Annotated in this window: 384 protein-coding genes, 9 tRNA genes, 3 rRNA genes, 5 pseudogenes, 3 riboswitches and 3 other annotated features (1 of these 407 running past the window's edge); of the genes and pseudogenes, 310 read left to right on the top strand and 91 right to left on the bottom strand. The window is 50.2% G+C overall.

The genetic code is table 11. The annotated features are described in order from the left end of the window. The 7 genes from MHI45_RS12920 to MHI45_RS12890 form a co-directional block, all read left to right on the top strand. Nucleotides 1-527 carry the 3' portion of a carbohydrate ABC transporter permease gene (locus MHI45_RS12920; protein ID WP_076114232.1) on the top strand. It extends 349 nt beyond the left edge of the window, so the window shows 527 of its 876 coding nt (coding positions 350-876); its start codon lies beyond the left edge, outside the window; its stop codon occupies nucleotides 525-527. Between the two features lie 42 nt (nucleotides 528-569). Beyond that, entirely contained in the window at nucleotides 570-1,673 is a 1,104-nt protein-coding gene (locus tag MHI45_RS12915) for a glycoside hydrolase family 88/105 protein (RefSeq protein ID WP_076114231.1), read from the top strand. A gap of 59 nt (nucleotides 1,674-1,732) precedes the next feature. Next, nucleotides 1,733-3,076, top strand: a complete 1,344-nt coding sequence (locus tag MHI45_RS12910) for a glycoside hydrolase family 28 protein (RefSeq protein WP_076114230.1) — start codon at nucleotides 1,733-1,735, stop codon at nucleotides 3,074-3,076. 254 nt (nucleotides 3,077-3,330) lie between these two features. Beyond that, entirely contained in the window at nucleotides 3,331-4,341 is a 1,011-nt protein-coding gene (locus MHI45_RS12905; RefSeq protein WP_083675939.1) for a ketoacyl-ACP synthase III, read from the top strand. A gap of 170 nt (nucleotides 4,342-4,511) precedes the next feature. Continuing rightward, nucleotides 4,512-5,513 (top strand): ROK family protein, encoded by a 1,002-nt coding sequence (locus MHI45_RS12900; protein ID WP_076114229.1) that lies wholly within the window; start codon nucleotides 4,512-4,514, stop codon nucleotides 5,511-5,513. A gap of 43 nt (nucleotides 5,514-5,556) precedes the next feature. Continuing rightward, complete coding sequence (locus tag MHI45_RS12895) at nucleotides 5,557-6,789, top strand: MFS transporter (RefSeq protein ID WP_076114228.1); 1,233 nt, start codon at nucleotides 5,557-5,559, stop codon at nucleotides 6,787-6,789. A gap of 89 nt (nucleotides 6,790-6,878) precedes the next feature. Then, nucleotides 6,879-7,040 carry a hypothetical protein gene (locus MHI45_RS12890; RefSeq protein WP_179091879.1) on the top strand — a complete coding sequence of 54 codons (162 nt, stop codon included), beginning with the start codon at nucleotides 6,879-6,881 and terminating at the stop codon, nucleotides 7,038-7,040. Here the strand turns inward: MHI45_RS12890 and MHI45_RS12885 are convergent. Continuing rightward, nucleotides 7,022-8,059, bottom strand: coding sequence for a LacI family DNA-binding transcriptional regulator (locus MHI45_RS12885; RefSeq protein ID WP_076114234.1), 1,038 nt, complete (start codon nucleotides 8,057-8,059; stop codon nucleotides 7,022-7,024). The genes MHI45_RS12890 and MHI45_RS12885 overlap by 19 nt on opposite strands. 290 nt (nucleotides 8,060-8,349) lie before the next feature. Next, nucleotides 8,350-8,907: a GbsR/MarR family transcriptional regulator gene (locus MHI45_RS12880; RefSeq protein WP_076114227.1), complete on the bottom strand. Its 558-nt coding sequence runs from the start codon at nucleotides 8,905-8,907 to the stop codon at nucleotides 8,350-8,352. A 254-nt stretch (nucleotides 8,908-9,161) separates the two neighbouring features. Here MHI45_RS12880 and MHI45_RS12875 point away from each other — a divergent pair, with 254 nt between their 5' ends. From MHI45_RS12875 to MHI45_RS12840, 8 genes are all read left to right on the top strand, one after another. Further along, nucleotides 9,162-10,361, top strand: coding sequence for a quaternary amine ABC transporter ATP-binding protein (locus MHI45_RS12875; protein WP_076114226.1), 1,200 nt, complete (start codon nucleotides 9,162-9,164; stop codon nucleotides 10,359-10,361). Next, nucleotides 10,358-11,188: an ABC transporter permease gene (locus MHI45_RS12870; RefSeq protein WP_076114225.1), complete on the top strand. Its 831-nt coding sequence runs from the start codon at nucleotides 10,358-10,360 to the stop codon at nucleotides 11,186-11,188. The genes MHI45_RS12875 and MHI45_RS12870 overlap by 4 nt, the downstream gene beginning before the upstream one ends. Before the next feature lie 21 nt (nucleotides 11,189-11,209). Further along, nucleotides 11,210-12,070 carry a glycine betaine ABC transporter substrate-binding protein gene (locus tag MHI45_RS12865; protein WP_076114224.1) on the top strand — a complete coding sequence of 287 codons (861 nt, stop codon included), beginning with the start codon at nucleotides 11,210-11,212 and terminating at the stop codon, nucleotides 12,068-12,070. A 238-nt stretch (nucleotides 12,071-12,308) separates the two neighbouring features. Continuing rightward, nucleotides 12,309-12,920 (top strand): TVP38/TMEM64 family protein, encoded by a 612-nt coding sequence (locus tag MHI45_RS12860; RefSeq protein WP_038600692.1) that lies wholly within the window; start codon nucleotides 12,309-12,311, stop codon nucleotides 12,918-12,920. 141 nt (nucleotides 12,921-13,061) lie between these two features. Then, on the top strand, nucleotides 13,062-14,177 hold the full coding sequence (gene yunB, locus MHI45_RS12855; RefSeq protein WP_306080850.1) for a sporulation protein YunB: 1,116 nt from the start codon (nucleotides 13,062-13,064) through the stop codon (nucleotides 14,175-14,177). A gap of 122 nt (nucleotides 14,178-14,299) precedes the next feature. After that, complete coding sequence (locus MHI45_RS12850; RefSeq protein WP_076114223.1) at nucleotides 14,300-15,787, top strand: hypothetical protein; 1,488 nt, start codon at nucleotides 14,300-14,302, stop codon at nucleotides 15,785-15,787. Then, on the top strand, nucleotides 15,784-17,061 hold the full coding sequence (locus MHI45_RS12845) for a hypothetical protein (RefSeq protein WP_076114222.1): 1,278 nt from the start codon (nucleotides 15,784-15,786) through the stop codon (nucleotides 17,059-17,061). Before MHI45_RS12850 ends, MHI45_RS12845 begins: the two co-directional genes overlap by 4 nt. Further along, nucleotides 17,054-17,794 carry a glycosyltransferase gene (locus MHI45_RS12840; RefSeq protein ID WP_076114221.1) on the top strand — a complete coding sequence of 247 codons (741 nt, stop codon included), beginning with the start codon at nucleotides 17,054-17,056 and terminating at the stop codon, nucleotides 17,792-17,794. Before MHI45_RS12845 ends, MHI45_RS12840 begins: the two co-directional genes overlap by 8 nt. A 158-nt stretch (nucleotides 17,795-17,952) precedes the next feature. Here MHI45_RS12840 and MHI45_RS12835 read toward each other — a convergent pair whose 3' ends face one another. The 4 genes from MHI45_RS12835 to MHI45_RS12820 form a co-directional block, all read right to left on the bottom strand. Further along, entirely contained in the window at nucleotides 17,953-19,917 is a 1,965-nt protein-coding gene (locus MHI45_RS12835) for a glycosyltransferase family 2 protein (protein WP_076114220.1), read from the bottom strand. A 17-nt stretch (nucleotides 19,918-19,934) separates the two neighbouring features. Then, entirely contained in the window at nucleotides 19,935-21,680 is a 1,746-nt protein-coding gene (locus tag MHI45_RS12830; protein WP_076114219.1) for a tetratricopeptide repeat-containing glycosyltransferase family 2 protein, read from the bottom strand. Continuing rightward, a complete protein-coding gene (locus MHI45_RS12825) occupies nucleotides 21,677-23,704 on the bottom strand; it encodes a glycosyltransferase family 2 protein (protein WP_076114218.1) in 2,028 nt (675 codons plus the stop codon). Before MHI45_RS12825 ends, MHI45_RS12830 begins: the two co-directional genes overlap by 4 nt. A 223-nt stretch (nucleotides 23,705-23,927) precedes the next feature. Next, nucleotides 23,928-25,511 carry a DUF6385 domain-containing protein gene (locus MHI45_RS12820; protein ID WP_341159860.1) on the bottom strand — a complete coding sequence of 528 codons (1,584 nt, stop codon included), beginning with the start codon at nucleotides 25,509-25,511 and terminating at the stop codon, nucleotides 23,928-23,930. A gap of 376 nt (nucleotides 25,512-25,887) precedes the next feature. Between MHI45_RS12820 and MHI45_RS12815 the strand changes: the two genes are divergently transcribed. Continuing rightward, the gene (locus MHI45_RS12815; RefSeq protein ID WP_038596216.1) at nucleotides 25,888-26,556 is read left to right on the top strand and encodes an alpha/beta hydrolase; all 669 of its coding nucleotides are present in this window, start codon (nucleotides 25,888-25,890) and stop codon (nucleotides 26,554-26,556) included. Between the two features lie 208 nt (nucleotides 26,557-26,764). Next, nucleotides 26,765-28,465 carry an alpha amylase N-terminal ig-like domain-containing protein gene (locus MHI45_RS12810; protein WP_076112535.1) on the top strand — a complete coding sequence of 567 codons (1,701 nt, stop codon included), beginning with the start codon at nucleotides 26,765-26,767 and terminating at the stop codon, nucleotides 28,463-28,465. Between the two features lie 39 nt (nucleotides 28,466-28,504). Here the strand turns inward: MHI45_RS12810 and MHI45_RS12805 are convergent, their stop codons facing one another. Further along, complete coding sequence (locus tag MHI45_RS12805; RefSeq protein ID WP_076112534.1) at nucleotides 28,505-29,593, bottom strand: M23 family metallopeptidase; 1,089 nt, start codon at nucleotides 29,591-29,593, stop codon at nucleotides 28,505-28,507. A 303-nt stretch (nucleotides 29,594-29,896) separates the two neighbouring features. Here MHI45_RS12805 and lipA point away from each other — a divergent pair, with 303 nt between their 5' ends. Then, the gene (gene lipA / locus MHI45_RS12800) at nucleotides 29,897-30,799 is read left to right on the top strand and encodes a lipoyl synthase (RefSeq protein ID WP_076112533.1); all 903 of its coding nucleotides are present in this window, start codon (nucleotides 29,897-29,899) and stop codon (nucleotides 30,797-30,799) included. Nucleotides 30,800-31,001: 202 nt separating this feature from the next. After that, entirely contained in the window at nucleotides 31,002-31,787 is a 786-nt protein-coding gene (locus MHI45_RS12795; RefSeq protein WP_256718185.1) for a YutD family protein, read from the top strand. A gap of 114 nt (nucleotides 31,788-31,901) precedes the next feature. Here MHI45_RS12795 and MHI45_RS12790 read toward each other — a convergent pair whose 3' ends face one another. The 4 genes from MHI45_RS12790 to ylbJ all read right to left on the bottom strand — a co-directional run bounded on the left by MHI45_RS12790 (nucleotide 31,902) and on the right by ylbJ (nucleotide 36,934). Beyond that, nucleotides 31,902-33,338 (bottom strand): S41 family peptidase, encoded by a 1,437-nt coding sequence (locus tag MHI45_RS12790; protein WP_083675779.1) that lies wholly within the window; start codon nucleotides 33,336-33,338, stop codon nucleotides 31,902-31,904. 59 nt (nucleotides 33,339-33,397) lie between these two features. Continuing rightward, on the bottom strand, nucleotides 33,398-34,579 hold the full coding sequence (locus MHI45_RS12785) for a copper amine oxidase N-terminal domain-containing protein (RefSeq protein ID WP_076112532.1): 1,182 nt from the start codon (nucleotides 34,577-34,579) through the stop codon (nucleotides 33,398-33,400). A 187-nt stretch (nucleotides 34,580-34,766) separates the two neighbouring features. After that, nucleotides 34,767-35,570, bottom strand: coding sequence for an NAD kinase (locus tag MHI45_RS12780; RefSeq protein WP_340896682.1), 804 nt, complete (start codon nucleotides 35,568-35,570; stop codon nucleotides 34,767-34,769). A 125-nt stretch (nucleotides 35,571-35,695) separates the two neighbouring features. Then, nucleotides 35,696-36,934 carry a sporulation integral membrane protein YlbJ gene (gene ylbJ / locus MHI45_RS12775; RefSeq protein ID WP_340896683.1) on the bottom strand — a complete coding sequence of 413 codons (1,239 nt, stop codon included), beginning with the start codon at nucleotides 36,932-36,934 and terminating at the stop codon, nucleotides 35,696-35,698. 423 nt (nucleotides 36,935-37,357) lie between these two features. Between ylbJ and MHI45_RS12770 the strand changes: the two genes are divergently transcribed. Both MHI45_RS12770 and MHI45_RS12765 read left to right on the top strand, forming a co-directional pair. Further along, nucleotides 37,358-37,741 carry a globin domain-containing protein gene (locus tag MHI45_RS12770; RefSeq protein ID WP_340896684.1) on the top strand — a complete coding sequence of 128 codons (384 nt, stop codon included), beginning with the start codon at nucleotides 37,358-37,360 and terminating at the stop codon, nucleotides 37,739-37,741. Nucleotides 37,742-37,772: 31 nt separating this feature from the next. Then, nucleotides 37,773-38,474 (top strand): DUF2225 domain-containing protein, encoded by a 702-nt coding sequence (locus MHI45_RS12765; protein WP_340896685.1) that lies wholly within the window; start codon nucleotides 37,773-37,775, stop codon nucleotides 38,472-38,474. Between the two features lie 102 nt (nucleotides 38,475-38,576). Here MHI45_RS12765 and MHI45_RS12760 read toward each other — a convergent pair whose 3' ends face one another. Both MHI45_RS12760 and MHI45_RS12755 read right to left on the bottom strand, forming a co-directional pair. Next, the gene (locus MHI45_RS12760) at nucleotides 38,577-38,807 is read right to left on the bottom strand and encodes a hypothetical protein (protein ID WP_038596195.1); all 231 of its coding nucleotides are present in this window, start codon (nucleotides 38,805-38,807) and stop codon (nucleotides 38,577-38,579) included. After that, complete coding sequence (locus tag MHI45_RS12755) at nucleotides 38,804-38,995, bottom strand: YycC family protein (protein WP_340896686.1); 192 nt, start codon at nucleotides 38,993-38,995, stop codon at nucleotides 38,804-38,806. Before MHI45_RS12755 ends, MHI45_RS12760 begins: the two co-directional genes overlap by 4 nt. A 209-nt stretch (nucleotides 38,996-39,204) precedes the next feature. Here MHI45_RS12755 and MHI45_RS12750 point away from each other — a divergent pair, with 209 nt between their 5' ends. Both MHI45_RS12750 and MHI45_RS12745 read left to right on the top strand, forming a co-directional pair. Next, a complete protein-coding gene (locus tag MHI45_RS12750; RefSeq protein ID WP_340896687.1) occupies nucleotides 39,205-40,995 on the top strand; it encodes a M3 family oligoendopeptidase in 1,791 nt (596 codons plus the stop codon). Nucleotides 40,996-41,411: 416 nt separating this feature from the next. After that, nucleotides 41,412-41,819, top strand: a complete 408-nt coding sequence (locus tag MHI45_RS12745) for an O-methyltransferase (protein WP_340896688.1) — start codon at nucleotides 41,412-41,414, stop codon at nucleotides 41,817-41,819. A 123-nt stretch (nucleotides 41,820-41,942) separates the two neighbouring features. Here MHI45_RS12745 and MHI45_RS12740 read toward each other — a convergent pair whose 3' ends face one another. Both MHI45_RS12740 and MHI45_RS12735 read right to left on the bottom strand, forming a co-directional pair. Then, the gene (locus MHI45_RS12740) at nucleotides 41,943-42,176 is read right to left on the bottom strand and encodes an alpha/beta-type small acid-soluble spore protein (RefSeq protein ID WP_038596187.1); all 234 of its coding nucleotides are present in this window, start codon (nucleotides 42,174-42,176) and stop codon (nucleotides 41,943-41,945) included. Nucleotides 42,177-42,283: 107 nt separating this feature from the next. Further along, entirely contained in the window at nucleotides 42,284-43,252 is a 969-nt protein-coding gene (locus tag MHI45_RS12735; RefSeq protein WP_340896691.1) for an aldose 1-epimerase, read from the bottom strand. A 433-nt stretch (nucleotides 43,253-43,685) separates the two neighbouring features. Between MHI45_RS12735 and trpS the strand changes: the two genes are divergently transcribed. Continuing rightward, nucleotides 43,686-44,675 (top strand): tryptophan--tRNA ligase, encoded by a 990-nt coding sequence (trpS, locus tag MHI45_RS12730; RefSeq protein ID WP_340896693.1) that lies wholly within the window; start codon nucleotides 43,686-43,688, stop codon nucleotides 44,673-44,675. Here trpS and MHI45_RS12725 read toward each other — a convergent pair. Beyond that, the gene (locus MHI45_RS12725; protein WP_038596181.1) at nucleotides 44,672-44,860 is read right to left on the bottom strand and encodes a hypothetical protein; all 189 of its coding nucleotides are present in this window, start codon (nucleotides 44,858-44,860) and stop codon (nucleotides 44,672-44,674) included. The genes trpS and MHI45_RS12725 overlap by 4 nt on opposite strands. Before the next feature lie 243 nt (nucleotides 44,861-45,103). Further along, complete coding sequence (locus MHI45_RS12720; RefSeq protein WP_340896695.1) at nucleotides 45,104-46,108, bottom strand: metal-dependent hydrolase; 1,005 nt, start codon at nucleotides 46,106-46,108, stop codon at nucleotides 45,104-45,106. Between the two features lie 258 nt (nucleotides 46,109-46,366). On the opposite strand from MHI45_RS12720, the gene cyoE reads away from it, so the two are divergent. Both cyoE and MHI45_RS12710 read left to right on the top strand, forming a co-directional pair. Beyond that, nucleotides 46,367-47,299 carry a heme o synthase gene (cyoE, locus tag MHI45_RS12715; RefSeq protein WP_038596177.1) on the top strand — a complete coding sequence of 311 codons (933 nt, stop codon included), beginning with the start codon at nucleotides 46,367-46,369 and terminating at the stop codon, nucleotides 47,297-47,299. An 18-nt stretch (nucleotides 47,300-47,317) separates the two neighbouring features. Further along, nucleotides 47,318-47,935, top strand: a complete 618-nt coding sequence (locus tag MHI45_RS12710) for an SCO family protein (protein WP_340896696.1) — start codon at nucleotides 47,318-47,320, stop codon at nucleotides 47,933-47,935. A 78-nt stretch (nucleotides 47,936-48,013) separates the two neighbouring features. On the opposite strand, the gene MHI45_RS12705 is transcribed toward MHI45_RS12710, so the two are convergent. After that, nucleotides 48,014-48,376, bottom strand: a complete 363-nt coding sequence (locus MHI45_RS12705; RefSeq protein ID WP_038596172.1) for a DNA primase — start codon at nucleotides 48,374-48,376, stop codon at nucleotides 48,014-48,016. Between the two features lie 256 nt (nucleotides 48,377-48,632). Further along, complete coding sequence (locus MHI45_RS12700) at nucleotides 48,633-49,805, bottom strand: MFS transporter (protein ID WP_341119095.1); 1,173 nt, start codon at nucleotides 49,803-49,805, stop codon at nucleotides 48,633-48,635. 242 nt (nucleotides 49,806-50,047) lie between these two features. Here MHI45_RS12700 and MHI45_RS12695 point away from each other — a divergent pair, with 242 nt between their 5' ends. From MHI45_RS12695 to MHI45_RS12635, 13 genes are all read left to right on the top strand, one after another. After that, a complete protein-coding gene (locus MHI45_RS12695) occupies nucleotides 50,048-50,494 on the top strand; it encodes a hypothetical protein (RefSeq protein ID WP_340899730.1) in 447 nt (148 codons plus the stop codon). 36 nt (nucleotides 50,495-50,530) lie between these two features. Further along, entirely contained in the window at nucleotides 50,531-51,676 is a 1,146-nt protein-coding gene (locus MHI45_RS12690) for a transglutaminase domain-containing protein (protein WP_076112523.1), read from the top strand. Nucleotides 51,677-51,898: 222 nt separating this feature from the next. Beyond that, a complete protein-coding gene (locus MHI45_RS12685; protein WP_076112522.1) occupies nucleotides 51,899-54,010 on the top strand; it encodes a peptidoglycan D,D-transpeptidase FtsI family protein in 2,112 nt (703 codons plus the stop codon). A 73-nt stretch (nucleotides 54,011-54,083) separates the two neighbouring features. Further along, nucleotides 54,084-54,821 carry a Cof-type HAD-IIB family hydrolase gene (locus tag MHI45_RS12680; protein ID WP_038596162.1) on the top strand — a complete coding sequence of 246 codons (738 nt, stop codon included), beginning with the start codon at nucleotides 54,084-54,086 and terminating at the stop codon, nucleotides 54,819-54,821. 34 nt (nucleotides 54,822-54,855) lie between these two features. Continuing rightward, nucleotides 54,856-55,338, top strand: a complete 483-nt coding sequence (locus MHI45_RS12675) for a DUF456 domain-containing protein (protein WP_038596160.1) — start codon at nucleotides 54,856-54,858, stop codon at nucleotides 55,336-55,338. 21 nt (nucleotides 55,339-55,359) lie between these two features. Continuing rightward, complete coding sequence (locus MHI45_RS12670) at nucleotides 55,360-56,985, top strand: putative polysaccharide biosynthesis protein (protein WP_038596157.1); 1,626 nt, start codon at nucleotides 55,360-55,362, stop codon at nucleotides 56,983-56,985. 107 nt (nucleotides 56,986-57,092) lie between these two features. After that, entirely contained in the window at nucleotides 57,093-57,437 is a 345-nt protein-coding gene (locus tag MHI45_RS12665) for a thioredoxin family protein (RefSeq protein WP_038596154.1), read from the top strand. 108 nt (nucleotides 57,438-57,545) lie between these two features. Beyond that, a complete protein-coding gene (locus tag MHI45_RS12660) occupies nucleotides 57,546-58,478 on the top strand; it encodes a COX15/CtaA family protein (protein WP_144024390.1) in 933 nt (310 codons plus the stop codon). 98 nt (nucleotides 58,479-58,576) lie between these two features. Next, nucleotides 58,577-60,361, top strand: a complete 1,785-nt coding sequence (locus MHI45_RS12655) for a UbiD family decarboxylase (RefSeq protein ID WP_076112521.1) — start codon at nucleotides 58,577-58,579, stop codon at nucleotides 60,359-60,361. A 135-nt stretch (nucleotides 60,362-60,496) separates the two neighbouring features. Continuing rightward, on the top strand, nucleotides 60,497-61,237 hold the full coding sequence (locus MHI45_RS12650; RefSeq protein ID WP_076112520.1) for a Cthe_2314 family HEPN domain-containing protein: 741 nt from the start codon (nucleotides 60,497-60,499) through the stop codon (nucleotides 61,235-61,237). An 88-nt stretch (nucleotides 61,238-61,325) separates the two neighbouring features. After that, nucleotides 61,326-61,468: riboswitch (SAM riboswitch) on the top strand. A 102-nt stretch (nucleotides 61,469-61,570) separates the two neighbouring features. Next, nucleotides 61,571-62,587 carry a methionine ABC transporter ATP-binding protein gene (locus tag MHI45_RS12645; RefSeq protein ID WP_076112519.1) on the top strand — a complete coding sequence of 339 codons (1,017 nt, stop codon included), beginning with the start codon at nucleotides 61,571-61,573 and terminating at the stop codon, nucleotides 62,585-62,587. 38 nt (nucleotides 62,588-62,625) lie between these two features. Continuing rightward, nucleotides 62,626-63,255, top strand: coding sequence for a methionine ABC transporter permease (locus tag MHI45_RS12640; protein ID WP_052092688.1), 630 nt, complete (start codon nucleotides 62,626-62,628; stop codon nucleotides 63,253-63,255). Between the two features lie 52 nt (nucleotides 63,256-63,307). After that, the gene (locus MHI45_RS12635; RefSeq protein ID WP_076112518.1) at nucleotides 63,308-64,186 is read left to right on the top strand and encodes a MetQ/NlpA family ABC transporter substrate-binding protein; all 879 of its coding nucleotides are present in this window, start codon (nucleotides 63,308-63,310) and stop codon (nucleotides 64,184-64,186) included. 228 nt (nucleotides 64,187-64,414) lie between these two features. On the opposite strand, the gene MHI45_RS12630 is transcribed toward MHI45_RS12635, so the two are convergent. Then, nucleotides 64,415-64,663 (bottom strand): NifU family protein, encoded by a 249-nt coding sequence (locus MHI45_RS12630; RefSeq protein WP_038596139.1) that lies wholly within the window; start codon nucleotides 64,661-64,663, stop codon nucleotides 64,415-64,417. Nucleotides 64,664-64,745: 82 nt separating this feature from the next. Between MHI45_RS12630 and MHI45_RS12625 the strand changes: the two genes are divergently transcribed. After that, nucleotides 64,746-65,000 (top strand): YuzB family protein, encoded by a 255-nt coding sequence (locus MHI45_RS12625; protein WP_038596137.1) that lies wholly within the window; start codon nucleotides 64,746-64,748, stop codon nucleotides 64,998-65,000. Between the two features lie 34 nt (nucleotides 65,001-65,034). Here the strand turns inward: MHI45_RS12625 and MHI45_RS12620 are convergent, their stop codons facing one another. Together MHI45_RS12620 and mqnE are read right to left on the bottom strand one after the other, a co-directional pair. Then, the gene (locus MHI45_RS12620) at nucleotides 65,035-66,096 is read right to left on the bottom strand and encodes an NAD(P)/FAD-dependent oxidoreductase (RefSeq protein ID WP_076112517.1); all 1,062 of its coding nucleotides are present in this window, start codon (nucleotides 66,094-66,096) and stop codon (nucleotides 65,035-65,037) included. 83 nt (nucleotides 66,097-66,179) lie between these two features. Next, nucleotides 66,180-67,286 carry an aminofutalosine synthase MqnE gene (gene mqnE, locus MHI45_RS12615; protein ID WP_038596132.1) on the bottom strand — a complete coding sequence of 369 codons (1,107 nt, stop codon included), beginning with the start codon at nucleotides 67,284-67,286 and terminating at the stop codon, nucleotides 66,180-66,182. Between the two features lie 351 nt (nucleotides 67,287-67,637). On the opposite strand from mqnE, the gene MHI45_RS12610 reads away from it, so the two are divergent. From MHI45_RS12610 to MHI45_RS12595, 4 genes are all read left to right on the top strand, one after another. After that, nucleotides 67,638-67,997 (top strand): HesB/IscA family protein, encoded by a 360-nt coding sequence (locus MHI45_RS12610; protein ID WP_038596130.1) that lies wholly within the window; start codon nucleotides 67,638-67,640, stop codon nucleotides 67,995-67,997. Between the two features lie 17 nt (nucleotides 67,998-68,014). Then, nucleotides 68,015-68,242 (top strand): hypothetical protein, encoded by a 228-nt coding sequence (locus MHI45_RS12605; protein WP_076112516.1) that lies wholly within the window; start codon nucleotides 68,015-68,017, stop codon nucleotides 68,240-68,242. Nucleotides 68,243-68,386: 144 nt separating this feature from the next. Then, nucleotides 68,387-68,695, top strand: a complete 309-nt coding sequence (locus MHI45_RS12600; protein WP_052092294.1) for a GNAT family N-acetyltransferase — start codon at nucleotides 68,387-68,389, stop codon at nucleotides 68,693-68,695. Nucleotides 68,696-68,710: 15 nt separating this feature from the next. Then, entirely contained in the window at nucleotides 68,711-68,914 is a 204-nt protein-coding gene (locus MHI45_RS12595; RefSeq protein WP_076112515.1) for a DUF4177 domain-containing protein, read from the top strand. Nucleotides 68,915-69,313: 399 nt separating this feature from the next. Here MHI45_RS12595 and MHI45_RS12590 read toward each other — a convergent pair whose 3' ends face one another. Next, entirely contained in the window at nucleotides 69,314-69,523 is a 210-nt protein-coding gene (locus tag MHI45_RS12590) for a hypothetical protein (protein ID WP_341119094.1), read from the bottom strand. 312 nt (nucleotides 69,524-69,835) lie between these two features. On the opposite strand from MHI45_RS12590, the gene MHI45_RS12585 reads away from it, so the two are divergent. Then, nucleotides 69,836-70,498, top strand: a complete 663-nt coding sequence (locus tag MHI45_RS12585) for a YheC/YheD family protein (RefSeq protein WP_341119093.1) — start codon at nucleotides 69,836-69,838, stop codon at nucleotides 70,496-70,498. A 325-nt stretch (nucleotides 70,499-70,823) separates the two neighbouring features. Further along, a complete protein-coding gene (locus tag MHI45_RS12580) occupies nucleotides 70,824-70,967 on the top strand; it encodes a sporulation histidine kinase inhibitor Sda (protein WP_076112513.1) in 144 nt (47 codons plus the stop codon). Nucleotides 70,968-71,098: 131 nt separating this feature from the next. Here the strand turns inward: MHI45_RS12580 and MHI45_RS12575 are convergent, their stop codons facing one another. After that, a complete protein-coding gene (locus MHI45_RS12575) occupies nucleotides 71,099-72,073 on the bottom strand; it encodes an NAD(P)/FAD-dependent oxidoreductase (protein WP_156131039.1) in 975 nt (324 codons plus the stop codon). A 328-nt stretch (nucleotides 72,074-72,401) separates the two neighbouring features. Here MHI45_RS12575 and MHI45_RS12570 point away from each other — a divergent pair, with 328 nt between their 5' ends. From MHI45_RS12570 to MHI45_RS12560, 3 genes are all read left to right on the top strand, one after another. After that, nucleotides 72,402-73,595 (top strand): NAD(P)/FAD-dependent oxidoreductase, encoded by a 1,194-nt coding sequence (locus MHI45_RS12570; protein ID WP_038596116.1) that lies wholly within the window; start codon nucleotides 72,402-72,404, stop codon nucleotides 73,593-73,595. Between the two features lies 1 nt (nucleotide 73,596). Beyond that, nucleotides 73,597-73,845, top strand: a complete 249-nt coding sequence (locus tag MHI45_RS12565) for a hypothetical protein (RefSeq protein ID WP_038596114.1) — start codon at nucleotides 73,597-73,599, stop codon at nucleotides 73,843-73,845. A 202-nt stretch (nucleotides 73,846-74,047) separates the two neighbouring features. Further along, nucleotides 74,048-80,461: a phosphodiester glycosidase family protein gene (locus tag MHI45_RS12560; protein WP_341119092.1), complete on the top strand. Its 6,414-nt coding sequence runs from the start codon at nucleotides 74,048-74,050 to the stop codon at nucleotides 80,459-80,461. A gap of 122 nt (nucleotides 80,462-80,583) precedes the next feature. On the opposite strand, the gene hemQ is transcribed toward MHI45_RS12560, so the two are convergent. Then, nucleotides 80,584-81,342 carry a hydrogen peroxide-dependent heme synthase gene (gene hemQ / locus MHI45_RS12555; protein ID WP_340896717.1) on the bottom strand — a complete coding sequence of 253 codons (759 nt, stop codon included), beginning with the start codon at nucleotides 81,340-81,342 and terminating at the stop codon, nucleotides 80,584-80,586. Nucleotides 81,343-81,599: 257 nt separating this feature from the next. On the opposite strand from hemQ, the gene MHI45_RS12550 reads away from it, so the two are divergent. The 3 genes from MHI45_RS12550 (at nucleotide 81,600) to dnaI (ending at nucleotide 84,622) form a co-directional block, all read left to right on the top strand. After that, on the top strand, nucleotides 81,600-81,896 hold the full coding sequence (locus MHI45_RS12550; protein WP_038596106.1) for a YuiB family protein: 297 nt from the start codon (nucleotides 81,600-81,602) through the stop codon (nucleotides 81,894-81,896). Nucleotides 81,897-82,099: 203 nt separating this feature from the next. Beyond that, nucleotides 82,100-83,641 (top strand): DnaD domain protein, encoded by a 1,542-nt coding sequence (locus MHI45_RS12545; RefSeq protein ID WP_038596104.1) that lies wholly within the window; start codon nucleotides 82,100-82,102, stop codon nucleotides 83,639-83,641. 24 nt (nucleotides 83,642-83,665) lie between these two features. Then, the gene (gene dnaI / locus MHI45_RS12540; RefSeq protein ID WP_038600668.1) at nucleotides 83,666-84,622 is read left to right on the top strand and encodes a primosomal protein DnaI; all 957 of its coding nucleotides are present in this window, start codon (nucleotides 83,666-83,668) and stop codon (nucleotides 84,620-84,622) included. A 266-nt stretch (nucleotides 84,623-84,888) separates the two neighbouring features. On the opposite strand, the gene MHI45_RS12535 is transcribed toward dnaI, so the two are convergent. After that, on the bottom strand, nucleotides 84,889-85,047 hold the full coding sequence (locus tag MHI45_RS12535; RefSeq protein WP_144024388.1) for a YqzM family protein: 159 nt from the start codon (nucleotides 85,045-85,047) through the stop codon (nucleotides 84,889-84,891). Between the two features lie 351 nt (nucleotides 85,048-85,398). Here MHI45_RS12535 and trxA point away from each other — a divergent pair, with 351 nt between their 5' ends. From trxA to MHI45_RS12520, 3 genes are all read left to right on the top strand, one after another. Then, nucleotides 85,399-85,716 (top strand): thioredoxin, encoded by a 318-nt coding sequence (gene trxA / locus MHI45_RS12530; protein ID WP_038596102.1) that lies wholly within the window; start codon nucleotides 85,399-85,401, stop codon nucleotides 85,714-85,716. A 130-nt stretch (nucleotides 85,717-85,846) separates the two neighbouring features. Then, entirely contained in the window at nucleotides 85,847-87,856 is a 2,010-nt protein-coding gene (gene uvrC, locus MHI45_RS12525) for an excinuclease ABC subunit UvrC (RefSeq protein WP_340896720.1), read from the top strand. 198 nt (nucleotides 87,857-88,054) lie between these two features. Then, on the top strand, nucleotides 88,055-89,653 hold the full coding sequence (locus MHI45_RS12520) for a sensor domain-containing diguanylate cyclase (protein ID WP_340896722.1): 1,599 nt from the start codon (nucleotides 88,055-88,057) through the stop codon (nucleotides 89,651-89,653). Between the two features lie 231 nt (nucleotides 89,654-89,884). Here the strand turns inward: MHI45_RS12520 and MHI45_RS12515 are convergent, their stop codons facing one another. From MHI45_RS12515 to MHI45_RS12500, 4 genes are all read right to left on the bottom strand, one after another. Further along, on the bottom strand, nucleotides 89,885-91,597 hold the full coding sequence (locus tag MHI45_RS12515; RefSeq protein ID WP_340896723.1) for a CPBP family intramembrane glutamic endopeptidase: 1,713 nt from the start codon (nucleotides 91,595-91,597) through the stop codon (nucleotides 89,885-89,887). Nucleotides 91,598-91,731: 134 nt separating this feature from the next. Continuing rightward, nucleotides 91,732-93,288, bottom strand: coding sequence for a hypothetical protein (locus MHI45_RS12510; protein WP_038596093.1), 1,557 nt, complete (start codon nucleotides 93,286-93,288; stop codon nucleotides 91,732-91,734). Next, a complete protein-coding gene (locus MHI45_RS12505) occupies nucleotides 93,285-94,019 on the bottom strand; it encodes an ATP-binding cassette domain-containing protein (protein WP_052092292.1) in 735 nt (244 codons plus the stop codon). The genes MHI45_RS12510 and MHI45_RS12505 overlap by 4 nt, the downstream gene beginning before the upstream one ends. Then, entirely contained in the window at nucleotides 94,003-94,401 is a 399-nt protein-coding gene (locus tag MHI45_RS12500) for a GntR family transcriptional regulator (protein ID WP_038596091.1), read from the bottom strand. The genes MHI45_RS12505 and MHI45_RS12500 overlap by 17 nt, the downstream gene beginning before the upstream one ends. A 215-nt stretch (nucleotides 94,402-94,616) precedes the next feature. On the opposite strand from MHI45_RS12500, the gene MHI45_RS12495 reads away from it, so the two are divergent. Together MHI45_RS12495 and MHI45_RS12490 are read left to right on the top strand one after the other, a co-directional pair. Beyond that, nucleotides 94,617-95,975, top strand: coding sequence for a TrkH family potassium uptake protein (locus MHI45_RS12495; protein ID WP_256718184.1), 1,359 nt, complete (start codon nucleotides 94,617-94,619; stop codon nucleotides 95,973-95,975). Between the two features lie 15 nt (nucleotides 95,976-95,990). Continuing rightward, nucleotides 95,991-96,659 carry a potassium channel family protein gene (locus tag MHI45_RS12490; RefSeq protein ID WP_038596089.1) on the top strand — a complete coding sequence of 223 codons (669 nt, stop codon included), beginning with the start codon at nucleotides 95,991-95,993 and terminating at the stop codon, nucleotides 96,657-96,659. A gap of 72 nt (nucleotides 96,660-96,731) precedes the next feature. Here the strand turns inward: MHI45_RS12490 and MHI45_RS12485 are convergent, their stop codons facing one another. From MHI45_RS12485 to MHI45_RS12470, 4 genes are read right to left on the bottom strand one after another with little or no spacing between them, the layout of a single operon-like run. Then, nucleotides 96,732-97,046, bottom strand: a complete 315-nt coding sequence (locus tag MHI45_RS12485; protein ID WP_052092290.1) for a hypothetical protein — start codon at nucleotides 97,044-97,046, stop codon at nucleotides 96,732-96,734. A 23-nt stretch (nucleotides 97,047-97,069) separates the two neighbouring features. Then, nucleotides 97,070-97,762: a hypothetical protein gene (locus MHI45_RS12480; protein WP_076112507.1), complete on the bottom strand. Its 693-nt coding sequence runs from the start codon at nucleotides 97,760-97,762 to the stop codon at nucleotides 97,070-97,072. Next, nucleotides 97,759-98,700 (bottom strand): ATP-binding cassette domain-containing protein, encoded by a 942-nt coding sequence (locus MHI45_RS12475; RefSeq protein ID WP_083675777.1) that lies wholly within the window; start codon nucleotides 98,698-98,700, stop codon nucleotides 97,759-97,761. The genes MHI45_RS12480 and MHI45_RS12475 overlap by 4 nt, the downstream gene beginning before the upstream one ends. Further along, on the bottom strand, nucleotides 98,697-99,056 hold the full coding sequence (locus MHI45_RS12470) for a GntR family transcriptional regulator (protein WP_179091801.1): 360 nt from the start codon (nucleotides 99,054-99,056) through the stop codon (nucleotides 98,697-98,699). Before MHI45_RS12470 ends, MHI45_RS12475 begins: the two co-directional genes overlap by 4 nt. Nucleotides 99,057-99,385: 329 nt before the next feature. Here MHI45_RS12470 and MHI45_RS12465 point away from each other — a divergent pair, with 329 nt between their 5' ends. The 4 genes from MHI45_RS12465 to MHI45_RS12450 all read left to right on the top strand — a co-directional run bounded on the left by MHI45_RS12465 (nucleotide 99,386) and on the right by MHI45_RS12450 (nucleotide 105,469). Then, a complete protein-coding gene (locus tag MHI45_RS12465) occupies nucleotides 99,386-101,653 on the top strand; it encodes an AraC family transcriptional regulator (RefSeq protein ID WP_076112506.1) in 2,268 nt (755 codons plus the stop codon). Between the two features lie 241 nt (nucleotides 101,654-101,894). Then, entirely contained in the window at nucleotides 101,895-102,851 is a 957-nt protein-coding gene (locus tag MHI45_RS12460) for an ABC transporter permease (RefSeq protein ID WP_076112505.1), read from the top strand. A 14-nt stretch (nucleotides 102,852-102,865) separates the two neighbouring features. Further along, nucleotides 102,866-103,765, top strand: a complete 900-nt coding sequence (locus MHI45_RS12455; RefSeq protein WP_076112504.1) for a carbohydrate ABC transporter permease — start codon at nucleotides 102,866-102,868, stop codon at nucleotides 103,763-103,765. Between the two features lie 57 nt (nucleotides 103,766-103,822). Beyond that, nucleotides 103,823-105,469: an ABC transporter substrate-binding protein gene (locus MHI45_RS12450; protein WP_076112503.1), complete on the top strand. Its 1,647-nt coding sequence runs from the start codon at nucleotides 103,823-103,825 to the stop codon at nucleotides 105,467-105,469. Between the two features lie 135 nt (nucleotides 105,470-105,604). Here the strand turns inward: MHI45_RS12450 and MHI45_RS12445 are convergent, their stop codons facing one another. Then, a complete protein-coding gene (locus MHI45_RS12445) occupies nucleotides 105,605-106,504 on the bottom strand; it encodes a LysR family transcriptional regulator (protein ID WP_038596078.1) in 900 nt (299 codons plus the stop codon). Nucleotides 106,505-106,943: 439 nt separating this feature from the next. Between MHI45_RS12445 and MHI45_RS12440 the strand changes: the two genes are divergently transcribed. From MHI45_RS12440 to MHI45_RS12405, 8 genes are all read left to right on the top strand, one after another. Beyond that, nucleotides 106,944-107,609 (top strand): succinate dehydrogenase cytochrome b558 subunit, encoded by a 666-nt coding sequence (locus MHI45_RS12440; protein WP_038596077.1) that lies wholly within the window; start codon nucleotides 106,944-106,946, stop codon nucleotides 107,607-107,609. Nucleotides 107,610-107,849: 240 nt separating this feature from the next. After that, nucleotides 107,850-109,592 (top strand): succinate dehydrogenase flavoprotein subunit, encoded by a 1,743-nt coding sequence (sdhA, locus tag MHI45_RS12435; RefSeq protein ID WP_038596075.1) that lies wholly within the window; start codon nucleotides 107,850-107,852, stop codon nucleotides 109,590-109,592. Between the two features lie 134 nt (nucleotides 109,593-109,726). Then, on the top strand, nucleotides 109,727-110,491 hold the full coding sequence (gene sdhB, locus MHI45_RS12430; RefSeq protein WP_038596073.1) for a succinate dehydrogenase iron-sulfur subunit: 765 nt from the start codon (nucleotides 109,727-109,729) through the stop codon (nucleotides 110,489-110,491). Nucleotides 110,492-110,818: 327 nt separating this feature from the next. Beyond that, complete coding sequence (locus MHI45_RS12425; protein ID WP_038596071.1) at nucleotides 110,819-111,613, top strand: DUF3891 family protein; 795 nt, start codon at nucleotides 110,819-110,821, stop codon at nucleotides 111,611-111,613. A 99-nt stretch (nucleotides 111,614-111,712) separates the two neighbouring features. Further along, nucleotides 111,713-112,408, top strand: a complete 696-nt coding sequence (locus MHI45_RS12420; protein WP_076112502.1) for a potassium channel family protein — start codon at nucleotides 111,713-111,715, stop codon at nucleotides 112,406-112,408. A 60-nt stretch (nucleotides 112,409-112,468) separates the two neighbouring features. After that, nucleotides 112,469-113,404, top strand: a complete 936-nt coding sequence (locus MHI45_RS12415) for a metallophosphoesterase (protein ID WP_076112501.1) — start codon at nucleotides 112,469-112,471, stop codon at nucleotides 113,402-113,404. 53 nt (nucleotides 113,405-113,457) lie between these two features. Continuing rightward, the gene (locus tag MHI45_RS12410; RefSeq protein WP_076112500.1) at nucleotides 113,458-114,000 is read left to right on the top strand and encodes a GNAT family N-acetyltransferase; all 543 of its coding nucleotides are present in this window, start codon (nucleotides 113,458-113,460) and stop codon (nucleotides 113,998-114,000) included. Nucleotides 114,001-114,231: 231 nt separating this feature from the next. Then, complete coding sequence (locus tag MHI45_RS12405) at nucleotides 114,232-114,978, top strand: NADPH-dependent oxidoreductase (protein ID WP_256718186.1); 747 nt, start codon at nucleotides 114,232-114,234, stop codon at nucleotides 114,976-114,978. Between the two features lie 92 nt (nucleotides 114,979-115,070). Here the strand turns inward: MHI45_RS12405 and MHI45_RS12400 are convergent, their stop codons facing one another. Further along, the gene (locus MHI45_RS12400) at nucleotides 115,071-115,883 is read right to left on the bottom strand and encodes a histidinol-phosphatase (RefSeq protein ID WP_038596064.1); all 813 of its coding nucleotides are present in this window, start codon (nucleotides 115,881-115,883) and stop codon (nucleotides 115,071-115,073) included. 97 nt (nucleotides 115,884-115,980) lie between these two features. Continuing rightward, nucleotides 115,981-116,883, bottom strand: a complete 903-nt coding sequence (locus MHI45_RS12395; RefSeq protein WP_038596062.1) for a LysR family transcriptional regulator — start codon at nucleotides 116,881-116,883, stop codon at nucleotides 115,981-115,983. Nucleotides 116,884-117,282: 399 nt separating this feature from the next. Here MHI45_RS12395 and MHI45_RS12390 point away from each other — a divergent pair, with 399 nt between their 5' ends. From MHI45_RS12390 to MHI45_RS12370, 5 genes are all read left to right on the top strand, one after another. Further along, nucleotides 117,283-117,738, top strand: a complete 456-nt coding sequence (locus MHI45_RS12390) for a chemotaxis protein CheX (protein ID WP_038596060.1) — start codon at nucleotides 117,283-117,285, stop codon at nucleotides 117,736-117,738. 27 nt (nucleotides 117,739-117,765) lie between these two features. Further along, nucleotides 117,766-118,542: an SDR family NAD(P)-dependent oxidoreductase gene (locus tag MHI45_RS12385; protein WP_052092286.1), complete on the top strand. Its 777-nt coding sequence runs from the start codon at nucleotides 117,766-117,768 to the stop codon at nucleotides 118,540-118,542. A 172-nt stretch (nucleotides 118,543-118,714) separates the two neighbouring features. Next, nucleotides 118,715-120,202: a DEAD/DEAH box helicase gene (locus MHI45_RS12380; protein ID WP_076112498.1), complete on the top strand. Its 1,488-nt coding sequence runs from the start codon at nucleotides 118,715-118,717 to the stop codon at nucleotides 120,200-120,202. Next, entirely contained in the window at nucleotides 120,199-120,945 is a 747-nt protein-coding gene (locus MHI45_RS12375; RefSeq protein ID WP_038596054.1) for an ABC transporter ATP-binding protein, read from the top strand. The genes MHI45_RS12380 and MHI45_RS12375 overlap by 4 nt, the downstream gene beginning before the upstream one ends. 1 nt (nucleotide 120,946) lies before the next feature. Further along, on the top strand, nucleotides 120,947-122,164 hold the full coding sequence (locus tag MHI45_RS12370) for an ABC transporter permease (protein WP_038596052.1): 1,218 nt from the start codon (nucleotides 120,947-120,949) through the stop codon (nucleotides 122,162-122,164). 279 nt (nucleotides 122,165-122,443) lie between these two features. Here the strand turns inward: MHI45_RS12370 and MHI45_RS12365 are convergent, their stop codons facing one another. From MHI45_RS12365 to MHI45_RS12355, 3 genes are all read right to left on the bottom strand, one after another. Further along, nucleotides 122,444-122,554, bottom strand: a complete 111-nt coding sequence (locus MHI45_RS12365) for a YjcZ family sporulation protein (protein ID WP_218642534.1) — start codon at nucleotides 122,552-122,554, stop codon at nucleotides 122,444-122,446. A gap of 154 nt (nucleotides 122,555-122,708) precedes the next feature. Continuing rightward, entirely contained in the window at nucleotides 122,709-124,010 is a 1,302-nt protein-coding gene (locus MHI45_RS12360) for an aminotransferase class I/II-fold pyridoxal phosphate-dependent enzyme (RefSeq protein WP_038600645.1), read from the bottom strand. 169 nt (nucleotides 124,011-124,179) lie between these two features. After that, nucleotides 124,180-124,794 carry a pyridoxamine 5'-phosphate oxidase family protein gene (locus MHI45_RS12355; RefSeq protein WP_076112497.1) on the bottom strand — a complete coding sequence of 205 codons (615 nt, stop codon included), beginning with the start codon at nucleotides 124,792-124,794 and terminating at the stop codon, nucleotides 124,180-124,182. A 138-nt stretch (nucleotides 124,795-124,932) separates the two neighbouring features. On the opposite strand from MHI45_RS12355, the gene MHI45_RS12350 reads away from it, so the two are divergent. The 3 genes from MHI45_RS12350 to gpmA all read left to right on the top strand — a co-directional run bounded on the left by MHI45_RS12350 (nucleotide 124,933) and on the right by gpmA (nucleotide 128,692). Next, a complete protein-coding gene (locus MHI45_RS12350) occupies nucleotides 124,933-126,492 on the top strand; it encodes an aminotransferase-like domain-containing protein (RefSeq protein WP_038596049.1) in 1,560 nt (519 codons plus the stop codon). Between the two features lie 123 nt (nucleotides 126,493-126,615). Continuing rightward, entirely contained in the window at nucleotides 126,616-127,401 is a 786-nt protein-coding gene (locus tag MHI45_RS12345) for a helix-turn-helix domain-containing protein (RefSeq protein ID WP_038596047.1), read from the top strand. Nucleotides 127,402-127,942: 541 nt separating this feature from the next. Next, the gene (gene gpmA / locus MHI45_RS12340; RefSeq protein ID WP_038596044.1) at nucleotides 127,943-128,692 is read left to right on the top strand and encodes a 2,3-diphosphoglycerate-dependent phosphoglycerate mutase; all 750 of its coding nucleotides are present in this window, start codon (nucleotides 127,943-127,945) and stop codon (nucleotides 128,690-128,692) included. A gap of 106 nt (nucleotides 128,693-128,798) precedes the next feature. On the opposite strand, the gene MHI45_RS12335 is transcribed toward gpmA, so the two are convergent. The 3 genes from MHI45_RS12335 to MHI45_RS12325 form a co-directional block, all read right to left on the bottom strand. After that, nucleotides 128,799-130,853, bottom strand: a complete 2,055-nt coding sequence (locus MHI45_RS12335) for a methyl-accepting chemotaxis protein (protein ID WP_038596041.1) — start codon at nucleotides 130,851-130,853, stop codon at nucleotides 128,799-128,801. Between the two features lie 191 nt (nucleotides 130,854-131,044). Beyond that, nucleotides 131,045-131,836 carry an archaetidylserine decarboxylase gene (gene asd / locus MHI45_RS12330; protein ID WP_341119091.1) on the bottom strand — a complete coding sequence of 264 codons (792 nt, stop codon included), beginning with the start codon at nucleotides 131,834-131,836 and terminating at the stop codon, nucleotides 131,045-131,047. A gap of 89 nt (nucleotides 131,837-131,925) precedes the next feature. Further along, nucleotides 131,926-133,020, bottom strand: coding sequence for a YheC/YheD family endospore coat-associated protein (locus tag MHI45_RS12325; RefSeq protein WP_038596036.1), 1,095 nt, complete (start codon nucleotides 133,018-133,020; stop codon nucleotides 131,926-131,928). A 240-nt stretch (nucleotides 133,021-133,260) separates the two neighbouring features. On the opposite strand from MHI45_RS12325, the gene MHI45_RS12320 reads away from it, so the two are divergent. The 5 genes from MHI45_RS12320 (at nucleotide 133,261) to MHI45_RS12300 (ending at nucleotide 143,475) form a co-directional block, all read left to right on the top strand. After that, the gene (locus tag MHI45_RS12320; protein ID WP_341119090.1) at nucleotides 133,261-139,782 is read left to right on the top strand and encodes a WIAG-tail domain; all 6,522 of its coding nucleotides are present in this window, start codon (nucleotides 133,261-133,263) and stop codon (nucleotides 139,780-139,782) included. Between the two features lie 309 nt (nucleotides 139,783-140,091). Beyond that, nucleotides 140,092-140,940 (top strand): glycosyltransferase family 2 protein, encoded by an 849-nt coding sequence (locus MHI45_RS12315; RefSeq protein ID WP_341119089.1) that lies wholly within the window; start codon nucleotides 140,092-140,094, stop codon nucleotides 140,938-140,940. Then, nucleotides 140,940-141,962: a glycosyltransferase family 2 protein gene (locus tag MHI45_RS12310; protein WP_341119088.1), complete on the top strand. Its 1,023-nt coding sequence runs from the start codon at nucleotides 140,940-140,942 to the stop codon at nucleotides 141,960-141,962. The genes MHI45_RS12315 and MHI45_RS12310 overlap by 1 nt, the downstream gene beginning before the upstream one ends. Then, nucleotides 141,959-142,696, top strand: coding sequence for a glycosyltransferase family 2 protein (locus tag MHI45_RS12305; protein ID WP_076110808.1), 738 nt, complete (start codon nucleotides 141,959-141,961; stop codon nucleotides 142,694-142,696). Before MHI45_RS12310 ends, MHI45_RS12305 begins: the two co-directional genes overlap by 4 nt. A 47-nt stretch (nucleotides 142,697-142,743) precedes the next feature. Further along, on the top strand, nucleotides 142,744-143,475 hold the full coding sequence (locus tag MHI45_RS12300; protein WP_038596028.1) for a sugar phosphate nucleotidyltransferase: 732 nt from the start codon (nucleotides 142,744-142,746) through the stop codon (nucleotides 143,473-143,475). A 47-nt stretch (nucleotides 143,476-143,522) separates the two neighbouring features. Here MHI45_RS12300 and MHI45_RS12295 read toward each other — a convergent pair whose 3' ends face one another. Continuing rightward, the gene (locus MHI45_RS12295) at nucleotides 143,523-144,053 is read right to left on the bottom strand and encodes a GNAT family N-acetyltransferase (protein WP_341119087.1); all 531 of its coding nucleotides are present in this window, start codon (nucleotides 144,051-144,053) and stop codon (nucleotides 143,523-143,525) included. Between the two features lie 218 nt (nucleotides 144,054-144,271). On the opposite strand from MHI45_RS12295, the gene MHI45_RS12290 reads away from it, so the two are divergent. The 11 genes from MHI45_RS12290 (at nucleotide 144,272) to MHI45_RS12240 (ending at nucleotide 153,877) form a co-directional block, all read left to right on the top strand. After that, nucleotides 144,272-144,559 carry a hypothetical protein gene (locus MHI45_RS12290; RefSeq protein WP_038596026.1) on the top strand — a complete coding sequence of 96 codons (288 nt, stop codon included), beginning with the start codon at nucleotides 144,272-144,274 and terminating at the stop codon, nucleotides 144,557-144,559. 25 nt (nucleotides 144,560-144,584) lie between these two features. Beyond that, nucleotides 144,585-144,932 (top strand): restriction endonuclease subunit S, encoded by a 348-nt coding sequence (locus tag MHI45_RS12285; RefSeq protein WP_076110805.1) that lies wholly within the window; start codon nucleotides 144,585-144,587, stop codon nucleotides 144,930-144,932. Beyond that, nucleotides 144,929-145,231, top strand: a complete 303-nt coding sequence (locus MHI45_RS12280) for a hypothetical protein (RefSeq protein WP_076110804.1) — start codon at nucleotides 144,929-144,931, stop codon at nucleotides 145,229-145,231. Before MHI45_RS12285 ends, MHI45_RS12280 begins: the two co-directional genes overlap by 4 nt. A gap of 4 nt (nucleotides 145,232-145,235) precedes the next feature. Further along, complete coding sequence (locus tag MHI45_RS12275) at nucleotides 145,236-145,676, top strand: hypothetical protein (protein WP_340896748.1); 441 nt, start codon at nucleotides 145,236-145,238, stop codon at nucleotides 145,674-145,676. Between the two features lie 208 nt (nucleotides 145,677-145,884). Further along, nucleotides 145,885-146,424, top strand: coding sequence for a GNAT family N-acetyltransferase (locus tag MHI45_RS12270; protein ID WP_340896749.1), 540 nt, complete (start codon nucleotides 145,885-145,887; stop codon nucleotides 146,422-146,424). A gap of 168 nt (nucleotides 146,425-146,592) precedes the next feature. Next, a riboswitch (purine riboswitch) is annotated at nucleotides 146,593-146,691 on the top strand. A gap of 64 nt (nucleotides 146,692-146,755) precedes the next feature. Next, complete coding sequence (locus MHI45_RS12265) at nucleotides 146,756-148,093, top strand: 5'-deoxyadenosine deaminase (protein WP_038596015.1); 1,338 nt, start codon at nucleotides 146,756-146,758, stop codon at nucleotides 148,091-148,093. 211 nt (nucleotides 148,094-148,304) lie between these two features. After that, entirely contained in the window at nucleotides 148,305-148,886 is a 582-nt protein-coding gene (locus tag MHI45_RS12260; protein WP_306080825.1) for an RNA polymerase sigma factor, read from the top strand. After that, nucleotides 148,886-150,064: a hypothetical protein gene (locus tag MHI45_RS12255; protein ID WP_076110800.1), complete on the top strand. Its 1,179-nt coding sequence runs from the start codon at nucleotides 148,886-148,888 to the stop codon at nucleotides 150,062-150,064. The genes MHI45_RS12260 and MHI45_RS12255 overlap by 1 nt, the downstream gene beginning before the upstream one ends. A 162-nt stretch (nucleotides 150,065-150,226) precedes the next feature. Next, nucleotides 150,227-152,125: an LTA synthase family protein gene (locus tag MHI45_RS12250; RefSeq protein WP_076110799.1), complete on the top strand. Its 1,899-nt coding sequence runs from the start codon at nucleotides 150,227-150,229 to the stop codon at nucleotides 152,123-152,125. A gap of 9 nt (nucleotides 152,126-152,134) precedes the next feature. After that, nucleotides 152,135-153,568, top strand: a complete 1,434-nt coding sequence (gene wsfD, locus MHI45_RS12245) for a glycan biosynthesis hexose transferase WsfD (RefSeq protein ID WP_076110798.1) — start codon at nucleotides 152,135-152,137, stop codon at nucleotides 153,566-153,568. Between the two features lie 135 nt (nucleotides 153,569-153,703). Further along, nucleotides 153,704-153,877, top strand: a complete 174-nt coding sequence (locus MHI45_RS12240) for an aspartyl-phosphate phosphatase Spo0E family protein (protein ID WP_076110797.1) — start codon at nucleotides 153,704-153,706, stop codon at nucleotides 153,875-153,877. A 367-nt stretch (nucleotides 153,878-154,244) separates the two neighbouring features. On the opposite strand, the gene MHI45_RS12235 is transcribed toward MHI45_RS12240, so the two are convergent. Then, complete coding sequence (locus MHI45_RS12235; RefSeq protein WP_083675630.1) at nucleotides 154,245-155,009, bottom strand: AAA family ATPase; 765 nt, start codon at nucleotides 155,007-155,009, stop codon at nucleotides 154,245-154,247. Nucleotides 155,010-155,221: 212 nt separating this feature from the next. Between MHI45_RS12235 and MHI45_RS12230 the strand changes: the two genes are divergently transcribed. The 11 genes from MHI45_RS12230 to MHI45_RS12180 all read left to right on the top strand — a co-directional run bounded on the left by MHI45_RS12230 (nucleotide 155,222) and on the right by MHI45_RS12180 (nucleotide 166,361). After that, nucleotides 155,222-156,322 (top strand): CgeB family protein, encoded by a 1,101-nt coding sequence (locus MHI45_RS12230; protein WP_439823164.1) that lies wholly within the window; start codon nucleotides 155,222-155,224, stop codon nucleotides 156,320-156,322. Between the two features lie 31 nt (nucleotides 156,323-156,353). Next, nucleotides 156,354-157,487: a glycosyltransferase family protein gene (locus MHI45_RS12225; RefSeq protein WP_083675629.1), complete on the top strand. Its 1,134-nt coding sequence runs from the start codon at nucleotides 156,354-156,356 to the stop codon at nucleotides 157,485-157,487. A gap of 253 nt (nucleotides 157,488-157,740) precedes the next feature. Then, a complete protein-coding gene (locus MHI45_RS12220; RefSeq protein WP_076110795.1) occupies nucleotides 157,741-159,306 on the top strand; it encodes a glycosyltransferase family 4 protein in 1,566 nt (521 codons plus the stop codon). Between the two features lie 74 nt (nucleotides 159,307-159,380). Beyond that, a complete protein-coding gene (gene wecB / locus MHI45_RS12215) occupies nucleotides 159,381-160,475 on the top strand; it encodes a non-hydrolyzing UDP-N-acetylglucosamine 2-epimerase (protein ID WP_038596003.1) in 1,095 nt (364 codons plus the stop codon). Next, the gene (locus tag MHI45_RS12210; protein WP_076110794.1) at nucleotides 160,465-161,451 is read left to right on the top strand and encodes a polysaccharide biosynthesis protein; all 987 of its coding nucleotides are present in this window, start codon (nucleotides 160,465-160,467) and stop codon (nucleotides 161,449-161,451) included. The genes wecB and MHI45_RS12210 overlap by 11 nt, the downstream gene beginning before the upstream one ends. Continuing rightward, a complete protein-coding gene (locus MHI45_RS12205) occupies nucleotides 161,448-162,287 on the top strand; it encodes a dTDP-4-dehydrorhamnose reductase family protein (protein ID WP_076110793.1) in 840 nt (279 codons plus the stop codon). Before MHI45_RS12210 ends, MHI45_RS12205 begins: the two co-directional genes overlap by 4 nt. Further along, entirely contained in the window at nucleotides 162,284-163,249 is a 966-nt protein-coding gene (locus MHI45_RS12200) for an NAD-dependent epimerase/dehydratase family protein (RefSeq protein ID WP_076110792.1), read from the top strand. The genes MHI45_RS12205 and MHI45_RS12200 overlap by 4 nt, the downstream gene beginning before the upstream one ends. Then, nucleotides 163,249-163,965 carry a glycosyltransferase family 2 protein gene (locus tag MHI45_RS12195; RefSeq protein ID WP_076110791.1) on the top strand — a complete coding sequence of 239 codons (717 nt, stop codon included), beginning with the start codon at nucleotides 163,249-163,251 and terminating at the stop codon, nucleotides 163,963-163,965. Before MHI45_RS12200 ends, MHI45_RS12195 begins: the two co-directional genes overlap by 1 nt. Before the next feature lie 33 nt (nucleotides 163,966-163,998). Continuing rightward, the gene (locus MHI45_RS12190) at nucleotides 163,999-164,574 is read left to right on the top strand and encodes a class I SAM-dependent methyltransferase (protein WP_076110790.1); all 576 of its coding nucleotides are present in this window, start codon (nucleotides 163,999-164,001) and stop codon (nucleotides 164,572-164,574) included. A 27-nt stretch (nucleotides 164,575-164,601) separates the two neighbouring features. After that, the gene (locus MHI45_RS12185) at nucleotides 164,602-165,327 is read left to right on the top strand and encodes a glycosyltransferase (protein WP_076110789.1); all 726 of its coding nucleotides are present in this window, start codon (nucleotides 164,602-164,604) and stop codon (nucleotides 165,325-165,327) included. Next, nucleotides 165,324-166,361 carry a glycosyltransferase family 4 protein gene (locus tag MHI45_RS12180; RefSeq protein WP_076110788.1) on the top strand — a complete coding sequence of 346 codons (1,038 nt, stop codon included), beginning with the start codon at nucleotides 165,324-165,326 and terminating at the stop codon, nucleotides 166,359-166,361. Before MHI45_RS12185 ends, MHI45_RS12180 begins: the two co-directional genes overlap by 4 nt. Before the next feature lie 77 nt (nucleotides 166,362-166,438). On the opposite strand, the gene MHI45_RS12175 is transcribed toward MHI45_RS12180, so the two are convergent. After that, entirely contained in the window at nucleotides 166,439-167,509 is a 1,071-nt protein-coding gene (locus tag MHI45_RS12175) for a glycosyltransferase family 4 protein (RefSeq protein WP_076110787.1), read from the bottom strand. Nucleotides 167,510-167,718: 209 nt separating this feature from the next. Here MHI45_RS12175 and MHI45_RS12170 point away from each other — a divergent pair, with 209 nt between their 5' ends. Beyond that, nucleotides 167,719-168,651, top strand: coding sequence for a YhcN/YlaJ family sporulation lipoprotein (locus tag MHI45_RS12170; RefSeq protein ID WP_076110786.1), 933 nt, complete (start codon nucleotides 167,719-167,721; stop codon nucleotides 168,649-168,651). 141 nt (nucleotides 168,652-168,792) lie between these two features. Here the strand turns inward: MHI45_RS12170 and nagA are convergent, their stop codons facing one another. The 7 genes from nagA to MHI45_RS12135 all read right to left on the bottom strand — a co-directional run bounded on the left by nagA (nucleotide 168,793) and on the right by MHI45_RS12135 (nucleotide 178,371). Further along, a complete protein-coding gene (gene nagA, locus MHI45_RS12165; RefSeq protein WP_076110785.1) occupies nucleotides 168,793-169,995 on the bottom strand; it encodes an N-acetylglucosamine-6-phosphate deacetylase in 1,203 nt (400 codons plus the stop codon). Further along, a complete protein-coding gene (gene nagB / locus MHI45_RS12160) occupies nucleotides 169,983-170,711 on the bottom strand; it encodes a glucosamine-6-phosphate deaminase (protein WP_076110784.1) in 729 nt (242 codons plus the stop codon). The genes nagA and nagB overlap by 13 nt, the downstream gene beginning before the upstream one ends. A 5-nt stretch (nucleotides 170,712-170,716) precedes the next feature. Next, nucleotides 170,717-171,589 carry a MurR/RpiR family transcriptional regulator gene (locus MHI45_RS12155; protein WP_038600622.1) on the bottom strand — a complete coding sequence of 291 codons (873 nt, stop codon included), beginning with the start codon at nucleotides 171,587-171,589 and terminating at the stop codon, nucleotides 170,717-170,719. A gap of 882 nt (nucleotides 171,590-172,471) precedes the next feature. Beyond that, nucleotides 172,472-174,085 (bottom strand): FTR1 family iron permease, encoded by a 1,614-nt coding sequence (locus MHI45_RS12150; protein WP_256718110.1) that lies wholly within the window; start codon nucleotides 174,083-174,085, stop codon nucleotides 172,472-172,474. Between the two features lie 835 nt (nucleotides 174,086-174,920). After that, nucleotides 174,921-176,219, bottom strand: a complete 1,299-nt coding sequence (efeB, locus tag MHI45_RS12145; protein WP_076110783.1) for an iron uptake transporter deferrochelatase/peroxidase subunit — start codon at nucleotides 176,217-176,219, stop codon at nucleotides 174,921-174,923. A gap of 4 nt (nucleotides 176,220-176,223) precedes the next feature. After that, nucleotides 176,224-177,126, bottom strand: a complete 903-nt coding sequence (gene efeO / locus MHI45_RS12140; protein ID WP_076110782.1) for an iron uptake system protein EfeO — start codon at nucleotides 177,124-177,126, stop codon at nucleotides 176,224-176,226. 267 nt (nucleotides 177,127-177,393) lie between these two features. Further along, a complete protein-coding gene (locus tag MHI45_RS12135; RefSeq protein WP_076110781.1) occupies nucleotides 177,394-178,371 on the bottom strand; it encodes a LacI family DNA-binding transcriptional regulator in 978 nt (325 codons plus the stop codon). A 359-nt stretch (nucleotides 178,372-178,730) separates the two neighbouring features. Here MHI45_RS12135 and MHI45_RS12130 point away from each other — a divergent pair, with 359 nt between their 5' ends. Further along, a complete protein-coding gene (locus MHI45_RS12130) occupies nucleotides 178,731-178,955 on the top strand; it encodes a helix-turn-helix domain-containing protein (protein ID WP_019908812.1) in 225 nt (74 codons plus the stop codon). 150 nt (nucleotides 178,956-179,105) lie between these two features. Here the strand turns inward: MHI45_RS12130 and MHI45_RS12125 are convergent, their stop codons facing one another. Beyond that, nucleotides 179,106-179,495 carry an aspartyl protease family protein gene (locus MHI45_RS12125; protein WP_076110780.1) on the bottom strand — a complete coding sequence of 130 codons (390 nt, stop codon included), beginning with the start codon at nucleotides 179,493-179,495 and terminating at the stop codon, nucleotides 179,106-179,108. Then, nucleotides 179,492-179,752, bottom strand: a complete 261-nt coding sequence (locus MHI45_RS12120) for a hypothetical protein (protein WP_038595972.1) — start codon at nucleotides 179,750-179,752, stop codon at nucleotides 179,492-179,494. Before MHI45_RS12120 ends, MHI45_RS12125 begins: the two co-directional genes overlap by 4 nt. Nucleotides 179,753-180,116: 364 nt before the next feature. On the opposite strand from MHI45_RS12120, the pseudogene MHI45_RS12115 reads away from it, so the two are divergent. The 3 genes and pseudogenes from MHI45_RS12115 to MHI45_RS12105 all read left to right on the top strand — a co-directional run. Then, nucleotides 180,117-180,215: pseudogene (locus MHI45_RS12115) on the top strand (LuxR C-terminal-related transcriptional regulator); the annotation flags it as partial. Between the two features lie 168 nt (nucleotides 180,216-180,383). Continuing rightward, nucleotides 180,384-181,145, top strand: a complete 762-nt coding sequence (locus MHI45_RS12110; RefSeq protein WP_076110779.1) for a SagB/ThcOx family dehydrogenase — start codon at nucleotides 180,384-180,386, stop codon at nucleotides 181,143-181,145. 165 nt (nucleotides 181,146-181,310) lie between these two features. Next, nucleotides 181,311-181,655: a hypothetical protein gene (locus MHI45_RS12105; protein ID WP_076110778.1), complete on the top strand. Its 345-nt coding sequence runs from the start codon at nucleotides 181,311-181,313 to the stop codon at nucleotides 181,653-181,655. A 109-nt stretch (nucleotides 181,656-181,764) separates the two neighbouring features. Here the strand turns inward: MHI45_RS12105 and MHI45_RS12100 are convergent, their stop codons facing one another. Next, nucleotides 181,765-181,950: a hypothetical protein gene (locus MHI45_RS12100; RefSeq protein WP_076110777.1), complete on the bottom strand. Its 186-nt coding sequence runs from the start codon at nucleotides 181,948-181,950 to the stop codon at nucleotides 181,765-181,767. 286 nt (nucleotides 181,951-182,236) lie between these two features. Here MHI45_RS12100 and MHI45_RS12095 point away from each other — a divergent pair, with 286 nt between their 5' ends. From MHI45_RS12095 to MHI45_RS12065, 7 genes are all read left to right on the top strand, one after another. Then, entirely contained in the window at nucleotides 182,237-183,658 is a 1,422-nt protein-coding gene (locus tag MHI45_RS12095) for a spore germination protein (RefSeq protein ID WP_341119086.1), read from the top strand. 12 nt (nucleotides 183,659-183,670) lie between these two features. Continuing rightward, nucleotides 183,671-184,753: a GerAB/ArcD/ProY family transporter gene (locus MHI45_RS12090; protein WP_341119085.1), complete on the top strand. Its 1,083-nt coding sequence runs from the start codon at nucleotides 183,671-183,673 to the stop codon at nucleotides 184,751-184,753. Continuing rightward, the gene (locus tag MHI45_RS12085) at nucleotides 184,746-185,846 is read left to right on the top strand and encodes a Ger(x)C family spore germination protein (protein ID WP_076110775.1); all 1,101 of its coding nucleotides are present in this window, start codon (nucleotides 184,746-184,748) and stop codon (nucleotides 185,844-185,846) included. Before MHI45_RS12090 ends, MHI45_RS12085 begins: the two co-directional genes overlap by 8 nt. Nucleotides 185,847-186,017: 171 nt before the next feature. Continuing rightward, nucleotides 186,018-187,031 carry an ABC transporter substrate-binding protein gene (locus MHI45_RS12080; RefSeq protein WP_076110774.1) on the top strand — a complete coding sequence of 338 codons (1,014 nt, stop codon included), beginning with the start codon at nucleotides 186,018-186,020 and terminating at the stop codon, nucleotides 187,029-187,031. Continuing rightward, nucleotides 187,012-187,788 carry an ABC transporter ATP-binding protein gene (locus MHI45_RS12075; protein ID WP_076110773.1) on the top strand — a complete coding sequence of 259 codons (777 nt, stop codon included), beginning with the start codon at nucleotides 187,012-187,014 and terminating at the stop codon, nucleotides 187,786-187,788. The genes MHI45_RS12080 and MHI45_RS12075 overlap by 20 nt, the downstream gene beginning before the upstream one ends. Next, nucleotides 187,782-188,534: an ABC transporter permease gene (locus tag MHI45_RS12070; protein WP_076110772.1), complete on the top strand. Its 753-nt coding sequence runs from the start codon at nucleotides 187,782-187,784 to the stop codon at nucleotides 188,532-188,534. The genes MHI45_RS12075 and MHI45_RS12070 overlap by 7 nt, the downstream gene beginning before the upstream one ends. A 172-nt stretch (nucleotides 188,535-188,706) precedes the next feature. Continuing rightward, entirely contained in the window at nucleotides 188,707-191,079 is a 2,373-nt protein-coding gene (locus MHI45_RS12065) for a YcdB/YcdC domain-containing protein (RefSeq protein ID WP_076110771.1), read from the top strand. A 275-nt stretch (nucleotides 191,080-191,354) separates the two neighbouring features. On the opposite strand, the gene MHI45_RS12060 is transcribed toward MHI45_RS12065, so the two are convergent. After that, a complete protein-coding gene (locus MHI45_RS12060; RefSeq protein WP_076110770.1) occupies nucleotides 191,355-192,182 on the bottom strand; it encodes a TerC family protein in 828 nt (275 codons plus the stop codon). Between the two features lie 728 nt (nucleotides 192,183-192,910). On the opposite strand from MHI45_RS12060, the gene nifB reads away from it, so the two are divergent. From nifB to MHI45_RS11985, 15 genes are all read left to right on the top strand, one after another. Next, nucleotides 192,911-194,275, top strand: a complete 1,365-nt coding sequence (nifB, locus tag MHI45_RS12055) for a nitrogenase cofactor biosynthesis protein NifB (protein ID WP_341119084.1) — start codon at nucleotides 192,911-192,913, stop codon at nucleotides 194,273-194,275. A gap of 6 nt (nucleotides 194,276-194,281) precedes the next feature. Continuing rightward, nucleotides 194,282-195,148, top strand: coding sequence for a nitrogenase iron protein (nifH, locus tag MHI45_RS12050; RefSeq protein ID WP_038595941.1), 867 nt, complete (start codon nucleotides 194,282-194,284; stop codon nucleotides 195,146-195,148). A gap of 136 nt (nucleotides 195,149-195,284) precedes the next feature. Then, nucleotides 195,285-196,742: a nitrogenase molybdenum-iron protein alpha chain gene (nifD, locus tag MHI45_RS12045; RefSeq protein WP_038595939.1), complete on the top strand. Its 1,458-nt coding sequence runs from the start codon at nucleotides 195,285-195,287 to the stop codon at nucleotides 196,740-196,742. Next, on the top strand, nucleotides 196,739-198,298 hold the full coding sequence (gene nifK, locus MHI45_RS12040; RefSeq protein WP_341119083.1) for a nitrogenase molybdenum-iron protein subunit beta: 1,560 nt from the start codon (nucleotides 196,739-196,741) through the stop codon (nucleotides 198,296-198,298). Before nifD ends, nifK begins: the two co-directional genes overlap by 4 nt. A gap of 203 nt (nucleotides 198,299-198,501) precedes the next feature. Then, nucleotides 198,502-199,866, top strand: coding sequence for a nitrogenase iron-molybdenum cofactor biosynthesis protein NifE (gene nifE, locus MHI45_RS12035; protein WP_052092279.1), 1,365 nt, complete (start codon nucleotides 198,502-198,504; stop codon nucleotides 199,864-199,866). Further along, complete coding sequence (gene nifN / locus MHI45_RS12030; RefSeq protein ID WP_076110766.1) at nucleotides 199,856-201,184, top strand: nitrogenase iron-molybdenum cofactor biosynthesis protein NifN; 1,329 nt, start codon at nucleotides 199,856-199,858, stop codon at nucleotides 201,182-201,184. The genes nifE and nifN overlap by 11 nt, the downstream gene beginning before the upstream one ends. Next, the gene (gene nifX / locus MHI45_RS12025; RefSeq protein ID WP_038595931.1) at nucleotides 201,159-201,563 is read left to right on the top strand and encodes a nitrogen fixation protein NifX; all 405 of its coding nucleotides are present in this window, start codon (nucleotides 201,159-201,161) and stop codon (nucleotides 201,561-201,563) included. Before nifN ends, nifX begins: the two co-directional genes overlap by 26 nt. After that, complete coding sequence (locus MHI45_RS12020) at nucleotides 201,547-202,113, top strand: DUF269 domain-containing protein (RefSeq protein ID WP_076110765.1); 567 nt, start codon at nucleotides 201,547-201,549, stop codon at nucleotides 202,111-202,113. The genes nifX and MHI45_RS12020 overlap by 17 nt, the downstream gene beginning before the upstream one ends. A gap of 36 nt (nucleotides 202,114-202,149) precedes the next feature. Then, on the top strand, nucleotides 202,150-202,902 hold the full coding sequence (locus tag MHI45_RS12015) for a HesA/MoeB/ThiF family protein (RefSeq protein ID WP_076110764.1): 753 nt from the start codon (nucleotides 202,150-202,152) through the stop codon (nucleotides 202,900-202,902). Further along, complete coding sequence (locus MHI45_RS12010; RefSeq protein ID WP_076110763.1) at nucleotides 202,899-204,041, top strand: homocitrate synthase/isopropylmalate synthase family protein; 1,143 nt, start codon at nucleotides 202,899-202,901, stop codon at nucleotides 204,039-204,041. Before MHI45_RS12015 ends, MHI45_RS12010 begins: the two co-directional genes overlap by 4 nt. Before the next feature lie 309 nt (nucleotides 204,042-204,350). Next, nucleotides 204,351-205,124 (top strand): Cof-type HAD-IIB family hydrolase, encoded by a 774-nt coding sequence (locus MHI45_RS12005; protein WP_076110762.1) that lies wholly within the window; start codon nucleotides 204,351-204,353, stop codon nucleotides 205,122-205,124. 303 nt (nucleotides 205,125-205,427) lie between these two features. After that, complete coding sequence (locus MHI45_RS12000) at nucleotides 205,428-206,783, top strand: BclA C-terminal domain-containing protein (protein WP_256718108.1); 1,356 nt, start codon at nucleotides 205,428-205,430, stop codon at nucleotides 206,781-206,783. A 224-nt stretch (nucleotides 206,784-207,007) separates the two neighbouring features. Then, nucleotides 207,008-208,699: a glycoside hydrolase family 13 protein gene (locus tag MHI45_RS11995; RefSeq protein ID WP_076110814.1), complete on the top strand. Its 1,692-nt coding sequence runs from the start codon at nucleotides 207,008-207,010 to the stop codon at nucleotides 208,697-208,699. A gap of 139 nt (nucleotides 208,700-208,838) precedes the next feature. After that, nucleotides 208,839-209,573, top strand: a complete 735-nt coding sequence (locus MHI45_RS11990) for a class I SAM-dependent methyltransferase (protein ID WP_076110761.1) — start codon at nucleotides 208,839-208,841, stop codon at nucleotides 209,571-209,573. 42 nt (nucleotides 209,574-209,615) lie between these two features. Next, nucleotides 209,616-210,620: an MBL fold metallo-hydrolase gene (locus tag MHI45_RS11985; protein WP_076110760.1), complete on the top strand. Its 1,005-nt coding sequence runs from the start codon at nucleotides 209,616-209,618 to the stop codon at nucleotides 210,618-210,620. A gap of 213 nt (nucleotides 210,621-210,833) precedes the next feature. On the opposite strand, the gene MHI45_RS11980 is transcribed toward MHI45_RS11985, so the two are convergent. After that, a complete protein-coding gene (locus MHI45_RS11980; RefSeq protein ID WP_076110813.1) occupies nucleotides 210,834-211,433 on the bottom strand; it encodes a phosphatidylglycerophosphatase A family protein in 600 nt (199 codons plus the stop codon). 271 nt (nucleotides 211,434-211,704) lie between these two features. Here MHI45_RS11980 and MHI45_RS11975 point away from each other — a divergent pair, with 271 nt between their 5' ends. From MHI45_RS11975 to MHI45_RS11900, 16 genes are all read left to right on the top strand, one after another. Further along, nucleotides 211,705-212,829 carry a GerMN domain-containing protein gene (locus MHI45_RS11975; RefSeq protein WP_076110759.1) on the top strand — a complete coding sequence of 375 codons (1,125 nt, stop codon included), beginning with the start codon at nucleotides 211,705-211,707 and terminating at the stop codon, nucleotides 212,827-212,829. A gap of 186 nt (nucleotides 212,830-213,015) precedes the next feature. Then, nucleotides 213,016-213,774 carry a ribonuclease PH gene (gene rph / locus MHI45_RS11970; protein ID WP_038595913.1) on the top strand — a complete coding sequence of 253 codons (759 nt, stop codon included), beginning with the start codon at nucleotides 213,016-213,018 and terminating at the stop codon, nucleotides 213,772-213,774. 1 nt (nucleotide 213,775) lies between these two features. Continuing rightward, complete coding sequence (locus MHI45_RS11965) at nucleotides 213,776-214,408, top strand: XTP/dITP diphosphatase (RefSeq protein ID WP_076110758.1); 633 nt, start codon at nucleotides 213,776-213,778, stop codon at nucleotides 214,406-214,408. Nucleotides 214,409-214,742: 334 nt separating this feature from the next. Next, nucleotides 214,743-216,071, top strand: coding sequence for an ABC transporter substrate-binding protein (locus MHI45_RS11960; protein WP_256718107.1), 1,329 nt, complete (start codon nucleotides 214,743-214,745; stop codon nucleotides 216,069-216,071). A 73-nt stretch (nucleotides 216,072-216,144) separates the two neighbouring features. Continuing rightward, nucleotides 216,145-217,026, top strand: coding sequence for a carbohydrate ABC transporter permease (locus MHI45_RS11955; protein WP_076110756.1), 882 nt, complete (start codon nucleotides 216,145-216,147; stop codon nucleotides 217,024-217,026). Next, the gene (locus MHI45_RS11950; protein ID WP_256718106.1) at nucleotides 217,023-217,871 is read left to right on the top strand and encodes a carbohydrate ABC transporter permease; all 849 of its coding nucleotides are present in this window, start codon (nucleotides 217,023-217,025) and stop codon (nucleotides 217,869-217,871) included. The genes MHI45_RS11955 and MHI45_RS11950 overlap by 4 nt, the downstream gene beginning before the upstream one ends. Before the next feature lie 64 nt (nucleotides 217,872-217,935). After that, the gene (locus MHI45_RS11945) at nucleotides 217,936-219,483 is read left to right on the top strand and encodes a DUF4127 family protein (protein WP_076110754.1); all 1,548 of its coding nucleotides are present in this window, start codon (nucleotides 217,936-217,938) and stop codon (nucleotides 219,481-219,483) included. 24 nt (nucleotides 219,484-219,507) lie between these two features. Then, on the top strand, nucleotides 219,508-220,218 hold the full coding sequence (locus MHI45_RS11940; RefSeq protein WP_379146024.1) for an N-acetylmannosamine-6-phosphate 2-epimerase: 711 nt from the start codon (nucleotides 219,508-219,510) through the stop codon (nucleotides 220,216-220,218). Further along, nucleotides 220,196-221,023 (top strand): MurR/RpiR family transcriptional regulator, encoded by an 828-nt coding sequence (locus tag MHI45_RS11935; RefSeq protein ID WP_038595897.1) that lies wholly within the window; start codon nucleotides 220,196-220,198, stop codon nucleotides 221,021-221,023. The genes MHI45_RS11940 and MHI45_RS11935 overlap by 23 nt, the downstream gene beginning before the upstream one ends. 72 nt (nucleotides 221,024-221,095) lie before the next feature. Continuing rightward, nucleotides 221,096-222,025: an ROK family protein gene (locus MHI45_RS11930; RefSeq protein WP_052092276.1), complete on the top strand. Its 930-nt coding sequence runs from the start codon at nucleotides 221,096-221,098 to the stop codon at nucleotides 222,023-222,025. Next, the gene (locus tag MHI45_RS11925; RefSeq protein ID WP_076110753.1) at nucleotides 222,022-223,608 is read left to right on the top strand and encodes an FAD-dependent oxidoreductase; all 1,587 of its coding nucleotides are present in this window, start codon (nucleotides 222,022-222,024) and stop codon (nucleotides 223,606-223,608) included. The genes MHI45_RS11930 and MHI45_RS11925 overlap by 4 nt, the downstream gene beginning before the upstream one ends. Nucleotides 223,609-224,133: 525 nt before the next feature. Continuing rightward, nucleotides 224,134-226,056 (top strand): glycosyl hydrolase family 18 protein, encoded by a 1,923-nt coding sequence (locus MHI45_RS11920; RefSeq protein ID WP_076110751.1) that lies wholly within the window; start codon nucleotides 224,134-224,136, stop codon nucleotides 226,054-226,056. A gap of 326 nt (nucleotides 226,057-226,382) precedes the next feature. Beyond that, the gene (locus tag MHI45_RS11915; protein ID WP_076110750.1) at nucleotides 226,383-226,817 is read left to right on the top strand and encodes an NfeD family protein; all 435 of its coding nucleotides are present in this window, start codon (nucleotides 226,383-226,385) and stop codon (nucleotides 226,815-226,817) included. Next, complete coding sequence (locus MHI45_RS11910) at nucleotides 226,817-227,752, top strand: SPFH domain-containing protein (RefSeq protein ID WP_038595892.1); 936 nt, start codon at nucleotides 226,817-226,819, stop codon at nucleotides 227,750-227,752. The genes MHI45_RS11915 and MHI45_RS11910 overlap by 1 nt, the downstream gene beginning before the upstream one ends. Before the next feature lie 109 nt (nucleotides 227,753-227,861). Then, nucleotides 227,862-228,317, top strand: a complete 456-nt coding sequence (locus MHI45_RS11905; RefSeq protein WP_076110749.1) for a cupin domain-containing protein — start codon at nucleotides 227,862-227,864, stop codon at nucleotides 228,315-228,317. Nucleotides 228,318-228,508: 191 nt separating this feature from the next. Further along, the gene (locus tag MHI45_RS11900) at nucleotides 228,509-229,345 is read left to right on the top strand and encodes an aldo/keto reductase (protein ID WP_076110748.1); all 837 of its coding nucleotides are present in this window, start codon (nucleotides 228,509-228,511) and stop codon (nucleotides 229,343-229,345) included. Nucleotides 229,346-229,446: 101 nt separating this feature from the next. On the opposite strand, the gene asnB is transcribed toward MHI45_RS11900, so the two are convergent. Beyond that, a complete protein-coding gene (gene asnB, locus MHI45_RS11895; protein ID WP_076110747.1) occupies nucleotides 229,447-231,291 on the bottom strand; it encodes an asparagine synthase (glutamine-hydrolyzing) in 1,845 nt (614 codons plus the stop codon). A 242-nt stretch (nucleotides 231,292-231,533) separates the two neighbouring features. Here asnB and MHI45_RS11890 point away from each other — a divergent pair, with 242 nt between their 5' ends. Next, nucleotides 231,534-231,884 (top strand): hypothetical protein, encoded by a 351-nt coding sequence (locus MHI45_RS11890; protein WP_076110746.1) that lies wholly within the window; start codon nucleotides 231,534-231,536, stop codon nucleotides 231,882-231,884. Between the two features lie 280 nt (nucleotides 231,885-232,164). Further along, nucleotides 232,165-232,238, top strand: a tRNA-Arg gene (locus MHI45_RS11885). 389 nt (nucleotides 232,239-232,627) lie between these two features. On the opposite strand, the gene MHI45_RS11880 is transcribed toward MHI45_RS11885, so the two are convergent. The 3 genes from MHI45_RS11880 to MHI45_RS11870 all read right to left on the bottom strand — a co-directional run bounded on the left by MHI45_RS11880 (nucleotide 232,628) and on the right by MHI45_RS11870 (nucleotide 236,374). Then, the gene (locus tag MHI45_RS11880; protein ID WP_083675626.1) at nucleotides 232,628-234,640 is read right to left on the bottom strand and encodes an arginine--tRNA ligase; all 2,013 of its coding nucleotides are present in this window, start codon (nucleotides 234,638-234,640) and stop codon (nucleotides 232,628-232,630) included. An 88-nt stretch (nucleotides 234,641-234,728) separates the two neighbouring features. After that, nucleotides 234,729-234,950: a binding site (T-box leader), on the bottom strand. 53 nt (nucleotides 234,951-235,003) lie between these two features. Next, the gene (locus MHI45_RS11875; RefSeq protein ID WP_076110745.1) at nucleotides 235,004-235,840 is read right to left on the bottom strand and encodes a YitT family protein; all 837 of its coding nucleotides are present in this window, start codon (nucleotides 235,838-235,840) and stop codon (nucleotides 235,004-235,006) included. Between the two features lie 318 nt (nucleotides 235,841-236,158). Then, the gene (locus tag MHI45_RS11870) at nucleotides 236,159-236,374 is read right to left on the bottom strand and encodes a hypothetical protein (protein ID WP_256718105.1); all 216 of its coding nucleotides are present in this window, start codon (nucleotides 236,372-236,374) and stop codon (nucleotides 236,159-236,161) included. Nucleotides 236,375-236,694: 320 nt separating this feature from the next. On the opposite strand from MHI45_RS11870, the gene MHI45_RS11865 reads away from it, so the two are divergent. After that, nucleotides 236,695-237,051, top strand: coding sequence for a hypothetical protein (locus MHI45_RS11865; protein WP_076110743.1), 357 nt, complete (start codon nucleotides 236,695-236,697; stop codon nucleotides 237,049-237,051). A 136-nt stretch (nucleotides 237,052-237,187) separates the two neighbouring features. Here the strand turns inward: MHI45_RS11865 and MHI45_RS11860 are convergent, their stop codons facing one another. The 4 genes from MHI45_RS11860 to MHI45_RS11845 all read right to left on the bottom strand — a co-directional run bounded on the left by MHI45_RS11860 (nucleotide 237,188) and on the right by MHI45_RS11845 (nucleotide 243,310). Beyond that, nucleotides 237,188-240,463 carry a DEAD/DEAH box helicase gene (locus MHI45_RS11860; RefSeq protein WP_445667518.1) on the bottom strand — a complete coding sequence of 1,092 codons (3,276 nt, stop codon included), beginning with the start codon at nucleotides 240,461-240,463 and terminating at the stop codon, nucleotides 237,188-237,190. A gap of 316 nt (nucleotides 240,464-240,779) precedes the next feature. Further along, complete coding sequence (locus MHI45_RS11855; protein WP_076110741.1) at nucleotides 240,780-241,481, bottom strand: TetR/AcrR family transcriptional regulator; 702 nt, start codon at nucleotides 241,479-241,481, stop codon at nucleotides 240,780-240,782. Between the two features lie 57 nt (nucleotides 241,482-241,538). Next, a complete protein-coding gene (locus tag MHI45_RS11850; RefSeq protein WP_076110740.1) occupies nucleotides 241,539-242,582 on the bottom strand; it encodes an ABC transporter permease in 1,044 nt (347 codons plus the stop codon). After that, nucleotides 242,579-243,310: an ABC transporter ATP-binding protein gene (locus MHI45_RS11845; RefSeq protein WP_076110739.1), complete on the bottom strand. Its 732-nt coding sequence runs from the start codon at nucleotides 243,308-243,310 to the stop codon at nucleotides 242,579-242,581. Before MHI45_RS11845 ends, MHI45_RS11850 begins: the two co-directional genes overlap by 4 nt. A 203-nt stretch (nucleotides 243,311-243,513) precedes the next feature. Between MHI45_RS11845 and MHI45_RS11840 the strand changes: the two genes are divergently transcribed. From MHI45_RS11840 to MHI45_RS11815, 6 genes are all read left to right on the top strand, one after another. Continuing rightward, the gene (locus tag MHI45_RS11840) at nucleotides 243,514-243,957 is read left to right on the top strand and encodes a hypothetical protein (RefSeq protein ID WP_076110738.1); all 444 of its coding nucleotides are present in this window, start codon (nucleotides 243,514-243,516) and stop codon (nucleotides 243,955-243,957) included. 271 nt (nucleotides 243,958-244,228) lie between these two features. Next, on the top strand, nucleotides 244,229-245,575 hold the full coding sequence (locus MHI45_RS11835) for a stalk domain-containing protein (RefSeq protein ID WP_076110737.1): 1,347 nt from the start codon (nucleotides 244,229-244,231) through the stop codon (nucleotides 245,573-245,575). 66 nt (nucleotides 245,576-245,641) lie between these two features. After that, nucleotides 245,642-246,505 (top strand): phosphate ABC transporter substrate-binding protein, encoded by an 864-nt coding sequence (locus tag MHI45_RS11830; RefSeq protein ID WP_076110736.1) that lies wholly within the window; start codon nucleotides 245,642-245,644, stop codon nucleotides 246,503-246,505. 82 nt (nucleotides 246,506-246,587) lie between these two features. Continuing rightward, nucleotides 246,588-247,532, top strand: coding sequence for a phosphate ABC transporter permease subunit PstC (gene pstC, locus MHI45_RS11825; protein WP_038595859.1), 945 nt, complete (start codon nucleotides 246,588-246,590; stop codon nucleotides 247,530-247,532). Further along, nucleotides 247,532-248,413, top strand: coding sequence for a phosphate ABC transporter permease PstA (gene pstA, locus MHI45_RS11820; RefSeq protein ID WP_038595858.1), 882 nt, complete (start codon nucleotides 247,532-247,534; stop codon nucleotides 248,411-248,413). Before pstC ends, pstA begins: the two co-directional genes overlap by 1 nt. Nucleotides 248,414-248,602: 189 nt before the next feature. Beyond that, nucleotides 248,603-250,477, top strand: coding sequence for a FapA family protein (locus MHI45_RS11815; RefSeq protein ID WP_076110735.1), 1,875 nt, complete (start codon nucleotides 248,603-248,605; stop codon nucleotides 250,475-250,477). A 73-nt stretch (nucleotides 250,478-250,550) separates the two neighbouring features. On the opposite strand, the gene murQ is transcribed toward MHI45_RS11815, so the two are convergent. Together murQ and MHI45_RS11805 are read right to left on the bottom strand one after the other, a co-directional pair. Beyond that, complete coding sequence (murQ, locus tag MHI45_RS11810) at nucleotides 250,551-251,447, bottom strand: N-acetylmuramic acid 6-phosphate etherase (protein ID WP_076110734.1); 897 nt, start codon at nucleotides 251,445-251,447, stop codon at nucleotides 250,551-250,553. Between the two features lie 22 nt (nucleotides 251,448-251,469). After that, nucleotides 251,470-252,420, bottom strand: a complete 951-nt coding sequence (locus MHI45_RS11805) for a BadF/BadG/BcrA/BcrD ATPase family protein (protein WP_076110733.1) — start codon at nucleotides 252,418-252,420, stop codon at nucleotides 251,470-251,472. 231 nt (nucleotides 252,421-252,651) lie between these two features. Here MHI45_RS11805 and MHI45_RS11800 point away from each other — a divergent pair, with 231 nt between their 5' ends. The 9 genes from MHI45_RS11800 to MHI45_RS11760 all read left to right on the top strand — a co-directional run bounded on the left by MHI45_RS11800 (nucleotide 252,652) and on the right by MHI45_RS11760 (nucleotide 263,107). Further along, nucleotides 252,652-253,494 carry a MurR/RpiR family transcriptional regulator gene (locus MHI45_RS11800; protein ID WP_038595850.1) on the top strand — a complete coding sequence of 281 codons (843 nt, stop codon included), beginning with the start codon at nucleotides 252,652-252,654 and terminating at the stop codon, nucleotides 253,492-253,494. Between the two features lie 26 nt (nucleotides 253,495-253,520). Next, nucleotides 253,521-254,873, top strand: coding sequence for an ABC transporter substrate-binding protein (locus MHI45_RS11795; RefSeq protein ID WP_076110732.1), 1,353 nt, complete (start codon nucleotides 253,521-253,523; stop codon nucleotides 254,871-254,873). A 70-nt stretch (nucleotides 254,874-254,943) separates the two neighbouring features. Then, nucleotides 254,944-255,855: a carbohydrate ABC transporter permease gene (locus MHI45_RS11790; protein ID WP_038595844.1), complete on the top strand. Its 912-nt coding sequence runs from the start codon at nucleotides 254,944-254,946 to the stop codon at nucleotides 255,853-255,855. A 21-nt stretch (nucleotides 255,856-255,876) separates the two neighbouring features. Further along, a complete protein-coding gene (locus tag MHI45_RS11785) occupies nucleotides 255,877-256,710 on the top strand; it encodes a carbohydrate ABC transporter permease (protein WP_038595842.1) in 834 nt (277 codons plus the stop codon). Nucleotides 256,711-256,764: 54 nt separating this feature from the next. Beyond that, nucleotides 256,765-257,871, top strand: coding sequence for an ABC transporter ATP-binding protein (locus MHI45_RS11780; protein ID WP_038595838.1), 1,107 nt, complete (start codon nucleotides 256,765-256,767; stop codon nucleotides 257,869-257,871). Between the two features lie 46 nt (nucleotides 257,872-257,917). After that, nucleotides 257,918-258,619: a hypothetical protein gene (locus MHI45_RS11775; protein ID WP_063848057.1), complete on the top strand. Its 702-nt coding sequence runs from the start codon at nucleotides 257,918-257,920 to the stop codon at nucleotides 258,617-258,619. Between the two features lie 126 nt (nucleotides 258,620-258,745). Then, on the top strand, nucleotides 258,746-259,918 hold the full coding sequence (locus MHI45_RS11770; RefSeq protein ID WP_076110730.1) for an exo-beta-N-acetylmuramidase NamZ family protein: 1,173 nt from the start codon (nucleotides 258,746-258,748) through the stop codon (nucleotides 259,916-259,918). A 34-nt stretch (nucleotides 259,919-259,952) separates the two neighbouring features. Further along, nucleotides 259,953-261,923, top strand: a complete 1,971-nt coding sequence (gene nagZ / locus MHI45_RS11765; protein ID WP_076110729.1) for a beta-N-acetylhexosaminidase — start codon at nucleotides 259,953-259,955, stop codon at nucleotides 261,921-261,923. After that, nucleotides 261,920-263,107 (top strand): anhydro-N-acetylmuramic acid kinase, encoded by a 1,188-nt coding sequence (locus tag MHI45_RS11760; RefSeq protein WP_076110728.1) that lies wholly within the window; start codon nucleotides 261,920-261,922, stop codon nucleotides 263,105-263,107. Before nagZ ends, MHI45_RS11760 begins: the two co-directional genes overlap by 4 nt. A 1,002-nt stretch (nucleotides 263,108-264,109) precedes the next feature. On the opposite strand, the gene MHI45_RS11755 is transcribed toward MHI45_RS11760, so the two are convergent. Beyond that, nucleotides 264,110-264,235: a hypothetical protein gene (locus MHI45_RS11755; RefSeq protein WP_256718104.1), complete on the bottom strand. Its 126-nt coding sequence runs from the start codon at nucleotides 264,233-264,235 to the stop codon at nucleotides 264,110-264,112. Between the two features lie 106 nt (nucleotides 264,236-264,341). After that, nucleotides 264,342-264,415: transfer RNA gene (locus MHI45_RS11750), tRNA-Arg, on the bottom strand. Between the two features lie 173 nt (nucleotides 264,416-264,588). Between MHI45_RS11750 and MHI45_RS11745 the strand changes: the two genes are divergently transcribed. From MHI45_RS11745 to MHI45_RS11710, 8 genes are all read left to right on the top strand, one after another. Next, complete coding sequence (locus MHI45_RS11745; RefSeq protein WP_445667502.1) at nucleotides 264,589-265,482, top strand: hypothetical protein; 894 nt, start codon at nucleotides 264,589-264,591, stop codon at nucleotides 265,480-265,482. Nucleotides 265,483-265,578: 96 nt separating this feature from the next. After that, nucleotides 265,579-266,907, top strand: a complete 1,329-nt coding sequence (gene tig, locus MHI45_RS11740) for a trigger factor (protein WP_341119081.1) — start codon at nucleotides 265,579-265,581, stop codon at nucleotides 266,905-266,907. A gap of 289 nt (nucleotides 266,908-267,196) precedes the next feature. Next, a complete protein-coding gene (clpP, locus tag MHI45_RS11735; RefSeq protein ID WP_038595829.1) occupies nucleotides 267,197-267,787 on the top strand; it encodes an ATP-dependent Clp endopeptidase proteolytic subunit ClpP in 591 nt (196 codons plus the stop codon). Nucleotides 267,788-267,799: 12 nt separating this feature from the next. Next, complete coding sequence (clpX, locus tag MHI45_RS11730; RefSeq protein ID WP_038595826.1) at nucleotides 267,800-269,056, top strand: ATP-dependent protease ATP-binding subunit ClpX; 1,257 nt, start codon at nucleotides 267,800-267,802, stop codon at nucleotides 269,054-269,056. 101 nt (nucleotides 269,057-269,157) lie between these two features. After that, entirely contained in the window at nucleotides 269,158-270,297 is a 1,140-nt protein-coding gene (gene ispG, locus MHI45_RS11725) for a flavodoxin-dependent (E)-4-hydroxy-3-methylbut-2-enyl-diphosphate synthase (protein WP_076110811.1), read from the top strand. Between the two features lie 441 nt (nucleotides 270,298-270,738). Then, nucleotides 270,739-271,410 carry a type IV toxin-antitoxin system AbiEi family antitoxin domain-containing protein gene (locus tag MHI45_RS11720; protein ID WP_076110727.1) on the top strand — a complete coding sequence of 224 codons (672 nt, stop codon included), beginning with the start codon at nucleotides 270,739-270,741 and terminating at the stop codon, nucleotides 271,408-271,410. A 1,076-nt stretch (nucleotides 271,411-272,486) separates the two neighbouring features. Next, nucleotides 272,487-274,199 carry an ATP-dependent protease LonB gene (gene lonB, locus MHI45_RS11715; RefSeq protein WP_076110726.1) on the top strand — a complete coding sequence of 571 codons (1,713 nt, stop codon included), beginning with the start codon at nucleotides 272,487-272,489 and terminating at the stop codon, nucleotides 274,197-274,199. Nucleotides 274,200-274,257: 58 nt separating this feature from the next. Beyond that, nucleotides 274,258-274,692, top strand: a complete 435-nt coding sequence (locus MHI45_RS11710) for a VanZ family protein (protein WP_076110725.1) — start codon at nucleotides 274,258-274,260, stop codon at nucleotides 274,690-274,692. Nucleotides 274,693-275,304: 612 nt separating this feature from the next. Here the strand turns inward: MHI45_RS11710 and MHI45_RS11705 are convergent. Further along, a pseudogene (locus tag MHI45_RS11705) lies at nucleotides 275,305-276,542 on the bottom strand (ISL3 family transposase). Nucleotides 276,543-277,139: 597 nt separating this feature from the next. Between MHI45_RS11705 and MHI45_RS11700 the strand changes: the two are divergent. Then, entirely contained in the window at nucleotides 277,140-277,358 is a 219-nt protein-coding gene (locus MHI45_RS11700) for a hypothetical protein (protein ID WP_076110723.1), read from the top strand. Between the two features lie 982 nt (nucleotides 277,359-278,340). Here MHI45_RS11700 and MHI45_RS35165 read toward each other — a convergent pair. Together MHI45_RS35165 and MHI45_RS11695 are read right to left on the bottom strand one after the other, a co-directional pair. Further along, complete coding sequence (locus tag MHI45_RS35165) at nucleotides 278,341-278,733, bottom strand: transposase (protein WP_076110722.1); 393 nt, start codon at nucleotides 278,731-278,733, stop codon at nucleotides 278,341-278,343. Next, nucleotides 278,675-279,178: a transposase gene (locus MHI45_RS11695; RefSeq protein WP_144024312.1), complete on the bottom strand. Its 504-nt coding sequence runs from the start codon at nucleotides 279,176-279,178 to the stop codon at nucleotides 278,675-278,677. Before MHI45_RS11695 ends, MHI45_RS35165 begins: the two co-directional genes overlap by 59 nt. 1,179 nt (nucleotides 279,179-280,357) lie before the next feature. Here MHI45_RS11695 and MHI45_RS11690 point away from each other — a divergent pair. The 30 genes and pseudogenes from MHI45_RS11690 to MHI45_RS11550 all read left to right on the top strand — a co-directional run bounded on the left by MHI45_RS11690 (nucleotide 280,358) and on the right by MHI45_RS11550 (nucleotide 313,345). Further along, nucleotides 280,358-281,590, top strand: a complete 1,233-nt coding sequence (locus tag MHI45_RS11690; protein ID WP_076110721.1) for an O-antigen ligase family protein — start codon at nucleotides 280,358-280,360, stop codon at nucleotides 281,588-281,590. 720 nt (nucleotides 281,591-282,310) lie between these two features. After that, nucleotides 282,311-282,714, top strand: a pseudogene (locus MHI45_RS35160) (reverse transcriptase domain-containing protein); the annotation flags it as partial. Between the two features lie 427 nt (nucleotides 282,715-283,141). Next, a complete protein-coding gene (lon, locus tag MHI45_RS11685; RefSeq protein ID WP_076110719.1) occupies nucleotides 283,142-285,505 on the top strand; it encodes an endopeptidase La in 2,364 nt (787 codons plus the stop codon). A gap of 12 nt (nucleotides 285,506-285,517) precedes the next feature. After that, nucleotides 285,518-286,189 (top strand): ribosome biogenesis GTP-binding protein YihA/YsxC, encoded by a 672-nt coding sequence (gene yihA / locus MHI45_RS11680; protein ID WP_076110718.1) that lies wholly within the window; start codon nucleotides 285,518-285,520, stop codon nucleotides 286,187-286,189. Nucleotides 286,190-286,373: 184 nt separating this feature from the next. Beyond that, nucleotides 286,374-286,607: a hypothetical protein gene (locus MHI45_RS11675; RefSeq protein ID WP_341119080.1), complete on the top strand. Its 234-nt coding sequence runs from the start codon at nucleotides 286,374-286,376 to the stop codon at nucleotides 286,605-286,607. Between the two features lie 86 nt (nucleotides 286,608-286,693). Continuing rightward, nucleotides 286,694-286,963 (top strand): hypothetical protein, encoded by a 270-nt coding sequence (locus MHI45_RS11670; RefSeq protein ID WP_341119079.1) that lies wholly within the window; start codon nucleotides 286,694-286,696, stop codon nucleotides 286,961-286,963. 103 nt (nucleotides 286,964-287,066) lie between these two features. Next, complete coding sequence (locus tag MHI45_RS11665; protein WP_076110716.1) at nucleotides 287,067-287,849, top strand: tyrosine-protein phosphatase; 783 nt, start codon at nucleotides 287,067-287,069, stop codon at nucleotides 287,847-287,849. 140 nt (nucleotides 287,850-287,989) lie between these two features. Then, nucleotides 287,990-290,002 carry an S-layer homology domain-containing protein gene (locus MHI45_RS11660; RefSeq protein ID WP_076110715.1) on the top strand — a complete coding sequence of 671 codons (2,013 nt, stop codon included), beginning with the start codon at nucleotides 287,990-287,992 and terminating at the stop codon, nucleotides 290,000-290,002. Nucleotides 290,003-290,101: 99 nt separating this feature from the next. Then, nucleotides 290,102-290,878, top strand: coding sequence for a YveK family protein (locus MHI45_RS11655; RefSeq protein WP_076110714.1), 777 nt, complete (start codon nucleotides 290,102-290,104; stop codon nucleotides 290,876-290,878). Further along, nucleotides 290,859-291,548 (top strand): CpsD/CapB family tyrosine-protein kinase, encoded by a 690-nt coding sequence (locus MHI45_RS11650; RefSeq protein WP_076110713.1) that lies wholly within the window; start codon nucleotides 290,859-290,861, stop codon nucleotides 291,546-291,548. The genes MHI45_RS11655 and MHI45_RS11650 overlap by 20 nt, the downstream gene beginning before the upstream one ends. 40 nt (nucleotides 291,549-291,588) lie before the next feature. Then, entirely contained in the window at nucleotides 291,589-293,421 is a 1,833-nt protein-coding gene (locus MHI45_RS11645; RefSeq protein ID WP_076110712.1) for a polysaccharide biosynthesis protein, read from the top strand. Between the two features lie 24 nt (nucleotides 293,422-293,445). Beyond that, on the top strand, nucleotides 293,446-294,210 hold the full coding sequence (locus MHI45_RS11640; RefSeq protein WP_076110711.1) for a hypothetical protein: 765 nt from the start codon (nucleotides 293,446-293,448) through the stop codon (nucleotides 294,208-294,210). Next, complete coding sequence (locus MHI45_RS11635) at nucleotides 294,207-295,226, top strand: stalk domain-containing protein (RefSeq protein ID WP_076110710.1); 1,020 nt, start codon at nucleotides 294,207-294,209, stop codon at nucleotides 295,224-295,226. The genes MHI45_RS11640 and MHI45_RS11635 overlap by 4 nt, the downstream gene beginning before the upstream one ends. 57 nt (nucleotides 295,227-295,283) lie before the next feature. Next, nucleotides 295,284-295,886 (top strand): sugar transferase, encoded by a 603-nt coding sequence (locus MHI45_RS11630; RefSeq protein WP_306080826.1) that lies wholly within the window; start codon nucleotides 295,284-295,286, stop codon nucleotides 295,884-295,886. Between the two features lie 30 nt (nucleotides 295,887-295,916). Further along, on the top strand, nucleotides 295,917-297,218 hold the full coding sequence (locus MHI45_RS11625; protein WP_076110708.1) for a 3-hydroxyacyl-CoA dehydrogenase family protein: 1,302 nt from the start codon (nucleotides 295,917-295,919) through the stop codon (nucleotides 297,216-297,218). 20 nt (nucleotides 297,219-297,238) lie between these two features. Next, nucleotides 297,239-298,504 carry an acetyl-CoA acetyltransferase gene (locus MHI45_RS11620; RefSeq protein ID WP_076110707.1) on the top strand — a complete coding sequence of 422 codons (1,266 nt, stop codon included), beginning with the start codon at nucleotides 297,239-297,241 and terminating at the stop codon, nucleotides 298,502-298,504. A gap of 11 nt (nucleotides 298,505-298,515) precedes the next feature. Further along, the gene (locus MHI45_RS11615; RefSeq protein ID WP_076110706.1) at nucleotides 298,516-299,163 is read left to right on the top strand and encodes an acetyltransferase; all 648 of its coding nucleotides are present in this window, start codon (nucleotides 298,516-298,518) and stop codon (nucleotides 299,161-299,163) included. A 14-nt stretch (nucleotides 299,164-299,177) separates the two neighbouring features. Further along, entirely contained in the window at nucleotides 299,178-300,317 is a 1,140-nt protein-coding gene (locus MHI45_RS11610; protein WP_076110705.1) for a DegT/DnrJ/EryC1/StrS family aminotransferase, read from the top strand. Nucleotides 300,318-300,325: 8 nt separating this feature from the next. Beyond that, nucleotides 300,326-301,444, top strand: coding sequence for a glycosyltransferase family 4 protein (locus MHI45_RS11605; protein ID WP_076110704.1), 1,119 nt, complete (start codon nucleotides 300,326-300,328; stop codon nucleotides 301,442-301,444). A gap of 22 nt (nucleotides 301,445-301,466) precedes the next feature. After that, nucleotides 301,467-302,501 carry a UDP-glucose 4-epimerase GalE gene (gene galE / locus MHI45_RS11600; protein ID WP_076110703.1) on the top strand — a complete coding sequence of 345 codons (1,035 nt, stop codon included), beginning with the start codon at nucleotides 301,467-301,469 and terminating at the stop codon, nucleotides 302,499-302,501. Continuing rightward, the gene (locus MHI45_RS11595; protein WP_076110702.1) at nucleotides 302,498-303,655 is read left to right on the top strand and encodes a glycosyltransferase family 4 protein; all 1,158 of its coding nucleotides are present in this window, start codon (nucleotides 302,498-302,500) and stop codon (nucleotides 303,653-303,655) included. The genes galE and MHI45_RS11595 overlap by 4 nt, the downstream gene beginning before the upstream one ends. A 28-nt stretch (nucleotides 303,656-303,683) precedes the next feature. Beyond that, nucleotides 303,684-304,808, top strand: coding sequence for a glycosyltransferase family 1 protein (locus tag MHI45_RS11590; RefSeq protein WP_076110701.1), 1,125 nt, complete (start codon nucleotides 303,684-303,686; stop codon nucleotides 304,806-304,808). A 506-nt stretch (nucleotides 304,809-305,314) separates the two neighbouring features. Beyond that, nucleotides 305,315-306,130 carry a glycosyltransferase family 2 protein gene (locus MHI45_RS11585; protein WP_076114661.1) on the top strand — a complete coding sequence of 272 codons (816 nt, stop codon included), beginning with the start codon at nucleotides 305,315-305,317 and terminating at the stop codon, nucleotides 306,128-306,130. Then, the gene (locus tag MHI45_RS11580; RefSeq protein ID WP_341119078.1) at nucleotides 306,127-307,437 is read left to right on the top strand and encodes an oligosaccharide flippase family protein; all 1,311 of its coding nucleotides are present in this window, start codon (nucleotides 306,127-306,129) and stop codon (nucleotides 307,435-307,437) included. Before MHI45_RS11585 ends, MHI45_RS11580 begins: the two co-directional genes overlap by 4 nt. Continuing rightward, the gene (locus MHI45_RS11575; RefSeq protein WP_083675934.1) at nucleotides 307,427-308,065 is read left to right on the top strand and encodes a CatB-related O-acetyltransferase; all 639 of its coding nucleotides are present in this window, start codon (nucleotides 307,427-307,429) and stop codon (nucleotides 308,063-308,065) included. The genes MHI45_RS11580 and MHI45_RS11575 overlap by 11 nt, the downstream gene beginning before the upstream one ends. A 548-nt stretch (nucleotides 308,066-308,613) precedes the next feature. Next, complete coding sequence (locus MHI45_RS11570; protein ID WP_076114201.1) at nucleotides 308,614-309,714, top strand: hypothetical protein; 1,101 nt, start codon at nucleotides 308,614-308,616, stop codon at nucleotides 309,712-309,714. Beyond that, nucleotides 309,701-310,738 carry an acyltransferase family protein gene (locus tag MHI45_RS11565; protein WP_076114202.1) on the top strand — a complete coding sequence of 346 codons (1,038 nt, stop codon included), beginning with the start codon at nucleotides 309,701-309,703 and terminating at the stop codon, nucleotides 310,736-310,738. The genes MHI45_RS11570 and MHI45_RS11565 overlap by 14 nt, the downstream gene beginning before the upstream one ends. 172 nt (nucleotides 310,739-310,910) lie before the next feature. Beyond that, entirely contained in the window at nucleotides 310,911-311,606 is a 696-nt protein-coding gene (vanR, locus tag MHI45_RS11560) for a VanR-ABDEGLN family response regulator transcription factor (RefSeq protein ID WP_038595760.1), read from the top strand. Between the two features lie 13 nt (nucleotides 311,607-311,619). Continuing rightward, nucleotides 311,620-312,741, top strand: coding sequence for a sensor histidine kinase (locus tag MHI45_RS11555; RefSeq protein WP_341119155.1), 1,122 nt, complete (start codon nucleotides 311,620-311,622; stop codon nucleotides 312,739-312,741). Further along, complete coding sequence (locus tag MHI45_RS11550; protein WP_341119077.1) at nucleotides 312,734-313,345, top strand: VanZ family protein; 612 nt, start codon at nucleotides 312,734-312,736, stop codon at nucleotides 313,343-313,345. Before MHI45_RS11555 ends, MHI45_RS11550 begins: the two co-directional genes overlap by 8 nt. A 221-nt stretch (nucleotides 313,346-313,566) precedes the next feature. On the opposite strand, the gene hpt is transcribed toward MHI45_RS11550, so the two are convergent. The 6 genes from hpt to MHI45_RS11520 all read right to left on the bottom strand — a co-directional run bounded on the left by hpt (nucleotide 313,567) and on the right by MHI45_RS11520 (nucleotide 323,249). After that, complete coding sequence (gene hpt / locus MHI45_RS11545) at nucleotides 313,567-314,094, bottom strand: hypoxanthine phosphoribosyltransferase (protein ID WP_038595755.1); 528 nt, start codon at nucleotides 314,092-314,094, stop codon at nucleotides 313,567-313,569. Nucleotides 314,095-314,164: 70 nt separating this feature from the next. After that, entirely contained in the window at nucleotides 314,165-315,676 is a 1,512-nt protein-coding gene (locus MHI45_RS11540) for an IMP dehydrogenase (RefSeq protein ID WP_341119076.1), read from the bottom strand. 60 nt (nucleotides 315,677-315,736) lie between these two features. Continuing rightward, the gene (locus MHI45_RS11535) at nucleotides 315,737-316,297 is read right to left on the bottom strand and encodes a phosphoribosyltransferase (protein WP_341119075.1); all 561 of its coding nucleotides are present in this window, start codon (nucleotides 316,295-316,297) and stop codon (nucleotides 315,737-315,739) included. A gap of 136 nt (nucleotides 316,298-316,433) precedes the next feature. Continuing rightward, a riboswitch (purine riboswitch) is annotated at nucleotides 316,434-316,536 on the bottom strand. Between the two features lie 184 nt (nucleotides 316,537-316,720). Beyond that, nucleotides 316,721-317,683: a metallophosphoesterase family protein gene (locus MHI45_RS11530; RefSeq protein WP_341119074.1), complete on the bottom strand. Its 963-nt coding sequence runs from the start codon at nucleotides 317,681-317,683 to the stop codon at nucleotides 316,721-316,723. A 25-nt stretch (nucleotides 317,684-317,708) separates the two neighbouring features. Then, nucleotides 317,709-319,868, bottom strand: a complete 2,160-nt coding sequence (gene bglX, locus MHI45_RS11525) for a beta-glucosidase BglX (protein WP_341119073.1) — start codon at nucleotides 319,866-319,868, stop codon at nucleotides 317,709-317,711. A 33-nt stretch (nucleotides 319,869-319,901) separates the two neighbouring features. Then, nucleotides 319,902-323,249, bottom strand: a complete 3,348-nt coding sequence (locus tag MHI45_RS11520; protein ID WP_341119072.1) for a GH36-type glycosyl hydrolase domain-containing protein — start codon at nucleotides 323,247-323,249, stop codon at nucleotides 319,902-319,904. Between the two features lie 398 nt (nucleotides 323,250-323,647). Here MHI45_RS11520 and MHI45_RS11515 point away from each other — a divergent pair, with 398 nt between their 5' ends. The 57 genes from MHI45_RS11515 to MHI45_RS11235 all read left to right on the top strand — a co-directional run bounded on the left by MHI45_RS11515 (nucleotide 323,648) and on the right by MHI45_RS11235 (nucleotide 382,620). Further along, nucleotides 323,648-324,592, top strand: coding sequence for an ABC transporter permease (locus MHI45_RS11515; protein ID WP_306080849.1), 945 nt, complete (start codon nucleotides 323,648-323,650; stop codon nucleotides 324,590-324,592). 28 nt (nucleotides 324,593-324,620) lie between these two features. Further along, on the top strand, nucleotides 324,621-325,517 hold the full coding sequence (locus MHI45_RS11510; RefSeq protein ID WP_038595743.1) for a carbohydrate ABC transporter permease: 897 nt from the start codon (nucleotides 324,621-324,623) through the stop codon (nucleotides 325,515-325,517). Between the two features lie 77 nt (nucleotides 325,518-325,594). Continuing rightward, on the top strand, nucleotides 325,595-327,175 hold the full coding sequence (locus MHI45_RS11505; RefSeq protein WP_076114210.1) for an ABC transporter substrate-binding protein: 1,581 nt from the start codon (nucleotides 325,595-325,597) through the stop codon (nucleotides 327,173-327,175). Nucleotides 327,176-327,244: 69 nt separating this feature from the next. Further along, a complete protein-coding gene (locus tag MHI45_RS11500) occupies nucleotides 327,245-328,267 on the top strand; it encodes a LacI family DNA-binding transcriptional regulator (protein ID WP_341119071.1) in 1,023 nt (340 codons plus the stop codon). A 358-nt stretch (nucleotides 328,268-328,625) separates the two neighbouring features. Further along, nucleotides 328,626-330,017, top strand: a complete 1,392-nt coding sequence (gene hemA, locus MHI45_RS11495) for a glutamyl-tRNA reductase (RefSeq protein WP_341119070.1) — start codon at nucleotides 328,626-328,628, stop codon at nucleotides 330,015-330,017. A 5-nt stretch (nucleotides 330,018-330,022) separates the two neighbouring features. After that, nucleotides 330,023-330,850, top strand: coding sequence for a cytochrome c biogenesis protein CcsA (ccsA, locus tag MHI45_RS11490; RefSeq protein ID WP_341119069.1), 828 nt, complete (start codon nucleotides 330,023-330,025; stop codon nucleotides 330,848-330,850). A gap of 5 nt (nucleotides 330,851-330,855) precedes the next feature. Next, nucleotides 330,856-331,503: a precorrin-2 dehydrogenase/sirohydrochlorin ferrochelatase family protein gene (locus MHI45_RS11485; RefSeq protein ID WP_341119068.1), complete on the top strand. Its 648-nt coding sequence runs from the start codon at nucleotides 330,856-330,858 to the stop codon at nucleotides 331,501-331,503. Nucleotides 331,504-331,819: 316 nt separating this feature from the next. Beyond that, nucleotides 331,820-332,806, top strand: a complete 987-nt coding sequence (gene hemC, locus MHI45_RS11480; protein WP_341119067.1) for a hydroxymethylbilane synthase — start codon at nucleotides 331,820-331,822, stop codon at nucleotides 332,804-332,806. Nucleotides 332,807-332,811: 5 nt separating this feature from the next. After that, entirely contained in the window at nucleotides 332,812-334,359 is a 1,548-nt protein-coding gene (cobA, locus tag MHI45_RS11475; protein ID WP_341119066.1) for a uroporphyrinogen-III C-methyltransferase, read from the top strand. A gap of 543 nt (nucleotides 334,360-334,902) precedes the next feature. Continuing rightward, the gene (hemB, locus tag MHI45_RS11470) at nucleotides 334,903-335,901 is read left to right on the top strand and encodes a porphobilinogen synthase (protein WP_076114071.1); all 999 of its coding nucleotides are present in this window, start codon (nucleotides 334,903-334,905) and stop codon (nucleotides 335,899-335,901) included. Between the two features lie 32 nt (nucleotides 335,902-335,933). Then, complete coding sequence (gene hemL, locus MHI45_RS11465) at nucleotides 335,934-337,235, top strand: glutamate-1-semialdehyde 2,1-aminomutase (RefSeq protein WP_038595727.1); 1,302 nt, start codon at nucleotides 335,934-335,936, stop codon at nucleotides 337,233-337,235. Beyond that, nucleotides 337,235-338,179 carry an RluA family pseudouridine synthase gene (locus MHI45_RS11460; RefSeq protein WP_076114070.1) on the top strand — a complete coding sequence of 315 codons (945 nt, stop codon included), beginning with the start codon at nucleotides 337,235-337,237 and terminating at the stop codon, nucleotides 338,177-338,179. The genes hemL and MHI45_RS11460 overlap by 1 nt, the downstream gene beginning before the upstream one ends. A gap of 345 nt (nucleotides 338,180-338,524) precedes the next feature. Continuing rightward, a complete protein-coding gene (locus MHI45_RS11455; protein WP_076114069.1) occupies nucleotides 338,525-338,971 on the top strand; it encodes a hypothetical protein in 447 nt (148 codons plus the stop codon). Between the two features lie 165 nt (nucleotides 338,972-339,136). Next, nucleotides 339,137-339,988 carry a KPN_02809 family neutral zinc metallopeptidase gene (gene ypfJ / locus MHI45_RS11450; protein WP_076114068.1) on the top strand — a complete coding sequence of 284 codons (852 nt, stop codon included), beginning with the start codon at nucleotides 339,137-339,139 and terminating at the stop codon, nucleotides 339,986-339,988. 336 nt (nucleotides 339,989-340,324) lie between these two features. Beyond that, nucleotides 340,325-341,746, top strand: a complete 1,422-nt coding sequence (locus MHI45_RS11445; RefSeq protein WP_052092266.1) for a glycosyltransferase family 4 protein — start codon at nucleotides 340,325-340,327, stop codon at nucleotides 341,744-341,746. 138 nt (nucleotides 341,747-341,884) lie between these two features. After that, nucleotides 341,885-343,303, top strand: a complete 1,419-nt coding sequence (locus MHI45_RS11440; RefSeq protein WP_076114067.1) for a LysM peptidoglycan-binding domain-containing protein — start codon at nucleotides 341,885-341,887, stop codon at nucleotides 343,301-343,303. A gap of 219 nt (nucleotides 343,304-343,522) precedes the next feature. After that, nucleotides 343,523-343,807, top strand: a binding site (T-box leader). A 173-nt stretch (nucleotides 343,808-343,980) separates the two neighbouring features. Continuing rightward, nucleotides 343,981-346,617, top strand: coding sequence for a valine--tRNA ligase (locus MHI45_RS11435; protein WP_038600550.1), 2,637 nt, complete (start codon nucleotides 343,981-343,983; stop codon nucleotides 346,615-346,617). Nucleotides 346,618-346,622: 5 nt separating this feature from the next. After that, nucleotides 346,623-347,999 carry a bifunctional folylpolyglutamate synthase/dihydrofolate synthase gene (locus MHI45_RS11430; RefSeq protein WP_038595716.1) on the top strand — a complete coding sequence of 459 codons (1,377 nt, stop codon included), beginning with the start codon at nucleotides 346,623-346,625 and terminating at the stop codon, nucleotides 347,997-347,999. Nucleotides 348,000-348,006: 7 nt separating this feature from the next. Then, a complete protein-coding gene (gene murC / locus MHI45_RS11425) occupies nucleotides 348,007-349,386 on the top strand; it encodes a UDP-N-acetylmuramate--L-alanine ligase (RefSeq protein WP_038595713.1) in 1,380 nt (459 codons plus the stop codon). Between the two features lie 198 nt (nucleotides 349,387-349,584). Then, a complete protein-coding gene (locus MHI45_RS11420; RefSeq protein ID WP_038595711.1) occupies nucleotides 349,585-350,742 on the top strand; it encodes a GGDEF domain-containing protein in 1,158 nt (385 codons plus the stop codon). 59 nt (nucleotides 350,743-350,801) lie between these two features. Continuing rightward, nucleotides 350,802-351,998: a GGDEF domain-containing protein gene (locus MHI45_RS11415; protein WP_038595708.1), complete on the top strand. Its 1,197-nt coding sequence runs from the start codon at nucleotides 350,802-350,804 to the stop codon at nucleotides 351,996-351,998. A 168-nt stretch (nucleotides 351,999-352,166) separates the two neighbouring features. Further along, entirely contained in the window at nucleotides 352,167-353,348 is a 1,182-nt protein-coding gene (locus MHI45_RS11410; RefSeq protein WP_076114066.1) for a glycosyltransferase family 4 protein, read from the top strand. A gap of 174 nt (nucleotides 353,349-353,522) precedes the next feature. Next, nucleotides 353,523-354,704 (top strand): glycosyltransferase, encoded by a 1,182-nt coding sequence (locus tag MHI45_RS11405; RefSeq protein WP_038595703.1) that lies wholly within the window; start codon nucleotides 353,523-353,525, stop codon nucleotides 354,702-354,704. Nucleotides 354,705-354,783: 79 nt separating this feature from the next. Next, complete coding sequence (locus MHI45_RS11400; RefSeq protein ID WP_341119065.1) at nucleotides 354,784-356,055, top strand: SPOR domain-containing protein; 1,272 nt, start codon at nucleotides 354,784-354,786, stop codon at nucleotides 356,053-356,055. A gap of 237 nt (nucleotides 356,056-356,292) precedes the next feature. Further along, the gene (locus MHI45_RS11395; RefSeq protein WP_038595700.1) at nucleotides 356,293-356,538 is read left to right on the top strand and encodes a DUF4321 domain-containing protein; all 246 of its coding nucleotides are present in this window, start codon (nucleotides 356,293-356,295) and stop codon (nucleotides 356,536-356,538) included. A 33-nt stretch (nucleotides 356,539-356,571) separates the two neighbouring features. Next, complete coding sequence (locus tag MHI45_RS11390; RefSeq protein WP_038595697.1) at nucleotides 356,572-357,180, top strand: Maf family protein; 609 nt, start codon at nucleotides 356,572-356,574, stop codon at nucleotides 357,178-357,180. Nucleotides 357,181-357,200: 20 nt separating this feature from the next. After that, nucleotides 357,201-357,890, top strand: coding sequence for a RadC family protein (radC, locus tag MHI45_RS11385; RefSeq protein ID WP_038595695.1), 690 nt, complete (start codon nucleotides 357,201-357,203; stop codon nucleotides 357,888-357,890). A gap of 40 nt (nucleotides 357,891-357,930) precedes the next feature. Continuing rightward, nucleotides 357,931-358,965 (top strand): rod shape-determining protein, encoded by a 1,035-nt coding sequence (locus MHI45_RS11380; protein WP_038595693.1) that lies wholly within the window; start codon nucleotides 357,931-357,933, stop codon nucleotides 358,963-358,965. A gap of 60 nt (nucleotides 358,966-359,025) precedes the next feature. Further along, entirely contained in the window at nucleotides 359,026-359,904 is an 879-nt protein-coding gene (gene mreC / locus MHI45_RS11375) for a rod shape-determining protein MreC (protein WP_379146019.1), read from the top strand. After that, nucleotides 359,904-360,434 (top strand): rod shape-determining protein MreD, encoded by a 531-nt coding sequence (gene mreD / locus MHI45_RS11370; RefSeq protein WP_076114063.1) that lies wholly within the window; start codon nucleotides 359,904-359,906, stop codon nucleotides 360,432-360,434. The genes mreC and mreD overlap by 1 nt, the downstream gene beginning before the upstream one ends. A gap of 79 nt (nucleotides 360,435-360,513) precedes the next feature. Next, complete coding sequence (minC, locus tag MHI45_RS11365; RefSeq protein WP_038595686.1) at nucleotides 360,514-361,173, top strand: septum site-determining protein MinC; 660 nt, start codon at nucleotides 360,514-360,516, stop codon at nucleotides 361,171-361,173. Nucleotides 361,174-361,178: 5 nt separating this feature from the next. Further along, a complete protein-coding gene (gene minD, locus MHI45_RS11360) occupies nucleotides 361,179-361,973 on the top strand; it encodes a septum site-determining protein MinD (RefSeq protein WP_038595685.1) in 795 nt (264 codons plus the stop codon). Between the two features lie 249 nt (nucleotides 361,974-362,222). Further along, complete coding sequence (locus MHI45_RS11355; RefSeq protein ID WP_038595682.1) at nucleotides 362,223-363,080, top strand: M23 family metallopeptidase; 858 nt, start codon at nucleotides 362,223-362,225, stop codon at nucleotides 363,078-363,080. Next, entirely contained in the window at nucleotides 363,073-363,915 is an 843-nt protein-coding gene (locus tag MHI45_RS11350) for a M50 family metallopeptidase (protein WP_038595680.1), read from the top strand. The genes MHI45_RS11355 and MHI45_RS11350 overlap by 8 nt, the downstream gene beginning before the upstream one ends. A 60-nt stretch (nucleotides 363,916-363,975) precedes the next feature. Further along, nucleotides 363,976-365,217 (top strand): Rne/Rng family ribonuclease, encoded by a 1,242-nt coding sequence (locus MHI45_RS11345; RefSeq protein WP_038595677.1) that lies wholly within the window; start codon nucleotides 363,976-363,978, stop codon nucleotides 365,215-365,217. Between the two features lie 110 nt (nucleotides 365,218-365,327). Continuing rightward, nucleotides 365,328-365,414 (top strand) — a sequence feature (ribosomal protein L21 leader region). Nucleotides 365,415-365,428: 14 nt separating this feature from the next. Continuing rightward, nucleotides 365,429-365,740: a 50S ribosomal protein L21 gene (gene rplU, locus MHI45_RS11340; RefSeq protein ID WP_036698983.1), complete on the top strand. Its 312-nt coding sequence runs from the start codon at nucleotides 365,429-365,431 to the stop codon at nucleotides 365,738-365,740. Between the two features lie 12 nt (nucleotides 365,741-365,752). After that, complete coding sequence (locus tag MHI45_RS11335; RefSeq protein WP_038595672.1) at nucleotides 365,753-366,088, top strand: ribosomal-processing cysteine protease Prp; 336 nt, start codon at nucleotides 365,753-365,755, stop codon at nucleotides 366,086-366,088. Between the two features lie 18 nt (nucleotides 366,089-366,106). Then, nucleotides 366,107-366,418, top strand: a complete 312-nt coding sequence (gene rpmA, locus MHI45_RS11330; RefSeq protein WP_019908993.1) for a 50S ribosomal protein L27 — start codon at nucleotides 366,107-366,109, stop codon at nucleotides 366,416-366,418. Nucleotides 366,419-366,810: 392 nt separating this feature from the next. Continuing rightward, the gene (locus MHI45_RS11325) at nucleotides 366,811-367,551 is read left to right on the top strand and encodes a Spo0B domain-containing protein (RefSeq protein ID WP_341119063.1); all 741 of its coding nucleotides are present in this window, start codon (nucleotides 366,811-366,813) and stop codon (nucleotides 367,549-367,551) included. Nucleotides 367,552-367,566: 15 nt separating this feature from the next. Further along, nucleotides 367,567-368,877, top strand: a complete 1,311-nt coding sequence (obgE, locus tag MHI45_RS11320) for a GTPase ObgE (RefSeq protein ID WP_341119062.1) — start codon at nucleotides 367,567-367,569, stop codon at nucleotides 368,875-368,877. Nucleotides 368,878-369,180: 303 nt separating this feature from the next. After that, a complete protein-coding gene (locus MHI45_RS11315; protein ID WP_038595667.1) occupies nucleotides 369,181-369,618 on the top strand; it encodes an ACT domain-containing protein in 438 nt (145 codons plus the stop codon). Between the two features lie 75 nt (nucleotides 369,619-369,693). Continuing rightward, entirely contained in the window at nucleotides 369,694-370,980 is a 1,287-nt protein-coding gene (locus tag MHI45_RS11310) for a homoserine dehydrogenase (RefSeq protein WP_038595664.1), read from the top strand. A gap of 62 nt (nucleotides 370,981-371,042) precedes the next feature. Next, nucleotides 371,043-372,023, top strand: a complete 981-nt coding sequence (gene thrB / locus MHI45_RS11305) for a homoserine kinase (protein WP_038595661.1) — start codon at nucleotides 371,043-371,045, stop codon at nucleotides 372,021-372,023. Further along, a complete protein-coding gene (pheA, locus tag MHI45_RS11300) occupies nucleotides 372,020-372,907 on the top strand; it encodes a prephenate dehydratase (RefSeq protein ID WP_038595659.1) in 888 nt (295 codons plus the stop codon). Before thrB ends, pheA begins: the two co-directional genes overlap by 4 nt. Before the next feature lie 4 nt (nucleotides 372,908-372,911). Then, complete coding sequence (gene ilvE, locus MHI45_RS11295; protein ID WP_038595656.1) at nucleotides 372,912-373,793, top strand: branched-chain-amino-acid transaminase; 882 nt, start codon at nucleotides 372,912-372,914, stop codon at nucleotides 373,791-373,793. A 311-nt stretch (nucleotides 373,794-374,104) separates the two neighbouring features. Continuing rightward, on the top strand, nucleotides 374,105-375,658 hold the full coding sequence (locus tag MHI45_RS11290; RefSeq protein ID WP_076114053.1) for a LysM peptidoglycan-binding domain-containing protein: 1,554 nt from the start codon (nucleotides 374,105-374,107) through the stop codon (nucleotides 375,656-375,658). A 464-nt stretch (nucleotides 375,659-376,122) separates the two neighbouring features. After that, nucleotides 376,123-377,678, top strand: a 16S ribosomal RNA gene (locus MHI45_RS11285). Between the two features lie 228 nt (nucleotides 377,679-377,906). Then, nucleotides 377,907-380,833, top strand: a 23S ribosomal RNA gene (locus tag MHI45_RS11280). Nucleotides 380,834-380,977: 144 nt separating this feature from the next. Then, nucleotides 380,978-381,094, top strand: a 5S ribosomal RNA gene (rrf, locus tag MHI45_RS11275). The 16S, 23S and 5S rRNA genes sit together here, the layout of an rRNA operon. Nucleotides 381,095-381,189: 95 nt before the next feature. Next, nucleotides 381,190-381,717, top strand: coding sequence for an AAA family ATPase (locus tag MHI45_RS11270; protein WP_083675984.1), 528 nt, complete (start codon nucleotides 381,190-381,192; stop codon nucleotides 381,715-381,717). 141 nt (nucleotides 381,718-381,858) lie between these two features. Next, nucleotides 381,859-381,930: transfer RNA gene (locus MHI45_RS11265), tRNA-Glu, on the top strand. A gap of 81 nt (nucleotides 381,931-382,011) precedes the next feature. Beyond that, a tRNA-Val gene (locus tag MHI45_RS11260) sits at nucleotides 382,012-382,087 on the top strand. Nucleotides 382,088-382,154: 67 nt separating this feature from the next. Beyond that, nucleotides 382,155-382,228, top strand: a tRNA-Met gene (locus MHI45_RS11255). A 6-nt stretch (nucleotides 382,229-382,234) separates the two neighbouring features. Further along, nucleotides 382,235-382,312 (top strand) — tRNA-Asp (locus MHI45_RS11250). 46 nt (nucleotides 382,313-382,358) lie between these two features. Continuing rightward, nucleotides 382,359-382,433 (top strand) — tRNA-Gly (locus MHI45_RS11245). A 6-nt stretch (nucleotides 382,434-382,439) separates the two neighbouring features. Further along, a tRNA-Arg gene (locus tag MHI45_RS11240) sits at nucleotides 382,440-382,516 on the top strand. Between the two features lie 25 nt (nucleotides 382,517-382,541). Next, nucleotides 382,542-382,620 (top strand) — tRNA-Leu (locus MHI45_RS11235). Nucleotides 382,621-382,885: 265 nt separating this feature from the next. On the opposite strand, the gene MHI45_RS11230 is transcribed toward MHI45_RS11235, so the two are convergent. Continuing rightward, the gene (locus MHI45_RS11230) at nucleotides 382,886-384,493 is read right to left on the bottom strand and encodes a response regulator (protein WP_076109181.1); all 1,608 of its coding nucleotides are present in this window, start codon (nucleotides 384,491-384,493) and stop codon (nucleotides 382,886-382,888) included. Further along, entirely contained in the window at nucleotides 384,486-386,315 is a 1,830-nt protein-coding gene (locus MHI45_RS11225) for a sensor histidine kinase (protein WP_076109180.1), read from the bottom strand. The genes MHI45_RS11230 and MHI45_RS11225 overlap by 8 nt, the downstream gene beginning before the upstream one ends. A 319-nt stretch (nucleotides 386,316-386,634) precedes the next feature. On the opposite strand from MHI45_RS11225, the gene MHI45_RS11220 reads away from it, so the two are divergent. From MHI45_RS11220 to MHI45_RS11195, 6 genes are read left to right on the top strand one after another with little or no spacing between them, the layout of a single operon-like run. Next, complete coding sequence (locus MHI45_RS11220; protein ID WP_341119061.1) at nucleotides 386,635-387,996, top strand: ABC transporter substrate-binding protein; 1,362 nt, start codon at nucleotides 386,635-386,637, stop codon at nucleotides 387,994-387,996. A gap of 54 nt (nucleotides 387,997-388,050) precedes the next feature. After that, a complete protein-coding gene (locus MHI45_RS11215; RefSeq protein ID WP_038595646.1) occupies nucleotides 388,051-388,926 on the top strand; it encodes a carbohydrate ABC transporter permease in 876 nt (291 codons plus the stop codon). A 20-nt stretch (nucleotides 388,927-388,946) separates the two neighbouring features. Beyond that, nucleotides 388,947-389,771, top strand: coding sequence for a carbohydrate ABC transporter permease (locus MHI45_RS11210; protein WP_341119154.1), 825 nt, complete (start codon nucleotides 388,947-388,949; stop codon nucleotides 389,769-389,771). 52 nt (nucleotides 389,772-389,823) lie between these two features. Further along, the gene (locus tag MHI45_RS11205) at nucleotides 389,824-392,085 is read left to right on the top strand and encodes a glycoside hydrolase family 65 protein (RefSeq protein ID WP_341119060.1); all 2,262 of its coding nucleotides are present in this window, start codon (nucleotides 389,824-389,826) and stop codon (nucleotides 392,083-392,085) included. After that, nucleotides 392,066-392,278, top strand: a complete 213-nt coding sequence (locus tag MHI45_RS11200; protein WP_341119059.1) for a hypothetical protein — start codon at nucleotides 392,066-392,068, stop codon at nucleotides 392,276-392,278. Before MHI45_RS11205 ends, MHI45_RS11200 begins: the two co-directional genes overlap by 20 nt. Next, complete coding sequence (locus tag MHI45_RS11195) at nucleotides 392,271-393,395, top strand: DUF4432 family protein (RefSeq protein ID WP_218642509.1); 1,125 nt, start codon at nucleotides 392,271-392,273, stop codon at nucleotides 393,393-393,395. Before MHI45_RS11200 ends, MHI45_RS11195 begins: the two co-directional genes overlap by 8 nt. Before the next feature lie 152 nt (nucleotides 393,396-393,547). On the opposite strand, the gene MHI45_RS11190 is transcribed toward MHI45_RS11195, so the two are convergent. Beyond that, nucleotides 393,548-397,234, bottom strand: coding sequence for a CBM35 domain-containing protein (locus tag MHI45_RS11190; RefSeq protein ID WP_341119058.1), 3,687 nt, complete (start codon nucleotides 397,232-397,234; stop codon nucleotides 393,548-393,550). Nucleotides 397,235-397,547: 313 nt separating this feature from the next. After that, nucleotides 397,548-397,730: pseudogene (locus MHI45_RS35155) on the bottom strand (YxeA family protein); the annotation flags it as partial. Nucleotides 397,731-398,113: 383 nt separating this feature from the next. Here MHI45_RS35155 and MHI45_RS11185 point away from each other — a divergent pair. The 5 genes and pseudogenes from MHI45_RS11185 to MHI45_RS11165 form a co-directional block, all read left to right on the top strand. Next, nucleotides 398,114-398,656: pseudogene (locus tag MHI45_RS11185) on the top strand (response regulator transcription factor); the annotation flags it as partial. A 47-nt stretch (nucleotides 398,657-398,703) separates the two neighbouring features. Further along, nucleotides 398,704-399,408, top strand: coding sequence for a response regulator transcription factor (locus MHI45_RS11180; RefSeq protein ID WP_076109177.1), 705 nt, complete (start codon nucleotides 398,704-398,706; stop codon nucleotides 399,406-399,408). Next, nucleotides 399,405-400,400 (top strand): sensor histidine kinase, encoded by a 996-nt coding sequence (locus MHI45_RS11175; protein ID WP_076109176.1) that lies wholly within the window; start codon nucleotides 399,405-399,407, stop codon nucleotides 400,398-400,400. The genes MHI45_RS11180 and MHI45_RS11175 overlap by 4 nt, the downstream gene beginning before the upstream one ends. Nucleotides 400,401-400,508: 108 nt before the next feature. Then, nucleotides 400,509-401,276, top strand: coding sequence for an ABC transporter ATP-binding protein (locus tag MHI45_RS11170; RefSeq protein ID WP_038595620.1), 768 nt, complete (start codon nucleotides 400,509-400,511; stop codon nucleotides 401,274-401,276). After that, entirely contained in the window at nucleotides 401,248-403,131 is a 1,884-nt protein-coding gene (locus MHI45_RS11165; RefSeq protein WP_076109175.1) for an ABC transporter permease, read from the top strand. Before MHI45_RS11170 ends, MHI45_RS11165 begins: the two co-directional genes overlap by 29 nt. A 141-nt stretch (nucleotides 403,132-403,272) precedes the next feature. Here the strand turns inward: MHI45_RS11165 and MHI45_RS11160 are convergent, their stop codons facing one another. Together MHI45_RS11160 and fabV are read right to left on the bottom strand one after the other, a co-directional pair. After that, nucleotides 403,273-403,713, bottom strand: a complete 441-nt coding sequence (locus MHI45_RS11160; protein WP_076109174.1) for a hypothetical protein — start codon at nucleotides 403,711-403,713, stop codon at nucleotides 403,273-403,275. A gap of 262 nt (nucleotides 403,714-403,975) precedes the next feature. Continuing rightward, nucleotides 403,976-405,166: an enoyl-ACP reductase FabV gene (gene fabV, locus MHI45_RS11155; RefSeq protein ID WP_076109173.1), complete on the bottom strand. Its 1,191-nt coding sequence runs from the start codon at nucleotides 405,164-405,166 to the stop codon at nucleotides 403,976-403,978. A gap of 204 nt (nucleotides 405,167-405,370) precedes the next feature. Here fabV and MHI45_RS11150 point away from each other — a divergent pair, with 204 nt between their 5' ends. From MHI45_RS11150 to yajC, 8 genes are all read left to right on the top strand, one after another. Beyond that, nucleotides 405,371-406,141, top strand: coding sequence for a BofC C-terminal domain-containing protein (locus MHI45_RS11150; protein ID WP_076109172.1), 771 nt, complete (start codon nucleotides 405,371-405,373; stop codon nucleotides 406,139-406,141). A 200-nt stretch (nucleotides 406,142-406,341) separates the two neighbouring features. Then, nucleotides 406,342-406,845, top strand: coding sequence for a crossover junction endodeoxyribonuclease RuvC (ruvC, locus tag MHI45_RS11145; protein WP_038595613.1), 504 nt, complete (start codon nucleotides 406,342-406,344; stop codon nucleotides 406,843-406,845). Beyond that, a complete protein-coding gene (gene ruvA, locus MHI45_RS11140; RefSeq protein ID WP_076109171.1) occupies nucleotides 406,842-407,459 on the top strand; it encodes a Holliday junction branch migration protein RuvA in 618 nt (205 codons plus the stop codon). Before ruvC ends, ruvA begins: the two co-directional genes overlap by 4 nt. A 54-nt stretch (nucleotides 407,460-407,513) precedes the next feature. Next, complete coding sequence (ruvB, locus tag MHI45_RS11135) at nucleotides 407,514-408,521, top strand: Holliday junction branch migration DNA helicase RuvB (protein WP_076109170.1); 1,008 nt, start codon at nucleotides 407,514-407,516, stop codon at nucleotides 408,519-408,521. A 44-nt stretch (nucleotides 408,522-408,565) separates the two neighbouring features. Continuing rightward, nucleotides 408,566-410,668 (top strand): SpoIID/LytB domain-containing protein, encoded by a 2,103-nt coding sequence (locus tag MHI45_RS11130; protein WP_076109169.1) that lies wholly within the window; start codon nucleotides 408,566-408,568, stop codon nucleotides 410,666-410,668. Nucleotides 410,669-410,677: 9 nt separating this feature from the next. Continuing rightward, on the top strand, nucleotides 410,678-411,706 hold the full coding sequence (gene queA / locus MHI45_RS11125) for a tRNA preQ1(34) S-adenosylmethionine ribosyltransferase-isomerase QueA (RefSeq protein WP_076109168.1): 1,029 nt from the start codon (nucleotides 410,678-410,680) through the stop codon (nucleotides 411,704-411,706). Nucleotides 411,707-411,727: 21 nt separating this feature from the next. After that, nucleotides 411,728-412,864 (top strand): tRNA guanosine(34) transglycosylase Tgt, encoded by a 1,137-nt coding sequence (gene tgt / locus MHI45_RS11120; protein ID WP_076109167.1) that lies wholly within the window; start codon nucleotides 411,728-411,730, stop codon nucleotides 412,862-412,864. 60 nt (nucleotides 412,865-412,924) lie between these two features. Further along, entirely contained in the window at nucleotides 412,925-413,242 is a 318-nt protein-coding gene (gene yajC, locus MHI45_RS11115) for a preprotein translocase subunit YajC (RefSeq protein WP_076109166.1), read from the top strand. Between the two features lie 111 nt (nucleotides 413,243-413,353). Here yajC and MHI45_RS11110 read toward each other — a convergent pair whose 3' ends face one another. Continuing rightward, entirely contained in the window at nucleotides 413,354-414,193 is an 840-nt protein-coding gene (locus MHI45_RS11110; protein WP_256718018.1) for a phosphatase PAP2 family protein, read from the bottom strand. 96 nt (nucleotides 414,194-414,289) lie between these two features. Then, entirely contained in the window at nucleotides 414,290-414,682 is a 393-nt protein-coding gene (locus MHI45_RS11105; RefSeq protein WP_076109165.1) for a TIGR04086 family membrane protein, read from the bottom strand. A 228-nt stretch (nucleotides 414,683-414,910) separates the two neighbouring features. Between MHI45_RS11105 and MHI45_RS11100 the strand changes: the two genes are divergently transcribed. Continuing rightward, complete coding sequence (locus tag MHI45_RS11100) at nucleotides 414,911-415,675, top strand: DUF421 domain-containing protein (RefSeq protein ID WP_076109164.1); 765 nt, start codon at nucleotides 414,911-414,913, stop codon at nucleotides 415,673-415,675. A 7-nt stretch (nucleotides 415,676-415,682) separates the two neighbouring features. Here MHI45_RS11100 and spoVB read toward each other — a convergent pair whose 3' ends face one another. Next, on the bottom strand, nucleotides 415,683-417,287 hold the full coding sequence (spoVB, locus tag MHI45_RS11095) for a stage V sporulation protein B (RefSeq protein ID WP_076109163.1): 1,605 nt from the start codon (nucleotides 417,285-417,287) through the stop codon (nucleotides 415,683-415,685). Between the two features lie 224 nt (nucleotides 417,288-417,511). Between spoVB and MHI45_RS11090 the strand changes: the two genes are divergently transcribed. The 6 genes from MHI45_RS11090 (at nucleotide 417,512) to MHI45_RS11065 (ending at nucleotide 424,248) form a co-directional block, all read left to right on the top strand. Then, nucleotides 417,512-417,763 (top strand): post-transcriptional regulator, encoded by a 252-nt coding sequence (locus tag MHI45_RS11090; protein WP_038595596.1) that lies wholly within the window; start codon nucleotides 417,512-417,514, stop codon nucleotides 417,761-417,763. Between the two features lie 215 nt (nucleotides 417,764-417,978). Beyond that, complete coding sequence (secD, locus tag MHI45_RS11085) at nucleotides 417,979-419,232, top strand: protein translocase subunit SecD (protein ID WP_076109162.1); 1,254 nt, start codon at nucleotides 417,979-417,981, stop codon at nucleotides 419,230-419,232. After that, nucleotides 419,222-420,124 (top strand): protein translocase subunit SecF, encoded by a 903-nt coding sequence (secF, locus tag MHI45_RS11080; protein WP_052092263.1) that lies wholly within the window; start codon nucleotides 419,222-419,224, stop codon nucleotides 420,122-420,124. Before secD ends, secF begins: the two co-directional genes overlap by 11 nt. Before the next feature lie 117 nt (nucleotides 420,125-420,241). Further along, nucleotides 420,242-421,204, top strand: a complete 963-nt coding sequence (locus tag MHI45_RS11075) for a cation diffusion facilitator family transporter (RefSeq protein ID WP_076109161.1) — start codon at nucleotides 420,242-420,244, stop codon at nucleotides 421,202-421,204. Between the two features lie 29 nt (nucleotides 421,205-421,233). Next, on the top strand, nucleotides 421,234-423,636 hold the full coding sequence (gene recJ / locus MHI45_RS11070) for a single-stranded-DNA-specific exonuclease RecJ (protein WP_340896891.1): 2,403 nt from the start codon (nucleotides 421,234-421,236) through the stop codon (nucleotides 423,634-423,636). Between the two features lie 93 nt (nucleotides 423,637-423,729). Beyond that, on the top strand, nucleotides 423,730-424,248 hold the full coding sequence (locus tag MHI45_RS11065; RefSeq protein ID WP_038600521.1) for an adenine phosphoribosyltransferase: 519 nt from the start codon (nucleotides 423,730-423,732) through the stop codon (nucleotides 424,246-424,248). A 376-nt stretch (nucleotides 424,249-424,624) separates the two neighbouring features. Here the strand turns inward: MHI45_RS11065 and uraA are convergent, their stop codons facing one another. After that, nucleotides 424,625-425,935 carry a uracil permease gene (gene uraA, locus MHI45_RS11060; RefSeq protein ID WP_340896892.1) on the bottom strand — a complete coding sequence of 437 codons (1,311 nt, stop codon included), beginning with the start codon at nucleotides 425,933-425,935 and terminating at the stop codon, nucleotides 424,625-424,627. Between the two features lie 340 nt (nucleotides 425,936-426,275). Here uraA and MHI45_RS11055 point away from each other — a divergent pair, with 340 nt between their 5' ends. The 10 genes from MHI45_RS11055 (at nucleotide 426,276) to MHI45_RS11010 (ending at nucleotide 438,999) form a co-directional block, all read left to right on the top strand. Continuing rightward, entirely contained in the window at nucleotides 426,276-428,456 is a 2,181-nt protein-coding gene (locus MHI45_RS11055; RefSeq protein WP_038595588.1) for a RelA/SpoT family protein, read from the top strand. A 21-nt stretch (nucleotides 428,457-428,477) separates the two neighbouring features. Beyond that, entirely contained in the window at nucleotides 428,478-428,921 is a 444-nt protein-coding gene (gene dtd, locus MHI45_RS11050) for a D-aminoacyl-tRNA deacylase (RefSeq protein WP_076109158.1), read from the top strand. 181 nt (nucleotides 428,922-429,102) lie between these two features. Next, nucleotides 429,103-429,258 (top strand): hypothetical protein, encoded by a 156-nt coding sequence (locus MHI45_RS11045; protein WP_156130950.1) that lies wholly within the window; start codon nucleotides 429,103-429,105, stop codon nucleotides 429,256-429,258. Between the two features lie 158 nt (nucleotides 429,259-429,416). Beyond that, nucleotides 429,417-429,923 (top strand): type 1 glutamine amidotransferase domain-containing protein, encoded by a 507-nt coding sequence (locus MHI45_RS11040; RefSeq protein ID WP_076109157.1) that lies wholly within the window; start codon nucleotides 429,417-429,419, stop codon nucleotides 429,921-429,923. A gap of 50 nt (nucleotides 429,924-429,973) precedes the next feature. Then, complete coding sequence (locus MHI45_RS11035) at nucleotides 429,974-430,423, top strand: hypothetical protein (protein ID WP_038595583.1); 450 nt, start codon at nucleotides 429,974-429,976, stop codon at nucleotides 430,421-430,423. A gap of 807 nt (nucleotides 430,424-431,230) precedes the next feature. Then, nucleotides 431,231-432,484, top strand: coding sequence for a histidine--tRNA ligase (gene hisS, locus MHI45_RS11030; protein WP_340896893.1), 1,254 nt, complete (start codon nucleotides 431,231-431,233; stop codon nucleotides 432,482-432,484). A 100-nt stretch (nucleotides 432,485-432,584) separates the two neighbouring features. Further along, the gene (aspS, locus tag MHI45_RS11025) at nucleotides 432,585-434,363 is read left to right on the top strand and encodes an aspartate--tRNA ligase (RefSeq protein WP_076109154.1); all 1,779 of its coding nucleotides are present in this window, start codon (nucleotides 432,585-432,587) and stop codon (nucleotides 434,361-434,363) included. Nucleotides 434,364-434,428: 65 nt separating this feature from the next. Next, entirely contained in the window at nucleotides 434,429-435,184 is a 756-nt protein-coding gene (locus MHI45_RS11020; RefSeq protein ID WP_076109153.1) for a tRNA threonylcarbamoyladenosine dehydratase, read from the top strand. Between the two features lie 158 nt (nucleotides 435,185-435,342). Further along, complete coding sequence (locus tag MHI45_RS11015; protein ID WP_038595576.1) at nucleotides 435,343-436,644, top strand: NCS2 family permease; 1,302 nt, start codon at nucleotides 435,343-435,345, stop codon at nucleotides 436,642-436,644. 159 nt (nucleotides 436,645-436,803) lie between these two features. Then, nucleotides 436,804-438,999 carry a HelD family protein gene (locus tag MHI45_RS11010; protein ID WP_340896895.1) on the top strand — a complete coding sequence of 732 codons (2,196 nt, stop codon included), beginning with the start codon at nucleotides 436,804-436,806 and terminating at the stop codon, nucleotides 438,997-438,999. 73 nt (nucleotides 439,000-439,072) lie between these two features. On the opposite strand, the gene MHI45_RS11005 is transcribed toward MHI45_RS11010, so the two are convergent. After that, a complete protein-coding gene (locus MHI45_RS11005) occupies nucleotides 439,073-441,091 on the bottom strand; it encodes a methyl-accepting chemotaxis protein (RefSeq protein ID WP_340896896.1) in 2,019 nt (672 codons plus the stop codon). A 502-nt stretch (nucleotides 441,092-441,593) separates the two neighbouring features. Here MHI45_RS11005 and MHI45_RS11000 point away from each other — a divergent pair. The 9 genes from MHI45_RS11000 to MHI45_RS10960 all read left to right on the top strand — a co-directional run bounded on the left by MHI45_RS11000 (nucleotide 441,594) and on the right by MHI45_RS10960 (nucleotide 455,512). Then, nucleotides 441,594-441,875 carry a CD3324 family protein gene (locus MHI45_RS11000; protein ID WP_038595570.1) on the top strand — a complete coding sequence of 94 codons (282 nt, stop codon included), beginning with the start codon at nucleotides 441,594-441,596 and terminating at the stop codon, nucleotides 441,873-441,875. A 147-nt stretch (nucleotides 441,876-442,022) separates the two neighbouring features. Continuing rightward, nucleotides 442,023-443,327, top strand: a complete 1,305-nt coding sequence (locus tag MHI45_RS10995; protein ID WP_038595567.1) for a replication-associated recombination protein A — start codon at nucleotides 442,023-442,025, stop codon at nucleotides 443,325-443,327. A gap of 388 nt (nucleotides 443,328-443,715) precedes the next feature. Beyond that, on the top strand, nucleotides 443,716-446,448 hold the full coding sequence (locus MHI45_RS10990; RefSeq protein WP_445322175.1) for a glycoside hydrolase family 9 protein: 2,733 nt from the start codon (nucleotides 443,716-443,718) through the stop codon (nucleotides 446,446-446,448). A gap of 31 nt (nucleotides 446,449-446,479) precedes the next feature. Further along, nucleotides 446,480-449,464, top strand: a complete 2,985-nt coding sequence (locus MHI45_RS10985) for a glycoside hydrolase family 48 protein (RefSeq protein ID WP_340899748.1) — start codon at nucleotides 446,480-446,482, stop codon at nucleotides 449,462-449,464. A 346-nt stretch (nucleotides 449,465-449,810) separates the two neighbouring features. Further along, entirely contained in the window at nucleotides 449,811-450,827 is a 1,017-nt protein-coding gene (locus MHI45_RS10980; protein WP_340896897.1) for an ABC transporter ATP-binding protein, read from the top strand. Beyond that, nucleotides 450,814-451,749 (top strand): ABC transporter ATP-binding protein, encoded by a 936-nt coding sequence (locus MHI45_RS10975; RefSeq protein ID WP_340896898.1) that lies wholly within the window; start codon nucleotides 450,814-450,816, stop codon nucleotides 451,747-451,749. The genes MHI45_RS10980 and MHI45_RS10975 overlap by 14 nt, the downstream gene beginning before the upstream one ends. Before the next feature lie 5 nt (nucleotides 451,750-451,754). Beyond that, nucleotides 451,755-452,717, top strand: a complete 963-nt coding sequence (gene opp4B, locus MHI45_RS10970; RefSeq protein ID WP_340896899.1) for an oligopeptide ABC transporter permease — start codon at nucleotides 451,755-451,757, stop codon at nucleotides 452,715-452,717. Between the two features lie 27 nt (nucleotides 452,718-452,744). Next, a complete protein-coding gene (locus MHI45_RS10965) occupies nucleotides 452,745-453,650 on the top strand; it encodes an ABC transporter permease (protein WP_076109146.1) in 906 nt (301 codons plus the stop codon). A gap of 20 nt (nucleotides 453,651-453,670) precedes the next feature. Beyond that, on the top strand, nucleotides 453,671-455,512 hold the full coding sequence (locus tag MHI45_RS10960) for an oligopeptide ABC transporter substrate-binding protein (RefSeq protein WP_340896900.1): 1,842 nt from the start codon (nucleotides 453,671-453,673) through the stop codon (nucleotides 455,510-455,512). Between the two features lie 167 nt (nucleotides 455,513-455,679). On the opposite strand, the gene mnmA is transcribed toward MHI45_RS10960, so the two are convergent. After that, nucleotides 455,680-456,801 carry a tRNA 2-thiouridine(34) synthase MnmA gene (gene mnmA / locus MHI45_RS10955; RefSeq protein ID WP_340896901.1) on the bottom strand — a complete coding sequence of 374 codons (1,122 nt, stop codon included), beginning with the start codon at nucleotides 456,799-456,801 and terminating at the stop codon, nucleotides 455,680-455,682. A 313-nt stretch (nucleotides 456,802-457,114) separates the two neighbouring features. Between mnmA and cymR the strand changes: the two genes are divergently transcribed. The 4 genes from cymR to MHI45_RS10935 all read left to right on the top strand — a co-directional run bounded on the left by cymR (nucleotide 457,115) and on the right by MHI45_RS10935 (nucleotide 461,012). Beyond that, on the top strand, nucleotides 457,115-457,534 hold the full coding sequence (cymR, locus tag MHI45_RS10950; RefSeq protein ID WP_038595549.1) for a cysteine metabolism transcriptional regulator CymR: 420 nt from the start codon (nucleotides 457,115-457,117) through the stop codon (nucleotides 457,532-457,534). A gap of 1,010 nt (nucleotides 457,535-458,544) precedes the next feature. Continuing rightward, nucleotides 458,545-459,063: a hypothetical protein gene (locus MHI45_RS10945; RefSeq protein ID WP_076109142.1), complete on the top strand. Its 519-nt coding sequence runs from the start codon at nucleotides 458,545-458,547 to the stop codon at nucleotides 459,061-459,063. Between the two features lie 294 nt (nucleotides 459,064-459,357). Then, nucleotides 459,358-459,519 (top strand): hypothetical protein, encoded by a 162-nt coding sequence (locus MHI45_RS10940; protein WP_179091676.1) that lies wholly within the window; start codon nucleotides 459,358-459,360, stop codon nucleotides 459,517-459,519. Between the two features lie 443 nt (nucleotides 459,520-459,962). After that, the gene (locus MHI45_RS10935; RefSeq protein WP_340896902.1) at nucleotides 459,963-461,012 is read left to right on the top strand and encodes a hypothetical protein; all 1,050 of its coding nucleotides are present in this window, start codon (nucleotides 459,963-459,965) and stop codon (nucleotides 461,010-461,012) included. The last annotated feature ends 361 nt before the right edge of the window (nucleotides 461,013-461,373 follow it).

Here is a 461,373-nt window from a genome sequence, read left to right as displayed (position 1 = left end):
TCACGATGCTGTTTCACGGCGGGATGATTCCTACGTTCCTGGTGGTGAAGGAGCTGGGGCTGATTGATTCCTATGCGGCTCTAATTCTGCCTTCGGCAATCAGTGCGTTTAACATGATTATTCTCAAAAACTTCTTTCAGAATATCCCGGAAGGTCTTGAGGAATCCGCCAAAATTGACGGCTGCAACGACTTCGGCATCCTGTTCCGGATTGTATTGCCGTTATCATTGCCCTCGATTGCGACAATTTCCCTGTTCTATGCAGTGACGTATTGGAACACCTATATGAGTGCCATTCTGTATCTGGATGACAGCGCCAAATGGCCGATCCAGGTGCTGCTGAGACAAATTGTCGTGCTGGCCAGCGGGATGGATTACAGTTCTTCGCTCGATGCTGCAGTTCCGCCGCCGGATCAGACGATTAAGATGGCCGTTATCGTGGTGGCAACCCTGCCGATTCTGATGGTTTATCCGTTCTTGCAGAAGCATTTTGCCAAAGGGGCTATGCTGGGATCAATGAAGGGTTAACCGCCAAAGGACAGGTATTCTTATGTTGGAAGGGGTAGTAAGATGATAGGCAGTCTGCCGAAAACACCCATAGAATGGGCAAAAAAAGCCTGTGACTCTTTAATGGATACTTATCAAGCGGGAGAGCTTCCTCCTGCACATCGCTGGCATTACCATCAAGGCGTGTTTCTGTGCGGGATGGAGCTGCTCTGGGAAGCTGTCCGGGAGGACCGCTATCTGGAGTACATCGGTCAATATGTGGATGATCTGGTGGATGATCAGGGCAATTTCTATTTTGCCCGCGATGAGCTGGATGCGGTTCAGGCAGGACTGCTGCTGTTCACGCTGCATGAACGGACCGGCAAGGGCAAGTACCGGACGGCTGCCGATAAGCTGAGAAATCTGCTGCTGACAGTAAATAGAACCGCTGAAGGCGGATACTGGCACAAGGATAAGTATCCTTATCAAATGTGGCTTGACGGGCTCTATATGGCTGGAGTCTTCTCGCTGAAATATGCCAATGCCTACGGGGAAGCCGGCTTGCGGCAAACCGTGCTGCATCAGGAGAAGCTAATGCGCAAATACATGAAGGATGAAGCTACCGGCCTCTTGTATCATGCCTGGGATGAGAGCCGGCGCATGCCTTGGGCCCATCCCGAAACGGGCTGCTCTCCCGAGTTCTGGAGCAGGTCCCTGGGCTGGTACGGTCTGGCGTTGTCGCAATTTCTGGACCTGCTGCCGGCAGATGAACCGGGCTGGGCGGAGCTGGCTGCTGCGCTAAGCGAATTCGTGCAGGCCTTGATCCGTTATCAGGATAAGGGCAGCGGACTGTGGTACCAGGTGGTGGATAAGGGCGATGAGCCGGATAACTGGCTGGAAACGTCGGGGTCCTGCCTGTTCGTCTACACCATCGCCAAAGCGGTGAAGTTGGGTCTGGCTACTGAAGAAGCAGCAGCGGTGGCAGCAGCCCAAAAAGGCTATGAAGGCCTGATCTCGGTGCTTCAGCAGGATGATCAGGGCCGCGTGATCCTGCCGGATATCTGCATCGGCACTTCGGCGGGCGACTATGAGAATTATGTCACCCGGCCTAAGGTCAGCAATGATCTGCATGGGGTGGGGGCGCTCGTCATGGCTTGTGTGGAGATGGAGGCTTTGTACAGAAGGTAAGAGGATGAAGCGGAAAGCTCTGCAGCGGTTTGAGCGCTGCTTGAGAGGAAGGGGGACCCATGTATAACATTGCGGATTACGGAGCGCTGCGGGATAGTCCAGTGCCGGCAACGGGAGCTATTGCGGATGCCATTGCGGCAGCGAGCAGAGACGGCGGCGGAACGGTAGTTATCCCGGCGGGGACATTCAGAACAGGGGCGGTGCTGCTGCGCAGCAACATTGAGCTGCACTTAAGCCCCGGGGCGGTTCTGTCATTCAGCACCGAGCCCGGGGACTTTCCGGCTGTGGAATCCAGATGGGAAGGCGTGAAACGGCAAGTGCATGCTTCCTGCATCTACGGAGAGGATCTAGTGAATGTATCCATTACCGGAAGCGGAACTCTGGAGGGCAATGGCGCCCCCTGGTGGAACAAGCACCGGAATCACCCGGAGGCGCTGGAGTATCCACGTCCAACGCTGATCGGATTTAACAACTGCAGCCGGGTTACGATCAAGGATGTAACGCTGCTGAACTCACCGAGCTGGACGGTGAATCCGATCTGCTGCAGCAATGTGACGATCGACAATATCTCGATTCTGAACCCGGCGGATTCACCGAATACGGACGGCATTAATCCGGAATCCTGCTCGGGTGTGCGCATCAGCAACTGCAATATTGATGTAGGTGATGACTGCATTGCAATCAAGGCGGGAACCGAGGATACGAAAGAGCGGATTCCCTGCGAAAATATAACCATCACCAACTGTACGATGATTCACGGCCATGGGGCGGTGGTGCTGGGCAGTGAAATGAGCGGTGATATCCGCAATGTGACGATCAGCAACTGCGTGTTCAAGCAGACCGACCGCGGCATTCGCATGAAGTCCAGACGGGGACGCGGAGGGACGATTGAGGATATCCGCGTCAGTAACATTGTGATGGAGGATGTGATTTGCCCCTTTACACTTAACCTGTATTATTTCTGCGGACCCCGCGGCAAAGAGAAATATGTCTGGGACAAAAATCCGTATCCCGTTACGGCGGAAACGCCAACGTTTAGACGAATCCATTTTGAGAGTATTACCGCACGGGGCGTCCATGCGGCTGCAGGTTTCCTGTATGGGCTGGCGGAGCAGTATATTTCGGAGATTACCTTTTCGAATGTCGATATTTCAATGGCCAAGAATGCCGTTCCCGGCCAGCCCGACATGATGACAGGCATTGAGGATATGAACAACCGCGGATTTTTTCTGGGGAATGTACGGGATGTCCGGTTTCAGCAGGTGACGGTTGAGAATCATGAAGGCCCGGCCTTTTATATCGAGAATGGTGAAGAGGTTGAAATCATCAACTGCCGTTCAAGAAATACCGCCCAGCCGGAAAAGCTGGTGGAGCAGGTGGAAGCAGAACCGGCAAGCACATAGTTGCACGATGCTAAGAACTTACACCGGAATGTTCACGGTTCTGTACCTAAGCTATGCTGCCGCTTACCCGTTTATCTTTTGTTCAATATGTTTACTAGGAACTGTGGCCTGTTTAGGCCATAGTTCTTTTTTTTGATCTTCGGCGAGTCCAGGGAAATATTCACTTTACGGCTTTTTCCTTTGCAATATTAGCAGGTATCGCATATAATTAGTACCAAGTACTAAGACCAGATACTATTAAAGAGGTGATTTCATTGACGGGTGCGAAAATTACAGCGATTGGATCTTATGTGCCAGTCCGGAGGCTGACCAATAGCGATTTGGAACAGATGGTAGAGACGAACGATGAGTGGATTGTCCAGCGAACCGGAATCCGCGAGCGGAGAATCAGCCGTGAAGATGAATATACCAGCGATTTATGTGTTTCCGCCGCGCAGGATCTGCTGAAGCGTTATGGCAAATCTGCCGGGGACGTGGATATGGTTATTGTGGCTACCAGCACGCCTGACTTTTCTTTTCCTTCTGTAGCATCCATAATTCAGCACCGTCTGGGGATTCCGCTTACCGCCGGAGCTGTCGATATGAGCGCCGCCTGTGCAGGTTTTGTCTATGCCTTGCATACGGCCCACGCTTATGTCGCATCAGGATTGCACCGCAAGGTTCTGGTTCTTGGGGCAGATGCGCTGTCCAAAATTACGGACTATACCGACCGCAGCACCTGTATTCTTTTTGGGGATGGGGCCGGGGCGGTTCTTGTGGAGAGCGGTGAGCAGGAGGACAACTTCCTCGGCTTCCATTTGGGCAGTGACGGCGGCGGAGCACATCATGTGTACCGCACGGGCCTGTCGCATAAGGTGAACGGGATTGAACTGATGAATTCAGGCAAGCTGGTGCAAAATGGCCGGGAGGTTTTCCGCTGGGCGGTAAGAACCGTCCCCCAAGGCATCCAGCAGGTGCTTAAAAATGCGGGGGCAGAGCTTGCGCAAGTGGACTGGCTGATTCCGCACAGCGCCAACCTGCGGATGATCGAGCCCATTTGTGAGCGCTTGGATTATCCTCTTGAGCAGGCTCTGTACAGCCTTGAATATTTCGGCAATACGTCGGCCGCAAGCATACCGCTCGCTCTGGACCTGGGTGTCCGCGAGGGCAAAGTGCTGAATGGACAGCAGATTCTATTGTACGGATTCGGCGCGGGTCTGGCCCATGCCGGTCAACTCCTAAAGCTGGCGCTGGACCCGCAGGTCGGGCTTCCGGCGCAGCTTTAACCGGAACCAGCCGTCTTCCCCGGAAGCGGCTGGTTTTTTTATGGCCTAAATGATGTATTTGTGTTCAGATCTCCACCTGCCCCTTATAGGCTTGACAAGGACAGACTACTCGCTGCATACTAATTAAATGGGGTTTATTAAGTGACTTTATTATATGTCGGAGGATGCTTATGGAGAAGGCGAACGGTTACTTAATCAAAGATATTAATCTCAACCTTGTGCGGCAGGCCATGAAACAGATTGGAACGGGATCTAAGTCACAGCTGGCCGCATTGACCAAGCTAAGCGTGGTTACTATTAATTCACTGGTCAAGGAATTGGTTCAGCTCGGTGAATTGTCGGAAGACGAAACGGTCCCATCCAATGGGGGCAGACCTGCGCTTACTTACCGGTACAATTACGGATTTAGCCTGGCGCTGGTCATTCATATGAATGAGAAGCAGGGTGCGGATGTAGTTGTTGTGACGGTAATTAATTTAGGGGATGAGATTATAGAGCGGGAAGAATACGGCATACCGCTGTTCAATCTTGAACGGTTTTATGAATTGATTGAGCAATATTTGTCGAAACACCCTACCATCAAGGTGATTGGGATCGGTATTCCCGGCCAGTCAGTCAATGGGGAAATCAAAGTAAGCAGTCATGACCAGCTGAAAGGCGTACGATTGAGCGAAGTTATACAGGAGCAATTTGGATTGCCGGTTGTGTTGGAAAACGATGTGAATGCTGCGATCAGCGGGTACTGTTCCCGAACCGAGAAGGATGATAATCAATGTGTGCTTGGTGTATATTTTCCAAGGTCCTATCCTCCCGGCATGGGGATTTATTTGAACGGGAGTGTAGTGAAGGGCAAGGACGGCATGGCCGGTGAAATTAAATTTCTTCCGGTGGAGGTGGACTGGAACAATCCGGTCAAGACTGAGATGTTTATAGAGGCAGCCTGCACGATTATTCATACGGTGAATGTTGTGCTTGCTCCGGACGAAATTGTTATTTACCAGAGCCTGATGGATGAGGAAACCTGGGGCAGCGCTTGGGAATTGTACAGAACTCAACATGCAATGCCTTCCATGCCGGGCATCATTCTGCTCGATTCATTTCATGAAGACTTTGAGGCAGGCATGCGCTGGCTAACCTTAAAACAGCTGGAGCCTGATATTTGGGGCAATTAATGCCCTGTTATCCGGGAAATCACAGAGAGGAAGAAACATAACTATGGCAACTTGGTTTCTAATCATTATCTATCTTTCATTTATCAGCTTGGGCATTCCCGATTCGTTGCTGGGGTCCGCCTGGCCGGTGCTGCATCTGGAAATCGGCGCTCCCTTTGGATCGGCGGGTCTCATTTCCATGATCATTGCCGGAGGGACCATCGTTTCAAGTCTGGTAAGCGGCAGCATCATTAAAAAGCTGGGCACAGGGACGATTACCCTGATCAGCTGCTGTATGACCGCTGGTGCGCTGCTGGGCTTTTCCTTCGCGCCTTCACTGGTTTGGTTGGCGGTTCTGGCTATTCCCCTGGGGCTTGGAGGCGGAGCGGTAGATGCTGCGCTCAACCATTATGTAGCCGATAATTACAAAGCCCACCACATGAGCTGGCTGCATTGTTTTTGGGGTGTCGGTGCAACGGCGGGGCCGATGATCATGTCCTATTATATTGCGAACCACAATTCGTGGAGAGAAGGCTATTCGGCCGTTTCAATCATCCAGTTCGGTCTGGTAATCATTTTGCTTGTTACCCTTCCGTTATGGAAGCGGGTAGCGAAACTGCATCATGCTGCAGAGGTTGGGAATTCGAACGAAACCCAGTCTGACGGGCTCGAGGGGAGTCACACCGGCATCAGTTCCCCGCCTGCCAAAGTGAAGGTTCATCCCACTCGTCTCAAAGGCGTTAAATTCTCGCTTCTCGCATTCTTGTTTTATTGCGGTGTCGAATCCACGGTCGGGTTATGGGGGGCCAGCTATTTAGTAGGGGCAAGAGAGGTGTCAGCCGAATTAGCCGCAGGCTGGATTTCTATGTACTATGGCGGAATCACAATCGGCAGATTGATTACCGGATTTGTGACCCTAAAGATCAGCAACCGGGTGCTGATTCTGGCGGGTCAGCTTATAGCTGCCTTGGGAGGATTGCTGTTACTTCTTCCACTGCCTGATGTTATGACCCTCGTTGGACTCATCCTGATCGGGCTGGGGCTTGCGCCGATATATCCCGGGCTGCTTCATGAAACACCGGCCCGTTTCGGCAAAGAGAACTCCGCGCAATTAATGGGGTACCAGATGGCAGTCGCCTATACAGGAACAACCTTGCTGCCCCCATTGTTTGGTCTGATCGCTTCGGGAATTAGCATCAGCCTGTTTCCAGCCATCGTATTGGCGTTTTTGCTATTGATGATGCTGAGTTCAGAGCAGGTGAACCGGGTCCTGAAACGAAGCCGGTCAGAAGCGTAGACCGGGTGCAAGAGATCAGCCGGTATGAATATTCTTATAGGCAAAAGCTGATCAAGCTTTTAATCTATAAGACAAAGGAGGCACGACTATTGCCAGTGATCGAAATCTTGTTTGGTATCGTATTTCTTATAGTGTTGTATTGGATCGTCCGTAAAATTGTCAATTCTCCTTCGGTGCAGAAACATGCGGCAGAGAGGGACAAAAAGTTTAAGGACGATTTCGAACGAGGGGCTTATAAAGAGGATTGGTGAGGTTTAGCATTCAACCGGCTGCCGCAGGATTCGCGGACGATTAGCGCCGGTTCAACGACAAACGAACCGCCTTCTGATTGATTGTTAATTAGATCGAACAGCATATGAGCTGCAAGTACGCCAAGCCGTTCTTTGTTCTGGCGGATCGTAGTCAGCGTAGGGCTGGTGTATTTGCAGGCCTCAATATCGTCACAGCCGATGATGGCGATATCCTCAGGGATGCGCAGTCCGTGCTCCTTCAAGGCGCGGATGGCCCCAAGTGCCAGCAAATCTGAAGCGGCAAAGATCGCTTGCGGCAGGCTGCCTTTCTCGATGAGAGTCTGCATGGCCGCATAACCGCTGGCTTCAAAGAAATCCTCTCCATGTACGAACCACGTGGGATTCATCGCCAGACCAAAATCTTCGATTGCCTTGATATACCCTGCTTCCCGCCGGTTGGAAATATCCGAATCCGCCGTACTGCCGATAAAGCCAAGCTCCCTGTAGCCCAGCAGATAGAAATGCTCCACGACCTTGGAGGAGATTTGATAGTTGTCCGACATCACATACCCGGATTTTTTACCCTTAAGCTCCAGATCTACGCCGATGCAGGGAATGCTGCTCATATCGAGGTCGCGGATTGCGGGCTCCATCTTCTGCCCGGAGATGATCACGCAGCCGTCCACATGAAAATGCTGGCAGCGCGCGAAATAATCACCGCTACTGATAAATTTCTCGTTGGAGAAAAAAATCAGATCGTACCCCAGCACACCCATCTGTTTCTTGAAGGAATTCAGCACCTCGATGAAAAAAGGATGGGTAAATTCGACATTAAATTCACCGGCAAAAATGACCCCGATCAGACTCGATTTTTTGGTGGCCAGTGTTTTCGCGGAATTCGAGGGGGAATATCCGGTTTGTTCGATAATCTCCAGCACCCGCTGTTTCGTTTTTTCCGAAACATCGCTGTAATTATTCATGATTTTCGAAACCGTTGAGACGGAAACACCTGCCATTTCGGCAATCTTTTTAATATTCATTTGCATGGTAAAGCCACCCTCCGACTGATCATGAATTCCGGGAAAAAGACTGATATACTGCGGTTTTGGTCCATCGCTTTACACTTTATCCGTTGCAAAAATCAGTTATTCCTAGTCTATTAAACTTGTTGATACAAGTCAATCCGCAGCCGTTATTTCCGAAACTGATTTCGGTCTGAATTTTCATTTATAAATCCGCAGCAAATGGTAAATAATAAACGGCCATAGCCCCTTTGCGGGGCCATGGCCGTATTTATTATGCGGTGCAGCAGGGAGCTCACGCTCCGTGCTTACTTTTCTTTGGGAATGAAGTCGAATATCTTACCGGTTTCCAGGGCTTCAATCAGCTTCAGCAGCCAGCGGTAGTACTTGATGGCTTCTTCAATTTTTGCTTCGTCTGTATTCAGGAGCTTCTCAACATCCGGATTGTCAGCATACTCGGATTTTATTTGTTTGATTTCAGCAAGCGATTTAGCCAGTGCGGACATATTTCCCTCGACTGCTTTTCTCCATTTAATTGAGAAATAGTCACTGAAATTCTGATGCCAGTCGGGAACGACCTCGAACAGATCTTTTCGGGTTCCTTTTCCCCACACCTTGTCGATCATCTTCAGGTCAAGTAAGGTGCGCACTCCTGTACTCATGGATGTTTTGCTCATTCCCATCGTACGGCTTAGCTCGTCCAGCGTTACGGGGCCTTGATTAAAGTACATGTAACCGTATAAATGCCCAATGGATAGGGTGATTCCGTACAAATCCATGTTTTTGCCAATGGAATCAATGACCCGCTCGCGGACCTTGCTGATTTTCTCTATTTGCTCGGGCGGAAGCCCTTCTAAATCGTTCATGATGTCCCTCCTGAGGATTAGGCTAATAAACTGCAAACCTCTCCAATGTATTGTAATCAAATCTGCTGCAATAAGTAAAGAATTCATGCAGAACGGAATATGGCGTAAAACAGAGTATTCTATACGTAAAGTACGTAAAGTTAAAACTGTACACTAATTTTTTAGCGAATATGCACTTTGCGTCGCTTTTCACAACTCCGTTACACTTGTTGAGGAGCACAAACGTGAAATATAAGGGGAAGAAGGAGGTCACCATGGCAATTATAGAGGTAAAAGAACTTACCAAAGTATTCGGTCATGATGCGGGACGGGCACTTCCATTACTAGCACAAGGTTGGTCTAAAGAGAAGATTGCCCGTGAAGCCAAATTGACGGTTGGTGTCAACAAGGCTGAATTCAGCATCGAAGAAGGAGAAATATTTGTCATCATGGGTTTGTCAGGCAGTGGCAAATCCACGCTAGTCCGTTTATTGAACCGTCTGATTGAGCCCACAGGGGGCCAGGTCTTCTTTAAAGGCAATGATGTGGTCAAAATGAATCCCGAAGAGCTGCGCCGGTTCCGGCGTAAAAATATCGGCATGGTCTTCCAGAAGTTTGCCTTGTTTCCGCACCGCACGGTGCTGGCTAATGCCGAATATGGTCTTGAAGTACAGGGCGTGGAGAAAAAAGAGAGAACCCGGCTTGCCATGGAGGCACTGGAGCTTGTAGGCCTTAAAGGCTGGGAGAACCACCGCCCTGATCAATTGAGCGGAGGCATGCAGCAGCGTGTGGGTCTTGCGCGCGGTCTTGCCAATGACCCGGATATCCTGCTGATGGATGAAGCCTTCAGTGCGCTTGATCCGCTGATCCGCAAGGATATGCAGCAGGAGCTGCTGGAGCTGCAGGCAAGAGTGAAGAAGACGATCGTATTCATTACGCATGACCTGGATGAGGCCCTGCGGATCGGTGACCGGATTGCTTTGATGAAGGATGGGGTGATCGTCCAGATCGGCACTCCGGAAGAGATCCTTATTCAGCCTGCGAACAAATATGTGGAGCGGTTTGTGGAGGATGTAGACTTGTCGAAAGTCCTGACAGCTGCGCATGTGATGCGCCAGCCGGAAATGATCCGGCCGGAACGCGGTCCGCGTGTTGCGCTTCAGCTGATGCGGGACAGCGGCGTATCCAGTCTCTATGTGGCGAGCAATGAAATGAAGCTGCAAGGCGTACTTACGGCAGAGAACGCGCTGGAGGCACTCAAGGAGAATAAAAGCATTCTTGAAGTGATGGTCCGTGAAATCCCCCGTGTACGTCCGGACACACTGCTGAACGACCTGTTCGAGCTGATGTCCGAGACACATCTGCCGGTTGCGGTAGTGGATGAAGAAGATAAGCTAAAGGGCATTGTGATTAAAGGGGCAGTACTTTCCGCCCTTGCAGGCAATGCGGTACCGGAAGGAGGCATCGGTTCATGAATTTACCTAAATTACCTATAGGCAAGGGGATTGAATGGCTGGAGGACTGGCTGACTACGTATTTCGGGCCGTTCTTTGATCTCATTCATGCGGTTATTGGAGGTATGGTGGACGGAATCGATGCGGCTTTAACCTTCCTTCCGGCTATCGTCCTCACGGTGATTATCGCCGCCTTGGCTTACTGGATCGGCAAATGGCGGATGGCTTTATTCGCAGTGATCGGGCTGCTGCTGATCGACAATCTGGGTCTATGGGATCCTTCTATGCAGTCCCTGGCCCTTGTGCTTACTGCATCACTGCTTGCTGTGCTGATTGGTGTTCCGGTTGGCGTGTTTTGCGCGCAGAGTAAGACTGTTCAAAATATTGTGACTCCGATACTGGACTTTATGCAGACGATGCCTGCATTTGTGTATCTGCTGCCGGCGGTATCCTTTTTCTCGCTTGGCGTAGTTCCCGGAGTCATTGCTTCTATTATATTTGCTATTCCACCTACGATCCGTCTGACGAACCTGGGGATACGCCAGGTGTCGCCGGAACTCGTAGAGGCTGCGGATGCGTTCGGTTCGACGGCGAGCCAGAAGCTGTTTAAGCTGCAGCTTCCGATTGCCATGCCTACGATTATGGCCGGTATTAATCAGACGATTATGCTGTCGCTGTCGATGGTCGTCATTTCGTCGATGATCGGCGCACAAGGGGTAGGGGCCTATGTATACCGGGCGGTATCCCAGGCTAAGACTGGCGCAGGCTTCGAAGCAGGGATTGCCATTGTAATTATAGCGATCCTGCTTGACCGTTTGACGCAGAAGCTGGTTAAACCTAAACAATAATGACGGGAGTGTTTTATTTAGATGAAGAAAAAAGGATTCGGTTTGCTGTTGACGGTGTTGCTGGTATTTGCAATTGCCGGCTGTTCATCAAGTGAAGGAAAATCCGTGAAGCTGGCATATGTGGCCTGGGATTCAGAAATTGCCAGCACGTATGTAGTCAAAGAGGTTCTGGAGTCCAAGCTGGATGCGAAGGTGGAAATGCTTCAGGTTGATGCTGGACCGATGTGGGCCGGCATTGCGGACGGAAGTGCGGATGGAATGGTAGCTGCCTGGCTGCCGAGCACCCATGCTTCCTATCTGGAGCAGTATGGAAAAGATATAGAGGATCTTGGGGCCAACCTGGAAGGAACCAAGACAGGTCTGGTTGTTCCCACTTATATGGACATCAACTCCATTGAGGATTTGAACAATCCGGAAATGGCAGCAGCGCTAAACAACCGGGTTGTCGGGATTGAACCCGGAGCAGGAATTATGATGGCCACCGAAAAGGCGCTCACAGACTATAAACTGAGTGATTATAAGCTGCTGGAAAGCTCGTCGGCCGCTATGGTTCAAGAATTGGGGAAGGCATACACCAATAATGAGCCGATTGTAGTAACGGGCTGGACGCCGCACTGGATGTTCGCCAATATGGATCTGAAGTATCTGGAAGATCCCAAAAACGTATATGGCGGAGCGGAGCAGATTCACACTATGGTACGCAAAGGATTGAAGGAAGATATGCCGGAGGTGTACAACTTCCTCGATAAATTCACATGGACACCTGAGGAAATGGCCCAGGTTATGGTGGAGATTCAAGCCGGGAAATCGCCTGAGGATGCTGCCAAGAGCTGGGTAGAAGCGAATGAGGATAAAGTGAATACTTGGATTTCTGCAGAATAATAATAACTGTGCCGGTACTGCAGAGTCATTTTGCAGCGGGTTAAGATGTGTGCTATGATTAGGTCAACATAAGGCTACAATTTTGTAACCTGTAGCCGGACATTGTTCCCGCGATAACACATTTTTTAGCAGGATCATCAACAGACACCCCGTAAGGGGTGTTTTTCTTGAAGAATTAGTGATTTATAAGGACTCAGCGGAGCTGATGCTGAAAGGAGTCACGAAAGGGGACGGCTCCATGACGGAGGTCATAAACGGCTGGATTGATTGGCTGCTGCAAAGTCTTGGGCTGAACGGGCCGTATATTCTGTTAGCAACGATACCACTCACGATTCTGCAGAGTTTGTTCGGATTTTTTCCGCTGGCGATATTGATTGTTCTGCATGTCTCCGAATTTCATGTGATCGGCGGCATGCTGGTCAGCTGGCTGGCTTGTAATTTAGGCGCCATACTCGTGTATTTTCTCTTCCGGCGGTACCTCTATGGCTGGTTCGACGAGAAATGGAGATCCAAGCTGAAGCGCTATGACAAGTGGCAGCGTTATTTGGACCGCTACGGCATCTGGACGCTGGTGCTGCTTCGCACCATTCCGATTGTTCCCAGCAACGTAATCAATTTCATGGCGGCGGTCTCGCCGATCAAAGCCTCGGCTTATATCTGGGGTACGGTGCTCGGCAATCTGTCCTTCATTTGGCTGTTCGGAACGATCGGCTCTTCACTGGTTGTCCCCAGGGAGGAATGGAACGGATTTCTTGCCTGGTATGCGGTTTTTATTATTATTTTGCTGGGCATTTTTATCCGGCGGCATTGGGCCCATCTGCAGGAGGATAAGCGGAGCCGGATGGAGTAATAGCTTTAGAAATTATGGACATGAACGTTTCTCACGGTACTTCGCACCGTGAGAGGCGTTCTTCTTTTTTGTCCTCTTCCCGAATAGCCTATAGTAAGGGGCGGCGGCTTGACCGCAGGAATGCAGGGGGGACTTAGACTCATGGGCAGAATGAAAAAATGGGGAAGCCGCAGGGCGGTTATGCCAAGCCTGCGCCTGCGGGTGCGGCTGCCGAAGTTCAGCATGGGCGGCATGCCAAGACCGGCCGGGCGAAGCCCGGCGTTTAAGGCGAAACCGGCCAAGCCGGGAATCAGAACCGCTGGACAAGGAGCGCGGTTCTCGCCAAAAAGACGGGGGAGCAGGTTCAGCTTCTCCGGCGGAGGCGAGCGGAAGAAGGCGGTTCCTGTTTCCGTCCAGAAGACGCCAAAGCCGCGCAGACGGGGCCGCTTCTGGATCATCCTGAGCCTGCTGCTGATATTGGCGGTGCTTCAAGGGCTGCGTTATGTTGAGCAGCATTTGAAGCCGCCGATTATTCATCTGGCGCAAATCCGGGTGAAGCAAATTGCCACGGAGTCGATCAATAAGGCGATTACCTCACAGGTGGCCGATGCAGGAGATGCCGAAGCGCTGATTGACTGGAAGACGGATAAGGAAGGCAAAATATCGGGCTTTATGCTCAATTATAGAGAGCATATGCGGATTACCTCGCAGGCGGCGGAGGTCATTCAGTCCACGCTGCAGGAGCTGCATAATCAGACGGAGCATATCCCGCTCGGCCAGGCGCTGGGCAGTCCGCTCATCGCTTCCTTCGGGCCGGATGTGCCGATCAAGATCGAACCGCAGGGCGCAGTTAAAGTAGAGCTGAACACCCGCCAAAAAAATGCCGGAATTAATATGATTCTGGTTGAGGTCTTCATTCATGTTGTCACTGAGGTTGCGGTCGTCATTCCGTTCGACATGGAGCCGCAGGTAGTGGATACGGAAATTCCCGTATCTTATCTGATGGTTGTCGGCGATGTTCCGATGTACTACTACGACAATCAAGGCCAGCCAGTCGGTGAGAATGGAAACAACGCACCGGGCATTGCCATTCCGGCTCCGCAGGCAAGCGGGGAGAAGAGCGGAACTGGCGAAGGCGGTTCGGATACTGATGAAAGCGGCGAGAGCAAAGATCCGCAAAGCGGCACCACGAATGATCCGCCCGCGAGCAGTAATACTTCCGGCAATGCCGGAAACGCAGGCAACGGCGGAGCGGAGACTGAGGGTGGCGGCGAATAGAATAGGTAAATTGGATTTAATTTGGGAGAATCCGGAAAAATCCGCCAATGGGGCAGGGATATCACCGCGTAGCATTCATACACTATAGGTAGCACAGTTTTAACTAATGGAGTGTGAGCCTGATGCTGTATGATTCTATGGATTCTGTCCGCTTGGAGCGTCTGGCCGGAAGATACAGCTATCTGGAGCGTGAAGGATTACTGCCGCTTCCGGTAATAGACGGAATAACAATTGTGGTTGAACTGCGCTGCGCCGCATGGGGTGCAGAATGCTTGCAGCTCCTGCTGCTGCATTCCGGCCCTGGCGTCCGTGTGATTGGCGTTCCGCTGGAAGAGGATTTTGCTTTGCTGCCCCTCTCGGAGCAGTTCTCTGGAGAACATGCCGTGTCTTTTCTCCCCTACAGGAACGGGGAATATAGGGTGAATGAGGCCTTGGCATATGCCGAGACCTCATTTGTCGTATTGCTTCAGGATTCCGTCATGGTCACTGCAGGCTGGCTCGCCGATCTGCTCTGGCCGGCCATTGATGATCCGGTTATCGGAGTAGTTGCCCCGCGTTCCTCTACGGAAGAAGCGGAAGGCAGGGAACTGCAGTGGTTTGACGATTTCTCTACGCTGTCCGCATACGTAAATCATACCCGGCTTCGGCGGCAAGGCGAATGGCGTAATGTGGAAGTGCTAAGCGGTGCCTGCCTGCTCTTCACCAGGGAACTGCTGCTCAGAGTGGGCGGTTTCGATGCATCGCTCCGCCAGCGGCGCCTGATGGTGGCCGATTGGTGCCTGCGGGCCCGGCAGCTGGGGAGAAGGCTCGCGCTCAGCGATGCTCTGTATGTTCACGCGCTTCATCCGCTTGAGGACGGAAGTTGTTCTTTGAATGGCATGGACCAAGGCGCTGAGGAGGAAGGCGGGCGGGCGTACTGCGCCAAATGGAATTTGCCCGGCGTCTCTGGGGTTGGAGGAAGTCTCCCGGTACCTGCGGAGCTTTCCGTCTATCCGCAGCAGCCCGCGATACCGCTCGGCAAATCTTCCGTGACCGTTCCACTGGTGACAGCAGTTGTTTATTTTGAAGAGAAGTGGAACACGGAAACATCGCTTAAGCGGCGTCAGTTGCTGCAAGAACAGCAGAGTTATGACAATATCCGCTGGGTATGGATCAGAGACAGTGCAAACGATGTTGCTTCCAAATTTCCGGTTCAGGAGAGGGACGCGGTGATTACGGTGCAGGGAGAAAAACCTTGGCTGCATGCGCTGGAGAATGTATCCGCACTCTACGAAAGCGCAGCAGTAGTGTATTTGTCCGCTTCTGCAGAATATGACACCCGTTATGTGGAGAGAATTGTGCAGGCTGTGCGGCAGGGTTCAACCGATATTGTGGTGAGCCAGGAAGATGGGCTGCAGGGGCCATTGACCGGGGGGCTTCCGCTGTTTCTTCCGCTTGAACGTACCGCCCACCGGGGCGGAATTGTGCCTGGCCGAATTGGGCGGCGGGAGGAGCCGACCCGCCGCAGCCTGCAGCTCGTTCCCGCAGAAACACTGACTATAGGGTATATTGCCGGGCTTCGCGGCGGAGAAGCATCGCCATCTCCCAGTGAGGGAGGGGGACGGCTATGAATTATCTTATCCTCAGTTCTGTTCCCTGGGAGGCTTATGAATACAAGAGGCTGCTCAACCTCCTGCCGGACCGCGGGGAAGTTTTGTTTGCAGGGGGGATGACACCGGGCCAGCAGGAGGAATATGACATCCATTCCTTGAGCCTGGCGGAGATTTACAAGCTGAATGCCAAGGAATACACGGTGCTTGTCTCCTCCCCGTATTGGCTGCCGGATGTAATGACACTGGAGCCAGCCTATACTGTGGCACTGCTGGAGGCTTGTCCCGAAGGCGAAGACAGCGGACTGTGGGACAAATACAGCGCGCTGCTCGCTGCCAGAGCCGATCTGGTGGCCACCGCTTCAGAACGGCTATATCTGGAGCAGAATCTGCGCAGAGACGGGGTCGTCTATCTCAGCGGGGACAGTCCCTTATCGTACGGAATCATCCGCCGGGGAGACCGGCTGTTCTTTCTCTCCAGCTATGAAGCGATATGGACAAGAGCGCTGGGAGAACTGTGGCAGCCATCCGCAGGATCGCCTGTGTCTTGGCTTGATATCCAGCGGCGGCACCGGGCGGAGTTTTATCTGTCCATGTGCGAGAAGCTGCCCGATCAGCCGGCCGTGCATTATCTGGCAGCCTCCTATTTATATTTGCTTGGGGACGAGGCGGCCTCCCGGTATTTGACGAAATCCTTCGAGCTGATGCTGCTGCATGATTATACGGACTGTCTGCATTCCCATTACCGGTTTTTCTCGGCTATTGAAGCTAAGCAGGGCCAGCTGGAGCTTGCTGCCGCGCAGTATGCCATTACAGCCTTTACGGATGAAGAAAAAGCGAGGGCAGCGGAGATGCAGAACTGGCTGGATCACGGTCAAAAAGAGCTGCTTCAGGCGGAAATTTACCGTGTGAACGAGGATTCGGCGGCGGCGATCATGATTTTGTCCAGTTCATCCTATATGGAGGCGAAACCGCTGCTGCTGCTGAACTACATTGAAACCTATCAATGGGAAAAAGCACTGCAGCTCCAGCGTGAAATGGAAGCCAGCAGCGATGCGGGGGTGGGTACTGCTGCGGGACCGCCACCTCCAGCAAGAGGCGGAGCGGCAGCAGCTGCAAGCCAGCAGCTGCCGGTGATCGAAGGTACGTTGCATCTGCTGCATGGCAGGCGGCATGCAGCCATCCGCAGCTTTCTGCGGGCGGCCGGAGCAGACTATCAAGCCCGGCCGCTGTTTGCCGAAATGGCCGATCTGGAAGAGGCAGTCGGGCGACTGAGGGGGAGAGTAGATGAGTAATCGTGAGCCTCTGCGCAAATCCTCCGGCAACCGGCTGACTGCGATGATGCAGGTACGCAATGAGAGCGGGCGTCATCTGGAACGGGTGCTGGAGGAACTGAGCGATTTTGTGGACGATATCGTCATTGTTGATGACGGAAGTACGGATGGTACGGCGCGGTTGTGCAATTCTTTCGCCAAGGTGTCAAAGCTGGTGACGCTGGAAAGCTCGCTGTTCAGCCGGGAATGGGTGCTCCGGCAAACGCTCTGGGATCTGGCGGTGTCCACCGGACCAGACTGGCTATTATCTGTCGATGCCGATGAATTCTACGAGGAAGAGGCGAAGCGGGAGATGCGTCGCCTCATTGATCAGGATGTTTACGACTGGGTAGCCTTCCGCCTGTATGATTTTTGGGGCGGAACTACCCATTACCGTGAGGATGAACACTGGAATATACACATGAAGCATACCCGCACGCTGGTCCGCTATCTGCCGCATTTTCATTATTTTACGCCCCGGATGGATCATCATGTTCCCCGGCTCCCGCTTTCCTACGCCATCCTGCCGGGATTTCTAGCCGAACTGCGTGTGAAGCATTACGGCTGGGCTGTGCCGCCGGAAGAGCTCCGGCAGAAATACGAGCGTTATCTGGAGCTTGATCCTGAGGGCAGATGGGGGAGCCTGGAGCAATACCATTCCATTCTGGATGAGAATCCCCGCTTAGTAGAGTGGAAAGAAAAGCGCGGCATGTAAACAGCGGTGTATGGGTAATGGTTGCCTGCACAGCTATAAACCGGTTTTGAGAGTATGCAATGAAAATAGTATGCTGCTCAGAGCAAATAACCCCCGTTCCGGCTGGCAAAGGAACGGGGGTTATCCAGGTTTGCTGCACTGGACTGTGAAGCCCTTGGTTAAAGCTTCTCCCGGAGGGCTGCTCTTACAAGCAGCAGCCGAGGGATGCTGCCGGAAGCAGCGCCTTGCGGATGGACGGCTGCTGCGAGCAGCAGCTTATGGTAGCTCAGGCCCACCGCAGCTGCCCGGCTCCCCGATTGCTGCAACGCCCTTTCAGCTGCGGGCTCCAGCAGGGGAGTCAGTCCGCATGAGCTGGCTACCGCTGCGTACAGCAGCCACTCCACCAAGCCGGCAGGAGTATGGCAATGCTGCTCTTGTGCGGTGTAGACCGAGCACCATTGCTTCTTTATCGCTGCGGGGGCCTGCAGCAGCCCGCACCACAGCGGTTCGGGCAGCCTTGACCACTGCAAGAGTGCGGCATCCGCATGCTTGCATAACGCCAGCAGGCTGCTCCAGGCTCCTGTCTGGAGCAGCAGCTGCGCGGCGTAAGAGAGATCGGCGAAGCTTGGTGACTGGCATCCGGCTGAATCAGCCGGAGGGTTCACCAGCAGCCGCCGGACAGCGGTTAAACCTGGCCTGTAAGCGGCCAGGCGTTCCAGCCATTGTCCTGCGGCAGCTTCATCGCCGATGCGGCAGGACCAGGCCCACAAATAGCCATGGATAAATGGCTGTTCGGAATCTTCCTCCAGCAGCTGTGCCAGCAGCTGGGCAGCTTGCGGTGAGGAGTGCTGCTGCGGGAGGAGCTGCAGCAGCACTTGAATGAGCCGCTGGACGTGAAGGGGCAGCTGCCCCGTCTCGCCCAGCACCTCCAGCCAGCCGAATGCGCGGGCATTCAACGCAGCAGGCACAAGCCTGCCAAGCAAAGCTGAAGATAAGGACGGGGCATGGAGCCGGGTTAGGGAAGACAGTATTTCTTCTTCCCCTGACAACAGGCACAGCGGCACGAGTTCATCCCATGCGGCACTATAGTCCGCTTTATAACCTATAGCTTGCGTGTAATGCTTGTGCGCTTCCTTGTACAGGAACAGCCGCTCGCAGACTTGGCCGGCAAACAGCTGGGTGCGGCTGGTACCGCTGCCGGAAGAGGAGGGGTATTTATGTGCAGTGTTTCCGCTCTGCAGCGCCTGATGCAGCAGAAGACGGGATGCCTGCAGCTCCCCTTCTTCGAGCAGCAGTCCGGCGTAACTCTCCAGGAGATCTGTGAAATCGGGAAATAAGGAGCAGCCGTTTGCAAAAACGGTTTTAGCGTCGCTGCTCCGTCTGCTGGCTTGCAGAGCATAGGCTGTTTTGAGATAGATGTCCGCAGCATAGCCGGAGCCGGCGGGGATTTCACGGAGCAGCGGAAACAGGATATTGGCGGCGGCAGTGTACTGTCCTTGCTGGTAATGTTCGGTTCCCAGTGCATAACGCAGGGGTATACTCTTCGGATCAAGCTCCAGGGCGGTGTGGATAAGACTCAGATTGCGGCTTGCTTTATCCTTGCGCTGCAATTCATCATCCAGATAGCCATAATGATCAATGGGCAGCTCCGCATAATCGACATGTCCTTCCGGCAGTGCCCAGATGCTGCCGGCGGCCTCCTCATGAATACTCCCCTCAAAAACAATACGTGCATCATTTCGGAACAGCCGGCATACATTATCCGTCACATATTCCCGCCCGGAGGTATTGCCTACATAGTGGATAAAAGGCAGAAAGTAACCCTGCACCTTCTCCGCCTCCAGCAAGGGCTGCAATACTTCTTTCCGCCAACCGGCAATGGCCTCATCCGCATCCAAGACCAAAATCCATGAACATGAAGCCGCCCGGAGGGTTAGATTCCGGGCCTTGGCAAAATCATTCTCCCACGGAATATCGATCACCTGTGCACCGAAGCTGCGGGCAATGCCGATGCTGCCGTCACTGGAGCCAGTGTCGCCGATAATAATCTCCGATACCCAGCCCTGAACTGAAGCCAGGCACCGCTCCAGGTGGCGTTCCTCATTCCTGATAATCATGCAAAGCGAAAGATCGGGAGTGGCCATATGAAAGATCCCCCTTCCTAATCTGTAACTCTGGGAAGCGGCAGCGCCATCTGCGCTCTTCGGACTGCCGGACCATAGACGGGCGCAGCGGGAGCTGAGGCCAGCACCCGGTCGGCCAGCAAAATCCAGGAACGGCCAAGCTGCAGGGCAGGTGCGGCTGCAAATGCGGTAGCAGCCTGGTTACAAATTGAGGGGTGGTTCAGCAGGGACAGTACATCCCCTTGGCTCAGCTGTTCTGCTGGAATGGTCCGTACCCTGTGTATTAGTTCTAATAAGGAGTTGCCGGGAGCTGCGGCAATATCCGGCTCTGGTGCATGCTCAGGCGTTGCCGCAGCCCGCTCCGCTCCACGCTCAGCGGCTGCCGGAGCTGGACTAGCTAGCCTATTGGTCGCCGTCGCTTTATCCGTCGCGGCTGTTCCTCCAGTCGTTGCCTCCAGCACGGCTGAGCTCTCTGCGCTGCCCAGCACGGCCGTATCAACTCCCGCTGTTACCCCGGCCGATGCGGCTTCCGCTTCGGCCAGCAGCACTACTGCTGCGGTGTAACAGCCTTCCCTCAGCAGCAGTGCCGGAAGGCTGCCTCTCAGCGCGGCCCATGCATCGGGCAAATGGGCCTTTAACCAGCCGGTTATCTCCTGCTCACGGCCGCTGTACTTGAAGATCCGCAGGAGGCGGGCAATAAGCGGGCCGGGCTCAGGATGAAGTTGAGCCGCCCGTGTACAGCAGGCGATGGCCTCGCCATCTTCGCCCGTTTCCTGGCATAGCTGCCCTAATGCAGTATAGGTCAAATAGGTCCCGAATCCGGATTCCGTGTGGTAGCCCGGAGGAGAGACGCCGATGTCCAGTGCGCGGCGCAGCGCCGCTTTGGCCTCAGCAAAAGCTCCCGCCTGCAGCAGCAGGACTCCCTTGAGATGATGGAGATCAGGGTAATCGGGGAACAAAGTTATGCCCCGTTCACACGCTTCCAGCGCACCCTTCAGTTCTCTTTTGGCGGCCCGGCAGCGGATTTCGTATTTATACAGCAGATGGACGTAACTTGTATCCGGCTCGACCTCCTCCAGCGAACGCTGGATATGGTGAAGAGCAGGGTCATATTCCCCTAAACGCATATATTCCACAGCCATGTTGAAATGGTGAAAAGCATCGCCGGGGTTCAGCCTCAGCTGCTCCTTCAACAGCTCAACGTTGCGGCTGATCTTGTCTTTCTTCGCTACAACACCATCGGCATAGCCGTAATGATGAATAACCACAGTGCTCAGATGCATTGCGGCAGCGGGAGTGGCCTCCACGATAACACCAGCAATCTGCTCGTGGATAATTCCGTTGAACCGGTACTGAGGACGGTTGCGGAACATCCGCAGGATCGGATTCACCGTGATGGTCTGCGAAGTGCGGGAGGTTCCCTTATGATTATGAATCCGCAGGAAAAACGCCTCATACTCCGTATGCTCCGCACACAGCAACAGTTCTTCTTTGCTTCCTGCATCGAGCTCTTCATCGGCGTCCAGTATGAGGATCCACGTTCCCTTTGCCATCTTCAGGCCTGCATTGCGGGCTGCCGCGAAGTCTCCGGTCCAGGGGGAAGAGACGACAGCGGCGCCGAAGGAACGGGCAATTTGCACAGTGCTGTCAGTAGATCCGGTATCGACAACGACCAGCTCATCAGCTACCCCGTGTACACTTTTTAGGCATTGGGCCAGACTGTCAGCTTCATTTTTAACGATCATGCATAATGAAATCAGCGGCTTGCGGCGCGGCTTGGTCATGGTGTTGTTCCTCCCTGGCGCTGACGGTAGCTCCACTGCGTATGCCAAGGTGTGCGGTTCAGTATGGCCATGGAATTTCTTATCGCGGCAATGTCCTCCAGGAGTGGACTATGGGGATCATCCTCTTTAATGCTTTCCACAACCTCTTCCAGCCCAAGCCTCGCCAGTTGAAGATAACAGAGCGATAAGCCGATTCGCGCAGCTTCATTCCCGGGTGCTTCTTCCAGCAGCTGTTGAAACCACCCGGCAGCCTCTGAATAATGGCCCTTGTCAAAGAGCATTTCCCCGATATAAAAGAGAACTTTTCCCTCTGCCCGTTTGTCGCGGGCCAGGTCTATAAACAGCTCCCCGGCTTCCTTTAATCTGCCTTCCTCATACAATGCTGCAGCCAGATCCGCCGTATGTGCGGGAGATAGCTCTGCCAAAGAAGCAGCCAGCCCGTAACGCTGCAGTTTCACAGACAGCTCAATAAGTGTGGTTATGAGCGGAGCAAAGCCTGGTTCAGCTGTGAGTTCAGACGGATGGGCCCTTTTGTGCGATAAAAGTTGGTCTATATCATACATCTTTTTGTGAAAGGGTTCGGATACATCAAGCAGCCGCTTTCCCATTTCCCAATGGCATATCGCCTCAAGCTTCCACAGCTGCTTTAATAATTCTTGATCCACATTTTCGCCGCTTAGAGATGCCTTGTGCTCCTTAAGGGCATTCTCAGCCTCCTGAACCTTCCCGGCAATGATCCAGGCGGAAAGGATAGACACAAGTGTATCCCGCTCCAAAGGAAAACTCTCCTGTGACAATCCGGCTATAGCCTCGTAAGCGCCAATCGCAAACAGGGTGGTGATGACTGCCGTTCTTGCGGCTGCCTGCTCCGGCGGGACAAGCTGGACAAGCAGTGCAGCAATGTCATTATCTGGTACCGCAAGGCGCTGGAAGGCAGCAGCGATTCCCAGCAGTGCCGGGGCATATAGGGAGTAATGCTGAAGCGAGCGGTGGAAATACCTTGCCGCCTCTTCGAGCTGGCCAAGCTCCTGCGAGAGTACACCCATGCGGTGCAGCGGACGGAAGGTGCACATGCCTTGTTCGCGGACGTATTTTCCGCTAGGTGTTGAACTGTCACAGAGTGCTGCTGCCTGCTGATAGGACTGGAAGGCGCGTTCCGGCAGACCTTGACTCTCCCAGGACTGGCCCTGAATAAAATGCAAATCAGGATAATCCCCGTAACGTTGCAGTTCTCTTGCCAGCAAAGCATCGATCTCGCTCATTTTTCCCAGAGCGAGATAGATTTTGCATAAATCACGGATCATGGCCGGACGATAGGAGACTTTAAGCGGAGCGCGGCTGACGGTCTGGCGCAGCAGTTGCTCCGCCTCCTCCAGATTGCCGTTCTGACAGCAGGTCACTGCCAGATTATAGCTGTAGAAGTCATCCTCCGGCTGTTGTGCAAGAGCGAGGCGCAGCAGATGTTCATTGCGGCTGATTTTATTTTTGCGGGCCATCATCTCTGGTAAATATCCAAAATGGACAACCCCGATGTCACTGTCCTGGATTGCGTAAACACCCTGTTTGCTGATAATTGCGGCGTCTACGCCTTCATGGATTTTCCCGCTGTAGCGGTATTCCTGTCGATTGCGGAACAAACGCACTAGCCTGTGGTTTAAACGCTCTTCGGGCCTGCTCCCAAACCAGTTTTCTATGTCTACTGTGAATGCTTCGGCTTTAGTCTCACGAAGTAATTCGATAATTTTCTGCAGAGGGGTCTTCAGGATCTCATCGGCATCCATCACCAGAAGCCAATCGGTCCCGGCAGCGGACAACCCGGCATTGCGCGCCTCCGAGAAATCATCGGCCCATTCCCTGAGGAGCACTTTGGCTCCGTAGGTCCGGGCGATTGCAACAGAATCATCTGTCGAGCCAGTATCCACGACGACAATCTCGTCAGCTCCAGCCAGACTTTCCAGACAGCGGGGCAGGAGTTCTGCTTCATTTTTGACGATCAGATGAACGCCAAGGGTAGGGGTATTCACGGTTTTTCCTCCTTTGGAAGGCGATTTCTTCAGTTCTGTGTTGAGGGAGGTGATGATTGTCCGGCATATGTAGATGCAGAGTCTGGTTATGACAAAATAACCCTCAAAGTGCGGATTCGGTTCATAGCATGCTCCAAGTACTTTGCAGGGCTTCAAAACCAAAGAAAGAGTACATGGACAACCATGCACTCTTTGTCTCTACAGGATATGACGGACCTTTTGCTTACGTTCCCTGAGCATCAAAAATGACATTAATGGTAGAAGCCGCACCCGGGGTCGCTGATTGATAAGAAAGACGGGTATATTTCAGGAATCTTGCCGGAACGATGACATCAACAGAACCAGCAGGTAAAGGATTGTCACCGGTCGTATCGACAAAATAATTGGTTCCATCCGCACTGATCTCAACCTGCGTATTCACAGGGTTGGCTCCAGTGTTCAAGATGAAATAGGAGTAGGTACCCAGCACGCTCGTTGTATTGGCCGGCAGCGGCGTGAAGACATCGGAGGTTGGAATTCCGAGTGTAGCCTGCTCAATAAAGCTGCGCTGCGAGATGGAGGTCACACTGCTGAGTGTACCGGCAGTAATGGTAGCCCCCAGTACACTGGTGATTGTACCGTCAAGCAGGTTGGTAATTGTACCAGCGGACGACAACGTACCGGCAGTAATGGTAGCCCCCAGTACACTGGTGATTGTACCGTCAAGCAGGTTGGTAATTGTACCAGCGGACGACAACGTACCGGCAGTAATGGTAGCCCCCAGCACACTGGTAATCGTACCGTTAAGCAGGTTAGTGACTGTACCGGCCGACGATAATGTACCGGCAGTAATGGTAGCCCCCAGTACACTGGTAATTGTACCGTCAAGCAGGTTGGTAACTGTACCAGCGGACGATAACGTACCTGCAGTAATGGTAGCCCCCAATACGCTGGTAATCGTACCGTCAAGCAGGTTGGTGACTGTACCAGCGGACGACAACGTACCGGCAGTAATGGTAGCACCGAGTACGCTGGTAATCGTACCGTTAAGCAGGTTAGTGACTGTACCGGCCGACGATAATGTACCGGCAGTAATGGTAGCCCCCAGTACACTGGTAATAGTACCGTCAAGCAAGTTGGTGACTGTACCAGCGGACGACAACGTACCGGCGGTGATGGTAGCGCCAAGTACGCTGGTAATAGTACCGTCAAGCAGGTTGGTGACTGTACCAGCGGACGACAACGTACCGGCAGTAATGGTAGCACCGAGTACGCTGGTAATCGTACCGTCAAGCAGATTAGTGACTGTACCAGCTGACGATAATGTACCGGCAGTAATGGTAGCGCCGAGTACGCTGGTAATCGTACCGTCAAGCAGATTAGTGACTGTACCAGCTGACGATAATGTACCGGCAGTAATGGTAGCGCCGAGTACGCTGGTAATCGTACCGTTGAGCAGGTTGGTGACTGTACCAGCGGACGACAACGTACCGGCAGTAATGGTAGCACCGAGTACGCTGGTAATCGTACCGTCAAGCAGATTAGTGACTGTACCAGCGGACGATAAAGTACCGGCAGTAATGGTAGCTCCAAGAACGCTGGTAATTGTACCGTTTAAGAGGTTGGTGACTGTACCAGCCGATGACAACGTACCGGCAGTGATGGTGGCCCCCAGTACGCTGGTAATCGTACCATTCAGGATAACTGTGGTCAGGTTACCGCTGGGATCCGTAGTAAGGGGAAGATCGTTAAGTGAGACGGGGTCCCGGCCGAAAATAAGCGTGCGCAAATTATCCGGATTGGACTGGAATGAACTAAAGTTAGGCAAAGTTATTCATCCTTTCTTCATAGAATAGGAACAGCAAGCTTACTCGTAAAAAGACCCAAACCGTCGTCTGGGTCTTAAACATTATTGCTTCCGTCATTGCTAGAACACAGCCTGTACGGATAAAAATAAACCATTCGAATGGTGTGATATTAATATATGGAGGATTGAAGAGGATGACTGGGTTGGCATGGCAAAATACGCAGATTCCCAAACAAGCCGGTTAAAGCCGCATAATAGGAGTATATTTTTAATGACATAATGATGAAGTGAACCTTAACGATTGGACGTTGAGGTTTATTTTTCTTAAAATGGTTAAAATAAGGCAGATACATATAAACCCAGCGGCCAAAAAATCTAAACGAAAAGAGGATTGGTTATGGATAGCTGTTTGTTTATTCATGGCTTCACCGGGGGAGAACACGAAATCTCTCCGTTGTCACGGTTTATGGAGCAGCATAATTACCATTCCAGGACCTTCACGCTTAAAGGGCACGGCGGCAGCAGAAAAGATCTGCTTCACTCGGACAGGCATGATTGGCGGCAAAGTGCCGAAGATGAATTAAAGAGTTTGCTGAACCAGACGGAGAGCGTTCATCTTATTGGTTTTTCTACCGGAGCGTTGATCGCTTCCCATCTTTCGGTACAATACCAAGCCCGGATTAAGTCGCTTACGCTGCTGTCGGCGCCTGTGTTTCCGCTGAACGTGCTTGAGATTCTCAGAACGTTGGGCAGCCCAGCCATGCTCAGGAATTATTTCAGCAAATTCGGCTCGACGCCGGCGAAGGCCACCCGGGAATTTCAGCGGCTGGTCCGCGAAAGCTTTGAGGTCTATCCGCGCATCGAGATTCCGACCTTGATCGTGCAGGGCAGAAGAGATCACCTGGTGAAGACCAAAAGCGCCGGTTACCTGCAGCAGACCATTCCTTCCGGCTGCAAACAGGTGCTGATGGTGGAGAACAGCGGTCATATGGTTTGCCATTGCGATGACAGTGAGCGGATCATGAACGAAGTACTGCAGTTTATCGAGCGCTCAGGGGCTTCCTGAATAGTATGTGAAAATAATATATCAAGCGCCGCTTGCAGAGCCTCTTTCACCGATGAGTGTGAAGCAGGCTCTTTCTTATTTATAGAGTTGATTTGCATTGACAACGTATACAGCACATGGTAATTTTTATGAAGGAAACCGGTTTCCCTAACGGGTTGAGTTTGTCCGGGAAGTTCCGGGACTGATAATAAAAAGGAGATTAAAAAATATGTCAAACCACTGGTTTTTGTACCATACGTCAGAAGATCCTTTTGCCTTTCCCGCTGGACCGGGAGCCCTGAAATTGCGGCTGTTTGTGCCTGCCGGACAGCATTTAAGCTGTACTGTGGTTCACTCCGACCGCTATGATTCCCCGGGCAGTGAACAGCCGCAGTCTATGGAGAAAATCGGTTCAGCCGGCGCCTATGAGATTCATGAGGCGGTAATCCGGACGGAAACCGGCAAATGCAGATATTTGTTCTATGTAAAAAATCCTGCGGGTGATTATACATGGTACGGGGAACGGGGAGAGTCCCAAAACCGCGAACGTGCCGGGTCTTTTCAATACGCTTATCTGCATGCCGACCAGGCGCTGGAGCTGCCTTCATGGACGAGCGGAGCCATTGTCTATCAGATATATCCCAGCAGCTATAACCGTGGAACACTGCAGGGAATTACAGAAAAAATACCCTATCTGCAGGAACTCGGCGTGAACGCCGTCTACATGACACCTATCTTTGAATCTCCTTCAGAGCATAAATATAATACATCGGACTATTACAAGATTGATCCTGATTTTGGTACAGCAGAGGATCTTAAGGAGCTTGTCGCTGAGGCACACCGCCACGGGATCAAGGTGCTGCTGGATGCTGTGTTCAACCATTCAGGCGATACTTTTTTTGCTTTCAGAGATGTGCTTGAACATGGGGAGAATTCGCGGTATAAGGATTGGTTCTTTATCCATTCCTATCCGGTTGAGCAGTCTCCGGTTCCAACCTATGAGACCTTCGCAAAGGCCGAAGCCCAAATGCCCAAGCTGAATATGAATCATCCTGAAGTTGCTGATTATATGCTCGCTGTGGCCAAGCATTGGATTCGTGAAGCGGGAATTGACGGCTGGCGTCTGGATGTGGCCAATGAGGTCCATCCGCTATTCTGGTCGCGGTTCCGCCGCGAACTGAAGGATGAATTTCCCGAACTGCTGCTGATTGGGGAAATCATGCATGCTTCCGGCCCGTGGTTAAGGGGTGACCAGTTTGATGGCGGGATGAATTATGTGCTGCGTGATGCGGTGCTGGAATTTTTTGCGGAACAATCCACGGGCCCGCAGCGGTTCATGGAGCAGCTGCTCCATATCGAAGCACTCTGCAATGATCAGGCTAACTCGGCAATGTTCCAGCTGCTTGGCAGCCATGATACCCAGCGGTTTCTGACAGCCTGCAAGGAAGGCGGCCGCGGCTGGAACCGGGCGGGTACGGCCCTCCAGCGGATGAAGCTGGCTATATTTTTTCAGATGACCTATATTGGCCTGCCAATGATTTATTACGGAGATGAAGTCGGAATGGAAGGGGCCACCGATCCGCACTGCAGAAAACCGATGCTTTGGCACAGGCAGGAGCAGAATGAGGAACTGCACAATTGGTACAAGGAGCTGATTGCCCTGCGGAAAGCACATAACGTCCTGCAAAAAGGCGCATTCCGCCCCTGGTTCACTGATGAGGCGCGTAATGTCCTCGGCTTTGTGCGGCGGGGTGATCAGGACCCAATAGGGCTGATTCTAAACAACTCTCCGAATCATTATCAGCTTGAGCTGAGCAGTTTCCGCCCTGACCCAAATGAACTGACCGACTTGTTGAGTGGAAGGACCATCCGGAATGCCAAACGGATTCTCGTGGAGATTGAACCGTTCGGCTGCCTGATGTTGAACTAGCCGGACGGTGCGGATGAAATCGTAAGGCCGGGCTCAGGTTCATGATTTGTTTTTTTTATTTTTCCTAAGTGTCCGGTACTCCTGATTCTCCCATTGCTTGAGCAAAGGATAAGGATCGAAGGCCCACTCTGTAATTCCCCGGTCGCGATAGATGCCGTAATGCAGATGGGGAGGGAATTTGCCCTGAGTTCCGGGTTTACCGTACCCCGAGCTGCCGACCCAGCCAAGAGTCTGCCCGGGTGTGACGATATCTCCGCGGGAGATGGATTTCTCATACCCGGCCAAATGGGCGTAATAATGATATCGGTTCTCGATATCGCGAATGCCTATTCTCCAGCCGCCAAAGCGGTTCCACCCCTTGGTCTCCACTACTCCAAAGCAGGTGCTGCGCACAGTCATTCCGTGCGGTGTGAACAGATCCGTTCCCTCGTGAATGCGCGCACCTCCCCAGCTTCTGCCGGTGCCCCAGGTACTGCGGTAAGCATACATCGTTCCGACAGGCAGCGGAAAAGCGCTGCCTGACAGGTCGAGCCGTCCGAAATGCTCATACAGCTTAGAGAACTGCGCCACCCGCTGGGCCGCGCGGCCATTATGATAATACTCCCAAATTGCAATGTTGAAGTCATTCGCAGAGTTTCCATAATTCAGAAGGTGGCGTGCCATGCTGTAGAGCACATCGGCATCATTTGCGGGATCGGCAAGATCGTCCCCGGACCCGTCCTGCCCGAAACCGCCGAAGAAGCTGATGGAATCAGGCGATTTATCGGCCTGATCCGGATTCAGCGGACCGGACCATACCGGTGCAGGAATGGCGATGCTGGTAAGACGGGAAGAAGCGGATACTTCCGTGCCTCCCTTTTTCTTAGCGATCGTCCGCTCATACTGGTCAATGGCAGCGAATCTGAACCAGGGAATGCCGGTAGCAGCACTCATTTGCTCATAAAGCTCCTTGCGTGCAGCCTCATCATTCACCTTGCTGCCGGCAGGAACGCCGCTGGATTTGACGGCCGGGAGGTTATGCCCCCGGGTGGCTGCAACAGCCGCTTCCCCGCTGCCCGACAGCAATAGGGCAGCCGACAAGCAGGATAAGGTGATCACTTTTCTATAATTTCTGAATGGGGCCAGCATGATAATAACCTCCTAAGTTCCGCCGTGGGATTGTACAATACACCCGGACAGGTATTGACAGATGCACTTCTTTTTCTTTTAATTTGAAGCAAAAGGGATGTTTTTATCCGTACTTGTCTAAAGCTACCAAGTATGAACAAATACCCTGCAGAAAGAGCTGATGTCTATCTGAAGTACAGGGCAATCAAGTTTGCAAGTTGAATTTCACAAAAACAGGCAATTGCTAATGGCACATGATATAATATGAGGCAGCAACTTTTTAACCATGGAACTTATATTCAGGCGAAAGCGGGGTTCACCACTTTGACTAATAGAACAGCCAAACAACCCAAGCCGGACTGGATTAAAATCAAGTTAACAACCGGTGATAATTATCAGGATATTAAAGGCATGATGCGATCCAAAACTTTACATACCGTATGTGAGGAAGCACGTTGTCCCAATATTTATGAATGCTGGGCGAACCGTACGGCTACATTTATGATCCTGGGAGACATTTGTACACGGGCCTGCCGTTTCTGCGCTGTGAATACAGGTCTGCCCACGGAGCTGGACCTGCTGGAGCCGGAGCGTGTTGCTGAAGCTGCAGAAGGCATGAAGCTTAACCATTGTGTGGTGACAAGCGTGGCCCGCGATGACTTAAAGGATGGCGGTGCGGCGATTTTTGCCGAGACTGTTGCTGCTATTCGAAGACGTCTTCCGCTATGCAGTGTGGAAGTACTGATCCCGGATTTTCTCGGAGACCGGGACAGCCTGGAAATTGTAATGAATAGCCGCCCGGACATCCTAAACCATAATATAGAGACGGTAGAGCGGATGTCGGACCGTGTGCGGGCCAGAGCCAAGTACCGCCGCTCTCTGGAGCTGCTGCGCCGGGCGAAGGAGATCAAACCAGATATTCCTACCAAATCCAGCATCATGCTAGGCGTTGGAGAGGAATGGGACGAAATACTTCAGGCGATGGATGATCTGCGGGCGGCAGATTGTGATATATTGACATTAGGGCAATACCTGCAGCCTTCCCCTAAGCATTTAAATGTGGAGAAATATTATCCGCCGGAGCAATTTGCTTTGCTGAAGGAAGAAGGACTGAACCGGGGCTTCAGTCATGTGGAAGCGGGTCCGCTCGTCCGCAGCTCTTATCGTGCGCATGAGCAGGTCAAGTCCGCTGCGAAAGCCCGTGAGGAGCGTTCAGTTTCACAGTAATAATTAAAATTTAGGGAAACAAAATTGCCTTCGTGACGGAGTCACAGGGTTTATCCTTAGTCTTTAGTCTTTAGTCTTTAAGGTTTAAGGTTTTAGAGGGAAAAGGGCCGATTGTGAGCCGTAGGCGATCAGAGGCCCTTGGGTTAATGTTGTAGGTCCACCCCATCACGCGTTGATGGAGCCGTGGAGCTGAATTTCGAAATTGGAGGAGCGCCAGCGTTCGCCTTTGTTGTCCGATTTCAACCGCATGGCGGTTAAGATGAAGAAATCGGACAACAACAGCGGCCGGAAATTCGAAATTCCGCGGAACGGCGGCTTATCAACGCCCCCGCTCCCGCTCCCATTATGCAAAAGAAAGGCAGGCGACACACGCTTGATCGTTATAGGTGGAAAAGGCTACGAGCTCATGTTGGATCATAAGGACGGCTGGAATCCGGAGGCGTTTCGCGGGAGATACAGCGAGGTGCTGGACCGTTACGATTATATTATCGGTGACTGGGGATACAGCCAATTACGTCTGAAAGGCTTTTACCGGGACAACCATCCGAAGGTGAACCGGGATACAGCTATTTCAGGTATGGTGGATTACATTAATGAATACTGCAATTTCGGCTGTGCCTATTTTGTTCTGCATAAATTGAAAGAGCAGCCGAAGGAAGGCACATTCAAGGATATCTTGATTAAAGAAATACCGGAGCCGGCGCTGGAGGAAGACCTTGAACAAGAGCCGGCTGAACCGGATGCTGTAATTAAAGAGCAGCGGGAATCGAAATCTTCTTACTCTAACCCGGCCCGGGACAAGGGTACTGGCGGAAACGGCAGGGATCATTCGTCTAAGGATAGACCTGTGCGGGAACATCAAAGCCGGAACCACCGGAATAAAGACAAAAAAGGCAATAAAGATTTTCAGGGCAGACAGCAGCAGAACCAGCAAAGCCCGCAGAACCCGCAGAATCCACAGAACCCGCCCCAGAATTCTTCAAACTAAGCAAAGGCGGCAACTGTCGTCTGTTCTGGGATTGGTATAAAACAAGAATGCCCCGCAGCCATACATACATGGCTGGCGGGGCATTCTTTTGTTTCTGCTGTGCGATATAATCCGCTATTTAACGGATAATTTCAACTGTTTGAGTGCGGCGTCGTAGCTCCAGGTTAGCGCAGGGAATTTCTTCTTGAATGCATTGAGTTCAATGTAGGTCTCATCATTCTGGGACAGGGCTTCTTTGGAGGCTAAGGCGAAGCTGGAGATGCTGCCGGCTCCGTTCGTGACGAGCACTTTCTTGTTCTTGGCATCCCAAGTAACATCGCTCTCGACAAGGGTGGCCAGCACGCGTGCCGAAGCATAAACCTTGTCTCCTTGCTTCAAGAGACCGACATTTCCGGCAAAAGGACTTCCATTGATGTTCAGAATATGGTTATCTCCGGACGCAGTAATGTTGGTCATTCCGGCAATTTGCAGGGCGGTAATCAGCTGCGCGGTTTTGCTTTGGACTTCAATATCCGGCTTCAGGCCGATCTGGTTAAAGTCCTCCTTGTTCGGGGTCAGGTACTTTAAAGTCGTGAGCTTTAGTTCTCCGCCGTTGGATACGGGCACCAGGTTTTGAATTCTGGCTTTGCCGTATGTGCGGGTACCGACGATAGTCGCGATCTTATTATCGCGCAGAGCGCCGGTCAGGGCTTCGGAGGCACTGGCGGAGTTTTCATTCGTCAGGACGACGACAGGCACGCCGATTTTACTGCCACCCTTTATAATTTCCGGAGTCAGAGCGCCACTTTGGTCGGAGGTGTACATCATAATGCCCGACTCCATAAACTTGGCGGTAATGTTCTTGGCAACATCAATATAGCCGCCTCCGTTATTGCGCAGATCCAACACGAGCGATTTCATCCCAGCTGCCCGCAGCTTATCCAGCATAGCGGAGAATTCCTTGTCGGCATTTTGCGTGAAGCCGCTTAATGCGATGTAGGCGATTTTCTGGCCGACAATTTTGCCGGTGACAGAGGTTGTTACCATGCTTTTCAGGGTTACGTTAACGGATTTGGCCGCTCCGCTTCGGTTGACTGTTAGGGTCAGCTTGCTGCCCGGCGCTGCGCTAAAGGGATCGGCCTCAAGATCAGCGATGGCCGTACCGTTGATCTTCAGAAGAACGTCACCACGTTTCAGACCCGCTTGTTCGGCGGGAGAACGGGGGGTGATTTCTTCAATGTACACTTCATTCCCATTTCTCGCCAGCGAAAAACCGATACCGACATATTCAAGCTCAAGCTGATGTTGAAATTCAGCGGCTTCGTCACTGTCGAGGTACATGCTGTAAGGATCATTGAGCGTATAGATCATTCCGTCAATTGCACCACGGATCAGGGTATCCTTGTCTACCCCTTCCACGTTGTAGGATTCAATATAGTCCATAATTTCGTTAATAATTTCCGTGTTTGAATCGGTCTGTGCGCTCTCTGCCGCTGAAGCAGCAGGTGCTAAGAGGAGGGAGAACGCAAGACAGCCGCTAAGAACGGCCGACATGATTTTACCGGATTTCATAAGTGCATACGCCCTTTTTTATTATATTTGATGATGCATTACAGCTGTCTGTCTTAAGATTATGATTGATCACCATCAAAGCTAAGGTTATAGGTTTCGTCAACCGTCCACGCACCGTCTTCTGACTTCACAAAGAGGAAGATGAGTGACTGCTTGTAGCTCTCCCCGCTATCGGCATCCTTAATGGTGGTTTCCGCATACACAGCGGCTTCTTCGTTAGAATAATAGAAGATATTCGAGTTATTCAGGGTATAGCGGTGATCATAGGTATCAAAATAATCCTGCATATCTGACTTTGTTGCCGCATCGTACTCCTCCCCGTATGAGGTCATCAGGGCGGAGATAGCATCCGTATTCTCAGCGCTCATATATTGATAATACTTGCTGAGTTTATCTTTGATGGTTGTTGCTGTAGCTTGCGGCAGCACTGCTGCTGTCATTCCCTGTTCACGGGTCAGGAGCACCGTTCTGTCTTGCACCTCCATCGAGGCGATCTTCCATTTCCCGTCCTTACGGACGAGCTCATACAAATATTCAATGTTCTCGTCAGGAATATAAACGCCGCCGGTTCGAACAGCTTTCTCAACCGTGACGGCAGTCGCTTCATTTCCCTGAATTTGCAGCACCTTGAGGCTTTCTATTGTATTCTTGACATCATACAGCTCAAAGGATGAATCCATATCGGCTACCATTCCCGTAACGTCCTCACCTGCATCCACAAGCGAATAAAAGCGACTGGCTTGTTCAGTATTATAATATTGATTGGCCAAATGAATTAAGGCCGTAATATCCTTCTCGTCGGTGACAGTGGACACAGCGGCTTTGATCTTGACGCTTCTGCTGCCAGAGTCCCAGACGGCTGTGCCGCCGGTAGCTTCAGCAATGAAACGCAAAGGAATATAAGTAGTGCCGCCGATGGAGAGGGGCGCTGTACTCATTTTTTTGACGGTTCCGTTCAGGGTAGCCCGGTTGCTGCCGATTTTGAGGCTGAGCTTAAGCGAGGAGCTGGTGCCGGTGATGGTTCCCGTCTGGGCATTATAGAGCACCTGAAGTCCAAGCTTTTCGAAGATGACACGGAAAGGAACGAGTACAGTATTATTCTTAAGGTAAGGAGTACCCGCAGTGAATGAAACATTGCTGCCGTTAATATAGACCTTAATCGGTTGTTCTGCAGCAAAAGCGGGGACTGCCAGCACAAGTGCCAACAGGCTGGTGCCTAATAAAGATATTAATTTTTTCAACGGTTATTCTCTCCTTTAAAATAAACATAACTATGTAAAATAGGTTCATTATACCAATGGAAATTCTCCCTGTCTATCAACTTGTGTTAGCTGTAATAGAGGAGTTTGTTAAACGCCCTAAGCATAAAAGAGCCGGGAATGTCGTTGCATTCCCGGCTTTCCCACCTCTGAAATTAGGACCAGCTCCCTAGACCAGAAAGGCTTCACGGACACGGTTCCAGAAAGGAAACGGGCGGTATCTGGCAAAGCTGATTTTTTTGTCGGATACCTGGCAACGGACGGAGACCAGGTCATCCACTGGAATATTGTTATGGTCAATCGTCAGCAGCAGGCGCTGGTCTTTGCGGGAAAAGATGTCGCAGTGATGATGTTTGGGCAGCAGCAACGGTGAACCCATCGTACGGAACACACGATTGTTGATCGATGCAATTTCGGCAATTTGCAGCGCTTCAATCGACGGATGCACCATAGCGCCTCCAAGACTTTTGTTGTAGGCGGTGCTGCCTGATGGCGTAGAGAGGCATAAGCCGTCGCCGCGGAACATCTCGAAGGTAACGTCATTAATGTCAATCTGGATGACCACAGTTCCGTCAACACCTTTAAGGGTGAACTCATTCAGGGCAATATGCGAGGTGGAACCTGATTTTTTATGAATTTCCAGTTCTAGCAGCGGATACTGCACGATACGCGGTTTATGAGGCATGGAATCACCCACTCCGCACATATAGTCGATCAGTGTCGGAAGCTCTTCCGCTTGCCAATCCGCATAGAAGCCCAAATGTCCGGTATGCACACCTACAAAAGCCAAATTGGGAATCTGATCGATAAAAGTATGAAAAGCGTGCAGCATAGTTCCGTCACCGCCAATAGAAATGACGATTTCAGGAGATTCGGCATCCAGCTCCAGGTTTCGCTCCGCCGCCAGCTTGTGAAATTGCTCCGCAAGTTTAATGGACAATTCGTCTCCGCGGTCCAGAACATAATATCTCAAGATGTACAGGCTCCTTTGTATGATTCAGTCATACACCGATCATAATCAATCTTGACCCGGAACACAATATTAGTGCGATGAAAAGACTGCCCTCCTTGCGTATATTGTTCAGTATCCTTTCAGGATTAATGCCGCCGCCATGTGCGCGCTGCTATGCCGGATAGCATTATAAGCAGCGACAGCAGCAAAGCCCCACCCAGCAGCAGGCCAAGCAGGCTTAGACTGGAGACGAAAGCAGAGGCGGGAGAAGCAAGTCCGGAAGCGGCAGGCAATGAATTCCAATGCTCTGACAACCCGGAGCTTATGACGGGCTTCCAGAGCAGCAGCAGCAAGCCTGCTGACAGAAAGGCGTGAACCAGTCTGGCAAGCATGAAGGGGAGATAACGCAGTCCTGTGCCATTCAGGATGCTTGCGACCTGGGCATGTACGGATAATCCGCCCCAGGAGAGAATAAAAGCAGCAGCAGCTGCTTTGAAGTGCAGCGGAATTGAAGCCGTCGCCTCACCGGCTGAACGGGCGCCGAGTGTAACCTCGAACAGGCCGCTGACCAGTGCCGCCGATAATTCAGGGGGGAACCCTGCCAGAGAGAGGATACGGTCTGTCAGTCCGAACAGTGTCGACATGATTCCGGCACGGGCCAGCAGCTCCATCAGCACGGTGAAGAATACAACCAGCCCTCCTACGACAATAATAAGCAGCAGCGAGGATTGCACAGCACCCATAAGCAGCTCGCCGAAGCTCCGCCCGTCCCTGCGCCGGGCTTCGGCCATGGAGCTCAATGCCATGCGCAGCCGCCCGGAGTTTTGTCCACTAGGGGGAGACTGAATTTTAGCGGATAAGGTATGTTCTTTCCGTCCATGGAAGGACATCAGCAGCCCTACGATCAAGCCCCCTCCGTAATGGGCAAGCGCCAGGACTAGTCCTAAAGAAGCATCATGAAAAAAACCGACCGATACGGCACCCAGCAGAAAAATAGGATCGGAGGAGGTGGTGAACGCAACGAGGCGCTCCCCTTCCACCCGGTTGACCAGGCCCTGTTCCCGCAGCTTTGCGGTTAATTTGGCACCAACTGGATATCCTGATACATATCCCATGGCCGCCACAAATCCGCCGCTGCCGGGAATATTGAACAGCGGCCGCATCAAAGGGTCCAGCAGCGCACCGAAGAGATGAACTATGCCGAGGCCGAGCATGATTTCGGAAATGACAAAGAACGGAAACAACGAGGGGAACAGCACGTCCCACCAGATGGCCAGCCCGCGCAGCGCTGCAGCCAGAGCGCTTGCCGGATGAGCCAGCATCAGCAGGATGCAGCCGGCAAAGATGAGGCCTAGCAGGGGGCCGGAAATCTTCTTCAAGATCATAGTCAACGCCTCCAAGTTCTATGGTTAGATGTATGCCAAAAGAAGGACAAACATCACAAAAAAAATGCAGAAAGCGTTTACAAGACGCGATGCATTTTTGCTTGAATTATGATATTATTAAATTAATCAATGCACACCTTTTTTAGAGTAATAATTAGGGATGGAGTGATGGTGATGAGCGTAGTTGCCGGAGTTCTCGTTTGTGCTTTTGTATATGTTATCCGGATCTCTCTCGTCCCTCCTGGTGATGAGGAATTTCGGACCTATTAAATATGATGTGACGCTAAACACCGGGTTTAGCGTCTTTTTTTTGCGTTCTACAGGATGACATAAGCCTAAAGTCATTGTTTAACGGTGCAATGCTTTTTTTGGTATAATAAAACAGACGCTTCAATTAAAATGAAAGAAAGCTGGTAACCTCCAATGAATCCAAATGACAGCTTATTCGACAATCTGGGGGGCGCAGAGGGGCTTCACCGTCTGGTTGAAGTATTCTATGCAAAAGTGCAGCTTCATCCGCAGCTGAGCCCGTTATTCCCTGCTGATATTACTCCTGTCCTGGAGAAGCAATATCAATTCCTCAGTCAGTTTTTCGGCGGACCGGCGCTCTATTCCGAGCTCCATGGCCATCCGATGATGAGAGCAAGGCATATGCATATTCCAATCACGCCGGAACATGCCGAGCAGTGGTTGGGGTGTATGAAGGAAGCACTGGAGGATACCGGTGTTCAGGAACCGCTGCGTTCATTTGTGCTCAGTCGGCTTGCAGGACCTGCACACCATTTTGTTAACATGCCCCAGGAGTAAGGAGCAGTTGATCGCGAAAGGATGAGGGCATTTGCCAGAATTAATACCTTTGTACTCGATTAAAGTTATGTGCTGCAACTGTGAACAGGAATTCTCAACCTCACGGGTACGTCCGAGCCTCAAAAGAGCAATACGCCGGGATGCGGATTTCTGCTCCTATTACAAGGAGGAAAATCCGGATTATTATGTTGTGCGTGTCTGTCCGAACTGCGGCTTTGCCTCTACGGAGAACTCTGCCGACAAGCTGGTCGACTGGCAGCGCAAAGCTTTTAATGAGCAGGTGGGGACCCGTTGGAAGACCCGGGATTTCGGGGAGAAGCGCAGCTGGGAGCTCGCACTTGAAACGTACAAGCTTGCACTGATTTGCGCTCAAAGCATCAAGGACAAAGACCGGATTATCGCTAGCCTCCTGCATCATATTGCCTGGATGTACCGCTATCAGGGGGATTCTGCGCAGGAGCAGCGCTTTTTGCGTTATTCGCTGGATGAATATGTAAAGGTGTTTGAGAATGACGGGATGGGTGGAAATGACGCCCGGCTGATGTATCTGATCGGTGAGCTGAACCGCCGTATCGGGGAGTTCCACAGTGCGGTGAAATGGTTCTCACGTCTGATCAACGATCAGAGAATCACCGATGCCGCGATGATCCGGGCTGCGCGCGAGCAGTGGGCCCTGCTGCGCGAACAAATGCGTGGAGAAGACATTGACCCGGACGCATTGGCGGGAATCTGATCCTTTTCCGCAGCTCCATGAACGGCAAAAGCGCAAAAGCGATAAACTCACTTTTGCGCTATGCAGGTGTGCCTGATTGAGGGAATGGGAGACCATAGGCGGTCAGCGGACCGCGCGGTCGAACAGCAGATAGTCCCCATCGTTGTCGATGACTGTCGGGCTAGTGCTGCAGCATGGAAAGACAAGCAGTTTCTTTTTGCCGTCGCGCACGATTTGCAGTTCCTTCGGTTTCATGGGGAGAAGCACATTCTCCGAGTTGCAGAACGGGCAGTACTGCACGTACAGATCTCCAAGAATAATGTCATAAGGCCAGGTATGGCTGAATGGGATCATTGCTCTTCCTTCTCAGCTGGCGGCGTCTCTGCAGCCTTACCATCGGTCTCAGCGCTTTGCTGCTTCGATAATTCAGCGATCTTTTGCAGCAGAATATGTTGAGGCATATGCATCAAGTGTTCCAGGGGAACGCCGAGCTGTTTGGATAAAGTTATAGCCGTTTTCGGTGAAATTTGCAGTGGCTTCATGTTGATGCCCTCCTAAAAGTTTAATGAGCATAGCTGCTTAGAGTCATTTCGTACAAAGCTGCCTCAGAAGCATATGGCGGTACCCATTAGAATAAATATGACTATTTGGCCTCGAAAGCAGAGGCTTGGGGTTATCGTAATTCACTTTACCATGGCTTCAGGCCAAATACAAAGAAAACCAATTCAGAGCAAAGGAATGGTGGGAAGACATGAAACAACCATTATCACTGACATGGGAGCTGGAGTCTATTTTTCCGGGCGGTTCATCCTCTCCGCAGTTTGAAGAATTCTTGAAGCAGCTTGAAGCGGATATTGAGACCTTGCGGCAGCAGGTTACCGCTTCCGTCTCCCCGGCCGATTCCGAATCCACCAAATCCCTGGATTCTGTGATCGAATTGCTGCAGAGCTGCTCCGGACGTCTGATCCAGGCGTCGGAATTTGCCGGCTGCCTGGGTGCCCAGAATCAGCAGGACAAGGGAGCTGTCCGGTTATCCTCCAAAGTGACCGGTTTGCGCGCCGGCTTCGAAGGCATCAGTTCGCAATTTGACAATGTGCTGCGTCAAACGTCGGATGCGGTATGGACGGAGTGGATGGCCCGGCCGGAAATTGCTCCGCTTGCTTTCGTACTAAGCGAAAGCCGTGACTTAGCCCGCGAGAAGATGAGCCCGGAGCTGGAAAGTCTGGCGCTTGAGCTCGCCGTTGACGGATATCATGGCTGGAGCGAGCATTACGAAACGATTGTCGGCTCCATTCAAATCCCGTATGAGGATGAGGAAGGAACCAAACAGTTGTCTGCCGGACAGGCCTTCAATAAGCTGGATGATGAAGATCCGAAAGTACGGGAGGCCATGTTCCGCAAATGGGAGGAAGCCTGGGGCGGAGCCGCAGATTATTGCGCGGATACCCTGAATCATCTGGCAGGATTCCGGCTGAAGTTGTACAAAGGCCGGGGCTGGGAGGATGTGCTGAAGGAGCCGCTTGGCATCAACCGCATGTCACACACAACATTGGACGTGATGTGGGACGTCATTACCAAGAGCAAACCGGCGCTTGTCTCCTACCTCCAGCGCAAAGCCAAACTGCTGGGTATGGACGCACTGGCCTGGGTGGATGTAGAAGCGCCTGTCGGCAAATCCTCCGGCAAAATTCCTTATGATCAGGCAGCAAAAGACATTGTTACGCAATTCCGCAAATTTAGTCCGAAGCTGGCGGATTTCGCTGAGCATGCCTTCGACAATAACTGGATCGAGGTCGAAGATCGTCCGGCCAAACGTCCCGGCGGATTCTGCGTCTCCTTCCCGGAGAGCAAGGAATCCCGCATATTTATGACATACAGCGGCACGCCTTCCAATGTGTCGACATTGGCGCATGAGCTTGGACACGCCTACCACTCTTTCCTGCTGGATGACCAGCCGCTGTTCAACCAGAATTACGCGATGAATGTAGCAGAGACCGCCTCTACCTTCGCAGAAGTCATTGTATCCGATGCACAGGTGAAGGCAGCTGCTGATCCGGAGGAGAAGCTGGCGCTGCTTGAGGCGAAAATTCAGAACAGCGTTGCCTTTTTTATGAACATCCACGCCCGCTTCTTGTTCGAAACCCGCTTTTACGAAAAACGCAAGGAAGGTCTTGTGAACGCGGAAGAGTTGTCGGCACTGATGGAGGAAGCTCAGAAAGAAGCCTTCTGTGGTGTGTTGTCAGAGTATCACCCGCATTTCTGGGCCTCTAAGCTGCATTTCTACATTACGGATGTGCCGTTCTACAATTTCCCTTACACCGTAGGGTATATGTTCAGCACGGGATTGTACCGGCTTGCGCTGGAGCAAGGGCCTTCATTCGCTGACAAGTATGATAATTTGCTGCGGGATACAGGGGTAATGACATTGGAGGATCTGGTCTCCAAACATCTAGGAGTAGACCTTACGGAGCCGGATTTCTGGCAGGGAGCCGTAGATCTGATTGTAGCGGATATCAACGAATTCCTTGCAATGACAAACTAATCTGACCGAGAATATGACAAAACTAAGACAAGAATTTTTTGTCGAATGGAAATCAATTCGCTCAGAACTGGTGTGAATACGCAAAAGCCCCTTTATCGGGGCTTTTTTTTGCGCTGTATAGTGTCGAAAGCGATCGGATTATAGTGGAATTTATTGGATTTTTAATAAAGATTGCGCACATATAGGGATTTTAACCCAATTATGTTGAATAATGTTGTACCTTGTAAAGTACTGCCCTATAATGAGCCTAAAGCCTTATATAAGGCCTGCTAGGAAAGAAATACGAAGGTGGTTTGTACGAAGAATAATCAAGAAGCAGTGCTCTCACAAAACGAAGCGGAAGCTTATGAAGCAAGTTTTGTACGAAGAATAGAACTTCAAGAAGCAATGCTCACAAAACTTTTAGGAGGTACAATATGCTCAGGACAGAAGAGCTATCGCTGGCAAGACAGATGGATTTGGTATTCAAGGAGCTGCAAGAGGAATTGTCTGGACTGTCTTCCGGCACGGTTTTTGTGCAAATCAGAAATAATGTCATCGGTAAGTTTGGGATCCGCCATAATCCGCTGTCTGGACGAAGTGGTGTATTTAAGGATGAGCAGGAGGGGTTGAACTCAGGCCAGTTATCCTCCTTCCGGCTTATGGCGCTGGAGAGTCTGAAATACAAACGGCGCTGGACGCATGGTGAGATCAGCTATGAGTTCGCCGTCCGCCAGGGAATGGTGGTTGTAGATGCGATCCTGGAGTCCAATTACAATATGGCCAACCTGATGATCCGCTATCCCCGTAATTCTGCTGACAATTCTGATCAAAATTACGGCTGAAATTATACATAGCTACACAAGCTAAAAGCCCGCCTGCGCTTCGACGAGAAGCGCAGACGGGCTGAGAAGCTACTCCGTTTCAGGCGTTAGCCCTACCGGATAAATCACTTAATGATAAGGCGACTACGAACGACCGGACAGTTGTTGCTCTGCCAGTTGTACCAGACGTTTGGTGATGTATCCTCCCAAAGAACCGGTTTCGCGGGAAGTGTAGTTACCATAATAACCGTCTTGTGGAATCGTTACTCCAAGCTCTTGTGCTGCTTCATATTTCAACTGCTGCAGCGCTGCATTCGCTTGAGGCACGACCAGGTTATTACTACGGCTGCTACGACCTTGTTGACCTGCTTGACCCATGTGTGTCACCTCCTTCGCCCGTTGTGAAGATAGTATGAGCGCGAGGAGATGAATTCATGCACGATTTCGAAAGAATTTAAGGATGGTAATTATATGAAATTAAGAAGTTAAGGATAGAGTATTTCGAGCATGCTGGAAAGCGCAAGCGTCTGGCCGGGCTGCAAGGTAATGAGTCCTGTAAAGGAAGGGTTCTTTGGGATATTCGGAGCATCCGGCAGCCATGTGTAGGGTTCGATGCACAGAAACTGCTCTGCAGGCCCTTTCGTATATACCACCCAATGACGGAAGTAATCTTTGTCTGCAGTATAGCGAAGCCCATATCCGTCATCACGGAGCAGCAAGGCTTCTGCGGGCTGCTTTTTTCCGATTCTTAGCACAGTATCCAAATTAGTACCTTGAAGATTCATTCCTTGGTTAAAGGCTTCCAAATCACCGAGCGGCAGCAGGCTGCCGCTGGGCAGGAGCTCGTTGTTCAGTTCATAAATGCTTTCTACGGGCAAATTCAGTTTCCAGCGGCCGGGCTCACCGTCAATCATGAACCAGGTGTGATAGCCAATCCCGAATGGAATGACTGTGTCTCCTAAGTGAGTGACCTTAAGAGTTTGCTGAACACGGGCATCCTGAAGCCGGAACGTCATTTCGAATCTCAGAGGAACAGGAAATTGCCTCATCCAGTTAGCGTCGTCACCGGTATTGAATTCCGTCGTCACCGCACAGCCTTCTTCGTCCTCTTCAATATCGCTGACACACCAGCTCTGCGTCCGGTGCAGTCCATGAATATGATTGTCCCCGTCCGTATTCTGATCAAACTGGTAGCTTGTACCCTCAAATTGAAATTGCCCCTTGCGGATTCGTCCGGGTGGAACTAAGAGCGGAATACCGAAATGGTAAGGCTTCTGCAGATAAAAAGATATGTCGCTTTCATCAGGCCGGCGAAGGATTTCCCGATTCTCCTTACGGTCCCACAAGGAGATAATGTTGTTTCCCAGTCGCGGCAAAAGCGTGAGTTCAAGTTCGCAGCTATGTAAAATATAGGTATCATAGCCGCCCCACTGCCCTTTGGTCACCTGTTTCATGAGAGATATGCTCCTTTAACTTAATCTGAAAGAATGCGAATAACCTTATCATAACAGATTTATGTTTTTGTGGTTAACGGATTTGACATCTTCTCAGTATCGCTCTATGATGAATGCATTAATGAACGATGACAATGCGATGACAGGGACAAGTAGGCGGGAACTGCACCTTCAGAAAGCCGGTGGCTGATGTGAACCGGCGGGACACTTCCGTATGAATGGACCCTTGAGCGCCGCGCTTGAACGGGCTGGAGAGCCTCAGTAGACCGGCCGGCACTTCCCCGTTACCGGAAGCAAAGGCTGTTTGCTGATGTCCTCTATGGACCCCTCAAGCAGCGAATAAGGGTGGTACCACGGTCTCACGTCCCTTGCGGATGTGGGGCCTTTTTGTGTTCTTCGAAAGTGGAAATTACATTTTATGGAGGGTAATTCGATGGCTAAAAAAGTATTGTCGGGCATCCAGCCCAGTGGTTCACTGACACTTGGGAACTATATCGGAGCGATCAAAAATTTCGTAAAACTGCAAAAAGAGTATGAGTGCTTTTTCATGGTAGTGGATCTTCATGCCATTACTGTTACTCAGGAGCCTGCCGCACTGCGGGAAAATTCAGAATCGGTAGCGGCACTTTATCTTGCTGCAGGCATTGATCCGGCAATCTCAAATGTCTATATGCAGTCCCATGTACCACAGCATGCCGAGCTGGGCTGGATCATGACTACGCTGACTGCAATGGGTGAGCTGGAGCGGATGACCCAGTTCAAGGATAAGTCTTCCGGGAAGGATTCTGTGGGCTCAGGCCTGTTCGTCTATCCATCGCTGATGGCTGCCGATATCCTCATTTACAATGCCGATCTCGTACCGGTTGGCGAGGATCAGAAGCAGCATCTGGAATTGACGAGAGATCTGGCCGGACGTTTCAATCACCGTTTTGGGGAATTCTTCACGGTTCCGGAGCCGTATATTCCTGAAGTGGGCGCACGTATTATGTCGCTGGACGACGCCAGCAAAAAAATGAGCAAAAGCAATCCAAATGCGGGCAGCTATATCGCACTGCTTGATCCGCCGGATGTGATCCGCAAAAAAATCAGCCGTGCTACGACGGACTCCGGCCGTGAAGTGGTGTATGATCCCGCAAACAAGCCTGAGATCAGCAATCTGATGAGCATTTATGCCGAGTGCTCGGGAATGAGCCTGCAGCAGATTGCCGACCGTTATGAAGGGCAAATGTATGGAGGATTCAAAAAGGATCTTGGTGAAGTGCTGGTGGCTACGCTAGAGCCGCTTCAGCAGAAATATTATGAAATCCGCAGCTCCGGCACGCTTGGTGATATTCTTGCCGAAGGCGCGGAACGCGCCCGCATCGTGGCGGCGCAGAACCTTGCCGCCGTTAAGGAACGGATGGGTTTCCTCCCGTTACGTTAAGAGGCCTGCCTTGCCTCCGCTTTGCGTCTCAGTCTGGCTTTGAGAATAAACCCCCAGCCGATGTTCAGGACACAGAGAACGCCAAGCAGGAGCGCAAGCCAGATATTAAAGCTGATGGAGATAGAAGCAGCTGTTAGCATTAGAATCGAAGAACATGCGAACCAAAGCGACAGACCTTTACCCATAATTGCCAGCCTTCCTTTCTAATAATAGTAAGTGAATGATCCCGCAGCGTTTATGTGCTGCGGATTTTTTTTGTAATATAAGGAACTATATAATATGCAGTAATAAATGATGCTTAATAAACATCTAAAATTAAATGAAAACGCTTTATGGTGATTGTGCCTTATGTTGCGGCAGGCGTCAAGAGCGGTAATTCATGGCAGAGCAAAGAAGGCGTCCGGAAACCGGGCGCCTTCTGCTATTGACTACAGCTTTACAGAGCCCGGATCAATGGCGAACCTTTCATCCAGTTTCTCGCTGCTGAGCCAGCCTACATAAGTGTTGAGCGGATGATATTGGTTATCCATTACAAGCACCGCTACGAAAGGGAATTGCTTGCGGTGTAAATAACGCACATCGCCCCAGCGTACAATATAACCGGAGGGCAATTCCTCGACCTCGGCTACAGCATATGAGGTGAAATATAGAAATGCCTGAATGTCCGGATGGGATTTGGAATGTTCTACAGCGGGGTGGGTGGAGCACACCGCATGTTTGAACCATTCCAGCCGCCCGCCGCTCAGTAATCCGACGTTATAGCTGCCGTCCGGTTTGGCTTTGACCACATTCCAGCGCGATGGCGAGATCGTGGGGATGACATAATAACGGTCGCCGGCATTATGATGCATATCTTTGTTCTTGATATTGCGCGTAATCCGGGCATGCACGAGGGTCCGCCAAATATAATAAATCACGATACTGGCATACAGGGTGATAAACAAAGGTGCCGGTGGAATCATCCCGCTGATCCAGAGAATAATTGCCGCGGCATGGCTGCCGAATATAAACGGATCAAAAATGTGGATAATATTCCAGGCAATCCATTTCTCTGTGAATGGACGCGCGGCCTGTGTCCCATACGTGTTGAACAAATCGGAGAATACATGAACGGCTACGCCGATGAAGCTCCACAGAGCAATATGGCTAAGAGAAGGTACATCGGTAAATCCGAATAGCGGTCCGATCACCAGTGTGATCAAAGCCGGCCACAGCAGCAGGAATGGCAGGGAATGGGTGATTCCCCGGTGATTGCGGATATAAAGCGCATTGTCCTTGAGACGCAACGCAGTATCGGCATCCGGTGCTTGCGAGGCCAGTACAGTGGCTACCATGACAGCCCCGGCCAGTGTTCCATGGGAGGCGACGGCGGGATCAACGAAGGAAAGGCCGGCCAGTCCCAGGCCCATAACAAAATGTGTAGCAGTATCCATTGGTCAGATCTCCTTTGTACGGAAGTTCTCTATTAATAACTACCCAATTTTGCGTCCAGTTATTTAGGGAGGAGGAAATAAATATTTTCACGTAATTGTCAAATTGATGAACATCTTGGTCAATGATTGTCAAAGTCTTTCCCGGTTTGATATGATAAAGTTAACAGCGGAGTGGTAAAAATTCTTAATTAAGAACGATAAAACGGTTCTTGACTCCGGCGGAACGTTAGAAGTCCCTTAGAAGGAGGAACACCAAACGTGGACAATCAATTGAGATATCAAGCTTCTTCCGATTCCGCAGCCATGTCTGCCAAATCACCCAAGGAAGGTGCAAGCTGGCGTGACTTTATTACAGTGACGAAACCCGGCATTATCCGCTCCAATCTTATCGCTGCTTTTGCAGGATACTGGGTGGCTTCGGGCTGGGACGTGCAATACGGCCGATTAATTCTGACCTTGCTCGGTACAATGCTAGTCATGGCTTCGGCCTGTGTATTTAATAATTATTTTGACCGCGACCTGGATATGAAGATGGAACGAACCCGTGAACGCGGCCTGCCTACGGGCCGACTCAAGCCGAATACGGTTCTGCTCTATGCCATCGGGCTTGGCATTGCCGGTCTTGCTGTGCTGTTTGCATTCTCCGGTGTGCTTAGCGGGCTGTTCGGCATACTCGGCATGTTCGTTTACGTAGTAGTTTACACCCTTTGGCTGAAAAGAACATCTACTTGGAGTACTTCTGTAGGTGCAATCTCGGGAGCCATGCCTCCGGTTATCGGATATGTTGCAGTTACAGGTAATGTGGATCTCGGTGCCTGGCTGCTGTTCGCAATGCTGTTTCTGTGGCAGCCGCCCCATTTCTGGGCTCTGGGCATCCGCCGGAAGGAAGAGTACAGAGCTGCGGGATTTCCGCTGCTTCCAGTCGTTAAGGGAACACGCCGCACCAAGTTCCAGATGATTCCCTATGTGGCATTGCTGCTGCCGATTCCGGTTCTGATGTACGTTTATGATTATGCAGGGATATTCTACCTTGTTATTTCTGCCGCGTTGTCCGTTGCCTGGCTGTACTTGACATTGACGGGCTTCAAAGCAAAGGATGACGATGCCTGGGCGAAGAAGAACTTCTTCTTCTCCATTAATTACCTGACTGTCAGTCTGATCGTGCTTGTGCTGAATACGACTCACGTTTAAGAGGGGGAGAGTACACCTGTGCATACCTTGAAACGTTACAAATGGACCTGGCTGCTGTTGGCCCTGGCTTTGGGAATGGCCCTTTACTTAGTGATTCAATCCTTGGATTTAGGGAAAAAGCAGCTGCCGGTCATCGGGGAGGTACAGGACTTCTCTCTTGAAAATGTGGATGGCAAGCAAGTAACACTTGCGGATACGCAAGGGAAAGCGCGGTTGGTGTATTTCTTCTTTACGGAATGTCCGGATGTATGCCCCATCACTACCTATATGCTGTCACAGACCCAGGATTTGCTGGTCAAGGACGGCAGCTTCGGCAAGGATGTTGAATTTGTCTCCATCTCATTTGATCCCAAGAATGATACACGCGAGGCCATCAAAACGTTCGCAGACCGGTTCCACGCCGATTATAACGGTTGGTATTTTCTGCGCGGAGATCAGGAACAGGTGCGGCAGTTGGCTGCCGATTCGTTTAAAGTGCTTATTTATGGAAATGACAAGGATAACTTTGCCCACGCTAATCTTATAGGTCTTGTAGACCCGGAGAACCGGTTGCGCGGACTATATGATGCTGGAGATACAGAAAATGTGACACCGGAATTCCTTGCCGGTGCTTTGAAGAAGCTGGCACCCAATTAAAAAGCATTGAACTTAAAAACGCCTTGCTTCATCCTCCGGTTACATGCGAAGGGTGAACAAGGCGTTTTTTTGCTGCCGCTATGGTTCCAGAAACGGGAATGGCAGCGGCTGAGGATAGATGATGTATTCCTCCAACCCCGCTTTTTCAAGCTGGGTGAGATTGTATTCATCGGGAGTGCCTTCTACCCCTGCATAGCCTTTCCGGGTATAAATATGGACCGCGTCTGGAAAAGCATCGCGCAGAATTCCGCGGATTTTCTTACCCGAGCTGTCGTTGTCCATATATAGGTAAACTTCTCCGTCTCCGATTTTACGCCGCAGCGATTCCAGCTTGAGTGTATTCAACGTACCGAAGGTGCACAGGATGTCGACCTCCGGCGCCAGCAGTCGCCGCAATCTGCTGCGGTCGTTTTTGCCTTCGACAATGATGGTAATGGACATAATCTGTCGCCCCCCCGGATAATAGATGGTAATGACGGGATTTGTGATCTTAAGCATGTTAATGAACACGGTCATATGCTTATTAAGTATATTACCTAAGCTTCGTCATTTTTAACAGCTGAGGGACAAAATGTGTTCATTCCCCGGGAAATGTCGTAAAAAGAAATAATCACCCGGCTCAAGGAGAGACCGGGTGATTGCGGGGTTGACTGGCAGATTCAATTCTGCGGGAATTGCAGCTCCTTTTTTTGCCGGCTCAAGCGGCATGGCTGTTCAAGTCCGCACGGTAGGCCGCGCTTTTCCCGGTATCTCTTGGAGGTAACAGCAGAAGTGCGGTCATGAGCAGGACAAATGCAATGAAATAAGGAGAAACGAAGTCCCTTAGCTGTCCTGCAGCCACCGGTCCGGCAAAAGCGCCGAGAGACATTGCAATGGATTGCAGCGAGAAGGTGCGGCCCAGATGGCCGCCTGCCCCGAGACTGATGAACAGCGAAGCCATCGCCGGAAACAGTACACCTTTCGCTGCTCCCAGCAGGAAGAGAACGACCCCTGCGGGAATGCTGGTGAATGCTGCAAGTGCGAAGAAACACAGCGCCATGCCGAGCAGTGCCACAGCAATTCTTGCAACCGGAGAGAGCCGGTTCAGGAAGAACAGGCTGAGCGTCAAGAGTGCCCCCAGGCTGAGAAGCGAAAGCAGAATCCCGGTGGATACGATCCCGTTGCTCCCCTGTGACAAAGGAAGCTCAAAGAACAGTACCCCCTGCGAGCAGGAGACGAAAAAGGGCAGCAAATAATATCGCTTGGTAACGGATGAATGCGGTTTTTCGGATGCAACCGGGTGTTCTTGCAGCGGCTGTGATGGTTTGGCAGCTGCCATACTGCCGGAGAACTTAGGTACACTGAAGAAAGCCATCACACCAGTGGCAATCAGCAGCCAGCCCAAGGTGCTGAAGGTGCCGGAATACCCGGCCTGGTGGACGATAAAGGCTCCGGCAGCTGGCGATACGACCGAAGCCAGCGTATGGATGATGCCATGGCCGGACATATACTTGCCCTGCGTGATGGGATCTGACGAGAGGGAAGCCAGCAGGGTCATGCAGGCCGGAGACAGAAATGCCAGGGCGAAGCCGCTGGCCGCCCGAAGCAGCAGCAGATGCCAGGGAAGCTGAGCGTGGGCCTGAAGCAGCAGGATGGCGCCTGCAACCGTCAGGCTGAAGACGATGTAGCGGCGGCTGCCGTTACGGTCAACCAGTACCCCGGCCAGAAGGTTGCTGGGAAGATGGGTCAGGGAATACATGCCCATCATCCAGCCGATGAAGGCCGGCCCCGCCCCCAGTGAGATAGCAAAGGGGGTAAGAATGGGGTACTGGGCATGCAGATCAAAAAATGCCAGGAAAAGAAATAAATACAGCCACAGTGCGGTTTTCACGGAATACACCTCCGAAAGGGCCGTTTCTGCGCTGGCGCAGGGTGGCGCTTTTTAATGGGGAATGGTTAAGCCTACTTGTACTTTACGTGAGTCGAGGGGGGCTTATACCATTTTATTGGGGGATTCCACCTGAACGGGTGGGTAATCATGAATTATAAGAGGCATTCATGTATAATAATTAGTATTAATGGGGACTTGCTCCCTGGTGTGACGAAATTTTTGATAGGGGTGTTGGGAAATTGATGGATCCGGAAGTATGGTCACAGTTTATCAGAGAAAATTGGCTAGTTATCGTTATTGCGCTAGTACTGCTGTTTGCCGTTGTTAATCTGGTCAAGACGGTTCTGAAATGGGCGATTGTTATTGTTATCATTGCGGGTCTGTTTATTTACAGCGGGGTTACAATGGATCAGATTGGAGACGCTGTGAATAAGGTGGCGGATGGAACGGTCAGCACCCTGAAGAGCGAAGCGCAGGAAGTTATGCTGAAAGAAGCGAAAGAAGCAAAATATACTTCAGGCGGTGACGGTACGTTTACGATCACAACACCCAATCTTGAAGTGAAGGGTGAAGCCGGTGAGGATAAAGTGGAAGTGACTTTCCGCGGAGTCAGTCTTGGGAAGTGGAGTGTTAACGATACTACCAAAACCTTTATTGATGAAGCCCGGAAGAATGGGGCCGGGAATTAAAATACAAGCTGATGCGAAAGAAAGGGAGGGGAGGTTATGCTGAACAGCTGGATGGACAGTATTAGTGATGCCAATATCATCACTATCCTCCTTCTGCTGATAGTGCTCTTCTCGCTGCTGCAGGGCTGGAGCCGGGGGTTTGGCCGCTCAGCGGGAGGGCTGTTTGGGCTGCTCGGAACCGGGCTGCTTGCCATAGCTGCGTTGGCCCTGGCCATTCCGGCTGCCTTTTACCTCTCGCCCCGTGTACAGACCTGGGCAGGTGGAATTGAGCTTCCGGATATCCAATTAAGCCAGTGGCAGCAGCTATACTATACGGCGGTGTCCGTTCTGGCGGGTTCGCCGCTTGTGCGTTTTTTGCTGCTGCTGCTCTTGTCCTACAGTCTCATCCGCCTGCTGCTGGGACTGCTGTTTATGCTGCTTCCGATTTCCCTTCCGCGCCTTTCGGGCAGGTCCGGAAACAGGAAGATTACGCAGGTGAGTCGTCTCAGCGGAGCTGTCATCGGTCTGGCTACCGGCCTTGTGCGCGCCCTGTTGCTTGTTTTTGCCTTGTACATCGGCGTAGGCTTGAATCCGGACAGCACGTTCAGCCGTTATGTGGAATCATCCCCGATCTACCGGCAAAGCGCATCTGCGGTCTTCGAACCCCTTACCGGTGAGAATGTGCGCAGTAAGTTGCCGGTTCTGACCAAGGCGGTTGCCGCCGAGATGACGGATATCCTCCGGCGGAAATACGAAGTGCTCGACCATGAAATTTCACCCGACATCGTGGGTGCTGCCTCTGATATAGCGGGACAAGCCGGCGACGATGAGAAGAAGGCCAGACTGCTGTATGATTGGGTCGGCTCCAGGATCTCTTATGATTATGCCAAAGCCGAGAATTATGAGCAGAACCGGATTTGGAAGGAGCAGACTCCGCAGGATACCTTTGATACCCGGATCGGTGTATGTATTGATTATGCACGTCTTTATGCAGTGATGGCCCGCTCCCAGGGGCTTCAAGTGCGCGTAGTGACCGGTCAGGGCTACGACGGCCAAGGGGGATCCGGCCCCCATGCCTGGAATGAAGTGTACATCACGGACCGGCAGGCCTGGATCCCACTCGATTCCACCTGGGCAGTCAGCGGGGATTGGTTTAATCCCAAGGATTTCGATAAAACCCATGTCAAAGAAAGTATGCTCTGAGCAAGGAAGCGGAATGCCTTGATTCTATGATACAATACAGCATGTGAAACGATGTTGAGGAATAATATGAACACTCTCGTGCGCACACTGGCCGCACGTGCAATTTTTGATGCCTGTGACCGGGAATCGTGACTGGACTAAGCGCCTGTAAGGAACTTTCGGCCTTACATGGAGTCAGCACAGGTACAAAGGTTTATTTTAGATGTAGAGGAGTGAAAAACTGTGAGTTTTTTCCGTAAGCAGGCCTCACCCCCAGAGGAAAGCAACAGTAAAAGTTCGCTTGGCCTACGGATCAATGTATTCTTTTTTAGCACATTTGTTATCTTTTGTGTAATCATTGTCCGTCTTGCCGTTTTACAGTTCGTCGAAGGGCCAACTCTGACTGAGGTGGAGACAAGCCGTGATACCAAAAATGTGCCGCTCGCCGCAATAAGAGGGAACATTCGTGCAGCGGGAGGGGAGCCCATCGCTTACTCGACTTCTGTGCAGTCGCTGTATATTACACTTACTAAAGAATACACGGCCAAGGTGACGGATAAGGTGACGGGAGAAACCGTGCTTACGCCGGAGGCGCAGGCCCAATCAGATGCCCTTGCGGCCAAGCTGGTTAAGGACTTTAGCGCCTATGGTGATCCGAATGCTGAGAAGCTGACTGAAAAAGATATTATTGATTCCCTGGATTTGTATTTCCGGAAATATTCGGGTTTTATGGCGCGGCGCATCAAGGCTGGTCTTACTTCGCAGGAAGTGGCCTACTTTATGGAGCACAAGAACGAATATCCCGGACTTGAGATTGTGGAGGAAAGCAACCGGCATTATGACAAGGAATCTGTAGCCGCACAGACTGTCGGATATATCAAACCCTTTAAGTCGTCCAACAGCTTGAATATTTATAAGAATATTCAGAATGCGATGAAACAGTTGGATGCGGACCCCGGCCTTACTTATAAAGACGATGAATTTGTCGGATTCGATGGCTTGGAACTGCAGTATCAGCGGGAGCTGCGCGGCAAGAACGGATATCAGGTGATCTCGGTGAGTCCGCAGAATATGGCTGAGAAGGTGGAGGCGGTCGTGCCCCCTGTCAAGGGTAACGATGTCTGGATGACGATCAACAAGAACATTCAGCTCAAGACCGAGCAGGCCATTACAGAGCAAATCAGATGGCTGCACTCGAATTCGGTACAAGGCAAGACACACCCGAATGCATTGACCGGCTATGCCGTAGCTATGGAAGTCGATACCGGCAATATTGTTGCGATGGCCAGCATGCCTGATTATGACACCAATGTGTGGACTGCCGAGAAAATGGACACCGAGGTATGGAAGAAAATAATGGGCAACTACCAGAACGGAACCATTACACCGTATTCCTCCGGGATGTCGGGTCATGAGTTCGGCTCCACGGTGCTGCTCGGTTCAACCATCAAGCCTCTGAGTGTGCTTGTAGGACTGAATGAAGGCTTCTTTACTACTTCGACTATCTATACAGACAGAGGGATTGCCCACTTCGGGAAAAATGACAAATCCTCCGTGCGAAATTCTTCCGGCCACGTGTATGGCCCTATGGACCCGTCCAGAGCGATTGAGAAATCCTCCAATGCGTTCATGGTGGACATGGTTGGCAAGAAATTGTGGGAGAAATATCATAGTGAAGGTATAAATATCTGGGATAAATATATGAAGGAATTCGGCCTCGGTGTATCTACAAAAAGCGGACTGCCCAATGAGTATCTCGGACAGATCAACTATACCGATACCAAGGCTGCCGGTAGTGCCCAGGCTGCGCTGGTCTATGCTTCATTCGGACAGCAAGGACGCTATACGGTCCTGCAGCTCGCCCAATACGTAACGACACTGGCGAATGAAGGAGTACGGATCAAGCCGCAGCTGGTCAGCAAAATCACCGATGCCAAGGGTAACGTGGTTAAACAGTTCAAACGCGAGGTACTTGATGAAGTTACAACCTTTGATAAATCCTACTGGAACGAAATCAAAAAGGGCATGAACAGTGATGTTACTGCGTTTAATGACTTCCCTTATGACTTTGCCCGCAAAACGGGAACCTCACAGCAGCTGGGTAAAGGGGAATTGCGCGATAACGGGGTATTTATTGCCTATGCCCCGCGCGAGAATCCCAAGCTTGCTGTAGCGGTTGTTATTCCGGAGGGCGGGTTCGGCTCCAGCAGTGCCGCTCCGGTTGCACGAAAAATATTTGACGCGTACGACTATGAGTACGGATTGGATGGAGTGCCGAAGAAAAGTCTGAAAACCGATGCCAATGCAGAGGGCTCAGACTCGGCAAGCGGAACAGACGGAACGACGAACAACTGACGCGGCCATGCTGCCGGGTCGAGTGACCAAATAATTAGCTCTTGAAATGAGCATACAAATTGGAGGGGTGGCAATGACTGCCAAATACCGCCTGTTAGCACTGGATATGGATGGAACCTTACTGAATGATGAACAAATCATTACCCCCAAAACGGTAGAATGGATTCAAAAGGCAGTTGATGCAGGCGTTCACGTCTGTCTCTCCACAGGCCGCGCTTCCAAAAGCGCCATGCCTTATGCTGAACAGCTTGGACTTAAGACTCCGATGATTATGGTGAATGGTAGTGAAGTATGGCGGGCTCCGTATGAGCTGTACCGCCGCTCGCTGATGGACCCGGTGCTGGTGCAGCAGATGTATGACATTGCCCAGGAATACGATATCTGGTTCTGGGCGTATTCGGTAGATGAAGTGTACAACCGGAACAACTGGGATGGGGAGATTCTGAGCAGGGAATGGCTCAAGTTTGGTTATTCCACAGAGGATGATGAGATCCGCCATAAGCTGCTGATGCGGCTTCAGGATATGGGCGGTCTCGAAATTACCAATTCATCGCCGCATAATCTGGAGATCAATCCGCTTGGTGTCAATAAGGCATCCGGTATACGCGAGGTTTGCCAGCTGCTGGGTCTCGAAATGTCACAGGTTGTTGCCGTTGGCGATAGTCTGAACGATCTGGCTGCCATCCAGCAGGCCGGATTTGGGGTTGCTATGGGCAACGCCCAGGAGACCGTCAAGCAGGAGGCGGATGCTGTGGTAGCGTCCAATAATGACGATGGAATTGCTGAAGTGATTCAAAAGTATATCCTGTAGTAAGTGCGACCAAAACCTTTAAGGAGATGAGCCAATGGCCATTCTGGGTTGGATTCTGATTATTGCTTTAATCGCGGTCGGACTGGCCGGGGCTGTATACCCGATTCTACCTGGTGCGCTGGCGATTTATCTGGCCTTCTTTGTATACGGGTGGTTCTTCAGCTTCGAACCTTTCGGAGTCTGGTTTTGGTTGTTCCAGACGCTGATTGTAATTATCTTGTTTGTGGCTGATTACGTTGTCGGGGCTTGGGGAGTCAAGAAATTTGGTGGCTCGCGCGCCTCAGTCATCGGCAGCACCATCGGTCTGATTCTGGGGCCGATTCTGACGCCTATCGGTCTGATTCTCGGTCCTTTCATTGGGGCCTTTGTAGGTGAACTGATGGCTGGCTCAAATCCCGGCAAAGCGGTCAAGGTCAGCTTCGGTGCATTGCTTGGCTTATTCAGCAGTACGGTAGTCAAAATCATACTGCAAATTGCCATGGTGGTCCTTTTCTTTATCTGGATCGTAATAAATTAACAGCGAAGAAGGCGAAACAGTTTGTCCAAGAAAGAATCTTTTGTCAAAGGCACGCTTATTCTGGCCGCTGCCGCGCTCGTGGCCCGGGTGCTCGGGCTTGTCCAGCGGGTGCCGCTGGAGCATTTATTCGATGATATCGGGAACGCTTCGTTCACGCAGGCGAACAACGTCTACCTGCTGCTGCTGCCGCTGGCCACAGCCGGAATCCCCAGCACACTAAGTAAAATGGTATCCGAGCGTTATGCCCTGAACCGGCCGCATGAAGCGCAGCAGGTGTACCGGGCCGCACTTATATTTGCCGCTATTGTAGGTGTGCTGATGAGTACAATTTTGTACATAGCTGCTCCTTATTATGCGGAACATACCAAGGTTCCAGAGAGCACCCTGGCCATTCGGGCGATTGCGCCGGCACTGCTGCTGTTCCCCTGCATCGCGATGATGCGCGGTTATTTCCAGGGACGCAACAATATGATGGCTGGAGGAATCTCGCAAATTGTCGAGCAGATTGCCCGGGTATCCACGGCCGTGCTGCTCGCTTTTATTTTGCTCCGCCAGGGATACAGCAATACATGGATGGCAGCCGGCGCGTCATTCGGCAGTGTGCTCGGCAGTATCGGTGCATTTGGCGTCATGTTGTATTATGCAATAAAGCTGCGCCGCAGTGAGGAGCAAGTGGCCCTCTATAAAACCAATGAAGCCAAATTGCCGCTGCTGGGTATTTACAAGGATATTTTCAAGCTTTCTATACCCATTGTGTTATCTTCAATTACGGTTCCGGTAGTGAACTTTATCGATACTTCCTTCATTGTGCCATTGCTTAGTGGGCAAATCGGCATGGCAGAAGCGACCCAGGCTTTGGCGATTTTTGGCAGCCGGGCGCAGAGTATCGCGGGAATACCTCCTGTGTTGTCCATTGCGCTAAGCACCTCGCTGATTCCGATTATCTCAGCGGCCTACGCCCGGCGTGATGAAGAGCATTTGAAACGCCAGGTGACGCTCGCGATGCGCATTTCGATATTAACGGGAACACCAATTGTACTTGCTCTCGTTGTATCAGCCTATTCTGTGAACGGACTGATCTTCAGCAGTCTTGACGGCAGCGGGATTGTTGCGATGCTGACGCTTGGTACAATTTTTCAGATTACAATGATGACGACCAACTCCATTCTGCTGGGAATGGGGAAATCACGAATTTCCATGTATTATGTGATGGCAGGTCTTCTCGTGAAGTTAGGTTCAAACTTCCTGCTGAGCCGCGCCTTCGGGATATACGGCATTATTGCAGCAACGGCGCTTTGCTTCTTCATCATTACTTATCTTAATCTGCGTATGCTCAAAACGATTGTTCCTTTTGAGATTATGGGTAAACGCTGGGGCGGATTCACCGTTGCGGTTCTCGCTTCCGGCGGAATTGGCTACGGCCTGAACGAAGCGGGAGTGATGCTGACCCATCTGATGCCTGCACGGCTTGCTTTCCTGATTACCTGTCTGGTTGTAGGAGCAGCTGTTGTTGTAATTTATCTTGTACTCCTGATTGTGCTGGGTGTGCTAAGCCGCCAGGAGGTTGCCAGTTATCCGCGTGCTTTGCAGAAGCTGCTCAAACCACTGATGAAGCTTCAGCCTGAACGTGTTCGTACTAACGAATAATGCTATGATTAATGTCTTATTTCGTCTATTTTATTTGACTTCCTGAGCACATTTTGCTTCACTTAAAGGGTAACCGACTCAATGATGAAGAAAGGATTGGATAATCCATGGATAAAATTTCTTCCCCTGCGGAATTTCAGGTAGCGATTCAATCACCGCGCTTGAGCGTAGCTGTATTCAAGGCGGATTGGTGCTCCGATTGCAAGTTTATTGATCCTTTTATGCCTGAAGTAGAGCAGAAATACGATGGACGTCTTACGCTTGTCGAAGTAGATGTCGATGCGGTAGGCGATGTCAGCCAGGAACAGAACATTCTTGGAATTCCCAGCTTTGTCGCTTACACCGACGGGCGTGAGCTTGTAAGATTCGTTAATAAGCTGCGCAAATCCCGTGAGGAAATTGAGAATTTTCTGAATACGGCGCTTGAGGTATATCTGAGTATTCACAAGTAATGAAGTTTGCACACCGCTTTCGCCTTGATAGAGCAGAAGCGGTGTTTTTTTAATCTTTCTTCCCTTATATTATCCAGTTCATTCCTATGAAAATTGCGGGTGATCCTATTGACGACAAATCAATTGAAAACGCTTAGCTACATCACTTGCCTCACAATGTTTTTCGCCTTGCTTGGAGGCGCTGTGGTCACGAAGACGGGATCGGGACTGGAGTGCGGACATGATTGGCCGCTCTGCCACGGAAAGCTGATTCCAGCCTATACCGTGGGATCAATGATCGAGTACACCCACCGCTTGTTCAGTGGGTTGGCGGGTTTGGTGTCGTTAATATCGATGTTTGCTTTTTGGCGTTATGCCCGCAGACAGAAGGAACTGCTTGTTTATGCTGGGCTGACACTTTTTTTTGTAGTGGTACAGGGTGGAATGGGAGCGCTTGCGGTCATGCAAGCACAGTCAGCTGCGGTGATGGCGCTGCATATGGGCTTCTCTTTAATAGCTTTCGCCAGCTCACTCATGCTCGCGCTGGGTACGAAGCGGCGGCATGAATCTAGAGCCTTAGAGGAGGCTTACGGGCAAGGGATAAGCCGGGGGTTCCGCAACTTAACGTGGTTTACGGCGTTATATTCATATATTGTCGTTTATATCGGAGCTTATGTTAGCCACACGGATTCACAGGGAGGCTGCTCCGGCTGGCCGCTCTGCAATGGGGAATGGATTCCCGAGCTGTCTGGTGGTGTAGGCATAGTGTTTGTACACCGGGTTGCGGCGGCACTGCTGTTTGTTCTGATCGCACTGCTTGGACATTTAGCCTATTGGAAACACAGAGCATGGCCTGAGCTGAGGGCTCTGGGCGTTGCCGCGGTTGTGCTCTGCCTGCTGCAGGTACTCAGCGGTGCGGCTGTGGTGCATACGCTGTATAACGAACAATTGTACATATTTGCTGCGCTGGCCCATATTTTGCTGATTGCTGGACTGTTCGGAGTCTTGTGCTACATGAGTGTGCGTGTATGGCAGCTGAGCAGAAAGAATAAATCAAACTAAATGCAGGGGAAATGTTCGTCTGTCCTGTATCGTTAGTTCTCAGTAAGACTGCCAATCAGACTTTGGGCACTCAGCCAGGTTTGAGGAGGAACAATATAGTGGGATACGATAATTTGCGTCAATGGATCGAGCAGTTGAGAAAGGATAAGGATCTCGCTGTGATTGATACTCCGGTGGACCCTTATCTTGAACTGGCGGAGATTCATCGGCGTGTGGTACGGGAAGAAGGGCCGGCATTGCTCTTTACCCATGTAAAAGGAACCCCTTTTCCGGTCGCGACAAATTTATTCGGGACGGTCCGCAGGGTAAACCAGGCATTTGGGACCCGGCCCGAGCAACTGATGAAGTCGCTGACGGGGGCGGTGGAAACTTTGCTGCCGCCCACCCCCTCGGCGATATGGAAAGAAAAAGGCCTGCTGTATGATCTGCTCAAGGTAGGCGTCAAAGATGTGCCCCAGGGTGAAGCGCCTGTGCTGGGCATATGCCGCAGTACCGACCCGCTGCAGGAATTGCCCAGAATCACAAGCTGGCACGAGGATGGCGGGCCGCTGATCACCCTCCCGTTAGTATATACCGAGAGTATTACCAATCCGTTGAACCGTAACCTTGGAATGTACCGTGTGCAAATTTATGATGACAATACAACAGGTGTCCATTGGCAAATCCATAAAGGCGGCGGTTTTCATCACCGTGAGGCTGAACTGCTCGGCGAGGCTCTGCCAGTCTCCGTATTTCTCGGCGGCCCGCCGGCGCTGATTGCCGCAGCCATTGCTCCCCTGCCGGAGCGGCTGCCTGAACTGCTGCTGGCTTCGCTAATGCTGGGCCGTCGGCTGCCCATGGTTAAGGATCCCATGGGCGGACACCGGATTCCCGCTGAATCCGAATTCGCCATCCGCGGTCTTGTAACGCCGCTGGAACGTCGCCCGGAGGGACCTTTCGGAGATCCCTATGGATATTATTCCCGGCAGCATGATTTCCCTGTCCTGCATGTTCAGCGGATGTGGCACCGCAAGGATGCGATTTATCCGGCAACGATTGCCGGCAAACCCCGCCAGGAGGATTATTATTTGAAGGATTTTCTTCAGCGCCTCCTGTCCCCGGCCTATCCGCTGCTGATGCCGTCAGTCAAGGCACTGTGGTCTTATACCGAAGCCGGCTCACATTCGCTGGCATCCGCCGTTGTGCGCGAAAGCTATTCGCGCGAAGCGCTGGCATCGGCTTTCCGCATTCTGGGAGAAGGCCAGCTGTCTTTGACCAAATTTCTGCTGCTGACGAATGAACCGGTGGATCTTTGCGATTTCCCCAAGCTGCTGGAGACGGTACTGGAGCGTTTCGATCCGCAAACTGATCTGGTTGTGCTGAATAATACGGCTCAAGATACCTCGGATTATACCGGACACAAGCTGAACCGCGGCAGTAAAGGCGTAATGATGGGCATCGGATCCCCGGTTCGGGTGCTTCCCCGTACCTATAATGAGGGAGTGCTTCCCGGAATTACCGGCGTTGTTCCTTATTGCGGAGGATGTTTAACGGTATCGGGTGCATCCTATATAGACGACCCTGAGCTTCCGCTGAGACTGATCGCCGAACTGCGCCAGAACGAAACGGAATGGCCGCTTGTCATCCTGGTGGATCACGCCGCTGAAACCGCTCAGACGCAAACCTCCTTTCTGTGGACTGTGTTCACCCGGTTTAATCCGGCGAGCGATATTTACGCAGAATCCGAGGTTAACCGCCATCACATTGGCTATAAGCTGCCAATTGTTATCGACGCCCGCATGAAGCCTGATTATCCGGATGAGCTGGAACCGTGCGGGGATATTGTGAAGGTGGTCGACCAAAACTGGAAGAACTATTTCCCGATGCTCACAAAACTAAGTTAATGCTTCCGAAATTAGTTTTGTACGAAGAAGAATCAGGAAGAATTGCTCACAAAACTAAGCGAATGCTTCCGAAGCGAGTTTTGTACGAAGTAGATTCAGGATGTAATGCTTACAAAACTTTAAGGAGGACAAAACATGCTGCGGATATTACTGGGAGAACCGCCGCGCGAGAACGGCGGTGTACTGGCTGAAGCCATGGATAACATGGCGAAGCTTGCAGCGATGCTGCGCAAGGAAATGAACGCGCATGAGGACCACGACCATGAATACCGCAAGCTGGAGATATGGACGCGCGGGCTGATTTCCTCCCTGGACGAGTTGGAGCAAAGCTGGTTCGCGGCAGCCTTTTACCGGAAATTGGTTGTTGCCGGTTATATGGATGATATGACGGTGATCGAGCAGGGCGATTATGCCCGTTATGTTTATTTTTATAAAAACGGCTTTATTCGTGTCTTCTCACTGCTGGACAAGCTTGGAACTGTATTGAACAGTCTGTATAATCTCAACACGACCAAGGTCAAAGCCCATTTCTCATATTTCACCGTGCTGCGGCAATTTCAATTGCTCAAAGCGCATGCACCGCTGGCGGAAGAACTGGAGAATATCAAGAACTCTTACCGGGAGCCGCTGCAGAATCTGCGCAAACGCCGCAACGCCGAAATTCATTATATGAATGCGGAAATGCAGGATGATCTCTGGCAAAGACATCAAGGTCTGCATGATAAAATTCAGCTTGAAGATTTGGACAGTCATCTGGAGGATTTGAAGCAGTGCCTCGAGATGGTGTGCAAATCTTTAAGCGCTTCGTTCCGTTACAGCAATGAGCAGTGGCGTAAAAACGCGGCAGCCTTGAAAGCAGGGGACGGCTCCAAGTAAACTTTCCCTTTGACAAAAAACCTGAAAATTACTATACTTAGGCATGCATTCGTTTCTCACAGAGAACGGCAACTAATTTCATATCATAATCTTATCGAGAGCGGCGGAGGGATAGGCCCGATGAAGCCCGGCAACCGATTTGTGTAATACGCGTCAACCCGCGTTTTAGATGAATGTCATGGTGCTAATTCCTACAATACCGCGCGGTTTGCGGTCTTTGGCAGATGAGAAGGCATTGTTAATAAACGCACAGGGCCTCTTGCGATCTGCAATCGATCGTAAGAGGTCTTTTTGATGTTATAGAAATAGAAATTAAAGAGAGGGGGACAGCAATTGATAGAGCTAAAAGGTTTAACCAAGGTCTACGGAAAAGGCAGCAAGGCCGCTACAGCGCTCTGGGATCTGAACCTGTCCATCAAAAAAGGTGAGGTTTTTGGAGTAATCGGCCATTCTGGAGCGGGAAAAAGCACCCTAATCCGTTGCATTAACCTGCTGGAGCGTCCGACAGAGGGTGAGGTATGGGTGAACGGTGTGGATCTGACGGCGCTGAATCAGAGGCAATTGCAGGTGCAGCGGCGTAAAATCGGAATGATTTTTCAGCATTTCAATTTGCTCACTTCGGCTACAGTATACGATAATATCGCTTTTCCGCTGCGGCTGATGGGCACTCCGGGAAAAGAAATTGACCATAAAGTGAAGGAACTGATAACACTGGTTGGTCTCGAACAACATCTGAACAAATATCCTGCCCAGCTGTCCGGTGGACAGAAGCAGCGGGTGGGCGTGGCCCGTGCCTTGGCTAGTGATCCCGATGTGCTGCTATGCGACGAAGCGACCTCGGCGCTGGATCCGCAGACAACGGATTCCATCCTGCGTCTGCTGCTCGATATCAACAAGCGATTTAATCTGACGATTGTGCTGATTACGCATGAAATGCATGTCATACAGAGCATCTGTGACCGGGTCGCAGTCATTCATGGCGGCGGTATTATCGAGCAGGGGGATGTCGCAGAGGTATTCCTGAAGCCCAAGCATGAAGTAACCAAGGAGTTTATCCGTAGTGAAACTCAGCAGGACGGGCCTCTTCGGGCGGCCATTGATGCAGTGAACGGTGATTTCGGCAAGGCCGTCAAGATTACCTTTTTGGGACAAAAAACGTACGAGTCTACCTTGTCCCATGTGGCCCGCGGCACCGGGGTCAACTTTGCGATTTTACAGGGGACAATCTCCACAATTAAAGATGTGCCTTATGGCCAGCTGATTGTCCGTTTTGAAGGGTCTCCTGAAGCGGTTGAAGCCACAATCGCCGAGTTAACGGCGCAGGGGCTTGATGTGGAGGTGATTTCATAGTGGGCGGCTTGAATTTTAATACGATTAATTGGGAAGAAATGCTTGATGCTACAGTGGCTACACTAAAAATGTTGGCATTTTCCGGAATATTCACAATTATTCTTGGTTTACCACTCGGAATTGTGTTATATTTATGGGGAAGATCAAATAACATTGTTATCAGGGTTATTTACTCGGTATTATCACTACTTGTAAACATCCTGCGTTCCGTTCCATTTCTCATTCTAATGGTAGCATTGATTCCTTTCAGCAAGTCGATTATGGGGACTTCGATAGGTGTGCTCGGTACGATTCCGGCGCTGGTCATCGGTGCGGCTCCGTTTTTTGCCAGACTGGTGGAGACGGCACTGCGTGAGGTTGACCGGGGCGTGATTGAAGCAGCACAAGGAATGGGAGCTTCTACAGGGCAGATCGTTATGCGTGTACTTTTGCCCGAGGCTCGTCCAGGCTTGCTTGCTGGAGTGACCATCACTCTCGTTACGCTCGTTTCCTACACCGCGATGTCGGGGATGATCGGCGGCGGCGGTCTTGGTGACCTGGCAATCCGCTACGGTTATTACCGGTATGAGAAAGAAGTTATGATTATCTCCGTAGTGCTGATGGTTATACTAGTTCAGCTGCTGCAAATGGCCGGAGACCGGCTGGTTAGATTTTTTACCCGGAAATAAGGTACGTCCATATATAGCCTTATTCATACATTTATTAAAGGGGGATTTACAGATGAAGAAAGTACTGCTCACATTTTTCAGCTTGACCTTGGTATTGGTGCTGGCTGCTTGCGGCAACAATAACAATACCAATAACGTGGCCAATTCCGCCGCAACGAATGCACCAACAACAGATGCTTCTGCAGAGCCAACGACCGAACCGGCTGCAGAACCTGTAACCCTCGTGGTCGGCGCATCTCCTGTGCCGCATGCTGAAATTCTCAAGGCTATCGCTCCGCTGCTTGAAGCACAAGGCATCAAGCTGGAGATCAAAGAATTTACAGACTATATCCTGCCGAACACACAGCTTGCCGAAAAGGCACTGGATGCGAACTTCTTCCAGCACAAGCCTTACCTTGATGACCAGAACAAAAAGAACGGCTCGGATCTGGTATCGGTAACTGCTGTTCACGTTGAACCTTTCGGCGCTTATTCCAAAAAAATCAAATCAATTGACGAACTGGCTGACGGCGCGAAAGTAGCCATTCCGAACGATGCCACCAACGGTGGACGCGCACTGATCCTGTTGGCCAAAAACGGCCTGATCACCTTGAAAGATGATACTAATATCACTTCCACCAAAGCGGATATTACCGAAAACAAAAAGAACCTTGAGATCATTGAATTGGATGCAGCAATGCTGCCACGCCAGCTTGATGAAGTGGATATTGCTCTGATCAACACCAACTTTGCACTTGAAGCCGGCCTTGTTCCAACCAAAGATGCATTGTTCATTGAAGGAGCAGATTCCCCTTACGCCAACCTGCTGGTATCCCGTCCTGATAACAAGGATTCCGATGCTATCCAGAAGCTGGCTGCAGCTCTGAACTCTGCGGAAGCTAAAGCATTTATCGAAGAGAAATACGAAGGTGCGATTATCCCTGCATTTTAAGCTGCTGCCTTAGCTGACTTAACAGAATTACAACGACGGAAAACCCCGCATGCCAGAAATAGGCATGCGGGGTTTTTAGTACTCCGGTTGTTGCGAAATGTGAAATCCTCTATAATACATATAACAAGTGGAAACGGCTTCGCCGTAGTGTGAAGCCTATAAATTCTTATAGTTCAAAAAAATCCCGGGTCTTCTTCTCAGAAGATCCGGGATCGGTATCAAACGGGATTAGAATACTTGAACAACTTCTTCTACGCCTTCTACTTCTTCAAGGAGGGCGCGTTCGATCCCGGCTTTCAACGTGATCGTGGAGCTGGGGCAACTGCCGCAGGCACCCATAAGCTTCAACTTAACAATGCCGTCTTCAACATCGATCAGTTCGACGTCACCGCCATCGCGCTGCAGGAACGGACGAAGTTTATCGAGCACTTCCAGTACTTCATCATACATGGTGGTGCTTTGTACATTCTCACTCATTTCTCAATCACTCCTTTCGTAAGTTCATTATAGTACAAAAAGTTAAAAAATAAAATGGTTAGTGCAGAATAGGGAGAGCATCATGAGACCAATTATTGAATTTTGTGCCAGTAATATTGGCCATGGCACGGAACCGCTGAAAAAAAAGCTGGAACAAAATCCGGAATACGATGTCATTGAATACGGTTGTCTGAACAACTGCGGCGAGTGCTACCTGCAGCCATTCGCCATGGTTGACGGCGAGATTATTGAAGCAGCTTCTCCGGAGGAACTGGAAGCAGCCATCGAGGCCGCAATTAAGGAACAGGAAGCATGGGACAATCTGGAACTGGACTAGCCAAAGGCTAGTCCTATCCTTGGCCTACCTTAACTTAACCCAAAGGTCGTTTGGACATCCACAATACGCCGCTTTTCAGCAGACGGGGGACACGTCCCATGACGGAGCGGCGGCCCATCAGCCCGAAACCGGCATGTTTGCCCAGGGAACCAAGCGTTCCCTTCAGCTTGATCGCATGGAGCTTCGGTGTTTCGCCGCGCCACAGCGCCTGAAGGACATGTGCTACCTGTTCCCCTTGCGCTCCGGCTGCCTGAGCACTTGGAGCGAACGGAAGGCTGGCGCAGTCGCCGAGCACGTACACTTCCGGATAATCCGCTATATTGTAATATTGGTCCAGCATGATCCGGCCACTGCGGTCTTTCGCTACTTCGAGCTGCTGGACTACCCGGACCGGCTGGATTCCGGCGGTCCATACAGTAACATCAGCAGGAATAGCCTGGGTGCCATTATAGATGGCATCCTTTTCTACATGAGATACGGAAATTTTGCCCAGTGTCTCGACATGGTGTTCGCTGAACCATTCTTCCACATACTTGGACAGCTTCGCCGGAAAAGCCGACAGCACGCGTTCCCCGCGATCCAGTATAGAAATATTCAGGTCAGGACGGCTTTCACGCAGCTCTGCGGCAATTTCCACTCCGCTTAATCCCCCGCCTACAATATTAACTGTTCCATAAGGCTTCACATCATTCAGCCGCCGATACGTTTCCCGCGTTTCCGAGAAGCTCTGGATACTGCAGGTATATTGCTCTGCTCCTTGAATGCCATGATAATTATCTGTACAGCCGAGAGCGATCGCCAGGATATCATAGGAAACCGGCTCGCCGGTCTCCATGAATATCATTCTGCTCTCCAGATCAATGGAGCCTACTTCACCATATCTGACGGTCAGACGCGGATGCACGGGAAACTGGATGCGTAAATGGTAATCGTTCACCGTCCCTGCAGCAAGCGCATAATACTCTGTCTTGATTCCCTGATAAGGCATCCGGTCGATTAGGACGATCTCCATATCATGAGGGAGATGGTTGTTGAGCAGTTCTTGGATAAGGGCAAGGCCGCCGTAGCCGCCACCCAGGACGAGTAGTGTTCTCATGCAGACCGATCTTCCTTTCGAGTAGTGCTCAAATATGGTTTTTGCAGCAGCGAAGGATAATTCCGGCTAACTCAGTCGTTTAATTATTCGTAAACCTTAATTTCATTGTAGAAGGTATCCCGTTCAACCGGAATCCGTCCGGCGCCTTTTACGAGCCAGATCAATTCTTCGCGTGTCAGACCTTCAGGAGTTAAAGCACCCGCGGCGTGACTGATCCGTTCTTTTAGGATCGTGCCATGCACGTCGGAAGCTCCGAAGCTTAGGGCAACCTGAGTCAGCTGCGCGCCAATATTAATGAAGTAAGCTTTAATATGGTCAATATTATCCAGCATCAAACGGCTGATCGCAATTGTCTTAAGATCTTCGTACGCGGAGTTGCGGCGCATAATCCCGGCGTTTTTGTTCTTGGGCTGCATGGACAACGGGATAAATACCATAAATCCGTTCGTTTCATCCTGCAGCTCGCGGATTTGCAGCATATGGCGGATGCGGTCCTCGTGCGATTCGATGGAGCCGTAGAGCATGGTGGTGTGCGTCTTCATGCCCATCTGATGGGCAACCCGGTGCACTTCCAGATACTCTTCGACGTTTGCTTTATCAACGCGCATTTTTTTACGGTATTGATCAGAGAGAATTTCAGCTCCGCCTCCGGTAAGCGATTGGAGTCCGGCTGCGCGCAGCTGCTCCAGTACTTCACGGATGCTGAGTCCGCTGATCCGGGTGAAGAAGTCAATTTCCGCCGCAGTATAAGCTTTTAAGGTAACTTCAGGAAACCGCTCATGCAGAGCTTTCAGCGAATCAACGTAATATTGGAAGGGCACCTTATCATTATGGCCGCCGACAATATGGAATTCGCGTACGCCGGGATGAATATGCTGTTCGACATATTGCACCATTTCCTGACCGGAAAGGGTATAAGCGCCTTCTTCTCCGTCATCCTTGCGGAAATTGCAGAATGCACAGTGGGATTCGCAAACATTGGTGAAATAAAGGCTCATATTTTCGATAAAATATACCTTGTTTCCATTCTTGCGCTGGTTGACTTCATTAGCCAGCTGGCCGATCGTGAGCAAATCGTTGCTCTCATATAAATAAACGCCGTCTTCCAAATTTAATCGTTCTCCGCCGCGAACCTTTTCGATAATGTTCGCCATTCTGGCGTCTGTGTGGGGTGTGATAAGAGTAGACATATGATTTCCTCCTGAAGGTTTGGCGAGGTGAATGCACCCGCAGAATCGTAACCGGAAATTACTAAAACACGCGTTGTCCAGCGTAAAAAATGGAGGCTTTGATGGCCTCCGTGACAATTTTCCGAATTTTTACGTATATTACTTCCCCTATTATAAACCTCTCTCCAAGGGTGAGCAACCGCTGAGACTTGAAGTATAGAGCGGATAAATCGTATCCAATGCAGCAGATATGACTTGAGGGCATGGGAAGAGTGAGGTATACTTAATTTAATATAGAAAATTACTTTTGGCCGGAAGGCTGTCATAGCATAAGAAGCGGATAGGCTAACAAACTTTCAGGAGGTTGAGATCATGATTACAATTAGTGAAACAGCTGCAGAACAACTCAAGACAATGCTGGCTGAGCAGGAGCTGCCCAACATGTTCCTTCGCCTTGGCGTAACACCGGGGGGCTGCAGCGGGTTCTCCTACGCCATGGGCTTTGACGATAACGAGAGCGAGCAGGATGTCTACCTGGATGTCGCTGATCTCAAGGTAGTTGTAAGTAAAGACGACATCCGTTATCTCAACGGTCTTGAGATTGACTTCGAAGAATCCGGCATGACCGGCGGATTCACCATTAATAACCCGAATGCCACCGCCACCTGCGGCTGCGGTTCCTCCTTCCGTACGAAGGACGATGCCGGCAAGCCTGCAGCTGAGCCTTGCTGAATGGGAAGGGCCATTTAGTGTCAAAGATACTGAAAGAGGCGTTAATATACGCTTTGATATTTATAACTATTCCAACAGTAATCAATCTTATCTTCACACCGGAAGATGTTGCAGGACTTTTTGATTACGGCTTTTGGGTAGGCACAGGACTTTTCCTGACAGCTTTTTTTATTGTTTTTGTACTGGTTTTCTTGGTGCTTTTGCTAAAACGTACTTTTCGCAAATCGCCAGAGAAACGTTTGTAACACCCTTCATGACGTGCAGAATGAGACTTCAAGGTTAATCGCCTTGGAGTCTTTTTGTATTTCCAATATTTAGTGTGCCTGATATACTGGAGCATAAATGAACCATACGGCACATTACTATCGATATTAAGGAAGTGATCTGAATTGATCATTGAAACACAACGGCTGATGATCAGGGAATTTTCGCCCGGGGATTGTGCAGCGGTTCACAGCTACGCATCGGACCCAAGGGTAGTAGAGCATATGATGTGGGGGCCCAACACGGAAGAGGAAACAAGAGCCTATCTTCATTTAACAATCAGCCAGCAGCATCAGGAACCGCGTAAAGTTTTTGAATTTGCAGTGGTTCTGAAAGAGACCAACCAGCTGATTGGCGGCTGCGGAATTCATACGCCTGAGCAGGGCCAGGGAGAGATAGGTTATTGCTTTAATTCCCGGTATTGGGGGCAGTGAGAAAGGAGCGGACACATGGAGCGATGGGAATACAAAACAATTAAATTTAAGACCGGCGGATTTTGGGGCGGCAGAGTTGATAATTCGGAATTTCAGGATGAGCTGAATTTTTATGGTAAGGAGGGCTGGGAGCTTGTATCCTGTTTTGACACCAGCCAGGCGCAGGGGGCTTCCAAAGATGTCATTGTTGTCTTTAAGAGAAAGCTGATTGGGTCGTAAAGTACGGGAATGAGGTTGAACCCTCTCTTGCAGCGATATTGCCCATTACCTGCCCGTCATAGCAATTGCTTCTATATAAGTTGAACTAAAGAACTACCTAGAGGCAAAAGCAGCGGAGGGGGATTTTGGAACTGGAGGAACGGTAGTGTCCGCCTTTGTCTTCGGATTTCTACCGCTAAATAGCGGTTAAAATCAAGAAATCCGAAGACAACAGCGGCCGGAAGTCCAAATATTCACCGCAGTTGCGTTCTATGCCGGCTTGGTAAGTCTAAAGTTCAACTTATATATATAAGTAGTTAATAGATCTCAGCGAATGAAGCTGTCCATCTGCACAAGCCATCCTCTCACTCCTTCATAGAGTATAGTATCTGCAATGAAGGAGTGAAACGATCGCCGCAATCAGGCCGGAAGGATAAACTTGAAGTTAATCATAAACACGATTAAAGCGGCGGCCCCCATGGAGAAGGCGATACAACTGGCGCCAAGCACTCTGCGGCGGTCTTTTATAAACTTGAAGCCGAGCGCGCAGACAAGGACGGTGGTACCCGCCAATACAACAGACATGCCAACCATAGCCACCCAATACAATACCTCGAACAATTGTGCCACTAAGGATCCCTCCTCTTACCGCAATAATACAATGAATTTTAAGATTATTCCAGTTAGTCTGCAGAGACTCTATATCAAATCAATTCTATTGAATCGTCAAAATAACCGCGCTGTTGCCGTCGAAAAAATGATTGTCGGATGATGCGGATGAATACAGCGCAGTGCGGATAAAGTCCCAGGACATACGGCCCCGGAGCCATATGCCCTTTTTTGCTGCGAACGCCTTCTTACACGGACAATCATACAGGAAGGCGGGGCCGCTCCTGAGTAATGTATAGGGTAGGCTGGGAATGCGAAAGGAGCGGGATTAAAATGGCGGGAAGACAACTGGCCAGCAAATGGCTGAAGACCGAAGCGCTGCTTAGCGATGCGCGGGTTGCCGGTTACATTCCGAGAACAAGGGAATACAGTGCTGCCGGGCTGCTTAAAATGCTGAGAAGTTATGGGAATGTTGTGATTAAACCTGTCGTAGGCGGCGGGGGTTACGGGGTAATTAAAGTGTTTCTGGACGGGCGTGGGTATGGCTTCACATATATGGACAAAACACGCGTGTTCCGGGATTTCTCTTCCATGAGGCAGGCGCTCGAGCGTGTGAAGGTAAGACGAAAATATTTGATGCAGCAGGGCATCTCACTGGCCCGGATTGCCGGGCGACCGATTGATTACCGGGTTAAGGTAGTAAAGAACGGAGCCCGTTGGGAGTTTCGCTCCATGGTGGGAAGATTAGCTCGTCCGGGGCTGTTCGTGACCAACCTGTGCAAGGGCGGAACGATGATGAGCTGCCGTGAAGGGCTGAGAAAATCGTTGCCCCGCAACAGAACGGCCACCAAAAAAGCGGAGATGCGGCGTCTAACCTTGGTATGTACAGAGCTGATGGAACGTCATTTTCCGGGAATAGGCGAGTTGGGCTTTGATTATGCTATAGATAATTCGGGGAAAATTTGGATTCTGGAAGTAAATACAAGACCACAATAAATAAACATTATTTTAAGAATTGACGATAGTAATAGTAATAAGATAGAATAGCGTTTAGTTATGCCGCTTATGAGGTAATATGAGGTAATAAATGTTAAATATTTGAACATAACAAAAATATTTTTGCTGAATATTCTGTGGTTTGTTCCTGTGCATAACTATTATCCCCATAGTCCACTGCGCAGCATGGGCCTTCGCAACCCTTACTCACATATTATGCACAGGATTTCCACAGTTGGCTGTGGATAATGAGAACGCTTGTTCGAAAAATGATAGTTTGCTATGATAGATTCAGATCCAAATAAAGGAAAGGTAGGTGAACGTTATGGTTGAATTGTCGGATGAGATGTTGTTGGACTCTTATCAGAGAGCTATAGAGCTCCAATTAGAGCATGATTTCATCGCTCTTTTACTCGCTGAAATTCGCAAACGGAACTTACACTCTCCAGTACATGCGGTTCTACATTAAAGATCATAGACTATTTCTGCAGCAGCTGCTTATCTTTAACCGCAAGCGGCACTAAATAGGGTATCTTTTCAAGTTGAAGTGGAATCAACCTGAAAGGATACCCTTTTATTGTGAAAGTATTGGCAGTTGGCTTAAAGCTTAAGATTGCTGCTATGTCCCGGTGAAAGCTTGGCTTCAGGGTCGATATATACCTTGGCATTGTTCACAGCGGTAGGCGCCTCGCCGAATCCTACAGCGATCAGCTTCAGCTTGCCCGGATAGGTGGTAATATCGCCGGCAGCGAAGATTCCCGGAATGCTTGTTTCCATACGCGAGTCAACAACGATGGAGTTGCTCTCAATGTTAATGCCCCATTCAGCGATAGGTCCAAGAGAAGAAACGAAGCCGAAATTGACGATTACGCTGTCGACTTCAATTTCCTGTGTTTCTTTGGTCTTAATATGGGACAAGGTGACCTTGGTAATAAATTCTTCACCATGCAGCTCTGTGATCTCCGAAGGGGTAATTACCTTCACCTTGGAGGCCATGAGATTCTCTACACTGTGCTCGTGGGCGCGGAATTTATCGCGGCGGTGAATCAGGGTTACCTGCTCGGCGATCGGTTCCAGCATAAGTGCCCAGTCCACTGCGGAATCCCCGCCGCCGCTGATCAGCACCTTCTTGCCTTTGAATGCATTCAAATCGTTTACAAAATAATGCAGATTGGCTTTCTCAAAACGCTGTGCATCTGCTACCTCCAGGCGACGCGGTTCAAACGCGCCTACGCCGGCGGTAATGATGACAGCCTTGCTATGGTATTCCGCTTTATCGGTAGTGACGACGAAATGGCGTTCGTCACGTTTCTCGACAGATACGACCTTTTCTTCCAAACAGATGTTAGACTGGAACAGGTCCATTTGCCGTGAAAGGTTGTCAACCAGTTCCTGTCCGGTAACTTTGGGGAATCCTGCCACATCGTAAATATATTTTTCGGGATAAAGAGCAGCGAGCTGCCCTCCCAATTGGGGCATACTTTCAATAAGGGTTACTGATGCCTGACGCATTCCGCCGTAGAAGGCAGCAAACATGCCGGCCGGACCGCCGCCTATAATTAGAAGGTCGCTCATAGGAACGCCGGATTGCTCTAATGTCACGTAATATTACACCTCCGAGTTGATATATTCAATTTGCCATACTAGTGTACTTACTCATTATAAACATTGTGGGACCACCCTGCAAAGGCTTTAAATGACCTAAAAATTGTGACGTTTTTTCGCATGATAATATTTGATTAAAACGGTACTAAGGTTTACAATGGATATGGTTATTTTAGAAATCCTTTAAGTTTAATTGGAAATTCTTCTGAATTTAAGTGTATAAATTCACAAAAGAACGCTAAATATTTTTACAAAAAATAACACATAGACAGATTTACCTGTTGGAAGGAGCCGGAACATGAGCAGTATTCCAAAAATCGTTATCCTAGGCGCGGGATATGGAGGTATTTTAACTGCCCAGCGGCTGCAAAAGGCTTTGAATTACAATGAAGCCGATGTGACGCTAGTTAACCGACATGAGTATCACTATTTCACTACCCACCTGCATATGCCTGCTGCGGGAACGGACAGCATTGAACATACACGCGTATCTATCTCCAAACTGATTGATGAATTCAAGATTGATCTCGTGAAATCTTCCGTGCAGGAAATCCGTACCCAACAGAAAAAAGTCATTCTCGAGGACGGTACGCTCTCGTATGATTACCTTGTGATCGCGCTAGGCGGCGAGCCTGAAACGTTCGGCATTCCGGGACTTGATAAATATGCTCTTACTATTCGCAGCATCAATTCGGTACGGCTGATCCGCGAGCATATCGAATATCAATTTGCCAAATACAAGAATGAGAACAATGCACAGGAGCATATCAATTTCGTTGTGGGCGGCGCGGGTTTCAGCGGCATCGAATTTGTAGCTGAGCTGGCTGACCGTATCCCTGCGCTGTGCAAAGAATATGATGTAGATCCTAGTATGGTGAATATCTACAACGTGGAAGCGGCACCGACGGCGCTGCCGGGCTTTGCCCCTGAGCTGGTTGAGCATGCGATGACGGTGCTTACGAAGAAGGGCGTAACCTTCAAGATCGGAGTAGCTATTAAGGAATGTCTGCCGAATGGCGTTATTCTCGCAACCGGCGAGGAAATCAAGGCTTCCACAATCGTCTGGACCGGCGGAATCCGCGGCAACCGGCTGATCGAAGCTGCCGGTTTTGAAGCGATGCGCGGACGTGTGAAGATAGATGAATATCTGCGCGCACCGGGACATGAGAATATCTTTATTATTGGCGACGGCTCCCTGATGATTAATCCGGAAGGACGCCCTTATCCGCCGACGGCACAAATTGCCATGCAGCAGGGCGAATGTTGCGCATTTAACCTGGTGGCGGCGATCCGCAGCCAGCAGCCGAAGAAGTTCTCCTTCAGCAACAAAGGCACCGTAGCCTCCCTTGGAAAAGGACAAGGTATTGCCGTTGTAGGCGATAAGACATACAAAGGCTGGACCGCGGCGCAGCTGAAGAAGGTTGTGGATATGCGTTACCTGTTCATTATCGGCGGCATCCCTCTGGTACTCAAAAAAGGAAGATTCCTTTAAGATGCGCCACTGCAGCGTGCAAGTTCGCGGACTGTTGACGCGTGAAGAGCTGGACCGTTATAACGGCCTGATTGAGGCCGGCTCCTATCTCGAGGATCAAAGCCGGTATGATCTGGCTTATCATGTCCAGAAGGAAATTGATGTGCTCATTCTCCCGGCAATCGAACGCCTGAAGGATAAGGGCCGGGCCCGCGACCGGGCAACGGCTGAATATCTGGAGAGCTTACGGGAAGATGACACGGACGAATAGCAACAAGCCTAATATGAAACGGAAAGCTTCCGGTGACGGGGAGCTTTTCGTTTTTTTTTCTGCGCACTAACAGATTCATGCCAGTGTTAACAATACAACCTACCCTATTTTATTCTCTCCTGATGTTCAGCACATAAGATGTACCCTATGAGATTGTCCAAATTTAGACAAAATGCGACAACCACTGGGAGGGTATAACGAAGTGCAAAAACATCTGCGAAAGTTCAATCCGGCAATCATTTTTCTGTTGCTCTTATCTATGTTTCAGCCAGGTGCAATGGCGAATGCCGCAATTGCTGAACTGCCAGCCAGCGAATACGGCACGGTTATGGATATGCGCAAGACGGAGTTGGCACCGGGTGCGATCTATACCTGGATGGATATAAAAGATGAAAGAGGACGGCAAAAAGTACATACTGTGGAGTTCAATCCGCAGAATACAGGCCTGCAGCTGCGGGCCGGAACGAAAAACGGCAAGGTATACGGAATGCAGGGTGTAACAGGTATGGCAACATATGCGGATGCACCGGGAAACCGTGTAATTGCAGGCATTAACGGTGATTTCTATGAAATATCCGGCTATGCCACCGGTGTTCCGAATGGCCTGTTTATGGATGAGGGGGTTATTCTGAACAGCGGAGGATCATATGCTTTTGGGTTAAAAGCGGATGGCACCTCTATTTATGGACAGCCGGAGCTGTCTATGAGCGTGACGGTGAACGGGAAAACAAAGCCGTTGAACAGTATCAACCGTTACCGGAATACGGATCAGCTCGTACTCTATACGAAGGATTACAACAGCTCAACGAAATCAACTGCTGATGGCGATGAAATCGTACTGGATATCGCTGAGGGCGAAGTCAAAAGCGGACAAACCCTGAAGCTGAAGGTATCGGAGGTCCGGACAAGCCAAGGTGATACTCCGCTTGCCCAAGGCAAGGTGGTGCTGTCCGCGCATGGCGCCTCCAGGTCCGTATTGCAAGGATTGGCACCCGGAGATGAGGTCACTGCCGCATTTGCACTGAAGGGAGAATGGAAGGATGTCGCACTGGCAATCGGCGGGCAGGGACCGCTAATCAAAGACGGGGTTGTACAAACGGGCGTCGGGCCGGCAGGAGTGCATCCGCGGACAGCCATTGGTACGAAAGCAGACGGCAGCGTGGTGCTTTTTGAAATTGACGGCCGTTCTCCCGGGTTCAGCGAAGGGGTGGAAACAGAGGAACTGGCAAAAATCCTGAAGGATCTTGGCGTCGTATACGCCATGAATCTGGATGGGGGAGGATCTTCGACCTTTGTGGCGAGAATGCCGGGGACGAACGGAGTCAAGATGCTGAATCAGGGGTCGGACGGCTTTGAACGGCAGACCGGCAACGGATTGCTGCTCGTCAACACCGCTCCTGAATTGACTATGGCCTCGAAGCTTGCGATCCAGCCGAATGCTGAGAGGATTTTGAAAGGTTCCAGCTTTACCTTCACTGCTGCAGGCATGGATGAAAATGGCCACCCTGCTGCGTACACGGGGGCGCTGAATTGGCAAGTTGATCCGGTTCTGGGGACTATAAATGAACAGGGTGTCTTTACTGCCGGCTCTACAGCCGGAGTAGGCAAAATTAGTGCGGGAGCCGGGAATGCGCAGGGAGAAGGCGAGATTGAAGTCGTCGAAACGCTGACGGAGCTGGAATTCCCCGATGAAATCAAGACATACACATCCGGCCAGTCCGCTCAGTTATCGGTAAAGGCGCTGCGGGGCGGACAGACTATCCAGGCTGACAACCATAGCTTTGAGTGGCGTGTGGAAGGTGAAATTGGCACGGTGGATAAGAACGGGTGGTTTCAGGCAAGCAATGAGAACGGAAAAAACGGTAGGATTTACGTGAAATATGGCAGTGTGGAAACCTCCTTTGAAGTGAATGTCGGTTTGCCGCCTGTTATGCTGGAGAATTTTGAAGCGGGGATCGGTAAATATAAGGCAGCCAGTGCGGCAGCCAACAGCGTAACGCTGGAGGAAGTGACAGATCAGGACTTTATCCGCAGCGGAGACAGGGCGCTGAAGCTGGAATATGATTTTATTGGAAAAACAGGCACCTCAGGAGCTTATGTCGCGGCAACGTCGACAGAGAACCGGATTCAGATACCGGGTTATCCGGAGAAAATCAGTATGTGGATCTATGGAGACGGGCAGAAGCACTGGCTGCGCGGCCAGATCCGCGACGGCAACAATGCGGCGGTTCCGGTAGATTACACTGATCAGGTGAACGGTGTGAATTGGACAGGCTGGAAATATGTCGAAGTGGCGGTGCCTAAAGGTAAAACAACCCCGTTGTCGATGGATATGCCTGTCCGTTATATGGAGACCAGCAATCTGAAAAAAACAAAGGGTGCCATTTATGTGGATGATATCCGCGCCCTCTATGGCCCCTTGGAAGAAGACCAAACACCGCCGGTCATTAAAAATGAGTATCCTGGCGCTAATGAGATGGTCAAGACGGCAACGCCGGCCCTTTCGGTGAACGGAGAGGATGCCGGCTACGATCCGGTTGCGCATCCGGGAACTACTTTAATCGATGCCTCGAAAGTGCGGTTATTTATTGACGACCAGCTCGTAGAGCACGGCTTCTATCCTCCGAAGGGACAAATTACGTACAAGCCCAAGCTTCCGCTTGCGGAAGGCCGGCATAAGGTGAAGCTTGCGATCCGCGACCTCAGCGGCAATCAGACGATTAAGGAATGGTATTTCACAGTGAATCTGGGATCTCCCTTCTATAAATATGTCACCCCTGAGGTTGTATACGCCGGGAATACCTACACTGTGGATATAACGGCGGAGAAGGCGGATAAGCTGAAGGAGGGTTCAGTTGCTTTTGCCTTTGACCCTGCGGCTGTCCGCGATCTGAAAGTAATAGCAGGCAGCAAGCTGACAGAAGGCCAGCTCGAACCGGTTATCGACGCGGCCAAGGGTACAGTGCTGCTGAAATTGAACCGAATCCATGAAGCAGGGCTTGAAGACAGCGACCTTCTGGGTCAGATTCAATATACGGTCCGCAATGATTATATCGGGCCTTATACATTGGAACAGCTTGGAGGACAGCTTAGCAAACCGCTGACCATTGAGAATACCTCCGGCTCTGTCACCTCGACAGAGGGCAGCGGAACGGCGATCAGCTTCATTGGTGCTTCACTTGAAAGTACAGTGATGACCCAGCTTAAGCTGGCCTGGAATCATTATGAGATCGCCAAAGGCCTGGCGGCTTCCTTCTCGGTAAGTGAAATGGAGGGGGGATCGGCCTTCCAGGGAGCCAAACTGCTGATCGACGGTGTTGAAGCAGAGGGAGTATCCAGTGCGGACGGGCTGCTGACCACGAAGTCCGCTACTGTAGCGGAAGGGACGTTCAAGCTGCAGGCGGTAAAAGGCAACGCCTATAGTCCGGTGATGACGTTTAAGGTAGCGCCTTATGACGGCACGGCAGCCCCGCGCAACATCAATGTGACCATGGGTGAGGATGCCGATACCAGCCGGCGTTTTGCCTGGCAGACTCAGCCGCAGACAGAGGGCAGTGTAGTTGAATTGGTCAAGCAAGCTGAGTTCACCGGCTTCGAGGACAGCAAGGTGCTCAGAATTGAAGGCGCGAGCACCATCTACAACAGCAATAACGACGGAACGATGCGCGTGCATAAAGCGGAAGCGGCTAATCTTGAACCGGGAACGGCTTATGTATACCGGGTGGGGGACGGAGCGGCGAATGTAAGTGCCCAGGGTACATTTGTAACGAGCGGTGGAGACCGTGAAGCCACCAAGTTCCTTTTCATTGGAGATTCGCAGGCGGATTCGCAGGCAGGCTTCGAGCTATGGAAGAATACTGCGCAGCAGGCTTTCCAGTACATGCCGGATGCGGAAATGCTTGTGCATGCAGGAGATATGGTCGACAAGGGCTTCGAGCAGGAGCAGTGGAACTGGTGGTTCGGAGCTGCACAGGAACAGCTAATGCACACTTCGCTTGTGCCGATTATCGGTAACCATGAAGTGATGGGCACGAACGGTGACGGGGATTATCTGGCCCAGTTCAATAACCCGCAGAACGGTGCGGCGGGAGTTAAGGGAACAAATTTTTCATTTGATATCAAAGACACCCATTTTGTGGTGATGAACACGGAGCATGGCGAGGCGGAGTATAAGGAGCAGGCCCAGTGGCTCGATCAGGATCTGTCAGCCACGGACAAGAAGTGGAAGATCATTTTCTTCCATCAGGGACCTTACGGCAGCATCTATGCCAATGAACGGGTGCAGCAGGTCTGGGTGCCGGTATTTGACAAGCATAAAGTAGATCTCGTAATGAACGGACATGATCACATCTATATGCGCTCCTATCCGATGAACGGAGGGCAGCGGGTTGCCGAAGGCGAGGGCACCCGGTATGTCATCGGCGGATCATCCGGTCCCAAATTCTATGCGCTGACCGAAAGGTTCTGGCAGGAGAAAATTTATGACGAGGACGAGCAAATCTTTACTGCGGTTGAAATAAAAAATGACGGGATTACCGTCACTGCCCGAACGGTTGACGGACAGGAGATTGATCAACTGGTCATTGCCAAAGTGGCTCCGGAATCCGTTACACTGGACCGTACGGAAGCATTGCTTGAGCCTGGACAAAGTATGCAGCTGCATGCGCAGGTGCTTCCTGCCAATGCCTCCAAGGTAAAAATCCATTGGTCTGTTGTTTCCGAACAGCCGGAGAACACGGTAACGGTTAATACTTACGGATTAGTGACCGCCCTTAAGCCGGGGACGGCAGTCGTAAGGGCAGCCGTTGAAGGCTACCCTGCTATATATGCGGAGAGCAAGATAGATGTGGATGCTCTGGAGTCGCTCTCTCTGCAAGGCAAGCAAGTATTACGGGCGGGAGATACCGATCAGACGGTAACTGAAGCTGTGTATGCCTCCGGAAAGCGGATAGCCGTAGTTGAAGGGCTGAGTTATTCCAGCCAGAATACTGATGTGGCCACGGTTGACGATCGAGGACAGGTTGAGGCGCATGCTGTTGGTTCAACTGTGATCTCGGTAACGTACAGAGAACTGGCCGCCCAGTATAAGCTTACGGTGTCAACGGACGGTGCGCCAGTGTTGACCGGTCTGGAGATCGAAGGCCCGGAAACCCTGGAACAGGGAAGCAAGGGCGTTGCTGTAGTTCAAGCCGTGTACAGTGACGGCAGCCTTGTGAAGCTGGCCAAGGGGGTTCTGTTCGAAACCTCCGATCCTAAAGTGGCGGAGATTAGCGAGACTGGGGAAATACACGCGCTAAGTGCAGGAACGGTAAAAGTCCGTGGGGAGTATAACGGGATGAGTGCAGAGTACGGGCTGGTGGTGACTGCTGCCGGACAAGAGCCGACGCCAGTACCAACGCCGACACCGACGCCAACACCAACACCGAGCTCACCCCCGGCACCTGGCGGGGTAATCTCTCCTACTCCTTCTCCGACAGCTGCGGCAACGCCGGAACCTGGAATCGTGGAGATTGCAGCTGCCCGGTTATCCGGAGAGCGGAATGCGCAAGGGGAGGTTGTAATTACAGCCGATCGGGCCTGGACGGAATTGATCCTGCCAGGGAATGCCGGCGAGTTGCTTGGCAAGGCTCCGCTTAGAATCCAATCGGCCGGCTTGTCCGTGGTGATTCCTGCCGGAGTGCTCGCCGAATTAAGCAGCAAGGTACCGGAAGGCGCAATCCCTGGCAGCACCATCTCATTGGCTGCTGAAACAGTTGGCAGCGACTCCGCTGAGGCCTTGATCAACCGTGCAGCGCAAATGTCGGGAGCACGGCTGGAAGCGGCAAGTGAAGTGAGAGAATGGAAGCTTAGCCTTACAACAAAGCAGGGTCAGGAATTTGTCTTATCGCAATTTGCACAACCGGTTACTATTGCTTATGAGGTTATTCCACAGGGGAATAAAGAGCTGCTCGGTATTTACTATATTGGAGAAGACGGGGCGCTTGCGTATGCCGGCGGTAGATGGACCGAAGGCAGACTGAGCGCAGCCGTGAGCCATTTCAGTAAATATGCCGTTCTGCAATACGACAAAAGCTTTAGTGATTTGCCTGCAGAGCACTGGGCATCCGGCGCAGTGAAGCAGTTGTCTGCCAAGCAGCTTGTGCAGGGAGTGTCTAGAGAACGGTTCGATCCGAACCGGGCGGTTACCCGCGCAGAGTTCACAGCAATGCTGGTACGTTCACTGGGACTCAGCGGACATACGGCTACAGGGTTTGCCGATGTGCAGCCGGACAAGTGGTATGCGGAGGCAATTTCTGCGGCGCAGCAGGCCGGAATTGTGAACGGTTTGTCGGGTTCCGCATTTGGGCCGGAAGCTGAAATTACCCGTCAGGAAATGGCAGTTATGCTCATTCGCGCTTACGGGTATGCGGCGGAGACGCAGGTGACCACAGCCTCAGCTGCAGCAGCTTTTGCCGATACAACAGACGCTCCGCAATGGGCCAGGACGGCTATTGAAGAGGCCGTGCGCCTAGGTCTCTTGCAGGGGCGTGCCGCAGGACGCTTTGAGCCGAAGCAGAACGGTACACGTGCCGAAAGTGCACAAATGATTGTGAATCTGCTCCAGTATATGAAATAGGCAGTAACGGAAAGCATACAAACAAACAGACCGCAGCGGTTAGGCTGCGGTCTGTTTGTTTGTATCTATGAACCCGGCATAAAAGCCATGATATGAAATACAGTGTGCGGCTGTCCGCGGGATTACAGCTTCAGCATCTCTTCGAAGCTCTCCGGAGTCAGCAGATTGCCGACATAGAAAGGGCCGAATTCGCCGTAGCGGGCGCTGACTTCATCGAAACGCATTTCGTAGACCAGCTTCTTGAACTGGAGCGCGTCCTCGGCGAACAGTGTAACGCCCCATTCCCAATCATCAAAACCGACGGAGCCGGTAATAATCTGTTTTACCTTGCCGGCGTAACCGCGTCCGATTAGGCCGTGGGAATACATAAGCTCACGGCGTTTCTCCATATCGAGCATGTACCAGTTGTCAGCAAGCTCGCGTTTCTTGTTCATCGGATAGAAGCAGATATGTTTGGCTTGCGGCAGAATCGGCTTCAGGCGGGCGGCCACATGCGGATTCAGCATGGGATCACTGCCATCCCCGGCGCTTCCGCCGGCAGCATAGTTGCTAAGTTCAACAATACTGACGTAAGAGTAGGACTTGGTGGTATATTGGGCAAAGGCGATTTTGTTGAAGGCGGTCTCAAGGCTATTCAAAGCTTCCAGGCTTTCGCGCAGAAACATCATCACGAAATCAGCCTTCTGGCCGACAATGGCGTATACGGTGGAGCTTCCTTCCTTGGCTTCTTCAACCGGGCCCCATTCCTGCATAAAAGCATGCAGCTCCTCGAGGGCAACGGCACGCTCTTCATCATCGGCAGCCGTCCAGGCCGTCCAGTTCAGCGAGCGGAAGTCATGTAGTGCATACCAGCCTTCCAGTGTCAAAGCGGCTTCGTTCATGTTCTCACTCCTTAAAAGTAGAAATAACTTTGCTTAAAACCAGCTTCGAAAGCATACGCTTCTATGTATGATCCGATTGATCTATTTGCATTGTATCGCATGCGGGAGGCCCAGAGCAAACCCTGACACCGGCATTTGAGTTGAATGGAGTGTGAGCTGCAATAATGTTCATTGCTTCGTTACATTTTTTCTAGTAAACTTACTATTAATTAAGGCTTAGTGTGCGGTTCTTTATAGAGAGAGGGGATGGCGGTACGATGGGATTTATTCCTGTGTTGGTTCTGGCCGTTTTATTCTTTGTCATGATGTTCGGCATTGGCTTTATCCTCAATATGTTAATGAAGACCACCTGGTTTCCCGCATATCTGTTCGTGATTGTCATTCTGCCGATCGTAATTTATTCCATCTGGGATAGAAGCGCCATGACGCTCTGGGAGCATTTGTCCACCTTTCATATTGTGGATTATCTTACGGGGATTGCCGGACTTGCGGGTGCGGTGCTCAGCGGCTGGACGATCCAGAAACTGCGGCTTGGCGGCTATAAAATGTTCTGATAAAGATTTGCATCATACAGAAACGGCTGCACTCAGGCCGTTTTTTTCTTTTTTGCCCGCTATCGCCAGCAAGTGTTCATAAGGGGCCGATAATGCGGCGAAATGCGCCTTATTTGGTTCTTTTTTTACATTTCCGGCCGGGTGTTTTGTGATAGAATAGAAATCTATATGAATTCGTGTAGAAAAGGGGGAGGTATCCGCAGATGCGTATGAGCAACTTGCATCATTTCACCGAACATCATCGGTACTGCGTTTCCCGCGAATTCGGTCTAAGCAGTGTGGATGGACGTATGCTGGGTTCGGTCTATCAGCCGATGGTCGGAGCCTTTGCAATCAGCCTTTACAGGCTGCTGTTTGAACATATTCCGGCTGAAGCAATCGGCTACTCCACAGTGGAGCAGCAGCGCAGGCTGTTTATGACGCTTGGAGTTGAACCGAATGAGAAGGGCCGCAAATATTTAGTGGATCAGGCTTCCCGGCTGGAAGCGGTGGGGCTGCTTCAGACCTGCCGGATCTATGTCGGGGAAACCGAGGATTATATGTATGAATACGAGCTGCTGCCGCCGCTGTCGCCGGCTGACTTTTTTGCAACTCAGCATTTGACGCTGCTCCTGCGGGACAAGATCGGCAAATTCGCTGTGCTGTCGCTGCGCGAGCAGTTCTGGAACCGCGAGCCGGAGGAATGGAGCCGCCGGTCGATTGGCAAAGAGAATATTTCACTGCCCTTTTATGATATCTTTCAATTGAATACCCATGTGATAGATTATGAGCTGGAGCAGGCGCTGGCCGAGGTAGCTACAGTCCGCCAGCCGGGGACGCGCGAAAGCGGCGAGCCGGCCATCGGCTACAGCGATATTATTTTGCGGTTCCCCAGGGAATCGGTCAACCGGGTTCATGTTGAGAAGCTGCGTTTTGATCATACCCAGATGGGTGTCATTAATTATGTGGCCCATAAGTATGAGCTGAGTCCCCAGGATTTAAGCCGCCTGCTGGATGAGGACGGGGTCTTTACGCCTGACGGCGAGGTCATTCTTGATACGCTGCAATACAAGGCGAGCCAGCATTTCCGCCAGGATATGAAGCGGCAGGAGAAACGGGAGATCGCTGCGGCCAAGGTAGTCTCGCTGCGCTCAGCTGCGGCTGAGGAAGGCGATGATTCCATTGCTCCGCCGGAGCAGTCGGTTGAGATGGAATATTATGTGGAGGTTCCTCCGCAATTCATGTCCAAATGCGATATTCACCAATATAATATGATGCTGCGCAACGAGCCTTATACACGGCTGCTGCAAACCTTTTTTCCGGGTGCGGTGCCGGGCCAGCTGATGGATATTTTTGAGAAAATAGATCTGAACTACAAACTCAGCGGTGAAGTCATCAATGTGCTGATTCATTATCTGATGACGATGGTTGCTTCGGGCGGCGATCAGCGGATGAACCGCAATTTCGTTGAGGCAATCGCCTCCAATATGCTGGTGAAGCAGGTGAACACGTACGAGAAGGCGGTGCGCTACATCCGTGACCAGTCGAAGGTCAAGGGCAAAGGAGCGGCATCCGGCTCCACCGGCGCGTCCGGAACACGCCAGCGTTCTTATGCGAAGAACGGGCGCTCCGCCAAGCCGGAAATTCCAATGGTGCTTGATGACGGCAGTGCCGGAACCGTATCGGAAGAGGAATTCGCGGCGATGATGAAGAAAGCGGCCGAGATTAAGGCCAGTAAGAAAAAGGGCGTTTCGAAGACGCCGTAAAGAAAGCGAGGTGCGGAAATGGCAATGGAGTCTATGGGCGAAGTGCTGCGTTCGATGAACAATTCCGCTCTGCGCCAGCGTTCGCGCGATCTTGAGCAGAATCTGCTGAACCATCCTTTGGTGAAGCAGCTGCAGGCTGAGCATCCGGAGCTGGAGGAGTCGCGGCTCAAGGTTCACTTGAGCCGGTTATATCAATATGTCGAGGAGAGCCGCCACTGTGCAAACTGTCCCGGCCTGGAGAAATGCCCGAATGATTTCCCCGGGCACTACAGCAAGCTTACAGTTGAGACCGTTAACGGCTCGTCGGATCTATATGAACGCAAGACAGCCTGCAATCTTAAGGTGGCACAGGATAATCAGGACAGCATCCGCAAACGGATCCGCAGCTTCTATGTAGACGAACGTGTGCTGAACGGCGGTTATGACGAGATGGATATTATGGGCAAGGACCCGCGCAGGGCCTCAGCCGTGAATAAAATATTTGATTATATTGAAAGAATCAAAGAAAACGGACTTACTTCGCAGGGGATTTACCTGCACGGCACTTTTGGAACAGGCAAAACGTTCCTGATGTGTTACCTGCTCCATGAGCTGGCGGTTGCGGGGTATAGCGGTGTGATTGTGTACATGCCCGATTTTATCGAGGATCTGAAGTCGATCATGCTGGACGGCCAGAAATTGAAGGAAACCGTCGATACCCTGAAGAATTGTGATTTGCTTATCTTTGATGACATCGGTGCGGAGAACCTGAATCCGTGGGCCCGCGACCATGTGCTCGGAGCAATCCTCAACTACCGGATGAACCGTAAACCTACCTTCTATACCTCGAATTATCCGCTGGACGGTCTGGAGAAGCATCTGAGCTTCACCAGCAAGGACGGCGAAGAGCTCTACAAAGGCCAGCGTCTGATGGACCGCATCGCTCCGTTTGTGGAGGTTATTCCCCTGCACGGCGAGAATCAGCGCGGAACAGGCAGATAAGGCGAAGAGCCGGCTTTATAATTAACATACAAACAGCGGCAGCCCGGGACGTTAAGTCCAAGGTGCCGCTGTTTTTTTTTTTTTTTTGAAAATAGGTTTCACACGATAACTTATCCTTCTATTTCTCGCTGAAACGGTACCCTCCTCAAAAAGGACGGCAAAGCCGTTTCCACTTGGTCCATAAACCGATTGACGCAAACAAACCTCCAGCATTTTCCTTGTGGGGAAAGGCTGGAGGTTTGCGCTGTGTGATAAAACCTGCCTGTCTATTCGGAGAGAATGAATTTGACGATTACCATTCCGAAGAAAACAAGCGTCATAAATCCCGTCATTCCAAAAAAACCGGCCAATAAATCACCTAAATCGTTGCGGGGCTCCTCATTGAAGTGCTCCCGCGGGTCCCGGACCTTAGCATTGACATCCATAGCTTGCTCCTCCTTGCGGTTGCATGCCTGCACTTAAATAGGTTACAGTTATACATGTGAGAGAAGTCATTGACAATTAATGCGCTTTCCTCAAGTATACGAACTCAGCAGTGAGATGTAAAGATGAGTTTCTCTTACAAAAAATAGATTTTATACAATGTAATTGTCTAAAACATTTCCCAAAAGCACTGTATATATGTTATACTGTTGATGTGTCGGTAAATGGTAATTTGGTTATCATATTACATGAAACATTTTTATCCCGCTAACATTTCGGAGTGAATTCGCTCGAACTAGCGTACGCTATAGAAGCGGATATTGCTTCGCAAAACTTAAAGGAGGAACAATATCATGGCTATCGTGAACGTGTCTGACCAATCCTTCGTCGGCGAAGTGGAAGGTCAAGGTACTGTTGTAGTAGATTTCTGGGCACCTTGGTGCGGCCCTTGCAAAATGCTTGCCCCTATTCTGGAGGAATTGTCCACCGAGCTGGGAGACAGCGTTAAAATTGCTAAATTGAATGTAGATGAGAATCCGGAAACGGCTTCCCGTTTTGGAGTAATGAGTATTCCTACGCTGATTTTCTTCAAAGACGGCCAACCCGTGGATAAAGTTGTAGGACTGAACTCCAAGGATTCCCTTAAGAATATCGTAGCTAAACATCAATAATTTCATTTGATGCTGCTGTACTTGGGCCGTTTTCGGCCCAATCGCCAAAGCGCCTCCGGTTTATCCGGAGGCGCTTTGTGTGCTAAACTTACCTTATAAGCTGCAGCCAAGTCTAGGTGGGGGAGAAATCATGGACTATAACGATAATATCCGCAATAAGCTGGCACTGCTGCCCGACCTGCCCGGGTGCTATCTGATGAAGAATGAAGAAGGCACCATCATTTATGTGGGCAAGGCCAAAGTGCTGAAGAACCGCGTCCGCTCTTATTTTACAGGCAGCCATAATGGTAAAACCCAGCGGCTTGTCGCCAATATTGTTGATTTTGAATACATCGTGACCTCCAGCAATATGGAAGCGCTCATTCTGGAGTGCAACCTGATTAAGAAGCATATGCCGCGTTACAATGTGCTTTTGAAGGACGACAAGACGTTCCCGTATTTGAAAATAACGAATGAAGCTCATCCGCGGCTTGAGGTTACGCGCCGGGTGATTAAAGATAAAGCGAAATATTTCGGACCCTATCCGAATGCTTACGCGGCCCATCAGACAAAAAAGCTGCTGGACCGGATGTATCCGCTGCGCAAATGCGGAGTAATGCCGAAAGAGGTCTGTCTCTATTATCATATGGGCCAGTGCCTGGCACCTTGTGAGAAGGAAGTGCCCAAATCCGCCTACGAGGAAATCACGCAGAATATCGCCGCTTTTCTCGGGGGCGGACATGAAGCGGTTAAGAAGGATTTGCAGCAAAAGATGCAGGAAGCCGCAGAGGAGCTGTACTTCGAGCGGGCTAAGGAATTGCGTGACCAGATCATCCACATCGATGCCCTGATGGAGAAGCAGAAGATCAACACTGCGGATACCAAGGACCGCGACGTCTTCGGCTATGCTGTGGATAAAGGCTGGATGTGTGTGCAGATTCTGTACATGCGGCAGGGTAAAATGATTCAGCGCCATTCGTCTGCTTTTCCGTTCTACGGAGAGGCTTACAGTGACTTCATGTCTTATGTGACGCAGTATTACAGCGACAATCCGGCGTTGCCGCAGGAGATCCTGCTGCCGGATAAGCTGGAGGAAAGCACGGATAAACCGGCTCAGGTCACGGCTTCCGGTGACAGTGGGATGACCGGTGCGGGTGCGTTCACAGCGCTTGTTGCCGAGGCGGCCTCCGCAGATGAAGCTGCGGCGGAGACTGGTCAGGTAACGGAGCAGGATATGGCAGAGGATGCAGAAGTGCGTGAAGCCGCAGCGGCCGAAGCTGCTGCAGCCGGCACCGTGGATGCGGCCGGAGGGGCGGCAGCCTTGCAGGAATGGCTGAACGTCAAAGTGCTTGTGCCGCAGCGCGGGCTCAAGAAGCAGATGGTCGGCATGGCCTGCCAGAACAGCCGTGTGGCGCTTGACGAGAAGTTCCGTCTCATTGAACGGGACGAGGAACGGACCTCTGGAGCGGCCCTCAGCCTCGGCCAGAGCCTGGGGCTGGAATCGCTCAGCCGGATAGAAGCCTTCGATAACTCGAATATTCAGGGAACCAATCCGGTGTCGGCGATGGTCGTATTCATTGACGGCAAGCCTGCCCGGAAGGAATACCGCAAATACAAGGTCCGCACGGTCCAGGGACCGGATGACTATGAAACGATGCGCGAGGTTATCCGGCGGCGTTATGAGCGGGTGCTGAAGGAAGATTTGCCGCAGCCTGATCTGATTGTGGTCGACGGCGGGAAGGGGCAGATCTCCTCGGCCATCGACATCCTGCAGAACGAGCTCGGTCTTTACATTCCCGTCTGCGGTCTGGTCAAGGATGACAAGCACAAAACCGCCCAGCTGCTGATCGGCGACTCTGCCGAGCCGGTGCCGCTGGCGCGCGACAGCCAGGAATTCTATCTGCTGCAGCGTATCCAGGATGAAGTCCACCGCTTCGCGATCACCTTCCACCGCGAGCAGCGCGGCAAGTCGATGGTCACCTCGAAGCTGGACTCCATTCCGGGCATCGGTGATAAGCGGCGGAAGCTGCTGCTGAAGCATTTCGGCTCACTCAAGAAAATTAAGGAGGCCTCGATTGAGGATTTCCGCCCCCTCTCCATTGGCGAAAAGCTGGCGGGGCAGATTCTTGAGGCCCTGAAGGACGAGGAACCGTCTGTATAGGCGTGCCGCTTCTATTGCAGCGGACTCCAGGCTGACCCCTACGGGTCGGCCTTTTTTTTGAGGGTTCAGATAAGGGTTGCCTCTCGGGGAGAGCCGAGCAGCGGCGGGCATTTACGCGCCATCTTTTTATCGAATAACGTCATGATTTGATGTATTATGTATTTAGTTGTTTTTTATAGAAATGAGGAGGGTTATCGTTTGTTTACAGTAAGAAGGGCCGAACTGTGTCCTAGTAAAAAAATCAGTCTCACATGGCTGCTTACGGGCCTGGTGACGCTGGTGGTTTTGCTAACCTCAAGCATTCTGCTGATTGGCTCTTACGAGTCCAAGAAACAATCTTTGATAGAGACGACACTCCAGCTGAATTACTCCAGCGCTGAACGAATGTCTAAGACGATGGATTCCTTATTCCTGTCCATGCGCAATAGCCTGAAATACAATGCTGGTGTACTCTCTGATTTTGATGCTATGACTCCGAAACAAGTGGATAATCATCTAGAACTGATGCGCAACAGCAGCAACTTCTTCAATTCCATTACCTTAGTCGATGCTGACAGGGTGATCCGCAACGTTGTTCCCGCATCAGTGGGAACGGCCGGCAAAACTCTTACCTCCAAAGCCGGTCTGGTGGCTCTGGCGCTACAGAAACCATATCTCTCCTCCCCTTCCCTAACCCCAAACACTAAGCGGTTAATCGTATTTATGAGTCAACCGGTTTTCAGCAGGAACGGAACATATCTCGGTATTTTGAGCGGGACGCTTTATCTGCAGGAGGACAATATCCTGTCTATGATTTATGGGAATAACAACGTGGACGAGTACGGTTCTTATTTTTATATTGTGGATTCCAAGGGGCAGCTGCTGTACCATCCAAACAAGCAGTTTATCGGGAGAGATATCAGCACCAACAAGGTTGTGCAGAAGCTCATGAAGGGAGAGCGCGGAAAAGAGCGAGTAATTAATACCATCGGCATTGAGGTGCTTGCGGGGTACTCCAGTGTTCCAGCCAATGGATGGGGGGTTGTGGTCGTATCGCCGATTAGTATCATCCATCAAGAGCTGATGGGCCATCTCCGGACAATTATCGCGTATTCGATCTTCCCGTTTCTTATCCTGCTGATGGGCGTTATTTTCATAGCATACAAGCTGGCCCGGCCGTTCGTGCATCTGGCAAATCTGGTGAGCAGGATAGGCAAGGAGAACATTGTAATTCCGGAGGTAAGGCCACAATGGAGCCGGGAGGCAGAGTTGCTGACCGATGCCGTATTGCTTGCTGTAACGGATATTCAGAAACAGACGGATCAGCTTACTCAGGAGGCCGCGACGGATGCGCTGACGGGCTTAATGAACAGGAGGTCGCTTAAATATCAGCTGGGTCATTGGATTGACTCCGGGCTGCCGTTTTCGCTCATTGTACTGGATGTAGACAGATTCAAACTCGTAAATGACACCTATGGCCATGTTACTGGTGACGAAGTACTGAAACACGTTGCCGGAATTATAGCATCCTCGCTTCGCCCAAGTGATGTCTGCTACCGCTACGGAGGTGAAGAGTTCGTCATTCTGCTGGCTGAAACAAGACCAGCGGAAGCTTATAATGTAGCCGAAAGAGTCCGGCTGGCCCTTGAACAAAGCGTGGCTCCCATTCCAACACGGCTTACGGTCTCTCAAGGTGTAGCGCACTATCCTTTACATGCGTCAGAGCAAGAAGCGCTGCTGGAGATGGCGGATCGGGCGCTGTATCTGGCCAAGAAGGGGGGGAGAAACAGGACTGTGATTGCTGAGCCTAACGATTGAAGATTATAGTGAAATTTACCGGTTTGCGAAGATAAGGGGAATCCGGGAATCATGTAGAAATGTTATATATTATTAAATGTTGTCATAATCAATAGGGGCAGTTTCTAATTCAGGTGTTTACCATATTGGTTGCATTGGTGCTCTATGACCGCTTCTTTAAAAGGAGATAAAACGAGGTGTTCCGCAGGCTGATGGCAGCCAGCTGGAACACCTCATTTTATTATTGAAAGCTTAATTTAAGTTGCCAGCAGGCTGAAGCGATTCTTCGGGCTCCCGTGGATTCGCCTGACCCGGCTTGTTCGGCGGGTTAAACCGGTACACGATGTAACCGACCACGAATGGCAGGATGAGCGTCACGATTCCGGCACCTATATTTACGCTCTCCTTCATGAAGATCAGCGTGGCTCCCATCAGAATGCTGTCGAACACGACATGGCTGAACATGACGGCGATAAAGCCGTAGCGCAGGAAAATATAGCTGAACAGCAGCCCAATCACTGTCAGCTCTATCGGACGCGAGCTAATCGGGTAAATCGGATACAGTGTATGGCCGAAAGCCCAAATGAGCGTCGTGATCAGCGAGGCAATGAAGGTGTTGCGGACGATTTTTTTGAGCATCCGGATGCCGAATAGGCGGTAGACGGCTTCCTCGGACAGGCCGGCAAGCCAGGCGACGATCGGCAGCAGCCAGGCATATCTCATATTGTAGGGAGATTGGCTGGCGTCCGTGGTGGACCAGTTATGCAGCGTGAGCGACAAGATGATGAACATAATTGTCTGCACACCAAGCAGGATAAAGGCCCAGATATAACCGGTGCGCATGCTGTCGAGCACATATTTGCCGTATCCCGGCTCCTTGGCGCGGGGCCAGGGATTCAGGCCTTCCTCCTTGCGCCATAAGCCGTTGCCTCCAACGAGCGAGAAGTAGAGCAGGGAGGACATCAGCAGGCTGTACAAGGCGTAAATGACGAACAAGATGGCAGAGGTTATCCGGGCTTCAGGGCTGTCGCTGCCGGATTCCGGCAGCATATTGTAAGTGCTGACCATCATGATTACAAAATGGGCCAAACTTAAGAAGATGCCGCGCACAAAGGAAGTATGGCCTCTTCTCAGAATGCTGTAGATCAAGGCGAGAATGCCAAGAGCCAGTGTCGGCAGGCCGTAGCCAAAGCGCGTCAGCGTTTGGGCCAGCGAGGTCTGGTCCTCTACATACGAAGTATGCCAGGAGGGAGCGGAAAATCCGGCCCGGAAGTAAGAAACCTCACCATCCTGGAAATTAAAGTTATAATGCAGCAGAGTTTCTCCGACTTTGACCGAATGGTCTGTATAGACAAGCCCGTATTCATTTGAGCCGGCTTCGATCTGCAGCTTAGCAGGATTTACTCCCCATTGCTTGAGCCACGGGCGGGCGAGCTCCTCCTTCTTATCCAGAGAAAGCGAGGAATCACTGTTTGCACGGGCAGCAGCCGGAGCGCTTCCATAACTGGATCCGTCCTCGGATTTGATGCTGGCACCGCGGGCAAAGGCCACAACCTCTCCAGTGTACATATTGAGATCAACGGTGAGCTGGGCGTCTTTTTCTCCGGATGCCTGAAGCACAGCATGATAGACGTCAAAGGGATAACGCTGATCCAGCTTGTTTTTGGAGTAGTCCTGCAGGAGCTTCTCCCGGGACATATATCCGTAGAAGTCCGAATCAGTCTGATAAACGACGGTCCAATGATCATTTGCTGTCTCCGTATGGCTAAGCTGCTGGGCTGCGAATGCGGCAGCATGTGAACGGGCTTCGTTCTTGCTGATGACGGTGGTGTCTTCTCCATTGGTACCCGAAAGGAGCTGGGGAGCTACCTGGAACATAATAAATACGATAAGACCCAGAATGCCCGCTACGATAAGTTTGATGGAAAGAGGCCGCTGCTGTAAGGGCTGGCCGACGGAATTCATGAAACGCCTCCTTGTGATGAATTGATCCTGCTCTTTTCCTTAAGCTTCGTGCTTTTCTTATTATAGTATCACTTGGCGTGCGGTTACAGGAAATTTCCTGTTGTCCCTTTACGTTTACGTGAAGATTGCCAAGCTTATGCTTGTTTTGTTTGGGCTGCAGCCTTCTTCTGCGGAGTTAAGATGAGGTGATAATATTTGGCTCCCGCAAAAATACAGCATGCCGCAAGAGGCAGGCCAATGACCGCAATCCAGCCCAGCAGGCTCCAGTCCGGCATTAAGCCGCTGTGCATTTCCTTAGGGATCATAAATCTGTTGATCAGGACGCTATGCAGGGTGCCCAGCAGCACGATCGGAAGCAGAAGTAAAGATAGTGCCGATGATTTCATCAGATAGTATTCGGCCTGCATCAGGCCAAAGGTTATTGTCAGCGTAAGTGTATAAAGAAGAAATGAAAAGAGCAGCCATGTCAGGGCGTAAGACAGATTGTTCAGATCGATCTTGCCTGTAATGAAGCCTATAATACTCCCTGCAAAAGCGGAAAGCGCCAGAACAATGATGATCCGCATAACAGTAACCCATACAGCAGCAACTCCGGACAGCAGTACAGCCAACCGGCTCTGCGGGAAGCCGAGCAGCCAGGGCAGCTGTTTGCGTTCGAGGCTGCTGCGGCTCACCATCCACAGGAAACCGAACAGAACGGGCAGCATAAACAGCAACCTTGCAACGGACTGGATAGCTAATCCGTCTGTTGATCCGTAATAACCGGCTGCAATGCTGAGCAGCGGCACTGCCAGCTTCAGGATGAGTATGTTTGGATGCTTTTCTATTCGGCGCACCCGGCTGGTATGGAGCCGGAACAGAGTGGTGAATGGCGCTTTGCGGATGGTGAATGTGTTTGTTTTGGCGTTCTTTCCCCATCTTGCATTTGCAGATGAGGGAAGAGCGGTTGATTGGAGTTCCCCCATTCCTCCCAGTCCGTTGCGGGCGATAAGCGGCATCAGGAAGTAACAGAAGGGCCATCCGATTAGAATCAGAGCAAGTGCATACATCAACACTGCACTCGGAGAGGCATATTCCACCCCTTTCAGACCAAGAGTGGATGAGCTTAGCAAGCTGGCATAAATAAGCGGCAGCAGCCACAGTAAATTATATGGAATAACCAGCAGCACAGCAGCTTTTCGTGCACGCATAAGCAGGGTGATTGCCAGCCCCCAGACTACTGCTAAAGGCAGTGTGGCTATGATGAACAACGTATAGGCGGCAAGCATGTAGATCAGCTCCCCAGCCGGAAGCGGGGCATACCGGCCGGCAAGAGCGGAAAGGGCATAAACGGCAACTGCAGATGCCATCACCAATAAGGCGATGTTCAGGCTGTGCTTCAGCAGGCTGGCCACTTTGGCATAGAGCAGTGTAAGCCGGGAATGTGGAAAGGATAAAAACCATTCTCTATGCTGTTGACCTTGGAATGCCAGGATGTGAAGCGTGGACAGGCCCAGCGTAACGGTCCATAGCAGCAGTGCTGCAAAGATAAATGGCGAACGCTGCGTTGCTCTGGTGGCGGGAAGATACATGCCGACAAGCACCATCACACAGAACAGCGATAAGCCAATCAGAATGCTTTTAGATTTCCCCTGTCTGGAAGGGCTGAAACGGCTGTACTCCAACTGAACAAGTGTCTTCAGCGTGGTCATGCGAACACTTCCCTGTATCGAGATTCTACCGATTTGCCGGACTGGCGGAGCAATTCGACGTCTTCGATGCTCTGGATTTGGCCTTCACCGATCAGGATCAACCGGTCAAACAGCAGCTCCATCTCGCGGATATCATGGGTTGCGATCAAGAAGGTACGGGCTCCGTCCGCCAGCTCACCCACGACCGCCGAAGCGATCCGTTCTCTGGAGATTAGATCCACTCCGGTGAACGGCTCGTCGAGTATAACCAGCGGTGCCTGGCGCGACAGACAGGTCAGCAGCTGCAGCCTGGCTTCCTCGCCCCGGGACATCGCGGATATCTGCGATTCCGGTGAGACCGAAAGCTCACGGAGCAGTTCCTGTGCTTTCGCCTCATCCCAGTCCGGGTAGATGCCTCCGGCAAAGCCGAGCCACTCCCGGACGGTCAGCCAGCCGGGCAGATTGCTGCGGTCCGGCAGCATGGACAGTTCGCCAAGGCGCTGAACACCTGCGGGTTTTCCGAAGATGTGAGCCGAGCCGGAATCTGCTGCCGTAAGCCCGGATATGATGCGAAGCAGAGAGGATTTGCCTGCTCCGTTAGGCCCCAGAAGGCCCGTTAAGCTGCCTTGGGGAATTTGAAAGCTGATTCCGTCCAGTATTATTTTCTTCTTTACCTTGAGTTTTAAATTATTGCATTCTACTGCCGGAGCTTTTGCTGACAACCCGGCATCCTTATTATGATTCACTGGCATTTGAATCCTCCTTATCGAAATTCAACATTTGTTCAGCAGATATGCCGAGCGTCCCGGCAACAGCCTTGAACTCCCGGATTGCCTTGCGCATAATGGTTTTGCGCGCCTCACCGATGACGTCTTCCTCGCGGGTAACAAAAGTGCCTTGGCCGCGGTAGGTGACAATCAGCCCCATCCTCTCCAGCTCCTGATAGGTTCTGGCGGCGGTAGTCGGATTAACTCCCCGTCCGGCGGCCAGCTCTCTGACCGAGGGCAGGCGCGAGCCGGGGGGAATAAGGCCGCTAACAATCCGTCCCTGTATGGCTTCGACAAATTGCTCGTAAATCGGAAGCGAGGGGTTGATTTGGAATTGCTCCGGCAAAAGCTCAATAGATGGGTCCATTGGGTCCTCCCCTCATAAGTAAACGCTGAGTTATTGGTGTTATTGGTGTATGGATACATGCCATACACTTGATGAATGAAGTGTACCACTACACACCATACAATATCAAGAGGAAAATCTCACAGCCGTAAATCGCCTTTGTGAAGTTGGACAATAACGTATATAATTTGTATGTTTATTTCATTTGCAGAAGCGAATAGGAGAGGATGAGGAGTTTGGCTTCACCGTTTCCCAAAATTTCTGAATTCAGGTTCTTGAAGCTTTCCCCGCCTCAAATATTGGTGTTAGGCTTTGCAGGTGTCATTCTGATCGGCACCCTGCTTCTGATGCTGCCCATTTCAAGTGCATCGGGTCACTCGCTAAGGTTCATTGATGCACTGTTCACCGCAACGTCGGCCACCTGCGTGACCGGACTTGTGGTAGTAGACACGGGGACCTATTTCAGCGTTTTTGGACAAATTACCATACTGGTGCTGATTCAAATTGGCGGCCTCGGATTCATGACGATGGCGACCTTATTCGCACTCTTACTGAAACGCAAAATTTCGCTGCGCGACCGGCTTATTCTTCAGGAAGCCATGAATCAGAGCTCGATGGAGGGCATTGTCCGGCTGATCCGCAAGGTGCTGCTCTATTCACTGATTATTGAGGCGAGTTGTGCGGCCCTGCTAGCGCTGCGTTGGGCGGTGGATATGCCTTTTGGCCGTGCGTTGTATTATGGCATCTTTCATGCTGTCTCGATGTTCAACAATGCCGGGTTTGATATCTTTGGCGGCTACCGCAGCCTGACCGGATACGTCAATGATCCCACTGTGAATATTATCGTCATGTTCCTTATTGTTTCCGGCGGTATCGGGTTTATTGTCATGTCGGATCTGATGGATTACCGTAAGAGCCGCAGGCTGCTGCTGCACACCAAGGTTGTCCTGTCGATGACGGCGGCGCTGATTCTGATTGGAACAGTAGTCATTTTTGTTTTTGAGTTCACCAACTCACGCACGCTGGGTCCGCTGAACCTTGGCGGCAAACTTTGGGCCTCCTTCTTTCAATCGGTAACGCCGCGTACCGCCGGTGCCAATACGGTGGATATCGCCGGGTTGCGCCAGGCTTCGCAGTTTTTCATCGTAATTCTGATGTTTATCGGGGCTTCCCCGGGCTCGACTGGCGGCGGGATTAAGACAACAACGTTCACCCTGATGATCGGGGCGGTAGTTTCGATGCTGCGCGGACGTGATGATATTGTGCTGTTCCGCTACCGGTTGGCGCAGGAGCGTGTGTTCAAGGCGCTGACAATTACGCTGCTTGCTCTACTGCTGATTGTTTCCGTATCGATGGTGTTGTCCACCACGGAAGGACGCCCCTTCCTGATGATTCTGTTCGAAACGACCTCGGCCTTCGCCACTGTGGGCCTCAGCATGGGATTGACACCGGAATTAACGGAAGTCGGCAAGATTCTGATCTGCCTGACCATGTTCGCCGGAAGGCTGGGTCTGCTGACCCTGGCGTATGCGCTTGGCCCGAAACAGGGTAAAGCATTGTATAAGTATCCGGAAGGCAAAATGATAATTGGATAAGGGGTTAAACGAATTATGAAACCACAGCAGTTTGTCGTAATCGGTCTCGGCCGTTTTGGCTCAAGCCTTGCGCTTGAACTGATGGCCATGGGCTATGAGGTGCTTGGGATTGACCATCAGGAGGACCGGGTTGAAGAGATGAGCGGCCGGCTGACTCATGCTGTAATGGCGGATGCTACAGATGAAGGAATTATGCGTTCACTGGGGGTGCGTAATTTTGACTGCGGTATTGTGGCAATTGGAGATAACATGGAGCGCAGCATACTGGCGGCGATCCTGCTCAAGGAGCTTGGTGTAAAGCAGGTGGTTGGCAAGGCGATAACAATTCTTCACGGGCGGGCGTTGTCCAAGCTGGGGGTCGACCGGGTTATTTTCCCCGAGCGGGATATGGGTGTCCGTGTGGCGCATCAGCTGGTGACGCCCAATCTTCTGGACTATATCGAAATCTCCAAGGATTATAAAATTGTCGAGCTGACCGTGCCTTCCTGCATGAACGGCAAAAGCCTCTCGGAGCTGAACACCCGGGCCAGATACGGCTGCAGCATCATTGCCCTGAACCGTGAGGACGGGATCATCGTCGCTCCTACCGCGCATGATCATGTGAATGAGGGTGATATTATGGTGGTCATTGGCTCCAATCAGAGTATTGAAGAGTTCGAGGACGAAGCTGTAAATGCGGATTAGTGCCTATATGCCCGTCTGCGTAGAATTATAAAAGGAATGCAAAAACGCCCGGATGCGCATCCGGGCGTTTTGCTATTGTGGAAGCGAGGCAATGGTAGTGAATATCTGTGAATAGGCATCTTTAATATTGGCTGGATTGACTTGGTCATTGTACAGCCCGTACCCCCAGAATTGCGCTTTATCCCCAGACTGATAATAGCCTGAAGCATACATGTCTGGTGACAAATCCGGCACTTCTTCATAGGACAGATCCTCAATCACAAAAGGTACATATGATTTCTTGGATTCGATGAAGAAAAACGGGATGCCCGCTTTTTGATATACCTTAGCATATTTGCTATCCGCAGCGTCGGATAAATAATCCTTTTGAATAAAAACGGCATCCACAGTTTCTAACAGCAGTATCTAATCTACATTCGGATGTCAGTACGGCGGTAAACCAGCCAGCCGGTCACAGCGAACAGCGCAGTGATAACCCACATAAGAACGGAGGTTCCAGGCTGGAACGTCTCCGAAGGAAGCGGTAACAGTGCTGATACATCCATGAATTGCAGAGAAGGCAGCAGGAGGGAGATCAACTCAATCAATCCAAAATATATTATGGCCGAGAGGATTCCGATGACTAATTTGAATCTGTAAAAACAGGAGCCAATCAGGAAGGTGGCCATTGAGATTTCGAGTAAGGTTAGTGTGAACATGTACCAAGAGAGCAATAAAGGCCGGTCCACTTCAACCGGGAGTCCTATGGAAGGCAGAACTGCCCGGCAAATCAGATACAGGATGCTCTCCGCCAGCGCAGCCGAAATGCAGAAACCCAGGAGGGCCAGCAGCGTGCTGACATAGAAATTGCGGCGCGTCACACTGAAGCTGCTCATTAGCGGGAAGGTGATAGCTACCGTAACAATCATGCTAACGATGGAGAAGATGGTAATGATATTCCGGTTGACGCTGAAAATGTTATCCGCTGATCCAGCATCCATGGAAGGCAGGAACTTAAGCAGCAGCACCATGGCGATGTCGACAAGAACAAGTACGCTCAGCAGAATCAAGGATCCTCTGCGGTAATCTTTCAGTTGGAATTTAATTAAACTCCGGGTACTCATAAATTTCCGCCTCCTTGATTGTTCTCTGCATCGCGCAGTGTCAGATATACGAACAGCTTTTGCAGTGGAACCGGAGACAGCTCTACGCCCTGATCCTGCAGCAATTTGCGTTCGGAAGGGTCTGACAGATCTTCCAAGGTGAGCAGGAGTTTGCCGCCCAGGCGTTCGCTGTGCAGCACTCGCGCGTCCTTCAACAACGCCTCCAGTATCGTGGCAGGCCCAGAAGCATAGGCAGCATTGGCGGCAAAATCCTCCACAGGGCCTTGGAAGGCGATGCGGCCTTTTTTGATGTAAGTCATTCGTTCAAACAGGTTCTCCGCTTCCTCGATCAGGTGTGTAGTTACTACAAAAGTACGGGGGAATTTGCCGTAATCCTCAAGCAGTGTCCGGTAAAAGATTTCACGCATCGAGGCGTCAAGGCCGATTACCGGCTCATCCAGCAGCGTCAGCGGAGCCCGGCTGGCCAGGCCCTTGATGATTCCCGCCATTGATTGACCGCCGCGCGACAGCTGCTGGTAATTCTTTTTGTTGTCCAGCTGAAACTTGCGCATCAGTTTCTCGGCCAGTTCGCCATCCCAATTCGGATAAAAAAATGAGGCATAGTTGAAGATGTCCTTTAGGGTGTAGCTATCCCAGGAACGTTCATAGGTCTTGACCAGGCAAATACTGCTGAGGGCAGCGGCATTCTCATGCACGGGAGCACCGCCGTAGGTAATTTGTCCGCTGTCAGGGAACCTTTGGCCGGCTATAAGTGACAGCAGGGTGGTTTTGCCGCTGCCATTGGCTCCGATCAGTCCATGAATCACCTGCGGTTCAAGCGTAAGAGAGACATCATGCACCCCTTGGCCTCCGCGGAATACCTTGCTGACCTGATTCAGCTCAAGCTCTGCCTCGGGCAGTGCTGCCTTCGTCTCAATCATCTTCCTGGTGATCATCATCGGTTCTCATCCCCCTTGCGGATCATTTCGGACAGTTGCTCGGCCGTAATGCCGAGCTTGCCGGCTTCACGGATCATGGCCACCACATACTGCTCATAAAACTGTTGCCTGCGCTTATCCGTCAAGTCCGCACGCGCACCTGCTGCCACGAACATCCCAATTCCCCTCTTCTTGTACAATATTCCTTGCTCCACGAGCAGATTCACGCCTTTGGCTGCTGTCGCCGGATTGATGCCATAAAACGAAGCGAACTGATTCGTGGAAGGCACCTGAGATTCTTCCGGTATGGTTCCATCTATGATGTCATTTTCTATTCGCTCTGCGATCTGTACGAATATTGGCCGGGTGTCATCCATTTGAAATCCCAATGCTTCACCACCTAACTGGTTAATTACTTATGTAACTAACCTTAAGGGGAAATAGGTCCAGTGTCAAGGGGAATCCGGCTGTAGCATCGTCAATTTTCCTGATTTGTTTGAAAATTTTTCCTATACATATATTTAAAATGTTTTTTATAATGATAAAATAACAATAGCCGGGTTATCCGTTTTAAATTTAAATGTAAGCGGTAACAGTAAATACTGCTGCTGTTGGTGCTCGTGTGAATACCGGATTTGTCATGGAGTACGTCCACGGGAAGTAGTGTTCAATCTACATTTCTATAGAAATCATAAGGGGAGCAAAAATGAAAAAAACACCGATGCTGCTGCAGCTGGCATTGATTTTATTCTGCGTCATGGCCATTCCGACAGCCATCCTGACGTGGTACAGCGGGGCACAGCTTTTACAGAACTCAGAGGAGGCCATCGGAGAATCCACACTCGCCGGGCTGAATGCCAACCGCAAGCTGAACGAGAGCGCGCTCGCTAACCTGGCGCAGGATACGGCACGTTCGGCTGCAACTAACGTTTTTGACCGCATTCGCAATTTCGAGACGTTCGAAGAACTCAACTCCAATTACAATAACGTGAGCAGCGCGCTGACCGTTATGAAGGAGTTGATGAATTTGAACCGCCGGGTAGATGGGACGGAATCCTCCTACTTCTACTTGAATGATTCGGATTATGTTATTTCTACTGACAACGGGATCACGAAGCTGGAGCGGTATGAGTCGATCAGCTGGACAACAGAAGCCCTTGAGGGGCGGAGAGGAATCAGCGGCGTATGGGTTCCCCGCAAGCTGGACTCGGGCGTCAATGTTGTATCGTACGTGTATCCGCTCAATCGTCTGTCTTCCACCACGCACGGATTAATCATCGTTAATATAAGCGAGAGCCAGATCGGTAAATATTTGCATGAAACAGAAGTCGGAGACAGCAACCACCTGCTTCTGGCATCGGACGGCACAATAATATCATACAAGGACAAGTCGAAGCTGCTCACTGACGGTTATGAGCTGCCCTTTATTCGGGATATGCTGACCCAGGAACCAAGTGAAGGTTATACATTCCGTGAGCTTGATGGCAAACGGATGGTTTACGCCTGGAGCCGCTCTTCATTGTCCGGATGGTGGAATGTAAGCTGGAGTTCTATGGATGAGCTGATGACCAAATCACGTGATATGCAGGGGAATATCATTCTGCTTACGGGTGCTATTATATTGCTGGGGACAGTTATGGCTGTCGTTCTCGCGACTTGGCTCTCCAGACCGGTGAGGCAGCTGGTGCGGACGATACGCTCCAAAAGCGATTTGGGTGTGGTGAATAAGAATGAGCTTGCCTTCCTGGATATGGCGTTCAAACGAATGCAGGAGGAAGAGGACAGTCTGTTCCAGCTGCTGCAGGAGCGGGAGCAGGATACCCGCAGTCTCACCGTTCACCGTCTTTTGCGCGGAGAGATTCCGCCCCGGATCACGGAGGTTTTTCCGGAAGCCTGTTACAGAATCGCCGTTGTCGCCATTGACCAGTATAGAGTATATGTGGGCAATACCAATGTGGAGACACGCAGCTACCACCGGTATCTGCTTAATACGAAGTATGAAAGCTTCTTTCCAGAGGGAATTCTGGCCCGTTCTGTCTATCATAACGACGGCTGTATTGTAATTGTGATGAACTTTGCTCCGGGTGAGGATGAGCGGAGCAGCGGCCTGATTCATCAGGCGCTGGAAAAGGTCAGGGATCAGTCGCTTGCGCTGCTGGAGCATTCGGTCACGATCGGATTAAGTAATTTGGCTGATGCACCCGAAATGGTTGCCCAGCGGTTGTTTGAAGCGATGGAATTGATTAAGCAGCGGATGATTAATGGTGCCGGCAGCATCATGTACTGGGAGGATGAGGGGGAGAACAGCCGTAAATATATCGACTTCGACTGCAGTGAGCGACGGATTCTCAATTTCCTGGACGCCGGCAACCTGGACGGGATTTTTAAAGAGCTTCAGAGCATCCGCTGTCAGATCAGCTCGGAAGAGAATATTTCCTATGATAATATCATGTTCATTTATCACCAGCTGATAGGTGCGACCATCAAGCATCTTCGTGAGAATCATATAGCTACCGGAAGAATGATTATGGGCAAAGGCAACATATACACTATTCTGGCTGCGATGGATACGCTTGATGAGCTTGAGGAATATTTGCATGAAATTTTCCGTGAAATCGTACAGAGTCTGGACCGCAGCACGGGTGAAACCAATCATGGAGAACGGATCATTCAATATTTGAAGGAAAATTACCGTGAAGAAATTGTATTTGAGGATATGGCTAAAGAAATCGGCATCAGCTACTCTTATATGCGCAAGATCGTGTATGAGCTAACCGGAAACAGCATGATTGATTATCTTAATCAGCTGCGTATCGAGAAGGCCAAAGAACTGCTGCTGGATACCGACCTGACAATCAAGCAGATTGCAGCAGAGGTTGGCTATCATAATGTCCAGAGCTTCAACCGGTTTTTCCGCAAGTACGAAGGCATGCCGCCGAGCAGCTACAAGTCGGCCAAGAGCAAGAGCTCCTAGGAGCCTGCTCCAGGCCGGCAGCCGGCGGCTTTTTTTTGTTAATGAAAGCGTTTTATTTTTGGGAATACCTATCATAATTGATCATCAGGATGCTGCAGATGCCGCTAAAACCGCGGCCCGATCAAATTTGATGGGGATCATCAATACTCATGATTTTCAAAACCAGACAAAGGGGATAGCATTGAACTCGAGCTGGTGAACACAACCGGCAAGGAGATAATTTGGTGGAGGAGGTGAAAGTTTGAAAGTTGCAAGCGCTTCAAAAACAAATGAAACCGCCTTATTAAGAAACAAACAGGGACTCGGGTATTTCTTACAGCGTGACTGGCAGCTCTATTTACTATTATTAATTCCATTATCTTTTGTAATCGTATTCAAATACCTGCCGATGACAGGACTTGTGCTCGCTTTTAAAGACTACAAGATTGCAAGAGGGGTTTGGGGCAGTGAATGGGTTGGTTTTGAAGTATTCCGGGATATTTTCTCCAAACCAGACTTCACCCGTGCTGTCCGCAATACGCTGATGCTCAATATTCTTGATCTCATATTCAGCTTCACGATGCCGATTGTACTGGCTCTGCTGCTGAATGAAGTCAAAAGCGTAAGGTTTAAACGCGTAAACCAAACCATGCTGTACTTGCCGCACTTCCTGTCCTGGGTCATTATCGGGGCGATCGCTTACCAGCTGCTTAGTCAAGGAAACGGTGTCGTCAATAATTTGATTGAACTTATGGGCGGTAATCGTATTCCGTTCCTCCAGGAAGATACGCATTGGCTGATCAGCTACCTGGCAATCGGTGTGTGGTCGAGCATGGGGTGGGGGACCATCATCTATTTGGCGGCCATTAGCGGTATTAACCCGGAGATGTATGAAGCCGCAACCGTTGATGGAGCAGGACGCTGGAGAAAGGTATGGAATATCACAGTTCCTTCCATCCGTGCAACCATTGTAACCTTGCTGATCATGAACCTGGGGAAGATAATGGAGGGCTCGTTCGAGCGTATATTCGTTCTGCAGAACAAGGCCACCACAGAGTACACAACGACCATACCGGTTCTGGTGTACCGTTGGGGGATCGAAAGCGGCAATTTCAGCCGGGCGACAGCGATAGGACTTTTCCAGTCCGTCATTGGTATTCTTCTTGTAATAACGGCTGACCGCGTGGCTAAGAAGCTCGGCGAGGATGGAATTTTATAGAAAGGAGAGAAACCATGAGAGCATTAACCGGCAACCCTGCCGCACCACGTAAAGGGCGTTTGGACATCTGGGAATTGCTGATCCGCCTCGTTCTGATCATTGCTTCGCTAGCGTGCTTGTTGCCGTTTCTTCATGTTGTGTCGAAATCCCTGAGCTCTGACTCCTTTGTCATTGCAAATAAGGTCTTTCTATGGCCGCAGGGCTTCACCATAGAAGCGTACAAGAAAATCTTCGCGGATGCCAGTATACTCCGTTCACTGTACATCTCAGTTATAGTGACAGTGCTGTTCACCATACTGGGGATGGTTCTGACCATCTGCGCCGCGTACCCGCTGTCCAGATCTCAGCTGAAGGGCCGTAGAGTAATCACCTTCATCTTTTTGTTCACGATGTACTTTAGTGGAGGTATCATCCCGGACTATATGAACATTAACAATCTGGGACTGATGGATACGATATGGTCACTGATTTTACCGTTGTCGTTCAGCGCCTTCAATCTGCTGATTATGAAGACCTCTCTAACGAGCGGTATTCCCGTAAGTCTGGAAGAATCTGCACGGATCGACGGTGCCGGGCATTTTCGGATCCTGCTCAGCATTGTTATCCCGTTGTCCAAACCGATTATCGCGACACTCTCTCTCTTCTACGCGGTTGGACGCTGGAATGTTTACCAGGATGCATTGTTCTATATCAAGCATGAGATCTCACTCCGGCCTCTGCAGCTCAAGCTGTATTATCTGGTCATTCAGGCCAGTGAAAGCTTCCAATTGGAAGCCACTCAGGTATCTCTTAGTAATCCGGAAGTCTTAAAAGCATCAGTCGTTGTATTTGCAACCCTGCCCATTCTTTGCGTCTATCCCTTTGTTCAGAAATACTTCGTTCAGGGCGTTATGCTCGGAGCAGTCAAAGAGTAATCTTGTGTTCCAGAATAGTAATTCTACAGTCCGAAATTTAAAATTGGGGGAATTGCGATGAACAAAAAAAGAGTTGTTTCGTTAATGATGGCATCTGTCATGACGGCCGGTATGCTGGCCGGATGCTCCGGGGGGAATAACAATAATCAGAGTGCTGAGCCTAACAGTCCTGCTGAGACGGCGGCAGCCAATAATCAGAGCGAAGGAAGCTATCCTGATTATACGAAGGGTTTTGAGAAGAAGGTTAGTCTGGATATCCCGGTTTATGAGCGGGCTTTCGAGGGCTGGAATGTAACCGACAACTATTATACCCGCTGGGTTCAAGCGGAATTCGGTGACAAATACAATATCGAAGTCAATTACGTGCCGATTACCCGCAACAGCGAAGTGACCGATTACGAGCAGCTTCTGGCGTCACATAAGGCCCCTGATATTATTTTCCACTATGATATGCCACAGGCACTTACCTATTACGGCGAGGATGTTATGCAGCCGCTCGACTATGCTGAAATCGAGAATTATGCACCGACATATTGGAAAAGTATGGGCGAAACGATCAAACAATATGGTGTTGTAGACGATAAGAATACCTTCTTCTTCGCCGCACGTCCCGAAGCTGACAATTTCACATCCATCATCCGCAAAGACTGGGTGGAGAAGGTTGGCATGAAGGTGGAAGATTTGACTTCTCTTGAGAAGTACAATGAGATGCTGTTGAAATGGAAAGAAGCCGGACTGGGAGTGACTGGCGGCAGCTTGCTTCAAAACAATTTCAACTACAACTACGCCTTCCGCGATTGGCCCGTCGATCCGAAATACCGCGCGCTTTATTCAGATCTGAGCGTTGCTGATTTGACCAGCGCCGACACTGAGCGTTTCTTGCGTAATATGAACTATCAGTACAATAACGGCCTTATCGATAAGGAATTCTATCTGCGTAACGATGATAATAAGATTAAATCCGAATTCGTTGCCGGAAAAACAGGTAACTACGGATTCTATCTCACGAACAATACAGACGTCTTTGCTGCTACCCTGGCGAACAACCCGGACGCCGAATTTGCTGTAGTGCCGCCTTTTGCAGGTGTTCCTGAGGGGCTCAAGCCTCAAGGACGCGCTTACTGGCCGTTTGGCTTCATCATGGGTATCAACTATGAAACCTCGCCTGAGGAGCGCGCTGCAGTCTGGATGTATCTGGAATGGCTCAGCCAGCCGGAAAATCTGTTCAAGTTCCAGAACGGTGTTGAAGGCGAAAACTATACGCTTGACGCAGACGGTATCGCTGTAAAAAAAGCAGATTATAAGGGCGAATCCGTCCTGGCACAGAACAATAACAAGGACTACTGGGGCCTCGTGACTGAAATCGCGCAATATCCGGAAGCTGACAAGACCCTCAAAGCGAATCTCCGCAACTGGGCACCGGCCGGCTACGAGAATCTCGCCGATGATATGGTGAAATACTACAACGAGGTTGCGGAATTCCGCACACCGGATGCCATGTTCACCGTTGTGCTTGAGAAGGTAAATGAGTATAAAGCCGATCTGAACTCACTCTTTCAGGATCTGTATGTGAAGTGTGTGCTTGCTCCGGAAGCTGAATTCGATGCGACCTATGAAGCAGCTAAAGAGACTTACCTGAAGGCAGGCTACCAGGAAATTCTCGACGAGAAGCAAGAAGCGATCGACGCAGGCAAGTTCCGTTAATTCCAGTATCTGCGGGCCTGTATTCAAACTGAATTACAAGCTGGCGCTCAATATAGCAGAATAACTGCCCGTGTAAGCGCAAATACCCGGCAGGCCGATCCATAGCAATATGGGGGCTTGCCGGGCATTTGCTCGTTATTCGTGTCCAGGCAGGAATACTTCCTCCGTAACCTGCACGAGGCAGCGTGCCGCGGTGCTCAGGCTGCCGCTTCCCTGATAGATCAGACAGGTAGTCCGCTGGGTCTGCTCCAGTTCCTTAATATGGAGAGAGACCAGCCCGCCTCCGTTCAGCAGCTCCGGACGAAGGTACGACTTCGGCAGCAGCGCTGCTGCCTTAATCGTCGGCAGCAGCCGGACGATCGCTTCGAAGGAGTCGATCTCCATGCGCACATCCGGCTCAACGGCGCAGCGCTGGAACAGCTCATCGGTCATGCGGCGGTACCAGGTGCCCTTGGAGAAGAGAATCATCGGCAGCCGCGCGAGATGGTCCATTGTCAGCTTCGCCGGCAGGGTCAGCGGATGATGACTGGAGACGACCAGCCGCAGCTGGTCCTCGAACAGCGGGATGCAGCGCAGTCCCGGCTCCTGTATGGAGGAGGCGATAATGCCGACATCACATTTACCCTCGCTGACCGAAGAGACGATTTCATGTGTTTTTCCGGTAATCAGCTTCAGCTCGGCTGCCGGGTATTTCTCCGTGTAGGCGTTCACAAGCGGCGGCAGTGTGGTCTGCAGTGTCGTCAGACTGGCGCCAAGTGTCACGAACTGCGGTTCACCCTCCCTGAATTTGGACAATGCCTCCAGAAATTTGGACCGTTGCTGACGCTGCTCCAGCGCATAAGTATAGGTGAGACGGCCAACCTCGGTCAGCTCCAGCCGTTTGCCGAACCGGTTGAACAGGGCGACGCCCAGCCGTTCCTCCAGTTTGGAGATTTTGCGGGAGAGAGCGGGCTGGGACAGATTTAGCTGGCGTGAAGCCCGGTTAAGGCTGGAATGCTCCACAACTGCAGCAAAAATATCCAAATCGTCGAACATAACAGAGGTCTCCTTTCATCCAACTTGTAGTAATGCTGATAACTTTATATCAGTGTCCCTGTAGTGAAAGTGATAAAAGGCATAGCCGCGACGGATGTCTCTTCTTGAAAAAGGTTGAAGGACCGGCGAAATCTTTGGAATCACTGTTCTAAATGAGAATTATTATCATATTAAAAATATTCTTATGCAATTATTGTATAACGTTTAATAATTAGATTGCAATTCCCTTATAAGAGAAAAAAGAGTAACATGAAAAGTGACACAAGATATTCACATATTGTGAATAATAAAGCAAAGTCCGGGAAAGCAATGGATAGTGGTGAAAATAGAGATTCAGGTGATGGTTTTAAACCTTAGTTCCCCTGTTTCAACTGTACTCCCGGCGGTGTATGCTCATTAATGAAAACGCTGTTTTTTATTCGGAAAGGGGACACTTTGCATGAGAGGATTTTATTCCAGAAAGATTCATTCCTTGCTCGGCATTATCCCGCTTGGGGGCTTTTTCCTTGAGCACATGCTGACGAATTTTGCGGCAGTGGAGGGTGGCGCTTCCGGCTTCACAGACAGTGTGCTATGGCTCAACAGCCTGCCGCTAGTCTTCTTCCTGGAATTGTTCGGCATATGGCTGCCGCTGCTGTACCACGGGGTTTATGGGCTCTACATCGCCTATCAGTCCAAGCCGAACCTGAACCGGTACAATCTGGAAAGAAACTGGCGGTATACGCTGCAGCGTGTAAGCGGAGTCATCACTTTCGTGTTCATCGTCTGGCATGTGTTCGAGACCCGGTTCCAGGTGGCGCTCGGGAATGTGGAGCATGAGGAACTTGGCAGTGTAATGCATGACATCGTTACCCAGCCGCTTCTTCTAGCCGTGTATGTAATTGGGATTCTGGCGGCCTGCTTCCACTTTTCCAATGGGCTATGGTCATTCCTGATCAGCTGGGGGATTACCGTGGGGCCGCGTTCACAAAGAGTGTCCTCTATTCTTTGTCTCGGACTTTTCGTCCTTGTCAGCTTCATGTTCCTGCTGTCGCTGGTCACTTTCCGTGACAGTGAATTCCAAGCTACAGCCTCCGCGCTGCAATCCCTGCGGACTTTTATTTAAAAAAGGAATAGTTGGCATATACTCCAGTGTGGAGCGGCTGCCATTTATGCAAATATCCACAAGGCTGAATTACAGCTGACATAATTACATGTTTGACAGCCTATGCTTCCGAGGCCGGTTTGTACGAAGCTTTTCAGGAAGTGTATGCTCACAAAACTAAAGCATATGCTTCCGAAGCCAGTTTTGTACGAGGCGGATACTCGGAAGTCTATGCTCACAAAACTTTAGGAGTGAACAATCATGGCATCAGCCGATATCATTATCGTGGGCGGCGGGCTGGCCGGCCTGATGGCTACCATCAAGGCGGCGGAATCCGGCGCACATGTGCATTTGTTCTCACTGGTTCCAGTCAAAAGATCGCACTCAGTCTGTGCGCAGGGCGGCATCAACGGCGCTGTTAATACGAAGGGCGAGGGGGACTCGCCCTGGGAGCATTTTGATGACACCGTCTACGGCGGTGACTTCCTGGCGAATCAGCCGCCGGTTAAGGCGATGTGTGAAGCCGCACCGGGCATCATCCATCTGATGGACCGGATGGGCGTAATGTTCAACCGTACCCCGGAGGGGCTGCTCGATTTCCGCCGGTTTGGCGGAACGAAACGGCACCGTACTGCTTTTGCCGGGGCGACAACCGGCCAGCAATTGCTGTATGCGCTGGATGAACAGGTTCGCCGCTGGGAAGCGGAAGGCCTGGTGACTAAGAGCGAGAACTGGGAATTCCTTTCCGTCGTCCTTGATGATGAGCGCGTCTGCCGCGGCATCAGCGCCCAGAACCTGAAGACGATGGAGATCCAGACCTTCCCTGCGGACGCGGTCATTCTGGCCAGCGGCGGCCCGGGAATTATTTTCGGCAAAACGACCAACTCCGTGATCAACACAGGGACGGCTGCCAGTGCTGTATATCAACAGGGTGTGCATTATGCCAACGGAGAATTCATCCAGATTCACCCGACCGCAATCCCCGGCGACGACAAGCTGCGGCTGATGTCTGAATCGGCACGCGGCGAAGGCGGACGTATCTGGACCTATAAGGACGGCAAGCCGTGGTACTTCCTGGAAGAGAAATACCCGTCTTACGGAAATCTGGTGCCGCGCGATATCGCAACCCGCGAAATCTTTAATGTCTGCGTGGACCAGGGGCTCGGGATCAACGGCGAGAACATGGTGTATCTGGATCTCTCCCACAAGGATCCTAAGGAGCTTGACGTCAAGCTGGGCGGCATTATTGAGATTTATGAGAAATTCATGGGCGATGATCCCCGTAAAATACCGATGAAAATCTTCCCAGCCGTGCATTATTCCATGGGCGGCATGTGGGTCGATTACAATCAGATGACCAACATTCCCGGCTTGTTCGCGGCAGGGGAATGCGAATACCAATACCACGGTGCGAACCGGCTCGGCGCGAACTCGCTGGTCTCGGCGATTTATGGCGGCATGGTCTCGGGACCGAAGGCCGTTGAATATATTAAAGGCCTGAAGAAATCGGTGCAGGACATTTCTTCCACCGTGTTCGACAGCTTCCACAAGAAGCAGACTGACAAATACGAGTCCCTGCTGGCGATGTCCGGCACGGAGAACGCCTATGTGATTCATAAGGAACTGGGCGAATGGATGACCGCAAATATGACCGTTGTGCGTGACAACGTCAAGCTGGAAGCGACCATCGGCAAAATTAAAGAGCTTAAGGAGCGTTACCGCAACATCAACATGAATGATACTTCCCGCTGGAACAACCAGGGTGTGGCCTTCACCCGCCAGCTTTGGAACATGCTGGAGCTGTCTGAGGCGATGACCCTCGGGGCGCTGCTGCGGAACGAAAGCCGCGGCGCGCACTACAAACCGGAATTCCCGACACGCAACGACGAGGAGTTCCTGAAGACGACTAAAGCGACATGGAGCGCGGATGGCCCGCAAATCTCTTATGAAGCAGTAGATGTCTCGCTGATTCCTCCGCGGGTACGGGATTATTCGAAGGACTAACCGCTTATGGGATGATTGCATAATGTACATCAGAATACTCCCAAGCAGGCTTCAAAAGGTAATCGGAAATATAGCGGTTATGCAAGAAGAAATACGTTGAAGAATGCTCACCAAACTTTTAGGAGGTAACTGATATGGCGGAAACTGCTGCAGCTCCCAAAAACGTAAAGTTTATAATTACCCGCCAGGACGAGCCGGAGAGCTCACCGTATGTCGAGGAATTTGAGCTGGCCTACCGTCCGGGGATGAACGTGATCAGCGCTTTGATGGAAATCCAGCGTAATCCGGTTAACGCCAAGGGTGACGGTACGGTTCCGGTATGCTGGGATTCCAACTGTCTGGAGGAAGTGTGCGGTGCATGCTCCATGGTGATAAACGGCAAACCGCGCCAGGCCTGTGCGGCGCTGATCGACAATCTGGAGCAGCCGGTGCGTATCGAGCCGATGAAGACGTTCCCTGTGGTACGTGATCTCGTGATCGACCGCAGCCGGATGTTTAATGCACTCAAACGCGTCAAGGCTTGGATCCCGATTGACGGAACCTATGACTTGGGTCCGGGACCGCGTATGGCGGAGAAGAAACGCCAGTGGGCCTACGAATTGTCCAAATGCATGACCTGCGGCGTCTGCCTGGAGGCTTGCCCCAATGTCAATGAGAAGACCAATTTCATCGGGCCGGCAGCCATTTCCCAGGTACGTCTGTTCAACGCCCATCCTACGGGCGAGATGAACGCCGATGACCGTCTGGATGCGTTGATGGAAGACGGCGGCATCGACGGCTGCGGCAACTCGCAGAACTGTGTGCGGGCCTGCCCGAAAGGCATCCCGCTTACAACCTCCATCGCGGAGATCAACAAGCAGACTACCAAGCATATGTTCAAGCGTTGGCTGGGTGTGTAATTTGTAAATTCACTCTTTTCCCCCTCCATTTTTGATTTACTGCTATCTATCTTTCCTGAGCCACTTTCGCGGTGCTATTTGCCGCAGGGAGTGGCTTTTTCGCATTCAGTGGCTACATATCCTGGCTGAAGCTCCCGCATTCAGGGGCACAGGCACTTAAGGTTTGCTTGTTTCTTTTGGCGGTATAGATGGGTACATTTTTAGACAGTCCCTTCTTAACGAGCAGAAGGTGTATGAATAGCCAAACTCAAACAAATATAGATGGATATGTTATAATCTCCTTAGTGGAGCCAACATCAGGCAGTGGAGAATCGGGGAGGAATTACGTTGATTTGTAGGGAACAGGACGGAGCATTTGTAATGGTTAAACAGCATGAGCACGGGCGGCTGGCCGGAGAATTTGCGCAATGGTTCAAGGAAGAGCATGTACCCGAGGGAAACCGGCGTGCAGAGGTGCTGCGTGCGGTCAGCAACCATGACAGAGGCTGGATTGATCTCGATGAAACGCCTTTCTGGAATGATGCGGCAGGAGCGCCTTACAGCTTCATAGATTTTCCCGTAGTGCCGAAGCTTACGTTCTACAAACGTGGACTTAATGAGATTGAAGCGGACACACCGTACGGTGCGCTGCTGTGCAGTCTGCATTTTGAACGGCTGATTGAGGTGTCCGGGGAGGATTGTCCCGAGCTGACCGCCTACCTTAAGGATGAGGAGGAGCGCAGGGCCCGCATCCACCGCGACCTCGAGAAAAACCAGCCCATCGGAGAAGGCGAGCTGTATTATGATGCCAGGCTGCTGCAGTTTTCTGACGATCTCTCATTGTATCTGGCTCTGAATGAGCCGGGAAGCCCCAAATCGGAAGAACATCCGTGGTGGAAGGACGGCTTCTCCGGAAGTGAGGATTTCAGCTTTACCTCAGGACGTCTGATCTCGGCGGAATGGCAGGATGCATCCACACTAATGCTCGACCCTTTCCCGTTCACAAGAGATGTCGAGGTGGCAATGGTACTGCGTAAGGTCAGCAAGAAAGAAATCGCCAGCAAGGGAATTGCTTCTGCATACAGCTCTGCACCGGAAGAAGAATGCCGGATTACCGTCACCAGCAGGCCGAAGGCGGATTAATCAAACGGCACGGAAAGCGGACGCACTCAGGAATAAATTAGCGGCTGCTTATCTCACAACTACCCATTGCCCGTACCTTAGAACAGGAGTGTAATAGCTATGGCTTGGTGGGTATGGACCCTCAATATAGCAGTGATTATACTGCTGTCGTTTTGGTTTTTCCGGATGAAGCTGAGCTGGATGGGAAAAGGGGTGCTGCTGGCCCCCATTCTAATCTATGCGCTCATTTCGGTTGAGGATTTGCTGAACTGGATTGACCTGGGCTCCATCGTACCGGGCAACCGGGGATTAAGGGGACTGATTTTACTCTTTGCTCTGGCCTCGGTGCTTTTCTACATTCTGTTCATTTTTCATGAAATCAAGGAATCGAACAGCAAGGAAGTCAGGCTGCAGCAGACACTGGTCCGTATCAGTATTGCTGCGTTTACCTGTATTATTTTTTTTACAGTCGTATATACATCCATATATAAGCTATTTGGACAGTCCTCTTTTCAGGGCATAGGAATAGGGGATGATCTGCTCAGCCAGCTGATTACCTTTCTATATTTCAGCGTGGCCACCTTTACGACTGTCGGCTATGGAGATGTGGCTCCGGTGGACAATACTTCGCGGCTCGTGGTCATCATGCAGATCAGCTTCAGCTTCATTACTGTAGCCTATGCCCTGTCCATGCTGGGCTTGTTCCGCAAGATTCTCGGCCCCGGTACGGAAGCAGAGATTGAGGCGTCCATCGAGGTGAATATTGATGATGAAGTGGACAAAGCGGTAGAAGATGTAAAAGATGAGATCAAGTGATTTTAACAGTTAGCGGAGCGGATTGTATTTCAAGCTCCTGTAAGGAAGGAGGGTCTCCCTATGAATAAAAAAGCGTCCGGGGGTTCTCCCAATGATGGTCCACCTCTTGTTGCCGGCGGCGGTTACAATACTCCGCTGCCACCCGGGAAGGGCAGCGGCCGCAAAATTACCCGCCGCCAGTTCCTGACCCGCGGAGCGGCTACTATGTTTGGGGCCGCGCTGCTCGGCGGCGGATATGTATGGCAGGGAGAACCCAACTGGCTTGATATCACCAGGCTGGACATTCCGCTGAAGAATCTCCCTTCCGCGTTTGCCGGCACCCGGCTGGTTCATTTCAGTGATGTGCATCTGGGCTTCAACAAGGATGCCCATGATTTGGCCCGGCTGGTTAAGCACATTGAGGCCGCAGAGCCGGATATCATTTGCTTTACCGGGGATATTGTAGACAGCTACGCAGAGGACCTGAAAGAATCCGTAGCGCTGCTCGCGGAACTTCATGCCCCGCTGGGGAAATATGCGATATTCGGCAACCATGATTATAAGAACACGGAATTGCTTGCGCAGCTGCTGCAGTCTGCCGGGTTCACATTGCTGAGGAATCAGTCATATCTTATTAAGCAAGGCGGTGCAGTGATGGCGGTTGCCGGCCTGGAAGACATGCTGCATGGCCGTCCCGATCCGGAAGCTGCACTTAAAGGCATTCCAGAGGGGACATGTACGGTACTGATGATGCATGAGCCGGATTATGCTGACACGGCGGAAAATTATCCCTTCGACCTTCAGTTGTCGGGGCACAGCCATGGAGGACAGATCCGTCTTCCTTTTGTTGGCGCAGCCTACACCCCATACGGGGCAGTTAAATACATAAGCGGACTGTATCATACAGAAAATAAAGCCATGCCGGTCTATGTTAACAGAGGATTCGGCGAGACTTATATGCCGTTTCGCCTGTTATGCCGGCCGGAGCTTACTGTGATTACGCTGCGCAGGGTGTAAGGAGCAATAGTACTGAAATTCCCAAATTAAGCTGCAAGGGAAGAGGAGCGCGTATGATCACTTACGAGACTGTAGGATTCATGGCCCAGCAAGGAGCCGCAGTGGAACTCCGGACGATGTTGCCTGCCGAAGGTGACAGGCTCAAGATGCTGCTCTCTCACCCGGATGTGCAGCGCCACATTTTGCATCGCAGTACAGCAGGTTCACAGCCAGCCCATCTGGATCAACTGGTGAACCGTATGCTGTATCCCTACGATCCTTGCGCGCTGCATGTGGGGATCTATCGCAAAGATGCACCGGAGCTGATCGGCACCGCCTCCCTGCAGAGCTGGAACCGTCATGAAGGCAAAGCCGTACTAGGCTACATGCTCGATCCTGTATGGTGGGGGCAGGGCCTTGCTACAGAGGCCATTGGATTGTTGCTGGGCTATGGCATGCGGGAGCTTCGCTTGACCCATGTGGAGGGGCGCTGCCGCGGCGATAACCTCAGGTCCGAACGGGTCATGCTCAAAAACGGGTTGACGCTGGAACGGATCATGCCGATGGCTGATGGCTCGGGCGATGTAATGAAAGTATTCACATTGTTACACAAATGAAATAATGCCGTTATCAAACTCTAACAGTGTCCGGTTAAACTAAGTACATGACCCCCTTTTGAAAATATAACTGCTGTTGGGACCCGATGATTCGGGTCCATTTTTTTTGTTCCGTTGCCAATCCATTGGGGACCCGGAAGCGGTCAGGGACTGGAAGCTCCCGCAGCTGTTAGTATATGATGGTTGTACAATTATATATCTGGATTTTAGGAGGATGTAATCTTGAATGAAGTGCTGAAGACATTAAACAATCACCGGTCTTTCCGGAAATACGGGCCGCAGCCTGTTGAGCCGGATAAGCTGCAGATGATTATTGAGGCCGCTCAATCGGCCCCATCCTGGGTGAACGGGCAGCAGGTCAGCATTATTGCTGTGCAGAATCAGCAGCGAAAGGCACAGCTATCGGTCTTGAGCGGGAATCAGAAGCATGTGGCCGACGCCCCGGTATTTTTGATCTTCTGCATGGATTTTTACCGGGCCAAGCTGGCCGCCGAGCTGGAAGGGCAGCCATTTGAGGCTGTGCACGATGTGGATGCGCTGCTGGTCGGTGCGGTGGATGTGGGAATCGCTTTGGAGAGTGCGGTTGCCGCTGCGGAATCCCTGGGGCTGGGCATCATTCCTATCGGTGGAGTCCGCCGCAATACTGCAGGCGTAATTGAATTGCTGGACTTGCCGGAGTATGTATTCCCGGTGGTCGGCTTATGCGTGGGGTATCCTGCCGAGGAGCTGCCAAAGAAGCCGCGTCTTCCGCTGGAGGCGGTTTTTCACGAGGAGCGTTATAACCCTGATCAGAAGGGATTTATACAGGAGTACAATCAGGCGTACCGCGGGTATCTAAAAGCGCTTGAAATGACGGAGAGGGATTGGAGCGCTACGATCGCCCATTTCTACGCTCTTAATCCGCAGTATGGAGATGCGCAGCATACGCTGAAGAAGCAGGGGTTTACCTGTGATAATCTGCAGAAACCCGGAGAATAACAAAATGCACCGCAGCGTTAACGTAATGGATGTCATGCTGTCCATCGACCGTTGAGCACTGCGGTGCATTTTTTTTGTAAAGTCACAGGGTGTCACTGCAGCGGAACTGTAATCTTCCCGCGCCGTTTGTAGTATACCCAGTGAGTGAACCCGATTTCTTTAAGGCGCGCAACCACAGCCTCCCGCTGGTCAGCAACCCGGGACGGCAGATGCGCATCAGAGCCAAAGGTGACTTCCACTCCGTAATGCAGTGCACGTGCCAGAATATCATCCGAGGGATACCAGCCGCCGCACAGCTTGGTGCATCCGGAGGTATTGATCTCGATGGCGACGCCGCATTCGCCGATTACGCGCAGGCATTCGTCGATTTCTGCAGGCGTAGAGATTTCCGAAAATTGCGGATAGTTTCCTTTCATGGCATCGATATGGCCAAGAATCTGAAACATGCCGGTGCGCGCGGATTCGGAGATCAGCCGGTAGTATTCGGCTTTTGCCGCGGCTTTCTCCCGGCGGTCAAGCCCTTTCCAGCGCCCCTTATTAAAGATGCTGACACCCTTGACACTATGTACCGAGCCAATGATGTAATCAAAGGGATAAGCGGAAAGGGTTTGGCGGTAGAGTTCGGCATGTTCCGGGAAATAATCGGATTCAATACCGAGCAGCACATCAATTTTGCCTTCGTATTCTTTCTGCAGGGAGAGCACTTCTTCTACGTAATGGACAAGCTCCGATTTGGCCATGGCGATTTTGGGAAAGGCCTGTTCGGATGGACTGCCGAAATAAGGAGTGTGATCAGATATGCCGATGACGCCCAGACCGGCGTTGATGCCGGCTTCAATATAGTCCCTGATGCTTCCGTCGGCATGGCCACAGCGGAAATGGTGGGTGTGTAGGTCGAATTTCATGGATATATCTCCTTTAGGCCAAATTTTACGAAAACAGTTCATGAGTATCGGACTTTGGGATCAGCTTCGACAGATGGATTCAAAGCTCTGCGAGGCTCTACTCCGAGCCGATAAATTGGGTTTCGGGCATGCCCTTTAGATCACTTAAGAATTGCCTCATGGCCGAATTGACATATTTGCCGGACTTGGTAATGACACCTACGGGATGCGTGACCTCAAGTTCGATAATCGGCACGATTTTGAGTGTGCCGCTGCGGACTTCTGCCGTAACTGACTGTTTGGAGATAACGGCTGCGCCTAGATCAAGCTCGACCATCCGCTTAACCTCCTCGCTGCTGGTCAGCTCCATGATGACCTGCGGCTGTATGCCGTGTTTTGCGAACACCTCATCGGCGAATTTGCGGCCGACCGTGTCAGGCGACAGGAGGATGAGCGGTGTTTTACCCAGGGCTTCAATCCCGGCCGATTTGACCTGGGCTAAAGGATGCCTTGGTGAAACAACCAGTTCAAAAGTATCATAATACAGCACAGAAGTGGTCATGGCAGGACTCCGTCCAATCAGATAACCGATGCCGACATCAACCAGGCCGTTTTCGACATGCTGATAGATTTGTGATGAAGACATCGAGGAAATCGAAGTTTTGATATGCGGAAACTGGTCTTGAAAATAGGACAGGATACGCGGCAGGATTTGAATGGCAATGGAGGTGGTCGTTCCGAGAATAATATGCCCTTGGGGATTCTCATCAAGATCCGCAAGGCGCTGCTTAAGCTCTTCGACAATACTCACGATCTGCTCTGCATGCGTAAGGAACACTTTGCCTCTGTCCGTCAAGGTAACGGGCTGGTTACGGTCAACGAGCTGAGTTTTGAACTCTTCTTCCAGACTTTTGATTTGTGCCGAAACTGCCGGCTGGGTCAGGTTAAGCAACTCACCTGCCTTGCGGAAGCTCATCGTTTTGGAGATCGTAATCAGCGTTTCGAGCTGGCTGATGTTCATGGACTTGCCCCCCTTTTTGACTACCGAATAATGCTGCCGCTTCGCCCTGTAATGGGAACAACGGACGATTTTCCCGGGACGGCATAGCTGGTTGGTGCCTGATCAATAAGACTTTTATAGGTGCCCGGGTCTCCGCAATAAATGCAGGAATTCATTTCGGTCCATAGCCGGATTGAATGTGGATATGCAGTTATATCTTACACCGGTTGTTGGCATTTGATTAAATTATAGGAGATTCCTTCCGGCAGAGCAATGTTGCCAGGCAAACTAACTTGTGATTTCCTTCGACACCCCCATTAATTTTTGATGAATAATGCCGATATATGAAGTATAATTATAAATTATTGAATAGGACTTTCGGTATATGACTAAAGACTGGTAGAGGGGGGACACATCTTAATGAAAGCAGAAGTAATTAATCCGTTTTTAGAGTCTGCACGCATTGTAATTGAGCAGGTTATACAAGTCTCGCCATCCACCGGTAATCTGGGCATTAAGGAAATTGAACTGATCGATAATCATATATGGATTCAAGTGGGGATGACGGGCCAATTAAGCGGAAATATTATCTTTGGGATTGCAGAGCAGGTTGCACTGAAAATGGTATCGGCCATGATGGGCGGTTACGTGATTACAGAGATGGACGAGATGGGGCAGAGCGCGATTTCGGAACTGGGCAACATGATCAGCGGCAATGCCAGTACGATTCTTTCCAACCAAGGTGTAACTGTGGATATTACTCCGCCGAAGCTAATGAAGAGTGAAAGCATGTCCGTACTGCCGCGCAGAGCACTGAGCATCCCGCTCTTGATGGAAGGCATCGGCGAACTCGATATTCAAGTGATGATCTCTTAGGCGGACAATTGGGAGCTGAAGATTTTCATGCAACTTAAAGACAAGATTGTTGTCATAACAGGGGCTTCAAGCGGGATCGGGGCGCTGACAGCGCAAATGCTCAGCAAGCGTGGGGCTGTCCCTATTCTTCTGGCCCGTTCGGAAGATAAACTGAAAGAAACGGCGGCCGGTATTCCGGGCGTTTTTGGACTGTACACCTGCGATGTCAGAGATGAGGCGGAAGTAGAGCGGACCTTTGGCGAAATTCTGGCGGTGTACGGCAGGATCGATATTCTGCTTAACAACGCCGGATACGGCAAATTCGCCGGTTTTACCGAGATGGAACCCCATGAATTCGATGATATGATGGATGTAAACTATATGGGCATTGTACGTTGTACGAAGGCTGTAGTTCCGCATATGCTGCAGCGGGGAAGCGGGCAGATTGTCAATGTGGCCTCCATGGCCGGCAAGATTGGTACAGCCCGTGCTGTTGCTTATACAGCAACCAAACATGCGGTTCTCGGTTTCACGAATGCGCTTCGCCAGGAACTCCGGAAGAGCGGGATTATCGTTTCGGCGGTGAACCCGGGGCCGATTGCCACCGACTTTTTCAAAACAGCTGATCCATCAGGCAAATACGAGAAAAGTGTAGCCCGGATGATGATGACTCCACAGCATGTGTCCTCCAAGATCGTCAAGCTGATGGAGAAAGGCAAAGAGGAAGTAGATCTGCCCGGTCTGGCGGGCTTCGGCATCCGGCTGTATGCTTTGTTTCCACGGCTGGCGGATAAGCTGACCTATAACGTTATGAACAGAAAATAAAGGTTTCATCAGCGGGTGTCTGTCGTCATTCTGCAGGGCGGCAGTCATTTTTGCAGGTCTAGCCTGCGCTAATGACAGCTTATCCTTGCATAAACGGCCTTCCATTTGGTGGAGAGGCCTTTTTGGCATATAATGAAGATATTAACTTAAGCGAAAAGGATGAATTACACTTATGAATAAAGCTTCTTTTGCGGCCATCGGCATCCAGGAAGACCTTGTTGCCCGATTGTCGGAATTCGGCATTACTGATCCATCTCCGGTACAGGAGCAGACGATCCCGCTTCTGCTGGAGGGGAGAGATGTGCTGGCCGCTTCCCAGACAGGTACCGGCAAAACCTTGGCGTACCTGCTGCCGCTGATTCAAGGGATTAACCCGGAGCACCGGGTAGTCCAAAAGGTGGTGCTGGCACCAACCCAGGAGCTGGCGATGCAAATCCTCCGTGAGGCCGAGCGCTATGGGGCCCACCGGGGGATCAAGGCGATGGGCCTGATCGGCGGAGCGGCGATCAAACGCCAGATTGACAAGCTGCGCGAGCATCCCCAGCTCGTAGTGGGCACCCCTGGACGCGTGCGGGAGCTGATCGGCCTCCGCAAGCTGAAAATGCATGAGGTCAGCACGATCATCATCGATGAGGCGGACCAGATGTTCCAGCTCAGCGGAGCCGGTGAAGTGGCGAAGATCGTCAGCAGCGCGCTGCGCACGCGCCAATTGGTCATGCTGTCAGCGACCATCGGACCGGAGACCCAGGCGCTGGCCGCACGGGAGATGAAGAACCCGGCTGAGGTCGGCATTGATCCTGGAGTGATGACGGCACAGAGTCTTGAGCATCACTATGTGGTGGCAGAGGAACGGAACAAGATTGATATGCTGCGCCGGGTCATCCGCCATTACAACCCGCAGCGGGCGATAGTGTTCGTGAATGCTACCGAGGACATTGCCGAGGTGGAAGCAAAGCTGAACCATCTTGGGCTTACGGCAGCGGCGATCTATGGGGATGCAGACAAGGTGACACGCAGCAACGTACTTACCCGGTTCCGTGACGGCAAGTTCCGCGTCCTGGTGGCGAGCGATGTGGCAGCCCGGGGCCTGGATATTGAGAATCTAACGCTGGTAGTGAGCTTTGATCCGGCGTTTGACTCGGAGCATTATGTGCACCGGGCAGGGCGTACGGGACGTATGGGACGCCGCGGACTGTCGGTCTCCATTGTAACGGAGCAGCAGACGTTCATTATGCGCAAATTCGCCCGAGAGCTGAATATCACGCTTGAGGAGAAGGAAATGGTCGCCGGCAAGGTTATGGCGGCTGATGAAGCCCGCAGCCCGCTGGGCGGCGGCGAACGCGGGCGCGGGGAAAGTGCCACCCCGCGCAAGGAAGGCGCCGCACCGCGCAGCGGCAAGCCGCCTGTAAGGACATCGGCTGTGCAGGCCGATGCGGCCATCAAACCGGCCTTGCCGCGGCAAGGCCAGGCGGGAACTGCCGCAGGCGGAGAAGTGCGGCGCGAAGGGCACCACGGTACGGGCCCGGCTGCAGGCGGGCGCGGCGGTGCAGCTCCTGCGGGTAAACCGCGCGGCAGCAGTGCGGAACGTGAGAAGAACCGCAAGAACAAGGGAGCCCCAAAATGGCTCAAGAACAAAACCCCGAGAGGTGACGGTCAATGAATACAGCCCCCGTACTCGAGATTACGGGCTTAAGTGGTGGGTATAGCCTGAACAAGCCGGTGCTTCATGATATCGGCCTTCAGGTGCAGCCCGGTGAAATGGTTGGACTGATCGGTTTGAACGGAGCCGGAAAAAGCACGACAATGAAACATATCCTTGGCCTGATGTCGCCCCATAAAGGTGAAATTACCGTAAAGGGCAAAACCCGCAGTGCTGACCCGGAGGGGTATCACAGCGCATTGTCATTTGTGCCGGAATCTCCTCTGCTCTACGAGGAAATGACGGTCCGCGAGCATGTCGAATTCACTGCCAGAGCTTACAGCGTGGAGCGCAGCGACTATGAATCCCGCAGCGAGCAGCTGGCCGCACTCTTTAATATGGAGGACAAGATGGATACATTGTCCTCCCATTTATCCAAAGGTATGAAGCAGAAAGTGATGATTATGTGTGCTTTCGTGGCGCGTCCGGCACTGTATGTCATTGATGAGCCCTTTCTTGGCCTGGATCCGCTGGGCATCCGCTCTTTGCTCGACTTCATGCTGGATTTGAAAAAAACGGGGGCGTCGATCCTGCTGAGCTCCCATATCCTTTCCACAATCGAGAACTACTGCGACCGCTTTATTGTGCTGCACCGCGGCAAGGTTATTGCCCAAGGCACGCTTGCAGAGATGACCGCAGCTGCAGGGCTGCAGGGCTTGAACTTGGAGCAGCTGTTCTACGAATTGGTTCAGGGAGGGAAATGATATGGATTTAAAGGAGCTGCGCCGGCAGCGGCGCAGCCGGTTCATGGGAAGCATGCTGCCTTATGTGGGGTATGTCATTAAGAGCGGTGTAGCGATGCTCTTGCTTCTGCTGCTGATTGTCTTCTCGGCCTGGTATACTTCGCTGCTTCGGGACACTCCGTCAGGTATTCCGATCCGCTGGGTTATGCTGGTCCTGCTGCTGCCTGCGGCGGTGCACAGCAGCTTCCGGACGTATCTGCAGAGTCCGGATACTATATTTCTGCTTCCGCAGGGACACCGGATGAAGGAATATTTTGCCCGTAGCTGGGTAAGCGGAAATGTGTGGAAAATTGTGCGGCTGCTGTTTGTACTGATCACCGTCTGGCCCTTGTACATACGTACGGATGAATCGCCTAGGAGTCTGTTCGCTACCGTTCTCATTCTGATTCTGGTGAAATTGCTGTCCAGCTACGGGCTATGGCGGGAAACCGCAATGATATCCCGCCCGGCCGCAGTGGCCTACAACCTGCTGCGCTGGGCAGTAGGCGGATTAATGATTGCGGCATGGCTGTGGCAGCCGTCTCTCCGGGCCCTGATCTTCATATTGATCCTGGCGGCGGCATATTTGGCTGCATGTTCTGTTCCCGGACGGCATTCCGTTCCCTGGGAGCGTCTGATTGCCATGGAGAAGAACCAGGGGTCGAGGGCCTTGATGATTCTCGGCTGGTTCGTGGATGTGCCGGGACGTGAGCAGCGGGTATACGCCCGGCGTTACCTGTCACGCTGGGGGAGCGGTATCGCATGGCGGAGTAACGCTGCTTACCGCTTCCTGCTGACCAAAAGCTTTGCCCGGGGCGATGTCTTCGCCATTGTGATGCGGATCGCTGTTCTGGCGTTGCTGCTGGTCTGGTGGAATCGCGGCAGCTATGTGGGAAGCGGCATTTACTTGTTCTTCCTGTTCATCATGGGCATTCAGCTGTCGGCTTTGCGCAAGCTGCATAGCGAGTCGTTCTGGCTGTCGGTGTATCCTCTGCCAGAGGGCAGCAAAGGTGAAAGCACGAACCAGTTCATCTTCCGCGCCCTTTTGCTGCTGGCCTTGCTGACCGGCCTGCCATTTCTGGCCACAGCGGGTGAACGTCCGCTGCCTGTTCTCGGCACCTTCCTTGCCGGAGCGCTATTGGCCTACGTGTTCAAGGAATACTTGAAGCGCAAAGAAGCCGCGGCGGATGAGGATTTCTAACTTTTGGTGAGACTGGAGTGGAATGCCGGCAGGCCTGTATTCCGCTCCAAGCACAAAGACGCCTTGATAAGAGCGGATGCTCCCGTCAAGGCGTCTTTGTGCAAAGATAAGAATTTATATGTTTCACGCTATAAATTATCCTTCTATTTCTCGCTGAAACGGATACCGTCCTTTTGAGGACGGCAAAGCCGTTTCCACTTGTGATTAGCAGAGCAGGGAATGCTACCACGCGGGAACGGGAGAGAGCCCGAGGCTCCCTCCCGGGAGAGTCATTCCCGGTTAGATAAAGAGTGAACGGCTGATGATAACCAGCAGGATAAAGAGAACCAAAATTGCACCTGTGCTTGTAAATCCAGGGTGTCCGTATCCGCCTCTTACTTCTTCGCTCATGTTCATTCCCCTTTCGAATGTGTTTGCTGTACTTGAGTACATCGTATTGTATGTGCGGATAGATTAACGTGTATAGGCCAATGTCGCAGGGAAAGTCAAAAAAAAAATCAGCTCCGGGTACCCGGAGCTGATTTCGAGATCAATGGTTTTGGGATCAGGCTTTTTCCAAATCGCGGATTCCCGCATAAACCAGGTCGAACAAATCTTCAAGCTGCTCCTCTTCAATACAGGAGAAGGCGATGCGCAGATCGGTTTCGCCCAGGGCGATTGTGCCCAGGCCATAATTGTGGATCAGATGCAGCCGCAGGTCTTCAGCTGATACAGTGTGCAGCTTCAGGCACATAAAGTAGCCTGAGTTGAAAGGATAATACGTCCATACGTCATCGCCGTATTTCCCGCTGTCGAGCAGTGCCTTCACTTTGTTGGCACGGCCTTTCATGATCTGGAACTTTTCTTCCTTCTGTTCAGCGAACTGAGGGGCCTTCAGTGCGTCCAGCACAAACGTCTGAGACGGGTGTGCACCGCTGGAAATAGTGGCGCGGATAATGCCGAGCGTTTTCTGTTCCAGTGCCGCAAGCAGCTCCTTATTCTCGGAAGCGTAGGTGATGAAGCCGACGCGGAAGCCCCAGACGAATTCCTCTTTGGTGGCCCCGTCAATCTTGACGGCCAGCACGCGCGGATGGAGATTGGCCAGACGACCGAACAACGATTCCTTGAGAGAATCCTCGAAGAAAAGTCCGAAATACGCGTCATCGCTGACGACTACGACATTGATGCCTTCCTCGGCAGCGCGCAGAATCGCGGCAACGATGGCTTCTCCTTCTTTTAGGCCGGGAGTATAGCCTGTAGGGTTATTAGGGAAGTTGAGCAGGACAATGGCTTTGCCGCGTCCCTTCTGGGCGAGCAGCGCTTCCAGCAGTCCTTCACTATTAAATTTCATATCTTCAGTGAAAAGCGGATAGTTGACGATTTCGCTGAGCCGGCGGATGCCGAAGGTCAGCTCGTAATTCTCCCAGTTCTTGTCCGGATAGATGATGGCATCGCCTTGTTCTGCGAACAGATCGGCAACTATGCTGAGCCCGTGCGTCAGGGCATTGGTAACGATAGGGTTGCCGAAGGATTTGCCTTCGAGCGATGGATTTTCACGGAGCATTTTTTCCCGCCATACAGTGCGCAGCTCTGGTTTGCCTGCAGGAGGAGCATAGCCGTACAAGTCTTTGGGACTGTAAGCGGAGAGCTTATCCTGAATGACACCAAGGTGCATAGGCATGCCATTCTCGGTAGCAATACCGATGGTTGCATTGTATTTCTTGGCGTGAGCTGTTGCTTCTGCAGATTGGCTCAGGATGCCCTCTTTAGGAAAATAGATCGCCTTGCCAAGATCGGAGAGCATATCGTACACATGTTCATTGCCTGCCTTGATGCTTTCGTTTAATTGTCCAGCCAGTGGATTCATCAGTTTCATCCTTCCGGTATTCTTCTGGGATATATACGTTAACATTGCCTAACATTATATCACCGTGATTCCCAGCCGTCACTGATGAAAGCAGCCATTTTATAAATACTTTTAGAATATTTTCAGCGGCGTTAGCCAAGCTGTAATTCGTTTCGGTGCTCTACTTAAGTCAGCTATGGTGGGGGCAGTATTTTTTCATCATTTCTATCGTTTCGGCATCGCGTTCTCCGTTTCTCTCCTCCAGACCCCTGGTGATGCCGGACCGTTCCTCTTCTTTCAGATTCTGGCCGAACTTAAATTTGGCTGTCAGCTCATCCGGAACAATTCGTACGACCGCAACACCCTTCAGCCGCGAGCGGTATTTCGGATCTTCGGCATCAATAGGATCAAAGCCGCCCTCGGGCTGCAGCTTGTTCATAAACCGGGACAATACAGCAGCCTTCTCGGCGGACGCCTCCACAAGTTCGGCCACTCCATAAGCAGTTACGCTTTTAAAATAGGCCGTGGCAGGGCAAGCGAGATGGGGATCACTGAAATAAGAGGGGATTAGCGCGTATTCGTCGGCAACGGTAAAGCAGACCCGCGCCTGCTGGCGGATGCTCTCCATTTTGCCTCCGGCATGACTGCCGTGGAAATAGAAGCAGCCCTCCATATAGACGAAATTCAGCGGAGTGACCCGCGGCTGTCCCTGTTCATCGCTTGTACCGAGAAAACCAAAGCTCATTCCTTGCAAAAATTGAGCCACTTCTTCTTCCTGCTCTATCTTAAATTCTTTTCTGCGCATAATACACGTCCTTTTCATCATAGTGGCGAAGTACTCACCTTGAGTAATTGTTTACTTAGAATAGTTGATAAATTGACAATGAAAAAGGACCGGTTTAGAGTTATTTTAATAGTCCACTTTTGAGGAAAGGGTGGGGAGATGAATTTCACACTGCCATATGACCAGTACCTGGCCATCCACCGTTATAAATATCTAGCGTTATATCATGCGTTCCGGGCAGCGATCCTGGAGGGGATACTTCCCGGGGGGACAAGGCTGCCGTCAACAAGACAGCTTGCCGGGCTGTATCTTGTGTCGCGCGGTTCAGCATCACAGGTATATGACATGCTGCTGGCTGACGGTTACATCAAGACTGAGAAGGGCCGGGGCACCTTTGTTTCAGATGACAGCTTTTTTCCTGCTGCCGGGGGAGAGCCGGTATACAGGGAGGATTCAACCGATCATCAGGTGGTTGACTTGCCAAGGGTCGGCGCTGGACTCAATCCGGCAGGTGAGGAATTTCGCACACCTGATCGGGAATTCCTTGAACCTGTAGCGATCCCGCTTTCCTCTTGGGGAGAGCGCCTGATGGAGCGCCAGGTTTCCATCTACGGGCAGACTGGTGAAGATGCCATCAGCTTTCGCAGCAGTGGCATGCGGATTGAACATTTTCCTTACGGCGAGTGGCGGAGCGCACTGAATTATGCCGGAGGCAAGGGAGGCGGGATGCTGGAGGGCTATTGTCCGCCGCAAGGGGAGGAGAGCCTGCGGCGGGCAATAGCTGCCCATTTGCGGATTACCCGGGGAATCAGAGCCGACGCGGAGCAGATCGTGCTGTTCAGCGGCTCGATGCAGGGCATTGTCCTTCTGGTGCAGCTGCTGCTGGAACCGGGCGAACCTGCCGTTGTGGAAGATCCCGGATTTCATGGCATCCGCCGGGCAGTGGAGATTGGCGGCGGCAAGCTGCTGCCGGGACGGGTTGACGAGAGCGGGCTTGTGCCCGAGGATTGGGCAGCACGGCTGCTGTTTGTGACGCCAAGCCGCCAATTCCCCACGGGAGCGGTACTGCCGCTCGACCGGCGGCGCAGCTTACTGGAATGGGCCCGGCGGCAGGAGGCAGTCATTGTCGAGGATGATTATGACAGCGAGTTCCGCTGGGGCGGCCGGCCGATTGAACCGCTGAAAGCGCTCGACCGGGAGGACCGGGTGGTGTATATCGGCTCCTTCTCCAACAGCATGTTCTCCGGGCTGCGACTCGGGTTCGCCGTGCTGCCGCCTTCGCTGGTGGGTCCTGTGACAGCGGCCAAGGCGCTTTATGAGCCGCTTCCAGGCGCGCAGCTTGAGCAGCGGGCGTTGGCCCGGTTCATGAGCACTGGCGGATACAGCCGCCATCTGCGGCGGATGACGCGCATATACGGGGAGCGTGCCCGCATTTTCCGTACGCTTCTGAATGAGCGGCTCGGAATGCTCTTTCAGCCGTTGCCCGGCGATTCCGGCCTGCATATTTATGCCCGATGGCTGCGCCCGGAACAGGAATATTCCGCCTTCCGGGAAGCGGCTTTGCAGCGAGGCACAGACTTCCGCGACGCAGCACTGTACCGGATAGGCCCGGGTAGTCCGGCGGCTTGCTTTTCTTTTTCCCATCTCGATGCTGAGGCACTGGAAGAAGGGGTGGACCGCCTGCTTCTGGCCTGGAAGGATGTGCAAAAATACACGTGACAAGGTATTATAAGAGTAAGGAAAATGTATGCTTACAAAACTTAAGCATATGCTTTCGAAGTGATTTTTTGTCGAAGCTAATTCAGTGAGGTAACGCTCACCAAAAATTTAGGAGGAAATATTATGCTGCATGCATCGCCGTCCTCTTTTGTGATCCTGCCTGCCCTGGCGAAAATTGTCTGCGAACCGGGCTGGAAGTGGCAAAAAAGAGAGAAGCCGCTGCAAAATTATGATCTGTTCTATGTCTGGAGCGGAGAAGGTACGGTTGTGCGCAGCGGAGTGCCTTTCAAGGTAGGAAAGGGAAGCTGCTTCCTGTTCCGTCCGGGCGACTTTACGTATGCGACCCATAATCCGCAAAAGCCGCTAGTGCTTACATACATTCATTTTGACGTAACCGAAGAGGTCACGGATATTCCCCAGCCTTACCGTGAATTGACCGAAACAGTGGAATTCGAGCATCTGCTCGCCCGTTATGTCCGCCTGTTCCTGGTGAAGACCTACGCTGCAGAAGAGGAGGGGCGGCTGATCTTGAAGCAGCTGATGATTCATCTGCTGCGCGAGGACCGGGTGATGCCGGTAGAGCGGCATGTCAGCAATCAGCTGGCTGAGGTCATCCACGAGGTGGCCAACTACGTCAGCCAGCATCCCGGAGCGGCGCACCGGGTAGAGGATCTGGCAGCCCGGGCGGGGCTGTCGCCACGGTATTTTTCGATCAAATTCAAAGAGATTACAGGTTCCTCGGTCCAGTCCTATGTCATCCGTGCCCGGATTGAGCGGGCCCAGCACCTGCTGCTATATGCCGGGATGAATGTCACCGAGGTGGCCGATGCACTGGGCTATCGCGATATTTTCTTTTTCAGCCGCCAGTTCAAGCAGCATACGGGGAAAAGTCCGTCTGAAATCCGCTGATTCTTCCTTTTGTTTCAGCTTTTTGCTGCAAGGGTAAATACGTTGCAACTTTGTATGCGAGGATTTACATAGCAGCTTGGAAGGGAGAACATAACTGATGTTTAGAGGACGCAGAATATGCAATAGTGAATGTAAAGGTGGAGGCGCCGGGGTTTTTCGAAACCGCTGGAGACGCTTGAAGCAGAATAACATGGCAGCTACAGACTGTTGGTTCTGACAACAAGGGCAGTATCAAATACAAGCGGAGAACCGGGGCCTTGCGGCGTCCGGTTTTTTGAATGGTTCATGGTTCATGGTTCATAGACTGGCATGTAGAAGAAAAGGGTACAGCGGATTCTTTCTGAATAGAAGATACAGGGGACTGTCTTGCGGTACTGGGGTGTATTCTTCTATCTATGCAGGGGCATAAGGATAAAGAGGTTTTTGTATGAGCGTACAATTGTTCAGCCCAACCCTGAGAAAACATCGGTGAGCAGCTGAATTCATATACTGAGCAGTAGAAAAAATGACCAAACCAATGGCTGAAGGAAGGAGAAAGAACATGTATGAAATCGTATTGATACGGCATGGGGAAAGCGAGTACAACCGTCAGAACTTATTCACAGGCTGGAGCGATCCCGATCTGACGGAAAAGGGAATAGAAGAGGCCAAAGCGGCCGGGAAGCTGTTGAAAGAAGCAGGCTACACGTTCGATCTGGCCTTCGCTTCTGTGCTGAAACGTTCGATCAAGACACTTAATTATGTGCTGGAAGAAATGGATCTGCTGTGGATTCCCGTACAGAAATCCTGGAAGCTGAATGAGCGCCATTATGGTGCGCTGCAGGGGCTGAGCAAGAGTGAGACTGCGGTGAAATATGGTGAAGAGCAGCTTCATATCTGGCGGCGCAGCCTGTCGGTCCGTCCGCCGCTGCTGGAGCCGGATGACCCGCGTTATGCCAGAAACGATATCCGCTACAAGGAGGTGCGCTCCGGGGATATCCCGCGCGGCGAGAGCCTGGAGGATACCGTTCACCGCGTCGGCGATTTCTGGGGCAAGCGGATTGTGCCGCTGATCCGCAAGAAAGAGCGGGTGCTGATCTCGGCACATGGCAACACCCTGCGGGCGCTGATCAAATTTATGGAGGACATTGACGAGACAGCGCTGCTCGACCTTAATGTTCCGACCGGTGTTCCGCTGGTCTATAAGCTGGATGACGATGTGAAGCCGATCAGCCGCTTCTATCTCGGCGTGCCCGAAGAGGTGCAGGCCAAAGCCCGTGAGGTGGCTAACCAGAGCAAGGTAACGGAGTAGCGATATTCGGGCGTTGTCTAAACGAAATCATTCATGAAACCCAAAAGCAGCAGGTCTCTGTAACAGAGACCTGCTGCTTTTGCTGCTTTCCGGTGAAGATGTACTGCTATTCCAATTTGAATTTGGAGGCAGCCTCCGCCAGGCTTTTGGTTAACCCGTCAATTGTTTCGACCATATCGGCTAAACGGTGAACCATGGAAGATTGCTCATGCATTGTTGCTGTGACCTCTTCAACCGAAGCCGAAACCTGCTCACCCGATGCAGACAGATTCTGCGTGGATTCCAGCATTTCGTCCTTGTCGTGCTGCATAAGGGCAATGTCATCAGCCATGCTCTTAATCTGTTCGGTGATGTCCGTAATATTCTGGTGAATGGCATGGAAGGCCTGCCGGGTTCTGCCTACATATTCGTCCTGCTGCGTGGAAATATCCTTAATCTGCTGCACGCTCTGATGATTTTCCTGTACGAAAGCCAGATTCTGCCCGATGATCCCGTTGATTTCACTGGACTGGATGGAGCTCTGTTCAGCCAGCTTGCGGATTTCAGTGGCAACTACGGCAAATCCCCGTCCATATTCCCCGGCCCTTGCCGCTTCGATAGAGGCGTTCAGTGCAAGCAGATTTGTCTGCTTGGCGATATTGCTGATCGCTCCCGTGATCTGGCCGATACTGCTCGAGCTTTCCTGCAGCTTCAGGGTAATCGCAGAGATTTTCTGCACTTCCTCATCGTTTTGCTCGCTGATATTGGACAGCTCTTCTACAACCTGATTGCTGCTGTGGAAGACTTCAATAATTTCATCGGCCCGCTCTTTGACGGATTGGGCTTTTGCATTCATGGAGACGAATTTCTCGCCGAAGCTGAGGAATTTATCCACAATCGTCTCGGTATCATGCGCCTGCGACTCTATGGCTGTGGCAATTTCTGCAGTGGTTACCGTTGTCTCGCCGATCGATTTGGCTGTCTGCTTGGAGGACTCGTCCAGATCCTTGGTGCTTGAATTAAGCACGGAAATGGAGGTGTTCATATTCGTAATCAGCAATTTGTTCTGCTGAGCCATCGTATTAAAGCTGTCGGCAAGCTCCTTGAATTCACTATTATATTTTCCCGTGGCAGTAACCTGCAGGTCGCCTGAGGCCAGTTGTCTGAACAATTTGCTCAGCTGCACAATCGGCCGTGTGATCGATCTGGATACTATCAGACCTATCGCAGTGACAAGCAGCACGGCCAGTATGGAAATGGCAACAATCTGCTTAAGCATGGACATAATCGGCATTTTGATATCCTCGTAAGAATCAATGACCGATACTATCCAGTCGGCATCTGGAATCTTGTTGTACCGGAGATATTCTGTTCCGAGATCACTTTCTCCTGTGAGGATATCGTCTTTCGCCTGCAGGTTAAGCAGAGCTTCGGTACCTTCGGGTTTTAATCCGATTCTTTTCTCATCCTTCGAATTGTACAGCACGATTCCGCTCCGGCTCAGAATTTCAATCTGGCCCTGGCCGTTAATTTGGATTTTTCCTAATTTATCTATAAAAAACTCGGAGCTCATGTTGGATGAATACACGCCGATCACCTTGCCGCTTAAATCTTTAATCGGCCGAGAAAAAGCTATAATCAACTGCCCTGTGCTTTGGGATACTGTGGCATCGCTGATAAAAGCTTCGCCTTTTATGGATTTCTGGAAATATTCCCTGTCTGAGCGTGATTCGCCGACGGTCTCTTTATTGCTTCCGGCAACAATGATTCCTTTGGCATCAAGGACGACCATGGATTGGCTGCCCCTTGTATTCTTCAGGATTGTGGCAAGCTTCTCATTGGAGGCACTGTAATAAGGGTTCTTCCCGGAAAAGAACTCAGTTTCGGACAACGTTCCCTCCTCCCGCAGATTCAACAGCGCGCGGAACAGTTCCTGCGATGAAATCAGATAGGAAGCCTCCTTCTGCAGCTGCACGGCAGTCCATAAGCCTTCTCCGATCCGGTCGGCGTTGGCGGTAATCTCGTCTTTGCTTTTTTTGAGCAGCAGTTCCGAGCCCAAGCTGTACACTGAAACGGATATAGCCAGCACACTGGCGATTACGAGCAGGGTAATCAGCCCGGGAAGCTTGATCCTTAAAGATAAGTTAGTGAATTTGCCAAGCCGGTCTTTCGATTTGTTCATGTAAAAGTTCCCCCTGATGTATGTATGGTCCTACATGTATATCGGAGGGATCATGTTGAGATTCAAGAGGAAACATCAACCAAATGATTAAAATTTGCAATAAATATCAGCTCTATGAAAAAGGATACTCCGGCCCTGTTCAAGGCTTGCGGAGTACCCTTATATGTTCGTTGTTAGGTTAGGCTGAAATGTTAAAGATGACGCTGCAAGGTTCCCAGCAGTTCCCCCATCTTGACCTTGGTCTCGCTTGTCAGCCCGGCCCTTGGGGTAAAGGTGCCGCTCTCCAGCAGCAGTACTACGGTTGAGCCGAATTCAAAATAAGCCAGATCATCGCCGATTTGCCATTCCATGGCCTGTTCATCGGTGTAGCGGATGCTGCTGACATTCATTGCGCCTACCTTTACAACCGCTGCTTCCCCATTCGCTCCCGCGATATAAGTAATAAGACGTTCGTTGCGGCTCAGCACACCCTTCATATGTCTCATGCCGAATTCATTGACAGGATAAGCCCGGCCGCGGATATGATCACTCTCGACTTTACGCCCGGTGAGAGGCGCGTGAATCCGGTGATAATCCGTAGGGCTCAGATAGAGCACGAAGAAAAAGCCTTTCTTGTACAGCTCCAGGTGCGGAGAGTGGTTAAGCAGTTCTTCCAGCTCATAATCCTGTCCTTTTACATTCATAATTGTTCCGGAATGAATCTCACCCATGGCGGTAATCATCGCATCCACCGGACTGGCTACGGCATTGTCCCCGCTTGCGACAGGGCGCATCCCCGGTTTCAACCGCCGGCTGAAAAACTCGTTAAGCGTACGATATTGTCGGGACTGCTTCTCCGCTTCAGCAGCGGGAATATGATAGGACTTAATAAATACCGGGATCAAAAAACGGCTGAGTCTGCTATGGGAAAAAGCCCCCATCAACCGGGAAAGCCATCTGTGCGAGGACAGTTCCGTCATCAGCCGCAGCAATTGTTTAACCATGAACATCTCCCTTCCATCATGCAGCAACAAGGCCCCATACCCGGGGCCTTATCCGCTCTGAATTATATTGACATAGAATAGGAGACAAATCAATAAGAGTTATACCGGGAGGCGTCTTCGAGCAGGAACCGGGCGTAAGCCATTGGCCTGCGGTAGCTTTCTTTCCAGGTTCCTCTGAGTCCTGCCTTGAGGAAGCCATAACGCTGGTCACGGCCATTGCATTCAATGAAGTAAATCCGTCTGTTCCGGGTGATGCCGATATCCAGCCCGATGTCGGCAAGCCCGGGAAGACTGTGCTCCAGCTCGCGTGCGATGGCGAGGCTGAGAGTCTGCACTGTCATTCGAAGGTATGCTGCTGCTTCCCCCGGGAAGGCCTGATCCAGCACATATGAGGCGCTGAGCGCTTCGCCTCCCCGTGCGATATTGGATACAAACCCGCCAGGAGCGGCCAGCTTCGCAAACATGCCGGTCACCTGCCAAGTTCCTCCCCAGCCGCGTTGCACCGTGACCCGGAGATCGAAGGGGCGTCCGCCGATTTCAGCCAGCGGGATACGTTCCTGTACCAGATAGGATTCAGCGGCGAGACGCGCCCGAAGCATCCTTGGCAAAGCATCCTGATCCACGAAGGTGCTTACCCATCGGCTAGAACGTGAAGGCAGATAACTCCAGGTCCAGCTCCGTCCGCTGTAGTGAGTAAGACGCATCACCCCTTTGCCAATACTGCCGCGGCACGGTTTGAGGATGAGGTCGGGGTACAGGTCCATCATCTCCTTCAGACCCGGGAGCCCTGCTGTTGTAACCGGCAGATAGCTCTGCAGGCCTTCGTTTTGTTCCAGCAGCCCGTGAATCTGTTCTTTCCCGTAACGGTTGCATGTGTTGTATATCAAAAGGCCCTGCCGGAGCAGCCGCTCGATTCCGCTGCTGTCCTGGCTGTAAATTGCCCGGTTATGGATTACACCCGGTGTGGGGATTACGGCTCTGCGATATCCCTGGACCCCCTTGATATAAGCGATGCTGTATCCGGATTCCGTATCAATGTCGGACAGCTTCAAAAAGCAGGGGGTCAGTCCGTATGCGGCAGCCGCCTCCTCATAGCTCTCCAGCGACTCCTGTCCCGTTTTTAACCGGGGAACGCCCCGGTGCATAGCGGCATTTAGCAGTATTCCCACGAGCTTTTGCCCCATGTTCGTTCCTCCCGTTATCTTCTGTAGTTACGGCTGTAGCCCTTATGTTCTCATTGTATGTTTGTACGTGGCCTTCAGGGTGGACGAATGCGCGGCGGCAGAAGCCCTTTTTCAAAAGATAGACGAAGCCGCTTTACTTGCAGATTGATTATAGGCAGCCTTGCTGCAAATGGTGTCATCCGCCCACTGGACTGCATATGATGCCTAGAAGAAACAACAGATGGAAGGAGGAGACTGCTTGTGAAGAGCTCCAGAAGGAATCAACAACACAGTTCCAAGAAGCGACTCTACTACGTGGATAATCCCAATAAAAAAGAACTGAGTATGCTGGGAAGCAGTCCAAGGGTGCTAGGGGGATTTGAAGCACCCGTCAGCGAGACGGTGGATCCGCCAGACCGGGCCCTGCAGGTTAGTGGTGTGGGCACGGTAGAAGTTGTTGCAGAGCCGGCACAACCTGCCGTACCTGCAGTACCTGCCGTACCTGCCGCCCCGGATAAAGAATTGCTGGAGGTGCCGGCAGCAGAAGAAACACTCCAGATTGAGGAGGTGGTTGTCCACGCGCCCGAGCCCGTTCTGCCTGTTCTGGAAAAAGAGCGCCTGCAGCCCGTATATACCGATGATCTGTGCGATGCGGCCGTTACCGGCCAGAAGATTGCTCCGCGCACCATTGACGGCTCTAAGCTGAAATTCGGGATTATCGGTACTCCCTGGCTGCAGGATTATGCGGTGCAGAGCATCAATATCGCGGACAAGGCGATAACGTCCTCGAAGATTGCCCCCGAATCGATAACTGGCGAACATCTGGCGGAAGGAAGTGTGAACGGCGGCAAGCTGCTGGATCATTCGATCAGCGGCGAGAAGCTGAAGAACGGAAGCATCGGCCCGGAGAAGCTGGCTGACCGGATCATCGGGGGAGAACAAATTGCCGACCGGTCCATTGCCAGCCGTCATTTGAGCGAGCTGCTGATTACTGCCGACTTGCTGGAAGATGGAACCATAACCGGCGAAAAAATTCTAAGCAGCACCATTGTCAGCCGACATTTGGCGAACGGAAGTATCGACCGTTCCAAACTGGCTGACGAGGCGGTGTCCGGCGATAAAATCGCCGACGGCGAAATCAGCGGAGCCAAACTGGGCGATGCCGTGATTGAGGGCCGCCATCTGAGCGAAGGCGTCATCACGGCGAAACATCTGGCGCCGGGAGCCATCGGGCCTGAGCAGCTTGCCGGCCGTCTTATCGGCAAGGAGCAGCTCCAGTCCGGCAGCATTGACAGCGGACATCTTGCGGATGCCGCAGTAGGCACGCGGCAGCTGGGGGAGAAGGCTGTACGCAGCCAGCATCTAAGTCCGGAAAGCGTAAATGGCACCCATATCGGCGACGGAGAAATCACTGCCCGCCATTTGGCGGACCGCAGCATTTCTTTTGTGAAGCTGGCGGAAGGTGCGGTAGGGACGGTACAGCTCGTGGAGCAGGCGGTCACCTCCTCCAAAATCGCCGATCAGAGCATCCTGCCGAATAAACTGGCGGATGAAGCGGTCACTACACGGCATATCGCCAAATCCGCAGTACGCGGACCGCAGCTTGCCATGCAGGCTGTGACCTCGCTCCATCTGCAGCGTGAAGCTATAGATCAGTCCCACTTAGCCAAGGAATCGGTCGGATCGGAGCAGCTGCAAAGCCAGTCGGTGCTGACGGCTCATCTCGCATCCGGTGCAGTTACCGGAGAACAGCTGGCAAGCGAAGCTGTGGCTGGAGAGCATCTGCGCGCGAAGAGCATTACCGCCGCCAAGCTGGCGGACGGGGGCATTCATGCCGGCAAGCTGGCTGCAGGTGCGGTCACCGGAAACGCAATTGCCCGTGAAGCCGTGAGTGGTGAACATATCGCCTTCTGTACGGTGGAGGAAAAAAATCTGGCCGATGCCAGTGTCAGCGCCCGTGTACTGCAGAATGCCGTAGTGGATTCTGAACATCTGGCGCCGGGCGCCATAGAACGCAGACATCTTGGTGAGAACAGCGTGACGAATTCGGCTCTGCAGTCCGGCTCGGTCTCGGGCGACAAGCTTGCCTCCGGCGCGGTGAAGGAAGTACATCTCGCCGCAGGTGCCGTGCAGCCGCATCATCTGGCCGATCATGCGGTTACTTCATTGAAGCTATCGCCGGAGAGTGTCTCAACGGATAAGCTCAGTGATCTGGCGGTCACTTCCACCAAGCTGGCTGATGGCAGTGTTACTTCCGCCAAGCTGGCAGCCTTATCGGTGGCGGCGGAGCATTTGACACCAGGGTCGGTTAGCCCCGCGTCGATCAGCGACACGGCTGTCCAAGGCAGACATCTTGCCCCGGGAAGTGTCGGCGGCGCACATATTCGTCCGATGTCTATTGGCAACGGGCACATTATTCCTAGCTCTATCTCATCGATTCAAATCCAGGATGGCAGCATTAGCAGCTCCAAGCTGGCCGAAGGTGCCGTATCTTCCCTCCATCTGTCTCCAGGCAGTATTGGCACCAGTCATGTGGCGGAGGATTCACTGGAAGGCCGTCATATCAAGCAGGGAGAAATCACCCTGGATCACCTGGCCGGAGAGGTCCGCAGCGCAGAGCTGCTCCCTGACGGCAGCATCGGCGGGGAAAAGCTGGCGGAAGGCTCGATCGGTTCGTTCCAATTGGCTCCGAGCAGTGTATATGGCGGACATCTTGCTGTCGAAGCCGTGGACAGCCGCCACATCCGCCCTCACAGCATCAAGCTGAAGCATCTGGCGGAGGAGACCCTTACCGCTGATCTGCTGCCGGACGGCAGCGTCAGCACCGCGAAGCTGGCGGACGGAGCGGTAGGTTCGGAGAATCTCCAGGCGGAAAGTGTAAACGGAGAACATCTCGCGGACGGAGCGGTGGAGGAGCGCCACTTGAATCCCGGGATCATCAAGCTGGAGCATCTGACGGCAGAGGTCCGCAGCGCAGAACTGCTCCCTGACGGCAGCATCGGCGGGAAAAAGCTGGCGGAAGGCTCGATCGGCTCCTTCCAGTTGGCTTCGAGCAGCGTATATAGCGGACATCTTGCGGTCGAAGCCGTGGACAGCCGCCACATCCGCTCTCACAGCATCAAGCTGAAGCATCTTGCAGAGGAGACCCTGACCTCCGAGCTGCTGCCGGACGGCAGCATCAGTTCCGCGAAGCTGGAAGGCGGAGCGGTAGGTTCGAAGCATCTCCAGCAGGAGAGTGTATTCGGAGAACATCTTGCGGACGGAGTGGTGGAAGAGCGCCATTTGAATCCCGGGATCATCAAGCTGGAGCATCTGGCCGCAGAGGTCCGCAGCGCAGAGCTGCTTCCTGATGGCAGCATCGGCGGAGAAAAGCTGGCGGAAGGCTCGATCGGCTCCTTCCAGCTGGCTCCGGATAGCGTATATGGAGAACATCTTGCCGACGGAATAGTGGAACAGCGCCACTTGAACCCCGAGATCATCAAGCTGGAGCATCTGGCCGCAGAGGTCCGCAGCGCAGAGCTGCTGCCGGACGGCAGCATTGGCGGGGAGAAGCTGGCGGAAGACTCCATCGGTTCCTTCCAGCTGGCTCCGGGCAGCGTGCATGGAGAACATTTTGCGATTGATGCCGTGGACAGCCGGCACATCCGCCCCGCCAGCATTAAGCTGAAGCATCTGGCGGAGGAGACTCTGACCTCCGACCTGCTGCCGAGCGGCAGCGTCAGCTCCGCGAAGCTGGCAAAGGGCGCGGTGGGTTCGCAGCATCTCCAGCAGGAGAGTGTTCATGGCAGACATCTCGCGGACAGAGTCGTGGAGGAACGCCACTTGAATCCCGAGATCATCAAGCTTGAGCATCTGGCCGCAGAGGTCCGCAGTGCAGAGCTGCTGCCGGACGGCAGCATCGGTGGAGAAAAGCTGGCGGCAGGAGCGGTAGGTTCGCAGCAGCTCCAGCAGGAGAGCGTGCACGGAGAACATCTCGTGGACGGAGTGGTGGAGCAGCGCCACCTGAATCCCGAGATCATCAAGCTTGAGCATCTGGCCGCAGAGGTCCGCAGTGCAGATCTGCTGCCGGACGGCAGCATCAGCGGGAAAAAGCTGGCACAAGGCTCCATCGGTTCCTTCCAGCTGGCTTCAGACAGCGTATATGGCGGGCATCTTGCCATGGAAGCCGTGGACAGCTGCCATATCCGCTCTGGCAGCATCAAGCTGAAGCATCTTGCGGAGGACACCCTGACCTCCGATCTGCTGCAGGATGGCAGCATCGGCTCCGCGAAGCTGGCGGCAGGAGCGGTAGGTTCGCAGCAGCTCCAGCAGGAGAGCGTGCACGGAGAACATCTCGCGAACGGAATAGTGGAGGACCGCCACTTGAATTCCGGGATCATCAAGCTTGATCATCTGTCCGCAGAGGTCCGCAGCGCAGATCTGCTGCCGGACGGCAGCGTTGGCGGGAAAAAGCTGGCGCAAGGCTCCATCGGCTCCTTCCAGCTGGCTCCGGGCAGTGTATACGGCGGACATCTTGCGGTCGAAGCCGTGGACGGCCGGCACATCCGCCCCGGCAGCATCAAACTGAAGCATCTGGCGGAGGAGTCCTTGACCTCCGATCTGCTCCCTGACGGTAGCATCGGCTCTGCGAAGCTGGCAGCAGGAACGGTAGGTTCGCCGCATCTCCAGCAGGAGAGTGTGAACGGAGAACATCTCGCGGACGGAGTGGTGGAGGAACGCCACTTGAATCCCGAGATTATCAAGCTGGAGCATCTGTCTGCAGAAGTCCGTAGCGCAGACCTGCTCCCTGACGGCAGCATCGGCTCTGCGAAGCTGGCAGCAGGAACGGTAGGTTCACAGCATCTTCAGCAGGAGAGTGTGAACGGAGGACATCTCGCGGACGGAGTGGTGGAGGAACGCCACTTGAATCCCGAGATTATCAAGCTGGAGCATCTGGCCGCAGAAGTCCGCAGCGCAGACCTGCTCCCTGACGGCAGCATCGGCTCCGCGAAGCTCGCAGCCGGAGCGATAGGCACGCCGCATCTCCAGCAGGAGAGTGTGAACGGAGGACATCTCGCGGACGGAGTGGTGGAGGAACGCCACTTGAATCCCGAGATTATCAAGCTCGCGCATCTGTCCGCAGAGGTCCGCAGCGCAGACCTGCTCCCTGACGGCAGCATCGGCTCCGCGAAGCTGGCTGCCGGAGCAGTAGGTTCGCCGCATCTCCAGCAGGAGAGTGTGAACGGAGGACATCTCGCGGATGGAGTGGTGGAGGAACGTCACCTGAATCCCGGGATTATCAAGCTGGAGCATCTGTCTGCAGAGGTCCGCAGCGCAGACCTGCTCCCTGACGGCAGCATCGGCTCCGCGAAGCTGGCAGCAGGAACGGTAGGTTCACAGCATCTTCAGCAGGAGAGTGTGAACGGAGAACATCTCGCGGACGGAGTGGTGGAGGAACGCCACTTGAATCCCGGGATTATCAAGCTGGAGCATCTGTCCGCAGAGGTCTGCAGCGCAGACCTGCTCCCTGACGGCAGCATCGGCTCCGCGAAGCTGGCAGCCGGAGCAGTAGGTTCACAGCATCTGCAGCAGGAGAGTGTGAACGGAGGACATCTCGCGGATGGAGTGGTGGAGGAACGCCACCTGAATCCCGGGATTATCAAGCTGGAGCATCTGTCCGCAGAGGCCCGCAGCGCAGACCTGCTCCCTGACGGCAGCATCGGCGGGAAGAAGCTGGCGCAAGGCTCCGTCGGCTCCTTCCAGCTGGCTCCGGGCAGTGTATACGGCGGACATCTTGCGGTCGAAGCCGTAGACGGCCGGCACATCCAGTCTGGAAGCATTACGCTGAAGCATCTGGCGAAGGAGACCCTGACCTCCGATCTGCTGCCGGACGGCAGCGTCAGCTCTGCGAAGCTGGCAGCCGGAACGGTAGGTTCACAGCATCTTCAGCAGGAGAGTGTGTATGGTGAACATCTTGCAGACGGAGTAGTGGAGGAACGCCACCTGCTTCCCGAGATCATCAAGCTCGAGCATCTCGCCCCAGAGGTCCGCAGCGCAGAGCTGCTGTCTGACGGCAGCGTCAGCTCCGCGAAGCTGGCGGCTGGAGCGGTAGGTTCACAGCATCTCCAGCAGGAGAGCGTGTACGGCGAACATCTCGCAGACGGAGTATTGGAGGAGCGTCACCTGCTTCCCGAGACCATCAAGCTTGAACATCTGGCCCCAGAGGTCCGCAGCGCTGAACTGCTCCCTGACGGCAGCATTACCGGAGCGAAACTGGCTTCCGGCAGTGTTGGTGCCGAGCAGCTCGCAGAGAGTGCGGTTGGAACTGACGGACTCCAGGATGAAGCGGTGGATGCAACCAAAATTGCTTCCTTCGCCGTTCAATCCCGCCATCTGGAGGAAGAAAGTGTGCAGGGCTACCATATTGCTCCCGGCGCGGTATCCGGTGACCATCTGGCCCGCGGCGCGGTGGGGGCGGAGCATCTCTCCTTCAGTCCGGTGCAGAGCGCCGGAAACCGGGAGGTACTCCAGCAGTTCGGAATGACGGCGTTCATGTTCAATGGTGACGCAGAGAGTGTGGAGGTCACTGTCTCCTTTGACGAAAGCTTTGGCCATACCGGCTATGTGCTTGTGGCCATGACGAACCAGCCGTTCTTTCACGCCTCGCTTAAAACGAGGGCCGGCGGAGAGGCTGTAATCCTGGTGAACCGCCTGCGTGAAACCCAGCATTTCTATGGAGTGTTATCCTGGATTGCACTCGGCTCGCCTCCGGCAAAGCCGCCAGAAAACCGGGTATTCGATTAAATACAGAGCCGCTGAAAAAGCGGATAAGAGCGCAGCCGCCGGCTGCGCTCTTGTTCAAATATAAGAATTTATATGCTTCACGCTATAAATTATCCTTCTATTTCTCGCTGAAACGGATACCGTCCTTTTAAGGACGGCGAAGCCGTTTCTACTTGTGTTTATCGCCCGAAAAAGTCGGTTGAATGCGGGATGGATGACATCTGTCCAAATTTGTGTGTGAAGGGAGACACCCGCCGTTACCCGGAGAAGCGGATTACATAGACTGTGATGTAACCCTAAGCCCGGCAGTATGCCCTGCAAGGAAGGTGGATGAGCTTGAAGCATAAACGAACATCTGCCCGCCGCACGGGGCGGCGGGCAGCTCGACCAGCGCGGCGGAACTCCCGGCCAGTGCGGCCCGTAGCTGTACGTCCTGCACAGAATCATCCCGAGCCTTACGTGTCGGTTATTATTCCGGCTATGAATGAGGCCAGGACGATTGCCGGTGTGATTGCCGGAGCCAGGGGTGTTCATCCGCGCTGTGAGGTTATTGTGATTGTTAATGGCTCTGCCGATAAAACGGCGGAAATAGCGAAATCTATGGGTGCCCATGTCATCTCTTTCGAGCAGCCGCTTGGACACGATGTTGGCCGAAGTGTCGGAGCGGATGCGGCCAAAGGGGAGGTCCTGCTGTTTACAGATGGGGATCTTGTCATTCCCGCCGCGCAGCTGCGTCCATTCGTAAGTGCAATCCGCGGCGGGACGGATGTAGCGCTTAATGATTATTCCGGGCCGGTCCGCAGCAGGGTTCCGCATCCTGTGGTGCTCTCCAAGTATGCACTGAACATTATGCTCGGACGTTCCGACCTGAAGGGGTATTCACTGACGGCGGTTCCCCATGCGCTCAGCCGCAAGGCGCTTAATGTGCTGGGGAGCGGTCTATTGTCAAGGCCGCCGCTGGCTTATGCCCGCGCATTGCTAGAAGGCTTGAGTGTAAGGGAAGTGCATAAAGTGCCTGTTGGCAAACTGAATGCTGTCCGCCGCAAGCGCGGCGGAAGGGACCCCTTGCAGGAGATTATTCTCAGGGATCACCTCGATGCTGTGTCTATGCTGCTCGAGCTCAAGGGGGAGAGGGCGGGATTCAGCGACGGCACCCGGCGAAGGGAGATGGTGAGGTAATGGCTATTGGCTATAAGGCCGTATTACGTTCGAAACGGAGAAGAACGTTTTCCGCCGGCACGTCTCCCCGCCGGAGCGGAGCAGGTATTCCGGGCATCAGGAAGTCTGCATCTAATAAAAGAGGAGCAGATTCAATAGCGGCTGGCAGCTCCTCTGAACGGCTTACGGGAGCGGGATTATCCGCAGCCCGCGGCTCTGCTGTCCGGCGCACGGCGGCAGAAGCATCCGCTGCCGTGAAACCGCAGCGGATGCTTCCGAAATTGCGCGGCTTGCTGTCCGTCATCATCTCGGCAAGAGATGAGGCGCGTACCTTGCCCGGTCTCCTGGAGCAGGTGGAGCTTCTGGAGCCGGCGGAGATCATCGTGGTGCTGAACGGCTGCAGCGACAACAGCTTTCAGCAATCCAGAATATGCACACGGGCAACGGTCGTGCATTGCCCCGAATCGGCCGGTCATGATGTGGGGCGTGCGCTTGGCGCCAAGCTCAGCCGGGGGAATATTCTGCTCTTTCTGGATGGAGACATGAGCATTCCGGCGCGGCAGCTGGCCCTTTTTGCAGCAGCTGTAGACAGCGGAATTGATGTTGCGCTTAATGATCTGGATGGCCTGCTGCCGCCATTTGGCGCAAGTGATGATGTCACCCGCTGCAAGCTGTATTTAAACGGGGTTCTAGGCCGGAGTGATCTCGGGGTGAGCTCCATGACCGCTGTTCCCCATGCCTTGTCCCGCCGTGCACTGGAAACCATCGGTTACCGTGAACTGATGGTTCCCCCGAAAGCGCAAGCCCTCTCCATTCTGAATCGGCTGCGGGTGGAGAAGGCCGGAACGGTTAATGTCATCAAGCATAACCGGCTGCGCAAAGGGAATACGGGAGCCGGCAACTCGGTGGAACAGCTGATTATCGGCGATCATGCGGAAGCGCTGCAGGCGGTTATTGCGCACAGGGAAGTGAGCGGAGTGCTCTCTGGCGAGCGACTGCAGGAGCAGCGCAGGCAAATGGCTGCCTGGAGGAACCGGTTATGACAATGACCAGTATCATTATTCCGACATATAACGGACTTGAACTGCTGCGGACCTGTGTGGAAGCCATCCGGGCCTACACCGAAACGCCGTATGAAATCATTGTGATCGACAACGCTTCGAAGGATGGTACCGACACGTACTGCCGGACAAATAATCTAACCTTTATCTCCCTGCCTGAGAACCGCGGGTTTCCCGTTGCCTGCAATATGGGGATGCAACTCGCTTCAGGCGATGAGCTGCTGCTGTTGAATAATGATGTTGTCGTCTCGCAGGGCTGGCTAAGGAACCTTAAGGCAGCACTATACAGCGCACCGGAAGTTGGTATTGCCGGTCCCGTGACCAACTATGCCAGCGGCCAGCAGCAGGTCAAGACTGCATACAGTGATATACCGGGTTTTCATGCGGAGGCCCGGCAGGCCAACCTCCAAGATCCCTCGAAATGGATAGAGACGAGACGGTTGGTGGGCCTGTGCTTTTTGTTCAAACGAGAGCTGATGGACACTGTTGGACTGCTGGATGAACGGTATTCACCTGGACATTATGAGGATGATGATTACTGCTTCCGCGCCCGGCTGCGTGGCTACCGGCTGCTGATTGCCGGGGATTGCCTGGTGCATCATGAAGGAAGCGCGAGCTTCAAGGAGGTATACTCCTCTGCACTTAAGGAGCTTGTGGAGCGAAACCGCAGGATTTTTATAGATAAATGGCATATGGATCCGGCACAGTTCTTCTGAAATGTTGACCCGAAGACTAAAGACACAGATAAAGAGGAGGAAAGTAAGTGAAAGGAGTCATATTGGCGGGCGGAAAAGGAACAAGACTCTATCCGCTGACCCGGCTTATGAACAAACATTTGCTTCCGGTCGGCAAATATCCTATGGTGTGTTACGGTATAGACCGGTTGCGCCGGGGGGGTATAACCGATATTCTCCTGGTCATCAGCAAGCAGTCTGCGGGGCAGTATACCGATTTTTTGGGCAGCGGTGCGGAATTTGGCGTATCTCTGACTTACAAAATTCAGGAAGCCGCAGGAGGTATCGCGGAAGCGCTGGAGCTGGCGGAGGGATTTATTCTTCCTGGCGAAAGGTTTATCGTGCTGCTGGGTGACAATCTTTTTATGGATGATCTGACGCCTTATGTGCAGAGCTATCTTCAGCAGCCCGAAGGCACGGCGAAAGTGCTGCTGAAGCCGGTGGAGGATGCGCGGAGATACGGCGTTCCGGTGTTTGACGGCGAGGATTCAACATTGATTGCGTACATCGAAGAGAAGCCGGAGATCCCGAAGACCAACTATTGTGTAACCGGCATTTATATGTACGATGAGGCCGTGTTCGATATTATCCGCCGCGTGTCCCCTTCCCAAAGGGGGGAGCTGGAAATTACCGATGTGAACAACATTTACGCTGCCGACCGCATGCTCAGCTATGATGTGCTTAAGGAATGGTGGAGTGATGCGGGAACATTCCAGTCACTGCGTGAAGCGGGTGAGAAGCTGAAAGACACGCTGCCTTAAGGGCGGCGTGTTTTTCATTGTACAAGAAATGAGAGTTTCGTTGCAGATTATTGTATGGAGGATACAGTGTTAGCCGGCCGTGCAATTCTCCACCAGAACAAATCACCCGTGTCACGGTACATATGCGCGCCCAGATGCTCCAGGACTTTGTGAGAAGCCCAATTATCCTTTTCCGTATCAGCAATAATCCATTGCGCCCTGGGATCGTTGAAGATCCATTCGCTGATAGTCCGCACTGCCTCTGTAGCATAGCCTTTTCCCCAATGCCATTCGTCAATGCAGTAGCCTATAATGACCTCCCCTTGTTCATTCGGACAGCCTTTCAGGATGATATACCCGATAATCTGCTGGTGCCTGCGCTGAATAATGGCCCAGTTGGTCAGCCAGAGGTAATTTTCCTCATCCTGCTGCACTCTGGAATGCCTGATCCGCATAGCATACTGCATTTCCTCATCCAAGGAGGCGCCGCCAGCGTTCATGCCAAGAGCGTGCTTCAGCCCGGCATAATTCTCTGTGGCGAGCGAGAGCTCCGCTGCGGTTAAAGGCTGCAAATCCAGACGGTTGCCTGCCAGTTTCATACATTACCTCCAATCCGGTCAGGAACTGATTCCTAATCTATGTATGGTAAAAAATTCAATTTCATCCTCAGAATAATCTGACTTTCCGCAGTTGTCAATCTCCGCCTATTCTCAGCAAAAGTCTTCTGGCCCCCCGCAAAGTTACACCGGTTCTCCGCACCGTCAAGGCGCTTGCCGCATATGCTGTAGCAGGGCGTTTGAGCAAAGGAGACATGAAGGTGCAGAATAAAATAACAAAAGTGCTGCAGCACATGGCCCATACGCACGAACAGATGGCGCGGATTCTTGACGCCGAACGCCACGTTGCCGTCCGTATGTCGCAAATAGTCCATGATCTGCCGGATGCGGAGCCTGATTTTGGCGGATTCAGCGGGCTGGTAGAAAGCCACGGTCAGGTTAACAAGAATATTATTGCTTACTTGAACGCGATAGCCGATCTGGAAGAAGCGATGGCTGAAGGGGTAGGCAGAGTCATCAAGGAATTAAACGGTCAGGAAGAAGAGTAGCGATTAAAAGAGCAGGAGGCGGAAGATGAGCAGAGAAAAGGCTTATCTGCAAATGCTGGAGTCGACCGCTACTATCCAGTGGAACATCGCGATGATTCTTGAAGCCAAAGCGGTGGAAGCGGAAAAGGTGAAGCAGTGGACGCAGCATCATATCCACGCTAGAGCGTTCGATACCCATGAAGAGCAGTTGAAGCAATCCCTCTCCATTCATGAAGTGATCGTGGAAATGGTGGAAGGGCTGACGAAATTGGAGAATGGGCTGTACAGCAATTTAAAGGCAGTGCTGGGCAGCGGTGAGGAAGAAGGCGGCGGCGGCGAGGGCTTTGGCGGCATGTCCGGTGAAGGCTTTAATTTCGGGGACGACGACAAATGAGCGGCGGGCTTCTCTCCGAACACGCCGTCAAGCTGGAGATGATCCGCTCCATTGCCCGCAGCCAGGCCGCACTCGCCGCGATCTTGGAGAGCATCGCCGAAATAACGGGGCAATCGGAGCTGACAGCCCGCAAGCTAAGCGACAATATCAGAATCCTAAGCCAGTACCAAAGCGCCATGTGCCGGATGATGTCCGGCATTTCGCTGCATCAGCCCAAACGGGGAATTCCTGCTGCGCCATGGCTGAGCAAGACATGTGCAGGAGGAACCTCAAGAGTGCATGGAGTACAGGAGGAGTAGAAGAATGAAGAGGAAGAAAGCTATCAAGCGTTCAGGCAGGGGAACCCGCAGACGAACATTGTTGCTATCCCGGAAGGCCAGGATCGGCAGAGGCCGCAGCCGCAAAGTTCGTTATGGCAGAGCCCCAAAAGGTCTGTTGGTGCGCAAGAAGAGAAGACAACGCCGCCGGATTGTGCAGAAAATCCAGGTAGTGCATCCGTCTGTGCAGCCGATAGTTCAGCCGGTAGTGCAGCCGCCAGTGCATATGGTACCCGTGCAGGTGGTCCCAGTGGTTGAAGCTCCTCCGGCGCCTCAGGTAGTACAGCTCCCCCCGGATCTTGGCGTCCCTCCGGAAACGCCGCCGGGAGACGCCTTTCAGCAGGGCTACACCGAAGCATACAACGTGGGGTTCGACGCCGGTTTCGCCAAGGGCTTCGAGGACGGGCATAAGCTGGAGCTGGGCTGAGACATCCAAGGCCAAAGGGTAAGGGGCCAATTAGAGGGCTGGTGAAGGTTAAACCGCCGCTACTCCTCTATAGGCCGCTTCCCTCTGATCCGCCCGCTCTGGAGCAGTTGGAAAGCTCTGGTCTATTGATTGTACTTCCGGTTATGGTAGACTTTCTTTACAGAATCCTTGCCGGATTCAAATGTCGATAGAAAAGTGGAGGGTACACATGAGCGGTAATAAGATTCGGAAGGCGCTGAGAGAAGAAATCGGGGAGATTATGGAGCTGATTGCCAAATGTGTACAGGTTATGCAGGCCGGCGGTAGCGACCAATGGAATGAGAGCTACCCTAACCGGGAAGTTATCGGTCTCGATATCGAGTGCGGCACACTGTATGTCTATATCGACAATGAAGCCATTGCAGGTATTATTGTATTGGACGAGAATCAGGCGGAGCAGTACGGGGAGATTCGCTGGTCGCAGGAGCAGGGACGGCATTTAATCATGCATCGCCTGGCTGTTCATCCGGAGGTGCAGGGCAAGGGCATCGCGCGGAAGCTGACCGCTTTTGCCGAGGAGTATGCTGTGAACTGCGGATACAGCAGCATCCGGCTGGATACATATATGAAGAATACCATAGCGCTTAGCTTATATCCCAGACTTGGCTATGAGCGCAGGGGTGAAGTCTCGTTCCCCGGCCGTACAGCGAATTTCCCGGTATTTGAGAAGGTGCTGGAAGGCGCGGCGAAACTGGACGGACAAGCTTAAGGAACATTCCCTTCAAAAATGAACTTTATGTAATATTAGTTAACATTAAAATCGTTGAATTGACCTTTTTGGGATCTTTTCATCAGAATTTAAAGGGTTACTGCATTTATATGTAACTTTAGTTGACAATAAACCTATCCTTACTTTATGATGGGACTATTCAGAAAACAATTGAATAGTCTTTTCTTTCGTATATCCTTAATAATTGGTTTAAGGGTCTCTACCGGGAACCGTAAATTTCTGGCTACGAAAATATGCTGCGGCATATTTTTGTGGCCTTTTTGTGTTATCTGCAGCAGCTAACTGTTATCTGACAAGGGGGAATCGGATCATGGCGAACATACTGATCAAACATGCGGAGATTATTACGATGAACAAGCAGGAGGAGATTCTTTACGGGGACATCCGCATTAAGGACAGCCTGATTGTGGAAATCGGCAGCGGGCTGCAGCCGCAGGACGGTGAACGGGTCATTGACGCGAAGAACCGTACGGTCATTCCCGGTTTTGTACAGACGCATATTCATCTATGCCAGACGCTCTTCCGCGGCAAAGCCGATGATCTGGAGCTGATGGATTGGCTGCGCAAGCGGATCTGGCCGCTGGAAGCGGCGCATGATGAGGAATCACTCTATTACTCCGCCATGCTGGGCATAGGGGAGTTGATTTCCAGCGGCACAACGACCATTGTGGATATGGAAACGGTGAACCATACGGATTATGCTTTCCAGGCCATAGCCAAGAGCGGCATACGCGCCCTGTCCGGCAAGGTGATGATGGATCAGAAGAATGACGAGGTTCCGGCAGCCCTGCAGGAGGAGACGGCTGCCTCTCTTCAGGAGAGCGTGGATTTGCTGGAGAAATGGCATGGCTATGGCGGGGGCCGGATCCAGTACGCCTTCTCGCCGCGTTTTGTCATCTCCTGCACGGAGCCGCTGCTGAAGGAAGTACGGGATCTGTCGGCCCGCTATGGAGTTAAGGTGCATACCCATGCTTCGGAAAATTTGGGGGAGATCGAGATTGTCCAGGCGATGACCGGCATGCGCAATGTCGTCTACCTTGATCATTTGGGGCTGGCGAATGATCGCTTGATTCTCGCGCATTGTGTATGGCTGGATGACGAGGAGAAAAAGATTTTGCGGGACCGCGGGGTACATGTCAGCCACTGTCCGGGCTCCAATCTGAAGCTGGCTTCCGGGATCGCCGATACACCGGGGATGCTGGAGACCCACATCCATCTCAGTCTCGGTGCGGACGGTGCGCCCTGCAACAACAACCTGGATATGTTCAATGAGATGCGGCTCGCTGCAATCATCCAGAAACCGCAGCATGGGCCGACCACGATGGATGCAAGAAGTGTCTTCCGGATGGCGACCATCGGCGGGGCCAAGGCGGTAGGCATGGAAGACAAGATCGGCAGCATCGAGGTAGGCAAAAAAGCCGATCTGGCGATTCTCAACCTCTACAACTTTCATACCTTCCCCTCCTTTGATGTAGATCCGATTTCCCGTATTGTCTATTCCGCCACCCGGGCAGATGTGGAGACGACAATCATCGACGGTGAAATCGTGATGGATCATGGTCTGTTGAAGACGGTAGATAAGGAGGTTGTGCTGCATGAGGCCAACCGTTCTATTCAAAGACTGCTGGCGCACTCTCCGCTGGGCTGACACATTGACCGTTTGAATCGGCAAACGTTATAATTTATGGAAGAATGTTCAATAATTTGAGAATCGGCACTTATTTCAATGTTTGATCAACCCTATCATTTGGCGGGAGGCTGCGGCCTTCCGTTTTTTTTTTTTTTTTTTTTGCTGTATCCATAAAGAAATTTTGCCAAACGGGAACCCGTTAGCTGGCAGTGAGGTCATATGTAGTGAGGTGAATGTATTGGAACTCGATAATCTTAAAGCAGCAGAAACAATGGATGAAGAACAGCTGAGGCGAATCATGAGCCTGTATGGCGAGGATATTTGGCATTATATCTATTATCTCACCGGCAATTCCGAACAGGCGGATGATCTGGCGCAGGAGGTATTCGTCAAATGCTATTACCGGATCGGGACCTACCGGGGAACTTCCTCACTGAAGGCGTGGCTGCTCACGATTGCGCGTAATACGGTGTTTTCCTACCGCAAATCACGTTTCTTCCGATCAGGCCTGTGGGGCGGAGTTCAAACCCTGAGTCCTTCCGGCTCCGGCAATGAAGGGTTCGTGCTGGAACAGACCGGCATTACCCGTTCGGCGGAGATGGAGTATCTCGGCAACCGCCATATCGACGACATTTGGAGCATTATTATGAAGCTGCCGGATAAATTCCGTGAAGTGCTGGTGCTCGATTTAAGAGCGGAGCTGTCGGTAAAAGAAATTGCCGAGCTGACCCGGTTATCTCCGGGAACCGTCAAATCCAGACTGCACCGTGCGCGGCGTAAAGTCCAGGAAAGTATAAGGGGGTTGGAGTGATGCGGGAACGGGAGCCTGAGTGGTATGAACGGGCTAGAAAAGGGCCATTCGAAGAGGCGAAATTTACGGATGTGCATGCCGGTAAGGTTATGCGCCGGGTGAAGGAAGGCGAGCCGCACCAGGAACGGAAAGGATTTAAATTCCGTGCGGGCATAGCCGCTGCCGGAGTCCTGCTGCTTGTGGGAGCAGGGGTGTTTTACCTGGGAACCGGACCTTTTGGCGAAGGAAACACCGCCGGTCCTTCCTATCAGCATGAAGAAACCGCTGACGTTACGGAGGCCGGGATGATCAAGACGGCAGAGAAGACGATGCAGGAGCAGCTTGGCAAGAAGCTGCCCTTCGAGAGCATAGAGCCGCAGGTAGGAGCAGATCAGGTCCGCATTATTTTTAAGGACGGCGACTATTACGCCAATATCTGGGTCAGCACGGAGACAGGGCAAGTGATGATGTACAGTATGAGCGCTATATTTGCTGCTGAAGAAATTGATGACGATATGCTGGGCAAGGCCAAGGAGAAGCTGCGGGAACTGGGTTATAAGGGCGAGTTCAAAGCGGATGGGTTGACACGGTTTGTGGATTACGGGCGTGTCCCTAATCAGGCTGCGCAGTTGAGCGAGAACCTGTTCTCAGAAGAGGCGCAGATTGGTTATGTGAACGGGAAATATGTCGGGGCTTACTTCGAGGTGGGTCAGGAGGAGATAGGGGAAGACTTGAAGCAGACCGGGCTGAATGCGATGAGCAAATTAAGAAGCGGCACGGTTAAGCTGAATAAAGCAGCCCGCAACACGGGATGGGGAATGGATGGGGAAATCACTTTGTTTTATGGACCGGATGCATCCGCATCTTCGTTTGTAACGATGAATTATGTTACTCATGCGGTCCTGAAGGTTTCCGATCCGTCTCTAGCCCCGGCTAATCCGAATAGCCCGGAGCAGCGTGCCGAGCAGGAACAGAAGCTGCTGGACATGGAGAATGCCAAGCTGCAGAGCGCGGCGGCAGCTGTTGCAGATGGAATATTCGGCATTCGGCTGGAGGACTACACGCTGGTCAAGAATCAGCAAGATCCTGGAAGCATTACCTTTGAGAGCGGGGGAACGGCACCGGCAATCGAGGCCACCTATAATCTTGAAGGGGTCATTTACGGATTAGGTATATGGCGTGAAGCGACTCCATATTAAGGGGGGGGTTGTTAATGTATTTTAAGAGGGATGTGTGCCTGCATGAGGCCGCATCCCTCTTTGATATACATAACAAGTATTGCTATACTAGAGAAATCTGATATTTTACTGAAAATAAGAGTGGAATTTACAAAAGAGATTACGGGTGAATAAGGAGAACTAATGAGCGAGAACAAAATTGGGCTGGTGCATGCCCATTTCTTTATTGTGGCCGGATTGATCTGGCTGAAGCTGCTGCTGCTGAGAATACTGTTTTTCGACCGGATTTCCTGGGAATGGATTGCGGCGGATATTGCTCCGGTTCTGCTGATCATGGGGATTCTGGCGCTGATTGTACCGGGACGGATGAAGACGGGGGTCTACTGGAGCTTTAACGGAATATTGTCGCTGCTGCTGTTTGCGTCCAGTGTCTATTTTAACCATTTCGGGTCGGTTCCGACCTATTTGGCTTTCTATGAGCTGAATCAGGTTTTTGCGGTAAAAGAGAGCGTGGAATCGACAATCGAGTACATTGATTACCTGTTTTTTGCCGATATTGTGATCATGATTCTGTACGCCTTGATCCGCAGATGGCGGAGAGGTACAGCTTATCCGGTGCGGAGCTGGCGGTCTCCCCGTGGGCGGAGAGCCCAACTGATCGTCATTCTTGCCGCCATTATAGGCGGCGCTTCGCTGTCGGTCTACTCCGTACATGCGGCAAAGGGAATTACCAATGAGCTGGTTCAGGCAGAGAGCGCCGGATTTCTGAATTACGAAGTGGTGGCTGCGATCAAAGCCCAGGAGGATAATGGCCTGATTGGAACCGGAGATATCAAGGATACCATTGCCAAAGTAACGGAACTTCAATCTTCTTATCCATACAGTGATAAGGTCCCGGGGACGGTGCCGGATTTGTTCGGCTCGCAAAAGGGCAAAAATGTAATTGTCATCCAGATGGAAGCCTTTCAGAATTTTCCGCTGCATCAGTCGCTGGACGGTCAGGAATTAACGCCGGTGCTGAACCGCTTAGCGGGAGAGGGCTTTTATTTTCCGCATGTCTATCAGCAGATTGGTCCGGGCAATACCTCGGATGCTGAATTTATGAGCAATACCTCGATCTATCCGATAGGCACGCTGGCGATGTCAACGGGCTTCGGAGACCGGGAGCTGCCGAGTCTGCCCCGTCTTTTGCGGGATAAAGGCTACGAAGCTTACACCTTTCATGTGAACAAGGTGGGGTTCTGGAACCGCAATCAGCTGTATCCGGCGCTGGGCTTTAACGGCTATTATGATAAGGGCCATTATACCAATGATCATTTCAATGCTTTCGGCGCTTCCGATGAGCAGCTGTATATTACAGCGGTTGATGAGCTGGCGAAGCTGCAGCAGAAAGGGACACCCTTTTATGCTCAGCTGGTAACCGCCTCCAGCCACCACCCGTTCAAGATCCCTGATGCTGCCAAAAGAATAACGCTGCCGGAGGATTTGCAGGATACCATGCTGGGCGATTATTTAACGGCAATCAATTACACTGACTATGCCATCGGGACGCTGATTGAAGGACTGAAGCAAAGCGGGCTGTGGGAGAACACCGTGCTGATGCTGTACGGCGATCACTTTGGACTGCAGCCTAAGGATGTGCCGCCGGAGCAGGTGGAAGCTGCGCTGGGAACGAAATATGATTCGCGGGTCAGCCGATTCAACATCCCGCTTATTATTCATGTTCCGGGCATGGAGCAGGGGCGGGTCGTGGACCGGACCGGAGGCCAAATGGATTTCGTTCCGACTCTGGCCAATTTGCTGGGGATTCCGCTGAAAGAAGAAGGTTATACGGCGTTCGGGCAGGATCTGCTTAATGTTGACCACAATGTAGTGGGCATGCGTTACTATCTCCCTACGGGTTCCTTTTTTAATGATGAAATTATGTTCGTGCCGGGTAAAGGCTTCGAAGACGGTGAAGCCGTTTCGCTGGATACGCTGGAGCCTGTGAAGGATTTCAGTTCATACAAACAAGACTATGACTATATTCTGAAGCTGATGGGCCTGTCTGATGAATATGTGAAGCTGCTTCCGCAGCGCTAGGGGGAGACTATGAAAAGACTATTGAAGGCAGAGGTACTGGCGGCTCTTGCCGGGGGCGGGCTGATTATTTATCTGCTGTTCCTGAAGCCGTTCGTCGGAGTTGCCGACAATGGCGACTTTCTGCGTATGATGAATACGATCGGCTTGAATTACTATGAGGCTGTGGAAGGTTATGCTGACCGCTTTTTCAGCTTCAGCCATTCCAGATTTTCTTATGATAATCTGTTCCGGGGGTTTTATCCTTCGTCGCAAATTTTGCTTGTGCTGGTGCCAAGGCTCATTTCCGGCCTTTTCCACGGCAGCTATTTCGATATTCGCCTGCTGGGTGCCGTTTATGCCCTCCTGCTGCTGGCAGCCACCTGGCTGATTGTTAAGCTGGGCACAGGCCGTTCCTACATTACGGGACTGGTGCTGGGTGCGGGAATGCTGTTTGTTTTTTATGACATCGGATATTTGGCTTATTTCAATTCGCTGTTCGGCGAACCCGTGTCGATGGTATTTATGCTGCTCACATTTGCGCTGGGTCTGAGACTTGCCGGACAGGAACATCCTACCCCCAAAGGGCTGACGGTGTTCTTTATTGCCGTGCTGTTCCTGATCTGCTCCAAAATCCAAAACGCGCCGGTGGGCATAGCATTTGCGCTGATCTTCCTGCGGATGGCCGCACTCAAGGGATCAGGCAGCTGGAAAAAGCTGGCCCGGTGGTTTGCGGTAGCGGTATTTCTTGTGTCAGTCATTATGTATGTGGGGGCACCCAAGGAACTGAAGCATATCAATCTCTATCAAACGGTATTTTTCGGGATTCTAAATGAGTCGCCGGATGTGCGGGGGGATTTGCGCGATCTGGGATTGCCGGAGCGGCTGGAGGTGCTGGCGGGTACGAATTATTTTCAGGGAGATACAGCCATCAAGCAGGATGATCCTTCGCTGACGCCGGATTTCTATGACCGGATGTCCCATAAGGACGTGTTGTTCTTCTATTTAAAACATCCTTCCCGCTTGATAGACAATATGAAATACGCTGCTGAGAACAGTATGTCTATCCGCCCTTATTATCTAGGTAGCTATGAGAAGAGCGAGAATAAGCCGGCAGGTGCGCTCGCCTATACTTACAGCGCTTGGAGTCAGCTTAAAAACAACCATATTCCGCATACCCTCGGTTTCCTCGTTTTGTTCTATCTGGTGTATTACGGCGGAGTGCTGTTCGAATATTTCCGTACCCGCGAATTACGCGGACGGATAGCCGGTGAGCTAATGATGCTGCTGGGCCTGATCGGGTTGTTCTCCTTCCTGGTACCGATCCTGGGCGACGGACGTGCGGATATCGGCAAGCATTTATTCCTGTTCAATGTGTGCTTTGATATGATGGCCGTAGCCATGCTGGGCTGGGTGGTGCATAAGCTCGCAGGCGCAGGAAAATACTTTACGGGCCAAAAACGTTAGGCGCTGAAAACTTACCCAACTTGGCATTCTGCAGAGGAATTGACCCTTAACTGATTATGGAATACAATGTGTTTGGAACTTTAGTAAATAACAAGAAATCGGCTTGAAACAGCCTCATCCAATAAGGGGGCCGCTATGGGAAATGATGAACACAAGGATAGAATTGAACAGGCAAGACAGGAATTGAATAGAATGGCCATTGAGTATGGAATGAATGATTTAAGAGTGCTTCGCCAATCCGTAAAGCTGGATGCTCTTCTGAACGAGTATACCGATTGCCTCACGGACAAGGATGATCAGCTCTACTAGAGTATAATAGGAAGCAATTTTATAGATGAAGACACTTTAACGGCAGCCGTTAGGGTGTCTTTTTTTATGTACAGGAAATTATGAGAGGTAAAGGTGCATTTGATTTCACCGAATGCGGGCTAGGTGGGGAAGGGGTAGAAGTGCACTTGATTTCGCCGTATCAGGGCTAGATGTGGTAATGAGAGGTAGATGTGCACTTGATTTCACCGTATGAGGGTTAGATGGCAAAATGAGAGGACGTGTACCACAATATGTGTCACGATAGGTCCAAGCTTTAAATAGCAAGCGTATTCACTATTGTGTAATTTTGTTCCGCTTAGTCTGCTTGGGGATACTCTTGGCACTGTGATAAGCCAGATAACGCCAGTTAGCCGTCGCCCAGCAGCTCGCGCAGCATGCCTTGACGGTCGTTCAGGAACGCCTTGGTTACAGTGTAATGTTCCGTATCCTCCAATGCAGCCTGCCGGATGCTTTCCTCTCCCAGGAGATAGATATCTGCGCCCGGATAAGACATCAGGATAGGTGAATGTGTGGCGATAATGAACTGCGAATGCTGCTGCACCAGCTCATGCATCCGCACCAGCAGCGACATCTGCCGCAGCGGGGACAGGGCAGCCTCCGGCTCGTCGAGAATGTAGAGGCCTTGGCCGCCAAAACGGTGAACAAAGGTGGAAAAAAAGGATTCGCCATGCGACTGCTCATGCAATGACTTGCCCCCGTAGGAATCCTTGATGAAGTTGCCTGCCTTAGGCTCTTCATCCAATTCGTCAATATAAGTCGCCACATTGTAATAACTCTCCGCACGCAGGAAGAAGCCGTCCTTTGGACGCCGTACCCCTTTGGCAATACGAAAGAATTCATACAGATGTGAATGTGAAGACCGGGTGTTAAATGAGAAGTTGAGTGTCCCGCCTTCCGGATTAAAGCCCCATGCCGCCGCAATCCCCTCCAGCAAGGTTGATTTTCCAGTTCCGTTCTCCCCTACCAGAAAAGTAACCTGCTTCTGAAACTCCAGACGATGGAGGTCGCGCACCGCCGGCAAATGAAACGGATAAGTCCGGAAGGAAGGAACCTTATCGCGAAGCAGCTCCGCATGACGGACGTAGAGCATGGCATTATTCATAGTATTCATTCTCCCACTCTCCCTACTTACGAATGATATCTTGCACGCTCAATTGGCTTGTCTTCAGTGTAGCCTGAGTGGATAAATTCTGCAAAGGTTCGGGCAACCCGGGTGGATGACAGGGGGCATCAGCCAATTTCGCCGTAATACAGACAGGTGTCCATGAGGCGAACGCTGACTCCGCATATAGTTATACTGTCTTGAGAATATGACGGGGCAGGGTGAAAGCCGTGAAAGTTAAAAAGAGAACAGAGCGTCCGCAGGAATATAGGGACGGATATCAGGAGGGATACCGTCTTGGCTTGTGTGAAGCCGTGAAACGCCTGAATTCTCCGGAGGCAGGGCAGGAGTGCCGCCCGCTTAAGCTAATGTACGTTCCCCAGGGGTTTCAAGCCATAGACGCAGGTGTAACGGAGGCGCTTGGACAGCTGGTTAGTGAATTGGTCTTAAGCACTCCGGAAACCATGCTGGAAGTTGCGGCACGCGAAATGCCGGGAGCGGTACTTGTTATGAACGGGCTGCATGTGTTTCCCGAGAACCATTTGGAGCAAATTACCGAAATCAAAAAATTGGGTATTTCTACGGCAATCTGGTTTGTAGATGATCCTTATTTTACCAAAGATACTTCTGTTATCAGCCAGCATTACGACCATGTGTTTACGCATGAGCTGGGCTGTGTGGAATTCTACCGCTCACTTGGGGTGGCTTCTGTCCATTATCTTCCGCTCTGTGTGAATCCGCAAATGTTCTATCCGCGCCGCACCGATCCGCAATATCAATATGATGTGGTGTTCATCGGCAACGCCTTCCGCAACCGGACGGAGCTGTTTGATGGGCTGGCTCCTTTTCTGAAGGACAAAAAGGTGCTGATCGCCGGCGGGTTCTGGGAGCGTCTGACCCAGTTTGAGGAGCTCTCGCCTTTTATTAAGGACGGATTTATTCCGCCTGAGGAGACAGCGAATTACTATAGCGGGTCAAAGCTGGTCATCAATATTCACCGTCCATGGGAGGGGGGACAGGATAACCGGAATTCCTTTCAATTGCCGTCCCGTTCCATCAATCCTCGGACCTATGAAATCAGTGCTTGCGGAACAATGCAGCTGACCGATATCCGTGAAGATCTGGACCGCTTCTACCGGCCGGGGTTTGACATGGAGACCTTTGGCTCTGCTGAAGAGCTGCAGCGCAAAATCGAATACTATTTGGTTCATGAGAAGGAGCGCCGCCTGATTGCACTGCGGGGGCTGCAGACAACCTTGCGCAACCATACGTTTATGGCGCGTTTGCCTCAATTATTGAATGTTCTTACAGCACAAGTGTGAATTCCAAAATGGGATGAAGGAGCGAATACTCATGAAGACTGAATTTATTATGCCCGCACCGCCTATGCCGCGGACGCCTGCGGAGGAAGAAAAGCTGCGCGGACGGTTAACCGGCTTCAAGGTAGGATATGACGAGGGCTATCTGCGGGGAAGACTCGCCATTCTGGACGGCCGTCCGGAACAGCTGCTTCCGGTCCGCAATATTCATGTCATGTACGTAGCCTCGGGTAAAGGCTATCCGTATTCGCCGCTGGACGATGCGGTTCTTTACGCCTTGCAGAAATTAACCGTAAAGGTCACGGTTACCGATGTGCGCCAGGACCTTATTGAGCTTGCCACGGCGCAGTCCCCCGATCTGATGCTGGTGCTGGACGGCCTTGATTTGCCGCTGGAGCAACTCTCCGTCCTGCGGAGCAGAGGCATCAAGACGGCGATCTGGCTGACCGATGATCCGTATTACACCGATTTCACCATGAAAATTGTGACGCACTACGACTACGTATTCACCCTGGAGCGCAATTGCGTGGAAATCTACCGTGGCCTCGGCTGCACAGAAGTACATTACCTGCCCTTTGCCGCCCACAGGGAGCACTATCGTCCGACGACAGGGCGTTCTCCGGTATGCCGGGATATCAGCTTCATCGGCTCCGCTTACTGGAACCGGATTGAGTTCTTCCGCAATATTATGCCGGAGCTGATGAGCTACAACACTGTGATCAACGGCATCTGGTGGGATCGTCTGCCCGAGGCTCCGCTCTATGGAGACCGCATCGAAGTCGGGAAGTGGATGTCGCCGCAGGAGACAGCCACCACGTACAGCGGCTCCAAAATTGTCATTAACCTTCACCGTTCCCATGTGGACGAGGATGCCAACAACAATGCGTTGGTTATTCCCGCGGCTTCGCCTAACCCGCGCACCTTCGAGATCGCGGCCAGCGGCACACTGCAGCTGAGTGATGCCAGAGATGATATGGGCTCCTTCTATAAGATCGGAGAAGAAATCGACACCTTCTCCAGCCCGCTGGAATTGATGGAAAAAGTCCACTATTACCTGACCCATGAAGAAGAGCGCCGGGAAATGGCCTTGCGCGCTTTTGAACGGACCCTGAAGGATCACACTTACACGAAACGCCTGAATCAGCTGTTGAAAGTAATCTATGGCTAACCGATAAAGGGACAAAATACCAGGAAATGTGCGTATATCAGGGGACAGGTGTCGTGCCGGCATCTGTGCCCCCTCAATATACTGGTGAAGTAACCTGACCTTGGCGTTTGCCTGCAAAGTGCGCTTCTCCAAGTGATTCAGTGCTTTCGAAGCGAGTTTTACATGAAGAACTGTCCCGTAGCTAATGCTTCGTAAAACTTTTAGGGAGGTGAATGGTCGCTCGAGGCCTCTTGCCAAGGAGCGCCGAAACACCATGGCCGACAAAGCTACAATCGTCCTCTTTTCCCATGTTTCCAATACGCGCAGTATTACGGGTGCGGAGAAGCTGCTGCTGTTCTTCGGCCGGGAGCTGTCTCCATACTTTAACTGTATTCTCGTAGCGCCCCAGGACGGTAAGCTGACGCGCCAGGCCCGCAGCTTCGGCCTGAATGTAGAGTTGCTGTCGATTCCTCTCGTCTACGGAATGTACACTCCTTATGCCGGACTGGAAGCGGATATCCGCAAATTTCAGGAAAGCCGGGAATATCAAGAAATGACAGACTGGCTGGCTGGTCTGCGTCCGGCATTTATTATCTCCAGCACTTGTGTGCATGCTTTGCCGGCAATGGCGGCGAAGTCGCTTGGCATCCCGGTGGTCTGGAAGATTTCCGAGACGATTACGGACAATGAGTTCACCCCGATCAGTGTAGACCTGATCCACAGGAACAGCGATGAAATTCTGGCAATTTCGCATACGGCTGCGGCCTGTTTCCCGGCGGATATCCGCGAGGGCAAGGTAACTCAGCTCCCGCCGTCCTGGAATGATAAAGAGTTGATGATGGAAGCCTGGAGCAAGCTCCGGGGGGAACGGCGGAGTGAGCTCAAGGTGTCTCCGGATGAACCGCTGATCGGATATATTTCCTCCTTCATCAACAAGGAGAAGGGGCTGGAGCATTTCGTCAAGATGGCCGTCCTTGTCAGTGAACAGTATCCGAAGGCGAAGTATCTCGTCATTGGTACTCCCGGAGACAAAAACTACTATGACCGCTGTGTGCGCAAGGTGAAGCTGGAGGGACTGACCTCCCGGTTCAAGTTCGCGGGATATGAAGAATGTCTGCCTTCGGCCTATTGCGCAATGGATCTGCTGGTTGTTCCCAGCCTGATCCGTGAGGGTTTCGGCATGACCGCCCTGGAGGGAATGGCCTTCGGCAAACCGGTGGTCGCCTATGATTCCGGCGGGCTGCAGGAGATTCTGCACATGGCCGGCTGCGGCAACCAACTCGCTCCGACGGAGGATATCGAAGCGTTGGCTGACCGGGTAAAGGCGCTGCTGGCGGAGCCGGGACTGGCGGCAGCCATCGGCAGCCAGTCGCGGGAGCGCGTTGATGCCGTATACGGTCCGGCGGCCTACAGGGCACGGTTGCTGGGGCTGGCGGAGCGCTGGCAGCTCCGTTACTGCACGGCAGCGGTGGTAGAGCTGCCAATCTGCAGCGAGCCCGCCGAGCCGCTCTCTGGCGGAGCGCCTGTGCAACTGCCCGTAAGCGAAGCGCCGGGCAGCAGCGAACCCGTGGCGGCGGCGGAACCACCGCCACCACCGCCGGAGCAGCCGGAGCAGCAGCCGCCGGGCAAGGGCCACTCGCGCCGCGCAACACGGCTGCGCAGAGCGAGGCTCCGGCGCGGCAAGCTGCGCCGCGCCAAAGCCCGGGCGCGCCGCAGCGGGCGCCCGGGCCGCAAGCGGCGTACGGCGCGGCCGGCACGCCGGAAGGGCAGCGGCGGCAAATCCCGCCGCACAGGCAGCCGCGCACGCCGGCGTGGGAAGAGCCGCCGCAAAGCGGCGTGAACACTGCGGGTGCACCTCCCCGCAGTGGGTGAAATACAGCAAGTTATACTCAAACAAGGTAGGGGAGTGAACCCATGAAGATCATGACGATTTTGGGCACACGGCCCGAAATCATCCGCCTCAGCGTCATCATTCCGCTGCTCGATGAGCATGCGGAGCGGCATGTGCTGGTGCATACGGGACAGAACTTCACCGCCAGTCTCAGCGGGATATTCTTTGAAGAGCTGGGGCTGCGGGCACCGGATTATGTGCTGCAGGATAAGCAAGCCGGGCTTGGCGGGCAGCTTGCCGCCATGTTCGGAAGCCTGGAAAGCATTCTGCTCAAAGAACAGCCGGACCGGGTGCTGCTGCTCGGCGATACCAACAGTGCGCTGTGTGCAATTCTCGCGGAGCGCATGGGTATCCCGGTCGTGCATATGGAGGCGGGGAACCGCTGTTACGATTTGAAAGTGCCGGAGGAGAAAAACCGCCGTGTCATAGATGCCGTTTCGACCATTAATATGCCATATACGCAGCAGAGCAAACGGCATCTGCTGAGTGAAGGTTTCCCCAGCCAGCGTATCGTATTAACCGGCAATCCGATCCACGAGGTCATTACACATTATGAAGAGCAAATTAGAGCCAGCGATATTCTGGCCCGGCTGAATCTTACGGCAGGCCATTATTTTCTAGTCACTGCCCATCGCGCCGAGAATGTCGATGATCCCGAATCACTGCTGCAAATTATGTCCGGCCTGTGCCTTGTGGCTGAACATTTTGGAATCCGCCTGATCTGCAGTATCCATCCCCGCACACGCTCCAAGCTGACGGAGCAATTCCCGCTAAAGATGAACCCTCTTGTGGAATTCCATGATCCTTTCGGATTTTTCGATTTTGTCCATTTGGAGCGTTATGCCCTCTGTGCAATTACCGACAGCGGAACCGTCCAGGAGGAATGCTGCCTGATGGGAGTGCCGACCGTAACGATCCGCAGGACGACAGAACGTCCGGAGACGGTGGATTGCGGCAGTAATGTAGTGTCGGGAGTAGAGCAGAACAGCATTCTGCGCTGTACCCGGTTGATGACGTCGCTGAGTCCGGAATGGGAGGCACCGGAAGGCTACATGACACCGGATGTCTCGGCAAAGGTAGTTAAATTTTTGCTTGGAGGGAACCTGCATGTTCAATAATAAACGGATTATGGTCACAGGCGGAACCGGTTCCTGGGGGCATGAACTCATCCGGCAGCTTCTGCCGCAAAATCCTAAGGAGATCGTAATTTTCTCCCGCAGCGAGTCAGCCCAGGTGTCGATGAGCCGCGAATATGAGGATAGCCGCCTCACCTTCATCATCGGCGATATCCGTGACAAAGATGCTCTTGTGGCCGCATGCCGCGGCGTGGATTATGTGTTCCATCTTGCGGCGCTGAAGCATGTTCCGGTGTGCGAAGATCAGCCGTATGAAGCGCTCAAGACGAATGTCGTCGGCACCCAGAACGTCATTGAAGCAGCTATTGCCAATAATGTAGAAAAAGCCATTTACATCTCCACCGATAAAGCGGCTAATCCGTCTAACTTCTATGGCATGACCAAAGCGATCGGCGAAAAGCTGTTTGTGTATGCGAACCTGCTCGGCACAAGCACACGCTTTGTGACCGTACGCGGCGGCAATGTGCTGGGGACGAACGGCAGCGTGGTCCATCTGTTCATGAAGCAGATTAGGGATAAGGGCCAGGTGCGCATTACAGATATGAAAATGACCCGCTTCTTCTTCACCCTGCGCGATGCCATCACCCTGCTGTTCAAAGCGTCCGAGGTCAGCATCGGCGGAGAAATCTTCGTCATGACGATGCCGACCTGCCGGATTGTCGATCTGGCCGAGGTGCTGATCGAAGACTCGGGAAGACGGGATGTAAGCATTGTTGAAACAGGTATCCGCCCCGGTGAGAAAATCCATGAAATCCTGATGAGCGACTTCGAGAGCTTGACCACCGTCGTTTACGATGAGCAGTATCTTGTTATTCTCCCTACGCTGGATATGCCGGAGCTGAAAGCCCACTACAGCAGCTATCCGCATGTTTCCTTCAACAGCTTTAGCTCGGAGAACAACCTGATGGACCAGGAGGAGATCAAGAATATCCTGATCCGGGGAGGTTTCCTCCAATGAAGCTGCTTATCCTCGGCGGAAACGGTATGGCGGGTCATATGCTGGCGGCGTATTTTCGCCGCCAGGGCAAACATCACGTCTTCCATACAACCCGGGATAAGAGTGATCTTGGCGGGCTGTATGTAGATGCTGACGATATCGCCGGAGTGGAGAAACTGGTCGAAATCGTCTCTCCCCACTGCATTATCAATGCGCTGGGAGTACTGAATCAATTTGCGGAGCGTGACCGGATCGGGGCCTACCATGTGAACGGATTTCTTCCCCACCGGCTGCGCCGTGCGGCAGATGCCGTTCATGCCCGGCTGATCCACATCAGTACCGACTGCGTGTTCGAAGGAACACGCGGCCGTTACACGGAGGATGATACGCCTGACGGCACTTCTGTATATGCGATTACCAAGAGTCTCGGAGAGATCCGTGCGACCGGCCATTTAACGATCCGCACCTCCATTATCGGACCCGAAATCCGCTCCGGCGGCATCGGCCTGATGGAGTGGTTTCTATCCCAGAAAGGGCCGGTCTCCGGCTATGAACGGGTCATGTGGAATGGCGTGACGACACTCGAGCTGGCCAAGGCGGTGGATGGCTTGCTGGAATCAGAGGTATCCGGACTGATTCATCTGGCCCATCCCCAACCGGTCAGTAAATATGAACTGCTCCGGCATCTGCAGTACGCATTCCATAAGGAAGATGTTGAGATCATTCCCGAAGATGTGCATATTCAGGACCGTACACTGGTAAACACAAGAGCTGATGTCCAGATCCAGTTGCCTTCCTATCCGGAAATGCTGGCAGAGCTGGCTGATTGGATGCAACGCTCAGAGATGTCCACATGAAGGGGCGGAAACTGCTGATTACCGGAGCCGCGGGATTTACCGGCCGGCACGCCGTTGCCTATTTCAAGGCTGGCGGAGCGGAAGTGACCGCTGTAGTGCGCCGTCCGGCAGCGGAGTCCGCCGTTTTTCCGGAGGGGGTTCAGCAATATGTTTGCGATTTAAGCGACCGCAAGGCGGTCCATGACATGATCGGGCAGGTCCGGCCAGACGAAGTGCTGCATCTGGCAGGCAGAAATTCAGTACCAGAGTCGTGGCGGGATCCCCTGCTTTATATGGAAACAAATGTTATGGCAACCCTGTATCTGCTTGAGGCGCTGCGTGCCCAGCCGGCCAGCCGTATTCTGGTGGCCGGCTCCCGGCTCAAGTACAGACCCGGAACCGCTGTGGGTCCGCCGCATCCCTACAGCCTCAGCAAAACACTGGAGGAACTGGTATCGCTCGCCTGGGGAACTCTGTTCAAGCAGCCCGTTCTGCTGGCAGAGCCGTGCAACCTGATTGGCCCCGGTCCCTCCACCGGCTTCTGCTCCCTGCTTGCTCAGCATATTGTGCGGAGTGAAGCCGTCTCGGGTACGGACGATGAGATTCCGCCTTTCAGGCTTTCTTCACGGATTGAATTACGGGACTTTCTGGATGTGCGCGACGCCGTAAGGGCCTATGACTATATCCTGCGCAAGGGAGAGACAGGAAAGGTCTACCGGATCGATTCCGGGAAGCAGCGCACGCTGGGGGAGATCGCGGAGAAGCTGCTGGCTCATGCCGCGGTACCGGTTGGAATGGACTGGGGTCCGGAAGCTGGGGTTCATGCGGAAGCAGACGCCGGAGTGTTGCACGGTTCGGTCACGCAACCTGAAACATCTGAAGACAATGTAACTGCACTCGGCTGGAGTGCGGCAATCCCGCTTGAGCAGTCGCTTGCAGATATTGTGGACTTTTATCGTGCCAGTAGGGAAGGAAGGATGTAATGAATCCAAAAGTATCGGTGATAATTCCTTTTTATAATTGTCCTTATATTGAACAGGCGCTGCAAAGCGCCTTGTCCCAATCCTGGCAGCCTTATGAGATCATCGTCGTCGATGACGGTTCCACAGCTCATATGGACCGGATTATGCCCTATCTGCCCAAGATTCATTATCTCGGCAAAAGCAATGGAGGCACCGCTTCCGCGCTGAACCACGGCATCAAACATTCTACAGGAGACTATGTCGTATGGCTTAGCTCTGACGATATGTTCTACCGTGACAAGATCAACAATCAGGTTCTGTTCATGGAACAGAACCGTTTGCTTATCACTTACACGAACTTTAATTTTATCAACGGAGAATCGCAACTGACCGAAATGAACGCGGCGGCGGTATTCTCGAATCACCTGGACTATTTACGCTGCTTTCTTCAGGGGAATCCGATTAACGGCTGTACGGTAATGTTCAAGCGGGAGCTGTTCGGCGCTATCGGTCTGTTTGATGAAGCACTGCCCTACACACATGATTATGATCTGTGGTTCCGGGCGATTCTGAACGGATATCCTCCGATTATGCTGAACCAGTCCTTAACGGCGTACCGCCGCCACAGCGGCATGGGAACCCTTAAGCATTATGATGTGATTATGGCTGAAGCCACCGCGACCAATGCCCGTTATCACGGACTGCTCCGCGGTTTGATCACTTCTATGGGCGGCTAGGCTTAAGCCATTTATTAAAGGGAGGGGAAGCCTATGTACCGGGAAATTGCAGTGAAAGATTTCCTGCCGGTCTTGCTGGAGTATCTCAAGTTCTCCGAGAGCATTCTGGATATCGGCAGCGGCACCGGTACTCTGCTTGAACGCTATGAAGCTGCTCTGGTAGTCGGCCTGGATATTCACAGGCCTTATCTGCTGCACCGCAAATACACCTCGCCGCATATTATCCCGGTGCATGCCGATGCCAGCCATATTGATAAGCTCTTTCTGCCGGGCACGTTCTCGGCGGTGACATTAATTGATTCTCTGGAACATTTCTCCATGAAGGAAGGAATGGAGCTTCTCAAAAAAGCGGAGATGATCGCCACCAATCGTGTGGTGGTGTTCACTCCGCGCGGATTTTTTCCGCAGGAAGGGACGGATCATTTTCACCTGCAGGGAGAGTATTATCAAAAACACTGGAGCGGCTGGGAAGCGGAGGATTTCCTGAGGCTGGGTTACTCGGTAACCGTGCTTAAAGGCTATCACCATGCAGAGAATCCGGCCTTCCGGGAAGCGTTCGGAGAGGATCATGAGCCGCTGGATGCCTTACTTGCCTGCAAGACAGTATAAACAATACTTCGGGAAGGAGGTGAGCGCATGAATCAGCATAAGTCCAAGGTTTCGGTGGTAATCCCCTTCTACAATTGCCCCTACGTAGATCTAGCGGTGGAAAGCGTGCTGGCCCAGAGCTACCCGGATATCGAAGTTATCGTAGTGGATGACGGATCGTTGTTCCACACGGAGAAGCTGGCTCCTTACAGAGACAGGATAATGTACTTTCACAAATCAAACGGCGGCACCGCATCTGCGCTCAACCTGGGTATCAAAGCGGCCAGCGGGTCTTATTTTGCTTGGTTAAGCGCTGACGATCTGTTTCATCCCGATAAAATCCGGCGGCAGATGGAGGCTTTGCGCAGCACAGGAACTTCATTTAACCATACCGCCTATTATTATATTAATGAACAAGGGGACCGTGTTTCCGAGGTCATAAAGGTCCCCTTTCCCGATAGAAGCCAGCTTATCGCGACCATGATGACGGGCTGTCCGGTTAACGGCAGCTCTGTTCTGCTCGATATGGATATCTTCCGCACCGTGGGCATTTTTAATGAACGCTTTTTATATACACAGGATTATGACCTTTGGCTGCGTATTTTGCCGCATTACCGCTGGTCTTACATTGAGGAGCCGCTGCTTGATTATCGTATACACAAGCAGATGGGCTCTGTGATTCACAGTGAAGCGCAGAACAAGGAGATTAAAATGGTGCAGGCGAAGCATCATAGATCTCTCGCGCAGCTGCTGAGAAAGGAGAGAGGGAAATGAGACTGACATTCCCGATTCTGACGTTGTCCAGGGGCGGGGCGCAGCGTATGCTCGCAGAACTTACCAACCGTCTGGCAATCATCGGCCATGAAGTGATCATTCTTATGCCCAATCACGGCATTGTCGAATATGATATGAAGTGCAAGGTCCTCTACTCCAGCTTCAGCCAGCTGTCGGAGGACGATTTTCCTTATAGCGATGTCATAATTTCGAATTACTACACTACCGTGCCTGTGGCGCAGCGGGCCAGTGAACAAGGCAAGGGATTGCATATTCGCCTGGCGTTATGTTATGAACCGACTTTTCTGCCGGATAATAATCAGTCCTTCTCTTCCTATAATATTGCCCGCAATTTGTTTGTGCTGTCCCGGTGGCAGCAGGAAATTGTAAGGATTAATCATGGGATTAAAGGCAGGATCGTGCCGATTGGGGTGAATCCTGACTTTTATAATACACACAGGCGGAACACGCAAGGCAAGCTGGTAGTCTCTGCAATTATGCGCAAGCCGGAAGGGGGATTCTCCGGCCACCGGGAACAGGACTATCTGCTGCAGCAGCTCAATCTGGTCAAGGCGCATCATCCGGAGATTGAATTGTATCTGATAACACCACCGGGAGAATATGCCGTATCCGCTGCACTCCAGACTCTGCTCGCCGATGACCGTTATCATGTACGCACGCCTTCAAACGATACGGAGCTGTGCTACCACTATAATGAAAGCGACATTTTTGTCAGCTCCAGCACATATGATACAGGTTCATTGCCGGGTCTGGAAGCGATGCGCTGCGGCGCTGCATTAGTTACGGTTTATTCCGGGGGGAATCTCGAATACGGTGTCCACGGCCACAACTGTCTGATGTCCTACCGGCATGAAAACCGTCTGGCCGATGATATTATCACTTTAATCAGGGACAAGGAACAACGCGAGCGCATTGCCCTAAGAGGAGAGAGTGACTCACTGCGTTTCACCTGGGAGAAAAGCGTGCAAATCTTTCAGAATGAGATGTATGAGATCGTATCGAGGCTGGGTTGAGTATTTGTTCAAGACACACAAAGAACCTTCATTTCCACGGTCTTCCGGTGGTTTGAAGGTTCTTTTGGCGTCGGCCGTTAAAAGATGGAAAAGGAGTTGAGCATCTCACGAAAGGAATGGGCATAACTCTCGGAGCCGAAGCGTGAAATCATATGGAGCCTTCCCTGATCGCGGATGTGGCTGCGGAGTGCAGGATTATCCATCAGCTCCAGGCCTTCTCTGACAGCCTGCTCCACATTGCCAAGCGGATAAAATTTGCCGGAGTGATTATGAACAATAAAAGACCGGACACCGTCCGAATCGGTGCTAAGTACAGGACAAGTGCAGCAGATGGCTTCGGCAACTGCATACCCGAATCCTTCTGTAATGGAGGTGGATAGCAGAAAGCCGCCGGAACCGGCAATGGAGGAATAATAAACGGGCATAATATGGTTGGGCATGTTGGTAAATACATTCAGCCGGTCATTCAGTCCTAAAGCGTGCAGTTCCTCATGGAACAGCTGCTTTTGCTCCTCGGAGGCAAGCTCCGGATCATGGAACATCCACAGATGCAGAGCGGGTTTGTGCAGGCGGATCTGATGGGCGATCTTCAAGTATTCGCTCCAATTCTTGTTGTTTTCAAGCCGGCCTACCCAGGCAATTACCGGATCGCAGGGAGGTTCACCGGGGATCATCCGGAAGGACTGGACATCCACGATATTGGGGATTACATACCGGTGGAGCCAGGGACAGATGGAAATAAACAGCTCCAGCAAATGATCGGTAGGAGGTATAAGTACAGCATTGCAGTGGGATCTCAGATAAGGTACGGCCTCTATAATCAAAATCTCCGCATCAGCCCGTTTTCCGAGCCCCTGGGCTTCGTATATCAGAATGCCTTCATAGCCTAGACAACGCAGACGCTCCATTAACAAATAATCCGATGTAACAATAATGGCGTCATAGTGGTGAGTATCGAGTAATTCCTTGATTTCTTCATCCCGGGAAGTGATAAACACGGGAAAGTTTGTGATATTTTGGCTTGCAGACCCCGGCATGAGGTATAAAACATGGCATTCAATACCGCCGCGCTGCAGGCTTTCGCACCTTAGCTTGTTCAGTGTCTCCACCCCGCCGCTGGGTACATAAAACGTAAATAAAACCTTCATGCTCACCCCTCCTGACTTTACTTTGCGGAGAATCACGGCTCGCTTGTGAATACGGCCTACTGTTTATAAGATACGCGAATGTTTCCCCGCATGTGACGGTGCAGGGGAGAGAGTACCAAATCCTTTCAGGATAGCTTGAACCGGTGAAGGCCATGCTAACGATTGTTACGCTGTATACATCATAATTTAATGAGATGGAGGATGAGTTCATGTTGCGATCAAAGATCAGCATGTCAGTCTCTGCCGCGCTGCTTCTGGGCATGGTCAGCATTACAGGTTGCGGTGACAATAACTCTGCAGATGGCAATAACGTTCAGACAAAAAGTGTACGGAAAATGAACGATGGCCGCATTAATACCAATTCCGTTCGGGGCAATGCCTTTGACAAAATGGAGATGAGCCAGGAGCTCGCCGACCGCATTGCGGCGATGCCGGAGGTGCGCTCAGCAAATGTAATGATTGCTGGGAAAAGCGCTTATGTCGCCGTATCCTTCGACAGGGCTGATGGCGGAATGCATGTGAAAAGTACTGATAAAATACGTCCTTACAGCTATGGCGGCGGGCTCGGCAACAACACTTCCGGCATGCTGAACGGTCCGGAAATGACAGTGAATCCTGGAGAAGGCAGGGCGACTGGACCGATTATGGGCAATCGGGGAAGAGGAACAGTAACGGGCAATCCGGGCATGACCGGTACAGGAGGGTCGATGGCTGGTGTACCGAAGAGCCTGACCGGTACGGGTACTGTCGGAGGGGTAGGTACGGCCGATCCCAAAGCCTACCCCGGCAATGGCAATAACGGCATCTTGTCCGACAGCAATTGGGTCGATGGAACCCGGATGAAGCGCGATATTGATGATAGCATGGGGAAGGGAATCGGGATCCGCAGCGTTGCTCCAAATAACAGCAATAAAATGACTGACGATGAAGATGTTACCGAGGAGATGAAGGACAAGATTGCTGCCGAGATTAAGAAATATAATTCGGGCATAGACAACGTTTACGTGTCGGCCAATCCGGACTTTGTGGAACGGGCTGACTTTTATGCCCAAGAGGTACGTGCGGGCCATCCGCTCAAGGGATTTGCCAATGAATTCCGGACGATGGTCGAGCGCATCTTCCCAACACGCAGCGGATATTAATCCTGCCCTCGGCCTGAGCTAGTATGCCTGAGAAATAACGGGATTATTCCATCAGCGGGCCGTTACAATAAATGCAGCCATCCTACCGGATTCCGGTCTGGATGGCTGCATTTCAGTTTATATGCCTGGCAGTACTTCTGCTCAGATAACCGGTGAACCGGTGGAGATTGTACGTCCGCCGATCCATACACCGTTCAGTTCAAGATCATCATCCAGCAGCAGGATATCCGCGCGTTTTCCCGCTTCAAGCGAACCTATGAAACGCTGCATCCCCAGTGATATGGCTGGGGTAAGACTTGCGGCGTTGGAGGCTGCTTGAAGACTGAGTCCCACTTCCTGTACCAGATAGCGGAAACCGCGAATCATGGTTAGCGTGCTTCCGGCGAGCGCATCAGGGTTATCCTTCAGTGTGGCAATGCCTTCCCGTACGATTACCGGCAGGTCACCGATTGTATATTCACCGTCGCTGAGTCCGGTTGCTGACATGGCATCCGTGATGAGCATCAGATTGTTCCGGGTTTTGAGTCTGGAAAGCACATTAATCGCCGCAGCGTGCACATGAATGCCGTCGGCAATAATCTCAGCACGTATCCGCTCGTCAAACAGTACGGCACCTGCTGTGCCCGGTTTGCGGTGATGCAGCGGAGTCATGGCATTGAACATATGCACCGCCTGGTTTAAGCCGGCGTCCGCAGCCGCAATAATCTCTTCGAAAGTAGCATTGGTATGTCCGAGAGCTGCTGTGATGCCATGCTTGCGCAACCAGAGAATCGCTTCCAGTGCGTCTTCACATTCCGGCGCCAGGGTAACCTGGCGGATCATTCCCGGGTATTGCTCCTCCCACGCTTCAAGCCATGTGATATTTGCCGGGACAATATGCTCAGGATTTTGTGCCCCGGACCATTTGGGGCTGATGAACGGCCCTTCCAGATGCACTCCGGCCAATTGGGCGAATGGCATGCTGCCTTTGCGATAGTCGGCGACTTCGGACAATACACGGTCGATGTCTTCCTTGGCTGCGGTCATGGTGGTGGCCAGCATGGCGGTTGTTCCATGTGAAGCATGAAACCGGGTGATGATATCCAGCGATGCCTGATCCGAGTACATAAAATCGTAACCGGCGCCGCCGTGCACATGCACATCAACGAATCCGGGGATCAGCAGCCCGCTCTTGTCTTGGGTGCCTGCGAGCCAGTGGGCGTAAGCTTCTGGCAGCCAGGCGGCTTCTCCTACATATTGGATAACCTCTTCTGATACTGCGATCACGCCTTCTTTAATCAGGCCGGAGGGAGTCAGCACTTTTCCGTAGAGCAGCTCGCCTGGTGTTCTATTTATTTCAGCCATTTCGCAGCTCCTTCGTCCAGCAGAACGACCACATTGGGATGGCTCTGCAGCAGGGAGGCGGGACACTGTGTCGTGATCGGACCTTCCAGCGCGTTTTTGACTGCTTCTGCCTTCTCTTCTCCGCGCACCAGCAGCACGATTTGCCTTGCTTTGAGAATGCCGCCGATGCCCATCGTTACCGCCTGGCGGGGTACATCCTCCAGCCGGTCGAAGAAGCGGGCATTGGCTTCCAGCGTTTCTTCCAGCAGGTCTACAACATGCGTGCCGCTGGTAAGACTGGCATCCGGCTCATTGAACCCGATATGGCCGTTGCTGCCGATGCCCAGGATCTGCAGGTCCACCGGCCCGTTATCCTCAAGCATTTTGTCATAAGCGAGACATTCGGCAGCAAGCTCCGCCGCATTTCCGTTAGGGACATGTGTCCGGGCACGATCAATATCGACATGATTGAACAGATGTTCGTTCATGAAGCTGCGGTAGCTCTGGGGATGATCCACAGGCAGACCCACATATTCATCCAGATTATAGGAAGAGGCTTTGGCGAAACTGACATTTCCCTTGCGGTGCATCTCTACCAGCTTGGCGTAGACGCCGACTGGAGAACTGCCGGTAGCCAGTCCCAGTACGGCTTTGGGATTGCTCTGCAGCAGGCTGGCAATCAGGTTCGCACCGGTCTGGGCGAAATCTTCTTCATTGCGGAATTTTAAAATGTTCATTTGAATTAACCTCCCCGTTTATGACGGTAATGTTGGACATTCAGATAAGATTGCTCCAGCTTGGGAATGAAATCGCCAAACCGGGTGCTGACCATGCCGGTGAACAGGATATCAATGATATGCAGCTGCGCAATCCGCGAAGCCATATCACCCCGCCGCATTCCCTGCTCCAGCGAGGAGGAGAACAGCGGGATATCCGCCAGTGTGGCCAGCGTGCTGCTGCCGTAAGAAGTCAGCGAAATCGTGGCCGCACCGCTGGCTCCGGCACAGCTTAAGGCGTCGATTGTTTCCGGGGTTTCCCCGGAATAGGAGACCGCAAACGCTACATCGCCGGCAGAGAGCGAAGAAGCGGAAGTGATCTGCATATGTGAGTCGGCAAAAGCGGTGCAGTTCACTCCGATGCGGATCAGCTTCTGGTAGAAATCCTGTGCAACGATAGAGGAGGTGGCCATCCCGTAGAGATCAACCCGGCGTGCCCGGCACAATGCATCAATGGCTGTTTGCAGCCGCTCCAGATCGAGTAGTGAGGTGGTGTCCCGGATCGAAGTCAGGTGATTGGCCTGCATCGCTTCGACAATGACCGAAAGCGGGTTGCCTGCGACAATATCCTGATAGGAGGAGCCGCCTTCCTGCGGCGAAGCATCGCTATGGGCAATTTCTGATGCCAGCTTAACCTTGAAATCGGGGAAGCCTTTGAAATGCAGCACCTTGCAAAACCTTGTAATTGTTGCGGGACTGACACCGCATTGCTCCGCCAGCTCCGTGATGCCCATATGGACAATCTCCGCTGGTGAGGCCAGAATACGTTCCGCCAGCTTGCGTTCCATTTGGGATAGCTTTTCCTTCTCGTGCTCCAGGACATGCAGGATAGGAGAAATAAGCTCCACCTTCTTTTCTTTGTGTGAATGAATGCAATCATTTCAAAAATTGAAATTATTTTTATTATTATATAGATTTACAAGAAAATTATTTTCATACCTAGAATAAAACAAATCCTCAAGCGATGCAAGGGGGAGATTCCTACAATTAGTCTCCTAAGTCTGAAGCAGTGCGGGAAGTTATGAAAAAACACAATAAAACATAAAAAACAAAAAAACCAGTTCACTTCCTTGTTGAGAAGAGGACTGGCTGAAAATTTGTAATGCTAAATGCTAAATGCTAAATGCTAAATGCTAAATGCTAAATGCTAAATGCTAAATGCTAAATGCTAAATGCTAAATGCTAAATGCTAACTGCCGTGTGGGTCTTGGGTCAGAAGATCAGATTGGAGGTGTAATCTGGTAAGTGTTACAGCTCCAAATTCAGTTAGCGGGAAAAGATAGCACTAAAAAGACATTAGACCGTAAATGAGGAATTTAATGGGAAATCCGCCCGCTAATAACTCTCAAATCTAACTAACTGGGATATTTGTCAATATTAGCGGTAAGAATTCACGTAATTCAGTTGATAAGCAGTATTCGTTAAAAATTAACGTGCATATTTCCCGCTGTAATCACATTAAGTTTGTGGATACGCTGGAAAATGCGCACAGTTGAGCAAGTCTAATGTAGTCAAAACAGTGCAATTAGCAAACATTATTTAATGCCGAATGGACATTTTTGTGCATCGGAATATAGAGTTGTAAGGGCTATCTTGACGGTTACCGTATATTCTTCTGTAGTGAATACACAGATTACTTTTTGATGCTGAAAAAGATCTATTGTACAATCTGCAGTAAAAAGCGTCAGCGTGGTTCCTTTATTTGTCCCGGCTGCTTAGTGTCAGCCCGCTGTCCGTGATTTGCCCGCAGACCTGCTGCGCAGCATTTCCCAGAGAATAAACGCCAGAATGAGCACTTGGGGCAGCAATGTCTCCCATGTTGGATACAACCCCAGCCAACCGACCGACGGCAGCCCATTCTCCACATGTGCCGGCAGTTTCCCGGCTACCTGTAAGGAGTGGATGCTCTCGCCGAGAAAGCGGAAGACCAGATAGTAGATCAGCACGGTTGCTGCGCGGAAGAAGGCAGTGATCGGCAGCTTGGCGCTTAGGGCAATAATGGCATACCCCAGAATGATCAGCACGACCAGCGCGCCTCCGATCCCTAGCAGCAGCTCTGAGGTTGCGATGGATGGTGCCATTCCCACATAGAATATGGTCGTTTCGGCCCCTTCACGCAGAACCGCCAGCGCAGCTACGAAGAATAAAGACCATAGGCTGCCTTTAGCCAGCGCACCGTCCACCTGCCGCCCGACATATTTATTCCATGCAGCGGCGTTCGATTTACTGTGCATCCAGCGGCCGATCGTGAGCATCATTACTACTGCCACAAGTCCGGTAATCCCTTCAATCAGCTCACGCGCGCTTCCGGAGGCTGCCTGCGAAATGGTGTAGGTTAGCAGAACAGCCAGGCCTATACTGCTGGCGAGACCTGCCGCAGCACCGGACCAGACCCAGCGCTGGGTCTTGGGGCCGCCGTCTCTTTTCACATAGGACAGCAAGGCGGAAAGTACGAGAATCGCTTCAAGGCCCTCGCGGAGCAGAATCAATGCGGCGTCCCAGGCCGTATAGGCTGTGTCACCGGCCAGCGGAGTCAGCTCCGCGAGCATCGTGTCCATGGTGGCCAGCGCCTGATTAAGCTTCGGCGGATCGGACAACAAATCACCGGTAACGGCTGCGCTCTCGTTCTCGATATTTGCATACACCTTGGGCGATGCGATCTGCACCTGTCCTTCGGCTGAAGGCCAGGCTGTAATAAACTGTTCCATGATTCCCGCCGCACCGGCACTGTCTCCGGATTCTGCTGCTGCTGAAGCTTTCTTCAGGTAGCTGATCAGCCCCCCGATCGAAGCAGGCTGCGCTGACACGTCTCCCGTGTCAACCGTCTTGCCTGCGCTGTAGTCGGCAAGCAGCGTATATAAAGCTTCGGCCTCCGCTTTTGCCGCCTCTTCGCGGAGCGGCTCGGCCTGCAGCGCAACGCGCAGCAGGCTCATCTTCGTCTCCAGCAAGCCGTAGACGGCGGGATTGTCGGCCCGGATGCCTCGTTCCGCCGGCGTCCAGCCGTTCACGACGGCGCGGTAGGCTTCCGCCGCCGCCTTCCAGTCGGCGCTGCGCGCCGCATCCCGCGTGCGCTCCGCTGCGGGCAACAGCTTCGCCGCCGCTTCGAGCCCGGCGGCGCTGGTGTCACCGCCGCCCGTGCCGGAGGCGGCGGTGACGTACGCGTCCACGCTTTTGGCCAGCGTGGACAGCGCGGTTTTGGCGGGCGTGCCGCCGCCCGCCGCCAGGGCTTCCGCCGCGCTGGCGAGCGCGGCGTCTACAGCGGCAGCCGGACCGGCGAGTGCCGGGTCCGGCGTGCCACTGTTCGCGGTGCGCCACAGCGCCGCGAACGACTCCACATCGGCGGCGGCCGCATCCCAGCGGCCCTGGCCGGCTTCGACGAGCGCGCTGCCAACTGCGGGCAGCAGCTCGTCATGCCGGCCGTCTTCCGCCGCCGCGGCAGCTGCTGGCTTGCAGAGCAGCAGCAGGAAGAGGCAGCCGAACAGAACGGCTGCCTTCAGCGCGGGCAGCAACCCGCGCTCATGCATCCGCACCCGTTCGGTGCCCGTGCTTTCCAGTCTGCACTCATGCACCGGCCCTGGCTCAGATCCTTGCGCCAGGCTTGCCCTGCGCTCATGCATCCGCACCCGTTTGGTACCCGTGCTTTCCAGTCCACACTCATGCACCAGCTCTGGCTTGCGTCCTTGCGCCAGGCTTGTCCCGCGCTCATGCATCCGCACCCGTTCGGTGCCCGTGCTTTCCAGTCCGCACTTATGCACCGGCCCTGGCTCAGATCCTTGCGCCAGGCTTGCCCCGCGCTCATGCAACCGCACCCGTTCGGTGCCCGTGCTTTCCAGTCTGCACTCATGTACCGGCCCTGGCTCAGATCCTTGCGCCAGGCTTGCCCCGCGCTCATGCAACCGCACCCGTTCGGTGCCCGTGCTTTCCAGCTTGCACTCATGCATCAGCTCCGGCTCGTGTCCTTGCGCCAATCCCGTCCCACTTTGATGCATCAGGCCCAGCTTACCCTTGGCTTTCTCCGGGTGGAGCGCCGTGTGCGGCAAGCCATATTTATACTGTCTAGCAAATAACATCGGGAGTATCCCCTTTCAATAATGGACAGGCAGATCCGGGAAGGCTGAACGGATCTGCCTGTTAGCATGCTGGTTGCTAACTCATGCTGTGTTTTCTTGTTCAGCCTAGCAGGGCTTCGCCGATATACCCGCCTTCGCGGACACCGGGGAAGCAGGCGAATACCGCGCTGCCGGTGTGAACCATATATTCATTCAACCGGTCGTTTTTGGATAGACGCTGCTGGATGCTGACGAACTGTTTAAGGAGATCCTTTTGGAAGCTGATGAACAGAAGACCCGCATCCAGCTGGCCTGTCTTAAGATCCATTCCGCTGGAATAGGAGTAGGAGCGCCGGAGCATTTTGATCGTGCCGTCACCATGGGCCAGAGCGGAATGCGAATCCGGCGGGATGACGGGCTTGCCGGAAGCATCGGCGGCGTCCAGTTTAAGTTCGGCGAATTCGTCAGTGGCTCCAATTGGCGCGCCGCTGTGCCTGTGCCGTCCGAAGGTCGTTTCCTGGTCGCTCAAGGTCGAGCGGTCCCAGACCTCAATGCGCAAACGCACACGGCGAACAGCCATGTAAGTGCCGCCATTCATCCAGGCAGGCCCATCGCTGCTGCTGGTCCACACAACCTTGCGCATTTCGGCATCGTCTGTGGCATCTGGGTTGCCTGTTCCGTCTTTGAAGCCGAGCAGATTACGCGGGGTGGCTCCTTTCGGATCGGCTCCCGCTGTGCGCTGGAACCCTTCCTGGGTCCAGCGCAGCACGGCTGTGCCGCGGGCAATCCGTGCGAGATTGCGTATGGCGTGGAACGCCACCTGCAGATCATCAGCACAAGCCTGTACACAAAGATCTCCGCCGCACCACTGCGGCTCCAGACTGTCTCCCGTAAAGGCTGGGAGGTCGGCAAGTGAAGATGGACGTTTCGGGGCTAACCCAAATCGTCCATCAAAAAAAGCCGGTCCAACCCCAAACGTTAGCGTACACCGGGAGGGGGTCAGGCCATCGGCTTCTCCGGTATCGGACGGCGGAAGATTGGGATTGTCGTTGACATTGCCGATCAGACTGCCGGAGGTCAAAGCCGCCGCAGCCTCTGTCCATGACTTCAACAGCTTTTTCACATCGTCCAGCTTCGTTGTTGTCAGATCAAACGCCGCAAAGCACAGAAAGTTCTGTGCAGGTGTAATAATTCCGGCCTGATGTGCTCCGTAGAACGGGAGGGTATCGGCGGCAGGATCCAATGAAGCTGCGGGTGTTTTGGCAGCGGATTGGCGCGCGGCCATCAGCCCTCCTGCACCTGTGCCGCCCAGCAGCAGGCCGAGCCCGGAGGCGCCGGTAAGCCGCAGCATATCACGGCGGCTTAGCTTTTTATTTAACATTTGCTCACTTTTGAATTCTTCCTCAGGCTGCTTTTTCATCTGCTCACACTCCTAGAATAGTCCCCATGTTAGACAACGGTTCAGCTAAGGCATCCAGATTCTGGCTCAGCTTACGCACTTCGTCTTCCTTGAGTGTTTCGTAGGAGACATAGCCGTCACCTGATTTAAATGGAGCGAGTTCATCCAGTAGTGCCGTAAACCGTTCGCCGATGGTCTGCTCGAGCTCTGGATCCTTTTTGGCAAGCTCGGGTTTCAGCAGCTCGTAGATTTTTTGCGCACCTTCTACATTGGCGACAAAATCATACAAATCCGTGTGTGAATAACGTTCTTCCTCGCCAGTCACTTTGGAGGAAGAGACTTCGTTCAGCAGTTCGACTGCACCGGTAACGAGCAGATTCGCATCAATCTCTGCTGTTTCCACCTTGGCGCGCAGGAGCTGGGCATCCTTCAGCAACCGGTCGGCGACTTCAGTCATGCCGTCAGTTGTGCTGTTTTGCCAGAGGGCCTGTTCGATTTTATGGAAACCGCGCCATTCGGCCGCATCCACATCATTTTCACGGGCATCGATATTGGGATCAAGATCTCCGAGCGCTTCGGCAATCGGTTCAATCCGCTCATAGTACATACGGGCCGGGGCATACAGCGCCTTCGCTTCGTCGAGACTTCCTGCTTTGACGGCGTTCGTAAAGTTTTCCGTCTGCTTGACGAATTCGTCGCATTGTTCAATGACGTAGGTCCGGTATTGCTCAATGGCTGAAGAAAAATCGGCGGCAGCTGTAGTAGCGGTGGCATCAGCCGTAGTAACCGGAGCTGCTGTAACTGCGCTGCCATTTACCGCAGCCTCATTGTTGTTATCCGTATTATTATTGTTCTCATTGCCGCTGCAGCCGGCAAACAGAATGGAAGCAGCCAGCAGCCCGGCGGGAACAGCGTAACTAAATTTCAATCAAAACACCCCTTTTTCTAATGTAAGAACTTGTATGCAAATGATAATCGTTATCAATTATGCTGGGATTATCATAAATCCCTGCACAGTGGCTGTCAACAAAAAAATGTGATATTTATCATAGCTGAAAAAGGTCAATAAAAATCCGCCCCTGAAACAGGGACGGAAGCAAAAGCCATCTAGCCACCGGTAAAGCTGCGGGTGGGATACGATCAAGTATTTAATCGTATAAGTGCCGCTTGTAAAGGCAATTCAGAATGGATTCCCTTAAACCGTAGAGCGCTCAATAATCCGGTATGCCAGCTTGCGGTACACCGGGAGCGTACTGTCCCCGCGGATCTGTTCATGGATAATCCGGAAGGCGGAGGCTCCCATCTCGTATAGCTGATTATCAATTGTAGTGATCTCCAGCAGCCGTCCGATCGGCTGATTGTCAAAGCCCATCACTGCCAGATCTTCCGGAATGCGCAGCCCGTGCTTGCGTGACTCGATTATCAGTCCGGCTGCAACATGGTCGCCTGAAACGATAACCGCATCAGGCCGCTCCCGCATCTCAAGCAGCGAGCGCGCTGCGGCCGCTCCGTGTTCTTCGGTCATACAGTCGTAGATCATCCATGCTTCCTGAAACGGCAGCTTGTTCTCGGCAAGAAACTCACGGAATGCGGATTGGCGGATGGAGGAGCTACTGCCGTTCTGTCTGCCTTCGCAGTAGCCGATTTTACGGTAACCTTTGCCAATCAAGTACTGCAGGCCGTGACGGAAAGCAGCGTAATGCTCAATATACACAGAGGAGAAGCGGCGTTCCCCGCTGTTCTGGCAGGTTACTATCGGACCGTAGGCGGTGTATTCCTCAATGACTTCGGGCTGAAGTGCTGTGGATACGATAACGACGCCGTCAATTTCCTTATTGCGCAGCATTTCAAGCACCTTAAGCTCTTCCTCAGGTGAATAATTGGTCTGGCAGAGAATCAGCCGGTACTGCGCGAGCAGCGCCTCATGAGCAAGGCCGTCCATGACAATGGAGAAATAAAAGAAGTTGATAAACGGCAGGATCACCGCAACGGCTCCGGTACGGCCGGTAATCAGATGCACAGCGTTCATATTCCGTGTGTAGTTTAACTGGTCTATGGTATCAAGCACAGCGGCTCTTTTGTCTTTGCTGACATAAGGATGATTATTAAGCACTCGCGACACGGTTGTTACGGAAACACCGGCGATGCGGGCGATTTCTTTTATATTGGCCATCGGCGCAGCAGCCTCCTGAGTCAGGGGTATAATGATTTTATTTTATCACATCTCCCCTTGGAAACCTCCCGAATAAAAACACTTGCTATGGAATCCATTTCATAAATTACACTGGGGTTGCAACAGCTTACCGGATAAACCGGCGTTACCGAAAGGGCGTGACGGACCGGTGATGCCTGTTATTTTGCCGCCTAGAGGCGGCTTTTTTTATGGGACGCCTTGTTCTTGCCCCCTTTCTCCGCTACTGCCCATTTTAGAGCAGCAGCAGCACCATTAACATGCCCCATACATAGTATGATTTGACTGTATCCCTTTACCTTGTTATACCAAACAAACCCGAGCAAGGAGGGGTGACACCATTGAAAGGGAACGAACATCATAGCAAATTTCTGTTGACGCATCGTGAGCGCGAAGTATTCGAGCTTCTCGTGCAGGACAAAACAACACGGGATATTGCCGGATTGTTATTCATCAGCGAAAAAACCGTCCGCAACCACATCTCAAACGTCATGCAAAAACTAAACGTAAAAGGCCGTTCGCAAGCGGTTGTCGAGCTGATCAAGCTTGGGGAGCTGAAAATATAGCTGCCGTGCTTTCGCAGTGATGAATGCGTTTAAGCCTTCTTTTACCCTTTGGGGTGAGGGGAGGTTTTTTGTTTCAGATATAAGTGGAATGTGAATAAAATACAAATAGACCAAGCGGTTGCTGTCCCTTGAGGGTAAGCGTTGCCCGGTCTATTTCTCAAACTTAATAGTCATGGTTTCAAAATCCACCTTGCATTTGGCTCTCATCATAAAATCAATGCCAACAATTCCGTCAAAGCCATAAGGCTCTTGAATCGAACCAAGCTGAATGGGGAAATCCGTCAAAGTAATATGTTCAATGCAAAAGTCAGGAATCTGCTGCTCATAGCAAATTTCGCTCGTTCCTCCTACCCCATACATCCGCTTGGCTCGCCCATTTATAAAATCAATGTGAATACCTATTGCAGCTAATGCATCGGAATCAAAAACAGTTGCCGCACAGCCTGTATCAAATAGAACATTATGCAGAACAATTGAATTGTCATATTGAGCTAAAGTCAAGGAAACGATAGGCAAGCCATATTGTAATTGTAACTTCATATCCGTTGCCGTACTCCCGAGAAAAATTCCTCGACAACCTCAACATCGCTTCTGCTCGTATGAAATACATACAGCTCACGAGTCGGATGTAGCTTGTGAAGCTCTTTATAACCGCTCCATGCCTCCTCGGGATTATCGTAGTCTTGAATGACCGCCATATCCTCTAATTGACGCACACGGTTGCTGGAGCTTGCCTTGATTGCTTCCACCAGTACAAAGCGACCTGGGTGCAATTCCGTAATTTCTCCCCATTTCATCGGCTTCACCTCGCTTGGTTTATCATATTTTTAGTATAGCATAGACGCTTAAGGAATTTTGATGTTAAAATATATGGTGCACCTGTGATGGTGGTGTTTTACTTTCAACTGATGATTTTGTAGAAGAACTATTTTTAAAAGTACAACAAACAAAAAATAAAGTTGAAAACAGTTCGGCGAAGAGTTATCCTGATAGCCTTTCGCTAACTTTATTGGAATTGATGGTTTTTATGATTTAGTGATACAAGAGGATAATTTTGATTGGTTCCCATACCTCAGTGAAGATGAACTGGGACATCAGATTAAACGGTTTTATTTGGATTACTTTGAGACGTGATGCATTTGAATTGATTTTAGTTGGTGTGTTTCAAACCACATCTCAAACGTCATGCAAAAACTAAACGTAAAAGGCCGTTCGCAAGCGGTTGTCGAGCTGATCAAGCATGGGGAGCTGAAAATATAGCTGCCGTGCTTTCGCAGTGATGAATGCGTTTAAGCCTTCTTTTACCCTTTGGGGTGAGGGGAGGTTTTTTGTTTACTCACCAAAACAACTGAATAGTGAGTTAGATCACATTCTATTTTTTATGAGATGATAAATTAAAGCTATTAAGGTAATTCAGGAGGATCTGTTATGACAAGATACGAACAACAAAGGCGCTTTCTAAAATCTAATTTTGATGAATTTAAACATATAAAAACAGATAAGATCAAAGGACTTGCACAACCACCCATTGTTAAGCCCGCCCATTCGAAATCACTAATTATTGATTTGCCAAAAGTCAGCAAAGACGTTGTGTGTAATGAAAACATTTTTGATTGTATAAATCAGAGAAGAAGTACAAGGTTTTATTCTGCGGAAACTTTAAGTCTGGATGAGTTATCCTATTTATTATGGGCTACCCAAGGGATTACGGGTATTAATAAGAACGGACTTACGCTGCGAACTGTACCCTGCAGTGGGGCGACACACACATTTGAAACCTATTTAATTATTATGCGGGTAGAAGGCATTCAACAAGGAATCTACAGATACCTTCCTGTCGAACATAAGCTATTATTTATGTTTGAATTAGATGAACTTGAACAGAAGATTGATGCTATAACTTTAGATCAGCCATTTGTCCCTAACTTTGCAAAAAAGGCTTCTGTCCTGTTTGCATGGAGTACAACACCATATCGCTCCGAATGGAAGTATGATATTTCAGCTCACAAAAAAATCCTCATTGATGTTGGACATGTATGCCAAAACCTTTATTTATCCAGTGAATCTATCGGTGCAGGTGCTTGCGCAATTGGAATTTATGATCAAAAGCTGATTGATGAGATTTTAGAATTAGACGGTGATGAAGAATTTGTTATCTATCTTGGTGCAGTTGGGAAGAAACGAGAATAGCTACTCGCGAATGGACCACCCATCAACACAAATGCTTTGGAAGTAACGCGTTTAAGCCTTCTTTTATCCTTAGGGATGAGGGAGGTTTTTTGTTATGGAGAATGGAGTTGGCATGGTAAAATTTATAATAATATCAATTTCACATCGAAAAGGGGGCTACGGGGGATGACAAATAAGCATGGCATAATAACTTTGATGTTACTGGTTATATTGAGTACATTTACGGCCTGTGACAGCAAGCAGGGCAGTGGGGACGATGCTGTATTATCCATGGATAAGGTGCGCTCGTTGGCACAGCAAGGTGAAGATCTGGCGTGGACAGACTTTGAGGGCTATCCTTTCGAAGATGTGGGTTCGGGATTATACATCCGTAAATATGCGGTGGAAGGGGATTACCATGTACTGGTCAGCGGCAGGAGCATCGACGAGGCCCCTGATACGGTTTACCTTGTGAACCCGACCGGGGAGCAGATCGATCTACGGCATGATGATGTGGAGGATTGGAAGTAATAATTGGAAACGTAAATAAAAGGCCGTCAGCTCCGGAAGCTTAAGTCCCGGATATGGCGGCCTTATTTCATAAGCAGGTTAGTCAAGCTGTATCTGAAAGCTGATGTGGCTAGTGATATTTAATGGTCTTAATGCGTGACTCTTGTTCATAAGTAAGCGGGCTCGGGGTTTGCGGCGTGTGCAGATGCCGCTGCACGGTGTATTCCATGTTCCGGTAATCTTCCTCTCCTGAAACGTTCCATGGCTGCCAAATACCGGATACCCAATTCTTAATTTCCTTTAGTCCTTCAAGCATTTCCTTCATCCTCCTTGAGCGATGAAATCAATAGATTTTTATTGCTTTGGTTACGCTTACATTATAGCATGACTGATCTGCTTTTAAAAGAGGTGTCCACGGGAAAAAGACAAAATTTATAGCTGGAAATAGATATTTAAAAGGTTTTGTATCTTCCTGAAAGAGTGGTGTCTCCGTGCAGGAGACACTCTCGATTCAGAGCATCCGTTTCCTGCGCATTCATAAATATCAATGAAAATTTTGGGGATACTACCTTAAATATTATGGTGAAGGCGTGGTTAATATTATGGATTCAGGTTCGCAGAATACTCTTACGCTCGGACATATTCTTAAAGAATTTGATCAATGTGCCGATTTGATTCACCGGACCTTTCCGGATATACAGACGGATATTGTGTACTTTCCGGCTATTGTGGACAATACCTTGTTCATCAAAGAAATTCTGGAGCCTTTTTCCCGCATTCAGCTTCAAGAAGCCGAACAACTGTTCACGCAGTCGCAATTCCTACAAGTGACTAATAGCAAAGCAGCGGTTATCGGCATCCTGGAGGGCTGTGTCGCTGTCTCTCACCGGAACAGCATTTATTTATTGAACGCTTATGGACCGGAGGCCCGCAGTGTTCAGCAATCGGAGACGGAAACCATTATCGCAGGTCCCCATGATGCTTTTGTGGAGTCAGCGGTAATAAACCTCTCCTTAATCCGCAGTAGAATTAAAAGCTCGCATTTGAAAATCAGGAAATATTCTGTTGGAGAAATATCTAAAACAAGTGTGTATGTTCTTTACATCCAGGACATTGCCAATCTGAACTTTGTTGAGGACCTGGAGCGGCGGATTCAAGGAATAGAAACAGATGCAATTAATGACGGAGGGACGTTGACCCAATTCATCGAAGATAGGCCGAATTCGGTGTTTCCCCAATTTTTGACCACGGAAAGGCCGGATGTTGCTGTATCCAAGCTGGCTGCCGGGCGGATCATCACGATTATTGACAATAGCCCGACAGTCATCAGTGCTCCGGCCGCTTTTTTTGAATTTTTCTCCTCCCCGGATGATTACTACCAACGCTGGGCTTTGGGGACGGCTCTGCGGCTATTGAGATTACTGGCTCTGATCATTACGATCACTTTTACATCCATGTATGTATCCGTAACCACCTTTCATTACGAGATGATTCCCGAAGCGCTGCTGAGAACGCTGGCGGAATCGCGCAATAAGGTGCCCTTTCCACCTGTATATGAGGCGCTGCTTATGGAGATCATGATTGAGCTGCTGAGGGAGGCGGGTGCGCGTCTTCCTACCAAGATCGGACAAACGATCGGGATCGTAGGCGGTATTGTTATCGGACAAGCGGCAGTGCAGGCCGGTCTGACCAGTAATGTGCTTATTATTGCTGTTGCTTCATCTGCTATCGCCTCTTTTGTCATTCCCAGCTATATGATGAGTGCCTCCATCCGTCTGATCCGCTTCGGGATTATCATTCTTGCCGGAATATGGGGGAATATGGGACTTGTGATGGGGATCGCTCTAATTGTGATTCACCTATCCAGCCTGACCAGCCTGGGCTCATCCTATATGACCCCTGTTGCACCCATGAAATTCACTGATTGGAAGGATGTATTTATCCGCGCGCCATTCTCTATGTTAAGAACCCGGCCCTCACAGGCACAAACGTCCAATCCGGTGAGGCAAAAAAACAGAAAGTAGGAATGGCAGGCTATGATGGACAAACTTCGCCCCTTTCATATTACCGTTCTCGTGTATATGACACAGGCCGGGATCGTGATGTTTACGTTGCCGCGTAGTCTGGCCGACTATTTTGGTACGAACGGCTGGCTGGTTCTGATTCCCTGTTTCCTGCTGTCCTCATTTAATATTTATTTGATTTCTCTGGTCTTTCGGCTGGGCAAGGGACGCTCCGTCTTTGAAATCATGGAACAGTCTATTCCTAAGTGGATACTCTATCCTTTTTACATAGGCTTAGCGTCTGTCTGGTTGGTCTTCGGCTGCATGATCGGGAAAAAATATGTGCTTTTATTTCAGATGCTCTCTTTCCCGACTACGAATCCGATGATCTTCAAGTTTGCTATGGACATCCTTCTTTTTCTAATACTTATCAAAGGGATTTATTCGATATCCAAAACAGCAACGCTTTTTTTCTGGATGACGACATGGATGTTCCTGCTGCTGCTGTGGTTTTTTCCGGCCTTCCGCTGGGAGAGATTCACTCCGTTCATTCTCCAGGGTGGACATGACCAGGTTAAAGGGGGAATAGAAGTGTATGCCGCATTTTTGGGTTATGAACTGTCCATTCTGCTGTTTCCTTACGTGGAAAAAACGAAAAAGTCGATGACTGCCATTTATGTCGGCAACGGATTGTTATCCCTGAGCTATCTATCTCTCTGTCTTATTTGTTTCGGCTTCTTCAGCCTGGGCCAATTGAAAAGACTGCTGTATCCCGTGCTTGATTTGCTGGCCTATATCCAGCTTCCATTTATTGAGCGGCTGGAAAATTTGCTCTACGGCTTTTTTCTCTTTTTAATTCTGATGACTGTCGTGATGTACTGGTGGGCAGCAGAGGAGGCTGTAAAGAGAATCGTCCCCAAGTTAAAGACAACGGTACTGGTATTTGTAATGATGGCTGTTTCCTACGCCATCTCTTTTATCCCGAAGACCTTGGATCAGGTTAACGTCTGGATCACCAATCTGGGTTATGCGTCAGTTGGAATTGCCTTTGGGTTTCCGGTCCTATTACTTATAGTGCTGTTAATTCAGGGAAAAGCGAGGAGCTCTCATGAATAATAAGCTGTTCATTTCAATGGCTGTTTTGCTGCTGTTAACCGGCTGTAAAAGCGATGAACGGATTCTCGAAAAGCTGGGCATGGTGCAGACATCGAGCTATGATCTGTTGGAAAATAACAAGTTAAAGGTGACCTCCTGCGTTCCGGTAATTGATCCTAACTCCACCATCCGCCGGGAACTGCTGAGTGCGGAAGTGGACAGCATCAAGGAAGCCCGGCTGCATTTTTCCAGGCAGACCGACCTGAAGGTAGTCAGCGGACAGCTAAGAGATTCCTTGTTCGGAGCGAAGCTGGCAAAAGCAGGTGTGGAGGATTATATCGACACGCTGCTGCGCGATCCTTCCATCGCGCTCGGCGTCAGAGTAACTGTTGTTGAAGGTGATGCCGGAGAGCTGTTGACCAAAAATTTCAAGCCCCATACAGATACCGGACGTTATATAACCCATATGCTGGAGAAAGAGGCTGCCGGCAACAGCATCCCGGCAACGACTTTTTATGAGTTTTCCAGGGATTACAACGATGACGGTATTGATCCCGTTACTCCCATAGTGAAGGATGCCGGGAACAAGGTACTCATTGACGGGATTGCTTTGTTTCAGGAGGACCGTTATGTTACGAAAATTTCGGCTGAGGACGGGATTATCTTCGGCCTATTCCGTGATGATCTGAGACAAGGCGAAATCGCAATCAATTTAGGGCAAGAGGACGGCAAAAAGGTCGTTGTCATGTTCAGCTCCTTGTTAAACAAGCGTAAGATCAAAGTGCACCATCTGGAGGATGGACGTTTTAAAATTGATCTCTCTGCCTCCATCCAGGGTTCGGTGCTTGAATATACCGGTAAGCAGAAGCTGAATGAGGAAAAGGACAGAAATGAATTGGAGCAACAGATCTCAGAATATATTACAGCCAGAGCCCGGAAAATGGTGCAGCAAATGCAGCAGTATAACGTGGACAGTTTCGGAATCGGTGTGCATGTCAGAAACAGCTTGTCCTACAAGGAGTGGAAGGCTCTGAATTGGCGAGAGGTATATCCTGAAATTGAGGTGGAGTGCCAGACGAAAGTCACTATAAAAGACTACGGGAAATATTCATAGGAGAGCTTGTTTACGATTTATTTCAATTTATAAATATACAAAATAGGACAATGGGTGTAAAATTGCAATTACTTAATGCTTCCCGGGGGAGCATGACGGTTTTTGCATGCCTATATGTGAATTAATGCGCATGGCAAGAGTACTAGAAAAGAGATGGAGGCTACGAGATTCATGGAGAGAAGAAATTGGAAACAAGTAATGATGCTGTTTATGCTGGTCGCTGCGGTCAGTATGGTTGCCGCTGGCTGCGGAACTTCAAGCAATAATACTGTGTCGAAAAATACAGGAGCCGCTGCAGGGGAAGCAAAGGCGAACACGAATACACCGGCTGAAGCGGTTACGGTGTCGCTTGGTCTGCTGCCTTCAATTGATGCCATTCCTTTCATCATTGCCCATGAGCAAGGTTTTGACAAGAAACATAACGTCAATCTGGATATCCAGACCTTTAAGAGTGCCAAGGACCGTGACGTGGCCTTCCAAGCCGGCAAGGTAGACGGATTGAGCGCTGATCTGGTGGCGATTTCCATCTACAACGAGGCCGGCCTGGACGTGAAGATTACCAGCACAACAACAGGTGAGTTTGATCTGCTGACCGGGAATGACGAGATCCAGGAAGTGAAGGATCTGAAGGGAAAAACGGTTATTCTGTCCAAGAATACCTCTACCCAATATACCGTTGCCATGATGCTGAAACAGGCAGGTCTGACGGAAGAGGATATTACAGTAACCGAGGTTCCACAAATTCCGACGCGGCTGGAGCTGCTCAAGAATAAAAAAGCCGACGCGGCTGTTCTGCCTGAGCCATTCGTCACCATGGGCAAAACCTCCGGACTGCGCGTACTCAGCTCTACAGTAACGGCAGGCGTGAATCCGTTCGTGCTGGCGTTCCCGCAAAGTGCGATCGAAGCCAAGGGACAAGCCATCCGCGATATGTACACAGCCTATGATGAGGCAGTGGAATATATGAAATCCCACGACCAATCGGAATATATTGATCTTATTATCAAAGAAGTAGGCTATCCAGATACACTGAAGGATGAAATTAAAGTCCCTGAGTACCTGCCTGCCTATCAGGTGGATGTGAAGGAAGTTGAGGCGGCATTTGCCTGGGCACGGGAAAAAGGCCTGCTGACCAAAAATATATCGGCTGAAGAAGTGATCTCCGATGTCCAGTTTAAGAAGTAGCGGACTCCGTATTAAAGAGCTTCAAGTTGAATATAAAAACGGACAACTGGCTCTGGGACAAGTCAATCTGGACTTGCCGCAGCATGGCATTTATACGATAATCGGCCCCTCGGGCAGCGGAAAATCTACACTGCTGCGGGCGATTGCCGGCTTGCTGCCGGGTTATCAGGGCGAGCTGCTGTTCAACGGGAAATCCGTGCATGACAAAGAAACACTGATTGGCCTTGTTCCGCAGAACTACGGTCTGCTGCCCTGGAAGACCGTTCATGACAACATTCGAATGGCGATGAAGATTACCCGGCCTGCGGGCGGCAGCAAGCAAGAACGGGAAACGCAGATTCATCAATGGCTGACGTCGATGGGGATTTCCGAGTTGAGTGGCCGTTATCCGCTTTCGCTGAGCGGCGGCCAGCAGCAGAGGGTAGCGATTGCCCGGGCATTTGCCATTCTGCCGACGATCCTGCTGCTGGACGAGCCTTTTTCAGCGCTCGATGTCATTACGCGCGAAGCGCTGCAGCAGATTTTTCTGGACAATTGGCTGGCTCACCCGGCGACGACATTGTTTGTGACCCATGATGTGGAAGAAGCGATTCTGCTGGGCCAGAAAATTATCGTCATGCCATCGGTCAAACAGGAGACCCCGGAAATTCTCGACAATACCGCTGTGTTCGCCATGAAGCATGAGGATAAGCGGGACAGTAATGAGTTTTTCGAGCAGACCAAGCAAATCAGAAAGGTAATGCAGGAGAAATGGTGAGAAAACAGCGGCTTCATCACGTATTGCGTTTGTTGTTAGTATTCCTGTGCATGAATATCATCTGGTATATCGCCTATCTGCTGATGAATCATTCCATTCTGCCCAGCCCCGGCTCCGTGTATAACGCGATGTTTCATTTGGGGGCCAGGGAGGTTCTGCTGAATGTCGGCTATAGTCTGCTGCGGATCTTTGAAGGTGTTGCACTGGCGCTGGTGATTGGTCTGCTGATCGGACTGCTGATGGGCCGCTCACCGGTCTGGAACAGGTTGCTCGATCCGGTCGTTTATCTGACCTATCCCATTCCCAAGATTGCTTTGCTGCCGGTGGTGATGCTGTTCTTCGGTCTTGGCGAAACCTCCAAAGTGCTGATGATTATGCTGATTCTGCTCTTTCAGGTCATCATCTCCGTGCGCGACGGAGTCAAGGCGATTCCTGACAGCACCTACGATGTGTTAACCAGCATCGGTGCAAGTGCGGGGCAGAAGTTCTGGAATGTGACGCTGCCGGGCGCATTGTCGGTCATACTCAGCACGATCCGGATTTCACTAGGGACTGCGATTTCCGTGCTGTTCTTCACTGAGATTTACGGGACGGAGCATGGCATGGGCTTTTTCATTATGGATGCCTGGCTGCGGCTGGATTATCCGGAGATGTACGCGGGCATTATGCTGTTCAGCCTGGTCGGATTTGTGCTCTTCCTGCTGGTGGATGTACTGGATTATAAGTTTATGAAGTGGCGGAATTAAACTTAATTTGAGATATAACTATAGCTTTCCTTAGTCGAGTTTAGGCAAAGGGGAGCTTTTTTTAGCTTGCATCACATAAATGTCGTAATTTCCTGTCGTTAAATAATTATGGAAAATGAAAGGAAATATCTGGTATAATAATGAATCACGTGTTAGAGGAGGATGAATTCTTTTGAAAAGCAATAGTGCTCTTTTTGTTCATCAAACAGCTAAAACGGTATTAATCGCTTCAGTGGCACTCGCATTGTTGTTACCCCCAGACTTGGCTGCAGCCGAGACCATATCTGATAGTAGCGAGACTGTGGTAACGCAGGGTAGTACGCAATCAGCGACTCCTACTTCGACTACGGCTTCTGAAGCCGATGCAACAAAGGCTAAATTTACACAGGAGCAAGCCATTGCAAAGTTAAGAGAGCTATTTCCAGCCCTAAAAGATGCAACCGTAAACAATGTTCAACTGGGATCTAGCCAAAGCTATCCGGCTTCAACTAATCTAATGATCTGGAATATTCAATGGCAGATTCAAGAAGGGAATATCGGGCATGGCTTCAGCAGTGAGGTAGACGCCAATAATGGGGATATAATCAATACCTACCTCTCATTCTCGCAGGAGAAAAATGAATCCTATTATCCGCCGAAGATATCGAAGACTCAAGCATTGGAGATCGCAAAAGCTTTTGTGGTTAAAGCAGCCTCAGCCGTTAAGAGCAGTGATCTGAAATTAGAAGAGAATGCAGGCTTTAATTATTACACAAACACATTATTCGGCCCTGTTCAATATGGATATAACTTCAGTATCTTGAAGAATGGTATTCCTTCTGGATCGGATAGTATTAACATAATTGTAGATGGCAACGGAAATGTAACGCAATTCTCTAAGTCTTCGCAAGGGCTTGAGTATCCGTCTGCAGTGCCGAAGATTACCTTGGAACAAGCACAAAAGCAATTTGCGGAACAATTTGATGTGGGTCTTTTTTACACTCCTATTTATAAGAACGGAAAGCCTAACAACTGGATTCTAAGCTGGCGTCCAATTGAACAGACTCTATATCCTATCGATGCATTGACGGGCAAGCGGATAGATTATGAAGGTAAAGAATGGGTATCCAATAAAGTTGCGTATTCAGAAGTGGTGAAGAGTAAGGATGTTTTTCAGGCAAGAAGTTCTAATACAGAGCTTTCTGCAAAAGAAGCGGCACAGCTTGTGGAAAAGGTTGCTTATATTCCAGCAGATCGAAAATTGATCTCGCAAACCTTGAGAAATGACTTTCAGGATACGAATCGGAAGATCTGGCAGTTATACTGGGGTGGTGGTAGTGGAAATGAAGGGTTCATTGGTGCTGGCTATCCAGAACAATCCTCTGCAGAGATAGATGCAAAGACTGGTGAAATATTGCAGTACCAGATTCAAGCCTATGGTATTCAAGGAACTAAGAAAGAAGAACCAGCTCCAGCTGGAGGGAAGAAGCTTAGTGAGGCTGAAGCCAAGGTGAAAGCGCTTAGTTTAATTAATAGTCTATACCCTCAGGCGAGCCAGAAGCTAAAGCTTGTAGAATACGGAGATAATTTGAGTAAGACTTCAGACGGATCAGGATACAGATACCAGTTTATTAGATATCATCAAGGGATTCCTGTGAGTGACAGTACCATTACGTTAAGCTTGGATCTTTACGGCAGACTGGTTTCTTACATGGGGAATCGGATAAACGGTATCGATGAAATCACATTAGAGCCTGAAGCTACAATTTCCAAGAAGGAAGCGCTCGAAAGTTATAAACTTAAATATCAAACGAAGCTGAAGTATACTCAGGTTGGTGGATACAATACTTATAATACCTATGTCACACCAAAGGTGAAGCTGGTATATGATACAGTCATCGATGAATCTAATGGTTTCTATCAAGTTCTAGATGCGACCACTGGAAAGTGGGGTGCGGTCTATGAATACCTCGGACAGCAAGATATTCAACTATCTGCAACGGATATTAAAGGCCACGCAGCAGAGCAAGAATTATCAGAATTAGTAAGCCGCCATGTCATTACTCCGGATGCCGACGGTAAAGTGAACCCGGATCAAGAAATAACTGTAGGTGATTGGTTAACCTATCTTGCCAAAGCTTCTAATCCGAATTTCAGCAATTTTTATAGTAATAATGAGCGAAAACCAGTGGCAGGCGTGAAGCCTGAGAATCCATATTATGATGCTGTAAATTATTCAGCTGATCGTAAGTGGATCAGCAAGGATGAAGTCCTGCAAGTAGAGGGTAAATTAACCCGGGAACAGCTTGCTGTTCTGCTGGCTAATTTTTTGAAATACAACAAACTCACAGCTTATCTTGATAAAGACGTGACTGTAAGCCAGTTCAGTGATAGCTCAGCTATAAACAATAAGGGAGCTGTAGCACTTGTTGTAAAATTGGGACTCTTAAAAGATGACAACGGTAAGTTTAATCCACAGCAGACGGTAACGAAAGCAGCGGCTGCTTCGGTGATTATGAAGCTAGTGGAACTGCAAGGAAAGACCGATCAGATCATAGGTCAATAAGTGTTAAAAAGACAGCCAGGCAATGACTCTCCGCATATTTTTGATGCCGAATCTTGCTGGAATCCGTGGAATAGTTGTATTCTCTACACGAGATCTCCATCCAGCTCGGTTTTATTGATTAGCACTACTTTTTCCGATTCTTCAAAAAAACCGTTGGCTGCACGCCGCAGGAATATCGAGAGCAAAAACGTGGATAAATGACAATAACCCGAAAGATGAACACCTGTTCAGAAGGTGTATCTTTCGGGTTATTGTTTGTGGCTGTATTTTAAAGCTTATTTACCAAGCTGTTTATCTACTTCTTTAACCGGATTTTCTCCAACGTTCTCTTCAACTTTGTGGCTGCTCATGAACCATCCCGTAACGGCAATGATAACCAGCACTACATAGAAGGTCGCTTTCCACCAGGTGCTGTGGGCGAAATCTTCGGACAGAACACCCAGCGACGGGTGAGCCAGGGTAATCACTGCAAGCTTAACCCCTACCCAGCCGACGATGAAGAAGGCAGCAACTTCAAGGCCTGGACGGGAATGCAGCAATTTGACAAAGTAGGAAGCCGCGAAACGCATAATGATCAGTCCGATAAATCCGCCAGCGAAGATGACGAGGAACTGTCCGCCGTCAAGACCGCCGATGTGGCCCAGTCCGCTCGGTGGAAGTGCTACCGCAAGGGCAACCGCTGCGAGGATGGAATCGACTGCAAAAGCGATGTCAGCAACTTCAACCTTTAATACTGTAAACCAAAAGCCGCTTTTCTTCTTATCGACAGCAGCCGATGAGCCGCTCTCAGCAGCTTCGTCAGTGACCGGCTTCTTGAACAGCACTTTTCGGAAAATATGATTCCCCGCGATAAACAATAAGTAGAGTGCGCCGATGGCTTGTACCTGCCAGATATCGACGAGATACGAGATGACAAAAAGTGAACCAAACCGGAAGACAAACGCCCCTGCCAATCCATAAAAGAGGGCTTTTTTACGTTCCTCATCGGGAAGGTGTTTTACCATAATTGCCAGGACAAGTGCGTTGTCTGCGGCGAGTAGTCCTTCCAGTGCTACAAGAACGAGCAATACCCAGCCATACTCCAATAATAATCCCCAATCCATTGCTGTTTCCCCCTCATTTGGATGAACATATTAAAAATAACCCTGCAATACCAATAGTGTAACCAAATTTATATAAAAAAGACCTTTACCAAACAGATTAGCCTTTGGAATAAAGGTAACCTGATTGGTAAAGGTCTCGCTAACAATAGTTCATTGCCAATAAAGCCGGAGAATATCCTCATATTCTCGTATTGACGACTTTATTTAACAGCTACTCCCCTTTACGGGATATATTAAATTTTATTGGTTGCAGGATTGATCTAAAAGTATCATATATGACCCGAAGGATAATGTCAATGCCTCCTGTAATTAATTCTCAATGAAAAATGACTGTGATGGAAACGGAAACATGATACATAAATGTTATGTAAGTTTACATATGTTATGACGAAACTGCAAACATAAGGAAAAATAAGGCTATTTTAGCTTAAACATAATTGACGGTGTTGAGGTTTGAAAATATTATGAGATTAATCAAAGCGGTTGAGTAAGTTTGGAGTTATGAAATATAACATACTAATTCCAATCATGCTTAAAGTCTTCTAAGTGTAAAGGTTTCAGGATGTTAAGCTCCGTAAAACAAAGCATATGCTTCCGAAGCGAGTTTTACTCGAAGTCAAATCAAGGAAGTAATGCTCGTAAAACAAAGCATATGCTTCCGAGGCGAGTTTTACTTGAAGCTAAATCAAGGAAGTAATGCTCGTAAAACTTTTAGGAGGTGGGAAATAATGCAGCCGTCGTGTATATCAAATGAAGCAGAGGAGGAGATTAGCCGCCACCCTTGCTACAGCGAGGAAGCCCACCGGTTTTATGCCAGAATGCACATCCCGGTTGCTCCCGCCTGTAACATCCAGTGCAATTACTGCAACCGCAAGTTCGACTGTGTGAATGAGAGCAGGCCGGGCGTGGTCAGTGAGGTGCTGTCGCCGGAGCAGGCGGAACGCAAGGTAAAAGGGGTTGCAGCGCAGCTTATGCAGCTCTCGGTGGTTGGTGTAGCCGGACCTGGAGATCCGCTGGCGAATCCGGAGCAGACCTTCGATACGTTTGCCCGGGTCAAAAGACATGTGCCTGATGTGTCCTTATGCCTTAGCACGAATGGACTTACACTTTACCGGCATGTGGATGAGATTATCGAGCTAGGTATCCGCCATGTCACGATCACCATCAACGCCATTGATCCGGATGTCGGCCGCGAAATCTATCCTTGGGTATTCGATGAGGGAGTGCGGTACGAAGGGAGAGAAGCGGCGGAGCTGCTGATCAGCCGCCAGCTTCAAGGTCTTGAAATGCTGGGGAAGCTCGGAATTCTGGTTAAGGTCAACTCCATTATGATTCCGGGGGTCAATGATCATCATCTGCCTGCAGTGTCCAAAAGAGTAAAAGAGCTCGGGGCCACACTGCATAATGTAACTCCGCTAATTATCGCGCCGGGCAGCCAGTATGAAGCGGACGGACGCAAAGCGCCCCGTCCCAAGGAATTGCACAATCTGCAGGAGCTGCTTGGGCGCGACGGCATGAAGGTTATGCGCCACTGCCGGCAATGCCGGGCTGATGCCATTGGACTGCTGGGCCAGGACCGCAACCAGGATTTTCCGCTGGAGGCGATGGAGGACGATCCGGCAATCAATGAAGCAGCCAGGGCGCAGTTCCAACATGATCTGGATGCCAAAATCCGCGAGCGCGTCAAAGTGAGGCGAGCAAGACACATGCAGGAGAATGCTCCCAAGATTAGAGTCGCCGTAGCTACTAGAGGCGGTGACAAGGTCAATCAGCATTTTGGGCATGCGACCGAATTCCTGGTGTACGATACCGACGGAGCAGAGGTACAGCTGCTCGGTGTCCGTAAGATCCAGGCGTACTGCCACGGCAAAGCAGATTGCAACGGCGATAAAGCCGCCACGCTGCAGGAAATCATCTCCATTCTTAGTGACTGCCGCATTCTTCTCTGCTCCGGTATCGGCGAAGGCCCACGGGTCAGCCTGAACAAAGCCGGAGTATTGCCTCTCGTCCGCAAATGTGGAATACAGGAAGCTATTCTCGAAAGCGTCAAGTACAGCTCTTATTTTGAAAATATAAACATTTCGAAGGGATGATGAAAAATGAGACAAATCGCTTTCTATGGTAAAGGCGGTATCGGTAAATCGACAACTTCACAAAACACCCTGGCTCAGCTGGCTACAAAATTCGGACAAAGAATTATGATCGTAGGCTGCGACCCCAAAGCCGACTCCACCCGCCTCATTCTGAATACCAAAGCTCAACAAACCGTGCTTCATCTGGCGGCTGAGCTTGGCTCCGTAGAGGATCTGGAACTGGATGATGTACTGCAAACCGGCTTCGGCGACATCATTAACGTAGAATGCGGCGGACCTGAACCGGGCGTAGGCTGCGCGGGACGCGGGATCATCACGGCAATCAACTTCCTGGAGCAGGAAGGCGCTTATTCCGATCTGGATTTCGTATCCTATGACGTACTGGGCGACGTTGTATGCGGCGGCTTCGCAATGCCGATCCGCGAGAACAAGGCGCAGGAGATTTACATCGTCTGTTCCGGGGAGATGATGGCCATGTACGCTGCCAACAACATCGCACGAGGTATCTTGAAATATGCCACCAGCGGAGGTGTAAGACTGGGCGGTCTGATCTGCAACAGCCGCAACACGGACCGTGAAGACGAGCTCATTATGGAGCTTGCCCGCCGCCTGAATACACAAATGATTCACTTTGTGCCGCGCGACAATGTGGTTCAGCATGCTGAGCTGCGCAGAATGACCGTTGCCCAATATAATCCGGAGCATGCTCAAGCCAAGGAATATGAAATCCTGGCGGAGAAGATTCTGAACAATAAAATGCTGACGATTCCGACCCCAATTACGATGGAAGAGCTGGAGGAACTGCTGATGGAATTCGGCATCATCGAAGACGAAGAAGCAGCTATCCAGAAGCTGCAGGCTTCCGGACAATAAGCGGCAGGCGGGAGTTTACGCGAAATCCGGTGAACGGGAGTGGAGAGACGGCTGAATCACCGGAATTGCTCATTGTGGCACGAGAAGCCACGCAGGCGGCTTAGGCTTCCTGCACCACGAAAAGGAGGGTCAGCAAATGGGACTGGATATCGAGGCGAATAAAAAACTGGTTGAAGAAGTGCTGGAAGCCTACCCCAAAAAAGCGAAGAAAGACCGGGAAAAGCATTTTCAGATCAATACGGAAGAAGCGAAAACCTGCGGCACATGTGCGCTGAAGTCCAATATTAAATCCCGTCCCGGCGTCATGACGCCGCGCGGATGCTCCTATGCAGGATCTAAGGGCGTGGTATGGGGACCGATCAAGGATATGGTTCATATCAGCCATGGTCCTATCGGGTGCGGCCAATACAGCTGGGGGACCCGCCGCAACTATGCCAACGGGACGCTTGGGATCGACAATTTTACCGCCATGCAGATTACAAGCGATTTCCAGGAGACAGACATCGTGTTCGGCGGGGATAAGAAGCTTGAAGTGATTATGCGTGAGATTACCGAGATGTTTCCGCTCGCCAAAGGGATTTCTGTTCAATCCGAGTGTCCGGTCGGTCTGATCGGCGATGATATTGAAGCAGTATCCAAAAAAATGGCCAAAGAGCTGGAGATGCCGATCGTTCCGGTGCGCTGCGAAGGGTTCCGGGGTGTGAGCCAATCGCTGGGCCATCATATTGCCAACGATGCAATCCGTGACTTCGTGCTCGGCAAAGCTGAACTGGCTGAAACCGGCCCTTATGATGTCAATATTATCGGCGATTATAATATCGGCGGTGATGCCTGGGCTTCCCGTATCCTGCTGGAAGAAATGGGTCTTCGCGTCATTGCCCAGTGGTCCGGCGACGGTACCTTGAATGAGCTGGAAATCGCCCATAAGGCGAAGCTAAACCTGATTCACTGCCACCGCTCCATGAACTACATGGTTGAGCATATGGAGAAGGCCTACGGTATTCCTTGGATGGAATACAACTTCTTTGGCCCTTCCAAAACGTATGAGAGCCTGCGCGCCATCGCCGCTTTGTTTGACGAGACGATCCAGGAGAATTGCGAGAAGATGATCGCGAAGCATAAACCGGAAATGGATGCCATTATTCATAAATTCAGACCGCGGCTGGAAAATAAAAAAGTGCTCCTGATGATCGGCGGTTTGCGTTCCCGCCATACGATCGGCGCTTATGAGGATCTCGGCATGGACATCGTGGCTTCCGGCTATGAATTTGCCCATAAAGATGATTACGAGAAGACCTTTCCGATGATGAAGGAAGGCACGATCATCATGGATGATCCAACGGCGTATGAACTGGAAGAGCTCGCACAGAAAATGAATGTTGACCTTGTGGGCTCGGGGGTTAAGGAGAAATATGTATACCACAAGATGGGGGTTCCGTTCCGCCAAATGCACTCCTGGGATTACAGCGGTCCGTATCATGGCTTCGACGGCTTCAAGATTTTTGCCAAAGACATGGATATGACCGTGAACAGCCCGGTGTGGAATCTGATTAGCAAGAAGGAAAAAGTCCAGGCAGAGGGGGCGAGCATATGAGCAAAGACAGACTGGAGATTCCAGATTATAACTCTTTGTTCTCGGAATACCGCTTCGTGCAGCAGCGGGAAAATAAAAAGCAGTTTGAAGCGCCCTGCAGCGAGCAGGAAACGGCTGAAGCACTCGCTTATTCTCAATCTGCGGAGTATATGGAGAAGAACTTTAACCGTAAAGCGGTTGTCATCAATCCGCATAAAGCCTGCCAGCCGCTTGGCTCGATCATGGCTGCGCTCGGCTTCGAGAAGACCTTGCCCTTCGTGCACGGTTCGCAGGGTTGCAATTCTTATTTCCGCAGCCATCTAAGCCGTCATTTCAAAGAGCCTACCCCTGCTGTTTCTTCTTCCATGACTGAGGATGCAGCTGTGTTTGGCGGCATGAGCAATCTGATTGACGGGCTGGAGAACAGCATTGCCCTCTACAAACCGGAGATGGTTGCGCTTTGTACGACCTGTATGGCCGAGGTTATCGGTGACGACCTGTCCTCCTTCATCGGCAATGCCCGTCAAAAGGGTGTGATTTCGGAAGACTTCCCGGTTGCTTTCTGCAACACGCCAAGCTTTGTCGGATCACACATCACCGGGTATGATTCGATGCTGAAAGGAATCCTCAGCTATCTGTATGACCGTTCAGGCATTCAGGCTGCTCCGGGAAGCGGCGAAGAAACGGGGGAGAAGCTGAATGTTATGCTTGGCTTTGAGCCATACACCGGCAACTTTGCGGAAATCCGCAAAATTCTGAATGCCTTTGACACCAAATATACGTTCCTTGGCGATCACAGCGGCAACTATGACTCTCCGGCCACGGGAGAATACGAATATTATTACGGTGGAACGAAGCTTGATGATGTGCCTCTGGCCGCTAACGCGCTCGCTACGCTGTCGCTGCAGAAATACACGCTCAAAAAGACGCAGGATTATATCGGCGGAACCTGGAAGCAGCCGATCGCTGCGATGTCCACACCGCTCGGCATTACAGGAACCGACAAGCTGCTGGATACCATCAGTGAGCTGACAGGTCTTCCGGTGCCTGCATCGCTTACTGAAGAACGCGGCAGGGTAGTAGATGCCCTTATGGACAGCCACCCTTACATTCACGGCAAGCGGGTGGCACTGGTCGGTGATCCCGACCTGCTCATTGGACTCATCGGGTTCTGTCTGGAAACCGGGATGGAGCCTGTGCATATCGTCTGCTCGAATGGGGATGTGGACTTTAATGATGTGAAATTCAAGGAGGAAGCCGAGGCGCTGCTGGCCTCCAGTCCGTACGGCTCGGAAGCCGCTGTTTATATCGGCAAAGACCTGTGGCATATGCGTTCATTGCTGCTGAACGATCCGGTGGATCTGGCGATCGGCAGCTCGCATCTAAAGTTCGCAGCCAAGGATGCGAATGTGCCGCTGATCCGGGTGGGGTTCCCGATCTTTGACCGTCATCACATGCACCGTTATCCGGTTCTTGGATACCAAGGTGCACTGAATTTGCTCAGTCTGATCGTTAATACTGTTCTGGATGAGCTTGACCGCAACCATTCCGGGTTCAACTTTGATCTGGTGCGGTAAGAGAAAACACATGGATTTCTATGAATTTTAAAATAGTTAAGTTCCCGGCGTTCTCGTTTTCCCCGGATATTCGCTCTCCTGTTTCAGGCGAATTCCGGGGAAATGGCAGGCCGGGATTCTTGCAATGAACTATAAATGCTGTTTCATAGATGCAGGATTGCCTGTAGTAAGCATCCACCTTTAACGAAGGAGATGAAGAGCCGATGGACCCTGTGCGAAAAGACGAATTTGATTCCGAGGCTTGCGGGAGCCTCTCCCCCAAATCCAAGCCTTGTCCGCGGCCCAAACCGGGTGAAGCGGCCGGAGGCTGCTCCTTCGACGGAGCCCAAATCACATTGCTGCCGATTATGGATGCCGCACATCTAGTCCATGGTCCGATTGCCTGTGCCGGGAACAGCTGGGAGAGCAGAGGGGCGTTGTCCAGCGGGCCTTCTCTGTCCCAGTATGGCTTTGCTACGGATCTTAATGATTCCGATATTATTTTTGGCGGGGAAAAGAAACTGAAGGAAAGTATCGACTATATTGCCGGGCGCTTTGCGCCTCCGGCAATATTTGTATATTCAACCTGTGTGACGGCTCTGATCGGCGAAGATATGGATGCTGTGTGCAAGGAGGCAGGGGAACGGCTGCATATCCCTGTTATTCCCGTGAACAGCCCGGGTTTTGTCGGCAGCAAGAATCTGGGCAACCGGCTGGCGGGTGATGCTCTGCTGCAGTATGTGATCGGAACAGGGGAACCGGAGCCGGGAACTCCGCTCGGTGTCAATTTGATCGGTGAATATAATATTGCCGGTGAAATGTGGGATATCGAGAAACTGATGAACAGTGCCGGAATCGCCGTAACCTCGCGTATTACAGGAGATGCCAGATATAAGGAGATTACCTGGGCGCACCGTGCCAAGGTGAATATGGTGGTCTGCAGCCGCGCGCTGCTCGGTCTTGCCAAAGAGATGGAGTCGAGATATGGCATCCCTTATTTCGAGGGCTCTTTCTACGGGGCTAAGGAAACGACGTATTCCCTGCGCCAAATGGCGTATCTGATGAATGACCGTGAAATGGAGCGCCGGGTCGACCGTTTGACCGAGCGTGAAGAAAGCCGGCTGGCCATGGATTTGCGTCCGTACCGCAAGCTGCTGAAAGGAAAAAAGGCGGTTCTGTACACCGGCGGCGTTAAGAGCTGGTCCGTGATTTCAGCACTTAAAGAACTGGGTGTTCAGGTGGTTGGAGTCGGCACGAACAAAAGCACAGAGGATGATGTGCGGCGTATTGCCGACCGGGTGGGGGATGACACCGAATATATTCCGGAAGGCGGTGCGAGCCGGATTCTCAAAACTGTACGGGAACGTAAAGCTGATATCATGATCGCCGGCGGGCGCAATATGTATGTGGCGATGAAAGAGCAAATTCCCTTTATTGATATCAACCAGGAGCGGCACAAGGCTTACGCCGGGTATGAGGGGCTGCTGCGGCTGGCCAAGGAGCTGACGTATTCCCTGGCGAACCCAATCTGGAAGCTGGCGTCCAGTCCTGCTCCATGGGATAAGGAGGCTCCGCCCTATGACCGTTAACCGGAGAAAAAAGCCCGCCTCGGTCAATCCGATCAAGATTGGCCAATCGCTGGGGGCTGTTCTGGCCCTACAAGGCTGCTACCGCGCCATGCCGCTGATTCACGGCTCCCAAGGCTGTTCCGCTTTTCCCAAAGCGCTGCTTACCCGGCATTTCCGCGAGCCGATCGCCGTACAGACCTCGGCGCTGCAGGAAATGGATGTTATTTTCGATGCTAACCGCAATTTGGAGGAGGCGCTCAATCTTGTGCTGAGCAAGCACCGGCCCGATATTATCGGCATTGTGGGAACAGAATTGACCGATGTGGCTGGAGTGGACTACCAAAGCCTGCTCAAGATGTATAAGCGGGAACGCAATATGCGCGGCGGGCTGGCGTTCTCCGTCGTGCTGCCCGACTTTCGGGGCTCATTGGAGTCAGGGTTCAGCACTACAGTGGAGGCAATGATCGACGAGATGATCCAGCAGGTTGGACACAGGGGTTCAAGGAATGTGAATACCCGCCAGATTACGCTGCTGCCGGGCTCCTTTCTAACACCTGCAGATGTGATGGAGCTGAAGGAAATGATCTCCTCCTTCGGATTTGACGTTATTGCTGTACCGGATATATCCACCTCGCTGTCCGGCCATCTGCTGACCGGGTTTTCCCCGCTGACCCGAGGCGGTGTACCGCTGGATTCCATGCTGCAGAGCCTGCAGTCCGGCCTGACGATTGCCGTCGGAGCCAGCATGGAACGTCCGGCCAGAAGGCTGCACAATGCACTGGGCACACCCTACAAGGTATTTAATGGAGCCATGGGGCTCAAGGCGACAGACGAACTGCTGCATTTCCTGCATCAGATCAGCGGCGAGCCGGTGCCGCTCCGTTATTGCTGGCAGCGGGAGAATCTGCTTGACAGCATGCTGGATGCGCATTTCCAATTTGCCGGAATGTCGGTGGTGGCCGCGCTGGAGCCGGATCATCTGTATTCCGTCTCAGGCTGGCTTGAGGAGCTGGGCATGGAACAGAAGGCGCTGATTGCATCCTATGAAACTCCGATTGTTGCAGGTATGGAGCGGGAGGTATGGGTAGGTGATCTGGATGATGCTGAGGTTCTCGGAAAAGACGCGGATTTATGGATCAGCAACTCGCATGGGATCGCAGGGGCAGAACGTATTGAAGCTGCATTTCTGGCAGCTGGTTTTCCGGTCTGGAGCGAGCTTGGGGCGTATATGTCCGTTTCGGTCGGCTATAGGGGTGCTATGGAATGGAGTAATAAAGCTGGGAATTTGTTGATGCGAAGGGAGGCTGAGCGCCGTGAAGGTAGCGTTCGCCACAGATGACGGAAACCGTGTAAATGCCCATTTCGGGCAAAGCCCAATGTTCGCTGTTTACAATGTGGCCAAAAATGGCGGAGAGCTCTTGGAGCTGCGCAAGCTCCCCGCCCTGCTCAATGAGGATGAAGCAGGCAGGATCGACAGCCGCCTGGAGGCGATAGGTGATTGTACCCTGATCTTCATTATGCAGATCGGGGCCTCCGCAGCGGCGAGGGTCACCCGCCGCAAGATTATGCCGGTGAAGGTACCCTTTGGCAGTCCGATTGATGAGCAGGTGAAACGGCTGGTGGAAATGCTTCAGGGCAAACCGCCCATGTGGCTGGCTAAGGTGCTGCGGGCGGAAGAAGAAGGCGAAGGGGAGGGAGTAGATGGAACCCATGGCTAAGACGAACATTAGTCTGTCAGGAGAAGCGGCTCAAGAAGGCGCGGCAGTACAACGCCGCAGCCGCTCCAGCCACAAGCCGCTGGATCCGGATACGGCGGATGCTTTTGTCCGGCGGTTATGCTATCTGCTGGATACGGAGGACTTCTTTGGAAAATACGCTTCGTTTACGCCGCAGGCAAAGATCGCCAAGCAGTTTCTGGCTTCCGCCGAGGACAAAAGCAAGTCGGAATTTAACTGTGCCGTATCTCCGGAAGTGCGGCATCAGGTGCCGCTTGTCTTTCAGGCCGTCGCCGGCGTGATGGAAGAAAAAAGCGGGGTTATCGTACAGAGCACCGCCGAGATTAATGGTGAAGGCTTTGGGCGCGGACTGCTGTACACCGGAAGGGTGATCCTCGTTCTCAGAAGCCTGCGGGCCGGTTTCCCCTTTCCGTTCACGGCGGAAGAGAAGGTGATCCGCTACGGGGTGGAGTGTGTGGAGGAAGGGCTGGCTTTTTTGCATAAATATAAGGAAATTACGGCCCTGCACGGTTTGCTTAGCCTGGAGGGCTAGCCAGTAAACGAATATCAGTCACAGGGGGAGACAGGGATGGAGCAGCTTGCCGGAGGTTTGGAGCTGGAACGGTATGCCCGGCAGCTGAAGCTGCTTGGAGAAAGCGGACAGCAGGCGCTGAAGGAAGCTACGGTTATGGTGGCCGGAATCGGCGGACTTGGAGGAACGGCTGCACTGTATTTGGCAGCGGCTGGCGTCGGCAAGCTTATTTTAGCCCATGAGGGAATCATCCTTGCACCGGATCTCAACCGGCAGATTCTTATGGACAGCGATCACCTGGGCATGGAACGGATAAGCACGGCGGCAGCGCAGCTGAAGCGGCTGAATCCGCATGTGGAGATCGAAGGGCATAATTCCAAAATTGAATATGAGATTGCCAAACCCTGGGTAGAGAGCGCCGATATTGTGATTGACGCCCGCTATGATTTTCCGGAGAGATATGCGTTGAACCGCATTTGTGTGGATACCGGGACGCCCATGGTGGAAGCTGCGATGTATGGCTTTGAAATTTCGCTTACCACTGTCGTTCCCGGGGAAACGCCCTGCCTGGAATGCCTATATCCAGATCTGCAGCCGCAGTGGGAACCGTTCGGGTTTCCAGTTTTGGGAGCTACGTCCGGAATTGCGGGTTGTTTGGCAGCACTGGAAGCCGTAAAATGGATTACAAGGGTAGGGACAACTTATGCGGGCGTAATGCATCGCTTCAGCTCACTCGACTTCGCCTGTTACAGCGTTGGGCTTACCCGTAATCCGAATTGCGCTTGCTGCGGAGAAGGAGGTAAACCGTGAAAAGTCTCAAGCTATGTGACACGACACTTAGGGATGGTGAACAGGCGGCTGGAGTTTCATTCACGAGGGCGGAAAAGCTGGAAATCGCAAAGTTGCTGTCGGAGTGCGGAGTAGAGCAAGCGGAGGTAGGCATTCCTGCCATGGGCAAGCGGGAGCAGGAGGATATTGCGGCAATCGCCGAACTGGGGCTTCCTATGAAGCTTATGACCTGGAACCGCTCGGTCCTTGGCGATATCGACAAGGCGCGCAGTACCGGAGTGAACTGGAGCCATGTGTCCATTCCGGTCTCGGAGATTCAGCTTCAGGGCAAGCTTGGGCTGACGCCGGCTGAAGGGTTGAACAAGCTGCTTCGTGCGGCGGAGCATGGACTCAGGCTGGGGATGACGGTATCGGTAGGGATGGAGGACTCCTCCAGAGCGAATATGGACTTCCTGGTTGAATTGGTGAACAGCCTGTATAAAGAAGGAATCCGCTGGTTCCGTTATGCGGATACCGTATCTGCCCATCATCCCGGGCAGATGACGGAGCGGGTAAGCACGCTGCTGGGGGCGGTTCCCGCGGATGTGGAGCTGGAAGTGCACTGCCATAATGACTTCGGGCTGGCATGCGCCAACACACTTAGCGGCATTGCCGCAGGTGCGGTTTGGGCCAGCACCACCGTAGCCGGCATCGGCGAACGCACGGGCAACGCGGCCATGGAGGAAGTCGCCATGGCCTGGCGGCATTTGTACGGCGGGGAGAGCGGTGTGCGGATGGATCTGCTCAAGGGTTTGGCGGATAAGGTTATTGCCGCCTCCGGGCGCAGTGTCGGCGATGCGAAGCCGATTGTGGGGCAGCTGGCATTTACGCATGAGTCGGGAATCCATGTGGACGGGCTGATGAAGGAGAAAAGCACGTATCAGACCTTTGATCCTGCGGAGGTGGGGCGGACGCACCGCTTCGTGCTGGGCAAACATTCTGGAAGCAATGGTGTAGTCCATGTGCTGGAACAGAGAGGACTTGAGGTGAACGCCGACACGGCGGGGCGTTTGCTGGAACGGGTCCGCGTATATGCGGAGTCCAGAAAAGACACCGTTCCGGAGTATTTGCTGGTGCAGTGGCTGATGGAGGAACAGCAGCGGGCCCAGAATGCGGTTTGAGCACCTGGAGCAAGTGATGAAGCAAGCAGCGTTCCGCTTCCTTTGTGGAGGCGGAACGCTGCTTGCTTTTTTTGGAAATATAAGAATTTATATGTTTCACACGATAACTTATCCTTCTATTTCTCGCTGAAACGGTACCGTCCTTAAAAAGGACGGCGAAGCCGTTTCCACTTGCGAGTACTCTTGTTCAGAAGGCTTCTGTGCTGTGAAAAGAGCTGCGTTTATTGTTGAAAACTTGCATAGCTTACTGTAAGCAACTACAATCTGAGCAGGATAGATTCATAGAGAAAGCAAGAAGAATGGAGAGCCATGACTACAAAGACGATTTTTTTTGATATTGACGGTACGATTTATGATGAGGATAAGCAGGTGCCTGCCTCCACCAAGGAAGCTATCGCGGAGCTCCAGCGACTGGGCCATCATGTGGCCATCGCTACAGGGAGAGCCTCCTACATGTTTGAGGATCTGCGGGAAGAGCTGGGGATCGATTCGTATGTTTCGCTTAACGGGCAATATGTTGTTTTTGAGGGGGAAGTGATTTACCGCAATCCGCTGGATACGGCTGCCTTGAAGGAGCTTACGCTGTTCGCCGAGAAGCAGGATCAGCCGGTAGCCTATATTGATGCCATTGACATGAAGGTGAATGTTGCGGAGCATGAGTATATTCAGACAAGCTTAGGATCGCTGAAGCTGGCCTTTCCGACGCATGACGCGGAGTATTTTCTGCTGAATGAAATTTATCAGGCGATGATCTTTTGCCCGAAGGAGAGCCAGGACATGTACGCGGAAGCCTACCCCGGCTTCAAATTTATCCGCTGGCATCCGCTCTGTATGGATGTTCTGCCCGGCAACGGCTCGAAGGCTAACGGCATTGCCCAAATGATGAAGCATCTCGGGGTGAAGAAGGAAGATATTTATGCTTTTGGTGATGGCCTCAATGATGTAGAGATGCTGCAATTTGTCGGTCATGGCATCGCGATGGGCAATGCGGAGGATGAGGTTAAGGCCGTGGCTCCATATGTCACCAAGCATGTCAGCGAGAACGGAATTTATGAAGGATTAAAGATGGTGGGTTTGCTGTAGGTTAGGGATTTTTGCGGGTAGAAGGAATAATACAGATCTCGTTTGAAACTAAAGGACTTTCATTGCAGAATCTGCAATAGAATAGTCCTTTTTTGCTGTCGCAGAGAGTTCAATTCTATTAGCTGAAGACGGAGGTGACAAGGCTAAAAACTTATTTTTCGTCTGTATCGGTGAAATCGGTTTGTCCCTCTAGTACATATACCTAGTAAACGCAAAAATATATAGTTGCCTACGAGACGGATGTCTATGCCCTTCAATAGGTGAATGGAGTAGTATACATAAAGTCTATTGGAGGTGTTGAGGATGGGTCGCTCTGAGCATAAGAGTAAGGAGCGGGGATGCAAGAAACCGGATATGGCTTGCCCCTTGCCAAGAAAAAAACATCGAAAAACAAAATGTGCAGTAAACCGAAAATGCCACTGTAAGGAAATCATCGTCAAAAAGCAAATTGTTCGCGTTAATATTCCCTTGGGGGCATTAGGTGCTGCTGGAGCCGCTGGAGCATTGGGAGCGGCAGGAGCTGTAGAAGCATTAGGTGCAGCAGGTGCGGCCGGAGCTGCGGGAGCACTCGGCGCCGCCGGCGCAGCAGGGGCAGTGGGAGCGACAGGTGTAGCTGGAGCACTCGGTGCTGTAGGCGCCGCTGGAGCGCTCGCAGCCGCCGGAGCCGCCGGAGCACTCGGGGCAGCGGGAGCGACTGGAGCATTAGGCGCTGCCGGAGCCGCCGGACTTTTGGGCGCCGCCGGAGCTGCTGGCGCTTTAGGTGCAGTTGGCGCGACAGGAGCACTCGGTGCTGCCGGAGTAGCAGGAGCATTGGGTGCAGCGGGAGCCGCCGGAGCCTTAGGTGCAGTTGGCGCGACAGGAGCACTTGGTGCTGCCGGAGTAGCGGGAGCATTGGGTGCAGCGGGAGCCGCCGGAGCATTGGGGGCCGCCGGTGGCATTGGCCCGGCAGGGCCGACGGGTCCCGTAGGTGCGGGCGGACCCGCAGGACCACCCGGACCTGTAGGACCAGGCGGACCCGCAGGACCACCCGGACCTGTAGGACCAGGCGGACCCGCAGGAGCGCCCGGACCCGTAGGACCAGGCGGAGCCCCAGGACCTGTAGGTCCAACGGGAGCCGCAGGCGCAGTGGGACCCGCCGGAGTTGCCGGACCGGCAGGGCCTGCTGGACCAGCGGGTGCCACCGGAGCGACAGGAGCTGCCGGCGCAGCGGGCCCAGCAGGAGCAACGGGAGCAGCGGGAGCCGCAGGGGGTATAGCCCAGTTCGGATATGTGTATAACCTCGGAGCGCAGGTTGTGCCGATCGAGGCGGATGTTTCTTTTGATACCAACGGGTTCCTTACACCTGGAATAACACATGCCCCGGGAACGACTACAATCTCGGTTGCGAATGCAGGAATTTATGAAGTTAATTTTTCAGTATCGGGTGTAGAACCAAGTCAATTTGCCTTATTCGTAAATGGCGCGCTCGTTCCGGGCACTGTGTACGGCTCAGGTGCGGGCACGCAGCAGAACACGGGGCAGGCTATATTCGCTCTTTCTTCCGGCGATGTACTGACCCTGAGAAATCACAGCTCTGCCGCAGCAGTCACGCTGCAGACGTTGGCTGGCGGCACGCAAGCCAATGTGAATGCATCTATTGTGATTAAGCAATTGAGTTAGTATTTCATAAACCGCATGTCCGGGATAATACAGTTCGATAAAAGGGTGGAAAGACTTCCGAAAGGAGCTTTTCACCTTTTCTAATTCATATAACAGAAGAGAGTTGTTATCGTCTTCCTCCAGTGTGGTTAAGATATATTAATATGTCCGGGCGAAGCCGCGCCGGTTTCGCCGGAGATCAGGATCTTAAACTACAGGAATTGAAGGAAGTGGAGGGAACCGGAGTGAACCCTAAATGGTGGAAAGAAAGCGTCGTGTACCAGATTTATCCGATTAGCTTTATGGACAGCAATGGTGACGGCATAGGCGATCTGCGCGGGATTCTGTCCAAGCTCGATTACCTGCAGAATCTGGGTGTCGATGTCATCTGGGTGTGTCCGATTTATAAATCGCCAAACCATGACAACGGCTATGATATTAGTGATTACTGTGACATTATGAAGGAATTCGGGACGATGGATGATTTTGACCGGCTGCTCAGTGAGATGCATTCGCGCGGCATGAAGCTGATGATGGATCTGGTGCTGAACCATACCTCCCATCAGCATCCGTGGTTTATTGAATCGCGAAGCTCGAAGGATAATCCTAAACGGGATTTTTATATATGGAAAAAAGCCAAAAACGGCGGTCCGCCAAACAACTGGGAATCGTATTTCAGCGGTACGGTCTGGGAGCTGGATCCGGTGACGGACGAGTATTATCTCCATCTGTATTCCAAATATCAGCCGGATCTGAACTGGGAAAATCCCGTGGTAATTGACAAGCTGCATGAAATGGTGCAGTGGTGGCTGAAAAAAGGGGTCGACGGGTTCCGGTTTGACGCGATCGCCCACATCGTGAAGGCGGAGGGTTACCCTGATGCGCATAATCCGGGCGGAGCGCCTACAGTGCGCGCCTATGATATGTTCTCTAACCTGTCACATGTGCACACGCTGCTGCAGAATTTGCACGATCAGGTGCTGTACTTCTACGATATTATGACGGTTGGCGAAACCTCGGGCCTCGGGCCGGAGCGGGCGCTGGATTATGTCGGGGACGGACGCCGGGAGCTGAACATGACCTTTCAGTTTGAACATATGAATCTGGATGCCGCCTCACCGGGCGGAGGCAAGTGGGATGTAGTTCCCTGGCGCCTGACAGAGCTCAAAAAAATCATCAGCAACTGGCAGACCGTCCTGCATGACCGGGGCTGGAACGCCAATTATTTATGCAATCATGACCAGCCGCGTTCGGTATCGAGGTTTGGCGACGATCTCTTCTACCGTGTTCCTTCGGCCAAAATGCTGGCCACCTTTATTCACATGCTGGAGGGTACGCCTTACATTTATCAGGGTGAAGAAATCGGCATGACGAATGTGGCCTTTGAATCAATCGACGAATACCGGGATGTGGAAACGCTCAATTATTATGAGGAAAAGCGTTCAAACGGCGTACCCGAAGCCGACATTATGGCCGCCATACACAAAAAAAGCCGGGACAACGCCCGCACGCCGATGCAATGGGATGATGGAGAAGAAGGGGGCTTCACGACCGGTGTGCCTTGGATCAGAGTGAACTCCAATTTCAAGGAAATAAATGCGGTTAGTGCAGTCAAAGACCCCGATTCAATTTTTACCTACTATAAAAAGCTGATTGAGCTGCGGAAAAATCATCAGGTGATCATTTATGGTGAATATGGACTGTTGCTGGAGGAGCATCCGGAGATTTATGCCTACACCCGTACGCTGGAGGAGCAGCGGCTGCTGGTGATTTTGAATTTTTATGGCCAGGAGCCGGTGTTCGAGCTTCCGGGTGAATTCCAGCCGGAGAAGCTGGAGCTGCTGATCTCCAATTATGCCCCCTCCAAAGAGGAGGATCTAAGAAACCTGAAGCTTCGTCCTTATGAGGCAAGGGTATATCTGCAGCGTCAACGTTGAAAAGCAGAGAGTTGCCATGGCGCGGGAAGTATGGCGAAATGGCGACTCTTTTTTGAGTTTGCCGGCAAAAGGGGTTACAATTGCGGTACATTAGCATACATAGAGAGGTTTTTGCAGGTGCTGAGGGAGGAGAGAAATCATGAGTGAGTGGTATGAAGAGAGCTTTGGAGAAGACTATTTAATTGTCTACAGACACAGGGACTTCGGAGGGGCACGCCGCGAAGTGGAAAAGATGATCGACTGGCTTGCGCTTCCCCATGGCGCCAAAGTGCTGGATCTCTGCTGCGGGATGGGGCGTCATTCGCTGGCACTCTCGGAGGCCGGGTACGAGGTTACCGGTGTAGATTTATCCGAGGCGTTGCTGAGGGAGGCGCGTTCCCAGAAGGGAGCCGGATCGGTGACCTGGGTGCGCTCCGATATGCGGAAGCTGCCGCTGGATGGCGGTTTTGACGCGGTGGTTAACCTGTTTACTTCCTTCGGTTATTTTGAGGAGGATGAGGAACAGGTGAAGGTGCTGCGGGAAATTCACCGGATGCTTAAGCCGGGCGGCAAGTTTATTATAGATTTCCTTAACCCTGCTTATGTAATCCGCCATCTTGTACCACATTCCATTCGTGAGGATGGAGACAATCTCATTGATGAGTCACGCCGGATCGAAAACGGTTATGTGATGAAAGACATCATTCTTACCTCCAAAACAGATCAGACGCCCCGCCGCTACCATGAACGGGTAAAGCTCTATTCGCTGGAACAGTTCAGCAAGATGATCGCAGCCGCAGAACTGCGCCTCGAAGCTGTGCATGGCTGCTACGATGAAAGCGACTATGATGCAGAAAGCTCAACCCGGATGATCTTCCGGGGGATCCGGACTTAGATGGTTTCGGGAAGAAGACTTAGAGGAGGCGGCGAAGATTCCATGCGAAAGCCGGAAATCAAGATAAGGGACAGCGGCATTATCCAGATTTCGGTGCCGATGGCTCCGCCGCTGCGCCAGGTGAACAGCTATCTATTGCCAGACCGGGACGGCAACTATACGGTGATCGACCCCGGCCCGCATACGCTTGAGGCGGAGCTGGCTTGGCAGGAGGTTATGCAGGAGCTGGACTTCTCTTGGGACAAGGTGCGCAGTGTTGTCGTCACACACCACCATCCTGACCATTACGGACTGGCCGGCTGGATGCAAGCCCGCAGCGGCAGTAAGGTGTGGATATCGGAACGGGCTCATGCGGAAGCCCGGATGACCTGGGGAGCGGAGGCCACTCTGAACGAGACGCTGCCGCTCCAGTTCCTCCGGCATGGAATGCCGGAGCATTTGATTCAGGGGATCAGGGAGCATCTGGAGGGCTTCCTTCCCGAGGTAACCCCGCAGCCGGAGGTTACCTATATAAATGCTGCCACCCCTTTTCCGATGGGGGACCGTGAGTGGCAGCCGCTGGTTACCGGCGGGCATGCGCCGGGACATGTGTCGTTTTATCACGGCGGCAGCGGGCTTATGCTCTGCGGCGATGCTGTGCTGCCGCAAATCTCGCCCAATGTCAGCCTGCAGCCCGGCAGTGATCCGCAGCCGCTGCTGACCTTCATGGAGGGGCTGCGTGCGCTGCGCAGCTACCCGGTGGCGATGGCGTTCCCGGGGCACCGGGAACCGTTCGCCGGCTTTGCGGAGCGGCTGGACAGCCTGCTCCGCCATCACGAGGAGCGGCTGGATGCCGCAGCCGCCCTGCTGGGTGAAGGCCCGCTGAGCGGATTCGCCGTCTGCGAGGCTATGTTCCGCAGCCGCGTAACCAGCGCGCATCAGCTGCGCTTTGCCATGGGCGAGACGCTGGCGCATCTCGCCGAGCTGGTGCGCCGGGAGCGGGCGGCAGTAATAGAACCCGCTTCCGGGACGGGTGGCAGCGCGTTGTTCGCTGCTCTGAACCCGTAGAGCTGCTTTAAGCTCAAGCGGCGGCAGGATATTGCCGCGCGCGGAGTGAAGAGGGCGGGGCTGGCGGGAATAAGCAAGCTATAGCGCAACAAAGCAAATAGAGAACAATACTTAAAGCCATGACACAGAGTGAGCGCGATATTTCCGCTGCACTGTGGCATGGCTTTTTATAGTTGCTGCTATTCTCAAGGGACTTGCATTAATCCCTGATCCTCACTCCGGCAAGTCGCTGCCAGCCGCTGGTTTCTTGGCAGCTTCTTCAACATCCTCGGGTGCATGGGGCAGGCCAAGCTCCTGTTCGCGCTCGGCTTGTTTCCGGTGGGCGATACGGCTGCTGGCGGCAGCGGCTACAGCGCCTACGATGTCATCCAAGAACGTATGGATCTCTCCGGTCGTTTTGTCATTGAGCCGTTCGAGCACGCCGGGCTTCAGTTTATCTACATAACCATAATTGGTGAAGCCGATGCTTCCGTACACATTCACGATGGAAAAAGCGAGGATTTCATCGACGCCGTACAATCCTTCATCGTTCTCAATCATGTCCTGCAGCGGGGTAAGCAGCTTGCCTTCCTCTGCCAGCACATCCAGCTGGATACCGGTCAGCACCGCATTCTGCACTTCACGTTTGCTGAGTACCATCTCAACGTTATGGACACATTCCTCCATCGTCAGATTCGGATAATATTTCTTTTGCAGGAGCATGACCAGCTCGGCAATTTCTGTAACGGTCACTCCGCGTTTGTGCATCCAGACTTTAGTTGCTTCCGCAACGGCCTTGCTGTTGAGACTGTAAGGGATTTTTGCATCAGCCATCATCTGTCACCTCATAGTAAGTAGTAGTTTTATTGCCTCTTATCATTTCCTTTTCTTTCCCTTCGAAAAAATCTGAAGGTAGTGAGATTGTACAGATTCTGGCAGTCAATGTCCAGCAGGTGCACTATTTCTGTGAAGTGGAAGTGTAGTGATTTCCCTGCCAATTATTTTACGGCCAATATTTTAGGATAAGCCGTTGTTATTTTTTGGACAGAGGGCTCGTATACATAGCAGTACAATCTGGTATTAACCTTGAAAGGGGTAATTATTGATGAAACATATGAAGCAAATCCGCAATCTTTCGGCGGTTTGTCTGCTGACGGTTCCACTTGCACTGTCCGGCTGCGGTCTGTTTGGCTCAGAGTCGGCAGCGGTTGATCCGCCGCCGGGAGAAGTTGAGGCGCAAATGCTGGAGGTTAGCGGAACTACCGAGCTGGATTCCGGGGTGTTCGCACCGGTTGCCCCGGAAGAAAAAGAAGCTGTAGCTGATAAGGATGCCAAAGCAGCCGCACCGGCAGAGGCCGGGGAGCGGACAACCGTCTTTCTCGAAGATGGCAACGGATTGCTTGCCCCTGTATCGCTTAGCCTGCCGAAAGGCGAGAGCTCTGCCATGCTGAAGGATTCGCTCACGGCACTGGTCAGCAAGGGAGCCTACGCTTCGTCTTTGCCGGAAGGTTTTCAGGGTGTGCTTCCTGCCGGTACGGAAGTGAAGAGTGTCTCCGTGGATAAAGATAAGCTGGCCGTTGTCGAGTTCAACTCTGCCTTTAACGACTACGATCCGCTGGAGGAGCGCAAAATTCTCGAAGCAATTACCTGGACATTAACCGGCCAGGAGGGCATTAAGGGTGTGCAGCTCTGGGTTGAAGGCAAGAAATTGACGGAAATGCCGCTGCTCGGCATCCCGCTGGACCGCGCGCTGACACGCAGCATGGGCATTAATCTGCCGAAGCATGGAACACCGCTGATGAATTCCAGCGCAGTTACGGTTTATTTTTCCGCTGCAGCCCCTGATGGCGTTCATCAGTATTATGTGCCTGTAACCCGGTTTGTACCCGCGGGAGAAGAGCCGCTGAAAGCAGCCTTGAACGAATTGATTGCCGGACCGGAATCCGGAAACGGACTGGAGATGGTAATGACCCAGGAAACTGTGCTCGACTCGGTGAAAGCGGGGCAGAATGGTGTAGTTACAGTCTCTTTGACCGACGATATGTTTGCGGACAGCAAAAATGTTCCCAATGAGTTTCTGGAATCCGTAGTGCTGACAGTCGCGCAAAATGCCGAAGATGCTCCGGTCCAGATTCGCCTGAACGGCAAGGAGACAGTCACCGGAAGCAATAATATTGATTACGGCAAGCCGGTTTCCGCTCCGGAATATGTGAACGAGCTGCCGTTATAAAATGCATCCGGCAGGCTGAAAAGATGCTTTTGTGCCTACTCTTTGGTAGAATAAAGTTTGCCAAGCAGAAACGGATAACGTCCTTAACCGGGGTGTTATCCGTTTCTGCGGAAATCTAAGAATGCAGTGATTTCCGGCAGGCAGCACACAAACTTTAGCTACACAAAGATGCAGGAGGCAGAAAACATGAGATCAAACGGACGTAACGACGACGGGCTCCGGCCGCTGACAATAACAACCCAAACGAATAAATATGCGGAGGGTTCCGTAATCATTGAGATGGGGGACACCAAAGTTATCTGTACGGCAACGGTGGATGAGAAGGTCCCGCCTTTTCTTAAAGGACAAGGCAAGGGATGGGTGACCGCCGAATATTCCATGCTTCCCCGGGCCACACAGACACGCAACCAGCGTGAAGCGGCGCGCGGCAAGCTTACCGGGCGGACGATGGAAATTCAGCGTCTGATTGGCCGGGCGCTGCGTTCGGTTGTTAATTTGCAGGCGCTCGGCGAGCGCAGCATTACGCTGGACTGTGATGTCATTCAAGCGGACGGAGGCACACGGACGGCTTCGATTACGGGTGCTTTTGTAGCGATGGCCTTTGCGATCAACAAAATTGCGCTCCAGCACAAGCTGAGCGTATTCCCGATTACGGACTATCTGGCGGCAATCAGCGTCGGTGTGGTTGGCGACAAAACGCTGCTGGATTTGAACTATGAAGAGGATTCCAAAGCCAAGGTCGATATGAATGTGGTCATGACGGGCGGAGGTGCTTTTGTGGAGGTGCAGGGCACCGGCGAAGAGCGGCCGTTCACCCGCCAGGAGCTGGACCAGCTGCTGGGCTTGGGCGAGAAGGGGATTTACGAGCTGATCGCTGTGCAAAAAGAAGTGCTTGGTCCCATCGCCCTCAAAATACCGTCCGGCCAGCCAGGCCAAGAGGTGTAGTATGAAGACCGCCAGCGGAATTCTGATTGTTGCGACGAAAAATAAAGGCAAGGTGCGCGAATTCCAGCATGTTTTTGCACCGCTTGGGCTGGAGGTCAAAAGTATGTTCGATTATCCCGCTCTGCCGGATGTAGTGGAAGACGGGGTTACTTTTGCCGAAAATGCGCTGAAAAAGTCAAAAGCCGTAGGCGATGCCTTGGGACTGCCCGTTCTGGCGGATGATTCCGGTCTTTGTGTGGATGCCATTGATGGCAGGCCGGGGGTCTACTCGGCACGTTATGCGGGCGAAGGCGCAGAGGACGGTGAGAACAACCTTAAGCTGCTGAACGAGCTGGAAGAACTGAAGCAGGGCGAGGATACCGGCCAGCCGCTGCTCAGCACGGCCCGGTTCGTCTGCGCGTTATCGCTGTACGATCCTGCAAATGGACAAGAGCTTACCGCTGAAGGCAGGGTAGAGGGCTGGATTACCTCTGAGCCTGCCGGCGGCGGCGGGTTCGGCTATGATCCGCTCTTTTATCTGCCGGAATTTGAGAAGACAATGGCGGAGCTGACGCTGGAAGAGAAGCAGCAGATCAGCCATCGGGGGATGGCGCTGCGGCTGCTGACCGAGAAGCTTGCGGCTTCCCGCCAGTAAGAGCCAGCAGGAATTAATACTGATTCGATAACATTGTGGCAGGTAAATTGACATGCGGTGAAAAAAGTCGCAAGAATAAATTCCTCCTATACGTTAAGTAAAAACAACCTGTCTGCGAATTTTGCAGACGGGTTGTTTTATTATTACCCTGATACACTCACGATTGAAACCGTTTACACCAAAAAGAAAGATTATTTCTTTTTTATTTATTTTTATGAAAAAATACTTCATTATTTTTCCTTTATCTGCTATACTCCTAAGAAAGAGAGGGCTGAGTGAGAAAAGGTAACATGATGAGGCTCTCGTCTTATACCACTATCAAGGGGGATTTTGTGTGAGAACAAACAGATCAGGCTTTATTCTGTCACTGCTAGTCGTGATGGCGCTGTCTATGCTGCTGGCCGGCTGTGGAGGGAATGGGAATGCTCCTGCTCCAACCACTTCTGCGAATGGGGCAGAACCTTCTGCTGAACAGACCGATACGCCCAAATCGGAGCCTGTCACATTGGAATTTTGGACGATTGCCCTTCAGCCCACCTTCAATGATTATTTCAATGATCTGATTGCGAAATACGAGGAAAGCCACCCCGGTGTAACGATTGAATGGAAAGACTATCCTTACGATGCCATCTCACAACGGCTGCTGACGAGCACAGCCAGCGGCAAAAGCCCCGATGTAGTGAATCTGAACACAGAATTCGCGAGCCAGCTGGGAAGCAAAGGTGCTTTGCTGAATCTTGCGGATCATCTTACAGCGGAAGAAGCAGGTTCTTATTTTGAAGGGATCTACAACTCTACAGTGTTTGACGGCAAGGCCTATGCGCTTCCATGGTATACAGGCACGGAAGTTCTGTTCATGAATAAAAAGCTTGTGGAAAAAGCCGGTCTGGATCCTTCCAATCCGCCGCAAACCCGGGATGAGCTGATTGAATGGGCCCGTCAGGTTCATCAAAAGACCGGAGCCGCCGGATATGCGCAGCAGCTCGTATCCAAGCTGTTTCCGATCGATGGAATCTCCATTCTGAATGAAGATAAGACGGCCGCAGCCTTCAATACGCCGGAAGCTGAAGCCATGATCTCCAAAATGCGCGATCTAATGAAAGAAGGCGTGGTCCTGAAGGAAGATGCGGATTTCACAAAGCAGATCCAGTATTTCTCCGGTGAACAGGTAGCCTTCCAGCTGTCGGGCCCGACCTTTATCAACTTTATCAAGACCTCGGCGCCGGAAGTATATGCGAACACGATTGCAGTTCAACTGCCTACAGGCAAAGCCAACCTCCGGCTCTCTAATTCCATGGATCTGGTTGTGCCGCAAAAGTCGAAGAATCCGGAGCAGGCTGTTGAATTTGCAGCTTTCGTGACCAATGCGGACAATCAGACCGCCTTCTCCAAGGTTGCCAATACGTTGCCATCATCCAAAGCTTCCATTACAGATCCATTCTTCACCCAATCTGACGGCACGCTTGAAGCGGAAGCCAAGGTTGTCTCATCGCAAAGTTTGGATAAGGCCACCGATTATATGGTCGGCGTTCCAAGCGCCTCCGATATCAACTCCGCGCTTGCCCGCGGACTGCAGGAAATATTGCTCAACGGGGCAGATATCAAAAAAACGCTGGATGCTGTGGAAAAAGAAGTGAACGGAATCATTAAACAGGGTTCATAAACCGCTTAGAGATGCGGGGAGGCGCTGTCCCCCCCTTTATATGTTGCAGTACAGAGGGAGGGAGGAATATCGAATGAAGAGATGGGTACGTTCGGAATCTTTCAGCGCTTGGGCGTTTATGATGCCGGGCCTTGTGTTTCTCGCCATTTTTACATTTTGGCCGATCCTTTACGGAATTCCGCTTGCATTAACCGATTATTCGGTCATTGCCGAGACTCGTTATGTAGGCTTCGAGAATTTCACTAGAGCCTTTCAGGATCACAATTTTACCGTCTCGTTATGGAATTCGCTGGTATATGTCCTTATTGTTCCGATTATCCAGGTCATCTCTATTCTGATGGCTATTCTCGTAAACAGCCGTCTTCCGGGTGTGAAGATGTTCAGGGCGGCTTATTATATTCCGGTTGTGACTTCGATGGTTGCAGTTGCGCTCATCTGGAGCTGGCTGCTGGGCAACAATGGTGTGGTTAACTATCTGCTGATCCAAGCTGGAATCATCGACGGGCAGGTCTCGTGGCTGTCGAGCAGCAGCACCGCATTGTATGTCCTGATGTTCATCACCATGTGGAAAGGTCTCGGTTATTACATGATGCTGTATCTGGCAGGTCTTCAGGGTATACCCTCAGATTTGTATGAAGCGGCCAGAGTGGATGGAGCGGGTCCCCTGAGGCTCGTTTTGCATGTGACGATTCCTCTGCTGAGACCTCATATCCTGTTCTGTACGCTGATCTCGATTATGGGGGCGGTCCGGGTATTCGATGAGGTATACATTCTGACCAAAGGCGGGCCGGGAACCTCGACGCTGACCTCCAGCGTGTATATTTTTCAAAAGGGACTGGAGCAGTTCAACTTCGGATATGCATCCGCGCTTGGTCTGATAGTCAGCGTTATTATAGGGGCGCTTAGCATTTTGGTGTTCCGCTTTAACCGGAAAGGCGGGGTGAATTCATATTGAACACAACGAGCAGATCATTCAAACAGCTGAAAAATGGAGTCCGTTATTCCGTCATTTACCTTCTGCTAATTTTGCTGGCCCTGTTCATGATGGGCCCTTTCCTCTGGCTGCTCAGTGTGTCACTGATGCCCGGCAGAAATGTGTTCTCCAGCCCGCCGGCCATTCTGCCGACGTTCATTGATTTTGATAACTACGTGCAGGTCTGGCAGTTCATGTCCTTTCCGCGCTATATTACGAATACGGTCATTATTGCTGGGCTTGGGGTGGTGTTTAATGTTCTGCTGGCCAGTACGACGGCGTATCCGCTGGCAGTCTTTCATTTCAAAGGCCGGAATTTCGTGTTCACGCTGTTGATCGCCACCATGGTTATTCCCTCCTCCACAGCAATGATTGTGCATTATCTGACCATTCAGGCTTTTCACCTGGGCAATTCCTATCTGGGGGTTGTACTTCCAGCCGCTGTGTCGGTATTCAATATTTTTCTGATGCGCCAGACCTTTCTGGGCATTCCGTCGGATATCAGGGATTCAGGGAAAATGGACGGCGCTTCAGAGCTCCGCATCTTCTGGCAGCTCGTTCTGCCGCTGGTCAAACCGGGGATTGCCGTCATTGTGCTGCTGGAAGTCATGGCGTTCTGGAATAACTTCCTGTGGCCGATTGTCATCCTGGATGATCCCGAGAAATATCCGCTGGCTGCCGCGCTTACGTACTTGAACGGCCAGTTTTCGTATAACTTCGGCTGGATTGCCGCAGGGACGATGATATCGGTCATTCCTATTATTGTCGTCTTTCTATTTACACAGAAATATTATATGGAAGGTATCGCAGGTGCGATCAAAGGCTAAGAACGGATACCGGCTGACCCTGCAGGGGGATTCAATGATCAGATAGAAAGGATGACGGGTAAGAATGGCGAATTCATACACAATCGCATTTGTGCCGCTGGATGAGCGGCCCTGCAATTACGAGTTCCCCCCTCTGTTGGCTAGGGGAACAGATTTTGAGGTGCAGCGTCCCCCGATGCAGCTGATGGGACTGAAGAAACGTCCCGGAGATGCGGACGGATTATGGAGATGGTTTGAAGAGGCCTGTTCCCAGGCGGACGGTGCAGTGGTCGCTTTAGATACATTGCTGTACGGAGGGATTATCCCCTCCAGACTGCATCTCTTGCAGCTGGAGGAGCTTGCCGCAAGGCTTGATAAACTTCGGGATCTCAAACGGCTGCACCCGAAGCTGGTCATTTATGCCTTTCAGCTTATTATGCGCTGCCCGCAGTATTCGCTGTCCGACGAAGAGCCGGATTATTATGCCGATTGGGGCCGGGAAATTTTCCGCAAAGGTTTTATTGGCCACCGCAAGGAGCTCGGCAACGCATCAGGAGAGGAACTGGAGGAGCTTGCGGAGATTGAAGCACGGCTTCCGCAGGAAATACTGGATGATTACCTCGCACGGCGCAGCATCAATATTGAAGCGAATAAACTGGTGCTGGAGCTGGTGAAGGAAGGGATTATCGAGTTCCTGATTTTCCCGCAGGATGACTCGGCACCCTTCGGGCATACAGCCAAAGACCAGCAGAAGGTCCGCACACGGATTACGGAGCTTGATTTGGAGCTTAAAGCCTATATGTACCCCGGTGCAGACGAGGTGGGCTGCACGCTGCTGGCACGGATGATTAATAAAACTACAGGATCAGTGCCGCTCATTTATCCGAGGTTGTCCTCGGTGCAGGGAGCATTCGTCACCCCGTTGTTCGAAGACCGCTTTTTCTATGAGACGCTGAAGTACCAGATTACCGCCGCTGGAGGCCTGATTGCTTCCAGTGCCCAGGAGGCGGATCTTGTGCTGCTGCTGAATACGCCGGGAGAGACAATGATGGAAGCGGTATCGCAGCATCAGTCTTTTTTCAGCTATGATGTGTACCGGAACCTGATGGAGCTTGTGGAATACGGCGACTATATAATGAAACATAAAGGCAAGCCCGTTGCCGTTGCCGATGTCGGCTATGCCAATGGCGGTGACCAGAAGCTGGTCAAAATGCTGCGGGAAAAGGAAATGCTGTTTGAACTCGCAGGTTATGCCGGCTGGAATACAAGCTCCAACACGCTGGGGACGGTCATTTCGCAGGCTATGATCTATCTGCATTACGGGCGCACTAAAGAGCATTTGGACTTCCTTGGTCTCCGGTATGCCGAGGATGTATGCTATTGCTCAGTCGTCCGCGGGGAGCTTAGCGAGGGTCCAATCCAGGAGCTGGGCTGCGGCAAATATCTGCTCGACGGGCAGCGGGGAAAGGTCTCGGCCCTGGTCGAACAGCGGCTGCGCCAGGAGTTGGCGTCAAGAATCGATGGTCCCGGGGGAAAGGTAGAGATTACAGACTGCTACATGCCTTGGAACCGGATGTTTGAGGTAGGGCTCTCCGTTCGCTTTGTGCCAGCCGGAGAATCCAAGGAACAATAGACTACTAGAGAGAGGGTGGGGACCCTGAATACGATATTGCAGAAGCTGCGTCATGGACTAATCGTATCCTGTCAGGCGCTTCCGGGTGAACCGCTGCATGGTGCTGAAATCATGGCACGCATGGCAGCTGCCGCCGAGGAAGGAGGGGCTGTAGGCATCCGGGCAAATGGCTCCGCAGACATCCGGGCGATCAAAAGTGCCGTCTCGCTGCCGGTTATCGGCATTATCAAGAGGGATTATCCGGGTTCGGAAGTATATATCACACCAACACTAAGAGAAATTGACGAACTGCTGGAGGCCGGGGCCGATATGATCGCCTTTGATGCGACAAGGCAGAAGAGACCGGGAGACAGCACCTTGGAGCAAATCGTCGCTTTTCTGCACCGGAGCGGCACGGCTTCGATGGCCGACATTTCGATTCTGGAGGAGGCTGTCCATGCAGAAGCGCTGGGGGTCACCTGCGTCTCGACCACACTCTCGGGCTATACGCCGTATTCCCTGCAGCAGGAAGGGCCTAACTTTGAACTGCTGCAAAGCGCTGTTGATCGTTTGTCCATCCCGGTTATTGCGGAAGGCAGAATGAATGAACCCGCCCAGGTGCAGCAGGCCCTGGAGCTTGGAGCTTATGCGGTAGTTGTGGGTTCAGCCATTACAAGACCCCAGCTGATTACCGGGCGATTTATGGCAGCAATTAGAAAGGTGGCTGTTAACGATGGAAATGACGGATCGGATTAATACGTATTATCCTTCCATGACCAAATCGGAGCAGAAGGTGGCCCGTTGTGTGCTTGAGCATCCGGATAATATCATCTATTTTTCGGTTACGGAGCTTGCGGATTTTGCCGGCACCGGTGAAACCACGGTTATGCGCTTCTGCCGCAAAATCGGATTTAAGGGTTACCAGGACTTCAAGCTTATGCTTGCCCAAGGGCTGCCAAAGCAGCAAGCCTTGTCCGGCCGTGAAGGCAGAGACGGGGATTATCCGACGCATCTTTACGAATCTATGGTTGATGTCCTCCAATCCAGCCTGAGCATGCTGGACCGCGGACAGCTTGAAGAATCCGTTAATCAAATTGATGCGGCGCGCCATGTGCAGTTTTTTGGGGTAGGCTCATCGGCGATTACCGCACTGGATGCCAAAAATCGCTTTCTGCGTATCGGCAGACGGGTTGAGGCCATAGCGGACAGCCACATCCAGTCGATGATGGCAGTAACGATGGGCAAAGGGGATATCGCCTTCGGCATCAGCGTTTCCGGAAGCACTCTGGATACCAATGATATGTTAATGAAGGCGAAGCAGAACGGGGCGAAGATCATTGCCATGACCAACTACGCGAAGTCCCCCATCGCGTCTATTGCTGATATCGTTCTTCTCACTGCCGGTAAAGAGTCGCCTCTGGAAGGCGGGTCCATCGGTGCGAAGATCTCCCAGCTGTTCATTATCGACCTGATCTGTGAAGGATTGGAACGCAGGCATACAGATGAGACGAAGAACATGAAGGAACGGACGGCAAGAGCTGTCATTGACCGTATTTATTGAGGGTGCAGCCGCAGCCTCAATACATCTGGCTCTGCATCGAAAGATACCAGAGCTAAAGGGAGGGACGCGAGGATGAGACGGGTCATCGGTGTGGATATCGGAGGGACGGCCGTTAAAGGGCTGGTGCTCGACGAGATCGGAAACGTATGGGCGGAAGCCAGTCGCGATACGGAAGCATGGCAGGGCCGGGAGGCAATACTCGGCAAGCTGAATGCTGTGGTCTGCGAACTGCTTAAAGCCTGTCCGGTTCAGGCCATCGGGATTGCTTCGGCGGGCAGAGTAAATACAGACACGGGTGAAGTGGTGTATGCCACCGATAATTTACCCGGATGGCAGGGGCTTCAGCTTGCCGGTTGGGCGGAGGATACCTTCAAATTGCCTGCAGCCGCCGATAATGATGCGAACGCCGCACTGCTGGGCGAGGCTTGGCAGGGAGCAGGCCGTGGACGGCACAATCTGGTCATGCTCACTCTGGGTACCGGAGTAGGCGGAGCGCTTATGATTCAAGGCTTGCTTAACCGGGGAAAGCACTGGAGCGGCGGAGAATTCGGGCACAGTGTCCTGTTTCCCGGCGGCCGGCTCTGTAATTGCGGCCGCCGGGGCTGTGTAGAGCAATACGTCTCGGGTTCCGCGTTGCTGCGGCTCGGAAATGAACTGACAGGCCGGGCGTATGAACATGGAGCGGAGCTTATGAGCGACGCGCGGCGGGGTGATCCAGATGCCCTGCAGGTTCTCGAACACTACACCTCTGATTTGGCAGTAGTCTTGGACAATATTGGAGCTACGCTTGATCCGGAGCTTATCGTGATTGGCGGCGGGGTTATTCATGACCGGGACGTCTGGTGGCCGCTGCTAAAAAACAGGCTGCAAGGCGAGGGACTTTCCAACATCCTTGCAGCGGCGGAGCTTGGGAACCGGGCAGGCTGCTTCGGCGCGGCCAAGCTTGCATTGGATTGCTTCCGGCAGCTGCCGGACGGATATGAGGAGGAGGATACCGCATGACATTCGGACAAGTGAAACAAAGTGATGTGATCATTATCGGCGGGGGCCTTGGAGGAACTGCCGCGGCTCTCGCCGCAGCCAAGGCAGGGTTGCGCGTAATCCTAACTGAGGAAACGGATTGGCTGGGGGGACAGCTGACCTCGCAGGCGGTTCCGCCGGATGAGCACCGCTGGATCGAGAACTCCGGCAGCACGGCTACCTACCGGGAGTTCCGCAACAGGGTGCGGGAGTATTACAGACGCAATTATCCGCTTACGGAGTCTGCCAGAAACAATCCGCTGCTCAATCCGGGGAACGGCTGGGTCAGCCGGCTTGCCCATGAGCCGAAGGTTGCACTTAGCGTTCTGCATGAAATGCTGGCTCCCTATGTACATTCGGGACGGATTGAAGTGCTTTATTATACGGTTCCCGTTCATGCTGAGACGGCAGGCGATGAGGTCACGGCGGTGACGGTCTTACATACCGTGAAAGGAACCGAGATCAAGCTTAAAGGGGCGTATTATCTGGATGCGACGGAATGCGGCGATCTGCTGCCGCTTGCGGGGGTGGAGTATCGAAGCGGCGCTGAATCACGCCATGAGACAGGGGAACCGCATGCGCTGGATGAAGCGGACCCGCTCGATATGCAGTCGATTACCCATGTCGCTGCCGTCGATTATGTACCAGGCGGCGATTTTACGATAGAACGGCCTGAGGACTATGACTACTGGCTTCAATATGTGCCTTCCTTTTCAATGTATCCCATTCTCAGCTGGTACGCCTCCGATGCCAGTGATACGACGAAGCTGAAGCAATTCACCATGTTTCCCAATGACGAGGGAATTGTCTCGCTGTGGGATTACCGGAGGATTGTCGATCCTGCGGTCTGGAGCCTGCCGCTCAATGACGGTGAAGTCACCCTGCTGAACTGGGCGCTGAACGATTATTATGCCGGTCCGCTGATCGGAGTGCCTCCCGGGGAACGGGAACGGCATTTGAAAGGAGCCAGACAGCTGACATTGTCACTTGTCTATTGGCTTCAGACGGAGGCGCCCCGACTGGATGGCGGGAAGGGGTATCCGGGGGTGAGGCTGCGGGGAGATGTACTTGGGACAGAGGACGGGCTTGCGAAGTCTCCCTACATCCGTGAAGCAAGAAGAATCCGCGGACTCTACACGGTGACTGAGCTGGATGTGAGCAAGGAGCTGCGCGGTGAGGGACCTATGCGCTATGAGGACAGTGTGGGCGTTGGAAGTTATCATCTGGATCTTCATCCCACGACCGTATCCCAGCGCACGTTCTACATCCCCAATCATCCGTATGAAATTCCGCTGGGCTCACTGATCCCTATTCGCGTCACGAACCTGCTTCCGGCTTGCAAAAATATCTCAATGACCCAGATCGCAAACGGCTGCTACCGCCTTCATCCAACCGAATGGAATATTGGTGAAGCTGCGGGACTTCTGGCCTCTTACGCCATTACAAATAAAGTTCTGCCGCGTGAGGTTCATGGATCGGATGACCATCGCAAGGCTTACCAGCAGCTCTTAATTGACCATGGCGTCCAGCTTCACTGGAGTGATGCAGAGCTGGAAATGCAATAGGTGACAGGATAATCGCATCTGGTGGCAAAGGATACCATCAACTCTTGAATTGTCGGAGCGTAAGGGAACGCCTTTGTCACCGGAATCCTAAACCTTCCTCAAATAGGGGACAGAGGCACAGTTATTGCTGCCGAAAAAACTGGAAATTAGATGATATTCCCCCCTGACTATGGAAATTTCCCCCTAGCTTAATCTTGTGCTTTATATGACAATAAGATTGCCTTCATCCTTCTTATGTTATGAATCCTCCTATTCCATGTACACCATCCCTCCCAACTATTTTGTAGGCATAAGCATTTGCCCGGACAACATTACCGGGATTGCAACCCATGAACAGCAATACAAGATTAAGAGCACAGATTATTTTATCTTGCGCTTTTTTGTGTGCTTAATCTACCATCCTGATCTCATGAATCTGATAGAGACACTGGATGAAGGTGAATCCGAACCAGGAGGTGACTTTGGGGAGCTTTGCCTGTAAAGAGGACTGCAGGTTATGGCATTGAACCGAGGAGGAAAATGAAAATGAGGTCGACAAACAGCAGATTTCGTAAAACCTTTGCGCTTGGCATGGCCGTTGCTCTTGTGATTGCACTCTTTTCAACGATAGGCACCAGTGTCAAAACTGCAAATGCGGCTGCGGGCTACAAGCTCGTCGGTTATTATGCTTCCTGGGCTGCCTATGGGCGAGCCTACAACGTAACGGATATTGATCCCAGTAAAATGAATGTAATCAACTATGCGTTTGCCGATATATGCTGGAACGGGGTTCACGGCAATCCTGACCCGAGCGGACCCAATCCGGTCACCTGGACCTGCCAAAATGAGCAAGGCCAAACGATCAGTGTTCCGAATGGAACGATTGTGCTGGGTGATCCCTGGATTGATGCCCAGAAAAGCTTTGGGGATGACAAGTGGGATGATCCGATTAAAGGCAACCTGAAGCAGCTATGGAAACTGAAAGAAAAGAACCCGAATCTTAAAACGGTGATATCCATCGGCGGCTGGACCTGGTCGAACCGGTTCTCGGATGTTGCCGCTACGGCAGCGACCCGTGAAGTATTCGCAAATTCCGCAGTCGATTTCATCCGTAAATATCAAATGGATGGTGTCGATCTGGACTGGGAATACCCGGTCAGCGGAGGCCTTGCAGGCAACAGCTACCGTCCGGAGGATAAGCAGAATTACGTGCTGCTGCTGCAGAAAATCCGTGAAAAGCTGAATGCGGCCGGAACCGCTGACGGTAAAACCTACCTGTTGACCATCGCCTCTGGTGCAAGCCCTGCCTACGTTCAGAATAACAACCTTAGCGGCATTGCTGCTGTTGTCGACTGGATCAACATTATGACCTATGACTTCAACGGCAGCTGGAACACGACTACAGGACACAATGCCCCGCTCTACTATGACCCGGCAGCAGCCTCATCAGGTCTGACCGATCCGGCGAATTACAATATCGACAAGGCTGTCACAAGCTATCTCGCAAGCGGAGTCCCGGCGAATAAGCTTGTCCTGGGCATGCCGTTTTACGGACGCGGCTGGGGTGGTGCGCCGAGTACAGGAAACGGGCAATATCAGGTTTCGGCTGGTATTTCGTCCACAGGCACATGGGAAAAGGGAAACTATGATTTCTACGATCTCGAAGCTAACTATATTAACAAAAACGGCTATACCCGCTACTGGAACAACACCTCAAAAGTTCCTTATCTCTACAATCCGTCTACACAAACCTTCATCAGCTATGATGACGCCGAGTCCATCGGCTATAAAACCAGCTATATCAAAACCAAAGGCCTGGCAGGAGCGATGTTCTGGGAGACCAGCGGCGACCGCAACAAAACACTGCAAAACAAGCTGAACACCGATCTGGGCGGCGGAGTGGTGCCGACGCCAACCCCAACCCCGACATCAACGCCAACGCCGACAGCCACAGTGAAACCGACACCAACGCCAACGGCTACACCGACTCCGACACCAACAGCTACTGTGAAACCAACGCCAACAGCTACTGTTACCCCAACTCCAACTGCAACACCGGGGCAATGTACAGCGGCGGCCTGGAACACGGCAACCATCTACACCAAGGGCCAGCAGGCTTCCTATGGAGGTGTGCTGTATGAAGCCCAGTGGTGGACACAGGGGGAACGCCCTGACCAGAGCGGCGCATTCGGGGCCTGGAAAGTGATCGGCACCTGCGGCAACACCACGCCAGCGCCAACGGCTACGGTGAGTCCGACAGCAACGCCAGTACCAACGGCAACACCCGTGCCAACAGCTACAGTAAGCCCGACGGCAACGCCCGGGGTATCTGCCTGGACAGCAGGAGTGGCCTATACAGCAGGCGATAAGGTAAGCTACAGCGGCAATACGTACATCTGCCTGCAGTCGCATACCTCGCTGCAAGGTTGGGAACCGGCGGTAACGCAGGCTTTATGGCAGTTGATCTAGCACTAAATTCCATCTGAACAGTAAAAAAAGCTTGCGGAGAAGGCTGCGCCTCGATCTGCAAGCTTTTTTTATTATGTCATAATCACCAGCAGAATTACTTCACCGGATCGAATGCAGAAACAGCGGATTTACCAGCCCCGTCTTCATGTATAATGTGGGAAATATGTGAATTTTTATGAAGAAGGCTGATTGTGGTGCTCATAACCTTCCATCCGCTGAAATATAATGAAAAAGCATGGCTGTGTCCCAGCCCTGATAAAACTAATGCAACGCTATGCCGTTTTTTTCGTTATAGTAGTATATAGCGGAAGGTGGTGGATTCACCGATGGAGGCTTGGGTAGTTTGGTTGATTGCAGCCGGCGTTCTGTTTGTGATTGAAATGTTTGCGCTTACTTTTTATCTTCTCTGGCTCAGCATTGGTGCTCTGGCGGCTGGTCTGATCTCACTTGTGTTTCCTGAGGCGATTTTACTGCAGGTGGTCGTCGGTTCATTGGTTGCCCTCGTCCTAACCTTTTTCACCAAACCTCTGGTCGCGAGATTCCGCAACTCACGGGGATTTAAGGATACAGGGACGGAGATTGTCGGAAGACAAGGTATTGTCGTCGAGCCGATTGTGCCGGGACAGTACGGGCAAGTCAAAGTGGGTGGTGACACCTGGAGCGCAACCTCGGTTCAAGCTCTGGGCAAAGATCAGGCAGTCCGTGTCATCCGAAGAGGCAACACGATTATCGAAGTAGAACGATGGGGGGATAAGTACTAATGGAATGGGCAATTATCGGTATTGTTATTGCTGTCGTCGTCGTTTTTATCGCGCTTACGATCAAAATCGTACCGCAGCAGCGGGTAGGGGTTGTAGAACGTCTCGGTAAATTCCACCGGCTGCTTACACCGGGTCTGAATATTCTGATTCCGATTATTGATCAGGTGCGGACCTACCATGATTTGCGGATTCAACAGGCCAATGTGCCGCCGCAAACCGTAATCACCAAGGATAACGTGCAGGTGCAGATCGACACGATCATTTTCTATCAGGTGGTTGGTCCGGAAGAAGCGACTTATGGAATTTCCGATTATGTATATGGTGTGCGCAACATTTCCACAGCTACGATGCGGCAGATTATCGGGAAGCTGGAGCTGGATGAAACGTTGTCCGGCCGGGAAAAAATCTCCTCGGATATCCGCCTGGCTCTGGATGAAGCGACTGAAAAGTGGGGCGTGCGGATCGAGCGTGTAGAAGTTATTGATATCAAGCCGCCGCTGGACATTCAGGAAGCGATGGATAAGCAGATGAAGGCAGAACGCAGCAAGCGGGCGATTGTGCTGGAGGCGGAAGCCGCCAAACAGGATATGATCCTGCGTGCTGAAGGGGATAAGCAGAGCAAGATTCTGAAAGCGGAAGGCGATAAGGAAGCGCGTATCCGTCAAGCGGAAGGGTTCCGCCAGGCGCAGGAGCTGGAAGCACTGGGCCAGGCCAAAGCGATTCAGGCGGTCGCCGAAGCCGAGAAGACGCGGATCGCACTGATCGCCAGCGCAGGGCTGGATGAGCGTGTGCTGGCTTATCAATCTTTTGAAGCGTTAGGTGAAATCGCTAAGGGACCTGCCAACAAGGTGTTCCTACCGACCAGCGCCGTTGAAACGCTAGGCAGTCTCGGGGCCATTGCCGAGGTGTTTAAGGCGAGCAAGGACAGCAAATAAGCGGAAGAGGATTAGACAATTGCGGCACATTCCGTTAAAGTAAAAGCAAAACTTAAGCGTAAGCTTACGAAGACAGTTTTGCTTCGCAAAACTTTAAGGAGACGATACTGTGACGCAAAAAGAAATTTCTCCGCTGGTCGAAGCGCTGGGGCTGCAGCCTCACGTTGAAGGCGGATGGTACAAAAGACTTTGGAAATCATCCTTTGATATCCCGCAAGAAACACTGGGAAGCAGCTATTCGGGCTCCAGAGCCTCAGCTTCTTCAATTTATTTCCTGCTTCATCCGGGTGAAACCTCGGAATGGCACACGGTGCTGTCCTCCGAAATCTGGCTGTGGCATTCCGGCAGTCCGATTGTGTTAAGCCTTGGAGGCAGCGGTGACAAGCCGGAGGATGTTACCGAGGTTATCCTGGGTCTCGACATCGCCGCCGGCCAGCAGCCGCAGGTGGTTATTCCGGCGGGAGTATGGCAGGCGGCCCGTGTGCTCGGCGACGAGCCGGTGCTGGTCTCCTGCATCGTATCCCCAGAATTCCATTTTGACGATTTCAAGCTGATCGACAAATAAGTGGATTTTAAAATAAGTGCAGACTGTGAACGCAGACTGCACTTATTTTTTATTCTGATTTACCTGTCCAGAGCGGCATTTTGGACCTGCGGGAGCAATCTGCTATACTGATTTTGGTCATCAGCTGATTATGCGGCCTCTTTTAAGGTTAAGGAAGTTAGATCAATATCATTAGGCTTGGAGGGTTAACGATGAGTGAATTGAACGGACCGTTTTCGGGTGGACCTACATTAAATGACGGAGTAACTATGCCGTGGCTGGGACTGGGCGTATGGCAGACCAAAGATGGTGAGGAAGTTATCAACGCGGTGAAAGCAGCAGTGGAAACAGGCTATCGCAGCATTGATACGGCAGCTGGATACAATAATGAAGAAGGCGTCGGACAAGCCATCCGTGAATGCGGAGTGCCCCGGGAGGAACTGTTCATTACGACCAAGCTGCGCAATCCTGATCAAGGCTATGAATCCGCATTAAAAGCGTTTGAAGTCAGCCGCCGCAAGCTGGGGCTGGATGTAATTGATCTGTATCTGATTCACTGGCCGGTCGCCGGCAAGTACCGGGAGAGCTGGAAGGCGCTTATTCATCTGCAAAAGGAAGGTTTCGTGAAATCCATCGGGGTGAGCAACTTCCAGATCCATCATCTGCAGGATATTATCGACGATTCAGGTGTGGTGCCTGTGGTCGATCAAGTGGAGTTCCATCCGCTCTTGACCCAGCGCGAGCTGCTGAAATATACACGCCAGCATGACATTCAGCTGGAGGCCTGGAGTCCGCTGATGCAGGGCAATCTGGATGTGCCGCTGCTTAAAGAACTAGCCGGCAAATATGGCAGAACTGTCGCCCAAATTGTCCTGCGCTGGGATCTGCAGCAGGGTGTCATTACCATTCCCAAATCGGTGCATGCAGAGCGGATCACAGAGAACGCCGGATTTTTCGACTTCACGCTTAGCGACGATGACGTCAAGGCGATTGAGAACCTGAACCAGAACCACAGGTTCGGTCCGGACCCGGATAATTTTAATTTCTGAGCAAGCCTCTAACAATAGGAAACTACAAACAGCAAGCCTCCGGATGGGGGCTTGCTGTTTGTAGTTATTGGCTGTGTGCAGAGAGCAGAGAGCTTAGCAATTTACCCGATAGATACGTTATACTTGCGCAGCCACAGGTTAACCTGGGCGAGATAAGCGAACAGCTGCGGGCCGGACATCAGCTGGCCGAACCAGGGCAGATTGCTGGAGGATTCGGGAGAGGCAGCGATTTCACGGATCTTGGCTGCATCAATCAACGGCAGGATGGGCGAAGTGGAATCATCCAGAATGCCCAGCATCTGAGTCCGAACGGCATTTAAATAGGCCGGATTATGGGTTTTGGGGTAAGGGCTTTTTTTACGGTAGAGCACATCATCCGGCAGGATGCCTTCGAGTGCTTTGCGCAGAATGCCTTTTTCCCGGTTGCCTACGGCTTTAATTTCCCAAGGGATGTTGAATACATACTGGACCAGCCGGTGGTCACAATACGGCACGCGGACCTCCAGTCCTGCACCCATGCTCATCCGGTCCTTACGGTCCAACAGTGTCGGCATGAAGCGGGTGATGTTGAGATAGGACATTACGCGCATCTGCGCCTGCTTGCCGGTCTCACCGTCAAGCTTCGGCACCTCCGCTACCGCATCGCTGTATCTGTCACCTAAATATTCCAGTGGACGTATCCATTCCCCCACTTCCGGCGACAATAGACCTGCACGCATTTTGGGGGCTACCGACCAGGGGAACGTGCCGGAGGAGAGCATCTCGTCCCGGTGGAACCAGGGATACCCGCCAAAAATCTCGTCCGCCGCCTCGCCGGAAATGGCCACGGTCGCGTTCTTTTTAATCTCACGGCAAAATAGATACAGCGAAGAATCCACATCCGTCATCCCCGGCAAATCGCGGGATTCCAGAGCATTGTCCAGCGCTGTTACCAGCTCCGGTGTATCAAAGGCTACATAATGGTGATTCGTGTTCAACTCATCAACCATCCGCTTAATCCACGGACCATCTGCGCCGGGCTGAAAGGTGTGGCTTTTGAAATGCTTGTCGTTGTCGACATAATCGACGGAATAGGTATCCACCCGGCCTTGGCCGGTGCGGTTGTAATAATCCACAGCGAGCGCGGTCAGTGCGCTGGAATCGAGCCCCCCGGACAGCAGGGAGCAGACCGGAACGTCAGAAACCAATTGCCGCTCCAGTGTATCCTGCAGCAATTCACGCACTCTCGAGGCTGTTTCTTCTTCATTTTCCGTGTGATGATTGCTTTCTAATTTCCAATAAGCATAGCTGCGCAGGCCTTCCCGGCTATAAATCATGGCATGACCTGGACGAAGCTCGAATATATCTTTGTATACCCCATGTCCCGGAGTGCGGGCCGGACCGATGATGAAGATTTCCGCCAGTCCTTCCGGTCCTACCTTCGGTTGTACCTTGGGGTGCTGGAGCAGCGCTTTAGGTTCGGAGCCGAAGACAAAAACATCGTCCACCCGGCTATAGAACAGGGGTTTCACACCCAGGCGGTCGCGTGCCAAAAATACCTGGTCCCGCAGACCGTCCCAGACGGCAAATGCAAAGATTCCGTTCAGCTTCCCGGTGCAGTCCGGTCCCCACTCCATATAGGCGTGCAGCAGAACTTCGGTGTCGCACTCGGTGAGAAAATGGTGTCCCCGCTGTTTCAGTTCCTTTTTGAGCTCGGGGGCGTTATATAATTCGCCGTTGTACACAATAGCGTACACCTTATCGTCATGGCGGGCGATCATAGGCTGTGCGCCGTTCTCGGGATCGATAACGCTTAGTCTGCGGTGACCGAAGGCACAAGGCCCTGAAATCCAGGTTCCGGCCGCATCCGGCCCGCGGTTGGCCAAGGTTTCAGTCATTTTTACGAGCAGTTGCGAGTGCTGTGTGAGGTCGCCGCGCCACTGGATAAATCCGGTTATTCCGCACATGATGGTTCATCCTCTCTTTTGTGCGATTGTTGTCCAAATATAAGAATTTATATGCTCCACGCAATAAATTATCCTTATATTTCTCGCTGAAATGGATGCCGTCCATTAAGGACGGCGCAGCCGATTTCACTTGTTTCTTTTTTGCCAAGTAATACAGATATATGCCGAAGGAAGGGATAAAATGTATGTCCTTATCCGAACACTAAGGGAGAGGGAAATTTGCCAGGAGGGATGGATGACAAGTGTATTATATTAAAGACGCCAAAATCCGCAGAATGACCGAATATGACGGCGCGCCTTGTGCAGAAGTGGGCGTATTACCGGGAGCTGTAGGCGATTCCGCACTTTTGGTGTACATTGTTGAAGACCAGCGCGAGGAAGGTTATGAAATTGTGCGCATTCTGACGAATGACGCGAATACTGCAACCGATTGGTTTGATAACAATTTGCATGATGCTTTTCAGGATGTGACGGCCAGTGCTTTTACTGGCAGCATCATTATGAGCCCCGAGGCTGAACGCTCCAAATTCCAGCGCGAACTGCTTATCTTCGGCGACTTGAAAAAGCAGCTGGAACAGCATTTCCACAAGTGACTCCTGAAATCCGGCGATTGGATGCGGCAATATTGCCGCAGTCTGCCCCGGGAGTAGAACGGATTGGGGTGAGCGGCTGACCGCCGCTGATTCTGCCCCGGGGACAGAAATGCTGTGGGAGGGTGACTGGTGAGGATAGGCTGATCTGCTGTGCTGCCGTTGCTGTTTCGCCGCTTTTTAGTAAATTATATTGCTGCAGCCTTGAAAAAAAATCTGAATGCGGTATAATAGAGAACGTTGCGTGAATACATATGTTTTAGGAATTAATTACTTCACTTTTGTCCCGGTAGCTCAGTTGGATAGAGCATGCGCCTTCTAAGCGCACGGTCGGGGGTTCGAATCCCTTCCGGGACGTCACACAAAACAGCCTTCCTTCGGGAAGGCTGTTTGTGCGTCTGGGGGTGAGAAGCCCTTGGGGGCTGGGGGCGTTGGAGCATCCACCGCAGTTGTGAACAACTGAAGTTTAGTTGTATTTTGTACAGCTAAAAGTGCTCATAATCGGGAGCGAAGTAACTTAATTGCACTCTATACATTTATATTTGTCCATATCCCTCCCAATGATGAATTGGGAGGTTTTTAGCTGTACCGAATACAACTAAATCCCAAGAGGAGTGATTTTCTTGGATTTTAGCTGTATACAATGCAATTAAGCTTATATCTCAGTGATGAGTGATAGCCGTGCTTATTGCATAGACAGGCTTGCTCTTGATTAATACCCGCTCTACAGTCTGCCACTTTCTCGGTTACATCCGCTCCGGCTTCGGCAGGCCAAGCACCTCGAGCACTTCGCCGAGCGTTTCCTGGAATGTCGAAGTAAGCCAGAGACGGAAGCGGATGGTGGATGGGTCCCCTTTGAGAATCGGGCAGGCGGAATAAAAGTTATTGAACAGCGAGGCCAGAGTATGCGCGTAGTTACAGATTGTATTTGGCGTCAGCTCGATGCTCGCGCTGTATAAGGTGTCTTGCCAGATGCTGAGATGTCTCAGCAGGGCAAGCTCCGCTTTGTCCAGTGGGGCCGGGAAATCCGGCACCGCAGCTGGTTCGGATGCCGCATCCGCTGCCCCATCCGCCGCCGCATCGACAGCCGCATCCGCTGCCCCATCCGCCGCCAGTACCGCTCTCGCCGCCGTATTTACCGCCATTGCATCCGTCTTCAACGTTGCCGCTGCCGCTGCTCCCAATACGGCTCCTGCCTCCATTCCAGCGGCTTTACTGAGTACACTGCCCGCACGTGCATAGGTATACATCAGGTATACGCCGGTATTGCCGGAAATCTCGGTCGCCTGCTTGAAATCAAACACAATCTCCGTCCCCAGATTGAAACGCAGCAGATAGTAACGGATTGCAGCTGTGGCGATCAGCCGGCTGGACAGGCCGTTTTTGTCGGAGCGGGTGGCTTCAATGGTGTTCTCCATGAGCTGGACCAGCTCGGTGACCTTGATGCCGATGCCCTGACGGCCAGACATGGCGTAAGAGGTTTTGCCGTCCGAGGTATCGATCCCCAGTTCAGCGGCGGAAGCCGGACTAAGGGAAACCACGCCATAGCTTACATGATGAAGCTTCCCGGCTTGCCCGGCATATCCCAATACCTCTAAAGCCTGCTTCACCATCGCCTGCGGATACTCCTGTCTGTAATCAATGACGTTAACCACCATATCCGCCTCTCCAAAAGGCATCTGCTGTCCACTTGGACCCGTCGTCCAAACGCCTGCATTAAACTCGCTGTAGGAGAAGTTTTTGTCCAGCAGTCCGAATTTCCAGAGATGATAGGCAATGTCCTTGGCGGTGTAGGTTAAAATCCCGTTCGAGCGCACCAGCACCTTATCTTTCTGATGTTCCTCTGAATCCGCCCCTGTGCCTTCTGTTGCCGATTGCTTCAGAATCCAGCATCCCGCCAGCTTGCCCTCGGTTTCCTGAACAAAAACGGCTGTCTGTTCCAGCAGCGCAAAAGCAGAGGACCAAAATCCCTCTTTTAAAATGCTGCTCTCCCACACCAGCAAATCGTAGGTGATGCCGAAGTTTTTCATTTCCTCAACATGTTCTCTCACAATCCGTTCAGCCACAAGGCTGCCGAGCCAAGCGGTATTGCCGTTTCCTTCTTCCAATGCGTGGAGAATCTCTGTCCGTTTATGGACCGTCTCAGGATGCAACTCGTATTCCTTATTGATTCCGGCGTAGATATCCCAGCAATAATCACCGAAGCGGACATGATCACCCGCGAGCGGCACATTCATTAGCCCGACCACCGTATCTGCCAGCTGATTGCCAAGGTCATCCACATAGTTGTGCACTTCCACGTTGTAACCTGTTTTTTTCAAAATCCTAACCAGCGCATCTCCAATACAGGAGTTTCTCAGATGTCCAATATGCATCGATTTGTTTGGGTTCACAGAAGTATGCTCAATGATCACCTTATTCCCGTTCCCTGGCGGCAGCTCAAAGCTGTGGTTTGCCCACTCCTGCCAATCCACGTACATATTGATGAAGCCCGGAGCCGCAACCTCGATTCGCTGCAGCAAACCCTTGATCGCCTCCTGTTGCCCAAGCTCCGCTGTGATCAGCTCGGCAATAGCCATTGGGGCCTTGAGCAGGACTTTGGCCAGCTGCATGGCAATATTGCTGGAGTAGTCGCCGAAATCCGGATTAGCGGGCTGTTCAAGAGCGATGGTTAAATGTTCTGGTGCGGCAGCGCTCAGGCTGCTGAATACCTGCTGGACGCTTTGTTCCAAGCTTGTTCTGATAAGTTGGCTTAACACGGGATGAACCTCCTTTAAAATTCTTGAAGCAGATTTGCGTTACATGTACTTAGCGGGCTAAAAAACATCAAAAAAAGCCCACGTCTCTAAAAGAGACGAGGGCTTTAGCGCTCGCGGTACCACTCTCGTTGCTAAACACCTTGGTTTAGCCACCTTACAGGTTAACGGTCTTCAGCCGGGGCTTCCTACTATCAGTTCAGAAGTCCATCTCCCGGGTGCGCTTCATTAACTGGCCTGTACCGGCTCTCACTCTTCCGGCTCGCTGGGGACTAGGGTCCAAGGCAACTACTTTCCCGTTCATCGATTGTATATTGATTTTTATCAGTATAGCGAATTTATGGAATAAATCAATAGCCGGTTGGCTTATTTAGAAATATCAATAAATCCTTCACCAAACACGTCGCGTACATCGTGGATCGTGACAAAAGCATTTTTGTCCTCAGCCCGTACGATTTTTTTGAGCATGGAAACTTCCTGCTTACTAATTACGATGTAAAGGACTTCCTTTTCTTCGCCAGTGTAATAGCCGTATCCCCGGAGCACCGTTACTCCGCGGTCCATAATCTCCGTAACCCGTACGGCAATGCTGTCATAGTGTGCCGAGATGATGGTCACCGCTTTTTTAGGATTCAAGCCCTCGATAATGAACTCCATGGCTTTGGTTCCGATATAGAGGATAACGAACGTAAACATCATCTTTTCGATACCAATGACGAAGGCGGACAGTGCGGCAACGATAAGGTCAAAGAACAGCAAGGCATAGCTGATATTCCAATCCCAATATTTATTGGCAAGTCGAGCCAGAATTGTCGTACCTGCAGTCGTGCCGCCGACCCGGATGATCAGTCCAATCCCGACCCCGGCAAACAGACCCGCGAAAATAGCGTTAATCACTGGCTCATCCGAAGCGATCTGCCAGTTCTTGGTCAAGTACAGGAACAGAGAGTTAAAGGCAACGGCGATAATGGTATAGCCCGTCGTTTTTTTATCCAGCAGCTTGTAGCCGATGATCAGCAAAATCCCGTTCAAGATGATGCCGACCAGCGCAGGTGACCAATTCAGCAAATAATACAGAATGATCGATATCCCTGTCACGCCACCCTCACCAAAGTCATTGGGAATCACAAATAAATTGACTGCCAGCGCAAAAATAAATGCCCCGAGAAGCAGCATAACCATATCATGTACTCTTTTGTTCATACGATATACCTCCATGATTTTAAAGCTCACACAAAAAAGCGATTAAAGGAAAAAATCATCCTTTAATCGCTTTGTAGCAAACATAAGTTGCGCAGCTCTTTTGATACTTTAATCATAACAAGCCTTATATGGGATGTAAATGATTTTAATTCAAGTAAGGAGTCCCGTTTCAATCGGAAGTGGGCGCAGCGGTAAGATCCTTAATATCCGTTGAACCAAAGATAAGCAGCGCAATTACAATGACCAGCAGGATCCCCCCGGCAAAATCTTCACCGTCAAAATTGTCCATACGTGCTAGGCCTCCCTTTATTCCTCCACTCAAGAGTTGTCTGATTTTTTCTTCAAAGCGGCCATGATCTCGTTCAAGGTCAGGCTGCTGTTGTCGTCGAGAAAGCTGACCAGTTTATCAACGTTGCTGTCGCTCAAATTGCCAAGTGATTTATATTTGCCAACCAGGCTGACAAGAAGCGAAGCGTCCGTGAACATCTGGACAGAGTCTACCTTTAACTTGCCTGATAAAAGAAGGGCAGCCACTGCAAACTCCAGCCCCTTTGGACTTTGCGTTTTAGGGTTTGCCGGTTGTTTTTTTATGCTCGTTTTCTTTCCTTTTCCAGGAGGGGGCATGGACTCCCTTCTTCCGTATACATTCTTTCAGAACAGCGGCCACTAGTGGGCGAACTCTCTTTTGTACACTTTATGCACTACTGCAGGATTTGGTGAATGGAGCCTGTCTTCTGTCCACACCGTCAGGGTAGCGCACGAATATTAATATATTGTGCGATCAATTAACACTACCGCTAGAATCAGAGTTTGATATTCACAAATGAGTGGGTTGAAAGGAGGAGTAAGACGGGATGACCACATTATCTACTGGACCTATAGAGAATAATCCTGTTCTTGGAGTAAGACCGGCGCAGCTTGTAACTGTAAAGATTGTGAATCGGGCTGCTGAAGAGGTACTGGTTATTAATATTCTAGGTTACTTCCTGGGCAATACAAGAACTTTATATGTGAGTGAAGTCGTCGAAATCGCACCCGACGAGGTGGTGACCAGAGACTACTTTGCCGATCTGGATTCTTTCGAATTTCTCTTTACAGGCGATGACCTAGGAGAAAAAGCAGGGATTTCAGTATGGGGCAAACAAGCTGACGGTCAATTGGTGGATGCCCATCGTGTTGTAACGCATGAGAAATGGAGTGACGAGTTGTAATATCTGCGGAGTCCGAACCCGGTAGAGTAAGAAATCCTTATGTCATTCTAAAAAATACAGCAAACAGGGACATCCCCAGCTTTAGGCTGTGAAAGTCCCTGTTTGCTGTGCAAGGAGATAAGCATCCATGGCCAACTTATGAAAGCATCAGGATTTCACGGATATCCTGCTCGCTTAAGGCAGACATGGCCTCCTGGCCCGGTTGGATGACTTCATCGATCAGGTTCTTCTTCTTCTGCTGAAGCTCGTACATCTTATCCTCGACAGTCCCCTGTGCTACGAGGCGGATCACCTGCACCACCTTCTTTTGCCCGATCCGGTGGGCCCGGTCGGCAGCTTGCTGCTCGACAGCGGGATTCCACCAGAGATCGTAGAGAATGACCGTGTCCGCTCCCGTCAGGTTCAGTCCGGTGCCGCCCGCTTTTAGTGAAATCAGGAAAAGATCGCGTTCACCCTCATTGAACCTGTTGCAGAGCTCCACCCGCTGGGCTGAAGGCGTCTGGCCATCGAGGTAGAAATGCTGTACACCCAGCAGGCCCAGTTCACGGCCGATCAGGCCGAGCATTTCGGTGAACTGGGAAAAAATCAGCATCCGTTTGCCGGAGCTGCGGCATTCTTCAATAATCTCCAGCAGCTGTTCGAATTTCGCCGAGCCGCCGGTATAGCCTGCAATGAACAGCGCGGGGTGGCAGCAGAGCTGGCGCAGCCGGGTCAGCCCGGCAAGCACCTTGATTCTGCCGTTGCCAAACCCGTCGTTGTCCAAATGCTTGAGCGCTTCCTTGCGCAGCCTGGCAAGATAGGCGACATACAATTTTTTCTGCTCAGGCAGCAGCTCCGAGGCCTGCAGAGATTCGATTTTGTCCGGCAGCTCTTTCAGTACATCGCTTTTTAGGCGGCGCAGCAGAAAAGGCCGTGCCCGCCTCGCAACCGTCTCCCGGGGCAGGTCATGAAAGGCCTTTTTGCCCGGAAACAGCCCCGGAAACACAACTCCGAAGATCGACCATAGATCCTCCAGAGCATTTTCTACCGGCGTTCCGGTAAGCGCGAAGCGGTAGCGTGCCTGCAATATTTTTACCGCCTGAGCCGTCTGGGTCGCATGGTTTTTGATGACCTGCGCCTCATCCAGAAACAGGGTGTGGAAGGAATGCTTGGCGTACTCTTCAATATCACGGCGCAGCAGCGGATAGGAGGTGATGATTACATCGTTTCCTGCGGTGTTCTTCAATGTCCGTCGACGTTCGGTTAAGTTCCCGTCGGCTATGGCCGCTTTGATCTCCGGGGCGAATTTCTTCAGCTCATTCTGCCAGTTGTAGAGCAGGGAGGCCGGAGCGATGATCAGCGCAGGGTGGCCTCCCTGCCGGATATCCTTAAGCTCTGAGAGCAGGAAGGCGATGCTCTGCAGCGTTTTGCCGAGACCCATATCATCGGCGAGGATGCCGCCGAACCGGTAGTGGGCCAGCGTCTTCAGCCACTGGAAACCATATTGCTGATAATCCCGGAGTACGGGAACAAGGCTGTCCGGCACAGGGAAATCAAGATTTTCGGGATTCCGCATGTTGGCCAGAAGCCGGCGCAGGGAGCGTCCCATGGTGACGGAGTCCCCCGCGCTGTCGCCATTCAGATGCAGGCCGCGGGCCAGGGGGAGGGAGAACTGCGGGCTTTTGAGCTCATCCTGCCGGATTCCGATTTCGTTCATAAAGGTGATGATTTCTAAGAATTCCGCACTCTCCAGCGGCAGCAGCGCCCCATCCGGCAGCCGGTAATAACGGCGTTTCTCCTGCAGCGATTTCAGCACCAGTACAATTTCCGTTTCGGGGATTCCTTCCATGGCAAATTTGAAGTCCAGCCAGTCGGTTTTTTCATTCCAGCTTAAGGTTACCTTCGGCAGAGCTGTTCCGGTGAGCAGTCTTCCCTTGACAGCAGTAGTGGCATATACCTCAAGCAACGGCTCCAGCAGCGGCACGGTATGATAGAGAAAATCAAATTCGCCGTCCTCATCGCTCATAATATAGCCGCTTTCCGTTTGGGTAAAAGAAGCATGATCCATCAGTGCAAGAATCCGCCCTTCGGCTTCCCCGTCCCGCATCAGAATCACCTCATTACCCCGTTCGCGTGCTTTCTCATCGAGCGGGTTAATCACAATATTGCCGTATTGAAACTCAAGGCCTGCGAGCAGCCGGTCTCTTATCCGGTCAAGATAAAGTCTGGCTTGAAGCTGTGCCTGGATGATGCGGCCTTGGATAGCCTCGGCAATATGCACATGGCCCAGCTTTTTCAGCCCGGGAATCACCTTGTCCATAAAAGGCTCCATTTGCTCCGGGGCAATGGCAATTTCATCTTTGCGGGAGGAGGCCAGCATTTTCTTAAGCTCGGAGAGACGCTGGCATTCCTGAACCGGCAGCTTCAGCAGCCTGCCTTCAGACAAGATAAGCCCGTAATCCTCCATGACTGTAAGCTGCGCAAGCCCCTGGATATCCAGCCGGTAGCTGTTATCCGGGGTTTGATCGAATTGAAAGCTCAGCGGAGGGGGAGCGTTTGTGATCTGAAGCCCTTCAGTGCTTATTCCCCCTTGCTGCAAATGGACAGAGGATACTGCTGTTAGCGCAGGCTGAACTTGCTCCCAGAAAAAAGGCGGAACCGGCAGCAGCCGCTCCCCTCCCGGGCCACCCGAATAATGCGTATGAGGACTGACAGCTTCATGGTACATCTTTTCATTTAAAAGGACTTCGATCAGCTTCAGAATCACCGCATTGTCTTCTTTATTGAAGCTGTGCAAGGAAGGGTCATAGATAAAATGCTTGGTGAACTCAAAGGACTCCCCGCGGTGGATGCGCTCTAGAAAAGCTCTGATTTTCTGCACAATATAAAGCCGCTCTAGTCCGATCTTCAGTTCAATTCCAAGCTTATGAGTGCCATCGGTGTACAGAACCGGCTTGCAGATGAACTCGACTTGAAGCGGAGTTCTGATATCGCTATAGGTTCCGGTGCCGCTCGGACGCTTCCGGGAGCTGCCGAACATATCCAGCATGCTGGTCACCAGTTTCCGGTCACCCGTATGTTCCCCTGAGCTAAAGGCTGCAGTTTCCGGATTACGCGGAGTAAGTCTGCCGCTCTCTCCGGTGGAGCCTCCGTGAAGGTTGAGACTGGGGCCGGCCATACTTCTGGAGAGTTCCGTGTCCATTTCCTGACGGAGTATATTCACGAGAACAGCTGCGATATGCTTGCAAAAAGCTCCGCCGTGGTGGTATGCAGGGCAGGTGCATTCCCCATTCACATCACCGTCACTGTCTATAGCAAGCACCACTTCGTAGCTTTCGAGGCCTTGAACCTCAGCCCGGTATTTTGAATATTCCAGCTCAACATTGTTCTCCGCATAGGTCAGCGTGACCTTATCCGCTTCATAATAAACCATCCCCTGCTCCAAAGCAGCACCGCCGCATAGCAGCCTGATTACCCGTTCCGGCACATAGAAACCCACAGCGCTAATCACTTCCTTTTGTCTTGTCCATAAGTCCGAATTTGCTATAGTACCCATAATAACAGAACAGGCGTACGCCTTCAAAACCATTTACCGGAATCCCTGAACAGATGCTGCGGTGCGGGATCACTATAAGTGTTTGCAATGTAAAAAAAGGCCATCTCCAAACTGCATTTCTGCCGCTTGGAGATGGCCTTCTATTGAAAGTGTCAGTGTAAATTTCCGGTGTCCTCAAAAGATCAGCCTAAGTTCACTTCGTTTCTGGGCGTACTGCCGGTCCGCTGATACCGTACAGCATGAAAGCCAAAGTCTGCTCAATCTCTTCTTCATCATTCCAATCGCTATCCGGCAGGAACAGCAGACGGGCCAGCAGATATCCGATTACAGAAGAGACCGTAAACCGGATAATTGCGGGTGTGGGCATGTCGATAATTTCGCCCTTTTCCTTGAAATGCTCGGTAATGGCGGTTACCCGCTCCAGTACCTGGCCGAGAACATTCTCGGCGAACTGTTCCCTTAATGCGGGCTGAAAGGGGATTTCCTGAATAAGAATTTTCAGAATCTTAAAGTTCTTGCGGGCGAATTCCAGCCGGTTGACCATAAAAGCCCGCAGAAATGCTTCATAGCTCTCGGGAGGACCATCCAGCACGCCGTCAAAATTGCGCATGACAAAGGGCGCGATCATGCGGCTCATCGTCGGCCCGACAATGGACAGCAGCAGATCCTTTTTGGTCTTGTAATAGCGGAAGATCGTCCCCTCCGCCACCCCCGCCTTCTGGGCAATTTCACTGGTAGCCGCAGCCGAATATCCTTTATCTGAAAATATTTCAATCGCCGCCTCCAGAATGGCGATCTGCTTCGGCGTCATTTTTTCTTCCTGACTGATGGCCAGCAGCTCCTCAATCCACTGCTCCCCCTCATGCTGCTGCTCCGCAGCATTGTCCGTCTCCATTCTTTTGCCCTCCAAACCTCGTATTTTCCGTTTATATTATCATAGCTGCATGCGTATTTACATTTTGCGGTGTTTGCGCAGGGCCAGCACATTCAGCAGCATGAACAGCAGAGAGAAACCGATCAGAACAAAGACATCCAGCGCGATGTCGCTCCAGCCTTTGCCGCGGATCATGATGTCCATCAGTGCCTCCGAGCCGTAATAGATCGGTGTCGCCAGCCCGATCCGCTGCAGCCACACCGGGAGCGTATCCATCGGGAACAGCCCGCTTAAGAAAATCTGCGGCACGATGATTAGCGGAATGAACTGCATCATCTGCAGCTCATTGGCAGCAAAAGCCGAGAGCAGCGTACCGAGCGTCAGCGCTGTCATTGACAGCAGCAGTGTCACAAGCAGCACATAACCGAAGCTGCCAGCCATCATAATTCCCAGCACCTGAATGGAGAACCAGGAGATCAGCAGCGCCTGGAATACGGTGAATATCCCGAAACCGCACACGTAGCCAAGAACGACTTCCCAACGTTTCAGCGGGGTGGAGAGCAGACGTTCCAGGGTTCCGGTAGTCCGTTCCCGCAGCAAGGAAACGCCGGCAATCAGAAAGACGAAGAAGAAGACAAAGACGCCGATCATAATCGGACCGAAGCGGTCGATCGTACTCATATCTTCAGCGCCGTACAGATAGCTGATCTGCGGCTTCAGCTGACCTTGTCCCTGGCCCGGTATAGCAGGCTGCAGGCTCTGTACTGCTTCCTGTAAGGCCATCAGTGCCGCGCGGTTTGCCGTGGGATTGCTGCCTTCCAGCACAACTTCGGGAGCAGCGCCGCTTACTGTGACAAGCGCATCGATCTCGCCCTCCTTCAAAGCTTCGTTGCCCAGCTCTGCCGTGGTGTATTCGACAACAGCAGTGCTTTGCTTCTCAAACGCCGCAGAGATGGCTTGGGTATTTCCGTAAACACCAAACTTCGGTTCATAGTCATCGCCGTTAAACACAAGACTCATTAAGCTGAGAACAAGCAGGGGGGCAATGAACATCAGCGCCATCGTTCTTTTGTCATGAATAAACTGCTGGAGAATTCGCAGGGTGATCGCCCGGATTCTCATCGGCGGACACCTCCATAATATAGAAAGGCTTCTTCAAGAGAAGCAGAAGCGGTAGCGTTCAGCAGACCTGCAGGTGTATTCACCGCCAGCAGTTCACCGTCACGGATCATGGCCAGGCGGTCGCATTTTTCGGCTTCATCCATTACATGGGTTGTGAGTACAATGGTAGTTCCTTTGCGGTTCAGCGCCTTCAGTTCCTTCCAGATGGACTGGCGCAGCACGGGATCAATGCCAACCGTGGGCTCATCAAGAAGCAGAAGCGGAGGCTCATGCAATAAGGCGATCGCCAGTGACAGACGGCGTTTCATCCCCCCGGAATACTGATCAATTCTTTTGCGCAGATGATCCTGCAGATTGACCAGCTCCAAGACATCCCTGATCCGGCGGGTGCGGTTTCCGCCCTTTAGTCCATAGAGAGCGGCGAAGAATTCCAGATTCTCTTTTGCGCTCAGCTCCGTATACAAGGCGTCAGACTGAGCCATATATCCGATTTGCTGCAGCATGGCAAGCTTAGGCATGGGTATCCCCAATACACGCACTTCGCCCGAGGTCACTTCATCAATGCCGGTCAAGAGCTTCACCAGCGTAGTTTTGCCGGAGCCGGAAGGGCCCAGAATGCCGAAGGTTTCCGCCTTTGCAACCTGCAGGGAAATATCCTTCAACACTTCCTTGCTGCCAAACGTCCGGCAGACGTGGTTTACGGAAACAACAGAAGTTCCCTGATTCATAACTATCTCCTCAATTCTCATAATAATGAGTGAGTACTCACTCATAATATTAATGCAATCGGCTGCCGATGTAAATCTTTTTTCTGCGGATAGTTAAATATTTTAAATTTTAGAATATTGGTTTTCACAAGAATAAATCAGGGTAATTATGGGTATTGGTTAAAGCCCGACAACTCTATTTCATACAGGAGGAGGTTTATTTGATGTTCAACAAAAAGTTCGTTTTTCCCATGCTGGCGCTGTTTACTGCAGCGGGTCTCAGCGGTTGCAGCAGCTCCGGTCCGGGAACAGGCAGTGAGCATTTTCGCACCTTAGCGCAAGAAAGTGTGGACCAGGCGGAATATCTGCCCGGGGACTTTCCGATTCCTGTGGGTGCAGGCATTACGTTTACGGATGGGGAGCTGGTGGGCGGAAAGAAGTCATCCATGCTGATCTTTGAGACAGAAGAGAGTATGGACGCACTAGGTAGTACATATAAAGAGTATGTTAAGGCCAAGGAACTGGACCGGGGCACACAAATTGTGGATTCGAACAATCTGATTATTAACGGCAAAGTTCAGGGCGATTACTCTTATTCTATTATAGGGAGCAGCCTGGACACGAAACCGGGCGGTGCCGAAGTGATTGTTACGTGGATCGAGAATTAAGATATTCACACTGTTTTACATATATTGCCGATTTAACCCCAGTTTTAATAAAGCCGACCCAGAGGTTTCCGGGGCCGGCTTTATTTATTCTTAAGGATTTGGCCCACTTAACATTTCCATAACATTCCTCTAGAACAGAATTGACATTCGTAGATGAAAATAACATTAGCAGTTACCTAAGGGAAAAGGGTGAATCTAATTGAAGAATAGTAAATGGTTGAGTGCGGCTTTGGCTTCTTCGCTTCTTGTAACAGGAGGAGTGGTAAGTGTTTTGGCAACAAGTAACAGCGCTGAGGCCGCCGCCGTCCAGTCAGCTGCAGTCAAAGAAGGTACGACTACGTGGACTGTGAACGGTACACCGGTTGCACTCAGCACAATAGACAAAAACGGCTATAAATTATATTCGTTAAGTCAGGTTGCCGGGGAGCTTGGAGCCCATGTGAAAGTCAGCAGCAGCGGTTTTGAACTCAACGACAGCAAAGGATTACATACTATACAAATTCAAACGGGGGCTAAAAGCTATCTGGTAGATGGCACCAAGCAGGAGTTCACTGTAGCACCTGTTTTCTATAATGGTAAAACCTATGTAGAACTGACAAAATTGGTCACTGGTCTTGGCGGTGAGCTGCAGGCGGATTCGGCTACTGTTCTCAGCTTTGCCCTTCCGGAAGGTGATTTTGATACACTGCACTGGAGTGCGGATGGAAGCCTGATCGCCAATAAAAGTGATGCGGAAACAACCCAGCTCTTGAAATTCAGCAACACGCCGGGGAATTATGAGCTGTTCTCCTCCAATGACGGAGCTGTCGATATCGCCGTTTCCGCTGACCAGAAGTGGGGTGCGTTTAGTGACGAGACAGGCCAGCTTAAGCTGATCAATCTGTTCAATGGGGTGATCACACCGCTCGGCAAGGATACCAGTGTTAAGACTGATTTGGTTTGGTCGCAGGACGGCAAGAAGATTTACTTCATCCAGGGCGACAAGCAGGAGAAGATTGCTCAAATTTCGCTGGAAACCGGAACGGTTAAAACCTTGCTTGAAGATAAAGTAGAGAATAAATCCGAGCTCCGCGTATCCGCCGACGAGAAGAACGTGGTCTATATCGTCAACGTTACCGGTGTAGCTAAAAATGATGCGGACAGCACCGAGGATTCGCTGACGGTAGATTTCAGCAAGGCTGGAGAACAGCTGTACAAGCTGGATCTGATAACCAAAGATGCGAAGCCGGCAGCATTGACGACTGAACTGGATAACAAGCTCTACCCGGAAATTTTGAATAACGGCAGCATTGTGTATCTGAGTGCAGATCCCGAAGGCAACGCGGCGAACAGCCTGAAATCAATCGGAGCCGATGGCAAAAGCTCGAATATTGCCCTTGATGGCGAAGCGAACTGGGCAGCTGGTGTAAGTGGTGGTCTGGTTGTATCCGCTGTGACGGCGGACGGAAGTACCGTGATTTACGCTATCAGTGCTGACGGGGCCAAGAGTGAACTGTTCCGCACAGCCGAAGACGTGACTGAAGTTTCTGCATCCCATGACGGCAGCAAGCTAGCTCTCGTTAGCGGCGGCACGCTCTGGCTGGTTCAGAACGGTAAAGCCCTGCAGCTGTCGAAATAAGATTATATTCCCTGCTTCAGAACCAACAACATTTAACGGCGCAACCGCCGGGAGGAGATTTTACTCATGAAGATTTTTAAAAAATTTACAGTTACAGCATTGACCGCGGTTATCGCGGTAACCGCATCGTTTGCCGGAGTGGCAGCCGCCGCTGACACGCTTAAAGGCAAAATCACAGTGAACGGCTCGACAGCGCTGCTGCCGTTGACGCTGCAAGCAGCCAAGGAGTTCCAGAAGCTGCACCCTAAAGTGAAGATCGCTGCTTCAGGCAAAGGCTCCGTTACCGGACCACAGGCCGTGAAGAAAGGCATCGCCGACATCGGCGCTTGTGACTGGGATGCCAGCATTGACGTTCCGGGCTTTAAAGCTTTTGACGGACAAGTAGCAAACAAGGTAGCTGTCATTCCTTTCGCCACCATCGTGAACAAGAATGTGGGCGTAGACAACCTGACGACGGAACAGCTGCAAGGCATTTACTCCGGTAAAATCACCAACTGGAAGGAAGTCGGCGGATCGGATGCGAACATTGTCGTGATTACCCGCGCTTTCGGTTCCGGTACACGCGTAAACTATCAGGCTAAAGCTCTTGCGGGCGGAGATATCGTCAAGAAAGAAAAAAACTACAAGGAGACCGGTTCCAGCGGTGATATGAAGACAGCCGTTGCGACTACACCTAATGCTATCGGTTATATCGACCTTGTCTATGTAAGCGGCAGCGACATCAAAGCCGTGAAATTCAATGGCATTGAAGCATCTACAGACAATGTAATCAATGGCTCGTACAAAATTTGGGCCTATGGTTATTACATGACTAAAGGTCAGCCAACCGGTGTTACCAAAGAGTTCATCGATTATGTTCAGAGCAAAAAGTTCCAAACCGGCTCGCTCAAAAAGCTTAAATTCATTCCGATCGCAGCAATGAAATCCTAGTCATTATTCTTCACTATATTGAACGGTACATGCGGCCAGCCCCGGATTCCACACGGGGGTGGCCGCTTACAGGAGGGAACGTATGGGGGCACCAGTCCAGGGCCTGGCATCCAGGGCACAAAAGGGTCTATCCGAGGTTAAAGTCAGTGAGAAACGCCACAGCAGACATTTGATCAGCAATACCTTATCCCGTTATTATTTTATATTCAGCATTCTTGCGCTTTGCTTTGTGCTTGGACTTGTTATTATTTTCATCGGCAAAACGGCGCTGCTTCTGTTCGCTCATCTCTCACCGGCTGAATTTTTCTTCTCCTTTAACTGGACGCCGGAAGAGGATGCCTTCGGGGCTGCTGCCTTCATTGTAAATACATTGTCGCTTACAGCACTGACGCTGCTGATTGCCGTGCCGATCTCCGTAGGCATGGCCGTGCTGTGTGCCGAAATTGCTCCGAAATGGATGAAGAACTTTATCCGGCCAGTGCTCGACCTGCTCGTCGGAATTCCTTCTATAGTATATGGTTATCTGGGGCTTACGGTCCTTCTGCCTTTTCTGCGCAGAGTCAGCGGGGAAGGGCTGGGTGACGGACTACTCGCCGCTGCGCTCGTTCTGGCATTGATGGTGCTGCCGACGATCTGCCGGATCAGCGACGATGCTATTGTTGCCGTTCCGCGCAAATACCGGGATGCCGCTTATGCCCTTGGTTCAACCCGCCTTCAGGTCATTATGCGGGTGATCCTGCCTGCGGCCAGCAGAGGCATCATCTCGGCCATCATCCTCGGAATGACCCGGGCTGTTGGGGAGACCATGGCCGTTGTTATGGTCATCGGCAATACCCCGCAGCTGGCCAAGACGCTGTTCACGCCATCATCTGTGCTGACCAGTAATATCGTCATGCAAATCTCCAATGTGGAGTTTGACTCTACCTGGAACTATGCGCTGCATATGATGGCTTTCCTGCTGCTGCTCATTTCCTTTGTGCTGATCCTGGTGATCCGCATTTTGGGACGGAAAAGGAGGGATGCGTAATGAACGGTTTCACACGTACCCGTTATACTGCCCGTGCCCAGCGGCGCAACAAAATTGCGACCTTTGGTTTTTATACCCTCGGCGCTCTCGTGATGCTGCTGATCTTCTGGCTGCTCTTTACGATCCTGAGCAAGGGACTGCCGGCGCTTAGACCCGATTTCCTGATCAAGCAGCCGGAGGAGATTGATCCCGGCGGAGGGATCGGACCGGTCCTGTTCAACTCCTTCTACATCCTGTTCATTTCGCTGTTGATTTCCATACCGATTGGGATCGGAGCCGGCATCTACATGGCGGAATATGCCCCGGACAATCGCTTTACCGGCGCGTTGCGCATCTGCGTGGAGTCGTTGTCCTCGGTACCCTCGATTGTGTTTGGGATGCTGGGTCTGGCGATTTTTGCCGAATACTTCGGTGTCGGCCTGACGATTCTTGGCGGCGGTGTCAGCCTGGCGCTGCTTAACCTGCCGATGCTGACCCGGGTGACGGAGGAGGCTGTGCAGGCGGTTCCCCGTGAAATCCGTGAAGCCGGATATGCGCTTGGCATGACCAAATTCCATGTCATCCGCAAAGTGGTGCTTCCGGTAGCCATGTCGTCGATTGTCACCGGTGTCTGCCTTGTGGCCGGCCGTGCCTTCGGCGAATCGGCGGTTATTATTCTGACCGCAGGACTCAGCACCTCCGGAGAAATGTGGGACTTTAATCTGTTCTCGCCTGGAGAGACACTCGCTGTGCATCTTTGGTATGTGCAATCCGAAGCCATTGTCGAAGACGCGCGGCAAATCGCTGACAAATCGGCGGCGGTGCTGGTCTTCGTGGTCCTGCTGATCAACTTTGTCTTCCGCTTTCCTTTATGGCTCGGAAATCGCCGCAAGGGGCGCTGAACAATTAAAATTCAATGAATACAAAAAAACAGACTGCCAGCAGCAGCTTCATGCCGCGAGTGCAGTCTGTTTTTGTATGGCGGATAGGGAAGGGAAGAGAATCCCGAATGTTAATTGCTTAAAATTCTTAATAATACTAAAATGAAAGCAGTTACATATTAGTTAGTCCCTAACCAGGAGGTGCGAGTGATGGCGGAGCACATGTCCGAGAAGGAACTCAATAAACTGATTAACATGCTGGAGCTTTCACGGATTGAGAGTGAGGTGAGCATCGAAGAATCTTTTATGGAAGACGATAATTCCGACAATGAAAGGGATGGACGGCTGCTGGTCCGGGCTGGAAAGATATTTGTTCAGGACCCGCTTTCAGGCGGATCCCCAGCAGTGATATCGGCCCTGCTCCCGGTGCTGCTTCATGTAAACGGTCAAGTGCTTACAGAGCCGTCAGCTGTCACCTCGCAAGACATCATAGAATGGGAGATCGTCGAACCGCCGCTTTATACCATTACTGTTTCCGAGGACAGGTTGCTGGCCTTTTTCACCCTACTTGGATCTAAAAGATTTCCCTGGAAATTAAACGACCATTTCACAGCCAGCATAGTAGAGGTGAAAGCATCGCAGGATTCAGCGAATGTCATCGGCATGCTCGGCCTGAATCAGATCATTGTTGATTTTGAGCATAAGAAGATCATCCAGAACCTGAACATCTCCGGTATTCATGCCGAACTTCAGAATCCGACTTACCAGCCGATTACTGCTGCCAAAGGGAGAGCGGCTGTGCCTGGGGAGAATGCGTATCTGGAATTGTTTTTCTCCGAGACGATTGAGAATGAATTTAGTGAAATTGAAGGACAGGTGGATTACCGCAGCCATCTCCGCATTCCTTCAGTGATCCGCGGTGAGGTCATTGCCCGCAAGATTCCGGTTGTCGAAGGGATTCCCGGCTATGATGTATATGGAGAAATTCTTTATCCGCCTGAGCCAGCTGATGTCACGGTGACTGCAAGGAATAACACAGTGCTGCTGATCAACAATGAGGTTCGCGCCCTGCGCGAAGGCAGGCCTAGGGTGACTGGCGACAAAGTCAAATGTTTTGACATCTGCACTTCATACCTCGTTCCCGGCAATGTGAGCATCCACACCGGCAATATCATCTTCTCGGGCGATGTGATTATCCGCGGCAATGTAGAGGACAACATGATTATTGAATCCTTGGGCAATGTCTATGTTTCCGGAAGTGTCTACAACTCCACAATTACTGCTACCGGGAGCATTCTAGTGAAAGGAAACGTGGTTAACAGCAAGCTTTATTCCGGTTATTTCGGCGTCATGTACAACCGGATCTACAACTTCTCCAAGCAGCTGATTGAGGAGTGCAAGGTCTTGCAAAATGCTACTCAGATGCTCGTACAAGCCGTACAAAGCCACAAAAAGAGTGTGAAGTACGGACAGGCCGTGCTGCTGCTGCTGGAAAGCAAGTTTCAGAAAATCCCCCAGCTCATTAAGGAACTCCTCTTGGTGCTGGATACGGTGAAGGCTTCCTTTCATAAAGATCTGGAACAGACCCTGCATTTTCTCAACCTGTTCCTGAAGCCGGTGCAGCTGGTCGATTTCCTGACGGAGACTTCGCTCAGTGGGGTTATCGGTATATTGGAGGAGCTGCATGTTAGTGTGGCACGGATGCAGGAATCCAAAGTGGAGGTTAATATCGGCAAATGCCAGAACAGCACACTGAAATCGAATGGGGATATTAACATCCACCGGGACGGCATTGTGCAGAGTGAATTGTTTTCTTCGGGGAATATTACGTTTCATAAGACGTTTTCGGTTTGCCGTGGTTCCAAGCTGGAGGCAGGAGGGAACATTTTAGCCTATTTTGTCGGCGGGGAGAGCGGGGCGCAGTCTTTCCTGAAGGCCAAACAGAGTGTTACTGTCCGCAAAATGTACATGGGCAAAGTAACGATCGACCGTTTTACAGCGGATATTATGGAGCCGGTAGAGAATATCATATTTGATATCGAAACTGTGCGGATGATTAAGCTCCGCATGGAAGCCAAGCCTTAGATATGGCGAACAAGCCTTTCCGGAAGGACCCGGAAAGGCTTGTTCGTGTTGTCCTGAAGGAATGAAGTTCAGACTACTGCAATGCTCCGCGCACGAATCCGTCTGCAGCCAGCAGCCTGCTCCGCGCTTCCTCAGCATCCACATTGGCCAATATCATAATAATGGCAGTCTTTACATGGCCTTCTGCGCCATGATAAGCCGCTTCAATCTGTTCGTCGGAAGCATCGGTGGCCAGTCCAATAATCCGTTTGGCCCGGTGCACCAGTTTTTTATTGGATGGATTCAGATCGACCATGAGATTACGGTAGACCTTCCCGATCCGGATCATGGCGGTGGTGGTCAGCATGTTGAGAATCATTTTTTGCGTGGTGCCTGATTTCATCCGGGTAGAGCCCATGATGACTTCCGGGCCAACCACTGCTTCTATGGTTAGTTGACCGAGGCCTGCCATCGGTGTTCCGGGGTTGTTGCATAAGCCGATGACAACCGCTCCAAGTTCTCCGGCACGTTTCATCGCCCCCAGAACATAGGGTGTGCGCCCGCTGGCGGCAATGCCGATAACCACATCCTTCGCCGTGATGCCGGAAGAGTCGATATCGGCTGCGCCTAATTCCTCGCTGTCTTCCGCACCCTCAACGGGATCTTTAATCGCCTGAAACCCTCCGGCAATTAATCCCTGCACCATAGCCGGGTCTGTGCCATAGGTGGGCGGACATTCGGAGGCATCAAGAATGCCGATTCTTCCGCTCGTTCCGGCACCTACATAGAACAATCTCCCGCCCTGCTGAAAGGCATGGACGATATAGTCCGCAGCGATGGCAATCTGCGGGATAAGCCCTTGAATACACTCGGCGACCAGCCGGTCTTCATTATTTATCAGCTCCATGATTTCAGTGGAACTGAGGTTATCGATATCGCTTGTTTTATCATTGAGCTGCTCTGTAATCAGGTTGTCCAAAATAGGATTCATGAGGTTTCTTCCTCCTGCCAGTCTATTCTTGTCTGTAGTCATTAAACAGCTTGCGTGCAGTCATGGCTGCTCCGGTGGATGGCGGAGCCCCAAGGCTCCCATCTACGAAATTCAACCCGCCAAAAGTTTTCTGCAGGCTGCTGCAGAAGATCCCGCGGAAGATCGGGGAATACCTGAACACCGAGCCGCTGAGCACTACGGGATAGTTCTGCAGAGTGGGGCTGCGGCGAAGCAGGGCCGCAGCGGTATCGCTTAAGGACGCAGCTTCTTCGGTAAGGATGGCAATAGCAGCAGCATCTCCGGCTCCAGCCGCCTGAATGCAAACCTTAGAGAAGGCGGCAATTTCTGCTTTGGAATGGGAAGGGATATAAATATATCCCTTCAAATCCGTAATGAGCTTAAATCCGTATTCCTCCATAATCATATCGGTCATTATCGTGGGTTTACAAACACTGTCATAACTGCGCATCACCGTTTTGAGTGTACGGAGCCCGATTTGATATCCGCTGCCTTCATCTCCAAGGTAATGTCCCCAACCGCCGGTGTGGGTGCCGGATCCATCCGGAAGATAGCCGTAGCAAATCGATCCGGTACCCGAGATGACCAGCACCCCGTGATTGCTTCCCACTGCGGCCATCAAAGAAATCTGTCCTTCTGATTGTATAAACACCGGAATAGATAGTTCTTGTTTCAATAGATGCTGCTGAACGGCCCTCTTAAGGAGGGTTTCTTCATCAATGCTGGAGAAACCTGACACAGCGAGACATATTGCTGCAATTTCATCGACATTTATCGACAGTCTCTCTATCAATCCGTCAATAGCTGACATGATTTCTGTAAGCGCTGTCCCGAAGGAGGCACTATGCGGGTTGGATGGACCTCCAATATAGCGGGCGAGTAATGTTCCCCGCTCATCCAAAGCGGCTGCATCGGTCTTTGTGCCACCTCCGTCAAGGCCTAAGAACACTTTCATCGATCAATCACCACTTTGATTTTTTACTAATTATATGAGATGAAGAGCATAAAGTAAAATAAAATTTCACAAGAAAAATAAATGTTGAAATTTTATTTTACAACTCATATAATGAATTCAATCCAAGGTTTTGGGAGAATATCAAACCTTATGAGTTAACAAAGCTAACATTATTTTGTGGGGTGTCGGTTCAAAGAGAGTTCTATTCTATAGGGAGGTGCATCGATTCCAATGAATGGCGGTTTGATTCGTTTGCGGGAATTGTATGAAACACTAAGTCCGTCGGAGCACAAGATTGCTGCGTATATCCTGCAGAATCCGGATGAAATGATCCAGCTCTCCATCGCTGATTTGGCTACGAAGAGCGGATCCAGCCAGGCGGCAATCGTCAGGCTGTGCAAGTCCATCGGCTTTAAGGGATACCAGGATCTGAAGATTAAAGTGGCCGGTGATCTTCAGGGCAGAGATCCGGCAATCATTGGCTACCAGGAGATTCGTCCCAATGACACGATTTCAGCCATTATGCAGAATGTATCCAATAATAATATTCAATCGATCCGGGATACTCTCACGATTTTGGATGAAGCCATGGTTGAGCGGGCGGTTGAAGCGATTGACCGGGCGAAGGTGATCTATTTCTTCGGAGTGGGAGCCTCCAACCTGATTGCGATGGATGCCCAGCAGAAGTTTTTGCGGATTAATAAGATGAGCTTCTCTTTTGCCGATCCGCATGTCCAATTAACGAGCGCCATAACCGCAACTGCTGACGACGTGGCTGTATGCATTTCATACTCCGGCGAGACCAAAGAGGTTATCCGGGCAGCATCCATTGTGAAGGATAATGGGGGAACCGTGATCAGCATCGCGAAATATGGCAATTCCACCCTAAGCCGGAGCGCGGACATTCCGCTCTGCACCTCCGCCACCGAAAATGAAATCCGCAGCGGAGCGATGGCTTCGCGGATTACACAGCTTAATCTTATCGATATTTTATATCTCGCCGTTGCAAGCCGGAATTATGAACAGTCCGTTACTTATCTGGAAAAGAGCAGACAACATATCAAACGGCTGTAGCCGGAAAAATAAGGGGAGAAGAAATAATGAAGAAAAGTTTATTGCTTAGTATGGTACTGGTTATGATGCTGATCAGCGCATGTGGCAACTCCGGAGGCAAGGAGGCGGCAAGCAGCCCGGATGCCAAAGATACCGTTAACGTCTGGACTTATCCGGTGCACGGAGCCTATGAGGATGAACTAACGGGTCTGGTAGCAGATTTTCAAAAAGAACATCCAAACATCACCGTGAAGACGGAAGTGCTGTCTTGGGCGGAGGGTCCGAAGAAATTCGACGTAGCCCTGAATGCCGGCAGCCCGCCTGATCTGTACTTCCACAGTGTGGATGGCACCTATGTCAACACTGGGCTTGCGCTTGATCTGGATCCGTACATGACGGACGACATCAAGAATGACTACCTTCCGGGAACACTGGAGCTCGCCCAGATTGGCGGCAAACAATACGGCCTGCCGCTCTACCAGTTCCAATGGGGCTGGGGCGGGAACAAGCGGATTCTGGAAGAAGCAGGCATTGACTGGGCTTCGATTCAGCAAAAAGGCTGGACTTGGTCTGAATTTGAAGCCGCTGCTGCTAAGCTGACCAAGACTTTGGGCGACGGTTCCACCCAATATCCGCTGGTGACAGACGGAACATCGCTGGATTTCATTGAAATGCTGTCCCGCAACAACAATATGCCTGATGTTCTGGATGAATCCGGTGCTTTCCAGTGGAATGATGAACGTATTCTTGACACGCTGAGCTTCATTAAAGGCCTGCTGGACAAAGGCTACATGCCCAAAGAGACCGCAGCCATTGCTCCGGCCAAACGTTCCGATATGTTCTATGCCGGACAAGCCGCCATTATTTCCAAAGCCATCCCTTATTATGACGTAATGATTCAGAACCGGAACAAGGATATTGATGCGGGTACGATCACAGGCGAGAAAATTAATTTCGTTCTGCTGCCGGTTCCGCACAATGATGCTGCTCCAGCCAAAACTACGATGGGCGCGGAAGGCTATATCGCTTTTAAACAGAAAAATGACAAAGGCGAGCAGCATGCCAAAAATACATTCCTGGTGTTGGATTATCTGAGCAGTGCTAAAGCCGGTAATTCCTCCAATGAGCTGGTGCTTCCGTTTGTACGTAAATCGCAAGCTGATCTGTTTGCAGGCAAAGCGCTTGGAACGGAAGAGACAATCAAAGCTTCCGCGATCATGGCTGAGAACATTGCAATGCCTGTAACACTGAAGCTCGATACCGCTATTGCAGCCCAAATGAAGCAGTTCAAGGAGCAGGTTGTAACACCGAATATCCAAGCCCTGTATTCCGGGGAGAAATCACCTGAGGCTATCGCAAAAGAGTTCAACAGTAAAGGAAGCCAAATGCTGAATAAGTAGTTTTCTAAGGGGGGCGCCCATCGCATTTGTTGAATTTGGCGCCCTCTCTTACAAGAGGAGGAGGAAAGGGATGACGACAATCGCGCCAAAGCGGACGCGCAGTTCCGCCGGCAGGTTATGGCGTGAATATGGATGGGCGTACCTGTTTATCCTGGCACCCGTTCTGCTGTTTCTGGTGTTTACACTATATCCGGTCGTATCTGCCTTGATCATGAGCTTCCAGCAGTACAACATTATGAACTCCACCTGGATCGGCTTCGACAATTATGAGCGGCTGTTTCAGGATTCAACCTTCTGGAAATCGATGTGGAATACCGTTATTTTTACGGTGTGCACGGTACCGGTTAATATTGTCATTACGTTTGTGCTGTCCTATTTAATCTACCAGATGAAGACCAAATGGCAGACTTTCTTCAAGGCTACATTATATCTTCCGGCAGTTGCGTCCGGCGTCACGATATCGATCGTCTGGCTGGCAATTTTTGATCCGACGAATGTCGGGCTTCTGAACCGGTTTCTGGAATGGTTTGGCCTTGATCCGGTGATCTGGCTTGGACAGTCCAAGACTGCACTCTTCTCGCTGATTCTGATGAACTGGCTCGGCTCGCACGGAGCGGGAATTATTCTGTATCTGGCATCGATGGGCGGAGTTCCGAAATCACTCTATGAAGCGGCTGATATTGATCATGCCAGCGGCTGGACCAAATTTACACGGATTACCTGGCCTTTGCTGAAACCGACCACTCTATATCTGCTTGTAACGGGAGTCATTACTTCCTTCCAGGTCTTTATCTCGGTGTACATGATGACCCAGGGCGGGCCGAACTTTGCGACAACGACGATTGCTTATCTGATCTACCAGACGGCGTTCCAGTTTTATGAATTTGGCCTGGCTTCGGCGCAGTCGTTCGTGCTGGCGTTTCTGATTATCCTGGTCTCTGTCATTCAGTTTAAATATTTCTCGAGTGATGTCGAGTATTAGGATGGAAGGGGCGAACCTGTAATGAAAACTAGATCAAAGACCATCTTTTTATGGGTGGCGGTGGCTTGTCTTGTAGTGTGGAGTATAGTAACGGTTATTCCGCTTTACTGGATGATTGTCGGTTCCGTGCAGGACTCTGCTGCATCCGCCAGTTTCCGGCCAAGCATGCTGCCGGAGGCTTTCTCGCTCGCTCCATATGACCGTTTTTTTGCCAAAACAGCGGCCTGGCGCTGGCTGTTCAACTCTTTGCTGATTTCATCGATCCTTACCATTACCAATGTGTTTTTCGCTTCCCTTGCGGGATATGCTTTTGCTAAATTGAAATTTCCCGGAAGCAACGCGATTTTCTGGGTGCTGCTCAGCACGATGATGATCCCGGCACAGGTAACGTTGATTCCGCTCTATATTCTAATCGTCAACGTGTTTAATCTCGGTGACAGCTATACCGCGATTATTCTGCCGACGGCGATCACGGTTGGCAATATCTTTTTGATGAAGCAGTACATGTCCTCTCTTCCGACCTCGCTGATTCATGCGGCGCGGATCGATGCCTGCAGCGAGTTCGGCATCTTCTGGAAGGTTATTCTTCCGCTGGCAAAGCCCGGGCTTGCCGTACTCGCAATTTTCACCTTCGTCGCTTCCTGGAACGAATTTTTCTGGCCTTTCCTGATTACGAATTCGACGGAAATGCGGACGATCCAGGTCGGACTGGCTTCCTTTGTATTCGCAGAGTCTACGGATTTCGGAGCGATTATGGCAGGGGCGACAGTTGGTGCGCTGCCGATGCTGATTCTGTTCTTCTCGCTGCAGCGCTATTTCCTGCAGGGCATTACCATTGGAGCTGTAAAAGGCTAGGTTAATTGTTGATATTCTCAAAATTCACAGGGTTAGATATGAGGGGGAAGAGCAATGGCACGAGTTGAATTCCGCAATGTGCGCAAACAATTTGACGATCAGAACAAGCAGACCTTTACTGCGGTGGCGGGTTCCGATTTTGTTATTAATGATAAAGAATTTGTTGTGTTCGTCGGACCTTCAGGCTGCGGCAAAACCACCTCGCTGCGGATGATCGCAGGCCTGGAGCAGCAGACAAGCGGGGATATTATCATCGGCGAGCGTATCGTAAACAACCTTCATCCTAAAGACCGCGATATTGCGATGGTGTTCCAGGATTACGCGCTGTATCCGCATATGAGCATCCGTGAGAATCTGTCCTTTGGACTGAAGAACCTGAAGAAACCGAAGGATTATATTGAGAAAAAAGTTCAGGAAGCCGCGACCATTCTCGGACTCGAAGAGATGCTGGAACGCAAGCCGCGCGAGCTGTCCGGAGGACAGCGCCAGCGTGTGGCCGTCGGCCGGGCGATTGTGCGTGATCCGCAGGTGTTCCTGTTCGACGAGCCGTTGTCCAATCTGGACGCGAAATTGCGGATTCAGATGCGTGTTGAGCTGGGCGAGCTTCATAAACGTCTCGGCGCTACAATTGTATATGTTACGCATGACCAGGTAGAAGCAATGACACTTGGTGAGCGGATTGTTGTTATGAATAAAGGTGTCATTCAACAAGTGGCTTCTCCGACCGAACTGTATGCTAATCCCAAAAATATGTTCGTAGCCGGATTCATCGGCTCTCCGGCGATGAACTTTATTGATGCCCGGATTGAACAGGGACGTGTAGTTATTGATGGTGCGGAATTCCTGCTGTCAGAGGATGCGGCAGCCGGTCTGCAAGGCTATAACAACAGAGAGATTATTCTTGGCATCCGCCCGGAGCATATCTACGGCGATGACTTCGCACCGGGAGTTTCTACAGAACATCAAATGCAGGCGCATATTAAGGTAGTAGAGCATCTGGGTTCCGAGAATTTGGTCTATTTTAAAATCGGCAGCCGAACGGTAACCGCCAAGGTTCATCCGGAGACGAAAGCCTACAATAATCTCGATAAGCAGTTTATTTTCGATCTCAGCAAAGCACGTTATTTCGATCCGGCAACTGAAGAAAGAATTGTCTGGTAGAACAAGCTGGTTATAAGGGTTGCAAGGTAGAAAGGGGAGACAAGCAATGCAGAAACTGAATCAAGTCTTGGTGAGTACGGGAGTGGAGTCATTCCGGGAGATTGTGCCGATTGCGCTGCTCAGTCTGGCCAGTTCGGCTATGCTGGTGCCAGTGGTCATCTTTGCGCCTATAGCGTTGTCATTTATCCTGATTCCGCTTCTTTACATGCCGCTGTTTTTCGGTGTGTTCCATGCGTACCACCGGAGAACGGAAGGAAAGAAGCTGAGTGTCAGGGAGATGCTCAGCGGTGCGCGCAAGGGTTTTGGGCCGGCAGTGGCGTTCGGTCTGCTATGCTCCCTGCTGGTGCTGATTTTATGGTCAACCTGGTGGTTCTATGGAGGCCGTGACGGGGCGGTAAGCTGGACGATTGCCATTTTCCAGACGTATTTTGTCGCTATGGCGCTTGTCTCTCAATTCTACACGCTGCAACTGGTGATTCAGCGCCGAATGGGCATCTTCAAGGCCATGGGGGAAAGCGTCAAGCTGTTCCTCCGTTATCCGGCTTATACCATCGGGGCCTTCTTCCAGGCGCTGGTTGTGGGGATCATGCTGACTGTGACTGTAGTAGGTTTCATGGCGCTGTTCAACGGCATGCTTGCCGTCTATCTGCATAAAGCTGCTTACAATGTACTTCATCCCGATGAGGATGATGAGCAGGAGGGTGTGCCTGAGACGAGTGAGCTCTATGCAGGCGGGAGATTGCTATGAAACGGAGGATAATGCACAGCGGTTGTCCTCAGTACTCCTATATGCCGGAAGGGGGATTGTCATGCGCTTACAGGTAAGCTGCGGGGTGGATAGCTCCGCTGGCGTCATTGCCGGAGGTGAATGGTTATGAGTCTACAGGTGAGCTGCGGGGTGGACCGGCTGGCCTCGGGTTTGTCTCACCCGCTGCTAGATGGGCGGCGGATCGGGCTGGTTACAAATCCTACCGGCATAACGGCGGACTTCCGCTCCAGTGTGGAGGTGTGCCGGAGTCTGGAATCTTCTAGACTTACGGCACTTTTTGCGTGTGAACACGGCATATACGGCCAGCACCAAGCCGGTGTGAAATTTACGGATGAGCTGGACGCGGGGCTGGGGATTCCGGTATACAGCTTGTACGGGATGCATAAGAAGCCGGCTCCTGAGATGCTGGATGAGGTGGATACGCTTATTTTTGACATTCAGGATCTGGGCGTGCGGTTTTATACGTATCTATCAACCTTGCTGTACGTAATGGAGGCCTGCGCGGAAAACGGTAAAAGCCTGCTCGTACTCGACCGTCCTGCCCCGCTTGGCGGAACCGGCAGCGAAGGCGGGCTTTTGGAGGCTGGCTACGAATCCATGGTTGGCGCCTGGTCCATGCCGATACGCACGGGGATGACCATCGGGGAATTGGCGCTTATGGCGAACGACAAGAGAGGGATTGGCTGTGTTTTGGATGTCGTCCCGCTTAAAGGCTGGAATCGTCAGCTGGAATTTATGGACACGGGTCTCCCGTGGATGATGCCCTCCCCCAATGTGCCGACGATTGACACGGTGAGAGTTTATGCTGGAACCTGCTTTTTTGAAGGGACGAATCTCTCAGAAGGGCGGGGAACCACCCGTCCGTTTGAGTGGGTTGGCGCACCATGGCTGGAGGGGGCATTTCTTGCCGAAGCGATGGAGAAACATCAGCTTCCGGGTGTGCACTTCCATCCTGTGTATGCAACACCGACCTTCTCCAAGCATCAAGGAGAACTATGCGGCGGTGTGCGATTATTCGTGACTGAGCCGCAGGCTTATGAATCCGTACGTACCGGACTTGCCATGCTGCATGAGGTGTGTTCACTCTATCCGGAGCAGTTTCAGTGGCTTGCTCCGCCGAAAGAAGGCGGGAGATACTTCATTGATTTATTGACCGGCGGCGAAGCGGTGCGCAGGCGCATTGGCACAGCAGAGGGGCTGCGGGAAATCATTGGACAATGGCAGGAAGAAAGCGAAAGATGGCTGATGTTGCGGAAGCCTTATCTTCTGTATGAATAGCTAAAATCTGATTTGGGGAAGGCAGGCGGTGGCAATGGATTGGCGTGAGGCAGCGGTACAAGAGAGCGGCCTTGATGTGGTGGTCGCCGAAATGAGTCTCAGTGACAAAATCGGGCAAATGCTGATGTGCGGTTTCGAAGGAACCGCTGTGCCGGACGACGGAATTCGCGAGCTTGTTGCAAAAGGCGGGATCGGCGGCGTCATTTACTTCGCCCGCAACGTAGAGACGCCGGAGCAGGTAGCCAGAATGACCGCTGAGTTGCAGCAGGCTGCAGCGGAAAGCGGCAAGGCTCCTCTCTGGATCTCCATCGACCAGGAAGGCGGTATGGTTGCCCGTATTACTGAAGGCGTGGCGCTTATGCCCGGTGGAATGGCTATCGCAGCGGCCGGTTCGGTAGAGGATGCCTATCAGGCGGCTTTGATCAGCGGGCGGGAACTGAGCGCCATGGGCATTAATTTGAATTATGCTCCTGTGCTGGACGTGAACAATAATGCCCGGAATCCGGTGATCGGCGTCCGTTCCTTCGGCGAATCGCCGGAGAAGGTAGCCGATTATGGCGCAGCGACGATCCGCGGATTTCAGGATGCAGGTGTCGCGGCCACGGCTAAACATTTTCCGGGCCACGGCGATACCGATGTGGATTCCCATCTGGATCTGCCAACCGTTAGACATGACCGGGCACGTATGGACAGCGTAGAGCTGGTTCCTTTCCGCAGAGCAATTGCCGAAGGTGTGGATGCCATGATGTCGGCTCATATCTACTTCCCGGCACTTGAACAGGAGAAGCTTCCGGTTACGCTCTCGAAGGCGGTTCTGACCGGTCTGCTACGAGAAGAACTGGGCTTCGGCGGGATTATCATGACCGATTGCATGGAGATGAACGCCATCGCCGAGCACTACGGCACCGTTGAAGCTTCGGTGCTGGCCATTGAAGCCGGGGCTGATATCGTTCTAATCAGCCATCGCGCTGACCGTCAGCTGGCTGCCATTGAGGCTATCCTTCATGCAGTCGCTGAAGGCAGAATCAGCGAAACCCGCATTGACGATTCGGTGCGGCGGCTGCTCGCGCTGAAGGTGAAGCGGGGTGTGATCGCAGCCGGATCTGTTGGCGGGGCTGGTGCGGCGGAAGCCGATGCTGCGGATTCTTCGGCTGCAAGTGCAGGCGGTGCTGGAGCTGTGGGTGCAGGGGGTGCTGGAGCAGTGAGTGCAGAAGGCACAAGTGCTGAGGGTGCAGGAGGAACGAGTGCTGGGAGTGCAGATGGCGCTGGAGCAGTGAGTGCAGGCGGTGCGAGTGCTGTAAGTGCAGAAGGTACAAGTGCTGGGGGTTCCAAACTGTTGGAGATGGAAGACGAGCATGCTGCAAATTCCGCTGCGATGGATGTTGAATACGGACACGCGGTCAGCTCTGCCGCAGCATATGCAGGTCTCAGCCTGCTGGAAGCTCCTCCGCATGTAGAAGTGGCGCGCCGTATCAGTGAAGCCAGCATCACCCTGGTCCGCAATCATTCCTCTGTGCTTCCCCTACAACGGAAGAAGACGCTAGCAGTTACGGCAGCGCCTGTAGTAGCCACTCTTGTGGATGAAGCTTTTGGCGAAACCGCGGGACTTGGTGCGATGCTTAGTAAATATGGACTGGATTGCATTGACCGTGTCGTTCCGGCAGGTGATATTGCCAGCTATGCTGCGGACCTGCTGGAGGTAGCGCAGGTTGAGGACATTGAGCAGATCGTTGTGGGCACCTACAATGCGCAGTTTAATCCCGAACAATGCAATTTGGTGGAATCCTTGCGGGCGCTTGGCAAGCCGCTTGCGGTTGTTGCCCTGCGCAATCCTTATGACCTGCTGGCAATGCCGGAGATAGAGACTTATGCCGCTGCATATGAAGGGCGTCCGCTTGCGCTGGAAAGTGCAGCCAAAGCATTGCTCGGGCAAATTCCATTTCAGGGACGACTGCCGGTATCGCTCGGGGATAAATATCCGGCAGGCTGGGGCCTTAGCTTATGATTGGCCCGCTCTGGACTAAACAAAAATCTGTCGTTGTTGGTTTAATGTCCGGCACTTCGCTGGATGGCATTGACGCAGCGATAGTCTCAATAGAAGGAAGCGGACTGGCTGCCAAGGCTGAACTGCTGCATTATTCCTCTGTACCCTATGACGACGGGCTTCGGGAGCGGCTGAAGGAGCTATGCACGATAGAACATTCATCGGTGGACCTGGTATGTGGTATGAACGTATATCTGGCGGAACGGTTTGCCGAGGCGGCCATAGAAGCGGTACGCAGTGCCGGAATGGAGCTTGATGAGATTGATCTCATCAGCTCCCACGGCCAGACCGTGTGGCATATCCCGGAAGCGGCAGCCGATGATCCGCTTCTGGTCCGTTCCACCCTCCAGCTTGGCGACTTGTCTGTGCTGGCCAAGAGAACCGGCCGGGTTGTGGTCGGGGATTTCCGCCCGGGTGACATGGCAGTTGGCGGGCAGGGGGCGCCTCTGGCACCTTATGGAGATCTGATTCTGTTCCGGCATCCGGAGAAAGGGCGGCTGCTGCAGAATATTGGAGGAATCGGGAATTGTACAGCACTTCCTGCTGCAGCGGGTCCGGAGGATGTGTTTGCCTTCGATACAGGCCCCGGGAACATGGTCATTGATCAGACTGTATATCTGCTGAGCGGCGGACAAATGTCTTATGATGACGGAGGATCGTGGGCTGCGCAGGGAACACCAGATGAAGTGCTGGTGGATCAAATGATGGAGCACCCTTACTTTGCACTGAAGCCACCCAAGTCTACAGGCCGGGAAGTCTTCGGCAAAGCTTATGCCGAACAGTTTGTGAGCCTGGCCCGGGCACGCTGCTTGAACGATGCGGATATTGTAGCCACTGCCACCGCATTTACCGCGCGGACGATAACGGAAGGTTATCTGAGGTACGTATTCCCTGTATGCGAAATTGACGAGGTCATCGTCAGCGGCGGCGGTGCGCACAATGCTGCATTGCTGGCTATGCTTCAGCAACAGCTGCCGGAACAGGCTGTAATAACCTCAAGCGTGCTGGGTTTCAGCGACGACGCGAAGGAGGCGATTATTTTCGCCTTGCTGGGCAATGATTTCATGCACGGAGTCGCCAATAATCTTCCTTCGGCCACAGGAGCGTCCCGCCCGACAGTGATGGGCAAGCTGGCGTTTCCATAGAGGGATTTGATTTTCACATGCGCAGCTAACATTCCTGCGTAAACGAAGGTAGTCGAGAAACTTAGGCGGCAGGTAAACGCAGATAGCGGGTGAAACGCACCAGTAGGATAACCGTTACTGATAGGTGAATTTAACCAGTAAATAACCGCAGTCGGTAGGTGAATTTAACCAGTAGATAACCGCAGTCGGTAGGTGAATTTAACCAGTGGATAAACGCAGTTGGTAGGTGAATTTAACCACTAGATAAACGCAGCCGGTAGGTGAATTTAACCAGTGGATAAACGCAGTCGGTAGGTTAATTCAACCAGTAGGATAAACGCAGTCGGTAGGTGAATTCAACCAGTAGATAAACGCAGTCGGTAGGTGAATTCAACCAGTAGATAAACGCAGTCGGTAGGTGAATTTAACCAGTGGATAAACGCAGTCGGTAGGTGAATTCAATCAGTAGGATAAACGCAGTTGGTAGGTGAATTCAACCAGTAGGATAAACGCAGTTAGTAAATAGGCAAATGCCCCGCTTGTTATCAGGCGGGGTTGTTTCTTTTTATGCATGGAGTTGACGTGTTAGAGGAAGGACAACGGAAAGAATTCAAGCAGAATCTGTATCTACTGACGAAAGGTGCTATTGCTCACCCGCTTCGGACCCAGGGGGCCTTATTATTAAAGATCAGGCTGTTTTTAGGCGCATCCGGACTGAGGAGGCGTTATTTGTGCTGAAATCCCCGATTTAGGTTAATTTCTTTTAAATAACGACTCTGGAGTCCGCGACTCCCCCGGATGTCTGGTAATTGACTAAATAGCGTCTCCTGAGTCCGCAGTAGCCGAGTTGCCGCTAAACTGAACCACTAGTATTTTCGTTTGTGGTCGCTCAGCCACCCAACGAACCTCATTCAGAGATATGGTAGTTCACCCAATGGACTTCCCTCGTCGTTCCAGACGTCAAACGAATTCCCAACAGGCATCACTCGTCATTCCAAACGTCTAACGAATCCCCAACGGGCTTCACTCGTCGTTCCAGACGTCAAACGAACCCCCGAGGGCTTCACGATTCTTGATGCCTAACGTCCAGTCAGGAGGCATTGCGTTGCCGGACACGCCAACGTCCAGCTGACTTCGTGTTCCCGACATTCTAATTCCGAACTGCATCGCGTTCTTGGACGTGCCAGCCCGCAGCGGGCTCCGCTCGCCTGAACGCAGAAACAGCCTCCCCGAAGGAAGGCTGTTTCTGAAAGGACGTCCCGGAAGGGATTCGAACCCCCGACCGTGCGCTTAGAAGGCGCATGCTCTATCCAACTGAGCTACCGGGACATAATAGCTTGAGCGAAAAGCAAGCAAAAATTATGTTATCATACATAGATGACTTTTTCAACATGTTTTTTTGAAACCTAGCCGGGATATGCTATAATCTACAATTGACTAAGGTTCGGAGAAAAGGAGGTGCCCTCATTAATCATTCGAATTCCCCCGCCAAAGAGAATGTCGTGCTTTTTCCGAAGACGCTGGATTACTATCAGATTCAGCTCACGGTGATGCTGGAGAGTGAACGTTACGGGGAAGCGATGGAACTGCTGCGCTTTTTGCTGCAATGCCAAGGTCAGGAAGAGCGGCACTACGAGGAATGGCAGTCACTCCTTAGTTGGCTGGAGGCGGCCTTTCCTTACGCTGCCCAGGGCGGAGATGCGCAAGATGCCGCTCCCGGTGAAGAGCAGGATCTTAAGGAAGAGGACATGGCCCGCATACTGGCTAAATCGAAGCAGGAAGAGGATGCGGATTATCCTGATAAGTTATTGAAGCGTATCATGAACGAGCCGCTGTCCGAAGCGACGATCCTGGCACTGGAGCAGCTTTCTTATCTGGAGGGCGGACATGTAGACGAGACACTGACAGACTGGTTGGAAAAGTCAACGGTTCATCCGCTGCTGCAATTCCGTACACTGCAGACCCTCCGGCGGCGCGGCGCACAGGGAACCATTAGGCTGATGCGCGGACAGGAAGCGTCGATTGTGGAGATTGAGACGGTACCGCTGCAAAATGAGGATTTCCCGCTGCAGGTGAGCCAAGTGATGGAACGGGTGGCTGAGCAGGCGGAGGTTCATGAGCCTACTCTTTATTATTTTGCCCAAGAGCTTTGGGGACAATTTATCATGTCGATTTACGGTTCGGCCGAATATCGAAAATTGTTGGACGGAGAGGATGCGCTGCTCGATATTTGGGCGGGTGCACTGCATCAAATGGTGTCAGAAAGCCTGAACGGAACGCGGCAGGAAGAAGAAACGCGCGGGATGTACGGGATAACGGGAGGCATGCGCTTTCAATTTGAAGGAGCCTATCGTTCTCTCAAAGGATTTGTAAAGAGTTCTCTACTTGATAAATAAAGCGATGTTGTATATAATATAATGGTTATTCTGTGCGTGAATTGCGTGATTATTTAAAGTAAACATGTAACCTATTTTTGGAGGGAAAAGTATATTATGAAGGCAACTTGGGAAAAAATAGAGAAGAACCTTGGAGTTCTTGAAGTCGAAGTAGAAGCAGAACGCGTAGCTGCAGCACTCGACAAAGCTTTTAATAAAGTGGTTAAGAAAGCAAACGTACCTGGTTTCCGTAAAGGTAAAGTGCCTCGGCCGATCTTTGAATCCCGTTTTGGTGTAGAAAGCCTGTACCAGGATGCCATCGACATTCTTCTTCCTGAAGTTTACGGCGAAGCTGTTGAGCAAACCGACATTTTCCCGGTAGACCGTCCTGAAGTGGACATCGAGCAATTCGCTAAAGGTCAAGCATTTATTTTCAAAGCGAAGATCACTGTTAAGCCTGAAGTGAAACTGGGCGAGTACAAAGGCCTGGAAGTTCCGGTTCAAAAAGCTGAAGTTACTGAAGAAGAGCTGGATGCCGAACTGAAACGTCTGCAAGAACGTCATGCTGAACTGGTTGTTGTTGAAGATGAAGCGGCAGCTAATGGCGATATCACTGTAATCGACTTTGACGGTTCTGTAGATGGCGTGCAGTTCGAAGGCGGCCAAGCAGAACGTCATTCCCTGGAACTTGGCAGCAACTCCTTCATCCCTGGTTTTGAAGAGCAGGTTGTAGGCATGTCCACTGGTGATTTCAAGGATGTAGAAGTTACTTTCCCTGAGGCTTACCATGCAGAGAACCTTGCAGGCAAAGCTGCTGTATTCAAAGTGAAGCTGCATGAAATCAAACGCAAACAGCTCCCTGCCCTGGACGACGAGTTCGCCAAAGATGTAAGTGAATTCGACACACTGGAAGAATACAAAGCAGATCTGAAAGCACAGCTTGAATCCCGCAAACAGGAAGAGCTGAAAGGCGTTCGTGAAACTGCAGTAGTTGACAAAGCAGCAGCTAATGCTGAAGTGGAAATTCCTGAAGCGATGATCGCCAGTGAAGTTCAAAACATGGTTCGCGATTTCGACAACCGTCTTCGCCAACAAGGCATGAACATGGATATGTTCCTCAGCTTCTCCGGTCAAACCCGTGAAGATCTTGAGAGCCAAATGAAAGACGATGCCGAAAAACGCGTCCGCAACAACCTGGTGCTTGAAGTGATCGCGAAGGAAGAGAAGATCGAAGTTTCCGAAGATGAAGTGAACCAAGAGCTCGCTTCCATGGCTGAATCCTTCAAACGTTCTCCTGAAGAAATTCGCAGCATCCTTGCAGCTAACGGTTCCCTGAGCAGCTTGAACGAAGAAATTTCGCTGCGCAAGACCATTGAACTGCTCGTATCCAGCAGCGTGGAAGTTGAAGCAACTGAAGAGGCTGCTGAAGAAACAAGCGCTGAGTAATATTTTCTGGAGCTACATTTTACCTAGAACGGCCAAGCAGTAGCACGGCCTCCATAGACAGTTGATAAGGCACGTAAGTTTGTTACGTGCCTTATTTTTATCGGGTGCTGGCGTTTGGAGGTACATAACCGAACAGAGGATTGGCAATGTGTCTGAAATTGCGCTATAATGGCAGGCACATGACCAATGCGGATTTCCTCAGCAGTGAAAAAATGACATACCGCCTTGAACGTGTTAAAATATTTCTGAACGGAAAGACTAATCTGTATAGAGAAAAGAGGTTGGTGGCATGAGTCTGGTACCAATGGTTGTGGAATCCACAAGTCGGGGAGAACGGTCATACGATATCTATTCCAGATTGCTGAAGGATCGCATCATCTTCCTGAGCAATGCAATTGACGATGATGTCGCCAATCTGATTATTGCCCAGTTGTTGTTCCTGGCAGCAGATGACCCCGAAAAAGACATTCACCTGTACATCAACTCGCCTGGTGGTTCTGTGACAGCCGGCATGGGTATATATGATACGATGCAATACATCAAACCCGATGTTTCTACGATTTGTGTAGGAATGGCAGCCAGTATGGGATCGCTGTTGCTTACTGCTGGAGCTCCGGGCAAAAGATACGCGCTGACCAACAGTGAGGTCATGATTCATCAGCCGCTCGGCGGCGTTCAAGGGCAGGCATCCGATATCTGGATTCACACAGACTGGATCCTCAAGACTAGACATAAGCTGAATCAAATATATGTGGATCGCACAGGTCAGCCCCTTGAAAAAATCGAACGGGATACGGACCGCGATAACTTCATGAGCGCGGAAGAAGCGAAGGAATATGGGCTTATTGACCAGGTACTCTCTTCACCGATCATATCTTAAAGGGGTGGTAAGATGTTTAAATTTAATGATGAAAAAGGGCAATTGAAATGTTCTTTTTGCGGCAAATCACAAGAGCAGGTTCGTAAGCTTGTAGCAGGACCTGGTGTTTATATATGTGACGAATGCATCGAGCTGTGCACGGAAATCGTGGAGGAAGAGCTCGGCCATGAGGAAGAACTGGACCTGAAGGATATCCCGAAACCAAAAGAAATCCGTGATATTCTTGATCAATACGTAATCGGCCAGGAGCAGGCGAAGAAATCGCTCTCCGTTGCTGTATATAATCACTACAAGCGTGTGAACAGCCAAAGCAAGATCGAAGACGTTGAACTGACGAAGAGCAATATTCTCCTGCTCGGTCCAACAGGTTCGGGTAAAACGCTGCTGGCGCAGACCATGGCGAAGATTATCAACGTTCCTTTTGCTATTGCAGATGCCACTTCCCTTACGGAAGCGGGCTATGTGGGTGAGGATGTTGAGAATATTCTGCTGAAGCTGATCCAGGCTGCGGATTATGATGTGGAAAAAGCCGAACGCGGTATTATCTATATTGATGAAATTGATAAAGTAGCACGCAAATCCGAGAATCCGTCCATTACACGCGACGTTTCCGGTGAAGGTGTACAGCAGGCCCTGCTGAAGATTCTGGAAGGTACTGTAGCTTCCGTACCACCGCAAGGCGGACGCAAGCATCCTCACCAGGAGTTTATCCAAATCGACACGACGAACATCCTGTTCATCGTTGGCGGTGCTTTTGACGGTCTGGAGCAAATGATCAAACGCCGTATCGGCAAAAAAGTCATCGGCTTCAACGCTGCTGTTGAAGGTCAAAAGGACCTGAAGACAGGCGAATACCTGTCCATGGTATTGCCTGAAGATCTGCTCAAATTCGGTCTCATTCCTGAGTTTGTCGGCCGTCTGCCGGTAATCTCCACGCTAGAGCCGCTTGATGAGAATACGTTGGTACGCATTCTGTCCGAGCCGAAAAACGCGCTCACCAAGCAGTATATCAAGCTGCTGGAAATGGACAATGTCGCGCTGAAATTTGAACCGCTGGCGCTTGAAGCCATCGCTAAGGAAGCCATCAAACGTAACACGGGTGCCCGTGGTCTGCGTGCAATCATAGAGAGTATTATGCTTGATGTGATGTATGAGGTTCCTTCACGCGATGACATCAAGGACTGCGTGATTACGGAGCAGGTCGTTCAAGAGAAGGCGTTGCCTGAGCTGGGCATCAAGAAAGACAAGAAGAAGGAAGAAAGCGCCTAATTAAACAATACAATTCACAGACTCCACCTTTTTGCCGCTATCCCGCTTCACAAAGCGGGAGCGGTGGGGGTGGAGCTTTGATCGTTATGGGGGAGAAAACCATGTTCTTGAGACACCAGACCCGTCCTGTCAATGTTGGCGGAGTTATTATCGGGGGAAACAATGAGGTTGCTATTCAAAGCATGTGTACGACCAAAACCGCTGATGTGGAAGCTACGGTCGCTGAAATCCTGCGGCTGGAGGAAGCGGGCTGCCAACTCGTGCGCGTAACTGTCAACAATGAAGAAGCGGCTGCTGCGATCAAGGAAATCAAGAAGCAGATTCATATTCCGCTTGTAGCGGATATTCATTTTAACTATAAGCTAGCTTTGCTGGCTATTGAGAACGGCATCGACAAGGTCCGGATCAATCCCGGCAACATCGGCCGCCGCGACAAGGTGGAAGCTGTAGTCAAAGCCTGCAAAGAAAAAGGAATTCCGATCCGCATTGGCGTAAATGCCGGTTCGCTGGAAAACCACTTGCTCGAGAAATACGGCTATCCGACTCCGGAAGCTATGGTCGAGAGCGCACTTTATCATATTGGAATTCTCGAGGAACTCGATTTCCATGACATTATCGTTTCCCTGAAGGCTTCGGATGTGCCTATGGCTATTGAGGCTTACCGCAAGGCGGCAGAAGTCATTCCTTATCCGCTGCATCTGGGCATTACAGAATCCGGCACGTTGTTCGCCGGAACCGTGAAGAGCTCGGCAGGTATCGGGGCACTGCTCTCTATGGGCATCGGCAGCACCGTGCGGATCTCACTCAGTGCCGATCCAGTCGAGGAAGTGAAGGTAGCGCGTGAACTGCTCAAGACTTTTGGTCTGATCTCCAACGCTGCCACCTTGATCTCATGTCCGACCTGCGGACGCCTGGACATTGATCTCTTCTCAATCGCCAACGAAGTAGAAGAGTATATTTCCAAGCTGAAGGTGCCGATCAAAGTATCGGTGCTGGGCTGCGCCGTTAACGGCCCCGGAGAAGCCCGTGAAGCCGATATCGGCATCGCCGGTGCCCGTGGGGAGGGACTGCTGTTCCGTTACGGCAAAATGATCCGCAAGGTTCCTGAGGCAGAGCTTGTCTCCGAACTGAAGAAGGAAATCGACATCATTGTCGCTCACTTTGAAGCAACGGGCGAAATCCCCGGCCGCAAGCATGCCGGACTGGCTCCTGCTATAGGCGTGGGTACTCCGGAAGAATAGTAGAACTTATTCTAACCAGTCGAACAAGCTGACTCCTTTTATCTAATCATCCTTCATTCAGTTGCTGATTGGAACTCGTTGCTCTGCAGTTTGGCTATACTATAATTGCACTAATTAAATTTACTAAGGGGAAATACTCCCGTTAATTTGTTATTATTCAAGGGAGTGAAGAATATAGGGGGAATTCGTCCCTTTAATTCAATCATCTTAGGACGATTCGGAGATTTAGAAATAATTAAAGGGCAGTATTCCCTTTATTGCTCGAGAAACAAGCATTCTGGATATAATAGCGGGCGTATTTCCCTCTAAGTATAGATAGTTGTTCCTAATTTTTTTATAGCATCAAGCAAGGTGGCGAAAAACGTCCCATTGCACCACGGGTGATCCGGCGGTGAAATGGGGCGTTTTTTATTTTGTATAACCAAAGGGGGATTAGCGGATATGAATCACAAGCCGAATATTGAAGAGTTTATTCAGCATCATCTAGATTCTAGGAGCGGAGAGCGAAGGGGGAGGCTGGAGAGGGGGCATCGGCATGCCGAAGCATTATTTCTGCAAAATGTATGGTGGCCGCTGCGTGGTGACTTCTGCGATCTTCATCCGGAATATGAAGTCATGGACTGGCGCGGCCGTTCCTATTTTGCTGATTTTGCATTTTTGCCGGGAACGTTCAGACTCCTGTTGGAGATCAAAGGTTATGCTGCACATGTAAAGGATATGGACAGACAGAAATATAGCAATGAGCTGAACCGCGAAACGTTTCTGTGTGCAATGGGTTACCAAGTCATCTCCTTTGCCTACGACGATGTGGAGCGGCGTCCTGAATTATGTGTTACATTGCTGCGCATGGTGTTGAGCAGATATATAGCACCAGTTGTTCCAGTGGAGAAGTTGCTGCTGGTTGAAAGAGAAATTATGCGTTTTGTAATCCGTCAGGCCGGAACCGTACGACCGCAGGATGTAGCTGAATATTTCTCACTCGATCCTAAAACGGCCAGGCACATGCTGTATAAGTTATGTGAAAAAGGTTGGCTGATGCCTACAAAACGTGGCGATGGTGTCCGGAAGGTAAGGTATGAGCTGGCGTGCAATGTTCTCAGTTACTGGGAATAGTAGAGTGAGTGCAGCAACTAAGTGGTGGTCGAACATGGAGAAATAGGATGGAGGGTTTTAGTAAGCGAAGAACAGTTAAATTCACGGGATAGCGGGAAATGTACCCTATAAATTTGCTGTGATGTGCCCGTACTTACAAGTTGCGGGGAATTTGCCCTGCTAACTTTTAATGGAGAAGCTGATTCCACAATAATCTTTAAAAACATAGGGAGAATATCCCTCTATTTCAGCTATAAAGAACAAATCACTTGAAATAGAGGGGGTATTTCCCTTTGGTAAAAAGTCTGTTCAAAAGTTTGTGAGGCTGCTCAATGTATGGCCCGCAGCAGCAACATTTAGAAGTACATATCAACGACTGGTGACCGCGGCTACGCGAGGAAGTCGCATCAACGTACTATCGCCCAGTTACAGCTACGTTTAGTGGTGCACATCAACGACTAGTGGCCGCAGCAACGCCAAGACGTCACATCAACGAACTATCGCTCAAAGTTACAGCTACGCTTAGTGGTGCATATCAACGACTGGTTGGCACAGCAACGCCAAGACGTCCGTATCAACGTATCATCGCCCAGTTACAGCTACGCGAGGACGTCGCATCAACGTACAATCGCCCAAAGTTACAGCTACCCTTAGTGGCGCATACCAACGACTAGCGATGTGCAGCAACGCGAGGACGTCCGTATCGCAACTACGGTTAAATATATGTCAGCAGCAACGCTCTATCACCCTCAACAACGACAATCATCCGGCCTCTCGTGCCCCTAGGTGCAGCATTAGCACGAAGGCGATCCGCGTCTGACCCTCATTACGATTGCCCAACTCCTTACCGATCTTATCCGCCCATACCCTTTCCTACATCACCCACTTATTTATTCCTGTAACATTCAGCTATAAAATTCAGATAACCATCCCGTCAATCTGGCCTTCGGTCATACCCCTGATTTTTTTATCCAAAATTTAGTTAATTATTCATAAATACTGCCCCACTGCGTTTACGAATGACCGAAACGGCTATACTACCTAGTAGTAGCCAACGGTATAGACCAGGTAGACTGAATGAAATGGGAGGATGACCTATGGAATTAAGCTCATTGAGCATATTGCTGATGATCGTGCAGCTCTTTTTCGCGCTGGTTATCGGCGTTTATTTTTGGAATTTGCTGCGGGGACAGAAGACCAATAAGACGGCGGTGGATCGTGAGTCGCGCAAGGAGTTGGATAAGCTGCGGAAGATGCGGATGATTTCTTTAACCAAACCGCTCTCGGAAAAGACGCGTCCGGCCTCCATTGGAGATATCGTCGGGCAAAAGGATGGGCTGCGTGCCCTGAAGGCGGCGCTGTGCAGCGCCAACCCGCAGCATGTTATCATTTACGGACCTCCGGGAGTCGGCAAGACTGCTGCTGCCCGTGTCGTCATGGAGGAAGCGAAAAAGAATGTGCTATCCCCCTTCAAAAGTGATGCCAAATTTACAGAAATTGATGCGACTACAGCCCGTTTTGATGAACGGGGAATCGCCGATCCGCTAATTGGCTCAGTGCATGATCCGATCTACCAAGGGGCCGGTGCAATGGGGGTTGCAGGCGTGCCCCAGCCGAAGCCGGGAGCTGTGACCAAGGCGCATGGCGGGATTCTTTTTCTGGATGAAATCGGTGAGCTTCACCCCATTCAGATGAACAAGCTGCTAAAAGTTCTTGAAGACCGCAAAGTGCTGCTGGAAAGTGCCTATTACAATTCCGAGGACAGCAATACACCTGCGTATATCCATGATATTTTTCAAAATGGTCTGCCAGCCGATTTCCGTCTTGTCGGAGCAACCACCCGTTCTCCTGATGAAATTTCACCGGCGCTGCGTTCACGCTGTATGGAAATTTATTTCCGTCCTTTGCTGCCTGATGAGATCGCCGTGATCGGTCGTGATGCGATTCAGAAAATTGGCTTGAAGCCCAGCCCGGAAGCTGTGACTGTGGTGCAGCAATATGCCACTAACGGCCGGGAAGCCGTCAATATGATTCAACTCGCCGCAGGGTTGGCCTTGACCGAACAACGTGATACTTTAACAGCGGCCGACGTAGAATGGGTGGCTGGCAGCAGTCAGCTGCCGTTGCGGACGGAACGTAAGATTCCGTCATCGCCACAGATAGGGCTAGTCAACGGCCTAGCAGTGTATGGACCTGGTATGGGTACTTTGCTGGAGATTGAAGTTTCGGCTGCACCTGCTAGCGGTCAGGGACGGCTAAACGTTACCGGTGTGGTCGATGAAGAAGAGATTGGCGGGGGATCGCGTACGATCCGTCGCAAGAGTATGGCCAAAGGATCTGTAGAGAACGTGCTGACGGTCCTGCGCACGATGAATTTGGAGCCGGACCGTTACGATCTGCATGTAAACTTTCCCGGAGGTACGCCGATTGACGGTCCATCCGCTGGAGTGGCTATGGCTGTTGCCATCGTCTCCGCAATCCGCCGTCTGCCGGTTGACAACACTGTTGCCATCACCGGTGAGATCGGGATTCACGGCCGTGTAAAGCCAGTCGGCGGTGTGATCGCCAAGGTAGAAGCAGCTTTTCAGGCAGGAGCGACTACCGTGCTGATTCCGAAAGAAAACTGGCAATCCTTATTCGCCGACCTCGCCCCTCTGCGGGTCATTCCGGTGGAGACGGTGGAAGAGGTATTCCGTCACCTGTTCGGCGCGGACACCGCGGATGTGAGGCTGCCGGCAGTCTCCGGCGAGACGTTCTCTGCGTCACCTTCGCTCTTTAAGGCTGACGCTGCAGGGGATGTGCAAAATTAGATTTTTGATTACAAATCTGCGATACTATAAACACTGTAATTTGAAAGTGGGTATTGTAATGAAAACTTTTGTGCTTATCGCATGGGCCATGCTGTTGCTTGTATTCACCTGTGCTTCTGACTCCAGCTTTTGGGTGAACGGCACCGTTCCATCGTTTCATTGGTCGGGGTGGCCTGATTTTCATGTTCTGACCAAACTCGATTTTAGTCTTGATTTAATGTACAACTCTGGATATGTTCTTAGGAAAATTGGACATTTCACGGGATTTGCTGTGCTGGCAGTCCTGTTCTATAGACGGAGTAAGAGTACCGTCATGAGTATTCTTGCATCCATTGCTTTTGCCCTGCTGACAGAGCTGCTCCAATTATACTTTGGACGTGACGGCAGACTGTATGACGTAGCCATTGATTCTGCCGGTGTTTTATTGGGGGCGATAGTTGTGCAGATAGTGAACAGAATTAAGTTTGATCGCAATTTAAGCAATGCGAATTAGATGTTACTGTGCAGCAAAAGAGCGGGGCTGTCCTAGGAGCCAAGAAATGGCTGCTTGGGACAACCATTTTTTCGTATTATTAGGTCACCCAGTAACTTCTGGTTGGCCTATTTTTCTAGGTATTTTAAGGTGGCGGTAACCGGGAGAATGTAGGATTTTTTTTGGGGGGGGAGACCCCGTCACAAAAACTGTTCTTCCACTGCCTCCAATACCCTATTTGAGCTGGTAGGGGCAATGACCCCCGCATTATAAGCAAAGATATGGGTTTGGGACGATCGTAGAATTGCCAGTAATATAAACAGGAGGCTCTTATGAACCTACAGTAGGCATAGAAGTTGCTAAGGAATTCAGTGTGGTCCAAGTTTTTTTAACGAAATAAGCCTTGTGGGAAAGCGAATGCAACTGCTACCACTTTTTCACGATCACTCTATCTTCTTGTTGAAGTTTTGATAATGCTTTCTAAGAGCACAATAAGAAATCGCACTCTGTAAAATGGAAGTGTCGAGCAACCTCTCTGAAAGGAGTGATTTCGTATGATGATTAGGTACCTTCAATCTTACTTGATTATGGATTAATTAATTGGTTCAATCTAAAAATTAGCGGTTGATATTTTCATCCTAAAAAGCGGTGCCGATTACACTCAATTAAATACCGGCTTTGTAACATCGACGATTGCGTGTGAAATAGTGCCGGCGTTGATACGTTTTAATGCGATTATGCCGTCTCTCCACAGTGGCATTGGTCCAGAGGCAGTGATGGTAGTTCACGATTTCCTCTTCCCAGTTACGCATCGTTTTCAAGGCGTTTTGCACCGCTTCATACTGAAAGCCTTCCCTTGCTGGCACCAACGAATAAAACCAAGCTTGGCAACATGGAGATTCGGCGAATAGTCATACCAATAGGAGAACGATTCTTTCCATTCCCATACCTCACGTAACAGCGGGGAAATTGCCATCAGTTGATCTAACTGAATTCGGCTCTTTTCCGGTAAGGGATCTGCAGGTGGATTCAGTAGGTGATGATGGCTTTCAAGATCACTTTGGCCCGAGGGGAAAGGGTAGACTGCACTGATTTTCGGACCGCCTGGACACTCTCAATGACATAACCGTGAACGTGGAACCGGTCAGCAATCCGAATCGCCTTTGGAAAACACTCGTTGATTCAGGTGTGATACGTTTGAGCCAGATCCATGACAACCGCCTTGGGATTCAGGTTCAAAAAATCGGGATGCTGCTCGGCATACGCACGCAAGACGTCCAGCTTTCGTCCGGGAAGCAGGTCTAACATGGTTTCGCCTCGAAGATCGTGAATGCCGGTATTGTAGGTGTTCCCTTTGTTGATCGCAAAGCCGTCGATGCCGAGCACCAGTTCTGGCGTGTCTTTGGCTTGACTCCAAGCCTGCTCCATTAGACGCTCATTCTCTGCGGACAAGGCCTCTTGATGCATACGCTGAACCGTGCTGACGGGTAGATCTAGTATTCTTGCGCTATGCGCTTCCGTAGAGCCCAGCGCCTGATTCACAGTCTGTGTGCGGAAAAGGTGGCTGTATCGTTCATTGGGGCTCACCCACGCATACGACCAAACAAACCCAATATTGCACCGCGAACAGGCCAAGCGCAGTGAGGGAATGTGCAAAAAGCACTTCTTGCCAAAGATGCTGATATGACGAATCTTGCGTGGCGTGTTACGGCCGTCTCGCTTCACCGCTTGTTCGGAGTGACAGATCGGACAGGGCTATTTGTGGGTTACCAGTGAGGCTTCTAATGTACTTTCGCTGAGTTGATGGAGAGAACACTATGAAGTTGTAGTTCTGGTAATTCGAGCAGTTCGTTGATATACTGGAGTGGCATCTGTCATTTCCTTTTCTTGTTGTTTGGTAGGACTTACAACAATACAGGATTTGCAGATGTTTTTCCATTTCTATCCTCTTTTAACGTGCTTCGGTTTTCAATCGCTAATTTTGGGTTTGAGCCAATTAATTAAAGTTGAAATTTAATCTTCTGATGCGTAGTTGGCGGGTATTGGAAAAAGTACTATATAGTCAACGGCAGCTCAAGTGAGGCTGACGCAACCACCACGGCTGCAGGAGGTTATTGAAGACCTGGCAGAAGGAGACACGCTGGAGTCAAGGGCTATTTTATCGTCACGTATCTGGCGTTTCTCGAACTCTGGAAATTGTGGATATCGGAAAAGCAACGATTAACTACTTGGTTAACTCCGGATCATCGTGCTTTGATATTTACGATGTCGAAGATGTGGAGATCGACGGGCTTATGTTTATCTGTCTCAAGGTTAATCCGGTACTCCCACAACCTACACTGATAATATAACTATCTCATCAAGATCGGCGCTGCCAAAAACGTAAGCATACACGATTGCAAATTTTACAAGCATCTGGGACGTCATCCAGGTGAACAGTGTAAAGGGGGACTTGGGAAAATCAGGGAGTGCTTATCGATAAAAATAGGTTTGAGGAAATGGCGGATAATGCAAGTAAAGAGCAGACTTGCATCTGTTTGGATCCTAGAGCGCAGTACAGCGCCCTAGAAAATAACATCTTTGTGGATGTTAATGATGCAGTTAAATCATATGATACCAATAACCGCATTGAAGATAATAGCCTTACATCTTCCTCGCTCATTGCCGTGGGCAGTGGTTTTAATTAGCGGATTTGATCGGCTACAAGCAGGCGTATATTATAGCGTGCCAAAAGGTAGGCGGCGCCATCCAGAGCAAGCGTGTCATTTGCGGCAACATGTGCAACCAACTCAGAGGCAATACCCCTCTAATAATGACCATTGGCAATGTCGGCATGAATGGGAACTATAACAATGTTCTCAACAATGAGTTGCTGGTCAATACCGTACTTTACCCGGTACTGTAGCCAAACTCTGAAAGCGAGGTATTGGGCAATCCAATCGGATCGAATCCTCCAACAGGAGTGACGGCCTTTCTGGTTCTGTACCACTCCAAACTAGGGCGTGTAATGAAACGATAATTCTTTGGAAATTAGGTAAATAGTAGGTATGATGAGACGATACGAAATTCGTGATGACCATTGGGATAAAATCATGGAAGTACTGCCGAAGGAATGAAAACCGCAAGCAGGGAGACCCCCGAAAGACCATCGTCTGATGTTGAATGCCATGCTGTGGGTGGCAACAACAGGTGCAACCTGGTGAGATTTATCAGGATACTACGCCTCCTGGTTCACTGTTTATAGCCGGTTTCGCCGATGGCAAATTGCCGGGATTTGGGACCGGATTTTAGAACATGTCTCGATTGACTCCGACTTTGAAAGCATCATGATTGATGCAACAATTGTGCGTGTCCATCAACATGGGGCGGGCTCAAAAAAAAGGGGGGGAGCCTTCAGTCAATATCATTAAGATAAGCTCAAAGATAAGACAGGGAATAAAAATGGAATCCAAAACGGCATGGGGAAAAGCCCTGTGCCGTTTGTTTTTTGGTGCAAGAAAGGAAAAAGTGTACAGCAAATAAATAGGATGGAATATCCGCTTAAAAAATGTTCATGTGAAACGAATTATGCTACTCTGTAGACGAAGCTAACGGCTGATTTCCAGCGGATTTTGCGCGTATTCTTCTGCCCTGGGCGAATGGGTCGAATCGGTAAAATGTTTTTGCGAATCAGTGCTTCAACATCAGGCGAGGGTTCATCGTCCCGTGAGCGCAGGAAGTGTCTACAAATGTGAACGGCAACCGTGAAGTTGACTTGGTATGGGTGCCGTTTATCCATTTGGGAAATGACACGTGCGAGTTAATCATTTCAGCGAAATTGTACAGGATCATTCTTGCGAAAATCTCTTGGGTGATGTACTCTCGTCTCTTTGCGTGAAAATTCGTCAGACCGACGGTATATTTTAATGCCCTGAAAGAGGTTTCAATGCCCCATCGCCTGTTATAAATGGACTTGATTTCATCGGGTGGGAATTCAGTGGCAGAAAGATTCGTAATGACGGTTTCATAAGCGCCATTCGGCAGGACGAAACGAACAACCCGAAAGGAAATCGGGTAAAACAAGTTCTCCTGCAAATCCAAAAATCATTGGTAGACGTGGAAGGGACGAACCTGGAAATCTCGGGATGAGCCTTGGCCTCTTTGGTTTGTTTTTTGTGAGTGTCAGATGAACGTCCATATCAAACTCTCCGCTAGTAGGCAAGCGCAAGCTCGAAAGAATACCACTCGAATCCAAATCCTTTACCCGTATGACGTAGTTCCACCCTTTTAGTTCCATATGCGCGAAATTGTTATAACTTTCATAACCTCTATCGGCAATTACAATGGTTTTTCCCTGGATGGGGGAACGATAAACCATAGCCGCCAGCCGCCCTACCTCGTTGCACAATCTTCGCGGTCTTTCGGGTAAAATCTTTTCAGGGTTTTTGACATAAGGTGCTGGTACGGCTGACATTTCACGTATGAGGGATGTCAGTGTTTCTTTTAGCGAATTTGCGTACTCATTCATTGGCGTAACCTCCTTGTTTTTCCAAGGGGCTTCGCTACACACTTTCTTCTGCTTGTCAAGTTCTTTTTTTCTTTTTCATGCAAAACAAGAGCGGGCTATCTTTTCGATAACCTGCTCTTGTTCTTGATTTTTGGCCTTGCGTTCTAACTTAATGACATTGAGCCTTCAGCAGGCTATTGACCGATCTCCATGAGGCTTAAGAATTAAAATCCACGCCGTTGTTGATGCCCTAGGCAACCCGCTACGTTATGTGCTGACCAGAGGCCAGTGCCATGACTCGGTAACCCGGCTACGAAAACCTAAAATAGATGGACTTAAGAAAAACGCAAGTGTTGGCTGACCGAATCAGATTCTTCACCTTTTGAAGGTGCAGTGTGCAAGTTCGGTCATTCCAAGTAAATTGAACTGCCGGGAGCAAAGAGTATGGGACAAATGAGATCTACAAAGAACGTCATCTGATCGAGTGCCTTTTCAACAAAGTGAGGCATTACCGCCGATTGGCGACTTGCTATGACAAATTGGCCTGTATCTTATGGATTTTTGACATTGACTTCAATTATGGTGTGGCTCGCTTAGGTTTGCTACACGCCAAATAAATATCGACAGCAACTATTTCATCGGAGAGACATTGACTGCGATTATTGATAATCTTCTTTTATCGAGGGAGACAACAGCAAGCGATTCAAAGGCTCGAGTCTATATTATCAGTATGTAAGTTCTTCTGGCGGTTTTGACAACACACGCTATACGAAAGACTAGCTTACGTTCGCTTTTATTAGTAATGGTACTACTGCTGACTGGCTAACCACAACGGTTCATAACGTCAAGGATATCAACCGGAGTCTATGTAGTTACTCATAATCTGGGTCATATAAACTACATCGTGAGTGCCATTGTTGAAACATCGGCTAAGAGGATTATACAGTGCAGATTGCTGTTCGCTGCTCTCCAGTACGCTTAATGTAAACGATAGAGCTGGCAACCTTGTAGACTGCACCATCGCAGGCCGCATGTGCTGATAGGAGATAGAATCATAATGATATAAGTCCCAAATGGTAAGCGCCTAGAGAACAAATCGATTTAACTCCAGATGCTGAAAGTCTATCAATAGGTGGACAAATTTACTATCAATTGATAGACTTATTCCGTTATCTAATTAAAGACAATAGGTGGTTTCGGATGAAAAATTACAGACTTTTACTGATGCTTTTCTTCGCTGTTAGCTCGCTGATGTACGTTAGTGATTATGCATCCATCTCAACAATGGCTGTTTCAGGAATTATGATTATGCTCATTTTTATGTTAATTGTAAAAAGGATTGAGACTATTAGAGTTAATATTAAACTGATGGTTTTGTTTTATTTATTCATAGCCTCATGTGGCATATCCGGTCTGGTAAATGTGGATATCGAGCTTGTTAAAAGTACCTTGAATTTTGTGATAGTTTACATTTCTTTAATAGCTATCCTACCTAATTTAATCGAAGCTCCAACACGAGCCGTTACAAATGCCTATTTAATAGGCGCTGTTTTGCCAATTGTGGGTATCCCAATTATTAAAAGTGGCTTCGATACGGTGCCGTATAGAGGGATTTTTGGTAACCCTAACGCTATGGGTCTTATCGCAGCAACGGCATTTTCCGTAGTCTTTGGTATAGCATTGCATTACTTGCTCCTGTATCTTCAAGATTCGAAAAAAGTTAAGAAGAAAGTGCTTCTTTTCTCGCTAGGATCATGTGTTTTTCTATTATATGTAACCTTGCTGACGGCTAGTCGGACTTCCGTGCTCACTTGCGGAATAGTCTGTATAGTAGGGCTTATGTTTGTCATGAAAAATATTCTTCTTGATTTCAAGAAGCATAGAAACCTGTACTTCAAGTTAATACTTGGTCTGTTGCTTGTTTTTCTTGTAAGCTTAGTTTTTCCATTAAAGGAAACATTTCAGGAAAATATCCTAAGTAAGTTCCAGACACATAGTTATGACACCCTTAATGGGCGCGGTGCTGCTTGGACTCAGACTATTGCGGAGGCGAGACTTTTCGGGCGTGGAGGCAACTACTTTAGTGATTACACTTCAATAACCGCACATAACACCTACATCAATGTGTTAGGTCGTTTCGGATGGGCTCCTTTGTTTTTGTTCCTCATGTTCCTGATTCGAGCTTCATCAGAGTGTTACAAGTACGCAAAAAGAGATATGCATCAGACAAGGTTTGTGCCAGGGTTTGTAATTTTATCCTTTCTCACCCTATCTATTGGAGAAAGTATAATGTTTAATTTAGGAATGTTCCTTATGTTCGCCATGATCGGATCAGTCTCAGTGAGTAACTCAAGGGCATCAACAACCAGGATAGAACCTCTTGAGGACACCATAAATAGCCGGAGTCAACCAAGCCCTAGAAAAACTGCTTAACAGTTCTTAGTAGGGCCATGCTGTTCACTAATGTGTATCGGAGTGTATTGATAATCGCCAGTGAGTATTAGACAATATTACCTTGCTTTAGGAGGTGATAATGCTGGCTACATCAAGACACAAAGTGACGATCGAAGACGAGGGTTATAATGAGTTTTGTCAGTTCGTTTGCAAGAAGGGGATCAAGATTGCGATCTGGTGAATCGGAAAATGGAAGAGTTCATCGAAGAAGAGAGTAGATGATCGAGAAGTTCTGAAAGAAGCGCTCGTAATGGGTGCTTCTTTAGTTTGCACACCCAGCAAGGGCTCATCTCTAGCTGAAAGTCCCGAACGAGGGATGGCAAGTGCTTACAGTTAGCCAAGAGCAAGGGTGTCCGCTGTGAGGAGGATACTGAAGGAAGATGGAGGCAAAAGAAATGCCCGAGGTACACGAATCCCATTTGAGGCGGTTGCAGCCGGATAAGTCACAAAACCATGACGAAATCCTAGGCTGTCTAATGCTGTAGTTAAACTTGGCAGGCGCGGACGGAGAGATGACGTGCTTATCTGGGGAGACCTGCTAGTTAAACAAGGGAAAAATTGTAACCGTAGTCGAGAGGCTGCGCTGAATTGGCAGGAGTCATCAGAGGCCATAGTACGTAAGCTGTTGCAAAAACTTACAGAAGGGTTGAAGAAAGGAGAGAGAAAAAATAGCTTTGTATATCCAAAGTGGCCTGAGGTTGGGTCGGAGATTTGGATATGATATTCTTTGACCAGGTCAATCACGATATGGTGATAACATGAGTGGCACGGAAAGTGACGGACAAAATAGTGCTGACACTGATTCGCGTCTATCTGAACGGGTAGTCATGGTGGACAGAAAGCTGGAGCGCAGCCCATAAGAAACACCACAAGATGGTTGGCTCAACTGAATGATTTGGATAAGGAATTGATAGAGCGAGGGTTGCGATTCGTACGCTATGCGGACGACTGCAACATCTTTGTGGCTAGTAAGCGAGCCGTGAAAGCATCATGGAATCGGTAAGCCAGTTTGTAGAAGGAAGGCTGAAACTGAAAGTGACCGGGAGAAAAGCGCGGTAGCCAGACCATGGAACCGTAAGTTCTTAGGGTTTAGTTTCCTGAGCTAGAAACAGGCAACGATTCGCTTAGCACCGAGGAAATCTCGCGATTCAAAGAGTGAGGAAGGGGACTGACAACGATTGAAGATAAGCCAGCGAAAAAAGCTCCCAATTTTTTCGTAAGTTTTTATTGTGGCTAGTGATATCAGCTCTTCGCTAGGGGTAGCGACCTTTTTTATACCCTTGTTTCTCCCTGGCTTTGTCACAGTTCCCACGGGTATACTCTACATGTGACGCGCAAATACTAAAAACTCCGTGTGTATTCAGAATCTATACACTTGGTTATTCTGTACAAACCCAACATCAACTTTTATGGATCATTATCAGACCTAGAACGTTTACACTGAAAGGCAGCCTGTTGGTGTTTTGATGCCGCTTTTGTTAGAATGAATGCATATGACACTACTTGAGAACCATGGGAGGTGCGAAAGCGATGATACCAAACAAAACAAAAGGTCGTCGTTTTCCTTTATTGCCCCTTAGAGGTCTTCTTGTGTACCCCAGTATGGTTCTTCATTTGGATGTGGGCCGCGAGAAGTCCGTTCGGGCGCTGGAAAAAGCTATGGTTGAAGATAGCCTGATTCTCCTCTGTTCACAGTCGGAAGTGAATATTGAGGAGCCGGGACAAGAAGATATTTTTCGGGTCGGTACCGTTGCGAATGTGCGGCAAATGCTGAAGCTTCCCAACGGCACGATTCGTGTGCTGGTGGAGGGCGTGGAGCGGGCCGAAATTATTCATTATATGGATAATGAGGAGTTTTACGAGGTGATGGCGCGCGAGCTGCCGGAGCAGGAGGATGTGGATCAGGAGAGTGACGCTCTAATGCGCACCGTACTGAGCCAATTCGAACACTACATCACTTTGTCCAAAAAAGTCACCCCAGAAACGCTTGCTGCTGTTTCCGATATTGAAGAGCCAGGAAGACTCGCCGATGTCATCACGAGCCATTTGGCACTGAAGATTAAGGATAAGCAGGAGATTCTGGAGACCATTGATGTCAGCAAACGCCTGGAGAAGCTGCTCGATATCCTTAACAATGAGCGTGAAGTGCTTGAACTTGAGCGCAAAATCAACCAGCGTGTGAAGAAACAGATGGAGAAAACCCAGAAGGAATATTATCTGCGTGAACAGATGAAAGCGATCCAGAAGGAGCTCGGTGAAAAAGAAGGCCGGGCCGGTGAAGCGGATGAGCTGCGCAGCCTGATGGAAGAAAAGAATCTGCCGGAACGTGTGCAGGAGAAAATCGAGAAGGAAATCGACCGCTTGGAAAAAATGCCGGCTAGCTCAGCGGAAGGCAGCGTCATCCGCAACTATGTGGATTGGCTGCTGAGTCTGCCTTGGAGCGAATCGACAGAGGATGATTTGGATATTCTGAAGGCGGAGCAGGTGCTGGATGCGGATCATTACGGTCTGGAGAAGCCGAAGGAACGGGTGCTGGAATATCTGGCCGTCCAAAAGCTGGTCAAGAAGCTGAAGGGCCCGATTCTCTGTCTGGTAGGACCTCCGGGTGTCGGCAAAACTTCGTTAGCTCGTTCAATTGCCCGTTCACTGAACCGCAAGTTCGTGCGCATTTCTCTGGGCGGTGTGCGGGATGAAGCTGAGATTCGCGGCCACCGCCGCACCTATGTCGGTGCAATGCCGGGCCGGATCATCCAGGGGATGAAGACAGCGGGCAGTGTTAATCCGGTCTTTCTCCTCGACGAAATCGACAAGATGGCGGCGGACTTCCGCGGCGACCCTTCGGCGGCACTGCTAGAGGTGCTTGACCCGGAGCAAAACAATACATTCAGCGATCACTTCGTCGAGTTGCCGTTCGACCTGTCGAATGTTATGTTCGTGACAACTGCGAATGCTGTGCATAATATTCCACGTCCACTGCTTGACCGGATGGAGATGCTCTTCATCCCCGGTTACACAGAACTGGAGAAACTGCAAATTGCCAGCCGTTATTTGCTGCCGAAGCAGCGTAAGAATCATGGCTTGGAGGATGAACAGCTGTCCATTGAAGATGACACCCTGCTGAAGATCGTCCGCGAATATACCCGGGAATCCGGGGTACGTAATCTGGAGCAGCAGATCGCGGCACTATGCCGCAAAGCAGCGAAGCAGATTGTATCCGATGAGAAGAAACAAGTCAGTATCCTGCCGGGTGAGGTCAAGGACTATCTCGGTGTATCGAAGTACCGTTACGGTATGGCCGAGTTGGAGGATCAGATTGGCACCGTAACCGGACTGGCATGGACCGAGGTTGGAGGCGACACGCTGCTGATCGAAGTTACGGTTGTTCAGGGCACTGGCAAGCTTACACTTACGGGACAGTTGGGTGATGTGATGAAGGAGTCGGCACAGGCCGCTTTTAGCTATACCCGTTCAAAGGCGGAGGAGCTGGGACTAGAGCCGGATTTTCATGAGAAAAACGACATCCACATTCACATCCCTGAAGGAGCAATACCGAAGGATGGCCCCTCTGCAGGGATCACCATTGCTACTGCATTGATCTCCGCACTGACCAAACGATATGTATCTAAAGACGTGGCAATGACGGGGGAGATTACGCTGCGCGGGCGTGTCCTGCCGATTGGCGGGCTCAAGGAGAAATCGCTGGCTGCCCACCGTGCCGGTTACAAAAAAATCCTTCTTCCGAAGGACAACGAGCGCGACCTCAAGGATATCCCGGAGAGCGTACGCAACGATGTGGAGTTTGTGCCTGTATCCCATATGGATCAGGTGCTGCAGCATGCGCTTGTTGAACATCATACAGAAATTAGCAGTGAAGCGCCGAGTAGTGTGCATTAGAAAGGAAGTCCTATGAAAGTTAACAATGCCGAATTTATCATCAGCGCCGTAGGCCCTGATCAATACCCAGTTGACGCCTTGCCGGAGATTGCTCTGGCAGGGCGCTCCAACGTAGGGAAGTCCTCCCTGATCAACCGGATGATTAACCGTAAAAATCTGGCCCGTACCAGCTCCACACCGGGCAAGACACAGCATATGAACTATTACCGTGTCAATGAAGATATGTATTTTGTTGACTTCCCGGGCTACGGGTATGCCAAAGTTTCCAAAACCCAACGTGCCTCATGGGGGAAAATGGTCGAAAAGTATATGGCAGAGCGGGACACGCTAAGGCTTATTCTGCTTATAGTGGATTTGCGCCACCCACCGACCAGTAATGACAAAATGATGTTTGATTGGCTGAAGCATTATGATTTGCCGCTCTGCGTGGTGGCAACCAAAGCGGACAAGATCCCAAAGACCCGCTGGCCTAAACATATCAAAATTATGAAACAGGAGCTCGGTGTATTGCCGGGGGATAATTTCATTTCCTTTTCCTCGGAGCTGGGCCTCGGCAAAGATGAACTGTGGGAACTGATTGAGAGCTATTGCCTTCCTTCCGAAGAAGATATAGAGGATGAGCAAGAAAGCCAGGAACCCGGAGAAGCATCTCGGTCTCAGTCTGAGGATACTTCTGAAGAATAAGTTGGTCCTGATATATGGGGAATATGCGTATATCATAGGATCAATGCGAATTCCTCACCTATTCTCCCATTTCCACGCCATAAGAGGGATTAACGGTCTTTAGCCTGCTTTAGCATGAGAGAAACCCGCCGCTCTACGTTGTATAATCAATCTAATGATTGCTATAAAGAATAGAGGGATGGTTATGGCTCAGCGATTGGCGACGGAATATGTGAATACAACTTTGCAAATGACAGAATTTCAGATGAACCAGTTTCTGCTCACAGCCGATACCTGCTATATTAGCCACCGTGTAAAGGTCCTCGGAGGTGGAGAACAGGAGATTGTACTGGAGGAAAACGGGGGGGGGAAGCGATTCGCCTCAATGTGGAACGCCGGGGGCATCTCTATATCTGCACGTTTTCCTGCCGGGTGGTGAACCCCCATCTGAATAATGCAGTCCGCAAGCTCTTCGTCACTTATAAAGGTTCTGGTTCAGTGAATAGGATTTATCAAGGATTCACAATGGAGTATTATTATGAGAGTGGATCGGTCCGCCGGATTTCAGAGCTTACTGCTAATGGCAGCAAACTGATTTATCAGCATAAACAGTCCTTATCGGAGATGATGACTCTCTTTAAGTCTGACGCTATAGAACGCGAGATTGCGGCGCTGCGCCTCGAAATTGATAGTTTATTAGATTGCAGACTTACCGTCCAGAGCGATAAAATGATAGGTGAAATTGACGGTAAACTTGCAGCAATAAACCGGCGTTTGATAGAATTGGAATTGTAGGAATAAATTACACATTAATTCTAGCGATTATTCCCCAGTGAAATGGTTGTGTTTTTGCGAAAAATCTATAAAATAAAGCTAGAAAAGGATCGATAAAAAGTATATGATCGATATTCATAACCACATTTTACCTTTTATGGATGATGGAGCTGCAGACTGGGAAGCGGCTCTCGCTATGGCACAGGACGCCCAGAAGGATGGTATTTCTACGGCAATAGCTACACCTCACCATGCCAATGGAGTATATATGAATCCCGCTCCAAATATTGGACAAGCCGTTCAGCTTCTGAATGAGAGACTTCAACAAGCTGGTATTAACCTGCTAGTACTACCTGGTCAGGAGATCCGCATATACGGGGATCTCCTAATTGATTTGGAACAAGGCCGGTTGCTGACGCTTGCGGGATCAAAGTATATATTGCTAGAAATGCCTTCTTCTCGGGTACCACGCAGCATGGAGGAAACTTGCCATGAGCTTATGATTCAAGGTTTTGTCCCAGTCATTGCCCATCCGGAGCGCAACGCTGAAATTGCTGAAGATCCCACCAAATTAGAAAGATTAATAGAGCTGGGAGCACTAGGACAAGTCACAGCGCAGAGTATTGCCGGAGTCTTTGGAAGCAAACTGCAGAAGCTATCGCTCGACCTGTGTCGAAGAAACGCTGTTCATGTGATCGCTTCCGATGCGCATGACAGCCATCATCGGCCCTTTGGTCTCAGTGAAGCTTACAACGTTGTGGAGAAAGAACTGGGGGCTGCCGTTTCCGACTGTTTCCGCCACAATTCACAGAGAATTATCGCCAACGAGGAGCTAGTTCGAGTGCTTTATACGGGTTCCCGCAAAAAAAGTCAAAAAATCTTCGGAATATTTTCTCGTAAAGCGTGACCAATCTCTCGAATAGTGGTAGAATGGGTAATACTGGGTTATTGTTACATTTTATTTGAATAGAGTTGGCTTAGTGTGACCTATTCTAACAGCAACAGCAGTAACAGATTCAACACTACATACAAAGAGGTGGATGAAAAGTGACTTTGAAGAAAAAATTAGCAGTATCAACACTAGCAGTAAGTATGGCAGCAGCATCTGTAGCAGGCTTCCCTTTCAGCAGCCAAGGCTTGGCTAAACATTTGAATGGCGTTGCATCTGCGGCATCTAGCAATGACGTAATTTTTACAGCTTTGAAAGATCGTGCAAATGTGTTGTACGCAACTTTGGCAGAAGCGGACAAACAAATCCTGCGTGATTTCCGTGGAGAGCTTCAGGGCTTGACTCAAGCACAATTGGAAGCGGATTTTGCTCCCGTGACGGATAAGTTGACTTTCCTGACACAGGCTGACAAATCTCTATTACACAAACTTTATGTGGAGATCGTTACATCTGTATATACTCCTGAGTATTCAGCAGTAACTGACATTCAGAAGTCTGAGAACTACCAAGCTTACAAAGACTTGGTGAAGAAGATTGCTGGAGAAATTGGTCTGCCTAACCTAACTGTTGATGAAGTATACACTTCTATCTTCGGTGCAAATGGTGTTGAACAAACATTGATTCCTCTCTTCAAGGGACAAAGTGAAGCTGTGATTCTTGCAGCGTTGCAAGACGAGAACAGTGCTCTTTTCAAACAAGCCAAAGAAGCTACTCTTAAAGTTGCAGTGGGTTCCTCTACTGTTAATGGTGTGCTTAACGGACTCAATAAGTTCGGAGTAACCAGAGCGGATCTTGCAGCAGTGAAAAACAAGCTGCAAAATGAACCATCTGTTACTAAAGAAAAAGCTGCGCTATTGGTACTTGCAAGAGCATATTACAACGCATACCTCCAAGCTGGCGGTAACAATGGCGGTAACAATGGCGGTAATAACGGTGGCGGTACTGGTGGTACAGTAGTCACTAATCCTACTGCTACGCCCGGTATCTATGATGTATCCAAGCTTGTAAGCATTGTAGGTGATGTGGCTACATTGAATCTGGTTGACGCCGATGTACTCAAAGCATTTGATGCCCTTCTGGCTGCAAACCCTGGAAAAACCGGTCTTACCCTAACATTGAACCTCGGAACAGTGAATGCTAAGACTGTAAAAGTTCCATTGTCCAAAGTGATTATTGAAGCTGCTAAAGCTAAAGGTATCGCGAACATTGCTATTACTTTTAACGGACTGACTGTAACTATTCCGGTAGCACAATTCAGCGATGCTGTTACTTTGACTACTACAACAGGTGAAGATGCTACGGTAACTTCGATTTCCAAGTTGAAACTGGCTTCTAAAGTATACGACTTCGGTTTGACAGTTGGTGGCGTGGCTACAACAACATTTAAACAACCGCTGACTATTAAACTGCCGCTTAAGGATACTACAGGTCTTGATAAAGAACTGCTGTCCGTAGCAAAAGTTGTATACAGTGATCTGCAATTCCAAGGTGGCGTGCTGGACGGCGAACATATTGTTGAGCCGCGTGATACGTTCTCATCCTATGCAGTTCTCGAGAACAAGGTTAGCTTTAGTGATATTGCAAAAGTTCAATCTTGGGCTGGAAGACAAATTCAAGTCGTAGCTGCTAAGGGCGCGATTGAAGGTATCGGAAATGGTAAATTTGCTCCTAAGAACAATGTTACCCGTGCGGAATTCGCTAAGATGCTGGTTCGTGCGTTGAACTTGGAAAACAGCACAGCAACTGAAAACTTCAGCGATGTGAGCTCTACTGCTTGGTACGCTCCTTATGTAGCTGTTGCTGCAGAGAAGGGTATTATCCAAGGCCGCACTTCAACTACATTCGATCCAACTGCGACTATTACGCGCGCTGAGATGGCGACACTGATCTCCCGTGCATTGAAATTGACTCACCCAGATGCAACGACAGATGCTTCGGCTCTGAACAAATTCACTGATGCTGCTAAGATCAATGCTACGCTGAAAGATGGAGTAGCCTTCGCTGCTAGCAACAACTTGGTAATCGGAAATGCTGGTAAGTTCAACCCTACAAACACAGCTAGCCGTGCAGAAGCTGCAGTAATTATCTATCGTACTATTAACTTCAAGTAAGCAATAAGCAAGTGGAGAGCCTCCTCTCGTCTACGTGAGAGGGGGCACTTTTTTAGCGTGGATTGAAATATTACAGAAACAGCTTGGAGGGAAATTCACTTGTCAGCACAAGAATTGGATCTTCGCGATTATTTTCAAATTGTGAGGAAGAGACTTTGGATGATTGTTAGTATTGTTATAGTGGTTAGTATACTTGCCGGAATATATAGTTTGTTTATCAAGAATCCCGTATATGAAGCTTCCACGAAGATTATTGTGAATCAGACGCCTACACAATCTACGGTAGGTCAGCTTGATCTTAACCAGATCAACACGAACATACAGCTGATTAATACGTACAAGGAAATTATCAAGACACCGGCGATTCTAGACGTCGTAGCCAAAAACTATCCGCAATTTAATGCCACTGCGGAGGAGTTGTTGAAAAAAGTAAACGTGAGTTCCGTAAATAATACGCAGGTGATGACACTTGTCGTTCGAGATAATTCATACCAGAGAGCTGCAGAAATTGTGAATGCCATTTCACTTGTGTTCAAGCAAGAAATTCCTTCGCTGTTCAATGTACAGAACGTTTCCATTCTAAATGAAGCCAAGACCAACCCGCCTGTTGCGCCTGGGCCAGTTGAACCCAATGTAATTATGAACGTTGCTATTGCTTTCATCGTTGCCCTAATGATTGGACTCGGGATTGCCTTCCTGCTGGATTATATGGATGATACGCTGAAGACTGAAGATGATATTGAGAAATATCTCGGTCTGCCAACAATTGCTATGATCACAAGAGTGGGTCAAGAAGAAGGCAAAGGGACCGAAACACAAGCACAGTTATTGTCCAGAAAGGCGGGGGAACTCGAACATGTCACAGCAACCAAATAACCAACAACGCCATCTGATTACCGTGACGAACCCTCGTTCACCTATTTCTGAAGCTTTTCGTGCGCTACGTACCAATATTGATTTTTCTTCCGTGGATGAACAGATTCAAGTAATTATGATTACCTCATCTGGTCCGGAAGAAGGGAAGTCTACTGTCTCTGCCAACCTAGCGGCTGCTTATGCTCAGGCCGACAAGAAAGTATTGTTAATTGACGGAGATTTACGTAAACCAACAGCCCACAAGACTTTTTCTCTAAGTAATCGTTACGGTTTATCCTCGCTGTTATCTCAACAGGCTGTACTCAAAGAAGTGGTTCAGGAGTCTGGAGTGAATAATCTCTACTTGATGACTTCTGGCCCAATTCCTCCGAATCCTGCTGAAATGCTGGCTTCGAATCGGATGAGCACAGTAATTCAAGAATTAAGACAGAATTTTGATGTGATCCTGATTGATACACCGCCATTATTGGCTGTTACAGATGCGCAGATTGTTGCTTCTAAGAGTGACGGAGTCATTATGGTAGTGAGTTATGGCAAGGTCAAACGGGATATTGCTGCCAAAGCTAAAGGGAATCTGGATCGTGTAGGCGCTAAAATGCTGGGTGTAGTACTCAACAATGTCAAACGCAAAGCCAGCGAAGGCTACTATTATTACTACTATGGAAATTAATGTACTGTAGAGAAATTTGTTATTTTTGGAGGCACTAAAAATGACAGCGAAATCCAGAGTGTTCTTGTTATTCCTAATTGATCTAGTTATTATTTGGCTTAGTATTGTGACGTCTTATATGTTTCGATTTTATGACGGAATCCCCCATGAATATGTTATTCAGATGTTACAATTTGGTCTGATCTCGTCGGTTGCTATCGGGGGGAGTTTGATTTACTTCGGTCTTTATCGGCGGATGTGGCAATATGCTAGCATTGGAGAAATTGTTTCTATTTTTAAAGCCATTGTAATAGGCGCAATAATCTCTTATGTTGTCGCACTGTTGCTTCTTCCAGCACGCGTTCCCTTTGGGGTAGAAGTTCGGGCAATGGAGACGATTTTGGTATTAGTAGGTGGAGTTCGTTTCTTGTGGAGAGTTTTCCATAATGATCGGATTAACTATAAGGATACCGAAACTCATGCTATTATTGTTGGAGCAGGGAATTGCGGAATGCTGATTGCCAAGGAGATGATGGGCCCTTCTTTCGCTCAAACTAAGATTGTTGGATTTATTGATGATGATAATAATAAATATCATATGTCGATATTGGGCTTGCCAGTTTTGGGCAACAGATATGATTTACCACGTCTTGTTAAAGAAAAACACATTCATGAGATTATTATTGCGATGCCTTCTGTGTCCAGAACTGAAATCTCTGAGATTATTAATCTGGGGAAGACAACAGGAGCTAAGTTGAAGATTATTCCTGCTTTGAACGACCTTATTTCTGGGAAAATATCCGTAAAGAAGCTTCGTGATGTAAGTGTAGAGGATTTGTTAGGGCGTGAGCCTATTGTGGCTGATCTGAATGGTATCCTGGGCTATGTTCACAACAAGACAGTTATGGTAACAGGGGCAGGAGGATCCATCGGCTCTGAGCTCTGCCGGCAGGTTGCACCTTTTGCTCCGGACAAGCTGTTGCTGCTTGGACATGGTGAAAATAGTATTTACACTATTGAAATGGAATTGCGTAAGAAGTTTCCCGAACTCGAAATCGTTACGGTAATCGCCGATGTGCAGGACCGTAGTCGATTGATGGATGTATTTCGTACATTTAGACCGCATGTTGTCTTTCATGCGGCAGCGCATAAGCACGTTCCTCTAATGGAGCGTAATCCTTCGGAAGCCATCAAGAATAATGTGTTTGGTACCCGAAATGTGGCAGATGGTGCTGACCGATTCGGTGCAGAACGTTTTGTAATGATCTCTTCAGACAAGGCTGTTAATCCTACCAGTGTGATGGGGGCGACCAAACGAATTGCCGAGATGTACGTACAGAGCTTAAACACTACAAGTCAGACTAAATTTTCAGCTGTACGTTTTGGTAATGTATTGGGCAGTCGTGGCAGTGTAATCCCCGCTTTCAAGCAGCAGATCGCTGCTGGTGGTCCGGTAACTGTAACTCATCCCGAGATGGTTAGATACTTTATGACCATACCGGAAGCTGTACAATTGGTCATTCAATCCGGTTCTTTTGCCAAAGGCGGCGAAGTATTTGTATTGGATATGGGGGAACCGGTGAAAATATTGACTTTGGCTGAAGATCTGATTACATTATCCGGCTTTGAACCTTACAAGGATATTGACATTACTTTCTCGGGAATTCGAGAAGGGGAGAAACTATACGAAGAGTTGCTTACAGATGAAGAAAATCTAGGCTCAACACAGCATGATCGGATATTTATTGGTAGACCCAATGTGGTTAGTCAAAATCAGTTAGAATTGGAATTTAAGCGTCTGGAGCGTGTATTGGCAGAGGAGCCGAGTGCGATTCGAGAGGTTATTAATCAGATTGTTCCTATGCAGCCTGTTGCTCAAGCCGCTATTAGCTGACTATAATGATCGGAGGGAATTGCTATGTTCAACAAGAGATGGAAGAAAGTACTTGCATGGTCTCTGTCTGTTATTTTAGTATTAGCAATCGGAGGATTGTTTGCTGCTAATTATGCTGTTGATAAGCTTATGACTTCAATGGCTGGAGGTTTAGATTTAGAATCTGACAATGCATTAGATAGCCAAACTGTAGTAGAAGAAACGCCTGAAGTAACTACAGCACCGACTGCAGCAGCGACTACAGGACAAACTGCAGCAGCAACTCCTGATATAACTACTAATGTGAACACTAGTAATGATGACGCCCCTGTTGAGACTGTGTTGCCTAAGCATACAGCAAATGTAGTTGAGGAAACAGAACGGCCAGCAACAACAGAGAGTACATCCAAGAATAGCGGAAAGAAGACGGGTCCCGTCACCACTAAACCAACAAGTAGTCCAGCCGTTGTGGAGAATAATAATCTTGATGGGTATTCTGCACAGGTATCAGCTGATAAGGCTAAGGATATCCAAGAAAATGTAACTATTAAAGAAAAAGCAGATGTTGCATCGATAGTCATGAGTCAGTTAAGTGTATCCGATATTAAGCGATTGCAGGAATTGGCTTCAGGTGGCTTAACCATTGAAGAAAAACGTGAAGCACGTAGTATCATTCTTGGTAAGGTTTCGGAAGATCAATATAATGAACTATCACAGATTGCTAAGAAGTATGGTGTGAGTGAAGGGAAGACACAAGAGCAAGTTTTAGCAGAAGAAAAAGCATTCGAAGAAGGAAGTGAACAACAATGAGCAAAGTCAAGATTCCAGCGGCAGCTCTGTTGCTGCTTTTGTCAATAGGTGCAGCTCCACTAACGGCATCAGCGCCTTTATCCGCATCTGCTGCATCAGTAGCGTCTGTAACAACTCCAGCTGTTAACAACAACGTAATTAAAGTTCAAAATATTAATGTTAAGACGATATTTGATGGTATAAGTATGGTACCACCTTCTGGTCAGTTGGTGTTTATTCATAACAATACAACTTATGTACCACTTCGCTTTATGTCTTATGCGCTTCAAAAGAGTGTGGCTTGGGATGCTAAGAATCTTAAGGTTACAGTAAACGAACCTAGCTCTTCGGAGTTGGTAGTGATAAAAGAATATTTGATGAATGTAACGAACAACAAGGATACTTTTGTTTCAAAGAGTGTAACTTTAAGTGATGTGAAAGCTAACTTTGTTTTTAATGGAAAAGCCAAAACTCTCCCCAAAAGTCAATCTAGTTATTTAGTGAATGGAACTTTATATGTGCCACTTCGCTTCCTTTCGGAATCAGTCGGGAATGAAATCTCCTGGGATCAAAAGACGATGACAATTACCGCTAAATCTAAGGACTACGTAGAACATATAAAAGAAGAACAAATGAATGGGGGGAATACAGCAGGTAATATAGGACCCGAACCATCCCCTACAGCAAGTTCTTCCCCAACTGGTGGTTCAAGTGCTACAGGGAAAGTCTCATACGAAGAAATTACAAGTGCAACTGAATCCAAACTTAATAGCTTAAAATCACAAAGTAAATCAACATTATTCAATACGGCAATGGAATATCTAGCAGCTCAAGACGATGCTAGCAAAGCAAGTGTTATAGCTAAGGGGAAACAGCAATTAGCATCATTTACGTCCAGTTTTAATAGTATAGTGTCAGATGCTGAACAACAATTAAAAGCTAACGGTTATAGTACGGATATTATTAATCAGTATAGAAGTGCATTTGAATCGGAAATCCAAAATGGATTAAATGCAGTTGCAGGTATGGCGGACTAAACTCCGCCTCTTAATTTATATAGAAGAGGATAAGAGAACATGAAGCCGTATCTATTAATAAAGAGAATGCTTGATTGTTTTTTTGCTTGTTTACTACTAATTATTGCTTCCCCTATCATGTTCGCAGCAAGTATAGCTATAATGGTAAGTTCTAAAGGGCCTCTATTATTTCGTCAGAAGCGGCCAGGAATAAATGGTGAGATTTTTACAGTCTTTAAGTTTAGAACAATGTCGTTGGATAGAGATTCAAATGGAGACTTATTGCCAGATATAGAGAGAATGACTAGAGTAGGATCTTTTTTGCGGAAGACAAGTATCGATGAATTGCCTCAGTTATTTAATATTATCCGTGGCGAAATGAGTTTCATAGGTCCAAGACCACTTCTTGTTGAATACTTGGAGTACTATTCAAAAGAAGAATTACGAAGACATGATGTTATTCCAGGGATTTCAGGATGGGCACAAGTTAATGGGCGCAATTCAATATCATGGGATGAGAAGTTCAAATTAGATCTCTGGTATGTGGATCACATAAGTTTCTTACTTGACTTAAAGATAGTGATAAAAACAATGTTAAATGTTATTAGAAAGACGGGAATAAATAATTCGGAAGTCATCACTATGTCTTCATTATCATCTTTAAGAAAACATAACTCATAATGCTTTAAAAAGGCTCACTTGGAGGATTCTATGTTAAACATAAATACAGTGACAGTTATAGGTGCTAATGGCGCTATGGGGGCAGCAGTAGCTGGTATTTTTGCTTCTTTTGGAAATGTAAAGGTGAACATGGTAAGCAGAACTCTTAGTAAGTCAATGGAGGGAATTGAAAAAGCGGTAAAATCTGTTAGGGCGGATTCTATCAGGAGAAATTTGGTCGCTCGTTCATATGAAGACTTGGCAGATTGTATTGTTGAGTCTGATTGGGTATTTGAGTCAGTAGCAGAAAATTATGATATTAAAAATGAAATTAATACTGTTATTTCAAGATATAGAAAGCCAGGTACAATTGTTAGTACTGGTACATCAGGGCTTTCAATAGAGATATTAAAGAATGTATTTGATAAAGAGGCACAATCATTATATTTTGTGACTCATTTCTTTAATCCACCATATAGTCTGCCTTTATGTGAATTAATACCCAACGAGTCTGCGGATCGGGAAACTATAGAATCACTTAAAGTTTATCTGGAACAAGTTTTAATAAGAAAAGTAGTTGTACTCAAGGATGCTCCAGCCTTTCTTGCTAACCGCATAGGATTTCAATTTATGAATGAAGCACTTCAATTCGCAGAACTCTATGAAGACAGAGGTGGCATTGATTATATCGATGCCATTTTAGGTCCTTTTACTGGAAGAGGAATGGCTCCATTAGTGACTGTTGATTTTATAGGTCTTGATGTATATAAAGCAATTACAGATAATCTCTATCAGAATATTTCTGATCTCTATAGTAATTCGTTTTTGTTACCTCAATATATAGATCGTCTCATTAAAGAGAATAAGCTGGGAAGAAAGTGCGGACAGGGATTATATAAACTTGATAGAGACAGCACTGGCAAGAAACATATATTCGTCTACGATATTAAATCACAAACTTATCGATCTAAAATTAAATATTCATTTTATTTCGTTGAAAAAATGGTCGCTGCAATTAAAGAGTCTAAGTACGACGAGGCTATTGAAATACTCCTTAATAATGACTCCGAAGAAGCGAGAATTTGTAGTTACTTCTTGATTAAATATGTTGTTTATTCTGTATTTGTCGCGAATGAGATTGCTGATAGTATCCAAGATGCGGATACAGTCATGGCATTTGGATTTAACTGGGTACCGCCACTTGCATTAGTTGAGCTATTTGGTGGCAAAGAAGCAATAATTGATCTTATGAAAAAAGATGACAGGCTGATCCCGTTCATACTAACATTCAGTGCAACAGAAATTTATCCTTCAAAGTTGGATTACAGAAGGTATATAAGAGCTAAATTCTAGATTTATCGTGGGGGATAAGAATGAGCAGAGTGTATATACTCGGTGGAGAACAAAGTGACTATGAACGGAATTGGAGTAAAGAAGGAAAGACTCTTGCAGGAATGTTTAGAGAAATAATAGAGGATGGCTTGCTATTAACTAATATTTCTATAGAAGAGATAAATAAATTAAATACTCAAAATAAAGTCGGAGCCTTCATAGGGAATTTTGCAGCAGAAAACTACCTGTCACAAGGCCATTTAGGGGCATTTCTAACTGAGGTTGATGAAGTGTTCTATGGTCTTCCATCTGCACGTTACGAGGCAGCTTGCGCATCGGGATCGGTAGCGATTGACACTGCTGTGGCCAAAATTAAAAGTCAAGAGTACGACTTGGCTATTGTTGTGGGAATTGAGATGATGAAGACTGTTAACAGTAAGCTAAGTGGATCTTTTCTTGGAAGTGCAGCTTACTTTGAGAAAGAAGCAGAAGGGATTGATTTTCCGTTCCCAAACTTATTTAGCAAATTAGCTGATGTAACGATTGAGAAATATAATCTTGACCCAAATCGTTATATGGATAATCTTGCCGAGATATCTTATATTAACTACTCAAATGCTAAGAGGAACCCAAAATCACAAACGAGAAATTGGTTCATGAATAAATCGCAATCCAGTCAAAGGAAAACGGAATCGAATCCATTAGTGGGAGGAAGATTGTCTGTTAGTGATTGTTCTCAAACAACGGATGGAGCGGCTATAGTATTTCTTGCTTCAGAGGAATATGCAAGAGATTATTGTAGGGCAAATAATCTTCAGCTAAGAGATATGCCTTACATAAAGGGATATGGGCATAGAGTTGCTCCACTTACATTTAATTCAAAAGTTAGAGAAAGTAATAATGAAGCTTATCTCTTAAAATGGACAAGAACTGCAGTTCAAGATGCTTATTCTAGAGCTGGTTTAAACGTTGAAACAATGGACTTGTTCGAGATTCATGACTGTTTTACATCAAGTGAATATGCGTCTTTATCATGTTTGGGACTAACTCAGCCAGGAAGAGAATTTGAAGCTATAGAATCAGGATTAATATCGTTTCAAGGTTCAAAACCTGTAAATCCAAGTGGAGGACTTATTGGTGGTGGTCATCCTGTTGGTGCCTCAGGTGTAAGAATGTTGTTGGACTTATACAAACAAATTTCTAATAACGCGGGAGATTACCAAGTTGAGGGTGCCAAGAATGCAATGATGTTGAATATAGGCGGTTCAGCAACGACAAACTATTCCTTTATTGTAGGTAAGGATTAGAGGGGGAAAACATGCAAGATCTTGTTCTTATCGGTGCAGGGGGATTTGGAAGAGAGGTCGCTTGGCTCGTAAGCAATATTAACAAAATTCAAGAAACTTGGAATATCATCGGATTTATTGATGAGAACCCTGTTCTAACTGGGAGTACTATCAATGGCTTTCCAGTATTAGGTGGAATAGAATGGTTGGAATCAACAGATAAACATATCTTTATATGTTGTACAATAGGAAATCCAATACTCAGAGAGAAAATGATTTCAATAGCTTCAAAATGTTCCAATGTAAGTTTTGCAACACTCATTGATCCTTCTGTTTTATTGTCTGAATTCGTAGAGATTGGTGAGGGCAGCATAATTTGTGCGGGCAGCATTCTAACTGTTAATATCACTATTGGTCGTCATGTTATTATAAATCTTGATTGTACCATTGGTCATGATGCTATAATTAATGATTTTTGTACATTGTATCCGAGTGTAAATGTCTCTGGGAGCACAATAATTAAATCCAATGTTGAAGTAGGAACGGGGACACAAATTATTCAAGGTATTACTATAGAAGAAGGAACAATAGTTGGAGCAGGTGCTGTAGTTGTGAAAGGTTTACCGGCAAATTGCACTGCAGTTGGTTCTCCAGCGAAGCCTATTAAATTCAATAAGTAAAAGGTGACGAAAATATGAAAAATGATCGAATTTTCCTTTCTCCCCCTCATATGAGTGGCAATGAGATGAAATATATACAAGAAGCTTTTGAGACAAATTGGATAGCTCCATTGGGAGCTAATGTAGACAAATTTGAAGAAGAAATTTGTGATTATATTGGTGTTAATCATGCATTAGCTTTATCTTCGGGAACAGCCGGGATTCATTTAGCATTAAAGTATTATGGAGTTGGACCAGGAGATTATGTATTTTGTTCTGATTTGACTTTTGCGGGTAGTTGCAATCCCATTTTGTATCAATATGCGAATCCAGTATTTATAGACTCGGAACCGGATACTTGGAATATGTCTCCTGTTGCTCTCGAAAAAGCCTTTGAATGGGCTTGGAATGAGCATAAAATGCCCAAAGCTGTAATTATTGTTGATCTCTATGGACAAAGTGCTGACTATGATCAACTTCTGCCTATATGCAAAAAATATGGTGTTCCAGTAATTGAAGATGCTGCGGAGGCACTGGGGGCAACCTATAAAGGCAAAAAGTGTGGTACATTCGGTGATATAAGTGTATTTTCATTTAATGGAAACAAGATCATCACTACTTCTGGTGGAGGAATGGTTGTTTCAAACAATGAAGCTGCAATTAAGAAAATGCGTTTTTGGGCAACACAATCTAGAGAAGCAACTAAGCATTATGAACATAAAGAAGTAGGATACAATTATCGCATGTCTAATATTTGTGCAGGAATTGGTAGAGGCCAATTAGAAGCATTAGAATCAAGAATTAAGAGTAAAAAGAAAATATTTGAAAATTATACAAATGGTTTTGAAAACAACCCAATAAATTTGATGCCAATTAGTGAATATGGAACTCCTAATTATTGGTTGAGTGTCTTAACTGTTAAAAAGGATTACGGAATAACTATAGAACAAATTCTAACACAATTAGAAAGAGAAAATATAGAAGCAAGACCAGTTTGGAAACCAATGCATATGCAAACCTTGTTTGAAAACTATAAGTTTTACTCTCACTACAATGATAACAATAATACAGTTGGTCAAGAATTATTTGAAAAAGGAATCTGTTTACCGTCAGGTAGTACATTGAACGAAGAAGAACAGAATTCTATCATTAAATTAATAAAAATGTTGTATTAGGAGATAAAATGAAAAAAAAAGTTCTCTTTTGTGCCACTGTGGATTATCATATTAAGGCATTTCATTTACCATACCTAAAATGGTTTCAGGAACAAGGGTGGGAAGTTCATGTAGCAGCAAGTGGTAATCTGGAATTACCTTATGTCGATGTTAAATATGATATAGGGATAGCACGCTCTCCATTTAAGAAACAGAATATAACAGCAATTAAGAAACTAAAGGACACTATTAAGTTAAATAACTATCAAATTATTCATTGTCATACTCCAATGGGAGGCTTAGTCACCCGTTTAGCTGCAAAAAAGGCAAGAGAATATGGCACAAAAGTTATTTATACAGCCCATGGGTTTCACTTTTATAAAAATGCGCCATTGATAAATTGGATGTTATTCTATCCAATAGAAAAATGGTTATCACGATACACAGATTGTTTGATAACAATTAATACTGAGGACTATAACGCCGCAAATTCGTTAGGTTTCAAAATGAAGACAGTTAAGCATGTTAACGGAGTGGGGGTGGATTCCGAACGATTTCGACCACATTGCACAGAGGAAATTGAAAAGATACGTATGAAGAATAAATATAGTAATAATCAATTTCTAATGATTTATGCTGCTGAATTAAATAAAAATAAAAATCAAGAGTTTTTAATACGAAGTATATCAAAACTTAAGAATACTATCCCAAATGTCCGTTTACTACTAGTTGGAAAAGGGTTATTATCCGATTACTACAAAGACATATCCAAATCTGAAGGTCTTGAAGAATATATAGATTTTTTGGATTATAGAGAAGACTTACATGAATTATATCCAATGTGTGATGTTGCAGTTTCGTCAAGTCTAAGGGAAGGACTGCCTGTGAACATCATTGAAGCAATGTCTTGTGGCTTACCGATTGTTGCCTCCAAGAATCGTGGTCATAACGAACTGGTAGAACACAATAAAAATGGATTTTTATTTAATTTGAATACTCCAGATGAATTCTATAAATTTATATCCACACTTTATGAAGAAAAAAATAAAAGAGAAGTTGTGAAATTTGAAAGTTTAGAGAGATCTCAATTGTTTTCGTTAAATCGTGTAATGAGTCAAATGATTAGCATATATAATTCTTATTTGTAGTTATCTAAATAGAGGTGAAAATATGATACTCGTAACAGGTGCTGCAGGTTATATTGGAAGTCACACTTGCGTGGAATTATTAAATTCGGATTTGGGAATCGTTGCTATAGATGATTTTAGTAATAGTAGTTTTCAATCTATTGACCGTGTACAAAAGATAACTGGGAAAAAGTTTGATTTTTATGAGATGAGTGTAATGGACACCGAAAAGCTAGAAATGATTTTTTCACGCCATAATATTCAAGCAGTTATTCATTTTGCAGGTTACAAATCTGTATCTGAATCAGTAACTAATCCTTTAAAATACTACCAAAATAATATAACGGGTACTCTATTTTTAATAGAAGTAATGAAAAAATACAATGTAAAAAACTTAATATTTAGCTCGTCGGCCACTGTTTATGGAAATCCTACGAATGTTCCGATTAGCGAAAATTCAAAGGTTGGGGTTACGAATCCATACGGTCGTTCTAAATTAATAGTAGAAGAAATATTACGTGACATTCATAACTCTGATAATGATTGGAACATTGTACTGTTAAGATATTTTAATCCTATTGGGGCTCATAAGACCGGAGAAATAGGAGAAGACCCTAAAGGAAGACCTAATAACCTACTGCCTTACGTTTCTCAAGTTGCAATTGGAATTCGAGAAAAAGTTAGTGTGTTCGGAAATGATTATGATACGACTGATGGTACGGGAGTTCGAGATTATATTCATGTTGTTGATTTAGCTAAAGGGCACTTAAAATCTATTGAAAAATTGTATACTCAATGTGGTTTCAAAATATATAATTTAGGTACTGGACAGGGATATAGTGTATTAGAGGTTATACAAGCTTTTGAAAAAGTTTCCAACAGAAAAATTGATTATACTTTTGAGCCAAGAAGAAGTGGTGATATAGGTATTTGTTATGCTGATCCGTCAAGAGCAAATGTCGAATTAAAGTGGTATGCAGAAAAAAAACTTGATGAAATGTGTAGAGATGCTTGGAATTGGCAAGTGAAGAATCCTGATGGATATAAATCTCATAGTGTATATGAGGGGATTTTATGAAATTACTTTTTGCGCATGATGTAATTATAAGAAAGAATATCGATACTAATCTATATTATAGTCCGTTTTTTAAATACAGTTTGTGGAAACGTTATTTGGAATATTATAGCGAAATTACTGTTGCGTCAAGGAATGAAATTGTTAAGGATATAGAATGTGACGAACAGAATTTATCAAGCGGACCATCTGTGATATTCTGTGAGATACCATCAATTAGTGGACCCGTTAATATGGTGAAAAATAGAACGGAGGCAACTTCAAAATTAGAATTAGCCATAAAAAATTCAGATATAATAATATCGCGATTGCCTAGTGAAATTGGTATGCTTGCAATCTCATTAGCAATTAAAAATAAAAAACCTTGGGCAGTTGAAGTTGTTGGTCATGTGTGGGATTCTCTGTGGAATTATGGTAGTTGGCAAGGGAAAATTTACGCACCGATTGCAACAATCCGAACTAAATTCTTTATAAAGAGAGCTCCTTATGCTCTATATGTAACTAAAGAGTTTTTGCAACAGAAATATCCTTGCCATGGTAAAACATTTGATTGTTCTGACGTGATGATAAACGATGTTAGTGATTATGATAAGGCAATGAAAAGATGTAAAAATAAACGTAAATATACAATTGGTTTAATCGGATCCATGGCAGCAAATTATAAAGGAATTGATACTGCTATAGTTGCATTAAATAAAATTAGAGAAAGAGGATTGGAATTTGAATTTAGGATTCTTGGTGAAGGTAACAAAGAACCCTATAAGAAACTAATAAAGAAATACAATTTGGAGGATAACGTTGTGTTTTCCGGGGTATTTCCTAGTGGAGAACTGGTTCTAAATTGGCTTGACGAGCTTGATCTATATCTACAGCCCAGTAAAACTGAAGGGTTACCTAGAGCTTTAATTGAGGCTATGAGCCGAGGGATTCCATCGATTGCCAGCAATGTAGGGGGGATACCAGAACTACTATCAAAAGATTACCTAATTAATCCTAATGATGCTATATCTTTGTCAAATAAAATATTTGATGTATTATCTAATGTTGAAATAAGGGAAAGTATGGCTACCACAAACATTCAAGTAGCAGAACAATATACTGCAAAGATTTTAGGAGTGAAAAGGAAATCTTTTTTTGAAAGTGTATTATTGAAATAATAATGAAGTGACTTATTGGAGTGATGTTATGAACGGACCAGTCCGTATATTACATGTTTTCGGAGCCATGAATTGTGGTGGAGCAGAAACCTTAATTATGAATGTTTATAGAAAAATTGATAAGGAAAAATTCCAGTTTGATTTTGCAGTGAATACAGATATACCTGGCTATTATGATAATGAAATTAAAGCGCTTGGTGGGAGGATATTTTGTCATCCCTCTCCAAAAGATAACATTATTAAGTATATTCAAGCTTTTAACAACACTATTAAATATTATGGGCCATTTATTGCTGTTCATAGTCATGTTCATAATTTTAGCGCAATTCCAATAATTATAGCTAAATTCAACAATGTTCCTGTACGAGTTGCTCATAGTCATAGCACATTGGGATATCATGGAATTAATGTGAGGAATGTTTATTACTTTATTTGTAAAAAAGCAATGAATTTATACTCTACAAATTTATTGAGTTGTTCTTCTGATGCAGCACATGCCTTATTTGGTAAGGGTATTCTAAAAGATGTAAAGCATCAAATACTTTTAAACGGGATTAATCTAGAAGTTTTTGAAAATATCTTAGAGAATCAGAATATAGGATATATAAAATTAGGTTTAAAAGAAAAAAGTGTTGTGTTTGGTCATGTAGGGAGTTTTAGTTATCCTAAAAATCACAAATTTATAATTGATTTATTTAGGGATATACTAAAAAAAATACCTGAATCTCATTTACTTCTTATAGGAGATGGGCCACTGAAAAAAGAGATAGAAGAATCAACAAAACTTATGGGGATTTATGATCACGTGCATTTTTTAGGTATAAGAGATGATATACCTCAGTTATTGAATTTAATGGATGTTTTTATATTTCCTTCATTGCATGAAGGCCTTGGAATTGCATTAATAGAAGCCCAAGCCGCGGGTATCCCATGTATCGCAAGTAACAATGTTCCGAAGGATGCTAATTTAAACTCTGGTTACTTTGAATTTCTTCCTTTGAATAATGATTTTAGTCAATGGCAGATAAAAATTAATGAAGCTTTACAATCTAAAGAAAATATAATATCCCCTCAAGAGCGATTTGAACTCATCCGAAAAAAAGGTTTTTCAGTTGACTCGACAACTAAAATATTAGAAGAGATTTATGGATGAATTATTATTAAGAGACAAAAGCAAAGGGAACGAAAGGCATTTATAAAATAAAAATGATATTTATTTTTAATAATATCTATATCTATATCAATTTTTAATATATTTTAGATCTGAGAAGTTTCCTGCTTCTGGCTATTACTAAGATAATAACAATTATTACCTTTATCCGATATTTGTTACATTAATGTTCTAATTTAAAGGAAAATTCATTAAAATAGAGATCATGAAGAGGTTACTTATGTATATATGGGACAATATTAATTTTAAAGGACATAATATCTCAGAAATATATGAAATATTTGGACTGTCTCCGCATAGTAATTATATGGAATTTCTCTTTTAGAGCGGTATCATATCCCTTATTGTATTTATTTTGATTAATATTATATTTTTAGTGTTTGAATTACCATATATTTCAAAATATTATTTTGATCATTAAATATTCTGTTAATGACATTATGTTATTTGTCCATAGGTGAGATGATTTATGGAAAGGAAAAAAATAAATGATATCGGTGATAACTGCTACGTACAATAGAGCTTACTCTATTATTAATCTTTATAAATCTCTATTGTTGCAAACTAATAAGAAATTTGAATGGGTTGTAATTGATGATGGGTCTACTGATAATACCAAAGAAACTATCAAAAGAATAGTTGATGAAAAAAAAGTTATTGTTAATTATCTATATCAAACTAATAGCGGAAAACATATTGCTCTAAATAACGGAGTGAAACTTGCGAATGGAGAGCTAGTTTTTTTTGTGGACTCAGATGACATTCTTACCGAGCATTGTATAGAATTTATAAGTGAAGAGTGGGAATTAATAAAGAATGAAAAGAGGATTGCAGGTCTTAGCGGGAATAAAGCATATCTAGATAGAAGGCTAATTGGTACGACTTTTGATGGACTGAAAGTTAATGCCAATTCTTTTGATTTTAGGTATAAATTAAAAGTCACAGGTGATAAGGCGGAGGTATTTAAAAAATCAATAATTGAAAAGTATCCATTTCCTCAGTTTTCTAATGAGAAATTCATTCCAGAAGCTCTTATTTTTAATAGAATAGCAAATGATGGGTATATTTTGAGCTGGATAAATGAGATTATATACTTGTGTGAATATCGAGATGATGGTCTCACTAAGCAAGGTCGTAATCTTTTTGTTAATTCGTGGAATGGTTATAGTTTATATATTAGAGAAATGTTAAATTATCGTAGTGTCCCTCATGTTTTTAAAGCGAAATTATTAATTAATTATGTCATAATGTCAATTAAATTCAAGAAGAAATTCAAGCTGTTTACAATACGAGAGGAACTATGAGTATAAAAAATAGGTTGTTAAATGGTATTAGTTGGAGGCTACTAGGTTCAGTATCAGGGCAATTGATGAGCTTTATGGCTGTTATCGTCTCGGCTAGATTACTAGGAAATGAAAATTATGGTATGTTCTCGCTAGTTCAAAGTACTGTTGTAATGTTTAGCTCGGTTGCTGGTGCTGGTTTAGGTGTCACTGCAACAAAATTTATAGCAGAATATAAGGGTATGCCAGAATATAAAGAGAAATTAAATAAAATATTAGGCTTATCGCATGTTACTGCAAATGTAATAAGTATGGCTCTTACATTAATTATGATACTCTTTGCTAGATATATAGCTTTAGAAATTTTTAAAGAAGAGGTACTAATAACACAGTTATTATATGCCAGTGTTTATATTTTTTTCTTTACAATAAATGGATATCAAGTCGGGGTTTTAACTGGATTAGAAAAATTTGATGATGTTTCAAAGATTGGTATTTTAAAAGGCCTATTTAGTTTAGCGTTCTTATCCGTATTTATTTATTTGTGGGGCTTGAATGGTGCTGCAATAGCCATTGTGGTTACGTCTGCCATATCCTATTTCTATAGTAAACGTTTGGTTACAAAAGCTATGAAAAATAATGATATTCAATTTACATACAAAAAGATTATGGAGGAAAAAGAGATACTATGGATTTTTACTTTCCCCGCAGCTTTAATAGGAATAATAGGGGGAGTGGCAACTTGGTTAGCAAATCAGTTCTTAGTTAATTACTCGGCAGATAGATTTATAAGTCTTTCGCTGTTTAATCTTGCAAGTAATTTAAAAATAATCATGACATTTTTCCCGATGGTAGTATTAGGTGTAACAAGCCCTATTTTAGTCAGTCTTAAAAATAAAGATTATAGATCGTATAAAAAGCTTTTTAAGCTAAACATTCTTTTGAATGGCAGCTTAACAATTATTTTTTCATTCATGGTTATTATCTCTTTACCACTGATATTAAAATTTGTTGGTGAAGGCTATAATGGGGTTACCTCAGTTATTATAATTATAGGTCTGTCTGCTGTGGTGGAGATTATCTCAACATGTATTTACCAGGAAATATATATAAATAATAAGATTTGGACAAACTTTATTTCTACTGTTTGCTGGGCAATTATCTTAATTTGCACTACCTTCTTTCTATCAGAAAAATATGGTGCACTTGCCATAGCAATGGGGTATTTATTTGCTAATATTTTCCAAAATATTTTTTACATTTTTGTTTATTACAAGATTAGAAGAGATAACAACAAAATAATAGAGGATATGAAACATGAAAGTTAAATTATTTAAGTTAATAGTGTTTTTATATGGGAAAATTAGAGTTAGAATCTGGAGGAAAGTCTTATTTAGTGTTATCGTACGTTTAGATGCACCTTCTCATAATGTTTTAAATGAGTTAATGAAAGTATATTACAATATAGATATTGGCGATTATTCTTATGGCTGCCATAAAATAGACGGAAGTATTGAACCTGGTACGGTAATTGGAAAATATTGCAGTGTAGCTCCCGGAGTGAGAATCGGAGGAATGAACCATCCTCATAATTGGGTATCCACACATCCAATACTGTATGATGAAAATTTTAGATACATCACTAATAACGAGAATACGCTAAAAGGAAAAGTAATAATTGAAGATGACGTTTGGATTGGTTTTAATAGCATAATTCTCGATGGAGTAAAAGTTGGAAAAGGATCAGTAATAGGTGCAGGAGCTGTTGTGACAAAAGATGTAATGCCTTATAGCATAATGGGGGGAGTACCTGCTAGACTAATAAAATATAGATTTTCAGAAGAAATAATATCAGAATTATTAAAAATAGATTGGACTAATTGGGATGAAGAAACTCTAAAAAATAATATTGAAGAGATGAAAAATGTAAAATTATTCATAGAAAAATTCAAGTAATTTCTATAATTGTAAGAGATGCATTGTTCTGTGACCAGACATGCTTGAGAAGTATACACGTTGTCCTGATTGCAATGGCACAGTAGGGTCACGGGTCTATCATATGGTTGTCCACTATACAGTAAGCAACAATCACCTCGTTGCACATGTTTTATTATGCTAGGAGAGACAACGTTTTGCTGCCAAACGATAAGCACATTTTATCAGTCATGAGCATTTACAGGAAGATATGCTTAAAAATGAGACGTCCAGGGATTCTCTGCTGGACCGGCAGGATGCCCGGTGATCTTTCGTTACTTCATCCTTACCGGTTGTAGTCTGTTACGTTGCATGATCCGCTGATTTTGGTATGTTCATTATCGCTGTACCAATAAGAAGTATCTATTTTGATTCTAACTGCAGAATCCTACTCAACATCCAATCTTTCACATTCCCCCCCCAACCCAATCTTACACTTTAGAGTGATGGAAAGTTATGAATTCCGTCTTATACTCTATAAGAAAGTACTCTATAAGAAAGTCAAATAAAGGGGGAGGAGAGTGAGGGGAATGAAGGAATATGACTATTCATTGGATGCTATTAAGGGGATTAGCTGTATTTTGATGATTGTGGCCCATATTCCGCTTTATTTTAATGGCAATGAGCGGGTGTTTCAGATTATTGCCGGTTTGGCCCCTGTACTTTTCTTTGCGGTCTCGGGGGTGACGACTACCTTGCAGGTTCGAAGGAAAAGCTTCAGATCGCTGCTTAGCTTCTACGTGTTGTTCGCTGTCATCGGTTTCTCCTATAATCTCATGTGGAAACCGGAGGTTCAGGCGTTCTCGGTAATGGATGTTCCCCAGATCATTGCACTCGGAGTGCTGAGTGTATACCTCATAGAGAAATATTTGAAACTTCCACTCTATTTATATCTCCTTTTGGCGTTGCTTGTTTTTTTGGTGCATTTTTTCATTGGCAGTCTATTGCCGGACTTCCCGTTTAAATCCATACTGTTCACAGAAACTGTTGGGTTTACCTATTTCCCATGGATGTTTGCATTTGTGGCCGGGATCTTCGCTTATCGGTGCAGCAACAGGGTGAACCTTATTGGAGCACTTATAGCCGGGGCACTGCTCGTGATATCCAGTTACGGTGGAGTGCGTGAAGCGGATTTTATCAAATACAATATGTCTGTGAACTATCTTCTGCTGTCTTTGTTTGTATTGTTCGGGGTCTTTTATCTCTTCAGAAGGAAAAAAAGCTATGCTCCCAGTAATCTGATGCTCTATTTCGGTAAGCATTCATTTCTATTTCTATTTACCCATCTGATCTTGATCTTGGCCTTTGACCGGCTTGGGCTGGGCCACCTGTATATTGTGTGGATATGGTGTCTGGCACTGGTCTGCACTTATGTGGCGATGAGAGTCCTGCTGTGGCTGGGCCGCTTCATCGAGCCGTATATGGGGTATCCGGCGGTTTGGGTTCTTATCGTCATTAGTGTGGTTGCGATTCCGCTGGTGATTTCTAATCGGGATTTAATCATTCTTGCGGAAGCTTCGCTTGGCATTCTCTTTTCGCTGAATTACAAGAAACTTTCCAGTCTAATGCCTGCGAGCCCCTCTTCCCGCCAGCTGCCGGCGCTTCAGGAGGTTATCCATGACAAAGCTTAATTATAAGCTGATCAGCACGTATCGTACCCAACTCATGGGACTGGCGATTCTGTGGGTGGTGCTGTATCATTCGACGATTAATGCATCCTCCGTGCCGGTTCTCGGCACCTTGCAAGCCTATGGGTACGGTGGAGTCGATATCTTCCTGCTGGTTTCGGGTTTGGGGTTATATTATGCCTATCGCGGTAATGTCAGCATGGCTACCTTTTACAAAAGACGGCTGCAGCGGATTCTGCCAACGTATCTTCCGGTGGTGCTGTTATTTTGTCTTCTGTATTGGGGGATCGGTGAGATGTCCTTTACAGAGGTCCTTCTGAATCTGACGACGCTTAGCTTTTGGCTCGGGCTGGACAGCCGGTTTGACTGGTACGTCCCTGCACTATTGGTGTTGTATTTGCTTACGCCGCTGTTTATGTATTTTTTCAGGGAGCGGAATAAGGTGATTACCGTTGCTGTGGCCAGCCTTCTTGGAATACTGCTCAGCGTAGTTCTATCTGGAACTTCGCTCTCCTATTTGCTGATTTTTACGATAAGAATTCCGATATTCTGTGTAGGCGTGTTTGTTGGATACCTTATCGATCAAAAACGGGCAATCTCGCGGCTGAGTCTGATCATGCATCTTGCAGTGTTTGTCTCAGGTATATTGCTGCTGGTAGTTAGCCAGAAATATCTGCAGGACTATGTATGGAGTTATGGACTGTGGTGGTATCCTTTTATTCTGATTACACTGCCTTTATGCATCTTGGCGGCGGGAGTACTGCACTGGATGGCAGAGCGTAAATGGACCCGTTATTCCTTCCTCTCATTCTGCGGCACGCATAGTCTGGAGATTTATCTGCTTCATGAAAGAATGCTCAAGATGTTGACAGATCTCGGGAGAAGCCTGAACCTGCAGGTGAACGACCTTGTTCTGAATGCGATTTGTATTCTCATTACGTTGGGACTGGCCTTACTATTGAAAAAAGCAGTTGCCGGGTTCAGCGCCAGAGTGAAGGCCGGTACAATACCAGTAACTACTTCGTGATTGCATTCAAAATGTAAGGCTGTCGAGAAAGTTTCGACAGCCTTCTTTATGTGGGAAACTCAGCTAACCTTAGGATTATCTTAAGAATTAAACAAGAAAAAAACAACATAAGCCCTTTCCGTTTTCTGGTACAATAAGTATATTTCATGCAGTGAAGGCAGGTGATCCCACAGTGACTGATAATATTCTGGTGGTGGATGATGAGCAGGCCATCACCGATCTGATCGAAATCTACTTAAGAAATGAAAATTTCAATGTTCATAAGTTTTATAATGGGCAGGATGCCCTCAAGTATATTGAGAATGAACATGTGGATTTAGCAATTCTGGATGTTATGCTTCCGGATATTAACGGTTTTACCATCTGCCAGCGCATTCGGGAAAATCATAATTTTCCTATTATAATGCTTACGGCTAAGGATGAAGAAACAGACCAGATTACTGGCCTTACGATGGGGGCAGACGATTATATTACCAAACCGTTTCGTCCGCTTGAGATGGTCGCGCGGGTAAAGGCGCAATTGCGCAGATATAAGAAATACAAGTCCATGCCAGTGCCTGATGAAACGGTCATAGCCTATTCCGGCCTGGTTCTGGATGTGAACACCCATGAGTGCTGGCTGAACGAAAAACAGTTATCTCTTACACCTACAGAATTTTCAATCTTACGGGTCCTTTGTGAGAATAAAGGCAAAGTCATCAGCTCGGAACAATTATTTCACGTGATTTGGGGCGATGAATATTACAATAAAAATAATAATACCATCACTGTTCATATCAGGCATTTGCGCGAGAAAATGAATGATTCGGTAGATAATCCGAAATGGATCCGAACGATATGGGGGGTGGGGTATAAAATTGAAAAGTAAAACCCATATTCAGATGAACTATGCAAAGTTAAGGATGAAAGTATTCATTCGAATGCTGATTTTGATAATTCTTGCTATCATCGCAGTGGATATTCTATATTTACTGGTTCGAGGACGACTGGGTGAGGGAGGCGTTCTGTTATTACAGCATGTTTTTGGTTACGAATATAGCGATGCCCTTTCGATTTACGAAAGTACTTTCCGTGATCATTGGGAAATCATAATGCTGATAGCGATATCGGCCTTTTTTCTTATTTTTTTCTATTTTTCTTTATCCTGGTTTACAAAATATTTTAATGAAGTCAATGCAGGAATGGATGCCTTAATTAAGGATGAAGCAGATATTACGCTATCACCGGAGATGTCCTCAATGGAGCAGAAACTGATTTTTGTGAAGCAAAGCCTCAAAAAACGTGAACTGGAAGTACAGGTGGCAGAGCAGAACAAAAGAGATTTGGTCATGTATCTGGCTCATGATATAAAAACGCCGCTTACTTCTGTCATTGGATATTTGAGTTTACTTAATGAAGCTTCCGATATGCCGATGGAGCAACAAGAGAAATATATGAAAATCACTTTGGATAAGGCGTATCATTTGAAGCGTCTTATCCATGATTTTTTTGAAGTCGAAAGGTATAACCTGCAAACGCTCCAGCTCAATAAACAGAATGTTGATATCTCTTATATGCTGATACAAATGCCGGATGAATTTTATCCCTCGCTCACGACTGCCGGAAAAAAGATGGTTATTGACGCCGAAGATACGATAACCGTTTATGGTGATGCAGATAAGCTGGCGCGGGTTTTTAATAACATTTTGAAAAATGCCGTTGCATACAGTGACGATAACAGCACGATTGAGGTGGCGGCAAAAGCCCATGAGGGTATGGCCAACATTACCTTTACGAACACCGGGCAAACCATACCGCCTGATAAGCAAAACAGTATCTTTGATAAGTTCTACCGATTGGATGATGCCCGTTCAACGAATACGGGAGGTGCAGGCTTGGGCCTGGCCATTGCCAAAGAAATAATAATGCGGCATGAGGGGCAGATCGGGATGCAGAGTGAAAATGGGAAAACCGTATTTAGCGTAAAGATACCGCTCACTTCACATGGAGGTCACTATGAATGATTTACTGGGTTACTTTATAATAGGGGGCATTATCATTGCGGCTCTCGCCATCTTATATTTGCCGGTATTCTTTTTGTTGAGGAGGCGGGTAAATGTAATCCGGCAGTTGTGCTTTTTGTTATTTGCTGCGTGTGGTTTTATAGTGTTGTACGCCACCATAATTTCAGCATGGGGAGAAGAAGCATTTCAACCGGCGCAACATCACTTGAATCTGATCCCTTTACGCTGGTTAAATGAGTCAGGGGGAATGTCGCCGGATAAAGCGTTTGTGCAGGTCTATGCTAATATCATCATGTTTATCCCCTGTGGATTTTTTGTGCCAAGTGTATTTTCATGGGCGCGAGCCTTTGGGAGAACTGTGTTGGTGATTTTTTTCTGGAGCTTTTGTATCGAATTTTCGCAATATTTTATCGGAGCCTCCGCAGACATTGATGATATAATTCTGAACCTCTTGGGAGGTATACTCGGATATGCCGTATTTGCTTTTTTATCCCTCTGCTTTCAACGTACAAGCGGGTGGGAGAAGTTGTTAGGCAATGAAAATAACAGACAAAAGAAAAACTCAATCCAAACAATGGATGCAAAACAGCGGTCGATCAAATGACGATTAAGATGAAACCAGGAGTGTATGGCCTGCTGGAAGCGAACCCGGCTTGGCCGTAGATATTATCACTATGAGGATTGTTGTTTATGTTGTTATAAGTGCGGTATGGATCCCCTTTGTCGGGCGCGCCTTTAAGCGTCACCAGGTCCAATAAAGCCTTATGAATCCATTACAGCAAAAAGAGCCGGCACTTAAAAAGTTCCGGCTCTTTTTGCTGCCCCTTATTCGCCCGTCTGCACAATCCAAACCTCCGGCAGGTTCCGGAATTGTTCGGCATAGTCCAATCCGTAACCGACGACGAATTCATCGGGGATTTCGATGCCGCAGTAGTCGATGGGGATGTCGGCGAGGCGGCGGGAGGGCTTGCTGAGGATGGTGCAGATGCGGACACTAGCGGCCTCACGGAGAGCAAAGAGCTGCTTGAGATGCTGCAGGGTCAGGCCGGTGTCGATCATGTCCTCGACGAGGAGGACATGTTTGCCGCGGATGTCGGTGTCGATGTCTTTTTTGACGGTGATGACGCCGCTTGAGGTAGAGCTGGCGCCATAGCTGGATACGGACATGTAATCCATGCCGATGGGGAGGGTGATCTCGCGCATCAGGTCAGCCATAAATACGGCTGCTCCCTTAAGGATGCCGATCAGCACCAGCTCCTTGCCTTCATAATCCCGTGATATGTCTGCTCCAAGCTCCTGGACTCTTTGCTGCAGCTCTGTTTTGGTGACCAGAACCTTTTGTAATGACGTCATTGTGTGGGCTCCTTATGAATCAGAATGATCCCGCCGCAGCAACCTTTCTGTGTTCACAGGCTGCTAATGATCAGGATGTTCTGTCTTTTTCCTTTAGCATAACATCATGTGCCCCCCCTTCGTAAATAGTTGTGGAGGAGACGAGGGTGATTTTGGCATGGTGCTGCAGCCCGGGAATGGTTAAAGCGCCGCAGTTGCACATGGTCGATTTGATTTTGCTGATGCTGAGATCCAGGTTGTCTTTGAGTCTGCCGGCATAAGGGATGAAGGAATCGACACCTTCCTCGAATTCGAGTTTGCTTTCTTTATCGGCGTTGCCGAAGTCGTATCTTTGCCAGTTGCGGGCCCGGCTGGAGCCCTCACCCCAATATTCTTTGACAAAGTTCCCGCCGACCAGCAGCTTGCGGCCCGGGCTTTCATCGAATCTGGCGAAATAGCGGCCCAGCATCACGAAGTCTGCACCCATGGCTAAGGCAAGGACGATATGGTAATCGTGGACGATGCCGCCGTCGGAGCAGATCGGGACATAAATTCCGGTCTGTTCGTAGTATTCCTGGCGGGCCGCGGCTACTTCAATGACGGAGGAGGCTTGCCCTCTGCCGATACCTTTTTGTTCCCGGGTGATGCAGATGGAGCCGCCGCCGATGCCGACTTTGACGAAGTCCGCCCCTGCTTCAACGAGGTAGAGGAATCCCTCTTTATCCACGACATTCCCGGCACCCACCTTTACCGATTCCCCAAAAGTATCCTTAATATAATGGATGGTCTCTGCCTGCCATTCCGAATAACCATCGGAGGAATCGATGCAGAGCACATCTGCTCCTGCTTCGACCAGCGCCGGAACCCGCTCCTTGTAATCCCGGGAGTTGATGCCAGCACCGACGATGAGCTGTTTATTGCTGTCATGCAGCTCCAGCGGATATTCCTGATGGCTGTCGTAGTCCTTGCGGAAGACCAGGTAGACGAGATGGCCGCTGCTGTTCACGATCGGAAGACAATTCAGCTTATGGTCCCAGATCATATCATTGGCTTCGGTTAAGGTGATGCCTTCTGCAGCGTAGATCAAAGCGGAGAGAGGAGTCATGAATTCCGTAATCGGGCATTCCGGCGGCAGGCGGTTCTCGCGGTAATCACGGCTGGTGACAATGCCCATCAGCTTGCCGGTTGGCTCCCCGTTGTCCGTAATGGCGATGGTGGAGTGGCCACTGCGCGCTTTTAGGGCCAGCACATCCTGCAGGGTATCCTCCGGGCGCAGATTGGAGTCGCTGAGGACAAAGCCGGCCTTGAATTTCTTGACTCTGCGCACCATATCAACCTGCTGTTCCACAGACTGGGAGCCATAGATGAAGGAGATTCCTCCGCTTTTGGCCAGAGCGATAGCCATGTTGTGGTCGGAAACGGCCTGCATCACGGCGGAGGTTACCGGAAGGTTCATCGTAAGCGCCGGCGCTTCACCCTTGCGGAACTTAGTTACAGGGGTTCTAAGATCGACATTACCCGGGATACATTCCTTGGTGGTCAGGTTCGGAACAAGCAGAAACTCGCTGAACGTTCTTGAAGGCTGTTCATAATAAAAAGCCATACGATCTTCACTCCCTTAAATAAGTTATTTATATAAGTTGAAATCAGCTTCTATAACACTTTATACCTTAGACAGCACCCGTACCGGTATGCCATAGTCTGCTTCCAGCGCCTTGTAGTGCTCGCCTTTGGCCAGAATCGCCTGTACCCCGACTAAATGCACGCCCATATCAGCCATTTGATCGGCGATGGAGCGGATAGTCGCCCCCGAGCTGATGACATCATCAAGTATAAGTACCCGATCCCCGGCCTTGAAACCGTCAAAATAAATATAGTTCTCGTTATAAGCGGTCTCCCGCTTGATGCATACCTCATAATTGTCGTACAGCTCGGTGCTGAGCCGCAGGATGTTCATCGGTTTCATCAGCTTGTAGGCGGCCAGCATCCCCCAAGTGTGTCCGCCGGGTTCAGGCGATACGATATAATCAAATGCAGGGAATTGCTGCGTAACACTGTCTGCCAGATTATCAGTGATTTCACTAATCAGCTCGGGATCAATATAGGTGCCCCGTTCTCCGAAAGGGTACAGCTTGAAATCATAGGCGGTATCCTTGTTTTTATAAATCCTCACATTCTTGGCCTTGCTGATGGACTCGCTTAACCGTGCATAGGATGCGCTCATCGCCTTCACTCCCTTTAATCTGAATAAGTCCTTAACATGAATATCAAAAAACCCCGGATGACAAGAGGCACATGCAAGACAAACGTCACCATAGGAGAGTGCATAATAATTATGCGGTCTCAGCCTTGGTTCCCTTCGGTCTTGCGTTGCCTCTTGTAGCCTGGGGCAATTTACGGTTGCCTGTAGATACGCTCAATCCAAATTATCGAGCTTATACAAGAGAGATGTAATGTTAACATTGTGTGAGGAATTATAACTTGAATTATTTTGTTATATGCTATCATTGCCGTTATGGTGTGTCAATCATTGATTTGGTGTTATGTAAATGAAAAAAGAACGAGACCGCCGCCCATCATGTGGGGAAGTCTCGTTCCAAGAGCGGGTGGACTGATTATTAGAGCCGGACAATTCCAGGTTGGAAGATTAATGTACCGTTACGTTATCCGGCTCATGAACGGGCTGTTCCAGTACGGTAGAGCCGTCTTCAAGACGGAGCCAAGTATCAAAATTCCTTTCGCCCAGGGTTAGTTTTATCACGCGGGCCCCCCGCTTAAAGCCTTCTTTTCCATAAGTATTGTAGCCTGAGGCCCGCCCGTAACAGAGGCGTATGCCATGCAGGCTGCCAACAAAGTCGTTGATATGGTCATGTCCGCAAAAGGTGCCCAGCACATCGCCCATTTCCAGCAAAGTCGCAAATAATCCGGAATTAACAGGAGCAGAACAGACGCGCTCGAATCGGTGTCCATGGCAGATCCGGGTAGACCATACCTCCTGGTACTCGGGAACCGGGATATGAAAAAATGCAAGTGCAGGCAGCTTATCCTCATGTGCTTGCGGATTCAGCCGTGCCGATTCAGCTGTCAGCCAGTTAAGCTGATTCCGCTGGATCCAATTGTAGCCTGGTACCTGCTCAAGACCGGAATAACTGCCGGAGTCCAGAAAATAAAGAACTGCAGCGGAGCTGCCATTGGGCCCCTCAATTTCAAGTGTATAATTGCCTGTACCGGCAAGCTCCGCAGGTCCGGCCTCAGCCAGCGTGTGAGGATGCTCCAAGGCTACCTGCATCAGTTCATCACGGGAAATGCGGGTTTCTGTATCATGGTTGCCAAATACAAAGGCCCAGGGAATGCCGGTTTGTTCAACAGCAGCGACAGCCTCCCGGAAAGCTTCCTGAGGGTTCTCACATTCCTTTTCTTCCGCTGGAACGGGACCCGTGTAAATTAAATCCCCCGTAAAAACGATAAGATCAGGCTGCTCCGCTTCTATAATACGCTCCATGAGTTCACGGGTACGCTGATCCTCGGCTCTTCCATCCATCCAATGTAGATCGGTAAATTGCACAATTTTAAAGGTTCCGTCGTTCTGGAATGATAAATGGCGTTTCATTTGGAAATTCCCCTCTCTGGCCAAATCAGTCGATATGGATACGCCGGGTGAAATGATCTCCTGAATTTCGGCCGATCATAATATCAAATTCGCCAGGCTCGAAGACAAGCTGATCGTCCTTGCCATAGAACATTAACATGTCTCTGGTGATTTCGAAGGAAACCACCTGCTTCTCATGCGCTGCCAATGAAAGCTGCCGGAAACCCTTAAGCTCTTTGATCGGACGCACAACGCTTGCGCTGACATCGTGAATATAGAGCTGAACGGTTTCTTTACCTTCGATGTCCGAGGTATTCTCTACCTCAATAGAGGCTACAAGCTTGTCAGCGGCTTCAACCTTGAAGCTGCTGTAAGCAAAATCAGAATAGCTCAGGCCATAGCCGAAGCAGAAGAGCGGGTCATTGGGGCAGTCTAAATACCGGGTTACATAACGTACTTGCGGATACATGGGATCATAGGGACGTCCTGTTGAATAAGCATTGTAATAAACCGGAATCTGGCCCACAGTGTAGGGGAAGCTCATGGATAAACGCCCGGAAGGATTGTAGTCCCCGAACAGTACATCTGCCAGTGAGTTCCCTGACTCCGAGCCGAGGAACCAGGCTTGGAGCAAAGCATCGCTGGCATCCAGCACAGGCTTCAGCTCCAGTGGCCGGCCGCTGAATACAATGGTCACTATCTTTTTGCCGGTGTCCTTCAGGCGCCAGATCAGCTTCTCCTGATTAGGAGACAGGCGCAGGTTGGTTTTGCTGCCGCCTTCTCCGGTATCCTGCTGGTTCTCGCCCACTGCAGCAAGGATCACATCGCAATCCTTCAAGCGGTGAAACGCTTCTTCTATCCCGTCCTCTACATCAAATACACCCTCCAGCATACTCCCCAGCTCGCCGGTCATTGCCGTAAGGATATCCCCGGCTGAGGTTTTTAGGGAAAGTCCTGTGTAGAGCGAGACCGCCGGATCCTTTTCCGTTCCGGCCCAGCCGCCCAGTACATGTATGGAAGTGGCGAAAGGACCGGCCAAACCGATTTTCATCCCCCGCTTGAGCGGTAAAGCTTCATTCTCATTTTTTAGCAGCACGACCGAGCTTGCGCCAAGCTCGCGTGCGGTCTGCAGATGCTCCGCATTAGGTTCGGCTGCCTCATCCACTTGCGGATCCGCATCCTTAAACGGATTTTCAAACAAGCCCAGTGTGTCCTTAAGCTCCAGTACCCGGATAACCGCTTCGTCGATCAAAGCGACATCAAGCCGGCCTTGTTCAATCAGGTCTGCGGCATGATGGAGATAGTGGGTGGACATCATCTCGATATCAAGACCGGCAGCCAGACTTTTCTCTGCGGCTTCGCGGCCATCCACTGCAGCGCCGTGGGGGATCAGCTCATTGACGGAATTGAAGTCAGCGATGGTAACACCATTGAATCCCCATTCTTCCCGCAGAATCCCGCGCAGAAGCTGTTCATTTCCGGTTGCCGGAATACGGTCTACCGTATTGAATGCGGCCATTACCATAGCTACACCGGCATCGACCGCTGCTTTGTAAGCAGGCAGATAGAATTCACGCAATACACCGGAGGACATATCGACCGTATTGTATTCCCGGCCGCCTTCAGGCGCACCATAGCCGGCGAAATGCTTGACACAGGCGGCTATGCGTCCTTTTTCCTTCAGGTCTTTGCCCTGATAGCCGCGCACCATGCTTTCGGTGACGCGGGCATTCAGATAAGGGTCCTCACCGGATGTTTCCATGACACGGCCCCAGCGGGGATCGCGGACGAGATCGGTCATCGGCGAGAAAGTGACATGAATCCCGGCAGCCGCGCTTTCTTTGGCAGCGAGCTCGGCAAAGCGTTCACAGGCTTCCAGATCGAAGCTGCAGCCCAGCGCCAGAGGAATGGGCAGAATGGTCCGGTAGCCGTGGATGACATCCGCCATAAAGAGCAGCGGAATCTTCTGGCGGCTTTTTTGCATATGGCGGGTCTGCATTTCGATGGCATTCCGGGCTCCAACACCGTTCAGAACGCTTCCGATATTCTCAATGGCATGTGGCTTAATTTTGAGCTCCTTGAACGGACCTGTCAAATCAACGGTATCGTCCAGGCCCCAATAGTAAGGACCAAGTTGGGTTAATTGGGCCAGTTTTTCGTCCAGTGTCATTTCATTCACAAGCTCTTGGATAAACGGTTTAGTCATGGCAGACTCCTTCTTCATCGAGCGCATTGAAAGTTATTGGGATAAATAGATATGCAGTTCTTCGTCAGGCAGCGCAAGCACAGTGCTTGCAGGAATGCTAAGCGCACCCGGGCGATACGGATTGGGCAGGATTTGGCCGGCAACGGCATTGCCCTCCGAACGCAGTTCCGGTGTGCTGGTGGAACCCGATCCGATATGATAAACAAATTGTAAGGTGCGGCCGAAGCATTGATAAGTGAAGCGCAGACCGTCCAGGCTGGCCGGAAGAACCGGATCAATAATCAGGCTGTCTGCCGTGAAGCGGATTCCCAGAATGCCCGAGATGAGCTGATTCAGGTAAATGCCGGGTCCGCTGGAATATAGCCGCCAGCCGCCTTTCACTTGGACGCTGCCGGTGCGCAGCTGATCGAAATTCTTGTGATAGCTGTAGCGGTCCGGGAAATCTCCGTCCGAGCTGCTGAAATACATATTGCTCTGGCGGATTTTCGCATTGGGCACGCTCTCACGGATATTGATCGGATTGATTTGGAACAGCCCTTCCCAGGCACGCTCGGCATCTCCGAGTTTAGCTGCCGCCTCAAGATAACGAATATGGGCATGCACGTATTGCAGGCTGATTTCACGGCCGACATTGGCGGCCTGCTCGGCACGCCGGAAAATGGTGCTTACGCCGCCTTCATAGCGGGCAGGGCGGTCCATCAGGCGTACGCCATCCGGACATTTGAGATGCTCATCAATCAGGCGCAGATTCATATCCGCTTGTGCAGGGTCCACCAGTTCGGCAATGATGCTGCGTGTCATCGGCAGCAGGCGATACTGTATTCCGGTATTTTGGTCCAGCGGATGCAGCATGTATTCGATGGTTTCGGCATCTTTGAAGTAAGCGAAGCCGGCAATAACCTCATCTTTAATGAGCAACGTCTGGAAAGAGACCTTCATCCGTTCTGCCATTTCAGCAAGCGACCTTGAGAACTCAGGGTCGAATGCAGTGACCTGCGACAGATTCCGGATGACCTGGAATGCCAAAGCAACGGTCCAGGCGCTGACCAGCTTGGTCTTCAGCGCTTCATCGGCAGGCTGCAGGGTATCATCCCAGTCACCGCCGGCATAGGAGATAAGGGCTGTTCCAGGCAGGAAGCGCTTGCAGATGGTGTCCACGGCTGCCTTGACATGCTCCAGCACGGATTCCGACTCCCGGGTAGGCAGGGCATCTGCCAGATAGTGATAGACTACCTCTTCTTGGAAAATAGAGCTGTCCCCGGTAGCCATTACATAGTCGGCAATGCATTTAAGCGGCCAAAGCACGACATCGCCATGCCATTCAGGGGATTGGACAGGGTGCTGGTCGAACATAAACCATTGCGGCCACTCCCGGCTCTCCCACAGCTGGTGGGCAAAAATCTCCAAAAGAACATTTCTGGCCAATTCATAATGCTGGGTCATCAGGAAATATTCCATCGGCCCCTGACATACATCCCGCGTGCCCCATGCGGCTCCGCCTGGCTGTTCAAGTCCGTGCGGCACAATAAAATGGACCATTGCATTATGCGTATACCACCATGCGGTTTCGTTCAATTTATCAATCTGCACCTGTTCGGCACCCTCGATCTGTAAGCAGAAACGGGAACTGAACGCTTCGTAGAATTCTCTGTACAATGTTACTTCAGCTTCAAAGCTGTAAGGAGCCAGCGGTAAACTTTCCTTGTCCTCCAGCCTTCCTTGCATGACTAGCTGGAAGCTTGAGGACTGCTCTACGGAAAGGGTAAGCAGCGTACCGTTGCGCGGCTTGCCGTCTTCAAAGAATATCCGGTCGTCACTGAAATTGAAAGCGGTATCAGGTAATTGAATGTCATAATGCAGGCCGGGATAAGGATGGTTCCGCCAAGCGTCCTCATCTGATTGAACGCGGATAATTCCGTCTGCAGCGCTGACTCTCACCGGATGCTGGAATTCATGCTCGCCTATAACCAGCTGGTTGGTAATCAGGTAATCGTAGGATTTTCCGAGCTTTGATTGTACCTGAAGCACAATATCCGGTTGATTGGCGGCAGCAAAGGTGGTGATCGTTAACGTATCATCCTCCAGCTTGTAATGCCATTTGGCAAAATTTACACCCATCTCATAAGCGGCTGGCAGCGTAAGAATCCGGTAGACGCCATCCTGGCGGATATAAATGCGCTGTCCTGTGTTCTTGAGAATATTGAGCAGGCCGCGCGGCGTGGAGAGAAGCTTATGGAAAGAAGTATTACCCGCCACCGTCTGACCGTTGAAAATACCGTACATATAATTGGTGGACGTAATCAGCTTGTTGTTGACCTGTGTGTCATCCATCAGGGTGGTAATGATATGTCCGTGCGGGCGTTCAACGAGCAGTTCCTTGGGCTGCAGCACGACATGGACGTGGTCATTAGTAAAGAAGGACAACAGTTTACCATCCTCGTATTCTTCGAGCTTCCGCTCAGGGAAAGCGGCATCAATCTCGGCTTGTGACCACTGCGGAGAGACATAAGGACCCCCGATTTCAGTACTGAGCGTGACTGTTTCTCCCTCTTGTACAGCGTCGCTCAGGTTCCAGTCTATGGAGGCATAAGCTTCCTGCAGCCGGGACCCAAACTCAAGAGACGTTACTGCGGCGGGATGAGTCTGGCGGAACAGGCCGTAGAAGGCAAAATCAACGGTTCCAGCCAGCTTCATTTGCTCTGTTTGCAGACCGGTATAGGCCAGCTCATATTGAACATTTTGGTTCGGAAGTCCGCTTTCCAGTACTTGAGGAACATCCAGGGCTTTATAAGACAAGCCGAAAAACTGCGTGCCATCCGTTGAATAGCCGACGGCTTTGGTTTGAAGCACACCTTGCTGCAGATAGGGGAAAGCTGTGCCCTGAGGCTGGTTTTGGCGCGAGCATGCGGCGTAACCGTTAGGCCCCTCCCAAATGCTGTGATCCAGGTACTGGCTCATATACAGCTCATTGGACAGCACGCCGCCTTTTTCAGCGACACCGAGATCCTGTCCATAAATGACATCAACCGTTTCCCCGTTTCCGGAGAGCTGGATATGCCAGAACCAGATGCCATCAGCGGCAGGAGAGAATGTAACACGGTAATCAATAGCCTCTATCCGGCCTTGGTAAATAAGTCTTTCGTGATTGTACAATAGTTTGGAGCGGGAGCGGATTCCCAGCAAGGGATAGCTTTCAATGCCTTGTGCTGTATGCACGCGAAGATAAATATTATTGGCCGAACCATCCATAGAATTGCCCTGGAACTGATTGATGAGGAATGGCCCATTGGAGAATTCGAAGATGTCGCCTGTTGGCAAGAACGTGTACTTGGATTCATCGACTGTAAAGGTAATCATGTTGGATTGTGGTCTGAAAATCATAAGAACCCTCGCTTTCCACTACATGGATAGGACATGAAATTGAACGGATAGGGGAGTTCAAATCAAATGTCATCAAGGGCATGCATTTTCACCAAAAAAGATAATAGAAACGTTTCCATGTTAGGTATACCTCGATATTAGTCTCGTGGCTAAAAAATGTCAATCATCTTTGAAATAATTATTGTTTCGAAACATTTAGGACCGTATATATAATTAATGTACTTGAAATTCGAAAAAAAATTCAATTGACAGCGCATACATTTTAAGAGTATGCTCTTCGCAAGGGGAGTTCCAAAAAAATGATGGAAACGTTTCTATACCTTTCAGCAAACCTTTTATCGTGATTGAGAGGCGTCTGAATTTATTCCATTGGTGTGAATGCATCGTTCAAATTGGAGGTGGGCCTATTGGCAAGAATTATGCGAACTGGTGGAAATATCGGCCGGGAATTGATGAAGAACAAAGTTCTTTTCCTTATGCTGCTGCCCGTGCTTCTGTATTTCCTGATCTTCCACTATGCGGTAATGCCTGGAGCTTATGTCGCATTTGTGGATTACAAACTTAACAAGGGGATCTTCGGAAGCCATTTTATCGGCCTGAAGAACTTCGAATTCCTGGTTCAAAATGGTGATCTCTGGAATATCACCAAAAATACCCTGCTGTACAATGTGGCTTTCCTTGTCTTGGGGAATATCATTCAAATTGTGTTTGCCATTATGCTGTCGGAGATAACGGGGAAATGGTTCAAGAAGATCTCCCAGTCGGTGATTCTCCTCCCGAACTTTATTTCAATGGTTATCGTGGGGGTATTTGCCTACAACCTATTCAATTTTAACTCCGGTTTTATCAATACGATGTTGGCCGGCGCCGGGCTGGACCGCCACGAGTTCTACTCCGATGCAGGCATTTGGAAATACATTATCGTCGCCTTCAAAATCTGGGCCAGCACCGGATACGGCATGATTATCTATCTGGCAGCCATAACTGGGATCAACCATGATTTGTATGAAGCTGCTTATATGGACGGCGCTACTACCTGGCAACGGATCCGCTACATGACCTTGCCGATTCTGAAGCCAACCTTTATTCTGCTTCTGCTGTTCGGAATGGGCGGGATTCTCAAAGGCTCCTTTGACCTGTTCTATAATCTGATCGGGACGAATTCCGTGCTGTATCCGCAGACGGATATCATTGATACGTATGTCTTCCGTTCATTGGTGGGGCAATTCAACTTCTCCATGGGAGCCGCTGTTGGCTTCTACCAATCCTTGTTCGGGCTGATTCTGGTGCTTGTGGTGAACTTTATTGTGCGCAAGGTCGAGCCTGACAGCGCATTATTCTAAGATTCAGAAAGAAACAGGGGTGATGATAATGGAAAAGAAAGCAGTCAAACAAGATGTCGGCAGTATCTTCATTAAAGCCATCAGCTATTTGTGCATCACAATCTTTGCGCTGATTTGTTTATTTCCTTTTGCGCTGATGATCACTTCCTCATTTATGAACGAGCAGGAAATTGTCCGCGAAGGCTACAAGCTGCTGCCCAAAGAATTTTCCTTCAAGTCTTATGAGTTGCTGCTTAACAACTCTACAAATCTCATCAATGCTTATCAGGTAACTATTTTTATCACTGTAGTGGGTACGGTGCTTGGACTGTTTATGATGTCGATGGCCGGCTTTGTGCTCAACCGCAAGGATTTCAAGTACCGCAATTTCTTCTCCTTCCTGATTTACTTTACGACGCTCTTCAGCGGCGGCTTGATTCCAACGTATATCCTGATGGTCAAGCATCTTCATATGAAGGATAACTTGTTCGCCATGATCCTGCCGGCTGTGGTCGGCGCCTGGTCGATCTTCCTGATGCGCAATTTCATGAAGGCGATTCCGGATTCCTTATATGAATCCGCTACCATTGACGGTGCCGGCGATTTCCGCATCTACTGGCGGATTTTTATTCCCTTGGCGGTTCCATCCTTGGCCACCATTGGACTGTTCTCGGCGCTGGGCTTTTGGAATGAGTGGTACAACGGGATGTTGTATATGGATAGCCCGACTAAATATCCGTTGCAATACTTTTTGCAGCGAATGGTTAATCAGACCAACCTTGGGACTATGATCAACTCGGGGGCAGTGATTAATTCAGCCGATCTTCCTACGCAATCTATCAAGATGGCTACAGCTGTTCTGGCCACAGGGCCAATTATTCTCCTCTATCCGTTTGTGCAGCGTTATTTTGTAACAGGGCTTACCGTCGGGGCAGTAAAGGGTTAATGGACGTGTTCTCTTAAGAGAGGCGTTTATTATAAATGAAGAATTCATAAACAGACAAGAAAAGGGAGGCTTACCTGATGAAAGGTAAAAAAATCGCGTCTTCTTTAATGGCAGTCCTCATGCTTGCCGGGGTATTGACAGCCTGCACGTCCAAGAACAACAACAATGAGTCAAGCACTTCTCCAACGGATTCCGGAAAGTCGGAAACTACTGCAAATACGGGTGGAGTGGACACTTCCAAGGAAGCCAAGCTGACGTACTACCTGTGGGGCAGTGAAGGGGTTAACAACAAGGCGATCCTTGGCGAGATCAACAAGAAGCTCAAGGCAGATCTGAATGCAAGCATTGAAGTGAAGTACATTGACTGGCCGGATACGGCTACCAAGTACCCGTTATTATTTGCTTCCGGTGAAAATTTTGATATGTCCCACGCCTCTCCCGGAGCACCAGTTTCCTATTTTACATTAGCCAGTGAAGGCGCACTCGTGGACATCACGGAGATGCTGGACAAGGTTGCTCCCAAGCTGAAGGCGGAAATTCCTGCAACTGTCTGGGAGAATACGAAGTACAAAGGCAAAATTTATGGAGTTCCGAGTCTTTACAGTGAATACACACCTACCGGTTTTGCTTATCGTTCTGATCTGCTGAAGAAATACGGAATGGAAAAAATCAGCTCAATAGATGATATGGTGAAGTATATGGATAATGTTGTTGCTAACGAATCCTTCACGCCGATCAACGGCAAGGCTGAAGATGCGCAGAATATGTTCAGAATGCTGGTCGATACCACGGATATGTGGCTTAACGCCCCTGGTATTTCTCTAAATGAACTGAATCTGGTAACCAAGAGTCCGGAGGACTTCAAAACCGTCTTCCATCCGGCCTACACCCAGGAATTTGAAGACTGGGCTGTGAAAATGCGTGAATGGGCGGATAAAGGATATTGGGGTAAAGATGTGCTGTCCGCAACCATGGGCGGGAAAGAGAACTTTAGAGCGGGAAACTCTGCAGGTTATTTGACTCATGCCCAAGACTGGATCGGCCAGTATGGAGCGGATATCAAGGCACAACCTGAATCAGATCCTTACTTCTTCACTTTCGCTGAAGCCAACAAGAAAATCAAACGTAAGATGGGCGTGGACAACTCGACCGTAATCAGCACAAATTCGGCTAATCCGGAACGCGCACTGATGGTGATTGAGAAGTTTATGACCGATGAGAGCTATTACAACCTTATTCAATACGGGATTGAAGGCAAGCAATATGTCATTGAAGACGGCATCAAGAAATTCCCTCCAGGCTACAATGAAAAAACGGATGCTGGCGGCTTCTCGGCCTGGTCACTCAGAAATGACAAGTTCGTTGTTCCGAGTGATACCGAAAACCCTATCCGCAACTCCTTGTTCGCTGAATGGGATAAAGTGGCGATCGATGATCCGTACAACGGATTCAGCTTCGATCCGTCGAATGTGACTACAGAAATCGCTTCAATCTCCAACGTGAATTCACAGCTTGGTATCCAGCTGATGCTTGGCAAAACTAGCCAGGAACCTAAAAAAGCAGTTGCAGAATACCGCGAACAGTTGAAAAAAGCAGGAATTGACAAGGTCATTGCCGAAGTACAGAAACAATTAGCAGAATTTGTTCCTGTCAACTAAAGGAATGCTATAAGGCGTAAGGGAGCTATAATTACTTATAGCTCCTTTACCCATAGATGGGGGAGTACAGTGGACGTAAATATTAAGGATATCGCGCGGATTTCCGGTGTCGGCATCTCAACAGTCTCGCGGGTAATCAACAACAAAGGGCTGGTGAGCAAGGCGACAAGAGAGAAGGTTCTGAGTGTGGTCAGGGAATATAATTATGTTCCCAATTCCAACGCGCGGAATTTGAAAACCACGGAATCCAAGAACATTGCACTTATGGTCAAGGGGATTACCAATCCTTTCTTTTCCAATATGATCAAAGAAATTGAACGGCAGGTTAATTTGCGGGGTTACCCGTTTCTCATTCAACAGGTGGAGGATGGAACGGATGAAATCAAAGCGGCCATTCAGCTGGTGAAGGAAAAGAATCTCTGCGGGATTATCTTTATGGGCGGAACGTATAATCATTCCGAAGAAAAGTTCAAACAGCTGACGATTCCTTTTGTGCTGACGACGATTACCTCAACCCAGAAGGTGGACCCCTCCGTATTTTCCAGTGTGATCATTGATGAATTGAAGGAAGCCTATAAGGCGACCAATTACTTAATCTCACTCGGGCATACGAATATCGGGTTTCTGGCTAAGTCCCCTTTATTGGACGAAACCACAGGCAACCGCCGGCACTTGGGCTACAAAAAAGCACTGGAAGAGCATAATCTGCCTTACGATGCTCAAATGGTCGAGGATTGTGAATACAGTCCCAGCTCCGGATTTAATGCCGCGCGTAGACTGTTCAACAAGAATAAGGGAGTTACGGCTATTTTTGCAGCCTCCGACACCATTGCGATTGGTGCGGCCAAAGCTGTGCTTACCGCCGGATTGTCTATTCCGGGCGACATCTCGATCCTTGGCTTTGATGGTATTGAGATGGCTGAGTATTATCATCCCTCTCTGGATACAATCAGCCAACCGGGCACGGAAATGGCATTATCAAGTGTGGGCGTTCTCTTTGACCTCATCTCGGGGCAGTCAAACAACCAGCATATTGTCTACGATGCGGTATTGCTCAAACGCGGCTCTTGCCGGATGATCAAGGATTATTAGGGTGAGTTCGCGGCGGAGAAGCTGTCACAGTCATTCCGCAAGTCTGATGCGGAATATGGAATATCTCAGAGATTGTTGTTAAAGGAGCAGGTTAAGCGCTGCTCCTTTTTGCTATAAAAAAACATTATAATTATTCTGAAAAAAACCCATCATAAACGATAGCACTTCTCCGGGGTTTTATTTATAATAATTATTATCTGGATGTCATAAATAGTTCAAAGGTTTTGTAAAAAGCCCTATTTCCTTGTGATATACTTAACACAGCGATTTCGGATGTTGTGTATGACATACCTTTAAATATGGATAAACAGTGATAGTGCCTACACCACTGATTAGAGACTAGGATGGTGAACAAGCGATGCATATTGTCGTCGTTGGCCTGAATTACCGTACGGCTCCCGTAGAGGTGAGAGAGCAGTTCGCTTTTGCGGAGAAGGATCTGCCTGCGGCGCTCCATGAACTGATGCAGACCAAGAGCGTTCTGGAGGGGGTTGTCGTCGCCACCTGTAACCGGACGGAAATTTATGTGGTCGTGGACCGCCTTCATATGTGCGGATACTTCATCCGCAGCTTTATGGAGCAGTGGTTCAATGTAAAGAGTGAACAATTTGCACAGCATATGTATATATATGAAGATGAGCAGGCTATTGCCCATTTGTTCCGTGTGACCTGCGGTTTAGATTCCATGGTGATTGGTGAGACGCAGATCCTGGGACAGGTGCGCAATTCTTTTTTGACTGCCCAAGCAGAAGGCGTGACCGGTACATGGTTCAACCAGCTGTTCAAGCAGGCTGTGACGCTTGGCAAGCGGGCGCATAGTGAAACTTCGATCGGCGAAAGCGCGGTTTCGGTCAGCTATGCGGCGGTGGAGCTGGGCAAGCGTATTTTCGGCATGTTCACCGGCAAAAGAGTGCTGATTCTCGGCGCCGGCAAAATGAGCGAGCTTACGGTGAAGCATCTGTACAGCAGCGGTGCGGCAGAGGTTATTGTTGCCAACCGCACGTTGTCGCGGGCGATAGAGCTGGCTGAGAAGTTCTCGGGCAAGCCGAGCACGATTGACGAGGCTTTGAAGCATCTCGATGAAGTCGATATTGTCATCAGCTCTACTGGCGCTGACGGTTTTGTGCTGACAGCGGATCAGGTGGCTGCCGGCATGAAGCGCCGTCCTTCACGGCCGCTGTTCATGATTGATATTGCCGTTCCGCGTGATATTGATCCGGCGGCGGCAAGTGTGCCGGATGTGTTCCTGTATGACATTGATGATCTGGAAGGCATCGTCGAGAGCAATCTGGAGATGCGCCGCAGTGAAGCGGCCAAGATCGAGGTCATGATCGCAGAAGAGATGGAGGAATTCCAGGTCTGGCTGAAGACGCTTGGCGTCAGACCGGTCATCCGCGCGCTTCAGGACAAATCGAACGGGATTTATGAAGAAACTATGGATAGTCTGTTCAACAAGCTGCCCGAGCTGGACGAGCACCAGCGCAAGGTGATCCGCCGCCTGACGAAAAGTATTGTGAACCAGATGATGCATGATCCGATCAATGTGATTAAGGAACTGTCCGGCGGCAAGCAGGGTAGTGAGGCACTTGATTATTTCACGCAAATCTTTGCCCTTCAGGAGCAGCTGGGAACCGATCCGGACGGCGGCAGCCCTGCACCGGTTGAGCGGACTGACAAAGAACGTTCTTCAAGCATCGACTTCAACGTGCCTAAGACGGTGTTTGCTCCGGCAGGCCTGCTGGGCGGGTGAAGAACATGCAACTGCTGAACGGAATATATGATACCGCTCTGCTGCTATATGCCCTGAGCCTGCTGTTTATTTTCTCGGATTGCCTTCGGCGTAATCCGGGCGGGAAGCGGCTAGGCACGGGGCTTCTTGTCGTTGTGGGACTGTTGCAGTCTGCCGGGCTTGCGATCCGTTTCTCCCAGGAGGGAGGACTGCCTATTTTCACCCCTTATGATTTCCTGTTCTGGTTCTCATTCAGTATCGTGCTGACTTCACTTGCGGTGGCGTACACGCGCGGAGGTGAATTCACCATCCTGCTGCTCAGCGGAGCGGGCTTCAGTGTGTTCCTGCTGAACCGGGTATGGCTGACGGCTGCGGATCATGGCCTGGAGAGCTGGAGTGCGGTGCACGGATGGCTGGCAATGCACATTATTTTAGCTAATTTGAGCTTTGGCGCACTGACACTGGGTGCGGTATTTGCGATAATGTATCTGTTCCTGCACAGTAAGCTGAAGAGCAAGAAATGGGATGACCGCGTCCGGCGTCTGCCTAGTCTGGAAACGATGGACAAATATTCGTATACATCAATCCTTGCCGGGGTTCCCCTGCTGAGCGTATCGCTTGTATTGGCGGGCATGTCCATTATCGCAGAGGGGCGGACCCCGCTGTTCCAGGATCCCAAGGTGCTGACTACACTTGTCGGGCTTGGGATTTACTTAACCTATATCTTGCTGAAGCGGTCCGGCCGAAGAAGCGGGACGGTTATGGCCCGCTGGGCGATTTCGGGATATGGCTTCATTATCCTGAATTTTCTGCTGAATTCATGGTCTGATTTCCACGGCTGGGGCGGGAAGTGATGAACATGATGAATTATTTTCCGGTCATGCTGGATTTGCAGGATCAACGGGTAGTGGTGATCGGCGGCGGGGCCGTTGCCGAGCGCAAAGTAGGTCCGCTGCTGGAAGCGGGAGCGGCGGTGACAGTTGTAAGCCCCTCGCTAACGGAGAGGCTTAGCGAATTTGCAGAGAAGGGCATGCTAATCTGGATTAGCCGCCCTTATGCTCCCGGGGATCTTGAGGGGGCCTTCCTGGTCTATGCCGCCAGCAGTGATCTGGCGGTTAATGAAGCAGCCGCACGCGAGGCCAAGGCTTTGGGCCTTCCGGTGAATGTGGCCAGCCATGCCGAGTCGGGGAATTTCATTACTCCCGGCGTGTTTCGCCGGGGGCGTCTGACGGTGGCCGTATCGACCTCGGGCGCTGGTCCTGGTGTGGCTGCGAAGATTACGGAGCAGGTTGCGGAGATGCTGGGCGAGGAATACGAGCCGTACCTGGATTTTTTGCATGCGCTGCGGGTAGAGATCAAGCGGCAGGAGCCTTCAGCGGCGGTCCGTGCCCGGCTTCTGCGCAAGCTGGCCCATCTGGACGTGTTGGATGAGATCAGACAGGGTACTTTTAAAGAGTGGAGCCCGGAGACGGTTCAGGTCTGGATTGCCGCTAACCGTGAGGCGTAGGTATGTTGAAGATCCGCGAACGTTGGGCTGACTGCTGAAGAAGGCACGAGTTGCTGGTAGAAGTGAAAAACTTGCCAGAATGTTGCGGGAGTATCCATTGGTGGCCGAATCCGGGGAAACGCCGGGTAAATGACCGGAATGTGGCTGAACCAAGCCTTGCAGATGCAGTTGTAAAGAGCGGCTCACGGGTAGATTCCGCTGATCTTGGGGCAAATGCGAAAACGTGAAGGAACGGCAGGCATGCCGCTGATTGTATAAGAGTAGTATGATTGTGAGAGCAGCAAGGCACATGCAGGTTACCGGGAGGAATGTAAATATGCGCAAGATTATTGTAGGCAGCAGACAAAGTGCGCTCGCGCTGACACAGACGGGGCATGTCATCGCCGATTTGGAGCGTCTGAGTGAGCAGCACGGCTTCGGCTTCACCTTTGAAGTGCACCGGATTGTCACCAAAGGCGACCGGATTCTGGACGTCACCTTGTCCAAAGTAGGCGGCAAAGGGTTGTTCGTAAAGGAAATTGAGCAGGCCATGCTGGCCAAAGAGATCGATATGGCTGTACATAGTATGAAGGATATGCCCTCTGAACTGCCGGAAGGGCTGATTAACGGTGCAGTGCCGCGACGGGTTGATCCGCGCGACTGCCTAATCGCCACCGGAGCAGCTAGTCTGGATGAGCTGCCGCAGGGTGCGTGTGTCGGTACCAGCAGCCTGCGCCGTTCCAGCCAGCTTGCCGCACTGCGGCCTGATCTGGACATCCAGCCGGTGCGCGGCAACATTGACTCACGGCTGAAGAAGCTGGAGAGCGGCGAATTCGACGCGATCCTGCTGGCGGCTGCGGGCCTCTCGCGTATGGGCTGGGAGGACCGGGTAACCGCATATCTGCCGCCGGAGGTCTGCCTGCCTGCTGTAGGGCAGGGAGCACTCGGCATCGAATGCCGGGAGGATGATGCCGAGCTGCGGAAGCTGCTGGCACTTTATAATGATGAGCATACGGCCCTTACAGTGGCGGCGGAACGGACGTTTCTTGGCGCACTGAACGGCGGCTGCCAGGTGCCGATTGGCGCTTTTGCGGTACTGGGAGCAGAAGACAATGGAACTGAAGCTAATGCATTAGCGGGATCTGCTGCACCGGATTCTACCTGCCGGGTCATCACATTGACCGGCATGGTGGGAACGCCGGATGGCTCAGTGATCCTGAAGGAAACCTGCACCGGGGAAGATCCGGTTCAGCTTGGCGAAGAGGTCGCCAGGAAGCTTATTGCCCGGGGAGCGGAGAAGATTTTGGCGGATGTAAGGGGATGATGGAGATGAAGGGGAAAGTCTATCTTGTAGGTGCAGGTCCAGGGGACGCCAAGCTGATTACGGTGAAAGGCCTGGAGTGCATCCAGAAGGCGGATGTGCTGGTATACGACCGGCTGGCCAGCCCGAGGTTGCTGAAACATATGAAGTCCGGCGGAGAAAAAATATACGTAGGCAAGCTGCCTGACCGCCATACAATGAAGCAGGAGGAAATCAATCAGCTGCTCGTCGATTTGGCGCTTGAGGGAAAGACGGTCGTACGGCTGAAGGGCGGAGACCCGACGATTTTTGGCCGTGTGGGTGAAGAAGCGGAGCTGCTGCGCAGACATGGCATTTATTATGAGATCGTGCCGGGCATTACCTCGGCGATCAGCGTGCCGGCATATGCCGGCATTCCGGTGACTCACCGGGATTATGCTTCCTCGCTCTCGATTATTACCGGACATGAAAGTCCAGATAAGCTGGATCATTCCATTCATTGGGATAAGGTGACGAATGCTACTGGAACACTGGTGTTTCTGATGGGCGTTGCCAAAATCGGTTATATCAGCGCCCAGCTGATCAAACACGGGCGGTCGCCGGAAACGCCGGTCGCGCTTGTCCGCTGGGGTACACGCGCGGATCAGGAGACACTGATCGGGACACTCACCGACATTGAGGCGAAGGTAAAGGCGGCGGATTTCCAGCCGCCTGCCGTCATCGTCGTCGGCGACGTGGTGCTGCAGCGCCAGCAGCTGATGTGGGTAGAAGCGCTGCCGCTGTTCGGCAAGCGCATTGTGGTTACACGGGCCCGCAGCCAGGCCAGCGAGCTGGTGGACCGGATCGAGGAACTGGGCGGCGAGCCGTACGAGTTCCCGGTCATTGAGACGGTCATGCCGGAAGGCGCAGAGAAGAAGGCCAAGATTGCAGATGCGCTCGGCGCGTTATCCGCATACGACTGGGTCTTCTTCACGAGCGCGAACGGCGTGGAGTTTTTTTGGCGTCACCTGGCGGAGCTCAAGGTGGACATCCGGGGCCTGCACCGCGCGCGCATCGGCGCGGTGGGACCGGCCACAGCCGCGGCGCTGGCCCAGCGCGGGCTGGTGGCCGAGGAGCTGCCTGGAGTCTTCCAGGCAGAGGGGCTGATCGAAGCCTTCGGCTCCAGGCTGCTGCCTGGGCAGAAGGTGCTGCTGCCACGCGGCGACCTCGCGCGCGAGTGGCTGCCGGACAAGCTGAGGGAGCTGGGGCTGGAAGTGACCGAAGTGGACACCTACGAGACGGTGGTCACCGGCGAGGATGACATCGAGCTGCTTAAGCTGCTGGAGGAGAAGCGGATTCACGCGGTTACCTTCACCAGCTCTTCGACAGTGCGCAACTTCATCAGCATCCTGAAGCGGATGGGGCTTGAAGATCCGCTTCCGCTGCTGGCGGGCGTGAAGATTGCCTGCATCGGCCCCGTGACCGAAAAGACCGCCGTAGAAGCCGGTCTGACCCCGGGATTGCTCCCTGACGAGGCGACGATCGAGGGATTGGTACAGGAGTTGTGCCGCTGGAATGAAGGAACGCGGCTGCGATAATCATTTAATGGCTGACGGACGAGTAGGGAAATCTAACTTAGCTGCACTTTGTACAGCTAAAATAGACTTAAATCCCTCATAAGGATGGTTAGTTGTATTCTGTACAGCTAAATTTGCCCATTTAAGCGGAAATTCGCTATTTCGGTGATTTTAGTTGTATGAAGTACAGTTAGGCGGCAAAACAGCGGGCATATTGTGAAATTAGTTGCAGAGAATGCAGTTAGCGCAATCTGTCTGAGTTTGTCTGAGTTTGCTGGGTTGCTTAGTTGCTTAGTTGCTTAGTTGCTTAGTTGCTTGGTTAGCTTAGTTAGCTTCTGAGTTTGCTTGGTTAGCTGGGTTAGCTTAGTTTGCTTAGTTTGCTTGGTTTACCCTTTGTTTGCCTGTATTTATCTGAGTTACTCTGAGTTCACCTCAGTCCGACCGAGTTCGTCTGTGACCGTATGAATGCCCCTTCCCGGGTCTCATTCAGTTCACAGCAGGGCTATTGTTCAATAGATCACTTAACGTATGTGTTTATATATCTACTATACAGGAGGATGTCCAATGAGTTTTCCAATTACACGGCACCGCCGTCTGCGCGGGACAGCCGGAATTCGCGGAATGGTGCGTGAGACGATATTAAATACGCTGGATTTCATCCAGCCGATTTTTGTTACCTATGGAACAGGTGTGAAGAATGAGATCGGCTCCATGCCGGGTGTGTATCATTTCTCGCTCGACATGCTGAAGGCCGAAGTGGATGAGATTGCTGCACTGGGCATTCCTGCTGTGCTGCTGTTTGGCATTCCTGAGACCAAGGATGCGATCGGTTCATCTGGTTTTGCAGATGACGGCATCGTGCAGGAAGCTACGCGGCTGATCAAGCAGTGGTATCCTGAGCTGCTGGTCGTTGCCGATACCTGCCTTTGTGAATTCACCGATCACGGCCACTGCGGGATGGTTCATACCCATACAGTAGATGGTGTCGTACACGGCGATGTCATCAACGATGCTTCGCTTGAGCTGCTGACCCGTACAGCAGTATCGCAGGCCAAGGCCGGGGCGGACATTATCGCACCTTCCAACATGATGGATGGTTTCGTGCAGGCGATCCGCACCGGACTGGATGAGAATGGCTTCGAGCATGTGCCGATTATGTCCTATTCGGTAAAATATGCTTCGGCCTTCTACGGCCCGTTCCGTGAAGCCGCTGACTCTGCTCCGCAGTTCGGCAACCGCAAAACCTACCAGATGGACCCGGCCAATCTGCGGGAAGCGATCCGCGAAGCGGATTCGGATGTGCTGGAAGGTGCGGATATGCTGATGGTGAAACCGGCGCTGGCTTATCTAGATGTCATCCGGACCATCCGCGACCAGTTCGATCTGCCGCTGGTTGCCTACAATGTGAGCGGAGAATACTCCATGGTCAAAGCGGCGGCGCTGCAGGGCTGGATCGACGAGCAGGCGGTAGTACTGGAAATGTTGACCGGCATGAAGCGTGCAGGAGCGGATATTATCATTACCTATTTTGCCAAGGATGCGGCACGCTGGCTACAGGGCTAAGCTAATCAAGAATCGAACAGGAGTGAGGAACCATGGGTAATGTGCCATTGGCGCGCCGGGAAGAAGCTTCCCGTGCAGCTTTTGAAGAAGCGAAGCAGTATATTCCCGGCGGGGTGAACAGCCCGGTGCGGGCGTTCAAATCCGTAGGATTGACACCGGTTTATGTGGATCATGGCGCGGGTTCGCGCATTTACGATATCGACGGCAACAGCTTCATCGACTACGTCTGCTCGTGGGGACCGCTCATTATGGGGCATGCTCACCCAGAGGTCGTAAAGGCATTGCAGGAGACGGCGGTAAAAGGGACAAGCTTTGGCGCGCCTACGCTGCTGGAGACGGAAATGGCCAAAACAGTGGTGGAACGTGTCCCTTCGGTGGATATCGTGCGGATGGTCAACTCCGGTACGGAAGCTACTATGAGTGCGATCCGATTGGCCCGGGGAACTACCGGACGCAGCAAAATCCTCAAGTTTGAGGGCTCGTACCACGGTCATGCGGACAGCCTGCTGATCAAAGCCGGCTCCGGCGTAGCCACACTTGGTTTGCCGGATAGCCCTGGCGTGCCTGAAGGCGTAGCGGTCAACACGATCACTGTGCCGTACAATGACCTGGAAGGGGTCAAAATCGCTTTTGAACGCTATGGCAGTGAGATTGCCGCGATTATTGTAGAACCGATTGCCGGGAATATGGGCGTTGTGCCGCCGCTTCCGGGCTTCCTTGAAGGCTTGCGCAAGGTGACGACGGGTTACGGAGCACTGCTGATTTTTGATGAGGTCATGACGGGCTTCCGCGTGAACCGCAGCTGTGCTCAGGGACTGTTCGGCATTGAACCGGATCTGACCTGCTTCGGCAAAGTAATCGGCGGCGGTCTCCCGGTAGGCGCTTATGGCGGCAAAAGAGAGATTATGGAACAGATCGCTCCATCCGGCCCGATCTACCAGGCGGGTACGCTCAGCGGCAATCCGCTGGCGATGGCTTCCGGTCTCAGCACGCTGAAGCTGCTGACGCCAGAGGTGTACGACCGCCTGGAGACACTCGGCGCACGTCTGGAAGCAGGTCTTAAGCGGAATAGCGCCGAGACCGGCATTCCGCTGACGATTAACCGTGTGGGCTCCATGGTCTGCCCGTTTTTTACCGAAGGTCCGGTAATCAACTTCGAAACGGCCAAAACCAGTAACCTGGATATGTTCCGCAGCTACTTCGCCAAGATGCTGGATCAGGGCATCAGTGTTCCGCCATCGCAGTTCGAAGGAATGTTCGTATCCGCTGTACACAGCGAGCAGGATATCGATGATACTATCGAAGCTCACTTGAACGCCCTGAAGTCACTGTGATGTCCGGAGCAGATAATGTATCGGTCCAGGGCGGCGGCGCCTGGACCCGGCGCGGCGAATGGCTGGAAGCCATGCCCGGCCGGGTCGTTACCGGAGCAGCTGATCCGCAGGCTGCAGTAGACCGCTGGCTGCTGGAGACGGCCGGGATGCCGGTGAAACTCCATGCCCGGCTGCGCCGCGAAGGCGGCATCCAGTGGAAGGGCGACCGGCTGCGGCTGGCGCTTTTTCCTTATCGGGAAGCGGGCATTGAGCCGGTGTGGCAGGAGCTTGAAGTGCTGTATGAGGACGACTTTTGCCTTGTTGTCCATAAGCCTGCGGGTATGGCGGTTCACCCGGACGGCAGCGGGTCAGATACAACGCTGGATCATGTTGTTGCAGCGCATTATGCCGCTTCCGGCGGTGGCGTCGCCGTGCGGCATATACACCGGTTGGACAAGGATACCACGGGTCCTGTGCTCTATGCGAAGAATGAATATGCGCAGCTTGTACTCGATGAAGACATGCGCGAGAAGGTGATATCGCGGCGGTACGCCGCGATTGTGGAGGGCGTCGTCCCGCCTGCGCTCAAGGTGATCGACGCCCCGATTGGCCGCGACCGCCATCATGCGGCGCGCAGGCGTGTTTCGCCCGGCGGACAATCCGCGGTAACGTTAATCCTTGGACGCGAGGTGCTGCAAGGCGGCACTTCGCTTAAGGTGCAGCTGGAAACCGGACGCACGCATCAGATCCGCGTTCACCTCAGCCATATGGGTCATCCGCTGTACGGGGATGAGCTGTATGGCGGGCCGCGCTGGGGTTTGACAGGCAGCAGCCGTCAGGCTCTGCACGGTGAGGTGCTGGCTTTCAGCCATCCCTGGAGCAAGGAGAGGCTGGAAATAGCCGATCCATGGCCGGAGGATATGCTGCGGCTGCGGGAGGAACTGGACGGCGGGACAATAGGCTGAAATTAGTCTGTTGGAGTTGCCTAGCGACTAAATGATCTAAAGACAATCAAATTTTATAATGCAACTATAAAGAGACCCGAGGCTGAAGGGGCTGTACCTGTTTGTGAGACAGGATGCAGTCCCGACTCCCACCTTGGCGTCTTTTTTTGTTGTTGGAAAATTAACAATCACAAATGTGAACAAGTCGCAAACTTGATGATGCGAATCCGCGCATTCCTTCAAATACCTCCGATTCGCGGAAAGCTGGGTGTCGCCCCCTTCAAGCGCCAGCCGTGCTAAATATTTTGCGGGATGATACATTTCTGCGTCTCGGTTCGTCTTTCTAATAAAGGAGATGGACAGCAGATGAAATGGAACAGAATCTCTGTAACGATAGCCGTCTTCGATGCGGTTTTAATAATTGCCTTGAGTATTACTGCAGCTACTGTCGGTCCGGATGTTGTGAAACTGATTCAGCAATTTGGCAGTTTTACTGTGACCGTAGACAATCAATCCGATTACGATCTGTTTTCCGTAGAAACTGGGGTCCTTACGAGCGATTCCACTGGCCAGATCATTGAGAGCAGTTCCAAGGAAAGCTTCGAGCAAGGGATTTCCAGTGGAACAAAGGTGAAGATCAGTCCTGAGCTAAGCCTTTCCGGCGAAGGCGGAATTTATCTCAAGTATACCGATCCAAGAGATGAGTCCTCTCCGAAGACGGTCGGGATATGTTCGTATACCGAGTCCTTATCGGGACATTCCAAGGTCATCATTACAAATGACGATGTAAGTGTTGCAGAAAATTGCAGCTAAATTAGTGTTGCCGCCGTGTTCTTACTTTCTTGTCCCCCCCCATTTCCCGCCCGCCCAGCAAGTGGAAGTGCCAATCTGCCGTTTTTGGGTATAACACTAATAAGATATATACCCTTACGGAATGCAGCTTGGCACATTAACGATCCTACGACTGGGGGCATAGCTATGAAATGGCAGGGAAGAAGAGGCAGTTCGAATGTGGAGGACCGCAGAGGCAGAAGCGGGGGCGGCGGGAAGGTCATTGGCGGCGGGATCGGCGGAATTATTCTTGTCGTGATTGTAACACTGCTCAGCGGGGGCAATGCCGGGGATATATTAGCGAACCTGACATCCAGCGGTACCAATTCTTCAGCTCCTTATGAGCAGACAGCTGAGGAGCAGGAGCTTTCCGAATTTGTATCCGTGGTTCTTGCCGACACCGAGGAGGTGTGGGGTGAGATTTTTAAGCAGCAGGGAATGACCTATGAGGATCCGACGCTTGTAATGTACAGCGGCAGTGTGGATTCTGCCTGCGGAACGGCCACTTCGGCAGTAGGGCCGTTTTATTGTCCCGGGGACGCCAAGCTGTATATTGATCTGAGTTTCTATGATGAGCTGCAGCAGCGCTTCCAGGCGCCGGGCGATTTCGCGATGGCTTATGTCATTGCCCACGAGGTGGGCCATCATGTACAGACCCTGCTGGGCACGTCGAAGCAGCTGAATTCGCTTCGCCAGAGTCTGAGCGAGAAGGAATTCAATAAATATCAGGTCCGGTTCGAGCTGCAGGCCGATTATCTGGCCGGAGTCTGGGCCAATCACGCCCAGGGCATGAACCTGCTGGAAGAAGGCGATCTGGAGGAGGCTCTGACGGCGGCGAGTGCGGTCGGCGATGACACGATCCAGAAGCAGGCACAAGGATATGCGGTGCCGGACAGCTTCACCCACGGGTCTTCGGAGCAGCGGAAACGCTGGTTCTACAAAGGTTTTAACTCCGGTACCATTGAAGGCGGAGATACTTTTAACGCTGCCCAGCTATAGAATATGAGAGGGCAAAGTGTCAGCCGCTCAACCCGGAGAACCATCCATCCCCCTGTGCGGGAGCGAGCTAAGCCAAGTATAAATAAGCCTGCAGACAGAGCCGTTACGGCCTCGTCTACAGGCTTTTATTCTTTGGAGGAAAGCCGTTTCCTTCCGGGCTTTTTGGATTTCAGCAGCTGGTCGGCAGACCTACTTCTATTAACGGGCAGGTGCTTTTTTTCATAGAAAGAGACTGTTGCCCATGCCTTATAGCCAGCGCTGGTCATATAATACTTTGTTAACGCGGAGCAGGCTGCTCCTCATGAAATGAATTCTACAAGCCGGGGAGAGGGGTTCATGAAAATACTGCTGGTCACCTACTGGGGACTCACTAATATGGGCGGAATCTGGACGTATATGAAACAGCTCTCAGACAAGCTGAGCGAGCAGGGGCATTCTGTTACGCTGATGGGAAGCCATGTAGAGAGCAATACGTTATATTTGCTGAACAAGGAGAGCTATTTTGATAAAAATGCATACTATAACACGCTGCTGCCTTATCTCGATCCTCAGCGGTTTCCGCATCTGTACCTGGAGCATGGCATCTTCAGTTTTGAAATTGGCCGTTATGTGTTTGAGGCGGGAGCGTCTGTGCTCGGCCTGGAGGACTATGATCTCATCCACACCCAGGATCCCATCTCCACTTACGCGCTGCGGCGGGTGATGAAAAATCGGGTGCCGCTGGTGTCCAGCATTCACGGGGCATTGGCCCGGGAGTCGTATTACGAGTATAAGGGGATTGAACCGGAGCTTACGAAGGAGAAATATGAGAGCCGGCCGATTTGGAGCTATTTCCGCCGGATTGAGCAGCTTGGCGCACATGCCGCCGATCTGATCCTGGTCTCTTCAAAATGGATCGGTCAACTGGTGAATGAGCTCGGCGTCACTCCGGAGCGGATTCATACGCTGCCTTACGGGATCAACCTGGAGCAGTACAATGACAAGGCGGCATTGCCTTCCCCGGTACAGCTTGGCGGGGGACATAAAGTTATTATGTACGCCGGCCGTTTCGAGTACATCAAGGGCGTGCATGTGTTGATCGGCGCACTGGGTCTGGTGCATCGCAGCCGTCAGGACTGGGTCTGCGTCTTAGCCGGGAGCGGTAGTCTCCTGGAAGAGCTGAGATCACAGGCGGCAGCGCTGGGGATTCAGGGACATCTGTTGTTTGTGGGTAATTTGGACAATATCCCGGCCACGTTGCAGCAGGCCGATATCTATGTGCAGCCCAGCCTGCAGGATACGCAGCCCTACTCGGTCACAGAAGCCCAGCTTGCCGGTATTGCACCGATTGTGGCTGGGACGACGGGGATGCCGGAAATGGTTAAGCACGGGGAAACAGGCTGGATCTTTCCTGCGGAAGATTCAGGGGGGCTGGCGGAGCTGCTGCTTCTGCTGCTAGGTGATGATGAACTGCGCGGGCGGACAGGAAACCAGGCGAGAAAATGGGCGGTCCGTTGCCGCTCGCTGGATGTCATGGCGGAAGGAACGCTTAAGGTGTACCGCAAAGCGGTGGGAAAGCAAGCCTTGTGTAGAGGGGGGACCGGAGGCGAAATGCTGGCGGTGGAAAAGGAAGCCGGAGCGATTCAGGGAGCTTTTCATCCGGCTGATTTGCTGGGCAGCGTTACCCCCGGCAATCCACTGGTACCGGTTCTGCGGAGCAGGCTGCCGCTGGATTATTCCGTTCCCGATGCCCGTATTTTTGGTTTTGACAAGCAATAAGAGACGGCCGCTCTGATGAAGTGTCCAAAGTTGTCATGCCTTTCTGATTGAAGCATATACATGAGAGGAGTAACATTTTGGGCTTATGCTCTGGGCTTGTCTCGGGGTTAGATTATGCCAAGAAGGAGGACATTTCCCGTGTTTGACCAGTCCCACGGTTTGCGGTTTGATATTTATGAACGCATCCACCTTTCGGAAGAACTTCCGGGAATCGCTGAACTGGAAGAGGTGGAGCTGATTCCGGAAATCCAGGTGATTCAGCGGGAGGACCGGGCCGAGCTGTACGGACAGCTTCTGCTCACCGGACTCTACCGGGGTGAGAATGACCGGACGGAACGTCTGGAGCATGCCATTCCTGTTGAAATCACAGTACCGCTGACCCGGGTCAGCTCACTTGAAGACATAGGGGTGGAGATCGAGAATTTCGATATCGACCTGCTTACGATGCGTACGGTCAATATAACTGGTGTACTCTCGCTGCGGGGAATCGGGGGAGCGGAGACGCAGCCCGCCTGGCAGCAGGAGGAGTACACGGCAGCTTATTCACCTGACGAGGAAAAACAGGCCACGGGGGTTAGGGTAGAGGCCAAGGAGCATGAGAACGATGCCTTGTATGAAAACTCAGTGTGGACTTATGGCGAAGGCACCGCAGAGAATTTCGCTGAGGAGCATGAGTTTGCCCACAGTGGCCCTGAAGCTGCTGTGAATCCGCTGTTTTTGGAAGGCACTGTGTTCACCCACCAGCCTGCTGCATCCCCACCGGCCCAACAGAAGGACAAGGAAGTGAAGGTGCGGACACACAGCTTTGATAGCCCGCAGGGGATATCAGCAGCCGGAACCGCGAACAACGAACCTGTTTCGGGTCACTTCTTCGGGGCACAAGGGAGAGCGGAGCAGGCCGTCCCGGCCGATGGAAATCAGGCTGGCTATACAAATCCCTTTAACAGTTCTGACATTGCCAAAGTATCAGGCACCGAAAGTTCAGGCAGCACAAAGGACATTTCGGATGCTGCCGCTGAGAATACAGCCGCGGAGGTGCATGCGTCCCATCAGGAAGAAGAGGATTTCTCTGCTCAAAATGGGGACTATGCGGCACTTTTTGCTCAGGATAGCTCCGTATCTCACGCTGATCAGGAGAACGCGGGCGAAGGCGTGATCTCTAAGGAAGCAGCACCTCCGCAGGAGGAGAAGCCGGATCTCAAGGTTGCCCTGGGAAGCAAGAGAGAAGAAGATATTCCCGCGAAGGAGCATCTTACCTTCTCTTCCCTGCTCAGCTCCAGCCGCTCCCGCAAGGAACAGGAGGAGCTTATCGCCGAGGATACAGCTGCGGCGGCGCCTGTTCCGGACTCCGGCCGTGACGGGGAATGGAAAAGCCGCTTTATCGGTGGCTTAAACGGCAAGGATCTGTTCCGTAAAGTGCGTCTCTGCATTGTCCAGCGTGAAGAAACAATCGATACTATAGCGGAGAAATATCAGCTCAGTGCAAGAGAGCTTGTCATGTACAACCGTCTTTCCGGTCAGAATGTGGAGGAAGGCCAAGTTTTGTATATCCCTTAAGAGATGCCGGCAGGCGCATCGGTGTCAGAATCCCGATCGGATGAGATCGGGATTTTTGTATTTCTGTCCTCTGAGCTGAGATTAAGGATGAACACCAGGGGTTCGAATCAGGCGAAGGAGGCTAATTTTAGAAATGGGCGGTATAAGTCCCGCAGTTTGTGTGTATGCTGGTTGACTAGGAATAGTACTAAATGTATTATTGGATTAAGTAAATTCTTAATAAAGACTGGGAACGGGAAGAGTAGGCGGTCAGCCCTTCAGAGAGCGGAACTATAAATTGCTGTGAGTTTCCGCAGGATGCAGCCACCGAAGTCGCCCCGGAGTTGCCCCTCTGAGCTTGTCTTCAGATTCATGAAGCACAGGTTAGGAAGTGGCCGGTTGCAGCCGTTATCTGCGTGAGTGTCGCGCTAAGTTTCCGGAACCTATGGGACCGGAACGGTGGTTTATTTTTTATTGGCGCGAAACAAAGGTGGTACCGCGAAAGAATGGCCTTTCGTCCTTTGAGACGAAGGGCCTTTTTGTATTTTTTTTCAGAGGTCCAGCTTCAGAGATACATCTACCAATGCTACTTAAATGGAGGGTTTAGAATGGCTGATCACAACAAAGCGGCGGCAGAGCTGCTGAAGCCGCAAGATCCGGCACAGGATGCTGCTGCCGACAATAGCGCAAAGAGCGATATGCCGACTACATATGATCCGAAGGCGGCTGAACAGAAATGGTATGCCTACTGGATGGAGAAGGAGTTCTTCAAGGCTGGAATGCGGCCTGAAGCAGAGCCTTACAGCATTGTAATTCCACCGCCAAATGTAACCGGGATGCTGCACATCGGGCATGCGCTCGATTTCACGCTGCAGGATATCCTGATCCGTACCAAGCGGATGCAGGGCTTCGATACCCTTTGGCTCCCGGGAACGGACCATGCTGGTATTGCTACCCAGACCAAGGTGGAGCAGAAGCTGCGCCAGCAGGGCCTGTCCCGGCATGATCTGGGCCGCGAGAAATTCCTGGAGCAGGTATGGGAGTGGAAGGACCAGTATGCCAACACCATTCATGAGCAGTGGGCCAAGATGGGCCTGTCCCTCGACTATTCGCGCGAGCGGTTCACTCTGGATAAAGGGATGTCCAGCGGTGTACGCCAGGTATTTGTGGAGTTATACCGTAAAGGACTGATCTATCGCGGCAAGCGCATTATCAACTGGGATCCGGCAGCCCGTACCGCTTTATCCGATATTGAAGTTGAGTACAAAGAAGTTAACGGTCACCTGTACCACCTGCGCTACCCTCTTAAAGACGGCAGCGGATTCATCACCGTAGCAACGACACGTCCGGAGACGATGCTGGGCGATACGGCGGTAGCGGTGCATCCGAAGGATGAACGCTATCAGGATCTAATCGGCAAAACGTTGATCCTTCCGGTCATCGGCCGGGAAATTCCGATTATCGCCGATGATTACGTAGAGAAAGAATTCGGCAGCGGCGCGGTTAAGATCACTCCGGCCCATGATCCGAATGACTTTGAAGTTGGCCTACGCCATAACCTTCCGCAGATCAATGTGATGGACGAAGGCGGCATGATGAACGAGGAGGCAGGTCCTTATCAGGGACTGGACCGCAGCGAATGCCGCAAAGCGATTGTTGCTGATCTCAAAGAGCAGGGCGTTCTGATTTCGATTGAGGACCATCTGCATCAGGTAGGACACAGCGAGCGTTCCGGCGCAGTGGTTGAGCCATATTTGTCCACCCAGTGGTTCGTGAAGATGCAGCCGCTGGCCGAAGCTGCCATCACTGCACAGAAGAACGGCGAAGGTGTTAATTTCGTACCGGACCGTTTTGAGAAAACATATTTGAACTGGATCGAAAATGTGCGTGACTGGTGTATTTCCCGCCAATTGTGGTGGGGACACCGTATCCCGGCCTGGTACTCTGAATCTACAGGTGAAGTGTTTGTAGCATATACGGAAGAGGAAGCCCGCGAAATCAGCGGACTTGATGATCTGAAGCAGGATGAGGACGTTCTCGATACGTGGTTCAGCTCCAATCTGTGGCCGTTCGCTACACTGGGCTGGCCGGATGAAAGCAGCAGCGACTATCAGCGGTTTTATCCGAACAATGTCCTGGTTACCGGCTATGACATCATTTACTTCTGGGTAGCGCGCATGATCTTCTCCGCGCTGGAGTTCACCGGTAAGAAGCCGTTCTCCGATGTATTCATGCACGGCTTGGTGCGCGATGCCGAAGGACGTAAGATGTCCAAGTCGCTCGGCAACGGGATCGATCCGCTGGATGTTATCGAGCAATATGGTGCAGATGCTATGCGTTATATGATTTCGACAAGCAGCACAGCCGGACAGGATCTGCGTTTCCGCATGGAGAGGGTAGAGCAGGCGCGTAATTTTGCCAATAAGATCTGGAATGCCTCGCGCTTTGCACTGATGAATCTGGAAGGCGTGAATTTTGCAGATATTGACATTACAGGTGAGCTTAGTACGGCGGACCGCTGGATTCTGCATCGCTTGAACGAAACTTCTCGTGATATTACGCGTCTAATTGACTCGTACGAGTACGGCGAGACCGGCCGCCTCTTGTATAACTTCATTTGGGATGATCTGTGTGACTGGTACATCGAGTTCGCGAAGCTGTCGCTTTATGGGGCTGACGCTGCTGCCAAAGCGAAGACGCAATCGGTGCTGGCCTATGTGCTGGACCGTACGCTGCGCCTGATTCACCCGTTCATGCCGTTCATTACCGAAGAAATTTGGCAGCATCTGCCGCATGAAGGCGAAACGATCACCCTGGCGGAATGGCCTAAATATGATGCAGCGCTTGAGAATCCGCAGGCAGTGGCAGAAATGACCCTGCTGATGGACATCATTCGTGCGGTTCGTAATATCCGCGCCGAGGTGAATGTGCCGATGAGCAAGAAGGTTGAGCTGATCATCAAAGCCGGAAATGAAGACACCTTGAGCATCATTACCCGCAACGACAATTACATCGGACGCTTCTGCAACACATCTTCGTTCGAAGCAAGCCTTGATCCGCAGACACCGGATAAAGTCATGTCCGCAGTAGTTACGGGCGCAGAGCTTCTTCTGCCGCTGTCGGGGCTGATCGATATTGAGCAGGAAATTATCCGTCTGGAAAAAGAAGTTCAGAGTCTGAACAGCGAAGTAGAGCGCGTGGAGAAGAAGCTCGGCAATCAGGGCTTCGTGGCCAAGGCGCCGGCAAAAGTCATCGAAGAGGAACGTGCAAAGCAGGCGGACTATTCCGCAAAACGCGAGAAAGTGCTCGCCCGCATCGCAGAGCTGAGAGGATAAGGGATATGGAAGAGATCATCGGGGGCGGCGGTACCGCTCCCTTAAGTTCCTATACAGAAGCGGTAGAGTGGATCAACAGTCTAATTCCTTTCGGCATTCGTCCGGGTCTGGAGCGGATTGAGCTGCTGATGGAGAAGCTGGACCATCCGCACCGCAAGCTGAAATTCATTCACGTGGCGGGGACGAACGGAAAGGGCTCGACCTGCGCTTTTTTGACCAGTGTGCTGATCCAGAGCGGTTACAGCGTAGGGACCTTTACTTCGCCCTATATCACCAAGTTCACTAACCGTTTCCAGTACAATGGGACGGATATTCCCGAAGATACTTTGCTGGAGCTGTCGAATAAGCTTCGTCCGCTGGTACAGGAAATTGCAGACAGCGAGCTTGGTTCACCGACGATGTTCGAGGTGGCCACAGCGCTGGCGATTCTCTACTTCGGGGAGGTCTGTTATCCGGATGTAGTCGTATGGGAGACGGGGCTTGGGGGAAGGCTGGATGTAACAAACATCGTGACACCTATTGTGTCCGTGATTACGAATGTCGGACATGATCATACCGATGTGCTGGGAGATACGCTGGAGGAAATTGCCGGTGAGAAGGCCGGAATTATCAAACCGGGTGTTCCTGCAGTCAGCTGTGTGAGCCAGCCGGAAGCGATAGCGGTGCTTAAGGCCAAAGCGGCAGACAGCCGCTCTACCCTCTATCTGGCCGGAGAAGATTTCAGCTATGAGCTAGCCGGAATCAAAGACGGCGTGCAGAGCTTTAACTTTAAGGGTCCCTTCCGCTCCCTTGAGATCGGCATTGCCATGAAAGGCGAGCATCAGCTCAGCAATGCGGCCGGGGCCATGATGGCGCTGGAGGTTCTGCGGCAATATATGGCCTTTATGCTGGAGGATGAGGATGTGCTGGAGGGTTTCCGAAGCACATTCTGGGCTGGAAGGCTGGAAGAGGTAAGTGCTTCTCCGCGCATTGTACTGGATGGGGCGCACAACCCCGAAGGTGCGGAGAGCCTGGCCAAGAGCCTTCCGCAGTTTTATAAATACGGTAAATTAAATTTGCTCATGGGGATGCTGGCAAATAAGCATCATGAGTCATACTTCAAGCATATACTGCCTATAGTGGATACGCTCATCCTGACCGAACCGGATTTCCGGAAGAAAATGGACGCGGAAGATCTGCAGGCCATCGCAGAACGTCTGCGTGAGAAATATGCTAAAGAAAACTTAAAAATCATAGTAGAACGTAATTGGGGTAAGGCGCTGCAACTGCTGCAATCGATCACAGCGGAAGACGACCTTGCTGTCGTGTCCGGAACGCTGTATTTGATTTCTGATGTACGAAGTACGCTTTTGCAGCAACCCGATTCTGAAAAAGGCTGGTGACGAACTGTTGGATACTACTGAACGTGTGCATTTTATAGGGATCGGCGGCTACGGAATGAGCGCGATTGCCCGGGTGATGCTGGAAATGGGATATACGGTTACGGGCTCCGATGTGGCAGCTCAGGAATTAACCGAGAAATTGATTGCCAAAGGTGCCAAAGTCTATATTGGACATACTGCGGAACAGGTTAAGGGTGCAGATCTGGTTGTTTATTCTACGGCACTCGCAAGTGATAATGTGGAATGGGTAGAGGCGGAACGTCTCAAAATCCCGGTTCTACACCGCTCGCAGATGCTGGCCAGGCTGCTGAATGAACGCAAAGGGGTAGCTGTCGCCGGCGCGCACGGCAAAACTACCACCTCTTCGATGATCGCGCTGATCATGGAAGATTGCGGAGTGGACCCGACCTATATTATTGGTGGAGAGATTATGAATGTCGGTACGAATGCGAAGGCAGGACAAGGGGAATTTGTTGTGGCCGAAGCGGATGAAAGCGACGGCTCGTTCCTGCAGTATCATCCTTGGCTGGGGATCGTAACGAATATTGAAGCGGACCATCTGGAGAATTACGGTGGGGACTTCGGCCGCCTGAAGGCCGCTTACGTGCAGTTTATGAACCAGCTGCGCGAAGACGGCACCGCGATTGTGTGTGCGGATGATGAGAATGTCAGCGCCCTTTTACCTGAAGTTAAGGGCTCGGTAATTACCTACGGTATTCATCAGAACGCTGATTATATAGCCACTGACATCGTGCTCGGCGACCGGCAGGTGGCGTATACAATGAACAGCGGCGGTCAAGTGCTGGGGCGCATTGAGCTCTCCATTCCCGGACAGTACAATCTGTACAATTCAATGGCTGCGGTCATTGCTTGTCTGAAGTCAGGGATTGCATTTGAAGAAATCGCTGCAGCTATCGTGAAATTCCATGGAGCGAAGCGCCGGTTTCAGGTGCTTGGCGAAATCAATGATATTCTTGTAATAGACGATTACGCCCATCATCCAACGGAGATCCAGGCAACGATCAGCGCAGCTAAAGCAACCGGCAAACGGATTATTGCCGTGTTCCAGCCGCAGCGCTACACCCGTACCTTCTTTCTGCTGGATGCGTTCAGCCGTGCCTTCAGCGAAGCTGATGAAGTGATCATTACGGATATCTATTCGCCGGCCGGAGAGAAGCAGATTGAAGGTGTCACTTCCGCAAAGCTGGTGGAGCTGATTATACAGAACAGCAACGCCGGTGCAAGGCATCTGCCTACCAAAGAAGCCGTGCTGGCTGACCTGCGGGGCCGTATCGCTCCCGGTGATCTGGTGATCACGATGGGCGCAGGAGATATCTGGAAGGTTGGGTATGCACTGGCTGATGACTTGCGGGAACTTGAAAAATAAGAATAGAATGACTTCTGTGAGCCGTTAATGCAGAACTGATTCTCATGAAGCCAAAGCGTATTTTGTCCGTTATGCCGGATAAAATACGCTTTTTGCTATAGAGACCTAAACCTGCAAATGATGTTGCGGGCAGAGTCTTGGAATGCTATAGTTTTGTGACAACAGAGTACTGATTTCCGTGTATATGGTGGTGTATTCATGAACTTCCAGCTTGATATTACAACGCTGTTATACTTGTTTATCTTTGGGAATTTATTTATTGCCTTGCTCGTCACCTTTTACCGCTTCTACTTCCCGAAGGACATTGCTTCATGCGTATTTATTGCTGCGAAGTGGGTGCAGGTCCTGTATTGGAGTTCCATCCTGCTGTGGGATGTTATCCCGCGCTTTATTGGAATTCCACTGAGCAATGGGCTCATTCTTGCCGGAGGCTTCATGGAGATTGCAGCGCTGCTGATGATGATGGGCATGTTCGGGCGGAGGGTGAAGCTGTACTATTTAGTGCTGATCGTGGGCAGTATAATCAGCTTTTGCATGATCGCGCTGTTTTTTAACCATCCGAATTTGCGGGTCGCGTCTACATCGCTGTGGTCGATGTTTTTTGTGATTTTGCCGGCGTATCTTCTGACCTCTAACAAGGAGAGAACACCGCTTCAGAGTATGCTGGGATTCGTATTTTATGCGTTTGGCCTGTCAATGCTGGGTCGGGCGTTCGCGGCCCTGTTTCTGGAACCCGGCATGGGCGCTTTGTCCGCGAATACCGCGCAATATCTATATTATCTGGGAATGTTCTTTTTGCTGATTGTAGGTACCGCAGCCTTTATTCTCCTCTCCAATGAGCATTCTTATAAAAAGCTGAAGAAAATGGCCACCTACGACACGTTGACAGGGATTTTGAGCCGCCGGGCTTTTCTTCTGGAGGCGGAAGTGAAGCTGACTCTTGCGGTCAGAAAACAGGAGTATTACTCCCTTCTGCTGCTGGATCTGGATCACTTCAAGGAAGTCAATGACACCTATGGTCATGATAAAGGGGATAAGGTCTTGCAGGCTTTTGCATTTACGATTGAGAGCAGCCTTGGAAACGACGATCTGTTCGGCAGAGTGGGCGGGGAAGAGTTTGCCGTTCTGCTCTATGGGCTGAACGAAGAGGACAGCGGCCGCAAAGCGGAACAGCTGCGTACGGCTGTGATGGATGCCCCGAAGTTAAATCTGCCTTGCGGGTATACAGTCAGCATCGGTGTGATTACCGTTCTGCCCACTCCCCGGACATTCTTTAATATGCTGTATAAGCTCTCGGACCGGGCATTATACCAGGCGAAGCAGCAAGGCCGAAATTGTGTAGTGATCTCCCGGTAAGCGCAGATGCTAAGGTAGGATTGGAGAATACATATGCCTATGGTTATAGATGCAGGAAGGTGAAATTTATAGCTGTCCATTTTGATCTTAAGACCTTGCTCGTTTGCCTTTTTTTCGCCAATCTTTTTACGGTGCTGCTGGTATTGGCCTACCATTCCCGTTACCCGAGGGATGGAACCTCCAGATTATTTATAGTTGCAAAGCTGCTTCAGCTGGTGATCCTGATTTTGCTGCTGGTGGAGGGTTCTACTCCCTTTAAGTTTCTTCGGCTGATCCTTGCGCTGGGCTGCCTGGCGGGAGCAACCGCAGAGATGTTAGCCCTGCTGAAGCTGCTCGGAGCAAGCACAGACCGGGTAAAGAGAAGTTACTATACGCTTGCAGGCTGCTCCGGGGCTGGACTGCTGGTGATAGAAATGCTGTTTCCCTTAAGGGTTCAGCCTATCGTCATCGTCTGGACATCCCTGTCCGTTGCGGGTCTTATGGCTTATCCGGTGTATATCCTCTGCGTGAAGCTGAAAGAGACTCCGCTGCAAAAAATTATGGGCCTGCTCTACAGCTTCGTGATGTTGTCGCTGCTGGGACGGGCGGTTGAGCCGTTCTTGGGAACCGGGGCAACAGACACTGCAGCTTCGGGGTTGTTGCAAGCGTTTTTTTATATTGCCGTCTATCTGTTGATGTTCCTGTGGACAGCAGGTTTTATGCTGCTTTCCCGGGAGCGGATCTATGCAGAGCTGGAGCGGGTATCAACATATGACGAACTGACCGGCATTCTTAACCGCAGAGCGTTTGTGCAACGTGCCGGCCCCCTGCTTGACACCGCTGCCAAGGAAGCTACCCCTTTCTCGTTCCTGCTGCTGGACGTGGATCATTTCAAGAGTATAAATGATACCTATGGCCATGATACCGGGGACAAGGTGCTGCGGGATTTTGCAAGTAAAATTGAAGGGCAGCTCGCTAATGGTGATCTGTTCGGCAGGTTCGGGGGCGAGGAATTCGCCGTATTTCTGCACCGTGCGGACGAGGCGGCAAGTGATGAAATCGCCGAACGGCTGCGCCTTTCCGTACTTGATACGGTTGTCGAAGGGCTGCCGATGCCCTATACCATAAGCATCGGGGTAATTACTGTCACCTCGGCAGAAATGGTTCCGCTGAATACACTGTATAAGCTGAGTGATAACGCCTTGTACGAAGCGAAGCAGCAGGGCCGGAATTGTGTCTCCAGAAGCCGGCTAACGAGAACCTTGCCTCTGCCCTGACGGGAGGGGCGGGGTTCTTGTCATTCCAGAAATCCGGGCTTTTTTGAAATTTTTTTCTCAAAAATCCATAAAACGACAAAAAGAAGATACACTTTGGGGTAATATATGCTAGACACATAACATCGCAATAGAACATACAGAAAAAAATGGAGATTAGGAGACAAAGACATGAGGGAGAAATTACTGTTCATATCCGCAGAGAATCCGTTTCCGCAAGATAGTGGAGGCAAACTCAGAACCGGAAATATTCTAAATATTCTGCTAACCAAATATGATGTAGATCTCCTGACCTTCAGGAATCAGAGGCAGGTTGATAAAGAAGAGGCCCTACCCGCACTTACTGTGCATGAAGTGGAACGAACCATGAATTACCGCAAGGCGATGCTGCGTTCACTTTATACATGGCGCAACTGTTCTTATATGAGCCATGTCGATGTGGACATGAAGGATGCAATTAAGAGACTGTGTAATCAGAACCGCTACAGCCATGTGTTTATTTCACACAGCTTGCTTGGCTGCTGTATTGATATTGTACGGGGCGAGTTGCCGGACGCTGTCATTGTCACCGATGCCCATAATTTCGAGAGCAACCTGTCAGCCCAGCTGGCGCAAAAGAAAAGCGGATTCGCTAAGCTTTTCTATTCACTGAATGCGCATTGGACGAAACGGGATGAGCTGAAGCTGATGGACAAAACCAACCTGCTGCTGACTACTTCGGAACAGGATGGTCTAGCGTTCAAGTCGATCTCTGTCAAGAATGCAAATAAAGTGCATGTTATCCCTAATTTCATCCGTATCAGCGATTACCGCACAACTGTTAATACCCCTAAGGAAAAATGGATTATTCTTCCGGGTAATATGAACTATTTCCCAAATGTGAATGCAGCGACCTACTTTTTCCGTGATATTTATCCGCTTGTGAAAGCCCGGGTACCCGAAATCAAATGGTATATCGTAGGACGGGATGTACATCCTGATGTGGCTGCTTTGGGTGAAAAAGATCCTTCCATTGTGATTACCGGCTATGTGGACAGCGTGGCGGATTATGTCCGGAAGGCCCAGGTAGTCATCGCCCCCTTGCAGGAAGGCAGCGGAACACGCCTGAAGATCCTTGAGGCATGGGCGCTGAAGACACCTGTTGTGTCTAGTACAAAGGGAGCTGAAGGTCTGTTGTACGAGCATTCCCGGAATATTTTGATTGCTGATGATCCCGTAACTTTTGCAGACAGTGTGGTGAAACTTCTTCTGGATCATGAACAGGGCCTGGTACTCGCAGACCGGGCGCATGAGACACTGATGGCAAATTATGAGGCTGAAAGTGTCAGGGAAAAGCTGCTCAGTTTGGTCTAAATTAAATAAAAAATCTTTTCTCCCATAAATCGACAATCTTTTGAATGAAAATGCGGTACTATTGATCTACAACTAAAGTTTCATAAAAAGTGGCAGGACGGTTACCTCTGCTGCTTTTTTTTCTGAATCTTATTAGAAGAACAATCATTTTCATAGAACCAAGGAGCTATAGTCATGAGAGAGAGAATGCTGTTCCTATCCGCACATCATCATTATCCGGAAGATTTTGAGAGAGAAATAAGAACGGAGAATTATCTAGGCATATTGCTGGAGAGATTCGATATTGATCTGTTGGAGTATTGTCACTGCGACCGGGAGACCCCCTATACGGCTGGACCGGCGCTTAAAGTCCACAGGGTAACACGGGTGCCCGGGCAACGAAGCTCATTGCTCGGTTCCTTGAACAAGCTGCGCAGCAGCACTATTTTGGCCGATGCCAACAAAGACTTGCGTGCGGAGATCACTGCGCTCAGCCGTTTGCATACATACAGCCATGTATTTATAACGCATCCCTTGCTTGGAAACTGCATTGATATGATCTCTTCACTGTTACCCGACGCAATGATTATTACGGATGCCCATCGTTTGGAGAGCAGACAGTCGGAAGGAAAAGCTGCCGGCAAAAGGGGCTTAAGCAGACGTTACCATCAATTGAATGCAGCATTGTACCGCCGGGAAGAACGCAAATTAATGAATAAAACCGCTCTGCTGCTGACAGCCTCCGAGTGGGATGCCCTGTCCTTTAAGGCTTTATCCTTTGCAGATGCCGGCAAGGTACATGTAGTTCCTCCATTTATCGATTTGAACGACTATTGTGATGCTGAACCGCCCGTTAAAGACAACTCCATTGTCCTTCACTGGAATATGCATACGAACCAGGGCAGAAATGCTGCATTGGTATTCTATCGCAAGGTTTACCCTTTCATTAAGGCGAAAGTACCGGACTGCAGATGTTATATTTTCAGTGGTCAGATACATCCCGAAATCCTGGCTTTGGCCAAAAGTGATCCCTCTGTTGTGATTGTTGAAGAGCCCGAGCAGGAGGGGGAATACATACGCCGGGCGAGGGCCGTTATTGCAACACTGCGTGAAGGCTGCGGCGGGCATTCGAAGATTCTGGAGGCATGGGCGCTCAAAACTCCGGTAGTTACTAGCCTGAAGGGCTCGGAAGAATTGATCTGTGAGCCGGGGCGGAATATTTTGCTGGCGGGCACAACCGGCGGGATAGCCGACCATGTGGTGAAGCTGCTCCAGACACCGGAGCTGGGTGCAATTATTGCGGACCATGCCTACCGGACGCTGCAGAAACATTACGAAGCGGACAATGTTAGGGCTAAAGTGCTCAGCTTGGTCTAATCATATCAAAATAGCATAATCCTCTCTTCTCTATCATATATTCTCATATAGATTAGACGATAGCGAGGTGTGACGCTTGATGAACGGAAGAATGACTTTCCGGTTTGATATCGATCAGGACAAGGGCAAGCTTGAACCGGTGGAACGGCGTTCCAGTGCGGGACTGGGGACGGCAAGAGACTATGAGAACAAGGAGCTTCACCGCACTCCGGTTCCCCTGCATCATACAGAGCCCTACGATACCGGCTTTACTGTTGGCGGGGAAGAACCGCCGGATGATATCGGGAATGACGATCTGGAACCTTACAATTCTCACGGTCAGGAGTGGGAGGGAGCCAGATGGGAAGCTGAGCCGTCCAAGCAACCGTTGTTATCCCCATATCCTGACCCCGATGTGTGGGAGAGAGCTCCGCAATATCCTGTTGAGGAGTGGAATGATAGTGCTGAGCGGTTCGGTGACATTTCATTGTCAAGTGCCGGATATGGCGGCTCTTATCATACCCGCCGTCCCTCCTACTGGTGGAAGTTTGCACTTTCCATAGCTGGAGCCGTTGGTACGGGACTGCTGCTCGGATACGCTGCATTGTCTTTCATCAGCGGAGGGAATCCGCAGGTTGGAGAGAACGCCAAGCCAGGCGCTGCAGTTATGCAGAATCAGAACACCGGGACAGCTAACCAGCCGGTAGCCGGAGACACCGGCTTGCCAAATGCTGATCCAGCGGGCGGTGAAGTAGGCCGCATTCAGGTGGCGGTAGCGGCGCAAAGCTATTATCTGCTGCAATATGGCGTGTTCAGCACACCTGATGGAGCTGCGCAGGCTCAGCAGGAACTGCTTACCGCCGGACTTGCCGCAGGGCTGGATCCTTCAGACGGCAACCGGGTGTACGCCGGGATCTCGCCTGACCGCGAACAGGCCAAGCTGCTAAGCAGCGGCCTGAAGAATCAGGGGATTGAGCTTTATGTAAGAGGGGTGGAGCTGCCGGCTGCAGAGCAGGTTGCTTATGCCGGAACGCCGCAAGCTGTGGAGGGTTATTTCGCGGCCAGCGGACAACTGCTAAATGAGCTGAGCAGCCTGTCTGCATCCTTGTTAAGCGGGGAAGTCCAGACGTTGGACAAATCGGCAGTCAGCAATTTTCATATGGAGTGGACCGAGGCGCTCAAAGCGCTGAAGCCGGGTCTGACCCCTGAAGGGCAGAGCATATGCGCCGGGCTTGAGAAAGCAATGAGCCGGGGAATGGCTGCCCTGAATGAATATGAGAAGAACAAAGCACCGGGTCTGCTTTGGGAAGTGCAGGAATCCATGTTGAGCTTCCTGACCGGTCAGAAGGGCCTGATGTCAACTTTGGTGTAAGCGTAAATACAAAATCCCCCATCCGGCTGCGTCTGCTGAATGGGGGATTTTATGTGTTGCTTGCAGGGTTATACTCAGGTAAGGTTAAATAAGCCGCAACCCCAGTTAGCTCCACTACACAGTTGCCTCGTGACTGCATGTATGGTAATCATTTCCGCACCGGATTTTACGTTTGTATTGAACTCAGTTTCACCGTATAATAATTAAGGTGTCAAAAAATGGCGAGGGAAGACTTAGATGAAGAAGAAAAATGTAGGAACACTGCTGTTATTTCTCATTCTGGGCTGGCTGGCCGGAGCGTGGATCGCGAAGCTGCTGGAGCCTGTAAAAACTTTGTCTTTTCTTACAACCTCAACGGTACTCAAGTGGTCCCCGCAAGCCGATTTGGACATCATAACCTATGACATCACTATTCATTTGAAATTGTGCTTGCTCAGTCTTGCCGGAATGATTACTGCCGTATGGCTGTACCGGAGGCTGTAATGGTCACTGCTGACTGGGAAGGGGCGTTTATACGTGGAATCTGACAATTCACGCCTCATTATTCTTGCTTCGGGTTCGCCGCGCCGCCGGGAATTGTTGTCTTTGCTGGGTTTGCCTTTCGAGGTGATTTCCAGTGATACGGACGAGAGTACACCGCCGGAATTCACACCGGAGATGATTGTGCGCAGTCTGGCTTTACGTAAAGCGGAGGCTGTGGTCCCTGCTGCCGGCAAGCGTAATGCCGTTATCGTCGGCAGCGACACGATTGTTGTGCTGGATGATAAGGTGCTTGGTAAACCTGTGGACGAGCAGGACAGCAGGGTTATGCTGGGACTGCTTCAAGGCAAGACCCACCAGGTATACACCGGAGTGGCCTGCATCGGGCTGCCAGAGGGCAAGATTCTGGTAGAGCACCGGGTAACCTCAGTAACTATGAGAGCATTAAGCGAAGAGGAAATCTCCGCCTACATAGCGACTGGAGAACCTGCCGACAAGGCCGGTTCCTATGCGATACAAGGACTTGGTGCCACCCTGGTGGAGAAGATTGAAGGCTGTTACTTTAATGTGGTTGGACTGCCGTTGTCGCTGCTTGAGCGTATGCTGTCCCGGGTTGGCATTTCGGTGCTGGGCCGGCAAGGATAGCGGAGGAAAGAGGGATCGGGATGGAGTCGCAAACATTTATGCTGCGGGACCTCCCCCATGAAGAACGACCACGAGAGCGCATGATGCATTATGGGGCGGAATCATTAAGTCAAGCGGAGCTTCTGGCTATACTGCTGCGTACAGGCACACGCCGGGAATCAGCTATTCATATTGCCCAGCAATTGCTGGGACGGGCTGGTGGTCTCCGCGGACTGGCGGACCTGAGCATTGACGAACTGACGAATATTAAAGGCATCGGCCCTGCCAAGGCCGTGCAACTGAAAGCTGGCATAGAGCTGGGAAGACGGATGGCAAACTCCAGGCTTACCGAGCCGGTTACCATCCGCAGTCCGCAGGACGCGGCGGAGATTCTGACCGAGCAGCTGCGTTATTTGCAGAAGGAGCATTTTGTCTGTCTCTTTTTGAATACGAAGAATCACGTTATAGCGCAGGAGACATTGTCCATGGGCAGTCTCAACGCCTCTATTGTGCATCCCCGTGAGGTGTTTCGGGCAGCCATGAAATGCAGCAGCGCAGCCATTATATGCGCACATAATCATCCGAGCGGCGATCCTACGCCAAGTCCGGAGGATATCTCCCTGACATCCAGACTTCTTCAGGCAGGCGAGATTGTCGGAATTGACGTACTGGATCACCTGATTATCGGAGACAGCAGATTTGTAAGTTTGAAAGAAAAAGGGTACATGTAATATAATTGTCCAGATTCACTGGGAAAAGGAGAATACAAGTATGTTAGGTGGTTTTACGAAAGATTTAGGGATTGACCTGGGGACAGCAAATACGCTCGTCTACGTACGCGGCAAGGGGATTGTTGTAAGAGAACCTTCCGTGGTGGCCATTAATACCGATACCAAGACAATTGAAGCTGTAGGCGAATCCGCCAAAAAAATGATCGGCCGTACACCGGGCAATATTCGTGCCATTCGTCCGATGAAGGACGGGGTTATTGCTGATTTCGAAACGACGGCAACCATGATCAAATATTTTATCCGTCAGGCCCAGAAGCAGCGTTCGATGTTCCAGCGCCACCCGAATGTAATGGTCTGCGTTCCGTCCGGCATCACTGCAGTTGAGCAGCGTGCCGTTGAGGATGCTACCAAGCAGGCGGGAGCCCGCGAAGCTTATATTATCGAAGAGCCCTTTGCCGCTGCTATTGGTGCGGATCTTCCGGTATGGGAGCCGACAGGCAGTATGGTCGTTGATATCGGCGGCGGTACTACCGAAGTGGCTGTCATCTCTCTTGGCGGTATCGTGACCAGCCGTTCAGTTCGTGTAGCCGGTGATGAGGCCGATGAGTCAATCATCCAGTACATCAAACGCCAGTACAACCTGATGATCGGTGAGCGCACCTCGGAGCAGCTCAAGATGGACGTGGGTTCTGCCCTGCCGCTGGAGAAAGCCGAAACGATGGAAATCCGTGGCCGCGATCTGGTGACCGGACTGCCGAAGACCCTGACGATTACTTCCGATGAAATTTGCGAAGCTTTGTCGGATACGGTCAATGCCATTGTCGAAGCTGTTAAAGTGACCTTGGAGAAATGTCCGCCAGAGCTTGCTGCTGATATTATGGATCGCGGTATTGTTCTTACAGGCGGAGGTGCGCTGCTGCGCAATTTGGACAAGCTGCTGGCACGTGAGACCGGAATGCCGGTGATTGTCGCCGATAACCCGCTGGACTGCGTAGCTATCGGCACAGGCAAAGCGCTTGAGAATATCCATCTCTTCAAGAGCCGCAGCGGATCGAGCCTGCGCTCCAAGCGTTAGAATTTGCCTTGGTTTGTTGCATGTCAACCCCTGTTGTGGGAGAAATACGGTTGTTAGAGGGTGTTGAAAATGTTTAAGCTGTTTAACAATAAACGTCTATTCATATTGCTGATAACACTAGTCATGTTTATCGTGGTGATGGGGTTCAGCCTGGGGACAAGAAAATCCTTGTCCTGGCCTGAGAATTTCCTCCGTGATACGACCGGTTTCGTGCAGAATCTGTTCTACAAGCCCGCTGGATATGTAGCGGGCTTGTTCCAAGATATCGGGGATCTGCGTGATCTGGCCGAGGAAAATAAACGCCTGAAGATTCTAGCTGCCCAATATACGATAGATAAAGCGAATTACAATTTTGTTAAGGCGCGTAATGAGCAGTTGCAGAAGGACCTTGATTTCACTAAAGCGCAGAAGGAATTATATAAATATAACTATACTACTGCCCAGGTTCTCAGCCTGACCACGGAACCCAGCAACAGCACGCTTGTGATCGACCTTGGCTCCAGTGATGGCATGAAGCCGAATATGTCTGTAATTTCCGTAGATGGGCTCGTAGGTGTTATCAGTAAGGTGAGCAATTTCACTTCTACCGTGAAGCTGATGACTATGATGGATGTGAATGATCCGAATTCCCAGCCGCCTATAGCGGCCACAGCCATCGGTAAAGAGGGTAAGACCTTCGGCATGATTGAAAGCTATGATCAGGAAACCGGAATGCTCAAGATGAACAAGATTCCGCAGGGCGACCCTATCGCTGTGAAGGATACCATCGTTACCTCCGGCATCGGGAGATTATATCCACAAGGGTTGACGATAGGAACCGTAATGAGTGTTGAGGAAGGACAATTCGGATTAACTTCGACTGCAATCATCAAGCCCAGTGCCGAATTTCAGGACTGGAAACAGCTGATTGTTGTATCTCAGGAGGAGCGTGCCGAATAGTGAAGATGCGCAGGTCGGTTCTTATTCTGTTATTGTTTCTCCTGTTTATCTTGGAAGGCGCCATTCTGCCCTGGCTGCTTCCGGACGCCTGGCAGTTGCGGATTATTCCGAATCTTGTATTTATCGTGATCCTGTTCGTCACGGTATACCATCACCGTCATACTGCACTTATACTAGGATTATCTTTTGGCATGCTGCATGATGTCATTTATTACGGCAGAATTCTCGGTGCTCATTCCTTTGCCATGGGGTTGTCCGCCTATTTAATTGGTCTCATTTTTCAGATCCCGCGCGCACCGCTGCCGATGATGATGACTGTTGTCCTGCTTGGCAGTCTGCTTCAGGACAGCGTATTGTTCGCTATTTACAGCGTGTTTAATTTGAACCAGGAGCCTTATAATTGGGCGCTCCTGCATCATATGCTGCCTACCATGCTGTTTCATTTTGCTATGGCCCTGCTCCTCTACATTCCGCTGCGGCGTCAACTCGAGCTGCTGAAGAAGGAGACCCGTAAGGAGGAAACGGCGTGAAGCGGCCTGCATTTCTTTCGGCTGAAAGAAGGAATTTGCCCGACCCGGCACGAATGATTCAGGATAGGGGGACAGGCATATGACAGTAAAATCCAAGCATGTGAGGATTAAGGGCATCAAGGACGGCCTGGTATTCCTGCTAGACGACAAGTGTCCCTTTGAAGATCTCTTAAGCGAGCTTCGCTATAAGCTGGAGCACAGCCATCAAAATATTCTGACTGGACCGATTGTGCATGTAGATATTAAGCTGGGCAGCCGAATTGTGACGGAGGATGACAAGGCAGCTGTGCTGGAAATTCTCAAAAGTCAGGGCAATTTGCTGATTCGTTCCATTGAAGCGTTTGAAGCGCCGGGCATTGAGGATACAGACGCATTGTTTCTGATGAGCGGCATGGTTCGTTCCGGCCAGGTGCTGCATCATCAAGGTAATCTGCTGTTGTTGGGCGATGTAAACCCGGGAGGAACAATTACATGCTCGGGTGATATTTATATCCTCGGTGCGCTTAGAGGCATGGCTCATGCTGGAGTAGACGGCAATCAGGAAGCGATTATTGCTGCTTCTCTGCTGTCTCCGACACAGCTGAGGATCGCCGACGTTATCAGCCGGCCTCCGGATGAATGGGGGACCCGGGAGAGCACCATGGAATTTGCTTATTTATCAAGCGGAGCGATGCAAATCGACAAAATTCATAATATAGTCAGATTACGTCAGGGTTTAAATGTGTTTAAAGGGGTGTAGCCTCCATGGGAGAAGCGATTGTCGTAACCTCGGGCAAAGGCGGAGTTGGCAAAACGACCACAACAGCCAATATTGGAACCGCACTTGCATTGCAGGGCAAAAAAGTATGTCTGGTTGATACCGATATTGGGCTGCGCAATTTGGATGTAGTCATGGGGCTGGAGAACCGGATCATTTATGATCTGGTGGATGTGGCAGAAGGGCGCTGCCGGTTGAATCAGGCACTGGTCAAGGATAAGCGTTTCGATGAGCTGTACATGCTGCCTGCGGCCCAGACCAAAGACAAGACCTCCGTGACCCCGGAGCAGGTGAAGGATATTATTCTTGAACTCAAGAAGGAATATGAATATATTCTGATCGATTGTCCTGCCGGGATCGAGCATGGCTTCCGCAACGCCATTGCGGGTGCCGACAAGGCGATTGTTGTCACTACGCCGGAGCATGCGGCAGTGCGGGATGCAGACCGGATTATCGGTCTTCTGGAGCAGTCCCATGTGGAGTCGCCAAAGCTGGTCGTTAACCGTATTCGGCCTGGCTTGGTGAAGTCGGGGGACATGCTGGACATTGAGGATATCCTTCAGGTACTGAACATCGATCTGATCGGAATTGTTCCGGATGATGAGCTGGTCATTAAAGCGGCGAACAGCGGGGAACCGACGGTGATGAATCCCGACTCTTCTGCAGCGATAGCCTACCGTAATATTGCCCGGCGGATTCTGGGGGACGCAGTGCCTCTGATGCAGCTGGACCGCAAGCCGGGGGCTTTCAAGAAATTAAAGAAATTTTTCGGCATGGCTTGAACCTGCTGCAATCAATGCTATAAAGTTATCCCTTAGATAAAAAATCCCGCCGGCAGAGAAATCTGCGGCGGGATTTTTTGTGATAAATAGGTTGCCGGAGGGTTATGGGCTGTAGCCGCAGATACCAATAAGTTTTGGCGCCAAAAGAAAGCTCGCCGCATTTCCATGTTCCGCTTGGTTAAGGCTTGTTCTAAAGCACCTTCCATACTTCATAAAATGGATATAAAACAAGCCCCCGGAGGGATCAAGATGGAACAGAAATCAGGCGTTAAAGGCCGCCGTAAAGAACGTATCCGCAACCTGCTGGAGGACAAGCAGGATACTGTGGCAGTGCCGCCGCTTTTTGCTTTGCCCGAGAAGACAGCAAGCTTTAAGGAATGGGGAGCGGGTCCTAAAAATGATCTGGCTCCATCAGCGGAGCCGGATCCCGAGGTCATGTGGAAGGAACGCCGCGGGGGCTGGGAGGATGAGGGAGGCGGCGGCAGATCACATTTTTCTGCCGGATTTATCCGGCGGACTGTCGCAAGCCTCCTTGTATTCGGAGCAGTATGGGGCATATTTTTTCTGCACCAGCCCTGGGCGCTAAAGGCGCAGGATTTTGTTTCGGATGCCCTTAACAAGGATATGGACTTCGCCGCGGCCCAGGTATGGTATGAGGAGCACTTTGACGGTGCGCCTTCGTTCATCCCGATCTTCGGGGACGAGGAACAGCCGGCTCAAAAAGTTACGGCTGCCCACGCCTTGAGCGCTCCACTCGAGGGTAGTATTGTCCGTCCATTTGCGGCTACGCTGAAAGGTGTGGAAATTATGCCTGCGGAGGATTCAAAGGGTAGTATCACGGTGAAAAGTGTAGACACGGGACGGGTGTTATCCGTGAACAATGAGGCACAGGGCGGCATTCGGGTTACCGTACGCCATACGGGCAGCGTAACGGCAGAATACGGTCATTTGAGCGGAACAAAGCTTGCGGTGGATGACTGGATACAGAGCGGTGACACCGTTGGCTGGATGCAGGAGACGAAGGACGCTGAAACAGGGCTGCTTTTTTTTGCAATTATGAAAGACAAGACTTATATTGATCCTGCCGAAGTGGTATCGTTTGATTAGGATATTTGGCATTGAACTGTCGCTGCATCCGCTCTTTGTGCTGATTCTGCTCTTTTCCGTGTTAACTGGACAGTTTCTGGAGCTGCTTACGCTCTTTACTATAGTGCTTATCCACGAATTGGGACATGTCTGCGCAGCTTTACTGGCCGGTGTTACGGTCAGATCCGTTCAGTTGCTCCCCTTCGGCGGAGTGGCCGTGATTGAGGATCACGGGCGGCTTACGGCGGGCCGGGAGATTGGTATCGCGCTGGCTGGACCGCTGCAGAACGGAATCATGATCCTGCTGGCTGTTATGCTCCAGCAGGCAGGTGCAGGCAGTACGGCTTTTCTTGCTTATTTTATTCAGGCGAATGCGATTATCGCTCTCTTCAATCTACTGCCGGTTCTTCCCCTGGACGGGGGCAAGGTTCTTCAAGCTGCGCTAAGTATGTTTCTGCCGTATTATTATACTTTGCTGTGGGGCGGCAGAATAAGCATCGGAGCTAGTGTGCTTGTCATTGGCTACGCGCTGCTGCCGCTTGGGACGGGCGGCGGCCTCCGGCTGAATCTGCTGATGATCGGGGCGTTTCTGCTCTATTCCAATAGGACGGATCATCGGAATCTGCCCTACCGCTTCATGGCATTTCTGATGAACAGAGAGGCAATGTACGCTCGCCATTTGCGTTCCAATAGCGAAGCACGACCGATTGTTGCGGATTCCGCGAAACCTTTAGATGATATATTGCGTCTATTTAAACGTAATCAATATCATTTTATTTATGTGATGAACGATGATAGAAATATAGTAGCGGTTGTTCCGGAGCAGCGCCTGATCTCTACTTATTTTGGAAAGTAGAACAGGGCTTCCGTGCGTCCGGTGGCGATGAATGATTGATTGAAACCCAGAGGTGAAGCCATGAAACAAATGATCGTTCACTGCACACAGCATGTTACCCGGATGGCTCTTCTGGAGAACGGGAGGCTGGTGGAATATGCGGCCGAACGCGACCAGCAGCAAGGTTTGGTCGGCAGTTATTACAAGGGCCGGGTTATGAATGTTTTGCCAGGCATGCAGGCTGCTTTTGTCGATATTGGACAGAAGAAGAATGCTTTTTTATATGTAGACGATGTGCTGCATCCCCATTTGGATAAGCAACCAGCGGTGAAGCCCTCCATTGAGACATTGCTGCAGCCCGGCCAGGAGCTTGTCGTTCAGGTCCGCAAAGAGCCGCGGGGCGGCAAAGGAGCACGTGTGACCACCCACTATACACTGCCGGGACGCTGGATGGTATACATGCCGTTTGCAGAATACGTAGGAGTTTCCAAAAAAATCAGCCGGGAATCCGAACGGAGCCGGCTTAAAGCGATGGGTGAGCGGCTGCGGCGCAGTGAAGAGGGGCTGATCATGCGGACAGTCTCCGAGGATGAGCCGGCGGATGCCGTCGAAGGCGACCTGTCCTTTCTGCGTGCGCAGTGGGAGATGATTGTCCGCCGCGCCGAGGAGGCCGTAGCTCCGGCCCTGCTGCACTGCGATCTGAGCATCGTTCAGCGATTTATCAGGGATGCCTTCAATCCGCAGCTTGATGAGCTGATGATTGATTCGGCTCATGCGGTGAGGGAAGCGGAGGCATTCCTGGATGATATGGCTCCCGAAGGGTACAAGCCTGTTGGATTGTACCGGGGACAAGAGTCCATCTTTACCGCATATGGTGTACAGGAGCAGCTGCATAAAAGCTTCAACCGGAAGATTATTCTGGAGGGCGGGGCAACGCTGATTTGGGACGAGACAGAAGCGCTGACCGTCATTGATGTCAATACGGCTCAATACACCGGGAGTACCACGCTTGAGGAGACCGTAACGCGAACAAATCTGCTGGCCGCAGAGGAAATTGGCAGGCTTATCCGTCTACGCGATACCGGAGGTATCATCATTGTTGATTTTATTGATATGGAGCGCGAAGAGCACCGCAGGCTAGTAACGGAACGGCTGGAGAGTGTGGCGAGCCGGGACCGCACCAAGACGCATATTCTGGGCTGGACACATCTTGGTCTGCTGGAAATGACCCGTAAGAAGGCACGGCATGACTCGGCTAGCTTTGCCCCTGTGATCTGCCAATGCTGTGGAGGGACGGGGAAAGTTGGAGCCTGGCTGGAATAAGAATAATCAGCAAATCCAAACAGCTTCATTTATCAGCTTCTCTATACCATTGACTATCTGGATTAAGTATGATAATATCTTCAAGTATGTGTTTGATTGTTCTAATCCTGCACATGCTGTAACCGCTCCGATCGGGTACATAAGCGCAGATTTCTACGGGGATTTGCCACCTAGACTAGGCGAGTCTGAGACATGAGGAGGTGCAAGTACAATGTATGCAATTATCGAAACTGGCGGTAAGCAGTACAAAGTCCAAGAGGGCGATGTATTGTTCATTGAGAAGCTGGAAGCTGAAGACGGCGCAAGCGTAACTTTTGACCGTGTATTGGCTGTTTCTAACGAAGGTGGTCTGACTGCAGGAACTCCGCTGGTAAGCGGCGCGTCTGTAACAGCTAAAGTCGAGAAACATGGTAAGGGTCATAAGGTTGTAGTTTACAAATACAAACCTAAGAAGAACTACCACAAGAAACAAGGCCATCGTCAACCGTACACTAAAGTAACTATCGAGAAGATTCAAGCGTAAGAAGGTGCGTTAATGATTAACGTGCGGATTACACGGGCTTCAGCTCAAGGTACGATTGTCGGTTTTGCCGTTAAAGGGCATGCGGAATATGCGAGGAAAGGCTGGGATATCGTCTGTGCCGGTGTTTCCACAGTTACATTTGGAACGGTGAATTCGATTGAGAAGCTGACTGGTGTTGTTCTGGATACTTCAATGGATGACGGATTTTTAAGCGGAACCCTGGTTCCGGTGAGTGATCCTGAAGACTCCGCCAAGATCCAGCTTTTGCTGGAATCCATGGTTGTCATGCTCAGTGATATCGCAGAATCATACGGGAAGTATATTAAGATACAGCAAGTTATTATTTAAAGAAGGAGGTTGACCAACATGTTGAAATTGGATCTTCAGTTTTTCGCATCGAAAAAAGGTGTAGGTTCCACAAAAAACGGACGTGATTCCCACTCGAAACGTCTTGGCGTGAAACGTGCTGACGGTCAAGCAGTAACCGGCGGCAACATCCTGGTTCGTCAACGCGGAACTAAAATTCACCCAGGCACTAACGTAGGCATCGGTAAAGATGATACGCTCTTCGCATTGGTGGATGGCGTAGTGAAGTTCGAACGTTGGGGCCGCGATCGCAAAAAAGTGAGCGTGTACCCGGTTGATGTCGCTCCGGTAGCAGCGGCACTGGAAGCGTAAGCTTTCCGAACATTATTTGCATGTAGAAGCCTCCGGCATGAGTGCCGGGGGCTTTTTTGAAATATAAGAATTTATATGCTTCACGCTATAAATTATCCTTCTATTTCTCGCTGAAACGGATACCGCCCTTTTGAGGACGGCGAAGCCGTTTCCACTTGACAAAATGGGATTCATCTTTTTAGGGTCGCCACAAAGTATCTGCGTAAGCATCGAACCCAAGACCCCACTTTGTGGGGTTATTTTGCAGGGGGAACTGATATTTCATTCACTTGCTCTCTGAATGCTAATGATTGCCGTGAAAGCCTGTGTTATACTGGAAAATGGCATATGCTTCATCAATGTGAATATTGAATTAGACATGAATTTTGCGAACTGAGGGACGGGGAGAAAGAATGAAATCCTGGAAAAGTTTCGTCTGGGCAGTCATGTTATCCGTAGTGCTTCCTTTAGGTCTCGTGTATTGGCGTACCTCCCTTTTCACATGCCTGCTGCTTGGAATATGGGTAGCTGGGGTGCTTGCTTTCAGCTTTATTTACAACCGGCGTCATTTTGAAGAGGAACTGCGCATACAGGAGAAGACTCTGCAACAGGCGGCGAACCGGACACTGAATCATCATCGTCATGATTGGATGAATGATCTGCAGGTGCTTTACGGATATATCCAGCTGGGCAAGCCTGATAAATCCGTGCAATGTGTGGAAAGAATAAAGGAACGTATAGCGCTTGATAGCCGTATCGCCAAATTGGGAATCCCTTCGCTGGTGTTTTATTTGCAGTCTTTCCGCACATTCCGCAGTAATCTGGAGCTGGAAGTGCAGGTGGAGGAAGGCTTGCAGCTGGAGGACAAGCTAAGTCAGGAGAAAGGCGACGAGCTTACTTCGGTGATTATGCAGACGGTAAGGGCATACCAATACAGTGGACTTGTTCCGCAGGGCGATACCCAAAGACTCCGCCTAAGCTTTATACAGGATGGAGGAGACATTCTGATCTCTTTCGAAGGCGAGGATGAGCATAGCAATCCCGAGCTGCTGCAGGGGCAAATTTATAATATAGTCCAAGGAAAAATTATGAAGGCGGAGCAGTTGGAGCAGGACAGAGCTCATGTGAAACTGCGTTTACCGCTGGAGATGTAAGGAAGGTGAACATGAATGTTCGTAGATAAGGCTAAGATTTATGTTAAAGGCGGCGACGGAGGCGATGGACTGGTAGCGTTCCGGCGTGAAAAGTATGTGCCGGAAGGCGGGCCTGCCGGCGGTGACGGCGGACGAGGCGGCGACGTTATTTTCCGGGTGGATGAAGGTTTGCGTACACTGATGGATTTTCGTTATCAGCGCCACTTTAAAGCAGAACGTGGTGTAAAGGGACGCAACAAGAGTCAGCATGGTGCTAATGCCGAGCATATGATCGTGCGGATTCCTCCGGGAACTGTATTGATCGACGACGACACCCAGGAAGTGATCGCCGATATGACCCGTCACGGACAGCAGGTTGTTGTAGCGCGCGGCGGACGGGGCGGACGGGGGAATACCCGGTTTGCCACTGCTGCCAATACAGCGCCTGAGCTGGCTGAGAACGGGGAAGAAGGCCAGGAACGTTATGTAGTGATGGAACTGAAGGTAATGGCTGATGTAGGCTTGGTTGGATTCCCGAGTGTCGGGAAATCGACGCTGCTGTCGGTAGTCTCCGCAGCTCAACCGAAGATCGGAGCTTACCACTTCACAACGATTACTCCGAACCTGGGTGTGGTGGATGTTGGTGACGGCCGGAGCTTTGTCATGGCGGATTTGCCCGGACTGATTGAAGGGGCCAGCGAAGGCATCGGCCTGGGCCACGAATTCCTGCGCCATGTCGAGCGCACGCGCATTATTATCCACGTCGTGGATATGTCCGGTTCCGAGGGGCGAGATCCCTTTGAGGATTGGGTCATGATTAATGATGAGCTGAAGCAGTACAATGCGAGTCTGATTGACCGTCCGCAGATTGTCGCGGCGAACAAAATGGATATGCCTGAATCAGAGGAGAACCTCACTTCTTTCCGTGAACGGATTGCAGAGCTGCGTCCGGATCTGGAGATTATGCCGATCTCCTCACTTACCCGCCAAGGGGTGCAGGAGCTGCTCTACCGCGCTACGGATATCCTTGACAGCATTCCGGTTGCTCCGGTGGTTGAAGAGGTGGCAGAAACCTCTGAACGCAAGGTATATAAGCTGGAGGCGGAAGAGGATAACTCCTTCACCATCACCCGCGACAACGATGCGTTTGTTGTTAACAGTCCGCGCATTGAGCGGATGATCAAGCGTATGCAGTTGAGTACGCATGATGCGATCCTGAAGCTGGCCCGTACCCTGCGCCACATGGGTGTAGATGCGGAACTGCGTAAGCGTGGGGCTGTAGAAGGCACGATTGTCCGCATTGCCGATTTCGAATTCGAGTTTGTAGAGAACAGCAGCTACTATTAATAGTGGTACAGGCTGCACGTTACACGCTATAAAGCAGATAGAAGAAACGCCGACTACGTTTTTCCTGACAAGGAGGACGGAGGCGGCGTTTTTTTTTTTTTTTTGTAATATTCTGTTTGGTTTAGGTTAATTGGCATACATTAAAGTGGTGAGAGACTGTCCGTTTGCTGCTTAGAGGATGTAGGAAGCTTCATTCTTGCAGCGTATTCATGGCCCCCGTGTGAAAATGTGTTGCGTTATTCGGGCTGAATCCTATATAATGTCCACTAAGAAAACACAAAAGTCTTTGGGGTGAGGACGTTCGTGAAAGAACGCTATTATTTGGTCCGCGAGGACATATTGCCTGATGCTGTGCTGAAGACGATGCAGGTCAAACAGCTGCTTGAGGCGGGAGATGCCAAGACGGTGCACGAGGGTGTTGAGAGGGTTGGACTTAGCCGCAGCGCTTTTTATAAATATAAGGACGGCATACATCTGATCCATCAACTGGAGCGCGAACGCATTGTCACGATCTCCATTGATCTGGAGCATGAGTCCGGTATGCTGTCCAAGGTACTCGGCTGTGTGGCAGTTCACGGAGCCAACGTGCTGACGATCCACCAGAGTATTCCGCTCCAAGGGCGGGCCAATGTTGTGATCTCCGTGGAGATCTCGCATTTGAATGAAGAAATGGGCGATATGCTTGATGGCCTGAAGGAAATTGCTGGAGTGAAGCGCGCTTTTATTATCGGCCAGGGTTAAGATGTTTACGAAGCAGTTTTATTGCGATCATTATTCTGTGAAGTATAGCTTCATATAACTTTTAGGAGGATTCAAATGAAGCCGGTTAAAGTTGGTTTATTGGGGCTGGGAACAGTAGGTACGGGCGTGGTCCGTATCGTAGAAGGAAATCAGGAGGATCTGAGCAGTCAAGTGGGCTCCCCGATTCTCATTGAGCGCATTGCTGTGAAGAATACGGATAAACCCCGTGAAATCGAAGTAGATGCCTCCAAAGTGACTTCAGATCCATGGGAGGTTATCCGTGATCCTGAAATTGATGTCATCGTCGAAGTGATGGGCGGCATTGCCGGAACGAAGGAATATATCCTTGAAGCGCTGGAACGCGGCAAACATATTGTAACCGCCAATAAAGATTTGATGGCGCTGCACGGCTCGGAGATTCTGGCCAAAGCGCAGGAGAAGCAATGCGATGTGTTTTATGAGGCAAGTGTAGCCGGAGGAATTCCGATTATCCGCACGCTGATCGAAGGCTTTTCATCAGATAAGATTATTAAGATTATGGGGATAGTGAATGGAACAACCAATTACATACTGAGCAAAATGAGCCAGGAAGGCGCGTCCTACAATGATGTTCTTAAGGAAGCGCAAGGACTGGGATATGCTGAGTCTGACCCGACCTCCGACGTTGAAGGTCTCGATGCTGCACGCAAGATGGCGATCCTCGGCACGCTTGGCTTCCGTACAAATGTTGAACTCAGTGATGTCAGTGTGAGCGGCATCTCGGGAGTGAGCAAAGAGGATATCGCGTTTGCTAAACGTCTTGGTTATGAAATGAAGCTGCTAGGAATCGCGGAATGTGAAGACGAGGCGTTCAGTATCAGTGTTCAGCCGACCATGATCCGGGCCAGCCATCCGATCGCTTCCGTCAACGGTGTCTATAATGCGGTGTATGTATTCGGGCAAGCGGTAGGAGAGACTATGTTTTATGGTGCGGGAGCAGGTGCGATGCCTACAGCAACCTCTATCGTTGCCGATCTGGTGGCGGTTATCAAGAACCTGAAACTGGGCGTTAACGGTCTCAAGCAGATTGTCCCGTATAAGCAAAAGAAGCTGAAGAGCGACGAGGACATCTTTTTCAAGAACTTTTTGCTGCTGCATGTAGATGATAAAGCGGGTGTGCTGGCGAAGATCACCCAGGTGTTTGCCGAATACGATGTCAGCCTCGATTCCGTTGTGCAGCAAGCCAACCCAAATAATCCTGATGCGGAGATCATAATTGTGACGCACAATGCAAGCAAGGCGAGTATGAATAAGGTAATGCGGCATTTGGAGCAGCTTGCGGTCATCCACCGGATCAAGAGCCACTATCGTGTGGAAGGCTGACAACGGAGTAAGTTCCAGATATCAGGAACCGCGTAAAAATAACGAAGGAGATTTCATCAGCCATGAGTATTTACGGAAGGTCTAGAGTTAAAGTCCCTGCCAGTACCGCCAATCTTGGACCGGGTTTTGATACACTTGGTATGGCCTTGTCGCTGTATGCCTGGATTGAGATGGAGGAAGCTGCGGAAACCGTGTTTCACCTACATGGTGATGAGATGAAGGGTGTGCCCCAGGACAAGAATAACTTGCTCTACCAGGTAGCCCAAATGGTTTTTGCGGAAGCTGGGGTTACCATCCCTGAGTTGTCGATTTCCATGTATTCCGAGATTCCGCTGACACGGGGGCTTGGCAGCAGCGCTTCAGCCATTATTGGCGGAATGGCAGCAGCTAATGCTATGATTGGTTCACCGCTGGACAACGGCAGACTGTTTGATATGGCCACCGCACTGGAGAAGCATCCCGACAATGTTGGAGCGTCCCTGTTCGGGGGAATCATTACGGCTGTCTGGGATGGCGGGCATGCCGACTATATCCGTCTGGAGCCGCCACAGGATCTGGAAGTGCTTGTTGTGATCCCCGAATTTGAGCTGGCCACGGTCAAAGCGCGTGGGGTCATTCCCTCCGAAATCACGGTGGGCGATGCGGTGTTTAACATCAGCCGCACCTCGTTGCTGACGGCGGCACTGGCCTCTGGCAGGCTTGATCTCATCAGCCGGGCCATGCAGGACCGGCTGCATCAGCCATACCGTGCGCCGCTGGTGCCGGGGATGGAGAAGCTGCTCGCCGAAGCCCCGCAGCATGGGGCGCTGGGAATTGCTCTTAGTGGCGCGGGCCCTACACTTCTTTGTCTGGTCGACCGGCGCGAGGGCAGGAAGCAGGAGCTTGAGCAATTTTTGAAAGAAACGATGCAGCAGCACGGTATCCCGGCCCGCACTCGCTGGCTGCCTCCATGTACTTCCGGGGTTACCACTGAGCTGCTTGAAAGAAACGGGATGCAAAAGCAATCATTTTTGGATATGATAAAAGGAGAAATACAGTCATGAAGTCAATAGCGGTATTGCCGCAGGGTACCGTCTCCCACGAAGCGCTGCTGCACTTGTTTGGTGCTGAGCCAGTAAAGCTTGAACATCATAAGCTGATTTCCGACGTTTTTCTCTCTACGGCAGGCGGTGCCACTGATTACAGCGTCATTCCCATTGAGAACACGATTGAAGGTTCGGTCAGTCTGCATATCGATTGGCTCATTAATGAAGTGAATCTTCCAATGCAGGCGGAGTGGATATTTCCGTCGATACAGAATCTCATCAGCAACCCGCAGGAGTTCAAGGATGACAGTGGATATAAGGATTATACTAAGATCGTAAAGATCCTTTCCCATTCTGTCGCCATGGCGCAATGCCTGCAGTTTATCCGTGAGCATGCCCCTTGGGCTGAGCTGGAGTCGGTCGGAAGCACTTCCGAAGCAGTGGAAATTGTAAAGAACAATCCGGGCAAAGGTTGGGCAGCAGTCGGCACGGCACTCGGTGCCGCAACGCATGGCTTGGAGATCCTTGACCGGAAAATCACAGACCACCATAATAATTACACAAGGTTTGTCCTTGTAGGCCCGCACAAGCTGAAGCTTCCCCGCAAAAGTGTCGGAGACAAGACAAGTATTCTTGTAACCCTGCCGGAGGATTTTCCGGGAGCCTTGCATCAGGTGCTGTCTGCATTTGCATGGCGCCGTCTAAATTTATCGCGTATTGAATCACGGCCTACGAAGAAGAAACTGGGTACTTATTATTTTTACATTGATGTGCTGGAACCGATAGAATCGGTCCTGCTCCCGGCGGCGATTGAGGAGATCAAAGCATTGGGCTGTCAGGTGCGGATTCTGGGCTCCTATCCCACATACACCTATGAGGAAGAGAAAGCGGAGGTGCAGTAAGTTCATGGCTGAGCAATGGATCTATCTGGATGGACAACACGTAACAAAGGAAAATGCAAAGGTATCCGTTTTTGATCATGGATTCTTATATGGAGACGGCATTTTCGAAGGCATTCGCATTTATAACGGCAACATTTTCAAATGCAAAGAGCATCTGGACAGGCTGTATGATTCGGCCAAGTCAATTATGCTGGACATTCCGCTGACTTACGATGAAATGCTGGAGGCTATGGCTGAGACGATTCGCTTGAACGATATGCGCAACGGCTATATCCGTCTGATTGTTTCGCGGGGTCCCGGAAATCTGGGGCTGGATCCACGGCGTTGCCCTAAGGCGAGCGTGATTATCATTGTGGAGCAGCTGGCTATTTATCCGGAGCAGGCTTATCTTAACGGTTTGCGGGCAGTTTCCGTATCACAGCGGCGCAATATCCCAGATGCACTGAATCCGAAGATCAAATCACTCAACTACCTCAATAACATCCTCGTCAAGATTCAGTCCAATCTCGCTGAGGCTGACGAAGCGATTATGATGAACGCTCAAGGGTACGTAACGGAAGGTTCGGGGGATAATATCTTCATCGTCAAAAGAGGTGTGGTGTACACGCCGCCTTGCTACCTTGGTGCACTCGAAGGAATTACCCGTCTGGCCATTATCGAACTCTGTGAGAAACTGGGACTTCCGCTGAAGGAAGAGCCGTTTACCATGCATGATGTCTATATTGCCGACGAAGTCTTTTTCACCGGAACGGCAGCCGAGGTTATTGCAGCCCGTGAAATCGATGGACGGATTATCGGAGCAGGGCATGCCGGACCGATTACACTGCAATTACTTGAAGAATTCCGTAATGCGGTGGATAAAGACGGCTACAAAGTCTGGGAATAGTGATTCAACTAAATTCATGATTTAACATAAGCAAATCCTTTCATGCCAGTCATGAAAGGATTTTTTTTGTTCACATGATGTCAATCGCCCATGGGCTGCATAAGATGTAGTAACGAAGGAGGCGGCTGTACCGCATTTTACGATGCTTGAGAGCAGAGCCGGGAAATCGGAATTGCCTAGAGCGGGGGTTGCAGCATAGCTGTAAAGAATGCATCGCTTCACAACTCTTTGGCATATGCCGTCTAGGTCAGGACTGTGTCGTGCTGATCTGGATGCATAGGCTCACAAAATTTGTAGGAGGTAAATGCTGCGTGAAAATACACATTGTTAAAAAAGGCGATACGCTGTATGCATTATCACAAAAGTATGGAGTAACGCTCCAAAAGATTATTGAGGCTAACCCGCAGATCAGTAATCCTGAAGTGCTTGTTATTGGGGATAAAGTTAAAATCCCTGCGGCTCCGATGCTTGTTCCGGAAAACAATGAGCTTTACTACAAGCACACCGTTAAACAAGGCGATACGTTGTGGAAATTATCCAAAGCATGGGGAATTACCTTGAAAGAGATCATTGACGCCAATCCGCATCTCAAGAATCCTAATGCGCTCATGACTGGTGAAGTTGTCAATATTCCCAAAAAGGCGAATGAGCCGACTCCAATCCAGGCTCAATCCATGCAACCTATGCAATCCAATGCCAATGCAAATGCCAATGCAAATGCAAATGCAAATGCTACTCCGGTTCAACCGCTTGCTGTATCGCCTGAGGTGGTAGATAAAACAAAGGTTGGCGGAAAAACCTATACCGGACCGAAGGAAGAGCCCGTTCAGATAGTTTCCCCTGTCTCAACCCCGGCTCCGAATCCCGCACCGGCTCCTATCCAGGTTGCCGCACCTCTTCCGAATAAAGCACCTGAAGTAGCTCCCATTCAGGAAGTAGTGCATGAAACACAAAGTCTGTTTGTACAAATTTCTGTGCCTGCGCAAGAAGCCATAACCTATGAGATGCCCAAAGAAAAGGAGAAATCTGAGGTGCAGCCGGCAACCTGGCCTGACCTTAAGGACGGACCATGCGAAAAAACAGCAGGTTATCCTGGATTAAACGAAAATCCATATTATTTCGATTGCCCGCCGGCATATCCGTACTATGAGCAGCCAATGCCAATGATGGGTATGAATGCGGCCCCAGGTTTTATCCAGCCGACTGCTTATATGCCGGACTGTGCTTCTCCGTATGATTATCCGGGTAACATGTATCCCGCAACTGACTATTCCAATGCTTGGTATCCAAATGCAGCTCCTGAGTATGTAAATGCGACTATGGCTGAGAATAATCCTCCTGTTGATTATTCTGCGTACGCAGTTCCGCAGTACGGCGGTCAGTCCATGAACCTTCCTTGGCCGACCTGCGGCTGTGGTGGAGGAATGCCGAATCAGCCCTATACTTATGAACAGCCTGCATATAATAACATGTCGCCCTATATGCCACAGCCCGGTGCGGTTTCTCCTTACGGAGCTGGACCCTTCTCAATGCCGAATGAGGCCGCTGTTGCACCGTTGGGAATACATGGGATTCCTGGATATCCGATGTATCCGGGGATGGAGAATTATGCTCATCACAACCGTGTGCCAGAAATTCTTGAGCCGGAGATTATTGCGCAGAATGTTCCTCAAGCAGCGGAAGCCGTCAGTGCAGGAACCGCAGTTAAGAACAAAGCCAGCACGGGAAAAGCGGGTACTCCTAAAGTTAAAACCTCAGGTCTAGCTGGTGACAAATCAAATAAAACTGCACCTAAACAACGTTCGAAGCAATCAGGCCGCACGGGAACTTCGAAGAAAAGTAAAAATCCATGGATATCAAATTAAATTAGCTTTGGATTGAGATTTACGTATTGCACCAGAGGGCCTGCATCATAAGATGCAGGCCCTCTGGTGTTTGCTTATTTATCATTAGGAAGAGTGTCATGCATAGTATAGCTAACGATACTAATAGTACTAAAGTGAAAATGGTAAATCCTGTGGGTTGTTTTTGTTAGAGGTTACATGTTATATTATAAATCCAGTCGCAAGCAGAAGGAACGCTTGAATGATTGGAACGTGTTGAACGATTGATATTGCTAACATGATGAAAAATAAGTGTTGCATTGAATCGGAAAACATGATATATTATAAGAGTTGCTGGTGACGAGATAATCGACACTGACAACGAGCTTGATCTTTGAAAACTGAACAACGAGTGAGTATGGAAATCACGCAAGTGAGATCCAAAATTAGAGAATGTAAATTCTCGTCAGATGTTTCAAATTGAGCAATCGCTCTTTCTAAATACCAATTTGGAGAGTTTGATCCTGGCTCAGGACGAACGCTGGCGGCGTGCCTAATACATGCAAGTCGAGCGGAGTTATGAAGGAGCTTGCTCCCGATTAACTTAGCGGCGGACGGGTGAGTAACACGTAGGCAACCTACCTCTTTGACTGGGATAACTACCGGAAACGGTAGCTAATACCGGATAATTCCTTTGTTCACATGGACGAAGGATGAAAGGCGGAGCAATCTGCTACAAGGAGATGGGCCTGCGGCGCATTAGCTAGTTGGTGGGGTAACGGCTCACCAAGGCGACGATGCGTAGCCGACCTGAGAGGGTGAACGGCCACACTGGGACTGAGACACGGCCCAGACTCCTACGGGAGGCAGCAGTAGGGAATCTTCCGCAATGGGCGAAAGCCTGACGGAGCAACGCCGCGTGAGTGATGAAGGTTTTCGGATCGTAAAGCTCTGTTGCCAGGGAAGAACGTCCGGTAGAGTAACTGCTACCGGAGTGACGGTACCTGAGAAGAAAGCCCCGGCTAACTACGTGCCAGCAGCCGCGGTAATACGTAGGGGGCAAGCGTTGTCCGGAATTATTGGGCGTAAAGCGCGCGCAGGCGGCTATTTAAGTCTGGTGTTTAAACCTTGGGCTCAACCTGAGGTCGCACTGGAAACTGGGTGGCTTGAGTACAGAAGAGGAAAGTGGAATTCCACGTGTAGCGGTGAAATGCGTAGATATGTGGAGGAACACCAGTGGCGAAGGCGACTTTCTGGGCTGTAACTGACGCTGAGGCGCGAAAGCGTGGGGAGCAAACAGGATTAGATACCCTGGTAGTCCACGCCGTAAACGATGAGTGCTAGGTGTTAGGGGTTTCGATACCCTTGGTGCCGAAGTTAACACAGTAAGCACTCCGCCTGGGGAGTACGGTCGCAAGACTGAAACTCAAAGGAATTGACGGGGACCCGCACAAGCAGTGGAGTATGTGGTTTAATTCGAAGCAACGCGAAGAACCTTACCAGGTCTTGACATCCCTCTGAATCCACTAGAGATAGTGGCGGCCTTCGGGACAGAGGAGACAGGTGGTGCATGGTTGTCGTCAGCTCGTGTCGTGAGATGTTGGGTTAAGTCCCGCAACGAGCGCAACCCTTGACTTTAGTTGCCAGCAGGTAAGGCTGGGCACTCTAGAGTGACTGCCGGTGACAAACCGGAGGAAGGTGGGGATGACGTCAAATCATCATGCCCCTTATGACCTGGGCTACACACGTACTACAATGGCCGGTACAACGGGAAGCGAAGCCGCGAGGTGGAGCCAATCCCAGCAAAGCCGGTCTCAGTTCGGATTGCAGGCTGCAACTCGCCTGCATGAAGTCGGAATTGCTAGTAATCGCGGATCAGCATGCCGCGGTGAATACGTTCCCGGGTCTTGTACACACCGCCCGTCACACCACGAGAGTTTACAACACCCGAAGTCGGTGGGGTAACCCGCAAGGGAGCCAGCCGCCGAAGGTGGGGTAGATGATTGGGGTGAAGTCGTAACAAGGTAGCCGTATCGGAAGGTGCGGCTGGATCACCTCCTTTCTATGGAGAATCGTCACCTGCAACGGTGACATTCAAATCGGAAGCTTAGCTTCCAAATTACTCACTCGTTGGTCAGTTTTGAGAGTTTAAGCTCTCAAGTAACACCTTGATCCTTGAAAACTGGATACCGAAACGAATTTGCGTTTTAGAACATCTTTTAGCTGAAGCTTGTGTAAACAAGTTTTAATTATAGCGATGCTAGCGATTTTCCTTCTGGAAAAACGCATTGGTTAAGCTAATAAGAGCACACGGAGGATGCCTAGGCGCCAGGAGCCGACGAAGGACGTGGCGAACAACGAAACTGCCTCGGGGAGCTGTAAGCAAGCTTTGATCCGGGGGTGTCCGAATGGGGAAACCCAGCTGTGGTAATTCGCAGTTACTTCTCTCTGAATACATAGGGGAGATAGAGGCAGACCAGGGGAACTGAAACATCTAAGTACCCTGAGGAAGAGAAAACAATAGTGATTCCGTCAGTAGCGGCGAGCGAACGCGGAACAGCCTAAACCAAGGGGCTTGCCTCTTGGGGTTGTGGGACGTCTCACATGGAGTTACAAAGGAATATGGTAGGTGAAGAGGTCTGGAAAGGCCCGCGATAGAGGTAAAAGCCCTGTAGCCTAAACTGTGTTCTCTCCGAGACGGATCCCGAGTAGTGCGGGGCACGTGAAACCCCGTATGAATCCAGCAGGACCATCTGCTAAGGCTAAATACTACCTGGCGACCGATAGTGAAACAGTACCGTGAGGGAAAGGTGAAAAGCACCCCGGAAGGGGAGTGAAATAGAACCTGAAACCGTGTGCTTACAAAAAGTCAGAGCCCGATCTATGGGTGATGGCGTGCCTTTTGTAGAATGAACCGGCGAGTTACGTTTAACATGCAAGGTTAAGGTGAGAAGCCGGAGCCGCAGCGAAAGCGAGTCTGAATAGGGCGATTTAGTATGTGGACGTAGACCCGAAACCGTGTGATCTACCCCTGTCCAGGGTGAAGGTGCGGTAACACGCACTGGAGGCCCGAACCCACGTATGTTGAAAAATGCGGGGATGAGGTGGGGGTAGCGGAGAAATTCCAATCGAACTCGGAGATAGCTGGTTCTCCCCGAAATAGCTTTAGGGCTAGCCTCGGTGAATGGAGTGGTGGAGGTAGAGCACTGATTGGGTGCGGGGCCCGCAAGGGTTACCAAGCTCAGTCAAACTCCGAATGCCATTAACTTCTTGCCGGGAGTCAGACAGTGAGTGCTAAGATCCATTGTCAAAAGGGAAACAGCCCAGACCATCAGCTAAGGTCCCCAAGTGTGTGTTAAGTGGGAAAGGATGTGGAGTTGCACAGACAACCAGGATGTTGGCTTAGAAGCAGCCACCATTGAAAGAGTGCGTAATAGCTCACTGGTCGAGTGACTCTGCGCCGAAAATGTAACGGGGCTAAACACACCACCGAAGCTATGGCTAGATGCTTTGCATCTGGGGTAGGGGAGCGTTGTATGCAGGTTGAAGGTGTACCGTAAGGAGCGCTGGACAGCATACAAGTGAGAATGCCGGTATGAGTAACGAAAAGATCAGTGAGAATCTGATCCGCCGAAAGCCCAAGGTTTCCTGAGGAAGGCTCGTCCGCTCAGGGTAAGTCGGGACCTAAGGCGAGGCCGAAAGGCGTAGTCGAAGGACAACAGTTTGAAATTACTGTACCACCGTAATCCGCTATGAGCGATGGGGTGACGCAGGAGGGTAGTGACGCGGACTGATGGATGTCCGTCTAAGCAGTGAGGCTGGTGTGTAGGCAAATCCGCACACCATTAAGGCTGGGCTGTGATGGGGAGCGAAAATTATAGTAGCGAAGGTCATGATCTCACACTGCCAAGAAAAGCCTCTAGCCAGGAGAAGGTGCCCGTACCGCAAACCGACACAGGTAGGCGAGAAGAGAATTCTAAGGCGCGCGGAAGAACTCTCGTTAAGGAACTCGGCAAAATGACCCCGTAACTTCGGGAGAAGGGGTGCCTCGGTAGGGTGAATAGCCCGAGGGGGCCGCAGTGAAAAGGCCCAAGCGACTGTTTAGCAAAAACACAGGTCTGTGCGAAGCCGCAAGGCGAAGTATACGGGCTGACGCCTGCCCGGTGCTGGAAGGTTAAGGGGAGCGGTTAGGAGCAATCCGAAGCTGTGAACCGAAGCCCCAGTAAACGGCGGCCGTAACTATAACGGTCCTAAGGTAGCGAAATTCCTTGTCAGGTAAATTCTGACCCGCACGAATGGCGTAACGACTTGGGCGCTGTCTCAACGAGAGATCCGGTGAAATTTTAATACCTGTGAAGATGCAGGTTACCCGCGACAAGACGGAAAGACCCCATGGAGCTTTACTGCAGCTTGATATTGAATTTGGGTACGATCTGTACAGGATAGGTGGGAGCCGTAGAGGCAGGAGCGCAAGCTTCTGCGGAGGCGCCGTTGGGATACCACCCTGATCGTATCTAGGTTCTAACCTGGTACCCTAATCGGGTACGGGGACCGTGTCAGGCGGGCAGTTTGACTGGGGCGGTCGCCTCCTAAAGAGTAACGGAGGCGTTCAAAGGTTCCCTCAGAATGGTTGGAAATCATTCGAAGAGTGCAAAGGCATAAGGGAGCTTGACTGCGAGACCAACAAGTCGAGCAGGGACGAAAGTCGGACTTAGTGATCCGGTGGTACCGCATGGAAGGGCCATCGCTCAACGGATAAAAGCTACCCTGGGGATAACAGGCTTATCTCCCCCAAGAGTCCACATCGACGGGGAGGTTTGGCACCTCGATGTCGGCTCATCGCATCCTGGGGCTGAAGTAGGTCCCAAGGGTTGGGCTGTTCGCCCATTAAAGCGGTACGCGAGCTGGGTTCAGAACGTCGTGAGACAGTTCGGTCCCTATCTGTCGTGGGCGCAGGAAATTTGAGAGGAGCTGTCCTTAGTACGAGAGGACCGGGATGGACGTACCGCTGGTGCATCAGTTGTTCCGCCAGGAGCATGGCTGAGTAGCTACGTACGGACGGGATAAGCGCTGAAAGCATCTAAGCGTGAAGCCCCCCTCAAGATGAGATTTCCCGATTAGTAAGACCCCTTGAAGACGACGAGGTAGATAGGTTGGAGGTGGAAGTGCAGCAATGCATGGAGCTGACCAATACTAATCGGTCGAGGGCTTATCCAAGAATAAGACGCAGATTTGTTTCGGATTCAGTTTTCAGGAATCAAGTTCTGATTCATGAGGCCCAAGTGGCCAAGTGATGAAGATTTGTTTTCAGCATTTGGCGATGCTGAGACCTGAATTTAGCATTTGTACCGCAAATGCCCGTTTGGTGGCGATAGCGGAGGGGTTCCACGCGTACCCATCCCGAACACGACCGTTAAGCCCTCCAGCGCCAATGGTACTTGGACCGAAGGGTCCTGGGAGAGTAGGACGCCGCCAAGCACAGAGACCACTGTTGATTTAATCAGCAGTGGTCTTTTGTTTATGCTACGCTTTGCCAATACTAGGAATGGAAAGAACTCAAGGGGAGACTTTTAATGATCATCTGGATTAATGGTGCATTTGGATCTGGAAAGACGGAAACGGCTTATGCACTAAACCGCAGAATACCACAATCTTTTGTGTTCGATCCGGAGAATGCAGGATATTACATCCGAGATAACATTCCGCACGAGATATCCCAAGATGATTTTCAGGATCATCCTCTTTGGCGCGAAATAAACTATTCCATGCTAAAATACATAGAATCTCAGTACAGTGGAACTATTATTGTACCTATGACCATTACGGATTCCGGCTACTTTATGGAGATTGTTGGCAGACTAAGGCAAGAAGGTGTAGAGGTTCATCATTTCACCTTATGTGCTTCCCAGGAGACGCTGCTTAGAAGATTGAATAGCCGGGGGGACTCTAATAACTCTTGGCCCGCCCAACAGATTGAGCGATGTCTCAAGGGCCTTGGCCAGGAGATATTTCAATGCCACCTGGATAATGACCAGTTGACAGTTGAAGAGGTAGTAGAGGCTATAGCGTTGCAACTGGGTATCACCCTGTTACCCGCATAATTTCAGCTCTAATTATTGCAGATTAGCTAGCTTGAAGATCTTACTGAAAGAAATAAAATTATAAAATCCTTATAAACTATTGCTATATAGTCTTATAATTGATATAATACTTTTTGTTGTCACAAAAGACAACTTTATTGTGGCCCGTTGGTCAAGGGGTTAAGACACCTCCCTTTCACGGAGGTAACATGGGTTCGAATCCCATACGGGTCATCAACTTTTTATCGAATTCCGCTGATAAAGATTGCTTTTATCAGAAGAATGTGTTAAGATCATTAAGTTGCTTCTTTCATTGGAGGCTTAGCTCAGCTGGGAGAGCATCTGCCTTACAAGCAGAGGGTCGGGGGTTCGATCCCCTCAGCCTCCACCAGAGGATTCCTTAAATAGCGGAATGTTGTGCTTCTGGGAAGATCAAAGAAATAAACACTTTTTACTGACGCGGGGTGGAGCAGCCCGGTAGCTCGTCGGGCTCATAACCCGAAGGCCGCAGGTTCAAATCCTGCCCCCGCAATTATTTGGAACCGTGGTGTAGTTGGCCTAACATGCCTGCCTGTCACGCAGGAGATCGCGGGTTCGAATCCCGTCGGTTCCGCCATTTATGGCACCGGGTTAGAATCTCAGCAATATCATACATACTGTGTGCGGACGTGGCTCAGCGGTAGAGCATCGCCTTGCCAAGGCGAGGGTCGCGGGTTCGATTCCCGTCGTCCGCTCCATAATATGCGCCCTTAGCTCAGCTGGATAGAGCGTTTGACTACGAATCAAAAGGCCGGGAGTTCGAATCTCTCAGGGCGCGCCATTTTTAATCTAATAATTAAATATACGCCGGCGTGGCGGAATGGCAGACGCGCTCGACTCAAAATCGAGTGGGAAACCGTGGAGGTTCGAGTCCTCTCGCCGGTATTAGCTAAAAAGGTTATGAAATTGTATTTATACAATTTCATAACCTTTTTTTATATTTTAATGGTCTGAACTCCATGCTTTTACAAAGGAAACTTTTGACCTCAATTTGAGATGGGCTTTAAGGTTTGCAATTGTTAAATCATCACTATGTCCGAGCCATTCCTGAACATAGGCACCCGGAATAATCACCGGCGCATCCGCAGTCCTGTGGGTGCACCAGTGATTGACTGGAAAGCAGGAAGATGATAATGAGCAGCGGCGGCTTTTATCCCAATTCTGTCTGTGAATAATTCAGCTTGTATTCCTTGGGACTCATCCCTGTGTATTTGGAGAACACATGGGTGAAATAAGCAGGTGTCTCAATACCGACTGCTTCCGCGACTTCAAATACTTTACTCGCCGGATTCCTGAGTAATTTCTTGGCCATTTCAATCCGGTACTTGTTGATCGCGTCGATGATGGACTCGCCGGTTACTTTCTTGTAAAGGCGGCTGAGGTAGCTGCTGTTGATATGGATATGGTTCGCAATAATCTGCAGATTCAGGTTCTGGTTGTAATGCTCTCTTATAAATTTCTGGCATTCTATAACAATGTAATTGGGCTGCTTGTCATTAAATGCCACTGCCCTCGAGCAGCTTCGAATCAAGCGCTTTAAGGTGTCTGCCAACAACTGAATGCTCTTGCTCTCCTGGATTTGCTTATAAACCATGGATTGGCTTTCTTCCAACTCCGGTGCGAAGGGGTGGCTGGCGCTTAGCAAGCGGAAACAGTATGAACCGATAAGCAGACAAGCCACCTTTACATTCTCAATCGGCTCTTTGATACTCCTGTAGCTCTCAAGTAACTGATCCAGTTGTTTAATTGCCAGATCACTTTGTCCTTGTTGCAGATATTCAACAATTTGCTCTGCGGCATGATGGGGAGGAGCTCCGGGAGTGAGTGTCTGGTTAGTATGAGGCATATAAACAGCCACATAATTATCGCTATAAAAGCTGCCTTGCAGCGCTTCTCTTGCCTCACGGTAAGCCTTTGACAGCGTCAGCACATCCCGGTGTATCAAACTGATGCCGATATTAAGATGGAATCGTCTAAAGTTCTCTGCCATGGCGAGAACTTCATTGCAAATCGTGAGCAAGGCTTGTGTGGAGACTGCTGCGTTGCCGCCGCCCATGGAGACAATAGCCAGCAAGGAGTTTTTTTTCATTGGCATTATATAAGAGGGCCGTTTCTCGAAGGCTAGCACAAGGAATTGGCGAATGGAAGCCAAGAACCGGTGATATTCATTCGTTGGGGGGGAGCTGAGCGTATCCTTAACCTCCAGATGGACTCCGAAATAGTTCTCCAATTGCAAACCAAGCTCTCTTGAGCGGCTGAACAAACTCGCTTCATCGCTGATCAAGCCTTGGGCGGCCTCCTTCAGAAATTTCTCACTGATTTCGGAAAGATTGTCGTTGATTTTGCTCTCCAGCTGTCTCAATTTCTGCTTCTGTTCTTTCTCCTTTTCTAGCAGCCGCGTTGCTTTTTCAATCGCCCCGGGAATCTTCTCTGTGGGATTGGACTTGACCACAAAATCTACTACTTCATACTGAATGGCAGTTTGGGCATAGGAGAAGTCAGCGAAGGCTGTAAGGAGGATGACCTTGATCTGCGGAAAGTTCCGGTGTACATGGTCCGATAAAGCAAGACCGTCCATCCCCGGCATGCGGATATCGGTTACAATAATATCGATATCATAATGGCTGAGCATCTCCACGGCTTCCATCCCATTGGAGGCTTCACAAATTACCTCACATTGGAGAGCCCCCCAATCAATAAAACACTTCAGCCCTTTTTTGATAACAGGCTCATCATCAACGATCATTACGTTATACATGCGATAGTTCCCCCTGATCTACTGGTATGTGAAGGGTAACTTTGGCTCCCGCCCCAAATTCGCTCTCGACATCAACTCCATAAGGCTCGCCGTAGACCAGCTTGACCCGTTTATGTGTGTTGATCAGACCAATATTGTTGTGGCCTTGTTTGCGCATAGTCATGCTTTCGAAATTACACCAATTCCGGGGGACATACTCAAATCCATTGCCATTGTCCGTAATCTCAAAATAGATCGAATCGTTTCTGCGGTAAATGTGGATGTGGATGATTCCTTTGCCCAGCTTTTTTTCCACACCGTGAACAACGGCATTTTCCACCAAAGGTTCGACACTAAGCTTGGGAAGCAACAGATCCAGTATGGCCTCGTCCTCAATATGGATCGTATACTCAATTTTATCCTCAAACCTTTCTTTCTGCAGATAAAGATAAAATTTGATATAATCCAGTTCCTGACGAATCGGGACCTTGGCCAGACTATTGGAATAAATACCTGCCTGCAGCAGCTCCGTAAGGGACGTCACCATTTTGTAAACGGTCTCATCTTTAGATAATTTTGCTTTGTAGCCAATGGTAATCAACGTATTGAACAGGAAATGGGGATTCATCTGGGCTTGCAAAAATTTGATCTCCGACTCTTTGATCAGCAGGTGCTTCTCATAAACTTCCTTGATGAGATAATTGATTTCTTCCGTCATTCTGTTGAAGGTGGTACTCAACTGATTGAGCTCCACATCTTTGTAGGCCGGCATCCTTGTGTTGTAATCACCTTTCTTTACCTTACGAATACTCCGCAGCAGATCACGGATGACTCGGGTAAAGCGAAGAGATAACAGGACGCCTGCTGCGAGGGATATGAAAGCAATCAGAGCGATAATCCAAATGTAATTATGCATGCTTTCGGACAACTTGGAGAGTACTTGCTTCTTAGGGATGCCTGCAATGAAGGTAAGCCCGGTTGTGCCGATGCTGCGGGAAACAGCCAGGTAGCTTTCCTGGTTGATCTTGACTTCACTTACTTCGGCATTGTCTTTCAGCGCATAGACAGCGGGAGAAACGATAGAACCCAACTCTTGCTTATCGGCACTGGAATAGATGGCTCCCCGGTTATCAATGATGTAAGCCATAGCACCCGGGAAGGCGAGCAGCCCGGAATATTTTTCTGCTAAATCCGCCTCATTCGTGCCAAAAATCAGCACAAGGCGCTGCTGGGGAAGGTTGATATTGGATACAATTCGTGTGAAATAGATGGTACGGTCCTCGAGGTTTGGAGTGATAATTTCCTTGCCCCGAACGATGCCATTAACCGAATGATAGACAGCGAGATTGTTCTTGTTAATTTGTTCAAGGTTGGGCTGTGACTTTAGAACGGATATATAATTGTCCGCATCAAAAAAAACATAAGCCGTTGACAGCAGGCTGATATTCCAAGCGTTGTTGAACATAAGGCTGTATCTCAGGTCTTCTTCCATTTCACTTTTATTGATAAATATTTTGTAGTAGTCGTCTCCCGGAGACACATCCTCGATTGACCAGGTTCGTACCGTTTTATTGGCGAGGAAATGCAGAGAGGTATTATCAATAATCTGAAAAGATTTCTCGATATTGTCGTTGGTCTGGCGGATCAGAAGAGACAGATTATCATTGGCATTCCTCGTCAGAATCCCGGAGATGCTCCAATAGAAATAGCAGCCAGCGAAAGTCATCGGCAGAAGAATAAGAAGAAAGATTATAATCACAATTTTATTCCTTACCGGAATGCGGGAGATAACTCCATAAATTGGGCGAAGGCTGAGACGTCGCATGATCTGTTCATTGGACATGCTATCTGCTCCTTGATTGATGATACTATAGTAAAGCTATTATATAATCTTTTTTCTGTGGCGAATAGTCGAACAGAACGAAATGCAGCCATTTCCGGCCATGTGGTAAAGAAAACAACAAAGAGTTAAAGAAATCTGAAAGCCCTTTCAGTTTTCCCGCTGTTTTGCCATATTTGCTCAAGATATTATAAAAGATAATACCGAAAAACCAATTCATTCGCATTTTTCTTTGTTCTACAATGAGAGCTGTAACAAACCGCAATTGGCCGCAGCGTTACGACCCTGCATCAAGCCATCATTATTAAAAGGGGGATTTGATTTGAGAAAGCCATTCTACAAAGCGAGCTGTACCTTAACAAGCACTCTGATTCTGGCCATGTCCATTTCGGCATGCGGATCACAGAATTCATCAGAGAACAGCGGGGCGCCCGCAACTGCTGCACCATCCGCCTCGGGTCAGGCAAGCACCGCTCCTACTGCCAAGGCGCCGGTGAAAATTTCTTATCTTACCTTCCGGGTGGGCACTCATGCATCAGCCAAGCTGGAGGAGGAACAGATCAAGCAGTTTAATGCCAAGTATGGTGATGAAGTGGAAGTTGTGGTTGAAGAAATCCCAAGTGATTCCGCGTATGAGGACAAACTGAAGATTCTGGCAGCCTCCGGGGATGTTCCGGATGTCGTCATGGGCAAGAACGGAATTAATGAGATTTTGATCAAGGGTAATCTTGCAACCCCTTTCAATGACTATTTGGATAAGGACCCGGAATGGAAGGCAGCAGTCGGCGAAGCGGCGCTTGCTGCCAATACCCGGGATGGAAAGGTCTGGTCGATCAGCGATCAGAAGCAGAACATCGGTTATTTCTACAACAAGGAAATGTTTGAGCAGGCAGGGATCAAGCCGGCGCAAACTTGGGATGAATTTATGAGCAACAACGAAAAGCTCAAGGCAGCAGGCTTTGTTCCGCTCGCGTTGATGACCGGGGAGAATGCCTGGACAACCAACCTGATTCTCGCTGCCATCGTCGGCACAAACGGGGATAATGGCAATTCGTTCATGAACACACTGCACCCCTCCAACTTTAATACGCCAGAAATGATTCAAGCACTCAACTTGATGAAGACGATACTGGAGAAGTATACGACCAAGGATGCGCTTGGTGCCGGATACGCCAATGCAGCGAACACCTTCTGCCAGAACAAGGCGGCTATGATTGCCAATGGTCCCTGGATGATCGGTGACTTTAGCGACCCGGCCAAATCCAGTGAAGGGTTCGACAAAAAGGTGGGTGTCGCAGCATTTCCGAACAACAGCATGATCTCAACATATGAGGTTGGCTATATGATCGGAGCCAAAACACCGAAAACCCGTGACGCCGCCGAGAAATTCATCCGTTTCAAGACGGGGTTGGAGGGACAGAGCATCGCGCTTGAATATGGCAATGTGATGCCGGTATCCAATGAGATTCAGCCTTCGGATGCGCTGAAGCAGAAATATCCGATTTTTGTTGAAGCCATAGCTGTAGCCCAAAAGACGCAGGTTCATTATGCATCGTTTGACTCCATAGTCTACCCCAACATAACCGACGCCTGGAAGAACCTTTATCCGAAGCTGGTATTCGGCCGATCGACGGCAGAGGAGATTACCAAGGATCTGACGGATCTTGCAGCCAAAAGTAAATAAACAGCAAGCTGACGATTGAGAGTACGAATTGTCCGATTGGGGAGGACCATATGGATGGTTAGGAAAAATAGAGGGTACATCACACTTTTCTTGTTGCCGGCTGTTGCACTGTTTATTATTGTCTATGCCGTATCGCTTGTCATTCTGTTCGGTACATCCTTTACAGAATGGTCGGCCGGACGAAAACCGGTTTTTATCGGTCTCGTCAATTATATCCAACTGTTTACTGACGATTCTGATTTTCGTAAGAGCTTTCTGAATACGGTTGTCTGGGTTTTGCTTCAGTCCACGATCCACGTCGCCATCGGTACAGTATTCGCGATTATTCTCAGTATGAAAGAATTCTATTGGAAGTTTGCGCGAACGGTTTACATGTTTCCCAACATCATCTCAGGCGCAGCCGTTGGTATGCTGTTCTTATGCATGCTCAATCCTGATTTCGGTGCAGTGAACAGCATTGTCCGCTTGTTTGGTAATGCGGATTACGCTCAGAACTGGTTCATGGATTACGCAACCGCCTTCTTCTCTGTCACAATGACCTGGTTGCCCTATGCGGCTGTCGTTACCATTCTGATTCTGGCCGAGATTGCAGCAATTCCGGAAAGCCTGTTTGAATCGGCGCGTATCGACGGGGCCAGCGAGTTGAAAATCAATCTGTATATCATCATTCCTATGCTGCGTAATATTATTGGCACCTGCGTGATTTTAGCCGGAACAAGTATGCTGCAGAAGATGGATATTATTATGATGACGACAGGTGGCGGACCCGGCAATGAAACAATGAATCTGCCCATTTATATTTACAAGACCGCACTCATGGACAATAACTTTGGTTATTCCAATTCGGTGGGCGTCTTCCTAATCGGCTTTGGCTTGCTTTTTGTTCTGCTTTGCCGAAATCTGTTCAGAATAGGCAGCTCCCATAACTGAATGGAGCGACTGGGGTGAGAATGTTGAAAAAAGTTTTGGTTGTGCTCAAGTATGGTTTTGTGCTCCTGCTTGTACTGTTGTCGCTTGGTCCGTTCCTGTGGGTGCTGATGGCTTCATTTAAGACAAATGCCGAGATTTTGACCAATTCGCTCGGCTGGCCAAGCAGCTTCCGCTTTTCCAATTACTCCATGGCCTTCAAAATTGCGCCGATTTCCCGGTTTTACATCAACAGTGTGATCGTTGGTATCTTCGGGACATTATTAAATTTGCTTCTTCTCGGAATGGCAGCCTATGTCTTGGCACGCTTTCAGTTCCGCTGCAAGAAGCTGCTGATGGGAGCATTCTCCCTTTCTCTGCTGATTCCGGGGGCTGCCATGCTGCAGCCGCTATATTTGACGGTTAACACGTTGGGGCTTTACGACAAGCTGATTGGACTTATTATCGTTTATGCCGGCTTTGGTTTGCCGGTCTCGCTCTATATTCTATCAAGCTATTTCCTGACTATTCCCAAGGAAATGGAGGAATCGGCTTATCTGGACGGTGCCAGCTTCATCAAGACGTTCTTCAAAATTATTTTGCCCATATCGAAGCCGGGCTTCGGCACGGCGGGTGTGATGCAGTTTCTGCTCTGCTGGAATGAATTTCAATTCGCTATAATTCTGACGACGGGCAATCAAAGCCGTACACTGCCGCTTGCGCTCTATTATTTCAAAAGCCAATTTGCCAGTGATTATGGAGTCATGTTTGCTGCTACGATGGTCGTTATCATACCAAGTATCCTGGTTTATATCGTGTTGCAGAAGCAAGTTGTATCCGGACTTGCCGCAGGAGCGGTCAAGGGATGATGAACCGGATGATGACAAAAGAGAAAACACCAGAGAAACTGAGGGGTTGCAGATGAACGAGGAAAACCTGTGGTGCCTGAAAGAAAACGGGTATCACGCCGAACTGCACAAGCATTATGAAGGACTCTTTACCCAAGGAAATGGCTACATGCATGTCCGCGGAAGCTTTGAGGAGGGGTGCAGTGATGCGCCCCAGGATGAGGACTATCTGCGCTTTCCCGATAACGTAACGCTTGAGAAGCCGCGGCATCCCAAATCTAAGCAGGGAACCTATATCCCGGGCATTGTCGGCCGGCATCCGCTGCTGAAGGAGGAAATTGTCAATCTCCCTTATTATTTGGGGCTTGAATTTCTGTCTGACGGTGAGAGTCTGGATATGGATCGGTGCCGGATCAGCGGCTACAGGCGCTGGCTGGATTTGCGTGATGGAAGCCTTCATCGTTCATTTGTATGGGAAACGGCAGAGGGTATGCAGCTTCACTATACATTTAACCGGTACATCAGCATAGTGGATACCCATCTTTGTATCCAGCGGGTACAGATTGAGGTGTTGTCAGGTGAAGGAAGGCTGGAGGTGAAGGCCACCCTCCGGGCGGATGTGCGCACCAATGGAATGAATCATTTTGCCCAGATTGTTCCCTGGGCGGAATCAAAGGGGAGCCTGTCACTCGATACCTTAACGGAGGAGGGCAATCAAATCTTCATGCTGTCTGCGCTGGAAGTCTCTGAAGCGATGACCTGGCATACTGAAAACACCCAGACGCTGGCTGCGCTACGTGGTGATTGCAGGCTGCAGACCGGGGACCGGTTGACTGTCAGCAAGCTGACTTCGGTGACGACGGATCGGGACATGGAGGAGGGAACGGTCCGCGACAGGGCGCTTACTCATCTTGGGCACGCCCGCGATTTGGGCTGGGAGCAGCTTTATAACCGGCATGCTGCCAAGTGGAAAAGCAAATGGCAGCATGCTGATATCCGCATCAAGGGTGATGATACGGCACAAGTAAGCGTCCGCGCTTCTCTCTATCATCTGATCCGCTCCAATGCGGAACAGGATGCGCGGGTGGCAATCTGTGCCAAGGGCTATGCCGGGGAGGCCTATTTCGGCAGGTATTTCTGGGATACGGAGATCAACCTGCTGCCCTTCTTCCTGCATACCAACCCGCAGGCCGCCCGCAATCTGCTTCTTTTCCGCTACAATACGCTCGAGGGGGCCAGGCGCAACGCGCGGAATTATGGATACCGGGGAGCGCGATATGCCTGGGAGTCCTCGTTAAGCGGCGAAGAGCAATGTGCCAACTGGCAGTACGCTGATCATGAAATTCATATAACGGCGGATGTAGTTTATGCCCTGTACCACTACGTGAATGCTACAGGAGATGATGAATTTCTGGAGCGCTACGGAATTGATATTCTGGTTGAGACGGCCCGCTATTGGTCGGATCGGGTGGATTGGAACCGGGAGGGGTATGGCGAGCTGCTCGGCGTTATGGGGCCGGATGAATATTTGCCATTCACCCGTAACAATGCCTTTACCAATCGCATGGTCAAATTCAGTCTGGAGCAGACCGTTGCTTGTCTGGACAGCCTGCAAAGTAATAAGCCGGATAGTTATGCGTCTGCGGTAGAGCGACTGGGCATTCATCCGGATGAACGGGAGCTCTTCCGGCACACGGCGGAGAAGCTGAGGCTGCCTTACAACAGCAGGATGGAAATTGTTCCGCAATCCGACGATTTCGCCCACTATGCAGATGTGGAATTTGAAAGTCTCTGGACAGACCGGTCCAGGCCATTCGGCCATTTCATTTCCCAAGAGCGCAATTATCGCTCCAAGGCGTTAAAGCAGGCGGATGTTCTGGAATTAATGCTGCTGTTTCCACAGGAATTCTCCCAGGAGCAGATGAAAGCGTCCTATACGTATTATGAGCCGATCACGACCCATGATTCCTCCTTGTCAGCGGCGGTTCACGGCATTGTGGCATCCTGGCTGAATCAAAAGGAAGAAGCGGGAGGTTTTCTGCAGCGGGTGATGGCTATCGATCTCTCCTTGGAGAAAAAGGGTGCTGCTGAGGGGATTCACATCGCCAATTGCGGGGGCCTGTGGCAGCTCATCGTTTACGGATTTGCCGGTTTGACGAGTGCGATGTGGAGCGAGACCCTTCACCTGCAACCCCGGCTGCCTGAGGGCTGGGAGGAGCTGAGCCTCCAGATCGTTTGGCGAGGGGAGCGCTACCGGGTAACGGTTAATCCAGGTGCTTATGAAGTGCACAAGCTGGACGGGAGGGAGGAAGCTATTGCGAGCAAAACTATTTGAGGCAGCCATCTTTAATTTGGACGGGGTCATTGTCGATACCGCAAAATTTCACTACAAAGCCTGGAAGTGTCTTGCCGGGGAGTTAGGGTTCGCTTTCAGCGAAAGAGAGAATGAGCAGCTTGAGCCCGTTTTTCTGATGAGCCATATCGGCGTAGTTAATCACACCGGGGCGGGAGACGGCCTGAATGAATAATAAGCGAACTACCTTATTGACACTGACGCAAATGCGGCCGGATATTCCGTATGCGCTGCCAGGTGGCGGTTTTGTCACTCTGACGCTTTTTACAGATCGCTTGGGCTCACAGCTGCATCTGTTGACCGTATCCAACGGCAGGCTTGTTTTTACCGTGATTCTGGAACGGGGTATGGACATTGGGGAAGTCTGGCTGGACTCTGAGAAGATCAGCTGGAAGCGTGATGAGCGATATCTGCTGCATCCGGAACACGTGGACCTGTCTGACAATGAGCATTCAGGCTGGGATTCGGGCTTCTATGCGGCTGTGGCTACCATCGGTCCTGAAATCTTCGGCACACCCGATGAGATAAGAACCGTCCATGGGACGGGGTCTTATTCCCCGGCGTTACTGGAATCGATACGACTGGTCTGGGATGAGCGGCAGATTTGCTTGGAGGGCAACGTTCCAGTGAGAGGGTATGGAACGTTGCCTGTTTATGAAAAAACAATCCGGATAGTAACGAATTACGGGGCAGCTGCGCTGTTCCGGGAGGATACGGTGCGGAATTTAACGGATACACCCCAACCTGTAGATGATGGTTACCATATCCAGCTGGCGGGGACTTTTATGTCGGGCGGCGGAAGTTATGTTCTGCCGGTTTCGTCAAAAAAACTGCTGCTCCGTGACTCTGCCCCTCCAGAGGAAGAGCCGTTTGCCGTCTACGATTCCGAAACCAGGCTGGACCCGATCCGCTGTTATCAATACGTTCCTGAGCCAGTGGAGGGGCTGTCCGATCTGCCGCAGGTCCGCGATTACTGCGCTGCTGCAGGCGATGGCCAGGAGCTGACGGCCGAGATGCTGGTGAATGCAGGAAAAGATGCCGCAGCCTATGTGATTCGTTCCCTGCAATGTTATCCCCGTTCACTGGTAGCCAAACGGGTGATCGTGGACTGCATGTATGCTCTGGAGCCCTGTAAGACCAGACCCAATTCTATAAAGCAAAAAACGATAGACGGCGAAATTGTCTATATCGGACCCCGTGGACAGTGTACCGGCTGGATCATCTTGGGGGCGACACGTGATCCGCAGGAAATTACAGCCCTTACGCACTTGATCCGAAGTGCTGCGAAGTGAGACAAAACAAAAACACCTTCAAGAGGATGGAACCTATCGTAGGATAGGAGATAACCTTGGAGGTGTTTTCACGTTCGGATTTAAGCGGAAAAATAACCAGTCACCGGTGGACTTCCGGTGACTGGTTGCTTAACCCATGCAAGGTGTTTTCTTTAATTTGCCCCGGGGCTTTCCTCAAATATGGCCTTAACAGTCACCGCCTCATCGGGCATGGTAAAGGTATTTCCGGCAATGTTTAACCCTATTGGACGGATAACCTTCCATCCCTTGAAGATATAGCCCGCCTCAGGTGTGGCTGTTAGCGTAACTTCTGTATCCTTTGCCGCAGAAGCTACATTGGCGCTTGCTGTGCCGCGACCCTCGGTTTCGACTGTGATGCTGTGACTGACCGGTGTAGAGCTGTCAACAATGTTGACGGTGAACTTGACCGGATTCCCTGTATCAAAGGAGATTGTAAATTCCGCCTTATTACTCTTTTTAAGTCCAAGCGCAGCCAGATATCCGTTCTTGATGGTCAAGGTGTTTCCTGTGACGACGTAGCCATCCGGTATTACTGGATTTCCGTTGTATACTATCTCTGTTACAGAGCTTGCTTTATTCCATGTGATAATAGTGCTTGCATCACCGGGTGCATGGAGATCGTAGTTTACACTTTCGGGATTGATTTCCGCATCATCTGCCGGAACCTTGCTAACCTCGGTCACTGCGCTGAATTCACTGTAGCTGAGGTTACGAATTTCAATTCTCATGCGTTGATTATCTTTAGCCTGGTCATCAGCTAACCTTACAATTGCACCGTCATTATTGGATGCTCCTTCTACAGTGATTACTTTTCTATTGCTTTTGTTCATTATTTTATAGTAGTCACCGTCTTTTTCCAATTTCCACTGTTGAGTATCAGGTATTGAGTCTCCGGAAGCTTTTATATTTTGACAGATTTGCTGTATGGCTGAACCCGGAAGAATGTCGATTACATGACCGCTTTGAACAGACTGTATTTGGTAATATCCTGTGCCGAGATCCAAGAATCTCCACAATTGATTATTGCCATCACCATTTGCCCATTGGTTAATCACAGCTTTCGGATCACTTGAAACTTTGTCAACATCCAATGCCTTTCCGCTGTGCTTGGGTTGGATTTTAACCATCTTTTCAGGAATTATTTTCTTAGCACTCGAACTCATATATCCGCCGCTGAATTTATCAATTGTGAGACTGTCGATATTAAATTTTCCGGTATCACCTGCTTTACGTATGAATTTAATTACATTTTTTCCGGCTTTCAGGTTTACTGATTCTGTTGCATCCGTCCAGGTATCCCAGTTCGCTGTCGGAGGTAATGAAACTTGTTTTACTCTCTCTTCGTTAACATACATGGTCATTGTTATATTTGACTTCTGCGCGCCAGAATATCTCAAGGTTGATGTATATGAAGCTGTATTTGGTACGTTTACTTCATATTTGATTGAATCTCCTTCTTGCTCAAAGCCGGCTACAAATCCGTTGCCTTCATACCATAAATGATCCTTAGCAATCTTTAAGCTCCCTTCTCTGGTTGCTTCCTCTGCCTGATATCTCCAGGGAGTACGTTTGTTAAGATGGATACTGTCCATATTTATAATGCCTGAATTATCCGTTTCAGATTTATAAGTGATGGTGTTTTTTCCCTCTTTCAGGCTTAAAGTCTCAAGCTGTTCTCTCCAGACAGTAAGTCCTCCAGTAGCCGGGAGGGTTATATTTTTAACATATGTGCCGTTCAAATACAGACCTAAGGTTTTACCTGCAGTTTCTTTTGCATATCTCAGCTTTACATCATAGGACGCTGCATTCTCAACATTAATAGAAAACTCCACCGATGAGTTAGCTTTTGATAGCCCGGTTACATAACCGATTCCCATATTGCCATCTTTTGCGTAAACTACTTTAGCATCTGTTGATCCCGTAGTTTTTGCATTTTCTGCTCCATAATGCCAGGTAGTTGCTTCGGTAACGGTTATATAATCAAGATTTACATTACCGGTGTCGCCCTGGTCATATTTATACATGATGGTATTTTCCCCTTCATTGAGGAAAACATTGTCATAACGATCAGCCCAGTTGTCCCAGCTTTTTAAACTAAAGAAATCTACCTGTTTGATTTTTTGGCCATTTACATACATACTCATGGTTCTGTCATCATTAAACCCTAAGCTGTAGCCCAGCTTAACTGAATAGTTGCCTGCATTAGCGGCATTTACCTTAAAGGTGACCGCAGAATTTGAAATCCATAACCCGCCGGCAAAACCGGTTCCGCTATATCCCGGATGGTTTTTATCTACCTTTGCATTTCCGGACAATTCGGCACTTTCTGCTTCGTACAATGTGCTTCTTTTTATAATCATGGCATCCAGAGCCAACGTGCTCTTGCCGAAAAGACGGATCTTGTTGCTTCCGGCGTTAAGCTTAATGTTATAAGCTGATTTAATATCGAAGTTGGCATCAAAGCCTGCATTGGATGTAAATGAAATTGTTCGGGAAGCCTCTTGGTTGACGCCCAATTTCATGTTAACAGTATCCGCCGTATTATTATTGTATCTGAAATCCAGTGAGTAGGTTCCTGTAGCGTTCGTGTTTACAGTAAACTCTACATAGTCATTGTCGCTGCTGTTATTGAATTTTTCATATACGCTGCTCGAAGCATAAGCACTTTTTCCAACTACTTTTGAAACTCCTGACAACCTTGCATCCTCAGCTTCATAAATTTCACTTTTTTCCTCTCCTGAGGGTCTGCCCAGAATGGTGCCGGGATTTGAAGGGATTCCGGGATTTATGAAATCATTATCATTCCAATTTATACGTTGAGCTCTTATTCCTCTGTTTCCGCCGCCTTGTCCATGGGTCGGTATGCCATGGTACATGATCCAATCCTCTGTACCGTCTTCGGACTTAAGGAACAAAGGCGATCCCGGTCCATAAGAACTGTTTTCATCCGATCGTTTCATGACAGGTTCAGGATGTTTCTTCCAGGATTCGGCTTTCATAACATCAGATGTTGCATCAGCTACGGATACCCCGACAGAATAGTTATCATTCATAAAGCTGCTTGCGGAATAGGCGAAATAGATCTTGCCGTTTCGTTCAACTACTGCAGCGCCCTCATTTATACTGTCGTGATGTTTTTCCCAGTCATATTGCGGCATTGCCACTGTAGCTTCTTCGCCTTCCAATGTCCACGGGTTCTTCATTTTGACAATCGTTGGACTCTCGTCAAATTTGGTTTTTGCAGGATCATTAGGGTCAGGGAAATAGTAGTATTTTGTATAGGTGAAGTAGCTTTCCCCTTTAATGGATACAACGCCGCATGCCAAACCATAGCCTTGCGTATTCAGAAGTCCCTTCTTGGTGGTAATCTGACCATCGCTGTCTGCATTAGCGGATTCTCCCTTGAGCTCCCAGGTTCCTTCAAAAGGATCGGGAGAGGAGTTCTCCAGGACGTAGGAACTTGGATGTCCATATCCAAAGCTTTCCTCTGGACCTGAAGAGAAATAAATATACCATTTTCCTTCCAGTCTATATATATATGGGCCCCACACAAACCCGGAATTACCCGGTTTCTTCCAAACGATTTTGCTTTTTGCAGTGGATACGCCGAGAATGGTTTCATGTCTTTTTAATGTGATATTATTATCGCCAGAAAAAGCTGAATAGTAATAACCGTCTGCAGCCCTGGCAATTGTAGGATCAGCACCGCCCATAAGCGGGTTTACATAATTAGAAGTTACATCTGCATTAGAGATGCCTGACAGCAATAATGAAAGTATTATCGCAAAGGATAACATAATAAAACTTTTTTTCTTCATAGTAATCTCCTTCTCTAATTAATTTTTAATAAGAACGAAGGATAGCTTTCATGCGATCACTGTGCCAGATTTTAAAACGGTATGTTCACTATACACCCCCCTTAAAGATACAGATCACCAATTGTAACCGCTTGCATATTTTTTTCTGTAGCACTACGCATTCATTATAAAATAAAAGCGGAACTGTTTTTCGGCATCATGTTTTGCGATATTTTGAGGGATTATATTTGCAGGAGAAGAGTCGTGAATAGAAACTCGATTTCCTTGCTTTTTTTTTAGCTTTCTTATGCTATTTTTACTTTATGCCCGATTATTATTTTACAATAAGCTGCTTTACTTGCTCAGGAAGCTCTTCTGGCGATATTTCTTCCCAATGTGTTACACCGCGCAGAAAGGTTGCAAACAGCTTCAAACTTGCATTCTTCTGAAGCTGTTTGCTGGCAGTGAAGCTTAATTTCTTGGTATTCCCTTGAGCTGTGTATCCGGTAAGTTCATAATTGTATCTGCTGTATCAGGATAAAGCCATATCTTTATGCTTCAGCGGATGAATTGACCACGCCGCAAACAGCGCAATAAACATAACATTCATGAAGAAAAAGGATAGGTTCTCTGGAGGTGTCAATTCCCGTTGGCTCAGCACACTCATACCGATGGTCCAACATACCGATTTTCGCTACATACATGACCAGACCAAGGAAGACTGCACAGAGACTTCTATAATTGTTCTTCAGTAATTAATATAGAGCGGTCTTCTTGCTTCCGGCTGAAGATAACCTTACAGTTACCTTAAATAAGAATTGAAAATATCGAGTTTCCGGCTAGATCAGGTATACTAAACAGGGTGATGCGAATTGGATATCATAAAAAATAAAAAAGAGGATCTGCAGGATGGAAAAGCCGGATGCGGCCATTCTGGATGTTATGCTGCCTGACGGAGATGGATTTTCTCTTCTTTCCGCAATCAGAACATTTTCGGACATGCCGGTGCTGTTTCTCTCCGCGCGTGGAGAGGATGAAGACCGGTTGCTTGGCCTTGGGCTGGGCGCGGATGATTATATCGTCAAGCCTTTTCTGCCGAGAGAATTGATTTTACGGCTGATGGCCATTTTAAAGCGGGCATATGCCTTCAATGCTCCCGAGAGGCTCCCTGTCTTCCGCCTGGGCAGACAGACAATAGATTTGGAAAGCGCTGTTGTGCGTAGAGAGGGCACCGAGCTTCCTCTGACAGCCAAAGAACACGCAATATTAATTAACCTGCATGAGAACCAAGGAAGAATCGTAACAAGCGACGCCCTATGTCAGGCGGTATGGGGAGATGACAGCTTCGGCTATGAAAATACATTAATGGTACATGTGCGGAGAATCCGTGAAAAAATAGAAGAGGAACCATCCAAGCACCCGCTGCCGGAGCCGGCGCTTTGAGCTGTTTAATATTAACATTGATGAACCCCATAAGGAGTGCCATGAATATGTTCAAAATTATGATTGTGGAGGATGATCCCAAAATTGCGGATCTTCTGCTGTCTTCTATTTTAAAGTACGGTTATGATGTGGTGCGGGTGAAGGACTTTCAACAGGTGTTTGAGGAATTCCAGCAGGTTAAGCCGGAGCTGGTGCTGCTTGACGTGAATCTCCCGAGTTACGACGGTTATTACTGGTGCCGGCAAATCCGCCGGATTTCCACCTGCCCGGTACTGTTTATTTCGGCCCGTGAAGGTGAAATGGATCAGATTATGGCACTTGAGAATGGCGGGGATGACTATATCACCAAGCCATTTCATTCGGGGGTTGTTCTGGCCAAGATTCACAGCCATCTCCGCCGTGCCTACGGGGAGTATGCGGCGAGACGCGAGGAGCCGGTGATAGAGCTGGAGGGGCTTACTCTCTATCCCGAAAGGCTTGAGCTGCAGCTGGGACAATCCATGGTGACCTTGACTAAAAAAGAATCGGATATAATAGAGAGCCTCATGGAGCGCTACCCAAGGGTGGCCAGCAGGGAGGCTTTGCTGGAGAAGCTGTGGGATCCGCAAGCTTTTGTCGATGAAAATACGCTCAACGTAAATATTACACGGGTCCGGAAGAAGTTCCAGGAGCTTGGCATCGAGGAAGCTGTGCTTACGGTCAGGGGATCAGGCTATAAGTTGAACATCACCTGGACAGAGGACAGCCAATGAAGCTGTTTATCCGGGAGCATACTTTATTGATTGCCGTTCAAATTGTTCAATTCGCTGCAATACTATCCATCTACTGGCTCGACGGCTATAACCATCTTTCGACTGCTCTTTATGCGGCCTTCATAGGTTTTTTCTTCCTTGGCTGTTATCTGGTTCGGCATTATCTCACCCGGCGCCGCTACTATCTTCGCTTGAGCCGGCCATTGGAAACGCTGGACGAATCTTATCAAAAGATTGATAACACACCTGTATCCAAAGCGCTTGAAGAATTGCTGCATGCTCAGTACCGCCATTCTATGCAGCAGCTCATAGCGGTGAAAAAGCAGCAGGAGCAGCACTTAACCTTTATTGATCAATGGGTTCATCAAATGAAAACGCCGCTGTCAGTCATTGAGCTCACGGTTCAGAATATGGATGAACCTGAGTTTGCCAGCATCCGTGAGGAGCTGGAGCGGATGCGAAGCGGCCTGCATACGGTGCTGTACATGGCCAGGCTCCGTGCCTTTGAAAAGGATTTCCACATCAAACCGGTCGTTCTGCCGCAGCTCGTGAACGAGGTTGTGCATGACCACAAACGCCTGTTCATCCGCAACCGGATATTTCCCGAGGTTCTGGCTGCGGATCCCGGGATTACTGCCCAGAGCGATGAGAAATGGCTGTTCTTTATGCTGTCCCAAATCATTAACAATGCCATCAAATATTCAGCGGCCAAAGATACAGAGGATAAAAGGGTTGTCGTTTCCTGCTACTTACGGAACGCTGAACCCATCATTGAGGTCAGAGATCAGGGGATAGGGATCCAGGCGTCTGATCTCAAACGGGTCTTTGACCCTTTTTTTACTGGCGACAACGGGCGGGGGCTGCGTGAATCTACGGGTATGGGACTGTATTTGACGAAGGAGTCTGCCGACCGTCTCGGGCACCGGCTTGAGCTGGAGTCGGAGGTTGGCGTAGGGACAGTGGTGCGCATTGTATTTGCAGCCAATCATTAGCTTACATCCGTGTAATAAAAGTGAAACCTAAATCGATAGTTGATGTTCTGTGTCTCCGGTATAGTGGTTTATAGAAGGATTTAACGCAGGAGAGGAGATAGAAGCATTATGCTGGAGGTAAGACAGGTTAGTAAAATATATGAAGGAAATGTGGCCTACCGGGCTTTGACCGACATTGATTTAACTATCGACGCTGGAGAATTCGTCGGGATTATGGGTCCTTCCGGAAGCGGGAAAACAACACTTCTTAATATGATTGCCACAGTCGACGGCCCAACCACAGGGGAAATTATCATCGACAACAAAGATATAGGAAAGCTGAGCAAAAACGATTTGGCGGTATTTCGCCGCCGGCAGCTAGGCTTTGTTTTTCAGGACTTCAATCTGCTGAATACCCTGACCGTGGAGGAGAATATTGTGCTGCCGCTGACACTGGATGGAACCCAGATCAGCGAAATGAAGCAAAAGGCACAAGCGATTGCCGATAAGCTGGGGATTACCGCCATCATGAAAAAACGCACCTATGAAATCTCCGGGGGGCAGGCCCAGCGGACGGCTATCGCCAGAGCTATGATTCATTCACCCAAGCTGCTGCTGGCGGATGAACCCACCGGTAATCTGGATTCCAAAGCGGCAAAGGATGTCATGGATATGCTGGAAACCATCAACCGGGAACAGAAAACGACCATGATGCTTGTTACCCATGACGCTGTGGCCGCGAGCTATTGCCATCGGGTAGTGTTCATTAAAGATGGCAGATTTTATACGGAGATCCACCGTGGGGACAACCGTCAAAGCTTTTTCCAGAAAATCATTGATACACTTTCGCTGCTGGGGGGATATGGAAATGACGTTCCGTCAATTCGCATTCCGTAACGTCAGCCGGAATAAACGGCTCTACACCGCCTATTTCTTGAGCAGTATGTTTACCGTAATGGTGTTTTTCACCTTTTCCATCTTTGCGTTTCATCCGATGCTCAGCGAAGATCGTATGCAGTCGAGTGCGGTGGTTGCCCTTTCGGTGTCGAAATGGATTATCTATGTGTTTTCCTTTTTTTTCGTGCTTTACTCGATGAGCGCATTTCTGCAATCGCGGAAAAGGGAATTCGGATTAATGATGATGCAGGGTATGACCACCCGCCAGCTGCGGACGATGATTTTTCTGGAGAATATGATTATCGGGTTCGGGGCAACTATTAGTGGTATCGGTCTGGGAATTGTGTTTGCGAAGGGGATTTTGCTTGCCGGAGAGCAGGCGCTTGCGCTCAATGAGCAGCTGCAATTCTATTTTCCGTTCAAGGCGATCTTCCTCACGCTGGCTTCATTCATGCTGCTGTTCATCCTGATCTCCCTGTTTATTTCAGTGGTGCTGCGGAGCGGCAAGCTAATCACGCTCATCAAGGCGGATCGTCAGCCCAAGCGGGAGCCGAAGGCTTCACTGTTGCTGTCACTGCTTGTGGTGGCATTGCTAGGGACCAGCTATTTCCTTTCTTTACGGGCCAGCGGCTTAGATGTTGTGTTCTTGCTTCCGCCTGTAGTAATTATGGTGACTATTGGTACGTATCTGCTGTTCACACAGCTCAGTGTATATCTGATCCGGAAGCTGAAGCGAAAGGAGCGTTTTTTCTGGTTTAAGACCAATATGCTGCTGTTCTCCGATCTCTCCTACCGGATGAAAGACAATGCACGCTCCTTTTTTCTGGTCGCCATCATCTCTACAGTTTCATTTAGTGCCATAGGCGCATTGTACGGATTCCAATCCATGCTTAATGGGGCGCTGACGAAGGAAAATCCTTATCTGTTCACATATCTCGCCGCTGATGGCGACAGTAAGGAACAAGCCCATGTAAAACTGATTGATCAGAGCTTAAGCGAATCCAAGGTTACCGCTGAAAAGACTTTACTTGAGCTTAATTATTATAATACTGCTGAAGGCAATCAAACGCTTACCCTAGTAAAGCAAGCCGAGTATAACCATCTTGCAGAGCTGCTTGGAATCAAACCTATTAAGCTTTCTGACGGGAAGGCGGCCATCGTTGATTTTGGGCTGTCGCGGAAAGGCGAAAAGATGCTCCACCAGCCTGTAAAGCTGCAGTCGGGGATAGTTATCGAAGCAACTCAGGCGGTTGTATCTCCTGCGATACGGGGCATTAGCGGCTATTACATTGTCCCTGATGAGCTGTTTGCCAAACTCGCCCCGCCAGGCCAAGAAAGTCACTATTATGCCTGGCATGGACCGATTAAACAGCAGGGAGCAGTGGCTGCGGGCGGAAAGCTGACCAACAAGCTTCCGTATGACGGAAATTACGAATTTTATGCACTTGAATTTCAGACAAACCGTATTAATGAAAGCTTTGGGCCACTGATGTTCATCGGCTTCTTTATCGGAATTGTGTTTTTTGTCTCTGCTGGCAGCTTTCTTTATTTCCGGCTATACAGTGATCTGGATGAAGATAAACAAAAGTTCAAGGCCATTTCCAAGCTGGGACTGAGCGAAAGAGAGCTGGGCAAGATATTGAACCGCCAAATCAGTCTGCTGTTCTTCGCTCCTATCGTTGTCGCACTGGTGCATGGAGCGGTGGCACTTACCACCCTATCCCACATGTTCAATTATTCAATGTTTAAAGAATCCGTTCTTGTGCTCAGCCTGTTCTTTATCATTCAGCTCGTTTACTTTTGTGTTGTCCGTCTGTTCTACACCAGACAGATTAAATCGGCACTGGCCGGATAAGTCTTATGCCTGTAAATGCACGGGATGTCCCAAAAGCCATGAAATGGCTAATTGGAACACCCTAGTTTTTTGAGCAGGATAGACGTGAGCACATGTTGTAAACGCTCCGCGAACGGGCCGTTGTTCCAATCGCTGTTGTCCCTAAATTTTCAGCAGTTCCGATTCAGATATGTGTCTGGTTAGTTTGTCTAACTCCAAAGAAGGAAACCAGTCGGTCTGAATAACATCATCACTTCCATATTTAACTACATGGGTTACCGTATACGGAGACATGTATAAATTGTGATGGATGAGCGGGTGTACCCTAATGGAATCCCCTCGTTTCATACTTCTCAAAGAAAGCTTACCTTCAACAGACAACTCGGCATACACCAGCCATCCGCTTTGAACCACGTAAAATTCAGTAAGTCCCTTATGAAAGTGACTATTCTGCCAGCCGCCCTCATTAGATGCTTCCGTTCTTATGTAAGATGTTCCGTCGGAGCTTATCAACCGGAACCGTTTTTCACCATTGTCCATCAATTGATGGAACGTCTCGATGCCTAGTTCACGGGCTTCTTCATCAGACAACCTTCTTGGCACGCGGAATCCCCCTTCTATACAGACTAACCTATTCATATTATTCGACGTTGTGTTTTTGTACTCCTTGCTATCCGGGCAGCAAACATACCGGGAAAGGCACCCGATATTATGTTGCAACCCTCTCTAAGCGGTCAATCCAGCTCTTCAGACGGTTATGGCAGCTGTTTGCACGGGCCGGATAATGTTTATGCCGATAAAGTACGCAAAGAAGCCGCTCCTGTGAGGGAACGGCTTCTTTGCTATTTATAAACGCTGATTACACTTACACCAAGTTGGGAATATCCACTGCAGGCTCACTGTCAGCTTCGTAATCGACACCGTCTGTGCGGAAGCCGAACAGATTGAAAAAGTCTTCCTGATATCCGGCAAGGTCGGCAAGTTCAGGGACATTATCCGTTTCCAGCTCGGTCCAGCGGCGCATCACTTCAGTTTGAATATCCTCACGCATTTCCCAATTGTCAATCCGGATCAGGTGGCTGCCGTCAGCAGCAGCCTCGCCGCCGTTGTACAAATGCTCGGCGAACAAACGGTACATCTGCTGGATGCAGTTCTCATGCAGCTCTTTTTCCTTCATCACTCTGTATAGTGCTGAAATATAGAGCGGTACCACAGGAATAGCTGAGCTTGACTGGGTAACCAGAGCTTTGTTGACGGAGACAAAGGCACGACCGCCTTGTGGCTTAAGCTGGTCATTTAAAGCGATTGCTGTTTTTTCGAGATCATTTTTGGCTTGGCCGATCGTTCCGTCCTTATAGATCGGGTGGGTAACTTCCGGCCCGATATACGAATAGGCAACGGTAGTAGCTCCATCTGCAAGAACGCCTGCTGCCTGAAGCTGGTCGATCCACATGCCCCAGTCTTCACCGCCCATTACGGCAATGGTCTGGCGGACCTCATCGTCTGTCGCTGGCTCAATGGTGACGGTAGAGACTTCACCGGAGTGGAAGTTCATCGTTTTGTTCGTATACGCGCTACCGACAGGTTTGATCACAGAAGAGAAAGTTTCTCCCGTTACCGGATGAGTGCGGCGGGGGGAAGCTACACTGTAGATCACGAGATCCACTGTGCCGTATTCGGCTTTAATGAGCTCGATCGTTTTTGCTTTAATGGCATCAGAGAAAGCATCGCCGACGATGCTGTGTGATTTGAGGCCAAGCTTCGCCGCCTGCTGCTCAAGTGCTGCGGAGTTATACCAGCCGGCAGAGGCGGTGCGGGCACCCTCAGCAGGCTTGTCAAAAAATACGCCAATTGTATTCGCGCCTGCACCAAAAGCGGCGGTAATCCGCGAAGCCAGACCGTATCCGGTAGAAGCGCCGATCACGAGAACATTAGCCGGACCATTCAGTTTCTTCTGTGCTTTTACATAGTCAATTTGCTGCTCCACTTGCTTGGCGCATCCCTCAGGATGGGCAGTGGTGCAAATAAAGCCGCGGGTTTTGGGCTGAATAATCATCAAGGAAATCCCCTTTGTTTAGTTTTTAACTTAATTTTCGCTAATATAGAGTATAGCAAATGATAGCTTAGAAAGATAAGTTTTGAAATTAAATTATTTTGCTGCAGGACAGCGGGAAGCGTTGAAGATCAATTTTTCCTCTTAAGCGCATAATTGCTTCTTCCACAGGTCACAATAGGGAAAAAGCAGAATGAAGGGATTAACATGAATGCTTTTCGTTTGAAAGAACAACTGTGGCGGCGGTGGAGACGTTGGAAAAAGGCTCCCTGGGTGGGAGCGGCTTGTATCGCTTTGACGGTAGTGGCCTGGCGCGGCATGCAGGTTCCGGAGGAGATCAGCGGATTGTTAAGCAATTCAGACTGGGCGATACCGGTGGAGTCGTTAAGCGAAACATACAGCCCGGAGCAGACCGGAGGGCAGGATGACAGCGTGGCAGCGGCGGCAGCCGTTTCTAATAATATCGGAAACAGCGAGGAAGACGGCAGTGCCGCTGTAGAGAGCAAACAACTGCTGGAAGCGGTTAGCCAAGACGCTGTCAGCAGAACGGTACATTTGAAGACGGTCTATGTTACGGGCGTAGAAGTACAGACCCTTTCAGGAGAGCGGAATCCGGGGCAGCTTAAAGTACTGATAGAGAAACATCCGGGCTGGAACGGCTGGATTAGCCAGGAAGGCGATTTGTGGCTGGAGCATCAAGTCAATGATCTTTCGCCGCTGACCAAAAAGGATGCTTATATCGGTGTAGACGCACACGGGAATTTAAGTCTGTTCAAAGGTCCGCCGGCAGCGGAAAAAGTGCTGAAGACCTTTTTTCAGATGGACATGGGCTCCATGAAGTCTTCGCTCCCGGAAGGGATCATGAAACAGCTGCATGAAGGAATACGGGTGCAGGACATTGAGGAGTACAACAGCGTGCTGTCGACATTCAGCGATTATGCACGTGATACGGCGGAGCAGGCAATGCAGTCGGAATAAGCAGCAGAGAATAGTACTGGAAGGCCCCTGATCTTATGATCGGGGGCTTTTTGGCATGAGGGTTACAAATGAGGCAAATTTGTTTCTCTGCTAGAGGGATTTTTGCTATAATGGGTAGAAGGAATACATATGTTCGCTTTAAGAGCGGGCAATGGATGAATACGGTGGAATATCCTGCCTGTTAGAAGGAGAGATTGGGCTTGCGCATCTTAGGAATAGACCCGGGGCTGGCGATTGTCGGCTTTGGCTTCGTAGATAAGGAAGGAAATAAATTGACGCCGGTTCAATATGGCAGTATTCAGACAGAGGCGCATACGCCTGAGGAAGAACGGCTGCTGCATGTCTATGAGGGCATGGTGCAGCTGATAGATAAATATAAGCCGGACGCAGTGGCAGTGGAAAAGCTGTTCTTCGCCCGCAATGTGACAACTGCGCTTCCGGTGGCGCAGGCACGGGGTGTGCTGATTCTGGCTGCCGTGCAGCGCGGGCTTCCCGTAGCCGAATATACACCGATGATGGTAAAGCAGGCTGTGGTCGGTTATGGCAAGGCTGAGAAGAAACAGGTACAGGAAATGGTGAAGCTGCTGCTGAAGCTGTCCGCTGTTCCTAAGCCCGACGATGTGGCCGATGCGCTGGCGGTGGCTGTTTGCCACGCCCATTCGGTGAGTCTTAATTCCAAACTAAATGAGGTATTGCGAAAATGATAGATTACTTAAGAGGACCGGTAGTACATTTGGAGTCGGAGTATGTGGTGCTGGATGTCCAGGGGGTAGGATACCGGGTGTTCTGCCCGAATCCTTATGCGTTCGTCAAGTCGGAAGGACCCGTGACCATCTACATCCATTATCAGACACGGGAGGATGCCACACTGTTGTTCGGATTCCCGACAAGGGAAGAACAGAAGCTGTTCCGCAAGCTGATTGAGGTGTCCGGTATTGGACCGCGCGTGGCGCTGGGGATTCTGACCGGCGGCACGCCGGACCAACTGATCTCGGCGATTTATCAGGAGAATATCACCTTCCTGACCAAGCTGCCGGGTATTGGCAAGAAGACGGCACAGCGGATGATTCTGGATCTGCGGGATAAGCTGGACGGTTTGAGCGCCGCCTCCATGCAGACGGGGTTATTTGCGGTGCCGATGGAAGAGCAGAATGCCGCCCTGCCGTGGCAGGAAGCCAGAGACGGTCTGAAAGCGCTCGGTTATACCGAAGCAGAGCTGGACCGGGTATGGCTGACGATGAAGAAAGAAGGCACAGATACAGGGACTGTCGATGTACTGATGAAGAAGGCGCTGGGGCTGCTATATATCGCCAAATAAGCCATAACGCAGCTGCCTAAAGGGACAGCCTTGAAGAACGGAGTGAGGAAATAGATGGATGACCGGATTATATCGGCGAATCTGATGATGGACGAGCAGGCGGTGGAATTAAGTCTGCGTCCCCGTTATCTGGGAGAATATATCGGACAGACACAGGTGAAAGAGAACCTGAAAATATATATTGAAGCAGCCAAAATGCGCAGTGAGGCACTGGATCATGTGTTGTTGTACGGGCCTCCGGGTCTTGGCAAAACCACGCTCGCGAACATTATCGCCAACGAGCTTGGTGTGAATCTGCGGACGACGTCCGGGCCGGCTATTGAGCGGCCCGGGGATCTGGCGGCGTTGTTGACCAACCTGCAGGAAGGCGACGTGCTGTTTATTGACGAAATTCACCGGCTGCACCGGACTGTGGAAGAAGTCATGTATCCGGCGATGGAGGATTTCGCGCTCGATATCATGATCGGCAAAGGGCCTAGCGCCCGTTCGGTGCGGCTGGATCTGCCGCCCTTTACACTGATCGGAGCCACCACGCGGGCCGGGCTGCTGTCGGCGCCGCTGCGTGACCGCTTCGGGGTGGTCAGCCGTTTGGAATACTATACGATTGATGAGCTGAGCTTCATCGTCTCCCGCAATGCCGAGCTGCTTGGCATTGAGATCCTGGGCGATGCCGCTGAAGAGATTGCCCTGCGTGCCCGGGGAACACCGCGGATTGCCAACCGCTTGCTGAAGCGGGTCCGCGATTTCGCCCAGGTGCGCGGTGACGGAATCATCACCCCCGATATTGCGGGTGAATCGCTGAAGATGCTGCAGGTCGATCCGCGCGGGCTGGACAGCATAGACCATAAGATGCTGCACTCGATGATCACCGCCTTTCGCGGCGGTCCTGTAGGGCTGGATACGATTGCCGCCACAATAGGCGAAGAGAGCCAGACTATTGAAGATGTGTATGAACCTTATCTGCTGCAGATCGGTTTCCTGCAGCGCACTCCCCGGGGACGAATGGTAACCCCGGCGGCTTATCATCACCTGGGTCTTCCGCTTCCTCCGGAGCAGCATTAAAGTTGAAATGCTAGACCCACAACAAACTTTTAGGAGGCTTCACGATGAATCATGCGAGGCGCAAACTGACAGGAATGGGACTGCTGGGCCGGGGATTGCTGGCGGCAACACTGATTGCAGGCAGCTTCCTGGTTCCTGCAGGTGATATCCATGCTGAATCCAGTGCAAACATCCGGGTTGCGATATATGCTGATATCGGCAGCAAATATAAATTAACCGTACCATACGTGACGCTGCAGTCTGCTAAGGAATTCAATTTTCTCTCCGGCCAGAGTGGGGCAGCCTCATTGCTGCTGGTTCCGGCCAACAGCAAAATACGCGTAAGTCTGGATAGCTACAAGGTTAAGGTTATGGAAGCTGCCACCTGGCAGGCAGCTGCCGATGCCGCCAAGAAGCTGCAGTCTACATCCGATAAGCCGCAGTTGCTGGTAACCTCGCGGAATGGGGTTAATGCATACCAGCTGTACACAGGTCCGTACGCCAGTGAAAATGCTGCCAAAGAAGGCCTTACCCGCGTAGGGAAAGCGGGACTGTCCATCCCGGCGGGCCAAACGTCAGCCGTGAAGGGCAATAAACACTTGTCTGCCGGAGAGTTCGCTTCCACTGAGGAAGCAGATGCTGCTCTCCAGGCACTGACGGCAGCCAATTTCGATGCCTGGAAGGTAATGGTGGCTGGAGCGGACGGCAGTGCCAAGACGCAGGTATGGGTCGGCGAAGCTACTGGCGAAAGTGAGCTTTCCGCCCTGCAGGCCGAAGTTGCGGCTGCACTTCCCCAGCTTGTCTTGTCTCCTGCTTCAGCACCCGGGTTAATGATCCGCAGTGACGCAGGATTGGACCTCAGTAAGGAGGGACAAGCGTTTCATTACAGTGTGTCCGGAGCCAATGCCAAGTTTATGGCTGCAGGCAATGAATCGGGGATTCAACTGGAGGAGAGATCCAAACGTACGTATCGCGGCAGCTTGGAGCTAAGTGGTTTAAACGGCTCATTGGCTGTCATTAATGAAGTACCGCTGGAGCAATACCTGTATGCGGTAGTCGGCGGAGAAGTCTCCTCGAGCTGGAATGAAGAAGCGCTTAAAGCCCAGGCAGTCGCCGCGCGCAGCTATGCGCTGTTTCAGGGCAAACGTTTTGATGTGGCCGATGTGGTCGATACGACACTAAGCCAGGTATATAACGGTATCGGGGCCGAAGCACCTACAATTATCAAGGCGGTGGATGCCACAGCCGGTGAAGTGCTGAAGAGCGGCGGGAAGATTGTCGAAACTGTCTTCTCCTCCAACAGCGGCGGCCGCACAGCGGATCCGTCAGAGGTCTGGGGCAATGGCGGAGCTGCTTTTGTCAGTGTGCTCAGCGCTGAGGATGCTTCGGCCTCTGCCTCATTTAAGAAGTGGTATTATGTGCTGCTGTCCAGCGGTGCCTCCGGCTATGCCCGTGAAGATAATATGAAACTGACCGGCAGTAAGACGGCGGCAGGACTTCCCCTTGCGACAGCTTCGACCAGTAATGTGAACATTCGGCCGCTGCCTGTTATCGACAGCAGTGCAAGTCCGGTAGGCAAACTGAATCCCGGTGAAAATGCTGTCGTATTGGATCAAGTCTATGAATCCGGGAGCTATAGCTGGATTAAAGGACCGTACACCTCGGCGGAGCTGCTCAAAAGCTTAGCCGGCAAGACAAGCAGTACACTGCCGTCATCCATTACCAGCCTGCAGGTTACCCAGCGCGGGCCTTCAGGAAGAGTCACTCAGGTCAAAGCCAACGGTAATATTCTGCAGGTTAAGTACCCGGATCTTTTCCGCTCCGCCTTTAATGGACTGCCCAGTACTTTGTTTGATATTGTACCTTCCGGCAGTTATACTGTATTAGGCGCTGACGGCTCTACCGCAACCATTGGCGGAACACAGTCTGCAGGTGTGCTTTCTGCATCCGGCAAGGTTACTGTCCAGAGCAGCGGAACGGTTGTAATGGGAGCTGATTCTTCGGCAAGAGTGGTTACAACTAACCCGGGATTTTACTTTATCGGCTGGGGCAATGGCCATGGGCTCGGCATGTCGCAGTGGGGCGTGAAGGGTATGGCCGATAACGGGTATGATTACAAGCAAATATTGCAACACTATTTTAATAACGTTACTATAGTTAAGGAATGAAGACTGACCATGAATGTAGACGATTATGATTTTCATTTGCCGGAGGAGCTGATTGCCCAGACTCCACTTTCTGACCGTAGTGCCTCAAGGCTGCTGCTGGTAAACAAGGAGAACGGAGAGCTTGCTCATCGGCATTTTACCGATATACTGGAGCAGTTTCAGCCGGGGGATACGCTTGTTCTGAATGATACACGCGTTATTCCTGCCAGACTGTTTGGGATCAAGGAAGACACCGGAGCCAAGGCGGAAGTGCTGCTCCTGAAGAATCTGGGAGAGGACCGGTGGGAAGCGCTGGTGAAGCCTGGCAAGAAGCTGAAGACCGGTGCGGTCATTATTTTCAGCGATGAACTCCGTGCGGTGATCGAAGACGAGGCCGATATGGGCGGCCGGACATTGCGCTTCATGTATGAAGGAATCTTTCAGGAGATTCTGGACAGACTGGGAACGATGCCCCTTCCACCCTATATTAAGGAAACACTCGATGACCGGGAACGGTATCAGACGGTATATGCCCGGCATGAAGGCTCAGCAGCGGCACCGACGGCAGGACTGCATTTTACAAAGGAACTGCTGGAGCGTATTGCCGCCAAAGGTGTAAATATTGCTTATATTACACTTCACGTTGGACTTGGCACATTCCGCCCGATGTCAGTAGAGAAGGTTGAAGAGCATGTCATGCATGCCGAGTATTTCGAGCTGTCCCGGCAAACTGCAGAGCTTCTGAATGATGCGAGAGCAAAAGGCGGCCGTATTATCGCTGTCGGTACAACCTCCTGCCGGACTCTGGAGACTGTGGGCAATAAGTTCCAGGGCGGACAGATTGAAGAATGCAGCGGGTGGACGGATATCTTCATTTACCCCGGATACGCATTCACAGTTGTTAACGCATTGATTACGAACTTTCACCTGCCAAAGTCCACTTTGGTTATGCTGGTGAGCGCTTTAGCAGGACGTGAACAGATTCTCGCCGCCTATGAGGAAGCGATAGCGCAGCAATACCGCTTTTTCAGCTTTGGCGATGCGATGTTTATTTATTAAGCAAGAGGAAGGGTTAAACAAATGGCAGCAATAACTTATGAACACATTAAGACCTGCAAGCAGTCCGGAGCCCGGCTCGGCAGAGTCCATACCCCGCATGGTGTCATCGAGACACCTGCCTTTATGCCTGTTGGCACACAAGCTACAGTCAAGACCATGAGTCCTGAAGAACTGAAAGAAATGGACGCTCATATTATTTTGAGCAACACATACCATTTATTTCTGCGGCCTGGCCATGACATTATCCGTGAGGCCGGCGGTCTGCACAAGTTTATGAACTGGGACCGGCCGATTCTGACGGACAGCGGTGGATTCCAGGTATTCTCACTGAGCGATATGCGCAAAATTACCGAGGAAGGCGTACATTTCCGCTCCCATCTTAATGGAGACAAGAAATTCCTTTCGCCGGAAGTGGCGATGGAGGTTCAGAACGCACTTGGCTCCGATATCATGATGGCATTTGATGAATGCCCGCCTTTCCCGGCAGAATATGATTACGTCAAAAAGTCATTGGAACGTACCTCCCGCTGGGCAGAAAGATGTCTCAAAAGCCATGCCCGTCCCGAGGATCAGGGGTTGTTCGCTATTGTACAGGGAGGCATGCATGAGGATTTGCGCCGCCAGAGCGCGGCTGATTTGACTTCCATGGATTTCCCGGGGTATGCTATTGGGGGGCTCAGCGTCGGAGAGTCCAAGCAGCTAATGTATGAAGTGCTGGATTATACTGTTCCGCTGCTGCCGCAAGGGAAACCGCGCTATTTAATGGGTGTCGGTTCACCGGATGCGCTGCTTGAAGGGTCAATCCGCGGAGTGGACATGTTCGACTGTGTTCTGCCTACCCGCATTGCCCGTAACGGAACGACAATGACCAGTCAGGGAAGACTCGTTGTACGCAACGCACAGTATGCACGTGATTTCGGGCCGCTTGATCCGGAATGCAGTTGCTATACCTGCCGGAATTATTCCCGGGCGTATTTGCGCCATTTGATCAAAGCCGACGAAACTTTCGGCTTGCGGTTAACGACATACCATAACTTACACTTCCTGCTGGATTTGATGCGTAAAGTGCGTGAAGCCATCAGAGAGGATCGGCTGCTTGATTTTCGCGATGAGTTTTTTGCACAATACGGATTGTATGATAATCTCAAAGGCTTCTAGTACGCCTGTAACAGAAGAACTGGATTGTGCTTTAATGCATATCGAAAGGGGGGAAAGGATATGTTACATTTTCAATTTGCAGCAAATCAAGGGGGGACCGGCAGCATTTTAGGTCTCGTAGGCCCGTTTGTACTTATGTTTGTGGTGTTCTATTTCTTGCTCATTCGTCCGCAGCAGAAGAAAACTAAAGCACGTAACGGAATGTTGAAAGCCTTGAAGAAGGGCGATAAGGTAGTCACTATTGGTGGCCTTCACGGGACGATCATGGAGATTTCCGACGACATCGTCGTTTTGCGCGTTAATGATGTGACCCGTTTAACCTTTGACCGGGGCTCTATCAGCCATGCTGTGGCACTGGAGACGGAAGGTAAGGAGTAGTATTTCTTTACAACTTACATAAAAAGCGGCGTATCTCCTCCGGGAGAACGCCGCTTTTTGGCATGCTATCACATAAATCTCGTATTCATCACCCTGAGGCAATTGAGGAAATTAACGGGCATCTGTGGCACGGCTTCGTACTGGAAGTGATGTTTCCTCACTGCGGAGTGTCAGCTTGGCCAGCTGTACTGCAACAGAGGTGGACACAACGGCCAGCAGAGTGCCGCCCAGCATATCAATCAGCCAATGAATGCCGAGATAGAAGATTCCGAACACAATAGCTACTGCTGAAATCGTCGAGATGATCTTCCAGCGGTTGTTCCCTGACCGAAAGGCGAGCAGCGCCGTAGCTACAGCGATGGCCGTGTGCAGACTAGGGAAACAGTTGTTTAGACCGGAGAGCGGCCGGTATTCCTGTTCAAAGTTTGGAAAGACATCCAACATGATGAATCTTACACCTGCCGGAGCATAGGACCAAACTTCGTTGATTGGAAAATATAAAAAGAACGGAATGGCGACTGTGTAAATCAGAATGACCGTGTAGCAGGTGGCATACAGCATCAGGCGGTTCTTCTCCAGCAAATAGACTCCGAGTGAAGCAGCCAGCACGGCTTGGAGCATAAAGATATAGAAGAAAACGACAATAGGTGTAAGCCAGGGAGCGTAGAATATTTGCTGCAGCGTCTGGACAAAATGTCCTTCAAGTCCAAAGAATACAGAAGTATAATCAGATGCCAGATGCATGTTCTGCTCGATCTGCAGCTCATATTTATTCAGAAGGAGAACACTGATCATTCCGATAATAACCAACAGAAATTTATAGGAGTGCAGCAGTTCCTTTCCGAGTTCTACAAAGGCCATAAAAGGGTTGCGCCGGGTGCTGATCCAAATCAGCAGAATTACTATTACAACGGTGTACAAAACAACATGGTTCATGGATTGGTAAAGCAAAGCTATCGAAGCCTCCTCAAGCTCTTACGAATTCAGATGAAACCAGTGTAACATATTTTTAAGAGAATGGTTTCAAATTTTATGGATTCTAATAATTTAGTTTTTTTGTAAATTAACTCCAAACATTCCGCCGAGCGCTCCGATTGCCGCAGCAGCTATAACCCACAAAGCATCAATGCCTGCAGGGGCACTATCAAGCGCCAAAAATCCGACCAGGAGCACAATGATTCCGTAAAATCCCCCCGTAAGTGATCCTTGATACCAGCCCTTACTGGTTGCCCTGCGTCCTGCCGTCAGTCCGCCGAATGCTGCGGCGATGCCGTGTACGATGTAGGTATACGTTGTAAGATCCTGTTCCTTCAGACCGCTGCCCCACAGCAAAAGTGAGAGGACAAACGCGCCCAGCAGCATCCACAGGAAGGATCGGCATAAACCGGATAATACAGGACTCGTTATTCTCCACGAGAACAGGCGCCGAATGAAGTACATGGTAAAACCTCCTAAATGTTTTTTGACGATCACCTTAAGTTAACTATTATTCATTGTATGGGGAGGCTTGCCCCAATAGTACAAGAATGGCAAAGCCTGCTCATTTACCATTAATTAATAAGACCATTTCCGAATGTTCCCTTAGCAGGGAGGCCAGAATAGGGGTACATTAATCCGCCCGTAAGGCAAACTGCCCGGGCGAGAAGCGGAAGGGGGAGCGAAGAGAATATGTTCCAGCATATTACTACCCATATCTTTCTGACCGTGCTGATGTATATCTTCATTTTCCTGAGCATGCGGATAATGGGGAAACGGGAAATTGGCAAGCTGTCTGTATTCGATTTAACGATTTCGATCATGATTGCTGAAATTGCGGTGTTTGTCATTGATGACATCGAACGGCCAGTTTATGACGGAATCGTACCCATGGCAACCTTGGTACTCATTCAGGTGCTTGTGGCCCAGTTCAGCCTTAAGAACAGAAAGCTGCGGCTGCTGATTGACGGCAAGCCCAGCGTGCTGATCTCAGATGGCAAAATACACCGGGAGGAAATGCGCAGGCAAAGATACAACCTTGATGATTTGCTGCTGCAGCTGCGGGGACAGAACATCGACAGTCCCGCTGATGTGGAGTTTGCCATTCTGGAAACCAGCGGCCAGCTTACCGTCATTGAGAAGAATAGGGGTGTGTCGTCATCCAACCAATCGGGAAACAGCAGCTCTAATGCCGAACAGAATGAACAGGGCAACGGTGGTGGTGACAGTTCCGGCGGCGTTAAGCTGCCGAAGCATAAAATCAGGTATGAAGGCCTGCCGATTCCGCTCATTATGGACGGGAAGGTGCAGGATACCAATCTGGAGCTGATCGGGAAAACAAGATTTTGGCTGAGAACCCAAATCCGCCAAAAGGGCGTATCTGATTTCCGCGATGTTTTTCTGTGCTCGATTGATCACAAGGGTGAAATTTATGTAGACCGCCAGCGCTCCAGATAGAGTATGGTTAACGCCGGCGTTTGAAGAACGGCACACGGTCCAGGTCGCGTACAGAGATCAGGCCTGAAAGCAGGCATATTCCCAGGTAGAGTGCCATACCGCAGGCGGCAGAAAGTAAAAATTGCAGCCACTGGGCATCGGCGATGGGCACAGAGGTATAGATGTAAGACATGCCAGCGGCCATGATAATCACCGCGGTCAAGGTTTTGAGTGGATCGGAAACTCTAATCGACAATTTAATCAGCTTAACCACACTGAAGCCGTGCAGTAAAGTTACAAAAATGCTGTTAACGATAATTGCGATAATTGCGCCATAAATCCCGTATTCGGGCTGTGAGGCCAAAATGAGAATGAGCAGGATTTTGATCACCGCACCAACCAGTGTATTAATAAGCGCCCTCCCGGGGCGGTCCATAGCTTGAAGAGCAGCCTGCAACGGTGCTTGGACATAGAGGAAGAGTGCAAAAGGCGCCATCATCCGCAGCATCGGAGCGGTGTCCGCATTGCCGTACATCAGCGTACATAGCGGTACGGCAAGGATATACATAATTGCAGCAAAGGGGGCTCCGGTTACCATAGCGAGCCTCAGGGCCTGATGCATTCTTTTATGAATGGTTGCCATATCATGGCGCGCTGCCGCCTCTGACAAGGAAGGAACGAGCGAAACAGCAAGGGAAGAGCTGAGCACTCCCGGCAGCAGCAGCAGTGGAATAACCATCCCTTGTAAGGAGCCGTACTGCGCGGTTGCAGCTGCGGTGGCAATTCCGGCAAGTGCCAGACTGCGAGCGGTAATAATTGATTCCAGAAGATAGGAAAAAGAGCCGACGAGCCTTCCGGCCGTGACGGGAACAGCAATGCCTAGCAGACGTTTCAGTACAGAAGTTTGCTTGCCCGCTGAAGGTTCAGGGATAACCGGATCTGGAATGTCATTTTCCGCGGTTGCAGGGTCAGGAAGATCCTTCTTGTCCTTTTTTAGGATGTAATAATATTGCCATAGCAGCACCAGCATGCCGACGATTTCACCAACGGTCACCCCCAGCATTGCTCCTGCCGCAGCAAAGGCAATACCCTTCGGAAGCAGCAGCCAAGAGAACCACAGCATAAAGATAATGCGGATTACTGACTCCAGAACGGAGGAGAGTGCGGAAGGAATCATGTTCTGCCTGCCCTGAAAGTAGCCCCGGTATATGGAAGATACGGCAACGATAGAGATCATCGGCGTCATGCTGACAAATGTATAATACACACGACTGTCCGTTAGGAGCACATTGGATACCCATGAGGCGCTGAACAGGGCGACCAGGGTGAACAAGATGCCGAGCGCCAGACTGAGGGTAAGTCCGGTATGCAGAATACGGCGTGACTCTTCAGGACGGTTCTCCCCCTCTGCCTCAGCTACCATTTTGGCGATGGCCAGCGGAATCCCTCCAGTGATTACAGTGATCAGCACGATGAAAAAGGGATAACCCAGCTGATACAGCCCGACGCCTTCAGCACCGACAATACGAGGTAATGCAATGCGCGGAATAAATCCAAGCATCCGGTTAATAATGCCTGCAGCAAGCAGTATAAGCGTTCCTTGGATAAAACTTTGTTTCCTTAGATTACTCAAAGGGCACTCCTTCTTCCCGAATTGAAATAAAACGCTGGCGTTCCTGTCTGTCCAAAAGGTAAGCTTGTGGATGTAGGCTTGTATATTGATATGCGGTACCCTGTCTACTCCATGACAAGCTTTGGAAATGACAAGTTTTAACCCGGAAGAAGGAAAGCGGGGGAGTCTGGTCGAATACTAAAAAGTAACATGCGAAAGCGAGCGAACTTTGGAGGTGTCAACACGTGGAATCGATAGAGTGGAGTGATGATGAGCTTGGTGAAGATATCGAAGCCATGTGCCGCAGCAAAGCGGAGGAATTCCGACTCCTCGGCTATGAGTATGTAACAGGCAAGGATATCTGGGATTGCATCAGCCGCAACTATGCCAAGGAGGGCAACCCTCCCCTGCACAAGCTTGTGAACGATATCTATTCCTTGAAGGCCACTAGTTATATGAATTATTTAACGATTGCCGCTTATCGGGGATTAAACTGATACAAGGAACGATTTTCTTTTGCAAATGGCTATAGGAAGCAGTAAAGTAAGAGAAGACCAATTTTGCTTTTCCTATCAAACGGATGGCTTGCCTTGGGCAGAGCCGGCCGTTTCTTTGTGTGAGTATAACACCGTCGTTCCTCCACGAATTGACGGTGATTTCGCACGTAGCTATAATAGGAATATTGAGTAATGAAAGGGGAACTAGCAAGAGCATGAAGAGACTTTTGAGCTTTATCATTACCGTGCTCGTTTTAACAGGCGTCATGGCATTTAGTACTCCCGGACTATTGGACAAGGTTCGGCTGGGGCTTGACCTGAAGGGCGGCTTCGAGATTCTGTATCACGCGGAGCCCATGGAAACAGGAGGAGAACTAACCCGTGCCTCGCTGCAGAAAACAGCGGAAAGTCTGGAGAAACGTGCCAATGCGCTTGGAACAAGCGAACCTGAAGTAACTACTGAGGGAACTGACCGCATCCGTCTGAAAATTGCGGGCGTTACCGACGAGGCTGAGGTGCGTAAGAAGATGAAGGAACCAGCGGTTCTGACCTTCCGCAGTGCTGCCGAAGGCGATGCTCCCGGGGTTTACAGCAAGATAGAACTCGTGGGCAGTGACTTTGTTGAGAATGCTGCTGAGGTTCAACGCAACAACTTGAACCAGCCTGAGATCGGGATTACTGTTAAGGATAAGGATAAATTCGCGGAAATTACCAAGCGCCTGCTAGGTAAAGAACTTGCTATTTATCTTGACGAAAATTTGTTATCCGCTCCGCCAACGGTAAGAGCAGTACTTACGGATGGGAAAGCTTCGATTTCCGGAGGTTACACTATAGATCAGGCACGTGAACTGGCCGATACGATTAACCTCGGTGCCCTGCCGCTGAAGCTGACAGAGAAATATTCGCAAAGCGTAGGCGCTACCTTGGGCAAGCAATCCCTTGATCAAACGATCAGAGCGGGACTTGTGGGTTCCCTGATTATCTTGATCTTTATGATCGGCATGTACCGCTTACCGGGTGTGCTGGCCAGCTTCGCGCTCATCCTGCACACATGGCTGCTGATTCTGGTATTTGTCGTTGCTGACTTTACTTTGACACTTCCTGGTATTGCCGCGTTCATTCTCGGTATAGGGATGGCAGTTGACGCCAATATCATTACCAACGAACGGATAAGAGAAGAAATGCGCAGCGGGAAGAGCATATTGTCTTCCGTCAAAGCGGGGAATAAAACCTCTTTCCGGACCGTTATGGACGCCAATGTGACGACTATTATCGTAGCGGCCGTTATGTTCGCATTTGGTACGGGTGCGGTTAAAGGCTTTGCTCTGATACTGATTGTGGAAATTGTGCTCAGTATCGTAACGAACCTCTATTTTGCCCACTGGCTGCTCAGTACACTGGTCAAAGCCGGCGTTCTGAAAAAGCCGAAGCAATTTGGGGTAAAGGAGAGTGACATCCGTGCGCTTTAAGAAAGAACTTGATTTTGTACATTTGAGTAAGTTTTTCTATATCTTTTCTATTGTCCTTACGATACTCGGCTTAGTGTTCCTGGGCTTTCTTGGACTGAACTACAGCGTTGATTTCAAGGCCGGCTCCAATGTTGACGTGGCGCTGTCCAAGACGATTACACAGGAAGAACTAAATCCTGCGCTCAGCGGTCTGGGCCTCTCCCATGAACCAAGCATCACGATTGGTGAGAAACGGGTGAATATCCGTTATGATGAGGTTCTTAAAGAGGAACAGAGCGAGCAGCTGCAGGCTGCAATTAGCAAGATTGATGATAAAGCTTCCTTCGAAATTAACACGGTGGATACAGAAATGGCCAAAGAGCTGGCGCGTAATGCGATCTATTCTGTGCTGATTTCCTGTCTGGGGATTATCATTTATGTAAGTATCCGCTTTGAATGGCGTTTTGCCCTGGCTGCGATTGTAGCGTTGGCACATGATGCGTTTATGGTTGTTGCGATCTTCTCGATTTTCCGCCTGGAGGTGGATTTGACCTTCATTGTCGCAGTGCTGACCATTATCGGTTATTCCATCAATGATACCATCGTTATCTTTGACCGGATTCGCGAGAATTTGCGCTTCGGCAAGCAGAAGACGTATGAGGACCTTAAGGGACTGGTGAACAAAAGTGTAAGCCAAACCCTGATGCGTTCCCTCTACACAGCGTTTACGGTATTTATTGCTGCATTCTTCCTGCTTATCCTTGGCGGAGAGTCCATCAAAATGTTCTCACTTGCGATGGTTATCGGTTTGCTCTTCGGAGCCTATTCCTCGATCTTTATCGCGAGTCCGCTCTGGCTGCTGCTGAAGAAGCGCCAGAAGACTCCAGTGAAGAACAATCCGGCCAAAGCTTAAAATTTCCTGTCCCGAAAAGCCGCGTCAAAGGCGACGCGGCTTTTCGAATCTTTGGAGTGGAATGAGCAAACTTCAATCATCATGAGATTACTCGCTACCCGGCAAGGAGGCCTCGTTATGAATGACAAACAATCACCGCAAAGTGAGACGGTTGCCTGGACCGGAATCGTCAGCGATGTTGCATTGGCTTTGGCTAAAGGAAGTGTTGGCTATTTCTCCGGCAGCAAAGCCTTGCTGGGTGATGCTTTATATTCCGGAGCAGACGCTGCAGCCAAGCTGGCGGATACTCTTCCGTGGCGCTCAGAACTGGTTAAGAGGAATAAAGAAACAGAACGTACCCAGAAAGGGCAACGTAATAAGGAACCGGTTGTCGCGATCCTTTTTTCAGTTCTTATTCTAATGGGCGGGCTGCAAATTGCCTTCTCGGCAATTCGCGATTTAACCCGGGGACATTTATCACCCACTGGAGAGGCGGCGATTGTTACCGTCCTGATCTCCATCGCGTTTAAAGAGGCTATCTTTCAATATCAATATCGTTATTTTAAGAAAATTGGCGATGGCAGCCATGCCGCATACGCGGATAACCACCGCTTCAGTTTATATACTTCAATTACCGTATTTGTCGGGATTGCCGGGTCGTTTGCCGGAGGATATCTCAACTGGAATCCTCTGCTGTATATGGACCCGATTGCCGCTCTTCTAACCAGCGCGCTAATTATCCGCAAAGGGTATTCGCTGATTACGACTTCTGTATTGGCCCAGAGGGATCAGGAACTTCCTTCCGCGGAGACGGCCAGCTTTATTGAAACCGTGGAACGGGTGCATGGTGTTATTCGTGTAGAGTATTTAAAAGCACTTGAGCAGGGGCGTTACGTGAACCTCCAAGTTAAAATCAGCGTTAACCCGCGGATTACCGTGACAGAAGCCCAGGATATTTCGGAATGCGCCAGGAAGCTGCTGCAGCACCGTTTTGTCCATGTGGGCGAGGTTCATATGGATGTTGTGCCTTATGATCCGGGTTATCCTTACAAAAGCAACTATGAGCTCGTGGACAACGATAGTCCTACGCTGCTCCAGTAGTTCGCAGGGTGAGAGAAAGGTGAACTTAATTGCTTCATTCAAAAACAAGATGGCATTCTCCGGCAGCCGATCCCATTGCAGTAGAGGAATTGGCCCGGAGCCTTTCTATTTCTCCGCTCCTTTCATCACTGCTGGTAACCAGAGGTTTGGGGACGGCTGCTGATGCTTTGCAATTCATGGATGGAGGCGCGGAGGATAGACATGATCCGTTCCTGTTGAAGGGAATGGCCGAAGCGGTTCCACGGATCAAAAAAGCATTGCAAGAAGAAGAACATATTCTCGTGTACGGTGATTATGATGCGGATGGAGTGTCCAGCACCGCGCTGATGATCTACCTGCTGCGTTATCTGGGGGCATCCTTTGACATTTATATTCCCCATCGTTCAAATGAAGGCTATGGGCTGCACAATCATGCGCTGGACTGGGCGGTACAGCAGGGAGTATCGCTGGTTATTACCGTAGACACCGGAATTAGCGCTTATCATCAGATCGCTTATGCGACAGAGCTTGGAATCGATGTGATCGTAACAGATCATCACGAGCCGCCTGAACTGCTGCCGGAGGCCTTTGCACTGATTAATCCCAAGCTTCCTGACTGTCCTTATCCTTTCAAGGGTTTGGCGGGTGTAGGGGTTGCCTACAAGTTGGCCGAAGCCATGCTTGGGGACGAGGTGCCGGAGGAATGGAGCGAGATCGCTGCCATTGGTACAGTTGCCGATCTTATGCCGCTGCTCGGTGAGAACCGCAGTCTAGTGCGCAGAGGACTCTCCAGTATGCGGCACTCACCTTTTCCGGGGATCCGGGCCTTGCTTGATGTTAGTGCTGTAACGATGAGTACAGTAAGCGCTGTAAATATTGCCTTTGGCATGGCGCCGCGCATTAATGCCAGCGGACGGCTGGATCACGCAGGCCGTGCTGTGGCTTTACTCACGACCACAAATTCCGGGGAAGCTGAACAGCTTGCCGGAGAACTGGATCTTCTTAACAAAGAGCGTCAGCTGGTCGTGGAAAGAATCGTCACGGAAGCCACCGCTAAATTTGAGCAGCAGACCGCAGAGGGAACACTGCCGGACATTATTGTTCTTGCTGATCAAGGCTGGAATGTCGGCGTGGTGGGTATTGTGGCCTCTAAGCTGCTGGATAGGTATTACCGTCCGGTGATTATACTGGATGTTCACCCCGAAACCGGGATGTGCAAAGGTTCTGCCCGCTCGATTCCCGGTTTGGATATTTATGCGGCGCTTTCTTCCTGCGCCGGGCTGATGGATCATTTCGGAGGCCATCCAGCTGCAGCAGGGATGAGCCTGCATCGAGATAAGCTGGAAGCCTTCGCGGCTGCGCTTAATGAGTTTGCAGCCTCCGTTCTGCAGCCGGAACTTTTCATGCCTGTGACCGCTGCGGACGGTGAAACGGCGATCTCTGATTTAACGCTGCAGGCCGCACTGGATTTGGACAGGCTGGCTCCCTTCGGGATGGCCAATCCGCTGCCCAAGTTTATTGTTCGCGGAGCTGCGGTGAAGGAGACCCGAAAGATGGGGCAGGATGGCAAACATCTCAAGCTGGTCTTGCAGCAAGGCAAGCATACGATTGAGGCGGTAGCCTTCGGCAAAGGTGCGTTAGCCCAATTGCTGCCAGGTGGCACTATGATTGATGTCCTGGCGGAGCTTTCGGTGAATGAATGGAACGGCTCGCGCAAACCTCAGCTGATGCTGCAGGATTTGGCAGTCCCGAATGCGCAGCTGCTGGATTTGCGCGGGACTGCTGATGCAGTGAAGCAGGCGGCCACCCTCAAAGAGCTGCTGCTGCAATACAGCAGCGGAACTTCCTTCAGCGCTGCAGCTGTGTTTCACAACAGCCGCATGACGCCGCTGAATCAATTGAAAGGCATGTCGCTTTGGGTATATGATGAGAATGCTGGGATCTCCGTGCTGAATCAAGGACAAGCCGATACTGGTGAAGGCAAGGTTTCCCTGCTTTGCCTGCTGGACATGCCGGGAACACCAGAGCAGCTGGATGCGGTGCTTGCTGCTTTTCCACAAGCTGAGAATATCGCATTGCTGCACTCCATTCGGGACGGCCGTGACCGGCTGCAAATACCGACACGTGATCATTTCAAGTCGTTATATAAATTGCTGGCTTCGATTGCTGATGCGGCGACACCGGAGCATGAGGTGCTGCTGCGGCTTAGCCGCCAGTCTTCACTCAGTGTGCGCATGCTGGGCAAGATGCTTGAGGTGTTTGAGGAACTTGAATTTATCAAGCGCAGCAACGGGACTATTACCTTTGTTACCCAGCCTGCGGCGAAGAGTCTTACGGCCTCCAGGCATTTTGTCAGACTGGGTGAGACTGCGGAAATGGAGCAATATTTCATGGAAAGCAGCCTCAGCGAGCTGCAGGAATGGATGCTGTCCCGCCGTTTAGGAGCATCCTAGGGCGGAATGGATTGGAGGCTTTGCTTCCGAAGCAAGTTTGTTTGAAGAGAATTCAGTGAGTGAACTGCTCACAACCTTTAGGAGATGATCATGTTGGATTTAAAAGACAGTATTCGTGTGATTCCGGATTTTCCGCAAGTGGGAATCAGCTTTAAAGATATTACTACATTGCTTAAAGACGGCGACAAATACCGCCAGGCGATTGATGAGCTTAAAGCGCTTGTGTCACATCTGCAGATTGACGTAATTGCCGGTCCTGAGGCGCGCGGTTTTGTAGTCGGCGCACCGCTGGCTTACGCGCTGGGGGTCGGATTTGTACCGATTCGCAAGAGTGGCAAACTTCCTTACGAAACCATTGAAGTGGGTTATGATCTGGAATACGGCAAGGATAAACTGGCCGTTCATACCGATGCCATCAAGCCGGGACAAAAGGTGCTGATTGCTGATGACTTGCTGGCTACCGGCGGTACCATTGCCACATCAGTTAGTCTGGTGGAACAGCTCGGCGGCAAAGTTGTCGGCGCTGCTTTCCTCATCGAACTGGTAGAGCTTGCCGGACGCAACAAACTTTCGGATATTGAAGTGATATCCCTGATGACTTACGAAGACTAATTTCAAACGGGATAACTTTTCCCGGGAAATAAAAAGCGGATCGCTGTCGAATGAAGACAGCGATCCGCTTTTATTAATATAATTGATTCGTTTTATATAGAATGACTTGATAACTACACAAAAGGGCAAAAGTAGCGGAGGGGAAATTTGGAACTGTAGGAGCGATAGCGACCGCCTTTGTCACCGGATTTCCACCGCATATAGCGGGTACAATCAAGAAATCTGGGGACAACAGCGGCCGGAAGTCCAAATATTCACCGTAGCTACGTCCTCGCCCAAATGGGGACAGCTTAAATCAATCTGTACATTTACTATAAACGGATGCCATCCTGAAGCAGATGAGCATCCGTTTTCTTCATATATAAGTATTCGGGGTCTAATGGGCGGATTTCTCTTCTTCCTGCTCGTTTGACCAGCCAAGAACCTCGAACAGCTTGAAGAGCAGAGACAGAACCATACCAACAATCGTAGCCAGCGCCATTCCTTTAAGCTCCACTTTGCCCATGTTCAGGGAGATGCCGCTGATGCCGACAACAAGCACCAAGGTAGCCAGAATCATATTGGTTGCTTTGGAGAAGTCGACCTTCTGCTCTACAAAGATCCGCAAACCGGAAGCCGCGATAACCCCGAACAGCAAGAGGGAGACTCCGCCCATTACCGGTGCGGGGATATTGGCAATGATAGAAGAGAAGGTGCCGGAGAACGAGAGCAGAATGGCAATGACAGCTGCTCCGCCGATCACATACACCGAATACACTTTGGTTAAGGCCATAACACCGATGTTCTCGCCGTAAGTAGTATTAGGAGTAGAACCCATGAATCCGGAGAGGACGGTGGAAATCCCGTTCCCCATCAGCGAGCGGTCAAGACCAGGATCTTTCGCCAGATCTTTGCCGACAATGTTGCTGGTTACGAGCAAGTGGCCGATGTGTTCAACGATAACGACAAGGGATACAGGAATAATGGTGAAGATTACTTCCCAGTCAAAGGATGGGGTGACGATCGTCGGGTGGGAGAGGAACTGAGCTTCGGAAATGGCGCCCGTGTTAACCTTGTGCATAATATAGGCCAGCACATAACCGGTAACAATCCCGATCAGAATATGAATGATTTTGGGGAAGCCCCGGAAGAGTACTGCACCAATAACCGTTACACCCAGCGTTACCATAGACAGCGTAATTGCGCTTCCGTCCGGTGTCCAGTCGGCAGCACTTACACCTTCAGGAGCGATCAGTCCGGCCATACGTGCAGCAACCGGTACCAGTTCCAGTCCGATAGTTGCTACGATTGCGCCCATAACCGCCGGAGGGAATACCACATCAATCCAGCCTGTACCGGCATAACGGACGACTAAAGCGACGAGAATAAAGATAATACCGGTAACAATAAACGCTCCTAGTACAAGCGAATATCCATGCATATGATCGCTCTCGTTTTTGGTAAGCACGCTGAGTACCGGTGAGATAAAGGCAAAGCTTGATCCAAGATAAGCCGGGATTTTGCCGCGGGTAATCAGGATGTAAAGCAATGTGCCGATACCGTTCATCAACAGGATCATGCCAGGGTCTACCCCAAACAGGTTGGGGACAAGCACCGTGCTGCCGAACATGGCGAATAAATGCTGAAGACTTAGCAGAAATCCCGGGCCCCAAGGGAGTTTCTCATTAACTTGAAATTCGCGTTGCAATGGAGTTCACTTCTCTTTCTTTATGTGGTTTTAGGTTAGGTCGCGGAAAACCGCTTTTACTAGATTAAATAGTACGGCGACTTTTTACAACAACAATTTTACAGATGCCACGAAATTGCCCATTCTTTGAGGCCTAAGCCTGCAGGAATGCCACACTATGGCAAGTGTTGACGTAATCCATCGTAAGCGTCATAATTATAAACAACTTTAAACTGCGTGTAGTGCAGCCTGGAAGAGCTGATAACCCTGCAAACCGGACACACCTTGCGGGTTCATTCATTAAATAGATAAACTCCATTACGGAATTTTTCTTTATAGAAAGGAAACGGATACGACGAGAATGGGCATAGAGCAATTAATTGAAAAGGCTAGCGCCTATATAAAAGAAAAAGATCTTCTCCGCATCCGGGAAGCTTATGAATTTGCCGATCAGGCTCATCACGGGCAGGTTCGGAAATCGGGGGAGCCATACATTCTGCATCCGCTCGCGGTCGCAGATATTGTCGTGAATATGCAGATGGATGTCATATCCATTATTGCAGCGCTGCTGCATGATGTCGTAGAAGATACAACGGTGTCACTGGAGCAGATCCGCGAGAATTTTGGCGATACCTGTGCCATGCTGGTGGATGGTCTGACGAAGCTGGAACGCATCCGTTTCCGTTCCAAGGAAGAGCAGCAGAACGAGAATTACCGCAAAATGTTCATTGCTATGGCTCAGGATATCCGCGTCATTGTGATCAAGCTGGCGGATCGTCTGCATAATATGCGGACACTGAAGTACCAGTCAGAAGAAAGCCAGCGCCGCATTTCTTATGAAACGCTGGAGATTTTCTGTCCCATTGCAGACCGTTTGGGGATATCGGCGATTAAATGGGAAATGGAGGATATCGCTCTCCGTTACCTGAATCCGCAGCAATACTACCGTATTGCCAATTTGGTGCATAAAAAACGGGCGGAACGCGAAATGTTCATTGAGAGCGTAATCGGCCGCATTCGTGCCAAACTCGATGAAATGGGCATTGAAGGCGATCTCTCGGGACGTCCTAAGCATATTTACAGTGTCTATAACAAAATGAGCACCAAAAACAAGCAGTTTAACGAAATCTATGATCTGCTCGCTATCCGCATTATCGTCGACAACATTAAGGATTGTTATGCCACATTAGGGATTATTCATACTCTTTGGAAGCCGATGCCCGGACGTTTCAAGGATTATATAGCCATGCCCAAAGCGAACATGTACCAATCGCTGCATACGACGGTAGTGGGTCCAGGCGGAGAGCCAACGGAAGTGCAGATCCGTACCTGGGAGATGCACCGCACCGCCGAGTTCGGGATTGCCGCCCACTGGGCTTATAAAGAAGGAAACAGCAATAACGTCAATCCGGAGAACCGGATGCCGTTTTTCCGCGAAATTCTGGAACTGCAGCATGAAGCCAAGGATGCGGAAGAGTTTGTGGAATCGCTCAAAATGGATTTTTTCTCCGACCTTGTCTTCGTATTTACCCCGAAGGGTGAGGTTGTGGAGCTGCCGGCAGGTTCCGTTCCGCTTGATTTTGCCTTCCGTATCCATACGGAGGTAGGTAACCGGACTATCGGCTCCAAGGTGAACGGGCGGATCGTCCCGCTGGATCACAAGCTGAAGACCGGGGATATCGTGGAGATCCTGACCTCGAAGAATTCGTATGGTCCCAGCCGAGACTGGTTGAAGATCGCACAATCCTCGCATGCACGGAGCAAGATCAAGCAATGGTTTAAGAAGGAGAAACGCGAGGAGAATGTTGAAAAAGGCCGTGAAGCGATCGAACGCGAGCTGAAGCGCCTCAATGTTGAAGTATCGGATTGGCTTACGGAAGATAAGCTGACTGAAGTATCGAAGAAATTCGCTTTTGGCGATTTGGAAGATATGCTCTCGGCAGTCGGTTTCGGGGGGATTACTGCGGCGCAGATCGCCTCCAAGCTTACGGAGAAGCTGCGCAAGGATCAGGAAGAGGCCGCTGGGCATCTGGAGCTTACTTCTGAGATGAAGGAGATTAAGTCCAGCGGAGAGAAACGGAATCAGCCAACCAACGGAGTGCGTGTAAAAGGAATTGATAATCTGCTGGTCCGTTTTGCACGATGTTGCAATCCGGTCCCCGGCGATGACATTATCGGTTATGTGACGCGCGGACGCGGTGTTTCCGTCCACCGCGAGGACTGTCCGAACATTCCGGGCGATGGTGACGGGGAAGAGTCAGCACGTGTGATTGAAGTGGAATGGGAAGGCAGTATGGAAGCCAACTACAGTGTTGATATTGAGATTACCGGCCATGACCGCAACGGCCTGCTCAATGAAGTGCTGCAGGCGGTGTCAGAGAGTAAGACTAACATTTCTGCGGTCACCGGACGCTCCGACAAGAACAAGATGGCGATGATTCATATGACGATCCTTATCCGCAATACAGACCATTTGCAGTCAGTGGTCGATCGGGTGAAACGGGTCAAGGATGTATATACGGTTAACCGCATTATGCAATAAGGCAAGGAGTGGAACGCACCAATGAGAGTGGTCGTGCAGCGCTGCAAGGAAGCAAAAGTTACCGTGGATGGGACAATCACTGGAGCTGTAGGCCAAGGCCTGATGCTGCTTGTCGGCGTTACTCATGAGGATACGGAGAAGGATGCTAAATATTTGGCCGACAAGATCGCCGGATTGCGCATTTTTGAAGATGAATCTGGCAAAATGAACTTCAGCGTCACCGAGACCGGCGGAGCAATCTTGTCCGTGTCGCAGTTTACGCTGTATGGAGATTGCCGTAAAGGCCGGCGCCCCAACTTTATGGCTGCCGCAGCACCCGCTGAGGCAGAGCGGCTTTACGACTATTTCAACCATGAGCTGAGAAATGGCGGACTTACGGTGGAAACAGGCGTGTTCGGCGCAATGATGGATGTATCACTGACCAATTGGGGCCCGGTCACCCTGATTCTGGACAGCCGGGGTTAGCTGCGAAGTTAATTGCCGCTTTGGCAAAATTTAAGTTGTTTACGTGCATCAAGGATGCCGCGTGGGGTTCCGTTCCAAGGACCCTATGCGGCATCCTTTACTTTTTCCCTGCGGATAGGCGGGTTCTGGGCTGGATAAACTAAGGGAGAGTCATAATTCACCGAGGAACAGGGAGTCCAGCATGAGACAATCACAGAAAGCATGGGTATGGAGCGTCTTGCCGGCATATGCGGCCGGAAGTTCTGCAGAAGCCGCTGCGGCGGCCAAAGGGACCGTGGAGCAACAAGAGACTGACGTGTTGAAAGGAAGAAGCCGCAGCCTCCTGCCGCGCACTTGAAATGCTTGGGAGGCTGCGGTTTTTGGCATATTGGGCGTAACTCTTTTTATAGCGTAAAGGGATGAAAAGAAAGGTAAGCAGCTGCACTTCGTTAGAAAGCGCTGCAATAAGGGTAATAAGAAGACGAGAACAGAAAAGTGGAGAGGAGAATTAATCTCATGAGTAAAGTTGCATTTCTGCTCGCCAACGGTTTTGAAGATTCCGAAATGAAGGTACCTTACGATGAAGTCATAAAAGCAGGGCATCAGGCGGAGATCATCGGTCTGAAGAAAAACGAAACCTTGCTCGGCAAAAAAGGCAGCGTGTCCTATGCAGCTGATAAAGCCATCAGCGAGGTGAAAGCAGCAGACTATGACGCTGTGGTTATTCCCGGAGGCTCGTCCCCGGAAAATTTACGGCTCGATCCTGATATCCTGAGCTTTGTGAAGGAAGTAAGTGGAACAGGCAAGCCGATTGCCTCCATCTGCCACGGACCGCAAATCCTGATCAGTGCAGACTTGCTGCAAGGCCGCACGGTGACATCCTACCCGCCCCTTAAGGATGATGTGGTTAACGCAGGAGCGGAATTTAAGGATGAAGAGGTCGTCGTGGACGGCAATTACATTACTTCACGCACACCAAAAGATGAGCCCGCATTTGTGCGTGAGCTGTTGAAGGTGTTGTAATAAAAGCTTGGCCCCCAAAATCTAAACAACAATCCAAGGAGGGAACGACAATGAGTAGAAGAATCCAGGCTTATTTCAGAACAGAAGATGAAGCAGAAGGCGCTAAGACGGCATTGATTCCTTACGGAGTGGATAATCTGGAAGTATCTCCGCTGACGGATCCTTTAAAAACAGACGGGAATTACAGAAATAATATCCTGATTCCCTTGGTTCCTTATAACAACTCCGCGATGACCGGAGGCGCATTTGGCGCTACGGGTGCGGTTGCAGGCTCCGGCCCGATTGCCGGTGCACCTATTGTACCGGCAATCGATGTGAACGACGGTCCTGATGATTTGGATAACCGCAGTGCGGGTGATGTCCGGAATCATGCTGAATTTGACGACAGGGATTTGGATGATCTTCGTTATGTCATGGAAGTTAAGGTGGCTGACGGCAAACAGGATGAGGTTATCGAGGCGCTGCGCCGGAAGCGTGCCTACGTGGAAATCTTTGATTAAAAAGAGAGCACGCTCTCTCGCAGATGAATAGTTGCGAAACTACAGCTCCGCCGATCCGTTTCAGGGATTGGCGGAGCTTTTTAAAATCCAAGAACAGTAATATTTCTTTTATTTCTCTGGACAGGGAATTATGTTGTAGTGTAAAGTAGTCCTTGTGTTTCAGTAGGGGATTGTCCGGATTTATAAAACGCTTTCTTTTCTGTAATACAACCGTAATATTACATTCATGATTCCTTAATATAGCGTGTTTATAATAGAAGCATGACCCCCTTTTTTATAATATATGATGATGGACCTGCAGCAATCGGCTGCAGGTCACTTTTTTTGTAATAGCTTTTTTTATTGGATTCCTTGACTTTAGCGCAGTGGTTCAGTAGAATCTAACAATATACAGATTGTCATATAGTTTTGATGACGGGACCAAGTAATCCGTACCCCACAACCCCAGAGAGGAATCCCCCGCAGAGATGGATATCGTCCTACCGTAGGATGAGCTTACCGTTTCCGCCCGGCTGCAAGGATTCTGTTGATGAACGGATGAATGACCTCCCCGAGAACGCACGGCGAAAGCAGGCAATGAAGATTGCCGGGAGTCAGTAGCCGATTGCGCGTAGGCGGGCGTTAACCGCTTAGAGCGGATTCAGGCAGTTGCATGGATTCGGAATGTGGGTGGTACCACGGGTGTATTATTAGGTTGATAATAATCCCTCGTCCCTGTTTGTTATAAACAGGGCGAGGGATTTTTTGTTTTTTTTAGAAGTTGACAAACAGACAGGCAAGAGGGGTTATTTTCAGGAGGGATAGGCTGTGGCTAAAGAAAGATTCGAGAAACCGACAGGCACGCAGGATGTGCTTCCGGGTGCGGTTGAGAAATGGCAGTATGTTGAAGGGAAGGCCAGGGATCTTTGCCGCCGGTTCAATTACCGGGAGATCCGCACTCCTATGTTCGAGCACACTGCGCTGTTCGAACGCGGTGTAGGGGAAACCACGGACATTGTGGAAGGCGAGATGTACACCTTCAAGGATAAGGGCGACCGCGATCTGGCACTTCGTCCGGAAGGAACGGCCGGTGTGGTCCGTGCTTACGTTCAGAACAAGCTTTACGGTGAGCCGGATGTAAGCAAGCTGTATTATATCGGTCCCATGTTCCGTTATGAGCGTCCGCAGGCGGGAAGATACCGCCAGTTTCACCAATTCGGCATCGAGGCATTTGGAGCAGTGGATCCGGCGATTGATGCGGAAGTGATTTCCCTAGGGTACCAGTTCTATAAGGATCTGGGACTGAGGGATGTAAGGGTAGAGCTGAACTCCGTGGGCAACGTACCTAGCCGTGCGGCGTACCGGGAGAAGCTGCTGGATTTCCTGAGACCGATGAGGGACAACCTTTGCAGCGACTGCCAGCGGCGGATGGACCGCAACCCCTTGCGGGTGCTGGATTGCAAGGTCGACCAGGACAAATTCGGCGGTGCGCCTTCCATTCTGGATAGCCTGGATGAAGAATGCACAACTCATTTTGAGAAGGTCAAAATGCATTTGGATATCATGGGTGTGGAGTACAGCATTAATCCCCGTCTGGTACGCGGACTGGATTATTACACGCATACAGCGTTTGAATATAAAGCAGCCGGCATCGGATCTATCGATACGGTCGGCGGCGGCGGCCGTTACAACGGTCTGGTGGAGGAAATCGGCGGTCCGGATCAGCCGGGCATCGGTTTTGGCATCGGGCTGGAGCGGATCCTGCTGATTCTGGAGAATCAAGGGGTAGAGCTGGAGACGGTGAAGCCGCTGGATGTGTACTTCGTGGCACTTGGCGAAGCGGCCGATCTGGAGATTACGAAACAATTGTTCATTCTGCGCAGTCTTGGCTTTTCTGCAGAACGGGATTATCTGGGCCGCAAGATGAAGGCGCAGATGAAATCGGCCGACCGCATGTCGGCGCGGTACACAGCGATTCTCGGTGAAGATGAGCTGAACAGCGGCGTCATTGCCCTGAAATCGATGGCTACGGGCGAGCAGCGGACCGTCAAGCTGGAAGAGCTGGGACAGTCGCTGGACTAGACAGCTTGGCATGAAGTAATTGTATTGTTGCAAGAGGAAGAAGGTCTCACTGATTCATATAAGCGCAGTTACTTTTAACCATGAAGGGGTAGAATATATTATGACTAGAAGCCATCACTGTGGACAATTGACGCCGGAGCATATCGGCCAGACCGTAACTCTGAACGGATGGGTGCAGACCCGCCGCGACCTTGGGGGCGTACTTTTTATTGATCTTCGCGACCGCAGCGGAATCGTACAGATCGTTTTCAATCCCGACTATTCCGGCGAAGCGCTGCAAATTGCAGATAAAGTGCGCAGTGAGTATGTGCTCGCTGTTACGGGGAAAGTGGTTAAGCGAGACGAAGAAACCATTAACCGCAACCTGCCTACAGGAGAGATTGAAGTGCAGATTACGGATATTGAAGTACTCAATGCCGCGAAAACGCCGCCGTTCTTCATCGAAGACGGTGTGGAAGTGGATGAATCCTTGCGGATGAAATACCGCTATCTCGACCTGCGTCGTCCGGAGATGTACAAAACGATGCTGCTTCGTTCCAAATCGGCGAAGATCTTCCGCGACTTCCTGGATAACGAAGGTTTTATTGATATCGAAACACCAATCCTGACCAGAAGTTCACCTGAAGGCGCCCGTGATTATTTGGTGCCGAGCCGGGTGCATGAAGGCGAGTTCTTTGGACTTCCGCAATCGCCGCAAATCTACAAGCAGCTGCTGATGGTCGGCGGTATTGAGCGCTATTATCAAATTGCCCGCTGCTTCCGTGATGAAGATTTGCGTGCTGACCGCCAGCCGGAATTCACCCAGGTCGACATCGAGACCTCCTTCATGCCGCAGGATGATCTGCTGTCGATGATGGAGACCCTGATGCAGCGCCTGCTTAAAGAAACGATCGGCGTCGAAATTGCCCTGCCGTTTCAGCGTTTGACTTATGCCGAAGCCATCGGCAAATACGGCTCGGATAAGCCGGACCTGCGTTTTGGCCTGGAGCTGGTTGAAATGAATGACATCGTGGCCAGCAGCGGCGTCAAAGTATTCGCCTCTGTGATCGAAAAAGGCGGAGAAGTAAAATGCCTCAACGCCAAAGGCTGCGGTACCTGGACCCGTAAAGAGATCGACGATCTTGGACCTTATGCCGCGCGTTACGGAGCTAAAGGACTTGCCTGGATTCAAGTGAAGGATGGCGAATTCAAGGGGCCTATCGTGAAGTTCTTCACCGAGGAAGAGATTGCTGCCGTGAAGGAACGTACCGGTGCCGAAGAAGGTGACTTGCTGCTCTTCTCTGCTGATAACAAAAAAGTGGTAGCCGATGTACTGGGTGCGCTTCGCCTGAAGATCGGACGCCAGCTCGGCCTGATTGACGACAATGTGTTCAAGTTCGCATGGGTTACTGAATTCCCGCTGCTTAGCTACGACGAAGACCAGAAACGTTATGTGGCAGAACATCATCCGTTCACACGTCCGATGGATGAAGACCTGCACCTCTTTGAGACTGATCCGGGTGCTATCCGTGCCCAGGCTTACGATATCGTGCTTAACGGCTACGAGGTAGGCGGCGGTTCCCAGCGTATTTACAAACGTGAGGTACAGGAAAAAATGTTCGATGCACTCGGCTTCTCAACGGAGGTCGCTTACGAGAAATTCGGCTACCTGCTGGATGCATTTGAATACGGCACACCTCCGCACGGCGGGATTGCCTTTGGTTTCGACCGTCTCGTAATGCTGCTTGCCGGCCGCACCAACCTGCGCGAAACCATTGCCTTCCCTAAGACGGCAAGTGCGACTGACCTGCTGATGGATGCACCGGCACCGGTAGATGCAATACAATTGGAACAGCTGCACATCAAGCTGGCTCCGAAGCCGGAGAAGGTAAAGAACTAAATCTAACCAGGCCTAAGCGAAGCGGCAGCGCCGCTTCGCCGGCTTTTTGAAGGAGGCGCTACATCATGCTGCATCAGTTCTCGCGTACGGAGCTGGCCATTGGACCGGAAGGTCTGGAGATTTTGAAGAACAGCACAGTGGCCGTACTCGGCATTGGCGGCGTAGGGGCCATGTCGGTTGAGGCTCTGGCCCGTACAGGTATCGGCCGCATTATCCTGATTGATAAAGACGCAGTGGATATCACCAATATCAACCGCCAGATTCATGCGCTTACGACAACCATCGGCCAGAAAAAAGCGGATTTGATGGTGGACCGTGTCAAGCTGATCAATCCGGAATGCGAAGCCATTGCCCTGAATATGTTCTACACGGAAGAAACCTATGAGGAGCTCTTCAAATACAAGCCCGATTTTGTCATCGACGCTTCGGATACGATTATTTACAAGATCCATCTCATTAAAGAATGCCTGAGCCGGGGAATCCCGATGGTTTCCAGCATGGGCGCAGCTAACAAAATGGACCCGACACGCTTTAAGGTGGCTGACATTTCCAAGACGGAGATGGACCCGATTGCCCGTGTGATCCGCCAGAAGCTGCGCAAGGAAGGGATCAAAAAAGGTGTGAAGGTTGTATTCTCTACCGAGAAGCCGGTGAAACCGCGTGTGGATGTGACCGAGCAGATCGTTCCCGAAGATGCACCGGACAGACGCAAGGCCCAACTGCCGCCTGCCAGCAACTCGTTTGTGCCTCCGGTAGTTGGACTCATTATGGTGAGTGTAGCCGTACAGGACCTTTTGAAGGCTGGCGGAGTAAACGTATAAACGAAAGCAGGCCTATCTCAGCTCGAACTAACCAAAGGACAAAAGGGCGTGCAGCCGGATTCCGGCTGCTTACGCCCTTTTATTGTGATTTTGAAATCCGGAAACAACGCAGGAATGCTGTATTGGCAGCGGAATTTACCATCAGTGGAGGTATTTAGATGAAATCGAATTTTTGGCGAAATAGCGTAGGTCTGGAGCCGGGCGACAACTGGAAACAGGAATGGGCGGCTGGGATCCTATCGTATTTTGCTTCTGTATATATTGTTATGGTCAACGCTGCTATTCTGCATGATGCGGGGATGCCGCTGCGGGCCGGTATGGTGGCTACGCTGCTGACGGCAATTACCGGCTGTCTGCTTATGGCCTTCGGCGGCAAGACACCGATTATCGTCGTTCCGGGAATGGGGATCAACGCCTTTTTCACCTATACGCTGGTGCATTCCATGAAGCTGGATTGGCGGGAAGCGCTCGCTGTTGTAGTTGTGACCGGAGTGCTGTTTGCGATTGTGGCGTTCACCTCGCTGTACCGTATTCTCAGCGACGCGATCCCCCATAATCTGCAGCATGCGATTACTGTCGGAATTGGCTTGTTTCTGACCTTCATAGGCCTGCAAAAAAGCGGAATCGTCATCGCCCACCGGACAACATTTGTCGCGATCGGACATTTCAGCGACCCTGCTGTGATAACCTCTTGCGTAACCCTGGTTCTGGCACTGGTGCTGTTCATCCGCGGAACTCGCGGGGGACTGCTGATCAGCATGATTGTGGGCACAGGACTTGCCTATCTGTTAGGTGCGTCGCATGCCCCGGGCCAGGAGGATTCCGGCCATGTGTTTTCCGGTTATGGCGATGTATTTGCCGGAATGGACTTGAGCCGGGGGATCAGCCTTGTGTTCTGGATTGCCGTGTTCCTGCTGCTGTTGATTGTTGTGTTTGAAAATATCGGGCTGATCTCTTCCCAGACATTGATGGCAGGACGCCCGGAGCGATTCAAGAGCAGCCTGCGCGCGTTGTCCATCGCTAATATTGCGGCAGGCCTGTTCGGCAGCAGTCCGGTAGTCGCTGCCGCAGAATCGACTGCAGGCATTGCGGCAGGCGGAAAGTCCGGGCTTACCTCGCTGGTTACCGGCATGTTGTTCGGGGCAACCTTCCTGTTCATACCGCTACTGGCTTATGTGCCGGACAGCGCCATCGCACCGATCCTGATTGTAATCGGCGGTCTTATGGTGCAGAGCGTACGTGAGATGGATCTCAGCGATATGACCGAGCTGTTTCCGTCCTTCCTGATCATGGTAATGATTCCGTTCACCTATAGCATTGTCGACGGAATGGCTTTTGGCTTCATTACTTATCCCATCGTTAAACTCGCTATGGGCCGGGGCAAGGAAGTGCCGCCTGCGCTGTACGGCATCGCCGGACTTTTTGTGGCGAATTTTGTATTGCATGCCTTAATGGGTTGAAACTGGCGGAGCAGCTTATCGAGACTCGCCTGTATACTAGAATTTGAAATATGTGGATTTCACCGGTCTGTTGTGATATGATGAGTATCCTTTTTGTGTGAGTGAAGCCAGTCTTGCACGAGATCATTCTTTAAGATTACTTTTAGGAGGTAACTGAAATTGGAAGACGACTTTCAAAGTGCCTATCAAGAGGAAGAAGACAGGCTGAACGGCGCGCTTACTGAGATCGACACTGTTCTGGAGAGACTGCGCAGCATACCGGTGTACACAGGAAGCGAGTATACGGAACAAGTGCTGGAGGATTCCAGAGAACAGAGGCGCAAAGATCTTGCCAAGCTTAGGCAGGAGCCTTATTTCGGACGGCTTGATTTTCAGGGCAATGACGAGGACGAACGCAAGGCACTGTATATTGGCAAAATCGGCGTAGACCGAGAACAGGTAAGCGACCGTCCGCTAGTCATTGACTGGCGCGCACCGGTAGCAAGCCTGTTCTATTCGTTTACAGGCGGAACGGAGCCGGCCTCCTATGAAGCCCCGGAGGGGCTGATTGAGGGGCTGGTATATTTAAAACGCAACGTGGTGATCCGCAAGCAAATCCTGGAGCGGGTGGCGGATACCTACAACCGCGACAGCGACGCCCCGGCCGTATCCGATGAATTTCTCGTGTACCGCCTGGGCGAGAATAAGGACAACCGTCTCCGCGATATCGTCTCGACGATTCAGGAGGAGCAGGACAAGATTATCCGTGCCGCCAAGAATACGGCGCTGATCATTCAAGGTGTGGCCGGAAGTGGAAAAACAACGGTTGCGCTGCACCGTCTGGCTTTCCTGCTGTATCAATACAAAGAACAGGTCTCCGCGGAGAAAATGATTATTTTCGCCCCGAACCGGATGTTCCTGGATTATATTTCGGATGTGCTGCCGGAGCTTGGCGTGGGCAACATTGCCCAGAGTACCTTCCCGGATTGGGCTGCGGACGTGCTGGGTATCACACTGCCGGAGCAAGATACAGCGGAAACGATGAACCGCTGGTTCGAAACGGCTGGCAGCATGCCGGAGATTACTGAAGAAACACCGGGCCGCTTCAAGGGTTCAACGGTGCTGATGGAGATTATTGAAGCCACGATCAAGCTGCTTGAGACCGGTGCGGTGCCGGAGGGGGATTTCATTCCCTGGGAAGGTGCGGTACTGCGGCGTTCGATGATTCTGCGCTGGCATAACGAGGAATACGCCCCCTATCCGCCGGCCAAACGCAAAGAGCGTGTGATGGCCAGAATTCACCGCTGGATTGAGATGGAGCTGAAGAAGAGCCCTTCGCAAGCAGCGCTGAAGGAACGCAAGAAAAAAGCGGCGGCACGCGAGAAGACCTACAGCGGCAAGTGGCCCAAATATGATCCGCTTATGATCTATAAGCAGATTTTCCGGGCAGTAAAGGTTCCGGAGCATTGGCCGGCTGCAGCCCCGGAGATTATTCCGCAAGGTGTGCTGAAGGAAACGGTCAAGGAGCTCAAAAAAGGCATCCTGCGCGAAGAGGATCTGCCGCCGCTGCTCTATATTCATTATCTGCTCAGCGGAAATGATGGCGGAGACCGCTTTGACCATATCGTTATTGATGAGGCGCAGGATTTCTCGCCTTTCCAGATTGCGGTGCTTGATTTGTACGTGAAGGGTCATTCCTTTACCATTTTGGGTGACTTGTCACAGGGGATACATGCCTACAAGGGCGTACATGCCTGGGAAGAAATGCAGACGCTGTTTGCACCGGAACATACGGCCTATCATGCACTGACCCGCAGCTACCGGTCCACCATGGAGATCATTGAATTTGCCAACGGCATATTGTCTTCCGGTGTTGGCAGCTCCCTGCTCGCCGTTCCGGTCTTCCGCAGCGGCAACCCGGTCCGGCTGATCTCTTACGCCGATCGTCAGCCGGCGGCAGCAGCAGCCGGGAATGAGCGCCTCAGTGCTGTCAGAACGGCTCTGGGGGCACTCTCCGGGCGTGAATACCGCACAGTGGCTGTCTTAACCCGCAGCCTGCGGGAAGCTGCTGAGCTGTACGACGCGCTTGCCGGACAGTTTGAGGATCTTCACCTGATTGACGGCAGCATGACTGAATACCGGGGCGGGCTGTCTGTGCTGCCGGTGTATCTGTCCAAGGGGCTGGAGTTCGACGCCGTCATCTTGGCAGACGCGGACAGCGGACATTACGGGGAAGCGTCCTGGGACGCGAAGCTGATGTATGTCGGCTGTACCCGTGCGCTGCATGAACTGTGGCTGCTGCATGACGGGCAGCTGCCGCCTTATGTACAGCTGCTTGGAGAAGAGACAGTCTCCGGCTGGCCTGATTCGCAGTAGTGCAAATATAAAAAGCGGACCGCCTGTCATAAACAGGACGGTCCGTTTTTATATTCTATAGGGTGAGAACGTCTTATTTCATCTCATTTTGTTCCGTGATGTGGAACCGTTCCACCTGCTGCTGCATATCGGAAGCCATAGCGGACAACGCTGCAGAGGAAGCCGTAATCTCCTCCATGGAAGCAAGCTGTTCCTCCGTTGCAGCTGTTACGCTCTGGAAGGAATCCAGCGCCGCCCGCGAGATGGCAGCCATCTCCTGTACGGAGGCGGCCACTTCAGCCGAGCTGGCAGACATTTGCTCGGTAATCGCCGAAACCTCATGAATTTGTTCGCCCACATGCCGGGTGGACTGCTCAATCTGGATAAAGGCATCGCTCGCTTCCAGCGCCAGATTCATGCCTTGTTCAACGTCTTCGGCCACTTTATGCTTCATTACGTCGTAGGCGCTGGCAATCAGGCCGACCATTTCGGAAATGGTCTCCTGAATTTGACCCGCGCTGACATGCGAGGCTTCGGACAGCTTCCGCACCTCTCCGGCAACAACGGCGAACCCTCTGCCCTGTTCTCCGGCACGGGCAGCTTCAATAGCTGCATTGAGCGACAGTAGATTGGTCTGCTTCGCGATCGCGGAGATCGCTGTACTTGCTTCTGCTACCTTTGTGCTAAGCCCGTTAAGTTCGGAAATCAGTCCGCCGGACTGCTGAACGGACTGGCGGATCGTCTTCATCTGCTCGCTGACATGCTGCACTCTGGTGCTTCCGGTGTTAACAACCTGCTCAGTCTGCACTGCGGCACTTACAATGGCCTGGGAAGCGGAAGCAATTTTATGGATGGCTTCGGACATTTCATCCATAGTTACAGCTACCTCGGAGGAAGCATGGGCCTGGGTTTCCACACCGCGGGTGGACTCCTCCACCAGTCCGGTGACATACTCCACAGCCTTGCTGTTCTCGCCGGTGCTGGCTGTCAGCTGCTCACTGGCAGCTGCGAGCTGGCCTGAGGTTTCGGCCACATCCTGCACCATCTTTCGAAGCGACGCTACCATGGCATTATAGTTGCCTGCAAGCTGCCCGATTTCATCCTTACGTGTCGTGTGGACCACTTCATCCAGATAGCCTTCGCTGACCCGCTTTGCCGAACGGTTCAGCTGCTCAAGCGGCTTGGTGATGCGGCGGATAATGAAGAACGTTACTGCAGCGGCCAGAAGCAGCGCAACCAGCAGAACGATAGCTGAGTTATACAAAATAGGATAAACGGCCTCTGTATACTCGCTCTCGGGCAGGACACCGACCAGCTTAAAGCCGCTAAGCTCATTCGTAATGTAAAAGCCATCCATTGCCAAGTCTGTCGCACTGTCTTTGTAGGACACTTTGCCTGCCGGGGCCGCATTCAGCGTATCCAGCAGCCCGCCTGTAACGGGGCTTCCTACCTCCAGAGTGGGATGGTAGATAACCTTATTGCTGCTGTCCAGTATATATACATAACCGCTGGAACCGAGGCTGACATTCTGCGCCAGTTCCATGAGCCCGTTCATGCTCAAACTGATCGTAGCTACCCCTTTGCCGTCCTGGAAGGCTCTGGAGATCGGCAGGATGAAGGAGTTTGTAACCTTGGAGAAAATCGGGTTGATAACGGATGTGCGGTCCGGTGTTTTCAGCGCGTCAATATACCAGTCGCGGACCCGGGGATCATAGTCGTTTGGTTTGGAATCAGGCGCGAGCATAAACTTGCCATCGCTGTTACCTAAAGCGACGATGTCGATCTCAGGATGCTCCGCTTTGAATTTGTTGATCTGATTCCGTACGCGTGGAGAGTTCGCTGTCAGATCAGCTGCAGTAATTTGATAGGCAAGCTGATTCACATTGCTGCTCTCCAGCTGTATTAATTGCTCAAGTGTCTTATCGAGAAGATGAATGCTCGATTTTGTAGTTTCCTCCATTTTGCCCTGCAGCTCTGTTTTGGAAGTTTCTGAAGAGTTGACAGCTAGTACAAGCGAAGGAACTGCAATGGCGGTAATGATAAAAGCCATTAGTTCGGTTCTAAGTTTCTTGATGCGGAATACTTGTTTGAGGATGTGCCTTTTAGCTGTCATATTATATTCCTCCTGCTTTTAATTACTTCCATATCTATTAGTTAATAGATAATTACTTTTATATTTCGACACTAATCGACTTATTTTTTAGTTTTTTCTTAAAAAAATAAGTTCCCATCTGGTGAAGAACAGTTATAACTGTTCTTGAACTTGTAACCTATCCCTGGGTATGGCTTAATAATAAGTGTCCGGCCGGGCAGATTACTCTGGAAGGAGGCTGATTGAAATGATTTCAGTATACGAGGTGGTTTCCGTCTAAGACGGAAATCCGCATAACCGGAGGAGGCCGAAAGGCCTCCTTATTTAAAAAACATAGAAATAAATAATTCACATAAAGTTGTGATCAAAAACCGAAGGTAGACGCTATCCAATGGTTTTTATATAATGAACTTACGGTATTTACCAAATATGAGCTGAAGAAAGGAGGCAGGTGACGTGATCAATTCATTACAAGCAGTCGTCGGACACAAAGGGACACACCTGTTGAAGGAGGAAGTAAAAAGTGAGTTATGTAAATGGGAAGGATGTGCTCCCCCCGGGCCTGCTCGAAGAGCTTCAGGGATACATCCAGGGTGAATTGCTATACATCCCCAAGAAAACCGAGCAACGGGTAAGATGGGGCGAGAACAGCGGATCCAGGCAGGAGATTGCCAGCCGGAACGAGGAGATATTCTGCAGTCACAGCAGCGGCTGCTCGGTGAACGAGCTGCAGAAGAGATACCATTTATCCGAAGAAAGCATCCGCAAGATTATTTCAAAAATGCGGCTGGCGCTGAACCGCTAGCCTGAACTTTGAACAAAGAGCATGGCACCGCCGGAGGAGGCGAGGTCATGCTCTTTTTAAATATTAGGATGTATCCGTGGTATGGTATGATAGTGGGAGGTATTCTAATAGTGCCGACCTACAAGATTACAGCAAGGAAGTGGAAGAATGGATTTATTTTCGCTCGGGGAAGACACCGGTAGCGGCCGCCTGCTGGCGGACCGCATGCGTCCGGCGAATCTTGATGAATATATAGGACAAGAGCATATTGTTGGCCCGGGGAAGCTGCTGCGCAGAGCGATTGAGGCAGATCAGGTCTCCTCTATTTTGCTTTACGGCCCTCCAGGCTGCGGAAAAACAACATTGGCGCATATTATTTCCCATCATACACAGGGGGAATTTGTCCGCCTGAATGCGGTCGAAGCCTCGGTCAAGGATGTGCGGGAAGTGATCGAGCGTGCTCAGAGCAATAAGGCATTGTACGGCTCCAAGACCATTTTGTTTCTGGATGAGGTGCACCGCTTCAACAGCTCCCGCCAGGATGCACTGCTTCCCGCTGTGGAGAAGGGGACCATCACCTTTATCGGCGCGACGACGGAGAACCCGTTCCACTATGTGAACGGGGCGTTATTGAGCCGTTCCACGCTGTTTCAGCTGGAGTCCTTGACCAGTGAGCACAGTCTGATTGCTATGAGGCGGGCGCTTACCGATGAGAAGCGGGGGCTTGGGTTCATGCAGCTGCAGGTGGATGAAGAAGCTTTGCAGCATATTGCAACGATGGCCAACGGCGATATCCGCCGGGCGCTTAATGCACTTGAGCTGGCGGCCATGACCACTGCGCCGGAACCGGACGGAAGTGTGCATATTACGCTTGCGGTGGCTGAAGAATCCATCCGCCGCCCGATTGTCAAAGCGGACGAATCGACGCAATATGATGTGTTGTCTGCGTTTCACAAAAGCATCCGCGGCTCCAGCGACGCGGCGCTGTTCTGGTTTCTCTATGCTGTGGAGAAGCTGGGGATGGACCCGATGACATTCATCCGCCGGCTGATCGCCGCCAGCAGTGAGGATATCGGTCTGGCCAATCCGCAGGCGATGGTCCAGGCGGTCAGCGCACTGGAAGCCTACCGCAATAACGGCTGGCCGGAAGCCAAGCTGAATATTGCCCAGGCGATCCTGTTTGCGGTGGAAAGTCCGAAATCGAATGCCGTGACCATGGCGATTTCGAATGCCATGGCCAGTATCGACGAGTTGAAATCGGCTGAAGTACCACTGCATCTGCGCGATACGCATTATAAAGGAGCCGTGAAGCTCGGCCATGAGGGCTACCAGTATCCGCATAATTTTCCGGGCCATTATGTCAAACAGGATTATCTGCCTAAGGCTATTGCACGCCGGGTCTTTTATCAGGCTACTGAACAGGGCAATGAAGCGAAGATCCGCCATAACCAGTCGCTTCGGCGCGGACAGTAGTCATGTAGGAGTTCGATTGTACAACTTTCTCCATTTTATGCATCAGCCGCTTATTTTACAGGGGGAGATTTCATTCCTTTTGTAAAAGAAGCGGTTTTTTGTTTAACGGACTCGCGGTTTTTCTGATAGACTCCAATTTTTTTACAAAAATATCTATTTTTTATTACATTTTTGCTATTTTGTATATAGAATTCCATTCCTATATATGGTATATATTTACATAGGATGCAAATCATCCTAAAGACACCCGGAAAGAAGGTGGGAAACTTCATTGGGAATGAATAAGAGTTTGGAGCCACGGTTTGAAGAGTCTGTGCAGAGATGAAATTGAACACAAGGACAAGAAGGACAAGAAGGACAAGAAGGACAAGAAGGGAGAAGGGCTAAGATGGGCAAAGGGATCAGGAAGGGCTGGGTTTTGTCCTTGAGCTTTATGTTAGCGGTTACATGTTCCGGAGCTGTATTTCACCCATCTGTGGGCACAGCAGCGGCTGCCGGCTACAACTACGCAGAGGCACTGCAAAAATCGATTTATTTCTATGAGGCTCAGCGTTCAGGCGATCTGCCGGAAGACAACCGGGTCGAGTGGCGGGGGGACTCCGGACTTCTGGATGGCGCGGATGTCGGCCACGATTTATCCGGGGGCTGGTATGATGCGGGGGATCATGTCAAATTTGGTTTTCCAATGGCTTATACAGCTACGATGCTGGCCTGGTCGGTCTATGAATACAAGGATGGTTACGTGCAGTCCGGCCAGCTGGAGGAGATTCTGGATAATATCCGCTGGGCTACCGACTATTTTGTCAAAGCCCATACAGCTCCAAATGAGCTATGGGGACAGGTAGGGAACGGAACGGCCGACCATAATTGGTGGGGAGCAGCGGAAGTGATGCAAATGCAGCGGCCCTCCTACAAAATTGATGCAACTCATCCCGGCTCTGATCTGGCGGCAGAAACCGCAGCGGCGCTGGCTTCGGCATCGATTATCTTCCGGGATTCGGATGCTGTCTATGCGGACAAGCTGCTGCTGCATGCCAAACAGCTGTATCAATTTGCGGACACTTACCGCGGCGCCTATTCGGACAGTATTACCGACGTCAAGCAGTATTACAATTCATGGAGCGGTTATGCCGATGAGTTGAGCTGGGGCGGTGTATGGCTCTATTTGGCGACCGGAGAGCAGACGTACCTGGATAAGGCAGTTGCCGCAAGCAGTCTGTGGGGAACGAACCAATCGGGATTATGGGGTTACCAGTGGACACAATCCTGGGATGACAAGCATTACGGTGCGCAGCTGCTGCTGTCACGGATTACCGGGGATGCCAAGTTCATTCAATCTACGGAACGCAACATGCAGTATTGGACAACTGGTGTAGGCGGGACTAGCGACCGGGTCGCCTATACACCTGGAGGGTTGGCACATCTGGATCAGTGGGGAGCCCTGAGATATGCCGCCAACCAGGCATTTTTGGCGTTTGTTTACGCGGACTGGGTAAGCGACCCTGTCAAAGGCGAAACGGCCCGTTCTTTCGCGGAACGGCAGATTACGTATATGCTGGGCGACAACCCGCGGAACAGCAGCTATGTGATCGGGTATGGCAACAATTCGCCGCAGCATCCGCATCACCGGACCTCACATGGTTCATGGAGCGACAGCCAGTCTACTCCTTCAGATCATCGTCACGTTTTATACGGAGCGCTGGTCGGGGGTCCATCCAAGACGGACACGTATACCGATTCGATCAACGACTATGTCTCGAATGAAGTGGCAACCGACTACAATTCCGCCTTTACAGGGGCGCTGGCCAAAATGATGCTGCTCCACGGGCAAGGGCAGCAGCCGCAACCACAGTTTCCTGCGGCAGAGACCCCTGAGGATGAAATGTTTGTCGAGGCTTCCGTAAATGCCAGTGGCAGCAATTTTGTAGAGATCCGGGCACTGCTCAACAACCGTTCCGGCTGGCCGGCACGGGTCAGCAAGTCGATGTCCTTCCATTATTATCTGGACCTCAGCGAAGCAATTGCCGCAGGGTACGGTCCGGAGGATATTACGGTCACTGCCGGTGGCTACAACCAGGGAGCAACGGTATCCGCACTTCAGCCTTATGATGAAGAACATCATATTTATTACACCAAGGTTGATTTTACCGGCACTTCGATCTATCCGGGCGGTCAATCCGCTTACCGGAAGGAAGTCCAGTTCCGGATCGCCGCTCCGCTCAACACGCTCTTCTGGGACAATACAAATGACTATTCATTTAAAGGCGTGGCAACGGGAGGAGCGCTTCCGGTAAAAACGGCGTATATACCGGTATACGACGCCGGGGTGCTTGTATTCGGTGAACTGCCTCCTGGAGGCGGACATCCGGGTGAACCGAAGGTGCCCGCACAGCCTTCCGGTGTAGCGGCTGCTGCTGAGAACGCCAGCGTAAAACTGTCCTGGAACACAGTCAGCGGGGCAACGGACTATACAGTTAAACGGGCTGTAACGAGTGGCGGGCCTTACACTGTAGTTGCAAGCACAACAGGGGCCGTGTATTCCGACAACGGGCTGGTTAATGGTACTACCTATTATTATGTAATCACCGCCTCGAACAGTGTTGGCGAGAGTACGCCATCTCTGCAGGTTAGTGCCCAGCCGCGTGAAACACCTACTCCGGCAAAAGGTGATTTAAGGGTGGAATACCGTACTAATGACAACAATCCCGGGGACGGACAGATGCGCCCGCAATTCCGGATTGTGAACACGGGAACTGTCGCGGTACCTTTGAGTGGTCTTAAGCTCCGCTACTATTTTACCGTGGACGGAGACAAAACCCAGCAATTCCACTGCGATTATGCCGTTGTCGGCAGCGGAAATGTAAGCGGTTCCTTTGCGAAACTTAATCCGTCCCTAACCGGAGCGGACTACTATCTGGAGATCACTTTTGCTGAAGGTGCCGGAAGCCTTGCTCCCGGAGGGAACAGCGGAGAAATTCAGGTGCGCACCAACAAAGAGGACTGGACGAATTACAGCGAGGGCAATGACTATTCCTACAGTGGAACGCAGCTTGCCTTCGCCGAATGGGAAAAGGTGACACTGTATCGTGACGGAACACTTGTGTGGGGTTTAGAACCATAATTTATCTACAGAGAGGGAGCTAGCCAAAATGATGAAATTGAGCTTAAGTAAGAAGCCTATTTCCGCTATAATGGCCTCGATTCTGTTTCTCTCACTCATAACCGGTTTGTTTACTGGTAGCCCCGGAACTGCAAAGGCCGCTTCGGCGGAGGAGACCCGATTTCTGCAATTATATGCTCAGCTAAAGGATCCGGCGAACGGCTATTTCTCAGCTGAAGGCATTCCCTACCATGCGGTAGAGACATTGATGAGCGAAGCGCCCGATTACGGGCATATGACCACCTCGGAAGCTTACAGCTACTGGATGTGGCTCGAGGTGCTGTATGGCCATCATACTGGCGATTGGAGCAAGCTGGAAACGGCTTGGGACAACATGGAGAAATACATTATCCCTGTTAATGAAGGCGACGGCAAGCAGGAGCAGCCGACGATGAGTTATTACAATGCGAACAGCCCGGCTACCTACGCTTCCGAGTATGCGCAGCCGGATCAGTATCCAAGCCAGCTTAGCGGAAAGTACACGGCAGGCAAAGACCCGCTTGATTCCGAACTGAAAGCAAGCTATGGCAACAACCAGACCTATCTTATGCATTGGCTGGTGGATGTGGACAACTGGTACGGCTTCGGCAACTTGCTGAATCCTACACATACAGCCGCTTATGTAAATACATTCCAGAGGGGCGAACAGGAATCGGTGTGGGAAGCTGTCCCGCATCCGTCCCAGGACGACAAATCATTCGGCAAGACAGGTGAGGGCTTTATGAGCCTGTTCACCAAAGAAAGCAATGCGCCTGCAGCACAGTGGCGTTATACCAATGCTACCGACGCAGATGCACGTGCAGTTCAGGCTATGTACTGGGCCCGGGAGCTTGGCTATAATAATTCAGTTTATCTGAACAAGGCCAAGAAAATGGGGGATTATCTCCGTTACGGCATGTACGACAAGTATTTCCAAAAGGTCGGCAGCGCAGCTGACGGCACACCGGAAGCGGGAACCGGTAAGGATTCCAACCAATACCTGCTTGCCTGGTATACCGCTTGGGGCGGCGGGCTTGGTTCAACCGGCAATTGGGCCTGGAGAATCGGTGCCAGCCATGCGCATCAGGGTTACCAGAATGTCGTGGCAGCCTATGCGCTTTCTAATCCGGACGGCGGTCTGGTTCCGGCATCAGCAACAGCAGGGCAGGACTGGAGCAATTCGCTGAAGCGCCAGCTGGAGTTCTACACCTGGCTGCAATCTGCCGAAGGCGCGATTGCCGGCGGAGCAACGAACAGTTACGACGGTGCTTATAAGGCTTATCCTGCCGGCACAAGCACCTTCTACGGCATGGCATATGATGACGCACCAGTCTACCATGATCCGCCGTCCAACAACTGGTTCGGAATGCAGGCCTGGAGTGTTGAACGTGTGGCCGAGCTGTATTATATTCTGGCTGCAAGCGGCGACACAACCTCCGAGAACTTCCAGATGGCCAAGCAGGTGGTGGAGAACTGGGTGGAATGGTCCACGGACTATGCCTTTGCAGGCAGCCGGCCGGTTACGGATGCAGAGGGCTATTATCTGGACAGCCAGGGCAACCGCATTCTCGGCGGTGATAATCCCCAAGTAGCTACAGTTGCTGCTCCGGGAGAATTCTGGATTCCGGGCAATGTGGAATGGCAGGGGAAACCGGATACCTGGACCGGTTTTGCAAGCAGTGACGGCAACAGCAATTTAAAGTCAGTCACCAAGAGCCCGAGCCAGGATACCGGTGTACTCGGCAGCTATATTAAAGCGCTCACCTTCTTTGCCGCAGGTACTGAGGCAGAAAACGGCAGTTATACCGCGCTTGGCGGGAAGGCTCAGCAGCTGGCTAAATCCTTGCTGGATACAGCTTGGGGATATAATGATGGTGTCGGTATAGCAACTAAGGAGAGCCGTGGCGATTATGCCCGTTACTTCACCAAGGAGGTCTATTTCCCAAGCGGTTGGACGGGTACCTTTGGACAAGGCAATACGATTCCGGGAACAGCGACAGTACCTTCCGATCCTGCCAAAGGCGGAAACGGTGTCTACGCCAGCTATACTGACATCCGGCCGGATATTGTGAATGATCCCGATTGGCAGTACCTGCTTAACAAATATAATTCGTCATATAATACGGCCACTAAGCAATGGGAGAATGGAGCACCTGAATTTACGTATCACCGCTTCTGGTCCCAAGTGGATATGGCCACGGCCTATGCCGAATATGACAGGTTAATCAACAACAGCAGCGGTCCGGTCGAGCCCGTTGCCCCGAAAGCGCCCTCCAAACCGGCTGTTGTTGCCGGCGACAGTGTTGTACAGCTTAGCTGGAACAATGTAACTGCTGCCGACAATTATACAGTTAAGCGGGCCACTGTCAGCGGAGGTCCTTACAGCGATGTATCAGTAGTTACCCAGGCAACTTACAGCGATACCTCTGTAGTCAATGGAACGACCTACTTTTATGTTGTAAGTGCAGCTAACAAAGTAGGAACAAGCCCGAATTCACCCGAGGTCAGCGCCAAGCCAGCAGCGGTTCCCGAGCCGCCTGTGGGGGATCTGATCGTGCAGTATCGGACCAATGATACGAATCCGGGCGATGCCCAGTTCCGTCCGCAGCTGCGGATTGTGAACAGCGGGGACACTTCGGTTGCACTTAAGGATGTAAAGCTGCGCTACTACTACACGGTAGACGGCGAGAAGGCGCAGCAGTTCAATGTGGACTATGCCGCTATAGGCAGCGGCAATGTGCAGGGAACATTCGTGAAGCTGACTCCCTCTGTGACAGAGGCAGATTATTATGTGGAGATCTCCTTCACTGCAGGTGCGGGCACCCTTGCTCCCGGAGCCAGCACCGGTGAAATTCAGCTGCGGATCAACAAAACCGATTGGAGCAATTATAACGAGATCGGCGATTATTCTTACGACCCGGCCAAAACCTCGTTCACTGACTGGGCACGTGCACCGCTTTACCTGAATGGAACGCTGGTCTGGGGGTTAGAGCCTTAAAAGTGCAGTAGAAGGTAAAATGAAAAGCCGCAAAGCCCCAATACTCCGGGACATTTGCGGCTTTGCTATTAATATCACATTTCATGTACGAAACTGTGAAAATATGTGACAAAAAAATCTAATAGATGAGTCGAATCTTGTCGTATTTGTCATGTTACTTAACACAACAAAAATTTTTTATGGAAAAATCATTGATAATTTACCATAAGTCAATTAGAATAAACTCTAACATTCAGGGATTAATTCCAATATAATCCTAAAAGGCAATTCGTAGTTGATAGATAGGGTTACTGTATATCACATATGTGCTCCTTGCTAAAAAAATCCTAGTGTTAGGGTGATGAACTTGAGTGAAGATTTGCTGCGTATTGAGAATTTAACGACATCCTTCAAGATTGCAGACGAATATTACGCTGCGGTCGATGATGTGACGCTCACGGTGAAGAAGAACGAAATCCTCGCCATCGTAGGAGAATCCGGATCAGGCAAAAGTGCGTTGGCTTTCTCAATAATAGGGCTGCACACCAAAGCAAAAATTGATGGACATGTGTATTACAAAGGTCAGGATATTGTCAAAATGTCCCCAGGCATGCTGAATAAGGTCCGCGGCAAGGAAATGTCGATGATTTTCCAGGACCCCTTGGCTGCACTAAATCCGCTTATGATTATCGGACGGCAGATTGAAGAGGTACTTCTCCTTCATGATTCCGGCCTCTCCAAGAAACAAAGAAAAGCAAAGGTCATCGATTTGTTGACCAAGGTTGGAATTCCCCGTCCCGAGCATACATATCAGCAATACCCTTATGAATTATCCGGCGGAATGCGGCAGCGGGTAGTTATTGCCATCGCAATCGCCAACGGACCACAGCTGTTAATCGCCGATGAACCGACAACCGCACTGGATGTAACGATTCAACTGCAAATTCTTGAACTGATCAAGAAGCTCAAAAATGATATGCAAGCAGGAATTATCCTCATTACCCATGATCTGGGCGTAGTCAGTGAAATGGCAGATCGCGTGGCTGTTATGTATGCCGGGCAAATTGTCGAAATTGCTGATATTTATACGCTGACCACCAACCCGCAGCATCCTTATACAAGATCTTTATTTAATTCGATACCTACGGTCAAGGAAGCGAAGTCCAGACTGCATGTGATTCAGGGGATCGTCCCGTCGCTCAAAAACTTGCCGCGTACGGGCTGCCGTTTCTCCGCCAGAACCCCATGGATTGATGAATCAGCCCATGAGGAGAATCCACAGTTGCACGAAATCGCTCCGGGTCATTTGGTCCGCTGCACCTGCTACAGACATTTTCATTTCCCCGAGAGCGTTGAGGAGGCTGACAGCCATGGCACTGCTTGAAGTTAAGGATTTACAGGTTCATTTCCCGATTAGAGGCGGCATATTCAGCAGAGCGGTCGGTGAGGTAAAGGCGGTCGACCGGGTCAATTTCACCATTGAGGCCGGGCAGACTTACGGATTAGTCGGTGAATCAGGCTCAGGTAAGACAACGACAGGAAGAGCGATTATCGGGCTGAACGAGATTACGGGCGGCAGCATTCTTTTTGAAGGCGCCGATTTAGCCCTGAAGAACTCACGCAAGCTGAGCAATGTCCGCCGCGACGTTCAAATGATCTTTCAGGATCCCTATTCATCACTCAATCCCAAGAAGCGTGTGCTCGACATCATTGCCGAGCCGCTGCGCAATTTCGACAAACAGTCCCCCCAGGAAGAGAAACGGAGAGTTCAGGAGCTGCTGGAGCAGGTCGGCCTGAGTCCGGACAACATTTATAAATATCCGCATGAATTTTCCGGCGGACAGCGTCAGCGGATCGGAATCGCCAGGGCGATTGCGCTGAAGCCCAAGCTGATCATCGCCGACGAGCCGGTGTCCGCGCTGGATGTCTCGGTTCAGGCACAAGTGCTTAACTTTTTACGGGACATCCAAAAGGAATTGAATTTAACCTACCTATTTATCAGTCATGATCTCGGAATCATCAGACATATGTGCGATCATATCGGCATTATGTACAAGGGACGACATGTTGAGCAGGGGACGCCTAAGGATATTTTTGACAATCCGCGACATATTTATACGAAACGTCTGATTGCCGCAATCCCGGACATTGACCCATTGCAGCGTGACGAACGGACCCGGTTCCGCAAGTCCGTAAGTGAGGAGTACGAGGGAGCCTACCGGAATTATTTTGACAATGACGGTTTAGCTTATCCTTTACAACCCATTTCCGATACCCATTTGGTGGCCATGCCCGAGAAAGGTTGAGACGTATGTGGAAGATTATTGCACGAAGAATATTGATTATGATCCCTCAAGTATTTCTGCTCAGCATTCTGGTATTTCTTATGGCCAAAGCCATGCCCGGAGATGCGCTCACCGGTTTGCTCGATCCGAACATTGATCCGGCCGCCATTGAAGCGATGCGGGAACGGCTCGGCCTGAATGATCCGTGGTACATCCAGTATTGGGATTGGATCACTAATGCCCTGCAGGGAGACATGGGCCAGTCCTTCCGCTTTAAGATGCCGGTAACTGAGCTGATTGGCCAGCGGCTGATGAACACGGTGTGGTTATCTATGACGACTCTGGTCATTACCTATTTAATTGCAATTCCGCTCGGCATCATTAGCGGACGTTTCAATGACACCTGGGGCGACCGGTTGATTACAGGATATACCTATGTCGGATTTGCGGCTCCCTTGTTTATCGTAGCCCTGGTTATGCTCTGGATGTTTGGTTTCTACTTTCATTGGTTCCCTACCGGAGGAAGCGTATCACCGGGCGAGGTCCCCGGGACGATGAGTTACATTCTGAGCAAGTTATATCATTTGCTGCTTCCGGCCATATCCATCGCGCTGATTACTACCGTCGGGACAGTCCAATATCTGCGGAACGAAATCATTGATACAAAGCAGAAGGATTTTATCCTTACGGCAAGAGCAAAAGGCGCCTCGGAATCACGGGTGTACAACCGCCACATCTTACGCAACTCCCTCCTGCCGATTGCCGCTTTTTTCGGGTATGAGCTTACGGGATTAATTGGCGGCACCATCTTTGTAGAGAGTATTTTCAGCTATCCCGGCATGGGCCAGCTGTTCCTGAGCTCCATCGTTATCCGCGATTTCACCGTTGTAACGGCACTTGTGCTGCTGTATGGGATTGCTCAAATCGTCGGATCCCTGCTCTCGGACATCATATTAGGCATTGTTGATCCCCGTATCCGGATTAAATAATGATCAGAACTTGTTGAGGTGAATGTAATGGCAAAATCAAGCGCTGAGCTGTCGCTCCCGCAGGATATGGAGAAGAGCCCATCCGGATGGAGAATCCTCTGGAAGGAAATTTTCAGAGATAAACTGGCTTTGGTCTCCCTGATTTTTCTAGGTGTAGTTGTATGCGGAGTATTTGGCATCGCCCTGTTTCTGGATCAAAAGCAGATTGTAACCGTCGATCTGTTCGCCTTATATGAGAAGCCTTCGGCTAAATTCTGGCTGGGCACCGATTACGGCGGACGCGATGTGTTCGGCCAGCTCATTATCGGTACGCGCAACTCGCTGAGTATCGGTATTATGGTCACTCTGATGACGGGTGTTATCGGTATTCTGGTAGGTCTGATCTCCGGCTATTTCGGTGGATTCGTCGATAATATCTTTATGCGTTTCGTGGATTTCTTTATGATCCTGCCGATGCTGATGATTGTCATCGCGTTTGTTACGGCGGTTCCCAAATATAATACCTTGTCCTTTTCACTGATCATGACGGCATTTCTATGGATGGGCATCGCGAGGCTAATACGCTCGAAGACACTGCAGGAGAGGGAACTGGAATATGTCCAGGCCTCCAGAACGCTGGGCTCCTCCCATCTTAAGATTATGTTCAACCAGGTACTGCCGAACTTAAGCTCCATCATTATCGTTACGATGACGCTGAATTTGGCCGCCAACATCGGCCTGGAGTCGGGACTCTCGTTTCTCGGCTTCGGCTTTCCTGAAAGCACGCCTAGTCTGGGGACGCTGGTCAGCTATGCCCGGAATCCGCAGACGCTGCAATCGAGATGGTGGATATGGTTACCCGCATCACTGCTGATCCTGGTATTGATGTTGAGTATAAATAATGTCGGTCAGGCGCTTAAGCGTGCGACGGATGCAAGACAAAGAAAAGGATAATAAGGGAGGAAGAAACAAGAATGAGAAAAAGAAACTCTGGCAAGACCATGCTCTTCACATTGATGCTTGTCCTGACGCTTGCGGTTACGGCCTGCGGCTCAGGCAACAACGAAGCGGCTGAGCCTTCGGCAACAGCCAAGACAGATGCAGCTGCTACAACTGCTCCAACTGCAGCACCGGCAGCAGAAGACGGGCTGTACAACATCGCAGATTTCAGCAATGTTAAGAAGAACCAGGGTGAAGCCATTGAAGGCGGCACACTCAACTTTGGCCTTGTATCCGATACTCCCTTTGAAGGAACTTTGAATTTTAACTTCTATTCCGGTAATCCAGATTCTGAGGTCCTTGAGTGGTTTGACGAAGGTTTGCTGACCTGGGATAAGAACTATGTGTATACCAATGACGGGGCTGCTACCTATGAAGTCTCTGAAGATGGACGCACCTTCACTTTCACCATCCGCGACAATGTAAACTGGCATGACGGCAAGCCTGTGACAGCTGAAGATTGGCTGTTTGCCCATGAAGTTATCGGTAATCCGGCCTATGACGGCCCTCGTTACGGTTCTGACTTCACCAACATTGTAGGTATGGAAGATTACCATGCCGGCAAAGCCAAGACGATTTCCGGGATCAAAGTACTTAGTGAGAAAAAACTGGAAATTACTTATGTGAAATCCACTCCTTCCCTGCTGACAGGCAGCGTCTGGATTTATCCGCTGGCGAAGCATATTTTTGGAAATATGGATGTAGCCAAAATCTCCGCTTCCCCTGAGGTCCGCCAGAAACCAATCGGTTTCGGCCCATTTAAAGTGGAAAGTATTGTCCCTGGTGAATCTGTAGTGTTTGTCAAGAATGGCGACTACTGGCGCGGCGCTCCCAAGCTGGATAAGGTTGTCCTGAAAGTAATTCCACCGACTACAGTTGTGCAGGAGCTTAAAGCCGGAAATATCGATTTGGTCGACAGCTTCCCAATTGACCAGTTCCCTGATAACTCTAAATTGTCCAATGTTGAATACCTTGGAGCAATTGACCGTGCCTATACTTACATTGGCTTCAAGCTTGGGAAGTGGGACGCGACCAAAAAAGTGGTTGCTCCTGATCCGAAGGCGAAGATGGGCAATGTAGCTCTGCGTAAAGCGATGTGGCAGGCGGTGGATAATGATGCCGTCGGCAAGAAATTCTATCATGGTCTGCGCTGGAACGCGACTACGCTGATTCCGCCATCCCATCCCGAATTCCACGATGACAGCAATCCTGGAGTAACGTTTGATCAGGAAGCAGCAAAGAAAACACTGGATGATGCAGGCTATAAACTTAACGGAGAATTTCGTACCAATCCGGACGGCACGCCGCTGACGATCAATTTCATCTCCATGACAGGTTCGGATATCGCTGAGCCGCTGGCCCAATATTATGTGCAGTCGTGGAAAGCCATCGGTCTGAATGTAACGCTGGAAATGGTGGAGTTCAACACCTTCTATGACCGCGTAGGTTCCAATGGTGAAGATGATCCTTCTGTTGATGTATACCAAGGCGCTTGGACAGTCGGTATCGACGTGGATCCACAAGGACTGTATGGCCGCGACGCTATCTACAACTTCCCGCGTTACGCAAGTGAAGAAAGCGACCGCCTGATGAAAGAGGGCGTATCCGAAGCAGCATTTGATATAGCGAAGCGTAAAGAAATCTACAAAGAGTGGCAGCAGCTGATGGTTGACGAGATTCCTGTATTCCCAACCCTTTATCGCGCAGCACTCGTTCCGGTTAATAACCGCGTTCTGAATTACGCTATCGGCGATGGAACGGGTATTTACAGAAATGAGCTTGCACTGTCCGCCGACAAGGGGATTGCTGCGCAGTAATTTTCCGGGATTTAGCAACCTGTAATTCAAAACCTCCTTGCGGATTTTACAGCCGCAAGGAGGTTTTTGTATACACATAGGGCTAAACGCTATCGCTTTAGCTGCATAGAAACGGCTGCCGACCTTGGTGGGGTCAGCAGCCGTTTTTAGGTGCGTTCATTCGGTTCTTATTGCTGCGGCTGCGGTATTACCTTCTCTGCAGCTTCAATCGTACCTCCGCCAAGGCATTCCTCGTCCAGGTAGAAGACAACAGCTTGGCCCGGTGTGATCGCCTTTTGCGGCACATCGAAGGCAACATGCACGGTACCGTCTTCCTGTGCTGTCAGTGTTACGCCCTGATCAGGCTGGCGGTAGCGGAACTTGGCGGTGCACTTCAGCGGTACATCCGTAAGGGTAAGGCCGTCTATCCAGTTGACCCCGGAGGCGATCAGACTGGTGGAGTAGAGGCTGTGGTGCTTGTCCCCTTGGACTACATACAGGATGTTGCGGTCCAGATCCTTCTCAGCCACAAACCACGGCTCACCATTGCCGGAGCCGCCAATTCCCAGCCCCTGGCGCTGGCCCAGCGTATAGTACATCAGGCCCTCGTGGCGGCCCTTCACTTCGCCTGTGGCGATATCGACCATGTCTCCCGACTGGGCAGGCAGATACTGGCTTAGGAATTCACGGAAGTTACGCTCACCGATGAAGCAGACGCCGGTGCTGTCTTTTTTCTTGGCTGTGTACAATCCGGCTTCCTCGGCGATTCTCCGTACTTCAGGTTTTGGCAGATGTCCGATCGGGAACATCGCTTTGGAAAGCTGGTATTGGCTCAGCGCGTTTAGGAAGTAGGTCTGGTCTTTATTGCTGTCCACGCCGCGCAGCAGCTTGAACTTGCCGTCTTCTTGAATGACCCGTGCATAATGCCCGGTAGCCACGTAATCGGCGCCCAGTTGTAGTGCCTTATTCAGGAATTCTCCGAATTTGATCTCGCGGTTGCACATCACATCCGGATTTGGTGTGCGTCCGGCCTTATATTCATCGAGGAAATAGGAAAAGACTTTATCAAAGTATTCCTTCTCGAAGTTAACGGTATAGTAAGGAATATCGATCTGCTCACACACGCGGCGGACATCCTCTGCGTCAGTCTCGGCCGTACATACGCCAAACTCATCGGTGTCGTCCCAGTTCTTCATGAAGATACCGATGACGTCATAGCCCTGCTGCTTCAGCAGAAGTGCCGTAACGGAGGAATCGACCCCTCCGGACATGCCGACGACGACACGTGTGTCCTGGTTTGCCTTTGTCATCGTAATCACCATTTTCTATGCAAAAAATACCGGTTATTGATACAAACACCCGGCTCATTTTGTATTATAACACACCTGTCCAGCCCAAACTGCCCGTGAGGACGGGAAAATGCAGCAGAAAAGACGATAAAATTGACAATTTGTCCACCACTGGCGAACATTCATGTGAAAAGTTACTTTTTTGGCTCCAAATATGTCCATAAATATGATAACATAAGCTGAGAGCAAACATCGGAATACCTTGATATGACATATCTCATGTCGTAACAATGGATTATGATTCTATCAGCAACTAAACCGAAAGAGGTGCCCCTTGAAGATATCGACAAAAGGACGTTACGGATTAACCATTATGATGGAGCTTGCCCTGAAATTTGGCGAAGGTCCAACCTCACTTAAAAGCATCGCCGAGAAAAACGGACTATCCGAGCATTACCTGGAACAGCTCATTGCCCCACTGCGCAACGCAGGGCTTGTGAAGAGCATTCGTGGTGCTTACGGCGGCTATATCCTTTCACGCGAATCCATCACCATTACAGCCGGCGATATTATCCGTGTACTGGAAGGCCCCATATCGCCAGTTGATTTTACAGAAGAAGATGATCCGGCAAAACGCGACCTCTGGTTGCGCATCCGCGACAGCATTGCCGATGTGCTGGATTCCACCACATTGTCTGACTTAATCAACTATAAGGAAGAAAGTAAGGCTGACAACTATATGTTTTATATCTAACGGATATCAGGAAACCCGCGCTGTTCAAGGGAATAGTAAGCTTTTTTACGAACCGTTACCCGCAATTTACCCGCAACCGTTCGTTTAGTTATTCGCCCATAGTTACATGCAGATAAATAAGCTCAGTTACTTTGAATTACTTTTAGGGCCGATGCGGGCTTGTTCTATTAGATAATCAGGCTGCTACTCTTGGAAATTAAAGACTGCACCCTGCCATTAATGGCGGGGTATTTCTTTGCATTCAGGAAGTGTTTTCCTTACCGATGGAAGTGAATATACATAATGTTCCAAATTAAATATAATTGACTTGTAAGTTTTCAAAATCATATCTTGAATGGCTCTGCATTTTTTATATTGTTGTTCTTATTATGAGTTTTATAATACTCCTCGATTTCTGCCCACACCAAAAAGGCGATCCCTGCCAACAAAGAAAGTTTACTAAGGTTTTTGAGCGAACTGCCAACAGAATCTAGCATTGCATTAAATATCTCAGGACCCATGTTGTGATATTCGATCCATAAATTGCTGCGCAAGATAATAAGTTCCATACAGAAATACTGATATAAAAAATAAATATCATTCCACTTGTTCTTCTAATAAACAGGAGTAAGGGCTTGGAAACTTCATACAAAGCCTTGAAAAGCAATTCAGGCTTCCTAGCCGCTTCTCTGGTGCAGTCGAAAGTATCTATCTGTTTGGTACCGGGAAGATCTGGATCCAATCGGTCACTTGATGGATTATGGCGGCATCGTTGAGGGATACACTCTGTATCACTTAAGATTTATCCGGCAGCGATTTAAATTTAGAGCAGACTTGAGTGGAAGCTAACATTGTTGTTTATTATATATACAATCTATTTTAAAGCACAATGCGATAAAAAATACCATTTTTATGTTTGATCGCGGGAAATAAAGTCGTTATTTATAGTAAATAGATACTATTTCATTAATAACCTAATTAATGGTATAATTCCAATGTAATCCAAAAAAAATATCTGGGAGGTTGTTAATTTGATTAAACTTTTAGGATTAGGTGTCGCTGCATCATTACTTTTTACTCCGATAACAGGCCTTGTAGATTCACCATCGCTGCAAAAATCTTCAGTATCTGAGGTTTCCTCTGCAAAAAGTTACAGTTTTAACAATTACATTTACGAAGAACCAGGAACAGGAACGAAGATTTTGGTGGGGGATGGGGTTAAAGTACCAGAACTTGCAAGAGGGAAAGAGGCCGTAAAGATAGTCCGTGTGAATCAAAAGGGTGGAGCTTTTAATGATTCATTCACTTGTGAACCGGATGATGGAGTTAACCTGAACATCTGGATGATGAATAACAATGGCCAATCGGTTCAATTTCAAGTGTGGCGAAATGGAGTTGAGTTCACTAATCAAGCAATTGCTGTTGGCTCACAGAAAACAATCTCTTTTACGGATATGTTAGGTAATGGTCTGGATGGAAATTATGAGGTCTACATATATAGTTTATTAGGATATCCACTTGATGTTGATGTAAGTGCTAGACAGTTCTAAAAGGTGCGTTAAAACAAGTCATCTACCCTTGAGGTGGATGACTTGCTTTTTATAAGGTGAACTCTGAGAACACTGGACCCCGCAACATTCCTGATTTGGTCCAAATATAGTAAAAATACAAAATGTTCCAAATTTTATATACTCAACCCTGCCAGTTGGCGGGGTATTTCTACATAAGGGGAGTTAAATTATGTTTGAAGTCGAAGTTAAAGATGTATTCAAAATTACTGGGGAGGATATGTAATTGCAGGGGAGATTATTCAAAGAGAGTCCGTTTTAAGAATCGGAGACACTTTGCTTAATAAAGAAGATAATGCACAGGCAGTGCTTGTGAAATCATTTGAAATGATAAATTATGGCACTGGAAAAACGAAACTGAATCATATTGGATTTTCATCAAATATCTCAGAAGATGAGGCGAAGAAATTAATTGGAAAGCGACTCGTTAAAGAATGAAATTGCACATTATTTTGTTGTTAGGAGTATGAGTTTGAATAATACATACAAAGTCCTAAAGAGCGATGCAGACTTCATGGTTGCTGCGATGTTATAGGTGACGGTCTCCGTCTGGCACCAATTTTTGGTTTACAGGAATATATGGTTGATAAAGGATATTTTAGGAAAGCTACCAAAACCACAACAGGAGCAGGGGGGGGCATATCCTCTACTGATTACTCTCATGTGATGATGGTTGTGAAAAATGATACAATCAATTTGCTGTATTGTGCGCATACAAATGATAGGTTAAATGCTTCTTTTGCAAACTTTGGTTCATCGTCGTTTGACTTTTATGCAGCAAATTAAATTTGGGATAAGTGAGTGAAATAAGATTAGGTATTTGTTAGTTAGTTTTAAGCAAATGCCTAATCTTATTATTTTAAGTGTGAAGGATGGTTTCAATGGGTCTGAAAAAAATGTCAGCGATGATATTTATAATTACATCTATTCTTACTTCTTGCAGTTTTGAAAATTCAAAGATCATAAAAATACCGATGCTGGTGTATCAACAAAATGACTCTGTTAAGAAGGAAGCGATTTTAGGATCCTGGGATATCAATCAGTCCAAGATAAATTTAGACAAAGGTATGTATACATTTACTTCAGGACTCGGAGAACCTCTAGTTTGGTACGGAAAAACGTTAATTTTACAAAAAAATGTAAATATACTCGACAAAGTCGACGTAAACTATAAATTGGAGCAAGGTGACATTATTTCCACAGGGACTGAACAGTCTTATTTTTTTAATGATTTCACTTGCTTAGGTGAAATTTCTGATGAGAAGTTTGAATATATCCTGAATTTTAATAATAAAGAATATAAAGTTGACTTGAAAAATAATGACAATTTTAAAAATAAAAGCGTCTTCCTAGCAAATGGGGAAACGTTAAAAAATGGAAAGATCATTCGATTGGTGTTTTCAGCTTTTTACCAGGATAAGCAAGAAAGTGAAATAATACTCTTAGATTACGATCTCAATAAAGATGAATATGAAGTGAAGAGTTTTTCAATTGATAAATTACCTTCCGGCGATAATACGATTTCTCCAAGCGACTCGATTCTTGATGAAAATAAACTTTATATTTATAAAAATAAAAAGATAGGTTTTATTGACTTGGAGAAAGAGGAGTTTATTGAGTTAAGTAAAATTTCAGAAGATGTGCATTCATTTATGACTGAGAAATTTAAAAATCCACATGTCGAGCGGAAAGTTGTGCCCGTTGGGAAAATTGAAGACACTTTAATCTTCATAGATACCACACTATACATCGATGATAAAACATCGGGCATGCTTGTATATGCTTATTCGCAGGAAGAAGACCCGATTGGAAAAATTTTAATTGAGGGACAGAGGATATATCTTTTTGATAAAAATAATATTGAAGTTTCTTCTAGTGAGTTTCCCTACATCCGTGTTAATGGACGAAGTTTTTCCTTTCCAACATCCTAATTAAGCGGATCGGAACGAGCGAGTGGTAGAGCAAGTCTAGTGTCATTATATAGAGCCCCAGGGATTATTCTGGAGGCTTTTCCATTAATTAAAAATCCAATCATCGCATATAATACAAACAAACGTTATTGGATTAGTAGTCATATATGATGGGATTAAATCCTTTCTAAAAAGAAATGTTGATAAATAATTATTAAATACTGAGTTGGAACTACTGTACCCTGCCAGCATTGGCGGGGTATTTCTTTGCCGTAAGGAAAGTTTTCCTTACCAAGGATACAGAGTGCATATACATAATGTTCCAAATGAAATATATTGAAATTATTTAGTTTGAAATTCCCTTTAAATTACGACGAAAGGT

Source organism: Paenibacillus sp. FSL H3-0321 (assembly GCF_038002865.1).
Classification (GTDB): Bacteria; Bacillota; Bacilli; order Paenibacillales; family Paenibacillaceae; genus Paenibacillus_AQ.
This window is presented reverse-complemented; position numbering and strand designations above follow the sequence as displayed.

Excerpts from the sequence above, each read along its gene's own strand:
- MHI45_RS12180 (WP_076110788.1), top strand. The coding sequence starts at position 165,324 with ATGAGACTGACATTCCCGATTCTGACGTTGTCCAGGGGCGGGGCGCAG.
- MHI45_RS11875 (WP_076110745.1), bottom strand. The coding sequence starts at position 235,840 with ATGAACAAAAGAGTACATGATATGGTTATGCTGCTTCTCGGGGCATTT.
- MHI45_RS11945 (WP_076110754.1), top strand. The coding sequence starts at position 217,936 with ATGGCGAATTCATACACAATCGCATTTGTGCCGCTGGATGAGCGGCCC.
- MHI45_RS12190 (WP_076110790.1), top strand. The coding sequence starts at position 163,999 with ATGTACCGGGAAATTGCAGTGAAAGATTTCCTGCCGGTCTTGCTGGAG.
- MHI45_RS12420 (WP_076112502.1), top strand. The coding sequence starts at position 111,713 with ATGGCTTGGTGGGTATGGACCCTCAATATAGCAGTGATTATACTGCTG.
- MHI45_RS12095 (WP_341119086.1), top strand. The coding sequence starts at position 182,237 with ATGGATTCAGGTTCGCAGAATACTCTTACGCTCGGACATATTCTTAAA.
- MHI45_RS12205 (WP_076110793.1), top strand. The coding sequence starts at position 161,448 with ATGAAGCTGCTTATCCTCGGCGGAAACGGTATGGCGGGTCATATGCTG.
- MHI45_RS11020 (WP_076109153.1), top strand. The coding sequence starts at position 434,429 with ATGCTGCATCAGTTCTCGCGTACGGAGCTGGCCATTGGACCGGAAGGT.
- MHI45_RS12410 (WP_076112500.1), top strand. The coding sequence starts at position 113,458 with ATGATCACTTACGAGACTGTAGGATTCATGGCCCAGCAAGGAGCCGCA.
- MHI45_RS11550 (WP_341119077.1), top strand. The coding sequence starts at position 312,734 with ATGAATGATTTACTGGGTTACTTTATAATAGGGGGCATTATCATTGCG.
- MHI45_RS11180 (WP_076109177.1), top strand. The coding sequence starts at position 398,704 with ATGTTCAAAATTATGATTGTGGAGGATGATCCCAAAATTGCGGATCTT.
- MHI45_RS12360 (WP_038600645.1), bottom strand. The coding sequence starts at position 124,010 with ATGAATCCACTGGCTGGACAATTAAACGAAAGCATCAAGGCAGGCAAT.
- MHI45_RS12585 (WP_341119093.1), top strand. The coding sequence starts at position 69,836 with ATGGCGGGAAGACAACTGGCCAGCAAATGGCTGAAGACCGAAGCGCTG.
- MHI45_RS11955 (WP_076110756.1), top strand. The coding sequence starts at position 216,145 with ATGAAGAGATGGGTACGTTCGGAATCTTTCAGCGCTTGGGCGTTTATG.
- MHI45_RS12280 (WP_076110804.1), top strand. The coding sequence starts at position 144,929 with ATGAGCGGCGGGCTTCTCTCCGAACACGCCGTCAAGCTGGAGATGATC.
- hpt (WP_038595755.1), bottom strand. The coding sequence starts at position 314,094 with ATGACGTCATTACAAAAGGTTCTGGTCACCAAAACAGAGCTGCAGCAA.
- MHI45_RS12650 (WP_076112520.1), top strand. The coding sequence starts at position 60,497 with ATGCTGCGGATATTACTGGGAGAACCGCCGCGCGAGAACGGCGGTGTA.
- MHI45_RS12620 (WP_076112517.1), bottom strand. The coding sequence starts at position 66,096 with ATGAGAACACTACTCGTCCTGGGTGGCGGCTACGGCGGCCTTGCCCTT.
- MHI45_RS11460 (WP_076114070.1), top strand. The coding sequence starts at position 337,235 with ATGTCCGGAGCAGATAATGTATCGGTCCAGGGCGGCGGCGCCTGGACC.
- ylbJ (WP_340896683.1), bottom strand. The coding sequence starts at position 36,934 with ATGATCTTGAAGAAGATTTCCGGCCCCCTGCTAGGCCTCATCTTTGCC.
- aspS (WP_076109154.1), top strand. The coding sequence starts at position 432,585 with ATGACTAGAAGCCATCACTGTGGACAATTGACGCCGGAGCATATCGGC.
- MHI45_RS11690 (WP_076110721.1), top strand. The coding sequence starts at position 280,358 with ATGAAAAATTACAGACTTTTACTGATGCTTTTCTTCGCTGTTAGCTCG.
- MHI45_RS11420 (WP_038595711.1), top strand. The coding sequence starts at position 349,585 with ATGAACTTCCAGCTTGATATTACAACGCTGTTATACTTGTTTATCTTT.
- MHI45_RS11520 (WP_341119072.1), bottom strand. The coding sequence starts at position 323,249 with ATGATTTTCAGACCACAATCCAACATGATTACCTTTACAGTCGATGAA.
- secD (WP_076109162.1), top strand. The coding sequence starts at position 417,979 with ATGAAGAGACTTTTGAGCTTTATCATTACCGTGCTCGTTTTAACAGGC.
- MHI45_RS12735 (WP_340896691.1), bottom strand. The coding sequence starts at position 43,252 with ATGAAACAGGTGACCAAAGGGCAGTGGGGCGGCTATGATACCTATATT.
- MHI45_RS12840 (WP_076114221.1), top strand. The coding sequence starts at position 17,054 with ATGAGTAATCGTGAGCCTCTGCGCAAATCCTCCGGCAACCGGCTGACT.
- MHI45_RS11930 (WP_052092276.1), top strand. The coding sequence starts at position 221,096 with ATGAGACGGGTCATCGGTGTGGATATCGGAGGGACGGCCGTTAAAGGG.
- MHI45_RS12100 (WP_076110777.1), bottom strand. The coding sequence starts at position 181,950 with ATGCTTGAAGGACTAAAGGAAATTAAGAATTGGGTATCCGGTATTTGG.
- nifH (WP_038595941.1), top strand. The coding sequence starts at position 194,282 with ATGAGACAAATCGCTTTCTATGGTAAAGGCGGTATCGGTAAATCGACA.
- hemQ (WP_340896717.1), bottom strand. The coding sequence starts at position 81,342 with ATGAACGAAGCCGCTTTGACACTGGAAGGCTGGTATGCACTACATGAC.
- MHI45_RS12870 (WP_076114225.1), top strand. The coding sequence starts at position 10,358 with ATGAATTTACCTAAATTACCTATAGGCAAGGGGATTGAATGGCTGGAG.
- MHI45_RS12505 (WP_052092292.1), bottom strand. The coding sequence starts at position 94,019 with ATGCCAGTGAATCATAATAAGGATGCCGGGTTGTCAGCAAAAGCTCCG.
- MHI45_RS11830 (WP_076110736.1), top strand. The coding sequence starts at position 245,642 with ATGAAGATTTTTAAAAAATTTACAGTTACAGCATTGACCGCGGTTATC.
- tig (WP_341119081.1), top strand. The coding sequence starts at position 265,579 with ATGAAGGCAACTTGGGAAAAAATAGAGAAGAACCTTGGAGTTCTTGAA.
- MHI45_RS11645 (WP_076110712.1), top strand. The coding sequence starts at position 291,589 with ATGACAGCGAAATCCAGAGTGTTCTTGTTATTCCTAATTGATCTAGTT.
- MHI45_RS12895 (WP_076114228.1), top strand. The coding sequence starts at position 5,557 with ATGGCAACTTGGTTTCTAATCATTATCTATCTTTCATTTATCAGCTTG.
- MHI45_RS12760 (WP_038596195.1), bottom strand. The coding sequence starts at position 38,807 with ATGATCCCATTCAGCCATACCTGGCCTTATGACATTATTCTTGGAGAT.
- wecB (WP_038596003.1), top strand. The coding sequence starts at position 159,381 with ATGAAGATCATGACGATTTTGGGCACACGGCCCGAAATCATCCGCCTC.
- MHI45_RS11595 (WP_076110702.1), top strand. The coding sequence starts at position 302,498 with ATGAAATTACTTTTTGCGCATGATGTAATTATAAGAAAGAATATCGAT.
- MHI45_RS12070 (WP_076110772.1), top strand. The coding sequence starts at position 187,782 with ATGGTGAGAAAACAGCGGCTTCATCACGTATTGCGTTTGTTGTTAGTA.
- MHI45_RS11445 (WP_052092266.1), top strand. The coding sequence starts at position 340,325 with ATGAAAATACTGCTGGTCACCTACTGGGGACTCACTAATATGGGCGGA.
- MHI45_RS12305 (WP_076110808.1), top strand. The coding sequence starts at position 141,959 with ATGACAATGACCAGTATCATTATTCCGACATATAACGGACTTGAACTG.
- MHI45_RS11215 (WP_038595646.1), top strand. The coding sequence starts at position 388,051 with ATGGTTAGGAAAAATAGAGGGTACATCACACTTTTCTTGTTGCCGGCT.
- MHI45_RS11165 (WP_076109175.1), top strand. The coding sequence starts at position 401,248 with ATGACGTTCCGTCAATTCGCATTCCGTAACGTCAGCCGGAATAAACGG.
- MHI45_RS11790 (WP_038595844.1), top strand. The coding sequence starts at position 254,944 with ATGACGACAATCGCGCCAAAGCGGACGCGCAGTTCCGCCGGCAGGTTA.
- yihA (WP_076110718.1), top strand. The coding sequence starts at position 285,518 with ATGAAAGTTAACAATGCCGAATTTATCATCAGCGCCGTAGGCCCTGAT.
- MHI45_RS12335 (WP_038596041.1), bottom strand. The coding sequence starts at position 130,853 with ATGAACAAATCGAAAGACCGGCTTGGCAAATTCACTAACTTATCTTTA.
- ispG (WP_076110811.1), top strand. The coding sequence starts at position 269,158 with ATGTTCTTGAGACACCAGACCCGTCCTGTCAATGTTGGCGGAGTTATT.
- gpmA (WP_038596044.1), top strand. The coding sequence starts at position 127,943 with ATGTATGAAATCGTATTGATACGGCATGGGGAAAGCGAGTACAACCGT.
- MHI45_RS12850 (WP_076114223.1), top strand. The coding sequence starts at position 14,300 with ATGCTGTATGATTCTATGGATTCTGTCCGCTTGGAGCGTCTGGCCGGA.
- MHI45_RS10985 (WP_340899748.1), top strand. The coding sequence starts at position 446,480 with ATGAAATTGAGCTTAAGTAAGAAGCCTATTTCCGCTATAATGGCCTCG.
- galE (WP_076110703.1), top strand. The coding sequence starts at position 301,467 with ATGATACTCGTAACAGGTGCTGCAGGTTATATTGGAAGTCACACTTGC.
- MHI45_RS12875 (WP_076114226.1), top strand. The coding sequence starts at position 9,162 with ATGGCAATTATAGAGGTAAAAGAACTTACCAAAGTATTCGGTCATGAT.
- MHI45_RS12135 (WP_076110781.1), bottom strand. The coding sequence starts at position 178,371 with ATGGCCAATATAAAAGAAATCGCCCGCATCGCCGGTGTTTCCGTAACA.
- MHI45_RS12580 (WP_076112513.1), top strand. The coding sequence starts at position 70,824 with ATGGTTGAATTGTCGGATGAGATGTTGTTGGACTCTTATCAGAGAGCT.
- MHI45_RS11840 (WP_076110738.1), top strand. The coding sequence starts at position 243,514 with ATGTTCAACAAAAAGTTCGTTTTTCCCATGCTGGCGCTGTTTACTGCA.
- MHI45_RS12375 (WP_038596054.1), top strand. The coding sequence starts at position 120,199 with ATGAATACAGCCCCCGTACTCGAGATTACGGGCTTAAGTGGTGGGTAT.
- MHI45_RS12830 (WP_076114219.1), bottom strand. The coding sequence starts at position 21,680 with ATGACCAAGCCGCGCCGCAAGCCGCTGATTTCATTATGCATGATCGTT.
- MHI45_RS10935 (WP_340896902.1), top strand. The coding sequence starts at position 459,963 with ATGGGTCTGAAAAAAATGTCAGCGATGATATTTATAATTACATCTATT.
- MHI45_RS12740 (WP_038596187.1), bottom strand. The coding sequence starts at position 42,176 with ATGGGTCAAGCAGGTCAACAAGGTCGTAGCAGCCGTAGTAATAACCTG.
- MHI45_RS11270 (WP_083675984.1), top strand. The coding sequence starts at position 381,190 with ATGATCATCTGGATTAATGGTGCATTTGGATCTGGAAAGACGGAAACG.
- ccsA (WP_341119069.1), top strand. The coding sequence starts at position 330,023 with ATGCAACTGCTGAACGGAATATATGATACCGCTCTGCTGCTATATGCC.
- MHI45_RS10995 (WP_038595567.1), top strand. The coding sequence starts at position 442,023 with ATGGATTTATTTTCGCTCGGGGAAGACACCGGTAGCGGCCGCCTGCTG.
- MHI45_RS12385 (WP_052092286.1), top strand. The coding sequence starts at position 117,766 with ATGCAACTTAAAGACAAGATTGTTGTCATAACAGGGGCTTCAAGCGGG.
- MHI45_RS12690 (WP_076112523.1), top strand. The coding sequence starts at position 50,531 with ATGCTGAACAGCTGGATGGACAGTATTAGTGATGCCAATATCATCACT.
- clpP (WP_038595829.1), top strand. The coding sequence starts at position 267,197 with ATGAGTCTGGTACCAATGGTTGTGGAATCCACAAGTCGGGGAGAACGG.
- MHI45_RS11380 (WP_038595693.1), top strand. The coding sequence starts at position 357,931 with ATGTTAGGTGGTTTTACGAAAGATTTAGGGATTGACCTGGGGACAGCA.
- MHI45_RS12675 (WP_038596160.1), top strand. The coding sequence starts at position 54,856 with ATGGCCATTCTGGGTTGGATTCTGATTATTGCTTTAATCGCGGTCGGA.
- MHI45_RS12060 (WP_076110770.1), bottom strand. The coding sequence starts at position 192,182 with ATGGATTGGGGATTATTATTGGAGTATGGCTGGGTATTGCTCGTTCTT.
- MHI45_RS12725 (WP_038596181.1), bottom strand. The coding sequence starts at position 44,860 with ATGGGTAAAGGTCTGTCGCTTTGGTTCGCATGTTCTTCGATTCTAATG.
- pstC (WP_038595859.1), top strand. The coding sequence starts at position 246,588 with ATGGGGGCACCAGTCCAGGGCCTGGCATCCAGGGCACAAAAGGGTCTA.
- nifK (WP_341119083.1), top strand. The coding sequence starts at position 196,739 with ATGAGCAAAGACAGACTGGAGATTCCAGATTATAACTCTTTGTTCTCG.
- MHI45_RS12860 (WP_038600692.1), top strand. The coding sequence starts at position 12,309 with ATGACGGAGGTCATAAACGGCTGGATTGATTGGCTGCTGCAAAGTCTT.
- sdhA (WP_038596075.1), top strand. The coding sequence starts at position 107,850 with ATGGCATCAGCCGATATCATTATCGTGGGCGGCGGGCTGGCCGGCCTG.
- MHI45_RS12120 (WP_038595972.1), bottom strand. The coding sequence starts at position 179,752 with ATGAAATGGGGAGAAATTACGGAATTGCACCCAGGTCGCTTTGTACTG.
- fabV (WP_076109173.1), bottom strand. The coding sequence starts at position 405,166 with ATGATTATTCAGCCCAAAACCCGCGGCTTTATTTGCACCACTGCCCAT.
- MHI45_RS12370 (WP_038596052.1), top strand. The coding sequence starts at position 120,947 with ATGGATTTAAAGGAGCTGCGCCGGCAGCGGCGCAGCCGGTTCATGGGA.
- MHI45_RS12500 (WP_038596091.1), bottom strand. The coding sequence starts at position 94,401 with ATGGACCCATCTATTGAGCTTTTGCCGGAGCAATTCCAAATCAACCCC.
- MHI45_RS11805 (WP_076110733.1), bottom strand. The coding sequence starts at position 252,420 with ATGAAAGTGTTCTTAGGCCTTGACGGAGGTGGCACAAAGACCGATGCA.
- MHI45_RS12195 (WP_076110791.1), top strand. The coding sequence starts at position 163,249 with ATGAATCCAAAAGTATCGGTGATAATTCCTTTTTATAATTGTCCTTAT.
- hemB (WP_076114071.1), top strand. The coding sequence starts at position 334,903 with ATGAGTTTTCCAATTACACGGCACCGCCGTCTGCGCGGGACAGCCGGA.
- MHI45_RS11670 (WP_341119079.1), top strand. The coding sequence starts at position 286,694 with ATGGAGTATTATTATGAGAGTGGATCGGTCCGCCGGATTTCAGAGCTT.
- MHI45_RS11910 (WP_038595892.1), top strand. The coding sequence starts at position 226,817 with ATGGAATGGGCAATTATCGGTATTGTTATTGCTGTCGTCGTCGTTTTT.
- MHI45_RS11650 (WP_076110713.1), top strand. The coding sequence starts at position 290,859 with ATGTCACAGCAACCAAATAACCAACAACGCCATCTGATTACCGTGACG.
- MHI45_RS12250 (WP_076110799.1), top strand. The coding sequence starts at position 150,227 with ATGAGCGAGAACAAAATTGGGCTGGTGCATGCCCATTTCTTTATTGTG.
- MHI45_RS11900 (WP_076110748.1), top strand. The coding sequence starts at position 228,509 with ATGAGTGAATTGAACGGACCGTTTTCGGGTGGACCTACATTAAATGAC.
- efeB (WP_076110783.1), bottom strand. The coding sequence starts at position 176,219 with ATGAAAAAGCAGCCTGAGGAAGAATTCAAAAGTGAGCAAATGTTAAAT.
- MHI45_RS12565 (WP_038596114.1), top strand. The coding sequence starts at position 73,597 with ATGCGCCACTGCAGCGTGCAAGTTCGCGGACTGTTGACGCGTGAAGAG.
- MHI45_RS12000 (WP_256718108.1), top strand. The coding sequence starts at position 205,428 with ATGGGTCGCTCTGAGCATAAGAGTAAGGAGCGGGGATGCAAGAAACCG.
- MHI45_RS12570 (WP_038596116.1), top strand. The coding sequence starts at position 72,402 with ATGAGCAGTATTCCAAAAATCGTTATCCTAGGCGCGGGATATGGAGGT.
- tgt (WP_076109167.1), top strand. The coding sequence starts at position 411,728 with ATGGCAGCAATAACTTATGAACACATTAAGACCTGCAAGCAGTCCGGA.
- MHI45_RS11400 (WP_341119065.1), top strand. The coding sequence starts at position 354,784 with ATGAACGGAAGAATGACTTTCCGGTTTGATATCGATCAGGACAAGGGC.
- yajC (WP_076109166.1), top strand. The coding sequence starts at position 412,925 with ATGTTACATTTTCAATTTGCAGCAAATCAAGGGGGGACCGGCAGCATT.
- MHI45_RS11720 (WP_076110727.1), top strand. The coding sequence starts at position 270,739 with ATGAATCACAAGCCGAATATTGAAGAGTTTATTCAGCATCATCTAGAT.
- MHI45_RS12625 (WP_038596137.1), top strand. The coding sequence starts at position 64,746 with ATGAGACCAATTATTGAATTTTGTGCCAGTAATATTGGCCATGGCACG.
- MHI45_RS12110 (WP_076110779.1), top strand. The coding sequence starts at position 180,384 with ATGACAAGATACGAACAACAAAGGCGCTTTCTAAAATCTAATTTTGAT.
- MHI45_RS11570 (WP_076114201.1), top strand. The coding sequence starts at position 308,614 with ATGAAGGAATATGACTATTCATTGGATGCTATTAAGGGGATTAGCTGT.
- rpmA (WP_019908993.1), top strand. The coding sequence starts at position 366,107 with ATGTTGAAATTGGATCTTCAGTTTTTCGCATCGAAAAAAGGTGTAGGT.
- lon (WP_076110719.1), top strand. The coding sequence starts at position 283,142 with ATGATACCAAACAAAACAAAAGGTCGTCGTTTTCCTTTATTGCCCCTT.
- MHI45_RS12015 (WP_076110764.1), top strand. The coding sequence starts at position 202,150 with ATGGAGCAGCTTGCCGGAGGTTTGGAGCTGGAACGGTATGCCCGGCAG.
- MHI45_RS11915 (WP_076110750.1), top strand. The coding sequence starts at position 226,383 with ATGGAGGCTTGGGTAGTTTGGTTGATTGCAGCCGGCGTTCTGTTTGTG.
- MHI45_RS11755 (WP_256718104.1), bottom strand. The coding sequence starts at position 264,235 with ATGTCGGGAACACGAAGTCAGCTGGACGTTGGCGTGTCCGGCAACGCA.
- MHI45_RS12005 (WP_076110762.1), top strand. The coding sequence starts at position 204,351 with ATGACTACAAAGACGATTTTTTTTGATATTGACGGTACGATTTATGAT.
- MHI45_RS11225 (WP_076109180.1), bottom strand. The coding sequence starts at position 386,315 with ATGTCCAATGAACAGATCATGCGACGTCTCAGCCTTCGCCCAATTTAT.
- MHI45_RS12790 (WP_083675779.1), bottom strand. The coding sequence starts at position 33,338 with ATGAAATCCGGTAAAATCATGTCGGCCGTTCTTAGCGGCTGTCTTGCG.
- MHI45_RS11230 (WP_076109181.1), bottom strand. The coding sequence starts at position 384,493 with ATGTATAACGTAATGATCGTTGATGATGAGCCTGTTATCAAAAAAGGG.
- MHI45_RS11535 (WP_341119075.1), bottom strand. The coding sequence starts at position 316,297 with ATGAGCGCATCCTATGCACGGTTAAGCGAGTCCATCAGCAAGGCCAAG.
- MHI45_RS11150 (WP_076109172.1), top strand. The coding sequence starts at position 405,371 with ATGAATGCTTTTCGTTTGAAAGAACAACTGTGGCGGCGGTGGAGACGT.
- MHI45_RS11760 (WP_076110728.1), top strand. The coding sequence starts at position 261,920 with ATGATTGGCCCGCTCTGGACTAAACAAAAATCTGTCGTTGTTGGTTTA.
- MHI45_RS11510 (WP_038595743.1), top strand. The coding sequence starts at position 324,621 with ATGGAAAAGAAAGCAGTCAAACAAGATGTCGGCAGTATCTTCATTAAA.
- MHI45_RS12090 (WP_341119085.1), top strand. The coding sequence starts at position 183,671 with ATGATGGACAAACTTCGCCCCTTTCATATTACCGTTCTCGTGTATATG.
- MHI45_RS12915 (WP_076114231.1), top strand. The coding sequence starts at position 570 with ATGATAGGCAGTCTGCCGAAAACACCCATAGAATGGGCAAAAAAAGCC.
- MHI45_RS12440 (WP_038596077.1), top strand. The coding sequence starts at position 106,944 with ATGAGAGGATTTTATTCCAGAAAGATTCATTCCTTGCTCGGCATTATC.
- MHI45_RS12750 (WP_340896687.1), top strand. The coding sequence starts at position 39,205 with ATGAAACAACCATTATCACTGACATGGGAGCTGGAGTCTATTTTTCCG.
- lonB (WP_076110726.1), top strand. The coding sequence starts at position 272,487 with ATGGAATTAAGCTCATTGAGCATATTGCTGATGATCGTGCAGCTCTTT.
- nifD (WP_038595939.1), top strand. The coding sequence starts at position 195,285 with ATGGGACTGGATATCGAGGCGAATAAAAAACTGGTTGAAGAAGTGCTG.
- MHI45_RS12770 (WP_340896684.1), top strand. The coding sequence starts at position 37,358 with ATGAATCCAAATGACAGCTTATTCGACAATCTGGGGGGCGCAGAGGGG.
- MHI45_RS12345 (WP_038596047.1), top strand. The coding sequence starts at position 126,616 with ATGCTGCATGCATCGCCGTCCTCTTTTGTGATCCTGCCTGCCCTGGCG.
- MHI45_RS11815 (WP_076110735.1), top strand. The coding sequence starts at position 248,603 with ATGGCGGAGCACATGTCCGAGAAGGAACTCAATAAACTGATTAACATG.
- dnaI (WP_038600668.1), top strand. The coding sequence starts at position 83,666 with ATGGAGTCTATGGGCGAAGTGCTGCGTTCGATGAACAATTCCGCTCTG.
- MHI45_RS12665 (WP_038596154.1), top strand. The coding sequence starts at position 57,093 with ATGGATAAAATTTCTTCCCCTGCGGAATTTCAGGTAGCGATTCAATCA.
- MHI45_RS10965 (WP_076109146.1), top strand. The coding sequence starts at position 452,745 with ATGGCAAAATCAAGCGCTGAGCTGTCGCTCCCGCAGGATATGGAGAAG.
- obgE (WP_341119062.1), top strand. The coding sequence starts at position 367,567 with ATGTTCGTAGATAAGGCTAAGATTTATGTTAAAGGCGGCGACGGAGGC.
- MHI45_RS12255 (WP_076110800.1), top strand. The coding sequence starts at position 148,886 with ATGCGGGAACGGGAGCCTGAGTGGTATGAACGGGCTAGAAAAGGGCCA.
- MHI45_RS12475 (WP_083675777.1), bottom strand. The coding sequence starts at position 98,700 with ATGATGATCACCAGGAAGATGATTGAGACGAAGGCAGCACTGCCCGAG.
- MHI45_RS12415 (WP_076112501.1), top strand. The coding sequence starts at position 112,469 with ATGAATAAAAAAGCGTCCGGGGGTTCTCCCAATGATGGTCCACCTCTT.
- MHI45_RS12170 (WP_076110786.1), top strand. The coding sequence starts at position 167,719 with ATGTTGCGATCAAAGATCAGCATGTCAGTCTCTGCCGCGCTGCTTCTG.
- mqnE (WP_038596132.1), bottom strand. The coding sequence starts at position 67,286 with ATGTCTACTCTTATCACACCCCACACAGACGCCAGAATGGCGAACATT.
- MHI45_RS12550 (WP_038596106.1), top strand. The coding sequence starts at position 81,600 with ATGGGATTTATTCCTGTGTTGGTTCTGGCCGTTTTATTCTTTGTCATG.
- hemC (WP_341119067.1), top strand. The coding sequence starts at position 331,820 with ATGCGCAAGATTATTGTAGGCAGCAGACAAAGTGCGCTCGCGCTGACA.
- MHI45_RS12885 (WP_076114234.1), bottom strand. The coding sequence starts at position 8,059 with ATGAATATTAAAAAGATTGCCGAAATGGCAGGTGTTTCCGTCTCAACG.
- ruvB (WP_076109170.1), top strand. The coding sequence starts at position 407,514 with ATGGATGACCGGATTATATCGGCGAATCTGATGATGGACGAGCAGGCG.
- MHI45_RS12835 (WP_076114220.1), bottom strand. The coding sequence starts at position 19,917 with ATGGCCACTCCCGATCTTTCGCTTTGCATGATTATCAGGAATGAGGAA.
- MHI45_RS11455 (WP_076114069.1), top strand. The coding sequence starts at position 338,525 with ATGAAATGGAACAGAATCTCTGTAACGATAGCCGTCTTCGATGCGGTT.
- MHI45_RS11920 (WP_076110751.1), top strand. The coding sequence starts at position 224,134 with ATGAGGTCGACAAACAGCAGATTTCGTAAAACCTTTGCGCTTGGCATG.
- MHI45_RS12490 (WP_038596089.1), top strand. The coding sequence starts at position 95,991 with ATGAAACCACAGCAGTTTGTCGTAATCGGTCTCGGCCGTTTTGGCTCA.
- MHI45_RS11585 (WP_076114661.1), top strand. The coding sequence starts at position 305,315 with ATGATATCGGTGATAACTGCTACGTACAATAGAGCTTACTCTATTATT.
- MHI45_RS11055 (WP_038595588.1), top strand. The coding sequence starts at position 426,276 with ATGGGCATAGAGCAATTAATTGAAAAGGCTAGCGCCTATATAAAAGAA.
- MHI45_RS12630 (WP_038596139.1), bottom strand. The coding sequence starts at position 64,663 with ATGAGTGAGAATGTACAAAGCACCACCATGTATGATGAAGTACTGGAA.
- MHI45_RS12210 (WP_076110794.1), top strand. The coding sequence starts at position 160,465 with ATGTTCAATAATAAACGGATTATGGTCACAGGCGGAACCGGTTCCTGG.
- hemA (WP_341119070.1), top strand. The coding sequence starts at position 328,626 with ATGCATATTGTCGTCGTTGGCCTGAATTACCGTACGGCTCCCGTAGAG.
- MHI45_RS11105 (WP_076109165.1), bottom strand. The coding sequence starts at position 414,682 with ATGTACTTCATTCGGCGCCTGTTCTCGTGGAGAATAACGAGTCCTGTA.
- MHI45_RS11800 (WP_038595850.1), top strand. The coding sequence starts at position 252,652 with ATGAATGGCGGTTTGATTCGTTTGCGGGAATTGTATGAAACACTAAGT.
- MHI45_RS11845 (WP_076110739.1), bottom strand. The coding sequence starts at position 243,310 with ATGAATCAGGGAACTTCTGTTGTTTCCGTAAACCACGTCTGCCGGACG.
- MHI45_RS11345 (WP_038595677.1), top strand. The coding sequence starts at position 363,976 with ATGAAACAAATGATCGTTCACTGCACACAGCATGTTACCCGGATGGCT.
- MHI45_RS12810 (WP_076112535.1), top strand. The coding sequence starts at position 26,765 with ATGTCAAACCACTGGTTTTTGTACCATACGTCAGAAGATCCTTTTGCC.
- murQ (WP_076110734.1), bottom strand. The coding sequence starts at position 251,447 with ATGAATCCTATTTTGGACAACCTGATTACAGAGCAGCTCAATGATAAA.
- MHI45_RS12610 (WP_038596130.1), top strand. The coding sequence starts at position 67,638 with ATGATTACAATTAGTGAAACAGCTGCAGAACAACTCAAGACAATGCTG.
- trpS (WP_340896693.1), top strand. The coding sequence starts at position 43,686 with ATGGCTAAAAAAGTATTGTCGGGCATCCAGCCCAGTGGTTCACTGACA.
- MHI45_RS12325 (WP_038596036.1), bottom strand. The coding sequence starts at position 133,020 with ATGGGGCAAAAGCTCGTGGGAATACTGCTAAATGCCGCTATGCACCGG.
- MHI45_RS11130 (WP_076109169.1), top strand. The coding sequence starts at position 408,566 with ATGAATCATGCGAGGCGCAAACTGACAGGAATGGGACTGCTGGGCCGG.
- MHI45_RS11005 (WP_340896896.1), bottom strand. The coding sequence starts at position 441,091 with ATGACAGCTAAAAGGCACATCCTCAAACAAGTATTCCGCATCAAGAAA.
- uvrC (WP_340896720.1), top strand. The coding sequence starts at position 85,847 with ATGGACTATAACGATAATATCCGCAATAAGCTGGCACTGCTGCCCGAC.
- MHI45_RS11580 (WP_341119078.1), top strand. The coding sequence starts at position 306,127 with ATGAGTATAAAAAATAGGTTGTTAAATGGTATTAGTTGGAGGCTACTA.
- ruvA (WP_076109171.1), top strand. The coding sequence starts at position 406,842 with ATGATAGATTACTTAAGAGGACCGGTAGTACATTTGGAGTCGGAGTAT.
- queA (WP_076109168.1), top strand. The coding sequence starts at position 410,678 with ATGAATGTAGACGATTATGATTTTCATTTGCCGGAGGAGCTGATTGCC.
- MHI45_RS12595 (WP_076112515.1), top strand. The coding sequence starts at position 68,711 with ATGGAGCGATGGGAATACAAAACAATTAAATTTAAGACCGGCGGATTT.
- MHI45_RS12085 (WP_076110775.1), top strand. The coding sequence starts at position 184,746 with ATGAATAATAAGCTGTTCATTTCAATGGCTGTTTTGCTGCTGTTAACC.
- MHI45_RS11590 (WP_076110701.1), top strand. The coding sequence starts at position 303,684 with ATGAACGGACCAGTCCGTATATTACATGTTTTCGGAGCCATGAATTGT.
- MHI45_RS12680 (WP_038596162.1), top strand. The coding sequence starts at position 54,084 with ATGACTGCCAAATACCGCCTGTTAGCACTGGATATGGATGGAACCTTA.
- MHI45_RS12175 (WP_076110787.1), bottom strand. The coding sequence starts at position 167,509 with ATGAAGGTTTTATTTACGTTTTATGTACCCAGCGGCGGGGTGGAGACA.
- MHI45_RS11855 (WP_076110741.1), bottom strand. The coding sequence starts at position 241,481 with ATGGAGACGGACAATGCTGCGGAGCAGCAGCATGAGGGGGAGCAGTGG.
- MHI45_RS12755 (WP_340896686.1), bottom strand. The coding sequence starts at position 38,995 with ATGAAGCCACTGCAAATTTCACCGAAAACGGCTATAACTTTATCCAAA.
- mnmA (WP_340896901.1), bottom strand. The coding sequence starts at position 456,801 with ATGACAAAGGCAAACCAGGACACACGTGTCGTCGTCGGCATGTCCGGA.
- MHI45_RS11485 (WP_341119068.1), top strand. The coding sequence starts at position 330,856 with ATGATGAATTATTTTCCGGTCATGCTGGATTTGCAGGATCAACGGGTA.
- MHI45_RS12020 (WP_076110765.1), top strand. The coding sequence starts at position 201,547 with ATGGAACCCATGGCTAAGACGAACATTAGTCTGTCAGGAGAAGCGGCT.
- MHI45_RS12240 (WP_076110797.1), top strand. The coding sequence starts at position 153,704 with ATGGGAAATGATGAACACAAGGATAGAATTGAACAGGCAAGACAGGAA.
- MHI45_RS12285 (WP_076110805.1), top strand. The coding sequence starts at position 144,585 with ATGAGCAGAGAAAAGGCTTATCTGCAAATGCTGGAGTCGACCGCTACT.
- MHI45_RS11990 (WP_076110761.1), top strand. The coding sequence starts at position 208,839 with ATGAGTGAGTGGTATGAAGAGAGCTTTGGAGAAGACTATTTAATTGTC.
- MHI45_RS12695 (WP_340899730.1), top strand. The coding sequence starts at position 50,048 with ATGGATCCGGAAGTATGGTCACAGTTTATCAGAGAAAATTGGCTAGTT.
- MHI45_RS11635 (WP_076110710.1), top strand. The coding sequence starts at position 294,207 with ATGAGCAAAGTCAAGATTCCAGCGGCAGCTCTGTTGCTGCTTTTGTCA.
- MHI45_RS12390 (WP_038596060.1), top strand. The coding sequence starts at position 117,283 with ATGAAAGCAGAAGTAATTAATCCGTTTTTAGAGTCTGCACGCATTGTA.
- MHI45_RS12350 (WP_038596049.1), top strand. The coding sequence starts at position 124,933 with ATGAATTTCACACTGCCATATGACCAGTACCTGGCCATCCACCGTTAT.
- MHI45_RS12200 (WP_076110792.1), top strand. The coding sequence starts at position 162,284 with ATGAAGGGGCGGAAACTGCTGATTACCGGAGCCGCGGGATTTACCGGC.
- MHI45_RS11405 (WP_038595703.1), top strand. The coding sequence starts at position 353,523 with ATGAGAGAGAGAATGCTGTTCCTATCCGCACATCATCATTATCCGGAA.
- MHI45_RS12455 (WP_076112504.1), top strand. The coding sequence starts at position 102,866 with ATGAGAGCATTAACCGGCAACCCTGCCGCACCACGTAAAGGGCGTTTG.
- wsfD (WP_076110798.1), top strand. The coding sequence starts at position 152,135 with ATGAAAAGACTATTGAAGGCAGAGGTACTGGCGGCTCTTGCCGGGGGC.
- MHI45_RS11980 (WP_076110813.1), bottom strand. The coding sequence starts at position 211,433 with ATGGCTGATGCAAAAATCCCTTACAGTCTCAACAGCAAGGCCGTTGCG.
- MHI45_RS10960 (WP_340896900.1), top strand. The coding sequence starts at position 453,671 with ATGAGAAAAAGAAACTCTGGCAAGACCATGCTCTTCACATTGATGCTT.
- MHI45_RS12845 (WP_076114222.1), top strand. The coding sequence starts at position 15,784 with ATGAATTATCTTATCCTCAGTTCTGTTCCCTGGGAGGCTTATGAATAC.
- MHI45_RS11335 (WP_038595672.1), top strand. The coding sequence starts at position 365,753 with ATGATTAACGTGCGGATTACACGGGCTTCAGCTCAAGGTACGATTGTC.
- MHI45_RS12185 (WP_076110789.1), top strand. The coding sequence starts at position 164,602 with ATGAATCAGCATAAGTCCAAGGTTTCGGTGGTAATCCCCTTCTACAAT.
- MHI45_RS12720 (WP_340896695.1), bottom strand. The coding sequence starts at position 46,108 with ATGGATACTGCTACACATTTTGTTATGGGCCTGGGACTGGCCGGCCTT.
- MHI45_RS12880 (WP_076114227.1), bottom strand. The coding sequence starts at position 8,907 with ATGAACGATTTAGAAGGGCTTCCGCCCGAGCAAATAGAGAAAATCAGC.
- MHI45_RS11785 (WP_038595842.1), top strand. The coding sequence starts at position 255,877 with ATGAAAACTAGATCAAAGACCATCTTTTTATGGGTGGCGGTGGCTTGT.
- opp4B (WP_340896899.1), top strand. The coding sequence starts at position 451,755 with ATGTGGAAGATTATTGCACGAAGAATATTGATTATGATCCCTCAAGTA.
- MHI45_RS11860 (WP_445667518.1), bottom strand. The coding sequence starts at position 240,463 with ATGGTTTATTATGAAGCGGATAAGGTCACGCTGACCTATGCGGAGAAC.
- ilvE (WP_038595656.1), top strand. The coding sequence starts at position 372,912 with ATGGCTGAGCAATGGATCTATCTGGATGGACAACACGTAACAAAGGAA.
- asnB (WP_076110747.1), bottom strand. The coding sequence starts at position 231,291 with ATGTGCGGAATAACCGGATTTATCCAGTGGCGCGGCGACCTCACACAG.
- pheA (WP_038595659.1), top strand. The coding sequence starts at position 372,020 with ATGAAGTCAATAGCGGTATTGCCGCAGGGTACCGTCTCCCACGAAGCG.
- MHI45_RS12310 (WP_341119088.1), top strand. The coding sequence starts at position 140,940 with ATGGCTATTGGCTATAAGGCCGTATTACGTTCGAAACGGAGAAGAACG.
- MHI45_RS11615 (WP_076110706.1), top strand. The coding sequence starts at position 298,516 with ATGCAAGATCTTGTTCTTATCGGTGCAGGGGGATTTGGAAGAGAGGTC.
- MHI45_RS11045 (WP_156130950.1), top strand. The coding sequence starts at position 429,103 with ATGAGACAATCACAGAAAGCATGGGTATGGAGCGTCTTGCCGGCATAT.
- MHI45_RS11310 (WP_038595664.1), top strand. The coding sequence starts at position 369,694 with ATGAAGCCGGTTAAAGTTGGTTTATTGGGGCTGGGAACAGTAGGTACG.
- MHI45_RS10990 (WP_445322175.1), top strand. The coding sequence starts at position 443,716 with ATGGGCAAAGGGATCAGGAAGGGCTGGGTTTTGTCCTTGAGCTTTATG.
- MHI45_RS11325 (WP_341119063.1), top strand. The coding sequence starts at position 366,811 with ATGAAATCCTGGAAAAGTTTCGTCTGGGCAGTCATGTTATCCGTAGTG.
- MHI45_RS12105 (WP_076110778.1), top strand. The coding sequence starts at position 181,311 with ATGACAAATAAGCATGGCATAATAACTTTGATGTTACTGGTTATATTG.
- rph (WP_038595913.1), top strand. The coding sequence starts at position 213,016 with ATGAGATCAAACGGACGTAACGACGACGGGCTCCGGCCGCTGACAATA.
- nagB (WP_076110784.1), bottom strand. The coding sequence starts at position 170,711 with ATGAACATTTTAAAATTCCGCAATGAAGAAGATTTCGCCCAGACCGGT.
- MHI45_RS12640 (WP_052092688.1), top strand. The coding sequence starts at position 62,626 with ATGCTTGATGCTACAGTGGCTACACTAAAAATGTTGGCATTTTCCGGA.
- dtd (WP_076109158.1), top strand. The coding sequence starts at position 428,478 with ATGAGAGTGGTCGTGCAGCGCTGCAAGGAAGCAAAAGTTACCGTGGAT.
- MHI45_RS12535 (WP_144024388.1), bottom strand. The coding sequence starts at position 85,047 with ATGGATGTCAATGCTAAGGTCCGGGACCCGCGGGAGCACTTCAATGAG.
- MHI45_RS11530 (WP_341119074.1), bottom strand. The coding sequence starts at position 317,683 with ATGAAACGCCATTTATCATTCCAGAACGACGGAACCTTTAAAATTGTG.
- MHI45_RS12270 (WP_340896749.1), top strand. The coding sequence starts at position 145,885 with ATGAGCGGTAATAAGATTCGGAAGGCGCTGAGAGAAGAAATCGGGGAG.
- radC (WP_038595695.1), top strand. The coding sequence starts at position 357,201 with ATGGAGTCGCAAACATTTATGCTGCGGGACCTCCCCCATGAAGAACGA.
- MHI45_RS10975 (WP_340896898.1), top strand. The coding sequence starts at position 450,814 with ATGGCACTGCTTGAAGTTAAGGATTTACAGGTTCATTTCCCGATTAGA.
- cobA (WP_341119066.1), top strand. The coding sequence starts at position 332,812 with ATGAAGGGGAAAGTCTATCTTGTAGGTGCAGGTCCAGGGGACGCCAAG.
- MHI45_RS11100 (WP_076109164.1), top strand. The coding sequence starts at position 414,911 with ATGTTCCAGCATATTACTACCCATATCTTTCTGACCGTGCTGATGTAT.
- MHI45_RS12355 (WP_076112497.1), bottom strand. The coding sequence starts at position 124,794 with ATGCGCAGAAAAGAATTTAAGATAGAGCAGGAAGAAGAAGTGGCTCAA.
- MHI45_RS11665 (WP_076110716.1), top strand. The coding sequence starts at position 287,067 with ATGATCGATATTCATAACCACATTTTACCTTTTATGGATGATGGAGCT.
- MHI45_RS11770 (WP_076110730.1), top strand. The coding sequence starts at position 258,746 with ATGAGTCTACAGGTGAGCTGCGGGGTGGACCGGCTGGCCTCGGGTTTG.
- MHI45_RS11935 (WP_038595897.1), top strand. The coding sequence starts at position 220,196 with ATGGAAATGACGGATCGGATTAATACGTATTATCCTTCCATGACCAAA.
- bglX (WP_341119073.1), bottom strand. The coding sequence starts at position 319,868 with ATGACTAAACCGTTTATCCAAGAGCTTGTGAATGAAATGACACTGGAC.
- MHI45_RS11610 (WP_076110705.1), top strand. The coding sequence starts at position 299,178 with ATGAAAAATGATCGAATTTTCCTTTCTCCCCCTCATATGAGTGGCAAT.
- trxA (WP_038596102.1), top strand. The coding sequence starts at position 85,399 with ATGGCTATCGTGAACGTGTCTGACCAATCCTTCGTCGGCGAAGTGGAA.
- MHI45_RS11965 (WP_076110758.1), top strand. The coding sequence starts at position 213,776 with ATGAAGACCGCCAGCGGAATTCTGATTGTTGCGACGAAAAATAAAGGC.
- MHI45_RS11170 (WP_038595620.1), top strand. The coding sequence starts at position 400,509 with ATGCTGGAGGTAAGACAGGTTAGTAAAATATATGAAGGAAATGTGGCC.
- MHI45_RS12480 (WP_076112507.1), bottom strand. The coding sequence starts at position 97,762 with ATGAGTACCCGGAGTTTAATTAAATTCCAACTGAAAGATTACCGCAGA.
- MHI45_RS11205 (WP_341119060.1), top strand. The coding sequence starts at position 389,824 with ATGAACGAGGAAAACCTGTGGTGCCTGAAAGAAAACGGGTATCACGCC.
- MHI45_RS11975 (WP_076110759.1), top strand. The coding sequence starts at position 211,705 with ATGAAACATATGAAGCAAATCCGCAATCTTTCGGCGGTTTGTCTGCTG.
- clpX (WP_038595826.1), top strand. The coding sequence starts at position 267,800 with ATGTTTAAATTTAATGATGAAAAAGGGCAATTGAAATGTTCTTTTTGC.
- MHI45_RS11575 (WP_083675934.1), top strand. The coding sequence starts at position 307,427 with ATGAAAGTTAAATTATTTAAGTTAATAGTGTTTTTATATGGGAAAATT.
- nifE (WP_052092279.1), top strand. The coding sequence starts at position 198,502 with ATGGACCCTGTGCGAAAAGACGAATTTGATTCCGAGGCTTGCGGGAGC.
- MHI45_RS11395 (WP_038595700.1), top strand. The coding sequence starts at position 356,293 with ATGAAGAAGAAAAATGTAGGAACACTGCTGTTATTTCTCATTCTGGGC.
- minD (WP_038595685.1), top strand. The coding sequence starts at position 361,179 with ATGGGAGAAGCGATTGTCGTAACCTCGGGCAAAGGCGGAGTTGGCAAA.
- MHI45_RS12125 (WP_076110780.1), bottom strand. The coding sequence starts at position 179,495 with ATGAAGTTACAATTACAATATGGCTTGCCTATCGTTTCCTTGACTTTA.
- MHI45_RS11075 (WP_076109161.1), top strand. The coding sequence starts at position 420,242 with ATGAATGACAAACAATCACCGCAAAGTGAGACGGTTGCCTGGACCGGA.
- MHI45_RS12080 (WP_076110774.1), top strand. The coding sequence starts at position 186,018 with ATGGAGAGAAGAAATTGGAAACAAGTAATGATGCTGTTTATGCTGGTC.
- MHI45_RS12395 (WP_038596062.1), bottom strand. The coding sequence starts at position 116,883 with ATGAACATCAGCCAGCTCGAAACGCTGATTACGATCTCCAAAACGATG.
- MHI45_RS11795 (WP_076110732.1), top strand. The coding sequence starts at position 253,521 with ATGAAGAAAAGTTTATTGCTTAGTATGGTACTGGTTATGATGCTGATC.
- MHI45_RS12450 (WP_076112503.1), top strand. The coding sequence starts at position 103,823 with ATGAACAAAAAAAGAGTTGTTTCGTTAATGATGGCATCTGTCATGACG.
- MHI45_RS12380 (WP_076112498.1), top strand. The coding sequence starts at position 118,715 with ATGAATAAAGCTTCTTTTGCGGCCATCGGCATCCAGGAAGACCTTGTT.
- MHI45_RS11210 (WP_341119154.1), top strand. The coding sequence starts at position 388,947 with ATGTTGAAAAAAGTTTTGGTTGTGCTCAAGTATGGTTTTGTGCTCCTG.
- minC (WP_038595686.1), top strand. The coding sequence starts at position 360,514 with ATGACAGTAAAATCCAAGCATGTGAGGATTAAGGGCATCAAGGACGGC.
- MHI45_RS12400 (WP_038596064.1), bottom strand. The coding sequence starts at position 115,883 with ATGAAATTCGACCTACACACCCACCATTTCCGCTGTGGCCATGCCGAC.
- MHI45_RS11355 (WP_038595682.1), top strand. The coding sequence starts at position 362,223 with ATGGAACAGAAATCAGGCGTTAAAGGCCGCCGTAAAGAACGTATCCGC.
- MHI45_RS12235 (WP_083675630.1), bottom strand. The coding sequence starts at position 155,009 with ATGAATACTATGAATAATGCCATGCTCTACGTCCGTCATGCGGAGCTG.
- MHI45_RS12575 (WP_156131039.1), bottom strand. The coding sequence starts at position 72,073 with ATGAGCGACCTTCTAATTATAGGCGGCGGTCCGGCCGGCATGTTTGCT.
- MHI45_RS11435 (WP_038600550.1), top strand. The coding sequence starts at position 343,981 with ATGCCGACTACATATGATCCGAAGGCGGCTGAACAGAAATGGTATGCC.
- MHI45_RS12265 (WP_038596015.1), top strand. The coding sequence starts at position 146,756 with ATGGCGAACATACTGATCAAACATGCGGAGATTATTACGATGAACAAG.
- MHI45_RS11035 (WP_038595583.1), top strand. The coding sequence starts at position 429,974 with ATGAGTAGAAGAATCCAGGCTTATTTCAGAACAGAAGATGAAGCAGAA.
- nagZ (WP_076110729.1), top strand. The coding sequence starts at position 259,953 with ATGGATTGGCGTGAGGCAGCGGTACAAGAGAGCGGCCTTGATGTGGTG.
- thrB (WP_038595661.1), top strand. The coding sequence starts at position 371,043 with ATGAGTATTTACGGAAGGTCTAGAGTTAAAGTCCCTGCCAGTACCGCC.
- MHI45_RS12815 (WP_038596216.1), top strand. The coding sequence starts at position 25,888 with ATGGATAGCTGTTTGTTTATTCATGGCTTCACCGGGGGAGAACACGAA.
- MHI45_RS11040 (WP_076109157.1), top strand. The coding sequence starts at position 429,417 with ATGAGTAAAGTTGCATTTCTGCTCGCCAACGGTTTTGAAGATTCCGAA.
- MHI45_RS12805 (WP_076112534.1), bottom strand. The coding sequence starts at position 29,593 with ATGCTGGCCCCATTCAGAAATTATAGAAAAGTGATCACCTTATCCTGC.
- MHI45_RS12910 (WP_076114230.1), top strand. The coding sequence starts at position 1,733 with ATGTATAACATTGCGGATTACGGAGCGCTGCGGGATAGTCCAGTGCCG.
- MHI45_RS11620 (WP_076110707.1), top strand. The coding sequence starts at position 297,239 with ATGAGCAGAGTGTATATACTCGGTGGAGAACAAAGTGACTATGAACGG.
- MHI45_RS12075 (WP_076110773.1), top strand. The coding sequence starts at position 187,012 with ATGTCCAGTTTAAGAAGTAGCGGACTCCGTATTAAAGAGCTTCAAGTT.
- nifB (WP_341119084.1), top strand. The coding sequence starts at position 192,911 with ATGCAGCCGTCGTGTATATCAAATGAAGCAGAGGAGGAGATTAGCCGC.
- MHI45_RS11565 (WP_076114202.1), top strand. The coding sequence starts at position 309,701 with ATGACAAAGCTTAATTATAAGCTGATCAGCACGTATCGTACCCAACTC.
- yunB (WP_306080850.1), top strand. The coding sequence starts at position 13,062 with ATGGGCAGAATGAAAAAATGGGGAAGCCGCAGGGCGGTTATGCCAAGC.
- nagA (WP_076110785.1), bottom strand. The coding sequence starts at position 169,995 with ATGGCTGAAATAAATAGAACACCAGGCGAGCTGCTCTACGGAAAAGTG.
- asd (WP_341119091.1), bottom strand. The coding sequence starts at position 131,836 with ATGGTTAAACAATTGCTGCGGCTGATGACGGAACTGTCCTCGCACAGA.
- MHI45_RS11695 (WP_144024312.1), bottom strand. The coding sequence starts at position 279,178 with ATGAATGAGTACGCAAATTCGCTAAAAGAAACACTGACATCCCTCATA.
- MHI45_RS11410 (WP_076114066.1), top strand. The coding sequence starts at position 352,167 with ATGAGGGAGAAATTACTGTTCATATCCGCAGAGAATCCGTTTCCGCAA.
- pstA (WP_038595858.1), top strand. The coding sequence starts at position 247,532 with ATGAACGGTTTCACACGTACCCGTTATACTGCCCGTGCCCAGCGGCGC.
- MHI45_RS12365 (WP_218642534.1), bottom strand. The coding sequence starts at position 122,554 with ATGAGCGAAGAAGTAAGAGGCGGATACGGACACCCTGGATTTACAAGC.
- MHI45_RS11175 (WP_076109176.1), top strand. The coding sequence starts at position 399,405 with ATGAAGCTGTTTATCCGGGAGCATACTTTATTGATTGCCGTTCAAATT.
- MHI45_RS12295 (WP_341119087.1), bottom strand. The coding sequence starts at position 144,053 with ATGAAACTGGCAGGCAACCGTCTGGATTTGCAGCCTTTAACCGCAGCG.
- MHI45_RS11555 (WP_341119155.1), top strand. The coding sequence starts at position 311,620 with ATGAACTATGCAAAGTTAAGGATGAAAGTATTCATTCGAATGCTGATT.
- MHI45_RS12635 (WP_076112518.1), top strand. The coding sequence starts at position 63,308 with ATGAAGAAAGTACTGCTCACATTTTTCAGCTTGACCTTGGTATTGGTG.
- MHI45_RS12225 (WP_083675629.1), top strand. The coding sequence starts at position 156,354 with ATGAAGACTGAATTTATTATGCCCGCACCGCCTATGCCGCGGACGCCT.
- MHI45_RS11675 (WP_341119080.1), top strand. The coding sequence starts at position 286,374 with ATGGCTCAGCGATTGGCGACGGAATATGTGAATACAACTTTGCAAATG.
- MHI45_RS12315 (WP_341119089.1), top strand. The coding sequence starts at position 140,092 with ATGAGCTTGAAGCATAAACGAACATCTGCCCGCCGCACGGGGCGGCGG.
- MHI45_RS11925 (WP_076110753.1), top strand. The coding sequence starts at position 222,022 with ATGACATTCGGACAAGTGAAACAAAGTGATGTGATCATTATCGGCGGG.
- MHI45_RS11540 (WP_341119076.1), bottom strand. The coding sequence starts at position 315,676 with ATGGCTTTTTATTATGAACAGCCTTCAAGAACGTTCAGCGAGTTTCTG.
- MHI45_RS11710 (WP_076110725.1), top strand. The coding sequence starts at position 274,258 with ATGAAAACTTTTGTGCTTATCGCATGGGCCATGCTGTTGCTTGTATTC.
- MHI45_RS11625 (WP_076110708.1), top strand. The coding sequence starts at position 295,917 with ATGTTAAACATAAATACAGTGACAGTTATAGGTGCTAATGGCGCTATG.
- ypfJ (WP_076114068.1), top strand. The coding sequence starts at position 339,137 with ATGAAATGGCAGGGAAGAAGAGGCAGTTCGAATGTGGAGGACCGCAGA.
- MHI45_RS12470 (WP_179091801.1), bottom strand. The coding sequence starts at position 99,056 with ATGGATGACACCCGGCCAATATTCGTACAGATCGCAGAGCGAATAGAA.
- MHI45_RS12515 (WP_340896723.1), bottom strand. The coding sequence starts at position 91,597 with ATGAATTCCGTCGGCCAGCCCTTACAGCAGCGGCCTCTTTCCATCAAA.
- MHI45_RS12900 (WP_076114229.1), top strand. The coding sequence starts at position 4,512 with ATGGAGAAGGCGAACGGTTACTTAATCAAAGATATTAATCTCAACCTT.
- MHI45_RS11605 (WP_076110704.1), top strand. The coding sequence starts at position 300,326 with ATGAAAAAAAAAGTTCTCTTTTGTGCCACTGTGGATTATCATATTAAG.
- MHI45_RS11775 (WP_063848057.1), top strand. The coding sequence starts at position 257,918 with ATGCAGAAACTGAATCAAGTCTTGGTGAGTACGGGAGTGGAGTCATTC.
- rplU (WP_036698983.1), top strand. The coding sequence starts at position 365,429 with ATGTATGCAATTATCGAAACTGGCGGTAAGCAGTACAAAGTCCAAGAG.
- hemL (WP_038595727.1), top strand. The coding sequence starts at position 335,934 with ATGGGTAATGTGCCATTGGCGCGCCGGGAAGAAGCTTCCCGTGCAGCT.
- MHI45_RS11190 (WP_341119058.1), bottom strand. The coding sequence starts at position 397,234 with ATGAAGAAAAAAAGTTTTATTATGTTATCCTTTGCGATAATACTTTCA.
- MHI45_RS11985 (WP_076110760.1), top strand. The coding sequence starts at position 209,616 with ATGCGAAAGCCGGAAATCAAGATAAGGGACAGCGGCATTATCCAGATT.
- MHI45_RS12275 (WP_340896748.1), top strand. The coding sequence starts at position 145,236 with ATGAAGAGGAAGAAAGCTATCAAGCGTTCAGGCAGGGGAACCCGCAGA.
- MHI45_RS11430 (WP_038595716.1), top strand. The coding sequence starts at position 346,623 with ATGGAAGAGATCATCGGGGGCGGCGGTACCGCTCCCTTAAGTTCCTAT.
- MHI45_RS11640 (WP_076110711.1), top strand. The coding sequence starts at position 293,446 with ATGTTCAACAAGAGATGGAAGAAAGTACTTGCATGGTCTCTGTCTGTT.
- MHI45_RS12445 (WP_038596078.1), bottom strand. The coding sequence starts at position 106,504 with ATGTTCGACGATTTGGATATTTTTGCTGCAGTTGTGGAGCATTCCAGC.
- MHI45_RS12220 (WP_076110795.1), top strand. The coding sequence starts at position 157,741 with ATGGCCGACAAAGCTACAATCGTCCTCTTTTCCCATGTTTCCAATACG.
- MHI45_RS12465 (WP_076112506.1), top strand. The coding sequence starts at position 99,386 with ATGAAAAAAACACCGATGCTGCTGCAGCTGGCATTGATTTTATTCTGC.
- nifN (WP_076110766.1), top strand. The coding sequence starts at position 199,856 with ATGACCGTTAACCGGAGAAAAAAGCCCGCCTCGGTCAATCCGATCAAG.
- MHI45_RS11505 (WP_076114210.1), top strand. The coding sequence starts at position 325,595 with ATGAAAGGTAAAAAAATCGCGTCTTCTTTAATGGCAGTCCTCATGCTT.
- MHI45_RS11195 (WP_218642509.1), top strand. The coding sequence starts at position 392,271 with ATGAATAATAAGCGAACTACCTTATTGACACTGACGCAAATGCGGCCG.
- sdhB (WP_038596073.1), top strand. The coding sequence starts at position 109,727 with ATGGCGGAAACTGCTGCAGCTCCCAAAAACGTAAAGTTTATAATTACC.
- MHI45_RS12510 (WP_038596093.1), bottom strand. The coding sequence starts at position 93,288 with ATGACCACGCTGAAGACACTTGTTCAGTTGGAGTACAGCCGTTTCAGC.
- MHI45_RS11865 (WP_076110743.1), top strand. The coding sequence starts at position 236,695 with ATGACCACATTATCTACTGGACCTATAGAGAATAATCCTGTTCTTGGA.
- MHI45_RS12705 (WP_038596172.1), bottom strand. The coding sequence starts at position 48,376 with ATGTCCATTACCATCATTGTCGAAGGCAAAAACGACCGCAGCAGATTG.
- MHI45_RS12865 (WP_076114224.1), top strand. The coding sequence starts at position 11,210 with ATGAAGAAAAAAGGATTCGGTTTGCTGTTGACGGTGTTGCTGGTATTT.
- MHI45_RS11780 (WP_038595838.1), top strand. The coding sequence starts at position 256,765 with ATGGCACGAGTTGAATTCCGCAATGTGCGCAAACAATTTGACGATCAG.
- MHI45_RS12745 (WP_340896688.1), top strand. The coding sequence starts at position 41,412 with ATGCTCAGGACAGAAGAGCTATCGCTGGCAAGACAGATGGATTTGGTA.
- MHI45_RS11015 (WP_038595576.1), top strand. The coding sequence starts at position 435,343 with ATGAAATCGAATTTTTGGCGAAATAGCGTAGGTCTGGAGCCGGGCGAC.
- MHI45_RS12545 (WP_038596104.1), top strand. The coding sequence starts at position 82,100 with ATGCGTATGAGCAACTTGCATCATTTCACCGAACATCATCGGTACTGC.
- MHI45_RS11850 (WP_076110740.1), bottom strand. The coding sequence starts at position 242,582 with ATGAGAATCCGGGCGATCACCCTGCGAATTCTCCAGCAGTTTATTCAT.